The following is a 461,373-nucleotide window of genomic DNA, read 5'->3' as shown; positions in this document are numbered from 1 at the left end:
GATTATTAGTCTGAGCGTTCCCTTTGGTCTATCACCTCAAGTTACTACTGTCGCTAATCCCAACCGCCTGATTATCAATATTCGACCCGATCCTCTAGAAGAACGAGATATTACTTGGACTCCAGGATTGCGCTGGCGACAGAATTATGTGAACTTAGACACAGAACGCTTTCCTGTGGTCTGGTTAGAAATTAGTCCCCGCAAATTTGGGCTAGCGTTAAAACCTATGTGGGCTAGCGCTGATGGGCTAACGGGTACTGCTCCCTTAATTCAAACAGCACAACGTTACTTAGCAATAGCTGGAATTAATGGTGGTTATTTTAACCGCAATAACAGATTACCATTGGGTGCGATTCGTCAGAATAATCAATGGTTATCAGGCCCCATTCTGAATCGAGGTGCGATCGCTTGGAATGATTCAGGCCAATTTTACTTTGGTCGTCTCACCTTAGAAGAAACTTTAATTACAGCAAATGGCCAGCGTCTACCAATTCTGTTTCTTAACAGCGGTTATGTCCAGAGTGGTATTGCTCGTTACACAGCGGCTTGGGGATCAACTTACACGCCCATAACGGATAACGAAATTATCTTAGTGGTACAGAAAAACCAAATTACTAATCAGTTACCAGGTGGCAAAGTTGGAGTGACAGCGGTTCCCATTCCCCAGGATGGCTACCTGCTAACTTTACGCGCTAATGCTGCTAGTGCTGCCTCACAACTACCTATTGGAAGCGCAGTAAGTATTTCCAGCACCACTACACCAGCAGATTTTAGTCGTTATCCCCACATTATCGGAGCTGGGCCGCTACTAATCCAAAACCGTCAAATTGTCCTTGATGCCAAAGGCGAAAAATTCAGCAATGCCTTTATTGCCGAAAAAGCTATTCGCAGCGGTATTTGCACAACGGCAACAGGCACACTGATGATTACTGCCACACATAATCGTGTCGGCGGTTATGGGCCTAATTTGGCAGAACATGCCAAATTGATGCAACTCATGGGCTGTGTGAATGCCCTAAATTTGGACGGTGGTAGTTCCACCAGCCTTTATTTAGGAGGACAACTACTCGACCGTTCACCTAGTACCGCTGCTCGTGTTCATAACGGAATTGGTATTTTCCTGCAACCACGAAAATGAGGGAATGGGAGAAGTCTCTTAATCATCAATGCCCAATGCCCCATCCTTTTTTAAAGTTTAGAACAAGCTATCATTTTGCTTGATGAAGACTTGGTGTAGACATCAGAGTTTTAGTAGTGATGCTTTACACCATAAGGTTTGATTTTGCTATGTTTATCAAGGTGCAACAAAATTGCTGATTTTCAAGGTTGCAAGATAGCACCAGATTTTTGATCAATAGTTAAGAGTACCAACGGTTTGTTATGTCTCCAAATGAGGTAACTATGGCTCGATATCAAGAAACTACACAGACTGAAACTCTACACCTACCTCCAGCCATAACTTCTAGGGGCGTCGCTGCAACTGAATTACGTCCTTGGGGCGCTTTTACAGTTTTGGAAGAAGGGCGCGGATACAAAATTAAGCGCATCGAAGTTAAGCCTGGACACCGCCTCAGTCTACAAATGCACCATCACCGCAGCGAACATTGGATTGTCGTCTCTGGTACAGCTAGAGTAGTTTGTGGTGAGAAAGAAGTACTACTGAGCAATAATGAATCAACTTATGTACCCCAATGTACATCTCATCGTTTAGAGAATCCTGGCGTGATCCCCTTGGTGTTGATTGAAGTGCAAAATGGCGAATACTTGGGAGAAGATGATATCATCCGCTACCAAGATGATTATGCCCGCACCAAAGATTAAAACCAAAAAAACGCTAAAGCTCTAATCCCAAAACTGAATACATTTTTGTGCAAACCGTCTTTGTGTACGAACTACTGCACCCCAGAAGTCCCTACCTTATTAAGGTGGGGACTGAAGCATATTAGTGTTATAAATGTAGTAATAGCGATCGCGCTCATAACTTCGATGATTTGGAATTTTGCAGAAGCGAGAGTCAACCCATCTGTAAAATAGAAGATGGGGTATTCAATTGCAAAAAATTAGTTCCATGATTCATCTGAGTCAAGCAGCCGCGAGTGAAATTGGGCGAATAAAGTCCAAGCAGCAGCCAAATGTATTGTTTCGATTGGCAGTAAAACCAGGTGGTTGTTCGGGGTTATTTTATGATATGTCTTTCGATGAAGCAATAAAAGTTGGCGACCAGATTTTCGACTTGGATGAAATTCAAGTAGTCATAGATGCCGCAAGCTTAAATTACCTCAACGGTTTGAAAGTGGATTATTCAGAAGACTTAATGGGTGGTGGTTTTCGCTTCCAGAATCCCCAGGCGATCGCAACCTGTGGCTGTGGCAATTCTTTCTCCATTAATGATTAAGTAATCATTCAAAGAAGCAAGAAATGGCAAATGACAAATAACAATTGACATAAAACCGTAAAAAAAGATATAATCAGGATTTGTTAAAACTTAGACATATAAGCAGCTTTACGCGCTGTAACTCATGCCAACAATACAGCAGCTAATACGTACTGAGCGCGAACAAGCGCGTCAGAAAACCAAGTCTCCGGCTCTGAAACAATGCCCCCAACGTCGGGGAGTTTGTACCAGAGTATACACGACCACACCAAAGAAGCCTAACTCAGCTCTACGAAAAGTAGCAAGAGTCAGGCTTACCTCGGGATTTGAAGTCACAGCTTACATTCCAGGTATTGGTCACAACTTACAAGAACACTCAGTTGTGATGATTCGTGGTGGTCGGGTTAAGGATCTACCGGGCGTGAGATACCACATTATCCGTGGCACCCTAGATACAGCCGGAGTTAAAGACCGCAAACAAGGCCGTTCCAAGTATGGAACCAAGCGTCCGAAAGAAGCGAAAAAATAGGATTCGGCGATTAATCGCATCCAACACGATTAATCGTCTACCTTAAACAGTGCCAAGGGCAAAAAAACTATCAGGGTATGTGTTCTAACAGCAGTTATGAAAGCTGTTAAAGTCTGTTTAAAAAAATCAAGCTAAACCTACACTAAGCGAGCAAGTGTAGAAGTTCTGAGGAGAACGCTGTAACCCACAGCAGGATTTTAATCTGGACATTAAGGTTTAGAATATTGTCCCCTTGAGTATTTAGTTGCAGGTAGCAAGTCAATGAATTTTAGATTTTAGATTTGCGATTTTGGATTGGTCGAACCCACGAGGGGATGAGGCTTAAAGACTTTTGATTTTTTCCAATCCTTGTGGTCGGAACATTTACCAAAAACTCTAATCCAAAATTGGCAGTCAATAGGTCAGCCTTGCTGCAACAGTCGAAAACAAAATTGAGAAAGTCTGAGGGTTGGGTTCCACAGCTTTTAGTTTCCGGTGTCTGATAGCATATAATTTCGTTGCCAATTCCGAATTAAAGGTGAAGTATGTCTCGTCGTGGTGTTATTCAAAGGCGCCCAGTTCCGTCTGACTCCGTATATAACAGTCGCCTTGTGAGCATGATTATCAGACGGATCATGCGTCATGGCAAGAAATCACTTGCCGCACGTATTGTTTATGATGCATTAAAAACTATTGAGGAACGCACTGGTGCTGGTGCTTTGGAAACCTTTGAAAGAGCAGTGCGAAATGCCACGCCTTTAGTAGAAGTGAAAGCTCGGCGAGTTGGTGGAGCAACCTACCAAGTACCAATGGAAGTGCGTACAGAACGGGGCACTACTCTAGCACTACGTTGGTTAGTGCAATATTCCCGGTCTAGACCAGGCCGGACAATGGCAAGCAAACTGGCAAATGAGTTAATGGATGCTGCCAACGAAACTGGCAATGCCATTCGCAAACGGGAAGAAACGCACCGGATGGCGGAAGCTAACAAAGCATTCGCGCACTATCGTTACTAAGTAGAAAAGCGGTATATCGCCTTGCCGAAGCGGTATATCGTGGATTTACAAAACAAAGACGGTTTTCCGTAAAAGTATAGAATCTTAACAAAGAGTAATATACAAGATATCATGAGGCAAAACTATAGGAGGTAGCTGTGGCACGCACGATCCCGCTAGAGAAAGTACGCAACATTGGTATTGCGGCGCATATAGATGCGGGCAAAACAACAACAACAGAGAGAATATTATTTTACTCTGGGATAATTCATAAAATTGGCGAAGTTCATGAAGGAACTGCCGTCACAGACTGGATGGAGCAGGAGCGGGAGCGTGGAATTACCATCACTGCCGCTGCTATCAGTACCAGTTGGAAAGATCATCAAATTAACATTATCGATACTCCGGGTCACGTAGACTTCACAATTGAAGTTGAGCGTTCCATGCGTGTGTTGGATGGTGTAATCGCAGTATTTTGTTCTGTGGGCGGTGTGCAACCGCAGTCCGAGACAGTGTGGCGGCAAGCAGAACGCTACAAAGTTCCTCGGATAGCCTTTATTAACAAAATGGATCGCACCGGAGCGAACTTTTATAAAGTTCATGAGCAAATCCGCGATCGCCTGCGGGCGAATGCGATCGCTATTCAACTACCAATTGGTAGTGAAAACGACTTCCAAGGTATTGTTGACCTAGTACGGCAACGTGCGTACATCTACGCTAATGACCAAGGAACCGATATCCAGGAAACTGATATTCCGGAAGCATTGCAAGCGCAGGTAGATGAATTCCGCACCAAGCTAATAGAAGCTGCGGCAGAAACCGATGATGCTCTGATGGCAAAGTACTTCGAAGGCGAAGAACTTACAGAACAGGAAGTTCGGACTGCCCTGCGTAAAGGCACAATTGCGGGGACAATCGTACCAGTACTTTGCGGTTCAGCATTCAAAAACAAAGGCGTGCAGTTGATGCTGGATGCCGTTGTAGATTACCTGCCAGCACCAAGTGAAGTACCGCCAATTCAAGGCTTACTGCCTAATGGCGATGCTGTTGAGCGGCGGGCTGATGACAACGAACCCCTAGCAGCTCTGGCATTCAAGATTATGGCTGACCCTTACGGTCGCCTGACATTTGTTCGTGTTTATTCTGGTGTCCTGAAAAAGGGCAGCTACGTTCTCAACGCTAGTAAGAATAAAAAAGAACGAATTTCCCGCTTAGTTCTAATGAAGGCAGATGATCGGCAAGATGTCGATGAACTGCGAGCGGGTGATTTGGGAGCAGCTTTGGGATTGAAAGACACCTTGACAGGTGACACGCTCTGTGATGATGGATCGCCAGTAATTCTGGAATCCCTATTCATTCCTGAGCCTGTGATCTCGGTGGCGGTTGAACCCAAAACTAAAAACGACATGGACAAGTTGTCCAAAGCTCTGCAATCTCTCTCAGAAGAAGACCCCACCTTCCGTGTCCGCGTCGATCCGGAAACAAACCAAACCGTGATCGCGGGGATGGGAGAGCTACACCTAGAAATTCTAGTAGACCGGATGTTACGAGAATTCAAGGTGGAAGCAAATGTAGGTGCACCGCAAGTAGCTTACCGAGAAACAATTCGGAAAGCTGTGAGCAAAATTGAGGGCAAATTCATCCGCCAAAGTGGTGGTAAAGGTCAATACGGTCATGTTGTGATCAATTTGGAACCTGGAGAACCTGGTACTGGTTTTGAATTCGTCTCCAAAATTGCCGGTGGTTCAGTACCAAAAGAGTACGTTGGCCCCGCAGAACAAGGAATGAAAGAAAGCTGCGAATCCGGTGTTCTAGCTGGATATCCGTTAATTGACGTTAAAGCGACGCTAATTGATGGGTCATACCACGATGTAGACTCTTCGGAAATGGCTTTTAAAATCGCTGGCTCAATGGCGATGAAAGAGGCTGTGCTGAAAGCTTCACCTGTCCTCTTAGAGCCTATGATGAAAGTTGAGGTTGAAGTTCCTGAAGACTATATCGGGAACGTCATTGGCGACCTCATTGCCCGCCGGGGGCAAATTGAAAGCCAAAGCACCGAACAGGGACTTGCTAAGGTCGCATCCAAAGTTCCACTGGCGACCATGTTTGGCTACGCCACTGATATCCGATCAAAGACGCAAGGTCGGGGTATCTTCACGATGGAGTTCAGCCACTACGAAGAGGTGCCTCGCAGCGTAGCTGAAACTATCATTGCAAAAAGCAAAGGGAACGCTTAGTTAAAATAAGGAAATGAGCATTCATGGCACGCGCAAAGTTTGAAAGAAATAAACCCCACATTAATATCGGTACAGTTGGCCATGTTGACCACGGTAAAACTACCTTGACAGCAGCCATTACCATGACTTTGGCCGCTATGGGTCAAGCTGTAGCTAAGGGTTATGACCAAATTGATAATGCCCCAGAAGAAAAAGCACGGGGTATTACCATTAATACCGCTCACGTAGAGTATGAAACTGCAAGTCGGCACTATGCTCACGTAGACTGTCCAGGACACGCTGACTATGTGAAAAACATGATCACTGGTGCTGCCCAGATGGACGGAGGTATCCTCGTAGTTGCTGCTACCGATGGACCCATGCCCCAAACCCGCGAACACATTCTGTTGGCAAAACAGGTTGGCGTTCCCAGTCTGGTTGTCTTCTTGAACAAAGAAGACTTGATGGATGACCCAGAACTCCTGGAACTAGTGGAACTAGAACTGAGAGAACTGTTAAGCAGCTACGATTTCCCTGGCGATGATATCCCCATTATCAAAGGCTCTGGTCTGCAAGCTCTGGAAGCAATGACCAAGAATCCCAAGACCCAACGAGGAGAAAATCCTTGGGTAGACAAAATCTATGAACTGATGGATGCTGTAGATTCTTACATTCCCACTCCTGAGCGGGATGTTGATAAGCCCTTCCTGATGGCTGTAGAAGACGTATTCTCAATTACAGGTCGTGGTACTGTCGCCACAGGTCGGATTGAGCGGGGTATAGTCAAAGTCGGCGATAACGTTGAACTAGTGGGTATCAGAGATACTCGCGCCACTACCGTAACTGGTATTGAAATGTTCAAGAAGAGTCTTGACCAAGGTATGGCTGGAGACAACGCTGGCGTACTACTTCGGGGTATCCAAAAGGCTGATATTGAACGAGGTATGGTCATCGCCAAACCAGGTTCAATTAAACCTCACCTTCAATTTGAAGGTGAAGTTTACGTCCTAACAGAAAAAGAAGGTGGTCGCAAGACTCCATTTTTTGCTGGCTACCGTCCCCAATTCTACGTGCGGACAACAGATGTAACTGGCACGATTAAAGCCTTCACCGCTGATGATGGCACTGAGGTGGAAATGGTGATGCCAGGCGATCGCATCAAGGTGACAGTAGAATTGATCAACGCGATCGCTATTGAACAAGGAATGCGCTTCGCTATCCGCGAAGGTGGTCGTACCATCGGTGCTGGTGTCGTTTCCAAAATTATCAAGTAGCACCTTTTTGCTCATAACAAAGGAGCAGAGATGGTATTTATTTTGCCTCTCTGCTCCTTTCTCTTCCCTCTATAAATAAGGTAATAGGTTACAGGGGACAGGTGATAGTTTTCTGTAACCTATAACTTGTAACCTTTAACCTGTAAATACCCCCCTAATTACGCAGAACCTGGAAAATTAAAGATGGCAACTCTACAGCAGCAGAAGATTAGAATTCGTTTACAGGCCTTTGATAGGCGCTTATTGGATACATCTTGCGAGAAGATTGTAGACACAGCTAACCGCACCAACGCTACAGCCATAGGTCCAATTCCTTTACCAACAAAACGCCGGATCTATTGTGTGCTGCGATCACCTCACGTAGATAAAGATTCACGGGAACACTTTGAAACCCGTACTCATCGCCGGATTATTGACATTTACCAGCCCTCTTCTAAGACTATTGATGCCCTGATGAAATTGGATCTACCATCGGGTGTAGATATCGAAGTCAAACTTTAATTTAGTCATTAGTCATTAGGCATTAGAAAATGACAAAAGACAAATGACATTAGTATTAATATTTACATAGCCCTGAAGAAATATATCTCAGGGCTTTTATTTAGCTAGGAAACAAATGATAGAATGTAGACAAAATACGGGAAAAGCAGAGAAAAGAAAAATTTTAAAGATTAAGTTTATACTAAGGTAACAATGACATCATCTTCTAAAATTGCAGTTCGCGAACTACCTCTGTTCCCGTTACCCGAAGTAGTTCTGTTTCCTACAAGGCCATTACCCCTGCACATCTTTGAATTTCGCTACCGAATCATGATGAACACGATTTTGGAGAGCGATCGCAGGTTCGGTGTTTTGATGTTCGATCCAGTCAAGGGTACAATTGCAAACACAGGTTGCTGTGCCGAAATTGTTCATCACCAGCGGCTGCCAGATGATCGGATCAAGATGTTGACTTTAGGGCAGCAAAGATTTCGTGTATTAGAATATGTTCGTGAAAAGCCATACCGTGTTGGCTTAGTAGAGTGGATTGAAGACCAACCACCAATTAAAGATTTGCGACCTTTATCTTCTGAAGTCGAACAACTACTGCGAGATGTTGTACGTTTGTCAGCCAAGTTAACTGAACAAAATATCGAACTGCCAGAAGATTTGCCTGACCTACCAACAGAATTATCTTATTGGGTAGCTAGTAACCTTTACGGTGTCGCTCCAGAGCAGCAGCTTTTGCTAGAAATGCAAGATACTGCAACTCGTCTAGAGCGAGAAGCAGAAATTTTAACCTCTACTCGTAATCACTTGGCAGCTCGTGCTGTTCTCAAAGACACATTTAATGAAAAGTGAGGAGTTAAGAATTAGGAGTGAGGAGTTAGGAATTAGCAAGAAATAACAAAAAATAAAAGATTGAAAACTTATAATTTATAGTCCCTAACTGAATCACTAATAACTCTTAACTTCTCAAGTAACAGCGCTGATCGATAAAACATTGTAAGCACCAAGAATTTTTAAAATCTCTGTGTGGGTAATTAATTCTGCTAAAGCAGATTGCATCTGTGCTTCCTTGGCATCCGCTTCTAAATCCATGAAAAATAAGTATTCGCCTAGCGATCGCTTCGTCGGACGAGATTCAATTCGGCTGAGGTTAATTCCTAGTTGAGCAAATATTTGCAAAGGCTTGACTAATGCTCCCGGTGTGTTAGCAGGCATACTAAAAGCCAGCGATGTGTGACTAGCAGACGCTTTTGATGTCTGGTATCCAGCATTAGCTTCGCCATGACTGACTACCCAAAAACGAGTAAAGTTTTCTGGATAGTCGTTAATGCAACTAGCAAGTATGGGTAATTTGTAGAGTTGAGCAGCTCTAGTAGAAGCGATCGCTGCCGTTGTTGTATCTTGCCCTAATCGCTGTAGTGCTTCGGTTGTAGAATTGCTGGGAATAATCTGTGCAGTTGGCAGAAACCGCTCTAACCATCCCTGACATTGTGCCAAAGCTTGCGGGTGAGAGTAAACAGTTTTAATCTTATCTAAATTAGACGCGCAGGAAATTAACATATGGGCAATGGGTAATACCAAAGCCAATTGAATTCGCAGACTGTCTAATTGCCAGAGTGTATCCAGTGTTGTGGTAACACTCCCTTCAATAGAATTTTCCACTGGCACAACAGCCAACTGGGCTTGACCATCAGCAACGGCGTGCAATGATTGGGAAATACTGGGATAGGGAGATAATATAGCTTCAATTCCCGTACTTTTGTTCAGCCAGTTGACATAAAAAATAGTTGCTTGTTCTGCGTAAGTGCCGGGAGGCCCTAAATGTGCGATCGATAGAGTCATACTTTTAGCCTTGAGTTACGAGTTTAATCGGTAAATAGAGGTATATGATATTTTGGTTTTGGCAAATAATCCAATATCTACTTTTACTAGACACTGTTATGTGTAAAATTTACGTACTAAAGGAATAGACCAAAATATGTATCCAATAAAAGAATTGATGGAAATTAGTCTTTGATCAGATAGGTTTCCTGGCAGTTTTTTTGCTAAATTGCTCTGGACATTTCAGAGAAATTATACTTATTTTTGCCTATAAAAGTAACACTCACATTTTTGTTTTTATGTCAAGGCTTAAAGCATAATCTATATTTCTTAAACTAAAGATAGTAATGAGCGTACCAACTTTTTACTAATAATGTATAGCTGATCAGCAACAATCATTTTTATGGCCAATAAATTTTGTACTTTTCTAATAATCAGAACTAAGTTGTTAAAAAATATTAAAATTAAGAAACAGATATTTTTATCCGCTCATGGCTACCCGGTTTACTGCCTCCCAATCGGTTGAAATCGCTGTTCCAGAGCAGCCTATTCCCATTCAGCACTACTTACGTCAGCCTCAACGACTGGTTAAAGCTTTAGTTGACAATAACCGGATTCAGCAACTTTCTGAAGAAGTATTTCGCTTGAAAATGCGTCCGCTAACTTTTATGTCACTAAGTATTCAACCTACTGTGGATATGAGAGTGTGGGCAGAATCAAATGGAATAATTTATTTGCGATCGCTAGGCTGTGAAATCCTGGGTTTCGAGTATATTAACCAGCGCTTTGCTCTCAATTTAAAAGGGCATTTGTCTCCCAAAGAGTTTAGCACTGGCACTCGCCTGCAAGGAAAAGCTGATTTAGAGGTGATGGTGGATTTGCCACCCCCATTTTCCTTTACTCCGAAGCCGATTTTAGAAGCTACTGGAAATGGTTTGCTTAAAAGCGTGCTGTTGTCAGTCAAACAACGGTTATTAAATCAACTTTTGGCGGATTATCGCTACTGGGTGATATCACAAACCAAAGAGAAAGGACTTGACGATGATAGTACTAAGTTACCAATCCTGAATGCTGAGTAATTATTTAATCACTCAACACTCCGGCGTTTGATTTGGCAAGGACGAAAAGACTGACGATGCAGAGGCGAAGGCCCGTATTGTTGCAAAGCCAGCAAATGCCGCTGGCTTCCATACCCCTTGTTACACTCCAGGTTGTACATAGGGTATTTTAATGCTAGACGCAGTACCAAATCGTCACGCCAAACCTTAGCAATAATACTAGCAGAAGCAATAGCAAGCGATCGCTCGTCTCCTTTAACTATTGTTTGTTGTGGCAATAGCAAGTCTTTTATTAACTGATTGCCATCAACCAAGCAAATTTCAGGCTGTACCTTTAACTTCAGCACAGCCCGCTTCATTGCTAACAGCGTCGCTTGCAAAATATTTATCTTGTCAATTTCGGCAGTAGAAGCAAACCCAATTTTCCAATCTATAGCCAGCCCGCAAATTTGCTGCGCTAGCTGAATTCTTCGAGAACTAGATAACTTTTTACTGTCTTTAATTTTAGCTGCCATTAGTATTGGCAAAGCGTGATCTGGTAGGATCACTGCTGCCGCCACCACAGGGCCAAATAGAGCACCTCGCCCTACTTCATCGACACCTGCAACTAACCCTGGAATCCCTGACAAGGTAGAAAACTCCAGCCAAGTGGATTTTTCCAAAGTCGTTGGCGATGTTTCTACCATAAAGCAAATTAATTATCCTCGATCGCTGAGGAACGACGACGGCGGCGACGGCTGGCGGTGGCGCTGCTATTAGCTTCACTTTCATCTGCGATCTCGTTCGCGGCTGCGGCTTTCGCAGACAAGCGTCCCGAAGGATTCACAGTTAACTCCGATGGTTCAGTTGTCTCTTCGATCAAAGATTTTTGTTCTGGCTCAATAACTTTTGGTGTTGGTATCTTGCTTGCGGTTATTTCAGTTGTTGCTTTTTGTGGAATAGGAGTTATTTCAGGTGTTGCCTTTTGGGCAATAGCTGTTATTTCAGGTATTGCTTTTTGGACAATAGTTGATTCTGAGGTTGATTCAGTTGGGGTCGTTGGCAATTGACCGGGCTGAATCACATTAATAATCACAGACTTGGTATTTTTAACCTCTTGCTCTAACTTCACCAAGGGAGATATGCCCATCAAGGCAAACATATCCTGTTCTTGGAGGCTCATTTCTACAGTTTTAATCTCCGGTGGTTCTACCACTGGTTTAACTGGTTCTGCCTTGATAATTTTAGTGCGCTCTACTCTTTCACTCCAACCTGGTTTACCAAGGGTGGGTGAGGGAATTTCTGGTGCAACTCCTAGTTCTGTTTCCATATCAAGGTCTAAGTCTGGCTCGTTGACAAAAGCCAGTGGATTGGGAACAACCCGAGCTTCATCTTTCCCATTTAACCCATTGACACCAATGCGACTGCGGCGAGTGCGGGTACGACGCTTATCATTAAGTTCTTGATAACTAGGATGATTGATCAGATTTAGGTTACTCAATTCCGAGTCGCCGTCAAATGCTTCCCCAAATCCATCGTATGTTTCTCGTGGTTCAGGGGTGCGGGCAGATGGCTGACGTGGTTCTCGGTGAGGCAGGGATACAAAACGCTCACGTTCTGGTGTCTCTGCTGGTATAGGTAATCGGTTTTCGATTTCTCCAGGCAGACGCACGGTGTGCCCTAAACCGCCACAGGTTGGGCAAGTTTCACCAAACAATTCGTAAATATTTTGACCCTGACGTTTGCGGGTCAATTCTACTAAACCCAATTCGGTGAGTTGGGCAATCTGGGGACGAGCTTTATCTGCTTTAAGTGCTTTATTAAAGTGTTCGAGAACTTGCAGTTGGTCACGCCGCGATTCCATATCGATAAAATCAACGACGATCACCCCGGCAATATTCCGCAGACGCAACTGGCGAGCAATTTCTGTTGCCGCTTCGCAGTTTGTCCACAAAACTGTTTCTCTAGCTGTTGCTGATCGCGTAAACGAACCTGAGTTAACATCAATTACGGTTAATGCCTCAGTTGGCTCGATGATGATGTAACCTCCAGAAGGTAGGTCTACCCTTGGTTTCAGGGCTTCTCTAATTGCAGCTGTGATGCGGAAGTATTCTAAGATTGGGGAGCGATCGCGATGATGGTCAATCAACAATCCCTGCGGTGTTTGACCGCCACTCCAATTCTGCAAGTACTGTTTGACGCGCTTCAAACCAGTACTGGAGTCTACGACAATCCGATTTACATCCGCGCCGTACATATCCCGCAATACACGCTGGATAAAATCATCGTCTCGGTTGAGCAGTGCTGGAGCACGGGTGGAATGGGCTTCCTGCTGAATAGCCTCCCATTGCTTTTGCAGCAACTCCAAATCTTCCATAATGGCTTCTTCGGGTTTGCCTTCTGCTTCTGTACGCACAAGCAAACCCATTCCCGCCGGTTTGACCAAAATTGCTAGTGCCCGTAAGCGGTTACGCTCACTTTCACTTTTAATTCGTCGGGATAAATTTACGCCCCTACCATAGGGCATCAGTACTACGTAGCGTCCGGGTAAGGTGATATTACCCGTGAGCCTGGGCCCTTTTGTCCCCGTTGGCTCTTTCATTACTTGAACCAAAACTTTCTGCTGTGGTGCTAGTAGTTCTGTAATTGCCGCTGCGGTACGCTTGAGCTTCAATGGTCCCAAGTCGGTGACGTGAATAAAACCGTTGCGCTCTGGGTCGCCAATATTGACAAAAGCTGCATCTATCCCAGGCAAGACGTTTTCTACTACTCCTAAGTAGATATCACCTATTTGATGATGACCTGTAGCAACAACGAGTTCCTGTATTTGATCTTCAGAAAAAACCGCAGCAATTTGGTGCTGCTCCGCGATGATAATTTGTTTCGGCATTCAATTTCCTCAAAAATTGGCAGCACTTACAGGTTTGAGGTTTGTTGTATCAAGTCCAGTTAATTACTAATAATTAAAACTCCCTGCGTCTCCGCGTCAGTTTTAATTATTAGTATTTTCTCGGTTTGATATTATACTTTTGCTGCCCTCACAACCCTCAAAAGGCGCTACTGATAATAAAAATCGCAAATCTGAGCTTCTAAGTTAAATAGCTATTGGCGCTCTTAAGAGCGTTTCCACGGCTGATTATTCCAGAACGGCTGCATATCGTTTAAGCAATTAAATCAACCGTCCGTGGTTGATTTTTGATGCAATACCCTCAAATCTTGAGAGTTCTGAGTTGAAAGTTCTAAATCCTGAGTGAGAGTTTTAACTCAGGATGCTTCATTTGATAGTAACCTACTGAATTCGTGAAGAAAAAGAAACTATTTCTATTTTCCATTCCCCGGATTTATCTTAGGGTTATACTCAGCAGCCAGCGCCAGTTGCTACCCTGCCTTGAGCTGCTCTAGCCTAAGACAAGCCGCGCTTTGCGCGTCTGTGAAAGTCTACAAGTCGGCATAACCGACAGCAGTTGCTTTAACTCTAAAAAGTAATGCACTAGCTCTTGGGCACTACGTGGATTAGACATTCAGCAGTTGTTTCAAAAGCATGGATTTGGAGAAGCTAACCGAGCCTGCTGTTAGTTACTGATTCACAAGGTAGCTATAGAGAGAGTGTGCATTCTTTAATCTGCTTTTTGTTTGTCTGGGATAAAATCCTAGAAGTTGCACTCTAATATCTTTGCTTTCGCCCCCTGAATACCAGGGTAGTGAACCAGCCAATTCAATGCAGCGCCAGAAAATTTCTCTTCAACCCATTCTAACGCAACCTTGCTAAAAATCAATTCATATTACCTGCGATGTTAGGACAACTACTAGCAAGTTGCCCTACAGGGATTATACCCCTAAAATTAGCCGATTGCGGTGGATGTGCAGGAGTTGAAATTCTACACTAGCCACTGTCTCTAGCATAAACAGAATTTGTTCAGGACGCAACAGCAAACCGTCCTGGCGATAGCTACCTAGATAACGGATCACAGATGACATAGATTCTACTTTGCTATTGGAGTTTTCTACTAATTCCAGTTCAAATAAGCGATCGCGCAGATTTATTAACTGGCTCTTGCCTGATTTAGTTATTTGCTCGTACCAAAGTTCCTCTTTTGCTTTGATTGTATCAATCCAGTCTTGCCATTGTATGGGTGTTGTTTCTGCAAGTGCTGTTACAGTAATCAAATACTCTGCGGATTCTAGCAGTTGGGTAGCGGCACTAGCTTTTAAATCTATCTGCTCCACATTATATATAGGTATGTCTGTGGGCATTTCACGAGCCAACTGTTCTCGGAAAGTATCAATTTCCACTGGCACAGTTAACTCAAAATCTGCAATTTCACCGCTGCTAGTAGCTCCTAAAGCCAAAGCAGTTGCTAGAGAAATCCGCGGCATTGGATGAAATCCACCAGTGAAAGCGATTGGTAAGCCTGCTCGCCGCACAACTCGGTCAAAGAGACGGATTAAATCTAAGTGGCTCATCAAAGCCATGTTACCCTGTTTACCAAACCAAAGTCGCAGTCTTTGCGCCTTAGTTGTGTTGGGGACAAACTCACCAGCGAATTGTGGGATAGCAGGTGATTCAATCACGATGTTATGCCCAAAGTCGGTGCCACAGACGCCACAGTGAGAACAACCTTCAAAGGAGCAATCGGGTACAATTGCAGCTTCTAAGGCGCGTTGCAAGTCTTCTTGGAGCCACTTTTTGTCAATCCCGGTATCAATATGATCCCAAGGAAGGGGAATATCGAGGGAGTGGGGAGAGACGCGATTAATCGTGTCTGTACTAGGGAGTGAGGAGTTAGGAGTTAAGAATTGGGCATTTTCCGCATCTTTCGATCTCTTCTGCTCTTGGACATGAAACAAATTCCATTCGCCATTCTCTACTTGACGGTATTTCCAATCTAGATCGGCTTGGGCGATCGCAGACCCCCAAGCACTAAAAGCTTGATCTAAATTTTCATACCAGGAATCCATACCTGCTCCCAATTCCCAGGCACGGCGGACTACTTTGCTTAAATTGCGATCGCCCCGCCCAACAAAATCTTCCATTGCCGAAATGCGGACATCGGTAAAATTTACCTTCACTCCTTTTATTCGGCGGAATTCTTGCCGCAACAAGTTTTGTTTACGCTTAAATTCAGCGGTAGAAACTGAGTGCCACTGGAATGGTGTATGGGGCTTGGGCGTAAAGTTAGAAATTGTCAGGTTAAAGCTTAGGGGTTTTCTACCCTTACCTCGACATTCTCGCTGTAACCAGCTTACTGTTTCGGCAATGCCCACAACATCAGCATCCGTCTCACCCGGCAAGCCAATCATAAAATACAACTTTATTTTATCCCAGCCTTGCTCCCAAGCGGTTTTGACTCCCCGCAACAATTCTTCATTCGTCAAACCCTTATTTACAATGTCTCGCATCCGCTGAGTACCAGCTTCTGGAGCAAAAGTTAGTCCACCTTGGCGCGTACCTCCAAGGATGTTGGCAATATTCTCATCAAATCTGTCTACCCGTTGGCTTGGTAGAGTCAGAGAAATGTTTTCATTTTTTAAACGATTTTTGATTTCCATCCCCACTGCTGGTAAGGACAAATAATCAGAACAACTCAGAGATAGTAGAGAAAACTCATTGTAACCAGTTGCCCGCATACCCTGTTCAATTGCTTCTACAACCTTATCGGGTTCTACATCCCGTGCTGGTCGAGTCAGCATTCCTGGTTGACAGAAGCGACAGCCACGAGTGCAACCACGTCGAATCTCAATGGTTAAACGGTCATGCACCGTTTCTACATAAGGAACTAAACCAATGGAATATGCTGGTATGGGAGTTGCCACCCTTCGCAGAATTCGCTTTGGCACATCTAGGCGACAAGGATGAACTGAGCCATCCTCTGCCATGTCGTAAAACTGAGGCACATATACGCCTGGTATCTGTGCTAAATCCAGTAACAGATGTTCTCGACTTAATCCTGCTTGTTTGCCTTCTTCCAATACCAAACCAATTTCTGGCAGTAGTTCCTCTCCATCTCCAAGGGCGATAAAGTCGAAAAAGTCAGCGTAAGGCTCAGGATTCGATGTCGCTGTTTGCCCACCAGCGAAAATCAATGGAAATGAGGACTGGGTATCGGGAAATTCTCCCCTGTCCTCTTGCCCCTCTGCCTTTCTGCTCTCCTGCCTCTCTCTCCACGTCAAGGGAATTCCAGCCAAATTCAACATTTCGAGGATATTAGTTGCACCCAGTTCGTAACTGAGGCTAAAGCCTAAAATGTCAAATTCTGTGAGCGATCGCTTTGACTCTACCGCAAACAATGGCGTATTAGTTTCGCGTAGTTTGTCTGCCAGGTCTTTTCCTGGGAGGTAGGCGCGATCGCACAATTGACGTGGTTGGGCATTCAAAATGTTATAAAGGATGATGTGCCCTAAATTAGATGCACCGACTTCATACACTTCTGGGTATGTTAAAACCCAATGTATTGCTGTCGTATCCCAAGGTTTATGTACTGCTAACAGCTCGTTACCCAAGTAACGAGCTGGTTTTGAAATACCCGACGTTATTAATCTTTCAACTGCAACAACCACTGTGCTATCTTCTAGCTACCTTAATTACAGCTACTCAACCCCAACCTTAGCATTGAATTAGGTCTTCTAACAGAGTTTATCATTGCAACTTACAACTCCTTTACATAAACTCCACTTAATTTCCCGAACCTTTGTGATTTTACATAAATTTATATTTGGGCCAACTCGGCTTCACCGTCTAATATTTCAAATACCCTATCGAGTTGCGTTAATTCAAAAATAATTCTAATTGTTGGAGCAACAGCGCAAAGCTGGCAACTCCGTCCTAAAGTAAGAGCCAGCTTGTGTGTAGATAACAATGCCATCAACCCCGCACTGTCTAATGATTCTACTGCTGCTAGGTCTACTACCAAGATGGAAATACCATTTTGTGCCAACGCCGTAGTCATATCTCGTTCAAATTCCAAGGCGTTTGCAGCATTCAAACACCCTTGGGGGCGAATAACTGCAATCTTGGGATAGTTAAGCACTGCTTGCATAGTTACATCCTGTTGAGAATTGTCGAAGCGTCAAGCTAAGGATTATTTGAACATAAACTCTATTTTGTTGCATCGACCATACGTCTTAGCTCTCTTTGCTGAATCTTTATTGCTTTAGTATGTCTGTTTAAAGATTGTTATAATTCCAGGTTAAAATGTGTTTATATATACTTTTTTTTTATCTCAGTTCAAAAACAATCAACTATAGACAGCCATAGAGCAGACAAATTATCAGTAACTATGCTGAGAAACCTTGCCTAGTCTATAACTAGAGCTAATTTAGCCAAGTCTTAACGGTAGGTTAAATCTCCCACTTTAGCGTTGCTAATGGTATACCGGAAAGTCATAGCGAATTATCTATCTAACTAATTAAATTGTGATATATATCACTAGTAAGTTAGTATTTGGATCACTCTTTATACTGAGACTGATCTGGGATGATTAGTATCATATTACAGTTGGGTTATTACTTATGAGAACTCAGTACGCTATTCGTAAATTGGTAGAAAAAGCTCTCGACATTAAAAAACTAACTCCTGAGATAGAAAATGAAATAAACTCAGAACTGACGGAACTTGGTTACATTTCTGATGTTGATTACGAAGCCTTAGAATTATTAATGGCAGAGATGGATGCTGGACGAGTCCAGTTGGTTCCTAGCCTGGGATTTTAAAATAATTTGTAATTCGTAATTCGTCGTAATGATGCTCTCTCTAAGAGACGCTCTCGATAGCTTGCTTCACTGTAAGGATAAGTAGACTCGCTACCGTTACGCTAACGTAATTAAGTTTTGTAATGGGGATTGAAAAAGAGCCATGAAACTTGTTTATGACGAGAGATTCTTGACTTAAAAACTTTTCTATGAGGCTAATTATTTAAATATTTAAGGTGGCGTAAACTTTGATAATGAACCTCTACATCGTGCATTCATAGTAAATCGCCAGTCATTGCTAAGTAAAAAACTCAGCACTTAGCACTCAGAACTATCTTGGTATGCTTGCCAAAGTTGGTGAATAAACTGATTGAGTTGCTGTTTGGCTACTGAGTCAGGTTCAGTTTTTGGTTCTTTTGCTAAAAGTTGGCTTAAGAAGGTAATTACTTCTGTATCTAAAGCTGGTCGAAATAAATTGGCAGGCCAAAGCAAGTCAGATGCATCTCGCAAATCGGTAATTAGCGATGATTCTTGAGTCCAAGTGACCATTAATAAGGGACGCACCCAGCACAGCTGGCGGGAAACTACAAATTGAATAACTTCTGCATACAGATTTCTGTCGCCATACTCTAAAGACACAATTTGTCCCGGTTGAAGAAAATCTAGGCTCATGTCCATCATTATGCAGTTTGGGCAGGGGCAAGGATTATTTTGCAACTTCCTTAATCTTAAAAGTGAAAATGCGCTACGTTAAGGAAAGCTTCTGTAAGATTAGGGTAGCACTCTTATGGCAGCCATGTCTTAGACATCTGTCTCACAAGGGGCTACGCAAAACTAATACAACCAATCCCTGGCAGCAAAGGGTTTTCCTAACATAGTATCTGAGCAGAAATACTATAGAATAGGTGAACGACTGTTAAGCGATCGCAAAACAGAGACTTTGTTGTAGTGAAGTAACGAGAAAAGAGCAAAGAGCCGTGTCAGTTGAAACTATTCAAAAGCCTTCCACAACCCGCAAGCTCGCGCCTCGGTATCGCGTTTTGCTCCATAACGACGACTACAACTCTATGGAGCATGTTGTACAGTCACTAATCGCCACTGTACCAAGCCTTACCCAACCCCAAGCTGTGAGCATCATGATGGAAGCCCATACTAACGGGCTAGCTTTAGTCATTACTTGCGCCCTGGAACACGCTGAGTTTTATTGCGAAACATTGAAAAGTCACGGTTTAAGTAGCACGATTGAACCTGATGAATAGTCATTGGTCATTGGTCATTGGTCATTAGTCGAAGTTTAGAGTATTGGCTGCTGATTAGTGACTTATTTAGTATGAAAGAAAACCTTGTCCGTTTAGCCGAACGCCCTGCCCCTATTAGGCTGGGTTTTTTTATTTTGAGTTTACTGTTATTATGGTTGCCATTTGCTACACCAATATACTTACTAGTGCATGATTCAAACTTAGAAAGTATATTGACATTGGTAATGTTATATGTGATTTTTATTTTTCTCCTGAGATTATGGGGTAAATATGTCTACCAGCAGCCCCAAATTCTGAGGCATTATGGCTTAGAATTCACGCGGCAAAACGGTGTGGATTTACTGCGTGGCTTGGCTCTGGGGATAATTAATATTCTGATACTTTTTGGGGTACAAAGTTTGTTGGGTTGGTTGGTGTGGCAACAACCGAAAGTTTTTTTGCTGAAAGTTGTTTTTGAGGGTTTACTTGTTGCTTTGGGCATCGGATTTGCTGAGGAATTGTTATTCCGAGGCTGGTTGCTAGATGAATTACAACGAGATTACAGTCCGCGTGTGGCACTGTGGACAGATGCAATTGCCTTTGCTACATTGCACTTTATTAAACCCTTGGAAGCAATTATTCATACACTGCCACAATTTCCAGCTTTAGTACTACTGGGGTTAACGCAAGTATGGGGAAAGCGTTGGCGTAGAGGACGCTTGGGTTTTCCAATTGGTTTGCATGGTGGTTTAGTTTGGGGTTACTACATTATTAATGTAGGTAAATTAGTGAAATATTCTGGTGAAGTTCCTGATTGGGTAACTGGTGTGAATAATAATCCCCTGCAAGGAGTGATGGGGGTGTTGTTAATGAGTGTACTAGCTTTGGGGATACGAGGGCGAACAGTGAAAAATTAAAAATGGGTGATGAACTTGTAGAAAAATAAAATATCGCCTAAAAAGAAACTACATTAATATTCCATTTAGGCAAAGTATCAGAGTGTAGCCAAAAGGCTTTTAGAGATTCAATATCAAATAAAGGTTTAGGGTTAAAAATAATGGATTGTAGTCGTCTGGAATATATCAAAAATGTTAATGATGATAAAGCGTGGGCGTATAAAAGCTATCCTGTTGGAGCTTACTTTCAGTTAAACTTTAAAGAGAGTGAGGCTACAGGTGTAGATAATCACGCGTTTAACTTACCAAAAGGATCTTTTATCATCCTTTCTCAAAAACCGCATGGGTACGACGAACGATACTTGACGCATGTAGTTGAGCTGGTTAATGAGGGAAGTGAAGATGAACCTCAACGCGAAAGAGGTACATGGGGCATTTTCCGATGGGTTAAAGTTCATTGGATTGCTGATTTTACGGATGTCAGCCGTATTCCTCTTGATCAGAAGGAAATGATAGCCAACTGGGGTTGGTATGATACTAAAGCTAAATTGTTGTCTAGTAAAAACTTGACAGATCAGTGGGGTAATATCGATAAATTAAGAGCGCACTTAGGAAAAGTCTTTAATTAAACGATCGCCATAATTCACCTTACGCGATCGCACCTACGCCACATTTTTGACTGAGATAATTCCTTCACTACACCATTGGATCAGTAGCCATCTGTCAGAATCTTTATCTAGTGCTGGCTTGAGACGGAAATTAAAAACCTCTTGCCATACCCCTACTCCATACTGGGATACAAAATCTGCTTCCAGTTCTTTGAACTGTTCCCATTGGCGATTTGCGATCGCGCTCAACATGGGAATGATTGTAGTGATTGAGACTTCTGCGGCGACGGGTGTCATTCTGGGTAATCCTCAAAAATACAAATAATCGGCATAGGTGGTTTTTTAGTGTTGATGATTTTAACCAACCGTTTACCTTTGCTTCTGGCAAGCGCAAAACAGGCTAACTCTGTTTCTGCTGCCGACCAATCTCTTAAATCTGATACCGGGTCAAACTCCTCTTCATCTGAGCTGTTTGATTGGCTTTCGTCGCTCATGCTTTGATTCGTTAATAGGGACTGCGACTAGGTACAGTTTGGCTCACAAATTTTCACCTGCTGAAACCGCAAGCACTAACAGATAGTAAAATCTTAAGTAATTGACATGATATTGTAAAGTAACGTACTGCGGCGAAATAATTATAATTTTAAGGAGATTGCTTGATGCCAAACTCATGCCACGTTTACCTCTTACGGGATGGGCAACATCAAGTCCTAACCATTCCTGATGAATTTGCTCTATCCAGCACAGAAGTTTTGTTACGCAAAGAAGGTAATCGATTAATCATCGAACCTATTTCTTCCGGTTCTCTACTTTCACTGCTTGCCACTTTGGAAGATATTACAGAAAACTTTCCTAACATAGATGAAGGGTTACTGCCACTCGATGACATTGTGCTTTAATCTTGGCCAATGACCTATCAATACCTGCTAGACACCAACATTATTTCAGATTTGGTAAGACATCCTCAAGGTTTGGTGTTTCAGCGGCTTATAGGCGTGGAGGAAAACTGCATTTGTACCAGCATTATTGTAGTGTGTGAACTGCGATTTGGTGCAGCTAAAAGTGGCTCTCTCCGTCTTCTTCATCAACTAGAAAGCATTCTTCAAGTGTTGCCTATTTTGTCGCTATCGTCTCCCGTGGATCAGCACTATGCGGTAATTCGTACACACTTAGAGCAAACAGGAAGACCCATCGGCCCTAATGACTTACTGATTGCTGCCCATGCCCTAGCCCTTAACCTGACGCTTGTTACAGCAAATGTCCGCGAATTTGAGCGCGTACCTGGTTTAAGCGTAGAAAATTGGCTACTTTGAAGGCATACATTGGGGTGCTTTAGTATTTATTATTCATTGCAGTTTGTATAAATTAACCCCTATTCAAAACGCAACCTCCACAACTGTACCCACCACACAAGCTTTATTCAAATTAACGCCGCTTAAATTTGCACCTTCTAACTCTGCACAGAGTAAATTCGCTCCTGAAAAATTCGCCCCTGCCAAATTCGCCCCCCGCAAGTCGGCTTCTTCGAGGTTTGCTTCACTCAATAATGTTCCTTGCAAATCGGCGCGGCTCAAGTCTGCACCTTTGAGATTTGCCCCAGTCAGGTTTGCACCGCGCAAGTCAGCACCGCGCAAGTCAACGCCTTGCAAGTTCACATTCATTAAATTGGCACCACTCAAGAAAGCACCCACCAATGACACATCACTGAGTCTTGCTCCCATCAAGTTAGCGCCACGCAAATTGCTACCCCGCAAGTCAGCACCGGTTAAATCTGCTTGCATCAGGTTCGCTCCCATCAAGTTTGCCCGCAAGTCAGTTTGTTGGAGGTTGGCTCCCATCAAATTTGCCCCCTCCAAATGTCCACCTTCGAGCTTAGAACCAGCAAAATTAGTGCCGACAAGGCTAGCGCCAGCAAGATTAATCCGGCTTAAATCCAGTCGGGAGAGTTCCTCGTCTTCTAAATTTGTCCCTGGAAGTTGTTTGAGTTTTCCTAATCTAATGGCTTCAATATTCATGTAAAGTAACTACCAATCTCTTCACTGATCTTGCTGTGGCTATCCCATTGGGAATCAAGTATCCAGATGCCGGCGCTGAATTTGGGTGTCATCAAGGGTAAGTCGAGTCCCTGTTGTAAACCCATGACTAATAAAGTTAAGGTATCTACAAGTTTAGGGTCAAAGCGCGTAGATTGTTGCTGTCTGCACTCATCTAAAGCTTGAGTAAATATCTGTTCCCGGCTTTGATTTGACGATTTTCGCTCATTGACTCGCCACTGAAAATCTGCCAATAATGCCAAAATTCTCGACTCTAGGGGAATTTCATCTCCAGCTAAACCTGCTGGTTCCCCTGTGCCATTCCACCACTCGCTTTGGTGAGTAATAATTTGGGCAACTGCTCGTAATCTTGGCATAGTTCGCAATACTTGCGCCCCTGGTACTAAGGGACAAGTTAAAGGACAACTGGGAGCATCTTCTTGGTAGCGTGTGGATACACCACCTGTGAGTACGCTTTCTGCTTTTTGTAATGGATCTATGCGATGTAACAAAGCCGCCAAACGCAATCTTTTAATTTGCCATGCAGGAAGATCCAGAAGCTGGGCGATCGCTTCCGCAAGAACTACTATTTCCGCTGCTGCCATTGGATTGTTGACATCTGCCATATCCATCAGTTGCGCCATTCGCAAAAAGGCTTGGATTTCGTTAGAAACCAAGTTGCGATCTAGGGTTTGTTTCTGAAGTGCTGTAGGGATGGATAAATTCTCTTGCCCAGTTTGGAGGTAATCAACTACACGGGAGACAACTGCACCTAAATTTTGGGATCTGTCCATTGATGGTACAATTTGCTGCTTATCGCCTGTGAGTTTTTCCGCCAGTTCTGGATTGTATTTTTTAATGTGAGCGATCGCTATTTCTGCTGTCTCTTGCACTAACTCTGGCTCAAATGTCCACAAGCCATAGAATTTGCGCTCTAAGTCCGATGTCGGTACTCCAGCGCTGCCATAATCAGCCTCAGATAATTCTTGACAAATTACCATTGCTGTGTATTTAGGTGACAAAATAATTAAGTGCCACTCTTGCGCCACTGGATCGGCTGCATCTAATCCTACTAAGTCTACATTGGGTAGCTGGCTGGTAGGATGTTCAGCAAAGCCAGATTCAGCAGCTGCCATGATGGCAATTTCGCGGCTGTACTGGGCGATGTCTGCATATCGCCCGGCTTCTTGTAGATACCATTTACCTTGTTGAAAGGCTGTGATGACTAAGGGTGTACCGTCATCGGTTAAGATATGGTCTTCTAAAGCGTGGCACAGGGCAACTAAGGTATTTTTGTAGTAAACACCGAATCGAATTGGCCTGGTGGTATGGCGATGAGCTGCTTCGAGCTGTTGTAGGATTGAACCTTCTAACATGGGATTTGGTAAAAATAACCGCAGAGGCACTGAGGAAGATAGAGGGAGAAATTCAGAATTCTCAATTTCTCCACATTTTAGTGTTTTCTAGGATACACCCGCTAACTGTTTTTCTTTCGTCTCTAATGGTGCTGTCAATGCTGCTTCTAAGTCAGCACAACCCAGCTTTTCTTCTAAGATTTTCATGACTTCGCGCCCGAAGTCGTTGGGGTTTTGTTGCCAAGCTTGCAAGCAGACTTCGCCGAAGAATGAACCAAGGGGTTCGGGATTCCAGAGAAGTTTTTTGGCTGTCCACGGCATCAAACTCATTGGATCGTATCCTGGTTTGAGGATGCCTTCTTTGAAAGCGTATTCTTCTAAATGGGTATGGGGTTGTAGTCCAATAAAGAAAATGGCGGGTTCGACTTTATCAGCACCAAAAATCCGTTCTAGTTCGCGGTGGTAAGCGATGGTTTGACGGATGGTTTCGGGACGTTCGTCAATCACATTAAAGGAGTAGTTAACGGAAACTACGTCGTTGAAACCAGCAGCTTTTAAGTCACGACAGTTTTGCAAGACGGTTCGCAAGTTATACCCCATCCGCATTTTCCGCACAAGTTCTTGAGAACCACTGGTAATCCCGATTTCAAAATAGTTCATCCCAGTTTTCGCCATCAAGTCACACAATTCTGGTGTCAAATTGTCGGCTCTGATATATGCTGCCCAGTGGATATCTGTCATACCAGAATCGACGATTTTTTGCAATAGTTCTACAGCATCGGCGATAAATTTTTTCGCGGGGATGAATTGGGCATCAGTAAACCAGAAATTGCGAATGCCGCGATCGTATAATTGGCGCATCTCAGCAACTACTTCATCTGCTGGGTTGATGCGTACTTGTTTGCCTTCGACAACGGTGTAGACGCAATAACAACAGTTGTGAGGACAACCACGCTTAGTTTGTACACCTATATAAAAGTCTTGCTCTTGCAGGTAAAAGTTAAATTCCGGCCAGATGCTTTCGATATAGTCGTAGTTACAAGCTGTTTTTTCTATTGGGGTGGGTTGTTCGTGAATTAGCCGTTGACGTGGTTGAGTTTCTCCGGCAACGTAACAGCGTTCATCTCGAAAATCTTTGCCACTTAAAAGTTTTTCCAGCAGGGTTTCGCCTTCACCTACAGAAATAATTGTCCCTTGAGGTAAGCTTTTGCCCAATTGTTCGTAAAATACGCTGACTGCACCACCACCGACAACTACACGAGCATCAGAATTATATTTTTGGGCACGGTTTAAACCGCGTTTGATTAAGCCCTGGTTTCGCCACAACTCTACATAGTAAGCAATGAAGATTCGCAAACCGCCCAATCCGCCGCGTAGTTTCAATAGAGGATTCTTGGCATAGTAAAATTCAAAAGCGTTTTGCAGAGGGTTGCCACCACGTCCGCCAACTGGGGCATAAATTTGAATATCCCGCCAAGAAAATACTAGTAGTGTCGGTTTAAATTCATCAATACAGCGATCCAGAGCCGAACTGTAATCTAAAGGTGGTACTGTTCCCAAATCAAAGATGCGCTGTTCAATATTAGGAAACTGCTTGTGGACATGATCGCTTAGGTAGACAACCCCAATAGGAAAGATGGGGTTACAAGGAAGGCGAACGTAAAGAATTCGATTTTCCATCATCTGTGTTTTAACTTCCATCTTGCCAATCTGTGGAGAAAGCGAGAGAAACATCCAGTCTTAAAGTGTGTGCTTGTTTTATTTGGTTTTATTTATCACAATCGTGCTTGACATTTCAGCCGATTACTGGTATTGAAAACCTGCTGTTAGCAACCGCGGAAAACGCTAAAATTGCTGTGCATAAAACATACATAGAATCTATAGAGAGGTTTATGAAGACATTTTTCATATAGCTTTACCATAACATCGAGTTTATTCATTAAGTGATGATCCCAGGCGATTAATTCTGGGATAGATGAAACAGCAAAACTCACTTCCTCGCTATGCTAAAAGCAAGGGGATCGTTGTTATGTCAATTCCTTAACAATCTGCTTTAAGAGAATTGAAACTTTTATACCAGCAAAAAATATCAAAAACTTTTATTTATAGTGTATAATTCCGAAAAAGGTGTGAATAATTACAAAATTTTCATAACTGAAAATATATCTTTAGACAGAAATAATCTACAAATACTCAGTTGGTATTCGCAGTTACAACAACTGGGGATCAGTGGGTGCTAGGCTTGGCTAGTGTAATGTAAAATTGTGGCGTAAAGCTCCTCAGCAGTTATGGCTCAAATATTAGATCCTCTACCACCTGAGCAATCAGGAAAAATTCTCTGCTGCTACATTAATGCCACGAGCAAAATACAGGTAGCTCGCATCTCCAATATTCCCAACTGGTATTTTGAAAGGGTTGTTTTCCCTGGACAACGTTTAGTTTTTGAAGCTCCGCGAAAAGGTCAAGTGGAGATTCATACAGGGATGATGGCAAGTGCAATTTTATCCGATAAGATTCCGTGCGATCGCCTGATGCTCGAAGAACCCAGTACTAATGAGTTTGATACAGACTCATCAGATGAAAAAGACCCTTTTAATACCAAATTAATGGTGCAGCAAATTAATACAAAAATCGGAGATACTACAAAACCCTTGCAAATTCTTGGTTTAGCATCGGTTGATTAAAAAAAAACAATTTTATCTAAATTTAAGGGTTGCTAATTTAGCAGCCCTTTTTGTTTACTTTTTGTTTATTATTTATTGGGTATGGGGCATTGGTTATTCTCATTGTCTCCCTCATCTCATCTACAATCATTCTTATGAATCTGCCTTCATTTCTTTGGTTGTGGAAAATAGCGGCCTGGTCGATGGGGTTGTCCCTGCTGGCATATCTAATGTTAGCAATCACCGGCGTTTGGATGTTTCGGGCGAGAACTTCGCAACAATTTCCTTTTATTACGCCATTTATAGGCGGTAATAAAGGGGTGCGATCGCTCCACTATACAATGGGCATCAGCATGGTAAGTTTAGTGCTACTACTGCTAGCGATCGGCATTGTTGGCACTTTAGGGCACTTTGGCTCACTAGGACACTCGTCACATTTGGTTGCTGGGTTAATAGTGGTAGCATTAGTTTTACTGTCTGCTTTCAGCGCCACACAAATTAGTGCCAGACGACCTTGGGCTAGACCCTTACACATCGGCGCAAATATTATTCTATTTGTAGGATTTGCCTGGGTATCCCTGACTGGTTGGATTGTAGTACAAAAGTATTTACCCTAAACAATTACGAATTACGAATTACGAATTACGAATTATTAAAGTGGCATACCTTATTTGCAACACTCCAGCTAAGACATAGACTTACCCTACAATGAAGAAAAGCATTGTAATTGAGCCGTGACAGCAAACTCAGCCAATATCTCAACTTCTATTTTTCGTCTGTCTCCTTTGATTCGGATAACGTTGCTGAGTCTATACATAGCACTCACAGTCCCATTACCTTTTTTATCGCAGGTAACAGCCGCACCCGTACCTCCAGAATTATTGTGGATAGGGATTGGTATAGGTTTTGTTGCCTTGTACGCAGTATTAACTGAACAAGTAATGGTAGATGACGAGGGAATTCAGGTTACTTACCCCGCCTGGGTGCCGAGCTTTTTTCGTAAAGGCTGGTCTTTAACTTGGTCACAAGTCAAAGAGTTAAAACCCCGCAGCACTGGACAAGGAGGACTAGTTTATTACTTCCTCAGCCAGGATGGGAAAGCTTATTTATTACCGATGCGTGTAGCTGGATTTGCCCGTTTGGTGCAAATTGTCCAAGCAAAGACGAGCATTGACACCACAGATGTTCGCCCTTTAGCGCAGCCCTGGATGTACCTGATTTTACTGGGATGCACACTGCTGCTACTATTAGTCGATGGCTGGGCGATCGCTACAGCCTTAACTAGTACACAATTAACTTAGGTTATTTCTCTGCAATCCCCAGTCCTGTTGAATACAGCAAAAGCCACACTCAGGCTAGAGCAAGTTAATCTGTTTACAAAGCTGAAAACCCAACTTCCCGGCAATCAGCAAGGGTATCCCATATTGCGAGATATTGACTTGGAAGTATTTCAGAGCGAATGCATTGCAATTGTAGGCCCAGTAGGCGCTGGAAAAACTTCGTTATTACGCCTTATCAACCGCCTAATTGAACCCACAAGTGGTAAACTCTATCTCGAAAATCAAGAATATCGCCAAATTCCTGTCATCCAGCTACGCCAAATAGTGACACTTGTATTGCAAGAATCTAAACTGTTGGGGATGACAGTTGGGCAATCCTTGGCTTATCCTTTAGTTTTGCGTGGTTTGCCCAAACAGACAATTCAGCAACGAGTCAATCACTGGACAGACCAACTGCACATTCCCAATGAATGGTTAGAGCGAACAGAGGTGCAACTTTCTTCAGGACAACGACAACTAGTAGCGATCGCTCGTGCTTTAGTCATCCAGCCTAAAATATTATTATTAGACGAGCCAACCTCTGCCCTAGATGCTGGTACGGCTACTCATCTAATGCAAATCCTAAACCAGTTGAGTCAAACTCATCAAACCACAATTCTGATGGTCAATCACCAACTGGAACTAGCCCAGATGTTTTGCACTCGGTTATTACACCTGCAACAAGGTCATTTATTCGCAAATCAAACAGCCTCAGAGATAGACTGGGTTGAATTACGAAAAAGCTTGATTCAAGCAGCTGCTCAAGACGATTTTGGATTTTAAATTTTGGATGAGACAGGAATCAGGAATTGTTTTCTTACCCCCCCTCACCCCAGTACTCAATGCCCAATGCCCCATGCCCAATGCCCCATTCACACTTGACTACTACTAAGTGTTGAACGTTGATTACTAAATCTCTCTCTAGCTAACTTTGTTGTTTGTGACTGTGAAATATTAGTATTCAAAATTTCCATGTTAAAACGGTATCCAACATTGCGGATAGTTTGAATCAAATTGGGTTGCCGAGGATCAAGTTCAACCTTTTTCCGCAGCGACAAAACGTGAGTATCAATGGTACGAGGGTTATCGATAGCATCAGGCCAAGCACGACGCAGCAATTCCGACCTACTTAGAGGTACTCCACCAGCTTGTGCCAAAACGTACAGCAAACTGAATTCCTGGGGCGTTAAGTCAATGAACTCCCCTTGGAAGCGGACGCGGCGCTGAACTAAATCGATTTGCAAAGTGCCATAATCCAAGTAAGCTGGTGCAGTAGGTGTGCGCTTTCGGCGAATCAGTGCCTCTACCCGTGCCAAAAACTCTTGCATCCCAAAAGGTTTGCTCAGGTAATCATCTGCACCTGCCTTTAAACCTGCAACGATATCAGCTTCACTATTACGGGCAGATAGCATTAAGATTAGAGGCTGCTGCTGACGATGCAACCAACGACAAAACTCAATGCCATCACCATCAGGCAGGTCTGCATCTAAAACTACCAGTGTTGGTTGATGGCTTAAAAATACTTCCCTTGCTTGATAAATGCTGGCAGCTTGATGCACACGGTATTCCAGTTGTTGCAAGTGCCAACCCAACAACGACCTCAGATGGGGATTCCCCTCAATGATTTCTATACAAACCGAACCCACGGCGGCAAGACCCCTTAGCGTCTGATGACTTTCAAAGTAACAAGCCCATCTCTAAGGTTTTGTAGCCTTTGTTACTTCAATTACTATTAGCTTTACATTTCCTCATAAAAAGAGTGGCAATATCTTTAATTTATGCCTTGCCAAAAGGCGATTAGAAATATTGTTAAATTTTTATTAAATTTATCGAAAGGTTTGTTAGACTTATCAAAAGTTCTTTTAGCTTAATATTCTGTTTTTAGATGGGTGTAATGTGGAAAATATTTATAACCCAACCAGCTAACCATTAGTACAACAGCTTTTTAACCTGATGATGAAAGTAGATTTTTTCCGCAAAAAATCTAGCGCCCCTATCCAGAAATATAACATCAATACAATTGGGCTGTTGACCATGAAAATCATAAAAATAACTTAGCTGGTCACTAGAATCGATGTTTTCTGGAATAGGATAAAAGTAGCTTGTAGCTGCTAGGAGGGTACTGCCCAAAGTAGATGTGTTGACTTTGAGTTGATGCCAAAGTGAAATTACACTTCACATTTGAGCGTGAATCATTTACAATTCTCATTCCAAAGAGATTAATACAGCAGTTATGCTCCAAGACACACAAACCATCCGCTATTACCAAAGACTCACCGACGCCTTCGCCGAGTTATGGAATCGCGGTTATCGCACGGATGACATGCGGATGTATTTGGATGGATATCTAGCCGCATTGCGACATAGCAACGTCATTGAACCTTATCTGATTCATCGCCTAGAAGAGGAAGCCAGCCGCTACTTGTACGATGGGTCAAATTTTGCAGTGCCGCAACCACAGCCACAACCCGATTACTACTAAGTACCATTTATCTGGTCATTGATAGTAACCGTTAATTACCGCAGATAATTATAGCATATTATCTGTATTGGTCAACGGGTTGCCGTGGTGTGAAATTTGGAGAAATTATTGTATTGATAAAACGCATCCCCTCAGCCCTATATTGGTCTTGCCAATGCGACTGAGGGGATTGTTGATTTAACCTGAAATTGATTCAAAGACAGGTTACCCTCTTCTCTACGAGATGCTATTAGCGTTAGAGGAATTAAAAATTACAATTCCTATAAATAAATTTAAGGGACTTCCAAATAAAAAAATATCCAATTATTTATTCTGCGGTGGCGTCTCGTCATTAGTGTCAACTTAAGCCCAAACCCCTTTAAAACATCGTTTCCAGCTTCTAGCTGGAAATGCTATTCATTGCGACTTTGCCGCAAGTTTTGAGGGTGTAGCCTCATTGGGTATTCTCAGTTAGAGACTGGGAACAAGATAATCTCTACAAGCTTGTTCTAAACTGGTTTTCAGGTTAAATTTAGGGGCTTGTATAGAATAGCACTAAGAAAAGTCCAAAAGCTTGTTCTGACTGGTTCCCAGCCTCCAGGCTGGGAACCAGTCAGAACAAGGGCTGTGTCTTAACTTAGTGCCATTCGGGCTTGTATACTTTTTTTTCGGTCAAGTATTTTTATCAGAAACCTATTAAAAAACCTTGAAAGGGGAGATATATTTCCCCTTTCAAGGACATTAAAAACGGTACACTGCCTTGATTGCAAAGCACAGATTCAAAAAGATAGCCTCTGGTTTGTTGTAAACCGGAGCTTACGAGGCTAGAGCTACTTCTACCTTTTGTTGCAATTCACCTTTTTGGTAAAGTTCAATCAAGATGTCAGAACCGCCAAGGAATTCACCATTGATATACACTTGGGGAATTGTGGGCCAGCTAGAGTATTCTTTAATACCTTGACGTATTTCAGGGTCTGATAGAACGTCAATCGTCTCAAAGGGAACTCCCAAGGTATTGAGAATCTGCACAACGTTGTTGGAGAAACCACATTGGGGCATTAACTTGTTTCCCTTCATGAAAACTAAAATCTTGTTCTCTTGTAGCAAGCTATCAATTTTGTCTTTGAGTTCTGGTGTCATGGTATTTATGTTTCCTATGTTGGATTCAACAGTGAGGAGTGAGGAGTCAAAATTCATAACTCCTAACTCTTATTTACGAAGCTGCTGTTGCTTGCCAAGCTTCGGGAGTGTATGTTTTCACCGCCAAGGCATGAATTGCTTCAGTTGACATAGCTTGACCCAACGCACCATAAACTAACTGGTGCTGTTGCACTAGTCCCTTACCTGCAAAGTGCGATGAAACTACTGTCACCTGATAGTGGTCACCGCCACCAGTCAAGTCTTGCACCTGAACCTGGGCGTCTGGCAGTTCCGCCTTGATCATTGCCTCAACCTGCTGCGGACTAATCATCGCAATTCCTGAAAAAACTTACTTTTCTATTATTAACAGATATGGAGCAAATGCCTGTGCCAACTTCAGGTTTTGGCAAGGCTGTAGATAAACGCGCCTCTGAGGTGTATTTTTGAGAACGCTCAGATTTTGGCTACGGTAGATAGCTCTATCCTAGCACTGGAGCATTTCCAGGCGACTGGTTGGGGAGATAGGAAAAAAGAGACAACAAAAATTTAATTTATTTTTTTGGCGATGAGGAAGATGAAGTACCGCCTTCTCTGGGATAAGGAGAATCAACAAAACCCAATTCAAACAACTGTTTATAGGCTTTCTTGCCTAAATCCCGTGTCGGATTTTGACTCTTAATTATTTGAACTAATAACGGTACAGCTAATTCTGGCTGATTTTGGGCGCGATGTACCAATGCTAGCTGAAAGGTAGCTTCATCTCGCTTTTGGGCTGTTAATAGAGCTTTTTGACGCTGAGAATCAGAAACTCTATTGTCAATTCCCGAAAAGCTAGAATTTAACTCTTGATAAAAATTAGATAGCTGATTATAAACCTGACGTGCTTCTTGTAGTTTCTTAGCAGCTAAGGGGTAGTTTTGAGCAGAAACGGCTTGTTCTGCATCTTTTACTAAGCGATCGCCACCTTCAATGCTCAAAAGGCTGTTACTTTGGGTTATGGGGCGGAGGTTATTGGGATCGTTGGGGTCAATGGGTTGTGGTTGGCTGGTAGTGCCTGGTGACTGTGATACCTGAGCATTCACAGGTGATAGCAGACTAAGGACTGCTATGACTGATAAAACAGTACGGTGCATCAAGGTAACAGCGGCAGCAGTGTTCATGGGATCAATTAGTGCGACAACTATATAAACAAGTTATGGAAACTTCGGGTATCTTAACTCTGTTTTGGTATTGGACAAAGCAAAGTTACATCCTAAGTATCTCTGATTTAGGACTGAAAATCGGTTTAATAGAGTTCCCATTACCCCTGTATAGTAACTAACTTAAATAGTTGTGATCAGCGATACCCACAGTGGACTGGGTTAACGCGTTAATTTCTCTATAGATCATCAATCAATTCAATAGTTTGCAGATAACTCTTAGCTATTTGCTCAAAAAAATGCCAATTTGGCTGAATATCGCGTAGATAGAGAGTAATCTATATATGTATACATCCTCAAAGGTTACAAATATCACTAATCTTTTGTGACTTATTCAGGATGGATATAGCAGTTAGCAATTAGTGTCAAACCTTGAAAACGTGCAGTTTCTTAATCATGCACGATTAATGGTCAATGCTTAAGAGCCAGTCTTGGAACTCTTTCTTGATGTTTAACTAGATCAAGAATTAGTAATTTCTGCAAATGCGTGATTAGTAACTTTTGTTTCTTGATGGCTTAATTGTTGCAGTGCCTTTGCTAAATCAGATGTGATGCTTTTGGCATCTTGTTTTATACAGCCACTCATGTAATCCGTCACTCTGATTGGGGAGCCAATGTCAATACTTACATCTGTACCCCAATTTGGATAGGGTTGGCTGTAATTAATGCCTATGGGTATAATTTTCACTCCCAGCCCGGAATGACTAGATTCAGCACTCAAAGCAAGACGAGCAATTCCTGGCTTCAACTGGTGAACTTGGCCATCGCGAAAAATATTACCTTCTGGAAAGATTACCAGGGTTTTGTGCTGCTGAAGTAGGTCTACTCCATGTCGCAGCGTGCGGATTGACGGATGCTTAGAATTTACAGGAAACCCCCCTAAACGTTGAACAAACCAGCCTTGCAAACCTTGGCATTCGTCAATAGTGACCATAAATCGCAAGTCTTGCTTTCTCAGACAAGCAGTAGCGTAGGGTACAAGCAAGGCATCCCAACGCGCCCGATGGGTAGGTGCAAGGATAACAGGCCCAGTTGTAGGGATATTTTTTTGTCCGGTTATTCTAATTTGTCCAAAGAATAATGGTAATAGGCAGTGACGCCCTAATAAATATGCCAGGGGACTTAACCAAGGAGAAACCCTTGAAGTAGTACGAGCTACTTGAGGATCTGCTGGTGGGCGCTGGCAGGTATCGGATGAAGAGTAAAATTCCATCATGACGGATGCAGCTGATTGACGGGTAAAAATTTAACGGAAAGCCTGATTAGTTACACCGTAGATTCTCTTGCGTGACTTGTGTCGTACTAGATGGACAGTTTTACCTCTGTCCGTTAGTTTACCCTACGCCGCTTAGTGGCAAACCAAGTCTGTAATTGCTGACGACAAGCTGACTCTAGAATGCCTCCGATTACTTGGAGACGGTGATTAGAAGCAGTACTGTCGGGTATGTTAATAACTGTACGAATTGCGCCAGTTTTTGTATCGTCTACTCCATATACAACTAATCCTAGACGCGCTTGAATGATCGCACCTGCACACATGGGGCAAGGTTCAAGAGTTACATAGAGTGTGCATTCATTAAGATGCCAATTTTGTAAAGTTGTTGCAGCTCTCTTGAGAGCGAGAATTTCCGCATGGGCGGTAGGGTCTTTGTCACGTTCTTTTCTGTTTTCTCCTTGTGCCAGCAATTTGCCTGTTGGATCAATGATAACAGCACCTACAGGGACTTCACCTGCATCACCTGCTGTTTTTGCTAATTCTAGGGCATAACTCATCCATTGTTGATGTATAAGATATTCTGTGTATTTAGTTAGCATATTCTTATCAAGAAAGGCAGAGGGAATACTGCTTCTTGCTATCTGCCACAACTTCTCATAGAGCAAGGGTTTAAGACAATAACACCAAATTAAAATTTGGCGGCTCTCTCAACAGGAGGGGGTCTGAATCCAATACGGTTGGGTTAAGGGCTAATTGTACAAAATCGTGGGTTTTCGAGACGCGATAAATCGCCGTATCTACAAGTGTTTTGGTGTTATCTGAACTGTATTGGGTCTGAATCCCCAACTGAGGTAAAACCTCCTGCCCTCTGCCTCCTTCAATGCTAAATAGCGGCTTGGGCTAAAAGGGGATCGAGTTGACTTTGTGTGTCTAGCTGATAGAGGTCATCGCAGCCGCCAATGTGCTGGTTATTGATAAAAATTTGTGGTACTGTACGGCGTCCGTTAGCGCGTTCTGCCATTTTAGCTCTGGCTGCTTCGTCGCCGTCGATTTTATATTCAGTAAAATTTACACCTTTCCACCACAGCAACATTTTGGCACGAATACAGTAAGGGCAAGTTTGCCAGGTGTAAAGTTCGACATTGGCTTTGACTCGCTCTGGATGGCGATTTAAGAGGGGATTAAGAAAGTCCAGCATATTTTTATTAAGCAAGGTTGAAACTATGTCTCTAGCCTAGATCATTGCTTATCGCATCGGCGCCGGAACCCACTTTTGGAAGCTCTCTAAATGATTCCAGTAAGCCAAATATCCAGTCAATGCCCAAATTAAAGCGGCTACTATCAGCACTGCTACGCCAATTAGGCGCCAAGTTCGGTTGGTTTTCCAATAGAGAGTTGGTGCTGCAAAAACACCACCTAACCCGGTTAAAATAAAGCCGATTCCTGATAAAAGCGGTTGGCGTGTCATATTCAAGTTGATGATGCGGATACCGACTACGATCGCAACTGCACCAGCAAAAAAGCCGTAAACTGCTATTGTCAATAAATCCCAATTTTGAGCAAGGGCGATCGCAGCCGCAACAAACAAGATTCCAAAAAGAACACTTGTTTCACCGAAGGCAATGTTAAAGCTGCCGGTAACTGGCCAGGTAAAACTCATGTGTAAACCAGTTGTGAGTGCGATCGCGCCTGTAATCCCGAAACCGGGAATCCACTGCTTTTGATTAGAGCTATCTATACCACGATATACATAGTCAGCCAGTAGAAATAACCCAGCTACCATATTGATTAACATTAGAGTGATGTAGTCGATAAACACGATTAACCTCTTAATTTGACCAGATATTTACTTTGTGTATCGTTTTTCAGTTTTTAGTGAATCTACTAGCTTTCTTGTTTGTTATTTTATACCTAAAGATAGACCTGAATAAAAGCAACATTATGGATCTACACTGCTAAATATTTGTACCAGTTCTTAACTTAGTAACTTTTAAACAGGTTTTATACTGGAGTTGTAGGAGTGAAAAATTAGGATGTCTTAACTGGCACTTTTCTAACGAGTTAGCAGTAAAACTTAACTTTCTTCCACGTGTATCCGCCCTTTGGTAGACTTGAAAACTGAAATAGGCAGATAAAACGACGCAAATTCAAGCAGCTGAGAGGGCAAACTCTGTGGAAAATACACTTGGTTTAGAGATTATTGAAGTAGTAGAGCAAGCCGCGATCGCATCCGCAAAGTGGATGGGTAAAGGCGAAAAAAATATCGCTGACCAGGTAGCTGTGGAAGCTATGCGGGAGCGGATGAATAAAATCTATATGCGGGGTCGCATTGTGATCGGGGAAGGCGAACGTGATGACGCGCCTATGTTATACATCGGGGAAGAAGTTGGTATCTGTACCCAACCAAATGCCTCAGCTCTCTGTAACCCTGATGAATTAATCGAAATTGATATCGCTGTTGACCCTTGTGAAGGTACGAACTTAGTAGCTTATGGGCAACCTGGTTCGATGGCTGTCTTGGCAATTTCTGAAAAGGGTGGATTATTTGCTGCTCCTGACTTTTACATGAAGAAGTTAGCAGCACCTCCGGCAGCTAAAGGCAAGGTAGACATCAACAAGTCAGCAACAGAAAACCTCAAGATTCTCTCTGAGTGTCTAGAGCGTTCTATTGAAGAACTCGTGATCGTGGTGATGAAGCGCGAACGCCACAACGATTTAATTAAAGAAATCCGTGAGGCTGGAGCGAGAGTCGCCCTAATTTCAGATGGTGATGTGGGTGCAGCTATAAGCTGCGGTTTTGCTGGAACTAATATCCACGCGCTGATGGGTATCGGTGCGGCTCCTGAAGGTGTAATCTCAGCAGCTGCAATGCGTGCTTTGGGTGGACACTTCCAAGGTCAACTGATTTACGATCCCGCAATCGTAAAAACAGGTCTGATTGGAGAAAGCAGAGAAGCCAACATTGATCGTTTAAAGTCTATGAATATCAATGACCCCGATAAGGTCTATGATGCTCATGAACTGGCATCTGGTGAAACTGTTCTGTTCGCTGCTTGCGGCATTACCGCTGGTAATCTCATGGAAGGTGTACGTTTCTTCAGCGGTGGAGCAAGAACTCAAAGCTTGGTAATTTCCAACCAATCGAATACGGCTCGATTTGTTGATACAATTCACATGTTTGGTAAACCCAAGACTCTCCAACTGAACTAATTTTTAGGGAATGGGGAATGGTAAAAGTAGGGACGAAGCATTTGGAAATAAATCTTTCTATAAAACGGAAAAATAGTCACCTAAATGCTTCATCTTTACACTAGTTAGTAGTTAGTATTTAGTGATTAATTATTGTTTGTTGGTTGAAAAAACTATCAACCAATAAATAATAATTCCCCATTCCCTATTTTCACTCACTGCCCGATTGCCAACTACCAATTAGTAACTACGATTTAGCAAATGAATATAGCAGTGGTGGGGTTAAGCCATAAAACAGCCCCTGTAGAAGTCCGGGAAAAACTGAGCATTCCAGAACCACAAATTGAAAGTGCGATCGCTCAACTGGCCAGCTATCCCCATATTGATGAAGTTGCAATTCTTAGTACTTGTAACCGTCTGGAAATTTATATTGTCACCAGTGAAGCAGACCAAGGTATTCGGGAAGTAACGCAGTTTCTTGCGGAATACAGTAAATTACCCGTGCTTTCTCTGCGACAACACTTGTTTATGTTGCTGCATGATGATGCAGTAATGCACGTTATGCGGGTAGCAGGTGGTTTAGATAGTCTGGTACTTGGAGAAGGTCAAATTCTGGCTCAGGTGAAGACTACTCACAAACTGGGACAGCAATATAGTGGTATAAAAACCATTTTGAATCGATTATTTAAACAAGCGCTGACAGCTGGGAAGCGGGTTCGCACTGAAACTAGTATTGGTACTGGTGCTGTCTCGATCAGTTCGGCAGCTGTAGAGTTAGCGCAGATAAAAGTGGCAAATTTAGCAGCTTGCCGAGTGGTAATTTTGGGTGCTGGTAAAATGTCGCGGCTACTGGTGCAACACCTCATTTCTAAAGGTGCTGTGGAAATTAGTATTGTAAATCGCTCTCGCGATCGCGCCCTAGAATTAACAAAGCAGTTCCCTCAACAACCGATCAATATTCATCCACTATCGGAAATGATGGCAGTAATTGCCGATAGTGATTTGGTGTTTACAAGTACTTCTGCTACAGAGCCAATACTTGACCGTGCCAAATTGGAAATGGTTTTAGAAGTTCAGCGCTCTCTAATGTTATTTGATATTTCTGTGCCGCGTAATGTTCATGCGGATGTAAATGAACTAGAAAATGTGCAGGCGTTTAATGTGGATGATTTGAAGGCAGTAGTAGCGCAAAACTACGAAAGCCGTCGGAAAATTGCACAGGAAGCAGAGAAACTTTTAGAAGAAGAAGTCGAAGCCTTTGATATTTGGTGGCGCTCTCTTGAAACTGTTACCACTATTAGCTGTCTGCGAAATAAAGTCGAAACCATCCGCGAACAAGAGTTAGAAAAAGCTTTGTCGAGATTGGGTTCGGAATTCGCTGAAAAACATCAAGAAGTAATCGAGGCATTAACACGGGGAATTGTCAATAAAATTTTACATGACCCGATGGTGCAATTGCGATCGCAGCAAGACGTTGAAGCCAGACGGCGCTGTATGCAAACTCTGCAAATGCTGTTCAACCTCGATGCAGAGGAACAATTTAGTTAAACTGAACAAAAAAATCCCCGATTTCTATGAGAAGTTGGGGATCTGAGCTTTTCAATTAGATATAGTTCTAATTAGGGCTTGCTGAAAAAGTCTGATGGCTGGGGTAGGCAATAGGGAATAGGCAACAGGCAATAGTTTCATCCTGATTTTTGGTGTTTTTTTGTGACCTAATCCATGAGAAATGCAAGATTTTTCAGCCTGATACCCCAATTTACTTGCACCTGTTTCTACAAAAATAGCCCCAAAGCATTGAGAAATCAACGTTTTATCATTATTCAGCAGACCCTAATTAGATAGATATCTAATTAGAAGTTAATTATCCAACCAGAGAAATTTAATATCTTACTGCGCTTTTCAAAGCATTAGCTAAAGTCCTCTGAAGAGGACTTTAGCTATGAGACAGGGATTTACAATCCCTGGTTATTGTGCAAAATCAACTATCGAATCGGGATTGTAATTACAAACTCTGCACCCTGTCCCGGTAATGAAACGCACTGTAACGAGCCACCATGTTTTTCAGTAATAATTTGATAGCTAATGGATAATCCCATACCAGTACCTTTGCCAACAGGTTTAGTGGTGAAAAAGGGGTCAAATAGATGAGACTGGATTGCTTCTGGAATCCCTGTGCCATTATCAGTAATCTGAACAACAATATTTTCATTCACCTGCGCTGAAGAAATACGAATTATCGGTTCTGGACAAAGCCCATTTTGAAAAGCCTCTTCTAAAGCATCAATAGCATTTGCCAAGATATTCATAAATACTTGATTCAATTGTCCTGCAAAGCACTGAATTTTAGGGATTTCAGCGTACTCTTTAATCACTGTGATTTGAGGGCGATCGCTTTGGTATTTGATCCGGTGTTGTAAAATTAACAGAGTGCTGTCAATCCCTTCATGAATATCAGCAGTTTTAAACTCGGCTTCATCCAAACGAGAAAATATTCGTAAACTGAGGACAATTTCCCGGATGCGACTGGCTCCAATCTTCATGGAAGTCAACATTTTAGGCAAATCTTCTGTTAAATATTCAATATCAGCTTCTTCTTTAGCTTTTTGAATTTCTGTTTCTGGGTAGGGATAATGTTTTTGATAAAGTTGAAGTAACCATAACAACTGTTGTGTGTAATCATCGGTATGCTTAAGATTACCGTAGATAAAATTAACTGGATTGTTGATTTCATGAGCAATGCCAGCAACTAATTGCCCCAAAGAAGACATTTTTTCATTCTGGATTAATTGAGACTGGGTATGCCTGAGTTCTTGTAAAGTCTCCTTGAGAGCAATATTTTTTTGTCGTAGTGCTTGGGTTCGTTCTTCTATTTTTTCTTCTAGTGTTTGGCTGTAAAACTCTAATTTTTGTTTCGCCTCATATTGTTCTACTAATAGTCGCTTTACTTGTTGAATTAACTGGTTAAAAGCAATAGCTAAGATTCCCACCTCGTCTTGAGTCGTTACAGGAGCTTGCAGATCAAAATTAGATTCTTGGGTGACTCGTTGTGCTACTTGTGTAACAGCGTGCAGATGGCGAGTAATAGTCTGTGCAATTAAAAACCCAATAACTGCCACAATACTGCTTCCTGACAAAAACAACAATCCTAAATGCTTCCATAACTTCCATTGAGCAACTTCTAGAAGCGAGGTAGGATACAATACTGTGGTTGTTAAAGATTGACTTACTCCTCTAAATATGATGCTTTTAGCTAAATAGTTTTTGTGATCAATAGTGATTTGTCTAGCAGGTAAATTAGGATGAGGAAATTCCCAAGTTCCATCTTTGGCTATCAACAAGGTTGTTGCAACTACACGATTTTGTCTGTGGACAATCAGTTGTTTTGAGGAACCCTCGGCAATTTTTTGTATTAGGGTATCGTCTACTAAGTTACCAATGATGATTCCTCCCAAAAGTCCTGCTGATGATTTGATTCCATTTGTCACCACTTCGAGAACTTGTTGTTTGCTTTCTACATTTACCAAATCGACTAAATGCGCTCCTCTACTAGCAGTGCTAGTAACTACTTCGTCTAATAAATTGGCTTGACTTAAGGAGTTATTTCGTAAATCTACGAGGACATTGCCCTGAGTATCAATTACCTTAATCCAATCCAATTTCAAGATAGATTTCAGTGGTAGTAATACTTGCAAAAGCAAACTTTGATCGCGCTGTTCCACAGCCTGATTTAGCATATCTCGATTAGCAATCAGTTCGATTTGAGTTTCTAAGGTTTGCTGTTCATACTGAAAATCCTGATGAACTCGTTCAGCAAAACTTTCGATTTCTTGGCGGAAATTCTGCCGCAAACTATCGGTAAACCAATTTCCTAGCACTACTAAGCCCAGCATGAATACGCTCAGGCAAACTGCAAGCATCGGTAGAACAATTTTTTGGCTGAGTTTCAGCCCCCTGAAAAATCTCTGCATGGCACATTTAACAATAATTACTAATTCGTAATTCGTAATTACGAATTACGAATTACGAATTGTTCATTTATTTAGCAGGAACAAAACCATTATTTATTAGTACTTTTTCACCTTCTTTGCTCAATATAAAATCGATAAACCCCTGAGCAGGTGCGGAAGGTACTTTGTCCGAAAGAATACCTATATGACGCACCATTTGGTATTTACCATTAGCGAAGTTTTCCGATTTGGGAGCAACACCATTGAGACTGAGATGATTGACAGGTGATTTGTTGATGAGAGAATAAGCCAAAGAAAAAGTGCCGACAGAATTAGGAGTACTTTGTAAGGTTTCGATCAATTCTCCCTCTTTGCTCAAAATCACGGCTTGATTTGTAGTCTTATCTTCTCCCAAATAATGTTTTCGTAATAATTTTTTCGCTGATTCATCTTCGGGTCTATCCAATAATACAATTTTTGCGTCAGCACCACCTAATTCTTGCCAATTTGTAATGTCACCTCTGTAAATTTCTTTTAATTGCTTGGTTGAAAGGTTATTGACACCTTTGACACTGTTGTTGGTGGCGACAAGTAACAAATCTTGTGCAATTTCACGATATTGAATTTTACCGTTATCTTCTTCTGGTTTGAGTTTGTGACTGCTACCAGCGATATCAATAATATCGTTTTTTAGGGCTGCGATCACTCCTTCAGATTGGCTATTGGAGATAAACTCAATTTTGATGTTTTTATTTTGGGATTGATAAGCTTTTGCTAAGAGTTTTAAAACTGTGATTGTTGAACTAGAACCACCAATTTTGATAATTTTTTGGGATTGAGAATCAGCTTGGTTAGTAACTTGATTAGAAGTTGTTAAATCAGTCGGTTTGACTGAGTTACAACCGCACATACCAAAGAAAATGATGCCGATGATCGTTGACTGAGCAATCTTTTTCATAAGTGAGTCTTTAAATATCGAAATCCGATATTTGTCCTAAGCTTTCATAGCTTAATATTCCCGAATACTTATAAAATGTAACGGTTAAATGAAAGAATTCATCATAAATATAAATCCCCGCTTTCTTTGAGAAGTCGGGGATATGTGACTTTCATTAGCAAATATATTTTTTACTTCACAAAATTATTTTCCTAAATAAGTTTCTAAAACTTTTGGAGAACATGCCATTTTGACGCTTCCAAGTGATAATGCTGTTCAGTTGCTACCAAAGTTATTCACTAAATTTGTGTTTCTCCCTCGGTAAAAGCGGTTTGAACTTGCTCTAAATCTCTGACTGTCATCATCGACATAAAAAGCTCCCTATCCCTTCATGGGTAGAATATTCTGAATTCTGACTCCTGTTTTATTTGCCCAAATAAGCTTCTAAAACTTTGGGATTACTCTGAATCTCTGCTGGTGTACCATCAGCCAAATTCTGTCCTTCAGCAAGTACCCAAACGCGATCGCACAAGGACATAACAACATCCATATTGTGTTCGATAATCAAAAAGGTCATCCCATCTTGGCGATTCCAAGTGATAATGCGATCGCAAATATCATCAATCAATCTCGGATTTACCCCGGCTGCTGGTTCATCCAACAAAATTAACTTGGGATTAGTCATCAGCGCCCGTCCCATTTCCAGCAGTTTACGTTGTCCACCAGACAAGCAACCAGCATAATCGTGTGCTTTTTTTGCCAAGCCCACTGATTCTAATAGGTACATTGCTCGCTCTTGCAGTTGCTTTTCTTCCTTAGCGACAATGTGCGGTTGCAACTGCACTTGCCAAAAATTTTCACCCGTTTGTTTTTGCGCCGCCAGCAGCATATTTTCTAACACCGACAACCGCGAGAGAGTCCGTGCAACCTGAAAAGTGCGGATTACTCCCTGCTGGGCGATTTGATATGGTTGCAAGTTTTGAATCGGTTCACCATCAAAAATTACTCGTCCCTTATCTGGGCGGATGAAGTTTGAGAGTAAGTTAAATAAAGTAGTTTTACCAGCACCATTGGGGCCAATCAAGCCCGTAATGCTGCCTTTAGCAACTTCGATTCTCGCCTCATTAACTGCTTTGACACCACCAAAGCTTTTAGAAAGTCCAGTGGCTACCAAAAGGGGAAGTGGCGATGACTGGTTATTTACCAAGGGTAAGTTCCTCCTTTTTCCCTAAGATACCTTGAGGACGCCAAATCATCAGTACCATCAAAATTAGTCCGATTACCATGATCCGAAATGCGCCCAAACGTGCTTCATCAAGGGTAACGATTCTGGGTAAGACTTCCCGCGTTAGGGCATCGTAAGCAAAGAAAATTACCGCCCCTAAGATTGTGCCAACGTTATTGCCAGAACCACCTAAAATCACCATGATCCAAGTGTCAAAGGTGATCTGTGGTTGAAAATTATCAGGGTAAATGGCGGACAGTTGCCAAGCAAAGAAAGCACCAGCGATACCTGCGATCGCACCTCCTAACATTAATGATTGTAATTTATACCAAAAGACATTTTTTCCCAGCGCCTTGGGAATTTCTTCATCTTCACGGATAGCTTTGAGAATTCTACCCCAAGGCGATCGCACCAAAATTTCTAAGCGCCAGTATACAAATGCTAAAACCAACAGCAACACCAGCATTAAACCCGCTTTTGGGTTGTAATTATACAGTCCGATTACCCCAGAAACATAAATCGCTGCCGCCAAAGCTGCTAACACAATTCCCACAACCAAGCGGGATATAAATTCTTGTTTACTAGTTGTCCTTTTGCCTAAATCAGTAGTCCGAGATATTTGAGTGATACGAATCCATCGCCATAACGAAAAAAAAGTTACAGCAGCTAGCAGCGTTAACAAGCCAATCATCACTAATCTGACAAATAAATTTGGCTCTGTGGATAGGGGTATGGGATAACTTTGCACACCAAACGCCCCCGAAATCCAGGTGTCACCCACAGGTAATTCCTGGTTATTTACCACTAAACGAATTAATTCACCCGTACCAATGGTGACAATTCCTAGATAATCTTCCCGTAAGCGGAGAGTTGCAAAACCAATTATCAAACCCAACAAGGCGGCGACAATTGCCCCAGCCAGTGCCGATATCAGGAGGGGTACGCCCTTTAAGCTTAATAATACCGTTGTATATGCTCCCAGGGTCATGAAAGCAATATGACCAAAGTTAATTAACCCCGTAAAGCCCCACTGTAAATTGAGTCCCAGACCGAATAGAGCAAAAAGTGCTGTAGAAATTGCTAAGAAAATGAGATAGTCAACCATATTTAAGGAATGGGGAATGGGGAATGGAGAATGGGGAATGGAGAATGGGGAATGGGGAATGGTTATTTTCGCTTGTCCTCCTACTCCCTACTCCCTACTCCCCACTCCCACTCACTAAGCGAATAAATTTTAGCGTAGCTTGAGCGTAGCTAATTTTGTGGGAATACTATTTATTGTTGGTGTTTGCTGGTAGGGAATAGTTGACGTATGAATTTGCTGCGACTGAGAATGCATCACTTAATCGAGCAGTTAGCCGATGACGATTTGCAAGACATTTGGGATGTTCTCGAAGCTTTACATTGTGACTTTTATATGCTTAAAGCGATACAACAAGTTAAGCGATCGCAGCAACCGTGGGATATCTTAACCCATGAAGAAGCGGTAAGACTGTTGATGTTTTTCTGATTCAGCAGCACTCTTTTGGTGTCCCTCAAGTTTTGGTTAAGGTAACGCCTAGTGAGTCTGGAAATGCGCTATGCAAGGTCTTTTTTACTAGACCTGAAAAATTTAGAACCTGCCGCCTACGAGCGGGTGCATGATTTTGTGTTTATTGAGTTAGCCCAAAAGTGGCAACTGACTGATTTAAAAGAACTGCGACAGCTTGATGGTGAAGGCATTTTTCACCGTTTCACCCTAGACAATTACCTGATTGGTATAGAAATCAGGGGTGAAATTGTGAAATTTCTGCGTGTCATCCCTATGCCAGATGTTTAAAGTAAAGAGTCAAGCGAACACTTAAAACTGTAAACTGTATAAGGCTAGGCAGGGATCGCTATAACCTTACATTAAACTGGTTTTTGAGAAAACACTTTATTTGAGATTTCCCTATGGATGCTAGGGCACTTTGGCAACGATACCAAAACTGGTTATATTTCCACGAGGGATTGGGACTGTATTTAGACATCAGTCGAATGCGGTTCGATGATGCCTTCGTGGATTCGTTGCGGCCGAAGTTTGACAAGGCGTTTGCGGATATGGCTCAACTGGAGAAGGGTGCGATCGCAAATCCTGACGAGAACCGCATGGTTGGACACTACTGGCTGCGAAATCCTGATTTAGCGCCAGCTCCAGAACTTACACAAGAAATAGTCCAAACCCTAGAACACATCGAAGCCTTTGCGGAAAAAGTCCAAACAGGTGCTATTCATCCTCCCAGAGCAAGCCGCTTCACGGATATTATCTCCATTGGCATTGGTGGTTCCGCTCTCGGCCCCCAATTCGTCGCGGAAGCTCTCGCTCCTGATTTCCCGCCGCTGAAACTTCACTTTATCGATAACAACGATCCAGCAGGTATCGATCGCGTTATCAATCATCTACGAAATACCCTCGCCAGCACTTTGGTATTGGTGATCTCCAAATCTGGGGGAACGCCGGAACCCCGCAACGGCATGATTGAAGTTAAAAAAGCTTATGCCGGACACAATTTGGAATTTGCCCAATATGCGGTAGCAATTACCAGCGTTGATAGCAACCTCGATAAATTGGCTAAAGACGAAGGTTGGCTGGCCAGATTTCCCATGTATGACTGGGTGGGAGGACGCACCTCAGAAATGTCTGCTGTGGGGCTAGTACCAGCCGCATTGCAAGGGATTGATGTTCGCGCCATGCTAGATGGTGCAAAAGAAATGGATGACGCTACCCGCGTCCCAGATGTGAAAAATAACCCAGCAGCCTTGCTTGCTTTGTCTTGGTACTTTGCAGGTAATGGAAAGGGCGAAAAAGATATGGTTGTCCTACCTTACAAGGACAGCTTATTTTTATTCAGTCGCTATTTGCAACAGCTAGTGATGGAATCCTTGGGCAAGGAAAAAGACTTAGACGGCAAAGTTGTCCATCAAGGCATCGCCGTTTATGGCAACAAAGGCTCAACAGATCAACACGCTTACGTCCAGCAGTTGCGTGAGGGTGTAGCGAATTTCTTTGCTACTTTTATCGAAGTATTGGAAGATCGTCAAGGCCCATCCACTGAAATAGATCCGGGAGTTACATCAGGCGATTATCTTTCCGGTTTTCTCCAAGGAACCCGACAAGCGCTTTATGAAAATCACCGCGATTCTATTACAGTCACTATTCCCCAAGTTAACCCCCGAACTGTAGGGGCATTAATTGCTTTGTATGAACGCGCTGTTGGTTTATACGCTAGCTTAGTTAACGTCAACGCCTACCATCAGCCAGGGGTAGAAGCTGGCAAAAAAGCAGCCGCTTCCATTCTCGATTTGCAAACACGAGTGTTAGCAGTCTTACAAAAAGAAAAAAATCCCATTTCTCTTGAGGAACTTGCCGAAAAGGCAGGCGCATCAGAGCAAGTTGAGGAAATTTACAAAATTTTGCGTCATATCCATGCCAATCAGCGAGGTGTGGTATTGCAAGGTGATCTTCAGAAACCCGGCAATTTAACCGTTTCTGCTAGCTGATAGCTCTAGTCTAAATATCACATTTTCTCCAGAATTGTTGTATCAGCAACAATTTTTATTGTGAAGCATCCTAGATAGAAGTTTTATCTTCCGTCTAGGATGCTTCACTGTATAATTCGTAGTTCGTAATTCGTAATTCGTAATTAAGTTTTATAACTAGAGGCTTAGATCCCCGACTTCTTGAAGAAGTCGGGGATCTTTTTTTTGTTTTTTGCATTCTTCTGTAATTACGAATTACTACTTATCAGAAGGCGTTGATTAAAGTAACTCTTGGGTAGGAAACAGCGATCGGGTAAAAAAGGATTGTTGATATTTTGACATAAAAAAGTACCTGGTTTATCCCGATGACAGAATGGTGGCACAATTCCCCAGTCTTCTGCCAGCCAAATCCAGTATCCTATTTCAATTCTGCCGTAGCTTGATACTGTGAGAATCTCTCCAACGCTGTTGTTAATAGATACTAATTCGGAAGATGATTTGATTTCAGTTAAAAGCCAAGCTAACTCTTCAACAGAAAAGTAATAGCCATTTTCGGCAGCGATGTTAACGAACTGCTGCGGATCTTTCGCTATGAGCAATTCTTCTTTGAGAGATGGCGTTTTTTGTGCAAAATCAAAAAGATCCCAAATCTGTCTTCTCGTAACTAGAAACCAAGCAAGTTCTTCTGATGTCAAATTATAACCATTTTCTGTTGCTAACTTGAGAAAAGGCTCAAGGCTATCGGTTTCTGCTAGTTGACTTTTCAATAGAAAAGTTTGCTCTACTAACGACAAAAAATCAATAATCTTTTGCCATGTAACTTTGTCAAAATTTTTGTTAACTTTTATTTTTTCTTTCCAATAAATGTATTTATCTTCTTTAAGAAAGAAATTCCAAATTTGATAATACATGGGTCATTTAACCTAAGTTTTAAACTTGGTACAGGTTGGTGATTAATGAACACCAGTGTAGTAAGTATAATGTGTTTCTTCGACAGTACAAAATCTACTAACCTATGTAAATGAAGTTACACAGTGGCTAAGTATGAATTTTCTGTAAAGTTTATCACTATAAATACAATATACTGAGGGGGAATAGTGATACCTGCGGTGGTTTTTGCGATCGCTCTTTATTGCTTCCTATAAAATAAAGTTAAGGCCGAATAAGTAGGATTAATACTATGACTGAATCACCTGCAAAACAACCTGCACGTCGGGGTAGAATTTTTCCAGAACGGACTTTATCACCAGAAGAACTTGCTAAACGCAAAGCTGAAGATGAAGTATTTTATCGGCGTTGTCGGGTAATTTTTGAGCGTGTGCGTCCAGATTTGATTCAGGAACACTATGGCTGGTATATTGCAGTAGAGCCAAATAGTGGTGATTACTTAATTGATGCAGATAAAATGCAAGCTCATAAAAAAGCGCTTGAAAAATACCCAAATAGTAGACATTGTGTATTCTGCCTAAATGAGACGGGAACAACTGGCACAATATGATTGAGGGTAACTTTGGGGATAATGGGCAACTATTTTTTGAAATTGATTTGATTACATCTGATGGATTAAACTTGCCTGTGGATGCCATGTTAGATACTGGTTTCACAGGCTTTCTAGCTATTAATAAACAAGATTTAGAATCTCTTGATTGGGCTTACATTGGTGAAGAACCTTTGCGAACTGCTAAGGGAGAATCAAGATTTGATATTTATTTAGGTACGGTGATATTAAACGAATATGAGTATGAAATTAATGTTTATGTGGGTGATGAAATTACAGAAGTATTGTTAGGTTCCGAGTGGCTAAAAATTCTGCCGTTAGTAGTGAATTATCAAGCTGGTATATTAACTTTGGGGTAACTGCGATCGCTCTTAAAATTAACTTACTTTAGTTTTTTTTATAACAAGGTTAAAGCTCTCAATAAACTGGAAATATAAATCATGAATATTCAAATTGAACCTGAACTAGAGCAAATTATCCAAGCCCAAATTGCTACAGGTAGATACGCAAATCCTGAAGAAGTTATTAGTAAAGCGTTGAAGTTGCTATTATAGTGGGAAAAAGTTTATCAGCAGTGGGTTCAAGAAACACGGGAAAAGTTGAGGTTGCTATTGATCATCTGGATAGAGGGGAAGGTATTGATGGGGAAGTTGTAGTTGAACAATTGCGAGATAAATAGCGAATTGCTCAATCACCTACAAAGTAAAATCAATGGCACTTCAGTTATTTTGAAATGAACTGCAAAGGCGCAGAGAACACAGAGGTAAAAAAAAGAGATATATTTTGCTACTTTTAGTTAATAGGTAAATCGCGGAGAAAGTAAAAGCGATCGCTATTCCAATCACTACTTTTTATTCGCCCTAAGTAACCTGTTAGGGGTGAAGATAGTTCAATCAAAATTTCGTATAGTTCTTTATTTTTCAAAGACTCAGGTGGACTATCATAAATATATGCTACATGAAGGGCATCAACTCCAACATTTACATCACCTGTTTTTTCTAGATGCTTTTTGACAAGCTGGATAATGTGCGAGCGCAATTTAATCTCTCCCTCAGCTTTATCAATATATTCCTCAATTTTATAGTCAATTTGCCCAGGTTCTAGATATTGCCGTAATTCGACTAAATTAATAGCACCTGGATATTTTGCTTTGAATTCAACTAGCTTTTGTAGAGTCATTACATTTATGATACTGATTTTCGATACTTCAGCAGATTCTTTCAAATTTTTAGTCGGTTTACCTGGGCCAATAATCAACCTTACAGCTTGAAGATAATTTTCTTTTAGATACCTTTTGCCAATCCTATCTAATTCTTCTACTGCACGATCTGGAATGCTTTTACCTGCTTTACATTCGCAAACAAGAGGATAAGGTTGTGAGCAAAATAAGTCTAAGCCACCTGCACCACCTTTGTAGTTTTCTTCAACTTTGAATCCTAAGAAATCAAGGCTACAACGTGCGATATTTTCAAAGTCTGTACCAGCTTGGTAGTTGCTTTTACCCTCATCTTTTTCGATACTGCGATCGCCCAATTTTGCAATATCATTTATCCAAGCTAAATTTGGATCGGGTTGCTTAATTAGCTTGTCAGTACTCCAACCCAAAAATGCTTTGATATCGTTGTCTAATTCTTTCGCTGCTGGTTGGCTAATGGTTAGGGATGCGATCGCACTCTGCAATTCCTCCAATTCTTGATGTAGCGGGGGTTCTAGCTTTTCTAATTGGCGTTTGCGTTGGGTGAAGGTGCGATCGTTTATTACGGGTTGGGCTTCAGAAACCGTTAGAGAATTAGGTAAACTAACAAATTTTCCTAGCTTTTCCTGAATATTGGGATTGACCGATATTTCTTGTAACTCAGATAACTGATAGACACGCAAGTAAGCCAGGAAAAGATATTGTTGTTTTTGTAGTATTTCCTTTAATACTTTTGGTGTCCATATTGTTAATTTAGACAAAATATCTAATGGCTTAGTCTCGTCTAAAATTTGGCAAAGTTCACATTTAGCCCAAGCTTTAATTGAAGCTGAAGAACCAGCAGGATAAAGTACAAATCTCTGCCCAGGACGAATAAACATCTTGGGTAAAGCTACAATTGATCGCCCCTGTATTAAAGGTTCAATATCAGGGACAGATAGACACAGTGCTGTTGCAATTGAAAACTGCTGATTCATTTCTAATTAGCTATAGATTTAGTTCGATGTAATCGGCAGTAGCAACATTTTGAGGAATACTAATAGGTAATCCATCATCAGTTAAATTAGTAGGTTCTTGACCCGAAGGATCGCTGAGAATTTCTCGAATCAAAGGATTGTTGATTGCTAATTGCTTTTGCTCGATAAAATCAGAAATATGTTCTTCTGTTAGTTCGTAACTTTCACGATTATAGTAAACGAATAATATCGCCAACAGAGGTTTAATATCTTGGCTTTGCAAACCTACCCACTCCCCACCCTTTTGTTTTAAAAGTATTCTCAAATTCTCTCTAGCTTGTGTCGCAGTTGAATTAATTTTCTTTGAACGTATCAAGCAACCGCGAGTTAGATTAAATGTTCTGTAATCAATTAGTCGTTTTAAGGCAGCACCTATAACATTGTAGTCTTGCTGAACTACATCTACTCCAATCCTTACTTTTTTCTTATTGCCGATAATCTTGAAGTCCATAAAGCCATTATTTGCTGCACTAGGCTCTACTTCTTCAATTGATTCGATTTTTACTCCCTCTACAGTTTTACCTATTAAATTATTGAAAGCAAGCAAAAGAGCATCAGTAATTGTTGCTTCTTCTTCCATTAATGAATCAATAGAAGCTTCTACATTTGCTAACTCACTATTGAAGTATGGTTTAACTGGATGGATTGTTGTAGATGTCCATGTAGTTGTTGACTCTGTAGCACTTGTGGTTGAATTTGTAGAATCATCAATAATAGGCTCATTAGGTACGAAATTCTCTGCACACCATTTTAAAACTGACCTAACTGTAGGTCTACTTTTACCAAGCTCTCTGAGTTTTGTTTCATCAAATGGATAGAGAGGATGAGGCGGAATTTGTTGATGTTCCTTATAAAAATCTTGTAACCATTGACTAACTAAAGCAACGATATCATCAGAATTAAGAAAGTTTAATTTTATAGGCTGTCTGTCAGCTTGATCGCTGACTAATCTATCTATAACTGCTTCAGCTTCCGGTAAAGCCTTGATTTGGTCTTCCCAGGTACGAGGATACATTGCTAACAGTAGAACACCTTGTTTAAGACTGTTATATAAATCCTTAACTAAGCTTGCAATAACTTGTGCTGCTAAAAATCCATTATCAGCAGCATCCACAATATCTAATTCGTCAAAACAAATCACTGGAACTCGATAATTACTTGTAATATCTAGAATTTGACGAACAGTGCTTAATGCTTGAGCTTCTCTATCCTCGCTTTTAGGATTTGGCAACCCCATTTCTTCAGCTTGTGTTTGTGTTAATTCCAAACCAGATAGCCAGTAGGTTGCAAAATTAGCGTGGACTGTAGAGAGTGTCCATAAAATTGCTTTCACTATGTAAGGGTTGGTTATTTCAGGCTTGACTTGCAAAACCATTTCTGTCAAATGATCTATCGCCTTAGTTGAGTGTTTACTTAACCAACTTGGATACATACTAATATACTGTTGTGGCGTATAGTTCCATTGCTTTGCTTCGTTAATTAAAGCTGCCGCGACCTCTTGCCATTGCATTAACTTTTGACTACCAAATGCTCTAAGGCTAGAGGCAACTGTTTGGAGAAATTGATACTTAATTTGATTCAGATTATCATACTTGCTCATATAGATAAACAAGCTACCATCTTCTGTCTGTAATTGATGGCGAATCCTACTAATAATATGGCTTTTGCCTAATCCTTTTTCTGCTGTAATTGTGATGCCTACAGTTTCACGTTTTCCTTTACGGACTTTATCAACAGCATCAAAAACTGCGTTGGATGCATGAGCATTAATTGAAGGAACATCAGGAAAACTTTTACCCCATATTTGTTGTGGTCTGACCACAATATGTCCTGCAAAAGGGTTTTGATTTCTAATCAGATCATCAATGGTAGATGTGGTAACAGTCATAGTGTTGTGAACTTGTTAATGTGTGAAGAGTCAAATAAGGTTTAAGGTTTCAGGCGTGTGGCGTAGCAACGTAATCCATCTAATTCTGTAGCTACCGAATCTTCAATTTTGTCGGGTGCGCTGTCTTCTACACTCCCGCCTTGCAGTTGCAAAATGTCATCGGCTTGGATTTCTAGCAGCCAATCATTAAACTCTGTACGACTCACGCGATCGCCAATTCCTCTTCTAATGCGATAAATTGGCACTAGATTATTAAAGTTGTACTCATAGTTCAACTTGTCGTAGATTTCCAACGCCACCGACTTAAACTCGTCGTAAGATGCGATTCCTTTGGAAAGCTTCGCTAACGCACTCTTCCCATTAACTGGTACATCTGCACTAGTTACCGCAACATCTATCTGACTAATCCACCGCAACAACGCATTCGCCGCCCAAGTACCGACAATCGTCCCTTCAAACTTAAACTCGCCACTCCTCAAACCCTCACTCAACACCTCTAAACCCTTGCCAGATGTCAGAGAATATCCCTTTTTGGAGATTGCGATCGCACCCTGATTCTGCAATTCCTCAAATAAACCCTGATAATCTGCGACCTTCTGACTTTTAGATACAATTCGCTTAGTGAGTTGACCCTTCTTAACTTCTTGCTGCGTTCCTCCCAAATCCCACAAAGCCAAAAGGAGACGAGTGCTAGTTTGGGCTGTATTTTTTGATGTCATATTGAGTGTATTTTTTGACAAAGATCATCATAGTAGCTGTATCTTTGTAAATTATTTATTCAGAAAAAATAACCGAGAAATTGCTGAATATTTCAGCGTTTCAGCCAAATAGATTCAGAAAAAATCAATAAGATATTTCCTTGGGATGAATGCTGTTTCTCTCAAAGGCGGGATGGAATACTTGAGAAAATCGATCATCATTACAAATGAAACGCTCTAGCTGTGCAGTTGTAAATTTAGTGGTATATGTTTTTTCAATTCGAGGCGAAATAACAGAAATTCCAACTTTGTTTTTGCAACAGCAAAGCTTTTAGAAAATACAGGTGATGACAAAATCCGATGAACACAATATTTAAAGAACGTAAAATAGTTTCGCGTCTATTTGCAGTGCTGCTTTCGGCATTACTAATGGTACCCTTGCTGAGTAGCTGCGGAGGCGGTTCGCAAAAAGCTTCAGTTCCACCACCTGTTGATGACACCATTGGTAGAACAGTGAGCGATCGCACCACAAACCAACCCGAAGTTAAGAAGGGAATGGGTACAGGACAAAAAGTGGCAATATTGGCTGGAGCAGCCGCACTTTACTACATGTACAACCAACATAAAAATGCTCCCCAAGAAGGAGCAGAGGGTAAGTACTATCTTTCCAAGAACGGGCGTGTATACTACCGCGATGCTGAACATCGCGCTCACTGGGTAACTCCACCAGCAGAAGGAATTCGAGTACCCGAATCTGAGGCACAAAAGTATCAGCAATTCCAAGGCTATAACCGGAGTGCTACAGGTCGCGATCTCACTGGCATAACTGCATCCGCAGCACCAGCACTCTAGATAGCGAAGCGTGTGTAAAGAAGAAAGCGGGTTTCCCGGAGGATAACGCCGATCGCGCACGTGGGAGACACGAAACTAAATCAGGAGAAGGATTATGGTAAATTACTTTTTGCGAAAGGCGAAAGATTTCCTCTTGGGATCGAACAGCGATCAAGCTGAAAATACAGAATTCCGCGATCGCAATGTTCGTCCAGCCAGCGAAGACCCTTATGGTGATCCCGCAGATCCGGCATCTTACGGCAAAGTTCGCCCAGCTAGTGAAGACCCTTATGGCGACCCCGCAGATCCAGCATCTTACGGCAAAGTTCGCCCAGCCAGTGAAGACCCTTACGGCGATCCCGCAGACAAAGGCGAGTTTGGTAACGTCCGTCCAGCCAGCGAAGACCCCTATGGCGACCCCGCAGATCAGGATTCCCGCCGTTAACTATAACGCCAAATCTAACCCCCAAACCCTTCCCTACTAGGAAATGGGGGCAATTCCAAGCCTCTCACTTTTATTTAGGCGAGAGGTTTTCTCAATTTGATTTGTAAGGTGAGAAATTAGTCAGATATTGAGTCAGAGACTCAATGAATGCATTCCCAGTCTTAGACTGGGAACGAGGAAATGCTTATCAAGCTAGGTTTTTAGGACTTGTGTGTACACCGTAGGACTTGACTGCTGGGGAATTCTGAATTCTGAATTCTGACTCCCTCTCATGAATTAATTATTTATTTCCTGCGATCGCTGAATATTTTGACGCACAGATCGAGCCGAAGTATGTAAACCCTCTCTTTCTTCATCAGTCAGCGTCAATTCCAAAATACTCTCAATCCCACCGCATCCCAACCGACAGGGAACACCAATCACAACATCTTCTAAACCGTATTCACCTTGCAGATATGTTGCTACGGGTAACAACCGCGACTGATTTAGCAAAATCGATTCTACCATCACACTAGTAGCCGATGCCGGAGCAAAAAAAGCGCCTCCCGTCTGCATCAATTCCACAATTTCTGCGCCACCGTTGCGAGTTCTTTCTACCAAGCGTTCAATTGTGGCTGCATCCAGCAATTCAGTGATGGGAATGCCATTAACGGTAGCGTAACGAGACAAGGGAACCATTAAATCGCCGTGGCTACCCAATACCATCGCTTTGACATCGGCGGGTAAAACGCCCAATTCTAGGGCAATGAAAGTTTCAAAACGGGCGGAATCTAATACACCAGCCATACCCATAATGCGATCGCGTGGTAAACCTGTTGCTTGCCAAGCTAAATAAGTCATCACATCCAACGGATTGGTGACGACAATAAAAATAGCATTAGGAGAATGAGCGATCGCATTCTTTGCCGCTTCCACTACAATCTTGGCATTGGTTTTCAGCAAATCATCCCGACTCATCCCCGGTTTGCGGGGAAGTCCGGCGGTAATTACCACAATTTGAGAACCAGCTGTATCAGCATAATTATTTGTGCCGATAATCTGGCGATTATGTATTTCAATTCCCCTGGCTTCCATCAAATCCAGCGCCAAACCTTGAGGCATTCCCGCAATAATATCTAGTAAAACTACATCTGCCAGGTTTTTCTCTGCAACCCGTTGAGCTAAAGTACTGCCAACCCTACCCGCACCCACGATGGTTACACGGGGTAAATTACAGACAATTGGGGAGTTAGGAGAAGAAGACATAAATTTTAAAATGCGATTTTATCAACAAGAATCCAGGAGTCAGAATCAATGCTGAATGCTGAATTCTGACTCCTGAATTCTTTTTTATTATTTAAACTCTTCTAGTTGATCCACACGTAACCAAACATTTGGTGTTGGCACTTTTCCAAACTTAATCAGGGCGTAATCACCTTTGACATCTACAATTTCGCCCTTGGTTTCAAACAAATAAGAAGGAAAGCGACTATCACTGGCTTTTGCTTCCAGACTGTTTTCCAGTTTTTCGCGGATAGCGCGAACCATATCTCCCTTTTTGACTGCCATGAGTTCCTCTCTCAAATTTGTAACTGTTTTTCTCTATCTGCATTTTAAGAGAGTTCCAAGTTAGAAGTAAAAACTCCTAACTCTTGTAAAGACGCGATTAATCGCGTCTCTATTCCTAACTCCTAACTCCCCGTAGCGTTTGACACTGGGGGCAAAAATGACTAGATCGCCCCGCTAACCTAATTCGTTGAATTGCTGTACCACAAACTCGACATGGTTCTCCAGCGCGGTTATAAACCCAGGCCACACCACCATAGTTGCCATTAGTACCTTTAACGCTTAAAAAATTACTAAAAGTTGTACCACCAGCCTCAATGCTGGTTTCTAACACTTGAATTATCGCTGTTCGTAAACGCTCAATTTGCTTTAGCTGCAAATCTATACACAAAGTTTCAGGTAAAATTCCACTTTTAAATAATGCTTCGTCAGCATAAATATTACCTAATCCCGCCACCACAGATTGATCCAGGAGCGCAGTTTTAATTGGACGGCGACGGTTTTGCAGTTTGAGTGCTAAATATTCGACAGTAAATTCGGGTGAAAATGGATCTGCTGCCAGCTTTGCTAAACCAGTCATAATACTTTCTACAGCAACACCAGGCGGAACCCACCACATTTTCCCGAAGGTACGTTGATCAACAAAGCGCAATTCCTGGTGTTCCCCAAAGAATAATCTAACCCGCGTGTGCTTATGTAATGGTTCATCTCGATGCAGCCAAAGTAGTTGACCGGTCATTCGCAGATGAACCCCTAGCCAGCCGGTTGATGAAGGGGAAGATAAGGAGAGTTCGGCGAGGAGATACTTGCCGCGACGATGCCAAGTAGCGATGGCATTCTTTTTAATTCCATCAACAAACTCACCGACAGAAAACGGGTAGGCGATGGTGCGATTGAGCAACACATCTCCACCCGTGATTTCTTGGTTGAGGGTCAATTGATTTAGACCTCTTCGGACTGTTTCAACTTCAGGCAGTTCAGGCATTCAAGCTGATTAAGCAGGCAATTTTGATGTATTTGAGGGATCAAGGAAGAAAAGATGGGGTAGTAACTTACATAGCCGTAGATGGCTCGTATTACTACCCAAGAGAAACCGTAAATACCCGCAGGGCGGCTCTCATAGATTAGGGTAGGCTAGGATGAAGAATGAATGAACTGAAAGTTTCAGATTTCATACTTCAGACTTAAGACTACCCTTCATCATCGCATCAAACAAGCCCCTTGTAGCTTTGCTGCTATTTTTTCGGTGCTTTAGCCTTTGGTGCTTCAACCTCGACTAATTCATCCTGGGCAAAGTTGTTGGTATTGATACCAGAGTAATTGACCTTTTCAAAGCGGACAATTACAGGGTATTTGATGCCGCTTTGGTCAATGGAAGCCACAGTTCCAAGATCCTGAAACCAGTAGGATTCAGGGCGGAGAATACGTACTTTAGAACCACGTTGAACCATGATTATTTTCCCTTTTAGTTATCAATCGCCAATCTAGAGGGCTAATTGATTTCACTCTACAACCTGAAGGTCGCAGCAGGAGTCTTTGTTAAGTTATTTGTCTGAATTGGGGACTGGGGACTGGGGATTGGGGATTGGGGATTGGGGATTGGGCATTGAATATTATTTATTTTTTATCCCTTATCTTCCTCATCTCCCTACTCCCTACTCCCCACTCGCTACCCAAAGTTTAAAAAGGTATTAGAACCTACTTGACAAGGTACACGTTATAGCTTACCTTCATTCGCAAATAGTATTTTGGTACATACTTATGTTTTACTCAATATGAATACACTACCCTCGTTACCTCTGCCGATCCGCAGATCGTTATCTATATAAGTGATATCTAACCAGCCTTGCTGTTTATCACTCTTTATTGCAAAATCAATTCCGGGAAATTTTCTACCTGCTTCAATTTGTTGGATAAAAGTTACCGGAGAATTGTATTCTATTAAACGTTGTAAGCCGATAATAGACCGCTCGAATTTCACTTGGACACGCCGATCTGAAACTGGCTCAAATTTAGCAGCAACACTGACTAATCCTTCCAAATAAGGTAAGCCATAAATCTCAGCTATGTTGTAAACACTGGTAGTCTCTACCCGGATACACTGATAGATTTGACCTAGTTTGCACAAAGGTAGACGATCTAAGTTTAAAAGAGCCTTGCTAGTGGTGTATAGTAATCGCCAATTGCCATCTAGCAAATTACTAGCTTCCACCGGACGGGGTGTAGGATTAAAGTCTTCTAAGTTAGCGATCGCTGCTAAGATAGCCTGTTTCTGTTCTTCGGTCGCCAGTAGACCGCGATTTGTACCAGCGATCGCATCGATAAGAGCCGCTTTTCCCATCATCGCCTGTCACCTCTAAAATCACTCACTTTCCATCAGCATAAACAAGATATTAAGGACATATATGTAGAGCCATAAAAATTACTAAGAATCGCTTGACTAAGCCTTATGCTTACTAAATAAAAAAATTTCTATCTGAGTGCGGATTTATCAACTAAAGGGTTGAAAAGATAACTAAATTAATCCGTGTCAAGTGATAGACTCTAAATGTCAACTTACGTAAACCTTTTCTTGTCCTCACTCGATATGTTGAACTCTCCATTACGTGAAGTAGCCCGTAACCAACGAGCCGATGTCATCCCCCTAAAGCCAGAGTCCTCTTTGTTGGACTGGTTGAAAACCAACGGCCGGATTATCGCGCGTGACGTTCACGAACCGGATTTTCGAGATAACGAAGAAGGAATAGATTCTCTAATGGGTGTAGATGATGGAATTGGCTACGACCTCGATGATGATGATGATGATATAGGAATCGCTGAGGATTAGCCTTTTCAGGTTAGGGACTTGGTAGTATCCCTAGTTCCTGGTATTCAATTTTATTAAGTGTGGAGTGAAGGGAAACTTCTGTGGACGCTAAATTATCTCCTGAGCAAGGATTAAATATTTCTGGAATCGCTCTAGCCTCTTTATTAGCCGTTGGGCTGGGCACAACAGCATTTTTCTTGGATTCGATGGCCAATCGGCTACCCTGGCAAAGTATGTCACTAACTCTGCCACTACTTTTGTGTGCTATGGGTTCAGGTGTAGTGGGCTATTGGGTAATACCCCTACTTCAAGCACTCAAAACTGGACAAATAATCCGCGAAGATGGCCCCCAAGCCCATCTAAAAAAGGCAGGCACTCCCACAATGGGAGGTATATTTTTTATACCTGTGTCTGTGCTACTTGCCTGTATATTATCTAGCTTTTCTAAAGAGGTGCTTGCAGTTTCGGCTTTGACAATCAGCTACGGATTGATTGGCTGGCTCGACGATTGGCAAATTCTGCGCCGTAAATCAAATAAAGGTATATCTCCCCGGACAAAACTAGCTTTGCAGGTGAGTTTTGCAGCAGTGTTTTGTCTATGGCTGATGTTTAATCAACCTTCTAATATTACAAATATTGCTTTGCCTTGGGTGAGCTTCACACTACCTTTAGGATTCTTATTTTGGCCCTTAGCAGGTTTTGTACTAGTTGCAGAAAGTAATGCGACTAATTTAACAGATGGTATTGATGGCTTGGCAGCAGGAACAGTTGCGATCGCACTTTTGGCATTAGGTGCTATGGTCGCGCCTACAGCACCAGGATTGATGGTTTTCTGTGCTGCTTTAAGTGGTGGGTGCTTAGGTTTCTTAGCCCATAATCGTAACCCAGCCCGCGTTTTCATGGGAGATACTGGTTCCCTTGCACTGGGAGGAGCTTTAGCTGCTGTAGCACTATTGACAAATACCTTAGTAGCTCTGTTCATCCTCAGTGGTATCTTCTTCGTAGAAACCCTTTCGGTGATGGCACAGGTAAGTTATTACAAAGCCACGAAGGGCCCCGATGGCAAAGGCAAACGCCTCTTCAAAATGGCACCTTTACACCATCATTTGGAACTTACAGGCTGGTCAGAATTGCAAGTGGTTGGAGTATTTTATATAATCGCCGCTATCTTGGCTAGCATCTGTTTAACGATCGCTCCATTCTGAATGTTTTAAAAACTACTTGAATATAAAATGACAACTCCTACATCTTCAGGGAGTTGTTTTTTTATACGGTCAATTTTATGGGTTTCTGATTTCTATTTTAATTCAAGGTATTTACATACTCTCTAACTCGATTCTTCCCTGTTCGCTTTGCCTCAAGCATCGCTTGATTCGCCCGATTCAACAAATCCTTAACCGTAATCCCTGGTTCTGATACAGCTATTCCAAAAGAAGCAGTGATGCTTTGGAGGATCTGATCGCCGTCCTTCAATTGCATTTGTTCAATATCTAGCCTTAATTGTTCTACTCGCTTCCTGAGCGTTTCCAGTGTCATATTAGGCATCACAATCACAAATTCTTCACCACCCCATCTGCAAGGAATATCAAAAGAGCGAATAGATTTTAACAGCAGTTTTGCTAATCCCTGGAGAACGATGTTGGCAGTTACGTGCCCATAGCGAGAGTTATAAGATTTGAAGTTATCGATATCAAGGAAAATAATACTAAGAGGTTGTCCCGACCGTTCAGCTTCCGCTAGCCTTTGTTCCGTTATGCTTTGCATATAGCTTTGATTGAATAGTTGGGTCATCCCATCCCGCAAGCTATCATGAGTTAGACGTTGTTTTATCGATAGATTATTCAGTGCAATGCCTAATGTTCTAGCAATAATCTCAGTAATTTGTTGATCTTCTGGACTGATTTCTTCAAGCGCATCGATGTGTAATATCCCAACTACTTCGCCTTGTGCAAACAATGGAACACACAAATGTGTGCCGCTAACAGGTTGTATTAAATGACTGCATATTAGTCCTGAATTACGAGGCGATAAAAGGTTGAATTTTCCTCTCCGCAATGCCCAACAATCAGATAGTGAAAATATTTCTTTACTGCTTCTTTCACCTCCCCAAAAACTATTCATCTGAACATAATTTTTGGAATTAGCAATTATATAAATAGAACCACTCATATTAGGAAACAGCTTAGAACAAGTTAAAGCGACCACTTGATACACCTCATCTTCAGATTCACAGGAATAAAGCATATCCGCCATATCTGAGAGATATATCAGTTCTCGTTTTTTTGCCTCTAATTCCAGTGTTTTTTCTTCTAGCTGCCGATTTAGGTCAGTGAGCGATCGCTGTGCTTCTATGGATTCTGTAATATCGATACTAATCCCACCGATGCGGTAAGCGCCCGTTGCGTAATCGGTAAACGGAAATTTAAACGATAGCCAGTAGCACGGCTGATCGTTATCAGATATCTTTACCTCTTCAATCAGCTTCAAGGGACGTAGAGTTTTCAAAACGAATTGATCATTTTCCATTACCCGCCGCCCCTGCTCTGGATCTGGCAAGAATTCACTATCGGTTCTTCCCAACCATTCTTGTGGATCTACTGAAAATCTTGACTGTAGTTCCTGGTTGTAGTAAAGCAGTCTAGATTGCTCATCTTTGATATAGGCTCCAAAGGGGCCATTATCTAAAAATAGCTGTTGCATCTGCTGGCTACGTTGAAGTTCGTGGGTATCTTCTTGAGATTTGGCGATCGCCTTGACAATTTGATAAGCGGTTGGTGTCAGGTAGAGTAAGGCAGACAAGGAAACAAACGCCATTACATCAAGTACGCCTAAGTGCAACAGCGACACTGCTGAATGCGGCTCAAAGATTGCCAGAAGGTGATGAAATCCGCAAAATAGTATGAATCCACCTGATAATAAAAAAGCTAGCCAAAACTGCGAAGGGATAGTTGCCTTCGTTTTGGCAAAGAAAACCCCTATTATTATGGGGATACCAAAATATGAAAATGCAGTAATGCCGTGAGCAATTATGCAATTCCAGTAAATAGGTTCCATTAGTGATCTGATATTAATATTTCATTCGCTTCACTATAATTCTGGGTAGTCTCAAGATGTAAGTGGAGAAAGGATGATTTCAGTGCCTCATCCCTTATTGTTACAAAATTTATCATGGCAACTTTTTGAACGGCTGCTCATTTTACACCCTTACAAACCTGACTTACCAAGTGAATGATTTCGGGCAAAATCAATTTTTCCATCGCCAGCCGTACAGCATTGCTAGAACCAGGAAGCGAGAAGATTAATTTATCTTGATAAACACCAGCAACAGCGCGAGAAGCGATCGCTCGCGAACCAATTTCTTGATAACTTAAAAAGCGAAATAACTCACCAAATCCCGGCAAAGTTTTCTCCAGTAACTTCTCAATGGCATCGTAGGTAGTATCTCTTGGTGCAATACCTGTGCCACCATTGAAAATTACAGCATCCAAATTTGCGCTTTTACCTAGATTTTCTATCTGCCCTTGAATTTCTGTTGGTTCATCTTTGATAATCGTGTAAGCTCCTACGGCATGGTTAGCACCAAGGAGTAACTGCTGAATTAGCTGGCCACTTTTATCTGTTTCCAAAGTGCGTGTATCGCTGACAGTAACCACAGCACAAGTTACCGTAATCCCAGGCGAATCTGGATGGGGTTGTCGCGTCATGGTTAAGCCCTCAAATTTTTGATCTATAGATAATTGGGCATGGGGAATGGCGCATTGGGCATGACAATTACCGATGCCCGATGCCCTATGCCCTATGCCCTATGCCTCATTTTTGCTCAGACCTAGATCGTTTTCTTCAGCATACCGCTCCATGAAGCGCATAAAGCGATCCCATTCTTGGGCAGATTTCATTACGTAAAGTGCTTCTAATTCTTCCGGTTTCCCGTTAACAAATTTAGCCTTAACTTCACGGGTAATTATTTCGCCTTCTTCGTCAATCAAGTACATCCCGGTAATATCTTCGGTGCTACCTTGATCTAAAATTTTCGGATTCGTAAAAATAAACGTCGCTGTACCACTGTCTCCAGTGCGCGATCGCGTCAAGCGCACATCTGGAGTTACCTCTTCGTCAAGACCTCTAGAAAACTGGATTTTTGCCATGATGAATGAATTTAAACTTTGGTAATGGTTAATTTAATATTCTCTCATCAATTAGAACACCACGGTCTAGAGGCTACTGTTATTCATTTTTTAGTATATATACTTAAATTGCTTCTTTTTCAAGTAACAAAGTTACGGGGCCATCGTTTTCAATTGTAACTTGCATCATTGCACCAAATTTACCTGTTTCCACCTGTAATCCGCTAGCCCTTAACTTGGTAACAAAACGATTATACAAATCTTCTGCTGATTGAGGAGCGGCTGAACGGTCAAAAGAAGGACGGCGACCTTTGCGACAGTCACCGTAAAGTGTAAACTGACTAACTACTAACAAATCGCCGCCAATTTCTTGTACAGATTTTTGCCAGCGATCATCTCCTTCTGCATCAGGAAACAGCCTCAATTCTAAGCACTTACGCACCATCCAGTCGATTTCAGCATCAGTGTCGGTATTGGCTATGCCTACAAGCAAATTTAGCCCCCGCCCAACTTTACCGACAATTTCACCATTAACTGTAACTTGAGATGATTTAACTCGTTGGATAACAACACGCATTTTAATCTAAAGGTTCATCAACGTTTCAATTTTAGAGCGATGTCTACGACGGGCTACGCCTACGCTATTTTCTCATTTCCATTGCTCAAAATCGATGGCGGAGCCATTAAGAATGCATTCCCAGGTGGAACCTGGGAACGATTATACGAGTATTAAACTTTTAACTATTGTACAGACGCGATTAATCGCGTCTCTCCTAACTTTTATTTCCCAAACCCTTTACCGCGAGAGGTTGAAGGCAGACAAATGCAGTTTTCGAGTTGACTAATTAAAGCCTCACGATCTAAATTTTGACCAATCAGCACTAGCTGATTTTTCAATTTACCTTTCCATTCATCATCATCCAAGGTGAAGCGTTTACCGCAAAGGTGGAAAATATGACGCTTCGGACTTTCGTCAAACCACATAATCCCCTTCGCTCGGAAGATATTTGAGGATAGCTGGTTATCTAAGAAATACTGAAACTTCCTAATAGAAAAAGGCTTGTCACTTTGGAAAGATATGGAAGTAAAACCATCATTTTCTAAATGGTCAGAATGATGGTGATGATCGTGATGGTCGTGGTCATGGTCGTGATGATCGTGACCGCATGTTGAGTGATCGTGATCATCATGGTCGTGATGGTCGTGTTCATCCACCACTGTGTCAAAATATTTATCTGACTCAAATAGACCAACACTCAAAATTAAAGGAAGTGGCACTTGCGATCGCGTAGCGCGAATAATTCTTGCTCCTTCCTTAACTTCGTTAATTTTTCTTTCTAACTCAGTCAAAGTGGCTTCATCAACCAAATCAGCCTTGTTCAGCACAATGACATCACCATAAGCAATCTGGCTATATGCGGCCTCAGAGTTAAATAAATCTAGGCTGTAATTCGCCGCGTCTACTACGGTAATAATCGAATCCAAGCGGGTTAAATCCCGCAACTCTGTGCCCAAGAATGTTAGAGCGACTGGTAGCGGATCTGCCAATCCAGTTGTTTCTACTACTAGATAATCTAGATTTTCTTGGCGTTCTAAAACTTTGTAAACTGCATCTACTAAATCATTATTAATAGTGCAGCAGATACAACCATTACTTAGCTCCACCATGTTCTCACCAGTGGAAACAATTAGCTCGTTGTCGATGCCAATTTCACCAAATTCATTCACTAGAACAGCGGTTTTTAAACCCTGTTGGTTGTTGAGGATATGATTAAGTAAAGTCGTCTTGCCACTACCGAGGAAACCCGTAATGATTGTTACTGGCATTCCTTGTTTGGGCGTATCCATTGCGGAAGAGTCGGGTGTAACTGCTGATTGCATAGCGCTGTTATCAAATAGTCAAAAAATAGTAATGTAGCGCAGATAGTCCAGAAAACACTAGCATAGGGATGCTGGACTGTCATCCCAGCTGCCTTACCCTATTATTACGTATCTCCTTATTTCAGCATTACTCTGTTATGACCCTAACCCTTTACAATACCCTCACCCGTCGTCAAGAACCGTTTGAAACAGTCGAACCAGGCAAGGTTAAGATGTATTACTGCGGCGTGACGGTATACGACTACTGCCATTTGGGTCATGCGAGAGCTTGCATTGTTTGGGACGTAGTACGCCGATATCTCCAGTTTATCGGTTATGAAGTCCGATATATCCAAAATTTTACTGATATTGATGACAAGATTCTAAATCGATCGCGGCAAGAACATTCATCAATGGAAGCTGTAGCCGATCGCTTTATCAAAGCATATTTTGAGGATATGGCGCGGCTGGGAATCAAAGAAGCTGATGAATATCCCCGTGCTACCCACACGATGAATGGCATTCAGCGATTAATTCATGAGTTGGAAAATAAAGGTTTTGCCTACCCTGCTGATGGCGATGTGTATTATGCAGTACGGCAGTTTGCTGAGTATGGCAAACTTTCGGGACGCAAGTTAGAAGATATGCAAGCGGGAAAAAGCGATCGCGTCAATGTAGAAGATCCAGAGTACCAGAAAAAGAAAGATCCGTTCGATTTTGCTTTGTGGAAGGCAGCAAAACCGGGAGAACCCGCTTGGGAATCACCTTGGGGTGCAGGTCGTCCGGGGTGGCATATAGAATGCTCGGCAATGGTGCGCGATCGCCTGGGTGATACCATAGATATTCATGCTGGTGGTGCTGACTTAATTTTTCCCCACCACGAAAACGAAATTGCCCAATCTGAGGCTGTAACAGGAAAACCCTTAGCGCGTTACTGGTTACATAACGGCATGGTAAAGGTAGATGGTGAAAAAATGTCCAAATCTTTGGGCAACTTTACCACTATTAGAGACTTGCTAGATCGAGGAATTGACCCGATGGCAGTGCGGTTATTCGTGCTAACGGCTCAATATCGTACACCAATTGATTTTACCGACGAAGCGATCGCCGCAGCAACCAACGGCTGGCACACCATTAAAGAAGGTTTACTTTTCGGCTACCAATACGGTAAAAAACTAGGTTGGGATTTAGGGACTGGGGACTGGGGACTAGGGACTGGGAATATCCCAATACCCAGTACCCAATACCCAGTACCCAATCCCTATACTGAACGCTTTCAAGAAACGGTAAATAATGACTTTAATTTTCCTGGTGGATTAACAGTATTGTTTGAATTAGCGAAAGAACTGCGCCGTGAAGGAAACATTCTTGTGCATGAAGGGAAAACCGAAACATCACCAGAGGAGTTACAGCGTCAATGGCAAACTCTTGTCAGATTAGCTGGAGTTTTGGGTTTAGAGGCCGAGATAGAAGCCGAAACGGACAAGAGTAATGGTTTAAGCGATGCGGAAATTGAAGCGAAAATTCAGCAAAGACAAGAAGCACGTAAAGCCAAAAATTTTGCCGAAAGCGATCGCATTCGTGACGAACTCCAAGCAGAAGGTATTACGCTAATTGATAGCCGTGATGGCACGCGCTGGCATCGTAATTAGGGAGTGGGGAGTAGAGGGAGTAGGGGGAAAATTCCCCATTCCCCATTCCCCATTCCCCATTACCCCTTATCCCCAGAGGGGGCCCCACCTTCCCCATTCCCCATTCCCCATTCCTTAAATTATGTGGTCTGAACTTAGAAAAGCGATCGCTAGTTTCGATATTCCCGCTGATTGGATTGGTATTAGAGCCGTAAAGGAAACTTCTACTACCCGTTTAGTCCGCGACGCCTTACCCCAAGTAAACGGCAAATCCTTCACTGTCGGAGCTATGCTGGAAGTTTTGGTAAATGGCTGTCTGGGTTATGCAGCAACTAACTCTCTGGAACTGTCTTCCCTGCAAGCTGCTGCCCAAACTGCCTATAACCAGGCACTAGCAGCCAGTGAATGGTGGATACATCCCTTCCGTGAAAGTGAGCGTCCTAAAGTTGTTGGTGAATATAAATCTCCATTTATCGAGTCATTGGATGCTCTGAGTCCAGGAGAAATCAACGATTTATTGGTCCGTATTTGCCAAACACTAAAAGTTGACGACAAGATTGTGCAAACCATAGCCAGTGCTAGCACAACCGAAAAAGAATCTTGGTTTGTCAGCAGCAACGGCTCAGAAGTCTATCAAAAAATACTATCTATAGGCACTCATTATGGAGTAACTGCTCAAGATGGAGCAATTGTACAGCAGCGTAGTAACAATGGCTCCCAAGCAAACTGTTACCAAGGTGGACTAGAACTTTTACAACAAGAAAACTTATGGCATCGGGTGCGGCAAATTGGCGAACAAGCAGTAGAACTTTTAACAGCAGAAGAATGCCCCACCACCCGCACCAATTTAGTTTTAGCGCCAGACCAAATGATGCTGCAAATCCATGAAAGTGTCGGGCATCCCATAGAAATTGACCGAATTTTAGGAGATGAGCGTAACTATGCGGGAGGCAGCTTCGTTAATAAAAGTGATTTTGGCAACCTAGTATATGGTTCGCCACTGATGAATATTACTTTTGATCCCACTGTCCCTGGTGAATTTGCCAGCTATGGCTTTGATGATACTGGTGCTGTAGCAACAAAGGAATATTTGGTTAAAGAAGGTATACTCCAACGGGGTTTAGGCAGTCTAGAGAGTCAAGTTAGGGCAGGTGTAGCAGGAGTTGCTTGTGCCCGTGCTTCCTCATGGAATCGACCAGCGATTGATCGCATGGCTAACTTGAATTTAGAGCCTTTAAACGGCACTTTTGAAGACATTATTGGCGGTATAGAACATGGCGTTTACATGGAATCTAACCGATCTTGGTCAATTGACGATCGCCGCTACAAATTTCAATTTGGTTGCGAGTACGCCAAATTAATTGAAAACGGCAAACTCACCAAAACCCTTCGTAATCCTAACTATCGCGCCACAACACCAGAGTTTTGGCATAGTTTAATTAAAGTCGGAGATGTCACAAACTGGCAAATGTATGGTACTCCTTATTGTGGCAAAGGAGAACCAAATCAGGCTATTTCGGTAGGACACGGTTCACCTGTTTGTGTATTTGCGAATGTCGAAGTTTTTGGTGGAGGAACTTGAACAATACAATAGTTAGGAGTTGGTAGTTAGGAGTTAGGAGTTTTGAATTAAGTAGGTAGGCATAATTAAACATCAAATAAAATTCTAGCTCGTAGTGAGCGATTCATCGCTCAAAAAAAGGATTATCATGACTAAAGTCCTTACCCTTCTCCTAACGGAGACGCTGCGCGAACGGGTTCGTTAGTCGCTCATGGGGGAAACCCCCTTGGCGCTAGCCTCTCCCCTTGGGAGAAGACCGCGCTAACTCACTACAAACTTTAATTTATTTCCGCCAGCTACTTAGAAAAATTATTTTAACTCCTAACTCCTAACTCCTAACTCCTAACTTTTTTCCTATTCCCTTTTAATATTTAATATCTATGAAAATTGAGGAATTATCTACATTAGAAGTCAGCTTTAATCGACTGATTGAAAGTCTGTTGATCAAAAAAGCAGACAATGAACAATTCACTGTAAGACTTAGCAGTGAAATAAGTCAATTTACTCGTTTTAATCATGCTAAAGTCCGACAAACTGGTTGTGTTGCTGATGGTTGGATAGAACTGACTTTGATGAAAGATCAGCGCAATAGTGTTCGGCAGTTTCCCTTTACTGGAAATTGGGATGTAGACTGGCAGTTAGCATATACTGCTTTGCAGGAACTACGTGAAGAAATTATTCTATTACCAATCGATCCATATCTAGTTTTACCATCAGGAAATAATACCAGTCGAGAAATACATTCTGGGAATTTATTGGCGGCGGAAGCAGTAGTGCCAACAGTGCTAGAACTAGTTGCGGGATTAGATTTTACAGGTATATATGCAGGAGGAATAGTAATTAAAGCTTATGGCGATTCTAGTGGTCAAAAACACTGGTTTGCTACTGATTCTTTTACATTAGATTATTCTCTATTTTCCCCATCTGAACAAGCAGTAAAGGGCACATTTGCAGGGAGTGATTGGGATGAATCTGCTTATACAGCCAAAATTAGCGAAGGCAAAAAGCAACTCGAATTGCTTGCTCGCCCAGTTAAAGAATTGCCACGGGGACAATATAAAACTTATTTTGCACCTGCTGCTGTTGCAGATTTATTATTAATGCTTTCTTGGGGAGCAGTAAGCGAAGCTGATATCCAACAAGGAAACAGTGCTTTAGCTGCTTTATCGCGTCAAGAAAAACAACTGTCTCCAAAATTTAGGTTGAAAGAAAACTTTCAACGCGGATTAGTACCACGATTTAATGAATTGGGAGAAATAGCCGCACCGGAGTTACCTGTAATAGAAAAAGGATATTTGGTAAATACTTTAGTGAATTCTCGGACTGCTAAAGAATATCAAAAAATTGCCAATGGTGCTAATAGTTCAGAAACTTTACGAGCGCCAGAAGTGAGTCCAGGAAATTTAGAATTTGAACAGATTCTTCTGAATATAGATACAGGATTATATGTATCAAATTTACATTACTTGAATTGGAGCGATCGCCACACTGGTAGAATCACAGGTATGACTCGCTATGCTTGTTTTTGGGTAGAAAACGGAGAAATTATTGCACCCATTGAAAACTTACGTTTTGATGAAAGTCTCTATCGCTTTTGGGGAGAAAATTTAATAGATTTGACTACTTTTCAAGAATTTATTCCCGAAGTAGGAACTTACGAAAGTCGCCAACTTGGAGGTAGTTTAGTTCCTGGTATGCTGGTGAAAGATTTTACTTACACCCTATAATCCAATACGGTTCGCTTAAGGCAAGAGACGCGATAAATCGCCGTCTCTACAAAGGACTGATTCTTGTAAAGACGGCAATAATTTTTCCCCATCTCTCGTTAAAACCTCTATCTTTTTTTACCAGGAGGTGAATTGCGCTGGGTGAGGTTATCAATTTGTAATTGTTGCCTTCCGTTGGTGATAATTCGCAACATCTCTTTGAGATCCTGCTCAATATTTCCCAAAATGCCATCGGCATAAGCATCAGCACCATCTTCAATTTCTTGAGCGTGAGCGATCGCAGTTTGTCGCATTTGCTCTAACTCTTGCTGACAAGCATACCGCTTGCGGTCAATCTCGGCGAGGGTTTCTTGCATTATTCCCTCACACTCTTGTTGCACCTGTCGCCGCAGTTGTTCAGCTTCCTGTTCTGCCTGTTGAATAATATCGCTTTCAGCTAAAATTTGCGCTCTTTTTGCTTGTGCAGCCTCAACAACCTGCTGTCCATACTCTTCCGCCTCTAGCAGAATTTCATCCTTTTGTTCTAGAATCACTGCTGCTTCTTGAAAAAGTGATGGTAAAGCAAGGCGAATGTAATCAAGCTGATCTAGCAGCTTTTCTTCATCTATGAGTGTGCGTCCCGTCAGCGGAATCCTGAGACTAGAGAGAACCATTTCCTCTAGGCGGTTGAGTTCCTGCTGAATATCTATGCTTCCCTCTCCACCGAGATACTCTTGAGGGGGGGGATTGCTTCCGTTGAGATTGGGGTCAACATTGGAGATTTGTGATTGTAGCATTGGTATATATCTAGGGCAATGTGTGGAGGAACGAGATGATCGATAGAGCCACCAAACCTTGCAATCTCTTTTACCACACTACTACTTAAAAAACTATACTCATTTGAGGTTGCAAGAAAAACTGTTTCTATTTGGGTAGAAAGAGTTTTATTGGTGTGAGCCATTTGCAGTTCCACTTCAAAATCTGACACAGCCCGTAAACCCCGGAGCAAAACTTGTGCTTGTCGCATTTGAGCGTAGTTGACGGTAAGACCATCAAAGCTGTCTACTTCTACATTCGGTAGATGTTGTGTAGAATGACGGATCTGATCTAGCCGCTGCTCCACGCTAAAAAGTGGCATTTTATTGGGGTTCCGCAGTACAGCGACAATCACCCGCTCAAACAGGCGACTACCGCGCTGGATGAGGTCTAGGTGTCCCAAAGTGATGGGGTCGAAGCTACCAGGATAAATAGCTATCACAATTTTAAATATATCAAAGTTGTTTAAGTGATTATATCGAAACCGTTTTGTGTAACTTACTCAAATCTACCATCTTGCGCTCTGAGTAAGGATACGAAACTCAATTGTTTTGTGGCGCAAGTTATGCTCAACTAGGCGTTAGGAACTAGACTCCTAAATATGAATACTGAATTTTTACTTACGTCCCTACAATGTTGTGGAGGATTCAAGTGTAGTTCTAGTATTCAAGACCCAAAAAACTCCGTACTTAGCAAAGTGCGCGGGTAGTTAACAAACTTTTCTAGGTAATTTTTCATGGTACTGGATCTTTCCACCTTACCTTTGGCGTTTCAATTTACTTCTCCAGGGCCGATTTTGCTGAAAATAGGGCCACTAACTATCCGTTGGTATGGCTTATTGATTGCTACAGCAGTGTTAATTGGCGTCATCCTTTCCCAGAATTTGGCAAAGCGCCGTAATGTTAATCCTGAATTGTTAGGTGATTTGTTCTTTTGGTTATTAATTGGGGCAATTCCTGGCGCACGGCTATATTACGTTTTCTTTGAGTGGCCCAAATATGCTTCAACTCCAGAAAAAATCTTTGCCATCTGGGAAGGAGGTATTGCCATTCACGGAGCGATTCTTGGTGGCGTTGTGGCTGCGTTAATTTTTGCCAAAATCAAGCAGGTTTCTTTCTGGCAACTGGCAGATTTAGTAGCGCCTTCGCTGATTTTAGGGCAAGCGATCGGACGTTGGGGTAATTTCTTTAATTCTGAAGCTTTTGGCGATCCTACTGATTTACCCTGGAAGCTTTATATTCCACCAGACCATCGTCCTCTAGGATATGCCAGTTTTGAATACTTTCATCCCACCTTCCTCTACGAATCTCTGTGGGATTTAATGGTGTTTACGCTACTAATAACGTTGTTTTTCCGGTCTTTAGCTGGTAAGCCACGTTTGAAGATAGGCACAATATTTTTAGTTTACTGGCCAGCCTATAGTTTAGGACGCTTGTGGATTGAAGGCTTTCGCACTGATAGCTTGATGCTGGGGCCATTACGCATTGCACAAGTAGTCAGTAGTCTGGGAATTTTATTGGGATTAGTTGGATTAGCTTGGCTTTACTTACTCAAACGCCCTTTACCTGATGTCGTTCCTACTTCCAAGGTAAATGAGGAGAGTGGGAGATGAGGGGGATGAGGAGAATAAATCACTTATGCCCAATACCCAAGAATAAAAAATGCCCCAGAGTATTCTCTAGGGCTTAACCAGGGTGCATCTACCATTACTATCTACTAGGGAAAGAAGGTGAATCCGGAAAGATACTGAAGAATTTGCCAAAATATTTTTTTGAGAGATTGCCATGTGTGCTTCTAAAAGTGAATATACAGAAAGTCTAAGCTATAAAAAAACACTATACGCTGTAGAACCATCTGTGTATATTGTCGGTGCAGGTCCCGGAGATCCTGATTTATTAACGGTAAAGGCGCAGAAACTACTGGCTGCTGCTGATGTGATTTTATTTGCTGATTCTTTAGTACCCGAACAGATTTTAGAACTTTGCCGAAAAGATGCGGAGATAATTAGGACTGCGAATCAGACTTTAGAAGAAATTTTGCCGATTATGATCGATAGGGTGCGATCGCAAAATAAATCTCTAGTCCGTCTTCATTCTGGCGATCCTAGTCTCTACAGCGCCATCCACGAGCAAATGCACCTCCTCGCAGAGGCAAATATTCCTTTTGAAGTCATCCCAGGTATCAGCGCCTTTCAAGCTGCTGCTGCCAAACTCAAAGTAGAATTAACTGTCCCTGGTTTAGTCCAAACCATTATTTTGACACGCATCAGTGGACGTACAGAAGTTCCCGCCACTGAAGAATTATCCACTCTGGCAGCACATCAGGCTAGTCTTTGTCTATATTTGAGTGCGCGTCACGTCGAAAATGCCCAAGCTAAATTACTCGAACATTACCCAGGCGATACCCAGGTAGCGATTTGCTTTCGCATCGGATGGCCCGATGAAAAAATCAGGGTTGTCCCTCTGAATGAAATGGCAGACTGCACTCATGAAGAAAAACTAATTCGCACTACACTTTATATAATCAGTCCAGCACTTTCGCCGGCAAGAGGGCGATCGCGTTTATATCATCCTGAACATAATCACTTATTTCGCTCGTCTCATAACTAAATGGTGGAAATTGGGCATTGGGCATTGGGGCATTGGTTATTTATCAGAAAAATGGGTTTAAAACCTCGTGTTTCCAGCACGGCTTTAAAGTAATAAGTAAGGAGTAATGAGTAATGAGTGGATGAAAAATGGGTATTTACTCATTACTTATTACTTATTACTCATTACTCCTTCTTAAGAGTGCGTACCCTTCTCCTGACGGAGACGCTGCGCGAACGGGAACGCCAAGGGCGAACACGGCGGTGAGGATGTCAATCTCCTCATCTCCCTAATCTTTGTACTCTGTACCTCTGCATTTAGATAAACTTAACAATGTAATAAAATCCAAAATCCCAATTCAGTACTATGCCATTAATCAAAGTGCAAACTTCTGCTGAATCTCCTCAAAAAGCTGAAATTGAGTCAATGCTTTTAAATCTATCAGCCAAGTTAGCGAAACATTTGGGAAAACCAGAATCTTATGTCATGACTGCTTTTGAGCCAGGAATTCCCATGACTTTTGCAGGGAATACAGACCCCGTTTGCTACATTGAAATTAAGAGCGTTGGCACGATGAAGCCAGAGCAAACCGCAGCAATGAGTCAGGACTTTTGCCAGCAGATTAATCAAACTCTCGGTGTGCCGAAAAATCGTATTTACATTGAGTTTGCAGACGCCAAAGGTGCAATGTGGGGTTGGAATGGCACAACCTTTGGTTAATTAGTCGTCTTCTTTGGTCAAGACTAACTTGATCTGGCAGGTGTAGGATAGAGATTCAACACCAACTCGTGATTTTTTATGTCTGCTACGCCTCTTGTATCTCAGGTTGACTCACACAACCCAGAAAAATCAGAATTAATCTCTCCTCTTCTCGGTGCTTCTTTGGCAGAGTTAACTGCTTGGGTGCAGCAGCAAGGACAACCTACTTACAGAGGAAAGCAGCTGCATGAATGGATCTATGACAAGGGAGTGCGATCGCTATCTGATATTTCTGTCTTCTCCAAACAATGGCGTGCAGAATTAGCAGAAGTTCCCGTAGGGCGCTCAATTTTACATTACCGCTCTGAGGCTCCCGATGGTACGGTGAAATATCTTTTACGATTAGCAGACGGGCAAATTATTGAAACTGTAGGCATCCCCACCTTCGCAGAAAGGGGAGATGGTCCAAAATCCCGTCTGACAGTTTGTGTTTCTACTCAGGTGGGTTGCCCAATGGCGTGTGATTTCTGCGCTACTGGTAAGGGAGGCTACAAGCGCAACCTTGCACGGCACGAAATTGTTGATCAGGTGTTGACTGTGCAAGAAGATTTTCGGCAACGGGTTAGCAATGTGGTGTTTATGGGACTGGGTGAACCGTTGTTGAATACTGAGAATGTCCTAGCAGCATTGAAATCTCTAAATCAAGATGTCGGTATAGGACAGCGATCGCTTACAGTTTCTACAGTTGGAATTCGCGATCGCATTCGTCAGTTCGCGCAAAATAATTTGCAAATCACTCTGGCTGTAAGTCTCCACGCACCCAATCAAGCACTACGCGAAAAACTTATCCCCAGCGCCCGCGCCTATCCTCTAGAAGATTTACTGGCTGAATGTCGGGAATATGTGGAAATCACTGGACGCCGCGTTACCTTTGAATATGTTCTTCTCGCAGGTGTTAATGATCTACCAGAACATGCATTGGAACTTTCAAAATGTATGCGAGGATTTCAAAGTCATGTGAATTTGATTCCTTATAATCCCATTCAAGAAGTAGACTATAAACGCCCCAACCGCGATCGCATTGAAGCATTTGTCAACGTCCTCAAGCAGCAAAATACTGCCGTTAGTGTCCGCTATTCCCGTGGTTTAGAAGCCGATGCTGCTTGCGGGCAATTGCGAGCAAGTAAGAATTAAACAAGCTCAGAGGTTAGCAGTTGCTCCAAATAGACCTCGGTAAAAATTGTTATATTAAGGTTAAGCGATCGCTAAAACCAATCTATAACAATTGACGAGATAACTCTATGTTGAATCGCTCATTGATTCTTAAATTCTGGCTATTAGTGATTGTTTTTGCAAAAGCTTTGCCAATAAATTCTCCTGTATACGGACAAATAATTCAGACGAATCCTCAGCAACCTGAATTATTTCAAGAAAAAATGAGACAACAACAAGAGGAGCAAACTCAGCAAACACAAGAGAAATTGAAGGAAACATGGCTACGCTTAAACCTTCAACAACCCCAACAACAACAACAACAGAAAATACAACAGCAAGAATTTACACGACAACGGCAAGAACTAATACGCCAGCAACAACTGAGAATACAACAACAAGAAACAAGACTACAACAGCAAGAATTTACCCGACAGCAACAACTGAGGATACAACAGCAACAACTCAGACAAGATCAACAAATTAGACAACAGCAAGAATTGAGATTAGAACAACAGAGACGACAGCAACAACTCAGACAACAGAATAACAAGCTGTGAAGTGTTCAAAATTTATGATAAATAACTTTATCGTCAGAATTCAGGAGCCAGAATTCAGGAGTCAGAATAATTCAAGAATCAGAAAAATATTATAAATTCTGAACTCCTGAGTGCTGAATTCTCACACTTTATTAAAACTCTATCCCTCTATGGATAGAGTTTTCTGTATTATTAAAAATTAGAGAAAACATTCTCAAATTTCCAATTTATCTTATCTAGCGGTGTGCATGAATACCAGGGGCATAAGCCTCAATAACTTTTCCGGTACGAGTGCAACTAATCATTAAGTAGTCACAACTTGGGCATTGTGTGCGAGTTAATTGGCTATCAGAAATATAGTAACGCTCTGCATGACTACCACAATTTGGGCAGTAAATCTTTTGTACTGTCTGCATTTTAAAACCCCTGGTTGTGATTATTTTTTATTTGGTAAAGCTACAAGTTAAACCCGTAAAAATTCTGGTTCGACCCAACTTAACAAACTGCTGTAATATTGGCTGATTATTTTAAACAAAATTTCAGGTTTGAAAACTTTTCGATATCTTGATCTATTATCCTAGAATCTAGGTGATTTTACCCTCCAACTTTAGACACATAAATTATTTTTTAATTAAATACTGCTTAGAGATTTACTGATCCCCATAATTAATGCTTTGAGAGAGCCTTGTTTATAGTCATTTCAGACGAATACAAAAAAAGCCGTTCTTGTATTCAAAAATTAAAACCCATAAATTACTGTATCTTTAGTCACAAAATATCTATCTTAAGATTTAGTTAATATTTGCTAGCAATATTTATGAGATTAAATTCTGTAAGATAATCTAATGAAAACTACCAAACTTTATGAAAGGCGGCTTCCTTCACTCGGAACTTCAGGAGCCGCTCAGGGTTTCCTACAAATTTCAAGCAGGATGAAAATAATTGTAAATTTCTTGAGCCAAACGCGGCCCAATTCCTGCGACTTCCGCGAGTTGCGTGGTTGTCGCTTGCCTAATGTAGTCAACTGAGCGAAAATGCCCTAGTAGCAGCTTTTGTCGATGATGTCCTAAGCCAGGAATTTCATCTAAACGCGATCGCTTCAATTTATCACTACGTTGCTGACGGTGGAAACTTACTGCAAATCGATGTGCTTCATCGCGCAACCGCCGCAACAACTGCACCCCTGGTTGTTCCGCATCAGTTGTCAAGGGTTTAGATTCTCCCGGTAAAAAAATCTCTTCTCGCTGCTTCGCTAAACTCACAACTCGCAAGTCTTCTAATAAATTCATCTCTTGTAAAACGGCGATAACTGAAGATAGCTGACCTTTACCGCCATCAATCATGATTAAATCAGGCCAGTCAGGATTACCCAAACGTGCTAATTGCTGATTTTCCCCATACTTACGAAACCGCCGCCCAATAACTTCAGCCAGACTAGCAAAGTCATCTGAATGTCCTGCTGTCACAGTAGGATTTTTAATTTTGTAGTGGCGATAGTGCTGTTTGGCGGGTAATCCGTCGATAAATACCACTTGCGAAGCTACAGCATTTGACCCCTGAATATGAGAAATGTCATAACCTTCGATGCGGTGGGGTACATCTGGTAAATCGAGAATGGTGGCTAAATCTTGCATTGCTTGGTGATTGCGATCGCCAAATTTCTGCATTCTTTGCAATTCATACTGGGCATTTCGCTCTACCATCTCAATCAATTCTGCCTTAGTTTGGCGCAAAGGAGTCAAAATCGTGACTTTTTTACCTTTCCGTTGAGTTAAGACATCCGCCAATATCTCCACATCTGGTAAATCATGCTGTACCAAAATTTCTAAAGGTATTTCCACTGAGTCAGCAGTTTGGTAATGTTCCTCCAAAGCTCGTTGTAAAATCGCTCCCGGTTCTGCGTGAGCATCCGCCACAAAAGCTAAACGTCCTACCAATTGCCCAGCGCGAATCTGGAACAGTTGAATACAGGCGTGCTGTTCGTCGGCTGAGAGTGCGATCGCATCCCGCGAAACTGTATCATCTGGTAAGGAAACTTTTTGGTCAGCCGTCAGCGACTTTAACCCAGAAATTTGATCGCGAATTCGCGCCGCTGACTCAAAATTCAAGTTTTCGGCGGCGACGTTCATCTGTTGAGTCAAAATATCAATCAGTTCTTGAGTTCGACCTTGGAATACCATCGCCACCTTTTGGACAATTTTGCGATATTCTTCTGGTGAAATCAGCTTTTGACACACACCCGGACAACGCCCTAAATCATAATTTAAGCAAGGACGGTCTTTGAAAAGTGGTTGAGGTCGTTGTCTCTGGGGAAAGATGCGTTTACAGATGCGGACAATTTCTCGCAGTAACCCAGCATCAGTATAAGGCCCATAAAATTTATCCTTTTCTTTGCCGAATTGGCGTTTACGGGTAATAAAAATTCGCGGATAATCTTCTGACCAAGTGATGCAGAGATAGGGATATTTTTTATCATCTTTGAGCAGCACATTAAAGTATGGCTGGTGCTGCTTAATCAAGTTGGCTTCTAGCGCTAGAGCTTCGGCTTCAGTATCGGTGACAATGAATTCAATTTCTGTCACCAACTTGACCATCGTGGCGATGCGTTCACTCTTGTTGTAGCCATCCCGGAAATAGGAACGGACACGCGATCGCAACTTACGTGATTTACCTATATATATAATGCGATCGCTGTTGTCCCGCATAAAATAAACCCCCGGTTCCGGCGGAATTTCGGCTAGACGGTTTTCCAGTCGTTCTGGCTCTTTAACTAGCGGTAATATTTGCGTAGATATTGTCACAACGAAAATTAGGTAATCTTTCTCTATTTTAAGAAAAATAATTTTTTCGTGCCGATTTAACGGACTATTTATCAAGTAAATATAAAGTTGGCGTCATGATCTACATACATCAGAGTACTGGTGACTGGAATTTGGTGACTAGTACAACACGGCGGAAATAAACCAATCATTCCAAATAAACGAAACCCTTATGCTGTATTCTTTTTTAATTTTTTTAATTCCGCCTTGCGGTACTAGGTGGTAATCTCAGGCAGAATAATAACTCCTAACTCGGCACTTTCAAGTGAGGTAGGTTTTGAGTCTGCACAAAAATAAGTCTGTAGATGCTTGCTGGTGCGGCTTTCTGTAGGGTGGGTGGGTTTCCAAGCTAAATGTTTACCAGAAAATATGCTGCAAACATCAGAACTTTGAAGCAGATAATAGTTTGTTTAGCTGCGACTTTAGTTATCGGCTGCTACGGTCAGAAAAAAAACTTTCTTTGCTCTTACGTTGGTTTTATGGTGCGGCATTAAAATCGCAGTTTTAGAGAAAGTTTTAATTACTTCTTTATGTGCTTTTAAGAATAAAAAATACTCTTAAATATTGCTTTTATAAATACCATATAAAAAATTCATCAATCTCCAATATTTAAGTTTTTTTCTTGAATTTATAGTATTAAGCGAATTAACGGATTTAGTAAATAAAATTTACGATTATCATTGAGAATATAGCTATTATAATGATTTTAAGTAAAAGTCAAACTATGAACTTACAAGATTTTGAGATCCAGTATCGTGAGGCTATGGCTGAAACTCTCAATGAGCTACAAACAGCAGTTTTATTGTTAGCGCAAGTACAACAAAAAATTTCAACTATTGGCAGTTCTGTACAAAATCTTAGTGAGCGTGTGGAAGAGTTCATCGCTAACCAAAAAGCAGAATAAATTCACGTATAGCACAAAACTTTATCTGTGGCGACAAGTAAACTGTTCTTCAATTGCAAAGATGAGATCCTTGAGTTTTAAAGGTTTGACAAAATAGTGACGTGCGCCCAAACTTAGAGCTAGTTCCTGATCTGCTTTAAAAGCAAAGGCTGAAACCACAATAATAGGTATATTTGACAACTCAGGTTTTTGCTGGACTTGTTTTAAAAGTGAATAACCGTCAACATCTGGCAATTTCAAGTCTAGTAACATTAAATCTGGCTGGAATTGCTCTATAGTTGAGAAAAAAGTAGAGCCTTCTGATAAGCTTTGGACATCGTACCCACAGTAACTTAGATAGTCACTCAGTAACATCCGATTGAGATAATGGTCTTCAACTAGCAAAATTCGTCTAACTTTGTTTGACCGCAATGGCTCATCTATATTGAGTAATTGTGCTCTCATTACTACCTATTATCTGATTATTTTAAGTAAAAGCCAACAATTATTACCATAAACTAAAACGGTAGTGCATTTAAACCGTGAAACAAATAGAAATTTGACTTATCTAAATCTAGTCAAAGATATAAATAAATTTAATTTAGCTGCGCTACAACACTTAAATGATAGTACCCTTAAATAGAGCTTAATTAAAAATTAAGCTTTTTTTTACGAATTTTGTCTAAGTTATAGTATTAAATCAACGACTGCTTTTAAAAATTGAATTGGCGAATTTGTATTAGTAAAACTACTTAAGTAATACTATGAATTAATGGTATGATAATTCTCCTTCCTAAAACAGTTTTCATTTGGATGTGAGGGTAAGTAATACCATTTCACGAAATCCATGTTACAACCACGTTGGTAGGCGCATAGATATGCAGAATATTACAATCGATTCATTTATTGCAAATGTTTTTAGAAATAGTATAACCTAGAAGATTAAATTATCTTACAGTTTGCAGAAATTATTCATCAAAAAAGGGAGCTAATAAATAGCTCCCTAACTTATTTGTCGTTTTTAAACCGCAATCTTAAATAGATGCTTTTTTAAATTTGCGTTGGGTAGCAAATACACCAGCAACGCCTAGTAGACCCAGTACTATTGATGGTTCTGGCACTGCTGTAGGAGGTACACCTTGGATGGTGACTTCGTAATTACCACTGTGAGACTTGCCGTCAGCACCTAATCCCGAACTGTTGGTTAATCCGCTTGCTGTAGCAGAAAAGCTGTAAAGGAAATTAGTCTTGTCATTGTAGGTAACTTTAACAACTTCACTGGCTTGGAAACCATTTTTGAGAAAGTTACCCAAGCTTCCTAATAGAGGAGCATAGTAATCTTTTAAATTGTAGTGACCAGCTAACCCAATTTTGATTTCGCCAGTGGTATCATTTTGATTAACGTAAGAGATGTTAGGGTCGCTGGAGCGTTGGAAACCTTTGATGTTGAAAAATGCGTTAAAGGCTTGCTGGCGAAGAATGAAGCTAGGGGTAATACTCGGTAGACCAAGTGCTAATTTAATTGTAGATTCATTGGCTGCTAAACCCGCTGCATTATAAAATTCGTTAAACCAATTATTTGCAAAATTATTTGCTCCATAGCTTGTACTCAATCCTGAGCCAGTACTAAACCAATCTGTTGCTGTCAGGCTGCTCAAGGTAATACTTTTATCACCAATTTGACCCGTCAAAGTGGTGTTTTTGGTGAAATCAAAACCAGACCCTTCTGTGGTGGCTCGTAACTCTACGTTTCCAGTAGGATTTGCAGCATTACCATCCAGAACTTTCTGGATGTTTGTCTGGGTATTTGGCACAAGTACAGTACTGTTACCTGACACATCATAGATTAAATAATCACTTGATGCTGTTCCACCGATGCTAGCACCAGTGAGTGTTCCAGCCTGTGCTGGTACTGTGGCAAGAGCGCTCACACCAATAGCCATTGAAGCACCAATTACAAGTTTCTGAAAAGTCATCTTCATTGTTTTCAAGTCTCTGTCAGTTTGGAAGTTAAGTTTTAAACTATTGCCGTTTTTAGGCTTGGGCTGTCTTGACTACAGGCTTTTTGACAATATGGTTGCTTAAAAACGCAACCTACGTCGTTAGCCATCTTTGGTAGCTTTGCGTACAAACCCAGTTTAAGAAACGGTGAGACCTGATTGGGTAAAGTTCATGCTGATTATCAATGAAAAGATGACTAATATTTATAGACTTTTATACGTATAATTACAATTATAGTCAAAATAGCATAGTAATTTTAAATACAGCTTATTTTTTTAGTAGAATATAAGTATTTGTAGGGGCGTACACATGTGCGCCCCTACAGTGTATTCTCTCCATAGACTTTGCTGCAAAAAATCTTTGGTGTTTAATTTGAGAAGAAATTTAATTTAGGAATTCAGCAATTCTTTCTACAGCAGTTTCTAACAAAGGTGGCTCATGCACCAACGCAAAACGGACATATCCTTCTCCAGATTTGCCAAAGCCAGCACCTGGAGAAGCGGCTACACCAGTTTGCTTGACTAGCTGGGTACAAAATTGTACGGAGTTTTGACTCCAAGATGGGGGTAACTTTGCCCAAATGTACATTGTGGCTTGGGGAGTGGGAACGTTCCAGCCAATGCGATGTAAAGCTGTAATGAAAGCATCTCGGCGCTTCTGGAAGGTTGCAACAGCCGTTTTCACCCCAGCTTGCGGGCCAGTCATGGCTGCGATCGCACCATTCAAAATTCCCCGATACTGATTAAAATCAACGGCGGCTTTTACCTGGCGTAAGGCGTTAATTAACTGGGCATTTCCGATGGCGTAGCCAATGCGGAAGCCGCCCATATTGTAAGACTTGGAAAGGGTGAAAAATTCTATCGAGACGCTTTTCTCTGGATCAGCTTGCAGAATCGAGGGTACTAGGGATTGGGAAAGATTTTTTCTATTTCCTAATCCCCAGTCCCCAGTCCCCAGTCCCCAATTTCCAGTCTGCTCAAATACCAAATCTACGTAGGGGAAATCGTGAACGAGGACGAGATTGTGTTGCTGACAGAAGGCGACAGCTTCTTGGAAGAAAGATAAAGGTGCGATCGCAGCCGTGGGATTGTGAGGATAACTTAATACCATCATCCGCGACTGCGCCAAGACTGGGGCGGGAATATCAGCAAACACTGGTAAAAAATCGTTTTCTGCCCGTAATGGCATTGGGTAGATTTGGCCACTAGCTAGGTAGACTCCCCCCGCATGGGAGGGATAACCTGGATCGAGCAATAGGGCAAAATCCCCTGGATTGAGTATTGCTAGAGGTAAATGGGCTGTACCTTCTTGAGAACCAATCAGAGGTAGTACCTCAGTTTGAGGATCTACTCTAATGCCAAATTTTTGTTCATACCAGTTGGCGGCGGCTTCGCGAAATCCTTGGGTACCGTTAAATAAAAGATAGCCGTGGGTACTGTGATCGTGGAGAGATCGGGCGATCGCGTCGATGACGTGTGCCTCGGTTGGTAAATCAGAAGACCCCAAGGACAAATCAATTACCTGTTGTCCAGCGGCCAAAGCGACTGCCTTGGCTCTGTCCATATCAGCAAATACATTAGATTGTAGGGGTTGTAAACGTTGTGCAAACTGTATGTTAGTCATTAGTCATTGGTCATTAGTCATTGGTCATTAGTCATTGGTCATTTGCTATGAACTATGAACTATTGACTAATTACTGCTTAAGTGAGTATCTAAAAGAGCGAGTAATTTATCTTTGCCGATAACTCCCTCAGTAGATTCTAGTAGTTTATCTCCTTGAAATAGTCTGAGGGCAGGTACACCTTCCACTTGGTACTGCTTAACAGTGAGTGGGTTAGGGTCAATTTCCATCTTAACGACTTTGAGGCGATCGCTATATTTAGTAGCGGTTGAGTTAATCAGGGGCGACATCAATTGACAAGGCCCACACCAGGAAGCCCAAAAGTAAACTAATACAGGCTGCTCGGCTTTTAACACTTCGGTTTCAAACTCAGCATCAGTTATGGTGATTACAGCCTTACTCATTGCAGTCTCCGTCAAGTGGCGATCAAAGTTGGCACACACAATACTTTATCCCAAAGTCGTCAATAGTCCATAGTCAATAATTCATAGTTATTAGAACTGTTAACTATTGACTAATGACGTAAAATCCCACAGCCAACAGGTGTGGGACTAGCTCAAATAAGTTTTCTGTCAATTTTACAGTTGATCCAATTGCTTGCGTAAGGAATCCAACTCGGCATCAACCACCTCATTAGATTTGGGATTAGAAGCAGTGGTTTCTTGTTGTTGCGGTGGTAGTTGAGCTTGATTTTGTGGAGCTGCGGGTGGTAGCATTTGCGCTTTCAAAGCTGCCAATTCATCATCAACATCGCTACTACCTTCCAATTGGGCAAATTGGGTTTCTAAATCTGCACCTGCTAACTCTCCTTGTGCCTGGGCCCTAGCTTCTTGCATCAATACCTTTTCTTCCATCCGCTCGAAGGCAGACATTGCACTGCTGGTATTCATCCCACGCACCATGCCTTGGAGTTGCTCTTGGGCTTTGGCAGTGGTAATCCGAGCTTTAAGCATTTCTTTCTTGGTCTTAGCTTCAGAAATTTTGCTTTCCAGTTGGATTAAGTTGCGCTTGAGGGTTTCAACTTGAGTGCTTTGGGTATCTAAACTAGCCTTGAGGGCAGTACTGGTGTCAGTATAGGTTTTTTTCCGCTCTAGAGCTTGTCGTGCTAAGTTCTCATCACCTTTTTGTAGGGCCAGTTGGGCATTGCGTTGCCACTTATTGATTTCATTTTGGGCATCATTGTACTGTTTCTCGCTACGTTTTTGGGCGGCGATCGCCTGAGCTACTCCCTGACGAAGCTGCACCAAGTCTTCCTGCATTTCCAGGATGGCCTGTTCTAGCATTTTTTCGGGGTCTTCGGCTTTGTTAACCAGGTCGTTGAGGTTAGAACTAACTACTCGCTTAATGCGATCGAATAATCCCATAACTTTGTTTTTCCTTGTGTGCTTTACGCTTTTTGTTGGACAGTTAGCTTTTTTACTTTTTTAATAGCTACCTATTTCAATGTAATCTTTCCGGCTTGAATCAGTACCTCCCAACAACTCTTAATTGTTAAGATATCTCCAAACTGGGGTAATTAGCCGAACTTCAAGAGTCCTGAGTTTTGGGTAATTGCTCTTGGGGAGGCTGCACTGTCTTCTGGCTCTCGTCGGTAAGGAGATTTTTGTGCTGTGTGTTTTCTGCCTGGTTTAAAACCTGCACCTTCATCGTTGCCAATTCGGCATCTACATTATTATTAGATTCCAAGGAAGTAAATTGTGTTTCCAAGTCGTCGCTACCGAGTTGAGCGATCGCTTCTGATTGAGCCTCTATTTGCAAAACTTTTTCTTCCATGCGCTCAAAGGCACTCAGACTGCTGGTGGCAGAAACTCCACCGAGCATTTCCTGGAGGCGAGAAGACGCTTCGGCAGAACGGGCGCGAGCGATATACATATCTTTTTTAGTTTTCGCCTCGGAGATTTTTAACTCTAGCGATCGCATATCCTTTTTTAGCCTAGCTACTATATCGTTTTGCTGCTCTATTTGGGAAAAGAGGGCTGTAGCGGTTTCTTTATAGGCTTGGCGCTTAGTTAAAGCTTCCCGTGCTAGAGGTTCGTTACCTTGTTGCAGCGCCAATTGGGCGCGACGATACCATTCTTCTGTTTGAGAGTTGGCTGCTGCTGCCTGTCGTTGGGTGCGTTTCTGGGTAGCGATCGCTTGTGCTACACCCTGTCGCAACCGTACCAGATTTTCCTGCATCTCCAAGACAGTTTGCTCCAGAATCTTTTCTGGATCTTCTGCACCGCCGATTAAACTATTGAGATTAGCGCGAATCACCCGTAGGATACGCTTGATTAATTCCATATCGGCTCTCCATTCACGAAACTCAGTAATGAGTGCTGAGTGCTAAGTTTTGAATTAGTTATGGAGTGCTGAGTGTCTAGTTAAAGTCCTAAGTATAATATTTGCCATAGGGTAGTTATGGAGTGCTGAATGCCCAGTTAGAGTCTTGAATATAATATTTTTTGTTGTAGGGTCGTAAACAAACAAGATTTTGTGTTTTACCATTCAGCACTCAGCACTCATTGACTCAGCACTCATTGACTCAGCACTCAAAACTCAGGACTGTTATCTCATGGTATCGTAGATTTTTGCAACTTATGGCTGCTGAACCCGTGCCTTAATTCCTCTTGCCTGTAACAATTTCATGTGTTGTTGTACTTGCTCTTTAGTCTTAAAAGCACCCAGATAAATCAATTCTTTGTTGGGTGATAAATAAGCATCAGGAATTACTTGCCGTGCTGAGGCATAAGCCGCGCCTTTATTATCTATCACTACATGATAGAACCCATCTGTGGCTGGTTTGATTTCTGCATCCGGCTTTGGTGAGGTTGCGATTGGCTGAGGCGAGGTTTTTGCTGTTGGAGTGGGAGGCAAATTCAGGGGAGGCAAGGATTGTAGCGTCGGGACTGGTGCTAAGGCGATCGGATTTGTCGGTTTTAGGGCTGTGTTGGGGTCAGGTAATGCCGCTTGAGGATTTGTGGGGTTTTGGGGAACGACTGGATTAGGCACTACTGCGAGAGTTGGTTGGACTTTGGGTTTTAAGCCAACTACATCCTTGGGATCTCTGACTTCAGGAAACTCTTGGGCAGCTAGATTGGGATACTTGGGTATAGATGTACTTGGTGGCTGGATTGGAGGTTGGACATTACTCCCAACTTCCTCAGTATTTTCTGGCGCAGGAGATGAGTTCCCGTTAAACAAATTGCCTAAATTCCATTGTGGCAAGCTTTTGGGATTGAACACCACATAACCCAAGGTAACACTGGCCACCAATAGCAGTAACATCGAGCCGATACCCAAAGGTGATAGCAGACTGTCGTTAGAATTGCTTGGTTTCTTAGTTTCTGGTTGTTCTTCTGTCAGACTTCGCAGCAGTGCTTCACTAGATTCCAAATAGTCATCTGGGTGCTTAGGAGTGTCATCTGGCTGTAAGAGATTTTCGCTCTTAGTATTTTTAACGATCGCTGGCACAATACTACTAGTAAAGTTGGGCGGGGGTGGTGGTAGTTGAGTTTGGGTTTTAGCAGAATCAAAGGTGGAAGTCACATCCAGATTATTCAGTTCCTCAGTTTTTGGTGTAGCTGGCGCTGGGTTTATCTCAGGATTCACAGCTACAGAAAATGGAGGTGGGGGTGATACGTCAATTTTTGCCGTAGCTGGCGCTGGGGTTCCCTGATGATTCACGGGTACAGATACAGGCGGTACGTTGGTTTTAATTTCCGTTCCTGATGACTGAATTTTTCCCGATGTTATATGAGCAGTCAACGATTGGGGTTGACTGCTCATATAACTTGCAACACGAGACTGCTTAGATGACACCAAACCAGTTCGCGTGCGTCGGTATCGAGCTAACTCTTGATCTAGAGGCACCTCTAAACTCGCGAGTGCTGCTGCTAGTACTGGTTTCAACCCAGGTGTTTTAGACGATTGATTAGTAGCGGAGTCGTTCAGAGGGTTTTGAGTCATTGCTTCTGTACCTCAAACATAGACTGTTGGAATTAACTTTAGATATATTTGTGACAATAGTAGCGGAAATTATCTAAATAGATAGATTGGGGACTGGGGACTGGGGACTGGGGAAATAATAACTCCTAACTCCTAACTCCTCACTCAGCACTCAGCACTCAGCACTTGGAATGATGTCGTTGAAATCAATAAATGATATTTTAGGTGTTCTAGAAAAGCAGGCTCAATGGCAGGAGCAGCCATTTCAACGCCTGCTCAAGTGTTGGGCAGAAGTTGTTGGCCCAGTAGTTGCCGCAAATACTCGACCATTGTCAATTCAGCGTGATGTTTTGTCCGTAGCAACTTCTAGTGCTGCTTGGGCGCAAAACATGACTTTTGGTCGGACATCTCTGCTTTTAAAGTTGAATAAAAAGCTGCCAACGCCTTTGGTTGATATTCGCTTTTCTACTGCTGGCTGGCAAAATCCGTTGGTGGAGAGAAAACAGCAACAAACGGTTTCGCCCCATGAGCATCCCAGTTACCTTGGTGATGAGATTAGCCGCCCTGATATGACACCCACCAAGGATGTGAATGCTGCTTTTGGGAATTGGGCGAAGGTGATGCGATCGCGATCGCATGGCTTACCCCTTTGTCCCCAGTGTCAATCTCCCACTCCACCCGGTGAACTCCAGCGCTGGACAGTCTGTTCTGTCTGTGCTGCTAAACAGTTTTGAAAGCAAAATACTTTAACGATTATTAGTTGAGCAGAATTTATCCTCAAGTAACTTGCTACTGTCACATAAAATAGTTCTGATTCTTGAGAAAAAAGATATTTTCCTGTTAAAATATGCCGAATGTGGTACGTAAAGCGGACTATTTATCTGAAATAATATGCCTTAACCCATCCTTAAGGAGGAAGTTAAAAGGCTGGATAAATCAAAATTGTTACTTTTAGTCTTGATCCCTAATAAGTTTTAGCCAAAATCTATAGGTGATCACTCTAACGATTATTGAAATATATAACAAGATTATAAAAATATCCTGAAGTTTATTTTTTACCTGGGATCGCTGAAACCTATAGAAAATAATGACTTTTTGGCTCTTATCCGTCTTTATATATAGAAGCAAAATATAAGGATGAAATTTAGCCAGAAACTGCACTAAAGATTAATCCAAATGAAACCCATTAAAGTTTTAGCATCTGCCTGTAGATATTGCCGTCATTACCAGCCAGAAGGTCGCCGTGGCGGAACGTGTCAGCAGTTAGGAGCGCCTGTTCAAGCAACTTGGAAGGCTTGCTCTTTGGCGCTCCCACCTTTTGCACCTTCTTGGGAAACCTTGGAAGATGCTTGGAGTTTGCCAGATGCAGCGCCTGTTTTGTCATCTTCTCAATCTCTAGCCTCAGATTTAGACAATGCTGCTCTTACCCCTGTTGAGCAAATAACTGCCTCTATATCCGAACAGGTAAAGACTAAAGCAGTTGTTATTTAGTCATCCATTATTACTGAACTCAGTTTGTAGTTTGCTTAAGATAAGATTTGTTTTTAAGATATTTAGTGCTGTAAATTTTGACATCTACAAAAATCGCACCCTTTAGTGAGGTGCGATTTTTGCAATTTTAAGGTAGCCAAGGAAAAGAGCGGAAATCTGGTGGACGCTTTTCGAGAAAGGCTTGTTTGCCTTCAGACCCTTCTTCTGTCATGTAATAGAGTAACGTGGCATTGCCAGCTAGCTCTTGTAAACCAGCTTGTCCGTCACAATCAGCGTTGAAGGCGGCTTTGAGACATCGAATTGCGATCGGGCTTTTTTCTAAAATCTCTTGCGCCCATTGAATACCTTCCGCTTCTAGTTGTTCAACTGGGACGACGCAATTAATTAAACCCATTTCTAGAGCTTGTTGGGCATCATATTGACGGCAGAGAAACCAAATTTCTCTAGCTTTTTTTTGTCCTACAATACGGGCGAGATAGCTAGCTCCAAAACCACCGTCAAAACTGCCGACTTTCGGGCCAGTCTGTCCAAAAATGGCGTTATCGGCAGCGATGGTAAGGTCGCAAATTAAGTGTAGAACGTGTCCGCCACCGATCGCATATCCAGCCACTAAAGCAATCACCACTTTCGGCATGGAACGAATCAGCCGTTGTAAGTCCAGCACATTCAAGCGGGGGATGCCAGTATCATCCACATAACCCGCATGTCCCCGCACACTTTGATCGCCACCAGAACAGAAAGCATATTTACCATCAGTATGTGGGCCATAACCCGTAAATAGCACGACACCAATAGTAGTATCTTCACGAGCATTACAAAAAGCGTCGTACAGTTCAAAGACAGTTTCAGGACGGAAAGCGTTGCGTTTATGGGGACGGTTGATGGTGATTTTCGCAATGCCGTCAGTTTTTTGATACAGAATATCTTCGTAGGTTTTGGCTGTTTGCCAGTTAATTTGCATTGGTATGGAGTGCGCTGTTGTGCTTGAGAATTTTATCGCGGACGTAGGGACAAGCGATACCTGCGGTGGGCTACGCCTAAGCTAAATTGTTCTCTCAAGCCTTTACGGTACAAGCCCCCACTGATTGTAACTACGAATTACGAATTATCAATTACGAATTATTTTGACACCATCTTCTACAAATTATTTAAGCAATTTCCCGGTTTGCTGTTTGAATTAGTAGATGAACCACCCGCAGAAGCGGAAAATCATACCTGCGGTGAGCTACGCCTACGCACTCCGTAAAATAATGATGGCTACAAATAAGGCTTCTCGTAGTAAAGAAGCATTGGCAGACACGCGGGTATATCAGAAGCAGTGGAAGAAGTACGATCGCACTTCTTCCACTGTTAAAACGACTATTTGGTGAAATTGCTTAAGAAGAGTTGTTGGAATTGAGATTGCGATCGCGAACTTGAAAAGGTGGTTGCAAGTCAACCAAAATGATCTTGAATTGGAAGTAATGGTATTTGAAAGACTGCTTGGCATTCATTAACTAGATTTTGGCTGTTGACACTCGACCACAATCACCATTAGGGATAAAATAAGCAACCGTGCAGAAAGTTACGTTAAGGCTAATTTTCCTAAAAACAGAACTTAGTCATTATCTTTTGAACAGCCCGAAATCTTGATTATTTAGTTGAATGTCCATGCATATTACTCAGCGTCAAGAGCAATTTAGTAACGCTTATATTCGTGCTGTTGCAGCAGTAGCAGGTTATACCCTTTATAAACAAGAGGTAGATGATGACAGCATTGACTTGGGTATTGCAGCCAAAGGAGCTATTGGAACTATTCGCTCCCCCCATTTAGAATTACAGCTAAAAGCCCCTTTTAAGAGGAATGTAGTTGGTGCTACGAGTATGAGTTATCCCTTAAAGAAAAAAAACTATGACGATTTAAGATATACTAATGTTTATGTTCCACGCATTTTAGTTGTTGTTGTCTTGGCTGACGATCTAAATAGTTGGTTGTATCAGTGCGAAGAACAATTAGTTATTAAACATTGTGCTTACTGGACATCACTGCGAGGTGAAAAAGAATTACCTATTGGTCAAGAAACTAAGTCAGTGCGTTTATCAAAAGATAAAATATTTAATGTAGAAACTCTACAAAAATTGATGGATATAATCTCAAATGGAGGTAATCCATGAAAGCAACTATACGAGATATTGACGTTCTTAAATCCATAAATCCACTAGAAGTCGCTAGCTATTTGGAAATTCAAGGTTGGAAGGAACAAAGGCAAATAAACGATATTGCATCTGTTTGGACATTAGAAATAGCTCAAGGAGGCAATGTTGAAATATTATTACCTCTGAATCCTGAATTTCGAGATTTTTCTGCTCGTATGAGAGAAGTTTTACAAAATCTTGAAATTGTAGAAAATCGTTCTCAGTTAGAAATAATAACTAATCTTAAGACTCCACTAGCAGAAATTGTACAAATTTCAGTGAATCATTCAGAAATTATAAATGGGAGCATTCCTATATCTCAAGGAGTTCAATTATTTGAATCAGCTAAAAAGCTAATGTGGTCTGCTGCTTCATCTGCTGTACAACCTAAACCTTACTTTAAAGGAGGTTCGTTTAGTGAAGTAACTGACTATATGCAAAAATTACGTTTAGGACATACTAAAGAGGGTAGCTATGTTTTAACCATTATTTCTCCATTAAAAGTTGACAATTATCAATCTGAAGATTGCTTTGAAAGAAAGGTGACTAGAACTCTATTTCAAGCTTTAAATATTATTAGTTTAGCTCACGAGCAAAAACTTTCTGAAAGAGAAAGTGTTTTAGATGAAGCCATAGAAGAAGGAGTAAGTGCTAATCTATGTGATGCATTATCACACATGATAAATAATGATAATGATCCAAACTTGAGTTTTAATTTAACTTGTTCAAAAACACTAGATCATCCATCTAATATTCCTTTAGAAATAAAATTAAACAAACAACTTCTGTCTGTTATTACAGAAGTTAAGAATAAATTAAAATCTCGCAAAAATACTTTGGGTAGAAACCAAAAAAGTATCCAAATAGATACTAGAGAATTAGAATTGATAGATACTAGAGAATTGCTTTTATCTTCTAAGCAAGAATTATTGCGCTCAAGAATTAAAGGTTTAGTAATTAAGCTTGAATGGTTTGGTGGAAATGAAAAAGCAAAAGTTACTGTTATAAGTATAAATATAATAGAAAATGAAGAGAAAGAGGTTATTATTGAAGTTAATCGTGACGCATATCTAATTGCATTTCAAGCTAATTTAGAGCAGATACCAATAATATGCGATGGTCACTTAATTGAAGAAAATGAATTATTAATTTTGAGAGAAGTACAGAATTTTTCTCTGTATCGAGAGAATGTTTAAATTCACTAAACATCAAGAGTTTGTCACTACCTCGTCAGTGCTTATAAAACTTGTGGCAAAGGACTTTTAACTAATAAGATACTTAAATTCAAATATCTACGGCAAACTTCCGTAAATTATCCTGTCGCCACTTTGCATCTAATTTCCGATTTGTCTGCAACTCTAAAACCCGAATCCCCTTAGTTGGAAGCGAGTTTAATCTTTGCTGCAACTGTTGCCAAGAAGTAATCAATTCATGCTGCACATTATAAGTAGCGCATAACTGAGCAAAATCAATATCCTGGGGAGTACCGAAAAACTCTTCAAAAGGTGGATCAAATTTGGCAATGGGTAACATTTCAAAAATCCCACCACCATTGTTATTGATTAACACAATCGTCAAATGTCCGACAAACTTATTGCGGATTAAAAAACCATTGGTGTCATGCAACAGCGCTAAATCTCCCGTCAACATCACACTACTTTGCTGGCGATGGGCAATTCCTAAAGCTGTGGATAATGTGCCATCGATGCCATTTGCACCCCGGTTAAAGTGCGATCGCACTCCTAAATTATTCGGCTTCCAGAAATATTCCACATCCCGCACAGGCATACTGTTGCCAATGAACAGAGGCGTTCTGGGCGGTAAAATCTGAGAAATTAACCAGGCTGCTTTACTCTCAATTATTTCATCTATTTTCCCCATCGTCTGATCAACAGCTAACCTAACCTTAGTTTCCGCATCACACCATTGCTGCACATATTTTGAGGATAAAGATAAATTTCCCTTTTCTACTTTTATGTCTTCTACAGATATCCTTAAATGCGTCGTTCTCCCGTGCAAAGGATCGAGATTTTGGTCACTGGGGTCAATTATCCAGCGTCGCGGTTGCGTTGTATCTATCCAGCTACGCAGTTCTTTACTCGTAGGCATTTCTCCCACCTGAATCACCATTTCGGGCGCTAGCTGCTTGGCTAGTTGCTGATTTCGCAAAATCAGGTCATAGGTGGAAATCAAATAAGGGTTGAGTTCAGCATAATTTCTGACTGGGGAAAGTCCCTCAGCTAGCACAGGCCATTTGAGAGTTTGGGAAAGTTGCGCGATCGCTCTACAATACTCTTCTGGTTGCTGTGCTTGGGCAACACCTGCAATGATAATGCCGCGATCGCATTCTTTCCACTCTTGGGGAATGGGGAATGGGGAATGGGGAATGGGCGATGAGTTTGCTATTCCGGCGAAAAAGTCTTCTGGATGAAACTGCGATCGCAAATAGCTCAAATCATTTCCATCAGGAACAGGTGCTAAAGGATCGCGAAAGGGAATATTCAAATGTACTGGCCCCTTTGTAGGAGTTTGCGCTCTTTCCCAGCTATGAATTACTGTTTGTCGCAGGTAAGCTAGCATTCCCAGATCGGCGGAGGGTAAGGCTAACTCTGTTTGCCAATTTGGGTAGTTCCCATATAATCTCAACTGATCTACAGTTTGCCCAGAGTGACAATCTCGCAATTCTGGAGGTCTATCGGTAGTTAGTATTAATAGTGGTACGCGACTATATGAGGCTTCTATTACTGCTGAATAAAAATTTGCTCCTGCTGTACCAGAGGTGCAAACAACTACCACAGGGCGTCCGGTTGCTTTCGCTTGTCCCAAAGCAAAAAAAGCGGCGGAACGTTCATCGAGAATGGAAATCGCTTTAATTTCAGGTACTTGTTGAGCAAATGCGATCGCTAAGGGTGTAGATCGTGATCCAGGACAAATGATGGCACAAGTCAATCCCAACCGCTTTAGCGTCTCTGTTAAAATATAAGCCCAAAGTTGATTAACATTTTTAAAGGCGATCGGCATTAAATTAAACATAGCTATAAAACAATCTTAAATTTTAGATTTTGTCTAGGGAAATTCAATTTAAAATCCATCTGGGAAAGTTGGGTTGCAAGCCAAACCTGACAAATGCGGTGATAGAACCCAACACCGCCACGCAAGTTTCTGGGGAAGAAAATCTCCAAGCAAACTTGCTCCACTTTCTACAAAATGCCCAATTTGCTCTCAAACTTTTATGGACTGCATTCATTTAACGGGAATTCGCGGCTATGGCTACACTGGGTATCTACCAGAAGAACAGGTGCTAGGACAATGGTTTGAGGTGGATGTAAGGTTATGGTTGGATATCTCCACAGCGGCCAAGACTGACGCGATCGAAGACACTTTAGATTATCGCAGCGTCATTAGCTTGATACAACATCTGGTCAAAACGTCTAAATTTGCGTTGGTGGAGAAATTGGTAGCAACGATCGCAGATTCTATTCTCCAAGAGTGCGATCGTGTAACAAAAGTCCAAGTCACTCTCAGCAAACCTGCTGCACCTATTCCAGACTTTGGTGGCAAAATTAGCATTGAACTGACTAAAAGTAAGTCCAATCTCTAAAGCACAAAACGTGTTTTTTTCTCAATATCTATAAGTCAGCAAAGAAAGGGGGTTTAGGTGGAGCGTGGAAGGATCTCACAAAAAGAATCTTTCCTGCCATTGCCCCCAGTACCCACTCATTCTCAAAAAACTAAAAAATCCTGCGATCTGCTGATGAGCATTTTACTTACATATTTTCAGATCGCAGGATTTTTGATTAAGCATTAACCAGAAGCGATGAATAGTTCTAAGTAACATCGTTTAACTTATCATTCAAAATTTAAGACAGTTTCAGACGGCAATTTAAATCCCGATTTAGACAAAAACCATTTGTAGCCAAAGCAGTATTAAATTCTTTAATTCCAGATAATGATTAATTTTTAGTAGCAATTGAATGAATGCACATTATTGTATTACATACAACACACTCTATTAAGTTTTTCAACTTATATAAAAGTAGTATATTGTGATTATATCAACTTTTATTCTTGATTAATTTTTACATAAATACTATACTTGCTATCTATACTTTGCTTTAAAAAAAACGATTGTATATTGTTGAAAATCAGTTCTGAATTGCTGGTAATTATATGGTAACTTATACAATTGATGTTAATAACATGATATTAGCCGCATGAAATAATCAAAATTAGCTTTGGCAAGCACAGAAATTATGGGAGGTTAATAATATTACTATTTGATCGTTAGTCAGTATTTATATCAAGCAAGAAAACAGGTTAGGTGAGAGATTGTTTATGATACAATAGTGACTTTTTGATTGAGTTTGACACCCACAATAAAAATCTGAACCTTAGCAAACAGGTTGTTTTAACATGTTCGCCCGAAAAATCCTAGTTGTTGAGGATGAAAAAGTCCTAGCCTCAAATATTAGAAAAAGTTTACAAAAATTAGGCTATTCAGTTTCAGAAATAACTAAGTCTGGTGAAGAGGCAATAAAAAAGGTAGCAGAAACTCATCCACATTTAGTATTAATTGATATCTGCCTAGCTGGGGAAATTGATGGTGTGCATGTAGCGGATATTATCCAGAATCACTTTCATGTGCCTGTAGTATATTTAACAGAGTGTTCAGAATATAAAACATTACATAAAAATCAGCTAAGTGAGCCTTTTAGTTACATAGTCAAACCATTTCTTGAAAGTGATTTACATTTTGCGATTGAAATGGCACTGTACAAACATCAGAGCAAAAAAATATTATACGAAGAAAAACAGAGGCTGGGAGCAATTATTAACAGTATGGGCTGTGCAGTGATTGTGACTTATGCAAATGGTTGTATTCAAATGATGAATCCCATTGCAGAACTAATAACTGGTTGGAAGCAAAGTGAAGCATTAGATAAAGATTTAGTAGAAGTCGTTAACTTAGTTAACAAAGATGTAGGAGAAACAATTGAAAATTTAGCTACATACGTCATGGAAGCAGGTGAAATTTTCAATTTACCAGAAAACTGTACACTGATTACCAAAGAGGGTAAAGAAATAGCGATTGGGGATAATGTTGCACCCATCCGCGATCAAAAAGGCAATATTACTGGCGTGGTTTTAGTTTTTCAAGACATCACCAAGCGCAAGCAGACAGAGGCGCAACTGATTCGCAATGCGTTTTATGATGGGCTGACAGCATTACCGAATCGTGTTTTATTTTTAGATCGACTCAGACAAACAATTGAACGTAGCAAACGCAGAAGCGATTATTATTTTGCAGTTTTATTTTTGGATTTAGATGGCTTCAAAGAGATTAACGATCGCTTTGGGCATGGAATAGGGGATGATTTTTTAGTAGCGATCGCTAGACGTTTAGAGTCGTGTTTACGCAGTGGCGATACTGTAGCACGATTTGGTGGTGATGAGTTTACTGTTCTTTTGGAGGATATTAAAGACATTACCGACGCCACCAATGTCGCCAAGCGTATTCAAGACTCATTGCGATCGCCGGTTAACCTGAATGGATATGAATTATCTACTACAGCAAGCATTGGTATTACTTGGAATTTTAGTAATTATGAGGAGCCTGCTACTTTGCTGCGAGATGCTGATATTGCGATGTACCGAGCTAAACGGCAGGGAAAAGCTACTTATGCCATCTTTAGTTAATTAGTTCTTTTTGTAGCCACTTCAAATAAGTCTGTCATGGAAAAAACTGAAAAACAAAAAATGCTCGCGGGGGAATTGTATTTGGCGGAAGATCCAGAATTAGCTGCCGAAAATAAGCGAGCTAGTCGTCTGTTGCGAAGCTACAATTCTACAACCGAAGAACAGCAAGAGCAACGCCAGCAAATTTTGCAAGAATTATTTGGAAGCATTGGTGAAAAAGTATCAATTGTGCCACCCTTTCACTGTGACTATGGCAGTAATATTTTCGCTGGCAACAAATTGTATATGAACTATGGCTGTGTAATTTTAGACTGCAATCCAGTTCACATTGGTGAAAATGTCTTGTGCGCTCCTTATGTACAAATTTATACTGCTTATCACCCAACAGAGCCGGAAATTCGTCTTTCTGGTAGAGAATTAGCTGCCCCAATTAACATTGGTAACAATGTCTGGATTGGTGGCAGTGCAATTATTTGTCCAGGCGTAACTATTGGTGATAATACAACTATTGGTGCTGGCAGTGTAGTTGTCAAAGACATACCTGAGAATGTTGTCGCTGCTGGCAATCCCTGCCGCGTCATTCGGTATTTGTCCTAGAGTTTAAAACTTATACCCTCTAGCAATCCAATAGAGCCAGTCTGCGATCGCTTCTTGAGTTTCACTATCAGCATCAATGGCTGCTATTTCAGATAGCTTTGCAGAATATACATCTTCATCCTTACCATTAAGGTAAGCCACTTCTACAAACATATCTTTTAAGCACTCATCATCTGGGGCCATCCCCAGTACTTCCACTTCTTTTTCCTCGACAGAACCTGATTTGCGTCCCTTCTTAGTCCATTTAGCCAGAAAGGGAAAATTCAGAGTCTCTTCGAGGTAATAGTACCAACCCATAGCCCGGTCTTCTTTGTCTTCAGCATCTACAATGATTTCTGTTTTAATGCGATGCTCTCGATTTTCTTCGGGTTCAACACTAGGCATAAGATAACGCTTTGCGTATAATGCATTTTGATAATACTACCAAAGTTTTGACTAAGAATAATTTTTCTAATACATATTGATTACTGATTGACATCCTCACCACCGTGTTCGCCCTTGGCGTTCCCGTTCGCGCAGCGTCTCCGTCAGGAGAAGGGTACGGTCGGTGATTCTGGAGTAATGAGTAATAAGTAATAAGTAATGAGTAAATACCCGTTTCAATACTGCTCAGGTTTTGGATTTTTAACTCGGAATTGGGTTTTGGGAAAAGGTTAAAGGGTAAAGGTTAAAGGTTTTTTCTTTCCCCTTCCCCCTTACCCTTTTCCCCTTAACCGACAAGTATTGATACCCGTTTTTCATCCACTCCTTACTCCTTACTCATTACTTTAAAGCCGTGCTGGAAGCACAGGGTTTTAGACCCATTTTCCGGATAAGCTCGACAAAAAACCGCTTGTCATTGACAAACGGTTTTCTAGTTATTGCTCTCAAGGGATAACTTATTTGTTGCGCCAAGATGCCAAGTTATTTCTTAGCACTAAAGCGCGAAATTTTTTAGAGATTAAACAAGTCTCAAATCAGGATAATTTGCCAACACATCATCAGATGTCAGGGTATCATTTTCAGCTTGCGGAGTCCAAAGAACTTCAATTGCTAGAAGCTTGTCGCTAGGGATGCTACCAATTTGGCGCAAAGCTTGACGCAAATCATCAGCACTGTTAATCGCTGTAGGGATTTCAAACTTACCTAATGTCGCCGCCAGTAAGGTGACGATAATGTATTCACCAGGGCCTTCAGTAAATAGGCGGGTGGGGTTGTCGAGTTCACCAGCCGGGGGTAAAGCATCTTTGGCAAGGGCTTCTCTTAGCTGGTTGTTGACGTTAGAAAGAGTTTCTTCGGTAAACTTGCTGCGTTCTGCCAGTGACAGCCGATTGAACTGACCTTCAGCTGAATTCAAACTGGCTTGTTGAGTACCACCACCTGCGTATACAAAGTATTCGGGATGGCGGAGTAAAGCTAGGCTGGCTTCTTGGAGAATTTCTGCTCTCCCCTCTGGGGTGTTCGTATCAGCAGTTTCAGCAATGTGGTTGAGTTCATTTTGCAATTCACGGGCTTGAGCTAATAAACCTACTTGCAAACGAGTTACAGAAACCGGTGAGTTACTACTGTAATCTGCCTCTCCAGCTTCACCGCTAGAGACGCGGCGAAAAGTTTGCAATAAGAAATTAGCGATCGCCAAGAAAATTAAGATGGAAAATAGACCACCAAATCCTCCCCCAATACCCCAGAAGGGAACTATGAAGGGAAAGCCAAAGCCACCACCAAAACCACCACCAGGATAGTATCCGCCCCCACCAGGAGGTGCATAAGTTCGAGGTGTATAGGTGCGACTAGAAGGCGCTCTAAAGGAGCCACCACCGATGCGACCCCCACTGCGGGCTGCTAATGCACCATCGGCGTGACCAAGAGCCAAAGCTAACACTAAGCTTAGGGCTAAGAAGGTTTTTAACAGCGGTTTGATGGTTTGTTGTAGTTTTTTATGCATAATACAATCGCTTGGAAAACGGAATTATTTATGATTTCTCCCCATACTGGTAGGAGTGTTGCGGTATGTCGCTAACGCCAGCCCGTAACAAGCAAGCGAGTTTGTAGCATTTACGTAGCATTTATTTTTAGAGGCTACATATTTAATTTACCGCGTCTTATCTTCGGTAGGTAGCGATCGCAGGGGGGATTTCTCGACTGGGGAACCGTACCTGAAGATATGTTCATCATTACAGAAATTTGCGATGTCTACGACGGGCTACGCCTACGGGTATTTTTTGCTACGTCTTGCAACAGCATTTTCACTCTCATAATTTGCTGTCTAGTGGAAACCCTAAAAATTCGACTGGACTGCCAAAAGGCAAGAGGGGTTTTTAGTTAAATGAATTAAAACTTAAGTGGTGTTTATCCCCGAAAATTGGGGATTTCCGAGCGCGGCACTTGCTCGATTTAGGCAAAAGTAAATTTTGGAGGGCTAGAAAGGATGGGTGACGAGGGAATCGAACCCGCAACCAATAGATTAAGAGTCTACTGCTCTACCGTTGAGCTAGTCACCCACACAAATAACAATAGTAGCACAACTCCTGACAATTTAGCTAGTGCCGCACCAAAAAAAAGTTAAAAGGGGAATTTGACAGTGAAGGTGGTTTGACCTGCTGCACTTTCTACATAAATGGAGCCGCCTAAATGTCTGACCATTTTCTGCACTAATGCCAATTCCAGTCCAGTACCGCTATGTTTCCAAGGATCGTGTTTGGAAAGGTGATAGAAAGGCTCAAAAATCCGTGACAGTTCATTGCTGGTAAGCTCTATCCCAGAATTGGTAATATTAAGCTCTACTGCATTCCCTATCAGGTGAGCCGAAACTGTAATGGATTCGCCCGCTGGGGTGTATTTGCAGGCATGGTTGAGCAGTTCGGTGACAATTCGCTCCAAATCAGTGATATCTGTCTCCAAAGGCGGCAGCGCATGAGCAAAACTCAGGTTTAATTGCTGTCGCTGGCAGTTGGTGAGGTCTCGAAAAGACTCGATAATTGGGTGAAGCCAACTTTGAAAGTCAATGGGAATCAAAGTTGGGGGATCGGGTTCGGCTTCGAGATATGTGAGTGTAAGTAGGTCGTTAATTAATTTGCTTTCTCGTCCACACTCGTTATGTAGAATTTGCAATAGTTGCGGAACTATTTCTATCTCTGATATTTCTGCCGGAGTGAGGACACTTTCAAGCGTTTGGACTGCAAGGCTAATGCTAGTTATTGGTGTCCGCAGTTCTTGAGACAAAGTTCTGAGAAATTGGTTTTTTTGCCGATCGCGTTTTTCTAGTTCTTTTACCTGTGCCTGGGTTTGTTTGTAAAGCTGGGCTTGACGAATAGCGATCGCACATTCATTTGCTACCTGCTGCACTAGCTCAATTTCAAATTCATCAAAAGCCTCTTGTGATGGTCTTGTCAACCAAATATTTCCCAAAATCCCTTGAGTATCGAAAACTGGACAAGCCATCTGGGACATAACTAACAAGTTCGGTTGCCATCCAGGCACAATTTCCAAAAATTGCAAAGTTTGTTTCTGCAACAACGGCTGATAAACTTCAAGACGGTCTGCAATCTGTCTGGTCAATCCCTGAAACTGGGGTAAGTTAGTGGTGTACTCGTAGGTAATAGTTACTAGGGTTTTGCAGGTGCTATAGAGTTCGATTTGGCAACTATCAAGATTGAGTAACTCTGCTAATTCCTGGGTGAGAGTCTGCAACACCTGAGTTTGATCCAGACTGTCGCGGATTTGTTCTGTCATGCGTCGCACCAAGGCTTCAAAGTTTCGCACCTGCTGCAACTGATTGATGTGCTTCTGTTTCTGCAACTCCATCTTAGCTTTGAGATCCTTGATCTGCTGATGAAGTTCTGCCTGTTGGACAGCAATGCCGATTTGAGTTGCCAACTGCTTTAGCAAGTCAGTTTCCGTTTGTTGCCATTGACGTGATTCACGGCAATGCTGGGCAATCAATAGCCCCCACATATCTTGCTCTTGGAAAATCGGCACGACTAGATTGGCTCTAATCTGCAAAGATGCCAGGAAATCTATATCGCAAGGATGCAATCCGGCTGCATCAATATCTTCGATAACTTGAATACAACTTCGTCCGTAGTGTTCTGGATGTTTGCCACTGAAGCCGGGATCGATGATGTTTTTTCCCAACAGGAGATCATCGGCAGATCCAGTTGATTCGGCAATGATTACTCCACTGCCATCAGTCTGGAAGCGATAAATTAGCACGCGATCGCAATTCAAAAACTGCCGCAGTTCAATTGTAGTCTGATGCAGAATTGTCTCTAATTCTACAGATTGGTGAATTCGTCCAGCGATCGCTTCTAGCAGTTGCTCTCGTTCAGCCTGGTATCTGATCCCTTGTTCTGCTTGCTTAACAGAGGTAATATTGCTACTAGTACCAATCAGTCGATAAATCCTAGAGTTAGCATCTCGTAGTGGCGTCAGAGTCGTGCTCCACCAAGTGGGAATTCCCTGGAATTGCAAACATTGTTCGTAAGAAATAGTTTTGCCGAATAGCACGCAGTCATTATAATGCTGACGCACCCTTGCAGCATCGATGGGAGAGAGAATATCCTCCGGTTTTTTGCCCCGAAGATCATCTGAGCGAATACCTATCCACCGCTCATGAGTGGGATTAAGTGCCACATATCGAAAATCTCCGTCCTCCAGAACATCAACGACGAAGATTGATGCCTGCACAGAATCGTACATGCTTAGTAGAAACTGCTCACTACTGTTTTTCTCATCTACTTCTGTGCCGAAGAGAATCTGAGGTGGTGATAATTTTGTCAACTCCATAGTTGATTCTGCTGGATTTTTATTCATGCGAGAGTCCCACTCTTGTATTACTGACTCTTCTAGGCGCTCTCTGATCGTTAAGCTTGTAGTAGATGCACTTTAGCGCCTATAGCAAAGTATTGTCAGCCGTTGCTCATCGAAATTTGGATCTTTCTCTACTTCTTGTCAGAAATCTAGGAAAGCTAAGTAGGAGTCAGCTTAACAAATCCTGCTTTTTGAAGGCGAAAATACATTTGCAGGTTAGGGCAAACTTCCTAAAACTGAATTTTTAACGGTTTTTAACGATTCTTGCATATATCTAAGTGCAAGTATCAGTATGGTGAATTAAATTTATTATTCTTAATAAAGAGAGTAGAGGAGCTTACGTAGGCGTAGCCCGCCGCAGTCATCGCAATTTGTGAGCATTGATTCCTGTGAGGATACCAACCAGCAGCCAAGTGATGGCTAATCCTATGACTTCGCCGAAGAATAACTGCGTCCAGTGGTGCAAAAGCATCCCGATAGTAGAACCTACAGGGATAGCAACAGCCCAACTTGCCGAACAGACTAATATCCATCGCCACGCCTGATACTGGGGAATTGCCAACCATTGAGCCAATCCAATTCCGAAGCCGCCAAGCGCACCATAAATGGCCCCAGATAGGATTCTCTGAGGGAGAATTTGAGTGCTAGGTACAATCCAACCTACAGCACCAATACCGATAGCGGTGATAATACTCCAACCCAAAAGACTTGACCAAATCCACCTGATACAAAATATAGGTTGTTTCAGAAGACAGCCTTGAGGAAGTGCGATCGCAAATCCACCGATAGCAGCCTCTACCAGTCCAATATCAGGTTTTTCGCCGACTTCAATTAAGAGTAAACTCAATACAAAACCGCCAAAAGTAGCTAAAGTCCACAGCAATGCAAAGCCAAATCTAGTATTTCCAGGCGCAAATGGCATCAAAGTTTCTTTGGTGGTAATAGTCTGATAGTTTTAGCATTAAACATCTCAAAAAAAGCTTTGCGTCGTTGTTGGGGTGATTCTGGTGCGATGTAACCCCAAAGACTCTCCCAGTAAAAAAAGGAGATACCATCAAAATTGCGATCGCGCACTACCTGAACCTGTTCTCTCACTTGTGCGATTTTCACCGGACTACGCACTGTTCCCGTTGATATCCCAATTCCTACAGAAATTAGACTTTGAGCCAATTTCACAGGTGGTTGTTCGAGTTGAGCGATAAAAGACTTTTTATCATTTCGATATACCTGTAAAATTAACTCATCAACCAAACCTTTTTTTACCCAATTTTCCCAATCTTGTAAATAGTATTTGTAGGCAAAAGCTTGAGGATTGGGAGACAAAGATATTTTAACTTTAGGCTTAATCGCCTTGACAGCTTGATAAATTTCTGCCATAAAATCCGTAATTTTATCTGCTCGCCAACGCATCCATTTTGAGTTAAAAGGATCACCGGGGGGACTTTTGCCTTGGTGTTCTTGCTGGTAGAGTTCTATAGTGAAGCGATCGTAGCCAAACTGTACAGGCATCCCAAAATGATCGTCAAGCTGAATACCATCCACATCATAATCTCTGACTACTTCTAAAATTAGCTCTTGAATAAACTCTTGCACTTGTGGATGTAAAGGATTCAACCAAGCCAGCTTAGTTACTAAAATATTGTCGATTTCTTCTGGTGGAGCATTTTGGATAGAATTTATACCTTCTTGCCCAATTGTCAACCAGTCAGGATAACGCCTTGCTAATTGTGAATAATGCGGCGTCATAAACCCGTATTCAAACCAGGGAATGACTCTCAAATTTTTATTTTTAGCAAGTGTTACTATCTTTGCTAAAACATCCTGTCCCCCGTGCATGAAATTGAGCAAAGGTTGAGTTTCCGAGCCTGTAGTCATTTTAGCTACAGCACTTTTATAAAAAGTATGTCCTCGGTTCCAAACTACAGGATAAATTGTATTAAAATTAAGAGCCGACAATTGATTTATAGCACGGTTAATACCCCAAGGAATAAATAGTACACCACTAGCAACATTAGTGAGCCAAACACCGCGAATTTCTGTAGTTAAAGGAATTGTTTTTTGGGAATAACCTGGCTGTGAAGAGAATGAAAAAACTGTTAAAGTGACTACTAATCCCCAACATAGAAAGTAAGAAATACAACGGCGAGCAACCCGATTCATTTGTAAGCGTGACCTAGTGCGATCGGAATATATATAACTACAAAATAAAGTTATAATCCTCCGGATAATGTAAAGGAATCATGATTAAGAATTCAGGAGTCAGAATGGGCTAAACGCCCCGCTATCGCTAACAGAATTCAGAATAATTTCAATAATACGGAGCCAATTTTGTTCATGAATATACTTAACTATTCCCAAACATGATAACTCCTAATTCCTAACTCTTAGAAGTTTTTTTAAAAGTGTTTTTTTGTGACTTTAGGCACTTTTAGATACCCCTAAGCACACTAAAAAAGGGGAGCCGAATTAAACTCACCCTTTTTAGGGACTTTCAAATAAAAAAACATCCCAAATTTCTTGGGGGATGGGTGTCATTGGTGTCAACTTAACGTCAAAGCAAGTCTATAAATAGCTTTTAGATTGCCTCGTTCCCAGTCTCCGACTGGGAATGCTCGTCGTTGAGGCTCCGCCTCCCTTCCTGGCGGCAGAGCCACCAGGAGCCGCATTTCCAGCCATAGGCTGAAAACGAGATTTGAATAGGGTTTTAGCTTAAGTTTACAACAATGGTAAGATGCCCACCCCACAAGGAGCTTTTGCAGTCTCCAGATCCGCTCCTGACTTCTTTCTTCTTAAAATCTTTCCACACCTTCAAATTGTTTGATAGATGATGCATTTGCTGCTTCACCACAAGTGCGTGGTGTGGGAAATATCTTTTCAGGATTTGCTAACCCTTTGGGATTAAAAACTTGCCGCACCCATTGCATAGTTTCTAAATCAACTGGGCTAAACATCTGTGGCATATAGCACTTTTTCTCTGCACCAATGCCATGTTCTCCAGAAATACTACCACCAACTTGGACACAAAGCTTAAGAATTTTCCCACCCATTTCTTCTACTTGTTCTAATGCTCCAGGCACAGAATTATCATAAAGAATTAGCGGATGAAGATTGCCATCACCAGCATGAAATACATTAGCAACGCGATAACCATATTGTTGACTTAATGTCTCAATCTCATGCAGAACATAAGGCAATTGAGTCCGAGGAATTACACCATCTTGGACATAATAATCTGGGCTTAAATGTCCAGCGGCAGCAAAAGCAGCTTTGCGTCCTTTCCATAATTTCAATCTGGTTTCTGGGTCAGTCGCAGAAGTGACATTACGAGCACCATTTTTTTTACAAATTTCGATAACTCGCTGTTTATTCCCTACAACTTCCACTTCTAAACCATCAATTTCTATGAGTAGAATGGCAGTAGCATCGCGGGGATAACAATTAGTTGCAACAACATCTTCAACTGCATTGATACTAAAGTTATCCATCATTTCCATACCACCAGGAATAATTCCGGCGCTGATGATGTCAGAAACAGTTGCCCCGGCAGCTTCAATACTAGTAAAATCTGCTAATAGCACACAAATTGATTCTGCACTTTTGAGAATTCGCAAAGTAATTTCCGTAGCAATTCCTAAAGTGCCTTCAGAACCAACAAAAACACCTGTTAAATCATAACCAGGCATTTCTGGAATTTGTCCGCCTAAATCGATAATTTCTCCTGACGGGGTGACAATTTTTAATCCCAAAACGTGGTTAGTGGTGACACCATATTTGAGACAATGTACGCCACCAGAATTTTCGGCAATGTTGCCCCCAATAGAGCAGATAATTTGACTTGAGGGGTCAGGAGCATAGTAAAAACCAGCACCATTGACGGCTTGTGTCACCCAACTATTAATCACTCCTGGTTGTACAACTGTGCGTTGATTTTCCAAATCAATGCTGAGGATTTGCCGCATTAATGAGGTAACAATTAAAACAGAATTTTCAACAGGTAAAGCGCCACCAGATAGACCAGTACCAGAACCGCGGGCGATGAAGGGTATAGAATATTGATTGCATACCTTCACAACTTGGGCAACTTGTTCTGTAGTTCTGGGTAACACCACCACAGCGGGACGTTGGCGATAACCAGTTAAACCATCGCATTCATAGGTAATGAGTTCTTCTCGGCGTTGCACCACACCATTTTTACCAAGGACAGCCTCAAATGCTTTGATAATGGGTTTCCAGTTGCGTTGTTTTTTATCTTGAGTAAGCATAGGTTTTTCAAATTTAAGGTAGATGTATGGAGTATTGCAGGCTTTTTTGGAACTGCAAATTTTTCAGTGGATGGGTGTGAATTGCAAGAGTAATAATTAAAAATGGCTTCTGCAAGCGATCGCACTTCTTCAAAAGCCATTTTACCATTAAGGATTAAGTGTAAAATTATACTATTCTACTGTTACCGACTTGGCCAAATTTCTTGGCTGATCGACATCCAAACCGCGACGGGCGGCAATATGATAAGCCAATAATTGCAAAGGAACTACTGCCAGAATCGGAGAAAGTAATTCTTCTACATGAGATACGGGAAGAAGATCGTTAAAGATTTCCGCAGCTTCGCCATCTTTAACTGGAGTCACACCAATTAACCGAGAATCTCTAGCTTTGGCTTCTTGGGCATTGGAAATTACTTTTTCATAAACACTACCAGGTATTGCGATCGCAACTACTGGTACTTTCGCATCTAAAAGTGCGATTGGGCCATGTTTCATTTCTCCAGCTGGATACCCTTCGGCGTGAATATAGCTAATTTCTTTTAATTTCAATGCCCCTTCCAAAGCAATCGGGAAGTTAATCCCCCTACCTATAAAAATGAAATCTTGGGTTTCGGCGAATTCGTGGGCTAGCTGTTCGGTTAAACGTTCCTGACTTTCCAAATTTGCTTCAATTTCTTTGGGAATCTGCCGCAACCCGTTAATAATTTTCTCTAATGTGTCTTTGGAAACTGTCTGACGACGAGCTGCTAAATCCAATGCCAAAGCATAAAACGCCATCAGTTGGGCAGTAAAAGTTTTTGTCGCCGCTACCCCAATTTCAATTCCTGCTAGGGTACTAATGACATGCGGTACCATATCACCAAGACTGCTTTCGGGGCGATTGGTAATGCCTAGTAGTCGCGCTTGATATTTAGATTCTTTCCCCTGGCGACGTTCTTTTTCCATTGCCAAAGCTGCTAAAGTATCAGCGGTTTCACCTGATTGGGTAACACCAATAATCAGCGTGTTCGCCGTCAAAGGTGATGGTGCATAGCGATATTCAGAAGCGTAATGTACCTGAGTTGAAATTCCTGCTAATTGTTCGATTAAATATTTTCCGATTAATGCTGCGTGCCAACTAGTACCACAGGCAAGAATCTGAATTTGTTCTAAATCGGTATATAAATCCGTCGGTAAACCAAGATTAATTGGGGATTCGATAGATTTGCCTGGATTAAAGTATGCTTCTAAACTAGCTCTTACTACCCCTGGTTGCTCATGAATTTCTTTGAGCATGAAGTGTTTGAAGCCCTGCTTTTCAACCATTGCAGGATTGAAGTTGAGTAGCCTGGGTTGTTTTTTCAACCTGTCGCCAGCAAAATTGTAAATCTCAACGCCCAAAGGTGTGAGGCGGGCAATTTCGCCATTTTCCAGAGGTAGCACCGCACGTGTGTAGGAAACGATCGCTGGCGTGTCAGATGCACAAAAGAATTCCCCTTGGCCAAAACCAATTACCAAAGGTGCTTGTTGGCGCACAACAATCAATTCATCAGGGAAGTCAGCAGAAATAACTGCAAGTGCAAACGCCCCGCGCAAGTGGTTAACGGCTTGGCGAATTGCTTCTAGGAAGGGAGATGAGGCAGATGAGGGAGATGAGGGAGGAAGATTCTTTAAAAATTCGGCGATGAGATGGGGAATGACTTCGGTATCGGTTTCAGAACGAAATTCGTGTCCTTTTGCTTTGAGTTCCTCGCGTAACTCACGATAGTTTTCGATAATGCCATTTTGGACTACCGCCACTCGCTTTGCCGTATCCAAATGGGGATGGGCGTTGTACTCTTCTGGTTTACCATGAGTTGCCCAGCGTGTATGACCAATACCAATTTGGGCAGGAGTTTCTATTTGTTCCAGTTTAGAACGCAGGTTATGAAGTTTACCTTTTGCCCGTACACAAGTTACCTCACCTTCCCAAATAGTGGCAATTCCAGCAGAATCGTAGCCCCTGTACTCTAGTTTTTCCAGCCCAGCCAGTAAAATGTCTGTCGCCGCTTGAGTGCCTATATATCCAACAATTCCGCACATTGTTCACACCACTTTTTTTCAGGATGATTAAATCCAGTATAGTGTTTACCACAAACTTGACGTTTTGCAAAGAAAAAAGGGAGTAATTTACTCCCTCTACCACTAGGTATTGTTATGGATTTTGGGCTTTGATAGCGGATTCACCGTCAGCGTTTGACGAAGAAAGGCAGAGGGCAGAGGGCAGAGGGCAGAGGGAAAGAAAAATGCTTGGGTTCAAGCCCCGCCCCTTGTGGGCGATTAACATTTTTTGGGGGTAAGGTTTAAGCCCCACCCGCAAGTGGCGTGGCTTTTTCCTCCTTCTGCCTCCTGCCTCCTGCCTTCTGACTTGACAGTACAAATACGGCTTCTAGGATTTAGATACCCAGAGATTTTATCCCCAATCTAAAATTACAATTTCGTAAAGCGGGCAGTGTCCACTCTACGATGCTAAAGTTGCTTGCTATTGAGAAGCTTCAAAGTCTTGAGTTCCGAGTTCCGAGTTCCGAGTGAAGAATCAAGAAATTGTTTTTTTGATTTACTTCTTTCTGTTTCAACACTCGGCACTCAGCACTCAGCACTCAGCTTTTTAGTAGGCTAGACCCATACTGCGAGTTGTTTCAGCGCCCAGGTAAACCCGGATGCTCAAAAAGTCGGTGGGACAAGCGGTTTCGCAGCGCTTACAGCCCACGCAGTCTTCTGTACGGGGTGAAGAGGCAATTTGAGCAGCTTTACAGCCATCCCAAGGAACCATCTCAAGTACATCAGTAGGGCAAGCGCGGACGCATTGGGTGCAGCCAATGCAGGTGTCGTAGATTTTTACGGTATGAGACATTGAAAAAACGGCTCCTTTCGAGTGTTCTTCTCTGCGAAAGAATCATAATCAACGCATAGTCTACCGCAGTGGTTGATAGGCCGTAATCAAAAGGCTACATAACTTCAAACAATGTAATAAGCACCCTTGATATTTGTTTTTGCGCGATTGTCCCATTGACTTATTAATCAGCAACATCACAGGAGCGTATTTATCCCAGCGGTATACCATGACGGGGTTGAATAGTAAAGACAGATGAAACAAAAGTCAATTTACAAAACTAGATGAGAAAGTTATCTATGCTACTTATTGATTGGTAACTATGTACCGTCAAATAGAGCCAATCTATAACGAAATGTTAACTGTTAATCGAAAGTGCCAAATTAATTTTATGGGTAATAATCTGATTGTGCGATCGCTAATTCTCCGTGTAAAAAGAAAAAATTTGGCTATCTAGGTGACATAGAAGGTTATGACTATTACTGCTTAACACTGCTTTTTCTATGTAAACGATCAATTTAAAGACTGCGATCGCAGCTATGTTTTTGAGCGATCGCAGTCAGCAATTGTAAGGGAATGCTCACAGATAACTTGTATATTTGACTGTTCAAGTCTGGCAATCTCATAAATTTTACTCCTACAGTTCAGAGTATTTCCGAAATTGCAAATTCATCATTTATAAGGGGGATTTCTGTTTGAATTTTTGGCTCACAAGGCATCACTTCCAGTTGTTCTTCTGGATTCTTAGCATCAGGCAATTTATCTTTTATATACTCAGTTTCTCGGATTTGTCTAGCAATACTTTCTAACAGCCAAAGCTGTTCTTCCACAGACAAGGCAAGGATGGAACGCTCAATTTCTAGTAAATTTGACGATATCATTTTGTTGTTGATTCCTAGCAAGGTGTATTTTTCAAAGATATTATATTCAGTCTATCTGGTTAACCTAGAGCATCGCAAATTCCCGATCATTTTCCCCACGCTTATCTTTTCACAAATCATAAGAGATTGCTAGAAATAACTAGAAGCCAATTCTATGACTTTTTAATTAAGTATTCCTGCTGAAGTAAAATGTACGCTAAACTGGCTACATGAATTACGAAACAGCTCGGAAACTCCTCATAGATCAGACAATCACAACCGAGGAAAACCCAGATGCGCTGTTAACGCGTATGAAACAGGGGAAACCACCGGTACCCGGTCAGATCACTTCGATTTTGTTAGCATTGAAAGTGGTGTTTGAAGCCCTCAAAGATGCAAAGAGCCTAGACCGAGAACTGGCTTTGGCCCTTTATCAGTTAAGTATTAAGGCGCAACAGCTATTTGGCGCAGGGCGTAAAGCCGGGGTTGATTGGCCGCCACTTCTGAAAGAAGATTTGCTACGCATTTCCTTAGCATCTGAAAGTATCTTTTCGGGTACATGGCAAACCCTAGCTCAGATGGAGTTGGGGAAGTTGTAGACACAAATTCAGTAATCTTTCAACGAGAAGGGATAGAGGGAGATGAGGGAGATAAGGGGAATAACCAATGCCCAATGCCCAATACCCAATACCCATTAACGAATTTGCAGTTCCTTTTCTAATTTGTCTAGGTCAGTTTTAAGCAAAACCGTCATTTGACCAGTAAAAGCTTTGCCAGTCTTGGGTTGGGCAATTTCTACCCAATATACATAGCGATCGCCTACTCGTAATTCTCCCTTCAAGGCTTCCCGAATCGGAGTTCTGGCTAGACGCGCTGAGTTAACTACCTTTTGGTTGGGATATTGATACACGACTTGGGCGCGATCGTAGTCTTGATAAATTTCTAAGCCATAAATTACCCGCAAGGATTCTTGAAGGCGCTCAAATGTCATGCCGTTAATAGCATCATACATAGCAATGCGTTCAGAGCGAATTCTGCCTCGGTCTTTGGAAAACTCCACCCTACCAGGAGGCAATACCGACGCCTGAAAAGTGAATCGTTGGGCAGCAGTATCACTCTTTTGTACAAATAATAGCTCTCCACTCCTGGGGCGGAGAGTGGGATGTGCTTTAATCCAGGTGCCTACTTCTTCTGTACTTTGCCCTGGTAAAGCATTAGCTTGGGAATCAATTAGCGTTCCCACGCACAGCCAAGGCACTAAAGATAAAGGCAAAATCAAACAGTTAAGGAGAGATTTTTTGAGCATTTTGCTGTTCGGGATTTTCATGAAAATTTCCCTATTAGGGAATAACCATAGTCTTCCCGTTTTTCAGCAATATTATTTCAATTAGTCACAGCGATAACCCCGCAAAGCCAAATCTTCTCTCTTTGCAAAAACTACAGTGTACACACAAGTCTAAAAAAGCTCGATTTTAGTTCTTCACAAGTTTCTCAACTTCTTCTCCTAATGTCAAAAGTAGATTCAGCCTAGTACAGCACGGCGGAAATAAACCACCCATTCCCAATCAACAAAACCCTTACGCTGTCTTCATTTTTAATTTTTAATTTTTAATTTTTAATTCCGCCTTGCGGTACTAGTCATTGCTAGCCCTTGAAGACCAGGTGCTTTGAAGATGAACAAGAGAAGCTTTGCAACCATAGACGGCAATGAAACTGTTGCCCAAATCGTTTATCGACTGAATGAAGTTATTGCGATCTACCCAATTACACCTTCCTCACCAATGGCTGAGTGGTCAGATGCTTGGGCTAATGAAGGAAAACGCAACATTTGGGGTACTGTTCCCTCGGTGGTACAGATGCAGAGTGAAGGAGGTGTGGCTGGTGCTGTACATGGTGCTTTACAAACCGGTTCACTGACAACCACATTTACAGCATCGCAGGGATTATTGTTAATGATCCCCAATATGTACAAAATTGCTGGGGAATTAACACCTACAGTTTTTCATATTGCCGCGCGATCGCTAGCCGCCCAAGCCCTCTCTATTTTTGGCGACCACAGCGATGTTATGGCAGCGCGTGGCACTGGTTTTGCTATGTTTTGTTCTGCATCAGTGCAAGAAGCACAAGATTTTGCTTTGATAGCAACACGGGCAACCTTAGAATCACGGTTACCGTTTCTGCACTTTTTTGATGGCTTTCGCACCTCCCACGAAATTAACAAACTTGAACTGTTAGTAGAAGATGACTTGCGAGAATTTATTCCCGATGAATTAGTATTCGCCCATCGGTCACGCGCCCTCACCCCCGATAAACCAGTTTTGCGCGGTACAACACAAAACCCTGATGTTTACTTCCAAGCCAGGGAAACTGTCAATCCTTACTATTTAGCTTGTCCAGACATCACCCAGAAAGTCATGGATGAATTTGCTGCGATGACTGGGCGACAGTACCAACTATTTGAATACCACGGTGACCCAGCAGCCGAACGAGTTATTGTGCTGATGGGTTCTGGTTGTGAGGCTGTTCATGAAACAGTAGATTCACTCAACGCCTGTGGTGAGAAAGTGGGCGTTTTGAAAGTACGACTATATCGCCCTTATGATGCTACGCGATTTGTCGCCGCCTTACCAAAAACTATTCGTAGCATCGCAGTTTTAGACCGCACCAAAGAACCAGGCGCATCTGGTGAACCCCTCTATTTAGACGTGGTAAATGCCATTTATGAAGCATGGGGAGCAGGGGAGAAATTAGGGTTAGATTCTCCCATGCCCCTCCGCCCCCCTACCACTCTGCCCAAAATTATTGGTGGTCGCTACGGTTTATCTTCTAAAGAATTCACACCAGCGATGATTAAAGCTGTCTTTGATAATCTTGCTGCGGCTGAACCAAAAAATCATTTTACTATCGGCATTAACGATAATGTCACCCACACCAGCTTGAATTATGACCCCGACTTTAGTATCGAACTAGATAACACAGTAAGAGCGATTTTTTATGGTTTGGGTGCAGATGGTACAGTAAGCGCTAATAAAAACTCAATTAAAATCATTGGAGAAGAAACCAACAATTACGCTCAAGGCTATTTTGTCTACGATTCCAAGAAATCAGGTTCTGTCACAGTTTCCCATCTACGTTTTGGTTCACAATTAATTCGCTCGACCTATTTAATTAGCAAAGCTAACTTTGTCGCCTGTCACCAATGGGAATTTATCGAAAAATTTCCGATCCTGAAAGACATCATATCAGACGGTACATTCTTAGTTAATTCTCCTTATGAAAAAGATGAAGTTTGGGATCATCTGCCGACATCAGTACAAGAACAAATTATTCAAAAACGTCTGAAATTTTATGTAATTAATGCCTATAAAGTCGCTCGTCAAGCAGGTATGGCTGGCAGAATTAACACAGTAATGCAGGTTTGTTTCTTCGCCTTATCCGGTGTATTACCACGAGAAGAAGCCATTGCAGAAATCAAAAAGTCCATCTGCAAGACTTACGGCAAGAAAGGCGACGAAATTGTGCAGATGAACCTCAAAGCAGTAGATACCACATTAGAAAATTTGTATGAAGTGGGGAATAGGGAAGGGAAAATAGGGAACGAAAAAGAAAACCAATCTTCAATCCCTGACAATGCACCTGCTTTTGTCCGTGATGTCATAGGTAAGATAATTACTCGTCAAGGAGATGAATTACCAGTTAGTGCTTTACCAGCAGATGGCACTTATCCCACTGGGACGGCGAAATGGGAAAAGCGTAACATTGCTCAAGAAATACCTGTTTGGGATACAGATGTCTGCATTCAGTGTGGGAAGTGCGTTATGGTGTGTCCTCACAGTGTCATCCGTAGTAAGGTTTACGAACCGCAGCAGTTAGAAAATGCACCACCGACATTTAAAAGTGCTAGTGCTAAAGACCACGATTGGCAAGGCTTAAAATATACTATCCAAGTGGCAGCAGAAGATTGTACTGGTTGTGGTATTTGCGTAGATGTTTGTCCGGCGAAGAATAAATCAGAACTACGCCGCAAAGCCATTAACATGGAACCGCAACTGCCATTACGGGAACAAGAACGGGAAAATTGGGATTTCTTTTTGAATATTCCTAATCCAGATAGAAGCCATCTGAAACTTACTCATATTAATCAACAGCAGATGCAAGAACCGTTGTTTGAATTTTCTGGGGCTTGTGCTGGTTGTGGCGAGACACCTTATATTAAGTTAGCAACGCAGCTGTTTGGCGATCGCATGATTGTTGCCAACGCCACTGGTTGTTCTTCTATCTATGGCGGGAATTTACCCACTACCCCTTGGACGCACAATACCGAAGGACGCGGCCCAGCTTGGTCAAATTCGTTATTTGAAGATAATGCCGAATTTGGACTTGGTTTTCGCATTTCCATTGACAAACAAGCAGAATTCGCCGTTGAATTACTCAAACAACTGACAACAAATGTGGGTGAAGAACTGGCAAATAGTATTCTCAATGCTGAACAAAAAGATGAAGCTGATATTTGGGAACAGCGAGAAAAAGTAGCGCTGTTAAAACAGAAGTTAGATCAAATATTGACTGCGGAATTAAACCCTAATCTAAAATCTAAAATCCAAAATCTAAAATCGATTGCTGATTATTTAGTAAAAAAGAGCGTCTGGATTATTGGTGGTGATGGCTGGGGTTATGATATCGGTTTTGGAGGACTAGATCATGTCCTAGCCAGTGGATACAACGTTAATATTCTGATTCTTGATACTGAAGTTTATTCCAATACAGGTGGACAAATGTCCAAAGCCACCCCCAAAGCCGCTGTAGCTAAATTTGCGTCTGGGGGGAAAGTTGCACCTAAAAAAGACTTGGGTTTAATGGCAATGACTTACGGCAATGTTTATATTGCTAGTGTAGCAATGGGCGCACGGGATGAACATACTCTTAAGGCATTCTTAGAAGCTGAAGCTTATCAAGGCCCATCATTAATTATTGCCTACAGTCATTGTATTGCCCACGGAATCAACATGAGTACGGCAATGCAAAATCAAAAAGCTGCCGTCGATTCAGGTCAATGGTTACTATATCGATTTAATCCAGAGCGTATTAAGCAGGGAGAAAACCCACTACAACTTGATTCACGCACACCAAAATTACCACTAGAGCAATATATGTATCTAGAAAACCGCTTCAAAATGTTAACTAAGAGTAACCAAGAAACAGCACAGCATTTACTTAAAGAAGCTCAAGCAGATGTAAAAACCCGTTGGCAAATATATCAATATTTGGCGGCACGTTAAATAATTAGTAATTCATAATTGTTTGCTTTTTTATAAAAACTTGACTTGGATTTGATCAAGAAATCCAAAATATAAAACCCTAAATGATATGAGGTTGTTATGGATCTTACTACAACTTATATGGGGATGAAATTGCGATCGCCTCTTGTTCCCTCTGCATCCCCTCTATCTGAGGACATTGACAACATCCAGCGCATGGAAGACACAGGTGCAGCAGCAGTGGTGATGCATTCGCTGTTTGAGGAACAGTTGCTTCTGGAACGTTATGAACTCCATCATCACCTCACCCAAGGTACTGAAAGTTTTTCTGAAGCCTTAACTTACTTCCCTGATTTAATCAACTTTCGAGTAGGGCCAGAAGCTTATTTAGAGCATATCCACAAAGCCAAGCAGAAGGTGAGCATTCCAATTATTGCCAGTCTCAATGGCTCATCTGTTGGTGGATGGACAAACTATGCCAAACAAATTCAGCAAGCAGGAGCAGACGCACTAGAGTTAAATATTTACTACGTTCCTACCGATATGGAACTTACGAGTCATGAAATTGAGCAGACTGATATTGATATTCTTCGTGCAGTCAAAGCAGTAATAACTATCCCTGTAGCAGTCAAACTCAGTCCATACTTCACTAATACAGCAAATATAGCAAAACGTTTGGATGAAGCGGGTGCTGATGCTTTGGTATTATTTAACCGCTTTTACCAGCCAGATATTAATCTTAATCTCCTGGAAGTTGAACCCAATGTGCTATTAAGTACACCGCAATCAATGCGATTACCGTTGCGCTGGATTGCAATTCTCTATGGTCGCATTCGTGCGGATTTGGCTGCAACTAGTGGTATTCACAGGGGAGAGGATGTGTTAAAGATGCTCATGGCTGGGGCAAAAATTACGATGCTTTGCTCAGTACTGTTACGACATGGGATTAACCACATTCGAGTCATTGAGGAGGAAATATGCGAATGGATGCAAAAACACGAATACGAATCAGTACAACAAATGCAAGGGAGTATGAGTCAAAAGCATTGTCCAGACCCTAGTGCTTTTGAACGTGTTCAGTATATGCGATCGCTGACCAGCTATAAACCTGAATGGAGAGCCACTATTGCAAAAATGGAGAATTAGTCAATATCTATGGGAGGATCGCTACCTTAATCACCTTTCGCGCTTTCATATCACAAAACACCTGTTCTAAATCTTTTAATGGTCGCTGTTCGCTAATAAGTAACTCAAAGGGAATTTTGCGACTAGCTATAAGTGCAAGGGCTGATCGCACATACTCTGGTGTATTATGAAACACGCCTTTGATGGTAAGTTCGCTATAGTGTAGCTGTTCTGTATTCACAGTAATGCTTGTATCCCGTGGACATCCACCGAATAAGTTGACTGTTGCACCAGGACGAGCGCAGGCGATCGCAGTTTCCCAAACACTTGGTACACCAGTGGCTTCAATCACCACATCTGCGCCCCATCCTTGGGTAATTTCTTTCACCACACTGGAAATATCCGGGATTTGATGATAATTAAAAGTCTGGGCTGCACCCAATTTCTGACCAATTTCTAACCTGTGGTTATTACCTCCCCACAGTAAAACCTCAGCTTTCTCACTCAACGCCGCCACAAACATTAGTCCGATCGCCCCATCTCCTAAGACGACTACTTTATCTTTGGGCTTAATATGAGAACGCGCTACACCATGCAATACACAAGCTAAAGGTTCCGTCATAGCTGCCAATTCCCACGGCAATTCATCGGGAATCCGCAACAAATTATGCTCTACTATCGGTGCAGGAATTTTCAGGTATTGGGCAAAGGTACCATTATTCCAGGTCAAATTTGGACATAAAGAATATTCTTGGCGTTGACAAAAAAAGCACTTCATGCATGGAGCAGAATTATTAGCGACAATGCGATCGCCTACTTGCCAATTTGTCACCCCTGCACCCAAGGCAACAATTCGCCCAGCAGCTTCGTGACCGAACAGCGTTGGTAGTTTCAACATTTTGGCATGACCACCACGCCGCCAGACTTTCAAATCTGTTCCACAAGTTGTTGCTGCCCCCACTTGGATTACAACTTCGCCAGCCGCCGGAGTGGGGTCAGCAACTTCCTCTAGGCGTAAATCTTCTTGCCCATAAAGTAAGGCTGCTAACAAAACTTTAAACCTATCAATTAGCTACATCCGATTTTACCAGTTGCAGCTAATTCATAGGTCTAAACTAAATCAGTATTGATTTTTAGTAGGTTTTATTGAAAAACTAAGTATTCACCGCTGGCTGGGGAACCACTCCAGTGTTCCGGGTTTCCACATTAGGCAAGCGAATAACAGTTAATAGCGGTACTTCTTGTCGGCACGACAGGCAAAACCAATATACTTCACCATGACGGGCATGACGCAGGAGGGAACCACCGCAGCATGGGCAGGTGTTGGCTCTCGTACTCATAACCAATGTCCTCCTAAAAAAAGTTGTTGTTTTAAACTCAGTAAAAAAAGCAGTTATTAAAACTGGATGTTAGCTGCATGAATGCGGCCATTCGATTCTATGCGGTCTTTAATAATTTGTCTGTAAACAGCTTCATATCCGTTAACCATTTGGCTAACGCTAAAGTTATTTTCCACATATTTTCGACAGGTTTGACGATTGAGTTCCAAAGCTGGTGGAATCATTGCTGCCATTTCTGCATAGCTTTTGCAGATAAAACCTGTTTTGCCGTGAGCAATCACTTCAGGTACGGAACCGAAATTCATGGCAATCACTGGTGTCCCAGTTGCCATTGATTCAATCATTACTAAGCCAAAAGGTTCTTGCCAATTAATGGGGAAAAGAGTTATGGCAGCATTGCCCAGAAGTTCAGTTTTTTCGGCGTGGGTAATTTCGCCTAAATATTCGATTTGCTGACCATCTATGTAGGGGGCAATCTCTTGTTCAAAAAACTCAGAGTCTTTAACATCAACCTTTCCTGCCATCTTCAAGCGCCAACCACTCTGTTTAGCAATGGCGATCGCATGTTGCGGCCCTTTCTCTGGTGAAAAACGACCTAAAAATGCCAAATATGAAGGTTCTGACGGTTGGGCTACGAATGAGTAATCTGCTAGCTCAATTCCGTTATAAACCGTGTCAATATAATTAAGATCGATTTGACGCTGCGAGTTACTAATACTGACATAAGGTTGCTTTTGGTGGTAGCTAAATGCGTAACGGTTGTCAGTTGTAAAATTATTATGCAGCGTATGGACTGTAGAAGTTGCTGTTATCAAATTCGCTAAAGGTAGTGCCGAAATCCCTACATGAGAATGGATAATATCGAATTGGGCAGCACGTTGGTAAACTTGGCTCAGTTCTAGCATTTCGTACACTGCATACTCTTTCACATTTGGGTCTAAGCGCAATGCACGCGGGTAAACTGCTTGTAAATTAGCCAAAGTTTGAGAATCGCCAGAGGCAAATAAAGTTACCTCGTGACCGCGACGAACAAGTTCATCAGTTAAGCGACTCACTACCAGTTCTATTCCTCCATAATTAGGAGGTGGAACCCTTTCCCATAAGGGGGCAACTTGAGCGATTTTCATACGTTTTTTTGGTTCAGTCTATGAAATTATCCTCAATAATGAGCTACATCATTATTTTATAAGGAAAGAGCATTTGTACTTACTATTTTGACATTTAAATTAACCTAACAGGCTAGCAAAAGCGCAATAATAGTTAACCGTACCGCAAACTTTCTACCGACAAATCTAACGGACTATTGGTGAAAGTCAATCCTGACCTATACTTCTAACCTATAGCTAATCTATTACTTGTTGCATCTGTCTTGGGGATCATAATGCAGTAAAATATTTTGTAGCAGAACTTACAAAATTGAATATTTTGTAGCTGACAATACTAAAATGTTCAATAGGAGCAAATAATTAAAACTGTGTTGAAGGGCAATTAGGAAATGAAATAGTAATTATAAATATTAACTAATTGTACAATAATTACATAATTTGTAATTAGTAATTTACAAAAATTCTGATAACTAACTAATGAAAATCGCTACTTGGAACGTCAACTCAATTCGCACTCGCCTTGAACAGGTTATCGATTGGTTAACCCTGAATCCTGTTGATGTTCTCTGCTTGCAAGAAACCAAGGTTATGGATGCTGAATTTCCGCGATCGCCTTTTGAGGAATTAGGCTATAACCTTTATATATCAGGACAAAAATCCTATAATGGCGTAGCCATAATTAGCCGCCAGCCACTTTTAAATGTAAGTAGCGGGTTTAGGGCGGTTTTGCCAGATTTACACCACGAATGGGACGAGCAAAAGCGAGTGATTACAGGTGTAATTGATGGTATTCGGATTGTGAACTTATATGTTCCCAATGGTGCAGCAGTAGGAACTGAGAAATACGAATACAAAATGCGCTGGTTGACAGCGCTACATGAGTATTTGCGATTGCTCGTGCTGTCACACCCCGCAATTTGTGTGTGCGGAGACTTCAACATTGCCTTAGAAGACAAGGATATTCACGAGCAAGTGAGTACAGAAAATCACATTATGGCAACAGAAGCAGAGCGCCAAGCTTTACGGGATATTCTGAAACTGGGATTTGCCGATGCTTTTCGCAAATTCACCACAGAAGGCGGAAATTATAGCTGGTGGGATTATCGCGCTGCCGCTTTCCGTCGCAACTTAGGTTGGCGAATTGACCATCACTATCTCACACCTATCTTGTATGAGCGTGCTAAAAGTTGCATCATCGATGTCGCACCCAGAAAATTAACCCAACCCAGCGACCATACGCCGGTAATTGTGGAATTTTGAATGGGATTGGGGAATGGGGACTGGGGAATGGGGGCTGGGGACTGGGGACTGGGGACTGGGGATTATTATTCTTCCTAGTCCCTAGAACAACAATTCAGTAATATATAAAACACGAGATTCGACAACCAGATTTTTAGGTCATTTCAAGCACAAGTTCCTTCTTGCGTCTAAAAGAAACCCGAATTTTTCGTCATAACCCTGAATACTGCATCGGTCTTCTAGTCCCCAGTCCCCAATCCCCAATCTCCAATCCCCAATCCCCAATCCCATCAATTTAATGGCTTATATATATCTTCAGAACAGGGATTGAGATAAGGACGTTGTAAATCTATTAGATGCCGCGCAAAGTGTTGGTCAATCGTCCTCATCCGTTCTTCCATCGCATTCTTACCTTTTTGCCAAGCTTCCAACAAAGCATTAGCGACGATTTGACAACGGTTCATCCCAAAACTTTCCTGTGCGGCAAATTTTTGGGTTGGTTCTTCAGCTAAACCTAAGCCTGGGGCTAAAAATTTAGTAAACAAAGGAATTTCGGGCTGGAAATGGGATTGATTTTCTATATAAACAGCCTGAAGAATTGTACGAATTGCTGGATAGTCGGGGAGTTCAAAATAGAGTAGCCCCGAATCATAACGTCCGTATGCACAGGGATTGTGGAGAACTTGAAAGCTAAAGGGAATCGAGGCTGCGTTCAATTGCAGTGTCAAGCTCTGCATCAGAGCGATCGCACCTGATGGCGTAAAGTTAAAGTAGATTCGCCCTGCTCCTAAATCAACATCGGGGTTACTTTGCTGTTCCTGTCCGACATTGCTAACTGCTAAGTAACAACCGTTTTGCAGTCGATTTTTGGGCATCCAGATTGCTACCATATCTCCCACTTTGGTAGATTTCTTACTGGATTCTAGATGGCAATCTGGCTCAACATAAAGTGTTAAACCGCCTTTAGTCACCGCCATAGTCCCATCAGGTTCTTTCCGCAACACCTGCCATCTAGGGTCAAAATAACCTATGCCGTGATTACTGGCGTGCAGCTGCTCGTAAAAGTCCCAATCAATTTCCAAAATGGAATTATCTGCTAAATTATCCTTTGATGGGTGATTAGTACTATCAGTATTAACTGCTAAAGTAGTTTGCAGAGAGCCATTGTAATAGATTCCATAGAGAAAATTTCGTAGTAGTAAAGTCAGATACTTCTGTTGTAAATCTACGGAATTTTGCTGAAATCTGTCGGCTATTTTAGTCGGTAGAGCAAAGGGTTGATAATTTGGATGGTAAATACAAAAATTTGACTCAATCTGGATATTCTTAGCAATATCAAATAGAGAATTTAGCGGTTGATTGATAGAGGAATTTAGCATTAATCCATTCAGAACTGAAACTTTAAAAAAATAGAATTCAGGAGTCAGAATAAAGAATTCAGAATTTGGTGTTCTTTTTACATTGTTCTGCTACCTATTGCTAACAACCACGCAGCCGAGTTTTTTCGTAATAAATGCGAAGTAATTGCTGTTCTTTTACAGGCTGAGGAAATTTATGAATCTTTGCTACAGGATTCAGGATTTCGGACTCTGATATCCCGAAAATTGTCAGTACAGCTTGCTCCGGCATTGTGAGTAGACTTTTTGCTACTTGGAGCATACAAATATCAGTATTATTAAAGTATTTCCGGCACGTAATCATATCTTGAATTTGATGAATCAGTGCCAGTCCCGCAAACTGGATAACGCGCAAAATAAAGTCACTGCGGTATTCCAAAATCATGGGGAAAGCATTCACATAAGCCCTAATGAGGGCAATAAGTGAAGGTTGTAAAATCTCTAACGGTGTTAACGCCAAATGTAGAGATTCTTCTAACTCAATGGTGGGGTCTACTACGAGGCTGTTGAGCCAAATTCCTAAGTAGCTTGCCAGTAAAGTTCCTAAATCAAAAGCTGGGTCTCCCCAAGAACAAGCTTCCCAGTTAATTAGTCGTACTAGACAATTGTCTAGTTGCTCCCATCTGGAATGAACCAAAATGTTGCTCAATTTCAGGTCGTTGTGAGTCAAGCAGCAAGGATTCCATTCATAAGCCAAATCTGCGATCGCAGATTCCAAACTCTCGTACTGTTGATAGAGAACATAGAATTTTAGTGCATCTGTGGGAACAGCCCCAAAAATCTCCGGCCCAATTGACCCTATACCTTGGGCTGGATTGTAAAAGCCATAGCGAAACTCTCCTTGGGGAGCAGTTGCCATAAAATCCTTATATTCTCGGCGGTTGTAGGTGGCGCGATGCAGTCCCGCCAAAGTCGTGCCGATAGCTGAAGCAATTTCTTGTGGAAAAATCTCATTGTTGTGGTACAATGTCGCAAGTTCTAAATACTCACTCAGATAATTGCAGACGAGAATAGAATTTTCTTCGTCAAAATGCACCACCAATGGTGCGATCGCTGAAGTATTACCTAGAACTGGAAACTGTTGGAGGAGTTGGTGAAATAGCCACTCCTGAAACAATTCATGAGGCGCGGCGTCATTGTTGTTAACGTTACGTTCTTGTTTAATTAGCAGTTTACGATTATCTGCTAAAGTCACTACTAAATTGAAATTGCTCTTACTATTTCCTGGCAACTCAGATTTGTCTGATGGTTTATCTTCTGAGCTACACAGACCCGCGTCTTGCAGGTACTGGATAACGTTATGAGAAGACAGTGATAATACCATGTATTATTTCCTACTTCATTAAATTACTTAAACTTATCTCTGTCAAATTTGCTTGTTTTTAGCAGCTTTCCGTAGATAGAAACTAGTGCAAAAAAGCAGGGGGCAGAAGGAATACTGGTGATTTCACCTATTTTTAGCCTTTTTCAACTGGATAGTTATTTACGCCAAGCTGCACTAATGTGTGAATAACAATAAAGATTTGTACAATCTACTAATATCCCATCTTTTGGATAAAAACCTGCCAAAATGGCACCAACTCCTTTATAATTGCTTTAAAATTTACTCCCAAATCCAGTGACATCTTTACACTTTATCAGCATAGTTACTTAGACACTCTAGAGTAAGTTTTGTGGTAGAGCCGTTTGATGTAGCTCCATCCCCTTTTTGTGGCGGAGAAGCATCCCCAGCAAAAAACTGATTGGCAACAGATGTTGTTTGATGTTCAGTAGCCATTCTAAAAGCAGCGAAGAATTTCAGTAATCCTTCGCAGGACAAAGCATGGCATTCAACGCTATTACTTTTATTTATCATCACCAAGCCAAAAAAACCGGACTTTTTGGGCGGTTAGTAATTATTTTTTTATTTAAATTTGAGAATTTGTGCCTGAAATCCTTGTTATGACGTTATTTGTGTGACCTACAAATTGTAGATGACGATGAGCGATCGCAAACAAAGGCTACATGAGCGCATCTTATGGAACTGCACTTTTGTCAATGACTAATGAATAAATCGGCAGACGGCTATCTCCGGACACTCTTTTTGTTGGGATGGGATTTCCGTTGATTTCCTTTGAGAATGCTGGAAGTTATCAGGCAAGGATAACAAGTCATAGTAATATAAATGTACTATTAATTCCAGGCAAAGAAAGTCATGCCATATCAAAAAAAGAGGAGGGTGGTTATTACTTAGAGACTGATGCTACCTTAAAGCCACAATTTGATGCACCATCACCGCCAATGACACCATACCCAAAATTGTCATTAATCCCGCGGGCATAAATTTACGTGTTTTTGCTAGTCTAAATACAAAGAAGACTACTAAAACGGCAGTAACTAATACTGCTAAAATTGAACCCCAAGCTTGCCCTTGGAGTTGAAAATAAGCGGCAAATATTAGTAATAAACCACTAATGCTGCCACTTAGGAGTGAAACTCTACTGGTAGCTTGGATGTAGCCAATAATGCCACCAATAATCGATAATATGCCGTAGGCAAAAGCAGCAACTATACTTAAATTCATTGTTAAAACATCTATAGACTTTGACTTTACTGCCAGGGTCAGCAGACAATTTACCATAGCTATTTAGCTACACCACACAGTTGATTGATGGATAATCAAGCGATGCCAATGGCAAGTACTTCCTCATATACAAAGGTTCAACATCTCCAGCGCCAAGCAGCCTCACTTTTACTGTACCAATCTGTTCTGCAAGGCGAAGTGGGGGTGGCATTTCTGGAACTCTTGCAATCTATACGTTACACTAATGTCGATGCACGGGGTTGTCTCCAAGCTTACGGAACTTACTTTCACGCTTTAGCCGCTAGAAATCAAAACTGGGAAGATTATTTAATTACTCAACTTCTCTTCTCTGAGAATCCTTTTGCAAAGCTGGCTGGAGTGCGAGAATTTGAAGATTTACCCCCAGCTTTAGTAGCAGCAGTTCAGCATGATTTACAAATATTGCAAAGTCTCTACGAATGTAGCAGCGCTTCTTTGAGTGAGTGGGTACAAAGCGTTACTCAGATGCCGATTTCACCAGTAGTGTGGTATAAAGAGCAAGAATTTGTAGGAGTAGAGACAAAGTTCGCTAAATATCTACAAGAGTTAGATAATTGGGCTGATGCTGTAGAAGAGTTAGCAGCTTATTATCGGCAATGTGGCTCTGGCTTATTTGCAGAATATCGCGCTTTACGCTGGCAAGCTGGCCAGTTTATTGGTATTCGTTATTCTGACCCGGTTAAACTGAGTGCGCTTGTCGGTTACGAGTCTCAAAAAGATGCTTTGCTGAAAAATACAGAGTTTTTATTATCAGGAGAGATGGCACTGCATGTATTACTTTACGGTAGTCGCGGTTCTGGCAAATCTTCTTTGGTGAAATCTTTGTTGAATGAATATAGCGATCGCAGTCTTCGCTTGTTGGAAGTAGCAAAATCTGACTTAAAAGAATTACCAGAAATTGTGGAACATTTACGGGGTGTGTCACAAAAATTTATTATCTTTGTCGATGACCTTTCATTTGAAGAAGATGATGACGCTTTTAAAGCCCTCAAAGTCGTTTTAGAAGGTAATTTAACCGCGCGGCCTCAAAATGTAGTTGTATACGCTACTTCCAATCGCCGTCATTTGATTCGGGAGTTTTTTGTGGATAGACCTGCACCCAAGGATAATGAAGAAATCCATGCTTGGGATACGATGCAGGAGAAGCTTTCCTTTAGCGATCGCTTTGGTTTAACCTTGACTTTTGAACCAGCCAATCAGAAAACTTATTTAAAAATTGTACAACATCTAGCTGCACAAGCTGAAATTAAGATTACCCAAGAAGATTTGGAATTTCAAGCATTACAATGGGCAACTCGCCATAATGGTCGTTCTGGACGGACAGCACGGCAGTTTGTTGATTTTTTAAAAGCAGATTTAACACTTTTTAATGCAAATAACAATACATCTAACACCTAGTATTAAAATTAATTTATTGATGATTGCACTTTTATAATATTTACACAACAATGTTATGCAATAGTAACTAAGACAACAGATTCCAGAACGACTATGTTACCAGATTTTGAAAGTAGTTCTTATTTCACAAAACAGAAAAACAGATTAAAAATCACTTATATTAAGTCTTTAATCTGGACTTATTTTTTCAATTACGAATTACGAATTACGAATTACGAATTAGTATGAGAGCTACTTATTCTGATAATTTAACTACTTTAAAAAACAGCAATATGCAATCAGTAATGATCAGCAATCGATTTATACTAGTGATAGTTGCCTTTAGTGTGAGTTTTGGTCTTAGCCTTGTCCCAAGCTGGGATTTTAATAAAGCCTTTCTCACAGGTGTAATTACTGCCGCTACTATCTATACCACAGCATTATTCATAGAAAAACGACGCAGAAATTATGAAATGTTTGTTTTAGGTTCTCTCCGCAAACGAATTAAAGATATGGAGGGATTAAAGGCTCGTGTTGTCAGGGAAGTTAATCAAATCCAAGAACATCATAATTTATTGTATGCTGAATCACAACAACTGCAAAATCAAGTAGCAGAAAGCCGTAACCAAAGGGATAGTCTACAGCGAGAATTAAGAACATTTGCAGGACAAAAAAAGCAATTAGAAACCGAAATTAGTAGCCTGCAAACTGAAATTAATAACTTGCATAACAATCAAACAGAATTGAACAATGCTTTTTCTGTACTCACAGCCGAGAAGCGCCGTCTAGAGTCAAATTGTAATGTATCTCGCGCTGAAATCGCCCAGTTACAAAGTCAAATTTCCCAACTCCAACAGGAGAAACAAGAAGTTGAAAGCAACTTAACTCTTTTAGGCAGACTAAAACCCCAATTAGAAGAAAAACTATACGAACTACGAATTACAATTCAAGAGCTAGAAGTTGAGACAACTCAAAAAAATCAATTGTTGATAGCGACAAAAACCGAAAGAGAAAATATCCAAGTTATTTTGAACTCTTCACAAACCCAAATAGCAGCACAAAAGGTTGAATTAGAGCAGTTGCAAGGGCAAGTTTCATTATTGCAAGAAGAACGAGACTCATTGCAAAATCAAGTATGGGAATTACTACAACAACTAGAAACCTTCAATCCAGAGCCTTTGGCTGATAATTCCCAAGAAGAAGATCCTGAATTGTTTCCTTTTTCTGAAATAATGGAAACTTCCGCAATCATAGAAAATTCGGATGTTGATACATCAGAGAATATACCTGAAGAATGGACTAATTTTTTAGAAAATCTCCCAGGATACGAACTACAAGTATTAAAAGCTATAGTCGATCAAGATAATCCCAATGCCGCTATTAAAAAAATTGCCGAAGCAAACATTACTATGCCAAATCTCTTAATCGATTCTATAAATGAACGGGCAAATGATACTATTGGTGAATTAATAATTAACACAGATTCGGAAAGTCTAGAAGTTTATCCTGAGAATATTACCCATGTCAAAAAAATGATTGCAATGCATGAAAATCTTATGGCTAGACATGATTCGTCAAATTAAATTATTATTGCCGTCATTAGATTAGTATAAGTTGAAGATATATCTTATCTATCTACTGCGTGCTTCTGCGTTTAGAATAAAGTGAAATTTAAGACATGGCAAAGCTCAAAATCTCGAAGAAAATCTCCACTGCTTTAATCAATTCCCTTGGTGCGGGGGTAGTACCCAGAGTTGGAGTTGAATATATAGCAGTAGGTCGAGAAAAAGAACTAAAAAGCCTATTACAAAATCTGGATGATATTGCAGAAGGTGTCGCAGCATTTCGCTTCATAATTGGTAACTACGGTTCTGGGAAAAGTTTTTTATTACAACTAATTCGCAACCGCGCTATGGAGCAAGGTTTTGTAGTAGCTGATGCTGATTTATCTCCTGAACGCCGATTAGCTGGAAGCAACAATGAAGGTTTAGCCACCTATCGAGAATTAATGAGCCACCTAGCTACAAAAACTCGTCCTGATGGTGGTGCTTTAGTCTCGATTTTAGAAGGATGGATTAATAAAATTCAACAAGAAGTGGTTAAAGAAACTGAAATGCGTCCGAATGACGATGGTTTTGATGACCAAGTTGAATCGAAAATTAGGGAAGTAGTTCAGTATATTGAAGATTTAGTTCACGGTTTTGATTTTGGTAGCGTGATTATCGCTTATTGGCGTGGCTATCGAATGGATGATGATAATTTAAAAAATGCAGCGATGCGCTGGTTACGTGGGGAATTTACTACTAAAGTTGAGGCGAAAGCAGCTTTAGGAGTGCGGGTAATTATTGATGATGATAGTTGGTATGACTATATAAAACTGTTTGCGAAATTTGTAGCTGAGATTGGCTATAAAGGGCTGTTAATTTTAGTTGATGAAGCTGTACACATATATCAAATATCTACTACAGTCACACGGGAAAAGAACTATAATCGACTCCTTGCAATGTTTAACGATACCATGCAATGTAAAGCAGAACATCTTGGCATTATCGTTGGTGGAACAACCAAGTTTTTAGAAGACCCCAAACGGGGACTTTTTGCAGACCAAGCTTGGCAAAGACGCACAAAAGAAAGTCGTTTTGTTGCACAATCTGGTGTTCAGGAACATTTAGGGCCAGTGATTCGGCTAAATCCGTTGAGTGAAGCAGAAATTTTGACGCTTCTGCAACGTTTAGCTGAGATTCATGCACTCAATTTTGGCTATGAACAGACTTTAACAAATCGTGAGTTGAAGGAGTTTGTGCAAGAAATTATTAATCGCCTGGGTGCAGAAGCATTACTTACACCAGGGGAAATTGTCCGAGATTTTATGAGTGTGCTGAATATTCTTCACCAAAATCCAGGAATTGTGTTTGGTGAATTAATTCATGGTTCTAAATTTAAGCCTACTGCTATGGGTAAGGATGCAGATGTGGATGAGGATGGCGCAGCAGAATTTAGTTTGTGATTAATGTTAAAACGGTACGTCAATAAAGTTCAATGCACCTGACGAAATTTACTCTTTAGTAATTGGTAAGTCAAGCCAATCACTAAGTTCATAAGCTAGCCAGTCAAGTTCTGGAGGAGTGAGAGTAAAAAATTCTCCCTCATATAAAAACCTATACTTTCGTAGTCCTGCCCAAATTATCAAGCCAGCAGAATTGTAACTTTCTCTCATCCGTTCTAAACGAATAATATATTCTCTTGGACTTGGAGGTAGATGATGAAGCTCAATTCCAAACACATGAGAAGCTAAGGAAATCTGATGCTGATTGATAAGAAGTCGCAATTTACCTGATGACAACAGTAAAACAATCCATATCCATTTTGCAACAGGTATAATTGTAGATAATATAAGTACAGCTGCGAAAAAGCATAGCATATAAAAATCAGAGGAATAAGAGGTGTCAATCGCAGGAATTATAAAAGTAATAATAGCAGGCATAGATAAAATAGGAAGACAAATTATAAAAAGTAATAATACGTACACTTTTTTGGTAAAAAATCCACTTCCTGGAACAATAACTTCTATAGAATCAGCACTTTTATTCAAAACAACTTTACAACCAGGAGGTTTTATTGGGTTTGAATTAATAGTTATTCTCTGAGTCTGGGTTGCATTTTCAGGTTTTTCTAAAGCTTGCAAAGCGCTTTCAGCAGAAGTTAAACGTTGACTTGCAATAGGTTCTGTCATCCAGCTTAACCAACTGCTAAAACTAAGACTAATATTAGCAGCCTGTTCAAATTGAATTTGTAGGTCTGTTTGCGGTAAGTCTGCGGGATGCTGACCTGTAACTAAATAAATTAAAGTTGTTCCCAAACTGTAAAGGTCAGAAGCACGAGTAGCTTTACCATTAAATTGTTCTGGTGGCATATAGCCGTAACTTCCCACAACTGTCATAGTGCTACTTCTTCTGGCGATGGTTTGCACTGAACCAAAATCTACCAAGTACACTTCACCTACACTATTACCAGAGCGATTTGTTAATAGAATATTACTTGGTTTGATATCACGATGAATTACGGGCGGCTGACGCCCATGCAGAGATTTGAGAATTTCTAGAATAGCTTTTGCTAGTTCCTTAACTTCTTCTTCACTGAAACTACGTCCAGCTTTGAGTTGTACTTCTAGAGATTGGGCTGGGATATAACTTTGTACGAGTGCAAATCCTCTGCTGTTGGGTGAATCTAGCTCAAAGTAGTCAAGGTAGCGGGGAATGGCTGGGTGGGAAAGTGCTTTGAGTGTTTCAGCTTCCCGCTCAAACAGCTTGAGGTCGTTCCATTCAAACTCATTACCAAAAGACAGTATTTTGACAACTACTAATTCTTGAGTTTGTAAGTCACGAGCTAGCAGCGTCCCCCGTCCGGCTTTTTTGCCTAGTTCCTGTTGCACTTGATATCTTTCCAACAGGATTTCTTGGTTAGAATCTGGTGATTCTTGACTTGTCATTTGCTCGTGACTCCAAAGCTTTGTTGCTTTTATAGCTTTCCTGTTTATTACTGCCCCACTGTAAGATTACTTAAGTTAGCAACAAGCATTAAAGAGAGTATTTTTCTAAAATTTGACTTACTAAGCTAATGAGCATTTAAGTTGCATAAAACCAGGGCTTAAGCCCTTACTACAAGCGAATAAGTCTGGAAAAATGAATGATGATTAGCTTATCTACTCAATACTGCCTAGTAGTCTGCCAACCCAAAAATGCTAAGTGAGGACTGGGGAAAGGGGAAAGGGAAAAGGGAAAAGGGTAAGAGATTTAAACCCTTTCCCCCTTCCCCCTTACCCTTTACCCCGCCAAGTTCACTTGGCGAACTACTAGATTTTGCCTAAAAATAAAAATGTATAAAAATGAAACTCAATAAGACCTGCAATTCTCATCAAATTCATCTGTTTTCAGGATTGGTTAAAATAGCTTTTGGTTGATTAGTATTAAATAGAGAAGCAGACAACAGAACAATCGGTTTGTTTGTTTGGTTTTCTCCATAATGAACCATTCCGGCAGATTCAACTAAAGCATCTCCCACTGTAAGCTGTATAGTTTTCCCTTTTTGAAGAATGAATTCTGTGCCGTTAGCTTTCGTTACTTTAGCTTCTCCTTCCACAACAGTATAAGTTAAAGTTCCCGCCTCTACTCGTTCAATCTGCATTCCCGGATGAGTATGAGTAGGGAGTTTTGCTCTTGGTGCGATGGTATAGCGTACAAGCTCAAGAATCTGCTTTTTATCTTGAGTAGGATAACCACTCGCTAAAACTTCACGGGTAACAGATTGAGTGTAAGTATTGGATGAGGACGTTTCTTGGCTATTAACAACTACACTGCCAAAAGCTAGAATAGCTAAGGGGAGAATCAGCGACAGTTTTCTCATATTAAAAGTTTTTTGTTTGGGTAATACCTTTAATCAAATCATAATTTGGGATGAGTTAAACCGTGCAGATGTTGCTCTGGTTGAGATTAAACTGACTGCGTTGTTTACCGCCGCAGGCATCGCAACAACTTAAATATTCATAAGTAACGTTAAAGCTATGAATTTTTGTAAGAAATCTATTGCAAACCAGTTGCGATCGCTTCAAATTGCTGCCAACAAAGGTACAATGCACGCGGTACGTGAAAACATCCTTTCCATTTGCCACCTTTGAGGTTCAACAATACTTCCCCACGCCGATTGAGATAGCCAAACCATTCACCGTATTCTGCATCAGCAAAGTGTGACCAAGTGTAATCATGCATTTTTTGATACCATTCCCAGCAAACCTCACGCCCGGTTAGGCGATAGCCCATCGCTAATGCAACCAAAGATTCTAGGTGAACCCACCACAGCTTTTGATCCCATTCCAGTTGTTGTGGCGGATGACCATCTGCATCCATAAAGTAATACAATCCGCCGTATTCGCTATCCCAAGCGAAATTCAGAATATTTAGCACCACATCAATGGCTTGGTTAATAGTTTTGGTATCGTTTTTCCGACGCGCGATATCCATGATAAACCACATAGCTTCGATACCGTGACCTGGATTAATCAGCCTTCCCTCAAAACAATCTATGTGGGAACCATCAGGGGCAACGTTTTCGTACATTAGCCCCCGTTCTGAGTCGAGGAAATCGGTCATCACTTCGCGGACAGTTTCAGCTAGGACATTCTCTAATGTTTCCTTTGGCAGTAACCATTCCATTTCTAGAGTCAGGTTGGCTAAAATCATCGGTACAGCCAATGATTTCATCGGGCGTGTATCGGGATAGGTTTTATTATATTTGCCTTTCGGGTTATCTTTGCGGCGTAATACGTTGTTGTAAGCTTGCATCGCCACATCCTTTGGCCATTCTTCGCCACCAGCAAGTGCATATTGACTAAATGCCATCGCCGCAAAGCAATCAGAAAAGATATTATAAGGTTGAACCAGTGGTTTTCCTTCACGGGTGAGGGCAAAGTACCAGTTACCATCACTATCTCTACCATGTTGGGCGAGAAAATTAGCACCATTGCTGGCAATTTTTAGCCAGTTTTCGCGTTTTTCTAGCTGGTTGCAAAGCATAGAAAAAGTCCACACCTGGCGGTTTTGTAGCCAGATGAATTTGTCTGTATCATAAATTTTGCCTTCGCGATCGAGGCAAGTGAAATAGCCGCCTTGCTGCCAATCGAGAGAATATTTTTCCCAAAATGGGAGTACGTCGTTGAGGAGAGCGTTTTTGTAAAGTTCAGCGACCGCTTGAAAATCATACACCATAAATTTCCTCCCCTTTTATACCAAAACCAACAGCTTAACGGCGTAGCCCGTCGTAGAGATCGGGTCAGTCTCTTACAAGATTTAGCCAGCAAAAGCTATACTTCTATCTTGCGCCATTCTCAATAACCGTAGGGTAAGCATTATAGTATCAGCTCTACAAGTTTTTTAGATATGAGGTTGTTATGAGTCAGATTGAACGAGTTGCGATCGTTGGAGGAAACCACGGTAATGAGTTAACAGGAGTATATCTAGTCAAAAAGTTTCAGCAGTATCCTAATTTAATCAACAGAGGAAGTTTTGAAACTCTGGCATTACTTGGCAATCTCAAAGCTATTGAAGAAGGCAAACGATACATTGAGAAGGATTTAAATCGTTGCTTCACTAATCAAGGTTTACAAAATACCCAACTTTCAAGTTACGAAGATACGCGGGCAAAAGAAATTCAACAGATATTGCAACCGCAAAATCAGCCTTTTGCAGATGTAATTATTGATTTGCACAGCACAACTGCCAACATGGGTTTAAGTCTGATTTTTTGTGATATGCATCCTTTCTTACTTCGGTTAGGTGCTTATTTGACTTCGATAAATCCGATGGTAAAGATTTTTATTAATCAACAATCTAGAGAAGGTGGTTTTCTCCGTTCTTTGTGCGAATTGGGTTTTGTGATAGAAGTTGGTGCTGTAGCTCAGAATATCTTAAACGCCGAATTATTTCAGCAAACAGAGCAGCTTATGTATGCAATTTTAGACTATTTTGAAGGTTGCAACCAAGGTAATATTCCGCAGACAAACAGCAAGCTTACATTCTATCAATACATTGAGACGATCGATTATCCTAGAAGCGATGCCTACGACGGGCTGCACCTACGTGGAGAGATTCAAGCTATGATTCATCCCCAACTTCAGTTTCGGGATTATGAACCTCTGCATCCAGGCGATCCAATGTTTCTGACTTTTGCAGGAAAAGATATTCTTTATGAGGGAGCGTCTACTGTTTATCCTATTTTTATTAATGAAGCAGCTTACTATGAGAAAGGAATTGCGATGTATCTAAGTCAAAAACACGAAGAGGTAGTTTAATCTATTCGTCCTTCTAACCAAGCTTGTAAATCAGTCAAACTGGTGAAATCTAACAGTGCTTCACTCAAATCTGTGAGAACAGGCAAAGATAAACCAGAAATGGAGGATCGCATTTCCTCAGACAATTTTCCTAGCCGCTTAGTTAATTGTCGGGAAATAGCATTAGCCATCGCTTCTCGTCCTTCTTCTCGTCCTTCTTCTCGTCCTTCTTCCTTGATTTCTCGATAAACTCTCGTTTGCTGTAGTGTTATTCCTAGCATAGACTCTACCTCCGCTTGGCTCAATTGTTCAAATCTGTACATCATTATCGTCGTCACTATTTCTATTATGACGCGACCCTCTGCTAATGGTACTTCTTGATCAGTTCTTGTTAACAAATACCTTGCCTCTTCAGGTGCTTGTTCTTCCTTTATCGTAGTTAGTACCATCAGTGCCACCCATAAAGGTAATTGGCGAATATTCCCCAATTCATCCAAATACACCCGATGTACTTGGTTACTATTGAGCAATCCCCGATGAGGGTAAATGTTACTTTGTTCGGTATTGCGAGATGGATAAATTACAACTGCTTGCCAGTCATTAAATCTGGCGCGGTTGCGGTAGAAATATAATGAAGATTCAGCAAATACTCTTTCATAAAGCTGTTCATCCTTTTGAAACTGTACCTCACAGAAATATACAACTCCAGGAGTCTCGCTTTCTGGTAGGAGAAATACCCCGTCAATTTCAAATTTGGGTTCTTTGACAGCTACCGAATCAAATCGATAAGCATTTGCATTTGTCGGGGGATTTGTCAATAGTTCAAATAAAAGAGTGGGGGATTGTTGAAACAGTTTGTAAAAAATTGAGTCTCGACGCATGGAGCATTTTATCTGATTAAATCTGCGATACATTTAATCACATATTCTTGTACATCTAGCAATCCTGAATCATTCTTGAAAGGGACTGGGGATTAGGGATTGGGGACTGGGTTTGAAAAACAAGATCCCCGACATCTTTTACAAAGTCGGGGATCTGTGGCTTGGTTAAGCTTAGAGGTAATTGCTGTAAATACTCACCCCGCCAGCCGATACATAATCACTTTTCCTTTCCAATTTTCTTCTACAAATACCAAATGTTCACCATTTGAACGACGAAAAGCGCGGATACCGTAGGGGATATCAATCCAGCCACTTTCGCTACCAACTTCTGGGCCTGGTTTTAGCAGTTGTACTTGCACTCCCGTCTTGGCATTGTAGACATATACCTCTGCGGTTTTGACTGTCACGGCAAATACATAATCTCCCGCCACACTCATGGCCGCTGTAGACACTTCCCGTTTGCCGGTGGTGTCGTAGGGAATCACAATTCGCCACTTAGGAGTACGATTTCCTTTACTCCAATTGTCAAAACGGGCAATTTCAGATCCAGCAACTCCCGCATCATCACCGAATGCAGGGTGATCTACTGTAAAGCCTGACAAATACATAGTATCTGTTTCGGGGAAATATTCGATTCGCCGCAAGTCGTTAAATATGTTGGGAGTAGTTTGCTTTTCTATCGAACTATAGCTGTAGATGGGGTTGCCTTTAGGATCTATTCCCTGTAAAGGATAGTGTCGAATGCCATCTTCGGTTCGCAAAGCTTTCCAAACATCTCCTTTGCTGTCTACCCACCAGCCGCCGATATAGGGATAATCTTTGCTGGTATCATATTCATCTTTTTCAAATTTGCCATTTCCGTTGCGATCGCGCCAGATCCATTCTCCTTGTTTTGGTTGATGCGGTGGCCAATTTCCGGCGAGAAATGGTTTGTCTGCGCTATTAGTTCCGACAAACATTCCGGCTGGGATGGCTACTTTACCATCTGTATCTGGGTTAAAACGATATATTTGCAGAAAGCTGTTATACATATCTGTGAGGAACAAAAACGGCTTTCCTTGGATGCGGCGAACAAAGGTTCCATCTGGCGAGGTATGCAGACGTGGATCTTGAGGATATTTGAAAGCATTTAAAGTATAGGCTTTGTAAGTCCATTGCTTACCAGCAGGCTTGCTGTAATCCATCAAATAGTGTTCTTGTTTGGTGAATACATCTACACCATCAGTTTTAGGATCGGCATCTGCATTATCGACGAATATCAATCCTAGCGATCGCCACATTAGTTTTCCCGATGGCGAAAATTTCCGCAAATCTGTTCCCGACTTGTTGAAACCATTACTATTTATGTAGATATTGCCAGAAGCATCTGTACCAACTCCGGTAAGTCCGTAAAGTTTCAAATCTCGAACTTCACCAGGAACTCCTGCATAGATACCGCCTTTACAGCCAAAATTACCTGTTTGTACTGGCTTATCTTTGATGTCATAAATCAACATCTGCTGACGCGGCCCATTTTCTGCCACTAACAGCTTACCTTGATGATTAATTGCGATCGCACTTGGTTCAACGATATCTGCAATCTCTTGGGGCAATTGCTTTCCACTCTGGGAATAATGTAAAATTTTCGCAGGTTTACTACCATTTTTACTTTGAATAATCCACAGATTTTTTTGTGAATCAATAGTTATTCCTCCCGGATTAGCAACGGTAAAGCTGCGGAGTTCTTTCATCGTATCAGTATCATAAACACGAATCCGGTTAGCAGCAGAATCACTCACATACAACTCGCTTCCCAAAGTTGCTAATCCAGTAACTTCACTTTTAGTACTGGTAATCAACATACTTTTATCCCAGCCACGCCCTTCAGGAAACGGTGCAGGTTTTCCTGTCAAATCATAGCGTCTAACAGAATACCAAGTTGTTCCTTCTGGTGGGTAATCTTCTTTTGTATTGCCCCTCGAACCTTGAGTCATGGCAATGTAAATATATTTACTATTTGCTGTTACAGCTTTGCCACCACCACGACTCCAGCCGTGAGTATCCCCAAGAGCACCAATAATCTTACCATCTTTATAGATTCCTGCTTCTGTTCCCGCTTCATCCCAATGGCTGTTGGTATAAACTGTGCCATCAGGGGTAACATACATGGCCTCAATATTATTTTGTATCCGTAGATTTCCACTGCCAATAGTATTACCTATCCACGATGTTTTATAGGTAAGCGTGGGTGTTCCAGTTGTCGCCCAGTCTGTTGTAATGCCAATGGTAGTAACAATGACTCCAACAGTCAGACTGAGTAAAAAATTAAAAGTTTTACTTCTTTGTAAATATCTAGGTTGAGATAATTTTTTGATGTGCTGATTGAGCTTGCGACGGAGTTTTTCTAACTTCGCCAGTAATTTATTTATCATATAATTTTTCAGCTTTTAATTATTTATATACAAGCATTTATCATAAAATCCGTACAAAAATATAACTATTTTTAACTTGACAATATGTAGATTGTGTAAGGACATTGCATCTAAAATTTTTGATTAATCATTAATATTTAATCATCGTATTATTTTTTACTTCTTTGTAAATATAAATGGTAAATATTAATACAAAATTATTTGACATCAATTTATTATTGGTACTTTTTTCCTTACCCTATATACCTCTCACCTTCCTTGACTTACAGGTATCATATATGTCGTGGTCGGTACTCTCTAGTTAAGAAAAACACAGACTTTAATTCCTTGTTGACGTTGGCAGATAAATAGTTTATAAATTGGTGTTCTATAAAAAATATGATTGCTAATGTGTATTCGTAAGTTATTGTGATTTAGGTTTTGATAAAACACGTTTGATAAAAAAATAGATATTTTTTATCTGCATCGGAAGCATGAGATTTTTATATTATTCAAAAATACTCAAAAAATTATAGGACACACATTAAATGGAAAGTAAAAAAAATAATTTGGATTCATCCTCTGCATCTATTCTCACTCTAGGATTAGGCTGGTTTCCCAAAAGTCCTGGAGGATTAGAAAGGTATATTTATGAACTAACCCATAAATTAGCAGCAAATAAAGACCAGATTGAATTATGTGGAGTCGGTTTACCAGAGGATGAAATAAATTCAAGTATTAAGCTGACTAACTTAGCTTATGTTGATAGTCCGATTTGGCAAAGATTATGGTCAATTCGCAATAACTTTAAGAAAACAAGAACAAGCAAACCAGATGCTATTAATCTGCACTTTGCATTATATAGCTTTCCTATTTTAGATATTTTACCAAAGGGAGTACCAGTTACTTTTAACTTTCATGGCCCTTGGGCTTCTGAGAGTCAGCAAGAGGTAGTTAATAAAAATCTTAGTCTTTTGATCAAACACTGGCTAATAGAACAAAAGACTTATAATCGCTGCGATCGCTTCATAGTTTTGAGCAAAGCATTTGGTAAAATTCTACATGATAAATATCAAGTACCGTGGAGCAAAATTAATATTATTCCTGGTGGAGTTGATATTAACTGGTTTCAGCCAAATTTATCACCCCAGGAGGCTTGTGCAAAGCTAGGCTGGCCAACTAATCGCCGGATAATATTTACATCACGCCGCTTAGTACATAGAACCGGAGTTGACAAATTATTACAAGCACTGGCTATAATTAAGCCCAGAATACCAGATGTGTGGCTAGCGATCGCAGGTCGTGGTCACATTCAAGCCGCACTACAACAACAGGCTACAGAATTAGGACTAGATGACAACGTTAAATTTTTAGGTTTTCTACCTGATGAGCAATTACCTATAGCTTACCAAGCTGCTGAATTGACTATTATGCCTAGTCAATCTTTTGAAGGATTTGGATTAGTAATAGTTGAGTCTCTCGCCTGTGGTACTCCTGTTTTATGTACCCCAGTTGGAGGAATGCCAGAAATTTTATCAGAATTTTCACCCGATTTAATTACTACTTCAACAGAAGCCTCAGCCATTGCTGAAAAATTAGAGCAAGCACTATTGGGAAATATCCCCATACCTTCACGATCAGCCTGTCGCCAGTATGCAACTACACACTACGATTGGAATCAAATTGCCCAGCAAGTACGCAAGATTCTATTAGCTTAAAGAAATGAATTTAATAAATATTAGGGGCACTAGGTGGATAAAATTAGATAAAATCGAGGTTAAATGAAAATTTTTTTCCTAGACCAAAGTGGTAAACCAGGCGGTGCCGAATTATGTTTAATAGATATTGCTAAACCTTATGGCGATCGCGCGTTGGTAGGTTTATTTTCAGATGGAGAATTTAAAGATTTACTAAAGCAAAATCATATCCCAGTAGAAGTTTTGGCAACTGAAGCAATCCAAGTTCGCAAAGAAAGCACTTTGGTACAAGGATTAAAGAGTTTGGCACAACTTGCACCTCTGATTACTAAGGTAGTTAAAAAAGCCCGTGAATACGATTTAATCTATGCCAATACTCAAAAAGCATTAGTTGTAGGAGCATTAGCAAGTTTTTTCAGTCGTCGTCCTCTGGTTTATCATTTACATGATATTCTTTCCCCAGAACATTTTAGCCAAACTAATCTTCGCATTGCTGTTAACTTAGCTAATCGTTTTGCTTCATTAGTAATTGCTAATTCTCAAGCTAGTAAGATAGCCTTTGTAGAAGCAGGAGGACGCCCAGATATTATTGAGATTGTCTATAACGGCTTTGATCCAAAAACTTATCAAACTGATGAGTCTGAAATTAAGCAACTACAGCAAAAATTAGGATTAAAAGGAAAATTTGTAGTCGGACACTTTAGCCGTCTTGCACCTTGGAAAGGGCAGCATATTTTAATTGATGCTCTTGCTAAATGCCCGCCAGAAGTGACAGTAATTTTAGTAGGTGATGCACTGTTTGGTGAACAAAATTACGTCCAAAAGTTACACCAACAAGTTGCCCAATTGGGATTAGAACACCGCGTCAAATTTTTAGGATTTCGTTCTGATATTCCCCAGTTAATGGCAGCTTGTGACTTGGTGGCACATACCTCTACTTCGCCAGAACCCTTTGGTAGAGTGATTGTTGAGGCGATGCTATGTAGAAAACCTGTAGTTGCAGCCAAAGCTGGGGGTGCAATGGAATTGGTAGAACATGGACTTAATGGTTTTCTAGTGACACCAGGAGAACCCCAGGAACTTGCACAAGTAATTATCACCTGTCTTCAGGAGACAGAAATAACTGCAACTATAGCTAATAATGCTCGTACTATGGCTAGTCGGCGTTTTGATGTGGCAATTATTAATCAGCAAATTTCCCAACTGCTATCCCACAGATTTTAGTAGTTTGTCCCTTATAAAAGTTTGTAGTAAGGACTTTAGTCCTGAATTTTTAAGCACTTAAGTGCTTACTACAAACCCAGCAAAATTAATGCGATGAACCACTACTGGTCTATCGCATTAATTTTGATGGGCTGCAAGATCCTCGACTTCTTGAAGAAGTCGGGGATCTGACCACCGCTAACTCCTCAGAACTAATGCGATGAACCACTACGCTGAAAAAGGACGTAGCGTTACCAGGGCCCCCAGATAGCAAAGGTTATTCCTGGACTCTGGGTGTTGACAAACATCGTCTGACCATCGGGGGAGAAGCAGACACCGGCAAACTCTGATGTGTTGAGGGCATTCTTAGCAAACTTATAAAGACTGCCACTGGGAGTAATGCCCAGAATGTAATCCGTTCCATCCCCATCTTCACAGAGGAAAATGTCCCGGTTGGGGAAAACCACAAGATTGTCTGGATTGTCTAGCACACTAGAATTGTTGGGTTCAATATAGAGTTCAACGGTATTATTAGCGGGCGAATAACGCCAAATCTGCCCATTTCCAGAACTACTACCACTCTTGCAAGTGAAGTAGACATAACCACCGCCATAAAAGATGCCTTCCCCACCTGAAAACCTAGCGGCACCGCTGTTATACCCTGCTGTTCTGACAGTATCAGATGTGGGATCAGGATTGCTAATCTGTACCCAGTTCACCGCCCTAGGCGTATTTTTTGGGAAACCCGTAGCTGTGTTAATTCCAGACGACCCTATAATCCTTAAAGCGTATAGCGAACCGCCAGCACTCAGGTTGTTGCTTTGATTGGGAATGAAGCGGTAGAAAAGCCCATCACTCCGGTCTTCTGTCATGTAGATATACCCTGTGTTGGGGTCTACAGCAGCAGCCTCGTGATTAAAACGCCCCATAGCGGTTAGTGGGACGGGGGTGACAAAAGTATTTGCACTACTGGGAACTTCAAACACATAACCATGCTTCTTGCCGTTATTGGTTTCAAAAGTTTCCTCGCAGGTTAACCATGACCCTGAAGGTGTAGGGCCACCGGCACAGTTGCGAATAGTTCCTGCTAGGACACCCCGATGTTCTACCAGGTTGCGGGAAGAATTAACAACCAATTTAGTACAACCGCCCCTCCCATTTGTGTTGTACTTGCTGCCATTGGGAGCGCCCACACCATTGCCAGAAGTACCGAGTTCATGATTGCGAATTAGAATTGTATTGCCATTAGACCCGGCAAAAGCACCCATACCATCGTGACCACCCGGCACTAAGTAACCATCATTCATCGTTTGGCCTGTTTCGGACAGTCTGCGGTAAGTGAATCCAGCTGGCAAATCTAATACTCCGTTGGGGTCGGTCACTAAATTGCCGTAGGGGCCCGCAGCGATCGCAGGTTTAGCATAGAATGCTTGCAAAGGAGATAGAAGGACAGCACCTGTAGCAGATGCCCCTGCCAGGGTAAAAAACTGACGTCTCGATAAATTCAATGTATACTCCCTGATGTTTTGGATGAGGCTTAATTTGTTGCAAATAGCTAGCCTCAATTATCTAGGAAGAGTAAGTTTTTTTAATTAATAAGAGGTTAAAAAAAGATTATTCAAGGCATTGAATTAATACAAGTTTATAAACTTATCTCTTTAATGTTTTTTCTTCGGCGAGTGACTATTAATATTTAATAAGTGAAGCTCCGGTTCTATCGTTACATTTATGTAAAATTAATACAAAAATGACAAAGCTACAAATTGGCTCTCCATCAGAAACAATAATAGACGCTCACAAATACTGGAACGCCACTGGTATTTTTCTAGAAATAGGAGCAAGTTATAAGTTTGAAGTACAAGGAGAACAGTTTTGGTATGATGCCAAGATTAGAAGTGATGCAGATGGGTATACAAAACCGTGGCTACGTTGGGCTGAGATGTTCCGCAGAAAACCAAACGAAAACTGGTTTTCCCTCATCGGGAATATTGGCCAGTCTGGTGAACAAGAGTTCTTAATTGGGAAGAAATTGGAGAAATATAAAGCTTCTTCAAGTGGGGAGTTGTTTTGTTATGCCAATGATGTTCCAATAATGTATTTTAACAATCGTGGAACTTTAATTTTGACTATTACAAGATTGAGTTAATTGAAGAAGAATTTAGGTGCGATTCGTTGTGTGGCAAAATCTCGGTAATCAGCCCGTAAATAACCCATTCCATAACGAAAAGGCTTATGGTTAATAGCAAATATCCAGATGAGAGTAAGTGGATGTTCGTAAGGCAGGATAATAACGCACCTGACGGTGAAAAGCAAGATTGCTACTATGGCACCTTAGAAGATTGTTTATGGCGTATGCGTGTATGTATAGCTGATCAGCTTAATGACGAAGCCATGCGAGAACTAGGTTATACATTTGATGAAGTCAGTAGAGCAGAAATATGGTTTGAGGAGCAAAAAGATTTTTGGGCGAATACAGAGGATACTTCAAAAACGAGGCAATATGTAGCTGCAATGACAGAAAAGGCTGAACGAATTTTAGACTCTCTTCAAGCTAGAGTAAACGAGAAACTACAAAGGATCAAAACCCAGTGTCTAACAGCAGGAATTGTTAGTACTACAAATTGGTTTATTAAATATAACGGTAATGACAATGAGGGGTAGATGGTGCTGATGTTACCTAATGAGTTTTATTCTAGACGATTCGACGCGGACGATATACTTTAGGTAAACGTTCTAAGTTAGTGGCGATGAAGAATTTTGATATTCAGCTAGATGAAGAATATGCTCAAAAGCTTGCCTACATCCAACAGGAGGCTGACCAAGATACAGTAGAGGCAATTAAATCTTCGATTGAACTGCGCTATCAACAACTTCAGCAACAAAAAACAGATCCGTTAGCTAAACTCAAGCAAAGTAAATTTATCGGCTGTTTCAAAGGAGAAACTGACTTAGCTGCTAATTCGGAAACCATTGTGCGATCGCTAATGCAAGAAAAGTATGATCATCGCTGATACTGGCTTTTTCGTGGCACTTGGGAACCAAAACGATCAATACCATCAATTAGCACTACAAGTTTTAAATGCTCTCAATGAACCACTAGTCACTACTTACCCTGTAATTACCGAAACTTGTTACCTTCTTCTTGCCAGAGGAGGTGGTAACAATGCTCAATGTAGTTTTTTGAGAGAGGTTGCACAGGAAGCATTTGAGGTGTTCGACTTACGAAGTCACCATATTACACGTATGGTTGAAGTTATGGAAAAATATGCAGATTTGCCAATGGATATGGCAGATGCTTCTCTGGTTGTTTTAGCAAAACATCTGGGACATGGACGGATTTTGACGCTTGATAAACGAGACTTTAATACCTATCGTTGGAATAACAGCAATCCTTTCAATAACTTGCTGCTGAATTTTGAATAAGGTTTGCAAAAGTCGGGAAAAAAGTCGGGTTCACAGAATCTTATCCGAAAACTCCAGCAGTATAACTGTAAAGTGATTTATAGTTGTCCCTAAAATCTGAACTACCCTTGTCGTTACACAATGGACGCTGAAGCAGCATTAGCATGGTTAGATGCCACAATTCCCCCTCAGACTGGGGAACGGTTGAGCGATTTGCAAAAAGTGATTCTTGTGCAAGTTTGGTTGGGTAGAAAATACTTAGATATCGCTCATTCTTACGGTTGTACGGAAGGACACGCCAAGGATGCTGGTTCTCAGTTATGGAAGCTGCTTTCTAAAGTCTTGCGAGAAAAAATTACCAAAAGTAATTGTCGCGCTACTTTGGAACGGGTTCTGAGAAAAACTACTGCGATATCATCCAGTCTGATTGATTACTCGCGATCGCCCCAACCCACCCCAAAATTAGAGGATACCAATTTTATTGGACGAACAGCTGCGATCGCTCACCTGAATAATTTGGTAAATCAGGGATCGAAAGTGATTGTTATCCAAGGTGAGGGAGGTTTAGGGAAAACTACTCTAGCGCAGCAATATCTCCAAACTCAGGGGTTTGACTTGGTTTTGGAACTGCTGATGGCAAAGGAAACGCAGAATATCACCCCCGCGGAACGAGTAGTAGAGGAATGGCTCAAACAAGATTTTGATCAAGAACCTGGGGTAGAATTTGGCGTAACTTTAGGAAGACTCAAGCGCCAACTGCACAATCGGCGGATTGGGGTGTTAATCGACAATCTCGAACCTGCATTGGATCAACAAGGTGGGTTGATTGCTTCCCACCGCAACTATGTAGAACTATTGCGGGTGTTGGCTGATGCTAGGGTGCAATCTGTTACCTTGATTACTAGTCGCGATCGCCTTTGTGAACCTGGCCTAAATGTGAATCACTATCGGCTTCCTGGTTTAGATGAAAGCGCATGGCAACAGTTTTTTCACAACCGTGGGTTAACTATCAACTCGTCAACCTTGCAAATCATGCATCGCACTTATGGCGGTAATGCGAAAGCAATGGGAATTCTCTGCGGTTCAATTCAGGAGGATTTCGACGGTGACATGGTTCTTTATTGGCAAGAAAATCATGCTGATCCTTTAGCAGCAACCGACTTAAAAAATTTAGCCGTTAGTCAAATTAATCGTCTGCAAGCCCTCGACCCCCAAGCATATCGCCTACTTTGCCGTTTGGGATGTTATCGTTACCAAGATATACCCACCATCTCATCACAAGGGTTGTTTTGTTTACTGTGGGATGTCCCACCTGATCAACATCGCCAAATCATCGTCTCCTTGAGAAATCGGTCTTTAGTGGAGTGTGATAAAGGTGAATACTGGCTGCATCCTGTGATTCGGAAAGAAGCGATCGCACGTTTACGTCCCAGCGATGAATGGGAAATTGCCAACCACAAAGCCGCAGAATTTTGGACAGTTAGTATTAAACAAATTGAAACCTTTAAAGATGCTTTGCAAGCTTTAGAAGCATATTATCACTACATAGAAATTAACGAATTTGAGTTGGCAGGAAAGGTCATTTTAAAAAGTCGAAATAATCAATGGCAACAGTTTTTGCCTCTTGGCAGTACGTTGTATCGGATGGGTTTAATTCAACCGATACTTGCGGCAATTAATCAAGTTGTTAAAAAACTCGAAAATGACCAAAATCTCAGCGAACTTTATAATATATTAGGTGATTTATATTGGATAACAGGTAAGATTAGTCAAGCGATCGCCTGTCAGGAAAAGACTATTACTCTGGCAACCCAAGCACTCAAATCACTTATACCTCAGCCAGAAAATAAACATACAGTTTACTATCTGAGGATGCTAGAAGTAGATTCTTTATTAAGTATTGGTCTTTACCAAATAGATTTGTGGGAATTAGAGGCAGCCGCAAAGTTGTTTCAACAAGTAATTTACCTGGCTCAAAATACCGAACATCATCGCTGGGCAGAGAAAGCTTCAGTCTGTTTAGCTTTAGTATATTCTTATTCAGGTTTGCGTGATGCCTCATATCAATTAGCAGATGTAGCTTATCAAAATATTACGAATGTAAGATTGGTGGAACAGACTGGAAGATTTGTCTATTTCATGCAAATTTTGGGTCAAACCTATGTCAATTTAGGAGACTTTTCCCAGGCTAATCAAATATTCCACCAAGCCTTGATATTTGCTGAAGAAAGTCACTATATGCAGGTAAAAGCCAAAACACTCAATGGTTTAGCAGAAATCCATCGGCAACAAACAGATTTTGCATTAGCTCTTGCTAATCATACAGAAGCAATCGAACTTTTGGATAAAATAGGTGCAAAATGTGATCTAGCAGAAGCTTATTTTCAATTGGGTTTAACTAATCAAAAGATGGCCAATCCTGATGAAAGTCAAATGAATTTTAATAGAGCAATTCAGCTATTTACTGAAATCAAAGCACCGAAACAAGTTGAAAAAATATTCAACTTGCGGTGCTCAAATTTGTGTCACACTAATTGAGTGACGTAGTGCAATACCAATTTATTAATGGCGACTGTAGGAATCCTCAAATTGGGTTTTGAGTCTCTGAGCCATAACTGCCAAAATAATTAATGCTACAGCAGAAGACACCGCTGCTATTTTTATTCCAGAAGCATCTGTAAGTATTGCTATAGCCGCGAAAGCGATCGCAACTCCCACGCAGCTTTGTTGTAATCGTTTGGTTAACTTATAAGCTTGGCTACAGGAATTACAGATAAGTGTGTGTTGCGAAAATCGGTCTAAGGGTTTTAAATGTTGACTATCTTCGCTACTATCAATATTTTTTGCAGTAGAATAACCTTGATAAAAAGGCAAAGACGAGCCGTATTTATCTAACCACTTGCGATATGCAACTACTAATACGTCTGATGTTTTGAGCGGTAAATACAATTCTTGTAAATTTTTTCCTAACCGCTCAATTTGCCCCTTTTGTTCAACAACTATTGGCATATCACCTTCCAATACTTTGTTGCGGATCATTATATGATCTACCCAAGGAGGCATTAACTTCGTCTTAAAATCAAAAAAGTTACTATAATTTCTGACGAGAACCCGACATCTATTTTTACCGAGGGGAATTGAATACAAAGCAGATCCCCAAAACTTGCTTTCATGTCCATTGCCAATTCTGTAAAGAACTAAACTGGGAGCAACAAAATCTAATAAATGCCAAGGCTGATTGGGGATTTTTGTCTTTCGATACCTTCCACGAATTCCTTGATGGGAACTCTCAAGGACTTCCATCTCTAGTGGTTGAGCTTCAGTGCGATCGCTAAATATGCCCTCATGACTAATAGGAATATGCGCTGGGTCAATAACGTTTTCAATAAAATAGCTTTGGTCATAAGGTAAGTCTCGCATGTAATCTAAGTTAAAACATCCCGGTTTATCCAAATCTGGTACAGTTGGTATTAACTCATCAACAGCTGTTTCAACTTCTCCAGCCCAAATCCAAATCATTCCTTGACGTTCTATAACTTTAAAAGATGAGACACAAGCACTAACAGGAATTTTCGCCTCTGTTGCTAACTGAGGAATATGCAAACATTGACCATCTTGGCCAAATTGCCAACCATGATATAAGCACTCTATTCTACCGTCAATAATTTGTCCATCAGATAGTCTAGCTGCACGGTGGGGACAACAATCTGTTAAACAAATAATCTCTCCATCTGTGTTTTTAAATAAAACAAAAGGTTCATCATATAGCGAAAAGCTATAAGGGCGATTTAGAGGCAAGTCTTGCAGCAAACATACAGGATACCAACATTTTCTCCAATTAAATTCTGATTGAGATTCAAGAGTCTCGAAAGCAGAATTTATTGATGTCACCTGTATTTGTTTTATTTCTAATGTCATAGTTTTCTCCAGAGTTCTATTAGTCTATGTCCTCAGAAAGAATTATCCCAATTTTGTAGCCGTGGCTGCATTTGTTAGTAATCTAAGTTTTATCTACTAAACTTTTCTAAGATTAACAGCACAAATTAACCATCACCATATTTCCTAGTGAGGTGTTTATACTTAATTTTCTGCAATTACAGCAGTTTTCTTTTACATGAAGTACAAAGTTATGAGGCAGGAAGCAGGAAGCAGAAACTCTTTGTGTCTTATTTTGAGTCCTGCATTTTGTACTTGATTTACTTGAAAACTGCTGTAACTTACTGAAGAGTATCTCAAATACTTCTTCTACATTCAATTTTTTAGGAATATTTACAACCCACCTTCGGCGTCAAGAAAGGTGAATTTGCTGACAAAAAATTAAATAATACGCTTTTTAAAACGGACGAGTCAGTAGGATCGTTCCCCTACTGTTAAACATCTATAGTCGAATGGCACTAAGTTAACGTGAGTTTGACAAGTCTTATTTGACCTCTCCCCCAACCCCTCTCCGACACGGAGAGGGGAGCAAAAAGCTTTCCATCCATAGTCTATGTCTTAAATATGATTGCCTACAGCTATAGTAATTCTTTGCTCAACCATTCCTCCCATTGTTGAGCAGCTTTGTCGCGTTCTGCCTGTGGCCCTACGGGATCATAACTTCCTAAACTCTGCCATAACTGATTCCAGTCTTGCCCTTGGGGTAATTTACTCACCACAGCTTTAACAATCAAAAAAGCCCGTTCACGAGTCAAATCATTAGGTGCTTTTAGCAAAGGAACAACCAAAGGCAAAACTTCTTTCCCCCCCCGCATTAAAGGATACATCGAAGCTGTGTAGGGATTGTGCAGGATGTCAGGGTAATCGTCAAGGGTGGCAACCAAAGCGGCCAATGAACGTTTATCCCCTAATTGGTGTAGGGCGGTGGCAGCACGGGCACGCACTTCTGGATTAGTGTCATGGGTGGCTTGGAACAAAGCATCAGCACTAGTGGGGTCGGCAATTTCGCTCAGTCCTTCAGCAGCAAGCCGACGGGTACGGGGGTTGGAATTAGTCAAGGCTTCCAACAAAACAGGGGTAGCTTGTTTGCCTAAACGGATCAATTCACCCAGAGCTAAACCGCTAGTGTCTTGATCTGTGGAGTAGAGCCGTGCTTTGATCTGCTCTATAGGCGTCGCGGTAGCGTCTTGATTATTCATATACAAATTTCCTCCAACTACCAGTATCAAAAATGTTATGAATATTCCTGCCGTTCTCCAAATCACGGTGTCGCTCCTCCTCCCCCGGCTGGTGCTGGTGCTGCTGCTGGCACATGCCTAAAGTTCAAAACGACCCGGCGATTACCCCGACGATTCGCTTCTGTATCTTGGTTAGTAGTGGCATCAGGGGTAAAGTCTTCGGTTGCTCCAGAGCCGATAGTTACAGCACTAATCTGAGCTTCAGCTACACCCTTAGCACGCAGGGCTGCCCCAACTGCTTCGGCTCTGCGTAAAGACAGATCCAGGTTGTGCTGCGATGCACCACCGCGCCTGTCGGCGAAACCTTCAGGAGTCACATTTACATCAGGGAACCGCCGCAGGTAATCCAAGAATGTATCGATTTTGCCTGTTTCGCTGGAACTGAGTTGGTCGCTGTCGAAATCAAAGTAAAAAATTACTGGTTCATGCACGTAGAAATCTCGATGCTTCTCCAGAGCTGCATCAAAAGTTGCAGATTGCCCTTCCTGTGCTGATGCTTGATCATTCTCAACTTTACCAGCACGAATCTGGAAGCCCCAATGAAGCGCACCGTAAGTTGTCATGGTGTCTTCTCCCTTAGCCACCGTCTGAAAGTCGAAGTTGAACTCACCAGCTCCTCCAGGGGCGTCGGTTAGCTCTGCTGCTTTGATATCGCTGGGATCATCCGAGCGTTTGTAACCGATAGTAGCTCCGCTTGCACCACTGGAAGAAGGTCGCGAGAGTCCAGGGGTTGCAGGATTGGGTTGGGCTGGGTCGTTGCCAAAGGGATACTGAGCAGGTAAAGCACTTCCGGCTGGGGCATTGGTTCCTGTACCACCGTGGGCAGGTGCATCATTGTGCAGTACATCAGTGAAATATCCGCCCTCAACTCCGGTGGTGGCATCAGCGGTGGTGCGTAGGCTAGCACCACGAGCCGCAGGTAAAGATTGAGGTTCGACATTTGTGCCTGTAGCATTTGTCAAACGCACAATCTGAATTAGTCCAATTTGGTTAGAGTAGGGAGCAGTGGTTTTGGGTTTGAAACGAATAGTAATAGGTAGACTTGCGCCGTTTGGTGTGGCATTTACTTCAAAAGTACCGTGAGTCAGGTCGTATGTAGGGTTAATCGCCCGTTGAATTAATTTTCTCTGGGCTGCACCTGTCTGCTGTACTACATGAGTCAGTTCATGGGCGGTTAATGCATCATTCCCTGGTGACTTACCTGCACCAAAAAAAATGTTTTGCTTGTGCGTAAACGCCTGGGCATTCAAATCTCGATTCATTTGTACCGCTTCATTGCCTGTATGTACCCGCACTTGACTAAAATCAGCGCCAAAGCGGGGTTCCATAAAGGAACGTACTGTATGTGGTAGCGGACTTCCTCCACTTTCACTGCTGTTTAGCCGAGTTTCAAAATTGTCTCCAGTCTGGAAGCTGCCATTTGTAGCGAGTTGTAGCGATCGCTTTGTTTGCAATTCTTCTTCCTCTTCTGGCATTGCTTCCCTTTGCACTAGGGGAGTTATGGCTGCTGTTAAAGGTTTGGTTTGTACTTGGTCTTGAGTCTGTGTATCCTGTAAACCTATCGCTTCAGGTTTAGCCATTCGCATGATTTGATCGGCAACTTTATCGGCTTCCTGCTCATAATAGTCGTCTGGCGCACCAACTGTAAGTTTTGCCTGGGGACGATGCAAGGATATGCGACTAATGTCGTGATTAAGGGGCTGTTGTTTGATGGCTTGTGGTTCCAATAATAATTGCTCATCAACAGACTGCGCCTCTTGAAGGTCAATTGATGCCTCAGTTAGTCTTTGGATTGAAGGATTATTTGTTTGTAAACCAAAGCCACGCGTTGGAGAAGCTAGTGTAGGAATAGTTGAGGAGGCAAGGGCGGGATTTGTAAAAGTTGATGTGGCTAATTTTTGGCGCCCAAGCGTGTGTAGACTTCCAGTGGCTTGTCGTCCGACATCGCTCATATCACCTTCCCTCCATCAATATTCCTACTAACACACATTATAGAATTTGTCTAGTTGCAATCGCTATCGACTTAAGTACAAAGTGCTGCGATCGCGATCGCAGATAAACTATTTGTATTAGGAAATTTTCTGGTGGGAAAGTCAAGTCTAATAGTAGGAATTATCATCTGGTTCACCTCTCCATCTTGGACTAGCAAATGTAGGTTTTCCATCGGGTTGAATATACAGAGGAAAATCTCCTTGTGTCGTATTTCCATCCCAATTCCAGTCAGTAGAGTAAGTGTGTTCTCCATGTCCATAGTTGCCTGCATGGTCAATTGTCGGGCCGCTACCTGTCAAATTGATCGATAGTGAATCACCATAGCCAATTGACATTGAAGAACCCCGGCGCATACTTCCACCTCGGAATTGTCTCACATCCATCTCTTGTCCCCGGCTCGGCGGATCTAAGTTCGGGATTTGAGCCGCATCACTACTTAATTGCAGAGTTTCCTTAATAAAAGTTCCTCTCAGATTACTAAACTCAACCGCTCCTACAGTACCGATTGAATCTGCGGTGTGATCTCCACTGTCTGACCAGATATACTCTACGTTGGTTAGTGTTTTTTGGTTTGTATTGAGTAGTGTTTCAACCTGCAACTGAACTTCTGCCTTCACAGCTTCTAAAATGGCTAAATCTAAAGTGCCACCAGATTGATTAGGTGAATCGGGAGCAGCTGGTGCTGGAGTTGTTGGGGTTGGCGCTGGAGTTGCTGGGGTTGGTGTTGGAGTGGCTGGGGTTGGCGCTGGCGTTGGGGCTGTTCCCTGAGCCGGTGGAGCTAAGGGTACATCAGGATGCTGTCGTTTCCAGTGACTCACGTAGGCGTTAATCAGGCGATACTGAGTAATCAACTGTAGTTTTTGTCTGTCTACAGGTGACATATATCCATTATCTAGTTGAACGCTTTGGACACCGCTTTGTCCAGGAGCAAGTGCACCTCCTACTTGTGCTGCGGCTTGAAGACCTTGAATTGTTGCTGCTGTTACTGTTGCTGCTGCTGCTGCTGATTCAGTTGCAAGAGTACCACCCCAAGCAGTTATTGCACCAATCACTGGTAGAGCATTTTGTACAATTGGCTTTTGCTGGACTGTGTTGCTTACAGTTCCGTCTATTTTCTTAGCTTGAATAGACTGCTTGCTGTCCAGCTCTGAGCTAGCTGCCGCCTGATTACCTAGCATATCAGCTTCTGCTTCCAAAGCCTGGTCTTGCACAACTATAGAATTCCCTTCTCCAGACAGTTGTGGTACGTTGACCCGTCCTTGTCGCTGTTGCACTACATGGGTTAATTCATGTCCAATTAAGGCTTGACCAGACTGGCTTTCCGGGTCGTATTTACCCTGAGCAAAATGTAAATTATTACCAGATGCGAAAGCTTGAGAACCTAACTTTTCGGCTTGACCGTCTGTATGAACTTTGACATCAGATAAATCTGTACTGAATGCCGTTTGCATCTTTGCCAGCAAAGGCTCTGGAAGATTTTGTCCACCACTAGGAGACACAACATCGACTCCATAGGAGGCATTTTTTATACCACTTCCCTGGATGACTGCATTTTCTGATCTATTCACTACGCCTTTGTTCAAGGCTTTTTGTGGACGCAATGACATGCGACTAATGTCATGACTTAGGGGCGATTGTTTGATAGCTTCTGGTTCTACTAGTTGCTCATCAACAGAATGCGCCTCTTGAAGGTCTGGTGATGCCTCTGTTACTCTTTGTAGACCAAAGCCGCGTATCGGGTTCGCCAGTGTCGGAATACTTGGTGAGGCAAGGGATGGATTCAGAAAAGTGGATGTATTTGCTTTCTCACGCCCAAGGTTACCTGGACGCAAAGCGGCTTGTCTTTGGACATTGCTCATCTCAACTTTCCTCCATATACCGCTAACACATAGGATACAATTTGTCTGTATCAAATCCTTATGGACTTTAGTATAAATTATCCTATTTCACACCTGAATCTAACTTCTCAAAAATCCTTGGTTTATTAGCTTTTATTGCTTCTCTACCCAGAACCCGCTTCTGTAATATTTGCAACTTCTTGAATCATCGCTGACCAAGAACACCGGGTTCCGGTTGAGGTGGGCCACCGATCGCAGTAGGAGAAGACGCACCAAAACCTAAGCTGGGAGGCAACAATCGTCCGACATCTACATGCATTCCTAACATGAGATTGTCGCCACCTGTGTTAATCTCCAAGCGCAACCAGTTCAATCCAGGTACGGGTAATGTCCGTCCATTGAGTTGATCGAGTGCAAACCGTCGAGTGGTTGGATCGGAAAGAATGCCTGCTAAAGCTCCAACTCCAATTAAGGCTGTAGTGCTAATAACACCAATTTGCCCTCCTGTGCTTAAGCGTCGCCAGTCTTGCTGGATGCGATCGCTTGCTTGTGTTTGCAACGAAGTCAAAGCACCATCGATCGCAGGAACAGCCATAATCGCTTGTACCAAATCCCCTGCGGTTGCAGTTCGGGAAGTGTCTGGCCCCGCACCCGCAGGCACGGTTGGAGAAGCCGCAGGTAGTGTTGGGGCGGCAAATGGGTTGGGTGTGCTAGGAGTACCAGCCCCCGGAGTAGTTGACACTCCCCGAATTTATAATTCGGGGATTCTTGCTTCACGGGGAGTCTAGTGACTTTACCCTCCACAAGCCTACACTGAGTATCCCGCAGCGTTTAATGAAGCGCAGTTTAAAAAACTCGTTTCTTGGTTCCCAGTTATTAGTTATACAAGATTTTGGGTTAGCCCCCAGGGTTCCGGCTCAGGAACTGTCCGCTAGACCTACTTGGCTTTTTATGTGCGAATTACCGCTAATCTGTTCATATTAACGCAATTTTGGGCTTTTCGCCAATGCTGAATAAATTCAGCCGTTCGCTTATATCCCCCGATTAAAAATACGGGGGCTTTACGCATCACGCTCGTAATCGTCGAAAGATAGGATGAAAAACTAGGGCGATCGCTTTTGCAGGTGAATGAATTGGGTTAAGTTAGATTTATCTTGTCAAAATAGAAATTATTATGTCTTCTGCTCAAGATTTAGGAATAATTTTAGAAGACACACCAGAAGATGTTATATTTCCTCCTGGTGATTTATACAGTGATGAACCACCTTTGGAAACAGAACTTCACTTGCGGCAAATACTGCTGTTGATTCAGTGTTTGGAATGGTTGTGGCAGGAGCGTCAAGATTTTTACGCTTGCGGTAACATGACGATTTATTACAGTCCGCGTCAACGCAAGTCTGAGCAATTTCGAGGCCCCGACTTCTTTGTAGTTTTAAATACCCAACGCAAAATACGCAAAAGCTGGGTAGTTTGGGAAGAAGATGGCAAATACCCAAATGTGATTGTAGAGATTCTTTCTGACAAAACCGCTGCTACTGATAGAGGGTTGAAAAAGGAAATCTATCAAGATATTTGGCGGACTCCTGATTATTTTTGGTTTGACCCGGTAAGTTTAGAATTTAAGGGATTTCATTTATTAGATGGTCGTTATCAAGAACTGCAAGCAAATGAAGCAGGTTGGTTATGGAGTCAGCAATTGCAGTTATATTTGGGAGTTTATCAATCGAAGTTGCGCTTTTTCACTCCCGATGGACAACTGACGCCCACACCAGAAGAAGTAGCACACCAAGAACAGCAACAGCGTCAGCAAGCCGAACAGCAACGCGAACAAGCCGTAGAGCAACTTGCCCAAATGGAGTCCATGCTTGCTCGCTATCGGGAAAGATTTGGTGAATTACCAGAGTAATACTATTTTAGATTTTGGATTTTAGATTTTGGATTTGGAATTGCCTTGGTGCGTCTGGCTTGGTGTGAATCCATCTGTCGCAATCATTTTTCAAATTGGTATAAGGTCAAAATTGCCAAATCACATCCATCCTCCAACTTCCGCATCAGTCAAGGGTTTCTCCAACTTACTATATTCTGTTTGAGCCGCCCGCAATACGTGTTTCATTTGCACTGGTTCCCCAGCATCGGCAGCGAGGAAAGCTGCATTTAAGGCTATGTTACGGATATTACCCCCAGCAACATTTAGCCGTGCTAGTTGCAGAGCATCTAAGTCTGCGGTTGGGGTTTCGGCTGGAAAGACGCGTCGCCAAATTTCCGCTCGTTGCGTTGTATCTGGGAAGGGGAATTGCACAACAAAGCGAATCCGCCGCAGAAAGGCTGTATCAATTGAACTCTTCAGGTTGGTAGTTAGCACTGCTAAACCTGGGTAGCTTTCCATGCGTTGCAATAGGTAGCTAACTTCAATATTGGCATAGCGATCGCGGGCATCTTTAACTTCACTCCGTTTACCAAATAAAGCATCAGCTTCATCAAATAACAAAATCACTCCACCTTGTTCTGCTGCATCAAACACCCGGCGCAGATTCTTCTCTGTCTCGCCAATATATTTGCTGACTACCGATGATAGGTCAATGCGATAAAGGTCGAGGCGCAATTTATGGGCCAGTACTTCTGCTCCCAATGTTTTACCAGTGCCGCTAGCACCTGCAAATAGAGCGCTGATTCCCAATCCCCTAGCACTTTTGGCACTAAAACCCCAATTGTTATATACAGTACTACGTTGGCGGACATGAGCCGCAATTTCCCGAAGAATTTGTTTCTGCGCCTCTGGTAATACCAAGTCCTCCCAATCACCCGATGGCTCAATCCGTTGGGCGAGTTCATCTAAGCGCGGACGTGCTTGCACACGGCAAGCATCCCATAAAATATCGCTGATATTATCGTTGTCTGGTGTTTGTGCTAACTGTCCTGCGGCTTCTGCACAAGCTGCGTGGATGGTTGCAGTACTTAGGTTAAACTGATCCACTAGGGTTTTAACTTGCCCGTTCATTTGCGGTGCGATGGTACTTAGTGCATCTTGCCAAACCGCACCTTGTTCTTTGCTAGTTGGTTGATATACGTCAAAATTAACTACTAGGCGTTGTGATAAGCCGATGCGTTCCCGACTAGTAACGATTAAAAAGCCCTTTGTACGTTCGATAAAACGAGCGATCGCATTTAGCCGCGCTGTATCATTGGTATCCAGTTCGTTGCAGTCTATGAGTAAAGCGGACTTACTTAAAATCGTCTCACGAGTCCACAGGCGGATGAGATTATCCAACTCGCTAGGTACTAATGGAATGAGTTGTGCAGGCATTACCCACAGGTTTAAACCTTGGAGTTGACAAATTCTAGCTGCGATCGCACGTTTACTAGTAGTTTCCTTACTACATAGCTGGACAACTGGCAAGCTTTTAACCTTGTAAGCTTGTGACCAAACTGCCGCTATTCGCTCTGCTAAATCTTGGTGGGAGGGTACTAAATCACTAATCTCTTGTAATGGCTCAATGATGCCAGCCAAGCGTTCGTCAAGATATTGAATGCCCGTGAGATAATGTAAAATCCGCTCGTCAATTCTTAAGGGACTGAGGGTCAGGGCATGACCATCACCAATCTGAATCAATCGCCAATGACGTAAGGGAGCATTTGGAGCGATCGCATCCCAATGGACGTTCGGTAAAGTTGCCAGAGCTAAACTTAAGGTTGGGTAAGCTCGTTGCAAATCCCCATGCATTGTACCACACAGTTTCGCAAAATCTCCATTCAACTCCATACCTGCACACAACAGCAATAAATCACGTTCAAAGGATGAGAGGCTAAACATTTTGCATATTCTCTCCAATGTCGATGGTGCAGGCATAGCAGCAGCAGCTTTCTGTAACGCTTGCTGTAAATTAGCTTGCTTTTCCTCCTCTGGTTGATTTTGCTCTTTTGCCGTGTGATTTTCTAAAATACCACGCACCACGGCTAGGGCTGCTGATAAATAGCAGTAGTTTGCTTCATCCCAATTGCAATTAATTGTTGTCGGATTCATAAAATCGTCACCTGTGGCGAATCATAAGCTCCAGACTGATTCTTGAACAGTGGACTTTCCGCTCCATCTACCCGCACCCGGACAATATAAGTTCCTGGCTTCACGTTTTTAACAGGAATCGTAACTACATCAGTATCTTCAGTGCGTGGTGCAACCAAAAAAGAGTAAGTTACCAGACTCTCACCTGATACCTCATTGAGTAGTAAAACTACCCGCTGTGCCTTACCTACTTTAGGTTGGAATTTAACGGTAATTTCTGCTGTGCGTAAATTGTCGCCGCTATTTTCCACTTGAGCGACGAATGCTGTAATTGTTGGATGGAGAACAAAAGCCGCAACGTTTGATTCAACTAGATGATCTGTTTGCCCTGCATTGCCCATTGTCAAATGGACAATTTGGATACCCTGTACGCTTGCGTATAAATCTGGCGGGACTAACAAACTGATTTGTGTTTCTTTTACTTCTTGAGGTACTAGTAATGTCTCCGTATTACCCAAACGAACTCGCGTGATTTCACCGCGTAACCGTTTACCACGGATTACTAATGTTGTACCTGCAACAATCATTTGATCAGTCTTTGCTGGAGCTATAACTTGCTCTATACTCGGTTGAGACAAAGGCATCATGGAGAAACCTTCAGACTTGTCATTGCTACTTTCAATTAATACCATTGAAGCCAGATAGGTAGCTGAAGGTCGATAGTGCGTTTGTAAAGCAGACCATAACTTAGAAGTTTCTTCCATGTTAAAAAACTCTGGAGTTAATTTTATTTGCCCAATTTGTTCAGCTAAATCGGATACGGACACAGTTGCTACAGCTTGTGAAAAAGCACTTGAGGTATTGGTTGTAGATGCGTTGATCAAAGTATTCTCAATAATGTCTGAAGTGATAGCTGGTGTTTTATGTAATAATTGCATTGCGTATCCCAGTAATAGCTCCGCCTGAAAATCTTTGGCTCCGTAGGCTGTGAGCAAATAATGGAGGTCAAGAGCTAGTGGTGGAGTTGGAGAACGCGGGTTTCCATTAATACGCGAGTGCCTACTCCGAAATTCCTGAGAGACCCAATCGACATTACGATTCTGCGTCACTTGATAGAGAAAGAGGTTGATTTGGGCACGCTCATCAGCTTCAACTGAAATTCGATCAGGCGGTAAGGCAGTTACAATCACATCACCAACACTAGCAGCGATCGGATCGCTGACTAAACCATTTTCCAGCAAGACTTTAAGTACTGCTGTCACTGCGGCTATAGAGAGCACATTACTCATCCTTATTCCTCATGGCAATAGCACATATTAATCATGTACGCCAGAGCACATTGACAGAATATATTTTGCAAAACTTTAAATATTCTGTAGCAGAGACTATCCGCAGGGTATGCAAAAGCATATTGGCAACTATTAGTACAGCACTGCATAAATGCACTTACGATCTCAATTAACAAGACTTGGCAAAGGGCAAAATCCCCTAGTACCGCAAGGCGGAATTAAAAATGAAAAATGAAAAATGAATACAGCATAAGTGTTTCGTTGATTTGGAATGATTGGTTTATTTCCGCCGTGTTGTACTAGCTTAATTTTTAGTTAAACTTCATACAGTGTATAACAGCAAAATTATACCTTCCGGTGCTTTTAAAACATCTTCTTAGCTCAACTTTATCTATTTTTGGCAATGCTCAAGCTGATATTAAAAACTTTGTGCGGCGATAGTTTTAGTTTTTCGATTTTACGATAATTAGTGAAATGATAAAGTTTTTTCCGTATCGAGAGAACCAAGTTTTTAATTTTGGATAAAGTCGAGTTTAGTTAAGACTTTAAATGATTAAAACTAAAGTACCTATGAATATTAACCCAGTTCCTAAAATAATCTTCCAGCTTAATGATTCTCCCAAAAAAATGACTGAAAATAATAAAACTAATACCAAGCTTGATTTATCAATTGGTGCGACAAGAGAGGCTTTTCCTACTTGTAAGGCTTGGAAGTAAAAAATCCATGATAACCCTGTAGATAGTCCAGATAATAATAAGAAAATCATGGTTTTTTGGGGTATAGCTAAGATATTAACTACATTTCCCTGAAAAAGTACAATCCCCCAAGCAACTACTAAAATGACAACAGTTCGGATTGCTGTTGCTAAATTAGGATTCACATTTTCTATGCCAATTTTGGCAAAGATAGTTGTCAATGCTGCAAAGCCAGCCGAAAATAATGCATATATCCACCATGCGCTGGTGTTGCTTTCCATCTTGCCTCCTGATTCACTAGTCAAAATTAGCAGTGTAATTTAAGCTCATCTTGCTAGCATAAATTACTCATCTGTCAAGTTTGACTTGCTAGGTTCGTAGTTTGTGCTTTGCCGTTTCCCTCTCTTGGTCACTCAGTACTCAAGACTCAGCACTACTGAAGCTATTACTTTCGTAAACTTTGCGTTAACTTAACATTAGGAACAAATTTCAACTGTCATAGGTCTTAACTTTAAACATTTTATCAAATTGCTAGCATTACTTTTATGTTAAGCTGGGTATAGTTAGAAAAATGCTGGTAGCATATATTACTAATATTTATCTAGGTTACGAAGCAAGCAATTATATTTGTAATACTAGTATTATCTCGGACTAAAGCTAACACTTTAAAGTAACTAGGATGGGTTCCCGCAGATGAAATCCCCACCTTCTTCAAATTCTTGGAATGGTCGCTTTGTAGGTGATAACCAGCGATACCGTTTAGACAGACGGTTAGGCGGGGGTGGCATGGGAGAAGTCTTCCTAGCAACGGATACCCGTGTTGGTCAGCAGGTAGCGTTGAAGTTGCTCAAAGATACGCTGGTGGCATCACTAGAAATGAGAAAGCGTTTTGAGCGTGAAGTGGCAGTTTGTGCTGCTTTGCAAAGTGACCACATTGTTAAGATTAGTGACTGTGGAGTTACCCCAGAAGGTTTTCCATTTTATGTAATGGAATATTTGCGGGGACAAACGCTCAGGCAATTATTGCTGCGCGAAAAGCGGCTATCTGTTGAGCGGACGGTGAAGATTATGGCACAAGTTTGCAAGGGTTTACAGCTTGCCCATCAGGGAGTAACTCTGCAACGGGATGGTGGCAAAACCACTGAACATATTCAGGTAATTCACCGCGACCTGAAGCCAGATAATATATTTCTAGTACCTACAGATTTGGGAGAGTGGGTTAAGGTTTTGGATTTTGGTGTTGCCAAAATTCGGAGTGAATCTTCAGAAAATTCCAATATTACAAATATAACTAGTACATTTATCGGTACATTTCGTTACGCACCTCCTGAACAAATCCAAAGTGATCAAAACTTGGATGCTAGAGGTGATATTTACAGCTTAGGGATTATCCTTTATGAAATGCTGAGTGCAGCTGACCCATTTGGAATCAGCATTAAGGGGAGTCATATCAGTGAGGCTTCTTGGGTATTAGCTCATGCTTATGAGCCACCAAAACCACTGCGATCGCAACCAGGGTGTGAGCATTTATCCGTACAATTGGAAGCGGTGGTGATGAAATGTCTCCACAAAAACCCAGCAAACCGATTTGCAACTGTAGAAGAACTGAATCAGGCTTTGCAAGCTGCTGCCAAATTTGCCACCGGGACTACTAGTGTACCCGACCAGATTAGTGGGCGATCGCAATCTGCATATAATCAGGGTTCAAATCACGAAACCGTTCCGAGACAATCGAGCGACGACACTATTTTCCGCCCTCCATCTGCATATAATCAGGGTTCAAATCACGAAACCGTTCCAAGACAATCGAACGACGACACTATTCTCCGCCCTCCATCTGCATATAATCAGGGTTCAAATCACGAAACCGTTCCAAGACAATCGAACGACGACACTATTCTGCGTCCCCCATCTGCATATAATCAAGGTTCAAATCACGAAACCATTCCACGACAATTTAACCCGATTGAGCAAAACCAATCCGAGGAAACCATTCCTCCCCTTCAACCTGGATACAACCAAGGTTCAAATCACGAAACCGTTCCCAGACCATTTAACCCAGTTGAGCAAGATCAACAGAGTCCTGTGAATAATCCGAACGCCAAGAAACCGGATGTGACGTTGTATCAACCACGACCTGCGTCTAATCAAAGCGGACAACAAGTGCCACCAGATAAGACATTATTTCAACCGCGACCTGGGGCTAATCAAGGCGGACAACAAGTACCACCAGATAAGACATTATTTCAACCGCGACCTGGGGCTAATCAAAGTGGGCAACAAGTACCACCAGATAAGACATTATTTCAACCGCGACCTGGGGCTAATCAAGGCGTACAACAAGTACCACCAGATAAGACATTATTTCAACCGCGACCAGCATCTAGTCAAGGTGGGCAACAAGTGCCGCGAGATGTAACTTTATATCAACCGCGACCAGCATCTAGTCAAGGTAGACAACAAGTGCCAACGGATGACACTATTTACCAGCCAAGGCTAGGTGGGCAGCTAGCTACAAGAATTACTCCCAATTTTTTGCGAATCTTGGGAGTGGTCTTTGCCATTGGGCTGACTCTGGCATTAGTAACCTATACATATACTCAATGGCAATCTGGTAAAGAGCCAAATAACCAGCGAGGTTTACCTAATAGCGATCAGCGCATTTAGAACTAATCAGCTAATCATCTCCTGTGAAAATATTGGAATTAATGAAATAAGCAACTGGACATTTATAGCAAACCACATTCCTCAACTATGCTCATCCCAAACCACGGGAAAGGAATAATCTGAAAACGCCGAGAAATCACGATTTTCGCTGCGGGTTTCTTCATCCAGAACTTTCACAACTCTGTTATAAATATCTTGTGCTTGTTGCGGAGAATCACCGATGCTGGTTAATCCCAACTTGCCAAACTGTGAAAGGCAACCCATCAGATGAAACACTGTGCCCGTCTCAGTACCACTATCGAAGTGCAGTCTGTGGTGAGCGATGATATCCATCAAATCATTAGGTAATAATCCCTGATAGCGCTCTTTTTGCAGATTGTCAGTGGCAATATAGTATTTTGGACGACCTTGCTGACTATAAAATAAACCCGTGGAAAGGTCATAGCGGCCGTTCGTTAATAATTTCAGGGTCATGAATGGATGAGTTGTACCGCCTTTACGCAGGTTAATTTCGATCGCTTGAATATCCCACTCTCCGTTACCCTTGTCAACGGCGATAAAATCTACACCAAATCGCTCTAAAGTACCTTTTTCTGCCAACTTTCTGCCAACTTGCAGTCCCAATTGCTGTAATTGCAATCGATATCTTTCATCAGCGGGAAAGCTACAACCTAGATAAATCTGACCGTCTGGGCCTCCCAGAATTTGGTCGTGGGTTGAAAGGATTTCGACTTCACCAGTGGGTGTAATCCGTCCTTGGACACTGGGCGATCGCTTAATTTCCCCTTCCACAAATGCTTCGACAATTGCCCCTAATTCTGGGATTCTTCCCGAAAAATTATCCCAAGTTTCTTGTTTTGCTTGAAAGCGCATTGTTGAGAAGCGATCGCTAATTGCTGCTACCCTTTGGGCATGAGTACCAATTCCTGGTGCTAAATTCTCAATCGGTCTAAAATCTACCAATGCATTTCCCTCTCCAGAAATGCCTTCGTTGAGTTTTACCACTACCCGTTTTAATGTCGGTTGACGTTCCCACAAATCACTGGTAGCTTCTGCCAAATCTTCGTGGTTCCAAACTTTTTCGCTGCCATCTGGGTGAGATACTCCACTTTCGGCGAAGATTTGCCGACTGCCACTTTTTGTCCCCCAAATCTGTAAATCTGGTGCAGCAGCATACAGTGGTACACCTAATTTTAAAGACAATTCGCCTTCCCAGTGCGAAGAGTTGTAGCAGATCATAAATGATTTATCTAGCCTTAAAGATTGATGAATCCTTTCTAGCAGTCGGGGGCGTTCTAAAATCTTTTGGCTAAGAGGCTTAAGGGAGGAATCGTAAGTAGAAAGTAGCAGCAAGCGATTGCGGGCATGAGAAAAGGGAATTCCTGGCAACAGTTGCAGATAATAATCAATGATACTAGGATGCAGCGGTACTGATGTTACATAAACCAGCCGAGTCCGGGGATTCCGCAACCGAATTAAAGAAAATAGTAATCTTTCTTCATAATGCTCACAGCCTTCGATCTTTTGGAGTTCGCGTTGGTCAAGACTCAAGGAGGGAATAATTAAAATATCCGCTTCACTATTGTCAAATAGCTCACTTGTTTTCCAGCGATCGCGTAGGGTTAATTGTAAGTGGCGAAACTTTTCAACTTGCTCTAACTCAGAAATATTTAGTGTTGCCATAACCCCTGCCCTCTAATAATCTCAATGTAGCGCACCACACAGACTTTTGGTCTATTAGTTTATCAAGTGCTTTTGTAATAAATTTAGTCTGCAAAAAAGCAGCTATACAGATATAAAACTCAATAAATATTAATATTAACGGAATTGACTTCATAAATTAGGTATTTTGCAATTACGAAGTGAGAAAGTAGAAACATTTATTTTCATTTAGCGGCAATGGCACAATTCTTAAGATACAAGAGATCATATATTAGCTAATTGAGTAAATTTTATTTAAATTATTTTCTGTCTTAAGATTGAGCAAATTCTAAATTACTTTACCTCTATGGGGCGATAAATTACAGCTACATAATAGTTACCTTAAAAGCAGATGAAAATCATAAATTTTTCATAACATATTAGTTGTGTACTTGTTTTCGTAATCAGCTGTGAGGATAAAAAATCTAAGCAGCATAAATTTACCAGCAATAAGTACCTTTGACAAGCATCCGAGGTATGAAAGCCTAAAGTTACAAATGGTAAGTGAGAGTCAAGGCAGAAAATAAACCTTGGGTTAAATTTTTGATCCAAGGTTTGCTTTTGATGAAGATGGAAAATAAAGTACAGATTATTTCCGATCACCTGTTACCTAACCCAAATCCCCAATACTTAATTACATTCAAAATTCAATTACCAAGAGAAAAACTATGGCTAAATCAAAAGAGCAAAAAGAGAAAAAAGAGCAAAAATTACAACCACCACAGCAACAAGAAGCACCAGGTGTTGAATCAGAAATGACGCCAAAACCTAAAGCAGATGATGCTCAGTATCGGGGTAGTGGCAAGTTACAAGATAAAGTAGCATTGATTACAGGTGCAGATAGTGGTATTGGTCGTGCTGTAGCGATCGCATTTGCTAAAGAAGGTGCAGATGTGGCGATCCTTTACCTGAATGAACACGACGATGCCAAAGAAACAAAACATTTGGTAGAAAAACAAGGGCGTCGTGCAGTCACCATTGCAGGTGATATTGGTGATGAAACCTTTTGTCAGCAAGCAATCCAACAAACAGTTGGTGAGTTTGGCAAACTCGATATTCTCATCAACAACGCCGCCGAACAACATCCAAAAGAAAGTATCGAGGAAATTACCGAAGAACAACTAGAGCGAACTTTTCGCACTAATATATTTTCGATGTTTTTCATGACTAAAGCTGCACTCAAACATTTACAAGCAGGCAGTTCTATCATTAATACTACATCGGTAACAGCTTATAAAGGTAGCCCACATCTACTAGATTATTCTTCGACAAAAGGTGCGATCATTGCCTTTACTCGCTCATTGTCACAAAATTTAGTGTCAAAAGGAATTCGCGTTAATGCTGTTGCACCAGGGCCAATTTGGACACCTTTAATTCCCTCAACTTTTCCTAATGAGAAAGTTGAAACTTTTGGTAAACAAGTACCAATGCAACGAGCCGGACAACCAGAAGAAGTTGCTCCCAGCTATGTATTTTTAGCCTCTGATGATGGTTCTTATATCTCTGGACAAGTGTTGCATGTCAATGGTGGAGAAGTTGTTAATGGGTAAGTAAAATAGTTAGTCATTTGTCATTTGTCATTTGTCATTTGTTATTTGTACTGAGCTTGCCGTTAGCGTGGCCTCTCGTAGAGAAGTATTAATCATTGGTTATTTACTTTGGACAAAAGACTAATGACTAATGACCAATGACTAATGACCAATGACTAATGACTAATGACTAATGACCAATGACTCTACCCTAATGGTCTTCCATTGGAGGGATGAGTTAATGTTGAAATATTGATACTCTATCTAGCAGTGTACATTTAAGAAGTAATAACTAAGTCTATGGCATCTCCTACACCACTGTATGGCACAGAACTAGTAGATTGTGCTAGAGCAAATGCCAAGCAAGGAATTGAAACTGCTGCTTATCAATGTGGCTATGGTCAAGACCTCAACAAATTTGCACGAGAACTCAGACAAGCTTGCGAAGAAATGAATTTACAAGTTAAAGAACTCAGCGGATTGATTACTGATCAGGACTTGATATTAGAATTGGGTACTGGCGAAATTGTTGCTCCAGAGACAGCATCAGAATTGTAAAAATTAGTCATTAGTCATTTGTACTTTGTTCTTCACTAATGACTAATGACAAATGACTAATAACAAATGACTCTTTTCATAACTTTAAAATTACCCGCGCTAAATTGAAGTAAATCAAAACACCTACTACATCAACTGCTGTGGTGATGAATGGTGCTGACATTAATGCCGGATCTAAACGGAGGTAGCGAAATAGAAACGGCAGTGCTGAACCGGAGATAGAAGCTAAAAGAGAAATAGCTACCAAACTAGTCCCGACAGCGATCGCTACTTCTAATCGTCCTTGGAGAAAATAAGCCCAGACAGTAGCGATCGTACCTAACATTCCTCCCAATAATGCCCCTGCGATCGCCTCTCGGCCAATTACCTGCAATGCGCCAAGCGATCGAATTTCATCGGTGTTCATCCCGCGAATCACCACTGTGGAAGATTGAGCGCCGACATTACCACCAGTCCCAGTCAGCAAGGGGATAAACGCTGTCAGTGTTACCACTTTTGCTAAAAGGTCTTCTTGTGACTTAATGATTGTTCCTGTAATGGTATTGGTTACAAGTAAGACCAATAACCATACAACCCGCTTCCGAGCAATTTCCAGTAAATTCATCTGAAAATAGTTGTCGCCCCCCGACTGCACACCACCACCCAAGGCATAGATATCTTCGGTGGTTTCTTGTTGCAAAATATCAATCACATCATCTACGGTGACAATACCTACTAGACGCTGTTCTCGATCTACCACAGGCACAGCTAAAAAGTCATATCTTTGGATTAATCTGGCAACTTCTTCTTGATCTGTATCAGTGTAGACAAATACCACATCACGGGTCATAATCTCGCCAATAATTTGCTCAGGCTGAGAAGTGACCAATTCCCGCAACGATACAATCCCTGTTAAGCGCCTTGCCGCATCCATGACATAAAGATAATAAATCATCTCACTGGCATTAGCTAAGTTGCGAATTCGCTCTAGAGCTTGAGATACTGTAAAGTTTTCTTTCAGTGAAATTAACTCTAGCGTCATGATTCGCCCAGCAGTATCAGCTTCATAACCCAATAGTTGGGCTGTAGCTTGGCGTTCCGTTGGACTCAGTTGCTCTAGCAGACGATTAACGACTTTTGCTGGTAATTCATCAAATAATCTAGCCCGGTCATCCGACGACATTTGATCGACAATATCGCGGACTTCCTGGCTTTTAAGTTCCTCGATTAACCGTTCTTGAACACTGTAGTCAAGATATTCATAAACCTCGATCGCTTCATCCTTAGAAAGCAAGCGAAAAGCCAAAGCGTGCATCGCTTCTGGTAAACCCTCAATCGCCTCGGCAATATCCGCAGGCTGCACAGGTACGAGAATAGCTTTTGCTCCCTGCAAGTCTCCTGCTTCTAGGAGCATTTGCAGCTGAGTCCGCACTAAATCTCGCAATTCCCTGCGTGAGACATTCTGGATGGTAGAGTTTAAATTGTTTGTCTCAGTCAAAATCCACTTTCCTCAGCCAGTTTGAACAAGGTTGCTGCCCCTAGTCTAGGGGAAAGTGGGAATGTGCAACGTCAAACTTGTAATTTTTCCGACTTGGAGTAAATTAAAAACTTTTGTAAATGAACGAAAGAGTAGGGTTTCAGACGCTGATAAGTCCTTGGGTTCAGTGCGTTTCTGGGTAGCAATTCGCTGGATAGTTCACCTACAACAAGATTGCTCGAAAAGTCCTATATTCGCGGAATTGCTACGGATTGTGTTCCGAATACGCGTCAAGATAAAGCATAGATAAATCATACTTTGTCAAATCTTTAAATAGAAAAAGGTTTCTTTATACAATTTTCATATAATTAATATCTATGCAGAGAAAAAACATGGGATTATCCTGTAGGTTGGGAATTTTTATGTAAAACTCATCAAAACTTTCATATTCCTTTAAAAATATATATATCAATGTGAATATTTAAACAAAGTTCCACAAGAAAGATAGACATAACATCGTGATCTAGTGTCAAATATGTAATTGATTAATCTAAAAACAGTACTTAAGCGAGATGTGTATTATTCTCATTAGAGATACTTAAGTATCTAGATATTCCGATTGTGCTTTACTTTGCCTCACCTTCAGACACCTGCACGTCAGAGAAATTAGAAGCTCTCAAAAATGGCGATTTGTAATTTTTTATAAGAGAAGGCTGGAGGACTTCGGCGATCGCAATTTTGACCCTTCTCTACGAGAGGCTGCGCCAAAGACAAGCTCAGGGAAAAACAGGCTCAGTAAAAGACAGTCGAGTTGCAGAAGGCAATTCTTGCTGGAGGAAAGAACTATGAATTAAACTCACAAATTTGTCTGAAGAAAACAAACATTAATCAGGACTAATACCCCCTTAAAGTAATCTTTAGTATTTCATATAATACACGTTTTTTATATTTCCTTTCAGAGAAAAATAGGAAGGCATATCATTACGTAATACTATTTTAATGTTGATACAAATAGCAGAACTCAAAGTCTCATGCATTAATAAATTGCTTTGTATCAACAAATGAATGAAATAGTATCAGTCTTAATTAAGAATATGTTGATAGGTAAATAATAATTTGATTATCAACATATTCACGCTACGATTATTACGCATTTTTTGTTGAAAACATTAAACATAAAACTAATCCAAAAGTATTGATCATGGCATTAGTTTTAGCTCTATTGTGAGGCATATATCTCAATGAATGAACAGAATCAACAACTGTCAACATCTCTAAATCCAACAATTGTTGCTCAACCATCTGCTTTAGAGAATCAGGCACAACCCAGCAATATTTCCGCTCGGGCTAGTGCTAGCGCCCTCTCTCAGGGAGATGGGCTGAAAGCAGAGTACTACGACAACATCGACTTCACCAACCTGAAGAAAACTCGCACAGATGCAACAGTTAACTTTAACTGGGCCCTTGGTTCTCCAGATCCATCCGTAGGTGCAGATACCTTCTCAGCGCGTTGGACAGGTCAGGTAGAAGCCAAGTACAGCGAAACTTACAATTTCTACACCTCTACTGATGATGGTGTGCGGCTATGGGTGAATGGTCAACAAATCATCAACAAGTTTGTCGATCAATCAGCTACAGAACACAGTGGCTCGATCGCACTGGTTGCTGGTCAAAAGTATGATATTAAACTCGAATACTACGAAAATACATACGATGCCGTTTCTCGACTTTCTTGGTCAAGCACTTCTCAAGCCAAGGAAATCATTCCTCAGTCCCAACTGTATAGTAATGTCAACGTACCTCCTGTAGTTGGTAATGGCAACGGACTCAAAGCAGAGTACTACGACAACATCGACTTCACCAACCTGAAGAAAACTCGCACAGATGCAACAGTTAACTTTAACTGGGCCCTTGGTTCTCCAGATCCATCCGTAGGTGCAGATACCTTCTCAGCGCGTTGGACAGGTCAGGTAGAAGCCAAGTACAGCGAAACTTACAATTTCTACACCTCTACTGATGATGGTGTGCGGCTATGGGTGAATGGTCAACAAATCATCAACAAGTTTGTCGATCAATCAGCTACAGAACACAGTGGCTCGATCGCACTGGTTGCTGGTCAAAAGTATGATATTAAACTCGAATACTACGAAAATACATACGATGCCGTTTCTCGACTTTCTTGGTCAAGCACTTCTCAAGCCAAGGAAATCATTCCTCAGTCCCAACTGTATAGTAATGTCAACGTACCTCCTGTAGTTGGTAATGGCAACGGACTCAAAGCAGAGTACTACGACAACATCGACTTCACCAACCTGAAGAAAACTCGCACAGATGCAACAGTTAACTTTAACTGGGCCCTTGGTTCTCCAGATCCATCCGTAGGTGCAGATACCTTCTCAGCGCGTTGGACAGGTCAGGTAGAAGCCAAGTACAGCGAAACTTACAATTTCTACACCTCTACTGATGATGGTGTGCGGCTATGGGTGAATGGTCAACAAATCATCAACAAGTTTGTCGATCAATCAGCTACAGAACACAGTGGCTCGATCGCACTGGTTGCTGGTCAAAAGTATGATATTAAACTCGAATACTACGAAAATACATACGATGCCGTTTCTCGACTTTCTTGGTCAAGCACTTCTCAAGCAAAAGAAATTATTCCTCAGTCCCAACTGTATTCACCATCTCTTCAGACCACCATCACATTAGGATCATCTTCCACAACTGTGAACGAAGGTGATGGTAGTGTCACCATCACTCTGCTTAGAAGTGGTGATTTAAGCAGCACATCTTCAGTTAAGTATGCCACCGTAGCTAACACTGCTACAGCAGGATCGGACTACGGAAGTGAAGGCGTCGAAACAGCTGGAACAATTATTTTTGCACCGGGACAAAGTAGCAGACAAGTATCCATTCCGATCAATGACGATTTTCTGGCAGAAACAAATGAAACCTTTAGTTTTGTCATTGATCAGACAGAGGGAGCAACACTGGGACTCCAAAGAACTCTCGGAATTACGATTCAAGATAACGATCGCGTTGGTGGCCTCAACTTCACTCAGCCAGTAGTTAACGAAGATGATGGTTCTGCGAGAGTGACAGTTACACGGGATAGCGGTGTGGGGACTGCTCGTCTGGACTATATAACCGTGGATGGGACTGCAAAAGCTGGATCTGACTACCAGACTGTATCTGGAACCTTGAGTTTTGCAGCGGGAGAAACCACTAAAAACATTGTGATCCCCATTGTTAATGATAATGTTGGGGAACCAAATGAAACATTTAATTTGAGGTTCAGTAATGCAGTTGGGTTACAGCTAGCTACTCAACAAACAAATATCACTATTGTTGATAATGACCCTGGTAACTTTGCTTTAGATACAGTAGCTTCTGGTTTAACTCAACCTACAGCTTTTGACTGGACATCTGACCAGAAGCAGATGTTCATTGCCCAGAAAAATGGGGTAGTGCGAGTATTGGACAACGGCACATTATTGTCAACACCATTTATCAATATTTCTGGACAGGTAAATGATACGCGCGATCGCGGTCTTTTAGGCATTGCTGTACATCCAGATTTTGGCAAAAGTCCAACCGGCAACAACTACATTTACTTATTGTTTACCTACGATCCAGCAGAAACCAGTACAACCAATTCTAAGAACAATCCTAATAGCACATTAGACAATCCCGATCAGAATGGGAATCGGGCTGCACGACTAATTCGGGTAACAGCTAACCCCAACACTAATTACACTACTGCCATTGCTGGCAGCGAAGTTGTGCTGCTAGGTAAGAATAGCACTTGGGATAATATTATTCGTCCCGATGGCAACAGCACAAATGTCTCACTTGGCTACGCACCATCAGGAATTCTCAACAAAGATACAGGTAAGCCTTTTACTAGCTTGCAAGATTATCTCAATAATCTCGATAAAGTCCAAAATATCCCAGATTTTATAGCCACTGATAGTGAGTCTCACTCAGTTGGTTCTGTGCGCTTTGGGACTGATGGTTCCCTGTTTGTCAGCATAGGCGATGGCACTTCCTACAATGGCGTAGATCCACGAGCAGATCGCGTCCAGGATGTCGATAATCTCTCCGGTAAAATCCTGCGGATTGATCCGATTACTGGTAAAGGCTTATCAAGTAATCCTTTCTACAACGGTGATGCCGATAGCAATCGTTCTAAAGTTTACAACTTAGGTTTGCGTAACCCCTTCCGTTTCACAATTGATCAAGACACCAATAACCCTGTAATTGGTGATGTTGGCTTTGGTTCTTACGAAGAGGTCAATATCGGGAAACCAGGAGCTAACTTTGGCTGGCCGTTCTATGAAGGTGGGCTAGATGCAAATAACAATATCATCAACCTGAGACAACCAAACTATGCTAACCTAGATGCTGCGAAAGACTTCTATAGTAGTGGCAAAACTGTAACAGCACCAGCTTACACTTACAAGCATTTTGGGTCTAATTCGATTGTTGTGGGTGACTTTTACACAGGTAATACTTTCCCCTCGATCTATCAAGATACTTTATTAGTTGGCGATTTCAGCCAAGGAACTATCGATGCTTTGAAATTTGATAGTCAGGGCAAGCTTGTCTCAGTTCGTCGCTTTGCTTCCCAAGCAGACAGACCTAATTTAGGAGTGCCTACACAATTGACCACTGGAAAAGATGGCAATGTCTACTACGCAAACTTGACAGGAGGCCAGATTAATCGCTTCCGGGCTGTTTAGATAACAGTTAGAAATTATCAGTGAACAGTTGTCTAACTGTTCACTGATTTTGATCAACAAATTTCGGCGGGTTTAAGTCCCCAGCTACAAAAGAAACCGCAAGTTTTGTGGCGAGGTGTGTAGGTAATTGGTCTTTGAAGACGCGATAAATCGCGTCTCTACATGAGGATTTTGTTGCTCATTCTGAACTGTATTGCTCAAGATAACTTTGTCAAAAATCCCAGCAATTTTTTGGTATTTGATGTCAGGAGTGTTCGACGATAAGCATCAGCTGCTTTTTTAATGGCTTCGGCTTGAGTGGGATAAGGATGAATTACACTGCTTAACTTACTCAAACCGATTTTATTCACCATTGCCGTAGTCACTTCTGATATCATCTCACCTGCGTGACTGGCGACAATAGTTGCACCAAGAATTTCATCAGACCCCTTTTTATGGTGGATTTTGAGAAATCCTAACTCTTCACCATCTGCGATCGCTCGGTCTACACTATTAAAAGGTATCTTAATTGTTGTCACCTCAATACCCAATTTCTGCGCTTCATGTTCATACATCCCTACATGGGCAATTTCTGGGTCAGTATAAGTTACCCAAGGCATCACCAAACTACTGAGTTTCGAGCGTCCCAATCCAAAGGGAGAAAACAGCGTATTCTTAATCACAATCCGCGCCGCCGCATCAGCAGCATGGGTAAACTTCCAGTTCATGCAGATATCGCCAGCTGCATAAATTTTGGGATTGGTCGTCTGGAGGTAATCATTTACCTTGACACCTTGGCGCTTGTCATATTCTACACCCACAGCTTCTAAATTTAGATTTTCGACATTTGGCGATCGCCCCGCACCGACTAAAATTTCATCTACTGTCACCGAATCTCGATGACCATTAGAGGAAAAATAAAGTCGTTTTCCCTCAGTGACAGTTACCACTTCTTCTAACTTGGAATTGAGAACTACGCGAATTCCTTCGTTAATCAAAACCTTTTGGAGAATTTCAGCCGCCTCAGCATCTTCTTTATTTAAAAGATGAGAACCGCTATGGAAAAGTACCACCTCAGAACCTAAACGCCGGAAAGCTTGCGCCAATTCGCAACCAATGGGGCCGCCGCCAATCACCGCCAAATGTTCCGGTCGTTGAATCAGGGAAAAAACCGTCTCATTGGTTAGATAACCCGCCTTTTCAATTCCCGGAATCGACAGTTGTGCAGCTCTTGCACCAGTAGCAATTACAGCTTTTTTAAACCGCAGAGTTTTATCGCCAACTTCCACAGTATTTTTACTTGCAAATCGACCGCTACCCAAAAAGACATCAACACCCAAGTTTTGAAACCGTTCCGCCGAGTCATTATGGCTGATATCGGCCCTTACCCGTCGCATCCTGGCCATGACTTTAGGAAAATCAACATCTATATTATGTTGGGGAATATTAACTCCCAAGTCTTTAGCATCCCAAATTTCACCAACGATACGGGCAGACCGAATAATAGTTTTAGATGGTACGCAACCAACATTTAAGCAATCTCCACCCATGAGATGCTTTTCAATTAACGCCACCTTTAAACCCAAATCCAGACCCGTAGCCCCCGCCGCCACCACTAATCCCGCCGTACCAGCCCCAATTACTACCAAATCGTAAACATCTGCCGGTTGAGGATTAACCCAATTTGGCGGATGGACGTAAGACACCAACTTTTGGTTATATTCATCCATTGGACGAACTGTAACTCTCTCTAAATCTGAATTGGCCATTGGCGAAACCTCTTTTAAAATTAAGAATCCCGATTAATTTGGGTGGCTCAGTCTTTTATTTTTATGCTTGTTTATGGCGGTTCTCGATTGAGTAAGCTACAAGAACCCCACCCCGCCAATACGGTGTATATACAAGTCTTAAATAGCTGATTAACCAGCGTTTTACCCCACCCTAACCCTCCCCTTGCAAAGGGGAGGGAACTAGATTTTCTATTTCCCCCCTTGGCAAGGGGGGACTAAGGGGGGTAATTCGACTTGTGTGTACAAGTGGTACTAACCTACAATTCTTCTTCTAAAGCTTTGCGTGCAATCCGGGTTACATAAACTGTTACAGCGACCGTCGCAATCAAACCCAAAATGCGAATTACCCATTGTAAAGTCGGGTTAGTAGGTTGAGCCTCAGTCCCAATCATGGCCAGATTACCTGCAAGAGAACCAATATAAACGTACATAATAGTTCCAGGAATCATGCCTAGAGAGCCGAGGAAGTAATCTTGAAGTGAAACTCCTGTAATACCAAAAGCATAGTTCAGCAAATTGAAAGGAAATATAGGGGACAGTCGCGTTAACAGGACAATTTTTAATCCTTCTTTACCTACTGCTTTATCAATGGCGGCAAATTTTTTGTTATCTGCGATTTTTCGAGCAACCCAACCCCTAGCTAAATAACGTCCCACAAGAAAAGCAGCTGTAGCGCCAAGGGTTGCACCAATAAATACATAGAGAGAACCCCAAACTGCACCAAAAATCACACCAGAACCCAAGGTGAGAATAGAACCTGGGAAAAAAGCGACAGTAGCGATAATGTAAAGGGCTATAAAAGCTAAGGCTCCCACCGCACCCAGGCTATCAATCCACTGCAAGGCTTCGCGTAAAATTGCTTGGGGATTGAAAGAATTTGGATTTGCAGATTCTTGTGCCCAAGCTGGGTCTGTGTTTAATGAGAAGGCACTCGCCAATATCAGTAATGTTAATATACTTAGGCTAAAAAACTTCTGCAAGTTTCTGGCATCAATACTTTTAAATATCTGAATGATTGTTAATTTTGTCATGGGTTGTTATTTCTTCTATTGCCACACTTTGAGCTAATGCTTTCTGAGCAATTTTTGTGATGTACACAGTCACCGCAACAGTAGCAATCAATCCAACTACTCGCATTATCCATTGCCAAACTTGAGTTTCTGGAGTAATTGCTTGATGAGACGTGTTAATCATGGCAAGATTACCAGCTAAAGAACCAATATAAACGTACATCACAGTACCGGGAATAATACCGAAGGAACCTAATATGTAGTCTTTGAGAGAAACCTGTGTAACTCCAAAAGCATAATTTAATAAATTGAAGGGAAAAATGGGACAGAGACGAGTCAAAAAGACAATTTTCCATCCTTCTTTGGCAACTGCTAAATCAATCGCTTTAAATTTAGGATGTTTGTCCATTTGTCGAGAAACCCAATCCCGCGACAGGTAACGTCCAATGATAAAAGCTAAGGTTGCTCCGACTATTGCAGCAATTAGCACATATATTGATCCCCAAAATACTCCAAACAAACAACCACCTTTGAGCGTTAGTAGGGAACCGGGGATAAATAGTAATGTTGCCAAGTTGTAAATGACTATGTAAGCAATAGGCCCTAAAATCCCAAGACTCTCAACCCAAATAACTGAGGTTTGTAAAAGTCCCTGAATATTTAACTGTTTCGCAGCAATTATTAGAGTGACAATCAGGCAACTTAGCAGCAGTAATTTGAGTTTAGAATCTAATACGCGCTTTCTCATTTTTATAAGTTTGACCTTCTGAGGCTCGATGTTGACCTTTTGAGGCTCGACGTTGACCTTTTGAGGCTCGACGTTGACCTTCTGAGGCTCGACGTTGACCTTCTGAGGCTCGACGTTGACCTTCTGAGGCTCGATGTTGACCTTCTGAGGCTCAATGTTGACCTTCCGAGGCTCGACGTTGACCTTCTGAGGCTCAATGTTGACCTTCCGAGGCTCGACGTTGACCTTCTGAGGCTCAACTTTGAAACCTACCCTCAAATCCAATGCCCCTAAGATATGCTACCCACATGAGAAACAGCTTAAAGCCTCTTAAATTTTTCTCGGCGATACCAGCTACGAATTCGCTCAGGTGAAACGCCGAGTAAATAAGCAACAATTACTATTTGATTAAGTAGGGTAGTTTTGAATACTCCCTTTTGCAACCATCTACGGGCTGAGGTGACAACTGGTGTGGGAATAATTACAATGCGTCCAATGTGTTTTAACTGGCGTATGAGTTCAAAGTCTTCCATGATGGGCAATTCAGGAAAGCCACCAATTTGCTGAAATACGTCTTTTGTTAAAAAAATTGCTTGGTCGCCATAAGGCATTTGCCAAAAATGCGATCGCATTTTTACTCCCCACTCCACCCATCGTAAACTTAAAAGTGACGCATCAATTCGCAAGTTAAATGCACCAGCCACAGTCCCCGAATGTTGTAGTGCTGTACAAATCATCTCATCAAACCCAGTCGGCAAACGTGTATCTGCATGGAGAAATAGCAGAATATCACCGCTAGCTGCAACAGCACCCGCATTCATTTGAGCAGCACGACCGGGAGATGACGAGATAACTTTAACACCCAATGACTGAGCAATTTCCACAGTGTCATCCTCTGAACCAGCATCTACGACAATCACTTCTATATTTGTACTGGGTTGGGTAGTTGCGTTGGCATAGCATTTCGTAGAGAAGGCTGTCGTAGATATTGCTTCTTTAATATTTTCCGCTTCATTGAGTACCGGAATAATAATAGAAATTGTGACAGCGCCAATATTCTGACTCATAATTGCTGAATTTTCTGTTCTAATATGATTGTTTGAAAAGTGTTTCGCTGTGACTTTAGGCACTTTTCAAACATCCTCTTAGACTTAACAAAATGGTGGGTGATTTTAATTACAACTATATATAAGACTCATATTTGATTTCTGAAAAAATTCAGTACAACTAAGAAGTCTTCTTTCCTATTGACTATTGCCTATTGCCTACCTACGCAAATTCGTTCAGAAATCAAAGCGGATTCCTATATATACCTTTTGTAAAATCAATTTGCAGATAGTTTATTATGCCACTCTTTCAATACAAGACTAGACCATAACAAGAAACTTATCAGTAACAGTCCCATAAATCCATCCAGCCATATTAGACTATGCATTTTCCAAGTCATGGGAGCAACCATCGGAAAGAGATAATGGACTGGACTGGAGATACTAGTTATTGAGTATAAGGCTAATAAAAAGTACGCTAACCAAAACATGCCTTTGGTGTAAAACCAATATCCTAATAGTCCCACTGGAGTCATTACAATTACAGTACTAATTACTCCAATAGAAGTGAACCACGTTGGGCCAGGATATCGACTCAAAAATAATGCATTATCTATGTAGTGTAGCCAAGTAGAAATGAGATTGAGTGTGATAATAGCTAGTAGAATCGTCTGGCGAAAACTAGAAGTATTAATCATGATCTAAATATGCAATTAAAATGCGTAAAAACTTATTAAGCCGACTGCGGGAAGCAATCGGCATAACAAATTCATGATAATTTAGTTGCAATTTAGCCGTGAGTTGCACCTTGAGGGGGACGTGAGACAACTTTTTTGGCTAAACCCAAAGTCTGCAAAACTAGGATGCTCCACCAAGTAACATCAATTTCCCACCAATACAACCCAGATTTTGCCATGTGGGGATAAGTATGATGGTTGTTGTGCCATCCTTCTCCATAGGTGACGAGGGATACCCACCAAAGATTACGAGCGCCATCATTGGCATCAAAGGTGCGATAACCCCACAGGTGTGATGCTGAGTTTACAAACCAGGTTGAGTGCCAAAGCAAGACACATCTGAGAAACACTCCATAGAACACAAAAGGCCATCCTCCTAAGACATAAAGCAGCAGTCCGAAGGGGATTTGCAACACCAGGAAGTAGCGATCCAGCCAACAATAAAAGGGTTGTCTTGCTAAGTCAGGGGCATATTTTTTATAGGTGTCATAGTCAAAGAATTCTGGACGTGGGTAGAAAATCCATAGTATATGGCTCCACCAAAATCCTTTTTGGGCAGAATAGGGGTCTAAATTGATATCTTCTGTGTGGGCGTGGTGTTGGCGGTGTCCACCTACCCAAAAAATTGGCCCGCCTTGCAAAGCCAACGCTCCAATGAGGGCGATCGCATACTCTAACCACTTGGGAACTTGGAAACTCTTATGGCTCAGTAGTCGGTGATATCCCAAGCAAATACCAATGCTCCCGAATAACCAGTGGAGAAACACTAGCAAACCTAATGCTGGCCAAGAGAAAAACCAAGGAGACAGAAGTGCTAACGCATGAAATACACCAAAAAATACCACATTTATCCACCTGAGTTGAGGTGAATTGCCTCTCTCAGGAGCGATCGCCCCAAAATTTGCGGTCATAAAAATTCCTGTTGATGGATGATGAAGCGATTTGCTTTTTCTCGGATGCCATCCCACAAGGGATTTACCCGCCCTGTATACTAGTTCGTTACAGTGAGCCACCGCGGTCTTCTCCCAAAGGGAGACGCCAAAGGCGATAGCACAGCGTTAGCGAGTCATTGAGCGTCTAGGGGTTTCCCCCATTAGCGACGCAGGAGCGTCACCCGTAGGATAGAGTAAAGCAAGTATCACTTACATTTGTTATGCTAGCAGAACTCTGATATCCGTGCAAGTGCCACTTGCATTTTTCTATGTCATCTCACCTCCTTTCTACTCGTCAACGCTTGATTCAAGCTGCACTTGAGTTGTTTTCTGCTCACGGAGTCAGCGCCACTACAACCCGCCAAATTGCTGAAAAAGCCGAAGTCAATGAAGTGACTTTATTTCGGAATTTTGGCAATAAGCACGGACTGCTTTTGGCTGTGCTGGAAGAGTCCGCAGCTTTCAAGGATTTAGGTGAATCGCTGGTGCGGCGAGCAACGCCTCCCGGCAATGTCTACCAAGCTCTTAAGGATTATGCAAGTGACACTTTACACGCACTAGAACGAGTGCCAGAGTTCGTCCGGTCTGTGGTGGGTGAAGCCGACCAATTTCCGGCAGAAAATCGCCGCGCCCTAGGCAGGGGAGTAACAGAAGCAAACCGCTATGTAGCTCAGTATTTAGCTACTGTAATCCAGCAAGGACACCTAAATACTTATTTACCCGCAGAAAAATTAGCCAGTTTGCTGAATGGGATGATCTTGGGATATGCCGTAATTGAGTTCACTAGCGAATTTCACGAACTTTGGGACGATCGCGACGATTTTCTGGAAAATTTGGTGGAGTTGTTTTTAAATGGAGCCATGTCATCTTCAGCAGAATTAGCAACAAACTGCTTACAAGGAGGTTTGAACACTACAGAAGTAGCTGATTTGCCTGCTAGTTTAGTTCACGAAATTCTGCAACAAGCCAGGAAATTGGGAACGCGAGATTATGCTTTAGCTTATGTATTATTTGGGGCTGGGTTATCCGCCACAGAAATAATTAGCTTGCAGCGATCGCACCAAATCTACGATACTCAAGGGCACTTCCTACAAATCACAATTCCCGGATTTGTCCGTCAAGTACCTGTGAATCAGTGGATTTTGGGCAAACGCTACGGCTCTTTTACTAATAATCCTTTAATCAAATGGCTGAAAAGTCGTAAAGATGCTCAAACAGCCATGTTTTTGAATGAAACAGGCACATCCATCTCACAATCAGAGCTTGAGACACGTTGGCAAGTATGGAGTGAGGGATTGTTAACTCCCCAAGGAAAAGCGCCAGCTTTAGCTCAGGCACAACAAACCTGGCGTGTAGAAATGTTAATGCGGGGGATCACCTTGGAAAACCTGAGTATTTTAACAGGTTGCGATCGCTCCCAATTACAACCCTATGTCCGCCGAGCTAAAGAAAAAGCTGCCCTAGAGCAAGCAACACATTTGGATCATAAGCCGGGGTAGGATTTTTTCGGGAGATGAGGGTAAAGGGTAAAGGGTAAAGGGTAAAGGGTAAAGGGTAAAGGGTAAAGAAACAAACCACTTCCCCTTTACCCTTCTTCATAATGTCCAATGCCCCATTCCCAATTAATTTAACGGCTCCACAATAGCTCTTAAACCTTTGCTAGAAAGTGTTTTAAGCATTTCTTTAGCATTATATTCGCTGTTAAATACTCCTGCTTGCATAACTCTTTGACCTTGCCAAACTGTGGGAAACGCATCAGGAGCAAGGAATCGCACTAAATCTTGATCTCTCTCGGTTGCTAGTGGCACTACCACGCGATAACGTATACCAAACTGTGTCGCAGAGTTACCGCCATAAGGAATACTTGCAGAACTTGTTTGCATATTGCGAGTATTGCTAATGGGGATATTGTGACTAGGAAGTGGTAAAAGTGCTGAAGCTCCTGAGGCAGAAGTTTCTAGTATTGGTAATGACTGCTGTGCAACTGGATTGGATAGGTACTCAGGGGCAGTAAACTCAATCGTATTAGGATCAATCCGCACATAATTTAACTGTCGTGTATCAGTCTGCGGTTCTGGACTGGAATTTGCAACTCTTGAAGTGTTAGTTGGTATTTGTCTACCTGACAAACTGCTAGGAGTAGGAAAACCCGCGACTTTAGAGGTGGGGAGTTGTTGATTGGATCTAGGCGTGGAAACTGATGTATTGGCTGGCGCTAATGGCAACAATTGACTGTTTAATGGTGTAGAAACAGGATTATTTGCTGAAATGCTGTTGTTGCTTTGCCCATTGGTAGTTTCAGAGATTTCGGGAGCCGAGAAAGTGATTTCTCCAGTTGGTGGTATTTCTCGTAACACGTTGTTGGAAGCGGGTTGAGAATTCTGGGTTGCTATTGCTGTTGTACCGTTAATATCTACTTTGCCAGTGATGCGATCGCTCACAAGGTTGTTACCAGCAGCAAGAATTACCTGTTTAGCAGCGCTAGCGTTAATGTCGTAGCGGCCATTATTTTGAAATTGATTACCCCCAGGTTCGGATGCACTACCCAAATCTGGCATTGATTGAGCGATCGCAACTAAACCATCTTCTTTATTATCTTGAATAGAATTATTCCGCAAAATCGGGCGGGCATTTGCTTGCACCACAATTCCCGATCTATTGTTCTGAATTTGATTGCCGATGACTACTGGAGCGGCATTGTGGGCAATATTAATGCCAAAACCCGTTTGGTGAAAGATATTTTCCTTCACTTGAGGACTGGAGTTACCGGCAATTGTGATTCCATTGGCTCCATTGCGATCGAAGTAATTCTTGGTAATAGTGGGTGCAGCATTACCACTGACGGAAATCCCATCTTGAGTACTGCCAGTAAATGTATTTTCCGCGACTACTGGATTGCTAGATTCAATCCATAAACCGTAACCACGGGGGTTAGAGTTTGTCACTGTTACCCCAGTGAGTAAAGCTTGATTTGCTCCAACAATTGTGACATTTTGACCGGCAAAGCTCCGACTCAGGTAATCACCACCACCCTGAATGATAATGTCCTTGCCTTGATTACTAGGGTTACCTTGAATTGAAATACCCGGTTTTAGCATTAAGGGAAATTCCTCTCCTGTCTCGGCGCTATAAGTGCCCGTAGAGAGCATGATTACAGTATTGGCGTTAGCTAATCGCAACGCTTGAGTAATCGTTTTCACAGGAGCGGATTCGCTGCCATTACCTGCGCTGTCATCTCCCACACTAGGGTTGACAAACAGCACGTTAACCTGAGATGGTGTTTTCTCGCCAGAAGGTATGGAATCTGGTGTCGATGGTATTTGAGCGATCGCGCTACCCAAGCTTGTACCCAGGAACGCCATACTTGCCGCTACCATAATTGCTATAAAATATAATACTGATGCGCTAAAAAATAAAAGCCTTGCTGATTTCAAAAACTCCAGTTTTGCAAGCATAATATCTACTCTACGGTACTTAGAAAACACATGATAGTGAATCATATTTAACACGACTCCTTAGAAGTATCAATAAATTCTTATACTCTTAGAGAGTATTATGTCGATAATATTACTCACAATATTGACCGATTGGCGATTTTTAATACAGAGTATTGAAAGAGGCAGGAGGCAGAAGGAGTAAATCAATAGGGGATTCAGACTCCTCCTGAATAAGACTCCTTTAGTCGCGGTACTTGAGAGAAGGCAGTTTTCCTCCAGCAAGACTGCCTTTATTGATAAATTAATGTGAGTTCCACTTATTTAAAAAAAGATTTTTGTTAGATATTTTGAGTCTCGGTGTTTTTTGTGACTTTTTTAAGGCTGAAAATAAAACTCAGTAGTCTTAGAGGACTTTAAAAACATCCTCTAATTGAACAAAATTTGTTGCTAGCTATTTTACGGTAAAATCTAACTGGTTAAATCACCGCAATACATCAAGCGTGAAAACTGACAGCATTTTTTATCGCCTTTTTCAAGAACTTCCTGGCATCTTTTTTGAATTAATTGGTAATCCACCCCAAACCGCAGAGACTTATCAATTCTCATCAATTGAAATCAAGCAAACTGCCTTCCGTATAGATGGTGTTTTTCTCCCAACACAAGGAGAAAAAAATCCGATTTACTTTGTTGAAGTCCAGTTTCAAACCGATACAGAAATTTATTCACGCCTATTTTCAGAAATTTCTTTATACTTACGCCAAAATAAACCTAAAAATTCTTGGCGAGGAGTAGTTATTTATCCCAATCGCAGTCTAGATACAGCAGATATCAAGAATTACAGCGAATTTTTCACTAGCCAGCGCATCAGTCGCATTTATCTGAATGAACTAGGTGAAACAGCATTGCTGCCAGTTGGAATTGCTACGATGAAATTAGTCGTTGATGAAGAGGAGACAGCTATTATCGCTGCCAGGCAGTTAATAGACAGAACCCAGCAAGAAATCAACATTGAACCACAACGGCAGCAGTTACTAGAATTGATAGAGACAATTTTGGTTTACAAGTTTCCGGCAATGAGTCGAGAGGAGATTGAAGGTATGTTTGGGTTGAGTGATTTGAAAAAAACACGAGTTTATCAAGAAGGCAAGCAAGAAGGCAAGCAAGAAGGCAAACAAGAAGGTAAACAAGAAGGAGCGCGTGAAGAAAAGTTGAGAATGATACCTTTGTTGTTGAGATTGGGATTGAGTTTTGAAGAAACAGCGAAAGAGTTAGGTTTGAGTCTAGAAGAGATTCAGCAAGAAATGCAAAAACAGCCTCCAAGTCAGGATACGTAACCGACAATTAGCACTGAACACAAATCCCTCTAAATATTCCTGCTATTTTTTATCCGCACAATTTTTAATTTTTTCTATGATTTCCCTGTCTCCCATTCTCCAAGCTAGACTTTCCCAACCCTTGAAAATTGGCTCCTTCGAGGTAAAAAGTCGGGTTCTCCAGTCGCCTCTATCTGGGGTTACAGATATGGTGTTTCGCCGTCTGGTGCGTCGCTATGCCCCAGACTCCATGATGTATACCGAAATGGTGAATGCTACAGGGTTACATTATGTTAAGCAGCTACCCAAAATCATGGAGGTAGATCCCAACGAACGCCCAATTAGCATTCAACTATTTGATTGCCGTCCAGATTTCCTAGCAGAAGCAGCAATAAAGGCAGTTGCAGAAGGTGCTGATACTGTTGATATTAATATGGGTTGCCCAGTAAATAAAATCACTAAAAATGGTGGTGGTTCTTCGTTGTTGCGCCAACCAGAAATAGCAGAAGCAATTGTGCGGGAAGTTGTAAAAGCTGTTGATGTCCCTGTGACAGTAAAAACCCGTATTGGCTGGAATGACAACGAAATTACTATTCTCGACTTTGCCAAGCGGATGGAAGATGCCGGGGCAAAAATGATTACGGTACATGGACGCACCCGCGCCCAAGGATACAATGGCAATGCCCGTTGGGAATGGATTACCCGTGTAAAAGAAGTGCTTTCTATTCCAGTGATTGGGAATGGAGATATTTTTTCTGTTGAAGCGGCGGTGAGATGTTTAGAACAAACTGGCGCTGATGGCGTCATGTGTTCTCGTGGAACTTTGGGTTATCCGTTTCTGGTGGGAGAAATTGATCACTTCCTGAAAACTGGGGAAATATTACCGAAACCTACCCCGATTCAGCGCTTGGAATGTGCAAGAGATCATTTACAAGCCTTGTGGGAATATAAAGGCGATCGCGGTGTACGTCAAGCCCGTAAGCACATGACTTGGTATGCTAAGGGTTTCGTTGGTGCTGCCGAACTGCGAGGACAGCTAAGTTTAGTTGAAAAAGTAGATCAAGGTTTGGCAATGATTGACCAAGCAATTGAAAAACTGGCTAATGGTTATGAAATTGAAGAAGAAGCAGAAGGTAGTTTGGTAATGCTTTAGAAAATCTATGTTATAAAAGCAAAAATCCATCAATCAATTAAATTGATAAATATTCATCGATTTTTAAAAGCATTTATTCCCATTTGTTTAACTTTGATATGTATTATCGTCTTGGTTAGCTTTCAACAACCAGATAATAAACTGGCTAAGTTTTGTGTAACTGCTAAACCTCTTACTAAAGTCAAAGTTAATAATTATGATATTAATGGAATTGCCTTACGTGAAGGGACTTTTACTAAAAGAGTTTCTCTGAATAGCGCTAGAGAACTAAAAGTAATCATTTTTCCAAAAGCACTTTCTTTTATAACTTGGTCAAAAGTGCGCCAATCATCAATTCAATATATCGGCCAAGGTGTTGATAATAATTGGAAAGAATGGTTCCGTCCTGATTATTTTTATTTGCTTGAAGTCCCTCCACAAGCAACAGCTTTAGCCTTTGGCAGGCTTTGTTATCGCAATGGAGATGTTGATGTTGAGCCTATCAAAAATATCAAACAAATTTCTTCGGGAAAAATAATCATCAATGACAAAATTTATCTTTCTGTTGCATCCTCACTACCAAAGATTAATTTGTATAACGTCATCGTTAATACTGGCAGTAATCGTAAGGATGCACTTGGTACTCAAACAGAGGTATATTTTACAACGATCCTTAATGAGGATTATGATTAATTGCAATGTCGGCGAAATTGTATCCAGCCTATTTGGTCATTTCAATCCCTAATAGGGATTTTGTTGAATTGTAATAGAATGGGTAAAGACGGGCATAAAGTAAATATAAGTTTCAATCCCTAATAGGGATTTTGTTGAATTGCAATTTGATCTGTGATTTTATTGATGAGGATAAGATGGGTTTCAATCCCTAATAGGGATTTTGTTGAATTGCAATCTGGATACTTTATTTACGACTACTCGAATTCCCTTCTGTTTCAATCCCTAATAGGGATTTTGTTGAATTGCAATCTACTGGAGGTTATATATGCGCTCAGGGCACTTGTGTTGTTTCAATCCCTAATAGGGATTTTGTTGAATTGCAATTGTGTTTTTCTTTATGTACCTAATGTAGCTTGGTGGTTTCAATCCCTAATAGGGATTTTGTTGAATTGCAATTCCATTGTTTTCTACTAAAAACTCATCGTGGGAATGTTTCAATCCCTAATAGGGATTTTGTTGAATTGCAATTAGTAGTTATTAGAGTTCTAAAGAGTCCCATGTAGTTTCAATCCCTAATAGGGATTTTGTTGAATTGCAATCAGGTACGCGACCACGGGTATCCGGTAGCCTAAAGTTTCAATCCCTAATAGGGATTTTGTTGAATTGCAATTTCTGAGGGGTCGGGGCTACGTCCTGAGTTGAACAATCGTTTCAATCCCTAATAGGGATTTTGTTGAATTGCAATGGGGTACTACTGAGCCTCTAGATTGGGATGGTTTCAATCCCTAATAGGGATTTTGTTGAATTGCAATCATATTTTGGGCGTATCTGCTGGGGAATGAAGGCGTTTCAATCCCTAATAGGGATTTTGTTGAATTGCAATAATGAATATCCTTCCCCGACTATGCCTAATTCAGGGTTTCAATCCCTAATAGGGATTTTGTTGAATTGCAATGTAATCACTAATTTACCGTTGTGTTCTAGCGTCTTGTTTCAATCCCTAATAGGGATTTTGTTGAATTGCAATGGAAGAAGTGAGGAAGCTTTTAGAGATGAGGCTTTTCTTGGGTTTCAATCCCTAATAGGGATTTTGTTGAATTGCAATCAAATTCGCGATCGCGAAATAGTCAGAATTCGAGGTTTCAATCCCTAATAGGGATTTTGTTGAATTGCAATTAAAATATCAGGCTTTTTCGCTAAAAAGTCCTTGTTTCAATCCCTAATAGGGATTTTGTTGAATTGCAATCGCATCACGAAGAGTAACACGGCTTAGTGAAGTTTCAATCCCTAATAGGGATTTTGTTGAATTGCAATATACCACCCATAAAGTGTCTGGTTACCGCCAGAAGTTTCAATCCCTAATAGGGATTTTGTTGAATTGCAATACGTTACTGATGTGGACTCAGTAAAAATCAATGGCGGTTTCAATCCCTAATAGGGATTTTGTTGAATTGCAATGTTAACATAACAGAAGCCCTTTAATCAACCTTATATGTTTCAATCCCTAATAGGGATTTTGTTGAATTGCAATCCATTGAATCCCACGCAGAGCTACCGGACTGAACGTTTCAATCCCTAATAGGGATTTTGTTGAATTGCAATTACAGACAGCCTCAAATGCTCTGTCTTTTCCGGGCTGTTTCAATCCCTAATAGGGATTTTGTTGAATTGCAATCGCTGGCGTCTGAAAGGACTGCTGTATTTGGTTTTCAAGGTGCGGTTGCGCGAATGAGTGAATCATAACACAGGGAATAGTCATGGCACAAGATGCAAATCGCTGAAAGCCAGTCTTCGTAAGGTGCGCGGATGGTTTTAGAGTACCATTACCCTCAAAGTCTTGTATAGATAGAGTGTGCAGCTTTTTTTGCCCCTTCTGATTTTGTACACCTACCCATCCGCGCATTTTGCAAGTAAATTAGTCAGATTGCTGAGAACTAAGCTTACTACTTAATGATTTGGGAATACTGAGATTAGAGGTATATATTGCAAATCCAGTAACCTTTAAGATCATGTTGACACTTTTAAACTATCCTTTGCACTCAATTGGTTTTATTCCCCATGGACATTGTTATCTCTGGCAAACAGGGCTAGTTTGGTTACACATTATTTCTGATGCGACGATCGCAATTGCCTATTATTCTATTCCCTTCTTGCTGATTTACTTTATTTCCAAACGCCAAGACGTTCCTTTTAATGGAGTCTTTATATTATTTGGTGCTTTTATTATTGCTTGCGGTACTGGACACTTAATAGACATTTGGACGCTTTGGCATCCAGATTACTGGGTTGCAGGTAGTCTCAAAGCTTTAACTGCGATTATTTCAATATATACAGCCTTTGCCTTATTTTATCTCATGCCTCAAGCTCTAACATTGCCTAGCCCTGCCCAGTTAGAAGCAATTAATCGAGTGCTCACAAGTGAAATTGTACAGCGCAAGCGTATAGAGCAAGAACTGCGTAAAGCTGAGGAAGTTGCTCAAAATGCTAGCCAAGCAAAAAGTGAATTTCTTGCCAATATGAGCCATGAATTACGCACACCCCTTAATGGCATCCTGGGCTATACACAAATTCTCCAACGCACAGAATCTTTAAGCGAGAAAGGGCGCAAAGGAGTCAGCGTCATTTACCAATGTGGTTCTCATCTATTAAACCTAATTAATGATGTTCTGGATCTCTCCAAGATTGAAGCCCGGAAACTGGAATTGAATCGTGTTGGTTTCTACTTTCCTGCTTTTATAGACAGTGTGGTTGAAATTTGCCGTATCCAGGCAGAACAAAAGGTCATTGCATTTCATCTTCAATTAGATCCTGATTTGCCAACAGGCATTTATGCTGATGAAAAACGCTTGCGACAAGTACTGATAAACTTGCTTAGTAATGCCATCAAATTTACTCATGAAGGTAGCGTTAGCTTTCAGGCTAAGGTTATTAGTCAAGAATTAAATGCCGATGGAAAAATAACAAACTACAAAATTCGTTTTGAGATTGCAGATACCGGCGCGGGTATAACCCCTGAGCAAGTCGAGAAAATCTTCCAGCCTTTTGAGCAAGTGGGAAATCAGAAACGACAAAGTGAAGGTACTGGCTTGGGATTAGCAATCAGCCAACAAATTGTTTTACTTATGGGTGGTCAAATTCAGGTGCAGAGTGAGCTTGGCAAAGGCAGCACTTTCTGGTTTGAGGTGCAATTGCCAGAATCTAAAGATTGGGCAAAGGTTTCTAGAGTGATAGAGCAGGGAACTATTATTGGTTATCAGGGACAAAAACGCACGATTTTGATTGTGGATGACAAATGGGAAAACCGCTCGGTAATTGTAAATTTACTAGAGCCAGTTGGGTTTACAGTTATAGAAGCTAGTAATGGTCAGGAAGGATGGGAACAAGCTGTAGCTCATAAACCAGACTTGATTATCACTGACTTAGTTATGCCTGTAAATGATGGATTTAAGTTCATCAAACGTTTACGTTGGTCTAACCAATTTAAAAAGATTGCTGTTATTGCTTCGTCAGCTAGTGTATTTGCAGCCGATCAGTATAAGAGTGTTGATGCTGGTGCAAATATATTTCTACCAAAGCCTATAGAAGCTGAAGCTCTGCTGGAATTACTACGAAAACTTTTGCAACTGCAATGGGTTTTTGATGGTAAAGCAGACACAATGAAAAAAAATGATATAGGTGGTATGGATCATCTAGAGAAAATGATTTCTCCTAGTAATGAGGTTTTACAACAGTTACTCGAACTAGCACAAGACGGCGATATTCAATTACTTTTAGAATCAGTTCAACAACTTTCTGCATCTGATGAGCAACTTAGTGCTTTTACTGAGCAAATCATCCAGCTTGCTAGTAATTTTCAACTCAAACGTTTGGAAAGTTTCATTCAACAACATATTAATTAATTAGAATCAAATTTTGCTTTTAATCCATCATGCTCAAGACCTCAAATACTGGATTTCTTTTGATTGTGGATGATAATCCGACAAATTTATCTGTCCTGTGCGAAGCGCTCAGTATTGAGGGGTTTCGTTTTCGTGTTGCAGTCGATGGAGAAAGTGCGATCGCTCTTGCAGAACGTAATCGACCAGAGTTAATTTTGCTGGATGTACAAATGCCTGGGATTGATGGATTTGAAACCTGTCGCCGCCTCAAAGCCAATCCTGTTACTCAAAATATTCCCATTATTTTCACTACAGCCTTAGCGGATACGGAGAGCAAAACCAAGGGATTTTCCCTTGGTGCAGTAGACTATATCCCCAAACCCTTTGCCCAAGAGGAAGTTATTGCGAGAGTGCGTGTGCATTTACAAGTCAAACAACTGACTGAATCTTTAGAAAAACAAGTGAGCGATCGCACCGCTGCTTTGCAACAAATCCAAGTCCAACTAGTGCAGCAAGAAAAACTCTCAACACTAGGAGAATTAATTGCTGGTGTCGCCCATGAAATCAACAATCCTCTCAGTTTTATCACTAGCAATATTCCACCTTTAGAGGAATACTTTGGAGGATTAAGTAAAATTCTCCAACTGTATCAACAAGATTATCCCAACCCGACAGCCAAAATTAGCACTGCTATTGATGAATTGGATCTAGAATTTATTCTTGAAGATATAACAAAAATTTTGAACTCACTTAAGCTAGGTAGTGAACGGATTCAAAATCTTTCTACCTCACTACGCAACTTTTACCGCTCGGATAGTGATGAAAAATTACTTGCAGATTTGCACCAAGGACTGGATAGTACATTAATGATTTTGCAGCACCGCCTTAAAGGTAATGGCGATCGTCCTGCTATTGAAGTTATTAAGAGTTATGGAACATTGCCAGAGATAAACTGCTATCTCGGTCAGATGAATCAAGTATTTATGAATATTCTAGCTAATGCAATTGATGCTCTTGATGAAGCTCTGATATTAGGCAAAATCAGTGATCAAATTCCTCAAATTCAGATTAATACAGAAGTAGATTCGGAACAATGGGTTGTAATTCGGATTGCAGATAATGGTACCGGCATTCCTGAATCTGTGAAACAACGGCTGTTTGAACCTTTGTTTACCACAAAACCTGTAGGTAAAGGCACTGGACTTGGCTTATCGATTGCTCATCAAATAGTTTTGGAAAAACACAATGGTACATTGGAAGTGAATTCTCAAATGGGGATGGGAACCGAATTTACGATTAGAATTCCAATCATAAGTGCCGCAGATTAAAAACCACACTTATTATGATTAATACCAAAGGGCGAATATAATTCGGGACTATACAGACAAAACCCACATGACAATGGTTTCAAATTTCTGAAGTCCGCGTATCCTTCGCAAAAATTGCAGGTTAGTAGTCTATCAAATTCATTTTGGCGGTTAGAGGATGTTTGAAAAGTCATGATTGATGTATCAAATATTTTTTACCCCACCCTAACCCTCCCCTTGTAAAGGGGAGGGAACTAGATTTTCTATTTCCCCCCTTTCCAAGGGGGGATTAAGGGGGGTAATAATTCGATTAAAATTACAACATACCACTTTTCAAACAAACTTTTAGAGAGACCCGATAAATCGCCGTCTCTACAAGAAATGTATCCATCAATTATTGATTGACAGACTACTAGGTAGACTTCATTAATAGGGATTTTGATGAATTGCAATTTCAAGAGCGAGTATGCTGCAAGCCTCTGCCAGTTGAGTTTCAATCCCTAATAGGGATTTTGATGAATTGCAATTTAACTATCTGGTCTTTGGTGGACAGATCAGGGGAACCCGTTTCAATCCCTAATAGGGATTTTGATGAATTGCAATTTCCCCTCCTCCCATCGACGACCACCCATTTTCAAGTTTCAATCCCTAATAGGGATTTTGATGAATTGCAATTCAACCAGCTAGTAACACTCAATAAATCTGTTTCTTTAGTTTCAATCCCTAATAGGGATTTTGATGAATTGCAATGCGCAATTTAATTCATCTGAGTAATGATAGTACTGTTTCAATCCCTAATAGGGATTTTGATGAATTGCAATATCGCACAATTGCAGTTAGTGCCAAGTATGCTCACGTTTCAATCCCTAATAGGGATTTTGATGAATTGCAATGCGATCCGCTGCAATGGCTGGGCGTAACTTGTTTCAATCCCTAATAGGGATTTTGATGAATTGCAATATTCAGGGTTATCCTTAAAATCATCAATGGAAATGTTTCAATCCCTAATAGGGATTTTGATGAATTGCAATCTACCCAAACTGTCGCGGCTCTCCCAGCTAGGCTGGTTTCAATCCCTAATAGGGATTTTGATGAATTGCAATATGAGCGACGACCTGGGGAAAATTGGTTAATGGTTTCAATCCCTAATAGGGATTTTGATGAATTGCAATTGTATCAACAATTGGTTAGTGGCACTTATAGCCCTAGGTTTCAATCCCTAATAGGGATTTTGATGAATTGCAATTCTGACGCTTCTTTTAATGCTGGAGCTATTCAAGCGTTTCAATCCCTAATAGGGATTTTGATGAATTGCAATTTATTGTTGGTTGGGGCATTTAAAGCTATTGCGAGTAGTTTCAATCCCTAATAGGGATTTTGATGAATTGCAATACCCCGTGCTACCGCTATCTTTCCAACCAAGGAGATTTGCATAAAGTTTCAATCCCTAATAGGGATTTTGATGAATTGCAATCTCTACGAAAGAAAGTTCTAGTGCTTTTACAAAAGTTTCAATCCCTAATAGGGATTTTGATGAATTGCAATATAACAGAACTGACTATATCTATGAAATGGCTGGTTTCAATCCCTAATAGGGATTTTGATGAATTGCAATATGTACTGATAGCCACTGCAACTCTAGAAATGGGTTTCAATCCCTAATAGGGATTTTGATGAATTGCAATACGTTACAATCGCAGGATTTTGATGTTTTACGAAGTTTCAATCCCTAATAGGGATTTTGATGAATTGCAATACTGATGGGTTACGAAGATACTTTCATTCTTGTTTCAATCCCTAATAGGGATTTTGATGAATTGCAATTCCAGTGGTTCCTCAACCACAGCAGCGCTTGCTTCAATGTTTCAATCCCTAATAGGGATTTTGATGAATTGCAATCTCGCTGCTAGTTGTACCCTTGAAAGTGGCGCTCCTGTCGTTTCAATCCCTAATAGGGATTTTGATGAATTGCAATTAAATGATGTCCATATTCGTGTCTCCAGATAGCTTGTTTCAATCCCTAATAGGGATTTTGATGAATTGCAATCACCAGAAAAAAGTCCGAGTATCAGTCTGTTTTAGTTTCAATCCCTAATAGGGATTTTGATGAATTGCAATACCAGCCGCAGAGAAACTGATTAGCGTAATCGAGCAAGTTTCAATCCCTAATAGGGATTTTGATGAATTGCAATTCAAGCCGAAGAGGTAGCCCATTATCTTAAGTTTCAATCCCTAATAGGGATTTTGATGAATTGCAATGCTTTACTCCCAAACAGTCGGATTAGGGATTACTGTTTCAATCCCTAATAGGGATTTTGATGAATTGCAATGCCGCTGTAACGGCCGCAAGTTCTATTACTTCAAAGTTTCAATCCCTAATAGGGATTTTGATGAATTGCAATTTGTTGGATGAAGCTTGAAACTTGGAATGCAAATGTTTCAATCCCTAATAGGGATTTTGATGAATTGCAATCTTAGACGGTTGTCACGATTGGATCTAGCATTAGCAGTTTCAATCCCTAATAGGGATTTTGATGAATTGCAATTTGTGGATTGTGTAATATTCATCTTATATTTCTGTTTCAATCCCTAATAGGGATTTTGATGAATTGCAATTGAAATTATCAGAGTTGAAGGAGATCGCCCTTCAAGTTTCAATCCCTAATAGGGATTTTGATGAATTGCAATCACTATATTAGTAGGTTTGAGTCGGGGCATAGTAGTTTCAATCCCTAATAGGGATTTTGATGAATTGCAATAAATACTAACCGTTAAAGTACGCCCTATTTCCTTACCAGTTTCAATCCCTAATAGGGATTTTGATGAATTGCAATTACAAAAAGACCTACTTTAGAAGCCTTTATCCCCGCACTTGTTTCAATCCCTAATAGGGATTTTGATGAATTGCAATGTGGCGCATAACAGTAAAGAATATGTTCCAACCCGTTTCAATCCCTAATAGGGATTTTGATGAATTGCAATTTTACCACACCGGATCTTTGGAAGCGTATAAATAAGTTTCAATCCCTAATAGGGATTTTGATGAATTGCAATCGCTGGCGTCCAAAAGCTTTGCTGTATTTGGTTTTCAAGGTGCAGTTGCGCGAATGAGTGAATCATAGCACAAGGAATAGTCATGGCACAAGATACAAATCGCTGAAAACCAGTCCCAGTAAGGTGCGCGGATGTTTTAAAAGTACCATTGCCCTCAAAGCCTTGTATAGATGGAGCGTACAGACTTTTTTGCCCCATCTCATTTTGTACACCTACCCATCCGCGCATTTGGCAAGAAAATTAGTGTGAACTACCTACACTGACTCAACGAGAGTCAGTGTAGGCTTCCTGTCCAACAAAAAGCGTAGTAGTAGATTTCTTGCGTCCTCTATTACTGCGACTTATATCTGGGCGACAGGCTATCGCTACCACCATAAAAATAAGCGATCGCCTAGCACTTACAAACCTTAATTTACCAAATCAGGGAATACTTCTTGCACAGCCGGATGCACTAAATGATGATTCCGCACGTTCACACCCTTAGCTAATGCTGGGTTAACTTCCAGTGCCATAATTCCCAAATTTGCCAATTGGACAACATAAGGTAATGTACTATTATTAAGTGCCTGAGTTGCTGTCCAAGGTACTGCTCCTGGCATATTGGGAACGCCATAATGCACCACGCCCTCTTCAATGTATACCGGATTAGTGTGGGATGTGGGATGTAAGGTTTCGATGCAACCACCTTGGTCAACGGCTACATCAACTATTACAGAACCAGGACGCATTTGTTTGACCAATTGGCGAGATACTAGTATTGGTGCCCTACGCCCTAACACTAAAACTGCACCGATGAGTAAATCTGCTTCAATGACTGCGGCTTCAATATGAGCAGAGTTGCTGTAAAGCAATTCAACTCTAGAGCCAAAAAGAGTTTCTAAGTAAGATAAGCGCTCGACACTTACATCTAAAATCTGGACGATCGCACCCATACCCACGGCAATTTTAGCTGCTTCTGTGCCGACAACGCCGCCACCTAAAATTACTACTTTGCCTGCTTGGACTCCAGGTACACCGCCCAAAAGGACGCCTCTACCACCTTGCTGACGTTCTAGGAATCTGGCCCCAAATTGTACTGCTAGCCGACCGGCAATTATGCTCATGGGCGTGAGCAAGGGTAGTTTGTTGGCACCAGGTTGTTCTACAGTTTCGTAGGCGATCGCAGTTGTGCCACAATCAATTAAATGCTCTGTCAATTTGCGATCGGCTGCTAAATGTAAATAAGTAAATAATATCTGCCCTTTCTGCAAAAATTTATACTCAGATGTCAGCGGCTCTTTAACTTTAACAACCAATTCTCTATTCCAAGCTGTTTCTGATGTCGGGACAATCTCGGCTCCAGCACTTTTGTAGTCGTCATCAGAGAATCCAGCACCATTACCCGCTTGCGTCTCGACGAAGATGCTATGACCATTTTCTCGCAGCACCCGCACGCTAGAAGGACTTAAACCTACACGAAATTCTTGATCCTTATTTTCCTTAGGAACGCCGATTTCCATATATCGCCTCTGATATTTTTTTTGTTTAACTGTAGCCTGCCAATCTCAAGCTTGCTACTTCTGTCTTGCTACTTCAGTATTAGAGATAGCTGTATTAGAGATAGCTAATCTCTGTTCTAAGTTTCTCAATTCAATCTGAGTAGCCCAAACTCTTGCCCTTGACTATTGCCCCAGTATTTATACAATATATAAAGAATAGTAACAATTTATTAAAAGACCGATTGTATAGCTCCCGACTAGGAAGCTCTTGCTGAATTTCTCAAGTCATCTTGGTATTCAAGCACTGCAATCAGCTTTTAAGCTACCAAGTGTAGGGTAAAAGTTAAGGGGAAAAAACGAATCTATTCCTTTAATCTTTACCGCTGATCACCACTTCCCGCGACTTCTGCTGCGAAGTCTTATATCAAGTCCCGTTTGCCGAAAAAGGTTTCTTAAAAAATGACACAAACACAACCAACGATTACACCTAAACTAGAGGAGCCTAAGTTTGGCTTTAACGAATATGCCGAACGCTTGAATGGTCGAGCTGCAATGATTGGCTTCGCTTTGATGTTGGTGATTGAATATGTCACCAATCAAGGGGTGCTATCATGGCTGGGTCTGAAGTAGTGCCATCAACAAGCACAATATTGAAGTTGTAAGCTAGTAATTAAAAGAGTTTCAACCAGCTGGAACAACCAGTTGGTTTTGACTTTAACAATTAATAGCCAAGTACTTCACCCTAGATACTTTAATTAGACTTATTTATAAATAATTCCCCTAGAATGCAATACTGCTTGGGTAAAGCATTTTGAACTCGGAATTGGGTTTGGGGAAAAAGTTAAAGGGTAAAGGTTAAAGGTTTTTTCTTTCCCCTTACCCCTTACCCCAAACCCAATTCCCCAAAACCCGACAAGTATTGCCCTAGAATGTAAGCAAGAGAGGAATCGAAATACCTGTTAGTGATTGAAATATCATAGACTTGCAACTAATATATGCAAGGTATATGCAAGACAATTAATGAGTAAACTTCCTCCCCTACTAAAGAAAATCATAATTAATGCCTGCCTTAGATGAGAAAGGCAAATTACGGGTGAGGTATTCTGGGTAAATATACACAAAAGGTGAACTGGAACCAACCAAGCTGTGATGAATGCTGTATTACCTCGTTTTTTGAAGTCAACTTACCGAAAAGAGCCAATAGTCAGTGTATTGATGACGATGGGCGTTATGGATGCCCTGATTGGCGGTTTGAATGATAGCTGGTCATTGTTCGCTTTTGGTTTGGGAACAGCAGGGATAGCGCTCGGCTTTAAGTTGTGGCGTGTCCAGCAGCGTCGTCCCTTACCAGAGGAACCTGTAGTGCAACATTATTTGCCCTCTCGTTCTTCTAGTGCGCCTTTACCAATGTTAAGCGTTTCTAAGAAAAAACCACCTCTTTAGGATATGCAGAGTTATTACTTAAATAACTCTGCAAAATGTATTGGGGTAACCGTATCTATAAAAGTGAGGAAAAAGAGTGAGTAGTGAGGGAAGAGGTGGGGGTAATTTTCTGCGTCCGTATATTATCCTGGCATTTATGGCAGCTGTTGCCCTTCCAGTGACTACCTGGGAAGGGTTTTACATTCATCAAGCTCATGCTGCCGTTGAAGTAACGCCAAATTCCCAAGCTACCAGCAGCTTTGGTAATGCCCAATTACTCTACACACTTAGAGGACATAAAGGAACCGTTAAATCCCTCGCTTTTAGTCCAGATAGCAGAATACTTGTGAGTGGAGGTGCAGAAAACGAGGGTGTAATTCGCCTCTGGAATTCAGCAAACGGCAAAAAGTTGGCGGACATTAACAAAGCACACAAAACAGCCGTAGAATCTTTAGTTATTTCGCCAGATGGTCAAACCCTCGTTAGCTGTAGTAATGACAACACGATTAATCTCTGGAGCCTGAAAAATTTTAAATTTAGCCGCTCTTTTGTCGGACATACCAGTAACGTATTATCTTTAGCAGTGTCTCCTGATAGTAAAGTTCTCATTAGTGGAGCTTTGGATGGGATTCGTATATGGGATTTGCTACAGCAACGCCCTTTAGGAACTCTAGTACGCTTTGATAATTTGATTTATACCCTAGCTATTAGTCCAGATGGACAGACCTTGGCTAGTGGTGATAATAAGGGTGTAATCAAGCTGTGGAATTTGAGTACTGGTCAATTAATTAGTGAATTGACAGCTCATTCTAATGGTGTTAGCGCTGTAATTTTTACACCAGATGGACAAACATTAGTTAGTGCAAGCCGCGATCGCACAGTCAAACTGTGGAATATTAATACTGGAGAAATAGTCCGCACCCTTACAGGACATAATAACTGGGTAAATGCGATCGCCATTAATCCCGATGGACAAACCCTTGCTAGTGCTGGCAGAGATGGGATTAAACTGTGGAATTTAACTACAGGCGAGTTGGTAAATACACTAAGTGGACATACAGACTGGGTAAGTGCGATCGCTTTTAGTCCAAATGGTAAAATTCTTGCCAGTGGTGGATTTGACCAACAAATCAAGATTTGGGGGATTCCACCAAAACGTAAATAATCACGATGGTACAAAATAATCGTGAATTAGTGAAGTAGATCCCCGACTTCTTAAAGAAGTCGGGGATCTAAATTGTCTTATATTTTGTGTTTGCTAAACTTTGGTCTTGCATTTTTAGAGTTTTTATAGTAAAAAATCAACCAAAGCTCAGATTTGATTTTGCCATAACTAGCCAAAATCAATGAAGGTAACAACCAAGAGCAATGTCTACGACGGGCTACGCCTACCGCAAATGTTCAATAACTGTAAATACTTGATGAAAATACAGCCAAGCTAATATCTTATCCAGCAAATTACTGTAAGTATAAACATAGGTAACTTAAAATAATCTATGCAGCTACTTGCCCTCTAGATCGGAACAATTTCTGAACTTAGACAATCTTAGAAATGGTCATCGTCAGTAAATGCACTCAGGTAAAAATTACTATCTTGGCTAAAGCAAAGGTTTGTAGCGTTTAAGCGCTATTTGAAACGTAGGATAACTTGCTACTTAAATGATGTTTAATTTTCCCGAACTGCTTTTGATCCCCATTTCGATAGAATGACTAGGCAGAACCCTAAAACTAAAAACCGCTTTTGACTGCGACGCCCATGAATCAATTGAACAATGGTTTTACGCTATTTTTAAGTCTGCTAGTCGAGGCGATGCCTTTTTTGCTTCTTGGGGTTTTATTCTCCAGTTTGCTGCTATTTTTTGTTGATGAGCGCAAATTAGTAGAAAAAATGCCCAAAAATCCGCTGCTGGGTGCTTTAGTTGGCAGCATGATCGGCTTTTTATTTCCGGTGTGTGAGTGCGGGAATGTACCGGTAGCGCGGCGGTTCTTAATGCAAGGAGTACCCACACCAGTCGCAATTGGTTTTTTGCTCGCAGCACCAACAATTAACCCAATTGTAATTTGGGCAACTTGGACAGCATTTCGAGATCAGCCCGAAATAGTGGTCTTACGAGTCGTATTTTCTTTATCCATTGCCACAATTATCGGTTTTGTTTTCAGTTTTCAAAAGGACTTAAATCCCATAGTCCAACCTGCGATCGCTCGTTATTTGAAGTATAATCCACCCGCACAACCTGAAACCAAACGCCGTGGTAAGCGTTATCAAGTACAACAGGAAGCACCTGTATCGAATCTCTTGCAATCCGGGACTTATATCTTAGGAGGAAAAGCAGGTATACCTCTGCGGATAGATCCTAATTTAGTACCGCCTACCATAATTTCTACTGCCAGTAAACCGCTTGGAGATAAACTGCGCCTAGTAGTGGATAATAGCATCCAAGAATTGCGAGAATTGGGCGGAGTGATGATTTTAGGAAGTGCGATCGCAGCGGCTATTCAAGTCCTAGCTCCCCGTGAATTAATTCTCAGTTTGGGTGCTGGGCCCATTAGCTCAATTGTGGTCATGCTGATATTAGCAGTAGTGGTTTCAATTTGTTCTACAGTTGATTCTTTCTTTGCCCTATCTTTTGCCTCAACCTTTAGCAGTGGCTCATTGTTGGCATTTCTCGTCTTTGGGCCAATGATTGACATCAAAAGCGTTGGTTTGATGTTATCTATTTTTAAACCCAAAACTATCTTTTACTTATTTGCCATAGCAGCACAGTTGACATTTTTGTTTACTCTTTTCCTGAACTTGCACGTCTTTTAAGAAATTATTAGTCATTTGTCCTTTGTTGATGACTAATGACTAATGACCAATGACTAATAACCAATGGCTAACAAAAATCCCAAATCTAAAATCATAAATCTATTACTCCCTTGGCTGGATGCCCTAGCAATTACAGCTTGGGGCATTTTGATGTTGAGATATTGGCTAACTAACAAGCTGAACCTCTTGATTCACCCAAATTACTTTTGGTTGGTGATTGTGTGTGGTATCAGCTTCATCATTATTGGTTTATTCAAGATGCAGGAACTTTGGCAACGGCGTCGCCGTGATGTTACACCAAACACCCAGCATATTAGTTTATTTCCCCCTGGTTGGGGCAGTGCTTTGTTGTTGACTACAGCGATTCTAGGTTTTATCATTACACCACAAGTTTTTGCTAGTGACAAAGCACTCCAAAGGGGTGTAACGGCTGATCTACTGGGAAGCACACGTGTTAAACCCCAAGCCTTTCGGGTTACTGTTCGTCCAGAAGAGCGATCGCTTGTAGACTGGGTACGCACCGTCAATGTCTATCCAGAACCAGACGCATATACAGGGCAAAAAGTCAAAGTGCAGGGATTTGTGATCCACCCGCCCGATATAGGAAAAGAATATTTGTTTTTAGCACGATTTGTCTTAACTTGCTGTGCAGCAGATGCTTACCCTGTGGGATTGCCCGTTAAACTACAAAATAATCAAGAGCGTTACTCCCCTGATACCTGGCTAGAAGTTGAAGGACAAATGGTGACAGAAAATTTGGCAGGTAAACGCCAACTTACCATTGCCGCTACTTCTCTCAAAAAAATCCCTCAACCCCAAAATCCTTATAGTTATTAATCATTTGTTGATGACTAATGACAAATGACTAATGACAAATGACTAATGACAAATGACTAATGACTAAATCTAAAGCATTTATTCAACCACTGGATCGGATAGCGATCGCACTAATGCTACTGCTGAGTGTGCTGATTGGGTTACTCGTATTGCAAGGTGATGTGGTAACTGCTCGTGTCCGGGAATTTACCTGGCAAAATCAACAAATTGGGGCAGAAGATAACTCCTTCACCCTCACCTTCAGCCGCCCAATGGAAGTAAAAAGTGTTGAGGATAACTTGAAAATTGAGCCACCCCTAGCAGGTAAATTCAGTTGGGCAGGGCGGCGGATGGTTTATACGCTGGTGACACCAGCACCTTATGGCACGAATTATAAAGTGCAGTTACAGGGAGCCAAAGATAAGTTTGCCCAGCAAGAAGGCAAAAATCGGGTGATACAGGCCTTTACAGGTAGCTTCCGCACACGCGATCGCGTCATCCTTTACATCGGAACCAATCAAGAAGAACAGGGACGATTAGTTCTTTACAACTTAACCGAAGAGCAAAAAAGGGTACTTACCCCCAAAGATTTGGTAGTAATGGACTTTGAATCGTTTCCTGATGGAGAGAAAATTTTATTTTCGGCTCGCACCAGCAACAACCAAGATTTACTTTCAGCCCAGCTGTACACAGTGACAACAGGCGTTTCTGGTAAATCTGGAGAAGAAGTAGAACCAGCAGGTAGAGTTGACCTGATTTTAGATAGTAAAGATTATCAAAATCTCAAATTTGACTTATCACCTGATGGGGAAACTATTGTCATCCAGCGGGGAAACAAAACTAATCCCGGCGACTTTGGACTATGGTTTATGCCAGCAACCAGCAACGGTTCAGCAGAAAAGCCCACCCCTAAACGTCTGGAAAGCCAACCTGGGGGAGACTTTATGATCACACCAGATAGTCAAGCCGTAGCAGTTGCTCAAGGACAAGGGGCAGCAATTCTACCACTCCAAGGTGATGCTAGTAAACCCCTAGATTTTCTGCCGCAGTTTGGTTTGGTACAGGCTTTCTCCAAAGATGGCTCTCAAGCCGCGATGGTAAAGTTTAATACAGATTACACGCGAGATTTGTTTTTAGTGACAAACCAAGGTGTGCAGAAACAACTATTAAAAACTACAGGCTCAATTCTCAGCTGCCAATTTGACATCGCCTCACCCACTCTCTACTGCTTGCTAACACAGCTAGTATCCAAGGAACAATATATAGAACAGCCTTATGTGGTGGCAATTGATCTCAAAAGCGGACAACAAAAACCACTGCTAGTACTGCCTCCCGCTCAACGAAATGTGCAAATGAGTTTATCTGCCGACGGTTTAGGCTTGTTATTTGACCAAGTAGTACCGCAGACAAATCCCCCAACATCATTGCCCCCAAACACTTTGAAAACTGATGATGGAGATGCGATCGATACCAGTAGCCTGTGGTTAATGCCTCTGTTGCCCATCGCTGATGCTGAGACAGTTGAAATTAGACCAGAACAACTCCCCCTTGCTGGATTTCGTCCCCGATGGCTACCCTAAGATGATATTCCGAAAATTTACGTCCATCAAGCTGAATAAAAAATATTCGTTAGTAGTAAGGACTTTAGTCCTAGCTTTGGGGACTGAAGTCCCCACTACAAACTGCTTCTTATGGGTAATTTGGCTGACATCATAATAACGTCCGAAATGAGCGATGTTTAGCGACAAACTGCTTTGCGTCTACGCTTCCACGATCAAACTAACTTTTAATATCTTAGGTAATTTTAGATTCCCAACTTTTTAGAGAAGTTAGGAATCTTTTTTATAACAAGCTGACAAATTGTCATTTATCGAAGACTTTTAAACTATCACTTGATAATTTATCCAAGCTTCCCAAAAAATATAAGTTGATAGTATTCCTAAGAAGATACGAAGCACTAAACTTACAGTGGAGTCTGGTAATTTTGGCAATGTGCGAGTACTCATTTGAACGCCTAAAAGACCTCCACATCCCAAAACTATACCTTGAACAAACAGAATATTTCCCTCTAATGTGTGTCCTGTACAGGCAGCTAAACCAGTGATGACAATCACACCCAAACTAGTTTGAATTGCCACTTTAATGTCTTCTCCTAGTAGCAACATTTGCAGTGGCACCATAATCGTACCGCCACCTAAGCCGAATAAACCTGCTAAAATACCTGCTGCGCCCCCAGTACCGATTTTAGAAACTAATGGGTTAAATACTGGGGCTGTATCCTCTGTATCTTTAAAGGCCAATTGCTTGCGAAGCTCAATCAAATAGATATTGGCGAGTAGGATGATGCCAAATGTAAAAAGTATTATATAAGATGGAATTTTATTGGCGAAATATACACCTATTCCAGTAGTTAGAAAAGCTGGAATGCCTAAGTAAATTACTCGTTTAAAGTCAAAGTAGCCCATCCACCAATTCTGCAAACTTCCAGAAATTGAAGTAATCACAATAGCAAGGCTACTAGTAGCGATCGCCTGAACGGGAGTATAACCTAGTGTGACTAAAAGAGGAATTGTGACAATACCGCCACCTATTCCTAAAAGTCCAGCTATAACTCCAGATATTAGACCCCCCGTCACTAAAATCAACCAACTAAAATCAATCATAAATAGGTCTTTTTCTAGAGAACTGACTTGGTGTAATTAACCTTGTACTGTCACCGGATGGCTAACAATGCCTCCGTATAGCAATCCAGAATCATTCCACGGAACTGTAGTCGGTTGTGTATTACCTAAATTGTCAGTAGCACGAACTTGGAGAAAATATTCCCCAGGAATTGGGTTCCATTCAATGTCCCAGCGTACCCATGCAAATGGAAAGTTTGGTTCTCTCAGTCGTGCGAATTGCCAAGTTTTACCGCCATTTAGGCTGACTTCCACACGGACAATCTTTCCTTTCCCAGACCAAGAACGTCCACGCAGTAAGTGAGTTCGAGCCGAAAGTGTAGCGGGCCAAGCCAACTCGAAAGCGCTCTTAACATTTTGATAGGTAATCAGCTTACCTTTATATGGTGCGATCGCTGGATAATCTGCACCAACCAGAACCATTTGCTCTGTCACCCACTGGGTATATATCGGTGTTTCCGAAACTTCAATCCGCTCAATCCATTTAACGTTGGCGTTTCCTCCCCAACCAGGGAATAACACACGGCATGGCTGACCGTGATCTGGAGGTAATGCTTCTCCGTTCATTGCATAGACAACGAGCGAGTTATCTGCTAATGCCTTACTAATTGGAACTACAGTGCTGAACTTGGATTTATTTGTCTCCTTTGAATCCAGCGAATCCACATCTGCACCCTCAACTAGTACATCTTTCGCTGTGGCTTTCAATCCAGCTCGCTCTAGTAACATGCCAAGCGGTACACCAGTCCACTCAGCCACGCCAATAGCTCCAAGTCTCCATCTTGCTCCAGAGAGTGGTGTGTTGTAAGCTTCTTCAAAGAAGCGCCGACCATTAGCAGCACACTCAATGGCACAAGTGACTGAGATGGACGGCATCGCAACGATTTCATCGTAAGTGAACTCGCAGGGGGCAGAAACACCAGTTCCGTGAATCTGCAAACGCCATGTAATCGGGTCAAAAGGGGGAGGTGTATGGCGGTTGTGAACATAGAACCAATCATTTGGTACTAAATAACCACGCCCATACATCGCTTCCCAGTTCATCTCTAATGTGCCTTTGCTATGAGAGATATACCCTGGTGGCAATGGCTTAAGTATTTTACTGCCTTTAGTTTTAATAGCTGCCTGACTGTGAGCAGGTGCAGGTTTAGCTAACCCAGCGACTGCTGTAGCACCAACCATAGTGGCTAGTATTTTCAGAAAGCGCTGGCGCGAAACACCCGCATCTGTGCTTTTTTGCCAGATACACTCATCAACCCGTGCCTGTAGATAATCCTCCTGATCAAAGAGGTTTTCATCGCTCAAATTATTACCCCCTTTTAATTCGTAATTCGTAATTCGTAATTCGTAATTCGTAATTCGTAATTAAGACACAGAAAACTAAGGAGCAGGAGGAGATGAAGGAGATGAGGAAGAATTATTGAACAAGCTTCTTACTTGTCTCTCTTCCCAATGCCCCATGCCCCATACCCTAAAAATACTAGCTGTCTATCGCTGTCCAGACACCAGTTATCTGATCTTGTGTGTAGTTGGGCAAATAGTGAGTCAATCCGTTTTTAGCTATTTGAGCGATCGCATCTATAAAGCGATCGCAGTCTTCCAATGTATTATATACAGCGAAGCTGGCTCGGATAATACTAGGAATGTTGCGCGTAATTCCTCTGTCTACTTCCTTGGCAATCTCACAGTCTTGCTCGTCTGAAATATTCTTGAGCTTGCGAATGTATTCGTATGTGCAGAAAGCCCCAGCCCGAACCCCAATGCCATATTCTTGTGCCAGAATTTCTGCCACTAAGCGTCCATCAAACCCATCAATATCAAAGGGAATAACATGGGCTAAATTATCTCCGGGAATATGTACTTTAACACCAGAAATACTTTGAAGCCGTGTATATGTGAATTCAACTAGAGAGTGTTCATACTGAGCGATGCGATCGCGCCCTAATGCTTCGATAATTTGAATTGCCTTGGCAATGGCGATCGCACCCATTGCGTTTGGTGTTCCAGGGTCATGGGCCCGTTCTGTATAAAAACGCTTGATCTCTAAATTCCTGGTGATATAAGGCAGGTTTCCACCCCCGATTTGATAAGGGTAGGAGCTATCAAAAAATTCCTTTGGCCCCAACAAAACCCCGGTTCCATAGGGTGCATACATCTTGTGTCCAGAGAAAGCCACAAAATCTAAATGACATGGGTCATCATCTGCACCCATGTTTACTTGTTCATGCTGAATTAACTGACACACGTCGGCAAATATCTTCGCACCATACCGATGTGCTAAAGCTGCAATTTCGTAAATCGGGGGTCTGTAACCTGTAATTGTCGAAGCACCTGTAATAGTTACTAACTTAATTTGTTCGGCTTCGGGGAGATTTTGGTGTGCCTTGAAGATATCTTCAATTTCTGCAACACTTACACTTCCATCCGGCTGGGTTCTGTACTGCACAACTTCGTCTCTAGTGACCCAAGGTAGCAGGTTGGATGAATGCTCGATATCAGAAACTAAGATTTTCCCAGGTTTTTTTGCCCAAAGTGTGGCGGCTCCATTAATTGCTTCTGTTGTATTCTTCGCAAAGATTACATAATTGTCTGAAGATGACCCGACAAAATCCCGAATAATGTTCCGACTAGCGTCATATTCTCGTGTAGTGATGATGGACTTTTGCCCAGAACCTCGATGCACACTGCCATAAGTGTCAAGCATTTCGTCCACATGCTGCTTAAGAGTTGCAAAGGGTGTGGTTGTAGCTCCATTATCCAAGTTGACGTACTTGACATATTTTCCGTTAAGAGTTTTCACCTTAAAAGATAGAGATTCATCTGTGAATAACGGTCTGATTTCTTTATCCCAAAAACTGTCAAAATTTTCTGCAACCAGCGGCAATTGTGCAGCTTCTTGCTTTATATTTGCACCCATTGCAAGTACGTCAGTCATCTTTAGCACCCCTATTTTAAATTTGGATTTTTTGGACAAGCCTAACTGCCACAACGCTTTATTTCGCGCCACATTTATATAAATAGGCAGTAATTATGGTCTTTATAACTACTTTGTTGCTAGTGGAAAACTCGGTTATTACAATTATTCTTTAATAAGTCAATTAAAAATGATATCCGCATTAACACTTAATTAGAATAAAAATTCTGTTAATAAATATACGATGTAAATAATATTTATAAGTAGTCAAGTATACTTTAGACAATTTTCTTGTAGTCATTAAACAAACTTGACATATTGAAGGTAAGTTGATATGAAAAGCCTCTTACTAACTAAGCCTGGAATTGCCTACTAGGACTGTATTTGCTGAGAAAAAAGACCATACTAAGTTGAGATTACTCTTTAAAAAAAATTTATTAATTTACTTAGAAAGATTGCTACCTTTTGAACAAGACTTTATAAGTATTTATTCTTATTTGTCACAATTTCCTAACATTGCAGCTATGGCAGAAGCTCTTAGTTGTTTGCTGACATTAAATAGCGATCGCTCAAATTACAGAATTATCATCCAATAGTAGATACTTGTACCGACATCTATCTTAAGTAAGAAATAAGTCAGTACAAAATTGTGTTGAAGGAGACATTTTTGATTTGTATCTTAAGACGGATGCAGTTATAAAAAATAAACTATAAGGTGAGGCAGTTTTTTCATGTAGAAAAACTTCATCAGCTAATAAAGCTTAGTTTTTAACGTATCGGGTTTCTCCTCCCTCCCGCCTACCCTCGAAGGCGGCCCGAGTTCCCCTTCCACCTCTTCTTGACGGGGCAGAGCATCATAGTGTTATAACGGCATCAGTCTAGATACAAAATAGGGAACACCAATTGATGATTAATTGCTGGTGCTTGGAGAGAGTTAAACTTAGCTTCTAGAGCAAACCCTGATTAGACACAGTTAATAAGCAATGCTAATGCCAGCACTGCTGAATATTTTTAAGCGGGTGAGTCAAGAGTGATGAATGAAGCTGACACCTCAAACAAGGGGGCTGTGATGGAATCCCTAAATTCTGCTAATTCGCCACAATCAGAGCAGGCGAGTTGTCCCTTTTACTCAGTTGTGCCTAATGACAATATGACAGTTAGAAAACTGCCACTCCTCATGCCAGCTGAAGATACACAATTTTCACAAGATACTACCCAGCAGGACTGGGTTGCAGAGCCTGAAAGCGGTAAACAAGCACTTATTGACTCAGAATTTCAGAACCTGCTGGCATTGAACGAAGAATTACGTGCAGCTAACAATAACTTGTATGAACAAGTAGAGCAGCTAAAAGACAACCTAACTGAGTCAGAAAAGGTTTTGCAGTGGCAGAAAACGCGTTCCAGCGTTAGTGAGTCGATGCTCAACCAACATACTCAGGAACTGGCGGCGGCTCAAGAACAGATAAAGTCTTTATTTCAACAATTAGAAACTGCTGTACAAACTGTTCAACGCCAGGAAATTTTCATTGATACTTATAAAGCACAGCTACAAATTAGCCAACAACGTCTTGCCCAGCTAGAGCGAGAATGTACATTGTTACACACTAACAATAGCGAACAATCCCAGCAGCTATTACAGTCAGAAACGGCTTGTCGGGAGTTACGTACTAGACTGATGCGACAACAACGCCAGACGCTGCAATTCAAAGCAGCTCTAGAAAAATGTTTAGATACATCGGTTCCTAGCTATGACTCCCTAGAGGATGCTGCAAAACATCCTAAAGACATAACTAGTGGACAAGGAAGATTCTCTAGAAAAGCTCGGTCTTTGTTTCCAAATGCACATCCAATTCAACCTTGGTCAGCAGAACCAGAATCTTTGACTGATAATCTGGATAATTCTTGGGGCGAACCCTCAGCACCAATCCCATTCCAAAGAAATGAAGCCTCTGCGACGCCGCCATCATCTCCTTGGAACTGGACAGTTAAGAAAGATACGCCAACACCAACACAGCCAGGATCATCTCCAGAAATTAATGATTCTTCAGATACAACGGAAGTTGTTTCACCTTTGGGTTCATCAAATTTAGATCAGCAATTAGATAGTCTAATCCAAATGTTTTTTACTTCCCAGCCTGCATCAGTATCACCACCACCTGCGAAAACTGATGTAGGTGATTCGCCCATCTGGGAGACTTTAGCAACAATCTTAGAAGACGATGAAGAACTAGAAAATCAACAGAAGGAGCAGTTGGAGGCAGAAATCGATTCCCCTGCAACTACCTCTAATTCTTGGACAACAAATTCTGTGATTTCACCAGCCAATAACTTACCGATTTCCTCCACTCCACCTGACACTGAGACGCCTGTTGGAGAAACTGAAGACTACTGGTCAGAAGTTTCCCAATTGTCAGCAAGTGATTTGTCTTCAGAGTTATTAGGTGATAATACCAATGATGACAAGTCACCTTCACCAGTAGTTTATCCCCAGCGTCCACCCAAGGGGCGTAAGTCGTTGGCATCTGTAGAACTGCCGAATTTTCGCCCCAAGAGTTAGGAGAGACGCGATTAATCGCGTCTGTACAAGAGTTGGGAGTAATAAAGTGATTAGTGATTAATGACCAATGACTAATGACTAATGACTAATTCTTACTTCTGACTTCGGAGTTATGGCTTCTGGGTTGGATTTTACTACCTGAGAGCGCGATCGCGGTTTGCCTGTGGCGATCGCATAGTTAATTGCCAATAGCCACAGCCACAAGCCCGGATTCCGGGGTTCTAGCCAAAAACCTACCCGGTTCAAGAAGCGTCCAAACCAAGGACTCAGGAAAGCGCTGATTAGGGCATGACGACCAAAGTTGAAATAACTACCAAGCCATCTGAGCAAATCCCTGGGGCCAGCAAGTTCCCAAATCCATAAAAGCAAGGCAGGATTTTTCCTAGCTGCTTTCAGTGCGAGGCGGTTAAAGGTTAACCAATCACACCGATCTTTGATGAAGTTATCTGCCACCTCTGGCGGTTCGTCTGCTAACAGCCCAAAAAAGGTGTTGAGCATAGAGTTAATCCGCTGGGGTGGTAAAAATTTTCCTGTGGGAACCATCATCCCTTTGGAAAATAGCCAAGTCACGGAAACGTTGCTTTGGTAAGCGCGTATTTGGTTCAAGTGGCGGAAACTCAACAAGTCATGTTTGAGGGCAGTATCCAACAGCGTTGTTAAGCGCTCTAAGTTGCGAACTAGGGAACCAAAACCGGTGAAAACGAGGGGAGACTGGAGTGATGCAGCATCACCGATCGCAATCAATCGATCAAAGGCAACTGTGCGATCGCGACTTCCCAGACTAAAATGCCCCGGTATATAGCCAAATGTCGGCTTCTTCCACACTAATTTGTCCATATCGCACCTGCGATACTCTGGCAAAATTGTGAAAAAGTCTTCGTACATCTCTAGCAAGGAACCGGGATTTTCAGCATTGACTTCGTGGTAATGAAATAAATAAATCGTCAGTTCATCATCTGCTGCGGGAAACAATTCCCAAATCAACTGCCTTCCCCGCGAAATATCCCCATGACTGTAAAGAACGTCCCCATATTGGGAATCCCATACTCCCGGCTCAAATCCGCTCTCAATTACCGCTCCCACTGTCGGACAGACACTATCAAAGGCACGACCACCATTTAATTGCCAAGCGATGGGAGACGCAGTTCCCATTGCATCTATTAGCAGTCGTCCACTTACTTGCTTCTCAATCTGACTGGGCAAGTGCTTGACTTGCAAAACTACTTGTGATATATCAATATCTGCACGGATAAACTCTGTTTCATCCCAAATTTCACCGCCTGCCGCTTGCAGTTTTTGCCCACACATTTGGAGCCATTTTTCGGAATCTAAACCTAAATTTAGGACTGTGGGTGTGTGGAGGATGGGCGATCGCAGTTTGGCTGGATTATTAGCATCAAAAAACTTATTGAAGCCGTCTTTGTATTCCCTGGCAATGATGGTTTCTAACTCAGCGGGGGTGACTAAACCCAGGTTAACCAAGCTTTGAATCTCATCGCGGGAAATATTCCATTCTCGGTTCATTCGCCCAAAGGGCATTCGTTCCACCAGCAGGACTTTATATCCTAGTTTTGCCATCAGTGCTGCATGGATTACGCCTAGTGCGCCACCGATGTAGATGATGTCGTATTGGGGCATTGGGCATTGGGCATTGGGCATTGGGAATGGAGCATTAGTTATTTCCCCTCTGCTCCCCTGCTCCCCTGCTCCCCTGCTCCCCTGCGAAAACACAACTTGCCGGGGTTGCTGCGGATTCCGTACCCCTTCGCGCCATCGTTGTTCCCACCAGTAGGCACGGGTTAAATCATATTCACCGTTGGGCATTTTCTGAAAATACTTGACGGTGAGGGGGTAAGCAGAGCCTAATGCTGCGAAAATCGATTGCTGGGATAAATCAATTGCTGGCGGTTCTGGGTAATCATGTGGAAAACGGCTTCTGATTTCTTTAGTCAGGCGTTGCAGAATTTCTCCCTCACAGGGAAAGGGTTGTTCTGCCCAACGAAACACTTTTAGATAAGTAGTTCGTTGCACCGACCAGACAAATACCGAAAGTTCCGCAGGCAAGTTTTCGGAAAGAGCCACTTCAGCAGTTGTAGTAGCACTGGGTATTTTGAGGCGAAAGCCTTCCGAGGTAAGCACTTTTTCTCCATTGCCGGGTTCAAAATCTGTTTGTAACCAGTTACGCACAGTTCCTATATCCGGAGTTGGAATTTCTAAATAAAGGATTTCTCTCATCTTTTCCTGACATCTCCGATCAATCTACTCACTAAGACAGATTTTATTAAGGCACAAAGTAAGGTACACTCCGCCCTAACTAGCTTCGTAAAGATTCAGTGAAGAAATTTTAAGAGTTTGTCAAATTTATTGTTCATTTTGTATTTCTGTAAACCCACGCCATGAATTATCCCATTCCAGACAGTCCCCAAGAAATTATTAACCTACGACAACAGCCGATTGATGAAGAACTAGTTGCTAGTGCGATCGCTGGAGTTATTAAAATTGTCCGCGCTCAAGGTCAATCTTTGGAAGAATTAACCGCTCAGTTGCTAGCAGATGATTCACTGCTGGATCAGCAACAACGTCGCTGGTTGAGCCAATTAGTTGCTCAATCCTGGGAAAATTTCTCCTAAAACCTTGTATTATGATAAAGTTTTTGTCGCAGCATTAGATTTCTAGGTCTGCACCTAAATATTGGAATATTAGCAATATTGGCGATGCATTTTAGGTATAAAATAACAATAATTGCCAGCACAGAATTGGCAATAAGTTTGCTATTTTTGCATTTATGGCACAGCAGCCACTAAATTAACCATATCAGCACCGGGCACTAATCAGGAAAAAGGCGAAAGGTAAAAGTAATTACTTTTACCTTTTTAAATTGAGTTCGATTGCTTGAAAAAGAATTTTAGCTAAACCATTTCAGCTTATAGCGTTTCCTAATCACATGAGCTAATAGTCCTCTCATTGCCTGCGGGGAGGGGATTGGGGTGGGGTTTTTGTACCTCACCCAAGCGAGAACCGCTATATTTTACTTAGATAAGCTTCGGAAAATGCTTATTAAGGTAAGCTTTATTTTTTACTTAATAATAAATAATTACCATACTTGACGCTTTTTTGTGGTCTAAAAACCCATGCCTAATCATCGACGAAATTCGGGAAGCTCTTTTCCGAAATCTTATCAATTCATCTTGTGTAATATATTAATGTTTAAAAAAATTCAATATACTATTACGCAATAGCTGGTATTAAATAATACGTACTCATATATTGCAATCTAACATATAAATCCTATTTTATTTTGAAAAAAACTTAGTACATATCTATTTCCTTCTTGGCTGTTCAGAGTTCCCTCCCTACACAAGTAAGTTCAGGAATAAAATCGGATTCCTATATAATATTTATGCCAGACTCACAGTTTCGACGAAATAACTCCCGACCTAAAAAGATATACAGTTTTTTTAAAAAGATGCAAAAGCTATCACTTTTCTCTATTACTTTTGCATACAATAGCGGAGTTGTTTTTTTGACAACACTTTACGCTATTGGCTTGAGCCTCGCAATAATTTTTTCTCTGACCAATAAGAGTATTTTAGATATTAATAATAGTGGGTTTTATATAAGTTTTCTAGTTGTGATTATAGCAACAGTAGGAATATTTCCTGCTTCATATTTTGCTTACCTTTTTTATAGAAGAGAACGAACTCAAGCTGAACGTATTAAAAATGATTTAAAGCTATTAGGCTTGGTTACTGAAGATGAATATAATAATTTTGATCAGCTATATAAAACAGTTTACGATCCAATTCAATTTGGAAGTTTTATACTTCTACTTACTTCAATATCAACACTTGTTCTTACAGTTTATTATATCAGTAAAATAGAACCAGATAATCCAATTAAAAATTTGCTTACTAGTACTCAATTAGGAATAATTTTTTATTCTTTCTTAGGAGCTTATTTATTTGGAATTCGGCTTGTAATACGTCGTTACAATACATTTGACCTACAACCTCAAGTTTATGCCACTATCGTCCTACGTATTCTAGTTTCTGGAGCAATAGCATTTGGAATAGGGTTATTAATTGAACAAGGATATCTGATATCAGAAATGCCCCAGGAATCATTATCTCCTATTTCAAGCACTGCGAAGGTATCTGACAGTAGCATCGTACAACAACCAAATCCATCTTCTGAACAACAGATACCTGATAAAGATAAATCAAATATCAATCGGAAAAATGATTATGCAGAAAAACTTCTTCCGTGGCAGATATTAGCTTTTCTGATTGGATTTTTCCCAGAACAAGGTTTACGCTGGATTGTTCTTGTTGGTAAACGCGCTTTTCGAGATCCAACACTTTATCAATATAATGAGCTTCCTTTAAGGAAAATTTTAGGTATCAATGAATGGCATCAAGCGCGATTAGAAGAATTGGGAATTGATGATGCTCAAAGTTTAGCGACTGCTGATATTTCCAAACTGCTTTTAACTACCCAATTTGATACTATGCAAGTAATAAATTGGATTGATCAAGCCATCTTACATATGAAAGCAGGAACAAGAACTGAACAATTTATTGCGTTTCAAATTACAACATATCACGAGTTATATACTCTACTCAACCAAATAAAATTAAAAGTATACGAAGCTGAAGTAAAACGAGAAGATAGAAATAATTATAGTCAAGAGATTCCTAATGAAACTAAACAAAATCGAAAAAATGAGAAATACAAGCTATTAGATATTTTAAATGAAATTAGTTCTCACGTTCAAACAACACCGAATAAAATTTCGTTTCAAGAGGATTACAGCAAACTTTTAGTTGCATTAGGATTTAATTTAACAGAATTAGAGCGTCTTTGTGATTACTCAAATTATCCTAATTATGTGCGGATAGAGGAGTATTACAAGAATCTTGAAAATATTACACGTGAGCAAGCAAAGCGAGGGGCAAAGGAAATAATACGCTCTATAGATTTCGGTGGCGAAGTTGTTGATTTTACCAGAGGTAGTTATGGAGAAAGCTTAACTCCGCAGCAAAGAGAGGTAATTGAAAATCAAGTTAGTAGAATTTATGCTCAATTGCAATTCAGCCGCCCGACTCGTTCAACCGCTGAGGGATGGGTGCAATTGGGAATACGATATTATTTGCTCAATAAATTAGAGAATGCTCTAGAGGCTTATGAACGCTCTTTAAAAATTGACCTTCAAGTTGGGGCTTATATCGGACGGAGTTTGATATACATTGCTCTGGGAAATCAAGAAAGAGATCAGGGAAACTTGAAAGATGCTCTGAGAAAACAGAAGGAGAAAGAGAAAGAGGATCTGTTAAAACAAAAGCCAAATGAAGATATACCTGTAAATGCAACCAATGAAATCACAAAATTGCAAAATGAAATCATATTTCATTATACCAACGCTCAAAATTATTATGAAAAAGCTATTTCTGACAACACATTTGCTATCAGAATAGTGCCTTATAATGCAGACGCATTTAATAATCGTGCAGTAGCTTACATGGAACAAGGTAACTTCATTACAGCGTTGGAAAATCTGGAAATAGCTTTACAGCATAATGATAGCCTTGCTACTGCTTACTACAATCGAGGAACAATTAGAAACACTCTAGGAACATCAGAAAAGAATTTTATAGAAGCAGCTTTTGACCTGGAACGGGCGTATTTATTAGGCTATCGTCCTGCTGCATTATGGGCAACTTGGGGATTAGTCTTGCTTAACACAGGGCATTATCAAAAGGCAGTTGAAAAAATTAGTCAAGCTATTGCTCTTAGCGATGAAAATCCCGCACTACACTATGCGCGACGGGGGTTTGCTTATGTAGAATTGAGTAAGGAAGCGAAAGTGCAAAAGTTAAATTATTCCTCGGAATATGCCAAGCAAGCTAGTCGTGATTTTGATAGAGCAATTGAACTGTCTCCAGAGCTTACTATCACTTATATTCACTATGGGTATCTCAAGATATTTGAAGGGAAATACGACAAAGCTATTTATTACTACAAAAAAGCAATTGAGCAAGGAGCTAAAGATTACATAATCTACGCAAATCTAGCTGAAGTTTATTTTCAATGGGGGCAATTTAAAAGCACAGGAGTGACTGAGGATAATACAGTTGCCAAACAGGATTATGAAGAATCCATAAAAAACTATGAGAAAGCAATTGAGCTAGAAGATAAAAGACCCGAAACCTTCTTCAATTTAGCAGTAGCATATTATATTACTAACAATATAGACAAAGCAAGAGAGAAGGCCTTAGAATCTGATAGAATAGTAAGTGAAATGACATCTTTGGAATCTTCTAGATATAGCTATCTCGTAGAGATTAACCAACTCAAAGTAGAAGTTTCTGATTTTCTAAAGAGACTTCCAAAGGATGAAGTCATTTAAGTATATTCAATTTGTAATCAAAAGCGAAGATTTGTAGTCATGAACATCACAATGTATTCTACCAATAGTGCCCAAAAAGAAGATATAAGCGAAACAGATCCATCAATAAGCATGGGAATTAATATCTATAATCTTCCTCGTGAAAGTTGTGATAGCAAACGATCCTCTGTAAAAATGCCATACGGGGTTTATTTTGGTGGAGATATTTCTACAGGAGGTGGAGAGCCTGTTGGAGTTAAGAGATGGGTTGCTAATTGGCGCGATATAGAAGGGAACAACGCAAAAAAATGAAGTTCAGTTTTTGCAGTTGATTGCTATTAACAAAATCTGCATTTTTTATGTAAATATTTGTACTTTTTTTGGCATTGAGTAAAATTAAGTCGCCCTAGTAATGGGGCGACTTAATTTTACTCGTCCCCTAAAGTAAAGAATTGATTTGCCAAAAGGGATTTTTTGAGCCATTCTCGGACAACAGCAGTGCACAGATGGTATCTAAATGCCAATAAGACAGCGACGGCATCCAATACGGTTCGGATAAGCACTCTTCACTTTCCTTGTGGTCTGGGAAAAGCTTAAAGGGTAAGGGGTAGCTGTATTTAAAACCTTTCCCCTTTCCCTTTAACCGAACCGTACTGTTATGGCACCCACCTACTACTGTCGTGCCATAATGGTACGCATCTCGGCTTCTGTATCTTGAATCAAATCTCCACTAACATCCACGATCGCACGATAAATCTTGCCCGTAAACTTGAAAGGTGGTTCATAATCGGGTGTTACAGGCGCACCAGGGGCTATCCCACAGGTCACGCCACTAGTCAGACCTAGTGCTAAAGGAGTAGTTACAGGGATATCAGCTTGTCCGACTAATTTCCCATCGATATAAAGTTGGGCGCGACCCGGCGCTCCTTTCCCCTTCGCTAAATCCGGCTGACCCGTCACTTTAAACTCAAAGCGCAACTGATGGCGACCCTCCGGGACTGACTCTACAGACTCGACATGATAGAGCGATCGCGCTACATAGTTATGAACCCAGTGCAGTTTGCCATCTTTGACATAGAAAGAGTAGCCACTATCATTACCTCCGTGAGCAAGTAATACTCCTTCTGCGCCACCGATGGGAATTTCGACATCAACGGTAATACTATGGGGACGATTTAGCACTCTAACGGCACTATTGGCTGGAATCGCCTGAGTGTCGGGATAGTAAATATAGCGGGCACGATTGACAGCAATCTGAGGACGTTCTTCTGCCAATCGTTGCGTGCCGCGTCCATCCACAGGTAACACATTATATTTACCCGCCTCTACATACCAAGTAGCAATCATCTCAATTAGCTTAGAGCGGTTGTCAGCAGCAACGTCGTGATTTTCCGCAAAATCCTTAGCGACATGATACAGTTCCCAATGATGGGTATCCAAGTCTGTAAGGGTTTGGGCTGAGATTGGCGCACCAAAAAACTGCCCTGCTTCTTTAAATGATGGCCCAGGCCAAGGACAAACCGCCCGCCAGCCATCATAGTAAAGAGAGCGATGTCCCATCATCTCGAAATACTGGGTAAGATGCTTAGTGGGTGCGTCAGTATGATTAAAAGTATGGGCGAAGCTTACACCTTCAAGGGGGGATTGAGTCACACCCTTGATAGTTGTGGGTGGTTCAATTTCTAGTAGGTCAAGCACCGTCGGTACTAGGTCAATGGCATGGGCATACTGAGTACGGATTTCGCCTTTTGCCTCAATGCCTTTAGTCCAATGGACAATTAAGGGATCGCTGATTCCACCCCGATAGGTTTCCCGTTTCCAACGACGAAAAGGCGTATTACCTGCCCAAGTCCAGCCCCACGCGTAATGGTTGAAGGTTTCTGGGCTGCCTAGCTTGTCGAGTGCCTTGAGATTTTCCTCTAGAGATTCTGGCACATTGTTAAAAAACAGGTTCTCATTAACCGAACCAGTGGGCCCACCTTCCGAACTTGCCCCATTGTCCGAGATGACCATAATTACAGTATTGTCGAACTCCCCGATAGATTTGAGGAAGTCGAGTAAGCGACCAATGTGGTAGTCAGTATGGGTTAAAAAGCCAGCAAAGACTTCCATCATACGGGCATAAAGCCGTTTTTCTGCTGCTGAGAGAGTATCCCAGTGAGAGACATCGGGATCATGGCGGGAGAGTTCGGCATCGGCCGGGACAATCCCCATTTCCTGCTGACGGGCAAAAACCTTTTCCCTGTAAGCTTCCCAACCATCATCAAACTGTCCGGCGTAGGCATCAGCCCATTCTTTGGGCACATGATGAGGGGCGTGCATTGCCCCAGGACAGAAATACATGAAGAAGGGCTTATCGGGGGCAACCTGCTTGGCATCAGCGATGAAGCTAATTGCTTTATCTGCTAAGTCTTCGGTTAAATGGTAGCCTTCTACGGGGGTCTTTTCTGGCTTAACGGTGTGGTTATCATAAACCAATTCAGGATAATACTGGTGGGTTTCTCCTCCTAGAAAACCATAAAAACGTTCAAAACCGCGACCGAGAGGCCAGCGATCATAGGGGCCAGCGGCAGAAAGCTGGTCTGAGGGTGTTAAATGCCATTTCCCGATCGCATAGGTGTTATAACCCTTCTGTAGTAATATCTCCGAGAGAAACCCATTTTCAAAGGGAATATTCCCATTACCACCGGGATAACCCGTAGAAGCTTCTGTAATGCAGGACATGGCGTTGGAATGGTGATTGCGGCCAGTCAGCAGACAAGAACGGGTGGGTGAACACAACGCTGTCGTGTGTAAATTGTTGTAGCGCAAGCCATTGGCGGCTAATGTGTCTAGGTTGGGTGTTTTGATCGGACTTCCGTAACTCCCAAATTGCCCAAAGCCCGTATCATCGAAGACGATAAATAGCACGTTTGGTGTGCCTTCTTTGGCTCGCAAAGGTTCTGGCCAAGCAGGACTGGATTTATCAACTGTCCGTCCTATGACACCAGGGAAAGTATTTCCGGGTTTGTATTCACGCAGAGACATAAACCTAAACTCCTTATCTAGGTTGACAGGTGGCTGACTATAACGAGTTAATTTCCCTACTCAATCCGGCTAATCTGCGCTTATTCCAGATTGAGTAAGGAACACCTACAAAAGCTCCCAAAATTACATAAGCTACCAGCGTCGGAATCACCTGCTGCTGTATATGATTCAAAATAGCGATAAATAAAGCTAAACCAAAATTGCGAGCAATACAGAAAATCGCCAAGATAGACCGCGTATCATCATCAAGTCTGCCTAAAGCGTGTCCAATTCCTAAAGAAGCAATCACCATAATCGCGATCGCAATGAGTGGTAATTCCCCAACTTGGAAAAACAGCGGAAGCCCTAAGATGCAAGCTAAAACGACCAGTATTGAAAAGACACCATTAGCAATAAAAGTTAAATGTTGGGCAATCTTTTCGGCAAATGTAGGAGCGAACTTTTGAATCAAAAGACCGAGACTGACAGGCAATAACTGTACCAGAACGACTTGCTGGGCAACTTCTGAAATTGCCACCTTTTGGGAAATATTTTTAAATAAAGTGGCGAAAATTGCCAAGGTGAGGGGAGTAACAAAAACCGCAAGTATTGCTAAGGTTATCTGAAGACTCGCTGCGTAGGATACGCTGCCTCCAGCCCTTTGCGTTCGCTTTGTGCTTAGAGGCGCACCTGGTGAAGCTGCCAACAAAGCCAACCCTATCATCACTTCTGATGGTAAGTTAAACAGTTTCAGCAAGAAAATAACCACTAGAGGAACTAGCACAATAACGGCTAGAAGCGCACGGAATACTAAGGCAGGTTTTCGCCAGAAGGAAAGCATCTTTTCAACAGAAAGATTGCTCCCTATGGCTAACATCAGAGAAAAAATAGTGACTTTAACGATAATCAATAGTAAAGGATGATGCATACCTTTAAAATGCCTAATATTGGGTGTGGTCAACTCACCCTGATTTAATAGTTTATCTAGTCAATATTTCAACTCACCTACTAATTGGAATAGACGATAAGCAATGTATTCTTTACACAAAAATCAGACTAATTTAATAATGTTGTAAGCCGGATTATATGCGGGTAAAAACTTTAGTATAAAGTTATGAAGTTCTTAGGCAACTAATCTAGCAATATCTTGAGGTTGATGAAAACTAGCATTAGAGACTTGCAGATAAATAAGATACCAGCTAATGTAAAAGATTAACCTCAAAGCAGTTGTAAATAGTGGCTAGTACAACGCGGCGGAAATAAACCAATCATTCCAAATCAACGAAACCCTTATGCTGTATTCATTTTTAATTTTTAATTTTTAATTTTTAATTCCGCCTTGCGGTACTAGGTGGTTAAATTATCTCGTTGATGATTACCCAATTGTTGATAAATAATTGCAGAAAGCGATCGCCAATGTGCGATCGCTTCCCCTTCTCATCCAAAAACGCAAACTTTTACTACACTACATGTCCCTTTTGTCAACTAGAAGCTTTCACCGCCGCTTCCGCTTGGGAGTGTAATAACAAACCGTATTCCAAGCCCTCCACCACAGCTTGATAGGAAGCCGCCAAAATATTGGTAGAAACGCCTACCGTCGTCCAGCGTTGACGACCATTGCCCGATTCTACCAACACACGAGTTTTCGCCGCAGTGCCCGTATGTCCGTTGAGAATCCGTACTTTGTAATCTGTCAAATCAAAGGTGGCAATTTGGGGATAAAAGTTCACCAAAGCCTTGCGTAAAGCTGCATCCAAAGCTGCCACCGGGCCGTTACCTTCCGCTGCCTCCAAAATATTTTTCCCTTCAACAGCGACTTTGACTGTAGCTAGGGCATTGCTAGTTTCTTTCCCCTCAATTAAGTCACAGTGGACTTGAAAACCTTTGACTTCAAAAAACTTCTGGCGGTCTCCCAAAGCTTCGTGCATCAACAGCACAAAACTAGCCTCGGCTGCTTCAAATTGAAATCCTTCACTCTCCAAATCTTTGAGGCGCTGGAGAATTTCTCTGGCCTCTGCCTTTTGCTGATCCAGTTCAATGCCAAAACTGCGGGCTTTGGCTAAAACATTGCTGAGTCCAGACTGTTCAGAAATCACAATGCGGCGACGATTCCCGACTTGTTCCGGTTGAATGTGTTCGTAAGTCAGGGGATTACGTTCCACGGCTGATACATGAATACCGCCCTTGTGGGCAAAAGCCGAACGTCCCACAAAGGGAGCATGTTCATCTGGTGCGAGGTTGACGACCTCACTCACAAAACGACTAGCTTCTGTAAGTTGTGTGAGCTGGTCTTCTGTGATACAACTGTAACCCGCCTTCAGTTGTAAATTGGGAATTAACGAACAAAGGTTAGCATTACCGCAACGTTCACCGTAACCATTAATTGTGCCCTGTACCATCTTTGCCCCTGCCATAACGGCAGCTATTGCGTTAGCAACCGCCATTTCCGAATCGTTATGAGTATGAATTCCAATTTGAGGAATTGTCCTTTGTTCTTTGTCCTTTGTCATTAGTTGTTGACTAATGACCAATGACAAATGACTAATAACATCTTGAACAATTTGGCTAATTTCGTGTGGTAAAGTGCCACCATTGGTATCACAGAGGACTAGCCATTCCGCACCAGATGCGATCGCAGCCTCTAATGTCTGTAAAGCATAATCTCGATTGTGCTTGTAGCCATCAAACCAATGTTCGGCATCGTAGATAATACGACGCCCTTGAGAACGGAGGTACTCAATGGTGTCGCAAATCATCGCCAAATTTTCTTCTAATGTCGTCTTGAGGCCTGTTGTGACATGTAAATCCCAAGACTTGCCAAAAATCGTTACCCAGCGAGTTCCCGCAGCCAAAATATCCTGTAGCATCGGTTCGGTGGCGGCAGTAGAGTTGGGGCGTCGAGTCGAACAAAAAGCAACAATTTCAGCCTGTTTGAGCGGATCTTCTTGAAGTTGCCAGAAAAATTGTACATCCTTGGGATTGGCACCAGGCCAACCGCCTTCAATAAAGGGAATTCCCAGTTGATCAAGTCTACGGGCAATGCGTAACTTATCTTCTATCGATACCGATAGCCCCTCGCGCTGAGTGCCATCCCGTAGTGTAGTGTCATAGAGCCAAAGTTGAGGTGAGGAATTTGTGGTCATAAAACTGGGACCGACGAGACAACTTTCGAGGCAATGTGTCAATATACAACAAAAAGCCAGTTTGGCAATTTAAAAATGCCTAAAGTACTAGCTGAAGGTAAAACAATTGATTGCGAACAGGGAAGCAATCTCCGAAAAATTTTGCTGCAAAATAGTATTGAACTCTACAATGACGGTGCTAAGGTAATAAACTGTCGGGGCATTGGCAGTTGCGGTACCTGTACGGTTAAGGTAGAGGGCAAAGTATCAGCAGCGAATTGGCGTGATCGAGCACGGCGTTCGCTTCCTCCCCATTCTCCTACAACAGACTTGCGTTTAGCCTGTCAAACTCAGGTTTTGGGCGATGTGAAAGTGACAAAGTTTGATGGATTTTGGGGACAAGGTTCTCGAATAGTGTGGACACCAAAAGGTTAAAAAGGAGTTAAGACAAGATGGGTAGATGGACACCCTTAATTTTAATGGCTGGAGGTTTAGCCATTCTGCTTGGTACATTACTGGGCATCAACTTTCCTATGGGCGTACAAAGCGCTAACGCTCCCAGCGACAAGAAATCACAAGTCCTGCCAGCTAATATCAATGTTAATAGCAGTGCTGGCAGCAAGAATGAGGAAACTGCAACTGAAGGAACTGAAACAAACGAAAATAGACGCACTATTGTAGCCCCAAGACCTGACAACAGGAGTAGCGTTGCTCAGAATCCTTCTGATGACTCAACATCACCTGCTGACAGTACAACAGATGGCAATACAGATACTTCCGGAACAGACACGCCATCAAGCGATGTTAATCAAGGCAACGAACCAATTCGAGCTTTGTGGTAACTGAACAGTGCTAAGTTCTGTTAGTGGATAGCTAGGGTTAAGCCAGTTCCGAGTGCTGAGTAAAAAGTAAAATTAATTGCACTCAGCATTCCTGATGAAGATAGATCCGTCTTTAGTTACGAGTTATAAGTTATAAGTTATGAGTTATTAGTTATGAGTTATTAGTTATGTACTAATGATAAATGGCTAATGATAGATGACTAATGACTAATGACTAATGACTAGTGAGACTGTAATTATTGGTGGCGGCGTTATTGGTTTAGCGATCGCCATTGAACTAAAACTGCGCGGGACACAGGTCACCGTGCTTTGTCGTGACTTCAAGACTGCCGCTACCCACGCCGCCGCTGGGATGTTAGCACCAGATGCGGAAAACATTTCTAATGAGGCAATGCGCTCCTTGTGTTGGCGATCGCGTGCTTTATATGCCGACTGGACGCGCAAATTAGAAGAACTGACCGGCTTAAATACTGGCTACCGTGCCTGCGGTATTCTCGCACCCCTCTTTGAAGAGGCAGAGGGGCAGGGGAGCAGGGGAGCAGGGGAGCAGGGGAGCAGGGGGGAAAGTCTTTCCCCTTCATCCCCGGCTTACTGGTTAAACAAAGAGGCAATTCATCAATATCAGCCAGGATTGGGAGCAGATGTAGTTGGTGGGTGGTGGTATCCTGAAGACGCACAAGTTGATAATCAGGCTCTAGCTCAGGTATTGTGGACGGCGGCTGAGTCTGTTGGTGTTGAACTCAAAGACGGCATTACAGTAGAAGCATTTTTACAGCAGCAAGGACAAGTAGTCGGATTGCAAACCAATGCTGGAATAATTCACGCCGCGCACTATGTTTTAGCTTCAGGTGCTTGGTCAAATGAATTGTTACCACTACCTGTGCGTCCCCGAAAAGGACAAATGCTGAGTGTGAGAGTACCGGAATTTGTGCCGGAATTGCCTTTAAAGCGGGTTTTATTTGGACAGGATATTTACATCGTACCAAGACGCGATCGCCTTGTTCTTGGGGCAACCAGCGAAGACGTTGGCTTCATCCCTGACAATACCCCAGAAGGTATTCAAAAATTACTACAAGCTGCTATCCGGCTGTATCCCCAACTCAAGCATTATCCCATCCAAGAATTATGGTGGGGATTTCGCCCAGCCACCCCTGATGAGTTGCCCATCCTTGGCACTAGCCACTGTCAAAATTTAACCCTTGCTACTGGTCATTACCGCAACGGAATTCTACTTGCGCCCATAACCGCTGCATTGATTGCCGATTTCATCTTGGAACAGAAATCTGACCCCCTACTTGCTAATTTTCACTATTTGCGTTTCCAGTCCAAGCCATCTACCTCCACCCCAATGCTGACTCACTCTGCCAATTTCTCCAACGGGCATCGTACCCTAGACGCGATGAATCGCGTCTCTACAGATTCCCCACTAATTATTGCTGGTAAAACCTTTCAATCTCGTTTGATGACGGGAACTGGTAAGTATCGCAGCATTGAGGAAATGCAGCAAAGCGTCGCCGCCAGCGATTGCCAGATTGTCACCGTAGCAGTACGACGGGTACAAACCAAGGCTCCCGGACATGAAGGTTTAGCTGAAGCCTTAGATTGGACAAAAATTTGGATGTTACCCAATACCGCAGGTTGTCAAACGGCTGAAGAGGCGATTCGGGTGGCACGTTTAGGGCGAGAAATGGCGAAATTATTGGGACAGGAAGACAATAACTTTATCAAGTTAGAAGTAATACCTGATCTTAAGTATTTACTCCCAGATCCAATCGGGACGCTGCAAGCCGCAGAACAATTAGTTAAAGAAGGTTTTGCAGTATTACCTTATATCAACGCTGACCCCATGTTAGCCAAGCGCTTAGAAGAAGTAGGCTGTGCTACGGTAATGCCTTTGGCATCGCCAATTGGTTCTGGACAAGGGCTGAAAACAACCGCCAATATCCAAATCATCATCGAAAATGCAGGTGTACCAGTGGTGGTAGATGCAGGTATTGGTTCACCCTCAGAAGCCGCTCATGCAATGGAATTGGGAGCAGATGCCTTGTTGATTAATAGTGCGATCGCACTTTCTCCAAACCCAGCAGCAATGGCTCGTGCTATGAATTTAGCAACAGTTGCCGGTCGTCTAGCATACCTTGCTGGCAGAATGCCTATTAAAGACTACGCCAGTCCTAGTTCACCTCTAACTGGGACAATTACTAGTTAGGGAATGGGGAATGGGGAATGGGGAATGGGGAATGGGGAATGGGGAATGGGGAATGGGAGAAGAGTGTTTTCCCTTCTTCCCCCCTCACCCCTGCCTCTTTTCAATGCCCCATGCCCCATACCCAATCAATGCCCAGTCCCTAGTCCCCAGTCCCCAGTCCCCAATGTAACGATTTGTCTAGCAGTTTCAGAGCGGATCTAGCATTTATGTAACATTAAATGAACAATAAAGATAAAGGAATTAATTCATGCCCTATACAAATGAAGAAGGCGGTCTTCTGAATAATTTTGCCCGTGAACCAAAGATTTATCAAGCAGAACCTCCCACGGAAGGGCAAAAACGAACTTATATCTTACTAGGAATCGCTGCTACAGCTTTGGTTGTCGGCTTGGTTCTAGTCGCCTTCTTTGTTTCTAAGAGCAGTTGAGCATAAAACATTTTAATAAAATTTCAACTTTTTTACAGTTTTTCAGGTTCCAATCTTAAGAGGGGCCTGCTTTTTTATTTTTTGTTAAAATTGAATTAGCAATTAAAGTATAATTACATACTTTATTATTTATGTAGACCTGAAGGCTCAGTTTATCCTGAGCAGCACAATATCTACTTAAAAATAATTTTTATTATGAGTTTAGTCCACTTAGATGCACCCAGAAAGGTGATATACACTGTGTTTTGGCTCTTTAGCCGCTATGAGCGTGAATGATACTGCACACAACAATAATTCTACTTGGAATCGGCAAGTATACCACCGCCTGAAACTTGCCCTAAGTCTTGGCTTACGACGACAACTTTTTTTAGCGGTATGTGATGATTTACACTTAAGAAATCAGGTAGCAGCCCGTTTGCATTCTACATTGGCTTATCCAGTTGGACAGGTGCTATATCAGTCATCAAATGCTCAGGAAAATAGCACTCCAGCTTATCCGCGATTAGTTACATTGCGTTTGAATTTAAATGATCCTGATCCCATAGTCCAGATTAATCAATGGTTAGCTAATTATCCCCCGCCAATTGTTGGGGCATCAAAAGATACGCCTGGAAGACCTTTTCCAGTACCAGCTTTTCAGCTTGTAGGCGTGGAGCATCTCACCAAGCAACCAGTTGCGACACAGCGTTTATTTTTGCACTATCTCCGCTTAAGCGAACAATATTTTTCTACACAAGAATCCGGCAGATTCTTAGAATCTAACTTACTGTTGTGGATACCGCGTCCTTGGTTATCTGCTATTAAGCAATCAGCACCACAATTTTGGCGTTCCAGGACTGGTGTATTTGTGTTTGCTGGAGAACCCACACCAGCAACTCAGAATTCCGGCTATCCAGAACGTTTTTCACGTTCTGGAAGTTTGGATTTAGGAAATATTGAGCAGTCGATTCTAGATGAATCAGTTAACCAAGAAGAACTTAGAACCGCAGCCACCGGGTTAAACTTTGAGAATAATTCCGATTTTCCCGCAGAGATACAAGGGAATGGCGTACATAAAATCCAGGAAGTTCCGCTGTCAACAGCAGATTTATTGAAGGCTGCGCCACAACAGCAGGAAGCTACTACTAGATATGGTGGTGGGAGTAATAATCAATCGCTGTCGTCTTTATCTTATGTTAGCAGCGAGTTAACGGAGCTAGTAATCGCAACAATCAACACAAATACTGCTCAAAATACTGAGGGTTACTTACAACCGCAGCAGATTTTGTTGGAGATTGAAAAATTACACGAAAAGCAAGTTTCGGCGGAGATGCTGGCAGAAGCTTATCATCGCTTGGGTACTTTATACCGTCTTCGCATTGAACAAGGAGAGTCAAGCCTAGAAAACCTGATGGTAGCAATTATTGCCTATCAGGAGGCAATTAGCTATGACGAAAGCTCACCGCAACTCCCAGATATCTTGAATGATTTGGGTACACTTTACTGGATGTTATACCGTACACCACCCAATTCGGAGGAAGGACAAACTTATATAGACCAGGCAATAGAATTTTATCAGTTGGCGTTAAAGATGATTTCGCCCCAGACACATTTGGAAACTTACGCTCGTGTGCAAAATAATTTGGGGACGGCTTATGGTGACTTAGCTCGTTTTTCTCACCCATCTGAAAATTGGCAGCAAGCAATTTTAGCTTACAGCGAAGCACTCAGCTATCGTACAGCCGATATGGATTCATTAAAGTATGCGGCTTGCCAGAACAATTTGGGTACTGCTTATTGGCATCTGGGTCAATATAATCAACCGATTGTACATTTAAAGAAAGCGATCGCAGCTTACAATGAAGCACTTGTACACTACAACCCCGAAGAGGAGCCGCTCAAGTATGGCATGATTCAAAATAATATCGGTACTGCCTGTTGGAATCTGGCACAATACGAACAACCTGCCCAAAATCTCCAGCGAGCTATAGTTGTCTACAGCGATGCTCTTAAGTATCGCACTCCAGCTAACGTTCCTAGTGCTTGCGCCGCTACACAAAATAATCTGGGTACTGCCTACTGGCATCTAGCAAACCTATCTCAAACAACTAAAGAGTCACGGCAAAAGTATCTGAAATTATGTATCAGTGCTTATGAAGAAGCTATAGCTTTAGCTCACTCTCTTAGCGGTACTTCTTTAAGTTTTGATTTGCTTGCCTCTTATAATAATTTGGGACTAGCCCATTATCAGCTAGTAATAGATAAGTCTTTTAATGGCGAGAAAGCAATACGTTCTCAACACTTAGAAATAGCATTAGATAACCATTTGCAAGCCTTAAACGGATTAAGTAAACAAGCAGAGGCTTATCAAACAACCTTCGCTTATGTGGTGAAAACTATTCGTGCTTTTCATAATGAATTAGGGATACAGGGGCAAAATCTAGCTTTATCTAAAGTTCCTAGTCAGTTGTTGCCAGAGATTTTGTCAAAATTATAATTGAAGAGGAATTCAGGAGTCAGAATTCAGAATTCAGAATCAAGACGTGACTCGAAAATACTCGCTAAAGCTGCGAAGCACAGCCAGTCGTACATAATTCATTCCGACTCCTGACTCCCAATACGGTTCGGTTAAGGCAATAGACGCGATAAATCGCCGTCTCTACAAGGATCAATCTTTCGTATTGACGGCGATTTATCGCGTCTTTGGATCTAGAATTTTCATCAAAAAACCTTAATCGAACCGTATTGTCCTGACTCCTAAATTCTGACTCCTGACTCCTGAATTCAGAATTCAGAATTCTGTTCGATAAAAATGTAAAGAAGCGATTGATTTATCGCTTCTCTACAAAGGTTTGTTATTTTTTTGAGATAACTATGCAGGGTTAGGTTGAGTTCGGCTTTGAAGTAGCTGGATAATTGCAGCTTTTTCTAAGATTCCAACTAGAACGCCATTTTCACGAATTACGGGAAGTACAGATAGCTTTTGTTGTTCGAGTAGCTGCATGACTTCCAGCAGAGGTTGATCGGATTGAACTGTGGTAGATTCAGTAATTGGTCGCATGACTTCCTTAACTTGAGTTTCTGACCACATTACTGTTGGAATGCTTCGTAAATTATCAACTGCGATCGCACCTACTAATTGTCCATCATCATCAGTCACTAAGAATCGATGCCAGTTTTGCCCACTGATGACTCGCTCATCGGCAAATTCTCTTAAGCTAAGATTACCAGATACAATCGGGCTGTCATGAGTTACAGCATCTTCGGCTGTCAAACCTGTGAGTTTTTCTTGTACTCTGGCAAATTGAGCCGCATTACCAGCATTTTGCAACAAGAAGAAGCCAATTAACAAATTCCAGATGTTACCGAAGTTGCCAAACAATAGTAGGGGAACTATACCTGAAAGAATTGCTACCCAACCAAAGATTTGCCCAACTCGACTAGCAAAGGTGACACCTTTATAAGGATTACCTGTAATTTTCCAAACGATGGCTTTCAGTATATTTCCGCCATCTAAAGGTAAGCCAGGAATCAGGTTAAATAGAGCTAGTGCCAAGTTAACAGAAGCTAGAACACCAAGAATTGCAGCTAACGGCCCTGATACAGTAGTAGTAACACCAATCGCTGTAACAATACCGCACAATAGTAGACTAACTAAAGGCCCTGCGATCGCAACCCAGAAAGCCTCACCTGGGGTTTTCGACTCTTTTTCTAAACTCGCCAAACCTCCAAATATAAACAGTGTGATGGATTTGACATCAATCCCCTGACGAATCGCAACGAAACTGTGGCCTAATTCATGGGCGACGACAGAGGCAAATAACATCAGCGCTGTCATCAATCCTAGTAGCAAAGCTAATCCCGCAGATAATTGGGGAAATTGTGCCGCCAGTCCACCGCTATAACTCCAAGTTACTAAACCCAGAACTAAAAACCAGGACGGATGGATATAGAAGGGAATTCCGAAGAGATTACCAACGCGAATTGTGCCATTCATGTCGTTCACCTTTGATTTCAGCTTTGAGAAGTTCGTTTTTGTTCTTCTCGATGTCTCTAGTGTAACGAAAGGTTAAGAGATTTTAATCTTTGTGAGGGTAGTGGTGTCCGTCTGTAAAGGTGCGGTTATTGGTAATATTGGTATCATCCAACTAACTCTCACTACCTCTCGATCGCTACATCAGGCAGGCGACTCCATTCATTCCAAGAGCCATCGTAATTCCGAACATTGGGATAGCCCAATAAATACTTCAAGACAAACCAGGTATATCCAGAACGCCCGCCGATGGCACAGTAGGGAAACACTTCCTTATCAGCTGTAATTCCCTTACTGTGATAAAGATTTTTCAATTCGTTGAATGATTTAAAAGTTCCATCCTCGTTGAGAGTTAAGATATGCTCAAGATGGACTGCACCTGGAATATGTCCAGTACGTTCACCTTCTTTTGGTGGTTGATCGAAAAACCACTCACCACAGTATTCTTGAATTGTTCGGACATCTAACAACACGCAATCGCTTCGACCTATCGATGCCTGAACTTCATTATGTAATACTCGCAGATGAGCATCAATACCTCTGGCACGGTAATCAGTAGAAGCAAAGGTAGATAACTCAGTTGCTAGTGGACAACCTTCTGATTTCCATTTTTGATAGCCGCCATTGAGAACTCGTACATTTTCGTGCCCAAAGACTTTCAACAACCAGAAAATCCAGGCTCCTGTTCCCGGATAACTGCCATAAGCAATCACTGTGGTGTCATTGGTGATGCCTGAACGTGCCATCAGCTTCTCAAAAGCTCGCACATCCAAATTCATATTAAAATTGGGCAATAGCAAGTCTCTAGAGATGTTCCAAAAGACAGCGCCAGGTATGTGAGCATTTTTGTACGGCTTTGGACTGATATCAACTTCAATAATGCGGACATTTGGATCGTTGAGATGATCTGCAAGCCACTGGGTATCAACGAGAACTGATGGATCGGCGTATTGAGACACTTTTATTTCTCCTGTAATAGCGTGAAAAGAATTGAAACTTGTGTTTTCTCAACGATTTAGTCTTGGTTGTGGTTGGGAAATACGATGTGCGATGTCCGATGCACTAGGGTTGTGGAAATAGAGAATAAGGAAAAGCCGATGAGTGGGTGAAACACTGCTAAAGGAAAGGAAGTGTGTAAATGAATTGTGAGAAATTGCAGTCCTAGCAGTACTGGCATACTTGCTGTAAGGCTTTGGATTCTTCGAGGAAACGGAATTAAAAACACCCATACCAACAAAATTAGTGAGAGTCCGCTATATCCTCGCACGAGCCAAATATGTAGGTTCCACCAATCAGAGTTGTAAAAGTAAGCCATTCCAACACTGAATACTTGGGTTGCTAAACAGAGATTGAAAAACACTGCTGCGATAAAAAAACTGATTTGAATCCAGCGCCCGGATATCTGTGTATCATCAATGCCAGAATTTACAGTCATGGTTAAGTAATCCAAAAAAAGCAACCAAATTATTCATTGGTCATTGATAAAGAGTTTGTTAGTACATACCTCGCAAGAGAGTGGCCGAAAAACCAATGACAAATGACAAATGACAAATGACAAAAGCTAGGATAAGTCTGGTTGTTATACTGCGCCTAGACCTCGAAAGGGTACAATTTGCCAATCATGATTGCATTACAAACTCTATTTCATGCAATTGCTCAAGCTAAAGATGAACAGACATTGCGATCGCACATATCCGCAGAAGTGAGTGAGTATTTTTCCGCTACACGATGTGGGCTGTTCTTCTTTGCCCAAATTTCTCAAATTGATAGTAGTATTCAAAAAACACTGCAAATTGCATTATCACCGCAATACAATCCAGTTGCACGCTACTTGCTAGAACGCCATGCCCCTGTTCATGAAGCTTTGGTAGTAGAACCTAAGACATGGAAGTTGATTTGTCCTCGTGCTGATCACAGGCACGTCATGGCAGGGCCAATTGTCAATAATGGTAAGTTAGTGGGCGTGGTAGGTTTGACCCGTGAGCAAGGAATGCCTGCATTTGATTCACAAAATCTCACGGATTTAAGTGCGCTTTGTCTGCACATTTCTACTTGGGTGGCAATGGCGAGATTGCAACAACCATTATTACAGACAGAGCTTTTAACACCTCGTGAAATGCAAATTGCTTCCTTAGTGGCTCAAGGACAAACCAATGCAGAAATTAGTGCTGAACTTTGGATTACTGAAAACTCTGTCAAGCAAGCCTTAAAAAGGATGTTTCGTAAGCTTGAGGTTTCATCTCGTACTCACATGGTTGCCAAGCTTTCCACCGTTTCAAAATAAATGACCTTTTATTCGCTTCATTAATCCCGAATATCTCTCCTCATTTCCCCCTGATAACCATTTATTATCAAAATTAAACTGAAACGCTATCAGGGGGGAGATTTTCTAGCTTAAGCATTCACTTATGCTGCAATTGTCTCCATCTGCTGAGAACTTTTCTGCAACATCTGGACAATTATATCAGCGGGAACAGGACAACTGAAGTAGTAACCCTGACCTTCATGACATCCCTGCATTTTTAGGTAGTCAAGCTGTTCTTGAGTTTCCACACCCTCTGCCGTGATTTTCAACCGGAGGCTCTTTGCGAGGGCAATAATGGCATCAGTGACGGCGGCGCTATCAGGATTGGACATGACATCTTGTACAAATGACTGATCAATCTTCAGCATATTCACGGGAAAGCGCTTCAAGTAGTTGAGGGAAGAATAACCAGTGCCGAAATCATCTAGAGCCAACCATATACCTAGTTCTCGTAATTCTTTTAAAGTTTTAACCGATCGCTCCATGTCAGCCATCAAGAAGCTTTCTGTCACTTCCAGTTCCAGGCAAGATGCTGAGAGTCCAGTCTCCTGAAGAACTTGGCTGACGATCTCAACTAGATTCGGTTGTTCAAACTGTCGAGCTGACAGATTTACAGATATCCGAATTGGGGTAAATCCAGCAAGTTGCCAAGCACGGTTTTGGGCACAAGCAGTTCGCAAAACCCATTCATCAATTGGCACTATCAAACCATTGGCTTCTGCGATCGGAATAAACTTTGCAGGAGAAATCAAACCTAATGTAGGATGCTGCCAGCGAACCAATGCTTCCATCGCTGTAATTTGTCTGCTGTGTAAATCAATCAGAGGTTGATAATAAACCAGCATTTCATTACGCTCAAGCGCTCCATATAATTCATTTTCTAAACTCAGTCGCTCCTGTAACTGAGCATTAATTTCCGGCGAATAGAATTGGTACTGGCTACGCCCTTGCTGTTTCGCCTGGTACAGTGCCATGTGAGCCTGTTGCAAGAGTTGATCTACGCTATTACGATCATTTAATCCATTGATTGTAATGCCGATGCTGGCGGTGATATGAATCAAGTTACCCTCTAGAGAAAAAGGTTTACTCATGGTACTTAATATCATCTGAGATAGCTTAATCACACTTTCAAAAGAAACAATTTCTATGCGGGCAATGGCAAATTCATCTCCACTTAAATGGGCAAGAATATCTGTTTTCGCCACACAGTTTGATAATCTCTGGGCAACTGTTCTTAATAACAAATTTGTTGTCTGAGGTTCCAATCCATGACTCATCCCAGTGAAATCATCAATACTCAGCAAAAAGACAGCGACAAGGCGCTGGTTGTTTTCAGGTTGAGATAGAGTTTGATAGAGGCGATCGCGAAATAAATCACGATTGGGTAATCCAGTTAGATCGTCATAATTACTGATGTAGTGAATTAATTCATCTAATTTGTGAAGAGTTTGTGAGGTATCCGTCATCAATGTACCCGCTTCATCAGCAAATTCTGTAGGCAATTCAGGTAGGGTTTTGGTGTTCAGATAGTTTTGCAATGCAGCAGATGTCAAAATAACCGGTTTAAGAAGGTGGTGTATTGCGTAGAGGGTGGCAGCAGTACCTGCTAATGTCGCCAAGAGAGCAACAATCATAACTCGCACTGCCATCTCTAAGGAGTAAGAGTTTGAGATAACGAAACTGAAAAGTAAGGTCAAAAGTGGTACGTGAGTGCCCAAAAATGCCACCAACATGATTTTAGCGGTGTAACTTTTCTTGAGCCATCCAAAATTAGCTAGGAACGAGTACAGGTAGAGGTTGTGATTGAGCTTCATAAATTCTGTTTGATAGTTGGTAAATTAGTTCCGAGCTATGCTGACAAGAGAGGATTTTTGATTCATATTCCAGTGGAATTAGCTCTCATGGAACCCAACCCTGATAAGGTCATATATTATGTTTCCCAATATCGCTTTTTACTTAATATGTATAACGATAAAGTTTCTGTAAAACTTATTCTAAAAGCGATTTCACAATCAATACCGAAATTATATTGATTGTTACGCTATTAATATTTATTAGTTTGTCTTAATGTGATATGCCAGCCCTAAATCATTCGTGAAAATAAGAATAAGATATAAGATCCCCGACTTATTTGAGAAGTCGGGGATCTGAAGCTCTCGATTTTCGCAACTAATTTAGGATCGCTATATAGCAATCTTGAATCATTCGTGAGAAACAAGATTACCTATTTCTATAAGAAGTCGGTAATCTGCGGATTGCAACCTTATCTGATTGGTGAAAAATAATTTTTTATAACAAAGACGCAACAGATTATTTATAGCTATAGCCTGAAAAGAGCAGATTTGTAACTTGCTTTAACACCTTTAATGCTGTTAATGAACCTCGAATCAGCCGAGCAGCAGCAACGGGTTGTTGAAGCATTCCCATCGCTAAAGGAAAAGGGTTTAGGGAGCCATCAGAATTAATTGCTGGTGTGAGATCGGGGATATTATGCTGACAATCATCGCTAACTACTCGCAGTATTGCTACGGATATCCCAGCGGCATTGAAAAACTCTAGGGCAGTAAATCCTTCCATATCAACAACATCAGCCGCTAAAGTCTCACCCAAATGGCGTTTTTCGGCAGCAGACCAAATCACGCGATCGCTTGTCAGTGACTTGACTAAAAATACTTTATCTGATAATGAGGAGTGCAATTGTGCTGTAAAAGTGCGATCGCATTCTTGCAGTTTCCCCTGATAAATACAATTTTGATACAGCACAATATCACCAACTGTGTGGCGATCGCTCAGGCTGCCGCATATACCCATAATCAGTACTCTGGATTTTGGAGCTATCAACTGGGATTGTTGCAAATATTTGAGCAAAGGCTTCATCCCAACAGGTATGGCTACTACTGTTGGGATGGAGCCAGTAACGCCGCTTAATCCGCGACACACAGCTTTATATTCTGCTCCTTGAGGCACCAGAATTGTGTTGATAAGTGGAAAATTAGACATTAGCGCTCTTGAGAGTCTGAATTCTGACTTCTGATTTCTTCTTCATCTTTGAAGTTCAATTAAATATTGGTTCATTGAAAGCAACGGGAAACTCCATCCCCAGGTGTCTGTAGAGGGATAGTCGCCCCGTCGCTTGGGGCATTGGTATGTTCTTTCCCATGCCCCATATCCAAAAACTCCATCCCGCAAGTGGCGTGGAGTTTTTCATATTTGAGTGACAATAAGTAATATTACCGTTTGGTGATGATCAAAACTCGCAAACCAAAGCCGATTGCTGTAGCATGACTAAATAATTGTGTCACCCACACGATAATTTTCCAAGATGGTAAAGCTTCGTAACTCAAAATCCGCACGAGAACTCTTCAATATCTCCAAATTGGCGATTCAATTTTCGTGGCTGACGGTGAGTTTTTGGATTGCCGTAACGGTAGCTGGTATTCTGGCTTTCAGTTCTCTCAAGTATGCTTTGTTTCCAGATATTACCTTTCCAGTGGTGGTTGTAAATGCTACAGCCCCCCTGGCAACTGCCCTGGATACAGAGGCGAAGCTCACCCAACCCATAGAAGAACGCCTCCGCTCCCTAGAAGGACTGGAGAATATCCGCTCATCTACTTATCCTAGTCAAACCGCCGTTGCCCTCTCTTTTGCCGTTGGAACGAATTTAGAAACATCAACTAAAGAAGTTGAAACTGCCCTCAAGCAGTTGACTCTACCTCAAGGAGCAACTTCCAAAATTATTCCCCTGAATCTAAACGAGTCAGCCGCCATTAGCTATGCCATTGAGAGTCCCACGCGGAATCTTACAGATTTGACGAAGTTAGCGCAAAATGAAATTGTCAGTGCGATCGCTAAACTACCAGGAGTCCTGAAAGTTTCACTACTAGGTGGTGCTACTACAACTCCTCCCCTACCTCCATCGAATGCAAGTGCAGCAGCTATTCCTCAAAGCGGCGCAACATTAGTCAGGTTTAATGGCCAAGATGCACTGGCATTTCAGGTAATCAAACGCGGTAGCGCTAACACCTTAGAAGTAGTGAGTTTAGTTGAAAAAGAAGTTCAAAGGCTACGCTCTACCCTCAAGGATGTTAACCTCACTTTAGCTGCCACCCAAGCAGAATATATCCGCCAAGCCACCCAGTCAACAATCGATGCGCTGATGGAAGCCGTTGTTTTGTCTATAGTGGTAATTTTTCCGTTTTTATGGAATTGGCGGGCAACTCTCATCTCTGCCTTGGCGATTCCGACATCTTTGTTGGCGACGTTTATCGTCATGGCAATTTTTGGCTTCAACCTAGAAACGATTACGTTACTGGCTTTGGCCTTAGTTATTGGCAGTGTAATTGATGATGCGATCATTGATGTCGAAAACATCATGCGGCACATTGATGAAGGGGAAACTCCCCGCCAAGCCGCTTTTTCGGCTACAGATGAAATTGGCTTAACAGTCATCGCCACCACTGCTACAGCAGTAGCGGTTTTTTTGCCCATTGGTTTGATGGGAGGAGTCATCGGACAGTTCTTCAAGCCATTTGGAATCACAGTTTCAGCAGCCATGATTGCTTCGACATTGGTTGCCCGTACATTGTCACCAGCCTTAGCTACTTATTGGTTAAAACCTGCTAATTCAAATCCACAACGCCGCCAGGAAGGAAACATCTGGGCGAATTTTACCCGATTTTATAGAAACTTACTCCACTGGTCTTTAAACCACCGCAAGACAGTTGTCGCATTAGCCATACTTAGTTTTATTGCAGGTATGGCACTGAGTCTACTAATTCCCAAAGGATTTATTCCGAAATTAGATCGCGGCGAGTTCAATATTACTTACACCGCCCCCTTGCCGAGTATTCCTGGTAGAGCAGAGGGACAGGAGGGCAGAGGGGCAGGGGAGCAGGGGAGCAGGGGAATTCCCAATCCCCAATCCCCAATCCCCAATCCCCCATTCCCCATCCCCAACCCCTTAAACGATTCCCTAGAGGTTGCCAAAAAACTAGAAGATGTAGTGAGAAAATCTCCAGTAGTGGAAACAGTCTTTACTACTGTTGGTTCTCGTGAAGGTGAGCCAAATAAAGGTACGCTTTATGTGAAGCTCAAAGAAGACCGCAACCTCAAGACTGCGGAAGTACAAGACCAATTACGCTCGTCTTTGCCTAATCTCCCTGGTGTGAGTACCAGTGTGGAAGATATTCAATTTGTTGACACTGGTGGACAAAAACCTTTACAGGCGTCACTACGAGGCGATAACCTCCAAAGCCTCAGCAAAGCTGCCCAGGCAATTAAAGAGCGCATCGAGAAACTACCGGGATTTGCTGATGTCACTGTAACAAGTGAAACCAATTCACAGGGTAAAGTCTTTCAAATTGAGCGGCTAAACAATCAAAGGGTCGCCTATATAAGTGCCAATTTGGGTAGAGATTTGTCTTTAGGTAGTGCCACAGACCAATTGGTAGCGGAAGCCAAAGCACTTTTACCTGCTGGTGTAACTTTAGACTTGGGAGGAGATTCTGCCCGCCAAGGTGAAGTATTTGCTAGTTTTGGCACTACTTTGGTATTATCAGCACTCTGTATTGTTGTGGTGCTGATTTTGCTGTTTAAAAGCTGGATAGACCCAGTAGTTATTGGTGTTTCTTTACCCTTATCAATTGTCGGTGCCATGCTGGCCTTACTCTTTACCAAGAGTGACTTTGGCATGATCTCGCTGATTGGTTTTGTCTTTTTGTTGGGACTAGCAAACAAAAATGCCATCTTACTGGTAGATTACATCAACCAACTCCGTAAATCTGGCTTAGACCGCACAGAGGCGATCCTCAGAGCAGGGCCAGTGCGCCTCAGACCAATTATGATGACCACAGCCTCCACCCTCTTAGGAATGCTACCGATCGCATTGGGTTTTGGTGCTGGTTCGGAATTGCGATCGCCAATGGCTGTAGCGATCGCTGGTGGACTCGTAACTTCAACTATCCTCAGTTTAATTGTCGTGCCAGTCGTCTACAGCATTTTGGATGATTGGTTTCCCCGATTTCAGAAGCAGGGGAGCAGGAGAGCAGGGGAGCAGGGGGGAAGTTGATGCAAGTCTTTGTCACGGGGGGTACGGGTTTTATTGGCGCTCACTTGGTACGGTTGCTTTTGCAACAGGGATATGCAGTGAAAGCGCTGGTACGCTCAAGCAGCAATTTGGAGAATCTACGCGGTTTGGATGTGGAAATTGTCAAAGGCGATTTGAATGATCCAAATCTCTGGCAACAAATCAGAGGTTGTAAATACCTATTTCATGTGGCAGCCCATTATTCTCTGTGGCAAACAGACCGAGAGTTACTCCACCGTCATAATGTCCTGGGTACGCGCAATATTTTGGCAGCCGCTCGCAAAGCTAACATCGAGCGCACCGTCTACACCAGTTCAGTGGCAGCAATTGGGGTAGGATCATCAGGGGAGGTTGTAGATGAAACACATCAGAGTCCCTTAGAAAAGTTGGTGGGTGACTACAAAAAGTCTAAGTTTCTGGCTGAACAAGAAGCCATGCAAGCCGTTGCTACAGGTCAGGAGGTAGTTATAGTCAATCCCAGCAGCCCTATTGGCTCGTTGGATATCAAGCCTACCCCGACGGGTGATATAATCCTGCGATTTTTGCGGCGACAAATGCCCTTTTACTTAGATACTGGTCTAAATTTTATCGATGTGCAAGATGTGGCATGGGGGCATTTACTGGCTTTGCAGCGGGGTAAATCAGGTGATCGCTATATCTTAGGTCATCAAAACCTCAGTCTAAAGCAACTACTCGAACAACTCGCCGATATCACAGGTCTGAGCGCACCTCAACGAACCGTACCCGCTTGGTTGCCCCTTAGCGTTGCCTGGGTTGATGAAAAGATTCTCGCACCCCTGGGAAAATTGCCCTCAGTGCCATTGGATGGCGTGCGGATGGCGAAACAACCTATGTATTACGATGCTGCAAAGGCTGTCCGAGAGTTGGGTCTACCCCAATCTTCGCTGAATGGGGCACTCAAAAATGCTGTAGATTGGTTTGTTGCTCAGGGGTATGTCAACCCCTCTGGGAAATTCAAAATTCAAAATTCAAAATTCACGCATTGAAGACCCCACAGATAAATCTTGGGGTTGAGAAAGTGGTGCATTTATCTTTAAAAGAGGAGCGATCGCAACAATGGCAGTTAATCTACAACAAGCTATGGATATCGGGAAGTATCTTGTTACGCAGCGTTTGAAAGGACGTAAACGCTTCCCCTTAGTATTGATGTTGGAACCTCTTTTTCGGTGTAATCTAGCTTGTACGGGTTGTGGGAAAATCCAACATCCAAAGGAAATTTTAAAGCAAAATCTCACCCCAGAACAGTGCTTTGCCGCAGTGGAAGAGTGCGGCGCACCGGTTGTCTCAATTCCTGGGGGAGAACCTCTGCTACATCCCCAGATTGATGAGATTGTTCAGGGATTAATTGAACGCAAGAAATATATTTACTTGTGTACCAATGGTTTGCTCTTAGAAAAGAGTCTAGATAAGTTTCAACCTTCCCCTTACCTAACTTTTAGTGTGCATTTAGATGGAATGCGGGAGTTGCACGATCACTGCGTCGATCGCCAAGGTGTTTTTGATATTGCTGTCAAAGCCATTCGCGCCGCTAAAGCTAAAGGCTTTCGTGTTACAACTAACACCACTATATTTGAGGGGACTAAACCCCAAGATATGCAAGAGTTCTTTAACTTTCTGGAAACACTAAATACTGACGGGATGATGATTTCTCCCGGCTATAGTTACGAGTGGGCACCAGATCAAGATCATTTTCTCCACCGTGAACAAACCCGCGCCCTTTTTCGAGAAATTCTGGCTCCATACAAAAGTGGTGAAAAAAACTGGAACTTCAATCACAATCCGCTGTTCCTAGATTTTCTCACTGGTGAGAAGGACTACGAATGTACGCCTTGGGGTAGCCCTAGTTATAGCGTTCTCGGTTGGCAAAAACCTTGCTATCTGCTGAACGAAGGTTATTACTCTACCTTCAAGGAATTACTGGCACAAACTGACTGGAGTCAATACGGCCAGAAGAGTGGTAATCCCAAGTGTGCTGATTGTATGGTTCACTGCGGCTACGAACCCACCGCCGCAATGGATGCAATGCAACCACAAAATATGGCGCGTGCCCTTGGCAGTGTGTTTGGCAGAAATTAGTAGGTATTAAATAGTACATACTAAGGGTGCGATGCCTGCCTGCTCACGATACGTATAATCGACTTTCTCGGATGCATCTTCCCGTTTATATCTGCGGTGGTCGTTACGATGGTATGTCTTCTCCTGCTAATCTTGAGAAAATGTATAAAAAAATACCAAATTCGTATTTAGAGTTCTTTAAGGGTGGTCATCGCTTTCTTTACCAAGATACCCAAGCATTTAAGCGAATCATAGCGCAATACAGTTCAGATAAGACCACAACAGTTGTAGAGACGGCGATTTATCGCGTCTTGAAAACCCACAATTTTGTACTATTAGCCCTTAACCCAAGCGTATTGAATCATAGCCTTCCTGCAAGATAAATTCGATTAGGTAATTGTACGATCGCATTGTTGACTCTGGCGATGAATCTGGGAGACACCAAATTTTTAATTTGGTGGGGGTCTTAAAGCCAAGACCCGTCTGGTCGCGGCAGAAAGCAGAAGAATACTGCCTATTTCATTAGCTTTTTAGCTTTTTTAAAACTGGAGAGTGATTTTTGTCATGCGGTACTAACGTCTCATAAACTAAAGAGACAAAGTGTTAACTTATGTAAATGAAATTAACAAACATAACAATAATTTGTAATAAATTATGATGCGGCAGCATTGTATAAAGAGAACTTGGAAGTGAAAAACAACATCTTAATCAGGTTTTCCAGTCGTTCGCAGAAGTTTGAAGTTTTCTAACAAAAGTTTTAATCTGAAAGCCTGGAGATCGTAAACTTATTCCTTGGATGTCTGTTTTAAACCTTTCGTAACTCGTCAGGCAGTGCTGACATCGGAAAATAAACTGAACCATTCAGTTTTGAGTCCAATTATTCTTAACCGAGCAAATTAGGAGATTTAACGCAATGGTTTTAGATGCATTTGCAAAAGTAGTTTCCCAAGCTGATACACGTGGGGAATATCTCTCCGATGCACAATTGGATGCATTGAGCGAACTAGTCAAAGATGGTAACAAGCGTGCAGATGCTGTTAACCGTATTACCAGCAATGCGTCAGCTCTTGTTGCTGCTGCGGCTCGTGATTTGTGGGCAGAACAACCCCAATTGATCACTCCCGGTGGTAATGCTTACACCAGCCGTCGTGCAGCTGCTTGTATCAGAGACTTGGACATCATTCTTCGCTATATCACCTACGCTATCTTTGCTGGCGATTCCAGCGTGCTAGATGACCGCGCCCTCAATGGCTTGCGCGAAACCTACTTAGCATTGGGAACCCCAGGAGCTTCAGTTGCTGTTGGTATTCAAAAGCTGAAAGCAGCTTCTTTGGCAATTGTTAACGATACAAACAACATCACCAGAGGCGATTGCAGTGCTTTGGCATCTGAAATAGCTAGCTATTTTGATCGTGCTGCTGCTGCTGTTGCTTAAGCAAAGCTTGCATTGCTGAATGTTGACTAAATAATTGTCCATAGGACAAAACAAAATTTCAACCATAACGTTTGTAAAAGGGAAATACCAAAAATGACAAAAACACCTCTAACTGAAGCAATTGCATCAGCAGATTCTCAAGGTCGCTACCTCAGCAGCACCGAAATTCAAGTTGCTTTTGGTCGCTTCCGCCAAGCACCAGCTAGCTTACAAGCAGCAAAAGCATTGAGCGCTAATGCTCAACGTTTGACCGAAGGTGCTGCTCAAGCAGTGTATAACAAATTCCCTTATACCACTCAGCAACAAGGCCCCAACTTCGCATCTGATGCACGCGGCAAAGGCAAATGTGTTCGTGATGTTGGCTACTACTTGCGGATTATCACATACGCATTAGTTGTTGGTGGCACAGGTCCCTTGGATGATTTCTTGATTTCTGGCTTGGCTGAAATCAACCGGACTTTTGACCTGTCTCCTAGCTGGTACATTGAAGCTCTCAAGTACATCAAAGCTAACCACGGTCTAAGCGGCGACCCAGCTGTTGAAGCCAATTCCTACATCGACTATGTAATCAATACTCTAAGCTAGAGTGTTTCTTTAGCCCGGAGAGGAAATCAGCTCTTATGACAAGTAAGTTCTATGAGTTGTTTACTTCTCCGGGCAGTTTTATTTTCAAAAGACTGTTAAAAGACTAGAAAAAAATTTTCTAAAAAGTTTTCAGTTTTACAGTTAAAACTGAGGAGGTTAAGGATGGCGGCTTTGGGACAAGCAGCAAGATTAGGGATTGGAGCATTTGAAAACTCAGCACTGGTAGAACTACGTCCCGATAGAACAGAAGCGGATGTGGCAGTGGTTATCCGGGCGGCTTACCGTCAGGTTTTGGGTAATGCATATCTACTAGAAGGAGAACGTCTAGAGAGTGCAGAATCACTGTTGCAGCAAGGTGCAATCTCCGTCCGGGGATTTGTGCAAGCTATTGCTCAATCGGAACTCTATCGGGATAAGTTTTTCCACTCCAATTCCCAAACTCGGTTTATCGAGTTGAATTATAAGCATTTATTGGGGCGTGCCCCGGAAGATGAGTCAGAGATTTCGTACCATGTTAAGCTTTACAACTCAGAAGGTTATGAAGCTGAGATTAATTCCTACATTGACTCATTAGAATATCAAGAAAGTTTTGGCGAGAACATTGTCCCCTACTATCGAGGCTTTAAAAGTCAAGTAGGACTGAAAAACGTTGGATTTGGCCGACTGTTCCAACTCTATCGGGGTTATGCCAATAGCGATCGCGCTCAAGGGCAAAAACAAGGACGGCTAACCTGGGAAGTGGCTAAGAATCTAGCTTCACCCATTTATCCAGTCTCCGCCGGAGCCTTAACAGGACTCTCTACAGGTGGTCGTGGAGAAACATACCGCATCAGAGTGCTACAAGCAGCTTCCCCGAACTCAACAGTAGTGCGGCGCGGTACTGCGGAATTGATCGTACCCTACGAGCAACTGTCTAGTAAATTGCAACAGTTGAATCGCAAGGGCAGTAAGGTTATTAGCATTACAGCCGTATAAATAGAGATTGGGGACTGGGGACTGGAGACTGGGAACTAGGAATTGGGGACAAGGAGGACGAAGGGGATAACCAATACCCAATACCCAATACCCAACGCCCGATCCCTAATCCCCAGTCCCCAACTATTAATTACAAAAGGAAAATTACCAATGGCTATTACAACAGCAGCTTCCCGTCTGGGAACAGAACCTTTTAGTGACCAGTCTCCTGTGGAATTGCGTCCTAATGCAACCAAAGAAGACATTGAGAGAGTAATTGCTGCGGTCTATCGTCAGGTGTTGGGCAACAACTACATATTGACATCTGATCGCCTCACAAGTGCTGAATCTATCCTGCGCGATGGTAAAAGCACAGTACAAGAGTTTGTACGTCAAGTAGCTAAATCAGAACTGTACAAATCCAGGTTTTTCTACGACAACTTCCAAACTCGCGTCATCGAACTGAACTATAAACATTTGTTGGGTCGTGCCCCTTATGATGAGTCTGAAGTGGTTTATCACTTGGACTTGTACCAAAACAAGGGATATGAAGCCGACATTGATTCTTATATTGATTCACCAGAGTATCAATCTAGTTTTGGTGAAAATATAGTCCCTTACTATCGCGGTTTTCAAACCCAAACAGGACAGAAAACTGTAGGATTTAGCCGGATATTCCAACTTTATCGCGGCTATGCCAGTAGCGATACCTCCCAACTTAAAGGGAAATCTTCTCGCCTTGCTAGCGAACTAGGTCGCAATAGTGCATCCATCGTTGTTCCCCCATCTGGTGGCCCCTCTGGCTTTTCATACGTTGCTTCTGAAAAAGGCGTTACCCCCAACAGTACTTTTGGTGGTGCGGGAACTTTTGGCAAAGAAGGCAGACTCTACCGCATTGAAGTAGCAGGCGTTTTTGGTGCCGGATATCCTAGCACACGCCGCGTTAATCAAGCGGTGATCATACCTTATGAAGAACTATCAAGTTACTTCCAGAGAGTGGTAAAACAAGGTGGTAAAATAGCGAGTGTGAAACCACTTTAGTATCATTTGTCAATAGTCATTAATAATGACTATTGAAAACTTAAAATTTAAAATTTGGAAGTGATTTATGGTTGGACAAATTGGTAGTAGAACTAGTAGTCGTTACTTTCGATATGAAGTAGTGGGTCTGCGCCAAAGCGAAGAAACCGAAAAAACTAATTATCCCATTCGTTCTAGTGCCACTGTGTTTTTCACAGTACCAGAGAACCGAATGAATCAAGAAATGCAGCGGATTACTCGCTTGGGTGGGAAAATAGTCAGCATTCAGCCATTAAATGCTGAAGCTAAAACAGATAGCGAACAAAGCGATCATCCTTCTTCATAATGAATTCCAGTCCGCAGAAATTTGAAGATTTGTCACCGACAGGTAACTTCGGTGATGGTGAATCTTTAACAGTAGAGCAGGCGATCGCTAATCTTGAGAGTGCAGATTTAGGTCTGCGCTTTTATGCTGCCTGGTGGTTGGGTAGGTTTCGGATATGTGAAGCAGCTGCGGTGACAAAATTGATCGCAGCTTTAGAGGATGAAGCTGATCGGACACCAGAAGGCGGATATCCTCTGCGACGGAATGCAGCTAGAGCTTTAGGAAAACTAGGCGATCGCCAGGCAGTCTCACCTTTAATTGCGTGTTTAGACTGCTCAGATTTTTATGTGCGGGAAGCAGCGGCACAATCTTTAGAAATGCTGGGCGATCCGGTTTGCATTCCCCCCCTGATTAAGCTATTAAAAGTAGGCTTGCAGGGAGAGCAGCTGATATCAAAGCAGCCTGATTTATCTCAACCCTATGAGGCCATTTTAGAAGCCTTGGGAACCTTGAAGGCAACTGAGTCTACCCCTTTGGTAAAGGTATTCTTAGAGCATCCAATTGAATTGGTGCAATATGCTGCTGCGAGAGCTATGTATCAATTAACCCAAGAACCAGTTTATGGAGAACGGTTAGTAAAAGCTTTGGCGGGTGAAAGATTGCAATTGCGCCGAGCAGTGTTAGCAGACTTGGGAGCAATTGGATATCTACCCGCAGCAGATGCGATCGCACAGACTCTTGCCGAAAATAGCCTGAAGCTCATTTCTCTTAAAGGATTACTAGAACATCAAGTTAATCACACAGCAGCAAGCACTTTGTCAGCGGGTGCAATCAAAGTGATTAATTTAATGGACTCGCTGTTGTAGTCCTAAGTTCTAAGTAATGAGTTTTCATTAATACGTTTAAATCAAATGTTTAATACACATAAACCTCCAACCCAACTGCAAAATCAGGGCTAGGGGGTTTATGTATGATGTCAACTACGGAGAAGTTCAGCTACAATTGGCTGACCACTAATGACTCATGAAAAATTATTATGAATAACAATGACCTAGCCCAAATATTGATTCGTGCTGTGGAAGAAGCAGACTCTTCGGATCGCTTATTAGACGCAGTTCAGGAGTTAGCAGCAGCTCGTATAGAGGAATCTGTTCCTACTTTGATTGCAGCTTTGGGCTACAACAATCCAGGGGCGGCGGTGGCGGCGGTAGATGGGCTGATTGCGATCGGGGAAGCCGCAGTACCGTCACTATTGGAACTGATTGATGACTACAACTACAGTGCTAGAGCTTGGGCTATTCGTGCCTTAGCGGGAATTGGCGATGTCCGGGCGCTGGATACCTTGTTTGAGGCAGCAAAAAACGATTTTTCCTTAAGTGTGCGGCGAGCTGCTGCTAGGGGATTAGGCACTTTGCGCTGGCATCAACTACCGCCTGAGAAACTAGAATCTGTTCAGACTCAGGTATTAGAGGCGCTATTACTAATTTCTCAAGATCCAGAGTGGGTAGTGCGCTATGCAGCAGTGACAAGTTTAGAAACACTAGCCATTGCCACAGCAGTCACTTTACCCGATCAAGCATCGCAGATTACAAATCAACTTCAGCAAATGCTCAATACTGATGCCGATCTGGGAGTTCGCACCCGTGTAAAGTTTGCACAGGAAAAAATTCAGCAGCAACAGCAGCAAGAAGTTTTTGCACCGAAAAGAAAGCTACAAGAGACTGAAGTTGAAGTGCCTCATCGTGGCGGTGGCAGACGTTAACTAAAGGATTTCCAACAAATTTATAAGTGATACCAGAGGGAGAAGGCAGCGACTATTGGTATATTGCCTATACATCAATGGCCAAGCCTTCTGCCTAACCCAATACTTCTCGGTTAATTACTTTTAACTCGGAATCTGGTTTGGGGAAAAGGTTAAAGGTTAAGGGGTAAAGGTTTTTTCTTTTCCCTTTCCCATTCCCCTTTCCCCCAAAACCCGACAAGTATTGCTGCCTAACCCTCGCGCACTTCATAAACTCAAATTATAGGATTCTGGCGCTTAACAGGTTTGGGCTTAGGAATCGGTTTAGTGTTTGTAAGAAGTATCAAGTTTTCAACAGCTTGGGCAATTGCCTGCACTTGCATTGGAGTTAAACAATCAGGAGAACTATTTATCATCTGTAGCAGTGTAGGGATACCTTGTAAAACTGGAACTGAGCAATCATTTGCTCCTATCCATGTAGCAATTGGGAAGACTACTGGAGCCGCAACAAACCCATTAGGAAGGTTAGGCATTAATGAAGTAATCCACTGACTAAACATTTTTTGATGGTAAATACTTTGAGAAGTCGGACTATTTTCAACTGCTATCCAATTGTTACCCTCACGCCGTTTCCATTTATCTTTGTAAGCGCTAAATGAACCTTTCCAGGTTTTGACCTCTACTAAAAAAACACCACTTTCACCGATAATTAAATGGTCTATTTCCGTTAGAGAGCCTGAGTTAGTAGGGATTAAAGCATTATTAAATATCACCCATGTATCGGGGAAAGATTGCAAAAGTAGTGATACTCCCCATTCCCCCATATTGCCTTTGAATTTATTTTTTGCTTGCTTCAATTCAAACATGAATGAACCCAACCCACCTAAAAAGCCATCACCTAATCTTTCATGAATTTCTTGGTGTTTGGTTGATTTTTTGGTGTCGATTTTTTGTTGGAATACTGCCCTAAGTGAGGGTGATTGTTGAAGAGTTCTCATCAAAATTGTAGTAATGTTTGTCAGTAACCGCCATTTTTAGAATTCCCAGAATTGGAGGGAAATCGCTCTCCCCTAATTCACATAGAAAAAATTTCATGCTACTAACTAACATTGATAAAGCTAACGAGATAACAAAGATTGAATTTCTCCCTGGATATTGCCACGGGCAGATGGTTCGGCGAACTCTAACATTAAAGGCGTAAAATAAATACGCGATCGCTTTAAAAATCGTTCTAAAACCTGCTGACGACCTGTGATATACTCTGCCTCTGACACCCAGCTATATTCCTGGCGAATGGCATGGGTGTATTCTCCATACTCCACTTGGTTAGTAGCCAAAATCGCTAAATCTGCATCAAGTAAAACTTGGCTATCACAATCATCTACCGCAGCTTGGTGATCTTTAGTGTTCAGAATAAGACGGGTGACAGTAGCTATGGTACTTTCTGGAATACCTAAATTACTCAGCAATTCCAAAGCATAGTCTGCACTTCGTTCTTCATTATCTTGAGCTTCAGTGTCATATACTACATCGTGGAACCAGGCAGCTAGTTGAACAGCAGCTAGGTTGTTGGTGTAGCCTTGTAAAATCTGAATTGTGCTGAGGACATGATCAATGTGTTTGAGTGTATGGTAGTAGCGACCAGGGGTAGAGTAAGCTGCAACCAAAGAATTAAAGGCTTTATCAGCTGCTACCTGGTCAACGCCAAAGGGTTGGAGTGTGTATTGCCAGTTAGAAAATAAAGTATGCGTAAGGTTTTCTGTAGGCATAAATGTAGTATTCACACTCTTAGTATGACTTAGCTAATCTTTTGTGTTGCAACATCTGTCAATCAAGTTAGAAATAGATCAACAAAAGGATAACACTTGTTATTCAATTGGGCATGGGGCATTGGGCATTGGGAATTGGTTATTAATTCTTCTTCCTCACTCCCTCATCCCCCTACTCCCCACTAAATATGGTGACAGCTAAATGAAAGCGTCAAAATAGAAGACACAGGCTTTGTACAAAAAGCCTTGCCTTGATTAACGGAGTTTACTATCAGTGGTATTACAAGTACAAACAAGCACCTACGAAGCTAAAACCCAAGAAATTGCTAAACAACTTCTCGCAGCAACTCAGGAAAATCGTTCGTTTTTTTCTTCCCTGCGGGATCAAATGCGCTGGGATGATAAATTACTAGCTTGGGCGATGAGTAATCCTGGATTGCGGGTGCAACTATTTCGCTTTATAGATACGCTACCTGCTTTGCACAGTAAATCAGAAATTGCCTCACATTTACAAGAATATTTAGGAGATGAATCTGTAGAATTACCGGCAGCTTTGAAGGGAATGCTAAACTTTGCTAATCCCGACTCGATGCCAGGACAAGTTGCTGCTACAACTGTTGGTACAGCCGTTGAGACTCTTGCTCATAAATATATTTCTGGGGAAAATATTAAACAAGTCATCAAAACAGTTGAACGACTGCGAAAAGAGAAAATGGCTTTCACCATCGACTTACTTGGTGAAGCCGTAATTACCGAAGCCGAAGCGCAGTCTTATCTAGAACGCTATCTAGAATTAATGCAACAATTGGTGGAAGCATCGAAGAATTGGACAGCTATTCCATCTATTGATGAGGCTGATGGCGAATCCATACCAAAAGTTCAGGTTTCTGTTAAATTAACGGCGTTTTATTCCCAATTTGATCCTCTGGATGCTAAAGGTAGTGAGGAGCGAGTTAGCGATCGCATTCGGATTCTCTTACGTCGTGCTAAAGAGTTGGGCGCAGCTGTGCATTTTGATATGGAACAGTATGCCTATAAAGACATAACTCTCAGCATCCTGAAAAAACTCTTACTAGAAGAAGAGTTTCGGCAACGCACAGATATCGGAATAACCATCCAAGCATATCTGCGTGATAGTGAACAAGATACCAAAGACCTAATTTCTTGGTTGAAAGAACGTGGTTATCCCCTGACAATCCGTTTGGTAAAAGGCGCATATTGGGATCAAGAAACCATCAAAGCAGCACAGAAGCATTGGCCACAGCCAGTTTACAACGATAAAGCGGCAACTGATGCTAACTTTGAAATTATCACTCAGCTGTTGTTAGAAAATCATCAATATGTGTATTCTGCCATTGGTAGCCATAATGTGCGATCGCACTCTCGTGCCATTGCCATCGCTGAAAGTTTAAATGTCCCCCGCCGTCGTTTTGAATTGCAAGTCCTCTACGGTATGGGTGATAAAGTCGCCAAGGCGTTGGTTGACAGGGGTTATCGAGTCAGAGTTTACTGTCCCTACGGTGAATTATTACCTGGAATGGCGTATTTAATTCGCCGATTGTTGGAAAATACCGCTAATAGTTCTTTTTTACGGCAGAATCTCGAAAATCGACCAATTGAGGAATTATTAGCAACGCCAATTGTCAAAGAGGAGAAGAAATCTTTAACTCCTAACTCTCATTTCCTCGGTGCTGCTGATACCGATTACGCAGAGGAAGAGGTGAGAACAAAGGCGGCGAAAGCTTTCCAAAGCGTTCGTCAACAGTTGGGTAAAACTTATTTGCCGCTAATTAATGGCGAATATGTTAATACACCGGAATTTGTTGATTCTCTCAATCCTTCTAATTTCAGTGAAGTAATCGGTAAAGTTGGGTTGATTAGCGTTGAACAGGCAGAACAGGCGATGCAAGCTGCGAAAGCGGCGTTTCCTGGATGGAGGAAAACACCAGCTAAACAACGCGCTGATATTTTGCGGAAAGCGGGTGATTTGATGGAACTCCGCCGCGCCGAACTTTCAGCTTGGATAGTTTTGGAAGTTGGGAAACCAGTTAAGGAAGCTGATGGAGAGGTTTCGGAAGCGATAGATTTCTGTCGGTACTATGCTGATGAGATTGAACGGCTAGATAAAGGTGTGAATTATGACATCCCTGGTGAAACTAATCGTTATATTTACCAACCTAGGGGGGTTGCTGTAGTAATTTCTCCCTGGAATTTCCCGCTAGCGATCGCTTGTGGTATGACTGTTGCAGCTTTGGTTTCCGGGAATTGTACTCTCCTTAAACCTGCGGAAACATCTTCTGTAATTACAGCAAAACTCACAGAAATCTTAATCGAGGCTGGCTTTCCCAAAGGTGTATTTCAATACGTACCTGGCAAAGGTTCGCAAGTCGGCGCTTATTTGGTAAATCATCCAGATACTCATGTAATTGCTTTTACAGGTTCCCAGGAAGTAGGCTGTAGAATCTACGCAGAAGCGGCAACTTTGAAACCCGGACAGAAGCACATGAAACGGGTGATTGCTGAAATGGGTGGCAAGAATGCCATCATTGTCGATGAAAGTGCTGATTTAGACCAAGCTGTTGTGGGAGTAGTACAGTCAGCATTTGGTTACAGTGGACAAAAATGTTCTGCTGCCTCCAGGGTGATTGTGCTGCAACCAATTTATGATGCCTTTGTGCAGCGATTGGTGGAAGCGACAAAATCCTTGAATATTGGGGAAGCAGAGTTACCTAGTACCCAAGTTGGCCCAGTGATTGATGCTAATGCCCGCGATCGCATCCGCGAGTATATTGAGAAGGGTAAGGCAGAAGCACAACTAGCCTTGGAGTTGTCAGCACCCGAACAAGGATATTTTATCGGGCCTGTCATCTTTAGCGAAGTATCGCCAAATGCGGTAATTTCCCAACAAGAAATTTTTGGCCCTGTGCTGGCGGTAATTCGGGTGAAAGATTTCCAGGAAGCGTTAGCAGTCGCCAACGGTACAAACTACGCCTTGACTGGCGGACTTTATTCTAGAACACCTTCCCACATTGAGCAGGCGCAGACAGAATTTGAAGTCGGTAATTTGTACATCAACCGCAATATTACCGGAGCGATCGTTGGGCGGCAACCCTTTGGTGGATTCAAACTTTCTGGAGTAGGTTCTAAAGCAGGTGGCCCTGATTACCTCCTGCAATTTTTGGAACCACGGGCGGTGACAGAAAATATTCAGCGCCAAGGTTTTGCACCAATTGAAGGTGCAGATTAAACTACAAGAGTAGGTAGGGTATATGCCCTACCTATTTGATAAAAATTGCTCCAACTTGCATTAATGCAATGACAAATATATTGGCAGAATTCGTGTGAGTATTCCTCTCGATATAGTCATATATGAATATGCTTTACCGCTCGAATCTCAGCAATTAGATGCTTGGAAATAGATTTGCCTAAATGTTTTAATATTATTAAAGAATCTAAGTCTATTAGAGAATGTTTGAAAAGTGGTTAGCTGTGATTTCAGGCACTTATTGATCCCTCTGATAAATCTTTCACAAGGGGGAAAGAAATCAAATTTAAGGGGAATTTAGGGATATATAGAAGTTTTACTACTGACGAGATGACTTTTAAAACATCCTCTGACAAATAAACCACACGGTAATTTTTGTAGATTAATAACCTTTAGCTAAGTGGCAATTTTCAATAATGGAAAATACATTAGTTGATAAAACCTTCCGTGACAGCAATGGCAAAATTGTTTTGGCACAGATGCCAAATTTACCGCTTATTGTTTGGATAGTATCTAGTTTACTAGCTCTAATTTTTACAAGTGGCAAAATTAATATAGTATTAGACGTACTGGCAAATGGCTCCTTGTTTACTTGGGCGTGGCTGGAATTATTTCAAGGCGTTAATTATTTTCGGAGAGCGCTAGGTCTTGCCGTATTTATTGGTATTATCGTATCAAAAATTCAGTAGTTATAACCGACTCAAATTATATATAGAAATTCGATTTGATTCCTGAACTTACTTGCGTAGGAACAGGAATCCCTAACTATATTACAAACCAAGATGGATTATTGAATGCCAGATTGGAACAGACAACTCGATTTGGTCATAATTTTGCCAATATTTTGCGTAATCAAAAAAAGGGTCGTCCAGCACATTCATCTTGACTTATTTTTGAAGCCTAGCTAATTCTGAAACTTCAGAATATGGCGACTTTTCAGATACTTCCGCATTCTTAACCTCTAAAGAACGCAGCAATTCCCGAATCACATCAGTAGCGGGTCTTCCTGTTTTTGCACAGTATTCTTCTAGTTTCTGCGCTTCTGTTGACGTGAGATTTACTGTCAGTCGTTTGACAGCCCATTTTTTATTGACCATTTATTTTTACTATTGCTATATTGCTCCTCGTAGAGAAAATTATACCTTTGTTTCTAAGTCTATCCTAATGTGGGTTTTAGCCTATTTAGAGGGCATCAATCTGGATTCCCAGATAATTGACGAAACTTCGACCTTCAACTATTGTTTGTAGTTTCTACACTGTTTTTTCTAGCCGTTTCCACGTTATTTGCTATTGTTACTCGATTACACAAATCGTGGTGACAACCTCTCTCTCCAGATGTTATTCCAGAAGCCCAGCGGTGAAAGCAGGATTTTAGAGATCGTTTGCAGACATGGGTACGCCCCACAGAATCTTACAACTACGTCGAGTTCAGGTAAATACAAAAGCGATCGCACCACTAATCTTACTCGAACGCCTGCTTTATCTGCGATGCTTTTCCAGTACTAGTTTATGCCAAAGGAGCATGTTAAGCGTGCTAGCGTATGAGTAAGTTAAGATTATCGCGATCGCTTTTGTTGGAGTGGCTAAAAAAAAGTAACCTATAAGGTAAATGAAGGATGTTATATTTTGTGTAGCAAGTAATTGGTATGGTTAGATCAAGTTTTTCAGGTAAAAAGCCATGAAAAAGCCCGCCAGTTCTTTTAAAAAAGACTAGCAGGTATGGCTTATCATCAATCGGAGCGGCGGGATTCGAACCCACGACCTCCACTACCCCAAAGTGGCGCGCTACCAAGCTGCGCTACGCCCCGGTCAGAATTACTATCATATAGCAAAACTCTCGGATAATCAAGAGGTAAATTTAAAAAACCTTCAGCATCCCAGTAGCTTGCAGTAAATCTGGAACAGCAGAAGCATCCCATTTACCCTCTACACATCGTCCTGTATTCAAGATGAAGCGCAAACTGTAAGCATGAGAGTAGCCTTCCACCTCCATCCATAATAAATCGCTTTCGGCTTCACAAGCAATTTTTTCTTCTTCCATTAATTCAGTTGCGAGTTGCTTCATGGTGTCTGCTAGCTGGGCTAATAGACGGCAAAAATCATTCAACTCGGCTTCGCTTAACTCAATTGCCCAATCATCTGTACCGACTAAACCTTTAAATTCAAATGCATCAGGGTTCCAGCCAATACGCCAACCAAATCCGCTTTTGACAACGCGTTCCATAAAAAGTTAGGAATTAATAACTCTCTCGTTATCTTAGTAAGTCGGCACCTCCACCTTGGGATGGCTGTGGGGTAGTTGATCTACTAGGACTCGGTGCGATATTGGGGCTAGGAGATAGGGTATTTTGGGCAGTAGGATTAAATATATTCACTAATACTTGTATTAGAGCATCTCGCTGGCTGCGAGTGAGACTTGTGATGGTTTTGCGATCGCCTTCTAGAGGATTTTCCCGCAGTGAATCATTCCCTGGATAGCTAGCATCATACATAATTTCGTTTGCACCCAGGTAATCAGCTAAAGTCAGCTTCCAGTCGAAACGATAAATTGGGGCCCGCCCTTTGGTATAAATATGATATCTAATCAGGCGATTTACCAGGGTGTTGTTTTCGGCAACGTTCCCATTTTCTTTGCTGATATACTTATTTTCCCGTGGGAAATCTGGCAATTGCTGATATACCACCTGCCCAACATCACTAGGAGTGATTCTCTGCGCGTATGCAGGTTGGATACTAAATAAATTTCTATGTATTGATTTGCCCGTTCCTGAACCCAAAAAAATTACACCTACTACCATTAAGGCAAACAGTAGTGAATGCAAAGTTCCAAGTTTTGAGAGTATTGATCTAGGTAGAAGTTTTTTCTTTTTCATAAAACGATATTTTGAAATGAGAGTGCTATCACACTGCATTTTCACTCAGCACTGGCTCAACCCTAGCTATCCGCTAACAGCACTCTCAACTCAGAACTATTTTTATAGTTCGCCGATAATTTCTGGCTGAGTCAACTCATCGGACATTTCAATAATTGCCCTTAGCACTGGCTTCATCATCGCATCTTCGTTACTTTCAAAGTCTTCATAACGCCGACGTTTAGCACGATTTGCCACCTGAACCGTAATGCGGTAGCGATTTGAGGCTGCACTAATCAGATCCTCAGAACGGTGCATAATCTGAGATTGAGTTGTCTCGAACTTAGAACGCTTTAGCATAATCAGTGGTTTTTGGGGTTATTCTCCAGTGTAGCAGTACTGATAAATCTACTGCTGTGTGTTTAATTGCTAGCAACCTCTCTCTTGATAGAGGTTGAGAGTGTTTTAGTCACTATAAATTACTTATAAATAATATTACCTGACTAAAGTCACACATCCTTATGGCTGACCTTGTGGAAACTGCTGTTAACGCGGGAAACTTCAATACCCTGGTGAAGGCTGCTAAAGCTGCAAATCTCATAGAAATTTTGAAAAGTCCTGGTTCTTTCACACTATTTGCACCAACTGACGAAGCCTTTGCCAAGCTGCCAAAGGGAACTTTAGAGTCGCTACTACAAGATATCCCCAAGCTAAAGAAAATTGTGGCGTATCATATCGCTAGTGGGGATGTTCGGTCTGATGACTTGGTACAGATTAATGAGGCAGAGACACTTGAGGGATCAATTGTAGCCATTGAATCTGCCGACGGTAAATTTAAGGTGAATAACGCCAATGTCCTCAAAACAGATATTCTGACAGACAATGGCGTGATCCATATTATTGATGCGGTGTTGATGCCTGCAATGGTAGCAGGGAAGTAAGGGCATTGGGCATTGATTATTATCCTCATCCCAATACGGTTCGGTTAAGGTTTTTTGATGAAAATTCTAGATCCAAAGACGCGATAAATCGCCGTCTCTACAAGGATCAATTTTTCGTCTTGACGGCGATTTATCGCGTCTCTTGCCTGAACCGAACCGTATTTCCCTTCATCACCCCACTCTCAGGATGCACCCACTACGTGCAGGAACAGTCAACGATAACTGCTGAGTTTCTCCTTCACTATTCCACTCAACTTCAGCAGTGCCATATAACAGTTTGTTGGGTTGAGTATGCAAACTGGCGATATCTGCATTTGCTGTTGCCGAACTTGTGCCAGCGTTGACGGCAATTATCAATTCCTCTGTTCCCAAAGTTCGCGCAAAGATATAAAGTTGTCCTTGAGCATGAAGGACTTGGTAATCACCTGTACGCAAAGCTGGGTAAGCGTGGCGGAGGGTAATTAATTGACGGTGAGTATTAAAAATTTCTTGATTCCAGTTACTCTCTAAAGGAAAGCCACGCCGGGAGTCGGGATCTATGCCACCAGGTAAACCAACTTCATCACCATAGTAAATACTGGGGGCACCGGGAAAGGTGAGTAGCAGTAGAGTTGACAATTCCACACTGGCTATATCATCGCCTGCAATGGTCATCAATCGGGCTGTATCGTGACTAGCGAGTAAATTGAGTTGAGTTAGCTGAATTTCCCAAGGGTAAAGTTGCAGTACTTCCTGAATTTTGGTGGCGTACTCGGCGGCAAATAAGGGTGGATAGGGTTGATAGTCACGGCTTTGGACTTGTTCTAAGACTACGCGATCGCCAGCCGCAAAGGCAATTGTTGGCCCAGTAAATAGATAATTCATCACCCCGTCAAATTGTGTCCCATCCAACCACTGGCGGGAATCTCCCCACACTTCGCCCACAATGTAAGCTTCGGGATTGATGGCTTTAGTGCGATCGCGAAATTCCTGCCAAAAACCAGGAGTTTTTATTTCAAATGGTACATCTAACCGCCAACCGTCGATGCCGAATTTAATCCAATATTCGGCAATCTCCATAATGTATTCCCGCACTTCTGGATTGTCGTGGTTAAATTCTGGTAAAGCACGATTTCCAGCCCAACCCCCGTAATTGGCAGGTAAATCACCAGTGTACGGTGCTAAAGGCCAGCCTTCAATTTTGAACCAATTTACCCAAGGGGAATGGGGCCCATTCTCTAAAACGTCATGGAAAAAGAAAAACCCCCGGCTGGAATGGTTAAACACCCCATCCAGAACGACTTTGATATTCCGTTGATGGGCTGCATCGAGCAATTCTTTAAAAGCTTCGTTGCCCCCTAACATCGGGTCAACTTGGTAATAATCGTGGGTATGATAGCGATGATTGCTGGCGGATTGAAAAATGGGTGTGAAGTAAATCGCGTTAACCCCCAAATCCTGGATGTAGTCTAAACCCTCCATGATCCCCCATAAATCGCCGCCTTTATAACCCTGGAGGGTTGGCATAGCGTCCCAATCTTCCCAACGGGCTTCGTGCAACAGCCGTTTGCGTGGCTTTTTGCTTCTGGCAAAGCGATCTGGGAAGATTTGGTAGAAAACAGCGTGCTTCACCCAGTCTGGTGTTTGAATTTGCATGAATAACTTTTTGTACGTTCAGAAGCGATCGTTGCAAATATTAGCTTCTTTATGGCTCTTACTTATGATAGAGAATCTGTAATCTGTAATTTGTCATTTGTCATTTGTCATTTGTCATTAAAAAAACAATTGACATACTGCACCTCCCATGCACCATTCCCCATTCCCCCTTCCCCTTTTTATTTTCTTCACTTTGTCCGTAATGATTTAGGCAGACCTTGGATTAGTTTAATAGCTTCATAAAAATTACCTGTTACCCCAGTTTTGGGTAATTCTTAGACGCAGCGGCTCAAAGATGTCTCATGAGCCACAGCAAATCACTATCAAGGAGACATAATTCAGGAATATGAGTTATTAATTAGCAATTGTCTTAGGAAGAACTTACCGCCTCCTAAGCTTATTTGATGTTATCTATGAAAAAAAATAGATAACTATAGTCGCATCAAATAATCAAGGCTAAAAAACTACGATTTTAGAGCGGCTGATCTTACTAAAATCACTACTTTGCTTTCAGTAAATAAATTTAATTTGAGGTAACAATGAGACACGAAAAACTTTCTCCCGGACTACTGTTGGCATTTCAAGACTATCAACATGAAGGAGATCAAGCTTTAGTTACACACAAGCGATCGCTGGGCATCATTGCCCACAAAAGCCCAGTCAAACCCACAAAGAGCGTCGTTTTTATCTACTGCGACCCTGATGCAGATTTAAGTTACTTATCACAATATAATATAGAAGTCAATCAAAATTATGGAAGTGTGCGAACAGCTTTCTTACCATTAGATAGTTTAGATGTCTTATCAGAAGAAGATGTAATTCAGCGAATTAAGCCATCACGCAAACTTCATTTGAGGATGGACACTGCACTAGAAAAAGTCAAACTACCGGAGTTCAAAAATAAAACCGGATTGACTGGTAAAGGAGTAATCATCGGCATTATAGACAGTGGCATTGATCCGAAACACCCTGCATTTGCTGGACGAATTTTACACATTTGGGATCAAACACTGCCAGGCCCAGGAGTCACAGAAGGCGGCTATGGGGCTGAATTTACGGGAGCGCAACTGACAGTTTCTCAGGATACTAGCGGTCATGGTACTCACGTTGCTGGAATTGCCGCCGGTGCTGATGCTAGCTATGGCGGTGTCGCACCAGAAGCGGAATTAGTTGTCGTCAGGTCAGATTTACAGGATGCCCACATTGCTGATGGCGTCCGCTACATTTTCCGAATTGCTAGAGAGTTGGGACGCCCAGCAGTAGTAAATCTCAGCTTGGGTGGACATGCTGATGCCCATGACGGTAGTGATTCACTCTCAAAAGTCATTGACGCCGAAACTGGCCCTGGAAAAATTGTTTGCTGTGCTGCGGGTAACGAAGGAAACGATAACATTCATGGACAAGCGACCATACCCAGTGGACGCACCCGTGGTATGCGCTTTAATGTTCCTTTGAATCAAGTAGGCATAGTTTGGTTAAACGCTTGGTATGCCAAAGACAGCGAATTGGAAGTGTCTGTACGGAGTCCTAACGGTTTTGTCACCCCCTTCCAAAAAATCATTACTGACGGTAATGCCGCACAAGATTACCAGTTACCAGATGCACGGGTGCAATTAGCGACACCAGGGCCAGATCAAGCCAACAGTGACCATAATTTCTTTGTGCAAATACGCGGTATTGGCCCCTCCCAAGTAATGGGAGGTGTTTGGCAGCTACGAGTCCGCAACACTTCTTCAACTGATGCACGTTTAGATGTGTGGACACTAGATGACAGTTCGTCAGTGTTTTTCACAGGTAAAAGCGTGAAGGATGCAGTAAAAATTGGTTCACCAGGAACCGCCAGCAGTGCAATTACAGTTGCTGCCTATACAACTAAAACCAGATACACAGATATTGATAACCAAGTGCGAGAAATGGGCTTAGAATTACATACTATTTCGGAATTTAGTAGTGAAGGCCCACTACGGAATGATGGACACAAGCCTGACGTAGCAGCACCAGGAGCAATGATTATTTCCACGCTTTCTGCCGATGCAAATTTTGACCGCTCATCGATGATTAATTCTAAGTTTGTGGTGCAAGCTGGTACTAGTATGGCGACACCATTTGTTAGTGGGTTAGTGGCACTGCTGTTGCAGCGCGATCCCAAACTTGATCCGGCTGCGGTGAAAGACTTGCTACGTAAAAATAGTGCCATTCCCGGAAAACCCGCAGGCACATTTGATGACAAATGGGGTTATGGAGTGATTAACGCTTTAAATCTGTAATTAGACTGAGAAAGGTGGATATTATTTCTGTACAAGGATAGGCAACAATAACCTCTAAATTTGATAAGTTAGGGTAGGCGATTTATGCCTACCCTCTTTACTAAGGAGTTGCTGATGAATTATCAGAAACTAGATGCCGCTCTTGCTACAGCGCTGAATGATGTTCAAGACCCAGAAGAAACTAGTTTAGGGGTTTTCATCCATACTGAACCAATTTTAGATTCTGCTGCGATCGCTATTTTAGAAAGTTTGGGCGTTAATGATGTTACTAGTGGCAAAGATATTTTCACAGCAACACTCTCAGCAAATGCTATTTCCCAGTTGTCAGAGGAATCTTGGGTGAAGTATTTGAAGCGATCGCAGCAATTGCGTTTGGTAAGTGCGAGGAAAAGTTTCGGTAGTTTCAATGTTTGATAACAATTCTTTGTTTATTTGTCGGGTGTAGCTTTTATCGGAGGTGTTGGCGCTGCGATCGCCCCAATTCTTCATACCAATGAATACAAATGTTCTATATTTCTACTTATTACACTACCAGCATTCTGTAAAATTCATCCCAAAGAATCAGATGATCCCCCTTACTTGTGGTGGCAGACAGTCCTAAACTGAGAGTGAGAGTTGAAAGGCAGCTGGGAGAAATTTTGTGAAAAAAGTTTTATCAATCATTCTTGGTGGTGGCGCGGGTACTCGGCTTTACCCGCTAACCAAACTACGCGCTAAACCAGCAGTACCAGTAGCGGGGAAGTACCGCTTAATCGATATCCCTGTCAGTAACTGCATAAATTCCGAAATATTCAAAATCTACGTCCTGACACAATTCAACTCAGCTTCTCTGAATCGTCACATCGCCCGTACCTACAACTTTACTGGCTTCAACGAAGGCTTTGTGGAAGTACTAGCTGCACAACAAACGCCAGAAAACCCTAACTGGTTCCAAGGTACAGCCGATGCTGTACGTCAGTATCTGTGGTTAATGGAAGAATGGGATGTAGAAGAATATCTAATTCTCTCAGGCGATCACCTCTACCGCATGGATTATCGCCACTTTATCCAGCGCCATAGGGAAACGGGGGCTGATATTACTCTCTCAGTCATCCCCATCGATGAGCGCCGCGCCTCAGATTTTGGTTTGATGAAAATCGATGACTCCGGTAGGGTAATTGATTTTAGCGAAAAACCTAAAGGCGAAGCATTAACCCAAATGCAAGTTGATACAAGTGTACTGGGATTATCAAAAGAACAAGCCAAGCAACAGCCTTACATCGCCTCAATGGGGATTTATGTCTTTAAGAAAGAGGTTTTGTTCAAGTTGTTGAGAGAAGGTACAGAAAGGACTGATTTCGGTAAAGAAATTATTCCAGATGCCTCTAAAGATTACAACGTTCAAGCTTACCTTTTTGATGATTACTGGGAAGATATTGGAACAATTGAGGCATTTTATCATGCCAATCTAGCCCTAACTCAGCAGCCCCTGCCACCTTTTAGTTTCTACGATGAAAAAGCACCAATTTATACCCGCGCTCGGTACTTACCTCCGAGTAAACTATTAGATTGTCAGGTAACAGAATCAATTATCGGCGAAGGTTGCATTTTGAAAAATTGCCGCATTCAACATTCAGTATTGGGAGTGCGATCGCGGATTGAATCTGGCTGTGTAATTGAAGAATCTTTGATCATGGGTGCAGATTTTTATCAACCTTCTGTGGAACGCCAATGCAATGTAGAAAAAGGTGACGTTCCTGTAGGTATTGGTACTGACTCGATTATTCGCGGTGCCATCATCGATAAAAACGCCAGCATCGGTCACGATGTCAAAATTATTAATAAAGATAACGTGCAAGAAGCTGAACGGGAAAATCAAGGTTTCTACATCCGCAGTGGCATCGTCGTCGTGCTGAAAAATGCTGTAATTCCTGATGGAACCATCATTTAGTCATTAGTCATTAGTCATTAGTCATTGGTTAATAGTTACAAGCAACAAAAGACAAAGGACAAAGGACTAATGACTAAACTCATTTTGCTGATTGGTCTTCCAGGTAGTGGTAAGTCAACTTTGACAAAACAATTACTGGCAGAATGCCCCCAGATGTCGCTGATTTCTACGGATGTCATCCGGGGGCAATTGTTTGGTTCCCAAGCCGTTCAGGGGCCGTGGCTGCTGATTTGGCGCGAAATTGAGCGACAATTTCAGCAAGCTATTTCCACCGAGAATACAGCTATTTTCGACGCCACCAACGCCCAGCGCCGTCATCGTCGTGAGGTCATTGCTTTAGCTCGTAATTTAGGCTTTAGCCAGATTACGGGAATTTGGGTTGACACGCCAGTTTGGCTGTGTTTGGCACGTAATAAAAGGCGATCGCGCCGGGTTCCAGAAGAAATTATTTTGCGGATGCACCGTCAACTCCGGGATGCTCCCCCAAGCCTAGAAGAAGGACTAGATAACCTGATCCGCTTATCAGAAAAATCAGAGTACGGAAATTGCGATCGCTTAGTGAGCGAGAACCACACTTGATTTTATATATTTTTTGTTAATTTAAAATCAGATTCTTTTTGTTTGGCACTATACCAGACAAATTAAATATCTCTCATCTTAAAAAAAAACATAACGGGAATTTCTATAGGAGGCTGGTAGATGGCTGCAACCGACTTCAAGGACTATTACGCTATTTTGGGAGTTAGTAAGACTGCCAGTCCAGAGGAAATTAAACAAGCTTTTCGTAAACTAGCTCGCAAATATCACCCTGATGTCAACCCAAACAACAAACAGGCAGAAGCACGCTTCAAAGAAGTTAGCGAAGCCTACGAAGTTGTGTCAGACCCAGATAAACGCAAAAAATACGACCAATTCGGTCAATATTGGAAACAAGCTGGTGAAGGTTTCCCATCTGGCGGTGTTGGTGCCGATATGGGTAACTTTGACTTCAGTCAATACGGCAATTTTGATGAGTTTATTAATGAGTTGCTAGGACGCTTTGGTGGTGCAGCCCCTCGTGGTGGAAGACAAAGTAACTCACAAAGTTACTCTTACCGCACTTCTACGGGTGCGCCAAGTGGTTTTGGCGGCTTTAACGATTTTGGGTTTCAAGATGCAGGTGCAGGTACTAACCAGGATAGTGAAGCTGCGATCACTTTAACTTTTGCTGAAGCATTTAATGGTGTGCAAAAGCGGTTCAGTTTAGGTAACGAAACAATAGATGTCCGCATCCCATCTGGGTCTAAAACTGGTACTCGCCTGCGCGTGCGGGGCAAAGGTCAAATCAACCCCATGACTCAACAACGTGGAGATTTATACTTAAAAGTTGAACTTCAGCCGCACTCGTTCTTCCAAATGGAAGGCGATAACTTGATGTGCGAAGTGGCAATCACACCAGATGAAGCTACTTTGGGAGCATCTATTGATGTACCCACTCCCGATGGTTCAGTTAATGTCAAGCTACCAGCAGGGGTACGTTCTGGTCAATCTCTGCGTTTACGTGGCAAAGGTTGGCCTCTGGCCAAGGGTGGACGCGGCGATCAGTTAGTGAAGGTGGCGATCGTTCCACCAAAAGACCTCAGCCAACAAGAGCGGGAATATTATGAAAAAATCCGCGCTATACGTACTTATAATCCCCGTAGTCATTTGAACCAAGTCAGGCTGTGAATATTTTGGATTTGTAGGGACGCATTAGTAAAGCAGCAGGAAGTGCTGTTTCGCGTCTCTACTGCTGATGAATTCACCCTGAGTTTTTCTGCGCTATTCTGGCCGCCATGACAGACTTAAAAGCTTCCATTGCTTCCGGTGTAGTCTCGGTAGTTTGCCACGATGGACGTACAATTAAGCGATCGCGCCAAGCCTTTAATTTTGGATATTCACTCAAAGATATACCTACCATTGGCATCAAAGGTACTACAGTCCCAGCTACAGCTTCGGCGAGAGTGAGGTTTTGACTACCAAAGTAAGGGCGATCGTCTAATAAATTTTCAAAAAACTGCAGCACGGTTGAAATTTTCTGCTTCGCTTGCTCAATTTTTTCTGGATCTGCTCCAGGAAATCCTAATATTTGAGGTAAAAACGTGGTGGTTGCTGGCAAAAGCTCATTCACTGTTACCAGTTGTACCATGCGTGCGATCGCTAAATCCTTGGCATCTTTAGGCAACATCGCAGGTGTAGGGTATTTTGCCTCTAAATAGTCCAGAATTGCTAAAGATTCCACTACATTAAAGCCATCATCTACCAAAACTGGAATGTGATGGAAAGGGTTAATTGCTAAAAAATCTGGTTTAAATTGCTCCCCATTCAGTTTGATCTCTACCAATTCAAACTCAAGTCCTTTTTCCAGCAGAGTAATCCAGACGCGGCGCGAGTTGGGAGAAATTGGCGCGTGATAAAGTGTCAGCATTAGAAAACCTCACAGCTTTATAAGTAGGCCGAACATTGTCAATCTTACACCTTATACTCCAATACAGTTCGCTTAAGGTTGTTTGATGAAAATTTTAGATCCCAAGGACGCGATAAATCGCCGCCAAGACAAAAGACTGATTATTGTAGAGACGGCGATTCATCGCGTCTCTTGCCTTAGATTCAATTGAATTGTTCTAACAATGTCTCAACCCTAGCATTGTGATCCAAAAAAGAAAATAAATGCCAGTAACGGAGTTTTCCCTCTTTATCTAATATAAACTGTGCTGGCAAAGGCGCTCCCAGTGCTTGTCCTACTTGATAGGTACGAAATAATCGACAGCTAGGATCACTCAATAACGGCATTTTTAAGCCTAAATCTTTCACAACTATTTGACTCTGCCGTTCATCGGTACTAGTAATCATTAAAACTTCTATACCACGATTTTTGAATTGATCGTAGTTTTCATTTAAAGCTTTAATGTGAGGAAAACAAAAGGGACAATATTGTTTTTCAGTAAAGATCCGAGTAAAGGCAATTAACACTGGTTGCTTACCTTTATAATCAGACAACTTTACTAATGTTCCGTTGGTAATATCTGGCAATTGAAAGTCTGGTGTTCCCACTCCCAACCTGAGTTTATTGCTAGCTGGAACTGGCAAAAAGTTGCGGAAGAATCGCTCATTTAATAAGCCACTAAAATCAGTTGAAGTAAGCATAATAAAATTTTGGATTTTGGATTATCAAAGATTTATTGGATAAGCTTTTGGGCGCTTCATAAGTCACAATCTTTGTTAAAACTGATATCTTTTTAACGTTGATTCTGTAAATATCATTTTATAAAAAAACCACAGATAAATACGGAGGTTGACATTGTTTAATGTTTATCTCTGTCTATCTGTGGTTTTCATTGATTTTGCTCTCAACTCCAACAGGATGGATTAGAGTTTGCTAGCTAGGGAAATTTAGACAGCAGAGAAGTAAACTTTAGACTTCACTGGATCAGGGTTCATTGTCTTGTCACCAGGTTGCCAACCAGCTGGGCAAACTTCATCGGGGTGAGACTGAACATACTGAATTGCTTGTAATGTCCGCAGGGTTTCATCAACGCTGCGACCAAAAGCTAGGTTGTTGATGGTGGCGTGCTGTATGATACCATCTTTATCGATGATGAACAGACCACGCAAGGCAATGCCAGCTGCTGGGTCAAGAACGTTGTAAGCGGCGCTAATCTCTTTCTTAATGTCAGAGACTAGAGGATAATTTAGGTCGCCGACACCACCAGACTTACGATCTGTTTGAATCCAAGCGAGGTGGGAGAATTCACTGTCAACGGAAGCCCCAAGGACTTCTGTATTGATTTTCTTGAATTCTTCGTAGCGATCGCTAAATGCTGTGATTTCAGTGGGACAAACAAAGGTAAAGTCTAGTGGGTAGAAAAATAGGACGACATACTTACCGCGATAATCGGAAAGTTTGATTGTCTTAAATTCCTGATCTACCACAGCCGTTGCTGTGAAATCGGGAGCTTGCTGACCAACGCGGAGGCTTCCTTCGGTTCCGTAAGTAAGGGACATTAACCTAATTCTCCTTTATCGGTTTAGTAGCGTTGAAATTTGGGTTAAGTAAACTCACCCATCCACGCTCTCACAGTTTAATTACGATCTGTTACGACTATATCATACTCATAACGATTTTGAGTAGCAAATGTCTGATTTAGATACAAGAGAATGGTTGCTCACCAATGGCTTGGGAAGTTTTGCCAGTGGTACGGTTTCTGGTGTCCGCACCCGCACTTATCATGGTTGGCTGTTTGCCGCTACAAATCCACCCTCTGGGCGGACTCTGTTGTTTTCGCACCTAGAAGCTAGCTTAGAAGTATTAGGGAAAGTTGTGGCACTGGGGACAAATTTTTGGGGTAACGGTCAGATTGAGCCGACAGGCTACAAACTGCTACGCTGCTTTGATATTAACCCAGTTCCAAAATGGACTTGGGGACAAGATAACTGGCAGTTAACCAGACAATTGCTGATGCCTTATGGCTTGGTGGGGACTGGAGACTGGGGAAGAAGCAGGGAAGCAGGGAGCAGAGAGCAGGATGAAAATTTCTCTCCTCAGCACTCCGCACCCCGCCCCTCTAATGCCCAATGCCCAATGCCCAATGCCGCCCATGCCCAATTTTGCCATAGGACTTTAATCCAGTATCGCTACGATGGAACCGAAACAGCTATTTTACGGTTGCGACTGTTGATAGCAGAACGTGACTTTCACCACCAGCAGACTGCTAGTGAAGAATTAAAGTTTTCACAATTGTTAGGGCAACAGCAAATCTGTCTACAAGCAATCAATGCTGGGCGCTTCGGTATACCTTGGCACTTGCGCTGGACACAAGGAAATTATCAACCAGATGCCGTTTGGTATTGGCATTATGGATTGTCTGAGGAGACGAAACGGGGATTAGGCGACAAGGAAGACCTTTATAGTCCTGGTTACTTGATAGTAACACTCCAACCAGGAGATGCTGTGACTCTAGAGGCACGAGTAGGTTTTCCTGACTCGGTGTCAGGCGTTCTCACCCCCAAAACCTTTGCAGAAGCCGTGGAGGCAGAACAAGCAAGGCTCTCACAGATTTTTGGATGGAGAGAGAGAGGCAGAGGGAGCAGGGGAGCAGGGGAGCAGGGGAATAATTCTCAATGCACAATGCCCAATGTCCACTCCCCAATCTGGCAACAACTACTCAAAGCAAGCGATCAGTTTATCGTCTATCGAGCCTCAATTGCAGGCCCCACGGTCATTGCTGGTTATCACTGGTTTAATGATTGGGGACGTGACACATTAATCGCCTTACCGGGGTTGGCACTAGTTCCCCAGCGCTTTGATTTGGCAAAAGGAGTATTGCGGACTTTTGGGCATTATTGTCGCCAGGGTTTGATTCCTAATGTATTTCCTGATATCAATGGTGAACCAATTTATAACAGTATCGATGCGGCGTTGTGGTGGGTTGAAACTTTAGGACTTTATCTAGAAGCTACCCAAGACTGGGAATTTTTGGCAGAGCAATTCCCCGTAGTACAGCAAATCTACAAAGCATTTGTTGGTGGTACACATTTCCATATTCAAGTTGATGCTACTGATGGGCTAATTAGTTGGGATGCCCGTGGTGTAGCCCTCACTTGGATGGATGTGGTAATTGATTCACACCCTGTCACTCACCGTCACGGGAAGCCAGTGGAAATCAATGCGCTGTGGTATTCTGCTTTATGTTGGTTGAGTCAGTGGGCAGAACGCTTGAGCCAACTTGATTTTGGTGAACCAGTGCGTCTCACCAAGCAAGCACAGCGTTATGCTCAACAAGCGCAACACGTCAAAACCTCGCTGCAAAAGTTCTGGAATTCTCAGCTGGGTTATCTGTACGATACTATTGAGCCGGACGATCGCCGGAATTTTCAAGTTCGTCCCAATGCCGTTTTAGCGCTGTCACTGCACCATTGTGGGTTTTCTGAACAGCAAGGGTGTCAGATATTAGATTTGGCAACTACCAGCTTGCTTACTCCCTATGGTCTTCGCAGTCTCGATCCAGGAGATCCAGAATACAAAGGGAAATATGAGGGCAACCAAGAGCAACGCGATCGCGCTTATCATCAAGGCACTGTTTGGGCTTGGCTAATTGGGCCATATATTCGGGCTTGGCAACGTTTTTACCCACAACAATCACTGCCTTTTGATTGGCAACTTTTACTAGATCATTTCTTATATGACGCTTGTCTTGGTTCTATTTCTGAGATTTTTGATGGCGATTTACCTCACACACCCAGAGGTGCGATCGCTCAAGCTTGGTCAGTTGCCGAAGTAATCCGTCACTTTAAAAAATAGTGCTGAATCTTAAGATATTGCTATACCTAAGCACTGACTAATTGTATTATTTAATATAAATCAGCATTCATAGCTATAATCCTAAGCAAACCGGAAACAACAAATATTTGTTGTAATTTTTGTATTTTTTTAAAGTGGCTCAGGTCGGAGTTGAACCAACGACCCCAGGCTTATGAGTCCCGTGCTCTAACCAACTGAGCTACTGAGCCAGATTTCATTCAAGTCATTTACTAATATAGCATACAAATTTGCTCAAGACTAGACCTTTTTACAATTTTGTTAGAACTTCCATCCCTGTTGAGGTCATACAAAGCAAAAGAGGGAGGTAAACTCCCTCAACTAACAAGGCAATAATTTAGTTATAGACAGCCAAGATTTACAGGCGATCCGGTAACATAGCGATTGGGTTAACAGCACCCTTGCCTGATTTATGGATTTCAAAGTGGGTGTGTGGGCCAGTACTATGACCAGTGCTACCCATTAAAGCAATTGTTTCTCCTTGATTCACCTGCTGACCTGCTTGCACCAGAATTTTGCTGTTATGAGCATAGCGAGTCGTGCTGCCATCAGGATGGCGGATTTCGACAAGGTTGCCGTAACCACCTTTGTTCCAACCAGCTTTTTCTATTGTCCCCTCAGCTGAGGCGACAACTGGCGTACCAGTGGAGTTGGCAACGTCAATTCCTTTGTGCATTCTACCCCAACGCCAGCCATAACCAGAGGTGAGAGTACCCTTTGCTGGCCATGTGTAAGCGATGGTTGAGGAAGATGGAGGAGGAGTGAGTTCGTCAATGGGTCTGGGCAGATACTGATCCACTGCTGCCAAAGGCGGTAGTATCTGTGGAGAAACGGTGGTTCCCCGCATCTTTCCTAAGGAGTCAGAGGAATTTACTCTTCCAACAGGCGTTGCAACTCTCGTTGGAGATGGAGTGCGAGAGGGAGTCCACTGGTTAGCAGAACCTAGATTAGGCAAGAACTCTGGGTTTATTGCCTCGTTAGGGCGTACAGTAGTACGGAATTGGGTCTTAATTGGTTGAGCGCTATAGTTAGCCCGAATCGGTGTTGGAACTGGAATTGGTATCGCTACACTATTCGGTCGAGGAACAGAGTTCGGTACGGGGAAATTATTGGGGGTAGAAATAGGAGTGAGCATCGCAGCATTATTAGTTTCGGTAGCTGCTGCTGGCACAACTAAGTTTCCAGACTGTTGAGCGCGATATTTCTGCTGTAACCTCTGGATTTCCGCTTGTAAGCCCCGCAAACGGTCATTATTGCTATTGTTTCCCCTTGCTACCCTATTTGCTGCTGTTTTAGGCTGTTGCATTTCGGCAAAAGCCTGTGGCACTGGAATGTCACCACCAACGCCATAAGAGCTAACAGTGGGGGGTGCTGTTTCTAATTCGGTTGCACTATTTGCCTGAATCTGAACAGTTACCGGTGTAGGGACAGCAACGCTACTGTTGTCGGCAATGGTTGGCGATGGTGAACTAGGTAGGTATGAGTTGGCACTACCAATATTCACAGGGGAGGTAGCTACTTTTGGAGTTTTGCTGGACTCTACAAAAGTGGGCTTAGTGGCTACAGTTGCCTCAACTTGAACAGCAGGAATAACTAGTTTTTGACTAATTTTCAGTTCATTTGGATTATTGAGGTTATTTGCCTTAACTATTTCTGATACTGAAGTGTTGTATCTGCTGGCGATCGCTGCTAGTGTATCTCCAGGCTTCACTTCGTAGGCAGTTCGAGTCGAAGATGCAATAACTGTTGGTGTAACTGGTACTGGTACACTTGCACTAGTCTGTGTCTTCTGTTTTAACCTCGATATCAGGTTCGCTTTGCTGGCATCGTCAGAAGTATCCGATTGGGCTAATACAGTCTTCTCAACCACAGTTGTTGGCTGTGCCAACTCTATATCAGTTTTTGATAAATTTTGGCTCTCTCCAGACCGCAACTGTGCCAGACTCTTTCTTAAACGGTTCGATTTTTCTTGTAATCGATTTAGTGCGAATTCTTGTTGCGCCTTAAGTTGTGCATTTATTTCACTGTTGACTGCGCCAGCTGTTGCCACTGTTTGTGGCTCGGCAGTTAGTGATGCATTCGTACTACCAAAACCATCAGCACTAGAGTCAGACAGATTACTGACTGTTGGGAAACTAGTTTCGGCTAAGGTATTGTTCAATCCCTGTGCTACTTGAGGCTTCAGGTAAGGGGAATTTTTATAATCAGCTGTTGCTTGGGAAAACGTTTCTGATGCAGGAACTTGCAAAGACATTCCACTTGCGGCAACTTGCCATTTAGCTTCAAGCCCAGGCACTTGTGAGACTGCCGTTGGTTCCACGATCACAGGACTTTCCGGCACGCTCGCTGATGAGACTGCTTGGGACTCCAGCTTTGTGGAGGCGAATTTCACCTCAGTGTCAGGAACAGCAGGAATCGCTGAGGTTGCCTTTTGGCTGCCTACTGGCACTGCTGCTTGGGCTTGATCGCTTTGTCGAGTCACCAAAAGGCTGGTTGCTCCCATAGAGATTGCCAAGCCAATCATGGCGGCTTTTGTCCGCACCCGGCGGTTTACTTTTGGATTCATCACATTTAGCAGTTCCACCGGGGCATCATCGCTGCTGGGGTTATTGTTCAACACAGCTTTTACTCTCTTTTTTAATGCTCGTTTCAAAGACGACCTCCTATGATCACTAGCGCTTAACTGACCTCGATTTTTCAGTTGGATACTAGTCAATGATTTAGATCACAACAAATGATAGATCAAGATCACATTCACCAGAGATGCTTACGCAAGATTAACCTGCTTCTCTGATTTAGACAAGTTCACACGTGTTAGCAAAACTTAAAATTTGCTGTGTTTACTTGTCCGAACCACTCCTAACACCACTTAGGACGTTTTACTCTTTACCATTGTCCGCGCTTGTCTTGCGTCAATCGCGGGGACTGGACAAACAAACTATTTGCCAAGTCCATAGTCGCTGCTGAGAATCAAATTGCTGCCTGCGACTTCTGGAAAATTGATGCCCCCTGCTGTAGATATCTTCAAGATATTTCTACCCAATCCGTCTTCTCAACACGAGACTTTACGTTGATTATTCCCTAAAAAACAACCGTATTAACTATCGGCTACTTTTTGGCTGCTTTCTGCCGTTCATTGAGCAAAAATAGCTCAAATGTAAGACATGACTGGATTTTAGCGCGTTTGTTCCCAGATTGAGGATGTTTCAAATTCATCAAAATCTATCATTCAAATTTGGCAATACCCCAAGTTTTATATACAAATTTCTTATAATAACCTTCCTTTGTTTGTAAGTATCTTCCACTACATTTTGGTAATAAACCTAATTTTCGGTATATTGTTTTACATATTATTACAGTAAAGAAGAGAAGTTTTGCCGCCAAAAATAAATCGTCTAATAGATTCTGGGACACATCATAAGTATATTTACTTATGAGTATAAAGGTAATCAACTATTGTAAATAGCCTAACTGACGACGGGTTTCAAATAAGCCAATTGCCACACTTACCGATAGATTCAAGCTGCGAACCCCCGGTTGGCTCATGGGAATATACAAAGTAGCATCGCAATCTGAAAGAATTGCTGGTGGTAAACCCGTGGTTTCACTACCAAACAACAGCCAATCATCAGGTTGAAACTGAAAGCTTACATAATTACAACTTCCACCAACTGTATAACCCAGCCATCTACCTCCACGCTCCTGATGTAATGTTTTAAAGGCTTCTAGGGATTCGTGATAGTGTAGCTTGACATAAGGCCAGTAATCTAAGCCCGCTCTTTTGAGGTAGCGATCGCTAATTTCAAATCCCAAAGGCCCCACCAAATGCAATTCTGTACCTGTAGCTGCACAAGTACGGGCAATATTACCTGTATTAGGAGGGATTTGGGGGTTAACTAAAACTACCTGAGGCATTGTCCGTATAATTTACGTATTGTATAAAACAATCTATTGTCAATGTTAAATCTACCAAAAGGCAGAGGTGATTCATAGGTTTTGTTAATAATAATCAAGCATCATCCATCGATTAGATTTTTAAAACGAAGCGCAAACCCTCCCAGAGCAATGCCTGAGAGGATATTTGGCTAAAATCAGTAAATGTTAAGTTTTGTGTAGAAAAAGTAAGTATTTGTGTCTTTTAGGGCTGGTAGTCTCTCCAAGAGAATCTACCATTTGTATGAAGACGGGAGTGGGGAGTGGGGAGTAAGGGAAGCAGAGGAGCAGGGGGCAAGGGGAAGGGGGGGAGAATAAGATAAATTAAATTACCTCTTTCTTATCCCTTCTGTGCCCCGCACCCCGCCCCTCTGCCTCTTCTCCATGCCCAATTCCCTTGACTTAAGCCAGTAATGACGAACACAATTTGTCTTCGAGTTCGATTTCGCGCTCTTGGGTGGCGATAATAGCCTGAGTGATGACGCGTTGGCTATCAAAACCGACTGCGTGTAATTGCAACCACTGTTGAGCTTCATTACCTTCGCGGAGGATTTTGTGCAAAGGGGAAAGGAAACAGCTAAAGCCTCGTTGTTTGGCGATCGCCCAAACATTTTGGTACATTTCAGAAATCCAATCTCTGGCTAAGATACTTCTGCCATCTTGCCAATGCCTCAAATCAGCATCGAGACTACCAGCAGCAGCAGCAGCTTCGTTCTCAGCAGTCAGGGTGACGAGTTCTTCAGCAGAAAAGGTACTTTGGGTTAATGGATCGATACTAGGATTTTCGATTACTTGCAACAAACGCGCTTCTAATAAGGCAGTAATCGCCAGCAAGGCAATGGGATCTGTGACTAAATCACAAATTCGCAGTTCTAGGCGATTCAAGTCGTGGGGACGGCGATCGCCATTTGGCCGTACTGATGCCCACAAATGCCGCACATTTTGCATGGTTCCGGCAACGAGTTGATCTTCCACCCACTGAATATGATCGGCGTGGCTGGCAAATAATGGTACATGGCTAGGCGTTTGTGGGAAGACGCCCCAACGGGTGGAGTGATAGCCAGTAGCTTTGCCATCAAGGAAGGGAGATGAGGCGCTGAGGGCGAGAAATAGAGGTGCTTCCATGCGGATCACCCTACACGCCCGCATCAATACTTCTGGATCGCTGATGCCTATATTGATGTGTACGCTAGCGGTAACTACTTTTGTTCCGTAGGTGTTCTCAATGTAGTCATGATAAGGGTTTGCTGGATCGGAACGGAGAAAGCGATCGCCGCCACCCAAAGATAAAGTGCTTCCCGGTATCAAGGTGTAATCGCCTAAACGATTGAGGTAGTTTCGCAACTCCCGTCGGGGACGCAGCAAGGCACACAATAAATTATCATAATTATGGGATGGTTGGGTTATGTATTCGACATTGCGGCTATCTGGCTCCCGCATAAACCCACCCAAAGCGGCAACAATTTTGTCGGAGAGACCGACGATTTCACCTTGAGGCGTGCCAGTGTACATCTCAATCTCAAAGCCTTTTAATAAGACCACCTTGTTCTCCTCGGCTCTCTCTACCTACAAATTGTATCGAATAAGACGAATCTCTGGATCTATCTTTCGGTCAATCAAAGGTTAAGAATCATTTAATTGCCAATCCCGGCGAAATCAAGACGGCATATTTCTGCGCTGTCTTCCGATAAATTATTAATATTGAAGTATGAAAAATATCCTAGTACAGCACGGCGGAAATAAACCACCCATTCCCAATCAACAAAACCCTTACGCTGTCTTCATTTTTAATTTTTAATTTTTAATTCCGCCTTGCGGTACTAGTGTGGGTTAAGGACGGTACAAAATAAAATCATTACGTGAATCACTCTCTTGAACAATCTTGAGACGTATAAACTGTTCCCACACTTCATCACTAAGTAAGTTTAAAGCAGTTTCGGGATGGTTAATTGCGATCGCGCTGATAACTTTCCGCCATCCCTGTTGTAATTGATCAAGAAAAGTCTCTTCAATAGAAACTTGACTCAGCAACGAAAGTGCAGTTTTAAAACTTGCTGAATCATCTGATAAATTTTTCAATTTTAATCCCTGTAGTGCTAGATTCAACCATACAGGCAAAAGTTCAAACCAATTATTTTTCTGTATCTCTTTGAGTGCAATATCTTCCATACCTAGCGCACCCCACACACATAAAGTCTCTATTGCAAGTTGATAATTGCGGTTTTCTAGAGCATTTTGCCATAAATTTTGAGCGTGATTTTGGAAGCGATTCGCGAGAAATTCATAAGCTTCCTGCACTTGATGGGGAATTGTAACTTTATAAACTGACTCGCCTCGTGGTAAATAATCGCCGCGATAAGATAGCCAGTTATGAGATCCGTAAAGATGGATTTCTTTATCAACTATTACTTCTTTGACATGGGAATCTCCCAACCAAAAAACCTGTACAGATGATAAACCATCAGGTGTTTTGATCGCTAGAAGTTTTTTCTCTACTTCTGGCGGAATTGGTTTATCTTCATCTTCTTGTCGCCGCGCAATTCCATGTCCAATTAAAATCCAAACTCCGCGATTAGCTAATTTCTGTAACAGAGAGAGAAATTTTTCATTGACAACTGCCTGATTCACCCAAGGAGAATAGATTATAACTTGACTTTTAGCCGAATTTAAAACTTCTGAAAAAACTTGGCTAATTTGTCCATCCCTTAACTGTACGGCTTCCCCTAGAACTTTAGATTTATCTATTTCATCACTGGCTTTAGTGGCAGTTTCTAGCGCCTTTTTGCGAATATTTTCGAGCCTAGCCTCTATTTCAGTATTTTTTTGCTTGAGAATGGTTTCACGTTCAAAATTCATGGCTTCGGTTGACAATTTACATAATGCTTGCAAAGATATTTTGCCTTCATTATGTAGAACTTCTAACCAATTGGATGCTGACTCTAAAATTTGCTTTCCATTTCTTATTTGAATGCTCAATTTATCTTCAAGGGCATCAAAGATAACGAAAAGCGATATCTTTCTCCAAAATTTTTGAGTCGAAGCAAGCACTTTACAGGAAGTGACTATTTTTCCCTCTTCTGGTAAATGAAGTGCTAAACCTGAAGCTTGAATACTTTTTTGTATTTTCTCAAGTGGTAAGGAAGCAATATCAGCAATTGTATTATCAATAGTTATAAAGTCTGCCAAATCAGGCAAATTTATCGCTGTCTCATTTAAGGATTCAGATTGAAAGGTGATCTTGTCGCTTAAAGAGTCTGTAATAGCATTAATTTGTATAGGATATGGTGGCTGTGGTACAGACCCTTTTTCATAAAATGAACGCCCTTCAGGAGTAACTGTTAGTGGCGATGTTGGTGATAAAGTTTGTAATGAACGAAGAGTTGCAGTAGTAGTTTTAATAAATACAGAATCAAGCCCAAGTACAGAGGCTAATTCATCTTCTGTTGGCGGAGGTTGAAATTCAATAGCAGCGCGGATGATAAATTCTTCGAGGACGTTAAACTGGCGGGGTTCCTTGATATTTAGTTCTACAGGAGTTTGACGTAAGCTATAACGAAATTGACGCGCTGCTAAAACTGACAAACTAGGACTTTGCGCTTCAATTTCGTCTACAAAATTCTTGAGATTTTCATCAATAGGTTTAGCAGAAGAGGCGAAAAACATTAACGAAATAAGATGGGATAATTTAATTTGTACAAATACTTGTAACCCATGAGGCAAAGTACTTTTATGCTTTCAACAAGCGTTGACGACGACTAGCCCACCAAGCAAATCCAGCACCAGTGACAAACATTAGCAAACCATAAATTGCCCCAGGAATAGCCATTGTAGGACTATTCAGCAGCGTAGGTGTAGAAGCGATCGCGATCGCTAGAGTCCCATTTTGAATTCCTACTTCTACTGTAATTGCTGTAACACGTTTTTCTCCTAATCGGGTTAAAGTAGCGATCGCAAAACCTAAAGCCATTGCAACCACATTCAAAACCAGAGTTGCCAAACCCACGTCTATTACGTAAGAAACAAAATTATTCCGTTCTCGCAGCAGCACTCCAGTAATTACCACCGCCAGGAAAAATAAAGACAGCCACTTCACAGGTTTATCTGCCTTATCTGCCAATCTGGGTGCATACCGCTTGGCTATCATCCCAATTGCTATAGGTAGAAGTGTAATCACCGCAATCTGCAAAACAGTGTTTAAGAAAGGTAACTGTAGCGTTGTTCCTTCCCCCAAAAATCTCTGCATTGACAAATTTACTACCAGAGGAATCGTAAAAACCGTAATGAAACTACTAATAGCTGTTAGCGTCACAGAAAGAGCAACATCACCCCCGGCCAAAAACGTAATCATATTAGAAGTAGCGCCACCGGGACAGGCTGCTAAAATCATCACACCTACTGCTAATTGTGGGTCAAGGGGAAACACCGACGCAATGCCAAAGCCCACAATCGGCAACATGATCAACTGGGCCACCAAGCCAATCACCACTGCTTTGGGATAGATTACAACTCGCTTGAAGTCCTCCAGGGTCAAGGTTAACCCCATGCCTAACATGATAATAAATAGAGCTAGGGGCAGAAAAACAGCCGTCAGGAAATTTGCTTCCATCCTTAACCCGCGTTGGTAACAATAAAAGTGCCTTTGGATTGTACCGTGTTTCCCCTTAGGGAATTGATGGCTGTTGCAAATTAAGCTCTTGAAATGGTTCAGAAGACTCTTCTAATTTCAAGCTACCGGCAGATTTACCGTTGATTTGTAGAGTGTATTTACCCTGCGGCAAGCCTTCTAAATAATAGACTCCAGCACCGTTGGTAACAGAAAAACGCCGAGTCCCCTCATCTGATTGTATGGCTTCTACCCGTGCGCCTGCGATCGCTTGGCCTTGAGCATCCGTAATTACCCCCGATCGTGTATAAGAACGAATTAGCGGAATCATCACAGAGGTATAACTCCCAGCAATCACATCAACGGCTAAGGATTCAGCCGCAGCCTGCCAATCAGGAGGTAAACCTGCTGGATCGAGATCGAGGCGATAAACGCCAGGAGACATCCTTACTAAAGTGCGATCGCCCTGGATTTGTGGTAAAAACGACTTCAGAGGTTTATTGTTCAAAGTCAACAATAAATCAGCGTTATCTGTATAAACTTCTTCCCCTCCATCTTGTTTACCGTTATTGTTTCGGTCAAAAAATGGCTTAATCAACAGTCCGCCTTGTGTACGGAAGTAATTAGAACGGCGATCGCCTGGACTAATACCCCCTTGTAAATTCAGGCTAGAAGCTAAATCTATGCTGAAAGTTGCTTCATCGGAACTCGGCGATACTCCTTGATAACGCGCCCGTAATAGCAAACCTGGTAAAACTGTTGTGGATAATGTGGCTAGTAGTCCACTACCCTGAGAACCAATGCCATAACCCAACTGTGCTTCCCACTGATAGCTACCATCAATTGCCTGTTGTTGTGAACGATAGCGCCAACTTACACTTAGCAAGCTGTCGCTACGATTTTGATTCTGTGTTTCATAATTTAACAGCAGTGCGCTGCCACCATTAGAAAAGCTGTTTTTAGAAAATTTGTAACTCAGTTCCGATAAAGTACTGATTTCGTTACCGCGTTGCGTTAATTCTAGTCTCCCAAGACGTTGCAGCAAATTCCAGCGCAGACGGTTTTTAGTATCTAAGCTGACACGGGCAAAGGTAAAGGCATCATTGCCACTCAAGTTAATTTGCATTCCGCCAGATGTTGCATCAGCTGTGTCAGTACTGGCGAATAAGGTGAATTGAGGCAAAACTCGCCAATCTAGATTAAAACGGCTAGACAAGCGATCGCTAATAAATGCAGCACTCAAGCTAGAAGATGGATTATAGCGAATATCTGTATTCACATCCCACTTATTACCCGTCAGTGCTGAAACTGCCACCTGCAAAGGTAACTTTCCCGGACGCCAAAATAATTCTGCTAAGGCTCTAGGCGATTCGTCATACACTCCACCTAAGCCTACTGTCAGATTTTCCGATAAACCCCAACGTCCAGCAATTCCGCCCCGAAAGTCAGAAAAGTTTCCCAACAAACTTTGATTTCCCACAAAATCCCGTCGTAAGCCACCAGAAACGATTAATCCTGAAGCACCTGCTGGTAATTGTCCTGGGACTGTAGAAAAAGTAGCCTGTTGAATTTCTGGTTGTGCGGTGAGTCGTCCTTGGGGATACAGCAAGACGCGATAATTGTTGCCTAAAAACTGATTTTGGCTTTTAATATTTTCAAAGCGGTAAATGCCAGACGAATCAACTAAAATTTCGGCAATTACGCGATCGCCAAAACCTTGTACTAATCGCGCTAATGTACCTGGTTCAGTCTTACCAGAAATTGTGCGTCCAATAGCATCTGCTTGTAAACGTTGGCGAGGATCGGAAGAACTGCCACCGAAGGGTTGAGGTGGTACAAACCCCTGTCGTTGAATAGATGTAAAACCCCAATAGTCTCCTGTTCCTTGAGCCTGCCAAAACGTTGGCTGGGAACCTACAAAATAATCGGCTGAATTAGTTTGTCGAAGAAACTGCGCTTCGGCAATATTCCAAGTTTGTGGATTTTGTAAATTTGGTTGATCGGTGCGGATGAACCACGAACCACCAAAAGCACTACCAACAGCAAGAAAATCACCTCTATAATTTGTCGATCTAGTAGCACTACCGCTAGCATTTACCTTCTGTTCAATTGCGGCGATACTAAACTTTTGAGGTGAAATGTGTGGTAATCCTTCTAGGTGAATCGGAGTTTCTGTTTCTATTAGTTTACCACTAAATTGATCTAGTCCTGGGACATCTAAAACTATGGCGTATTCATTGATATCAAATTTTGCTGTTACGCCAAATAGAGTTTGTAAATCTTGAATTGTAAAGACTAATCCTAATTCTGAATCGGTGCGAAGTTTTTTTGGATCAATGCGAGTCACAACACCAGGCGATCGCACTTCTAATTGACCATCAGGTAAAGTGGTAATATTTAATTTTAATCCCTGAATTACAGCATCGTATGGTAATAGCCAATTTGCAAAATCAATTGCTTCGGAACCATCTTCTTGACCGCGTACTAAAACGCTAGGATTGACATTACGGTTCCCTACATTCAATCCTACGGGAAAAACTTTAAATTCGGAATCCTTAGCTAATTGGGCAGTTGTGGGGGTTTGGGGATTTGAAATCGCAGGTATATCTGCCTTCGCTGGAGCGATGGTAATTTGACAGATGAGAGCGATCGCAGCTAGCAGACATTTGCCTTTATTTACTAACCTAAGTTGCACAAATTTTGCATTTATCAGTAAATCTATTTATAAAAATAGAGACGTTGGATTGCAACGTCTCTACAAACATATAATTCCCACGCACCAGGCAAAATTATCGATATTAATGCTGTATTTTACAGCAAGACTAATTCTTTCAAATCAGGCTACAGATGCCAGATTTAATTTGAATTTATTAATTACGAATTATAAATTTTTACACAAACTATTTATTTTGTAATGTAGCCGCTTGTGTAGGAATAGTAATATTTAGATTGAAGGGTAACTTACTTTTTTTACTGTCTTCACCCCAAAACAACTCACCACTAAGCTGATATTGTCCGGGTTTGAGGGCTGGTTGGTCTTTGCTGGGGTAATTTAATAAGAAATTGCGATCGCTATTTGCCACCACAGCATTAGCATCTACCTGCCCAGTTTTGACAACAGTTTGCCCTTGACGTAAAGTCCAATTTAAGCTAGGTAAAACAGTTGCTTGACCGTTATTGCGAACTAAAATTTGAATTTGTTTTTGCTCTGCGTTAAAGCTGGCACTATCAATCGCTAATTGTGGAGAAAGATTGCCTTTTCTGACGTAGAATGTCACGCCAATTCGTGCCACCAAAGTAACGTTATTACCAGCAGCATCTTTGGATTCACTGAGAGTTTCATTAAACACTACCGCACGATATTCCCCATCAGGTAAATTAGGAGCCAAGCGGCTAATGAGGCGCACCCGCCGAACTTCTCCTGGTTTGACAGTCAACTCACGTGGTGAGAATTGTAGATATGGTGTCAAGTCACTGGGACTAGAGGATAAGGTTTGAAACCCTGCATCACGGCTATATGTGAAAGGTTGAGCATAGATCCGAATTCGAGAATGAGTCTTACTGGTATTGGAAATCGTGATCATTCCTTGGGCTTGTCCGCGTTCCGCCTTGGCTTCAATTATCAGAGGAGAAACACTCATTTGTGCTTTAGCTGCAACAGGAAACAAAATTAGGGCGAATAAGCCAGCACTAACAGCAGCTAGAGAGCGCCAATTATTATTGAGCATATTTATAAATATGGCAGGATTGTCAATTTAATTCCTAATTTATAATTCCCAAAAGCAGACTTATTTTATCTCTGGGTAATCAGAAAAATATCTTGCCGCTTGAAGATTTATTCTCTAGCGACAAGATATTCAACAACTATTCTTCTCAATCAATCTGAAGGGAAACTAGAAAAATTTTAGACTATGGCACGATAGTCAACGTTGTTACATAACTGTAGTTTCCAGGAACAAGAGGACTGCCTTTATCTACAATCATGTCTATATCCAAAGGTAAACCGCTACCTCCTGGCAGGAATACAGGATTATTATTCTGAGAATCCGTGCTGCCAAAAGGTGAGTTGATTATTCCAACAGAGTGAATGGGTGTAAAGCCAGGGCCCCCAGTCTGCTGTGGTTTAGATATACTCACTCTGGCACCTTGGTTACAGCTAACAAAAACCTTACCAAATTGCCCTCCGGCAAATCCACCCGCTAGTGTAGTTGGATTAGTCGGCTGGTTGAGTCCCAATTTACCAGGAATAATTTGATCGAAGTTGCAGACACCACCGACATTTGCTGTAAAGGGAACATCAGCAGTTTGTGCTATTGTTTTGGGCGCAACAGCAACAGAACCAACAACTATCAAGGCAGCGGTTAATAAAGAACGACGAATCATTTTTAAATCCTTCTCAAATGAATTAGAGTTCAATCAAATGAAGCATCAACAAGAAAAACAGTTATGGTGCAATGGTTAAGGTAACAACGTAGGTATAAATTCCTGGCGTAAATCCTACTGGTCGTTCTACTAACAAATTCACCTCTAGATTGGTGTTACCTGCTGGCAAAGTTGCGCTTCCACCACCAACATCACTGCGAACATTGGTAGAACCAAATTTTAAAAAGCCAATGTGCGTTGTCCCAGATGGATCGGCACTAGGGCCAGATACAAGCCTGGGGGGAGAAACAGTAACGGTTGCAGATGTGCTGTTTTGTACACCTATAGTGGCGGGAGTTTGTGATTCCAACTTTGTCGAAATTCCACCAGAATTGCCAGAAATAGTTGCTTCAGCAGTACCAGGGGCAGGAGAACTAAAGCTAGCTTCAGCTGGAACTGTTCCACTGAAAGGAACATCTGCACTTTGAGCTAGCACAGCTTGATCTAGAACGAATGCCTGCACGCTTAATACACTTGCCAGCACCAGGCTAGAGGTTAACGCTAGACGGTAAAGCATAAAGAAGTTAACTAATTCTCAGCGTTGTCTTATCTCAGTGCTTCTCTTAAATTAACTATCAAATGCTACATTATCGACCGCATAAATACGATACTTCTATCTTTAGAAGCAAATTCCGTTAAGATACTTAGCCCAAGTTACGTTTATGAAATTTAAGTTTTCTGCATCTGTCGATTGATGTCATGCTTACGCACGACACTTTACAGAGTGGTCTAGAACCGAGATTTAGTAGCGAAAAATGCTAGTTCTGGTGATTTTTAAAATTGGTGTTAGTTTTGTTAAGCGATCGCCTCAACTTTATCTACCCAATTTTTGAGATTATCATCATTAGTTTTAGCTGAAGAGTTGAGAAACATCAACGAAACCTCCATGAAGACTTACAATATTTGAAACTTCAGAATACATACTTCCGACTTTCCCTGATTGATGGGTAAATAAATTATGACAACCCACAATTATCAGTAGTTCTTGAGCGCGAGAAAATGCAACGTTAACCCGTTCTGGCTTCTTGGCAAATCCTACATCTCCTTTGCTATTGTTGCGAACCATACTCACAATTACAACAGGTCTTTCCATCCCTTGAAATCTGTCTACTGTACCAGTACGAATTTCTAATGAAGGAAAAAGTTCAGATTGTAGACGTTCATCAATTTTTCTTAATTGAGCGCCATAAAAGGTAATTACAGCAATTTCTTTTTTCGGTTCACCATTAGCAACTCTAGAAGCCCAAGTAGTCTCGAATTGGTGACACAGACGTTCAATCGCATCAATTTCTGGATTATTAAAGTAAGAAGTTCCATTTCGTTGCTCTAAAAACTGATTTTCTATCGGCGTTTTTACCCAAAGAAGATGCTGAGATTCTTTGATAATTTCGCCTGCTAAATGATGTGCGCGTTTTGTGTCTGGCTCCAAAATACCAGATTCTAATTTACCGTCATAAAACTGATTGATTGCTCCCATAATAAATGGGTGCATTCGATATTGTGTAGTTAGCATTTGTTTGATGCTTTCATCAGCAGACTCAAACTGACTTTTAAATAATGATTCTTCTAAGAATTGTAGTTCATCTCGTGTATTACCCATTGTTTGAGCAACTTCTTCTACAGTGCTAGTATCAAGCATTGGTGGTAATTGCCGATGATCGCCTACCATGACTAACTTTTTACCTTTCAAAGCAGGGATTAATAACTCTGGTGGAGTACACTTACTAACTTCATCAATGATGACGACATCAAAAGATTTGAATTCTTCTGAAAAACCTCTATTTGCAGCTTGAACACAGGTGATACCAACGACGTTGGCATTATCTAGATATATGCGCCTTAAATCGTCGCGGTCGCGTTCATTTGGCTGCCTTAATTTTTTTATCCAATCTTGTACAAAATTCTGATATTTATTGAGATAAGCTTCATCTTTTTGTAGTTGCTGTTGCCAAGATTCAAAGCTAATATTTATGCTGCGTAATAACTCTATATTAAACAAGTCATTAGCAAATTTTTCTGGTTTAAATGTATCCGGTATTGTTTGCCATTCTGTCAACCACCAGCTTCTTTCTTCTATTAAAACTCCTGATGGCTGTGGTTGTAGTTTTTGTTCTAATTCGCGTAGGCTAATTTGTAGTTTTTCAAGGTGCTGTAAGGAAGTTTCAGTTTCTCCTTTTAGCTTTGATAAATGCTCATAGAGAGAACCTTTAATCATCTCCAACACAGCAAATGGTTCTAATAATGAAATTAAGTTTTCAATTTGACTAATGGAAGTTTCCCAAGAATGCACTTGATTTGAAAATTCTTGTGGCTGCTCCCAAATCTTTGATTGTGTTGCGAGATATTGTTCAGTTAAAATGCGTAATTGAGCAGGAATATTTTGTTGGTTAAGTTCTTGCAAAATATTTATAACTCGTCCAAGCTGCAAGTTAGCATCTTGCTGTGCTTTTTCTACTTCAGCTTGAGTAATGGATATTTGCTGTTGGCTAACTTCATTTTTTTGAAGTTCATTTAATTGCCGTTGGAGATGCTGAAGCTGTTGATCGGTTTCTGTTTTTACTTTTAAAACACATTGACGTGCATTAGCAAGGATTGTATCTAGCAATTCTTGTGTAATTCGGGTGAGAGTAGAGTCGATGTTATTCCATTCCCAAGATGCGCCATAAGTCCGTTGCATTCTAATTAATAAAACCTGGGTATTCTCAACTAGTAACTTTCGCTGTTTGGGGTTGAGTAGCTGATAATTGTTAAACTGTTGATAGGTTTCTTGCCATTGGGTGCGATCGCTCTTTGATAGCACCATTGGGATCTGACTAAAATTTTCTTGTAAAAAATAGCTAAAGTTATGCTGTTTCCCCCGTCTGTCAGTAAAACCTCCGTCTATTTCATAAGCGATCGCCTTTGTCAATAACTCCCATTCTGGCAGGTTAATTTTGTAAACTTTTGGTACTATTGGTAATTTTAATGTATTAGCAAACATCAACAAACCTAGCGGCAAGTCTACTAAATTTTCTGTTAGTGGTAAACCTGATTGATGGCATTCTTTTAAAGTTTGATAGAGAAAAGAAGGTGCTGTAGATTTCCATTCCTTAACTGCTGAGATAATATAATCTATTTCCCGTTTGCGGTTTTCCCATATCTGGATTGTTTGCTGTATGTTTTGCAGTTTGGCAATATATTGCTGATAATCTGGTTGTAACTGATTCAACGAAGCGAAATTTTGTTGGACAATTTGTACTGATGCTGCAACTTCTGAGATAGCTTTACTTGCATTTTGAGCATAAGTCAAAGCAGTTTTAAATTCAGAAAGTTCTCGTGCTACAGTTTCACGCAACCAAACCGCTAAACCAAAAGCACCAAGCGCCGGACGCACAAAACCCAGTTCATCAGTGTATTTGATAGTTTGACGAACATTTGCTAAAAATTCTTCTACTACACTGTTACCTTCTGTGTATGGCTTAAGAAGCGGCAAAAAATCTGTAACTTCTGGAGCTTCCCAGTTTATATTTGGTGCAGTATTGAGGATATTTTCTAGTCCTGCAATTAGTGATTCAACTTCATTCTGTTTTTCTACTGTTTCGTTATAAGATTTTTCTTGACTTTTAAAATTTGCCTCTAGTTTTAACTTATTCTTATTGAATTTAGTTTGTTGTTGATTGAATTCTTCCTCTGCTTGGAAGTAGGCTGTAAATCTTTGTGATGATGCTAGTAATTTACTGAAAACTTGGATGTTTTCAAGCCGTTGAGTAAGATTATTTTCGCAGTCATTCGCTGTATTTTCCAGCCATCTGCCAATTACTTGGTCTTCTAAAAATGGCTGTCCTTCTTCCCCAACTTTTTCGGCTCTACCTTTTCGTACAGCGCGAATCACGGGGTTGTGAACTAATCGACTCAGGGCATTATCTACTGCTAAATTAGCTTGAGATGCAATTAGAGTGCGTCCACCGCGAAGGGCTATTTGATAGCAAATCTCGGCAATTACAGTAGTTTTGCCAGTACCTGGTGGCCCTTGGATAAGAACAAGATCCTTCGCAGCAAGTACCTTTTCTACTGCTGCTTTTTGACCAGGATTAGCAGAAGATAACAACAAATCTTGTGGTTGAAGTTCAACAGTTGTTTTGATTTGTCTAGCTTGAGAAGCATCGAATAAAAAGTTACCCAAATATGGATTTTGGGTGTAACCATTATTCAAATCATCTAAAGCTTTTTTCTTGCGCTGAATCTGCTGAATATCACCAACTGCTTCAAAACACAAAAATCCTGTATCTGGCAATTTATAACGCTCTGTTGCCATGAATTCAGCTAAGTCGCGTTCTAATCGGAGGCTAATAATACAACGGTTGGGGTCAACTTCTTCAACAGTTCCTAATTGACGACCACTAATCCAATTTTTGCCGACGGGAGCAGTTTCAAAAAGCTTTAAATCTTCGTTTTTTGTGCGTCTTGCTCGTTCCCAAAAGTTTTCTAATTCGAGGGAATTTTGATAAAAGCCATCAAGGGTAGCTGAATTTACATCAATTTCAAAACTGATTCGCCTTTTGAAGTTATAGTTATGACTTACGTAACGCACACAAAACTGACGTGCTTTCGCAATTTTTTCTTCAATTTGCAAAAACGCTTTCCAAGCCTTAAGCTGATCTTCTGTAGGTACATGGTCGCCACAAACTGGCGCGGCTGCGATGCGTTTTAATGTCGCTGGCGGAATGTCGAGATGATGCTGATGATTAGCTAGTAAACGCAAGCGACAAGGTATAGCGTAGCTATCGGCGTGTCCCCGTGAGGTTTGTAACAACTGAGCCGAAAGTATTTTTATCCCGCCGCGTCCATCTTTTGGTACAGCTGCTCTAAATCCTAATGTTTTTCTGAGCTTCTCAAGCCTTGCGGGTAATGGAAAATCATCGGAGTCTGTTGCTATTGTCAAATCCCAAATTTCTTCTCTTGCTTCTTTCCCCGCACCTTTGCGACGGACGTAAAATAGGGAGGGCTTTTTACCGACACATTCATACATTAACTCATTGGCGCGATCGCGCCGCTCCCGAAATTCGGGATATGATTTCAGAACAGCTTCACCTTCAAGATGACGGATAAAACTATCAATTGCTGAAGCTATAAATGTATAGCCCCAATCTTCAGAGGTTATTTTAGTAGTTTTCGAGGATTTTGCTGTTAGTTTATTTACCGCTAAACGAATGCGTTCAACTTCGGGTTCTGAGATTGTACTGGTATGACTTTTGACTACAATTTTGAGCTTTTCACAAATTAATAATAGCTTTTTGCTATCTAAATTTAATTCTTTTGCTAGTTCGTAGACTCTGAGTTTGCCGTTGTTCATCCAGTAGTGCCTTTGCTGACAAAATAGGGTTTAAATTTAAACGCAAAGGAGCGCAGAGGTAAGCGCAGAGTAGCGCAAAGTTTATTTTAGTCCTATTCGCTACGAATTAAATTTGGCAATACTCTGCGTACCTTTGCGTTTACTTTGCGTTCCTCTGCGTTTAAAAACTCTACGATTTCGGTTACTATTACCCGTTAAATAACTATAGTTTGTACCGCTGGTAAACTTCACTGGCGGCGCGATGTAGCAGGGAATGCCGCCATACTAAGGATTTCATATCATCCGCATAACCGCCGCCGATGACGCAGGCGACAGGATAACCGCTACTCATACAGGTACTTAAAACCTGCATTTCGCGGCGGAAAATCCCGGCATCGGTAAGGGCTAATTTGCCTAAACGATCGCCTATATGAGGATCAACGCCAGCATCATAAAATACTAAGTCTGGCTTGACTTTAGACAATAAATCTGATAAATAATTCGCCAAAGTTTGTAAATAAGCATCATCCTCCATTCCTACTGGCAAAGGAACATCCAAATCGCTGTTTTGTTTAGTACCGGGGAAATTGACTTCGCAGTGCATGGAGAAAGTAAAAACGCTGTCGTCGTTTTGGAAGATAAAAGCGGTGCCGTCTCCTTGATGAACATCCAAATCCACAATCAGGATTTTTTGGACAAGTCCAATTTTTTGTAAAACGCGACAAGCGATCGCTAAATCGTTGAAAATACAAAAACCAGACCCATAACTAGGAAAAGCATGATGAGTTCCACCAGCAGTATTGCAAGCTAAACCTTGACTTAATGCTAGTTTAGCAGTGAGTATCGTACCACCTACCGCTACACAGGTACGATTTGCTAATGCTGGACTCCAAGGCAAACCAATGCGACGCTGTGCTTTGGGGTCTAGGGTTCCTTCGCAATAAGCTTGAACATAATTTGAGGTGTGGACTAACTCTATCAACTCTAGCGGCGGACGTTCAGGTGTGTGAAATTGTTCTTGATTAGCTACATCATCAGCTAACAGCAATTCGTAGAGTTTTCGGAATTTAGACATCGGAAAGCGATGTCCTTCAGGTAGGGGAGCAATGTAATCTGGGTGGTAAATAATTGGCAAGTCCATAATCGAGAAAATCTCAAGCAGCTAATCTGACAACTAGTAGTTCGCCAAGTTACCTTGGTGGGGTAAAGGGTAAGGGGTAAGGGGTAAAGGTTTTTAGCTCCTGTCCCATCTTCCCCTTTAACCTTTCCCCTTTAACCTTTCCCCTTTAACCTTTCCCCTTTAACCTTTCCCCTTTAACCTTTCCCCTCTACTAGATAACAGATTGCAGTATGTGCGAAACACAAAAAAAGGGATAAGCCCAAAAGCCTATCCCCCAAAAAATCAACTAATCAATGTATCAAGTTCCTGAAGTCCAAGAATTGATGTACTCAATTTGGTCAGCAGTTAGGCTATCAATCTTAATACCAATAGCCTGCAACTTCAGCCGCGCAATTTCTTGATCAACTTCAACAGGAATTGAGTGCAAACCAGGTTCCAACTTACCTTTATTCTTCACCAGGTATTCACAAGCCAAAGCTTGGTTCGCAAAACTCATATCCATTACTGCGCTGGGGTGTCCTTCAGCCGCAGCCAGGTTAATCAAGCGTCCTTGTCCAAGAACGACAACTGATTTACCATTTTTCAACTTATATTCTTCGGTGAAAGGACGAACTTCCTTGATTTCCTTAGCATTAGCAGCCAAGTATTTCAAATCAAGTTCCAAGTCAAAGTGGCCGGAGTTACAAACGATCGCACCATCTTTCATCACATCGAAGTGTTCACCACGAACGACGTGCTTGTTACCAGTCACAGTGATAAAAATATCACCTTGGGGTGCAGCTTCAGCCATTGGTAGGACGCGGAAGCCATCCATTACAGCTTCAATTGCCTTGATGGGGTCAATTTCGGTAACGATGACATTAGCACCCATGCCACGGGCACGGAGGGCTGTACCTTTACCACACCAGCCATAACCGACGACGACAATATTTTTACCAGCCAACAAAATATTTGTGGCGCGGATAATGCCATCTAGGGTTGATTGCCCAGTACCATAGCGATTATCAAAGAAGTGCTTGGTGTCGGCGTCGTTAACGTTGACTGCGGGGAAGGTGAGAACGCCTTCTCTAAACATGGCGCGTAACCGCACAATGCCGGTGGTGGTTTCTTCGGTGCTACCAATCAAATCAGCGATTTGGTGTTGGCGTTGTTGTACCAAAGTTGCAACCACATCGCTACCGTCATCAACAATAATGTTGGGGCGATGATCTAAAGCTATTTGAACGTGGCGGTTATAAGTTTCGTTATCTTCGCCCTTTTGAGCAAAGACGGGAATTTCATGATCGACGACGAGGCTAGCTGCTACGTCATCTTGCGTTGATAGTGGATTGCTAGCAATTAAAACAGCATCTGCACCACCGGCTTTCAGAGCGATCGCCAAATGTGCTGTTTCTGTTGTAATGTGGGCACAAGCTACAAGGCGTAAACCAGCGAAGGGTTTTTCAATCGCAAAGCGATCGCGGATTTGCTGCAAAACTGGCATTTCGCGTCCAGCCCATTCAATGCGCTGTCTTCCCAAGGCAGCTAGGCCGAGGTCTTTAACCTCGTGCTTTAATCGGGGAGAAGTTGCGGTCATCAAAAGTTACCTCAAAAATTTAAAAAAGTTACGTAGATTTTACGCACTCTACTAGGTTATTGTACAACTTGCGATTTTTGCTTGAAAGAAAGCAAATCACTAGTCAATACTCCTCAAGACTAGCTTGACGTTTGCTTACCCTAATGTCAACTTCATCGCCAGGTTCTTTCTTTTTGTTTTATCTTTGGTAAGAGTAAGACTCTTCTAAGCTTTGCTTGCTGATTCTCAGTACATTGTCATCTATCTAAAGGTAGGGGACAAACAAAAAAACATCAAAGTTTCATTATCTAAAGAGAAAACCTCAACTTTAGATAGGTACATTTACTCAAAGTAATTGCGGAGGATGGTTATAGAAGTAGTCAATAGTCAATTTTTTTCAAGGAGGTGTTTGAGTGCGTTTTCAATTTTTGGCGTTGGCTTTGCCCGCCGTAGGCATCGCCAGTTCAATGGCCATAGCTGTTGTATCTGTGCCAAAAGCCACAGCCCAGCTCCCTTTTGTCCCTCAACTGCAAGCTCCCAGTAGTGTTAGTAATGACCCAGATAACAGAATTGTTTCGGGCTGGATTTATTTAGATGGTCGGCGCTTGTTTCAGATAGCGGCATCAAGAACCAACTTTCCCGAACGTATAGAAAACGTCCAGCAGAATTTGGAGAGAATTAGCCAAAGTTACTTTCAGTCATCTGGAAACAATGAAGCCAAGGTAGAAGTTGGGAAAGTAAATGACTTACCAGTAATTTATGTCAATAGCCAATACCTGATGACGATTACTTCCGATGATGCCAGATTGCGACAGGTAGACATGGCAACATCGGCAAATCAAATCAGAGATGCCTTGCAACAAGACTTGCAACAAGCAAAGAAAGAAAGACAAACTCAATTTTTAATCGACCAAGGTAAAATTGCTGCGGGCATTGGATTGGTGATGATTCTCATGAGTTTGGGGGTGTATAGCTGGCAGCGGCGTTCCCAAAAGGATTTAGTAAACCCCATTGCCTCTCAACCCAACACAGGCCCCTTAAACTCCCCAATTACACCAGCAGCAGCTCAACCAATTGCAACACAACTGAATCAACAACAACACCGACATCTCCAAGAAGTTAAGAGACGATTGTTTCAGCTAAGTCAAGCCGGAATTTGGGGAGGTGGAAGCTTCTTTATTTTGGGTCTATTTCCCTATACACGAGCATTTCAAGTAGGAATTCTCAATGCCGCCCAATTTCCTTTGCGATTAGGCGTTGTGTTACTGGGAACCTATGTAGTGATCCGTTTGACCTACGCCCTAATTGACCGCTTCACCACCACTTTAATCAGTAGTGGTGCTTTACTGACTCCAGAAAGTTCTGAACGGCTGCAACTGCGAGTTTCCACATTTTCTGGCGTGACTAAAAGCATCGCTACTGGGATCTGCGTAGGAGTGGGTTTCTTGCTAGCGCTGGTGGCATTGGGGATAGATATCGTTCCCTTGCTAGCGGGTGCAAGTTTAGTTGGTGTTGCGGTGTCTCTGGCCTCGCAAAACTTAATTAAAGATGCGATTAATGGTTTCCTGATCATTCTAGAAGACCAGTACGCTTTGGGCGATGTGATTAATGTGGGAGACGTGGGAGGCTTAGTAGAAAATTTGAATCTGCGGATGACCCAACTACGAGATTCTGAAGGACGCTTAATTACGATTCCCAATAGTGAAATTAAAGTTGTTGCTAATCTTTCTAGTCGTTGGTCACGAGCCGATTTAACAATTCCCATCGCCTACCAAGCCGATACAGAAGAGGCTTTGAAGTTGATTAAAACTGTTGCCGACAAGATGAATCAAGAACTGCAATGGCAACGTCAAATTTTGGAACCGCCGCAAGTTTTGGGAATAGATCAATTTGGCGATCGCGGTTTGATTATTCGCGTCTGGATAAAAACACAGCCCCTCAAACAATGGGATGTAGCACGGGAGTTTCGCCGCCGCCTGAAAATTGCCCTAGACGAAGCTGGAATTTCTATTTCTGTGCCTCAACAAGCAATTTGGGTCAATGATGATCAGTTGTTAAATTTTCAAGGTAATGGCAATGGCAAAGCTAATTAGAAATTTGGCTTCATAACCGCATTTTTCAGTTCCCTCATTCCCAGTCTGAGACTGGGAATGTCCCTTGCTGGGGGCAGCAGCCCAATGAACTGTTTTGCATTGTGTATTAAAGATGTATATACACCGTAGCCTTACCAAGGAAGGTGTCGCAGGGGGTGGTGTTCTTTCTATGTTTACTCAAACTACTGACAGCAATAGACTTCTGTATGCCTCTGCAAAAGGCTTATATCCATAACATCCTCTAACTCTGATACCATTTTCTGTAGTTTCCTGCTTGCTAAAAAAATTAGTCGAATAGAAATTAAGTACTTAGATAAGGAAGAGTGAAATGGGACTTAGCGACGGACTTTTGAACCCGACGAAAAAAGCTATGGTCATAGATGACTGTTGCAACATGATTGAAGGACAGCTTGCATCCAAGTCAGGTATGAACGGCATGGTTTTAAAAACTGCCTTTGCCGCCTTGAAGGGGATTAAACCAGGGTATATCCCTTACGTCGTTGAGCTGATTTTACCTCAATGCTTCACGGCACTTGATCCCATCTGGAATGAAGGTGTAGAGAAAGGCGACCCAATTGGACACCTGAGTAAGAATAGCTCTCGTACCGCAGATGCGCTGCTGAGTGTTACTGATGCGAGAGTCAAAAACACAAAGCGCCAAATCGTGCGAGGAACCTATGAAAAACTTCGCGGTTCAGCCAAAAAGCACGTAGAAGAAGCAGTGCCAGATTTAGCTAAGGTAATCAACAATTACACTAAGGCTTAAGCCACAAGAGAAGAATCACAATAAACGTATGCCGCCGTTCGATGCCCCGGTGGCTGGCATACGGGGCAAATATTAAATTGGCGAAAGTGGACAGACATCACCTCAAAAGTTTACCAACTCCAAATCAAGTTCCGCCTGTTGGATGGCTCCTTCTTTGAACTGTTTTGTGAGATTGATTAAGGCTTTTTGATTAGTATAATATTGTACAGTTTCGTTAATGAATCGACTGCGATCGCTAACCCTTCTTCCTTCTTTTAGAATTTAAGCATTTGCACCCAGAATAGAAGAGTCATAATGCTGTAGCAAATCTTCTGGATCATTGTAAATTGCGATCGCTCCCGACAGTTGTTCATCGCTAAAGCCACCGCAGCGCAAAGCAATCACACCTACCCCTGCTTTGCCGGCAGATTCAATATCGTAGGGCGAATCTCCTAGCATCACGACTTTTTCAGGAGTCATTTGCCCTTTGTTCAAGGCAGCTTCTACAATGTCAGGAGCAGGTTTAGATGCTTCGGCATCATCGGATGTAGTGACTTCCGATAGCAAATCATCTACTTGGGCAATTTTGAGCATGATCTCAAGTTCTTCAGAACTGGCTGAACTTGCAACAACCAGATGCAATCCCGATTTTTGCATCTTTAATATTAAGTTTCTGCTCCCATTGGCAGCAGTTATTTGCGGTATATATTTGTCAAATAATAGTTCTTTGCGTAGTTTAGCGATCGCTTTGCCAGTTCCTTCTTCACCATTTAATTCTGGCACTACTTTGGGAATCAGTTGATCTCCACCCATGCCCATGAGTGGTCTAACTGTTTCAAATGGCACTTCTAAGTCATAAGCTGCAAATGCTTCCACCCAGGAATTTGCATGAACATCATTACTTAAAACCAGCGTGCCATCAATATCTAAAATCACCCCATCTAATGCCATGAAAAACCTCGGCTGACGTTTTGTTTCATAGCTGATGATGGCATGGCAAATAATTTACTTCATCGTCCTAACAGAAGAGAAGGAGATCGCGTGAGATAATTTGAGAAAGTGCGATCGCGTTCGAGACGCTTAGTACAGGATTTCACAAGTTCGTAGCGTTATTAAGTCTGGCAAAGCTTTACTAGTAACTCACTGTACAACTTAATCATGGTATGCATATACGAAAATGGGTCGTTTCAGCCTTTTATTAATTGTTCTTCGATGGTCATCTGTAGGGGTTTAGCAATACTCATAGGTGTCAACTTAACGTGAAACCCTTGTCAAGAAGTGATACTAAGTTCACTTGCTGACCATCACTATCCGCGTTACCCCACCCTAACCCTCCCCTTGCAAAGGGGAGGGAACTGGATTTCTTTTTCCCCCCTTTCCAAGGGGGGATTAAGGGGGGTAAAACGCGTGTGGAATAAGCGTTTAAGCTTAAGTTGACACCAATGAGCAATGTGCTAAACCCCTACGACAGACGTGCTTTTTCAAAGAATTCATATTTGGTATTTTCTGTCAATGCGTAAGTCCTAGATAATAGCCCTTTCAAGGTGACCAACGAAGATACGTTGTTTCAGTGCTAGCATCTTGAATCCTCCGCTCAAATTTTGAGCTTTTTGAAGGTTGAAATCACCAATCTTCGTTCCAAATTTCATCACCTTGAAAGGGCTAGTCCTAGATAATTTATTTCTTGGAGTTTCCTAAGAAGTCAAGATGTTACAAACACCCGCTAGTCCAGAAACAGAAACCCTATTGCTTGAGTTGCCTAAGTCCATTGGGCTGTATGTTACTCAAGAACAGTTTGCTGCTTTAGCCGCAGCCAACCGAGACTTGAAACTGGAAAGAACCGCACAAGGAGAATTAATAGTAAACCCACCAACAGGCTGGGAAACTGGAGAGCGAAATTGCAGTATTTCTGGCGAATTGTATTTGTGGTGGCGTAATGCGGGCGAACCTGGTAAGGTCTTTGACTCTTCTACAGGCTTCATTTTACCCAATGGTGCGACTCGCTCCCCCGATGCCTCTTGGGTGAGCAAAGAACGATGGCAGGCGCTTACTTCGGCACAAAAAGGAACGTTTGCTAATATCTGCCCCGATTTTGTGGTTGAGTTACGCTCTAGTTCAGATACCCTCAAGTCCCTGCAAGATAAATTGAGGGAGTATATCGACAATGGCGCTAAACTTGGTTGGTTAATCGATCCGCAGCAGCGACGGGTGGAAATTTATCGACTGGCTAAGGATGTGGAAGTGTTGGAGAATCCATCTGAGTTGTCAGGTGAAGCGGTGTTGCCAGGTTTTGTCTTGAATTTGCGACGCGTGTGGGATTGAAAGCATCTTACTCACTATGCGTTAATTAATGCATAGCTTGCTTCTCGCTTATTACGAATTACGAATTACGAATTACGAATTACGAATTACTTAATATCATCGCAGAGACGCTTGTCGCTCTCACTCAAATTCGAGTTATTCTGCAAATAATCATGCAGCCAATTGCAACCCCGCACCAGCAATTGGTCTAAATTATCCACAGGCCACAACCGCGCTGTCTTGTCATAAGAAGCCGTGGCGATGGTTTTGCCGTCCGGGCTGAAACTCACACTGTTGATTTCGCCTTGATGCCCTTTGAATTCTTGTAGCAGTTGCCCGTTGAGCGTCCACAACCGCGCTGTCTTGTCATCTGATGCCGTGGCGATGGTTTTGCCGTCCGGGCTGAAACTCACACTGTTGATTTCGCCTTGATGCCCTTTGAATTCTTGTAGCAGTTGCCCGTTGAGCGTCCACAACCGCGCTGTCTTGTCAGATGATGCCGTGGCGATGGTTTTGCCGTCCGGGCTGAAACTCACACCCCAGACTAAGCCTTGATGCCCTTTGAATTCTTGTAGCAGTTGCCCGTTGAGCGTCCACAACCGCGCTGTCTTGTCATCTGATGCCGTGGCGATGGTTTTGCCGTCCGGGCTGAAACTCACACTGTTGATTTCGCCTTGATGCCCTTTGAATTCTTGTAGCAGTTGCCCGTTGAGCGTCCACAACCGCGCTGTCTTGTAAGATGATGCCGTGGCGATGGTTTTGCCGTCCGGGCTGAAACTCACACTATAAACTGTGCCTTGATGCCCTTTGAATTCTTGTAGCAGTTGCCCGTTGAGCGTCCACAACCGCGCTGTGTTGTCAGATGATGCCGTGGCGATGGTTTTGCCGTCCGGGCTGAAACTCACACTATAAACTGTGCCTTGATGCCCTTTGAATTCTTGTAGCAGTTGCCCGTTGAGCGTCCACAACCGCGCTGTGTTGTCATAAGAAGCCGTGGCGATGGTTTTGCCGTCCGGGCTGAAACTCACACTGTTGATTTCGCCTTGATGCCCTTTGAATTCTTGTAGCAGTTGCCCGTTGAGCGTCCACAACCGCGCTGTCTTGTCAGATGATGCCGTGGCGATGGTTTTGCCGTCCGGGCTGAAACTCACACCCCAGACTAAGCCTTGATGCCCTTTGAATTCTTGTAGCAGTTGCCCGTTGAGCGTCCACAACCGCGCTGTGTTGTCAGATGATGCCGTGGCGATGGTTTTGCCGTCCGGGCTGAAACTCACACTTAAGACATAGCCTTGATGCCCTTTGAATTCTTGTAGCAGTTGCCCGTTGAGCGTCCACAACCGCGCTGTGTTGTCAGATGATGCCGTGGCGATGGTTTTGCCGTCCGGGCTGAAACTCACACTATAAACTGTGCCTTGATGCCCTTTGAATTCTTGTAGCAGTTGCCCGTTGAGCGTCCACAACCGCGCTGTCTTGTCAGATGATGCCGTGGCGATGGTTTTGCCGTCCGGGCTGAAACTCACACTTAAGACATAGCCTTGATGCCCTTTGAATTCTTGTAGCAGTTGCCCGTTGAGCGTCCACAACCGCGCTGTCTTGTCATAAGAAGCCGTGGCGATGGTTTTGCCGTCCGGGCTGAAACTCACACCCCAGACTAAGCCTTGATGCCCTTTGAATTCTTGTAGCAGTTGCCCGTTGAGCGTCCACAACCGCGCTGTCTTGTCATCTGATGCCGTGGCGATGGTTTTGCCGTCCGGGCTGAAACTCACACTTAAGACATAGCCTTGATGCCCTTTGAATTCTTGTAGCAGTTGCCCGTTGAGCGTCCACAACCGCGCTGTGTTGTCAGATGATGCCGTGGCGATGGTTTTGCCGTCCGGGCTGAAACTCACACTGTAGACTGTGCCTTGATGCCCTTGAAACTGGTTACGTTCTTTAATTTTATTGAGAATACTATCCAAAGCAAAAATAGGGCTGATAGCTGGATATTTTTCTAAAGGGCGACCATCTTTTACCAAAGATTTTAACTCTTTCCCGCTCTGAACTGCTGCCACTAGCGATTCTGACTCGCCGGCATACTCAAACTGTCTTAAAGCATTAACTCCCGCCCGTTCTAATTCCGTTCCCTTTTGTGCTTCTTCACGTGCTGCTTCTGCTCCTTGTAGCGCTGCTTGCGCTTGACTCAAAATACTTTGAGCCTGTTTAGTTTTAGATTGTGCTTCCTGTTGTTGTCTATTTGCCTCTTGTGCTTTCTCTTGAGCCGTTTTAACTTGTTTGTTAGCTGTTTTAATTTTTTCCTCTGCTTGAGAATTTTTATCTTGTAAATCTGCTGCTTGCTGCTTTACATTCCCTAAATCTGCCTGTGCTGCCTTAAATTTTGCATCTGCGGCTTGCTGATTTTTCTGCGCTGCTTCAAACTTTTGCTCTGCATCGTTCTTTTTAGTTTCTAATTCTTGCGCTTTTTTCTCTGATTCTATCTGTGTTTTTTGCGTAGCTTGCAATTCAGCTTTAGCCGTTTTAACTGTATTTTCTGCCTGTTGCTTTTCATCATCAGCATCTTTAGCCACTTGAATTTGATTCAATGCATATAAAGATGATATACCTGCGAATAATAATAAACATACCGCTAAACCAGAACTCACCCTCAACTGCATCCGCCCTTGGCGAATTTCTCGCTTGGCTTCTTGTTGAGCATTAACTAATATCTGCTTTGCATCTTGTTCAATCTTCAGCTTCTCTTCTGCTTGCAAGCGTTGTTCTCGCTCTCTAGCTAATTCTGCTAATATTTCATTACCCTGTTGCTGACGAATAAACGACACAAGGTAATCATGCACCAGTTGATAACGGTCAGCCGGCGATTCTGGTAACAACAATACTAACCTTGATGCCACAAAAATCTCTAACACCAAATCTAATTTATCAACTTCTGCTACCAAATCTGCTGCTAACTCAGCGCGAGTCTTGAGAGGACGAGTCCCATTTTCATCTGTGAGTAAATATAAAACCAGTCGTGCAACCTGTTCATTCTCTGTACCACAATCATGGATAACTTCTTCTAAAAATCGCTCAACCAGTTTCTCTTTAGTCCCAAACTGACGATACTTATCTAAAGTTGTAATTTTCTCAGTTTGCAATTGCGTCCCCACAATTTGCAACTCAATTGGGCGAACCTCCCCCAATTCCCCTGCTAAATCTTTCACTAACTGTTCAATCAGCGCAGGCTCTAAATAAAAGTGAGAACGTTCTGTTAAACTCTGCACAACAGCCATCGCATCGGCTGGCGAAAAGTTACCCAAATAATAGCGAATATTTTTATCGAGAATATTATTATTAATTACACTTAAATCAAACAGACGGTCTAACTCTAATAAATAATGTAAATAATCTTCCCGCAAAGACAGAATTACCTTGACAAAAGGAATATCTAAACAAACTCGCAAAAACTCATAAAATGCTCGTCGTTGACCTTGGTCTGGATAAACAAAGAAAAACTCTTCAAACTGGTCAAACATTAAAACCGTCAACAAATTACGGTCAGCATTTCTCCGTAATTGTTCTAAAATAGCTGCTGAAGAATCAAGATTAGCAAATAATTGATTACCTCTGACTTCCTCAAAAGCCTGAGCCAAACTCTGCCCCAACATCCCTACCCAATCTGTATAAACTCGCAACAAAATAGGTAAAGCATCTCGCTCACCAATCGCTTCCTGTTGCAACGCCGGGATTAATCCACCCTGCAAAATCGAGCTTTTACCCACTCCTGACTGACCATGAATTACAGTCAATTTATGCTCAGTCCCGCCAATTCTTTCTCGCAAACGCTTAACATCTTGTCCCCGACCAGAAGCAGCAATTTCTTCAGCAATAGTTTCAGGATTTTCTACTTGCAACTGTGCAGAATTAATTGCCTGTCGCTGCGGGTTGAGATAAGATGCCCCAACAAAAGCACGGAAACCATACTGTTGTTCAATTTGTAATTGTTCTTGCTTAATATTAAAAGCTTTAAGATATTCACTTTGTTGAAAGTAAAGTAAGCGTAATTTTTCTAATATAGATATATATAATTGCGGATTATACTGATGATTACTTTCAGCTTTAGCAGCTTTTAAACTATTAATTGCTGCTTCAAATTGACCTAAACCCTGTTGAGATTTAGCTAAAATAAACCGATACCAACCAAATTCATTTGATTGTAAATTAGGTATCTCAGCTAATATTTGTAATGCTTGCCCTGCGAGTTTATTAGCTTCATTCCAGCGTGACTGTTCTAAAGCTACTTCTGCCAAAAAACCATAATCTTTAGCCAACTGCAACGGCGTGCCATAATTTTGATGTAGCGGCAGAGATTTTTCCACAAGGCTTTGCAACTCTGACCATGCTTGTAAACGTCGTAGCACTTCACCCAGTTTAGTAATATGCTTTGCAACTAAATCTGAACGTTGTGCTTGTTCAAAAATCTCAATACCTTGCTGACGATAATTTCTAGCTTCTTGCCAATATCTGATATTATCTACTTGATTCTTTTCAGCTTGGCGCTCATCCGCTGAAGCAATATTAACGAGTAATATACCTTGTCGTTCTAAATAATTACTTTGTTGCCAGAACCCCAAACTTTGTTGATAATGTGCTAAAGCAGAATCTATCTCATCATGTAGATAATCATTTAAACCAAGCAAAAACTCTAAACTTGCTTGAAGTGCTGCTTCTAACACTTCCCCTCGATTGTGCAAATCTTGACGGGCGGTTTCTAGTTCCCGGCACATTTGGGGATTAGGCGTGACATCACCAGCAAAGATTTCATCACTTTTTTGCTGAAGAAAGTTGACTAACTCATCAGTAGGATTTTCAAAATCAATAATAGTTGCCCAACTTTCTAAATCAGTTGCTAATCGAATCAATTTTTGCAGAACTGAATCATTAACCCACAACAATATTGGAAACGGAAAATTCTTTCTAAACTCCTCCCGTACTTGGTTAGCTGAAGTTAGAACTGTATCAATATCTTTAACCGACTCCAAACCAAAAATCATCAATGCAGGCGGCTGTTCATCTCTCAGTTGTTCGCGGATATTTGTGTAAAGCGTTTTGACTGATGCAGGTAAAGTAATCTCGTGAATATGTACAGGAGATAATTGGTGCAGACGTTGCACCATCCGCTGACGTAAAGCAGCATAGTTACAGCGCAGCAAAATCAGCGAAAATTCGCCCTGAGAAAGGGTAATTGCTCGCACCAGAGTTTGCAATGAACGCTCATTGTCAAAACCTAAATTTTCTGGCTCTTGCTGATTACTCATAACATAGATAATTTACCTTATATTACCTGTTTGTATAATTACATCATGTAATACCATTTCACGGAAATATTGATACATATAGATTTTTTGTAGGGGTAAAGCACATTGCTCATTGGTGTCAACTTAAGCTAGAAATAGCTTCGCTGCGGGCTTCATAACCCGCCAGAGAATTCATTCTCTGGTTCATAGCTAAAGTCTACTGAAGTAGACTGAATATTTTTGGGGATATCTAGTCATCTTCAGATGACTTTAGCTATGAGACAGGGATTTACAATCCCTGGCGGACGTGATGGCGGACGTGCGGTTTTGCGTTAACTTGACACCAATGAGCAATGTGCTTTACCCCTACCCACGTATTTGTATCATTATTAAAGTGAAGTTGAAAAATGATTTTTGTTAGTTGTAAGCTGTAGTTGTAAAAATTGCAACTGAAGCCACTCCCGTGAACCTTGGAGCCACTCCCGTAAACCCTGGAGCCACTCCCGTGAACCTTGGAACCACTCCCGTGAACCCTGAAGCCACTCCCGCGAACCCTGGAACCACTCCCGTAAACCCTGGAACCACTCCCGTAAACCCTGGAACCACTCCCGTGAACCCTGGAGCCACTCCCGTGAACCCTGGAACCACTCCCGTGAACCCTGGAACCACTCCCGTGAAGACGGGAGCAATGCGATTTTGTGAGGTGCTTAAAATTCGGGTACTAAATCACCTATTTAGGGCTGCGATCGCAGCCAAATAACTGTTTTTATTGAGAATTTATCTCTCTAACTGAGAATCAAAGTCCGATCTAACAAAATCGCATTGCTCCCGTGAAGACTGATATCATGTCCGCATAAATAGTTATGCTAACCACAGTCATTACACCCCACCCCCAACCTCTCCCTACAAACGGGGCTACCGTGTACACACAAATCTGAAATAGCTGATTAACCAAGGTTTTACCCCACCCTAACCCTCCCCTTGCAAAGGGGAGGGAACAAGATTTTCCGGTTTCCCCCCTTTACAAGGGGGGATTAAGGGGGGTAATTGTTCATATACGCCGATTTATAACCTAAATTCCTTAGCTTCAGCCAAAATCGGATTGATATCAAACCAGGAACCATCATCATTCCGGTATTCAAATACAAACATACTGCGGAGCAAAAGTTCGTATCTTTCATGACCTCTCAAGCTTTTCTCTTGCGTCACCTCACGCAATAATTCCCATTCATCGGGTGTGATTCCCAAAGTTAGCTCATTGCAGCGTTGTTTAATCACTCTATTTACGCACTCTTGCGACAAAGGTGGGTCTTCTTGCTGAAGACAACGAAACAATAACATCAACAAATTACGCAAATGACCACCGCTAACTCGGCAAAGTCGCTCTAAAGTATCAGGACTATCAAAAACCTCGGTAATTAAATTCTGACTTTGTTCCCAACTGACACCAGGAAAAGCCCTCGCCATGACCATCTGTTGCAGCAGCATGATTCCCTGCGAAAATTGTGAACCATCTTGTAATTGCACAGGAACCATCGGCAAAACCTTGGGGTCTACGCCAAAGCGATTTGTTAACCTTCCTAAAGCGTTGGAAAAAATCAACACTAACGGAATGGTATAAACAACATGACAATTTAACTGGTTTAACTGTTCACCCCGTTCCACAAAGAGATATTCTGGCTGGTAATAACCCGAAGGCTTCAAAGAATTATCCACTCGGTCGAGATTATCTATAATTACCACCAGTCCTTTTTTACCCTGTTGCTTGAGTTTTTCTCTAGCAGGCCTGAGCAATTCTTTGTTAATTGATTCTAAAATGCCATTAGTGCGCGGTTCTAAATATTGCCGTAACTGACCGCGAAGTTTGGGGCTATCTTTAGTTTTAGCAGTAATCTTAGCAATACCTACAGATAATTCAGCCTCAACCCCAATATCTAGCGGCGTTTGCAAAAACTCGGAAATCTCCGTAAATAGATTCTTAAAGTATCCTGGTTTCAGGTTAATTTTGATTGCTTCCAGGCTTTGACTCACCTCACGAGCTACTGCCAGTAAAATATCTGTAACATCAATATCAGCCATATCCAGGCTTTGACTAGACTCGAAATAAACCACATGAAATCCCTGCTGCTCTAACTCTGCCTTTAGCCGCAGTAACTCAGTAGATTTGCCACAGCCGATATGTCCGGTAAACAATTGACAGGTCGGTTCTTCAGGTGAAAGGCGGGTGATAGTTCGCCCAAGTTCTTCAATAATCTTGGCACCACGCACTTTAGAGAAATCAATATAATATTGTCTATCCTCCGGTTTACTGACAACCAAAGTTTTACTGGGGTTGCAAGCCTGAAAAAACCTAACTAAATCTAGTTTCATCACAAATCACCCGAAATCAGCCTGACACTCTTGCCCATTTCAGTGATTATACAGACGAGAAAGCGGCTATTTCGGAAAAAACTCTTCAATGCGGCTGATTAAGGACTTCCATAAAAAAACGTGAGTTTGACAGACCTCTCCCTGCCTTGAACTAAAGTTCAAGTCTGTCCCTCTCCGAGTCGGAGAGGGACAGATTTTACGTAGTAAAACCAGGGAGAGGTCTTTTGGGTGGAAATGATATGACCAGTCGAACTCACGTTAAAAAAATATCCAAATATTAGAGGCGCACAACTGTGCGCCTCTACCTGTGGTTTTCTGGCTTTATCAAGAGATGACAGAAGTAAATGCATCACGCAAAAAGCAAATATCTACAATTTCAACTTTTCACCCCGAATCGAATAATCCAACAACTCCATCGGGTGAATAACTGAAATCTTCTTGCCTTGCAACTGCAAATGCTTAGTAATTTGCAAAGTACACCCCGGATTAGCAGAAGCAATTAACTCAGCACCAGTATTCAACAAATTCTGTACTTTTTGCTGACCCAATTCTTCAGCAACTTCCGGTTGCAGCATATTATAAACCCCAGCGCTGCCACAACATAAAGCCGCATCTATTGGTTCTCTCAACTTCACCCCTGGAATTTGCCGCAATACCTGACGCGGTTGGACGCTAATCTTTTGACCATGCAATAAATGACAAGCATCTTGATAAACTAAATTTAAGGGTTGATCAGTCAACGGTGAAAGTTTTGCTGTTAACCCAACAGTTGCTAAAAACTCTTGAGCATCTTTAACTTTTGTGGCAAAATCCTTTGCCTTTTCCCGATATTCTGGGTCATCTTCTAAAATGTGACCGTATTCTTTTAAAGTATGACCACAACCAGCAGCATTGATAATTACAAAATCAACATTAGTGTTGGCAAAACTATCAATCATCTGCCTTGCTAATGCTTTCGCCTGTTCTGTTTGTCCTTGGTGTTCGGGAAGCGCCGCACAACAACCTTGAGATTTGGGAATCACAACTTCACAACCATTCGCTGTTAAAACCCTTACTGTTGCTTCATTCACGGGGGAGAAAAATAGCCGCTGCACGCAACCCAAAATTACCCCGACTCTGTAACGCTTCTCACCTTGGGCAGGAATTACATTAGGCAAATTATCTTGAAAAGATTTGAGAGTAATTTCTGGCAGAATTGATTCCATTGCTGCCAAACGGGGCGATACTTTATTGAGTAAACCTGTAGCACGAAAGAATTTAGCAAACCCCAATTTTTGATAAACCAATAACGGAACTAATAAAATCCGTAAAAGGTTGGGATAGGGAAACAGAGAAAATATCAGTTGACGAAAAAATTGATCTGGCAAACTGCGGGGATAATTTCGTTCAACTTGGTGACGAGTTGCAGAAATCAACTTATCATACTGTACACCAGACGGACAAGTACTTACACAAGCAAGACAGCCCAAACATGAATCAAAATGTTCTACTGTTGCCGTATTAAGAGCAATTTCACCTTCATTAATTGCATCCATTAAATAGATGCGTCCCCTAGGTGAATCCATCTCCTTCCCAAGCACTCGATAACTGGGACAAGTAGATAAACAAAACCCACAATGTACACAACTATCAATTAACTTTGGGTCAGGCGGATGATTTGCATCAAAGCCCTTCAAATTCTTTAAACTAGCCGTATTATTAACAGAGTTTTCTGAAACTTGCATAACTATTTTTCCCCTCTCTATTGCAGCGTCCTCAGTGTCTCTGCGGTTTATTTATTAAATACCACCTACAAACCGACCAGGACTTAAAATATTCTTACTATCAAACTGTTCCTTAATACGGTGCATTAAGGGCAAAGCATTTCCCATATAACCCCAGATATCTATTTGTTCTTTAACCGCCATTGGTGCTGACAAAATTGTTAAAAAACCTCTAGGGGATTGAGTGCTATCGCTTCCAGCAAAGCCCAGCTCATCGCGGATTTTCAAAACTTGATTTTTACTCTCTAATTGTAACAAACCTAAACCACTACTAATATGAATTAAACCCCACTCCACCTGATTCAAAATCTCTACAGCAGCAGTAGGTAACACTCCTATTTTGCAGGTAATTACAGATTCTGTAGCAGTAGTATGTATTCGTTCTTGCAATCTCTGCCATAGATTAGCTTCATCATCATCTGCAACAATTGCCCCATTTAAACCTAACTTTTGCCCTACTTCCAAAACTCGGTTTGACTGTTCTTTAACACTCTCACTAATACTTTGGAAGCGGGCAATTAATCCCAATCCTTGACCCAAACCTAAACTAGATACCAATTTAGTTGATAGCAAATCAGCTTGAACTGGTGTTAATGCCGAACCTCGAAGGATATCAGCCGCTTGAGATACAGCCTCAGCTTTCCCAGTTAGTACCACTGTCCCCGATGCTTCTGCTAGCGGATACAGACGAAAAGTTAGTTGACTAATAAAGCCTAATGTGCCATAAGACCCCGTAAGCAACTTCATCAAGTCATATCCGGCAACATTTTTGACTACTCTTCCCCCAGCTTTGGCAATTTGCCCATCAGCACGCACAAAGGTAATACCTAGTAACTGGTCGCGCACACTACCATAACGTTGCCGTAGAGAACCTGTATCACCTGTGGCGACAATACCGCCAATAGTTGCCGACGCTGGTGCTGTGGGATCAAGGGCGAGAAATTGCCGCGATTTTGCCAAAAGTGCTTGCAAATCGGAGAACTTCATGCCAGCTTCTACGGTGACAGTTAAATCGCCAACAGCGTGTTCAATCAGTTTGTTGATGCGTTCTGTACTAACTACAACATCAATGCCCTTAGCTAAACCACCCCAGTTAAGTTTACTGCCACTACCACAGGGAAGAATGCGCCAGTTGTTTGTGTAAGCAGTGGCAATTACTGCGGCTAGCTGTTCTTGGCTGCGGGGATAGACGATACAACTGGGAAGCTTTCCAGAAGCTATAGCCTGTTGAATAGCTTTTTGCTGACCGAGTTCAATATTTTCCCAAAGACAAATAGCATTTTCTTCACCGACGATAGATGCAAGTTCAGAAGCGCAGACGCCTTGCGGCCTGTCGTTAGACATCGCTTTCATTGAGTTTATTTTTTTACGCCCTACTTCTAATTTACTGGCTAACCTGACCAAAAAAGCGTATTACCATTACACGGTGGCTTCAATTTAGGGAGCGATCGCTGCTAACCAAATAAATGCAGGGTTTTTTTCAAGCGATCGCTACTCATTTACAATAAACTTTTTACCGCAGGCTGCAACTTTAACGTTTATGAATATTGCTATAAAAGTGTAATTTTTGAGAATAAATTTATATTGTTATGTTTAACTTTCAAAAAAAGTAACAGATGGGTAAAAATTACCCCTCTGCTACAAGCAAACGGAGGTGTAAACTTGATTATTTAATTGGCATGAACCAATTCTTGAGGCGCAGCGGCATCATATTCTACAGCTTTAACAAATTCCTTGAGAACGTCTTTGAGTCTTTGCTCAATTTCCTCATCTAACAGGACGCTGTTATCAGTTTGTCGTTGAATTTGTTTGTCTACTGCATAAACTGTAGCTAAAATATGCCGCGCTCCTAATTCAGATAAGACGGGTTTCAGGGCATATTCAATTGCCAATAAATGAGCGATCGTTCCACCCAAAGCAATTGGTAACACGGGCTTACCTGTCAATGATTTTTGTGGCAGCAAATCTAGAAATGTTTTTAACACTCCTGTGTAAGCAGCTTTGTAAATTGGGGTGGCAATAATCACACCATCTGCCTTTGCTAATAAAGCTTTTGGCTGTTCCAAAGCAGGGCTGTCGTATCGTCCAAAAACTAAATCTTCAGCAGGTAAATCCCGAACTGAAATAATGTCTACATGCAAGCCTTCTTGTTGTAAAAGTTTGGCAGTGTATTCGACCAAACCATAGGTTCTAGATGGATGGGTTGGACTACCTGCGATCGCTAAAATATTTGCCATTCAATTAAACTCCTATTAATGGGCATGGGGTATGGGGATTATGAACTAGAGAAGAATTTTCAATGCCTAATGCCCACTCCCCAATACCCTAAACTTTACTAGGATATGGATGTAGCTTTTTGTTTGTGTTGCTGAGGAAAATCTTCATTTGCCACAATCTCGCCAAATGGACTTAAGACGTGTTGCTTCTCCACTGCGGGTAGATTCTCTAAAGGCAGATGGGGAAATAGAAGTTCCGCAACTCGATAAGCTTCCTCTAGATGGGGATAACCAGAGAAGATAAAGGACTCAACACCCAAAGCGGCATATTCCAAGATTCTGGCTGCAATGGTTTGGGGATCGCCGACTAAGGCCGTTCCCGCACCACCCCGCACCAAACCGACTCCCGCCCAGAGGTTGGGGCTGATCTCTAATGCCTCACGATTACCGTGGTGTAATTGAGTCATCCGGCTTTGTCCAACTGAATCCATCCGGGCATAAGCTTTTTGGGCTTTAGCGATCGCTTCGTCATCTACATACTTAATCAGTTGATTCGCCGCATCCCAAGCTTCACTCTCGGTTTCGCGCACAATCACATGTAGGCGAATCCCAAACCGCAAAGTCCGGCCTTCTGCTTCTGCAAGTCTGCGAACTGATGCAATCTTCTCGGCAACTTGCGCCGGTGGTTCGCCCCAAGTTAGATAAACATCTACATGCTTGGCAGCGATTTTTTGAGCTATGGGAGAGGAACCGCCAAACCATAAGGGCGGATGCGGCTTCTGAACAGCTGGAAACAATAGTTTCCCATCCTGAATGTTGAAATATTCGCCCTGGAAATTAGCTTGTTCACCACTAGCGATCGCTCGCCATACAGTCAAAAATTCATCTGTTAATTCATAGCGCTGATCGTGATCCAAATGCAAGCCATCCCCCGCTAACTCTACGGGATCGCCTCCTGTCACGACATTAATCAGCAAGCGTCCTTCAGAGACGCGATCAAAAGTCGCCGCCATCCGCGCTGCCACTCCAGGCGATACCAAGCCGGGACGAATCGCCACCAAAAAACGCATCCGTCGCGTTAGCGATACCAGGGTTGACGCAATAATCCAAGCATCTTCGCAAGAACGTCCAGTGGGAAGCAATGCCCCTGTATAACCAAGGTCATCCACCGCTTGGGCTATCTGCCGCAGATAAGGAAAGCTTACTGCCCGTCCCCCTGTAGCAGTTGCAAGGTAACGTCCGTCGCCGTGGGTTGGGATGAACCATAGTAGCTGCATGAGTCCTGTCCTTTCAAACTACGGCAATTCGATAGAAATACCGTGCTTTATTTATAGCTTTAAAGTATCACATATTCTACTTAACCAAGCAAGAAGTTTTCAGAAAACTCCGGTATTCCTATCAAACCAATGTATATTAGGCAGTGTTCAATAAGCTAGCGATCGAAAAAATTGAGGATTGGGCATTGGGCATTGGGCATGAACAAGAGACAAGGAAGAGATTTATTCAATAATCCCCATTCCCCATTTCCCATTCCCCATTTCCCATTTCCCATTCCCCATTCCCCATTTCCCATTCCCCATTCCCCATTCCCCATTCCCCATTCCCCATTCCTTCTGTCTCTAGGAGGAATACAGCAATGGCAGCTTTATGTATATTAATTTACTTATTCATAACCTTCTGTTAAATTAACCTTAATGTACGTCAAACCTATTAGTTTGCTGTACTTAGATTTTCAGTTACAAAGGTTGGTAGTCATTCACCCAATTGGCAATAGGTGCAAAATTCCGTTCTGTCTCTAGGAGAAATAAGGCAATGGGGCCGATGTTTATTACTGCCAACGATTGGCCACATATAACGTTTAGATTGTCTTTGGCGCTCCTGGTTGGTTGCTTGATTGGATTTAATCGTCAGCAAGGAGGTAGACCAGCAGGGATGAGAACATTTATGCTCGTGAGTATGGGGGCAGCACTATTTGTGATGATTCCTTTGCAGGTTGAGGGCGAGAGTCCCTATGCTGCTACGAATGCACTGAGTCGGACAATTCAAGGTGTAGCTACCGGGATAGGATTTCTCGGAGCCGGATTGATTTTACAAGAGTCTCCGAGAAAATCTGCGGCGCCAAAAGTAAAAAACTTAACTACAGCTGCCTGTGTCTGGACTGGGAGCTGCGATCGGTTGTGGCTTATGGCAAATGGGATTATTGGGAGGGCTACTGACTCTGATTACCCTAAGTGGTGTGAAGCGGCTAACTCGCGCATTTGTGTTTCTGACGAGTCGAGGGAAACAGGGGACTATTCAGGATCTCACAACTACCTCTGATGATGATGATTAAGTGTCACCACATTAGATCCATGAGTTAGACAAGACTTCCGATCAGAACCTAATCATTCTGTAATCTATGCACGATATCTAGATTTACTGTCCAACATTAGGTCAAGTTGATCTGAATATTGGACAATATTTTGTTGTTTCTTAGCTAATTTTAATGAGTTTATCAGGCCTAATTCAGAGCCATCGCTAATTATATTCATTCATGTAGGGAATTCCGTACTGGAGTTAATTGGCCAGTGAACCGGAAAATAGAAAATAATAGATATATGAACAAACGGTATTTTTTACAGGCTAGTGCAGTAATAGTCGGCACGGCATTGTTATCAAGGTATATCAATTGGGGGTCAGAAGCAATGACAACTTCTAAGAGTGGATTTGAAATCACCAAACCTGAAGAAGAGTGGCGGACGATTTTAACGCCAGAACAGTTTCGTGTATTGCGTAAACATGGGACTGAACGCGCTCACACTAGCCCATTGGATAAGGAATACGACAATGGGACTTATTTTTGTGCTGCGTGTGAACAACCACTGTTTACGTCTGATACCAAATTTAATAGTGGTACTGGCTGGCCCAGCTTTTTTAACCCGATTGAAGGTGCGATCGCTACTACTGTAGATAGGTCGTTGTTTATGACCAGAACTGAAGTGCATTGTAGTCGTTGTGGTGGTCATCTGGGCCATGTTTTTGATGATGGCCCTGCACCCACTGGTAAGCGCTACTGTATGAACGGTGTTTCGCTGAAATTTACTCCTGCTTGATAAGTTGCGTAGGTGTAGTCTCTCGTAGACATCACACCTACTAACCTAAATTGTCCTATTTGTTTGGGTCTTGTTTCTCCTTTTTATCTTTGGGATCTTTTTTAGGTTTTTTAACTTCTTTATTACTTTTTCTTTCCTTCGACATCAGTGTTCTCCAACTAGGTTAATCAGTGAAAGCTTTCACATTCTGCCGTTAGGGAATCAGGAGGTGGCTTACCTGATATTCTTTTAAGGCAAAAAAGAAAGTATCAGACATAAATGCTACTAACTACCATCATACGGTGTTGTTTGATTTTCTTCTGAAAGCCTTTGCATCTATTTCAACCACAATTTACTAGTGGGGGCGCACAGCTAGCTATGCGCCCCCACTGATTTATTAGTATTTATTTATCTGAAATTACTATGATTGGGTAAACGATTCTGTCGCCGATATTTTATCCAAAAGTTATTCCTAAAGAAGTTGACCCTACCTTGTTCACGATCCGTTCCTGAGTCTGCAAGGTTTTGTCTCTTTTTTCTCCAGTGATCAAGGGAGTAAATATTAAAGCTGCTACCAGCAAGCAAAATAAACAGCACAATCCCGTAAGAAAGCATGGAAGTAGCTGCACCCCAATTTTGTATTGATGTCACTCCCAACTTTAGAATGATCATCAAGGCAAAGGTGACAATTAAAGCGCTTCTGGTTGCTAACCCAAGTGTGATTAACACGCCGACAATTAACTCTACAGGGGGCACTAGGTAAGAATTGATTCTCACCAGAAATTCTGGGAAATAAGAATTTGCTAGTTCTTTGACAGTATCTTCAGCGAATCCAGGGATGTTAAAAATGCGAGTGAATCCGTGATTAAAATAATTCACACCGATGAGAATTCGCAGCAACAAATAGGCGATCGCAACATCCTTTGATTTGAGACTAATGTAGTTTCTATTTTCATTCATTGCCTGAACTCCAACTATGGTACGCCGACTGTAATTGATTTCAATTGCAGAAATTGGGAAGCACTTAGGGGTTTTGAGAACTAACGTTCTTTCATAGACAGAATTAAGCGAACTGAGCGATCGCTGAATAGGTAAATGTGCAGCCAAGTAAGTAATACTAACAAACGACTACGATAGCCAGGAAGATATACTAAATGAACTCCTAGCCACATCAGCCAAGCCAAGCATCCTGTAAAGGCAAATGCACCAATTTTTCCCACACCTGAATAACAGCCAATAATTGCTAATCTTCCCTTGTTGAAATAGCTAAAATGCTCTGGTGATTTACCTTGAAATTGCCGCTGAATATTTCGAGCTACAGCAACACCCTGCTGAAGCGCCTCTGGTGCAACCCCAGTTAATGGTTTACCATTCTGTTCCATATATGCCAGATCCCCAATGGCATAAACATTGGGTTGCTCTAGCAATTGTAGGGTGGGATGAACAAGTAACTTTCCCTTCTTTGCTGAAGATACCTCCTCAGATGTTGTCGGATAATTCGCCTCTAACCCCGCAGTCCAAATGACGGTTGCAGTGGGAATTACCTCATCGTTTTGCAGATGTAAAGATTCAAAAGTGACTCTAGTCACTTTTGTTCGCAGATAAACCTCCACTCCTAGTTGATGTAATCGTTTGTAGGTGTAAGCTCCCAACTTCTTTGGTAGATCGGCCAATAAGCGATCGCCAGATTGCACGATAATCAACCTCACTTGCTGCAAAAGTGTCGGATAATCTCGACGCAAGTGGCCTCGAAGCATTTCAACGAAAGCACCTGCAACCTCAACACCCGTTGGGCCACCACCGACGATGGTAAATGTCAGCAGTTGTTGGCGTCGTGATGAATCAGATTCCTGGATAGCTCCCTCAAAACAAGAGAAAATTTGATTTCGGATTGCTATTGCTTCTTCTAATGTTCTCATTGAGAAAGCATATTCTAAAGCTCCAGGAACTCCTAAAAACTGGGTTTGGCTTCCAGTTGCAAGTACAAGAAAGTCATAGGTGATTGAACAACTATCTGTTTCAACAGTTTGCCCTGAAAAATCAATTTGCTCAACCTCAGCCATCAAAAACTGAACCTTAGACTTATTTCGCCGGAAAGAGAATCGCCGTAATATCGTGCGGATAGGGTAAGCAATGTATTCAGGTTCTAATTGACCTGTGGCAACCTGATACAACAACGGTACAAAGGTGTGATAGTTGTTGCGATCGATTAATAATACATCTGCACCAGAATTAGCTAAAGATTGGGCAGTTTGCAACCCACCGAATCCAGCGCCAACAATAACAACGCGGCGACTGTTCATTCTTCCCCTCTTGATTTAGCTAGTCGGTCAAGTTATTAACTGTCAATATATTGATAACAAATTATCGATAGTATCATCAGCACTTAGAGCAAAGTTATTTTGCCAGACCTCTCCCTGCCTTGAACTAAAGCTCAAGTCTGTCCCTCTCCGAGTCGGAGAGGGACAGGTTTTGCGTAGTAAAACCAAGGAGAGGTGTTTTAATATGACCAATCGCACCCACCCATTTACAGCGTTGCTGCAAGTTCTTGCAAGCGATCGCGTCCATCGCGGAAAACTGGCCAACCATCCCCTACCAGCACTGCTTCTACACGACTCAGTTGAGCCAACCTCTGCACAGAAGCAACAGCCTCTTCTCGATTCAGAAGTTTGTCATCTGGTAAAATCGTCAAGCTCCCTGCTTTGCGTGCCCGGACTAAATCCCCTGTAATTAAAGTTGTCTCCTCCAGTAACAGAGCCAATTCACCGGGAGTTTTAGAACCGTGGAGTTCAATCACCTCCAGTCCTGGAACAAATTCTTCACCATCAGACAGCCAGCGATCGCAATGTATAGGAAAATTGTCTTTTTCTGCCAGAGGGCCGGCTATCTTAGCGTATGTTTGATCGGCAATTTCTTTACTTGCCCTGACATGCTCAGAATTTGTCAGCACAATCCAAACCACACCACCGAGGGATTTCAGATGATTCCAATCATGGTTTGATAGGGCTACTGGGTCAATCAAGATGTTGCCATCTGGGCGAATCCAGGCAATCCCATTGAAATCAATATTTCTTGCCGGATTGAAATTAGACCAGCTATAGAGATCAGGACGGTGCAAAGATTTCATGATGATTCTGGATCAGTACTTCAATAATTGACTATTAATCTCAATAATTCAGTATATAGATATATTAAGGGCATTGGGCATTGGGCATTGGGAATTGGGCATTGAAAAGAGGCAGAGGGGCAGAGGGGATGGGGGGCAGAGGGGAAAGACTTGCTGTAATTGCTCCCCTGCTCCCCTACTCCCCGACTCCGGCTCCTTCCCTCTGGATCTGGAATTTGAGTATACTACGATAAATCTATCGATATTATGGATTCTATCGGGTTTACAGAAATTTTTGCATAACTGCAATACGGAGGTATAGGGGTGAGTGAGATTGTGCGCCAAAAAATATCAGCGAAGGCAGAACAGTTTACAGAGTCTGTGATTCGAGAAATGACGCGGGTGGCACTGCAACATGATGCAGTGAATTTGGCGCAGGGATTCCCCGATTTTCCCTGTCCCTTGGAGTTGAAACAGGCAGCTTACGAGGCAATAGAGGCAGATGTTAATCAGTATGCCATTACTTGGGGCGATGTCTGGCGACAAGCCACTTCGTGTCTACGCCCATTTCGTCATGCGATCGCTTACTCAAATTGCAATCAAATCTATAACCGACATCCTAATATTCATTTATTCTCTTATCTTTCCAAAGGGTAGAACGCGAAGATAAGAAATAAAGTATTTTAGAAATTATTTAGGACTGCTATATGGCTACTTACGACAACATTTTACAAGCAATTGGTAGAACTCCATTAGTCAGACTAAACAAAATTACCGAAGACATTCACTCAAGTATTTATGCCAAAGTAGAATATCTCAATCCTGGCGGGAGTACTAAAGATAGAATTGCTCTCACCATGATTGAAGCCGCAGAAAAAACAGGTCAATTGCAACCCGCCGGCACGATTATTGAAGCTACCGCAGGTAATACTGGTGTGGGACTGGCATTAATTGCAGCAGTAAAGAAGTATCGCTGTATTTTCGTCATGCCTGATAAAATGAGCCAGGATAAAATCAACCTACTCAAAGCTTATGGTGCAGAAGTAGTTGTTACTCCCACATCTGTACCGCCTGACTCGCCAGAAAGTTATAACGGTGTAGCTGAAAGACTCGCCAAAGAAATACCGGGAGCCTATAGACCAAATCAATTTGAAAACCCGAATAATCCTTTAGCACATTACTTAACTACAGGCCCAGAAATCTGGTCAGATAGTAATGGTAAAATAGATGTTTTTGTTGCAGGTATGGGCACAGGTGGTACAATTTCAGGAGTTGCTAAATATCTGAAAGAGCAAAATCAAAATATAGTAATTGTTGGTGCAGATCCAGAGGGTTCAATTCTTTCTGGTGACACTCCAAAATCTTATAAAGTTGAGGGAATTGGTGAAGACTTTATTCCCAAAACATTTAATCGTCAATTAGTCGATGAAATGGTTCGGGTTAGCGATAAAGAATCTTTTAATATGGCTCGTCGCCTAGCACGAGAAGAAGGATTATTAGTAGGAGGTTCTTGTGGTACAGCAGTAGTCGCAGCGCTCAAGTATGCAGCCAGATTAACAGAGCCAAAGTATATTGTAACCCTATTACCAGATACGGGAAGAAACTACATTAATAAAATCTATTCCGACGCCTGGATGCAGGAAAACGGTTTTTGGGAAGGTACAACAGTAAAAAGTATCAAAGTTGGTGAAATTCTTGCTCAAAAAACAGATTTTCCTTCTCTAGTTGCTGTCAGTCCCCGTGATACCTTAAGTAAAGCCACAAACTACCTACAAAAGCTGAATATTTCGCAGCTACCTGTGATTGATAATAAGCATGTAGTAGGAAGCGTCAATGAAGCCTCTTTAATGAAATTTCTCCATGATGGCATCAACTTTTCTAATCAGGAAGTTTCGGCAGTTATGGGGAAACCACTGCCGATTCTCGATGAAGAAGTAGATATTTCTGAAGCTTATCGAGTGCTGTTATCAGGAAGCACCGGGATTATTATTAAGCGGCATGATGTTCCCATTGGCTTAATTACCAGAGCCGATTTAATAAGATATTGGATTAGTCAAAACCAAGAATAATCAAGGAAAAATTATGGAATTTGAGACTAGAGCAATTCACGAAGGTCAGCAATCAGACCCACAAACTGGCGCTGTCATTGTTCCCATTTATTTGACTTCTACTTATGAACAAGAAGCCATCGGTAAACACAAAGGATATGAATATTCTCGCACGGGAAATCCCACCCGCACAGCATTAGAAGAAGCTTTAGCTTCTATTGAAAATGGGAAATTTGGTTTGGCATTTGCCTCTGGTTTAGCTGCAACTACTACAGTATTAAGTCTACTCAAAAATGGCGATCATATTGTTGCTGGTGATGATTTGTATGGTGGAACTTATCGGTTGCTAGAAAAAGTTGTAAAAAATTGGGGTGTTACAACTAGCTATGTAGATATTGATAACATCGCTGATTTTGAAACTGCCGTTCAACCAAATACTAAGCTGATTTGGATTGAAACCCCTACTAACCCTCTGTTGAAAATTATTGATATTGCCGCACTAGCAAATATTGCCCGTGAAAATAATATCATCTTAGTAGTTGATAATACTTTTGCTAGTCCTTATTTTCAAACGCCGTTAGATTTAGGTGCTGACATTGTGGTTCACAGCACTACCAAATATCTAGGGGGACACAGCGATATTATTGGTGGCGCAGTTATCACATCTAACGAGCAACTATACACCGAACTAAAGTTTTATCAAAATGCGATTGGGGCGATTCCTAGTCCTTTTGATAGCTGGTTAGTGCTGCGAGGAATTAAAACTCTGGCTGTGAGAATGCGAGAACATGAAAAAAACGCTTTATTTTTAGCTGAATTTTTAGAAAAGCATCCCAAAATCGAGCGCATTTATTATCCAGGGTTATCCAGTCATGAACAGCATCAATTAGCAAAAGAGCAAATGTCTGGCTTTGGGGGGATGATTAGTTTGGAATTAAAGGGCGGTTTTGCTGAGGTTGAAAGATTCGCTTCCCGACTCAAGTTATTTTTGCTGGCTGAAAGTTTAGGCGGTGTGGAATCGTTGCTTTGCTATCCTACGAAAATGACCCACGGTTCTCTACCAGAAGCGGAACGACTTCAGCGGGGAATCAAGGATAATTTAGTCCGTCTTTCGGTAGGAATTGAACATCAGCAAGATTTGCAAGCTGATTTAGAAAATGCTCTAGCTTGAAAATTGGTATTGGTTATTGGGTATGGAGAAAACCGATTTTTATTCCGCGTTGTAAGCTTGATTTTTATTAATTAAGTATAGGGTTTTATATCCCTATCTTTAGACATAGGTTTGTTTTAGGTGGAGTCTAAAATCTTATTAGGAATTATGAATTTTTAAGCGTGCCTATCTCCCATTAACATAAGTTAATAAATACTGGATTAATATAAGTTAACAAATGCATAAACAAAGCATTTGTTAAAAAACATGACATTATTTTTGATCCAGATTTAACTATAACTTTTGATCCCCAATGAAAAGTTGACTTACTTAAGAAAACCCCACATTGAAATGGGTGTTTATAATCCTTAATGCATAGCAATACTCAAAAAAACAACACTAAACTAGTGTAGATTCAGTTTGATTTTCCGGTAATTATATCGGGATAGTAGGCTTATAAAACCTGAATTAAAAACCCCATTGACTCTTTAAAAAAGTAAGACTAATGTTATGAGTAGTCCTTCCAAGGACACTATTTATGCATCAAAAAATCAAGAGGTATTTCCTATGATGATGATGATGATGACTGAAACCATGACTACCGAAATGCAAGCTTGTATGGATGCTTGTATGGACTGTCACAAAATGTGCATGGAAACCATGACTTACTGCATGAGCAAAGGTGGTAAGCAGATGGACAAAAGCATGATGAGCATGATGAGCATGATGCGCGATTGCTCTGAAATGTGCATGATGTGCATGAATATGATGATGAGCGGTTCTGAGTTCATGGAACGCACTTGTATGCTGTGTGCGGAAATGTGCGATCGCACTGCAATGGCCTGTGAGATGATGAGCGATGACGCAAAGATGATGGAATGTGCTGCTGCTTGTCGCAAGTGTGCAGAGTCTTGCAGAAGTATGCACATGATGCCTGCTTAATTCCTCTAACTAGCAGAAGTCTCTCTGCAACCTAATATTCAAGCGCTCAGACTCTTTGGGTCTGGGCGCTTGAAGTAATATTCTTTAAAAAAATTTCCCGCGTCCCATATATCTCTGCGTTCATTTCATCAAAATCAAGCGCAGAGGATCTAAACGCACATACCAAGGAAAAGGTTGCTCTTTCATAGTCACCCATTTTTCTTTGAAGACTTCAGCTTGCAGATGGTAATCTTGAGAATTCTTGCCAGCAGAATGTAGTTTGAGAAACAACGTCATCCGGTGGGGCGTTTCACTGGTTCGTACTACCCAGCAGGGAAAAGTATTTTCCTGTGATGAGTCGTTGGTAAAAATGAACTGATGGGCACGAATGCCGACGTGGGATAATTCGCTCTTGATTGGTTCAATTACTTGAAGATTACATCCCCAATCAATTGCTTCCACCTGTTGCGACGACTGAAGAACAGCACGGGAGAAGTTTTTGCATCCAGTTAGTTGGGCGACACTCACAGTAGCAGGATGCTGGAAAATATCATGTTTACTACCATAATGAACCGCTCTACCATGCTCTAATACCAACAGATTCGGGCAAATCCGATAAGCTTCTTCCATATTATGGGTGACAAATAGAGTCACACCTTGGTAGCCAGCTAGAGTTTCTGTCATTTGCTGCTCTAATTGACTACGTAAATGGGTATCAAGTGCCGAAAACGGCTCATCTAAAAGTAATGCTTCCGGTTGACTTGCCAATGCTCTTGCCAAGGCTACCCGTTGTTGTTGACCCCCAGAAAGTTGGTGCGGATAGCGATCGCCTAATCCTTGCAACTGCATCGCTATTAGTTGCTGTTCTACCTGCACCCGAATACTACTAGCAGATAGGTTTTTGGGCAAGCCAAAAGCAATATTTTGCGCCACACTCATGTGCGGAAAGAGGGCATAATTCTGCACTAAAAAACCGATGCGGCGATCGCGGCTGGGTACATTAATTCCTTTTTCTGAGTCAAATAGAACTCTGTCATTTAAAACTATGCGCCCAATTGTAGGCGTTTCTATCCCCGCAAGGCAGCGCAAAATCATACTCTTACCGGCTCCAGAACCCCCTAACAATCCCAAGGGTTGCTCATCACTAGTGAAAGCAACTTTTAAATGAAAGCTAGGAAGTATTTTTTCAAAATTGACAAACAATCCACCAGATTCAAAGCTAGAGTGCGGAGTATAAACAATTTCTCCCCCAGCTTCTGTCTCCCTGCTCCCTGCTGCCCTCTTCTTATCCCTAATTTCTTGCCAGAAGTTGACTGCAATAATTCCAGATAGAGAAATCAGCATAATAGCGATCGCCCAAAACCACGCTTCATTCATCGCTCCCGCTTCCACTGCAAAATAAATCGCCATTGGGATTGTCTGCGTTTGTCCGGGAATGTTACCAGCCAGCATCAATGTCGCACCGAATTCTCCCAAAGCACGGGCAAAAGCGAGCATTGTGGCAGCTACAATGCCAGGTAGCGCTAAGGGGAAACTGATGCGCCAAAAGATTGTGGCTTCAGTTGCACCAAGGGTTCTAGCTACTCGCAGCAGATTACCATCTATCTGTTCAAAGGCTCCCAGTGCAGTTTTATACATTAAAGGGAAAGAAACTACCGTGGCTGCGATCGCTGCACCATACCAAGTAAAGACGATGGTGAAATCAAAAGCCTGCATGAGTTTCCCTACAGGGCCATTTTTGCCAAAAAATAGCAGCAACAAGAAACCGACAACGGTGGGGGGCAAAATCAGTGGCGCAATAAAGATACCCTCAATCAACGATTTACCTTTGCCACGATATCCCAGCATCCAGTAGGCAGCAGCGATACCCAAGAAGAAGGTAATAAATGTAGCAAGTAATGAAGTTTTGAGTGATATCCAAAGAGGCGATAAATCCAATGGCATAGTTGTCTGGGGAAGAATTAGCTAATCCATAATTTACCAACTTTAGTTCCAAAATGTTCGTAAAAGTTGGTAGATTACATAATAATCAATGAAGAAAATCCCAACAACTATCCAAATTTTCAAGAATATAGCGGTTCACAATTACATGAAATACAGACCTAACCCCCAGCCCCTTTCCTTCAAGGAAAGGGGAGTAAGATTCAAAGGCTCTCTCCTTGTAGGAGAGAGGTTTGGAGAAAGGTCAAAACTGTACTGTACCCAAGCGAGAACCACGATATTCTCGTTCGATCGAATATAAAGCGTCAGGGTGGAGTTGTATTGGACAAAACGCCGTAATGGGAAGTGTCAATCCCTCAGTTAGTAGTTTTTCACTCGCAATTCCGCTAACACAATTGGTTTATGCAGTCACTACCACAGCAGCAATATTTACACAAAGTGTCGAGTGGCGTGGCATAACCTATCAAATCAAAGATACCTGGAATATTCGTTTAACTAAATACTATCCTTATCAACAATCGAATAAATCACTAGATACTAAAATTTCACTTTGAAGAATAAGTTTCCAGAACTTCAATATTGCATCATTGTCGATAGGATACAAAGTTAATGAGCATTTATTTTAAAACCAAAAGCACAACATTGTTGTGCTTTTGTAGATTATTTGTATTCAGTTAATTGTGAAAAAAGAGACTTTTTTAATTAATCCAGTTTACTGCTGTAGGCACTGAAACCATAAGCCAAAGTTTCTTTTAAATTACCTGATGGCTTCAGACTTCTGTTGATGGCTTTAGCAAAGGGTACTGGGATACCTTTGATGGTTTCCGGCAAAATTGCATATTCTTCTGTTGGTTCGACAATGTATTGTGAACACTTCGTTTTTAGACCAGCACTAGCTAACATTTCCTCTATTTCAGTAGATGAATATTGCTTGAGATAAACTGGGTTTCTCACAAATGGGTTCAGTTTTCTCACAAAATTATGGATAATATGAGAAGGACAAGATTTGTTGTGAAAGGAATGATTAAAAACAAAAATTCCACCAGGCTTTAGCACACGAGATATATCAGCCAACAATTTTCTTAATTGTGCGTCTGGGATATGCATAAAAACGCAGTTAGAAATTACCAAATCTATAGAATTATCTTCTAAAGGCAATATTTCAGCAGAAGTGCAAATCAAGTTAAATTCAGCTTCTGGGAAAAAATTATATTCTTGTTTGACCTTGATTAACCGCCGTAATAAAGGTTCAGAAATATCAATTCCGTAATATTTCTCACATCTCAGATTTTTCGCTTTCGAGAGATGTAAAGGTGCGCGACCATAACCAGAACCAATCTCTAGAATAGAGCCAACAGATTTATTCAATGGAAATTTATTCCAAGTACCTCCAGGCGTACCAGTTAGCAGAGTGTAATCTTGTTTAATGGGCGATGTATCTGCAATCTTTTCAATTTTTTGGGAACCATAATACGTTTTCCCAATTGCGTCCCATGTTTTTTTATGTTGAGTATTATTCAACTGTTCATAATCGCTAGGAAAATAAATGCCATCTCGTAATTCAAAGTCATTCAGACTAAATTTTACATCTGCTAATTGACTCATTATGATTATTCCTCATGAATAGTTAAGTCTGTTTTCTGTTATACTCTCAACTCAGCATTAACCGCAAGTGATTTTTACTCAACCGCTTGCCTTGAGCCTTTTTCAAAGTCTATAGCTATTTTAAGTTCAATGGGATATGGTATGGGCGCACAGATGTGCGCTCAAAGCGCCTATTGCATCCCAACAAAAATCGCTGTAATAACAACCCATTGCCTGATCAGAACACAAGTTCGTATACATTAGTTTATGGACTGCAACAATTGGAGGCTGTGATGGTAGAAGGGTCACAACAAAAACGGGTGGTAGTTATAGGTGCTGGTTGGGCTGGTTTAGGAGCAACCTACCATTTGGCAAAACAAGGTTATGATGTGACACTTCTAGAAGCAGGCCCCTATCCCGGTGGATTGGTGGCAGGTTGGCAAACACCAGCCGGCAAATCTGTTGAAGCGGGCATTCATGGCTTTTGGTATCCTTACAAAAATATTTTTTCCCTAATCAATGAATTAGGAATTAATCCTTTTACTACTTGGACTCGTTCTTCGCAATATTCGCCAGCAGGTTTAGAAGTTGAATCACCGATTTTTCAAGACTTACCGCGACTCCCCTCGCCACTGGGAACTTTTCTCTACACTCAGTTTAAGCGGCTGCCACTAATTGACCGTCTCAGTGCCCTGCCTTTACTTTATGCTGTCGTTGATTTTGATAATTCTGATGCAGCTTGGCGACGCTATGACTTTGTAACTGCCCGTGAGTTGTTCAAAGACTTTAACGTTTCTGCACGGCTTTACCGCGAGGCTTTTGAACCAATGTTATTAGTGGGCTTGTTTGCCCCTGGCGAACAGTGTTCAGCCGCAGCAACTTTAGGAATGCTTTACTTTTTTATTCTGGCTCATCAACCAGATTTTGATGTAGTTTGGTGTCGGGGAACTGTTGGAGAAAAGATATTTCGTCCTTGGGTGGAACGGATAGAAAAAGCTGGTGCACGAGTGTTACCCAAGCGTCGAGTTACAGATTTAATTGTTGATAGTAATCATCGAGCTAAGGGTGTGGTTTGTGGTGATGAAGTAATTGAAGCAGATGCAGTGATTTTTGCGGTTGGGATCACAGGGATGAAGAAAATTGTCTCAACTAGTCCTAGTTTACAAAGCTGTGAAGAATTCCGTAATTTGAGCAATTTAGGAGCAATTGATGTTTTGGCAACGCGGCTATGGTTTGACCGCAAAATTGATATTCCTCGTCCTTCTAATGCTTGTTTTGGATTCGACGCAACTACAGGTTGGACGTTTTTTGATTTGAATGCTCTACATGATGAATATCAAAATGAGCCAGGAACGGTGATTGAAGCTGATTTTTATCATGCAAATCAGTTTCTCAATTTGAGTGATGAGGAGATTTTACTAATAGTTCAGGGTTATTTAGCAACTTGTGTGCCAGCGTTTCGGGAGGCAAAGATAATTGATAGTAGTGTAATTCGGCTATCTCAGGCGGTAACTCACTTTGCACCTGGTAGCTATCGTTATATGTTACCTGCTAAGACAAGTTTTGAAAATGTGTTTATGAGTGGGGATTGGATTGTGAACCGTCATGGTTCCTGGTCACAGGAAAAGGCTTATGTTACTGGTTTGGAGGCGGCGAATTTGGTGGTGTCTTATTTGGGAGAAGGTCAGCCATCTGAGATTTTAGCTGTAGAAGAGGATGAAGTGCATATTCAAGTGGCGCGATCGCTCAACCAAACTTTGCGTGACTTGGGCAAATCTATCCTACCTGATTTTTGGTTGCCGTAATCTGTAGGGAGGCGCTACTGTGCATCCCTATCCTATGTATATTTCTTGCAATAAGAGTGAATTATTAATTGTAATCTAAATTCGGTAAGCTAAAGAAAGCTATTGCTATAACATCCTTAAATGTAAATCAAATCACATAAGCTTATGGAGCCAGACTCTTTACAAACCGAGGTGATTCTGACGCACCCGCGTGAGTCTCTCGGTAGAGTACAACTTGATTGGACACCCCAACCCGGAAACTATCTTGATTTTCAAGGTAAAACCTATGCGGTTTTAGAACGCCGCCATAGATATAAACTTCAAGCTGGACGCTACCGCTTGCATAATATTGCCATTTATGTACAGTCTGCTAAACGACCATCTGAGAAAAGTTTGGTAGCAGGACGTTGGGTAATCGGTGATGCCACCTGCTGTTACAATGCTCATTCAGAACTCATTCGCTGTGCAGTCAACCCAGATGGCCCTTGCGAATCTTGCCGCTTTTATGAAAAGTTAGAAGTTACAAGTTAAAAGTTTGGAGTTTGGAGAGACGCGATTAATCGCGTCTGTACAGGAGTTAAAAGTTATTTTCCCTCAACTCCCCGCACCAAAAACTTCTCCCACAGTTAAGCGAGTACCATTAACAAAATCCCATCCCGACTGGGGACGTTTACCAGCTAGCTGAACCTCTCGCAACAGCAACAAACCTTCCCCAGTTTGAACGATCGCCCCAATTCCTTTAACAATGCTCACTACAACTCCCGGTTGATCTGATAAGTTTGATAAATCGGGTAATTTATGCACTATTTCTTGTAATTCTGGTGGCAGATTGCGTAGACGCAAAGCGGGTTGTTGCCAGACATCGCCTACAGAACCAAGGGGAGCAGAAGCGGTGATTTTCAGCAGGTTGTCACGAAAGGTAGCCGTGCAGTTAGGGTAAAAGCCTCTGATTTGATTGTGTAATTGGATCGCGCTTTTTGACCAATCCAAACCATAATCTGGTTTTTGAATTAGAGGTGCATAAGTAGCTGCTAAATTATCTTGGGGAATTGGTTGAATTTCCTGGCGTTCCAACTTCAACAGAGTTTCCACCAACAAATCTCCACCGATCGCAGCTAGTCTGTCGGCTAAATCTTGGGTATTATCTAGTAATCCAATGGGTGTAGTGGCTATTTGTAGCATTGGGCCGGTATCCATCCCCACATCCATTAACATGGTCGTGATCCCCGTTTCTTTCTCACCGTTATACAAACACCACTGAATCGGCGCTGCACCGCGATATTTGGGTAAAATTGAGCCATGCACATTAATGCAGCCCAACTTTGGCATCTTCAATATTTTTGACGATAAAATCTGTCCATAGGCGACAACAACAAACACATCTGCGTCTGATTGTTTGAGTTGGGTTAAAGTTTCAGTGTCTTTTTTCACCCGCTCAGGTTGCCATACTGGTAAGTTGTGAGCAGTAGCGATCGCTTTTACGGGTGTTGGGATCAATTTATTTCCGCGTTCCCGGCGTTTATCTGGTTGAGTGACAACTGCCAACACCTCAAACTCTGAATGATTCAATAACTTTTCCAGCGTGGGTACAGCAAACTGGGGTGTACCAAAAAATACAATTTTCATTAATAAATTAGTCGTTAGTCGTTAGTCATTAGTTAATCGTAAGTGCGCCCCTCATAACTGACAACATTTAAGTTGTATATTGAAACAGAATTCAGCAAGCCAGGATTTAGCAGATGTATTCTGGACGGCAGTGGCAAAACACAGTTGATTGTAAATAATATCGGCTATTTGGTGGTACAATGTTTTCGTATTATATTAGTGAAACCAAAAGCTGCTTGATTCACTTAATAGTTAAGTTGACAAGTGTAACAGCTAGCATCAACTACATCTGCCTCTAGTGAACCTAATCACCTAGTGGTTTTTCGTTACGATTCGCTAGAGCATCTACCGAGTAAACTTCCCTGTGTTCCTGATAATTTTCCCAAAGTTGGCTTTAAATGCAGTTGGGTTTCTAAAAAACTATTGCGTCTTCTAGCTATTTTTGTAGTTTAGATTGCAATTTCTAAATTTGGGTTGCTGGCAGCAATATTTTCTGAGTATGATGTATTATACGTCCGCTTTCCCAGGTTTTTAATTAACGCCTCACGTTTACCATTCTGAGGGTTTGCGCTGTTATATTTAGTGTATGACCTGGCTTGTTTGCTGTGTACTAGCGATCGCTAGTACGATCCCCAATAGCCAAGTTATTTAACTCTTGCTTACCAGCGTCATTTGCCTAACCTATACCCTGAATCTCCATTAACCAATACCTGTTTTTGGTGTGGTTGGGTGTAGCAACAGCAAAATTATATATTGTGTAGTAATTACTGAGTTCTCAGCATATTTACTATACTCGCATATCTTTGCAAAAAAACATTCAGTACCTTAGTAAGAAAAGGTGTAGACGATGATACCTAATTTTTGTAAAACTCTGCAAACTTTGAATAAATTATCTAGTCATTGCTTTTAGTTTCTTGTTATACATATAATTGCCGCCTGCCCCATTGCTGCTGATGTATTGCTTCTCACATCGCAATCGCCCCCTCTAGAGAGTCTACAAATGCTTAAACCCCTTTTGCTGTCAGGATGGTTCCGCGCACAACCATTTCTCAATTACGTTGTCGTTGTGATACTGATTGCACCCTTGTTAGGGGCATCGGGTCACTCGATCCCAGTAAGATCCGAAGTAGCTAAACTAGCTTCGACAACTGGAGATTCTGACTCTGTATCAAAGGAAATAGCTGTAGTTGGGGAACCTGAGATAGCTGAAATATTCAAAGCAGATCAAATCAATTCATTGACAGAAGAATTTGACTCTGTACCAACACAAAGTACTGCTTTCCAGGAACCGCAAGTATTACCAGCGGATAAAATTGAGTCTTTAGCTCAAGTAGATAGTTTTGTAGCAAACAGCGATTTAACTGTTCCTGATACTTTGGCAGCAGTTGAACTCGCACCATTAACAGATGCTCCTGTTAGTCAGCTGAATTTAATACAAAAACTCAAAGCTGCTAATATTAAGTCTTTGAAAGGACAAGGAAATTCTCTCTCTAGAGAAAAGTCTTTTACTAAATCATTGGCAGCAATTCAAGTAGCACCAACTCTGAGAGAATTACAACCAACCATAACAACAGAAATACCTGCTACTGAATCAGTTGATGAGTCTCAAGCAGAACAAATAGATCCTATCGGTAGTCCTCATCCTATTCCTTGGAAATGGATTACAGCTACTCAAGAGGCAATTGGTTCTAAGGGTGGTTCTGGAGTACGCCACTACCGCAGCGTACCTGTGGTTTCTCCAGATGGTAAATATGCTGTTTATAGCCGCGTGCAACTAGAAGTCAAACCCCAGATGTACAACAGCCGTGTCACCAGCATTATGTTTGTCCAAGATATGCAAACTAAAAAGTTGTGGGTGATGGCTTCAACAACTCCAGTTAGCGATCCTTTATTAAAGGTAAAGGCTATAAAGGCAGAAGTTTCAGAAGAAACTGATACGAGCGGTAAGATTGGGGTATTAGTTCCAGTTAGCTGGTCAGAAAAAGGCGATCGCTTCTTAGCACGCAAATTTGAAGGTATATTTAACGCAGGTGATTCTACAGATAGTGCAGTGATTTGGGATCGGCAAAAAAATCACGCTAATACAGTAGCTCCTGCGAGTCAGGAAGATGAGCATGAGAAAATCGCTGTATTGTTAGGCTGGAGTAAAAGCCAACCAGATCATGTGCTGTTCCGTGCAGGTGAATTGGGCGAGGAAGACTGGCCGTTAATGCAAGTTACTAATGATGGTAAGACTGTAACTACAACAGACGATGATCAGCCGATTACTTTTGGCAAAAAGGTTACAGAAATTTGGGCAGGCCCACAAGTCGCCTACCGATAGGTCATCAAAAATCCTATATATTCCCGTTGTCACCACTACTGACAACGGGATTTTTTTATGTGATAAATATTTTTGATGTTGCTGAATTTAGATATTTTTGTGTGAGACAAATTCATATTTTCAATCAGCAATTTTATGTCCGCCTAATTACCGATAATCAGCAGTTTGTAGTGGGGACTTCAGTCCTCAAAGCCAGGACTAAAGTCCTTACTACGAACGAACAATTTAACTAAATCCTAAAATAAAAATACTTAAAATTAAAACTAGAGAGGCTTAGGCTTATCACCCCTTTCCCACTCAGGTATAGCCCCTTTCACCCGACGGATGGGCAAATTAGCAATTAAAGCTGTGGTTCGTTGGTTGCTTTCTAAGGAGAACTCCAAGCCCTCTGTCTCAATTTCTACATAGCGACAGACTACATCTAGGATTTCTTTCCGCATTTTTTCCAACGTTTGAGGATCTAAGTCGGCGCGATCGTGAGCAATCACCAATTGCAGGCGACGTTTAACTTGAGTTCGACTGCTATCAGGGCCGCGAAAAAAAAGTTTTTCTAGAAGTTCAATCATTACGAATAGGTCTGGGGCGGAGACTGGAAAGGTAAGTTAAACAATCTTTGTCCACAACAACCTTCGTAGACGGGCGAAGATGCTGTCTTGGGACGAGTCGATCTCCAGAAATTCGACACTTTCTCCTTCTAATCTACGAGCAATGTTCTCAAAGGCTGTGGCAGCTAAAGAGGGATTTTCCGCTAACACTAGGGGTTCGCCGCGATTGGTAGATACAATAACACGCTCGTCGTCAGGGATTACCCCGATCAGGGGAATGGCGAGAAGTTCCTGAACATCTTGCACTGACATCATATCATTTGCCTGCACCATTGCGGGTCTGATGCGGTTAATTATTAAATGAACACGCTTGATACCTTGTGCTTCTAGTAACCCCACTACCCGATCAGCATCACGAACTGAAGAAATTTCTGGTGTGCTGACAACTAGCGCTTCTTTTGCCGGCCCGATCGCATTTTTAAACCCATTTTCAATACCGGCAGGGCTATCAATAATCACGTACTGATACTTTTGGGCTAGTGCATTCACCAATAACTTCATCTGTTCAGGTGTGACTGCATCTTTCGAGCGATTTTGGGCTGCTGGGAGGAGTACGAGATTTGGTTGGCGCTTATCTTTGACCAAGGCTTGTTCTAGGCGGCACTCTCTGGCTAAGACTTCTACCGCAGTATAAACGATACGGTTTTCCAGCCCTAACAGCAAATCCAAATTTCTCAGACCAAAATCCGCATCAACCAAAGCAACTTGACGCCCCATTTTGGCTAAAGCCATACCCAGATTTGCTGAAACTGTGGTTTTACCCACTCCTCCTTTACCGGAGGTAATCACAATAATGCGAGTCATGATAGAAATGCGGTCAATGAGGGTTCAGGAAATATAAAACAGTAAATTGCAGTATAAAGTATGAAGTATCGTATCAAGTATGAAGAAATATCTGTTCTCCCTGATGATGGCGAGGCATGAATATTTGTTTTATTTCATCCTTACTTATATACTTCATTCTTTAACTAAATATTTATGGCTCTTGATTGCTCTTGGTGAATTGGTTTCTGGAAAAATCAGTCGCCCTAGCGATGCGAATTCCCTGGGGCGTAATATGTGCCACCTCTGGAGAAAACTGCATTGGTGGTTTTTCTGGTGCCCTAGCTACAGCATCGGCAATCCGCAGTTGGGTTGGTTCCATTTGCAAGGCCATAATCAGACACTCACGATTGCCTCCGGCTCCAGCATGAGCGATTCCACGTAGACGACCCCAGATAATAATATCTCCATCTGCAATTACAATACCACCTGGGTTTAAATCTCCCAAGAGAATTACTGTACCAGGATGACGAATTTCTACTCCAGAGCGGACTGTCATTTCTAAATAGAGGGCATCTGCTTGGGGGATGGCTGTAGCCGTTGGCTCAGAGCTTAGGGAAGTTACGGGCTGCAATTGTTCTACAGAATACCCTGATGTTACGGCTGCGATCGCAGTTTGCCGACGACTTGTCGAGACAGATATCAGTCGGAGTTGGACTTCACTTAAAGCCTCGGCGAGTTCTTGGAGTTGTCTGGCATCTACTAGGCGGTCTTGTGCCATTAAATGCACAGGTGTATTAGATACACGGAAGCGATCGCCTGCATTCAGACGTTGCCTGATTTGTTGCCAAATATCAGACCAACTCAGTTCTGAGGCAGATACTTGAGATTCCGGGGGCAAAATTAATAACAGTCGTCCCTCCTTACTCTTTAACTGAACTTGAGTATTGTCACTTACACGATGTCCTGGCAATGCTGATTCATTGGGATTTAAATCAGTCAGGATAAAATCTGATGGGGCATCAGTATTTGACTCTACATCTGGGTTGGTAGGATTTGACTCTACATCAGCAAGGACAGTATTTGATTTTAAATAAAGAAGGACAGATTTTAACTCCGCATCCGGGAGGATAGAATCTGACTCTACATCAGAAACAGTAGGATTTACCTCTACCTCTGAAAGGATAGAGTTTGTTTCTGCATTAGGAAGTGCAGAATTTGACTTTAGATTGGGAATCGCAGAATCAGAAGTCATGCAGTACTAGCCAAAAGACAAGGGACACTCCGAATAATTACTAATATTAGATCAGTTGCAAAATTCAACAACATCCTCAGACCAGAAAGTGCAGAGTGCTGAGTCCTGAGTCATAGCGACAAAATTTTGCTTCTTTACTACCCTACAACAACAATTCTTATACTCTGCACTCAGCAAGAACTCTGTTCGGTGTCTCGTGACTCAAGACTGTTTAGTTAACCTCTGATAAATTGTTCCCAAGGCATCAGCATCGCCGACGTTACCAGGAAACAGCACCACAGGTAAGTTAGGAAACTGAGGATGATCGGATGGCGTTAATACCATTGAACAACCAGCTAAAATTTGACCTAGTAAACGGGCTGAGGTTAAAGCTAGTCCAGTACTTAAGACATCGTTTGAAGTAATGCCACCCTTGCTGATTAAGAATCCTATATCAGATGGTAAACCACGCACAATATCCATCAATAAAGCTGAAACTTTTTCCCCAAACTCCAATCGTGTCTCGACATCTTTAAAACTTAGTTCCTGACGGCTAGTATAAACCACTGGTGTTTTGCCAGCATTGTGTGCTGCCCGTGTACTTTCCTGAATTTCAGTTAGCAATGCAGTAGATTGATTTGCATCATCAAGTAATCGCGCTACATTTACTTCAATTCCTACTGTTCCTTCTACTTGTAACAGCGCCTCTAATTGCTGAGTAGTCTTTTTCACATGAGAACCAACAATCACCACACCGGGTTTGCCTTGGCGCACGTACTGCGCCATCTTTTCGGCGGCAATGGGTTGGGGAGGTAAAGCGGCTAAAGCTGTTAAAATACTTGCTGCACTGCGAAATAGAAAGCGTTTCCCTTGACTTGCTGCTGCTAATATATCTGCTGCAAAGCGGTTGAGATCGTCTTGAGTTTCACCATCTACAACAGCGCACTGATTACCATTAAATTGTAACAATCGTTCCAAACTACCAGCGCGAATATCGGCCAGGAGAAACCTTTCTACTGCTTCGGCACTAATTCGTCCTTGAGTCTTTTCTTCGACATACTTGGGCAAGTAACTGTGATGGTAGCTGAAGACTGAATCATGGGCAAATTCGGTTTCATGGACTGGGGTGGGTACACCGCCAATAATTAAGTAATGCACACTGTCGCGAGTGATGCGTCCGCCCTCAAAAAAAGCTGGTACGAGAAAATGAGCATCAAAAGGGCCGAGTTCTTGTGCGATCGCATCTGTTTCAATAGGATAATGTCCCCGCAAAGTAGAATCAGAACGGCTGACAATGAGAAAATCGTCAATTCCTTCAGCATTCAAAGCGATTTTTAGGTTCTGGCAAACTTCTTTGGTGACAGATGCAGCTGACTCTGGCGTTAGCGATCTAGTATTAGTCAGCACAAAGAAAATCGGCGAATCATCCTGCAACCCGCTGCGTAAAGTGTCCACATCCCAGTGCATTAGCAGTAAGCAGCTGTGGACTGTTTGAGAACCTGTAGGGTCATCATCCAGGACAATTATTTTGGGTTTGTTGCTCATTTAAGTCAACGGGTGATTGTTTTCTGGGAAAGTAAAAGCGAATAGAATTGCCTGCGGCACACTGCGTGAACGCGGCTACACAAGCCAAGTCCACCTCCGTGGACTAATAGATTAATGGTTTTCTAACCTGCGGAGGCAGGTTTCGTCTGTGTAGCTGCGACTTCTAGTCGCCCAAGCTTTACTCAGCCTTTCTGCAATTTTCTGATTTCTGCTTGCACATCGATCGCAATTTGCAATGATTGATTTAGCAGTTGAGCATATTCGCCTGCTTGACTACTAACTTGTAAAGCTTTCAGGCTGGGTAAATTATTGACAAATAGCTCTTGATTATTCGCAAGCAATTTTTTATTATCTCGCAAAATTCGTTCCGTTTTCAGAGCGCGGACTAAATCTTCTCTAATTAGTTGTAGGGCGGCGGTTACTTTATCTCGGTCATGGATACTGCTTTCTACGTTTCCTGATGCTGCCAATTGGTCATTAATATCGATGGCAGCAACCAGATCATGATATTTATCAACTTCGTCTAAAAGTATTGTCAGTCCTTCAGGACAGCTTAATTGTCGCCACAGCCATCGCCCCACTAATATCGGCATGGGCACTAAAATTAATAAAAGAATTCCCAGTCGAATTGAAGAACCAATTGTTGGCAAAATAATAAACGCGTAAACAAAGCCAACAATTATTGGCGTTAGCGCCAGCGTCACCAGCATTTCACTGATAAAAAACCCTAATCTCTTTTTGCTATCTCGCAGAACCGAGGGACGAAAAACGTCTTCTGGATCGAATCCAGTTAAACGCCTCAGTTCCCCTTTGCTAATTTCCAAGCCTATTAAATCCGGCTGCACGACTGGATAACTCCTATGGAAGCCCAAGTTAAGTATCTATTTTAATCGGCTTTACCGTGATGATTGTGGTTATATTCGGGAAACCAGTTTTCATCTAAAATTTGTTCTAAAGAACCAATAAGTGCGATAGGGAATTTATCAATGGGAAGTTTTGAGCGATCGCTTGCTTCTGCTCTTCCTTCTTGGTAGCATGTATCAAAAATTTCTAAGATGTAAGGCTTAAGACTAGGACTATCTTTGAGTTGATCCTTAATTTCTCTGCGGAATGTCCTGATTTCCCCTTTCCAATGTCCTTCATTTTGCTCTCGTTCCACATCCCAATATGTGAGCTTAAGCAGATGTTCAAAAAGTCGAATCAACAGACTTTTCACCGCTCGCTTCTCGCTCCTACCCATATTTTCTAATTCTTCAGTCAAGTTATCTAAATCTACAGATGAAAATTGGCCAGCGCGAAGTTGGTTGATAGTTGTCCTGAGCCACAGGTAATAATCTTGGTCATATAAAGTCTGAGTTGTTGATTGTATTTCTGTCACCATGCACTTGTTAAGCTCCTATTATCTTTATCAATTAACGTGTATTTTTATACACTAATTGTAATTCAGGTGTTGAATACTGAGAATTGCCTCTAATCTCTGACTCTAGCTGAATAGTTCTACCTTCATCAAAAGAAAATTACGCCTCTGTGACACCATCATAATAAAGAAATTCAACCGGAATTTCTGTTGTAACATCAAAAACAACTAGTACTAGTACCGCAAGGCGGAAGTCAATAGAAGGCAGGAGGCAGAAGGAGGAAAAAGCCACGCCACTTGCAGGTGGGGCTTGAACCTTCCCCCAAAAAATGTTAATCGCCCACAAGGGGCGGGGCTTGAACCCAAGCATTTTTCTTTCCCTCTGCCCTCTGCCCTCTGCCCTCTGCCTTTCTTCGTCAAAAAAATTGTATTCCAAGCTCTCGCGCCATTTTAAATCAATGAAACGCTTACGCTGTATTCATTTTTAATTTTTAATTCCGTCTTGCGGTACTAGTCATGTTGTTGCGATCGCCTATCGGTGATTGTAGAGTAAAATCCATCAACCTATTGGCATCGAACTCATCAGTCACAATGCAGTAATATTTAGGCGATCGCATTTAAGCAAGCCCACGTTAAGTTGAGTAGCATGGCCGCAGAACAACGATTAATCAATTTTGATGCTGCAACCGCTGAGATTGCATCTTCGCAGACAGGCTCAAAACTAAATTATCGACCGCAAGCCGCCGATACCAGAATTGATACCGATACTTATCTATTCACCCAGTTGCGAAAACTCTCACTTGAACAACGGATAAAGATGTTCGCGGCTCATGAACGTGGAGTAAAAAAACTTTGCCTTGCAGGAATTAAATCACGACATCGCAATGTTTCCCAGGAAGAAATTCGTTGTATATTTGCCCGTGCCTTGCTGGCAGAAAAATTCTCTCCAAATCTCAAGTTAATTGGTGTTGATGAAAGTATGTGGATTCAAGATTCCATTTCGCTAGCAGGCGAACTCCATCAACTTTTTGAATCAATAGATATACCTTATTACGTTAGTGGAGGTGTTGCTAGTTCAATTCATGGCGAACCTCGCTCGACACGGGATTTAGATTTAGTGATTTCAGTTCAACCCGATCAAATCGATTTATTGGTGACGACACTGGAAATAGCAGGATACTATTGTCCAGCAGGGGCGGTTGAAGATTTGAAGCGAGGATGTGAGCGAATGCTCAACATCACACATACCGAAACCATAGCTAATGCCGATCTGTACATTACTGATGGTTCACCATTTGCAGTATCGCAGATGGCACGTCGCATATTGCCCGATTTAGATGGGATACCTGAATTTTGGGTGGCTTCGCCAGAGGATACGATTTTACAGAAGTTGCGCTGGGGGCAGAGTAGTCAATCCGAAAAACAGTGGCGTGATGTATTAGGGATACTCAAGTTGCAGGCACAAACTTTAGACTACACCTACCTTATGGAGTGGGCAGAATATTTAAATTTGGTTGATACGTTGAGTCGGGCATTGACTGAGGCTGGTATTTAACAAAATAGAATTCAGAATTCAGGAGTCAGAATTCTGAATTCCCTAGCAGTAAATCTTAAGGATAAAGACCTCTATCAGTCAGTGCTTGCGCCACTCTACCCACTCCTAAAGTGTAGGCTGCTAATCTTAAAGGAATTTGCCGCACCTCCGATTGGTGAATCACCTTGCGGTAGGCTTGCACCATCAAATGTTCCATTTCGCGGTTGACGCGCTCCTCATCCCAAAATACATAAGAAAGTCCTTGTACCCACTCCAAATAACTGACTACCACACCGCCAGCATTCGCCAAGATATCTGGTAGTACTGTCACTCCCCGCGCCTCTAGCGCCAAGTTAGCCTCAAGAGTAACCGGGCCGTTTGCTGCTTCTGCGACAATCTGCGCCTGTACCTGATTCACATTTTCTTCAGTGATTTGGTTTTCTAAAGCCGCTGGTATTAAGACATCGCAGGGTAAAGTTAATAAATCTGCATTGCTAATTGGTACAGATTGCGGAAAACCCACAATACTCTTGCGATTTTCAGCAGCATAAACTTTCAACTTGGGAATATCAAGACCAACTTCAGAAAATATTCCTCCAGCACCCGTTGAAACGGCAAGAATTTTCGCGCCTGCTTCATATAGTAATTCTGCTGCGGCACCACCTACATTACCAAACCCCTGAATAACTACTCGCACTCCTGCCAAAGATTTACCTTGATCTGCTAGTGCCTCACGCACAGTAATCATCACACCACGTCCGGTTGCCATTTCTCGTCCCAGAGAACCACCAATAGAAAGCGGTTTCCCAGTTACAACCCCTGGTACAGCATTACCAACATTCACAGAATAAGTGTCCATCATCCAAGCCATTTCACGGGACGAAGTACCCATATCTGGCGCAGGAATATCTACGGAAGGCCCAATATCTTTAATTAATTCGCTGATATAACGGCGGCTGATTCGCTCTAATTCACCAACACTGTAACGTTTTGGATCTATGGGAATGCCACCTTTACCACCACCATAAGGAATACCTAACAATGCACATTTCCAAGTCATTAGCATTGCTAGAGCGGATACTTCCCGCAGTGTCACAGCCGGATGGTAACGAATTCCGCCCTTGTAGGGGCCTAAAACATCGCAGTGCTGCACACGATGTCCAGCGAGAACTTGTATTTCGCCGTTATCTAGTTTCACGGGAATGGAAACCGTGACAACCTTACGCGGGTGGCTGAGAATTTCCAGTAAACCCTGATTTAAATTTAATTCTTTAGCTGCCGCTTCTAAGTAGCTACATGCTTGATCAAATGGGCATATATGCGCTGGGGAAGCAGGTTCTGCCAGCAACAGTGATTTTGAAATCATAAAATTTTCTCCTAATCACGGTATCTTTACGAACCGGATATCATTCTGTAACTAGCTTATCCTTTTTTTGGGAGAAGTGGAAATTTTGTAGTTTTTGTTACAGTTTTATATTTTATATTCTGCTATGTGAAAAAATCAATATGTGGACTACTGGTCTGTCAAATTCATTTTGACGGTTAGAGAGACGCGATAAATCGCCGTCTCTACAGGAAATTTATCCATCAATTATTTATTGACAGACTACTACCACATCCTAGATAGCCTGCTTTCTTAAGGAAATCCAAAAAATAAATTATCCCCACAGGTTTTTATCTTGTTAATGCGATCGCAACATTCTGTCCACCAAAGCCAAAACTCAAACATAATATCTGGCGAATTTTACTTAGACGGGCTGCTGTAACGATATCTAAGTCGAACTCTGGCTGCTTGAATCCTACACAAGGTGGTAAAATTTGATGCTTTAATGCCATGAGAGAAAAAGCCACACCTAACGCTCCAGATGCCCCTAGTGTATGACCTGTGCTTCCCTTGGTGGAACTAACCGCCACGCCTTGAGGAAACAAACGCTGGATTACCATACTCTCCATCTGGTCATTTAGCTGGGTAGCTGTGCCATGAGCATGAATATAATCGATATCGGCTGGTGAGAGACAACTACGTTTTAGACATTGTTTAATAGCAGCGATCGCACTTTTCCCCTCTGGTTCTGGTGAATTACTATGATATGCGTCGTTGGTTAAGCCGAAACCGAGAATTTCACCATACACTTTTGCTTGACGCTGTTTTGCTAACTCTGCTGATTCTAAGACAAACACAGCCGCGCCTTCGCCCAACACTAAGCCTTCCCGATGCAAATCAAAAGGATAAGCCCCAGTTTTCGCCAAAGCACCCATCTGCTGAAACCCAGCTAAAGTTAGGGGTGTAATCGGCGCTTCCACTGCACCTGCGATCGCTTGTTGACATTGCCCAGTTTGGATAAGTAAAGCGGCCTGAGCAATAGACCAAATTCCTGTTGCACAAGCTGCCATTGGTGCTAAAACCGTTCCAGATGCACCAATTTGCCTTGCAGCTGCGATCGCATTTATATGAGGTAATGTATATAGCCAGTTTCCCAAAGAGGAAACGGGAAAATTCTTCGCGTCACGATACATTTGCCTAGCCAGAATTTCCCAAGATGCTTGATAAGAGCGACTCGATCCAATGACTACAGCACAATCAGCTAAAGGTGGAACTAACCCAGAATCTTGCAAAGCAGAAGTAACAACCATCTGAGTTAACATTGTCAATTCAGATGGTTGTTGTCCAATTAAACCTAGAGGAAGTGGTGTTAGTTCTGGAAATGGTTGATGTAATCGAATTCCAGATTTCCCTGCTAGCAAATTTTGCCAGCTAGCCTCTAAGCTTCCACCCAAGGCGGAAACTAGACCAATACCAGTGACATAAACCTTAACCAATTTGCAATTTGGGGGATAAGGTGGATCAGGAAGATGAGGAAGAATAATAATCGTTTTTTTGCTTCCTCATCTCCCTCATCTCCCCCTGCTCCTCTACTGTGCGGGTGTTTTCAGATTTTCAGCACCTTGGGTAACTTTGGCAGAGTCAATGCGATCGCCTTGCTGAATTTTGTTGACTACATCAAGGCCTTGAGTGACATTGCCAAACACGGCGTAGTTGCCATCTAAAAACGCCAAATCCGCCAAAGCAAAGTAAAACTGAGCAGAAGCGGAATCTGGTGATTGCGATCGCGCCATCGCTACTGCACCCTGTTTATGGGGCAATACGACGGGTTGAGTAGTAGCATCAAATGGTTTATTGTAAACCGGAGTATCTGAACCTTTTGGCTTAACTTCTAAAGGTATATAGCGAGCATTTCCCGTTTTTGGGTCAATATAGCTACCGGTTCCTAATCTATCTGCTGGAACTTTTGGGTCTTTGCCTTGGGGATCGCCGCCTTGAACTACAAAAGGTTGGGGCTCACGCACAACTCGATGGAAAGGTAAACCATCGTATACACCCTTTTGTACTAAATCTACGAAATTGCCAGCTGTAATGGGGGCATCAGTGCCGTCTACTTCAATAGTAATCGGCGAACCTTTAACCGTTAGCACCACAGTAGCCTTGCCTTCAAGCCGTGGTAAATCCGCCATTCCAGGAACACTCTCACTACTAGTTTGAGATACAGATGTTGCATCACTAGTTGTTTTGGTGCTTGCCTCACTTGTAGTCGAGGTAGCTGTTGAGCCTGGAGAAGACGTATTAGAAGCGACTTGCTGTGGTGAACATCCTCCCAACATCAAGGCACTGATAATTACAAGGGAAAGCAAAAATTGTGAAATTTTTAACCGCATTGCCACTTACTGATTTAACCAGAGTATCTTATCGTCTCAAGAGGTAATGGGGAATGGGGACTAGGGATTAGGCATTTAGGAATTGGGCAAATATCAAGCCAGAACTTTTGCCCAGTACCCAGTACCCAGTCCCCAATCCCCATATTCCCTTCCCTTATAGTCCTTCTAACGACACTCCCAAAAAGCGGGCTAACTTTGCGCCTTCTGTTTCCAACTCTGTTAGAGATAACGGTTGTCCAACCCGTGTTAAGGGTATATCTCGTCGCCCCTTAATGCGTAGATAGAGGGCGCGACGGGGGTTAAGACCTTCCTTGACGGCGATTCGCACAGATTGCACATCTTCTATGCGACTATCAATCTCAATTCGGCGGTTTTTGCCAGGAAACCCCCAACGGAAGATTTTGATTGTGCCAGTTTCCTGATTAAATTCGTTGTAACCGCCTCCTACATCCAATAAAATTACTAGCCACAAGTATGTAGCTAATAGCAAGCCAGCAGCGCCATATAACCCCATTACCAATCCTTGGGGGACGAATACCAGTTGAGTTGGATCGGAAACTATGAGTAAATTAACTTTTAAATAACTGGATATCCCAGCCAATAAAAAGCCGCTTGCTCCCAAGGTAACGATGGTTGCCCACCAGTAGTTACTAAACCGACGAGAACCGAGAACATTTTGATGCAGGAGGCGATCGCCTTTGTTAATCGTTGTTGATGTCGTCATTGAACTACCATTGCCTGTGAGATACTCGCTGTGACATACTCGCACACTGAATGCTTTTGCATAGAGTGGTGGCTCTCTGTGCTAATCCGGCTATTGCTTAGGAGGCACTTCAGCACTGTTTTAAGTCCACCAGATAACCTGCCGCAGACTATGAATTTTTTACCCTGTAATCTACAAATTTTACTATCCCGGATGATGCTGGCTTACTTGCACTACGAGACAAACCACTTAGGCTATTTGTATTTAGTCAAGATGTGCCAACTTTCTTTCCCCTTGGCTAACGTTTCACATAGGTTTTCCAGAGGTGTATCAACGACGGTGGTGGCGAAGTTACCATCCACATTTTACCAAACATCGTTCACAAAAACTCAACTGCGCCCCTCCATGTTCCTGCTACCGATATAATTTCTTAGGGCATGTCAACATCATTTTTTCACTCAATGCCTGATAAAAATTCTTTCTCCCCTGCCCCTCTGCCCCTCTGCCCCCCTGCCTCCCTCTCCCTGCCTCTTTTTCACCCCTTGGGAATGAGTTAGCTACATATCTCCATCTGCATTAATTTTTTTTAGATTTCTGAGAAAAGTTGTGTCAAATTGTAAAAATTCTGATATTCATATTATTAATAAGGTTCGTGTTTCATAGCTCATTTGCTTCTGCGTATCAGGCAAAAACCCTGACTAGTGTGATAAATTAAGAATCATTAAGTTACCACAAGCTAGATTACTAGCCGATGGTACGTGTAATGTCATAACCCTGAGAAATAACGACTTAACTAGTCTGCAAGCTCTCAGAATCTCAGTTGTTTAAAAGCTGTTGAGATTGTCAAAAAAAACGTTAATTCCTCACGGTAGTCGGTTAGATTGACTCTCCGTACTACCTTAAAAACGTTGCAATTTTAGTAAAAAATGAGGATTTAGTCTGATGACCATCGCAGTTGGACGCGCCCCCAGTAGAGGGTGGTTTGACGTTCTAGACGACTGGCTCAAGCGCGATCGCTTCGTATTCGTAGGTTGGTCAGGGATACTATTGTTCCCCTGCGCCTTCCTAGCACTAGGCGGTTGGCTGACCGGCACAACCTTCGTCACCTCTTGGTACACCCACGGATTAGCCTCCTCATACCTAGAAGGTGCTAACTTCCTGACAGTGGCAGTATCCACCCCCGCCGACAGCATGGGACATTCCCTATTGCTGTTGTGGGGACCAGAAGCCCAAGGCAACCTCACCCGTTGGTTTCAATTGGGTGGTTTGTGGCCATTCGTGGCACTGCACGGAGCCTTTGGTTTGATTGGCTTCATGTTGCGGCAATTTGAAATTGCCCGTCTGGTAGGTATCCGTCCTTACAACGCCCTCGCATTTTCTGCTCCCATTGCAGTATTCGTCAGTGTATTCCTGATGTATCCCTTGGGACAATCTAGCTGGTTCTTTGCACCCAGCTTTGGCGTAGCGGCAATTTTCCGATTCCTACTATTCCTGCAAGGTTTCCACAACTGGACACTCAACCCCTTCCACATGATGGGTGTTGCGGGTGTATTGGGTGGTGCTCTATTGTGCGCCATTCATGGTGCAACAGTGGAAAATACCTTGTTTGAAGACGGTGATGGTGCTAACACCTTCCGCGCCTTCAATCCTACCCAGTCTGAAGAAACCTACTCAATGGTGACAGCAAACCGTTTCTGGTCACAGATTTTCGGTATTGCTTTCTCAAACAAACGCTGGTTGCACTTCTTCATGTTGTTCGTGCCAGTCACAGGTTTGTGGATGAGTGCCGTCGGCATCGTCGGTTTAGCACTCAACCTACGGGCTTATGATTTCGTCTCCCAAGAATTACGGGCGGCGGAAGACCCTGAGTTTGAAACCTTCTATACCAAAAATATTTTGCTGAACGAGGGTATCCGCGCTTGGATGGCTCCTCAAGATCAACCCCACGAACAATTTGTATTCCCTGAGGAGGTATTACCACGTGGTAACGCTCTCTAATAGACCGAATGTATTAGGTGGTGCTGGACGCGACCAAGAATCCACTGGATTTGCTTGGTGGTCTGGTAACGCACGTTTAATCAACCTATCTGGCAAACTACTGGGTGCTCACGTTGCCCACGCTGGTTTGATTGTATTCTGGGCTGGAGCGATGACTTTGTTTGAAGTCGCTCACTTCATTCCCGAAAAGCCCATGTATGAGCAGGGCTTGATCTTGTTACCTCACCTCGCCACTCAGGGCTGGGGTGTTGGTGCTGGTGGTGAAGTCATCGACACCTTCCCCTACTTTGTTGTTGGTGTACTCCACCTAATTTCCTCAGCCGTCCTTGGCTTTGGCGGTATATATCATGCTGTCCGTGGTCCAGAAACCTTAGAAGAATACTCTTCTTTCTTTGGTTACGACTGGAAAGACAAGAACAAGATGACCAACATCATCGGCTTCCACCTGATTATTTTGGGATGCGGTGCGTTGCTGTTGGTGCTGAAGGCAATGTTCTTTGGTGGTTTATATGACACTTGGGCACCAGGCGGTGGTGACGTTCGTGTTATTACTAATCCGACATTGAACCCAGCGGTTATCTTCGGTTATGTAATCAAGTCTCCCTTTGGTGGCGAAGGCTGGATTGTTAGCGTTGATAACTTGGAAGATGTCGTTGGTGGTCACATTTGGATTGCCTTTATCCTAATTGCTGGCGGTATCTGGCACATCTTCACCAAGCCTTTTGCTTGGTCACGCCGTGCATCCATCTGGTCTGGTGAGGCTTACCTCTCCTACAGCTTGGGCGCTCTGTCGTTGATGGGCTTCATTGCCTCAATCTATGTTTGGTTTAACAACACCGTTTACCCCAGCGAATTCTACGGCCCTACCGGTCCAGAAGCTTCTCAAGCTCAAGCTTTGACCTTCTTGATTCGTGACCAACGCTTGGGTGCTAACGTCGGTTCTGCCCAAGGCCCTACAGGTCTAGGTAAATACCTGATGCGCTCTCCAACTGGTGAAATCATCTTCGGTGGTGAAACCATGCGCTTCTGGGATTTCCGTGGCCCTTGGTTGGAGCCTCTACGTGGTCCCAATGGTCTTGACTTGGAAAAAATCAAGAATGATATTCAACCTTGGCAAGCTCGTCGCGCCGCTGAATACATGACCCACGCTCCTTTGGGTTCTCTGAACTCCGTAGGTGGTGTGGCTACTGAAATTAACTCTTTCAACTACGTATCTCCTCGCGCTTGGTTGGCGACTTCTCACTTCGTACTAGGATTCTTCTTCCTAGTTGGTCACTTGTGGCACGCTGGTCGCGCACGGGCTGCGGCTGGTGGTTTTGAGAAAGGAATTAACCGTGAGACTGAGCCAGTGATGTTTATGGACGACCTAGATTAGGTTGTAAAGTTTATCTCATCACTGACAATCAAATAGTTTGTTTAGAGGCTCTTGCGTAAAAGCAAGGGCTTTTTTTATAGGAAAATTAGTAATCTAGTGATTAAACGGTAATTAATACTATGAGCGATTCCAATTTTATTGATGCTTTGCGATGGACATCTGAAGCTAAAGAAAAATTGCAAAATATTCCCTTTTTTGTTCGCTCTCAAGCTAAAGCCAGAATTGAACAGCTGGCTCGTGAAGCAGGACAAGAGGTTGTGACGGCTGATTTGGTAGAACAGGCTAGGCTTGAGTTTGGACAATAAAATATTCTGGAGATCGTAACAATGACAGTCGCCAAGAATCGAGCAGACCGAGTAATCTCCCCTTCCCTTGCAGGGAAGGAGCTGGGGGTTAGGTTTGAAAGAAAGTCGCACACGGCGCTAATTACGAATTACGAATTACGAATTACGAATTAGTATCAACTTCCTCCGACATTCATTGCTGCTAAAAAAGCCTTCTGGCTCACATCTCTGTAAACTGCATTCAAAGACTTCATTACCACATCACTCGAAGTTGAATTTACTGTATTTTCTTCTTCCTTCGCTAGGGGGATTGCTCCTAATACATCTAATACCATTTCGTTAGTAGATGGCGAAATCACTACCAAGGATGACTCTAGTGGCTCATTGTATTGCCAGAAAGAATCAATTTTTACCGAGTATTTGTTATTAGGAATTGACTGTTGAATATCAGGCGCTTCTGTGCTAGGGGTTTCAATCTTGGCACTACGTAATTGTCGCAAATCGCTGATAATTTGCTCTTTGGTACGTCCACGCAATTGAAATAGTACAAAGGGGTCTTCACTGAAGCGATCGCCTAACTGATAGTACAGCGCACCAATGTGTTTACAGGGATTTGCCTTATCGGGACAAGAGCATTTACTCTGGACATCACCAAGGGTAAAAGGAAATATCGAAAGACCATTAGCCGTGAAGACTTCTTCTATATTTTGTGGCATTTCTCCTGCTAGTAGCTTGGCAGCAAAAATTGCCCTTTGGGACATGGTTTCAATTACATAACCCCATTGTTCATCGCTAAATGGTTCAAGGGAAAGGGAAACTTTATAAGGTTCGATTTCACTACCTTGTACCCTAGCTAATACTTTTGCGCCTTTAAATTCGATGCTTAAAACGTTTCCTTGACGAGCATAGTTTCTCGCACGTTCTAAACGCTTTTTAAAGCGATAGGAATCTAGCAAATCTAGCCATTGTTGTGACCACCATTCTCGACTTGCTTGTAATGTGTAATTAGTCATAATTAATTCAAAAGCAAAGCTTAGTAATGTGCTGTACTAATTTTGACGGGTTCGTAGTGAGCGCTTTAGCGCTCAAATCAAGGACTAAAGTCCTTACTACAAACTTATTCTGCATCATCGTCAATTACTGCACTGCGATCGAGTAGTAGTAAGTTGCGAAGTTGGTCTGTATCCATTTCGGTTAACCATTCTTCACCAGCACCAACAACTTGTTCAGCTAATTGTTTTTTACTTTCAATCATGTCATGAATTTTTTCTTCTAAAGTGCCAGTACAAACAAATTTATGTACTTGCACATTCCGGGTTTGACCAATCCGAAATACTCTATCTGTGGCTTGATTTTCCACGGCTGGATTCCACCATCTATCAAAGTGGAATACATGATTTGCTCGTGTTAAATTCAGTCCGACACCACCAGCTTTCAGAGAAAGAATCATAATCGGTGGCCCTTGGGGATCATGTTGGAAACGATCGATCATTTCTTCCCGTTGTTTTTTGCTGGTGCTGCCATATAAAAAGAATATTTCTCGCCCTAGCTGTTTTTCTAAATAGGGTTTAAGAAGTTTACCCCACTCAGCAAATTGTGTGAATATTAAAGCTCTATCACCTTCTGCTAAAACTTCTTCTAACATTTCTTCTAGACGCAGAAGTTTGGCTGAATTATGTTGCTCTAATGTTGCTTCTTTTAAATATTGGGCTGGGTGATTGCAGATTTGCTTGAGTTTGACTAGTAAAGCTAAAATCATCCCCCGACGTTGCAATCCTTCAGCAGATTCTATCTCTACTAAAGATTGTTCTACAACTTGTTGATAAAGTGCGGCTTGTTCACCAGTTAAACCGCAAAATACGGTCATTTCTTGCTTGTCTGGTAAATCTTGAATGATGTCGCGATCGCTTTTCAATCGCCGCAGTATAAATGGTTGCACTAATGAACGTAACTGAGTCAAAGAAGCGGTATCACCATACTTTTCAATTGGCATGGCAAACCGCCGCTGGAAAAATTGCTTATTGCCTAAATATCCGGGATTTAGAAAATCTAAAATAGACCATAGTTCTTGCAGTCTATTTTCCACTGGTGTCCCCGTCAAGGCAAGACGAAATGTTGCTTCTAATTCCCGGACTGCTTTTGACTGCTTCGCCTCTGGATTTTTCACATTCTGTGCTTCATCTAAAACTATTATCTGCCAAGAGACACTTTGCAATGACTTGATATCTCGATGAAGAAGTGAGTAGCTGGTAACGATTAAATCGTGCTTTTTCACGGCTTCTAAAAACGCTTTCCCTTTTGGACGCTTGTCACCGTGATATTGCAAAATTTTCAGGCTTGGTGCAAATTTATTGACTTCCCTTTCCCAGTTGCCTAAAACAGAAGTTGGACAAACTAGTAGTGTTGGATTTTCTAGTGCATCTTGTTCTTTCAAGTGCAGCAGAAAAGCGATGAATTGGACAGTGTTATGGCAAATAATATTGTTAGCGACAAAATTATGATGTTCGCTAACTTCAAAGTCATAAACCCATCCATCATAATCTATCTCTTCTATTGATTCTATCCGGCAATAAAATACCTCTTGGTCGAGAAGACATTGCAAAGACTGTCTTGTTAGGCTCAACTGTTCTATATCTAGGTTGCTATATGCTGTCAGGGTTTGAGTTGTCCACTTGGAAGGTTTGAGTAGCTGATACTGTTCTTGGGCTTCTCCACTGATAACACGGTTCATCCCAGCTATTACTTGCTGTAAACTATTTCTAGAAAATTGCTGGGAACCATTAATGTAAACAGTATTGTGCATCCCAAAATGCCGCAATGGGAGTCCCGTTGCTATGACTGTTTGGGCAACCATATCAGAAGCAGGAATTCCTTCAATATTTGTATTGCTGACCAGTTGACAAATTCGTTCTAACTTGTTCTGTTTATCTGAGTTATTAAAACCAATTTCTTGGATAAATCTGCGGGCAGAATTCCCTCCAATTACACCAATATAGTAAGTGCGTAAAGTATGAGTTCCATTAGTGGCACACTTCAGTTTGGGCGATATTCGTAACCAAATGCCGAAACGCCGTAATAGTGCCGAAAGTTGCTGAATTAGTAAAGCTGAAGCTGTAGCAATTTCGATACTTCCCATACTCAAAACAACAGCAGATTCAGCATCGAAATAGTTTTGTAAAAATATCCGCACACTATCCAAATCTGCCTGCATGATGAAGGGCGGAATAGATTTTTCTGCCGATAGTTTACCCCAAATATAACCTTTAGCTTCTAAGAATTTCCGATAGGCTTGGCTGTTAACTCGAAGAGAAGCAACTCTGTTGGGGAAGGTAGAGATATTAGGGCTGTTAATTTTGAGGTTATAGCGCTTTTGAATGCGTTGGCAAGTCTGGAGTAGATCCTCTAATACTCTGGTGTCTTTTTGGGATATTGTGACTCTTCCCACATCGGGTAGTTCATGCCCTTCAGCAATCTGCCAAGCAAGAAACTTGACTAAATCAGGGTCTTGTGGTTTTCCATTCCAAAGCGTTTTACTTGGGACACAAACGTAATCACCCACCTGTAAGTTATTTGTCCAACCTTTACTTGTTAGCAGCTTGTGACGATGAGTGATTGTGATATTGCTACCGTCTTCTAGCGTGATTTTTCGTAATTTCTCGCAGACTTGCTGCCGATACAACCGCCTCACATTAGCCTGGACAATTTTGCCAGTTTTTTCATCTATGGAATTAACTAATAATTCCTCTGTGGGGTTAGCCCAAAATCCTTCGCCGTCAAATTCTGTTTCTCCAGCATGAGTTGTCCAGATTGTCTCGGCTGTGCGTAACAGTCCACTTACATTTAATAGAGTATCATTCGCTACGCATTTACCGAGTCCCATATCGTCGGCGAGACACGCACCCAAGCCCCAACGTTCTAGGAAAGATAGCCAAGCCGCACCACGTTCTTGATAGGGTCGCAACTGTCCTTTAAAGCCTGCTGGTGTGGGTAAAGGTGCGATCGCTTGATTATTACTTAACGCCCCAATTAACTCTTGCAACGCCCCAGATGCCTCAAAGCTAACTACTGGTAATTTTTCAATTACCTGGGTATCTCCTGTACTGAAACGCAAGGCATCTTCGAGGGAAAGCGCCATTTGGTCTTTGCGAGTGGTAAAAAATGTTTGGGCTGTCTTAATATCTTGAGGGCGTAATTCCACCCACTCGCCGTTAATTTCCACTAGCGGACTATTTAAAGCCACAAGTTTATCAAATTCAGCTTTAGAAATAGTTTGTCCACCAATTGCCAATTGCCATTGGAAATTTAGTAGACTTTGCAATCCTAAACGTCCCTGCTTTTTCTTTGGGGTTTCGGCTGAAATTTTCAAACCCAAACGGTTCGCCCATCCTTCGCGGTTCGCTAAACTGGGTGGCAAAATTACTCCCAAACCACTGTCTTCCAACCTCCAAGCTACAGCTTTGATAAACTCATAAGCTTGCATGGGGGTGAGACGAGAAGATTGGGGATATTCGGTTTCTAAACTGGGTGCGTAGGCGCTTTGTGCCTTGTCGCCAGACATCGCAGGATACAATCGGGAAGCTACCCCCAAACCTCGCAAAAATGTTTCTTGTGGTTGCTCAATTATCCGATTTTCATAAACCAATCGTTCAACTGGATTGTTCCAAATAGTTGCCGCATCCACCAAAAACTCAGGATCATCAGCCGCTTGCAAAAAATACGCCAATGTCCAATCTGTTTCGCCAGACTCTGGAGAACGCAGTTGAAAACAGGTACGAAATAGAGTTTTAAGCGTTAACTGGTATTGTAGCGGCATAGTCCAAGCCTTCAGTGCCGCTTCCAGTCGTTCTACTTCAATGGCATCTGCATTGACAGTGCCAGATGTACTAGTTAAGCCTTGCAACCACTGTCGCACCCCAGCTGGTAAAGATGCAATTGCCTTAGCTTCAATTGGAGGTTGAGAACCTACCATTTCTCGCACTTGGGCATCTATCGTACTGTTGAGAAATCCCAAAAGTAATTCTTGAGGTTCGGTGGGAAAGTCTACATAAAGTAGTGATTGGGAAGACTCCTCCCCAGTCCCCAGTCCCCAGTCCCCAGTCCCCAATCCCTCTTGATAAGTGCGACAAACCAACGGCATGGTTGCAGAATATTTTTCTAGGCGGGTTCCATCTACTGCACTGTCTAGAAGTACTCGCCATTTGGCAGCAAATGCACCATCTGATTGTCGGTCAATTGTTGGTAAAAACTTACACCGTGAGATTAAATCTAAACTCCAGCGGGCAACCTGTGACCAAAAGCGTAAATCTCCACCCAAAAAGGCATCTTCCCCTTTAGCAGCATTTAAGGGAACAGCAGCGAGAAATTTTACTGCTTCGCTGGGGTTGAGACAAAAACCCTCAACTCGCCACGGTTGTAAATATTGCGGGGAGTCTGTATTTTCCCCCAAACTGGCAGAATGTACAGGGAAAATCGCTGCTGTTCCTTCATCACTGCTTTCTGGGATATAAGTTGGTAGAGCAATGATTTGGGAGTGCGTTGGCAAACTGATTTCAGTGGCACTGGCGGCTTTGCGGGTTCGCCCAGTAGTTGCGAACGCTACTTGGGGTTTCTGGATGAAGTTGGTAATTGCCATGTTCTGCGATCGCAACCACTCACTCAACTCAACCGATGTCATTGCCAATGGATGTAGTGCTATATCTCCAGATCCACTAGACTCTAAATTTACTCGTGGCGATCGCCAAGTTTCCCCCCAAATAAATAAACGACTATTTTGATTTTTTAGTAACCAATTACAGTGTAAAATCGCCATTTGCTAATTACTTATATTTTCCCAAAATTCAAGAATGAAAATCGCAATTATTCTACTTTTTGCATCTTATTAATAAGATTTTTAACCAAAATTTCCATATAATAAATATTTAAGTAATTATTCCACATAAACATTGTTAATAATGAAATTTCCCCTAATTAAAGTTTTAAGAAATGGAATATTAGTGGAACTAGATTATATACGTCCTCAAGAGCATGAGGTTGTAAGAGCATTACTGAATGTTGTCATTGTTGAAGGTAAAACCTATCCGCAAAAGCAACCTTTATCTCCTACAGAATTTTCAGCTTACTGGTTAAGCAAAGATGCCTTTGTTGTCAGAACATCTGTTGTAGATCCTACACACAAGCCAAAAGAAATATTAGGGGCGTTTTATTTAAAGCCAAACTTTCCCGGTCGGTGTAGCCATATTTGCAACGCTGGTTTTATTGTACAACCTGGGTTACGCGGTCAAGGTTTAGGACGGTTTATGGGAGAGGCTATGCTTTCGATAGCAGCAAACCTGGGCTACGAAGCAGTAATGTTTAATTTGGTCTTTGAGACTAATATACCTTCAATTACACTTTGGCAGTCGTTAGGATTTGAGATTATTGGGCGAATTCCGGGCGCGGCGAAGCTAGAGAATGGGCAGGTAGTAGACGCGCTAATCTTGTATCACACTTTGCGTTAAACGACTTGTCTATCTTTGTATGTACTAGAAGTCAGCCATAGGGCATAAATGTTAGGATTGCCACAGAAAGAGAATAGCGAAAGAGAAGGAAAAAAAACTGAATGGCAGAAGTTGATAAGTCAATATCCTTCGATGGAAGGGATATTCGACTGAAAGTAGGCCTATTAGCTCCCCAGGCTGGTGGATCGGTTTTGATAGAATCAGGGGACACATCCGTTTTAGTGACGGCTACGCGATCGCAAGCCAGAGAAGGCATTGATTTTCTTCCCCTAACAGTAGATTACGAAGAAAGGCTATATGCCGCTGGTCGGATTCCCGGAGGGATTATGCGGCGGGAAGGTCGCCCACCAGAAAAAACAATTCTCACCAGCCGTCTTATAGACCGTCCCATGCGTCCCTTGTTCCCGTCGTGGTTGCGGGATGACCTACAAATTATTGCTTTAACGCTGTCGATGGACGAGTTAGTTCCACCCGATGTGTTAGCAGTTACAGGTGCTTCCATCGCTACCCTGATTGCTCAAATCCCTTTTAATGGGCCAATGGCAGCAGTGCGGGTTGGTTTAGTGGGAGATGATTTCATCATTAACCCCACTTATGCCGAAACTGAAGCTGGAGACTTGGATCTGGTAGTAGCAGGTTCACCACATGGCGTGATCATGGTGGAGGCGGGAGCCAATCAGTTGCCAGAGCGAGATATTCTTGAGGCGATTGACTTTGGTTATGAAGCAGTGCGGGACTTAATCAAAGCGCAGCAAGATTTAATCGCCGAACTGGGTCTGGTAATAGTGCAAGAAGCACCACCAGAAGTAGACCAAACGCTAGAAAATTATATCCGCGATCGCGCCAACGGTCAGATTAAGAAAATCCTGTCTCAATTTAGTTTGACCAAACCCGAACGCGATGCAGCTTTAGATGTCGTCAAGGATGAAATTGCCGCGACGATTACCGAACTGCCAGAAGAAGACCCCATTCGAGTTGCCGCAACTGCAAATAAGAAGGCACTTGGTAACACTTTTAAAGATATTACCAAACACTTCATGCGGCGACAAATCATCGAAGATAACGTCCGCGTTGATGGTCGTAAACTCGATCAAGTGCGTCCGGTTTCTTGTTTAGTTGATGTTTTACCAAAGCGAGTCCACGGCAGCGGTTTATTTAACCGGGAACTAACTCAGGTATTATCCACTTGTACTCTGGGTACACCTGGAGATGCTCAAAACCTCAACGATGACATGCAGCTAGATCAGCACAAGCGTTACCTGCATCATTACAACTTCCCACCCTTCTCAGTCGGGGAAACCAAGCCAATGCGTTCTCCAGGAAGGCGGGAAATTGGTCATGGGGCATTGGCAGAACGAGCGCTCCTACCTGTGCTACCGTCAAAAGAACAATTTCCCTACGTGATTCGCATCGTCTCGGAAGTACTGTCTTCCAACGGTTCCACCTCAATGGGTTCAGTCTGCGGTTCCACCCTCGCCCTGATGGATGCTGGTGTACCAATTCTCAAACCCGTTAGTGGCGCAGCAATGGGTCTGATTAAGGAAGGGGACGAAGTACGAGTCCTGACGGACATCCAAGGTATTGAAGACTTTTTGGGCGACATGGACTTCAAAGTTGCCGGGACGGATACCGGGATTACCGCCTTGCAAATGGATATGAAAATCTCCGGTTTGTCTTTGGAGGTTATTGCCCAAGCCGTCCACCAAGCCAAAGCAGCCAGATTGCATATTCTGGAGAAAATGCTCGCCTGTATTGACACGCCGCGGACTGAAACCTCACCTTATGCCCCACGTCTGTTAACAATCAAGATTGATTCAGACATGATTGGTCTGATCATCGGGCCTGGAGGCAAGACTATTAAGGGAATCACAGAGGAAACTGGTGCAAAAATTGACATCGAAGATGATGGCACCGTGACAATTTCTGCTGTGGATGAGAACAAGGCCAAGAGAGCTAGAAATATCATCCAAGGCATGACCCGCAAGTTACACGAAGGGGATGTCTATGCAGGACGCATTACTCGGATTATACCGATAGGTGCATTTGTGGAATTTTTGCCTGGGAAAGAAGGGATGATCCACATTTCACAACTAGCTGACTACCGCGTTGGCAAAGTTGAGGATGAAGTAGCTGTGGGCGATGAAGTGATTATCAAAGTGCGCGAAATTGATAACAAAGGTCGCATCAATCTCACCCGCTTGGGTATTCACCCAGATCAAGCAGCAGCAGCACGAGAAGCTGCGGCGGTAAATCGTTAAATCGATTGGGGATTTTAGATCAATTAAATCTAAAATCCGCGATGCCTATTGTGAAGGCATCGCCGTATGCTTCTCTATTTTGTAAGATTTCTGATATCAAATCACCGAATATTTCTTTGTAATCTCTGCAAAAATGTTCAGTGCTCCAAAATACCCACTGATGAGCTACTTACGTGACCGTAGTTGTCTTATAGGAATCCGCTTTGATTTCTGAACTAATTTGCGTAGGCAGGCAATAGGCAATAGGCAATAGGCAAGAAGGCTTCTTAGTTGTACTGAGTTTTTTCAGAAATCAAATATGAGTCCTATAGGATCAGTATCTATTAAAATACGGTATACTTTATTGAAAAGTTGAATTTTCAGATTAGCGATCGCAGTTAAACCAAAAATATTTTGAAAGCTAAAGGCACTCTGCTAGTTTTTAATTTGTTGCCCAGTTGTGTTATGTCCAAGAATTTATTGTTATATGATTGTGCAATTTGTGCAATCTCTTCAGCTTTGTTGACAATGGAATAACCAAGGAAAGTTTTTGGACAGTGTTCGGTTTTGTCGTGCGCTTTTTCCCTACGTACTAGTTAACTTCAATAGCACAGTGAATGGTACAGTTGGGATTGGATTAATGCAAACTTCCTTTACCTTTTAATTGCAATGTGTAAAAAGGCATGAAAATCGGATTAGTAGAACTTCCTCAAATAAAAATCCTAGATCCTGAAGGCACTAACTGGACAAAGGAAAACCAATATTCTTTAGGCGATCGCATTCTCTATGGATGTAAAGAAACATTATTCAATCAATTAGTTTAATGGAAACTAAAAATTCATTACATTTAAAAGGAATAATACTGCTTATCCTTGTTAATGTAATTAGCGCTACAACCTTTCCATTGACTAAAGACATCGTTACTAGTCTTTCACCAAGTGCATTGATTGTCAGCCGCTTTGTCATAGCGGCAGGGGTTTTTACCTTAAATTTACGTAATATTAATGCACTTTTATTTCGTGATGGTACAGTACTAGGACTTTTGCTTTTCTTTTTCTTAGCTATAGAAACAGTTGCACTCAAGACGATACCAGCAAACCGGGCAGCATTCATTGGCAGTTTGAACGCACTCATCGTCCCCTTACTAGGATGGCTGAGTGGTCAACGCGTGCTGTTAAGAAGTTTCCTAGCTGCTGGAGTCGCTGTGATTGGTATTGGCGTGATGTTTTGGGAAGGGGGAGAACTAGGAATTGGCGATCTGTTGATGTTTTTTGATGCTTTTGTCTATGCAGCATACATACTTTTTTTAGAGCGAGTCGCCTCCCGTCACCCCACTTTAACACTCACTAGTGTTCAACTTTTGTTCATTGCGTTAGTAGGGGTACTCTGGAATAACACACAAATCCTTAACGAATTTGAGGCAATTCGCCAGCACTGGGGAGCGATTCTCTATTTAGGGCTGTTGGCGACGGCTGCTGTCATCTGGCTTCAAACATTAGCACAGCAATGGGTTTCATCTGACGAAACCGCATTACTCTATACACTTGAGCCATTGTTCGCCACAATTTTCTCGTTTTGGCTACTTGGAGAACATCTGGGAATACGCGGTCTTATTGGCGCGATTCTTGTCTTAGTTGCTCTGTTTCTAAGTCAAATACCTCAAAAAATTGAGCCGGAAGCAAAAGTTGAGATACAGAGCAGTTAAGGATTATTAACTTATTAGAACCATAAACTTCTTAGGTTGGGTTTCGTTCCTAAACTCAACCAAAAATTATCCTTAACCCAATACAGTTCAGATAAGACCAAAGCACTTGTAGAGACGGCAATTTATCGCGTCTCGAAAACCCACAATTTTCTACAATTAGCCCTTAACCCAAGCGTATTTCAATACTGCACGCTTTGTGCATTTTTAACTCGGAATTGGGTTTGGGGAAAAGGTTAAAGGGTAAAGGTTAAAGGTTTTTTCTTTCCCCTTTCCCTTTCCCCTTTTCCCCTTAACCGACAAGTATTGAGGCGTATTGCTCTTTAATCTATTTGTTTAAAAGTATCGAAAAATTAAGGTTAAATACCTGAAATCCATACCAAATATTTGATACTTCAGTCTAAAAAATGTAGTTCAGCCTGAAGTGAGAATTGAAATTTTTTAGAGCATAAAATCTTGCAAATATGCATGAATTCAAAAAATATATTAGAAATATATTTGAAACTTATTTTGCCATAAAAGCAGCAGTAAAACTAGAAAAATTTACTTTACAAAAAATCACTTTACATAGTAGATTTAACTCTAATTAAGCCAAGTTTTTTAAATAAAATGGTTCTTTTTTTATGAGTACAATAGAGGCAATTTCAGCTTCAAAGCTCAATTCTCGTATCACGATTCAACAAACAGGAAAAGGACGAGGAGTATTTGCTAGACAAAAATTTGCCCAAGGGGAAACTGTCGTAGTGGGTATTCCAATTGAAGAAGTTCCCGAACGAACAATTTATTCCTTTCAGATGGATTTTAATTTGTATGTCAACCTAGACGAGCCTGCTGTCGTCATTAACCATTCTTGTGATCCAAATACTGGGGTAAGAAACAATCAGTTTGGAGGATATGACTTCGTTGCTTTAGGAGATATCGAAATAGGTGAGGAGATTACCTGGGACTACGAAACCACTGAATATGAATCAATTGCTGTCCACCGATGCTTGTGCGGATGTTTATCTTGTCGAGGGAAAACATTAGGATTCAAATTTCGGGAACAAATGTTGCGTGATACTTATGGAGAGTACATTGCAGATTATCTCAAAACTCAAAGCAAATAATATTTGTTAAACCACATCTATAGCGATAGTTTTTCAAAATACTGGGAGAATTAACTGTTGTAGAGACGCGTTAGTACTGCGGGACAAAGTACAATTTCGCGTCTCTACATTCTTTTATTAAGCCTTTTTCAACCAGCTAAACATAGCGCGTAAATCTTTACCAACTTCTTCAATTTTGTGTTCAGCTTCTTTACGACGCATAGCGGTAAATCCTGGTTTACCAGATTGGTTTTCGAGAACAAATTCTCGTGCAAATTGTCCAGATTGAATTTCGCTGAGAATCTTCTGCATTTCAACCTTGGTTTGTTCGGTAACAATCCGTGGCCCACGAGTATAATCGCCATATTCAGCTGTGTTAGAAATGCTGTCGCGCATCTTGGCTAAACCACCTTCCACAACCAAATCAACAATCAGCTTGACTTCATGCAGACATTCAAAATAAGCTAATTCTGGTTGATAACCAGCTTCTACCAAAGTTTCAAACCCGGCTTTGATTAAAGCACTCAAACCACCGCACAATACCGCTTGTTCGCCAAATAAATCGGTTTCAGTTTCTTCGCGGAAAGTAGTTTCGAGAACACCGGCGCGAGTACCACCGATACCTTTAGCATAAGACATGGCGCGATCGCGTGCCTGACCGCTAGCATCTTGATAAACTGCAAACAACGCTGGTACGCCTTCCCCACCTTCATAAGTCCGCCGTACTAAATGCCCTGGCCCTTTTGGTGCTACCATCACCACATCGACGTTAGCAGGTGGTACAACTTGCCCAAAGTGAATATTGAAGCCGTGGGCAAAAGCCAACACATTCCCTTCTTCTAAATTGGGTTCAATCTCGTTTTTGTAAATCGTTTTTTGAACTTCATCAGGTAACAAAATCATGATGAAGTCAGCAGCATTAGCCGCATCTGCAACATTTTTCACAGTTAACCCAGCTGCTTCAGCTTTTGCAACTGACTTACTACCCGGATATAGTCCCACAATCACATTCAAACCACTATCTTTGAGATTGAGAGCGTGGGCATGACCTTGGGAACCATAGCCGATAATAGCAATAGTTTTTCCAGCCAAAAGGTCTAAATTGGCATCTTCGTCATAATACATCCGGGCCATAGAAGCATCTCCTGTCAGCAAGCATCGTCATTAATTCGCAGGCTTACGATTGTACCTCAAATTGAGTAACCACAGATTAACTGTCAAATATTGAATTTATCTCTTTGAATTCAGGGGGAGTGTTTACGACGGCAATAATTGTCTAACTTCTTTATCTCAAGCAAGTAAAGTTACTCAGTTTCAGTAGACTGAAAAGTTTTGCGATACCTTCTCTACGAGACGCACTCACGTTCTGCGGGCGTAGCGATCACCAAAGAATAGTAGCCTATAATACACTTTTGTTTAAGTATAAAAAATTTGATCCTTTTTGATAATTTATAACCCACCTTCGGCACTCTAATGTAGTAAAAGTTTTCAGCAGCCAATGCTGAGTAACTTCCTTGCTCGGTTGTGGTTCCTTGCTTTTACGTTTCTTAGAACTAATGTACTAATACGTAATTATTTATGTATAATCATATATTCCTAAAAAATTAATGTCTAAGGAGTTATGGTGACTTACTCTGCTGTAAATGGGAAAATTTACAATCCCCATAATCTACAAATTCTCGACCACGAAGAAATGCAATATTTGCCATGCTTTCAAGCATTAGCTAATATATTTAATTCTCAAAATTACGAGATTTGTATTAAAAGAGAAGATTTTGGCAGAATGTTTTTTGTTGGTGTGTTAAACAAAAATTCTCTCGTTGCTGTAAAGATTTATCTGGTGTATGCTTGTGTACCAATTGATGACCCCATAAATGTGAATGTGCTTCAAGCTGCAATTAATCACTTTCAATCAGGAGTTAGAGAAGATTTAGTACTAAATCGTCGTGTTTGACTAAGTAATAGTTAAACTAAAACCCCTAATCACTCAAGGATGATAGGGGTTTATCTTAATACCTCAGAAAACTTGAGCTTTGAAAAAATCTAAATTTCTAACTCTCTAATATTATTTAATATTCTTTGATAATCGTCCACATTCCCCTGCTTTAAAGAAATATTAGCGGCTAGTTTTAAATCTTGAATACCACCTTCTAAATCGCCAATTTTAATTCTAATAAAACCTTGTTTTTCATGAGCTTCTTTATGAAAAGCATTAATTTTAATTGCAGCACTGTAATTCTCAAGCGCTTTATTATAATAACTGCCCAATTCATAAATATATCCTCTATAGAAATAAGAAGATACATGCAAAGGATTAATTTCAATACATTTATTAAATTTAATTATCGCTTCTTGAAATTGGTTTTGATACATTTTGACCACACCCGTACCATAATAAGCACCATAATAGTTTGGATTTAATTGTAAAGTTCGATTAAAATCTTCAATTGCCAGCACATAGTTTCCCATAGCACCATACGCCAGACCTCTATTGCAAAAAGCATCTATATAGTTAGGGTATAATTCAATAGCAAGATTAAAATTTACAATTGCTTCTGAATATATTTTAGTGTATAAATAAAATAAAGCTTTTCCGTAATAAGCTGAAGGGAGTTTTGGCTCTAGCAAAAGTGCTTGCTGAAAATCTTGAATAGCATTTTTGTAATTTCCCATACTTAGGAAACTCAATCCTCTTTTTGAATATATAAATGCTGTATTTGGATTAATATTTATTGATTGATTATAGTCTTCGATAGCCCCTTGATAATCTCTTATTTCTGTGCGAGAAATTCCTCTGTTAAAATAGGCGGCTGCCAAATTTGGGTTAATACGTAAAGCCTGTGTATAGTCCTGAATTGCAGATTGATGCTGACTTAAATTAGCTAGGATTAGACCACGTAAACAGTAAGCATCAGCATTATTAGGATTGATACTTAAAATCTGGTTGCAATCTTCAATCGCTCCTTTATAATCATGTTGTTGGCTCTTAGTACCAGCACGATTTAGGAGGAACTCCACAGATATACCTTTCACTACGCTTTTAGCTATATCTTTTAATAACCAATCCATTTCAAAAAAACCAATTGTTAAGTAGTAACCTTTCACTTACGTTTAGTATTCCCTCTTCTTTGAACTGAATACCACCTGTATCTATACGCGCTAGGGCAATACTCAAGCGCTCATGATTGCTTTCATCCCATTACCGCTACCTGGAGTTTCTTCAATGGCTTTTGGTTGCTTGCCTACTTGGTAGCTTGAGAATGTGAGCGTACCACCTCCGAAGTCAAGAATATGCAACTCACTGCAATTATCTGGAATAATTTTATTAGCTTCTAGAGATGCTCCGTCTACTCCGGCTGGTATAAAACTCAGACAGGATAGGTTTTTACAGACTATTTTCCCGGAAATTACACGTATCTAATAGTGTTGGCGATCGCCTTACTGAAAAAGAATGATAGATTATTCTCTGAAAAAATAATGTAAGTATTTTTGTTTGTTTATACTTTATTTCTCAAGACTATATAATAAATTGCGTTTTACCCTTATCCTTGGTTTCGGGTAAAGCAATTCCTTTGAGGTTGGCTTTCATGGCAAAGAAAATTGCATTTGGTTGGTATGGCGGCAAGTACAGTCATTTAGACTGGCTTTTACCCTTGTTGTCAAAAACGACCCACTACTGCGAACCCTTTGGCGGTTCAGCAGCCGTGTTGTTGAACCGGGAGCCTTCGCCTGTGGAAACCTACAATGATATTGATGGCCAGGTAGTCAACTTTTTTCGCGTACTACGCGACCAAAAAGACCAACTCATCGAGGCCATTGGGTTAACACCGTTTTCGCGTGAAGAATTTCGGATTGCTATTGCCAAAGAAGAAGAGAGTTTGTCAGACCTGGAAAGGGCTAGACGATTTTTTGTCCGGGCGCGACAAGTGAGAACAGGCTTGGCACAAACCGCCAGTGTTGGACGATGGGCGCACTGCAAACTTACTAGCCGCGCTGGAATGGCTGGTGCAGTTTCCCGGTGGCTTGGTAGTGTTGAGGATTTGCCCGAAATCGTGCAACGGTTGCTACGCGTGCAAATGGAGAACGACCGAGCAATTGATATTATTCGACGCTACGATAGTCCAGAAACATTATTTTACTGTGACCCCCCATACCCGCACGATTCCCGTGGGGATAGCAAGGCTTACGCTTATGAAATGACCGACGACCAGCATCGCCAACTAGCGGGTGTTTTGCGTTCAGTTAAAGGTAAAGTTGCCGTTTCAGGCTATGATTGCTCGTTGATGCAGGAACTCTACGGTGACTGGAACTGCATTAAAGCCCCCCTGAAGCACTGCCATTCCATCAAGCAGTTACGGCAAGAAGTACTTTGGCTCAATTATGACCCTCAAGCTTCCACACTTACTGTTGAAGAAATCGCTCCATGTCCACAACCCCAGCAGCTATCCTTGATGTAGCTTTACAAAAAGCCGAAGCATCGATAGTCCAACCGATTGTCACCAACCCTAGCATTGCCGAAAAAATTGACTATGTATCGCGCTATGTAGGCAATCGTGCTGTAGTTCGTTTGTTACTGGCCTGCTCTTTGGCAGCCGTTCACCGTGGGAATGTTGATATCCGCAAGCCTTACACTGAAATAGGCACACCAGATGCTTATTCTGGACGCTACTACGATGAAAGCTACATCACAGCATTCATTAACAAGCACGAGTTGCCCTGTAATCCCACTACTGCGTTCCTCACCCCTGCCCTGCGGAACCGTAACATCACCTTAACCCAAGCAGTCAATCTGGTGGGACGACCGCCCAAACTCTATGAAGCTGCCCTGGAATTACTTGATGATGTTCATGAAGGTAGGATAACTGCTGAGGATTTGCTAGCCCAAACCATTCGCTGTCTAATTATCGCTCGGAACGAGAAGCGGCAGCGTATGGAAACACTACTAGCCGACCTGAAGAAGTCGGAAGACGCAATACCTTTGTCAGCAGAGGAAATTATCACACTCCTGAAACAGCATTTGGCTTGCCGAGGTTCAAGCCGTCTTCCTGTACTAATTGTTGCTGCTGCCTATCAAGTAGCAGAACAATATATTGGGGAGCGTTTTTTACCTCTAGAATCCCACAATGCCGCAGACGAGCAGACTGGAGCTTTGGGAGATTTGGAAATTACTTTAGTTGATGATGAGAAGGTGATTACCAGCTATGAAATGAAGACCCGACGCGTCACGTTAGCAGATATTGACCGTGCCTTGCAAAAAATCAACAGCACAGGCAAGCGGGTTGACAACTATATTTTTATCACGACGGATGCGATCGAAGAAGGTGTTCAGGAATATGCCTCAAGTATGTACGACCGTACAGATGGCATAGAGATTGTGGTTTTGGATTGTATCAGCTTTGTACGTCACTTTCTGCATTTGTTCCATCGGCTGCGATCGCAATTTTTGTCAGCCTACCAACAGCTAGTGCTAATAGAACCAGACAGTGCCGTTAGCCAACCTCTAAAAGAAGCTTTTTTGGCATTGAGACAGGCTGCTGAAAGTGCCAGAGAATAATGACTAACCCTGTTACATAAATCGCAACAATGCAGGTTTTGAGTTTTACTTCAGTAATACTGGGGTTAACTTCATCTATCCGGGGGTAGATATATGTATAGTTCGACTAGATTACCGCGCACATCTGCTTTATTTGTGAGTGCATTATTAGGAGGGGTGATTTTCACCAGTTGCGCTTCTTCTGATCGCTCAACAAGTTCTGGTTTACCTCCAAATGCGGCTGATAGTGCGGCAAATCAAGCAATAGCACCCGCTCGTGAAAGCAGTATTTCCCAAAAGGCGGAAGCTTCACCAATAGCGCGTTCTCGTCCCCAACTTATCAAAAAAGCAGCAATCTCGTTGACTGTCAACTCTGTAGATCGAACTGTCGATGCTGTTTCGCAAATTATCAATCAACAGCAAGGGGATTTAATCGGGTTGAAACAACAACAACCCAAAAACGACAACCCGCGTTACACAGCAACAATCCAATTGCGGATACCAGAGAATCGGCTAGAACCTACTTTAGAACAACTAGCTAAATTGGGCACTGTTGAGAGTCGTAATATCACTGCCGAAGATGTGGGCGATCGCCTGGTAGATTTCCAAGCTAGATTAACGAATTTACAGAAAACTGAAGCCAATTTACAAAAAATTATGGATCGGGCGGGTTCTGTCAGAGATGTGCTTAGTGTTGCCCAAGAACTAAGTAATGTCAGACAAACCATAGAACAAATCAATGCCCAATTGAAAAGCCTACAAAATCAAGTTGCATATTCCACAATTACGCTGAACCTAGAAGCCGCAGTTTCTAGCACGAGTCCTCAACCTGCCTTGGGTTTGCAAGTTCAGGAAACTTGGAACAACTCTACCCACTCTTTGAGTGCATTTTCTGTTGGCTTACTCAAGCTGGGTATTTGGTTAATTGTTTACAGTCCCTATTTGTTAATTTTTGTTGCTCTTATCTATGGCTTTAACCGTTGGCGACGAACTCATTCACCACGTTTGACACAAACACCAGAATCAACTAGCTCTGAGTAAAATTGCATAAATTCTACATCTACCTTTGATAAATTTACACAGGTAAAAAGCGATTTAAGTATTCCCAACTATGATTGTCTGCGCCTCTCTCTTGAAAAGTTCTGCTTATCCTGTAGTTTTGATTACTTTAATCATTCTTTAAATGTAAAAGGCAATACAAAATATATGATGACAAGTTTGATACAAATTTGTTAAGAATAGTTACAATAGTCGGCATCCCGGATAATATTTCTTATGGTAAATTCACTTGACAATAATCCACCCCATCAAGTAGTTATTGTAGGCGGTGGTTTTGGTGGACTTTATGCGGCAAAAACACTAGCCAAAGCGGCAGTAAACGTTACTCTGATTGATAAACGTAACTTTCATCTATTTCAACCTCTCTTATACCAAGTCGCCACAGGTGCGCTATCTCCGGCTGATATTTCTTCGCCGTTGCGTTCTGTCCTCAGCAAGAGCAAGAATACGACAGTGCTGCTGGGAGAGGTGAATAATATTGATTCACAAGCGCAAAAAGTTATTGTAGGCGACGAAGCAATTCCTTACGATACGTTAATTGTCGCCACAGGTGCGAAGCATTCCTACTTTGGCAAAGATAACTGGGAAGAATTCGCCCCAGGCTTGAAAACAGTAGAAGATGCGATAGAAATGCGTAGCCGGATTTTTTCGGCCTTTGAAGCCGCAGAAAAAGAAACCGATCCAGAAAAACGCCGTGCTTGGTTAACCTTTGTAATTGTCGGTGGTGGCCCAACTGGTGTAGAGTTAGCGGGTGCGATCGCAGAATTAGCAAATCAAACCCTCAAAGAAGACTTCCGCAACATCGACACATCAGAAGCCAAGATTTTGCTATTGGAAGGTTTGGATCGAGTTTTGCCACCTTTTGCACCAGAGTTATCACAAGAAGCGGAAGCATCCTTGACGCGCTTGGGTGTGGTTGTGCAGACAAAAACATTGGTAACGAATATTGAAAATGATGTTGTTACCCTCAAACAAGGCGATGAAGTTAAAGAGATTGCCTCAAAAACGGTATTATGGGCAGCAGGTGTTAAAGCTTCCGCAATGGGAAAAGTGTTAGCCGAACACACTGGTGCAGAGTGCGATCGCGCCGGACGGATTATCGTTGAACCTGACTTGAGTATTAAGGGACATCCCAATATTTTTGTAGTTGGTGACTTAGCAAATTTTTCTCATCAAAATGGTAAACCCCTACCTGGTGTTGCACCTGTAGCGAAGCAAGAAGGTGAATATGTTGCAACATTAGTTCAACAGCGGCTTGCAGGTAAGACTTTACCGCCTTTTGCCTATACTGATCATGGTAGTTTGGCAATGATTGGGCACAATTCTGCTGTAGTAGATTTGGGCTTTATGAAGCTGAAAGGTTTCTTTGCATGGCTGTTTTGGCTGGTGATTCACATCTACTTCTTAATTGAATTTGACAACAAATTAGTAGTAATGATTCAGTGGGCGTGGAATTACTTTACTCGTAATCGTGGAGCAAGATTGATTACAGGTAAAGAATCAATTACGGAGTTTGTAATTAGCGATCGCAACAATTATTCAGCCGATAATAAACAGCCGGTAAATGTCTAAATTGGGAATTGGGCATGGGGCATTGGGCATTGGGCATGGGAGAAAGAATTCTTATAACTCCAAATTCCTAACTCCTAACTCCTAACTCCCCACTCCCCATAACAAAGTTAGCGTCCTCATAAATTAGCAGTAAGCTATTTGAGGGCGTTTTTCATATTTACATAATGGCAACTATCAACAACAACTACCTGAAACTGAAAGCGGGTTATCTGTTTCCAGAAATTGCTCGGCGGGTGAATGCCTTTGCAGAAGCCAATCCTGATGCTAAGATAATTCGGCTGGGCATTGGCGATGTTACCGAACCTCTGCCGGAGGCTTGCCGCACAGCGATGATAAAGGCTGTGGAAGAAATGGGCGATCGCAATACCTTCAAAGGCTATGGCCCTGAGCAAGGCTACGCTTGGTTACGGGAGAAAATTGCTACTCACGATTTCCAAGCACGGGGAGCCAATATAGATGCTTCCGAAATCTTTATCTCCGACGGTTCCAAGTGCGACACTGGCAATATTCTGGAAATCTTTGGACATGACAACACAATTGCCGTTACTGATCCCGTTTATCCTGTCTATGTAGACACCAACGTTATGGTGGGAAATACGGGAGATGCTAACGATAAAGGCGAATTTGAAGGCTTAGTTTATCTACCAATTACGGCTGATAACAACTTCACCGCCGAAATTCCCGCAAAGAAAGTCGATTTAATTTATCTCTGCTTTCCCAATAACCCCACTGGTGCAACTGCTACTAAGGAATATCTCAAAGCTTGGGTAGACTATGCCAAAGCTAATAACTCGATTATTTTCTTTGATGCAGCCTACGAAGCTTATATAACCGATCCATCGCTTCCGCATTCAATTTATGAAATTGAAGGTGCAAGAGAAGTTGCGATCGAGTTTCGTTCTTTCTCCAAGAACGCAGGTTTTACAGGAACTCGTTGCGCGTTAACCGTAGTACCGAAGACACTCACAGCAAAAGCCGCCGATGGTTCCGATGTGGAACTCTGGAAACTGTGGAATCGTCGCCAGTCTACCAAATTCAACGGTGTTTCTTACATCATCCAACGGGGAGCCGAAGCGGTTTACTCCGAAGAAGGGCAAGCACAAATCAAAGAATTGGTTAGTTTCTATCTCGAAAACGCCAAAATTATCCGCGAGAAACTCACAAACGCCGGATTATCAGTTTATGGTGGCGTGAATGCACCTTACGTTTGGGTAAAAACTCCTAATGGTTTATCCAGTTGGGAATTCTTTGATAAGCTGCTGCAAACCGTGAACGTTGTGGGAACACCCGGTTCTGGCTTTGGTGCTGCGGGTGAAGGTTACTTCCGCATATCGGCGTTTAACAGCCGGGAGAATGTCGAAGAGGCGATGAAGCGGATTGCTGAGAAGTTTAAGGTGTAGAGCGATCGCCTTTGTTAAACTCAATCTATTAGTCTAAAGGTTACGGTGGGCTGTATTATCCACCGCAACCTCATAGATAATTATCGAGATTCAGCTTACTTGTATTTTGGTTATGACTGCTGCTATCCCCGTTTTCAAAGCTGTTAGCCGGATGCAGTTAGCACCTGGTAGCGCGGTGACTATTCCTGATGTTAGCTGGCAAGAATTTGAATCTATTTTAGAAGAATTGGGAGAAAAAAGAACTACACGAATTGCCTACAGCCAGGGTACTTTAGAAATTATGGCTCCTTTCCCAGAACATGAAATTCCTAAAGATTTAATTTCTGATATTGTCAAAATATTGCTGAAAGCTAAAGATATCAGATATCAACCTTTTGGTTCCACCACCTTTAAACGCCAAGGTGTAGCAGGAGTTGAACCTGATGCTTGCTTTTATATTCAGAATTATCAACAAATGATTGGTCATCGCCGCTTGCAACCTGATGATCCACCACCAGATTTAGCGATTGAAACTGATGTTACATCAAAAACTACTCTCGATGCTTATGAAGCCATTGGAGTCCCAGAATTATGGGTTTACGATAATAGAAATCTTGCTATTTATTTGCTGAGAGATGGGAAATACATAAAATCTAATACCAGTCCTAATTTTGAAGATATAGCGATTATTCAAATTATTCCTGCTGCGGTGGAACGTAGTTGGCAAGTAGGAAGTTTTCAAGCTTTAGAAGAATTGGAAGCAATGATTTAGTAAATAAAATAGGTAGTAGGAGGTGCGAGGAATAAATTCAATAAATACCAAGCTCAATAGTTTGTATCTTTATGTTATTAGTCATACTCAAAAGCTATACTTTAGTTTCTAAGCTATTCCACATATAGATATTTATGCCAAACGTCTTCGGAATTGGTCGTTTAAATGCAAATCCTCACTACTATGACTACTTTCATTATTTACTTTTTAATGAAGATGGTACTGTAGATATGGGATCTGGAGCAGGACAAGCAATTATTGTTACTGCTCAAGGAAAGTATTCAGTGTCAAAAATTAACCGATCTTCATTTAGTATAAAATTTTATGAATTAATTGAAACTAATCATTATACCCACAATGGTAATATTGGCGATAAAATTAGAGATATTGAACCCTTTGGTGTCAGAGTAACAATAGAAAAAGGAACTTTTGCTTTTAAGCAAGAAGTTATTTGGAACATAAAAAATGAAGAACAATATCCATGCTATTTATTTACATCAAGGTATGTATTTGATTACGATCCTCTCAGTTTTTCTAAAGAAAAAAGCCAAAGAAACTTCTATTATTTAATAGAACAGAAAGACTTCTATGAATCTGAAAAATACTATTATCCTCAAGCTGAGTGCAAAAAATTGATATTCAAAGAATTACAAGAGTTAGGGATTACGCCGATTTATTGAGATACTGATAGTATTGGTTAATACTTGCCATTTTTCAGATTAACATATAACGCGATCGCCTTCACGTCGTGCTTGTTAACTTAGCATTTTGAGTATGTTTGGAAGAATGATTTTCTAGCTCTGAATACATAGCAAATAACTCACTAAAAGCCTCTTCCCCATTAATCTCTCCACTACTCACAAATCTTTCTACTTCAACCGAACCATCCTCAAAAAATTCCACTTCCCATCGTTCACCAGCCACCGCCACATTTACCATAATAGTTTCATCCCGACGATGTACTAAAGTGTAACTAATTGTCTCTTGTTCCAATTGATTTAGAAAAGTAATTAGTTTGTCAAATCCATGATTCATCATGAGTATCCATTAATTGCATCAATAAATTATTCCTGAGAATTACTTCCTCCTTCTTCACTATCATCGGGTAAATCAATTTTTTCTCGTCCATGATTAGCCAAAGTCACCCCTTCTTCTAAATATACAGCAGAGTATTTACTCAACCCAATACGCTGTGCAGAATAAATTCCTGAATGACCTGAAAATAAATAGCTCACTACGCAGCCAATAGCAATAAATACCCCCGATTCCAGACCAAATAATTCAATTCCCATTAAGGTGGATGCTATAGGCGTATTTGCTGCACCCGCAAACACACCCACAAATCCCATTCCTGCTAACAGTGGTGCAGGTAATGCTAAAAGTAACGATAAAGCATTACCTAAAGTTGCACCGATAAAAAACAAAGGTGTCACTTCTCCACCTTTAAAACCTGCACCTAAAGTTAAAGCAGTCAGACCTAATTTGGCTGCAAAATCCCAAAGAGGTAGCTGAGTATAGAAGGAATCAACGATTGTTGGAATACCAAGCCCAATGTATTTGGTTGTTCCACTCAACCCAACAATTGCTGCTATTATCGCACCACCTATAAAAGGACGCATTGGAGGATAAGATATCTTGGTTTTAAATAAGTGACTAATTTTGTGAGTTACTTTAGCAAAAAATCTCGCTACAATTCCAAAGATTACACCTGCAATAATTGCAGAAATTAGTCCCCAAATTGTGAGCGTCGGTATTAACGGAGCGTGTCGGTATGCGGTATGATGTAAACCTAATAGTAAGGTGACTTGATTCCCTACGATCGCAGCAATCAAAGAAGGAAAAAGAGCATCATAATGAATCCTACCAATTGCTAAAACTTCCAGACCAAATACGGTTCCGGCTAAGGGAGTACCGAAAACTGAAGCGAATCCTCCACTTATACCTGCTGTTAACAAAATTCGCCGATTAGCCCCTTTAAAATGCAGTATTTTAGTCACCTGATCTGCCAAAGAAGCACCCATTTGTAATGCTGTACCTTCACGACCGGCTGAACCACCAAAAAAATGGGTGAGGTCTGTTCCTAGTAACACAAGAGGAGCCATACGGAAGGGAATAACTTTTTTGGGATTATGGATTTCTTCAAGTAAAAGGTTATTTCCGGCTTCTACAGTCCGACCAAATCGATGATAAATCCAACCACTCAAGAAGCCGCCAAGGGGAAGGAAGGCGATAATCCAGCGATGTGATTCTCGCCAATCAGTTGCCCATTCCAATGATGCTAAAAGAGCCGCAGAAGCAATTCCAGCAAGAATGCCAACTGCAACGGAAATAGGCAGCCATTTTATTAGGTGAGGTAAGGCAATAAAAGGTTCAAATTGACGTAGTTGTTTCATATTAATTCGTAATTCGTAATTCGTAATTCGTAATTAAATTAAATTGAGTTGGGTTCACGGTTTTCTAGCAAGATTACAGGTATTTGACTGGCTTCTAAAACTGCTTGTGATACTGAGCCAATCAGCACTTGTTCCCAAGGTTGATGTCCGCGTTTTCCCATAACGATCGCAGTGACAGAATACTCTTGAGCAATGCGAATAATCTCTTCTGGAATCGCACCTGTAACAGTCAAAAATTCATACCTGATATCAGATAACAACTGTTTGCTTTGTTCTTTTATTTGTTCAATATCTTGCTGGTTTGAAGTGTTAACTACATGCAAAACGATCGCTTCCCCGTTACTGCGGCGTGCTAAATCTGCGACTTTGGTTAAAACTTCTGTAGCTAAACTCGATGTATCTACGGCTGCCAATAACAAGGTACGAGTAGCAACTGTTACCTTAGTGGGGTCAACTTCGCCTTTGGTGAGCAATTTCGGGGCAAAGGTCATAGTTGCCCAAGCGCCTAATGGTGCTGTGATTAAAATTGATAAAGCTGCGATCGCTAAAATTATCTCACCTCCGGCAATTCCTTGGGAAAGGGGTATTGCCCCAATGGCGGCTTGCACTGTGGCTTTTGCTGAATTTCCTGGTAGCAGAAATAATCTTTCTCGCCAATTCCAATTACTACCCAATGTTGAGAGATACCAGCCCAACATCCTACCAATCAGTAAACCAATTGCCAGAATTATAATGCCAGGTAACAGAATCTTCTCTAATACTTGCAGTTGAATAGTCGCCCCTAACAAGACAAACAAAAAAATCTCTGCGACTATCCATAAACTGTCAAAACCGCCGCGTAATCTTCGGGCTAGGGGAGTATCTAATTCAATTAAGAAAAACCCCATAGCCATTGCTGCTAAATAACCAGAAAAGTAAGGCAAAGCATGAGCAACAATGACCAAGAATAAAGCTAAACTGGCAGCAATCACAGTATCTTGAACGGCATTCTGAGTCCAGTTTTGTTTGGTTAATAGTGAAACTAACAAACTAGCTGCTAAATAGCCAAACAAGACTCCCAGCAATATTTGCATGATAATTTGGAACGGCAGTAATTGCAGAGCAGTCAAAGTGAATCCCCCAGGTAGGGTAATCTGCTCAACACCTCCGTCACCTAAGAAACTTAGCAGTAGGCTGAAGACTAGTAATAGCAGCACATCAGATAAAGCACTACCAGTTAAAATTGCATCGGGAATTCCTTTTGTGACACCCCAACCTAAACTTTTCAACCTCAGCATTCCTGGGACAATTACAGCCGGAGATTCAGCGCCAATCACACAACCCAGAAGTAATCCAGTGGGAAAGTCAAATTTAAAAATTATCATAGCGGTAATTGCGATCGCGATCGCTTCTGTTGCTGCTGGCAAAAATCCCAAGCGCAGCGCCACTGTTCCTTGTTGAGCCAGTTTTTCTCTATCTAAGCCCAATCCGGCTTTCATCAGAATAATCATTACCGCCAAAGTTCTTAATTCATCAGCAGCACCCAGCACATCTTCACTGATGACATTCCGAACTTGAGGGCCAAGAATAATCCCCACTAAAATCATGCCAATTAAAGGCGGAGCGCCTAAACGACGGGCAAGTTGACCGACAAAAAAGCCCATCATTAAAATCCACAATACACTGGCTAGCATTCCATGACTCCTTGAGGCGCGATTTGTAGACTTACACTTTCTACAGGGGAGTCAGGTAATGCTTTTAGCCAAGCCCTACTCTCCCGCAGTTAGCGAAGAAAGTAGGAGCCATCAGCCTTCCATATCAGAATTTATCCGTTTGGAAAGGCGGTTTTGGCGAGCTCCATCACCATTGATAGTTTTTCATTAAATTGATAATACCATTTTTGCTGTGAGAGGATGTTTGAAAAGTATTTCTCTGTAACTTTAGGCACTTTTTATCCCCCCTATAACTTCCCTTTTTAAGGGGGGAACCGGAGTCAAAGTCCCCCTTTTTAAGGGGGATTTAGGGGGATCTAAAACTTTTGATACCGACAAGAGGACTTTTCAAACAACCTCTGAGTCAATATCTTTGGTATTCTACGATATAAATAATATTAGTTAAATAATGTGTATCATTGGCGGTATTATATGCTGCCATCATCAGAAAGTAATTACCAGCCTGTTGAAGATTCTCAAACAAAACTAGATCAGTTTTTAGTTTGTGGGCTAGGAAGTTTGGGTCAGCATTGCGTTGCAGTACTAAAAGAGTATGGTGCTGTTGTCAATGCTATTGATCAAGAACAACCCCAACATTTGGAAATACCAAATTTATTAAGTTTATTAGAAAACTTATTCATCGGAGATTGTCGTCAGAGCAGTGTTTTAGAACAGGCAAACATTTCTCGGTGTCGAACTGTACTTTTAGTCACTAGTAATGAACGGGTAAATATAGAAGCTGCCTTTGCCGCAAGGCTTTTAAATCCTCAAATTCGCCTGGTTGTACGTTCTGATAAACAAAATCTCAATGAACTGTTAAGTCAGACTCTTGGTAATTTTATTGCTTTTGAACCAAATCAAATTTCTGCTTCTGGCTTTGCTCTTGCAGCCCTTGGAGATGACAATATTGGATATTTCCAACTGGAAGAACGTCAATTTCGGGTAGTAAAGCGTCAGATAAAAATAAGTGATAACTGGGCGAATAAATGGCGTATACATGAATTAAATACCTTATATCGTCGGGTATTAAATTACGCTAATGATTCATCCACTTTGCCTAAAGAATTTCATCAGTGGGAACCAGAGGCGACATTAAATCCAGGTGATACGATTATTTATATCGAAGTTACAGAGCAGCTTAAAAGTTTAAAACAACTTGCTACTGTGCGTAAATACAACTGGCAACAGTTATGGCAAGAGATTGTATTAGGTAGAACCTGGAAAAATTTAAAAAATAAAATAGCATATCTCTCGCGGACATTCTCTCGTTATCAGAGTTTGCGGGTGGCAATTATCTGTGGAATTACAGTACTTTTTCTTTGGTGTTTTGGAACAATTATTTATATCTTAAATTATCCTGAAAGTAACATAATAGAAGCATTTTATGCTATTGCTGTCTTACTTTTGGGAGGATATGGAGATGTCTTTGGTGGTGTTAATTTTAAAACGCCACCAGAGCAGGCTGAAAATATGCCAGGATGGTTGCGATTGTTTAGCCTTGCACTAACTGTAACTGGTATAGGTTTTGTTGGAGTTTTATATGCGTTGCTTACTGATACTTTGTTAAGTTCAAGGTTTCAGTTTTTCAATAATTACCAGCCATCAATCCCCCAAAAAGACCATGTTGTACTTATCGGGTTAAATAGAGTTGGTCAGCGAGTCGCGGCTTTGTTACAAGAATTCAAGCAACCTTTGGTAGGTATTAGTAGCACAGCAATTAGCGCCGATTTTATCAACAAAATTCCACTGATTATTGATAATATTGCCGATGCTTTAGACAAGGTAAATCTTGCTAATAGTAAAAGTGTCGTTGTAGTTACGGACGATGACATGGAAAATTTGGAAATAGCTTTGATGGCATACGCTAAAAGTTCTAACACTCGTGTGGTCATTCGGACTTACGACCGATACTTTCGTGATAATGTCGCACGGTTATTTCCTTATGCTCAAGTTATTTGTACCTCTGCTATTTCAGCAGAAGTATTTGCTGCTGCGGCTTTTGGAGAAAATATTCTCAGCTTATTTAACTTTGATACTCAAACTATTTTGGTAGTAGAGTACATGATTGAAGCTGGAGATACACTAAATGGATTGCTATTGGCTGAGGTCGCTTATGGTTATGGAGTTGTACCAATTTTATACCAAAGTCTCAGGCGATCGCCTGTTAAGTTCATGCCTGCCGATCATACACAACTTGCTGTTGGCGATCGCCTGATTGTTCTGGCAAATAGTCATAGCCTCCAGCGGATTGAGCGAGGTGAAATGTTTCCTCGAAATTGGCAAGTACAGATTGAGAGAGTTTTAGCTCAAGATGCTATTTTTGATGGTGCAAACGAAATCAGTATAATATCAGGATGTAGCATCGGCATAGCTAGAGAGTTGATGCATAATTTGCCTGGACAGCTGCCAGTAGCATTATATAAACAACAAGCTCTGTTACTAGTAAGAAGGCTCAGTAAATTACGAGTTACAGCCCGCTTGAAACCATTTGTTCAAGATGTAGATTGAAATAATTCGTAATTCGTAATTCGTAATTCGTAATTCAGTTTTGCAACGGAGATAAGAGGTTGTTTGAAAAGTCCTGTTGTTGGTAGCGAAAAGTTTTAGATCCCCCTAAATCCCCCTTAAAAAGGGGGACTTTAAGAAGTTTTCCCCCCTTTTTAAGGGGGGCTAGGGGGGATCAATAGGTGCTGAAAGTCACAGCTAACCACTTTTCAAACAACCTCTAAGGAAAAAATACTTCACTGAACTGTATTGCCTGATATTTGTAAATATTTTTTTCTATTAATCAATAGTAATAACACAGCAGCGATCGCAAACAAGCTCCCAGTTATAAATGTCGCCTCTGCTCCCAATGTTTGCCACAACCCACCAGCTAGCAAACTAGCAGGTAAAAGCGCTAATCCTACAGCCAAATTCAGGAAACCAAAAGCAGTTCCGCGCAGATTTGCAGGGATACTATTTGCCACTAGCGCCAATAGCAATCCTTTACTCATACCCAAGTGCAAACCATAAAGGGCAAACAATCCCCAGACTTGCCAAGATGTCTGCACGAAAGCAAAACCCAGATACACCAGGGCGTATAGGAGAAATCCGCCTACTAGTAACCCAAATTTCCCCACGCGATCGGAAAGTATTCCTATTGGATAGGCGCTGAATGAATAGGTGATGTTCATCATCATTAATGTCAATGGGATGAATGAGGCTGAAATACCTGTTTGTTCAGCTCGCAGCAACAAAAAAGCATTACTGGAGTTGCCTAAATTGAATAACAGCGCCACTGCTACAAGTACCCAGTATCCTTTACCCAAACTGCGTAAAGCTTCCCATTGCAAAGGGTTGCTTCGGTTCCCTTGAATTTTACTTGTTTTTGGTTCACTCACTCCCACTGCTAATAAAGCCACTGCGAAGAATCCAGGGATGAGTGCTAGCCAAAAAATCAGGCGGAAGTTATTTTGGGAAGCAGCCATCAGGGCAAATGCTGCCAAAGGCCCTAAAAATGCTCCGATAGTATCGAGAGATTGACGCAATCCATAAGCTGCACCGCGTACTTCTGGATTAGTGGAATCAGCAACCAAAGCATCACGGGGTGCTACCCGGATACCTTTGCCAATGCGATCGCTAAATCGAGCTATTAATACTCCAGTTGGGCTGGTAGCTACAGCGAATAGAGGTTTCATAAAGGCTGATAATCCGTAGCCAAACACCGCTAATCCCTTACGATGTCCCAAGTAATCACTCAATACTCCCGAAAAGATTTTTAAAATTGAAGCTGTTGCTTCTGCAATACCTTCAATGATGCCGACAGTCAAAATATTCGCCCCTAAAACTGACACTAGAAACAAGGGCAACAGAGAATTAATCATCTCGGAACTAATATCTGTCAGCAAGCTGACAAACCCCAAAACCCAAACAGTCCGGGGAATTTTCTGGACAAATTTATTTTGTAGCTGCATATTGCCTATTTCTGCTATGTTTACAGCCAATTCATTTGCTGTAAAGATTTTTGAAAATATTATTACTATATAGGAATCCGCTTTGATTTCTGAACGCATTTGCGTGGTGCGCGTTCGCGGAGCGTGTCGCAGAGAAGCACAGCGCAAGCGCGATAGGCAAGCAATAAGCAACAGGAAAAAAGGCTTTTTAGTACAACTAAGAAGCCTTCTTGTCTATTGTCTATTGCCTATTTCCTATTGCCTATTGCCTATTGCCTATTGCCTATTGTCTATTGTCTATTGCCTATTTCCTATTGCCTATTTCCTATTTCCTATTGCCTATTGCCTATTGCCTATTGCCTATTTCCTATTGCCTATTGCCTATTTCCTATTGCCTATTTCCTATTGCCTAACTGGATCTAAATTAATAACGATTAACTTATAATTTCTACCTATGCAAAAAATATTCCTGTAGATAGATGCATTGTTGGTATCTATAAATAAGTAATTTTATTACTAGTAGATAAGTATCAAAAACAACTAAATTAGTATTTCTAAAAGTTAAGTGAGAAAACCGTACTTCTCTGATAGGTTTTCTGTACCATATATCTAAGTTTAGCTGGATACAATCGAAGTGTAGCTGAAGTAATGCTGTTTTTTCAAAAATTTACACAGCATTAGCAGGAGAGCGAAAACATGACAAATCAATTGAAAACGGCTGCTTTGCTAGCTGCGCTAAGTGGTCTTTTAATCGCAATTAGTTACTGGGTAATTGGCGGTTCTAGTGGCTTAATTATCGGGATTGGCTTGGCAGCAGTAACAAACCTGTTTTCCTGGTATCAATCAGATAAGATTGCGCTAGCAGTATATCGGGCCCAGCCTGTGAGTGAAAGCGAAGCACCAGGACTTTATCAGATGGTGCAAAAATTGAGCGATCGCGCCAATATTCCCATGCCCAGAGTTTACATCGTTCCTAGTCAAGGTGCTAACGCCTTTGCTACAGGCCGCGATCCCGAACATGCTGCTGTGGCTGTTACCGAAGGTATTTTAAATATATTGCCAGAGGACGAACTCGAAGGCGTTATCGCTCACGAACTCACCCACATCATTAATCGTGACACCCTCACACAAGCTGTTGCTGCTACTGTTGCTGGTGCTATCTCATTTCTAGCCCAAATGGTTAGTTACAGCTTATGGTTTGGCGGTGGTTCACGAAATGACAACAGAGGTGGAAATCCAATCGGAATTTTATTAACAGTCATACTTGCACCAGTGGCGGCGACAATTATTCAGCTAGCAATTTCGCGCACACGAGAATTCTCTGCTGATGCCGGTTCTGCTAAATTAACTGGTAATCCCCGCGCCTTAGCTAGGGCATTGCAACGGTTAGAAGCCTCAGCAAAACAGATACCTTTAAATGCCAATCCAGCTTATGAGCCGTTATTGATTATCAATTCTATCTCTGGACAGTTTTTGAGTAACTTATTCTCCAGTCATCCTGCTACAGAAGTGCGAGTTGCAGCATTGCTTAAATTAGAGCAACAACTGCCAACAAAAACTTATTAATTTGTCATTTGTCATTTGTCATTTGTCATTTGTCATTTGTCATTCGTCATTCGTCATTCGTCATTTGTTATTTGTGAAATTTGCAATGACTTGTTACTACCATTACAGGGTGCAGTTTTCATCAACGGACACACTTTGCAATTAGGGATGTTTTAACTATGAATGCTAACAACATTGAACCCATTGAAGCCACAGTAATTGAATCTACCGAATCCATCGTAATTGTAGAAATCAGTTCTGAAACCGACGAATTAGTGGAAACTGAAATGGCTGGTGAAACTGATGAGGTGAAGCGCGAAACTAAAGCGTTAATTGAGGCGCTAAAAAGACGCGCTCAAGCTGAGGCTGATTCAGCAGGTACTCTCACCCGTGAGACATATTTGAAAGTTGTGCGTCAAGCACGGGCATTAATTGAAGGAAGGAAATTGATGGAACGCGATCGCTTAGAAAACTCTTGGGCAATAATTCAGGATGAAGCTGAGAGAAACTGGCATTTATTGATGAAAGATGTAGTAGACTTCACCTTTCGCCTACAAAAGGCGGCCATTGCTGCTTGGGATACCTTTAATCACCCTTACTCTCGTTAAAGATGGTGCGAAGGGTGCGGCGATAGGGGCGTATATCTGTCACTGGTGTCTACTTTTGCCAAAAATAGCGTACTGATTGGGTGTTGTTCACCCGCCAGGGATTGTAAATCCCTGACTAATTGCTCAAGTCTACTGAAGTAGACTGAAAATTTTTGCAATCTTTAGTCCTCTTCAGAGGACTTTAGCTATGAGACAGGGATTTACAATCCCTGGCGGACGTGCTGGCGGACGTGCGGTTTCGCGTTAAGTTGACACCAGTGTATATCTGTGCGCCCCTACTGCGCTTAGAATTGCAAGCGGATCACCCGAAACCCAAAAAATTTGAAATCAAGCTTTAAGAGCATAACTCTGTGCCCTGATCTTTGAATATTCAAGGAATTATTAGTAATATTAATGTTATCAATAAGATAATTATTTTTTCCTTATCAAAATTACAACATTGGTCATCAACATTGCAATTTTTGTCCTTAATATTACAACATTGGTCATCAACATTGCAATGTTTGTCCTTAATGTTACAACATTGTTAATTAACATTACGATGTTTTTTCTTAAGGTTACAACGTTGGTCATCAACATTACAGTGTTTCTTCTTAATGTTGTAATGTTAGTCATCAATGTTACAACATTCAAAAGAAACACTCAAGCTTTTGTAAATCATGGTGAAGTATTTGTCGCCACACTCAGCACTAACTTTACTGATGACTCTGCGGCAATTTTAAAGAGACACCACCAACAACATCACTGTCCCCTCTAACAAATCACCTCCGCTGCGATGATATAGATATCTGCGCCGTAATACATCCAGAGAGGTTTTTTTCAGCTTCAATAATTTTAGGCAATCCCTCACACCACTCTGGGAAAAACTGCTCTTTTTCAATTCGGACTAAACCAAATCGAGTATGGACATTCATTAAGCTGGTAATTGCTGCTATCTGTGTGATAGTTTTTCACCTCCCTGTGTATGCAAAACCCAGCTTTCCGGTGTTATGGCTTCCTTTATATATATAGTGTGAAATTATTTGATTTTTTATTTCACCAGAACTACTACAATTACTATTGATGCTAGATAATGGGAAGGCTTTGACATTTTCTTCTCAATCTAGCCCAGGAAACAATAATTAACACTTATGCGAACTCATTATTGCGGCGAACTCCGAAAAGAACATATTGGAGAAACAGTTACCTTTTACGGATGGGTAGACCGTCGCCGCGATCACGGTGGTGTGATATTTTTAGATTTACGCGATCGCTCTGGAATCGTCCAAATCGTCAGTGATCCGCAACGCACCCCAGATTCTTACGAACATGCGAATGCTCTGCGAAATGAATATGTTGTTGAAATCACTGGTAGGGTAACACAACGTCCTGAAGAATCGCTGAATACCCGCATCCCAACAGGCGAGGTGGAAATCTACGCCGATAAAATTAAACTTCTCAATGCTGTTCGCAAACAGTTACCTTTCCAAGTTTCTGTAGCTGACACCGAGACAGTGCGCGAAGACTTGCGACTGAAATATCGTTATTTAGATTTGCGACGCGAACGCATGGCGCAAAATTTGCAACTGCGTCATCAAATAGTCAAAGCCATGCGTCGTTATCTAGAAGATTTAGAAGGTTTTATTGAAGTCGAAACCCCAATACTTACCCGTTCTACCCCAGAAGGAGCGCGGGATTACGTTCTACCCAGTCGCGTCAATCCTGGTGAGTGGTATGCCTTACCGCAATCACCCCAGCTATTTAAACAATTGCTGATGGTATCCGGTTTAGACAGATATTATCAAATTGCCCGTTGTTTTCGTGACGAAGATTTACGCGCTGACAGACAACCAGAATTCACCCAGTTGGACATGGAAATGAGCTTCATGTCCCAAGAAGAAATTATCGAACTAAATGAAAACTTAGTTTGCCATATCTTCAAAACAGTTAAAGGCATTGAGTTACAGCGTCCTTTCCCCCGCCTAACTTACGCTGAGGGAATGGAACGCTACGGGAGTGATAAACCAGATACCCGCTATGGTTTGGAATTAGCTGATGTCTCAGATATTGTGAAAGAGTCAGGTTTCAAAGTCTTTCGAGACACTGTGACTAATGGTGGTATCGTCAAAATCTTACCCATTCCTAACGGTAACGATGTAATTTCTAATGTCCGAATTAAACCAGGCGGCGATTTATTCAAAGAAGCTAGTGAAGCCGGTGCTAGAGGTTTAGCTTATATCCGTGTTAGGGACGATGGCGAAATTGACACCATTGGCGCTATTAAAGACAACCTCAGCGAAGAACAAAAACAAGAAATTTTGCGCCGTACAGGTGCAAAAGCTGGACATTTGCTGTTGTTTGGGGCAGGGGAAGCTGCTACAGTTAATAAAACTTTAGATAGATTACGGCAAGCGATCGCTAAAGAATTTGGTTTAATTGATCCAGAAAAAATCAACTTACTCTGGATTACAGATTTCCCAATGTTCGAGTGGAATGCTGACGAAAAGCGTCTAGAAGCATTGCACCACCCATTTACAGCACCTCATCCTGATGATTTGAGCGACTTAAAGACTGCACGCGCCCAAGCTTACGACTTGATACTCAATGGTGTGGAAGTTGGCGGCGGAAGTCTGCGGATTTATCAGCGAGAAATTCAACAGCAAGTATTTGAAGCAATTGGATTATCTCCTGAAGAAGCACAAAGTAAATTTGGCTTTCTCTTAGAAGCATTTGAATATGGTACACCGCCACATGGTGGCATCGCCTACGGTTTAGATCGTTTGGTAATGTTGCTAGCTGGCGAAGAATCAATTCGAGATGTCATTGCTTTTCCGAAGACACAACAAGCGCGTTGTTTGTTAACAGATGCACCTTCGAGTGTAGATGCTAAACAGTTGAAAGAATTGCACGTTGCTTCAACTTATAAACCAAAGTCTTAGTGAACTAGGGAATTGTCTAAGTAGGGTGGGCAATGCCCACCAATTACTTGAATTGAGAAAGCAAAGATAATGAATAAAAGCTTACTGTTATCGTAAAAAAACGCGAATATATTTTTATTGATTTCACCTGCCATTTACTTTAACCAAGCAGTGTTGGCTATAACCCAATACAGTTCAGATCAGACGCAAACACTTGTAGAGACGGCGATTTATCGCGTCTCAAAAACCCCAAATTTTTGCCAGTAACCCTTAACTAAACCGGATTGTGGTATAAACTGCATTGAAGTGATGAGGACACTCAATGGAAGTTTTCTTAGCTAATATTAATCATATTGAAAGTGTTTCAGTACTATTTGATCGGTATCGTATTTTTTACAATCAGCCATCAAACCTTGAAGCTGCTAAAGAGTTTCTCAAAGAACGTTTCCAGAATAATGACTCGGTAATATTTGCAGCTAATGACAATGGGGAATTAGTTGGATTTACTCAGCTTTATCCCAGCTTTTCTTCAGTGTCGATGAAACGAGTATGGATATTGAACGATTTGTATGTGGAAGAGTCGTATCGCCGCAAGGGAATTGCAAAGTTATTGATGAGTGTTGCGGAAAAATATGCAAAAGAAAGTGGAGCCATTCGAGTAATTTTAGCAACTCAAATTTCTAACATAACCGCGCAAAAACTCTATGAAGCGCGAGATTACATTAAGAATGAAGAGTTTTACCATTACGCTTTACCATTGCAGTAGTGGCATGATACGAAAACAAAAAACCCGCCGTAGCGGGTTAAACAACAAAACTATGAACAATGAAAACCTGATTTAACTGGAATATCTCATCTCAGCTTCCAGTTGACGAATCAGCTGTTCGTCGCCTTTTGCTCTGGCTATTTCCAAGCGATGCTCTAGGCTTTTTTGAATATTCGCTCTGTGAGTTTCTCGTGCTTTGCTCACACTTTGTAGTCTATTTTGATTCATAGTGATTACCTGGTTTAATTTTTCACTTTATTGTCTTGTCTTCTTAACATAACACATATTTTGTAGCTGTTGCTACAGAAAAATATATTTTTTATATAATTTTACCAAAATATGTCTAATAAACAGATAGATCAACAACCACTCGTGACTTTACTAAGCGATTTCGGCGATCGCGATGTTTATGTAGGCATAATGAAGGGAGTCATAACCCAAATCAACCCCAGACTGACGATAGTAGACTTAACGCACCAAATTCCGCCGCAAGACATCGCCGCAGCCAGGTTTAGCCTGATGAATGCTTATCCCTATTTCCCAGTGGGGACAGTGCATGTAGCAGTGGTAGATCCGGGTGTGGGAAGTAAGCGACGAGCGATCGCAGTAGAATTTGCTCAAGGGTTCCTCGTAGGCCCAGATAATGGTATATTCAGCGGCATACTCAGTCAAAGTCCAGCGATTGCAGCCGTCGAACTTACAAATCTTAACTATTGGCGAACTCCTCAACCAAGCAAGACTTTTCACGGTAGGGATATCTTTGCGCCAGTGGGAGCTAATCTTGCTAGTGGTGTGTCCCTCAAACAGCTAGGAAAAGAAATTGATCCAGCAAGTTTGGTCAAACTAGATATAGATAAGTGCAAGCAGACAACCAATGGTGTAGCGGGTTGCATTCAATATATTGACCACTTTGGCAACCTAGTCAGCAACATTCCAGAGAGTTACGTCCAAGGCAAAACTTGGTGTGTGCAAGCCGCCGGGTTGAATATACCAGGCTGTGAAACTTACAGTGATATCAAAGTGGGAGAGATAATAGCTTTAGTTGGCAGTCACGGCTGGGTAGAAATTGCCATTAATCGCGGCAATGCTCACTCACAATTACAGATTAATTTACAAGATGCACTACAAGTCTTGTTTTTGTAAGACTTGAATTGCAATAAAGCAACTACTGAAAGACATAAGTTTAAAAATGGTGACATTAAGTTCGTTTCATTGCCCATAATAATAAAAGTAACCCTTGAGCAATTTCTTGTTGTACTCTACTAGAGAATCATAATTATATTCTTAACTATGACTACACAAACACTCTCAGCACCAGAAGTTTATCAAGGCCAGTTTGGGGAATTTACAATTACTCAGAGCGATCGCACTGGCGTAATTATCTACCGCGCTGGGTTAATGGTAGCAGCACTGAGCTTTGCCATAGGCAGCGCTTTGGTTTTATTCAACAATAACCCGACCGTTTTCACCATACTGACACCTCTATATGCTTGTTTTAGTCTCGCCCTTGGTGTAAGTTTATTTACCATTCATATCTATATGGCGTCACTGCACCGAACATTGCAAGTTTTCTGGGCTATTGGTACTATCGCATCAGTGATATTGGCAATCTCTAGTAGTGAACCTTTGGCTCTTACTGTTTACAATCAACCGATTACCTTATTCGGAGTTGGTTTTATCTTCGTTGCTTTGACAGGTATTTATTTTAAAGAGGCTTTTTGCTTTAATCGCCTGGAAACCAAAATATTAACCCCGATAGTACCGCTACTATTATTAGGACATTTAGTGGGAATTTTACCAACTCAGGGAGAAAGTATTTTATTAGGAATTTGGGCGACATTATTTTTAGTGTTTGCCCTACGGAAGACAGTGCAAGAAATTCCTGCGGATATTGGAGATAAGTCTGTATTTACCTACTTGAAAGAACAACGTTTAGCGAAAGTTTAATGCAGGCAAAAAATCGTCGGTGTCAAAAATTTCCAAAAGTCAAACTAATCAAACGCCAAGAAATGTGGACACTTACGGCTCAAGGGTGGGCGATTGCGATCGCTTTGATTGCTTATTTAATATTTTTCACTATTACTCATGTACACTCATTTCTCGCCGTAACTTCCCCAATCAAATCAGCACAAGCATTAATTGTTGAAGGATGGCTACCAGATTATGCTATAGAAGAAGCTTTGGCTGAATTTCAAAATGGTTCTTATAGTCAAATAATTACCACCGGAGGCACATTAGGAAAAGGAAGTTATCTTACCGGATACAAGAACTTTGCAGAGGTGACAGCCGCCACCTTCATAAAACTTGGTTTAGAAACAGAAAAAGTGGTAGCTGTTCCGACACCTTTCGTGGTTAAAGATCGTAGTTATGCATCTGCTGCTGAATTTTATCGCTGGCTATCCAATTCAAATTTACAGATAGAATCAATTAATCTTTTTTCTTTGGATGTTCATACCCGTAGAAGCTGGCTAATTTTCAAAAAATTACTGAATCCTAATATCAAAGTTGGTGTGATTGCTGCCAAAACGCAAGATTACGATCCAGAAAAATGGTGGGCTTCTAGCGCAGGTGTGCGGACAATTATTGATGAAGCGATCGCTTATGTTTATGCACGCTTTTTGGACTGGAAAGCCTAATAGTGATAATTCGTAATTCGTAATTCGTAATTCGTAATTCGTAATACTCGCCAAGGACGAGAAGCAAGCTACGTAATTTGTAATTCCCCGACTTCTCAAATAAGTCGGGGGTCTATCTACTGAGCGTTTTATATTTAATTAGGTTGGCATACTTATACCAATTAAATTAATGATTGCAACACATCCTTGGGTAAAGACGCGATGAATCGCGTCTCTACAAATGGTCTATTTGTCGCATTCTTTTTTCAAATTGGTATTACTTACCTAGTATTTCTAATAATGCTTGACGATAAATTTTTAGACCCTCTGCATTCAGATCGACACCATCACTGGTCAAATTTTCTTTAAGAACATTATTTTCATACAAGGGTGCTATTCCTGCTGCTGCAACTGGCACTTTTTCTGTTTCAGCAACTTGATTAATCAGAACATTAATTTGTTCAACTCTAGAAAGTGGGGCTGCTACAGTTGGATCTGAGCTTGCTGCAACTGTTGAATAAAAAGCCGGAATGAGAAAAATCTCTTTATTTCCCATTGTTCGGACAAGTGCGATCGCCTCTTGGAGATTTTTGCTAAACAACTCATCACTAATTCCATACCAAGCATCATTTCCACCTATGGCAATAATAGCTTTTTCGCATTTCACCTTAGTAGGAATTAAACTTTTCAGTTGTTCCAATAATGAGATTGTACTCAGACCATTTAACCCAAAATTAAAAGTACCGCTCCCAAGGGTATTACCAAGTCCAGCCGAAATAGAATCGCCAAATAAGCAACCGGAGAATTGTTTATCTTGGGCTGCAAGTGTCTGATATTGCAGTGCGATTTTTCCTAAAGGTGAAGTACTTACATTGTCCTTTGGTGGTGCATCAGCAGAACTAGAAGAATTTGCCATGCCAACTAACCGAGAAATTTTTGACACGTCAACAACTAGTTGATTACTAGGATAAGCTTCTAGAAAGCTGGTTATGCCTAGACCTTCTGGTGATTTTGATCCTAAAATCAGGGCAGATCGTAGTGCTTGTGTACTGGCTTGATCGCGACGAGCGATCGCACTAGAAGCAAAAGATAAAATTTGCTTGCCCATTCCTGTGTTGAGCAGCTTATCTAAAGCCACAATATCAAGAGACATTTTTACTTGAAGGGCATCTTGAAACTTCTGTTTCTCCTTAGCGCTCAGGTAATCTAGGAAAGATTGCAAATCACTAGAAGCCTTTTGTGTCTTGTCATAGTTGCGTATATCTGCCACCGGGATCGATTGCTCAAACAATCCGTACCTGACAGTAACTTTTTCGGCTGCCAAACTAGGCAACAAACCAAGTCCGCTATGCAGCAGTAAAAATATTAGACATCCACATAAGCTTATTAGAAGACGATAGAAATATTTCATCACAAAATATAAAAATAGATAGTCAATAGTTAATAGTCAAGAGTCAAGGGTCAAAAGTCAAGTCGCTTTGCTCCAGTTAAAAATTAAAAATTATTAATTAAAAATTGCAAAACGCTCCTACGTCGCTAACGCTGCGCTATCAGTGGGGGCTTGTACCCCAAATTAATTAAAAAAAGGTCAAGGGTATAGCCATTTTCAATCCGGTGAGGTGCAGGTATGCAAATAGAATGCGACAAATAAACCATCTTGTAGAGACGCGATTCATCGCGTCTTCACCCAAGGATGTGTTGCAATTATTAATTGAATTGGTATGAGGTCAAATTTGGGAATACTCAATCCAGTAGGCGTGAGGATGGAACGGTGGTAGAAGAAGGTGCATATTGGCTAGCTTGGGCACAAATTTCTGGAATTGGCCCGGTATTATTGCGACGGCTGCAACAGCATTTTGGTACGCTGGCAACAGCTTGGAACGCTACCAAGGCACAATTGGGAGAAGTGGAAGGTTTTGGTTTGCAAACATTAGAAAAAGTAGTACAACAGCGATCGCGTTTGCAACCAGAGCAACTATTCACCAAGCACCAGCAGGAAAACTCTCATTTCTGGACACCAGCAGATGCAAATTATCCCCGCTTACTGCTGGAAACTCCAAGTCCGCCGCCGATTTTGTACTATCGCGGTGAAGTCGAACTCCAAGAAAATCTCGGACAAAAACCGCTGGTTGGAATTGTTGGAACACGCCAACCCTCAGAATACGGTATCCGTTGGACTCGCCAAATTAGCACAGCTTTGGCTAAAAATGGCTTTACAGTCGTTTCTGGAATGGCAGAAGGAATTGACACAGAAAGCCACAGCGCCGCCATGAAAGCAGGTGGACGCACGATCGCAGTTTTGGGTACTGGTGTAGATGTCATCTATCCACATAAAAATCGGGATTTGTACCAGCAAATTTTGACAGCTGGGTTAGTTGTGAGTGAGTACCCGACAAAAACCCCACCCGATCGCACGCACTTTCCCCGTCGTAACCGAATTATTGCAGGTTTAAGCCGCGCCATCTTGGTAATAGAAGCACCGTTAAAATCTGGTGCATTAATAACAGCCACATACGCAAATGAATTTGGTAGAGATGTCTATGCCTTACCTGGAAGACTTGATGATTACCCCTCACAAGGGTGCTTAAAGTTACTGAGTCAGGGAGCTTCTTTCATTCTTAAGGAACTAGATGAACTGTTAAAAATGCTAGGAGCAATACCACAACTTGATGGAGTCGAGGCTTCTATAGCACCAGAACAGTTAAGTTTGCCAAGTTTATCACCAGAACTACAAAGGGTAATGGATGCGTTTGCAAGTGAAGCTTTACCCTTCGATTTTATTGTCCAACAAACCAGTATGGCTGCTGGCTCAGTTTCCAGTGCTTTGTTACAGCTGGAACTTATGGGTTTTGTTTCGCAACTACCAGGAATGCGCTATCAAAAAAGTTAAGAGTTAAAAAACAACATTTTCCAAGTATCGCTCTTGAAGAAAACTTTGCAATTTACTGAATGTACGTCTCTGGTAACATCTTTGTAGCAGAAATTTCGTGAACTTGTATAAATCATACTTATAACCGATGGCAAACAGGACACAAAACTGATGAAATAAGGTTAGTGTTGCGAATTTGGAGTAATGACAGACAGCGTTTTAATTCTTGGTGGACGAGGGCGGATTGGTAGCAGTGTTGCTCAGGATCTAGCTACCCATACGCAGGCAAAAATTACAATTACTGGACGTTCTGCGGAGTTTGGAAGGGCTGTTAGCTTGTCTTCGGGAGGACAAGTACAGTTTTTGATATTGGACTTAGTAGAAGTTGACAAGCTGCGAGATGCGATCGCAAACTCTAACTTAGTCATCCATTGTGCTGGCCCATTTCACTATCGAGATACTAATGTTCTCCAAACCTGTATTGCTCAAGGCGTTAATTATCTAGATGTCAGCGATCATCGCTCCTATACCAGCAAGGCTCTCAGTTATCATGAACAAGCTGCTGCGGCTGGTGTGACAGCAATTATTAATACTGGTATTTTCCCTGGTATTTCTAATAGTATGGTACGTCAGGGAGTTGAACAATTTGATCAACCAGAAAAGATCCATTTAAGTTATTTAGTTTCTGGTTCTGGTGGTGCTGGCATTACAGTGATGCGGACAACTTTTCTAGGGTTGCAGTATCCTTTTGAGGCTTGGATAAATGGAAAATGGGAAATAGTCAAGCCTTACAGTGAAAGGGAAGTCGTTGAGTTTCCATCCCCATATAGACGCAGCGGCGTTTACTGGTTTGATATGCCAGAAACCTTTACACTACCCCATGCATTCCCATCAGTAAAAACTGTAATTACTAAGTTCGGCTCTGTTCCCGATTTTTACAATCACCTAACTTGGATTGCGGCACACGTTTTTCCCAAGTGGTTAATGCAGCGACGTTACATGATTGAATTTCTGTCTCATGTCAGCCATTCAATGACAGATGTCACTAATAATTTTAGTGGAATTGGTGTAGCAGTTCGTTCAGAAGTTACAGGGCAAAAAAATGGTAAAACTGCTGTTTATTGTTCAACTATAGTACATGAAAATACAGCTATGGCTTCTGGTTGCGGTACAGGTAGTATTGCCCAATTATTGCTAGAAGGCAAACTCAATAAACCAGGTGTTTTTGCTGTGGAAGAAGCACTACCAACAAATTTATTTGAAGAGGCAATGCAAAGCCGAGGAATTAAAATTAATTACAGTTGGTTATAGCTTAATACGCTCAGATTAAGAGGATGTTTTAAAAGTCCTCTTATCGGTATCAAAAGTTTTAGATCCCTCTAAATCCCCCGATAAATTGGGGGACTTTGATTCCGGTTCCCCCCTTTTTAAGGGGAGTTAGGGGGGATTAACAAGTGCTTAAAATCATAGCCAAAGACTTTTCAAACGACCTCTAAGGGCTACTGGCAAAAATTTTGGTTTTTCGAGACGCGATAAATCGCCGTCTCTACAAGTTTTTTCGTGCCTAACTGAACCGTATTGGGGTTGGGGAGAGCTATTTAGGGTAAAATCCCACTAAGCTAAAAAAAGGAACTATAACTAAAAATTAATATATCCTGAGGTAGAAGTAATAACTGTACTTAAACATTTAGTATGCCTGTGAGTCTTGAGTATCGAATCTATTTATACATGCAAAAGACTCATAAATAAAATGGGAGGATTTCTCAATGCAAAAAATTGTATTAACTTTCAAACAAGCATTTTCTAGTATTTTGGTTGTTACCTTGATGATTTTCATCAGCTTGTCAGGTTCATTTATTGTCGGTCAACAAGCTAGTTATGCAACTACTCTTGAAGAATTAAAGCTAATACCTCCAGAATATAAACCAAATTCTGAAGAAAAAGTTAATCGTGCTTACGAATATGACCCAGGTGTTGGCGTTCGAGAAGAAGAACGACAAGAAGCTTATGAGCAAGCAAAAAAAGATTCTGCCAATCTTAATACTATTGAGAAGGCTTACGAAAGGAATTTGAAGGCTGAGAAAGAACAAAATCCTCCAGAAAGTTTTGGTGAAAAAGCGAAAGAAGTGATTGACAAAGTGACAGGTAAATAGTTAATAGAATTTAATTGTAGGTTGTGTAATCGCCGATAATAAGCCACAAAAGTTTAAGGTGCGTTAGCTTTTGGCATAACACACCCTACATTGAATACGGTTCGGATAAGGTTTTTTGATGACACGCCCTAGATCGTAAAGACGCGATAAATCGCCGTCTCTTTCCTTAACCGAACCATATTGACCCTACGTTTGTGAAGTAGTTTTTCTTTGATTAGTAAGATTGTGCTCATACCACTTCATTAATGGAGTTGCACTAATTCCATGCAAAATCACAGAGACTACAATCGTAGTATAAGTTATCCAGGCAATTTGTTCGGCAGCTTCACCTTTTAAGCCATGACCAAAGGCATAGGCGAGATAATATAAAGAGCCAACACCGCGAATACCAAACCATCCAAATAACAAACGAGTTCCTGGATGCATATTTTTACGGCGTGATTCTAGAGAGCTTTTACCTATTGTGCTAATCCAAACTCCTAAAGGTCTGATGATCAAAAATAATGAAATTATCACTATCAAAGATTGCACAGCATAATTGAGCATTGGTTGCAATAATAATATTGAACCCAATAGTAAAATTGTTCCAACTTCTAGCAACTTTTCAAGTCGTTCTATAAATTCTAATTGTGCTAGCGGTTTTTCAGGATTTTTGTAACTGCGTTGAACGACTAACCCAGCTACAAATACCGCCAGAAATCCATAGCCATTAACTACTTCTGTTAATGAATAAGTTAGCAAAATTATACTGATGGCAATAAAATCTTCCATTATTTTATCGGAAGGGAGGCGCTTTTGAATTTTTTTATCAATCCAAACTATTGATTTAGCAACAGCAATTCCCATAATAATACCAACTGCGATCGCCCAAATTAAATCAACCGTAATCCACTGTTGAAACCAGTTACTCCAGTTATCATCTTCTAACGCATGAATGCCAAAATAAACGAAGGGAAAAGCTAAAGCATCATTTAACCCACCTTCAGAGGTTAAACCAAATCTCAACTCATCTTGGTCATTTGTATTTGTCAGTTGTACTTCTGATGCTAAGACTGGATCTGTTGGTGCGAGAATTGCCCCTAATAAAATTGCTTCTCCCCAATTCATTCCTAAAAACAATTTACCTACAGCAGCCAAAGCAAAAATTGAAATTGGCATCAGGAACACAATCAATCGCACCGTAATATCCCAAACCTTCAACCGTAATGGGTGAACAATTTTTAAGCCACAGCTAAATACAGAAATAATTACTACAAGTTCTGTTATTCTTTCTAGTAATTCGGCGTTGAAAGCTTCATCTTGACGTAATTGAATTAGACCTAAACTATAAGGGCCTAGAAAAATGCCAACCAGTAGGTAGATAATCGCAAAAGAAAGAGGTAAGCGAGCAATTAAACCTGACGCTAATGTGACTATCAACAAAAGCAGACCAATCACAAATAGGTCAATAATATAGATATCTACCATATAGCGATTTATATAAAAATTAGGCGTTGCTTTGTAAGCTTAGTTGCAATAGCTTATTATTAGGAATTACCTATGGGCAGATTTTCAAGGATTGGGGACTGGATACCAACTTGGAGAGGATGCACTTTGATTATTCGCCTCTGGATTCAAACACAGCCTCCAAAACAATGGGATCTAGCACTGGAATATCGCTAATGCACCCATCTGTACTACTACTAATGGTCTATTCCCAATACGGTGTAGGGCTACTGGCAAAAATTTTGGGTTTTCGAGACGCGATAAATCGCCGTCTCTACAAGTGTTTTGGTCTATATCCCCTACTTTCTCACTCAGATATCGCCTATTTTAGTACAAATATACTATAATAAAGAGAGCGTCCACAAAGCCTAGCCAAATGCATAATGGCTCTGTGAAAACCTTCTGGAAGATGGATTCAAGGGTTAGTTCGATGATGAAGCATTATATTCTCAACCTCAATCCGACTGCCAAGCATGAATGGGATCGGTGTATCTTACGTGACCCGCTGACTGCCAAACGCCCAGACATTGCTAAACTAATTGCCGAAGCAGTTGGTGCTGATACAGGTAGTTATTTGGTGAGCGTGAATATCGAAGTTCAAGTTTTGCAGCAAGCCGCAGTACCTCAAGCCGAACAACTCTCGCTTTCATTTCCAGAGGTGAGTGTGCCGTCACAACCACAACTGCGGGAAGCGGCTTAATACGATGCGTGCGATCGCCTAAAATATCTGCATTAGTTAAGTTCGTAGTCAAGACTTTAGTCTTGACTACGAACTTTTATAACCACTCATAACTGACGAGACAGACTACTAGTACCCCACGGCGTAAATAAGCCACCCGTTTCAAGAGTCAGTTAATCGTGGTTTGAAAATACCTTGATTGCAGTTTATTACAACGACACTAAAGACTTTTTCCCCGACTTTTGCAACCCCATCACATAAAACTGCCGACTTCAACCGACTGACAAAAGGAAGTGCGATCGCTTAGGCTATTGGGCATAGAGATAAGAATTAAGTATAAAAATATGCTTAACAACCTCAGCCCAATCACAGAAGACTTAGCAGGTCAAAGCTATCACAGTCCTTATTACTTGCAAACACAACGCCGCATTCGTTCCCTTATAGACAGATATATTGCAGTCGAAAAACTACATGAGCGTCTGCAAGATTTACTGATACAGTTTGCCAATCCCCAACCGCGTCCCTGGAAACCCATTGATTGGCAAACAATTAACCGCAATCAAATTATCGGTTTAGACGCAGAGGTATTTTTATCTATCTTGATAGGTGCGATGGACACAGAAGCTCCCATTCGCGGCTATACCCAAACAAGTCGGCAGTATTTAGAAAAATTGCATCCTCAGATGGCTCGGTTTGTTGGTGGAACTGTTGGTAAAGATGGCGAATTGCTGGAACTTGGTTTGTGGGAAAAAGAAGAACGTCAGCACACACCAGCATTAATCAAAATCTACACCCAATTAACAGGCGAGAAAATTACCCCAAAATTTCGGACTGTTAGAAGCTATCTTCCCACAGATGACGCCAAGGAAGACTTATATCGCCACGGTTTACACCGCATTGCCACAGAATACGGTGCAACCTGTCTTTATATTTGGTTGATGGCTCACACCACTGGCGCACTCCAGGATGTTCTAGAGGAACTAGCACAGGATGAAATCAACCACATGACCAAATTCTGGGGGTTTGGAGTCTGGACTTTCCCTGATACTGGGTTGGTGCGAATTGGCCGCACACTCATAAAAACGCGATCGCCAAACTATCAGCGTAACAACCTAATACGCACCCTCCGCCGCATGATGGCTACCCTCAACTGGAATGCTTGGTCATTAACCAACAAAACAACTCTCCTCTTCACCTTCACTTACACAATGCATCGCTTGTGGAGTTGGAACAATACCCTCACACCAGAGTATTTACAAGATTTATTTGAAACTAATTAGTCAAAACAAAGGACAAATGACAAATGACAAGTGACAAATCAAAATTACCCACCGATTTAAACCCCCAAAAAATACCCCAACATATCGCCGTGATCATGGATGGGAACGGCCGATGGGCAACTAGTCGAGGATTACCGCGCATCGCTGGACATCGCCAAGGAGCAAAAACACTCAAAGAACTATTGCGTTGTTGCAAGGATTGGGGAATTAAAGCGTTGACAGCTTATGCTTTCTCAACAGAAAATTGGCAGCGTCCCGTTGAAGAAGTGAATTTTCTGATGCATTTGTTTGAGCGATTACTACGCCGCGAGTTGGCTCAGATGCATCGGGAGGGAGTGCGAATTTCATTTATTGGAGATTTATCAGCTTTACCCAAGTCTCTACAGACGGAAATGGAGCGTTCAATGGCAGAGACGTTGAACAATCAAGCAATCCATTTTACTGTTGCAGTCAATTACGGTAGCCGCAACGAAATTACCAAAGTTTGTCGTCAAGTAGCTCAACTCGTGGAACAGGGCGAACTCAGTGCCCAAGAAGTGAATGAAAGTCTTGTAGAACAACATCTCTACACCGCAGATACTCCAGAACCCGATTTGCTGATTCGTACCAGTGGTGAGATGCGGTTGAGTAATTTTCTCTTATGGCAAATGGCGTATACAGAGATGTATTTCACGGACATTTTTTGGCCAGATTTTAATAGAGAAGCATTTTATCAGGCTTTGTTGAGCTATCAAAGTCGCGATCGCCGTTTTGGTCAAGTTAAAGCTTCACTGTCAGCTTAAGCTATCTGGAAAACCTTTCTCCTGAAATGAGAGAGACTTTGAATTTCCCCCCTTTCCCAACGCGGAAAGGGGTTAGGTTTTTTGCTGCTATGAAGCATAAAGTAAAAGCACCCACATTACCAGGATGGTATATGAGCGCTAAAAAATTTAAACATTATTGAGGATAATCTATCTGCTATGACAGACCGAAGTAACTATAAGAATAGCAGGCGGTGGGTAAATAAACTGCAAGGGTAGTTACAAATGTTTTGTTAAAAATATTACTTACTGTAAGGACTTGCTTCTTTTCCTAAAGCGTGGTATGTATCATCCTCTAAAAATTTTCTTTATGCGATCGCTAAAGCTTCTCTGGGATGAAACTGATTAACAATCCCAAGATAAATGATTTCCGTCCTTTTCCTCCCGATCTTCCCTACACTTCAAATTAATTTTTTGGGTAAATTACTCTTTGCTAGGTATTGAGCCTCTCATCTCGGCTAAATACCTAAATTCTTTATCATAAAATCAGACGGATGTAATTATTATTTTGCCAATAGTAATTATCAAAACTCTCAATATGATTATTTGTTAATTCTTTCTCAAAATAGTATTTACTATAATTTAATACTTGCGATATAAGCTGATTTTGCGGTAAGTCAATTCAGAAAAAATCCTGATATCGAAAATTTAAAGTTAGCAAGATTCTTTCGCTAAATCTACTTTAAATTTACTTATCAATCAATTTCAAAATCGCAATTAATTTTTACCATATTATATGCGTCAGGAGTTTTCATGGCAAAATATCTACTAGCTTCTGCTAGTGGGATGGGATTTGTATGCTTAATTGCCGGGTTATCACCTGTGCAAGCCCTTCCTAATTTAGAAATTGCAGATAAAAACTTAGCTATTAATCAAAATGATAGCAATTATCAAAAAAATGATTCTCATAAAAGCAACTTGACAAATAGTATCTCCAGTGAATTGCTGATAGCTAATGAGAATCAAAGAAATCAAGATTCAGGAGTAGATTCTGCTGTTAAGTTTCAACAGCCACTCACACCAAAATCGATAAATTTATCTTCATCCTCAGATAAACTTGCACAAGTAACATCTGTATCCCAATTATCTGATGTACAACCGACCGATTGGGCTTTTCAGGCACTACAATCTTTAGTTGAGCGCTATGGTTGCATTGCAGGTTATCCCAATCAAACCTATCGCGGTAATCGGGCGATGACTCGCTATGAATTTGCTGCTGGCTTAAATGCTTGTTTAGAACGAATCAACGAACTGATTGCCACTGCAACTGGTGATTTGGTTAATAAAGAAGATTTAGCCACGTTGCAGAAACTACAAGAACAATTTACGGCGGAATTGACAACATTGCGGGGTCGAGTAGATGCTGTAGAAGCTCGCACCGCAGAACTAGAAGCAAATCAATTTTCTACAACTACTAAACTTAATGGAGAAGTAATTATTGCTGGTGTTGGTGCTACCGGCGGCGCTCCTAATGACAGTGACCCGAACATCATCCTAGTCAATAGAGTGCGATTAAATCTCACCACTAGCTTTACTGGTAAAGATTTATTAATTACTGGATTGCAAGCCTATAACTTTTTGGGTGGAGTCGATGGACAAGGTAGCCTGCAACAAAGTTTAGGATTAGCTGCACCCCTTTTAAGTTCTAGTAGCGCTCGTACCAGTTTTGAGCCGCAATTTCCGGGGTTAAATGTCAATACTTTGTCGAGTGTTGGCGCGAACGATGTTCAGCTTTACAAATTGCTGTATATCTTTCCCGTCGCGAATAAATTAACCTTGTTTGCTGGAACTGCGGCAGAAACATCAGATGCTTTCCCAGCAGTTACACCTTTTTATGGCGAAGGACAAGAGTCAATTTCTCGTTTTGCAGGCTTAAATCCTGTGGTACGGATTTCTGGTGGGACTTCGGGTACTGGTTTAGCATCGGCGGCGGGATTTATTTATAGTATTTCCCCGAATTTGGATTTACGAGCTTTATACGGTAGCGTCAATGCCAATTTGCCCCAAAAATCTGCTGATGAGGTACTACCAGGAGTTTCTACGACACCTTTGGGAGGTGGTTTATTTAGTGGGAGTAGTGTTGTTGCTGCACAGTTAACCTTCAAGCCTAGTCCTGACTTAGATATTGGTTTAAACTATGCCAATAGTTATCACGAAATCAATATTTTAGGTACTGGATTAATTAGTGGTGATGTTGGTGCTTTAGCTGGTGTTGACGCTGGGACACCCGTCAAACTCAACTCCTTTGGGGGTACAGTAACATGGCGATTTTCTCCCAAAATAGCCTTATCTGGCTACGGTGCAGCATTATTTATTGATGATTCTTCTAATAGCGTGAATGCTTCCACCACCTTTACAAGTTGGATGGTGGGAGTTCACTTCAGAGATTTATTCAAGTCAGGGAACAATGCCGGGATTATTTTTGGTCAGCCGCTTTACCGTACTGATACTGGTGGTTCTGCTCAACTTACCCCCACAGGCGACAATCGGGCAACTCCTTACCATTTAGAAGGCTATTATCGCTTTCAAGTTAGCGATAATATCAGCATTACCCCTGGTGCGTTTGTTCTCTTTAACCCAGAAGGTAACAGCAACAATGAGACTACGACTGTAGGTGTACTTCGGACTACTTTTACATTCTAACAAGACCTCCAAATAGCCATGCCATCATTTTCCACACCATAACTAGCAAGCGAATATCCTCCTAAAAGTAACACTCCTGAAAAGGAGTGTTGAGGATAAAAGAATCACTAAATAAATAAGTAGAAAGTCGGTGGACGATTATCAAATAATAGTATTTTTTTGCCCAAAATATGTTATCAAAACTGTTGCGATGCTTAGTTCGGGCAACGCCTACACTACTCTAAAAATAAAGTGCGTAGCCCATAAGACATATAGTCTCAAACATAACCTAATTGTTTCTTTTACCTGAGTTTTTACTTTGATTTGAAAGTTGGTGCTTTTGTATAACCTGCTCAATTTGGCAAGTCACTGCATTTATTCTGTGTTTAACCTTATTAAAATCAAGATTTACCCAAATATAGGCTTTGTTAAATTTTTCTTGATTGTTATCCATGCATTGCTTTTATTGTCAAGACATTTTATTATATCTATACAATATAGCCATCTCAATTTCTAGACTACTTTCTCTAGAGGTATAAGTAAATATGCTTAATATTTACTTAAGGTTTTATTCGCCATCTACTGAAAGAGACGCGAAGTATCGCGCCTCTAAGAAGCAAAACCCAAATTGTCAGTATTAACTTAAATCTTTGTTTGTAGATATTGCACCAACTGCGGCGCTTGCATCACTCCCTCTATCCGATCCACAGGCTTACCTTGTTTAAACAGTACCAGAGTTGGGAGAGAGGCAATTTTATACTCAGTAGCTAAGTCTGTGTATTTTTCTGTGTCGATTTTGACAATCCGCAAGCGATCTTTAAGTTGGGCATTGACTTGCTCTAAAATTGGCACCATCATCTGACAGGGACCACACCAGTCAGCGTAAAAATCTACTAATACAGGCACATCAGAAGCGGACAGCATATCATCAAAACTGTTAAATTCTTTTTTAGTTGCCATTGTGACACACGCCGATTTTCAATTGTTTGTTTCAATAGTAATTCTTAGAAAATAAAATAGGTATAGGATTATGGGTTTTGTTGGGAAAAGATTAGATTAGTTAATATAGACTGATTTGCCAGCCAAAAACCTTAAATAATTATAATAAAACACGTATACTATTTTATTTTATGCATATCCATTAGATATGTATTTAAACCTATTCTGACTAACCAAATAATTATAGAGGCGTTCACGAGAGTGATGTCTACAACAGTTTAGCTGCTATAGGAATCCGCTTTGATTTCTGAACTGATTTGCGATAGGCAGGGAATAGGCAATAGGCAATAGGCAATAGTCAAGAAGGCTTCTTAGTTGTACTGAGTTTTTTCAGAAATCAAATATGAGTCCTATATAGTTCCTAGTCTATTCCAATTAAGTGATGTCTACAACGGGCTATTCGGTGACGCAGCTATAAATAAATCAACAATATATTGCTTCAAGTTATTCATCCATTAACAAAAAATAACTCATAGATATTTAATTATAGTAAAACGTTAATTTCTCTAAATTAAGTTATATATATCTAGCTAAAAACGACGTAGAACTTTATCTATTTAGATATCTAATTTGCATCATGCGAGCAAGATTGTCATCCCGCAAGAGTTAGATTTTATCCAGACAATATTCAGATGTTCCCGAAATCACCATAAGATAATTAGCGCGGTATTTCTAAGATTGAGGAACATTAAATGACACTATTACAAGATAAAGTCGCAATTGTCACAGGTGCATCACGAGGAATTGGCCGAGCGATCGCAATTGAATTAGCTGCACAAGGAGCGATCGCAGTTGTCAATTATGCCAGTTCTAGCGCTGCGGCTGAGGCCGTTGTTACAGAAATTACAGAAGCGGGAGGGAAAGCGATCGCTATCCAGGCTGACGTTTCTAAAAGCGATCAAGTAGACGCACTAGTTAACGCCGTCATGGAAAAGTTTAGCCGCGTGGATATTTTGGTCAATAACGCAGGTATTACGCGCGACACACTGCTTTTGCGTTTGAAGCCAGAAGATTGGCAAGCTGTGATAGACCTGAATTTAACTGGTGTTTTCTTATGTACACGCGCCGTAAGTAAAATCATGCTGAAGCAGCGATCGGGGCGGATTATCAACATTACCTCCGTTGCGGGGCAAATGGGCAACCCAGGTCAGTCCAACTACAGCGCCGCCAAAGCAGGTGTAATTGGTTTCACCAAAAGCGTTGCTAAAGAACTAGCTACACGCGGTATCACCGTTAACGCCGTTGCCCCTGGATTCATCACCACCGACATGACCAGCGATCTCAACAACCCCGAAGATATTCTGAAATACATTCCACTAGGTCGTTTCGGTCAGCCCGAAGAAGTAGCTGGCATGGTGCGCTTCCTCGCTGCCGATCCTGCCGCCGCTTACGTCACCGGACAAGTTTTTAATGTCGATGGCGGTATGGTAATGGCCTAAGTAGTGCTGAGTTTTTGTAGTGGCATGGCAAGCTTAAAATAGTTGATTAGACGTAGGTTGGGTGGAGCGGAGCGCAACCCAACACATATTAGGATGTTGGGTTACGCAAAGCCTCCACCCAACCTACATTTTTTTACGCCAATAGGGTGTGTTACGCCGTAGGCTAACGCACCGATTTTATGTGGCGATCGCTAACTATCTTAATCGCTATTATGCTCTTATACCAATTTTGTATGAAGCTGGATAGAATTAGATCCCCCCTAGCCCCCTTAAAAAGAGGGAAACTGGAAAAAAATCTATCAAAGTCCCCCTTTTTAAGGGGGATTTAGGGGGATCGAGATATGTGCAACTTCACAGATTGCTTTTTGCGATTTAGGGAGAGTTGGAACTGGTGATTTCTGTGGACTTGATCCACAACAAACTATAAACTCAGACTATGGAGTACTGGATTGTTTTCACGAACTTGCTCCAGCAGATTGGCGACAAGCCCGGATTGCCTCTTCCTTTGCAGAGTGGCTAGTAAGAATCTTTGATCAAGTAGTTGTACACAAGAAATACCCAGAATACTGGTTTGAAACAGAATCGTCATCATCGTTTTCACTTGTTGAAGAAACGGCAACAGCACTGAATAGACAGGGTTTGAAAAAGGCTCATAGACATGACTATACGGGAGCCATTCACTACTTTGACCAAGTTCTGCAACTAGACCCTAATAATCACGAAGCCTATTTATTATGAGCGGGGCAATATACACATTGCGCTGGGTAATTATCAGGGAGGAATTGAAGACTTTACCCATGCTATTTGTTCCAATCCTCAGTCTGTGATTGCCTATAATAAGCGAGGACTTGCTCGTTCTGAACTCGGAGACTATGAGGGAGCGATTACGGATTTTGACCAAGCTTTGCAGATCAGTCCTAGAGATGCTGAAATCTACAATAATCGAGGGAATGCTCGTTCTCTGTTAGGAGATAGGCAAGGAGCTATGGAGGATTACCAGAAAGTTACTGAACTTTTGGCTGAGGAGGGGAAGATAGCCGATGAAGAGGACTTCTATGATGATGAAGGTAAGCTAATTTGCATAACAAGTACTGAAGAAGCATAAAAAACAAATTTGCCTATCAGTCACATAGTAGGGCTAGCATTGTAATGCCCACCCTACAAGCAACTAAGGCTGTTGGCGTATCCTTTGCCAGACAGTAAAGCCTAAAAGAAGGATAATGCTACTGGCGGTAGTCAGTAATACAGCCAAACTCATACCTTGTATTCTCATTGCCAGCAAGTTGAAAACTAAGGTAATTGACCAAAGAGTGAACGCAGCATTGCGCTGGGAAAGTCCCCAAGCAAGTAAGCGGTGATGCAAATGGTCTTTGCCAGGAGTACTGAGAGGGTTATTTCCTGCTAGTAGCCGCCGCACAAATACTTGAGTGGTGTCTAGCACTGGTAACAACAGAAATAAAACCGTAGGAATTAGTGCATAAACTGTGTTTTGTTGCAGTTTTCCTAAAATACTAGTTGCTGCCAGCACATAGCCAAAAAAGTATGCTCCGGCATCACCCATAATAATTCGTGACGGATGGAAATTATGGCGCAAAAAGCCCAGTGCAGCACCTCCCAAGGCTGCGAGTACCAAGATTGCCGCTGCACGGTTGTTAAATTGGGCTGCAACCCCCAATAAACTCATGGCGGTAATAAAGCTGATTCCTCCCGCCAAGCCATCCATACCATCCATCAAGTTGATGGCGTTGGTAATCCCTACTACCCATAGTACTGTCAGTGACATGGACAGGAGAGAGTCTATGGGAGTACCAAACATCACTTGAACACTGATGCCATTAGCTACCAGCAACAGTGCCGTGACAATTTGCGCCCACAATCGAACAGAGGGCGGTAAGCCGAACTGATCATCGATAAAGCCCACAAGAACTAATATCGAACCCCCCAACAGAATAGTGAGCACCTGAGCCAATACGTTTTGGAGTTCGATCGGTCGTAAAAGGCTAGCTAATACCAGCGCGGCAATCACACCCGCGTAGATAGCTAGCCCCCCTGCATTGGGTAAAGGTTCTCGATTGAGTCGCCGTGCGTTGGGTTGGTCAGCCCAACCTACCCGCAAGGCAAATTTTCGTACTGTCGGAATTAAACGCCAAGTTACAAGCCAAGCCAATAGGAACGTAAATACTACTGCCAACCAGCCGGTGCCGCTAGGGTCGGCAATACCGAGGGACTTAAGGGAGTTGTCTAGATTCATCTCCCAATTCAAGCATTACTGCCAGTATCTAATATGAGCATCACCTGTATATTAATCAATTTTTTTTATTTCCATTTGTAACTTGAGCCGCTTGAGAGATTAGCACTCTTGCGCTGTGAGTGCTAAATTGTCTAATGGAAGCGCTGGAGAAATGAAACATGGCAAAAATTATTGCATTTGACGAGGAATCGCGGCGAGCTTTAGAAAGGGGTGTTAACGCCCTTGCCGATGCCGTAAAAATCACATTGGGGCCCAAAGGTCGCAATGTCCTTTTAGAAAAAAAGTTTGGCGCACCTCAAATTGTCAACGATGGTATCACTGTTGCCAAGGAAATTGAATTAGAAGATCCTTTGGAAAATACTGGTGCAAGACTCATCCAGGAAGTAGCCTCAAAAACTAAAGATGTCGCTGGTGATGGTACAACCACCGCCACAGTTTTAGCACAAGCCTTGATTCGGGAAGGTTTAAAGAACGTCGCGGCGGGTAGTAATCCAGTTAGCTTAAGACGTGGGATCGACAAAACTATTGAGGCACTGGTACTAGAAATTGCCAAGATAGCCAAGCCAGTAGAAGGAAGTGCGATCGCTCAAGTTGCTACTGTCTCTGCTGGTAACGATGAAGAAGTTGGCCAAATGTTAGCCCAAGCAATGGAAAAAGTCACCAAAGATGGTGTCATTACCGTTGAAGAATCTAAATCCCTCACAACTGAACTAGAAGTAGTTGAAGGGATGCAGATTGACAGAGGTTACATTTCTCCCTACTTCGTCACCAACAACGAGCGGCAAATTGTGGAATTTGAAAACGCTCGGATCTTGGTTACTGACAAAAAAATCAGCAGCATCCAAGATTTAGTGCCAATTTTGGAAAAAGTTGCCCGTTCTGGTCAGCCCTTGTTAATCATCGCCGAAGATGTCGAAGGTGATGCTTTGGCAACTTTGGTAGTTAACAAAGCGCGGGGTGTACTGGCTGTAGCTGCCATTAAAGCGCCTGGGTTTGGCGATCGCCGCAAAGCTTTGTTAGAAGATATTGCCATTCTCACCGATGGACAGTTGATTTCCGAAGAAATCGGCTTGAGCCTAGATACCGCTTCTCTAGAAGCGCTGGGAACTGCCCGCAAAATTACCATTGATAAAGAAAGCACCACCATTGTAGCTGGCAGTGTCACCAAGCCAGAAGTACAAAAGCGGATTGGTCAAATTCGTAGACAGTTGGAAGAAACCGATTCTGAATACGATCAAGAAAAACTTCAAGAACGCATCGCCAAGCTTGCTGGCGGCGTGGCGGTAATTAAAGTGGGTGCAGCAACCGAAACCGAACTCAAAGACCGCAAACTACGGATTGAAGACGCACTGAACGCTACTAAAGCAGCCGTGGAAGAAGGTATTGTTCCTGGTGGTGGAACGACCCTAATTCACTTAGCTAAGGCGGTAGAAGCGATTAAAAAGACCTTACAAAATGACGAAGAAAGAATTGGGGCTGATATTGTCGAACGAGCGCTAGAAGCCCCCTTGCGCCAAATAGCAGACAACGCCGGTGCTGAAGGTTCTGTAATCGTCTCTAAAGTCCGGGATAGCGAGTTCAACATTGGCTACAACGCCGCTACCGGAGAATTTGAAGACTTGATCGCTGCTGGTATTATCGACCCTGCCAAAGTCGTGCGTTCAGCTTTGCAAAATGCTGGTTCCATTGCTGGTTTGGTCTTAACCACCGAAGCGATCGTTGTTGAAAAGCCAGAGAAGAAATCTGCTGCTCCTGCTCCTGATATGGGCGGTATGGGCGGTATGGGTGGCATGGGCGGCATGGGCGGCATGGGCGGCATGGGTATGTTCTAACATCTGCTCACCCAGATAAATATTTTTTAAACAGTTTGTCTTGCCCAGGCAAACTGTTTTTTGTAGCATTGCTGATTCAGAAGCAATATGTTATACCAATTCGTAATTCGTAATTCGTAATTCGTAATTTGTCAGATTAAATCTGACTGATGACCAAATTATCAATCTAAATAATTGCGTAATTTAGAAATTACCGTCTTTATATTAAGTTTGGAAAAATTACGTGTAAGTTATCCTTATGTACTTTGTTATTTACACATGACAAATGACAGATGACCAATGACCAATGACAAATGACAATATCACTATTAGGTAATATTTTATGGCACGAAGACTGCCTCGCCTTCCTAAAATAGTCACCAAGCTATACGAAGATGAGTTCTATCACCAACCAGGAACTTTACCAGGAACCATAATTATTGATGCAGATGCTCCGCTACCAATAATTTTCTTAATTGACTATAATCAAACCAATTTCATCCGTGAACAAATAGCAACTCCAGAGGAGTGTCTCCCCTATCTTGATGCGGAATCGATTTCTTGGGTAGATGTACAAGGTTTAGGTAGTCAAGACATATTACAACGATTGGGTAACGTCTTTGAGTTACATCCTCTAGTTTTAGAAGATGTAGTCAATGTACCAGAGCGTCCCAAAACAGAGGATTATGAAGACCAATTGCTATTCATTGCCCGCATGGTAGTACCAAAGGAGAAAACATGTGGTTTTTATAGTGAGCAAGTGAGTTTAATATTAGGGAAAAATTATTTGTTGACAGTACAAGAGGAACCAGAACATGATTGCTTTGAAGCAGTGCGATCGCGAATTGAAAAAAATAAAGGTATCATCCGCAAACAGGGAGCGGATTATTTAGCTTACGCTCTGTTAGATGCGATTATTGATGGTTTTTTCCCAGTGCTGGAACTTTATGGAGAGCGAATCGAAGAGTTAGAAGAGGAGGTAATAGTTAAACCAACGCCACAAACACTACAAAATATTTATCAAATTAGGCGAGAACTACTGCAACTACGTCGTGCTATCTGGCCCCAACGAGATGCAATTAATTCCTTAATTCGAGATGGTAGTGAACTAATTGGCGAAGAAGTACGAATCTACCTGCGAGATTGTTATGACCATACAGTGCAAGTAATGGATATGGTAGAAACTTATCGAGAACTATCATCTGGATTAATGGATGTGTACCTTTCGGCAGTAAGTAATAAAATGAATGAAATCATGAAGGTGCTAACGATAGTTTCAACAATCTTTATTCCCCTGACTTTTGTGGCCGGAATATATGGTATGAATTTCAATACTGAAAAATCGCCATATAATATGCCTGAATTGAATTGGTATTGGGGCTACCCACTTTGCTGGGCAGTAATGATAGCGATCGCACTTAGTTTGGTATTCTTTTTTTGGCGACGAGGCTGGCTGCAAAATTCTGTAGTGATCAAGCGCAATTAAAAATTGTAGATTAGCAATGAGTCAAATATATATTCATTAGCACCGGGAGTTAAGATTCTGAGTTATGAGGAGTAGCGACCAGAATTTAGTAGTTTTGACGATTTATATTATTGGTGTCTCTTATGTTTTTAACCGCATGGTTGAATCCATCGATGACCAAGTTAAATTTGAGTTTAAAAAAGGAATCGTTGATGAACAACTCAAAGAACAAAATCTCGACGACAAAATTGGAATTTCCTTTAAACTTAAACCCTCATACGCAATTGAAGATTTGAAAGATTTAGGAATTAGCATAGAAAATAAATCTGAGAATGTTGCCGTATACGTTGACTGGGACAATAGTTCTTTAGTAGTTGAACATAGCAAACAATCGCGGCGTGTGATTCGGAAATCACCAGACTTAACCCGCGACTTAGCAGTACCTCAAAGTCCTAGCCTGATTGCTCCCAAAAAAACACTTTCTGAAACAGTGACAGCAGAAGATGTATTTGAGCGCGATAAAGAAGCTGGAACCTATTCAGCCAAAAAACCACTAATTGATATTAACGGGCTGCAAAAAGGGCAAAAAAAGCTGTACAACGACTTTATCAACAGAAGAAAGGAGTTGGACTTTTCCCTGCAACTAGTACTCAGGATATCTGAGGTACGTTTAGGTCTAGCCCCAGGTCGTGATTTTCCTCCCATTAGTATTATCAATTGTCCTTTCACAGTTAGGAAACTACCTTGGACTTACGCTCTACCTTGGAATAAAAAAAAGTAATATCAACCAGACAGACTATGCCATCCAAGATTACACTGGATCTAAGGAGAGAGTAGACGCAGGCGGTTGCAGATCAGTCATAGTAACTGGTTTGAGGAAAGTCCGGACTCCCGAAAGACCAAACTTGCTGGATAACGTCCAGTGCGAGCGATCGTGAGGATAGTGCCACAGAAAGATACCGCCAGATCAATTAAAAATTAAAAATGTAAAATGAACAATTTTTAATTTTTAATTTTGCATTTTTAATTGATCTGGTAAGGGTGCAAAGGTGCGGTAAGAGCGCACCAGCAGTATCGAGAGGTGCTGGCTCGGTAAACCCCGGTTGGGAGCAAGGCGATAGGAACTATGGTTGGTCTTTTACCAGTTCCGCTCAATGAGAGCCGCTAGAGGCGTCTGGTAACAGGCGTCCCAGATAGATAACTGCCCTCGCAAGAGAACAGAACCCGGCTTATGTACTGCTCTCTCCCCCTTTTTTAAGTGCTGAGTGCTGAGTTAAGAGTTAAGAGTTAAGAGTTAGGAGTTGGGAGTTAGGAGTTATGAAGTTAGGAGTCAAGAGTTATTAGCTTCCCCTGCCCCCCTGCCTCCCCTGCCCCCCTGCCCCCTGCCCCCCTGCCCCCTGCCCCCTTCCCCTTGTTATGTAATGTCCCTTGCCTATCCACGCCGTCAACGGCAACTTGAAAGTTTAGTCCAAAAATTAGGTTTGTCGCTAGAAGCACCTATAAAGTGGGAACTGCTAGATTTAGCGCTAACTCATCCCACTGTCTCTGATTCGGCAAATTATGAACAACTGGAGTTTGTTGGCGATGCAGTGGTGCGCCTGGTGTCGGCTGTTGTGTTATGGGAAAATTATCCCGATTGTCCCGTAGGGGATTTTGCGGCAATTCGTTCGGTATTGGTGAGCGATCGCATCCTCGCCCAATTGGCCAGAGCTTATGGTTTGGAATTATACTTACTAGTTGCTGGCAGTGCTACGGCTGATAAAGTGGGTCTAGAGTCACGATTAGCAGACGCTTTTGAAGCAGTTCTGGGTGCGCTTTACTTAAGTACTCAAAATCTAGAACTGATCCGCTCTTGGCTAGATCCCCACTTCCTACAATTAGCAACAGAAATTCGCCTTGATCCTGCCAGACTTAATTACAAAGCTGCTCTCCAAGAATGGACTCAGGCACAATTTAAAGTTTTACCAGAGTATCGGGTTGTAGAAGTAAGTCAACCGCACCGTAATCATGAACGTTTCGTGGCTGAAGTGTGGCTGCACGGAAACCAGCTAGGAGTTGGTAAGGGACGCTCAATCAAAACCGCTGAACAAGCCGCAGCCAAGGTAGCTTTTTTAGCAATCTCTAATCCGGAAAACCCCTGAACTCAAAAGATTATAAATAAACTGATAATCAGTTGCTAGTCATTTGTTATTTGACTAATGACTAATGACCAATGACAAGTGACAAATAACTAATGACAAACCAAATAAAAATTGCTGTCATCGGAGTTGGACGTTGGGGAGTGCATCTGCTGCGAAATTTCTTAGCACATCCCGAAGTAAATGTAGTTGCTGTAGTAGATCCTCATCCAGAACGATTAGCGGCGGTAAAGCAGCAATTTAGCTTAGATGAAAATGTATTATTAACAACTCATTGGCAAGATTTAAAGAAAGTGCCAGGATTGACAGGGGTGGCGATCGCTACTCCTGCTACCACTCACTATGATTTAATTAAAGATTCTCTCCAGCAGGGATATCATGTTTTAGCAGAAAAACCTCTAACTCTCAACCCAGTAGAATGCCGAGAACTTTGCCATCTAGCAGAGCAGCATCATTTAATACTCATGGTTGACCATACTTATTTATTTCACCCAGCCGTTGAGCGAGGAAAAACTGTAGTACAGGCGGGGAAATTAGGAGATTTACGCTATGGCTACGCGACGCGCACCCATTTAGGGCCTGTCCGGCAAGATGTTGATGCGCTGTGGGACTTAGCTATTCACGATATTGCTATCTTTAACGCTTGGCTAGGTCAGATTCCTGTGAAAGTACAAGCAACGGGTACAGTGTGGCTTCAGGGAGCAGGGGAGCAAGGGAGCAGGGGAGCAGGGGAGCAGGGGAGCAGGGGAGCAGAGCAGAAGAAAGATATAAATTCTCCTCTGCCTCAAGGTTTGGCTGATCTAGTATGGGTAACACTGACATACCCAGATGGCTTTCAAGCTTATATTCATTTGTGTTGGTTAAATCCTGATAAGCAGCGACGGCTGGGGATTGTAGGTAGCCTTGGTAGCTTGATTTTTGATGAGATGTTGCGATCATCACCTCTAACCCTGCTACATGGGGAGTTTGAACAACAGGGTAATCAATTTATTCCTGTGAATCAAAAGCAGGTGGTGCTGGAGTTAGAATCAGGGGAACCATTGGGGCGAGTTTGCGATCGCTTTGTTGTCTCTATCCTTAACAATACTCCCTCAGAGGTTTCGTCTGGCTGGGTAGGCACTGAGTTAGTAGAAATTCTTGCTGCTTTAACAACATCCCTTGAGCAAGGCGGCCAACCTGTTTTTCTTAACGACTGCTCTCAAGTCTGATTTTCCCCTGAGAATAACCGCCCAATACTGTTCGGTTAAGGCAAGAGACGCGATAAATCGCCGTCTTTACAAGAATCAGTCCTTTGTAGAGACGGCGATTTATCGCGTCTTTGGGATCGTATTGAATAACCGCCCATTTTACTTCATTAATGGAGTAAAGACTCATTCACGAGTATCAAAGACTCATCAACGGAGTTCAAAGACTCATTCACGAAGCTCTGAGGTTCATTAACGGAGTTCAAAGACTCATCAACGAAGCTCCGAGGTTTATCAACGGAGTTCAAAGACTCATTCACGAAGCTCTGAGGTTCATTAATGGAGTTCAAAGCCTTATTCACAAGCATTTATCAAAAATTCATCCGATTTTTAGGGATTTTCGGGTAAGTCCTGATAAAATCAGCAAAAGTATGAGCATGATTATGCACAACCGTATATTTACTACTTTATTTTTAACTTTCTCGCTGGCTACCACACCCCAGTTTGTAGTCGCTCAAAACAATATAGAACAGCTATTTCAACAAGGCAAAGCTGCCCAAGAAGCGGGTAAATACCCACAATCAGAGGCAATATATCGCCGCATTATTCAAATTGAACCAAATAATGCCGCTGCTTACTACAGTCTCGGTGTTGCCCTGTATGACCAAAACCAATTAGATGCCGCAGTTGCCGCCTACAAAAAAGCAATTCAACTCAACCCTAAGTATGCCACTGCTTACAACAATCTCGGCATTGTCCTCAGTGAGCAGAACAATTTAGATGCCGCAGTTGCCGCTTACGAAAAAGCAATTCAATTCAACCTTAACTATGGTGATGCTTACTACAATCTCGGCATTGTGCTGAGTAATCAGAACAATTTAGATGCAGCAGTTGCCGCCTTTCAAACAGCAATTCAACTCAAGCCTAACTATGTTGATGCTTACTACAATCTCGGCATTGTGCTGAGATTCCGAAACAAATTAGATGATTTAGATGATGCCGTCAAAAACTTGCAAACAGCAATTCAACTTAAGCCTAACTATGTTGATGCTTACTACAATCTCGGCGTTGTGCTGAGATTCCGAAACAAATTAAATGATGCCGTTAAAAACTTGCAAACAGCGATTCAACTCAAGCCTGACTACGCTGATGCTTATTACAGTCTTGGTCTTGCATTCACTGACCAGAACAAATTAGATGATGCTGTCAAAAACTTTCAAATAGCAATTCAACTTAAGCCTAACTATGCTAATGCTTACAACAGTCTTGGCATTGCCCTGTATAGGCAGAACAAATTAGATGATGCCGTTGATGTGTACAAAAAAGCGATTCAATTCAACCCTGACTATGCTGATGCTTATAACAACCTGGGCATTGCACTCACTGACCAGAACAAATTAGATGATGCCTTCAAAAACTTTCAAATAGCAATTCGACTCAACCCTAACCGTGCTGATATTTACAACAATTTAGGCACTGCGCTGAGTGACCAGAATAAATTAGATGATGCCGTCAAAAACTTCCAAAAAGCAATTCAACTCAATCCTAACTATGCTGGTGCTTACAACAATCTCGGCAATGTACTGAGGAAGCAGAACAAATTAGATGATGCCGTCAAAAACTTCCAAAAAACCTTAACATTGCCAGAAGATATATCTGGAATTTCAGTTAGCACTCGTGTTCTTGCTCTTAATGGTTGGGGTTTTTTGTTACAACAGCAAGGGAAACTAGAAGAGGCCATTAAAAAGTATGACGAGGCAGAGCAAATTGACGGAAATTATTCCTATGCCCATAACAACACTGAGGAAGCAAGGCGGTCTCTGAAAGTGCAAGAGAATAATCTCAGCAGTGTAGAGGACGATCGCCAATGGTTGCCTAAAGATGATCCAAGCGTACCTATTAAGCGTTCTGTGGTACGCATCACTGCATTGTTTGATAAGAGTATTAAAAGACTAGGAGCAGACACTGGCACTGGTGTAGTAATTAAGCGAGAAGCTAATCGGACATTAATCCTCACCAATTGTCATGTCATTGTTGATGGCTCGAAACAGGGTAAAGATATTCAAGTTGAATTTTTCAGTTTACCGCCGTCAAACCAAGTCCTAATGCGGCGAGATGCCAAGCTGTTCAAAATGATCTGTGACAAAGAACTGGATTTAGCTATTTTGGAAATAGCCAGTAATCTACCAGAAGATATCCAACCATTAACCATCTCCTCAACTGCAATTACCCCAAAAATGCCCATTCGGATTATTGGTCATAATTCTAAAAGGAGAGAACCTAAATCTTGGTCTATGCAATCGGGACAAATCAGTAATTATAACAACCAAAAACTAGAAATATCTGAAACCGTGCTTGAACGTGGTTTTTCTGGCAGTCCTGTGCTTGACTCACAAAATCAAATTTTAGGCATAGTTTATGCCGTTGATGGTCGAAAAAGAGGCGAAACCCGAAATTTAGCTTTTCCCATATCTAAGGTTATAAAACAACTTTCTATTTGGAACATTAATTTAAACAAATTATGAGTTATAAAATTATTCCTACCAGCCTATTAATTTTCAGCATCAATTATCTTCCTGCCGCTGCTTATTGCCAAGAAGGGAACCCCCGCTCTACTGACTATATCCGCCGGGAACCACCTAACCGCTGTGAAGGTATCAGAGAAGAACAAATAAATGGCAATAGTTTAAGCTTAATTTCCATTGCTACCCGGAACGTTACCAGTTTTGGCAAAACTCTCACACTACAAATTCCTCAAATCAGTGGCGGTAATAACCCGCAGGTAACAGTGGCATCTTTTGGTAATAACTATCACTATCAACTGGATGACTTGTCATTGACTAAAAATGGTTTGCTTTTCAGCTTTAGCTGGGATACTTACGTTCTTAAGCAAGCAAACATTCTAGCAAATAGCCTCCGCGCTGTGGCATTGTATAACCTTGGTTCACAACCTATCTATGTTCCAGTTATCCTGGGGCAAACTTCTGGCAAGTATGAATTTGTATTTTATTCGGAGGATCAAGTAAGATTTACTAGCTTTAGAATCCTCTCCCAAGCTCAAGAAACGATATACGAGACTAAGCAGCCTAACGCCAGAAACGGTGAAACTATTTTTACCTGGGATGGACGCAATGCCCCATCTGGGCGCTACGAAATACACTACGTTGCTTTTATTGACCGAATAAATGAACCTAGCGATCGCATTAAAAAGTCATTTGTATTTGAACATAACCCAAATTGGTTGAAATAACATGGCATTCTGGCAAAAAGCCAAACAAAAATTTTCCAACTTCATCAATATTCGCCAATGGTTGAATTACCTGAAAAGATATCTAATTGCTATATTTTTAGTTATAAGTTCAGCATTAAAGAGCTTACTAAGAACTATTTCAAATCATCCAACTTTCTTTTTAGCGCTACTGGTAATTTTATTTCTTACTTTACTCACCTTTGCCGCTATTGTACCTGGTACTCATAGATTTGAAGGTAATATCGTTGCTGAAAAAATGAGTTTTGTAATCAAAGATGAATCCATACTCTTCCTGCAAGATATTAGCGGCATCAAACAATTAGACAATGAAGGCAAACAAACCCTGACTTTCACAGGAAATTTTCAAAGTGATAGTTGGCCGGAAATTAAGAAATTAAACTCTTTAAAAATCCAGCTAAAAGACCCTAAGAGTAGATGGATTATTACCCCTGTTAATACTGAAGACACTAGTGAAATCAGCCTTGATAGACTACGGCTACAGCCAAATACAAAAGTAAGTGAACTCAGTTATGACTTTTTTCGTGATAAACTGACTTTTTCTCTACAACCAAATTCTAATTTAAACCAAAAAATCAACCCAAATACATTAGATATATATTTAGGTGAACAACAAGTCAAAGTTATAGTGGAAGATTACGAATTACCAGACTTCAAATTACCAATTCAGTTAAATAAACAAATCCCATTAGAATTTTATTTAAATGCAAACAACAAAAATATCAATTTAGAAATTACGCAAGATACCAATATTTATATTACTCTAGATAAAACTATCAAAGATGAAACAGAAGATAAAACTCCCAAAGCTGAAATAAAAGATAAAACTCTAAAATATAAAACAAAACGATGGTTTACAAAAAAAAATATAAAAACCAAAAATGTTCAATTTATAGATGTAGTTAAAGCTTCTAATATCAGAGACAATTATACGATTTCTACTATTGTGGAAGGCAAAATCCGCATGGTAGAACAGGAGAGGGACATTAAGCAAAATCAGTTTCTCATGGGAGAAAATCCTAAGACTCCTCTAAATATTCAAGAAATACTGCATTTGGGAATTTTGCCTGAAAAAGGTATAGAAGCGCGGTTTTATGGAGAAACCAAAGAGATTCAAATCGGTTTACATCCTGATTTTCCAGTTTCGAGAATCCAGGGTAGCTGGTTAGATGGTGTTTTACCTCGTGATGCGATTATTGCGCTGTTCTCTTTTGGGGCTGCTACGGTTGCTAATCTTCTATCTTGGCTATTTAGTAACACTTCTAAATCTGCGTCAAAATCATAGCTGTTAGGAGTGAGGATTCCAATTTATTTTTTTGAATTTTAAATTACAATCTACCAAGGATTACCTTTTAGAAGTCCAATTTGCATAAACTTCTGCTTTGGGAAGAGTTACCAAGAGAGTTTGCTGTGGCGAAAGACTAATCTCGTAAGTCTCGTTCCCAAGTAGTAACTGGAACTTTGATGGCTTCTCTTTGTCTACACCTGCTTTTACAGATTTGTTAATCTTCAAAGAGGGACTTCTCCCAGACTCTTGTAAGCTAGGGTAGTGGCTTGCTTTTGTCCCCTCATTCCCACGGGAAAATCCAAGATCCCCGACATTTTCTTCTTTCTTGGGAACAGGTAACAAGGAGATATCAATCAAAGGTAAAGTAATTTTCAGTGTCGTACCTTGATGAAGTCCTGTACTTTCAAGAGTAATCCTACCTCCCATAAGTTCGATTAAGTTTCGTGAAATTGCTAGTCCCAGTCCAGTGCCTTCAAACTGGCGGCTGGTTGTGCCATTCACCATGACAAATGGGCGAAATAGTTTGTGCTGTTGAGTGGGATCAATTCCTATACCTGTATCTTTAACTATTACCACTACATTGCTAGATTGAATTTCTGTAGTAATAGTGATGCTTCCTGTGTCGGTGAACTTAGTGGCGTTGCCAATCACATTAATCAATACCTGCTTTAGTTTTGCTGCGTCTGCCTTAATTGGTATTACTTGAGGATCTAACTCGCATTTTAATTGCAAGCCCTTTTGTTGAACATTAACTGATTGTAAATTAATCACCTCTAACAATATTTGTCGGAGGTCAAGAGGTGTAGTGGTTACAGAAAGCTTACCTGCTTCTATTTTAGAAATGTCGAGCAAATCATTAATAATATTTAGCAAATGAATCGTTGTTTCATCGGCACGTTTGAGGAAGTCCATTTCTTCTTCGCGGCTATCACATAAGCCATCTTTAACCACGCGAATGCAGCTAATAATAGTATGTAATGGATTCCTCAATTCATGAGAAGTCGTAGCCAAAAACTGGCTTTTAATCTGGTTTGCGCTTTTTGCTTCTTTCCAAGCTATTTCTAGTTCTTCTGCCCCAGCTTTGAGCCTTTCTACCATTTGGTTTAATGCTTGGGCCAGTTGATTGAATTCCCGGATTTGAAAATTCTGCGGAACTGGTTGTGCAGCATGGTGAGAGTGAATATTGAGAGCGTAGTCTCGCAATTCTTCTACAGGACGTGCCAAGTAAGGAGCTAAACATAGGGATGCTAACAAACTTGCACCAATTAAACCGACTGTCAAAACGATGAGAATTAGTTTGATTTCCTCTAAACCAAAAAGCGCATTATCGACGCTAGTAACAGCTAATACTATCCATTTTTGCTGTTGTTGTTGAGTAAGCGGATCTGTAATAACTGTATAGCCAGCTAATAATTCTTGACCATCTGTAAAAGACAAATTTATTGGATCGTTTCGTCCGGCAATGGCATTTTTAATTATGGTCTTAAATTGGGAAAAATTTGGGTGCTGATTGATATTAGTTCCCACCCAGTCTGTCAATGGGTGCGCCAAAACCGTCCCATCTTCAGCAATCACTATCATAGCTCCTCTGAGCGATCCCGGCTGATTTCTGGTTTGTTGGTACAAAGCAGACTGAATACTTAAACTGTAAAATAAATTTTTTCGACTATCAGAGACTGGTGTAGATAACACTACTTGCAGTTGATTTTCTGTGTTTCTTTTACCAGTCATTCCTGTCTTTGACGGGAAGATTTTTTTGACATCAATTCCGTCACTAGGTAAAGGTAATGTCAATTTTCCTATTGCTTGATCTCCACAGCTACTGGCAATTATTTTCTGGTTTAGCAGATCCGTTAATTGGATGCACTCAACACTGGCTGGAAGTTGTTGCTTTAACTGCGTGAGAATTTCTTGCTCTTGTATTGGTGAACCCGATGGAATTACTGTTGTTTTACTTACAGTCAACAAATGAGCTTTTAAGAGAGCGATCGCATCTTCAATTCTCTGTCCTTTACTGATGGCGCTTTCTGTTAAATTTTGACGTGCAGTTCCCAATATGCTAGAACGTGCCTTATTCAAGGCAACAATCTCACCTATAAGTAAAACTGGAACGAATAGCAGCAATATTCTCGTTACTAAAATTCGACGAAAGGAAGATTGGCGGGAATTAGTCATTGAGTGTCTCACTTTGCATCCGCAAACCACAACAGCAAAGATATGTAATTAGACGAGCTAGATGAGACATTTTATTAAATTATCAGAATTTTATTTTCAATGTTTAAAAATAACAAATTGCTATAATTTAAAAAGAAACGTAGTATACCAAAACTTATATATGGTAAATGGAAAAGCGATTTGTGTTGCATAGAAATACAGTGGTAAAATCGGGAAAAATTACCTTGCAAGCATAGATTTTTTTAGAATCTACACACTAGCAAAGAAAATATTAAAACTATCAAATCAATCTAATGTTGCAACATCGTCCTCATACTACAGTTGTTTTAGCAATGAGTGCAGATGGCAAAATAGCAGATTTTAAGCGATCGCCTGCCCGGTTTGGCTCAAGGGTTGATAAAGCACACTTAGAAAAACAAATCGCTGCCGCTGATGCCGTTTTATTCGGTGCTGGTACTCTCCGGGCCTACGGAACAACACTTACTGTATCAGATCCAGATTTAGTGAAACTTCGAGCGCAAGAGGGAAAGCTTCCGCAGCCAGTTCATATAGTGACTACACACTCTGCAAGCCTCAATCCGGAAATTAACTTTTTTAAGCAACCAGTTAGACGCTGGCTACTCACGACAACAGCGGGAGCACTTTCATGGAAAGAACGCTTACAGACATTTCACTCAACTCTGGGAACCGGATCACAGGAGTGTCCTCCAGAATTTGAGCAGATTCTGGTTTTTGAAACACCAACACGAGAAATTGACATTCCCGCAGCTTTAAAACATTTAGCCAATATACATATAACACGCTTGGTAGTCTTAGGTGGAGGTGAATTAGTCGCTTCCTTACTGCAATTAGATTTAATTGATGAATTATGGCTGACTGTCTGTCCGCTGATTTTAGGTGGTAATACCGCACCAACACCTGTAGAAGGGAAAGGATTTTTACCCAATTTAGCTCCCAAGTTGCAACTACTAGAAGTTCATACCGTTGAGCAAGAAGTGTTTTTGCACTATCGCCTACAACGATCAGCAGATTAGATTAAGCTAAGTTAAGTTATTTATTGGGCATGGGGCATTGGGCATTGGGTATTAGTTTATTCCACCCTTGCTTCCCCTGCTTCCCCTGCTCCCCCTGCTCCCCCTGCTCCTCTTCCCCCACTCCGAAATCCCCTAATATGGTGGAACAACTTAAGCCTCGCTATTCTGTCGTTTGGACGAACAAAATCGCTGAAGTACCCCAAAATGCCTGGAATGCTTTGGCAATGCCACTCAAAACACCGTTTTTAGAATGGGAGTGGCTAAACAATCTCGAAACTTCCCAGAGTGCTACGGCTAAAGCTGGTTGGTTGCCGAATCACTTGACATTGTGGCGAGATAGAACGCTGATTGCTGCTGCGCCACTTTATCTTAAAGGACATAGTTCTGGCGAATTTGTTTTCGATCACCAATGGGCAGAGTTAGCCGATCGCATCGGAGTTCAATATTACCCAAAATTGCTGGGAATGACACCGTTTACTCCCGCTGAAGGTTATCGGTTTCTAATTGCCCCAGGAGAAGATGAGGATGAAATCACCGCGATGATGGTGCATGAAATTGACACTTTTTGCTCCAAAAATCGAATTTCTGGATGTCATTTTCTCTATGTTGATCCCCAGTGGCGTCCGATGCTGGAACGGCATGGCTTTACAACTTGGCTGCATCACAGCTACGTCTGGGAAAATGCTGGCTTTAAAACTTTTGATGACTACTTGAAGGTGTTTAACGCCAATCAGCGCCGCAATATCAAGCGGGAACGCAAAGCTGTGGAGAAAGCTGGTTTACGATTACAACCGTTGACTGGTGATGAAATTCCTCAGTCTTTGTTTCCCTTGATGCATCAATTCTATGCTGACACCTGTGATAAGTTTGGCTGGTGGGGTAGCAAGTATCTCACACAGCGGTTTTTTGAGCAGCTATACACCGATTATCGCCATCGAGTCTTGTTTATTGCTGCATATAGCGAACAAGATAACTCTTATCCTTTAGGAATGTCCTTTTGTTTATTTAAAGGTGACAAACTCTACGGACGCTATTGGGGGAGTTTTCAAGAAATAGATTGCTTACATTTTGATGCTTGCTATTATGCGCCAATTGAGTGGGCGATCGCTAACGGCATCCAAATTTTTGATCCTGGCGCGGGTGGGCGTCACAAAAAACGGCGTGGTTTCCCAGCTATGCCCAATCATAGTTTGCACCGCTTTTACAATAATCGTTTAGGACAAATTATCCGTCCCTACATTAAGGAAGTTAATCAACTCGAACAGCAGCAGATTGAGGACATTAATGCAGAGTTGCCATTTAGTGAGAAAAATGCTTGAGGAAAAGGAACTACTTTCATAGCATCTGTTTGCCGAATAATTAAGCTTTACTCGGCAAACAGATGCAAATTTTCCTTATTTTCAAAATTGTGAAATTAAACTCTTGGCGATCGAGACGGTATTTGTGCCATTATTCGTCAAAATTCACCTTCTTTAATGCCTCTTTGGATATTCTCTACTAGTTGCTGCACCATCGCTGCCCTTACTGAATCTCCTCTGGAATTGTAGATAGCAATAGCCTTCTGGGCATCTTCAATCCCCTTTTGTGGTTGTCCTTCTAAAGGCAATACATTACCTCGAAAAACATAAGCTTCCGCATAGTTAGGATCAAGCTCGATTGCTCGCGTGTATTCAGCAATTGCCTGTTGAGACTGGCCTTGTCTATCAAAATTACGCCCACTTCGGAAAAATTCTTCAGCATTCGCCATAGTTCCTGACTCTTGTCCTTGACTACTTAAATTACACAAACCATTTGAATCCCTGACTTGCCCCGATGGACAAGCTGATTGTTCCTGAGCTTTCGCTACAGAGTCAAGAATTATAGGGAAGATGATAAACGCAGAACATACACCAAATATAATGGACAGGTGCTTTGTTACTAATTTCATTTTAGATTACTCCTAATGCTAATAGTTTATTGTTGTGCTAGATAATCCATTCGTTCCACCTCATTAAGCATCAAATCCTCGATACGTAGAGTTGTGTGTTGACCTGCTAGTAGTTCTTCTACCTCAACTATGCAGGGAATATAAGCTTCTTGTTCGCGGATGAAATTCATTGTAAATGTGTACGCATCTTCAATATTTCTAGCTTCTAATTGGCGAAGGTGAGACTGAAACTCGCATTTTAATTCCTCTTCAAAATAAAGTTTTTCTTGTAGAATCCCATTACTGTAAAGATGATATTCAATAGTGCCGCATGTATCGCTGCCAGCGTAGTAAATAACAGAAGTACTCAGAGATTCTGAAAGATTGCTAGCATCTTCTTCTGTTAAGTAAATTCGTATCGACGACATATGAGGTTTATAAATTAAGCTCCAGGGATGTCCCCGCAGCTGAAAAACAAAAGTGCTTTCATTCTGAATTTCAATTTCGCATTCATACGCATTGCGTACCCAGACATTCATTTGTCTTAAAGTGCTAAATGCTTGTGAAACTTGTTCTACAGATGCTCGAACAACAACAAACACAAGATTTCGATCAATTGTTTCTAATCCTCTACGCTGCTCTATAGGGATACCTTCTTCTCTGACAAAATATATTGACATTTTGGTAAATAGTTTTAAATTCTACCAAAGTTTCCGGGGCCACCATAACCTGTAGGTACCCTTCCTGGAAGGATATACACAATTGGATTTACTAATTCAGCCTTACCCATCTGAAGATTACCAAGCGGCGGTACAATTTCACATCCTATGGAATGCCAGACCCCTATACCTCTACGACTAGCTTCAGCAATTGTTTTAGAACTTATTCTTCTGACATCGGATGTGGTGAGAAAAACAATCGCTGGGTTTTCATTGTTAGCTATTGCAGGACTCCTATCGAGAACATCTAGGAAACCAAGAATTTGATAGTTTTCATAGCTTGGAGGCAATAAAGTACCGCGTACTGCCTTTGACTCATAAAAGACGCTATCCGGGTAAGTAAAACTAAAAAATGGTATCAAATTAATTACAAGCGGAACTACCCCATCTGGTTGTACATTACCGATACCAGCTTTTATTTGCCTTAATGGTGAAGGAAAAAGTCTTCTGTTGGAAGCAATTGGATCATTTGGTTTAAGTGTACTCAGTGCGAACCGTTCAAATTTTACTCCAACTTGAGATAGTGGTATACCTTGATTCGTAGCAATTTGATCGAGTCTGCTTTTAGTTAATGGTGTTTGGCTAGAATTAGCGCAGGTTTGAGCTTGAACAGCAAACGGAGTTATGGCAACTGTAGCTCCTACCCCGGTGAATAGCGCTATTTTTCGTATGTAATTCATGATTAACAACTGAAGTAAGTAAGCCTTTCGCAGGGCTTTGAAATTTCATTTAAAGGCGAGTATATAGTTTTTTTTTGTAACTATGGCTTCAGTAAATTTATGCACCAATGGGGCTGCTATAGATTCAAAATCTAAGTATAATTAATAACAAGCTTTTTGACTTACTTTTAAGTAACAGGAATCAAAAATATCTGAAAGATATCAAGAAGACTAAGGAAGATAGGAATTACACTTGATATAGGGTATAAAAACCCTCAAAAAAGAAAATTTCTTTTTATAATGCTTATGGATTTGATAGTTGAAAATTTGGTCGCAATTGATGATAAACTTTCCCAGCGTCATATTGACCTTGATCCCGGTGGATATTTCATTATTTACTTGGATCGAGATGCAAGGTTAATTTATGCCAAGCATTTTACAAATGTAATTGACGATCGCGGTTTAGCTGTCGATCCAGAAACGGGAAAGGTAATTCCAGCGCGAGAAAAGGTAGAACGAACTCATACGACAGTTTTTAGCGCGAGGACGGCGAAAGAACTTTGTGTGAAAATTTTTGAAGAAACTCAGCCCTCTCCAGTAACTCAATTAAATCATGCAGCTTATTTGGGTCGAGAATTCGTTCGGGCTGAGGTGGCTTTAGTTACAGAACAAGAGTATGTTCAAGATTAAGCCAATTTTAGATTTTGAATTTTGGATTTTGGATTGAAGGAAAATCTAAAATCTAAAATCTAAAATTGAATGATTCTCCCATTACCCATCAGATGATGGCTGATTTATCTGATAGATATAGTAAGTCGCCATTGGGATAACGGTGGCGGCAATTAACAATCCTACTACCCAAGCAGTAGCGTTACCTTGGTCGGTTTCTTCTGCTTTCTTGAAAGTACCTCCAACCTGCACATTATCAATTATTTTGGGTGGCCCTGGATCGGCTTTGCCAGAGAGAACGGCGACAAGGCGATCGCTCGCGTCTAGAAATGCCTGATTGTATTTGTTACCATTGCGTAACGGTACACTTACTGTTTCAGTAGCGACACTCTCGGCAATAGAGTCTGTGAGTAAAGGCTTGACTTGATCCCCAGAAATAATGGCAGTACCATTGGTAACCGTATCAATAATCAATAAGGTTTGATTAGCTTGGGCTTCTTTAGTAGGAAACCATTTTTTAAACAGTTCTTTGCTGAAGCTTTCTGGTGTTTCGCCATAATCGAGGCGGCGAACAGTAACAATTCTAACTTCCTTATCTGTTTGTTTTGCCAAATCCTCGAAAGCGCTGCTAATTTTACCTTCATTCAGACGGCTGATGACTTCAGCTTGATCCAAAACCCAGGTGTCATTCCCTGCTTTGAGATTGGGTATTTGATACACACCTGTGGCTAAAGCAGGTGTGGCAAACAGCGAGGCTGCTAAAATAACCATCACCAAAGGTAGAATTAGCCGGATGAGGTGTTTTTGACTGCTAAATAGTTGTTTGAGGAGCTGTTTCATTGTGTGATCCCTAAGACAGACTTGCACCCAAAATACTACAGAACCACTGCAAAAATCACCTCGTTCCCAGTTTTCTCAAGTATTAAATTTCTACTACTGCTAGCAGATATAGATTGTACGGGATTTTTTGATTGCACAAACTTTTGATGAGGGCGGTTGCAAGCATTAACTTGACGCTAACACTTTTGCTAGTTACAAGAAATACCGCCCATTTTGGGGATTAACCCAAATACTGAGGGCGGAATTTGCAAACCATCTAGAAATCATATCGTATGATCAATATTTTTGGCAGAATCAAGCATATTTTTTCATATCTGCAAGTAGCTTTTGCTGTTATACCCTTTGATGGATGATATCTGCATTTTTCTGATAATTTAGCTAAATCTATATCAATAATATATACATGACCATAATTTTAACTAACGACGACGGTATTGATGCCCCCGGCATCCGAGCGCTGCTGAAAGCTGTAAACGGCAAAAATACTATTATCGCTGCTCCTGCTGATCACCAGTCTGGCTGTGGACATCAAGTTACTACCACTCGTGCCATCAACCTCCAGCGACGTTCTGAGACTGAGTATGCGATCGCAGGCACTCCCGCAGATTGTGTAAGAATTGCAATTACACAAATTACCGCAGATGTCAAATTTGTGCTTTCAGGTATTAACGCTGGGGGTAACTTGGGAGTAGATGCTTATATTTCTGGCACAGTTGCGGCTGTACGGGAAGCTGCAATGCACGGTATACCCGGAATTGCTATTTCTCACTATCGCAAAGCCAAACAGGATTTTGATTGGGATCTAGCTGCCAAATTCACAGCTGAAGTTTTAGTGGACTTGCTCAAGCGCCCCCTAGAACCAGGAAGCTTTTGGAATGTGAACTTACCGCATCTACAACCAGGAGAAGCAAATCCTGATGTGGTGTTTTGCCAAGCTTGTACCAAACCTTTGCCCGTGAACTATCGAATTGAAGGCGATGATTTTTATTATGTAGGGGAATATGGCAAACGCGATCGCACTCCTGGTAGCGATGTGGATGTATGTTTTTCCGGCAATATCGCCGTAACTCAGTTAAGGGTTTAACATTCAGTTAGCCTTAATTTCAGGGTTATTTGGACATTGGGGAGAGCTATGACTATGTTTGTGCGAAAAATTTCAAGGATTTGAAATCTGGTAAAGCCATTGAACAATCAACTTTCAATTAAGGAAAAATTACAAGCCACGCTTGAAAAGATTCAAACAAAAAGCGATGGCTCTCCCATTACCGATTTGCAGCTAGATAAAACCTTAGCCGCAGAAATTGAACAATTGACGACGGAACTAGAGAGCCTCAATCCTAATCCCCATCCTCTTCTCTACGCGACTTCTTTGCTGGCGGGAACTTGGCAACTGCAATACTCCACAGCTAGAGAAATCCGTTCTTTAGTTTCTCTCCCACTCGGATTAAAGCTGGGTAAAGTTTATCAAGTGATTGATGTTGCAAATAAATTGTTTTTCAATCTAGCTCAAGTTAAACATCTTCTGGGGATAGTATCGGGATATGTCAAAGTGACAGCTAGCTTTGAGCCAGCCAAAGAAGATTTCGAGCCTCTACTGAACAAACGGATCAACGTCTATTTTGACAAACGTTACCTATCGATTGAGAAGATTTTTGGCATTAATACGCCTCAAATCAATCCATTTAAGGTTGTCCCAGCTAATAATCCTACTAGTAGAACTCCCACACTGGATATCACTTACTTAGATGAAACCTTAAGAATTGGACGGGGAGGAGATGGCAGTTTATTCATTCTTCGTAAATCCGATGATCTATCTGAATTCACCTCCTAAACTTGAAATTGATCGCGCCAACGAATGAATATGGCTCTCTCAATAACGCATCTTTTCAGTAAGGTAAAATCAGGTTCTACAATGGTAGAGCTTAAAACATTAAATTTAAAGGTAGGTCATGGTATAGAAGGAGATATTAATGCCGATCCTATAAGTCCCAGGCAAATTTTAATTGTTAGGAATGAAGATATTTTAGACTTATCAATTCAGCCAGGAGAATTGCGAGAAAATATTGTAGTTACAGGTATAGAACTTGATAATTTTATCCCTGGATCTCTATTAACCTTTGAAAGTGGTGCGGCAATTCGTCTAACTTTTCACTGCGAACCTTGTAAGCGAATAGCCCACTTGGTAGAATCATTAAAAAGTATCCAATATAAAAGAGGAATTTTAGGCGTAGTTATTAAATCAGGTAAAATCCAAGTTGGTAGTAATTTTCAGCTTAAAACTAATGAATTTATAGCATTATCTGAAAATCCATATCAACGATTCCTAAACTTTATCATCAAAATCCCAAGTGGAAAAGTAGTTACATATAAACAGATAATCAAAGGAATGGGAGTAGATAATAGTTATCTCAGAGCTATTCCTACCTACCTGAAAAAAACCTCGGCTACTGATTATCCGGTACATAGAATATTAGACTCTAAAGGTTATTTGATAACTTATGTTAATCAACAAAGAAATCAGTTAGAGTCTGAAGGAATTAAGGTTTTATCTGAGACAGATGTATTGGGAAACTTAAACAAAAGTTTTGTAGATATTAAAGATTATCTATGGGAAGATTACACTCTATATTTAGAATAGTAATGTTGTTTTCATGATATTTGTAATATAATCTGGTATTTTGTTAGGAAAAATGCTTAGTTTCATCAAGATAATCCCTGATTTTTGATTTGTTTAGATGTAGCTTCCATAAAGTCAATAAAAACTTTTATGAGCTTATGAATTCCCTCGCTACCTCCTGCAATTAAACCCCCTGTCAGTAATGCATCTAAACAACGAAAAATAATTACTTGGATTGGATTATCTAAATCAATAACTACAAGTGGTTCAATTGAGCGAATACCTATTGCACTCATTAAAAGACCGAATAAAAGGGATGTCCATAGGGCAATTATTCGTGTATCAGATTTATAGGCCGCTCTTTGGCGCTCTTTTTCATTTATATCATCAATTTGTGGTTTGAATATTTTTAACGAGTCTTGTTGATTTTGGGTGAAATTTTGAATGATTTGCTGTTCTAGACTCATTCCTTCAGGCGGTAATCCACTGATTTGATTTGATTCTAAAGAAGAAAACTGTTTCTGTTGGGCTTCCATAAGTCTTATTTTATCTGAAACTAGAGTCTTTTCTTGCCGAATACTAATATCTAATTGCTCGATAAAAGAACCGCGCCAAGTAGTTAGAAAAACTTCTAATGAACGTTCCAACAACAAAGAAATAAATAGTTGTAATGAGAGTAATTGGACAATATCATTAAGCCCAAATGGTTTTAAAATAAATGGTTTAGATGATAACCAAGTTGACAAAGTTACTATTAGAAAACTAATAATGATTAATACAATAAATAGAGGGGAGTCTGGAGAAAGCTTTAGCAACGTATCTATACTCCTGTTTCGCGTCACAATATTTAGTACAGCCTGGAGGTGAGAACTACACCTGCTGAGTAACTTAACAACGTTAATTTGATAGAACAGTAAATAATTTGTGACTCCACCCTTTTTTTCAGGAGTGTGATAGGCCAATAGGGTTCGGTTAAAGGGGAAAGGGGAACGGGGAAAGGTTTTCAATACATCTGGCGATCGCATTTCTCTCTCGAAAAGGTGCGCTAGCGAAAGGGAGGCGACACTAGACTCATATCTTGCACCTAGGCCCTAGCGATTAGAAATCGCGGCTATACAAACGAAGTCCGCCTACGCAGACTAAGGTCAATCAAATCAAGGTTTCCAACCCGCGCAGGCGGGTTTTGCCTGTGTAGGCGCGACTTCTAGTCGCCTAGTGCAAGATATAAGTAGAGCAAGCAGCAACCGTAGCACCAACTAAAAACCCCTCCAAGCTAGAAGGGGTTAAAGTAATTTTTGCTAATGTCATAGTCATTAAGAGGAGACAGCAGCTTTTCCTGCTTTGTAACGGATTTTCTGATCAAAGCAACGAGATGATAGTACAGCATTTTATAAATCCATTAGGAACCTCTACAACGCTGTATTTAGTAAGATAAATTACTGGTGTTGTCAAATGATGTCAGCTGCGACTCAACAGCATTTAGATAACCTCTATCATTCAAAGCTTGTACTGGTAACTTTTTAGCGTTGACAGCAGCCTTAACTACATCTAGTGCAGTCAGCTTTCCTGTTTGGTATTGAGATACCAAAGCGCTACCACTAAGAATACCCTGTGCTTTCAGATTACCTTGATAAGCGAGAAATGCAGCATCAAAGGGTTTGAGGTAGCTGACGTTCGTAGAATGAGTAGATAAATTATTAGAGTTGATAGCTATAAGTTCGCCAGTATTATTACTAGCTATTTGAGCGCCACCGATTCCAGGCAATAAAGCAATAGAAGTAACAATGAGTAGAGAATCTATCAAGGTGGAGAGTTTCATAGGATTATCTTTAGTTAGAATAAAGTGCAGTTAATGTTCTTGAGTAATAGAGTCTTATTTTTTATTAGTCTTAACTTCCTGCACTCAGGTCACCTGAACGGTTGATTTGTTCCTCACCCGTTCGGGTGAGTTAGTTGAGTCCAATAATTGAAAAAATCAACAATGTGTGCAAAATTGAGCGAGGGAAAGAGTTTCATCGCTGATGTTGTATTGGTTAATAAATTGGGAGTAAAGTTCAGGAAAAACTTGAACAGATATATATTTAACTGAGGTAATCTAAAAATTTATGCAGTGCTGTCACTCAGTTATAGGCGTAGCCCAACCCAGGCGTTGCATTTCTGTACTATCTCCTTCAACAGCCGATTTATTGCTTAACTATAATTGAATCTAATCTGTCTAGTCGAATTTACCGAACATATAAATTAGAGTAAACCGTAATTATTTCTCACGTCTATTTTTGGACGGCAATCATCAATTATCTGGTGATATTAACCGAACTTACAGCAGGTTTAACTCTACATAATATGAATATGTAAGCACAAGTTGAAGTGCAAAACTGATTAAATAAAAGCTAACTGATGCGAGGAAGGGTTATGACACTAGTTCGTTGGAATCCTTGGAGAGATATTGACACTCTACAAAATCAAATCAATAGTTTGTTTGAAGATACCAGACTACCATCTGCATTTTTGGAAAGAGGCTTGAGCAAAGTTCCTGCTGCTGAAATACAAGAAACTGAAGATGCGATTCATCTAAAGCTAGAACTGCCAGGAATAGAAGCGAAAGACCTGGATGTGCAAGTCACGGAAGATGCTGTTTACGTTAGCGGTGAGAGGAAGTCAGAAACTAAAACTGAGGAAAAAGGTGTTACCAGAAGTGAGTTTCATTACGGCAAATTTCAACGCGTAATTCCTCTATCGGCTAGTATTCAAAATACTAACGTTCAGGCAGATTATAAAGACGGCATCTTGAATCTGATATTGCCTAAAACTGAGCAAGAAAAGAACAAAGTTGTCAAGGTTAATTTGGAAAAACCTGCTAACTAATGGTTTGCGATCAGACTACTTTACCTCCAATGATTGGTTGAAATAGTTAAGAGCTTGGTCATGCGAGTGACCAGGCTTTTTTCTAAGCAATGTAGCGTTGATAAAAAAGTACTAAATACTTTCGAGAATTTTCAGCACTTCTGCCGCTGACTGATATCGTTGAGTGAAGTCAAAATGTACCATTCTATTTAAAATAATCACTAACTCGTTTGTAGCCTCAGTTAGTTCGCGCCAATGTTGCCAAACCTGTTGATTTCCATCAGATTCTTTTGAAATAATTATTTCACCAGTGTTTGTGTCTCTACGAAATTCTCTTGGTTCTACCCCAGTTAAACCTTGTATTCCCATAATCCCCAACGCATAAATATCGCTGTTGAGTTTTGGCAATCCGCTCATTTGTTCAGAAGGTGCATAATTAGGAGTGCCAATTGAAATGGTCTGAGCTTCTTGCTGCTGAGGCTGAATTTGCTTAACAGCACCAAAGTCAATTAAAACAATATGCCCATCTGATTCTCGCCTAATCAAGTTGCTAGGTTTAATATCTCGATGGATGACGCCATAGCTGTGAACAAAAACAAGCACGTTTAAAACTTCTTTGAGCATCTCCACAACTTCAGCTTGTTTGAGTCGCTTCCCAGAAGATAGCTCTTTATCCATAGCGTGCCCTCGAACAAATTCTTGGACTAAAGAAAATTGTCGATTTTCTTCAAAAAAAGCTAGCAGTTGGGGAATTTGTGGATGCTTACCCAAAGTTTCTAAAATTTCTGCTTCAGCGTCAAATAGGCGTCTGACGACATTTAAATATTCTGCATCTTGGCGGGGAGGTCGCAACTGTTTAACTACACATTGCGGATTACCAGGGCGCTGGATATCGTCAGCTAAATAAGTATTGCTAAATCCTCCAGAACCCAAGGGCTGAGTAATTTTGTAGCGGTTGTTTAGTAACGTGCCTAGCGAAATTTCCTGCCCAATGGAATCAGCAATTACCGTTGGTGCTTCATTAGCAGCATTGCCGCGCTGTCGTAAAAGACCTTGCAATTCCACAATTAATTGTTGGTGTTCTTGAACCCGTTGGGTAATTTCTTTTTGCTCTTGCTTCGTTTGATAAGCAGTATAAGCAAGGACACTCCCGGCGGTAAATACTAACCCCAACGCTGGAGGTATTACTGGCAACCATCCAGCTTGGGTAAAAATGACAAAATTAGCTCCAAATAACACTGCAAGGGCTGTTGCTCCTGCTAATCCTAAGCCTAGTGGATGTTGAATTCGCCATACTAACAACCCACCAACTAAAGTCCATCCCCATATCAAAAGGACTTCACCCCACTCAGGCAAAAACCAAAATAGAGGCTGTTTGTTAAGAACAGCACTGAGAATTTGACTAACGCTGTGGGCATGAATTTCAATTCCGGCTATTTTGCCAGAATTATCTGACTTACCACTAGCAAATGGTGTATTAAAAATATCATTTAAACTATTGGCTGTTGAACCAATCAAAACGATGCGGTCTTTGACCAAATCTGGTTTAACTTGATTTGCAAGCACTTCTGTAATAGTTACCTGTTGGGCGACTTGATTACCAGAACGGTAGTTAAGCAGGATTTGGTAGCCATTGGTATCGGCTTTTTGATAACCGCCAGCGTTACTTTGCAGAGGTTTAAATACTGTATCTCGTAGTTGTAATTCCTTTTTTGGGGTAAATTCTACTTGGATGCCTCCAACTTCCAAGTATTTGAGTGCTAGTTGCAAGCTAAAAGAATAAGTACTTTGACAAGAATCGGACTCTTCTGCACTTACCAATAATAGGTTGCGGCGAATTGTGGCATCAGTGTCTTCTACGACATCATTAAATCCTACTCGCTCTGCTTCAACCCCTTTTGGAGGTGCTATTCCTGGATTGTTAGAACCAGAATGTTTGCAGATAGGAATGATGATATCGCTCTGTTGTAGACGTTGCAGGAGTTTTTCATGACCAGGCTGTACTGGTAAGTCACGAAATATATCTAGACCAATGGCTCGCGGTTCATAAGCTTCAAGTTTGGCTAATACTTGGTCTAGAAGTTCACCAGACAGGGGCCAATTCCATTTTTGGATATCTTTTTCACTTAAAGCAACAATCAACAGACGAGCGTCTGGGCCTGGGTCGGCACGTAATTGCATCATTTGGTCGTAGACCTTCATTTCTAGAGGCTCGAAAACCCCAAGTTTTTGAATGCCTACTAGTAAAAGTGTAGCGATCGCACTTGAAAGAATAACTGGCTGTTTAAATAAACTTTTAAAATTTGCAACCATCTTTTTAAGTAGGTTTTACTTTAAAATATACGGATATTTTTAGATTAATTTTTATTATTGAAATTATTCTATGCAATTTGCAACTTTTCAAAAAATATAGTAATCATATTTTACGTATGAAAATCTTAAGCTTAAGACTAAAATTCCCGATTTTTACAAGAAATCGGGAATCTTATTGTTTATGAATCATTAAGTAGGGCTACATAAGACTCATATTTGATTGCTGAAAAAACTCCGTAAAACTCAAAAATCCTTCTTTCCTATTCCCTTCTTGCCTATTGCCTATTGCCTTCTTTCCTATTGCCTTCTTGCCTATTGCCTATTGCCTGTCTACACAAATCAATTCAAAAATCAAAGCAGATTTCTATCCCTCTTTAAGATAATGCACGATCGCCTCTGCTGTTGGCAAATTAGTTGCCAGTAAAACTTGATTAATAGTACACAATCTCAACAATGCTTCTTCATTTGCTTGACCAGACTGAGGTTGCAGCAAATCTCTCAGGAAAATAACTGCTAAAATTTCTCCTGCTCCAACCAATGAAGCAATTGTTTGATATCCTCCAGAAGTAGGTGCAGGGGTTTGTTGACTAATAGTTATCCCTGCGTGTTGATGTAAGACTTCACTAACAGATGGCCACGTAATTGTAAAACTCTCTGAGAAAAATTCCTGATGTTGAGAAACAAATTCAGCAAGTTCTAATTTCTTGCTTTCATGAGCAATGAGGACTATATTTCTTTCAATGAGCGTTTCTTCTGGAGTTTCCTCAAACTCATCTTCTTTTACTTCCGAAACTGCTTCACTAGTCTGACTGATGCTCTCAGTAGCTTCACTTTCTGTTGCTTCCAAAAATTGAATATCAGCGGAGTTAAAAACTTCACTTACTTGTGCAGGAATATCATCAACATTTACACTGACTTCTTCAGTACTTGTATTACTCGAATCAATGTATTGACTGCTGAAAACTTCCGGGACGTTATCATCAAGCGTAGTCAATGTTTCAGGAACTTCATTGACTGTTTCATCAGCAGCAGAACTAGATTCTACTTCATCAACATCTGCGCTGTCTTCTGCTGTCAATGCTGTATCTAAATTTACTAGTTCATCACTAATATCCTGTATAGCTTGGCTCAAGGGTTCTTCCGGCTGAATGTCGTCTTCTTCAGGAATTTGACTAATAACTTCATCAACATCTGCACTAACTTCTTCTACTACTGGCGTATCCAAATTTGCTACTTCATCATGGGTAGCTTCTGGAATGACGCTCTCCTCCTCAGATACTTGGTAAAAAATATCGCGCGGCTGCACAAAAGTGACTTCTGCTGCTAATGCTGCCTCCCATTCTGCATCTTCATCGGAAATAGATTCTGCAATGGTACTCTCCTGTGCAGGAACTTCGTTGAAAATATCACGCGGCTGTACGAAGGTGACTTCCGCTTCCAGTGCTGCCTCTAACTCTGCATATTCATCGTAGCTAGCTTCTGGAATGGCACTTGTATCACGCTGCTGGACGATAGTAGATTCTGCCGCCAGTGCTGCTTCCAAGTCTGCAATCTCGTCGTCGGTAGCTTCTGGAAGAATACTTTCCTCTTCAGGAGTTTCAATAATGTTTTCAGGTGCAGCGATCGCATCATCAGCTACAGTAAAAGAAACTTCCTCACCATCTTCGCTGACTTCTGCAACTTCTACTTCCTCAACATCTGCGCTGATTTCTGCTGTAACTAAACGCAAATCCACAATTTCATCACGAACATCGTGTGGAACTTCGCTGATTGGTTCTGGTGACTGAATGATGTTTTCAGGGGCGATTATCTCAACAACCGGGATGACATCATCATCTTGAGTAGAAACAACTTCGGAGATTTCGCTGATTTCTGGGGAAGGTGTTTCTACTTCGGGAGTAATTGGCGCTGGAACTTCGTTGACTATTTCTGGCGCTGGTGTCGCAACATTGGGAGTGCTGATATTTTCAGGCGATCGCGGCCGAGAAAACAGTGAAGGATCTATAATTCTAAAGACTGTCTCTGGTTGCTCATAAGCAGGAGCAACTGCTTCCAAAATCAAAACATAATCTGCAATCCGAATCACATCTCCATCACTCAAAGAATATGGTCGATCTTTTTCAGCTTGTTTCCCATTAAATATTGAGCCATTTCTACTACCAAGGTCAGAGAAGTAGTAATTTCCACCTTTCACAAAAAACTTAGCATGTACCCGACTGATATCAGGGCTATCTAAGAGTAAATCAGAATCAGGAGAACGACCTATTAGCCATTCTCCTCTCGGTGTAGTTTCTATGGTAAGGTCAACTTCTTTGACTTCATTTAAAGTTGGTGAGTAGCTAACTTTTACTTTCATATTAATTTTTGGTTAATTTTATTGATTTCCGCTACCCAGCGCTGACGGGTAGTGTGTTCTAAATTTAAAATATCATCTTGTGACCAGTGGAAATGATAAGCAATAAAAGCTACCTCCTCATATAAAGTATCAGAGGGGTAGCTTAGGACTCCCCCGCTAGTTCTAGCTCCACTGAAAATTGAGTATTACAGTGGGGACATTGTGTCGGAATGTGTACATTGCCTTGTTGATTGATTCGATTGTAAAATTCTCGGAGATAGGCAATGTCATGTAAAAGCAGTCCTTCGAGTAAATCAGGACTAACAGAATTGAAACTGCCCAAGCGAGTGATAACCCGTGCAAGCATCACCAAAACACCGTAAGCTGGATTTTCCTGAACTCCGCGTTCTTGTTGCACCAAAATTTCATCTTTGGCGGTGGCTAAACGCATCACCCCATGACGATGTACTCGTTGTTCGCCATCACTCAATCCTCTAGGAAGAGTGAAGGCAAATTCTGTGCAGAGAGTATCCTTTTTACGGCGCATAGGTAATTTGGGCATTGGGAATTGGAAATTGACTGGTTCCTAGCCTGAAGGCTGGGAACCCATTCTGGGAGGCTCCGCCTCCTCTTTGTTGACAAGAGGTAGAACCTCTGCGAATACATTCCCAGCCTGGAGGCTGGGAACGAGGCTAATGAGTCTTTGATACTCGTGAATGAGTCTTTGAACTCCGTTAATGAGTCTTTGAACTCCGTTAATGAGTCTTTGAACTCCGTTAACGAGTCTTTGAACTCCGTTAATGAGTCTTTGAACTCCGTTAATGAGTCTTTGAACTCCGTTAACGAGTCTTTGAACTCCGTTAATGAGTCTTTGAACTCCGTTAATGAGGCTTTGAACTCCGTTAATGAGTCTTTGAACTCCATTAATGAGTCTTTGAACTCCATTAATGAGTTTTTATTTTTATTCTTTACTCTCCTGCTCCCTGCTCCCTCATCCCAATTCCCCAGTCCCCAGTCCCCTTTCCCCAATTCAATTTTGAAGAAGTGCTTCGGGAGAATTGATTTTATCTTCTGGGATGGAAGTTTCGCCTTCCAAGCCATTGATTCGTCGGTAAAAATCTTGGAGGTAGTTTAAATCTTGGGAAAAAAAGTTTTCCACAATTGCAGGAGTCACTTCTGATAAAGCACCCAAGTGGGTAATCACTCGCGACAAGATAATAATTGTGGCATAAACGGGATTAGCTTTAACGCGGGGGTCACGCAAGGGTGCAATCTCGTCTATCGCCGTTGATAACCGCATTACACCTTTGCGGTGGAGGTTGCCTTCAGAGTCTAGATACCCCTTTGGCAGTGTAAATTCAAACTCTGTGGGAAACATAATCCTCCTAATTACTTCACGCGTTTAAATTCCTCAAAAGCAACCTCCACCTCCTCAATTTCGATGTCATGGCTGCGGGCATTGACATCGGCAATTTTGTAACTTGCAGGCCAAGCACCGGCTAATTCAAATCTAGCTACTTCTTGATTTGCCTGATTATAAATAGACAAAGCCACAAGTCTACGTTGCTGTGACCAATTACCCTTTTCGACTTTTTCAAACCACTTCCAAAAATCCATAGAGTTGGTGGTACCTCTACGCAGAATGAGATTACCACTCTTGGGATTGCTAGGAAGCTTAGTTCTCACCACCTGACCTTTTGATTGCCCTTTTGTACCCCAGGTTTGAGAAGTAACTTCAGAAATCTCAATTACCTCTTGGGTTCTTTTGAAGCCTTGACACTCCAAAAAGAAACAATTGGCATCGTTTTGACCTTCTAATGTCAGTTCTAAATAGAACCGATGGGCTGTCAGAACTTCTGGAATTCGGCTTGCGGATTGTACCACTGTTAAATAATTCGTAATTCGTAATTCGTAATTCGTAATACTCGCCAAGGGCGAGAAGCTACGTAATTAGTAATGAAGCTTGCGGACTTGCTATTGCTACGCTCTAAGCAAAGCTATGCCGCAGACTTTACGTAATTACGATTATTTGATACGTTTAATTCCTTCGTGAACCAATTCAATAGTTTCATTCGCCATTTCACCACCGGAAGCAGTTAAGGTAGGCCCGGTGTATTTACATGGATAACAATTGACAATGTTCCAGCGTGCTTTTTCTGAGCCTTGTTGGTCGTAAGCAACCACTGAACCAGTCTTACGATTCTGTGCCCACTTCCGAGGATCACCCATATCTTCGTTACAATCTTGATACCATTTATAAAGGTCTATATCATCAGTGGCGATGACTTTTACTGTGATGTTAGTAAATTTAACAACAGTTGGTGTAGCTTGACGCATTAGTTTAGCGCCCTTAGATGAACCGTGGACTTCTTGCGCTGGTGTATTTTCAACGCCTAGTCCGCTAATTTCTTTGATAAATTTATCGGTAATTCCGTCAGCCTCAAAGTAAAACTTACAAGAGGTTAAAAATTCGCCTGCCATAGTTTTAGATTCCTTTATGTGTGGTTAATTTGGGAATGGGGAATGGGGAATGGGGAATGGGGAATGGGAGTTAGGAGTTAGGAGTTAGGAGTTATAAGAATTCTTTCCCCAATGCTCAATGCCCCATGCCCAATACCCAATGACAAATGACAAATGACAAATGCCCTATTCGCTATCTTCAATGCCGTTCCATTGGCTGATGCGGAAAACAACAAATTCAGCCGGTCTGACGGGACAAACACCGACTTCAATATATAAACGTCCTAAAATTCTGGTTTCTGGTGGGTTCAATTCTTCGTCGCACTTGACATAGAATGCTTGGGCTGGAGATGCACCAAATAATGCACCTTCACGCCAGATGCGCTCTAAGAAATTACTAACGGTGCGGGTTACACGCGCCCATAAATCTTGGTCGTTCGGTTCAAAAACTACCCACTGAGTCCCCAATTCTAAGGATTTCTCGATATAGCTAATTAATCTACGCACGCTGATGTAACGCCACTCTGTTTTATCTGGCTCAACTAAAGTGCGTGCGCCCCAAATGCGGATACCTCGGTTGGGGAAGCTGCGAATGCAATTTATTCCAAGGGGGTTTAATAGTTCTTGTTCGCGGAAGTTTGTGTCATAGCCCAAACCAATTACGCCTCTGGGAACTTCATTTGCTGGGGCTTTGTAAACTCCTCTGGTTTCGTCAGTGCGGGCCCAAACACCCATTACATGACCACAAGGAGGTACTAAAATTGGATTACCGCGATCGCGTGGATTGGGTACTTTAATCCAAGGATAATAAAGGGCCGCAAACATCGAACGACGGTTAAATCTATTCAACCACTCCACTACTTGTTGCGGTTTGACGGCTTCTGGTGGCGCATCCAGTACAACCATGCGGTTGGGCGGATTGGGAATATCGCCACTGGCGGAACCCTCGCACATACTAATCATGAGTTCGATGATGCCGTGAACTTGATCTAAATTCAGTACTTGCTCTTGATAAGCCCGCATCACATCAGGGCAAGCCAGCATTGTGATTTCATCAACTTCAAAGATACCGCGTACCCCGGTGCGATCGTCTCGAACCCCTTCTAAATTTTGTGAAAATCTATCAGGTGGAGTAGCTACAATGGGCGGCGCTAGTTCATATTGACCATTAACCGGACGACGAGCTAAAGGCTGTCCACTTTGAGTTATGTCTTCTACGGTGATGTACATCGAATTTCTCAATGCCGCCACCGCGTAAGTCGCTGTTTGACCAGCAGGTTCGCGGTTCATTGTCAAGTTTTCGTATTGCTCTAAAAGTTCATCTCCCCGACGAATTTGGATGGTGAAATATTCACCCGTATTTGGAGGCGCTTCTCCTTCAGTACCTTCAGGTAAGGCGCGGGGTGAACCATCAATAATAACGAGATTTACTAATCCGCCTGCTGCTTGCTCAGGGCGCAAAGTAAAGCGGAGGGCTGGACGATTACCTCTAGAGTTGATTCTGAGGGTAGCCGGTTCTGGAGTTGCTGGTCTGGGTGCGCCTGGTAACTGAGTCCCAATGCTTGTTACCCAGCAACGACCGCCACCATTCATAAAGTAGCCGTAGACTGAAAAGGGTAAATAAGCGTTGAAGTCGGTGAAGCCGTCAGAGTTGGGACGGGCAAAGTAGTTTAAGAATTGCGTCCAAGTGGTTACTAGCATGGGCTTGTATAACTCAGCCCCACCGCGAACGTCTTCTGTAAAGCCTACAAATCCGGCAACTGCTGTGCTAACACCTTCAATTGGTCGGCTACCCCGGTCAATTTCTTCAATGTAGACACCAGGAGCAAAGTAATCAAGTCTAGCCATGAAAGTTTCTCCAAGTCAGTAAAAATCTAAATTATTCAGGAGTTAGAAATATTTCTTTGAAAGTATGACTTTGGTTATCTACCAATGCATTGACGTTTTGGGGTAAATAGCCAGGATGATTCAGTGTCAAAACATAATTACCTAAATGAAGGTCTTCAAAAAAGAACAACCCTTCTTTAGTAGTTGATATGGATTTTTCAGTTCCCCTCACAGCCACTTCTGTCGCTACCAACGGCAGATTTGTCACCGCACTTTTGACAATACCCGCGATCGCAACTCGCCTAGTTAGAACTAAACTGTCACTATCGCGAGACAATTGATTTCGCAAATTGAAAATTCGCTCCCAAACCAAAGGTACTTGAGTAGGTTGTGGCTCAAAGGGGATTGTAACTGTCAAATATAAGGCTGAACGCAATGGCACATTGAGAGCGCTCCATAAAGAGCCAATCTCAATTGGTGGCTCTAGGGCAACTGTCAGGTTCAAATTACCATAGCCCCGTAATTCCGGAACCAAAAACTCCTCTTCCAAGGTGCGATGGCGCAACAGCACAGTTAACGCCTCACTGATAAAGTGATGCTCACCTAAAGCTGTTCTATCCCACGCTGTTAATAGCAGCGAAACATCAAACCAAGCGGGTGCCCAATTTACAGTGGCAGGTTGTAGAGCGCGTGTTAGCTTGCGTTCAACTTGCCTGCCAGAATGTTGTACCTGCTTACTCTCACGTATATCAAAAATGTATAAATTGAGAGTTGGGCCTGCTCCCTCTTCCCTCCGATTACCAGGATGGCTAAAGTCAATTTGCTCTGTACTGGTAAGTGAGGTTCCTCCAGCGAGAATTTCGGCTAAAGTTTGAAGAACGAAGATAAGCATGAAGGTGTTCTGCTGGTAGCTAATCCAGATGCATCTACAGTATATGTATCAGCCTTCTAAAGTTAATTAGACTTTTGTCGATATTTTGGTCATTTGTCATTGGTCATTTGTCATTGGTCATTTGTCATTGGTCATTTGCCATTGGTCATTGTCTCCCTATTTGCCCACTCACCATCTCCTCAGAATTATTGAGAACGCTAGTAGTCTGTCAATAAATAATTGATAGATAAATTCCTTGTAGAGACGGCGATTTATCGCGTCTCTCTAACCGTCAAAATGAATTTGAAAGACTACTAGAGAAGATTTAGATTTTCAAAAATCCGAAAAGCGGTAACTTCAGTTTGTAGATTAGTCTGGAGTGGTTCTTAATCAGACGCACCACATTTTTTTCTTGTGGGGGTGTTAAATGTGAAAGCCATCTTAGAAAAAGCTTTTAGATATGTCTCGTTCCCAGTCTCCGACTGGGAATGCCCATCGTTGAGGCTCCGCCTCTAGACTTGCGGCTCTGCCGCTTTTGAGTTGCATTTCTAGCTAGAGGCTGGAAACGAGATTTTGAAAAGGGTTTTACCTTAAGTTGACACCAATAGCGGCACACTTATCTCACAAAAGTTATTGAGTCGTGATTAATATAACCATTAAATACTTGTATATACTTAGAGCAATCACATGCGGTTTTGAATGTAAACTTAATAATTCTTTGTATTAATGAGTTACAAAGATAACTTAACAAAAAAATAAACATTACTGAGACTGCATAATTTTATACTGGTCAGCAGAAAAGTAAAATATTTGTTTGCAAAAAGCGAGTGAAGCTATGACACTAGGCTTTTCTGTACAAAAATTAGAAAATGGCTCTAATTATTTGAATTCCTCAGAAATTCAGAGCTTTTGTCAGCTTGAGTCTGAACAGTTAACTAGTCAATATCCAATTTTTTTCGCTCGGATTGTCTATCATGATTCCTTATTGAGAGCTAATCAGGAAATTATAAATTATGGTCAAGACCAAGCTCCTTTTTCCCAAAAAACTTTAGCTTATTTGCGCTCAGAAGTATGGTTTACAGATTTTCCACCTGCTTTGACTTTACATGAATTTAGACTTAAGGACTTTTCATCCATTTCCTACATTTGTCCCATATCCTATAGAAATCAAAAACCTGAATACATTCAAATTATTACTCGTGAACCTCTCTCATTGAATTTGCAATTATATGTAAAACGTTCTGCGATGCTCCTGAGTAACTATATAGATATTTACTTAGACAATGGGAGACAAAAAACTGAAATTCAACTCCTAGAAGATATCCTACATCGAGTAGGACATCAATTACGCAACTCTCTAGGACTCATAGGATTGTATGCACATAATCTATGCTTAGGGTTAAAGGATAATCCTTGGCAAGAACAAGCAACAATCATCGGCGAAAGCATACAAGATTTAGATATTAATTTAAACGAACTGATTGATTGCGGTCAAAGTGCAAAATTAAGAGTAACACTTCAAGATTTAAGAACTTTGGTGGTTGAAAGCATCACAAATTTACAACCTCTAATTAATCAGAAAAAACTTAAAATATTGATTCCCGATACATCGACAATACTGAGGATAGACAGATTACAAATAAAACAAGTATTTGATAACATCCTCAGTAATGCTGTTCATTTCAGCCCTAATTCAGGAACTATAACTTGTAGCTGGCAGATTTTTCAAGATGAAGTTTTAATTAAAATTTCCGACCAAGGTCTAGGACTATCTCAAGAAGATTTACAAAAAGTATTTACTCCATTTTATTCCCGGCGGAAAGGAGGCACAGGACTGGGTTTAACTATTGCTAAAAAAATTATTCTAGATCATCAAGGAAGTATCTGGGCGCAAGTTTTACCAGAAAGTGGAGCACAATTTTCTATAATTTTACCTCGGCCAAGAAGTGGATAAATAATTCGTAATTCGTAATTCGTAATTCGTAATTAAAAAGATGGCTAATGACAGTAAGAAACTTTCGGTTTTGCTGGTAGATGACGAAGAACGCTTTCGTCAGGGGTTACGTACTCTTCTGAATTTTTATAGTATTAATTCTGCATTACCTGTAGAAGTTATAGGTGATGCCGATTCTGTAGAGCAGGTTTTAAAGTTTACAGCCCAGAAGTGTCCAGATTTAATTTTGCTGGATATGCAATTGAAGGGATGTGATGGGATTACAGTTTTAGCACGGCTTAAGGAAACTGCTTATACTGGCAAGGTTTTAGTATTATCGGCTCATCAAGAAGATGACTGGATTTTTAGAGCAATGCAAGGGGGAGCCGCAGGTTATGTGTTTAAAAATCGTGTAGCAACACAATTGTGTGAGGCTATTGACACTGTTACAAGGTCGGAAATTTATCTACCTTCAGAAGTTGCTAGTCGATTTTTCCGGTTTTTTCAGGCTTATTCAGATTCTTGTGTAAAAGCGTGTCATGAAGTGCATTTAACCGAAAGAGAGCAAGAAGTTTTATACTGGTTAACTCAAGGTGCTTCTAATGAAGAAATCGCTAAACATTTATATGTAACAGTTGCTACTGTTAAGGCGCATCTCACCAGTATTTTTGAAAAATTGAAGGTTACTAGCCGGACTCAAGCTATTGTGACAGCCCTCAAGTTAGGATTAGTTCACGCTTGAGCGCGACGGAAGTAATCGGCGCAATTCACGAAACTCTTTGTATATGCCTTCATTTGAATCTTTATATCAAGAATACCCCTGCTCGTACAATTCTCCCTTAAGTTGCGATCGCCCTTTCCAAACGGCACAGCAAATCAAGGGCGCTAAGTTTTGCTTGGAATGCGGTTTTCCAGCAACTTTACCACAGGAGGCTGAGATTAAAGGAAATCAGGGGACTTATCAAATAGCTAGTTTTATTGGTGTGCGGGGTTTAGGCCGCTTATACTCAGGTATCCAACTCAAGGACAAACAGCCTGTCATCATCAAAGAATACCTGCTACCCAATCGTTGTTTTAATGAGAGCGAGACTCAAAAGCGGAAAGAGACTTTCAAACGGGTGGGTGGGATAAGTTTAGCCGATAGTCGAATTCAAAACTTCCGTCTTGTGGAAACTAAAGAAGCGATCGCAGATGAAAAAGGAGAACGCTGTTATCTAGTTATTCAAGGAATAGAGTCATCTCAAACTTTAGCTAAGTATCTCATAGAAAAAGGAGCAATGACATCTGCCGATGTGCGTGAGATACTAAACCAAGGTTTGCAAACTCTCCAGTTTCTCCACACCCAAAAGCTGCGTTTTCCGTCAAATCAAACACAACTCGGTATAACTCACGGCAACATCAGTTTAGATAGTACTTTAATTAAAATAGAAAATAATCAAAAGTTTTCTATATACTTTTGTGATTTAGCTATCTGGGAAAACTTATTTATTCCACCCATTATTGCTCAACCCGCTCCTGCCAGACCTGAGCAAGATTTAGAATCATTAGGATTACTAGCCTTTTATTTATGGACAGGACGGACAACTAATTTTTTATCCAACCAGCCTCTCGATCCTAGAGATAATCAACAATGGCCAGATACCGATAGCCATTTAAAGCAGTTTATTTATCGACTAATTGGGTTAGAAACTCCTTTCGAGAACGCAGAAGCGGCTCGTCAAGCACTGCTGCAACTTCCCAAAGAAGATCATGGCAAAGGTTCAAGTTCCCTACGATCGCCAGCTTCTAAAGAAATAGCAAAGCGTTTCCCAATGCCCTTAATATTGCTAGTAATTATGGCGTTATTACTACTCAGTGGGGGAATTTGGTATTGGTTTTGGGGCAGGAAAACAGATAATCCTAATCAATATATACTATGGTCTAGACTTGTGCGGAATTTCTCAGAAGTTCCCAACGTTCCTTCTGGGCAATTTACTTACACAGGAGAAAAAGAAAGTACATGGAGTTATGTTTTAACGCAACCATTAGACAACAGTCGCTTAGGAGATTTATTGACGAAACCAAAGCCAGATGCAACAGCAACATTTAAGTATGAATCTGTTTTGTCAGCAAATATAAGTAATCCAATTAAAAGTATTGAAGAAGTCCAAACAAACCAAAAAGATTTTGCAATTACTAGTTTAGTAGACAATATCACAGATAAACTTGCTAAAAAACAAGTTGCTTATGATGGATTAATTGTTTTTGTAGCATTTAATAAAAGAGACTCAAATCTTGCTAATGCTTTGGGGGGACAAATCAATCTTGAGCAATTGCGTCAAATATACACAGGTAAAATTACTAATTGGCAGCAAATTAATCCCAAACTTCCAAATCTGACTGTAAAACCTTTTGCTCCAAATGAACCAGAAGCAATCAATAAATTTCAGGAAATAGTTCTTAAAAACGCTCCCCAAGACGAAGCTTTATTTGCAGCGAAGGTTACTAAACTTGATACAACAAAAACCCAAAACCAGATCCGCAGTGAGACTTTAGAGGGGCGAACCACTGGGATTATCAGTTTTGGGATTATCAGTAAAACTTGGAAACAATGTACTGGCTATCCGCTAGCGATCGCAGATGGTAAAAAGTCACCTATTCAACCTCTGTTTCAAAAACGCGATCGCCGCTCAATTAATCCCTCAGATGACTTATGTCAGCATGATGATTATTATGTTGATGTCACAACTTTCCAAAGCTACCCCCTGGGATACCCTATTTTTGTAGTGTACCCTAAAGACAGCAACCGCCTGCCTGGTGGTTCTACATTTGCCCAGATGCTAACTACTCGTCAGGGTCAGTGTTTACTTAGTAAAGTAGGTCTTGTAGCTTTACAACCTATGCCTGATGATATAAACTCCTATGCCTGCAAATCGGTGCCCTAATCCCAGTTGCGAATATTTTAACCGTGCCCTGCCTAACAATGCTAAGGTTTGTCCCTGGTGTTCCACTCCCGTGGGTAATGTAGTTTCTCCTACACCACAACCACCTATTCAACCACAGCCTAGTCAACAACCACCCAGTCAACAACCGCCAGTTCAGTATCAACGACCAGTAACAGACCAACCTAATTACCAGGCTCCCCAACAAGCTCCCGTTGATTATTCAACAGTCTATCAGCCACGAGTTTCTTATCCACCCACACCTCCTGTTTACACCCCGCCGCCGCAAAGAGCGCCAGTCTTAAAGCTGATTCATAGCACTGGAAGAGAATTTAACCTCGTTGGGGAAGGAGGCTATATTGGTCGCCGCAGTCAGAGTCCAGGAATAGCGCCGCCAGAAATTGACTTAACCGGCATTCCCAGTGAAGGAATAGTTTCTCGTCGTCATGCGCGAGTCGATTGGGACTGGTCGCAAAATTCATACATGATTGTTGATATGAGTACAAATGGTATTTATTTAAACAACACCTCTCTAACTCCTGGTATGCAATATCGCCTACTTAACGGTGATTCACTGCGATTTGGTCAGGATAACCTAGTTAACTTCACTGTATATGTTGTGTAGTAAAAATATTATTTACTAATTGACCAATGACCGGATGATTACTAATTCGTAATTCGTAATTCGTAATTCGTAATTCAAGGTTACTAATGACAAATGACCAATGACCAATGACAAATGACCAATGACCAATGACAAATGACAAATGACCAATGACCAATGTATTTCGGGAATTCTTGCAAAAGGTAGGCGGTGGAAGTCACACGAGCGAAAATTTAACTCGTATAGAAGCAGCCACCGCTACTAAAATGATGCTGTTGGGTGAAGCGACACCAGCCCAAATCGGCGCGTTTTTGATTGCTCATCGAATCAAGCGTCCCACAGGGGAAGAGTTAGCCGGAATGTTGGATGCATATTCTGAACTGGGGCCAAAACTGCAACCAATAGCCTCTGAGCGACCAGCGATCGCACTTGGCATCCCTTATGATGGCAGAACACGCACAGCACCAATTAGTCCGGTAACAGCTTTATTACTCGCCGCAGTGGGACAACCAGTGATAATGCACGGTGGCGATCGCCTACCAACTAAGTACGGTTTACCCCTAATAGATATCTGGCAGGGTTTAGGAGTCGATTGGACTACCCTAGCACTAGCAAAAACTCAACAAGTGTTTGAGCAAACGGGAATTGGCTTTATTTATCTACCTCAGCATTTTCCCTTAACTAAAAGTATTTGGGAGTACCGTGATCAACTTGGCAAACGTCCACCCTTGGCGACAATGGAGTTAATTTGGTGTCCTTATGCTGGGGATGCTCACGTAATCGCCGGGTTTGTTCATCCGCCGACAGAAGGAATGTTTAAGATTGCTTTAGGGCTGCGGGGAGTAAAAAAATTTACATTAGTGAAAGGATTGGAAGGTAGTTGCGACTTACCGCGCGATCGCACTGCAATTATCAGCTTATCTTCATCTGTAGCATCCCAAGAGGTAGAGCGATTGCACCTCGTACCGCGCGATTACGGCTTTACTACCAAGAACGTACCCCTTGGAACTACTGAAGAATTGGTGGCGGATATTCAGGAAGTTTTAGCAGGTAAACCAGGTGAATTAATGCAAACAGCCTTATGGAATGGCGGATTTTATCTATGGCGGAGTGGTATTTGTCCAGATATGCCAGAGGGTTTAGCTAAAGCAGAAGAATTATTAACCAATGGTGTAGTAGCAGCTAAACTCCAAGAACTCAGCCAGTCAGTAAATTAGCCGTCACCAGTGTAATTAATTACGAATTACGAATTACGAATTACGAATTACTTACTCAACAAATCCTCCAAAATAGATTTTTGTTGCAACCAATCTTGACCTACTTGGATACTGATATCCGAGCCGAGGTTGCCCGTACTTTCCACGCGCACTTCTCCAAATCCCAAAGTGTTGCGAATTGATTCGGCACTTTCACCATCTCCTTGTTGGGCGACAATGTGAGTTACGTCTAGAGGTTCACCCCATGCTTTGGCTATATAGATGTTGCGATATCCAGATTTTTCCAAGGCGCTAATTAACGGTTGGAGGTTAGAGCGATCGCCACCTGTACTATCTTGAATTGCTACACGCAAATAGCGTGGATTAGCCATCTCCTGTTCTTGGTCTGATTCCAAACCAAAGTGCTGAACCATGAGTTTGGCAATCCCATCTTTGTTGGGCAACCAATAGCTAGCATCATACTCATTCTTCTCGCTAAAGCGACCTGGCAGCATTAACATCTGCATATTAGAGCGATTTGTCCGTACTCCAAAACCCAATAATGCCACTAACTCTTCAACAGTCAAGTTTGTATCAATATGGTCTTTCACTACATCAAGAACTTTAGGTAATTGAGCAACCGTAGCTGGGTTGAGTGTTTGATCCATCAAAGCACGCATGACCATTTGTTGCCGCTGAATCCGACCAATATCACCAAGTTCATCATGACGAAACCGCAGCAATTGTAGTACCTGATCGCCGTTGAGATGCTGCTTACCCGCCTTCAAATTGATGTACAAATGCTGAGAATCATCTTGATATTTCATATCTTTGGGGACGTAAACTGTTACACCACCCAAAGCATCAATCAGCTTACCAACTCCCAGAACGTTAATTCGGACATAGCGATCAATTCCCGCCCCACCTAAGAGATTACTGACGGTTTTAGCAGTTAAAGCTGGGCCACCTTCAACATTGGCATAATTAATTTTTTTTACTCCAGACCCTTCTATTCGTGTACGGGTATCTCTGGGAATGGAGAGCATAACTATTTTTTTCGTCTCTGGATCAAATTTGACCATGAGCATCACATCCGCAAGACCATCAAAGGAGTTTACCTGGGGCAGGTATTTAAGGTTTTTGGTTTCTTCAGGAGGGTTTTGGACATCTGGAGGAAGTACGCTCATCCCCATCACTAAGAGATTGACTGGGCGAGTTAACTCTGAAAATCGCATCACACCTCCAGAGATGCGATCGCTATCAAAGACAGCCTCATCCTGTGGACTTAGCTCGGCTTGTTGCAAAGGCGTACTGGTCAAAGACACTGCCAAAAGCGCCCCCGCAGTTGCGGACACCATTGCAATACCACTCATACCTACCCAAAACCACAGCCAACGTCCTGATTTCGAGTTCTGGGGAATTTTTTTATTGGACTTTGAGGCTTTTCCCGACTGGTTTTCTTCCGCCGAACTTCTTTGAATGGTCACAGACTTCCTCACACTTACTCAATAATCAAATTTGGTAAATTTGCAGACTAAAAACATCCAAACAAATCAACCCATAATAGCTAACTCTTAATTATCAGTGCTAACTTTTTTAATGTAGTGTCAACCACAACACTTATAGCAGCATTTTTCCTTCTTTTGGGCCAACTTGGAGATGTTTTACTGAAGTATGGCAATAATAAACTGGATTTGACTAGATATATGGATAAATCAACCGTAAATTTTTAGAAAATAAGTAAAAATACTGACAAATTATTACTCTAAAAAATTAAGATAAATACTTGCCAAACACTCGTTCTGCTAAATTACTAAACCCTGGTAAACGACCAGATTTGCCCTGCATCAGGCGCAAAATCAACCAGACACTTACTAAAAAGTAACCCGATGTGAGAAAGCTATTCAGGATAAATAGACGTAGCGGAAAAAAATCTGAAGTTGCTGTTCCGGTAGTTAATAATAGATAACCTAACAGCCAAGTAAGTGCCAAAGTAATAGACAGACGACTAATAGCAAGTTGTTCCCGACTACCCTGGCCCCGATAGAGTGTCCACAAGGATGGAAAAAAGCCAATAATCGGAACCAAATATAAAAGCAATTGTGTTTTGGGCATAGGGCATGGGGCATTGGGCATTGGGCATTGGGCATTATTATTCTCCCCCCGCTCCTCTGCTCCCCTGCTCCTCTGCTCCCCTGCTCCCCACTCCTTACTCTCTTTCGGTTCAAAATTTTCCATCGGGGTTAGTCTAACTCCTAAACTAGAAGGATGAATAAGACTCATATATTTAGAGATAATAAGCTGTAAAGAAAGATTTAACTTAGTTCTATCCCGCAATCAGTTCAAAATGCAGACACGCAAGCTACTCGACTGGTGGCAAACATTCACTCCCATAGCGCGAATCGGGGCGATCGCGCTATTCGTTCCGCTGCTAGTTCTCAATGGTTGGGCACTTTCGGTATTTTTCAATTATTTTCATTCTCTCATAGTCATTTTAGTTGGAGCCTCAGTGCTAGCATTTCTGCTCAACTACCCCGTGAGTTGGATGGTGCATCATGGTGCTAGGCGAGAACAAGTCGCTATCCTAGTATTTCTCTTGGCTGTATCGATTTTATTGGCGTTGGGTGTGACACTTTTTCCTCTGGCCCTTACCCAAGCTCAACAACTGGTGGCTCGTTTGCCAGAATTGATCGACTCTGGACGCTCTCAGTTAATGATATTAAACGAAAAAGCTGAGACTTTTGGCTTACCGATTAACCTTGATGCTTTGGTAGTGCAAATCAACGATCGCGTCAAAGGACAATTGCAAGCGATCGCTGGACAAGTTTTAAATCTGGCTGTACTCACAGTTACTAGTCTGCTAGATATTCTCTTAACGATGGTTCTGACCTTCTATCTTTTACAGCATGGCGGTGAACTCTGGCAAAGTTTAGTCGAATGGCTACCGAATAAATTTCGCGATCCTTTCTCTAAAACAGTCCGCCTCAGCTTCCAAAATTTCTTCATCACCCAGTTGATTTTATCTACCTGTATGGCCTCAGCCCTAATTCCTACCTTTTTATGGCTGAAAGTGCCATTTGGGCTGTTATTTGGACTAACTATTGGCTTGATGGCTCTCGTCCCCTTTGGTGGTTCTGTGGGCATCGCCCTGACTACACTATTGGTAGCGTTACAAGATTTCTCAATGGGTGTAAGAGTGTTGATAGCAGCGGTAATCATACAGCAAATTCTTGAAAACTTAATTGCGCCCAGAATTTTAGGCAGTTTTACAGGTTTAAATCCAGTTTGGATTTTAATTTCGGTTTTGACAGGGGCAAGAATTGGCGGACTGTTGGGTGTAATTGTGGCAGTACCCACCGCTGTAGTGATTAAGACTGCTTTAAGCGCATTGCGTCTTGGTAGCCTAAGCAACGAAACAGACGATAGCGCTATAGCTGCATCCGTTACAGCAAATGAATCCCCGAAAGCTGAAGGTAAAAACACTCTAAGCATTTCTGAAGCGACATTACCCTAATGCAAGGAGGCAGGAGTTTTTCTCACTGCGGCTCGATGATGGAACCCATAAACAAAATACTTCCCGTCTGATTATCCCTAATCGCACAAAAGAAGGGACGATCAACAATCATTCGGAATGGTTCTGGTTCATCTCTCAAAGATGTTGCTACTATTCCCACTGAAGTAGCCGCAGCCGCTTCAGTTCCTTCTTCGTTCACTTCCACAAAGGTTTTATGTTTAACTTGGCTAATGGCAAAATTTTTACCCATGCCAGAAAAATTGGCTTTGTTACTGAAAGCCTCTCCCATGCCTAAAGTTTTCAAAGCATCATTGAGTGTAATATCATATTCTGTTTTGAAGCGAGGCAAGCGAATAAATCCTTCTTGTTTGTTGAACTGAGTCATCCATTTTTCCCAGTTCTCAACATTTAAATTTTGATAAAAAGTTTTGAGGTTAGAGTTGTCTTTGGGTAGGAAGATATAAAAACTGACTTTACCATCTTTGCCATAAGGTAAACTAACCGCCTGAAATTGTTCGCTTTCATAGTATCTATAGTCACCCTTTTGCGACATCATTGGGTGTTGTTTTTGCTTCCCAGATGTGATGTAAAAAGGGTGTTCAGCAGTTTCTTGTTTGTCAAACTCGTTGCTCCAATTACCTTTAAAATATATGGCATTAATCAGAAATAACACCTGATTAGGTTCAATCGTTTCAACTATTTTGTTAATTTTGCCATTAGTATTTTCTTTTACCCAATTATTAATAGTACTAGATGCGGCGGCATCTTTAAAGTTTAAATTACTGACCTTAGCTTGATAGAAATCCTGGGTTCTTTTAAGGAAGTCTGGTGCAAAGCTAACATCTTGATTTGCCCAAAGTGAGTTAGCGATCTTCAGTTGCACTTTCGCATCCGAATTGTCTAAAAGCTGTTTTAATGCCGCCGCGTAAGAAGAGTTGATTGCTGGTAGATTCATCCCCTGTAATTCCAGAGTTTTTGTCATTGCTTGTTGAGTCGAGCCACTAGCACCGTTGTAGGTCATAGCAAGAGCGATCGCGACACTCGAAGGTGAGATAAAAACATTATTCTCACCTTGATCATTTTTCAGAACTTCTGAAAATAGTTTGAAGCCAAACTTATTGTTAGACTCAACGATTTTTGTATCAGTCTTGACTGTTTTTTTTTGCAATGGATTTTCTGGCTGAGGTAAATTAGATTGGGCAAGGGCACTTTTATTACTCTCGACTTGAGAACACCCTAATACACTGAATAGAACCACACTTGCAGCTGCCAAAGCATAACGTCTGCCCAGACTAACACCGTAACGTCTTTGCAGGAAATTTTCTTTTGCATCACTAAACTTTTGCCGATTCATTCTGCTACCTCACTTGCCAAAGATTCCCGATCTGTGCTTAGAGTTGACGCAGATACTGTGTCAATGACTAACTATTGCATTTGCTCTAATAGAAAAATCGGCTGTTACAGTTTTTGTAACAACAAGTTAGTGATTGAGAGCAATTAAACACAACTTCTGAGAGTTGCTAATTTCTAATTGAGGCGGCTATGCAGACGAGTGATGAAAAACTTTGATTTCTAGGAGTTTTTCTATTTTAGACACAAACGTATTGTAAGCTACGTAATCACAAAATAACCACTTGTGTTGAATTCTGATAGATAGAATAACTTTTCTCAATGGTATGAAATACACAATTTTCGTAGGGACGCACGGCTGTGCATCCCTGTTTCAATTGATAGGTACACTCCACCAAGCTAAACTATAGGGTTGAGTCGCTTCATTGAGCTTTTGACGAAACTGGACGCGGATTTTGTAATTGCCAGTAGCCGCAACTGGGCAGAAAATATGTTCTACACTATCGATTTGGCTGATTGAGGAGCAAACAGCACCAACCTCTGAATTTTGAGCATCAGATTTTACCAGATAAAGATCGAGATTGTTCAAACCGCGATCGCGAAAATTTTCGCCCACGTCATATTGCTGGTTTTTATTTTTATCGTTGAGTTCCACCAATCGATCCCAACTCAGGGTAACAGCAACAAAACTTCCCTGCTTTAACGGTTTTGCTAATATATAATCCACAGAAGCGCCAACATCGACTGTGCGATAATCCCAACCAATAGCCGGCACCGCACCTGATGCTTGCCATTGACCAGCACTAAATTGCTGATAAGCGCGAGATACATTTAAATGACCCGCTCCCATTTGGGCATCCAAGGGAATCTTTGAATCTTTATAAGCATCAGAATCTAGCCAGCTTTGATTTTGTTTATCAATTAGTGTCCGAGTCATTCCTAACCGTAAGCCATCGCCACTATCTAAAATTTTGTCTGTTGAATTCAGCAATACAGCTTTCATTACTTGATGACGCCGAGCATCAATGCTCCAGTTGCGTTGTTTTGTCCGCATCTGTCGATCAGCAAGTTCCTGCAATAGAGCAACCGTAGCCGTAACTTGAGGTGCTGCAAAACTTGTACCTGTCACTTTGTTCAATTTGCCATCTGGATTGAGCAAAGGTAAGTTATTTCCAGGAGCAACTAAACTGATGGCGCGACGCCCATCAATATTAAATTCCCTTCCAGCTAGCCTTCCACTCACTCCTTGGTTAGCACCAGCCAAATTAGCCACGTCTACTTTGTTAAAAACTCCCCCTCGGCGAGATGAAAAGGCCACGTTCATTGCGTTAAAATTATCTGTAGGGATGGGAATACCGCCCTTACCTTGGTTGCCTGCGATCGCATACAAAACATCATGAACGCGACTAGACCAGTCAACACATAAAGTTAGTAAAGCATTGCCATCTAAAGTAGCCTCTGGTCTAGGATCGCGGCTCAGAGGTTCACCAAAGCTAAAGTTGATGGCACGGACATCACCACTATTTTGTAGCGCTATGTGCTGGGCCGATAAGCACTCTTCTGGTTGACCCATATTTTTAGTGGAACCCACCGCCGATGAATACAGCCGCGCTCCCGGAGCAACTCCCGGCAAAGCTTTGTCTTGACTCACCATGACACCAGCAACATTGTAGGCGTGAGGGTCAACACCGCTATTAGACTTAGCTGGCCCATTGCGTAAGAATACCGCCGCTAAAGATATAGCACGATTTTTAGACACCGCCTTATCCCACCCAAACATTCCCGGCCGGCCAATTTCTACTTGACCAATAGCAATCTTACGACCAATTAAATTATAAGGAGGTTGGTGTAGCTTCAGAGCATCAATGCCGTTAGTTCCCAGTGCAGATTCTAAAGCTGAAGCAATTACCGGCACACTCAAACAAGAAGCACTTAATCCCAAAATTATCCAGGTTAGTTGTTTAGTCATTAGTTATTAGTCATTAGTCATTCAATTTTAGATTTTGAATTTTGGATTTGGGATTGAAGGAAAAATCTAAAATCTAAAATCCAAAATTATGAGTCTTGCTCAATGTTTTGTTACAATGCGTACAGACGAGGACGCTTAAAAACCCACTAGCCATGACCCAAAACCTATCTCAAAAGCCCATTGTAATTGCTCCATCTATCCTATCAGCCGATTTTAGTCGTCTGGGTGATGAAATTCGCGCCATAGACGCGGCTGGAGCAGATTGGATTCATGTTGATGTAATGGACGGTCGTTTTGTACCTAATATTACGATAGGCCCTCTGGTTGTGGAGGCGATTCGTCCGGTTACCACCAAGCCACTGGATGTCCACTTGATGATTGTGGAGCCAGAAAAGTATGTAGAGGGATTTGCTAAAGCGGGTGCAGATATTATCTCCGTACATGCAGAGCATAACGCTTCCCCACACCTGCACCGCACCTTGGGGCAAATTAAAGAGCTTGGTAAGAAAGCTGGAGTTGTACTTAATCCTGGTACTCCTCTAGAGCTAATTGAATACGTTCTAGAATTGTGCGATTTAGTACTGATTATGAGCGTTAACCCTGGTTTTGGTGGTCAAAGCTTTATCCCTGGTGTATTACCCAAAATCCGCAAGCTGCGCCAAATGTGTGATGAACGCGGTCTTGACCCTTGGATTGAAGTGGATGGAGGACTGAAAGCAAACAATACTTGGCAAGTTTTGGAAGCGGGAGCCAATGCAGTTGTCGCAGGTTCCGCTGTATTTAACGCTAAGGATTATGCTGAAGCCATTACAGCAATTCGCAACAGCAAGCGTCCTAGCCCAGAATTAGCTAAGGTTTAATTCATTTTTGGATTAACAACTATTCTCCACAAAAAAAGGTGGGCAAATTGCTCACCTTTTTTTTATGAAGAAGGGGAAGGGGAAAAGGGGAAGGGGGAAAGGTAAAAACCTCACCCCTTGTGGGCGAAATAATCCAAATTTTATGAGGAAGGCAAAAACCGTACTTCGTCCCGCTACGCTAACGCCCGCAAGTGGCGCGACCTGTTCATCCCTTTCCCCTTTTCCCTTTAACCTTTTCCCCTCTTGTTTATGTGTAAATAAAAAAACTGGAAGCTATTCAATTTTTGAACCTCCAGTAGTTACTATATAAATTGAAAGTTTAGAAACCAGAGATAATCCAGGTTGGGAGGACTAGGATTACAATAGTTAAAAGAGAAGCGTATGAGCTATTAGGTCTACCAGTCAATAAAGCGATTTTACCGTAACTTTTCTATTTCTGTTCCTGGTATTGATGTTAAGCGTTTGCTTTATTAACTAAAGCAACACCAAGCACAGGATAGGGAGTTTTATAAGCATCACTTGTACCGTCTGCAGTCGGTTAAAGCTGTATAAAATTTGGATTGGGGGAATCCACCTCCCCAAATTCTCTTTGCTCAAACTTCCTCAAAAATAGAACCACCAGTAGCAACGGTTAGATCATCAGTCTTGGTTTAGGAGTTATTTACTCCATGAAATGCTGACTACTTTTGTAATCAGTTTGATTTATTTCATAGTCAGAACTAATCATTGATTTTATTTTTTAAAATTAACTTGCTTGCCAATCACCTCTATGTTGGTTTAAGTTGTAGTTGTTATTAGTTTACCAATACTGTCAGTATATATTTGCCATTTTGGCAGATTTTTGCAAAGAATTATCAAATTCATGAGTGCTATAGAAAACCTGCCATGCTATAAATTTTAAATTAGCACAGCAGGTTCTCAGAGACTTAATCACCTCTAGGGCAGAATCTAGTGATTCAAAATACTTTTTAATTGAATCCACAAGATTTCAAGGAAATGTCTTGAGAATTTTCTGGTTTTAATGGTGACTTGCTTGATTGATGTTCGTTAATGTGCTGTGCCAATCTCTGGTCTAAACTACCACCACGTATTTCTGTTTTTTTCTTTCCAACTACTTCCAGATAAGCTAGGTCTTTAATTTTGCTTAAGCAGCTTGATGATACATTACTATCAGACCTTGAATCATTAGCGTGTTTCAGCATTTTTAGATTTTCACTTTGCTGTTGTTTTGTTCTGTTAGCTTGAGAGTTTTCTTTGAGCAATCGATTGTAGGTGCGATATGGAATGTAATGGAGAGGATTATAACCACCAAATCTCAGCATTAAAACACATGCCCAGGAATACTTCCCAGCAAGAATTGCTTCAACTACTTTGTCAAATTGTTGAGCCTTGACTGTCTTATCTAAGTTGCTACTAATGCCAGCAATGTCTTGATTCATCATAGTTTTTAGTTATCTGGGATGAAGTAAACTAGTTCAGGTTCTGCGATTGTTGCTGTTTCAATTGAGGTGTACAGACTGCACTAGCCTTTTGCAGCTGTTGAATCGCTTCTCGGAAATTATCAGCAATGAGACTGTGTTGGATTTTGACAAGAGATAAAAATTCATCAATCAACAGACGTATACATAACTTTCCCAAGCTCTGATTGACTCTTGCAGCTTTGAGCGGTAAAGACTCAGGCTGATGATTCTTTCCATGAACTGACCTTTGATTAAAAACAATCAAGTTTTTAATCAAGTTTGTTGGCTGCTCAGTCTTAATTATCCAGATTTCCTCCAATGAATGGAAGAAACTGTAGCTTTTACTTGTTAGTAAGTGAAAGTTCAAAATTTATCTTTTGTCTTGTCGTGTGACTGATAGAACAAAATCTCAGTATGATTATTGGTAGATGTGGTTTTATCTTCTTAAACTTTCTCCACTCCTAATTCAATAAATTTTCTCTGTTCAAACGGTTGTATTTCTTACTACTGTTAAATTAGGCATTTTCCGGGAAAATCACATATTTTTTTGGATAGTGGAGAAAATTTATTTATCTTTGACCGTTAACAACGTCATTCGTATTTATACTATTTTTTGTCGTTAATGTCATCTACTAACTTAGCAGATTTATAAGCTAAATTTACTGAATGTATTCTGATACTTACTTGCGTATTGTGCAACTTTTACTTTTGTCCCTCTTTGCTAATTCATGAGGGGTCTTACCCCTCACACAATATCAATTTAAACCCTTTAGTATGGTCGAGTCACTAGAAGATATTACCACCAAGTATGATGAAAAACAACTTCTAAAAATAGTAGAAGATAGAGAATAAAAAGTCTTAGCCGCTATAGTTTTGAACCTATTTTTCAATAAGTTCAATTAGAGAATTATATCTATTAGCCTTGTATTTCTTGATTTACAAGAACTACAGCTTCAGCATGTCTACATGAAATCGCCGTAAACTGATCATGAATATTTCATGAGTATCAGTCAGTAACTATAAATAGCCTAGTTTTAAAATTAAATTACTGGTTATGGATAATAAATATATAGATATAGGAATTGTAAGTTGTTTAAAAAATCGTCTATCTTGTAGGGTGTGTTAGCAAATCGTAATGCCCCTACGTATATTTCAAAAATAAATAATAGTCTTATAGTTTTAATCATAATCATTACAAGTAAAGTAAAACGACCATAATTGGATACTTTTACCAAAAAAGATGTCGCTGACTAAGGCTGTATAAGATTAAATAATTTTGTAATAGAGATAAAGCAGTTAACACAGAATGTTATTAAGCTGATTTAGTAGTAAATTTTTTATGTATTTATATTTAAAAAATTATAAAATTTAGATTAAAAATGTAGTGGTAGTTGGACTAAATAGTAGTAAAAACACCAATTACCATGAGTTCTTCATGAATGCCTTGCTCAACAAGAATACCTTGGTCTAGAACACTGCGCTGTTAAGGTAATGCGCCAGATATCCAAAATCAGGAAGCTGATAGCAAAGACATTAAGGGAAAAGAAGCTTTATCCTATTCAGCTAACTTCAAACTCTGGATGCGAAAGCCACGCCTTGCCTATGGTTGGGAAATCAATATGCGATCGCTCTTAACTCTCCAGACAACTATATATAATGAATTTCTTGCCAATGAGCTATCCGTGGGTTATAATATGAGTCCAGCTTACTAAAACTCGCCCTCACTGATAGCGCTTCATATCCCAAAGTTTGGGCTGTTTTTGCTAAACGCTGGAGAGATACACGTCTATGATCTACCCGCCGCGCTAACTGACGCAAAGTGTAGAGGTTTAAACATAAGCTCCAGTATTGGCTAATCATTGCCAAACATGCAGCACGACGATCTGGTGAACTTTGTTGTTGAGTAAAGGAATAGGAATGCCATAACCTAGCCTTTGATTGTGAACATAGTGTGGGAAATATTAGCAATATTTATCGCTAAAGCTAGTAATATTTGCATTTTTTGAAACAGTAGTCTTGAATTCTCAATCCTTCAACTCTTACCATTACTGTAATTTTTCTTCGCTTCCGGAAACACTCGGAAAATAAAATCACAAATCTAGACTCTGCTTTCTCAGATGAAGATGGGCTAAATTTAGCAACACGCATATTATACGTGGAATAGGGGAAAGGGGAAGGGGGCCCCCTCTGGGGATAACTACGGTGTATACACAAGTCCTAAAATAGTTTACTCACCTAGTTTTTCGCTTCAGTTTTACCCCACCCTAACCCTCCCCGATGCATTGCTACGGTGTACACACAAGTCGAAAAAAGCTTGATTTTCCATTCTTCTCTCGTTTACCTCGTTTTTATCTCGTTCCCATGTTCTACATGGGAATGCTCCTCGTGGAGGCTCTGCCTCCAATCTGGCATTGAGTCAGAGACTCAATGAATGCATTCCCAGTCGGAGACTGGGAACGAGGAAAGTCTTATCAAGCTAGATTTTTAGGACTTGTGTGTACACCGTAGCTGGGGATAAGGGGCGGGGGAAAAGGGAAAAGGATGTATTCAAAACCTTTTCCCTTTTCCCCTCTAACCGAACCGTATTGGTAGGGGTAGCTGTATATCGCTACGTGTATTGCATGAAAATGAGAATCGCTTTGACCGTTAATCAATTAATAACTAAGTAAATTCCCCAAATCGCCATTGGTCGCAGGTAAGTGCTAGCGCGGAAAGTACCCGCTGCGGTGATAGCTTCAGGTGTGCGAAATTGCAGACCATTGTTATAAATTTGCTGCACCACAGCTTGCGTCAACCTCAACGCTTCATCCTTCATTCCCATCTGCACCAGAAAAGCCGCCAGCCCAAAGTTTATTCCCGTCCAAACTTCTAGGGGGTGAGTAGCTTGGGGATTTTCTGGTGAACCATCGGGACGAACACCATTAGCAGCACCAAACTCACCATTGCAGAATTTCAAAAAGCAGGCATCATAAACAGTGTTTAGGGCAGAAAGGGCGCGATCGCTCGGTACAATATCAGGTAAATCCAGCAGACGTGCATAAAACTGTCCGCACAATTGATCTGCCATCACCACATCGGAACCACTTTCACTATCAAGTTTGTAATATTGCCCATTCCAGAGTTTTTCTTGATAAATAGGCAGAGATTGTTGTAACCAAGTTTCATAGATAGATTTTTGGGTTGCCAACTCCGTTGTGTTACCTGTCTGGTAAGTTAATAAAATATCGCTAATTGCGATCGCAGCTTCTAACGCCGCCAACCACAACCCACCACAATAGGCGCTGACACCCTGTAACCGCCAATCATCAAAGGTTTGGTCAGGCGCACCAGAATTTTCCGGAATCCCATCGCCATCAAGGTCAAAAGTTTTCAGGTAGTCAAGGGTTTGAACGATCGCATTCCAACAATCTGCTAAGAATTCTACATCGTCAGCACCCGTGAGCAGAAAATCACGGTACACTTGCAAAACAAAATCACTACCCAAATCTTTCCACAAATTGCAGTCTTGATAGCTGGTGTAGTTGGTTTTCTCCCAAACGTGTTCATTGGGTGCGCCTAAATCGTGGGGTGTTGCACCTGCGACTTTACGAACTGCAATCGGGCTTTCTGCCTTAATTGTCATGTAATAACCAATGATTCGGGGAGTATCATCACCTTGAGGAATCGCCCGTGCAAATGCCCGAATCACCGACTTTTCTAATTCTGGAAATAGCATCAGCAGGGCAAAAGAGCCATACAACCGCACATCTAGACTTTCATACCAGCGGTAATCTAAGCACTCCAGCACCGCAAACTGACCGATGGGGTCAAGTTCTGATGCTGCACTCCAGAGAGTACCGCCGCTGGTGAGGTCGTAAAGCTCATTAAATAGAGCCATTTTAAACCAGTCGGGTAAATCTTCCCGGTCGAGAATCGGTTTTTGCCAACTTTGAATTTGCGATCGCCAGCTTTGGTATTCTTGTAGAGCAGTAGATGCGATCGCCCAAGCATTATCACCACTTTTACCAAAAAAGTCCGTATATCTGCGATAATAGTTGACTCCAGCCGCAAATTCTGTAATGGGTAAATCCCAAGCGAGGACAAAGGGGATTTCGAGAGTTTCGCCTGGTTGGAGAGTGAAACGGAGTGCGATTGCAGCCCCTAATTGTGTATTATCTATTGCTGGAGTCGGATCTAGATAATTAGGCAAAGAACCATCTTTCGCAAAGCTTTCCCATATTTCCTCACCCGTTCCTTCTGGATTCCAGCAGGTGTGGTGGAATAATTCAACTTGGGGATGCTTCAGCGTGGCAATACACCAAGTTCCATCACCTTCTTGCAAAGCATCACTACCAACCCGACCTAATACACAACCAAACTGTTGTGTATTTTCAACTATTTGGTTATAGTTTCCTTGACTTTCGCCCCAGCGTGGCTGGTATTCGTAAACCGGACTACCATCATCGCGCACTTGCACTTGGGGAGATTTAAGGGCATTAGTAAACCAGCCCACCATATTTTGCCAAGTCAGCATAATACTGATAGTAATAGGTGCATCTGTGGGGTTGTGGGCATTCCAGAGGAATAGTGCCACAGGGTAGCTAGTTTCTTGATAATTGCCTGCCCACACTGGTGAAAACTGCTCACAAGTCAACTGTGCTTGAAATACATTTTCATACACAAACCAGCTACGTGGATATAGCGCGTGATAATTGCCCGTTCCTTTTGCGTCGGTAAGTGTCGGATACCACTGCCAAGCTTGGAGAGTGCTATCATCGGGTGCTTGCGTAGACAAAGCGTAGGCTTGGGAAGATGTACCACTGGATTCAAACACACTGAATTGACAAGCGGGAACGTTTTTGAAGGTATGTTCACCACCGTCGATGTGCCACAGGTTGAAATCTCCCCGTGAAGAACGACCAATGCAACCTGCACCAAAGCCACCTAAAGGCGTACCATGCCAAGGGCCATCATCAATATTACTTGCGTAGCGGACGGTATAAGGTTTGTCCCAGCCTAAGCCGATAGGACGGCTCCAAGTACAAGAGGGAATTTTCGGGGAAAGTTGATTTGTCATCACCTGATGTTACAGCGTGCAGTTACGTCAATGAAGACTAACGCGATGTGTGATTTTTCTCAAGTAAAACGCGGTGATAGCATAATAATGTTTCAATCTTGGCTGAAGAAGGCAATTCTTGCTGAAGGCTTCAGCGCTGGAGCAACAATTAGACGGGGTCATTTTGAAGCTAGGCTAATTATCATTTTTTCAAAAATTTTCAGCACATGTTCCTCTCCATTGTCCCTAGTAAAAATGCTAAAATTTGGGTGAGAATTGATTTCAATTAACCAATATTGATTATCTCGGTCTAATACAATATCTAAGCCACCATAATCAAGGTCTAATTCTTCAAAAACTGGTTTGGCAAAATTAGCAATATCTGACAATATTTGTGGATCGTTGATATACTTTGCTTTTGCACCATTCCAGTGCAGAGGGCTAAGATTCCCTGCAAACTCTGCATCACTTATATCTTTTTCATAGAGCAAAACTAACTCTTTATTTAAGAAAACTGCTCTATATTCAGATTTTATGTTAATAAATTCTTGAGCAAGAGCGACATAATCATACTTTTTGAAATTGACATTAAAAATTTCTTTTAAAGCATTTTCAATTTCATCTTGATTTTGACATAAAAAGACGTTATGTCCGCTAGAGCCAGAATTTCTTTTAACAATCACTGGCGTTTCAAAATTTTCTTTTATTTCTAATACGATATTTTGAATAGTTGGAAATTTTAAGTAAATTTTATACTCTATGTCACAAAAAGGAGAAAGAAAACCTATTGTCCGAGGAAGTTTAATTTTTTTATTTAAAACATGGTAAGTGTATTCCTTATCTTTCATAAGATGTGATACTGCTTGATTAATCAATGGAGTGCTATAGTTACAAAAATAATGGGGTTTATTATTGAGTTTTATTTTGATTAAGTTTTCAGCAGGATGAATAACTTCATAGCTGATGTTTAAGTTGTTACAAGCTTGCAGCAATAGCGAAACGTTGTCTAACATAAATAATTAAAATTAAACCTCTAAATTACGAATTATTTTAACTTGTTGTTTGCCGTTTAAAAATCACTATCTCAGTACCAACAACTGGGTTACGAGCTATTAGCCTCTTTTGGGAGTCGATAATTTCTAAATGCGTAAAATCAAGTTCTTGAGAGCGTTGTAATATCTCCGCAGCTAGTTTGTCTTGCTGAGATTCTTGGAGAGTGTACCAATCATCACTAATTTTGACTGTAAGATTACTCGTGCGAAAGTTGGCTTCAATTGACTTTATCAGACCAGAGGCAATGCGATCGCTAATTTCGGCTACCTGATTTTCAATAGCCGCAATCAAGGCTTGTTCTGGTGTCAATTCTATGATTGGTGTCGGCGTTGGCGTTGGTGTGGGAGTTACTTCTGGTTCCGGTTCCGGTGTTGGTGGGGTGGTTTCTACTTCTGGCGGCGGCGTAATTTCCTCTGGTGGCTGTGGTTCAGGTGCAACTGACTCCGGTGGCGTGGCTATCGTTGGTGTCGGTACAGGAACCTCTTCAACTGGGGGAACTGTTGCTATTTCAGTAGGTTTACCAGTAAAGATAGTCGTAGTTGTCCAAATGAGAATTACAGCAATTCCAGTAACAATTCCCGTCAAAGCCGTATCTGATAACTTTGTTGACAAATTGGATGGTAAAAATAAGCGGATTGTCCTTAACAGTCCACCCCATCGCAACTGAAGCTGCTGGAAAAAACTGGGTGTTTCCGCAGTACCAGGTGTGGGTGCTGTCTCCAGTTTGTCCACTGTTGTTTCTAAAATCCCAATCGTCCCTCGGAGGAGTTGGATAATTTTAGCCTTCCAAAATGGCTGAACTCTCTGGTAAGGTTTTTGGGGAGGTTGAGTTACTTGCTCATCCGTCGGTTTTGACTGATTGTCTTGTGACATGGAACTTTCACCAAAAGCAGCGAATCAAAGACAAACAACGTATATTATTACTGATGCTGCCTTCTTTTGCCTTAATGTATCATTTCGTTGCACATTGCTTCGGCTAATCTGACTATTTATTAAATTTGGTGAGCTATGAAACTAAAACGCCGTCAATTTTTATTTTTAAGTAGCCTCAGCGCCATTAGTACAGGATTTTTTTCCTGGATGTTAGTTCGTCAAAATAATCAAAGTGCTGATATTAGTGATTTAACAACAGCTATAGCCGCCAACCCAGCCAAAAAAGACTTGTTATTACGTTTTGTGTCTGTAGCAGATACGGGGACTGGAGCTAAAGGACAGTATGCTGTGGCTGGAGCAATGAATGCGTATCACAAACAAAATCCTTATAATTTAGTCGTTTTAGCTGGAGATAACATTTACAATAACGGCGAAATCGAGAAAATTAATGCAGTTTTTGAGCGTCCTTATCAAGCTTTGCTAAAGCAAGGTGTGAAATTTCAGGCTTGTTTAGGTAATCACGATATTCGTACTGCTAATGGTGATCCGCAAGTCAAGTATGCCGGCTTTAATATGAAGGGAAGACGCTACTATACATTTAGCCGTGGCTCTGTGCAATTTTTTGCTTTAGATACTAACAGTAATGCTGATTGGAAAAATCAACTACCTTGGTTAGAAAAAGAATTAAGTCTTAGTAAAGCTCCTTGGAAAGTCGTATTTGGCCACCATCCTATTTATTCATCTGGTGTCTATGGGACTAATACAGAGTTTATTAAAACTTTTACTCCGCTGTTTCAAAAATACGGTGTTCAAGTTTATATAAATGGTCACGAACACCATTATGAACGCACTCGTGCTATTAATGGAACGACTTATTTAGTTACCGGTGGTGGTGCAGGGACTCGTCCTGTAGGGCGTTCAGAATGGACAGAGCATTCTGCTGAGAAGCTGAGTTTTGCAGCGTATGAGGTGTATCCAGATAGAATAGAAGTAAGTGCGATCGCTACTGATAAGCGCGTTTTTGATAAAGGTATAATTCAATTAAAATCAGCTTAGTTAGATGACTCAGCCAGAACTTCCTTCTGCGATCGCCAATATTGTAGAATCATCTCAAACACCAGATGCTATATTTTCTGCACTGTTGCCAGCCATAGGCGATTTTTTACAGGCTGACAGATGTTTTCTATACCTGCACAATCCACAAAATAACCTTGGTAGAGTTGCCTTTTGTTGGGTTCGCACTCCAGATATACCAACTGTCTACAATGAAAAATGGGAAGCGCAACCCCCAACTTTAGTAGATGATGATCCAATGTTTGCGGCTGCACTAGGTGCTAAACCTTCAATCTTTGTCGAAGATGTAGAAACTGCTGATTCTCAGGTTTTAAATCGAGAATTTGAACAGAAGTATTTTGGACATCGCGCCTTGATTCATGCCCATATCCGCCAAGATGGCCAACTCTGGGGAATTTTACAACCATGCATTTTTGGTAATCCCAGAGTTTGGACTGAATATGAACGAGGGGTGATTAATAATCTTGTCGAAAAAATCACACCTATTGCAGTTGGTTATGTCAAATCTGCTTCTGATTAGTTGTTTTTTGTTATTGATTTCTTAGCTGTATACTAAATAACATCAGTTAATTCTCATCGCAAAACTTTATGATTATTGAGGCAGTTATTCTTAATGTCAAATCTGGACTAGAACCGGATTTTGAAGCTGCTTTCAAAAAAGCTTCTAAAATTATTTCCTCAATGGATGGATATTTATCCCATGAATTGCATAAATGTATAGAAGTCAAAGGTAAATACTTATTACTTGTTAGATGGGAAAATTTAGAATCTCATACTGTCGGATTTAGAAGTTCTGCTGAGTATCAAGAGTGGAAAAAACTTCTGCATCATTTTTATGAACCATTTCCCACTGTTGAACACTTTGAAGAAATTGAAATATGAAAAACAAAATTCCCAACTTCTTGGAAAAGTTGGGAATCTATGGTTTTGTTTTCAAACTTTTTGCAACTGTGCTACTCTTGGATCAACAATTTTCTGCCCCAAACTGGCAAATTTAATTGCCACAGACATTTTATTACCTGTTCCAAATACATGCGTGATTTCACCAAGTCCAAAAGTTTTATGTAATACTCTATCGCCTACTTGCCAATTCTGCGTTGAGTCTTGTTTACCACTCGGACTAGAGGCACTTTTGGTATAACTTTGACGATTTGCGCGTTTGGTAGATAATAATTCTTCTGGTAATTCGTCGAGGAATTGCGATCGCATCGCAGGTTCACGAGAACCATACAAACGACGTTCCCGCGCGTGTGATAAATACAACCTTTCTTGGGCGCGAGTAATCCCCACATAACACAGGCGGCGTTCTTCTTCCAAAGATGCGGGATCACTTAGCGATCGGTAGCCGGGAAATAGCCCCTGTTCTAATCCCACCAAAAAGACTACGGGAAATTCCAAACCTTTGGAAGCGTGCAAAGTCATCAAAGAAACGGCTGTCTGTCCTTCTTTTAAGTTATCCAAATCGGAACTGAGGGCGGCACTACTTAAAAAATCTCGCAGGGAAATCTCTTCATTTTCTTCTTGAAATTGCAGTGCAGCGTTATAAAGTTCCTGGACGTTTTGTACCCGATCTGTGGCTTCATCGGTGCCTTGATTCATCAAGTCTTGAACGTAACCAGAATCCTCTAATATTCCTTGCAAAACCTCTGTCACTGGAAGCGCAGCGACTTGTCCTTGCCAACGGCTAATCATTGCAGCAAAGTTATTTACAGCTTTTGTCGCCCGTCCAGCTAATGTATTAACTGATGTCTCATCGCTGAGGATTTCCCACAGAGTTGTCCCTAATTGCTGAGATGCGTTTATCAAAGCATCAATAGTGGTTTTGCCAATTCCCCGCCGGGGAGTATTAATAACTCGTAATAAACTGACTGTATCGGCTGGATTATTTATCGCTCTTAAATAAGCGACGACATCTTTAATTTCTTTGCGATCGTAAAACCTCATTCCCCCCACAACTGTGTAAGGAATTTGATATTTCACCAACAATTCTTCAAAGGGACGAGATTGGGCATTCGTCCGATAAAGTATGGCAAAACTACCCCAGTTTAACTCTGGATTTTGCTGTTCTAAAGTACTAATTTGATTAATTACAAATGCCGCTTCTGCAAGTTCTTCATCGGCTTTGTGACAAGTAATCTGTTCGCCCGATCCCCGCGTCGCCTTCAGGACTTTATCAATTCGTTGGGTGTTATTTTCAATCAGTTCATTCGCCGCTTGCAGAATGTTTTCACAAGAACGATAGTTTTCTTCTAGCTTAACCATCGTCCGGGTGTCATCATCTACTAAACCATCACCAAAGTCTTCCTGAAATCCTAGCAAGATGGTGAAATCTGCCATCCGAAAGCTGTAAATTGATTGGTCTGCATCACCGACAACAAAAACTGAGCGATTTTCCCATTGCCACTCGCTCTTTTTGGTTTCGCCATTAGTAACTAATAAATTAATCAGTTGATACTGAGTGCGGTTAGTATCCTGATATTCATCTACAAGGATATGACGAAATTTGCGATGCCAGTAACCCAATACCTGCTCGTTTTGTTGAAATAATCTAGTAGGTACAAGAATAAGATCGTCAAAGTCGAGAGCGTTGTTTTGTGCTAACTTATCTTGATATAAATTGTAAACTTGGGCAATTACCCGTCCGCGATAATTTGGTTGATCTTGCTCAAATTCTTGGGGCGATAAACCTTGATTTTTAGCGTTACTAATAGCGTAGCGAACAGAGCGAGCATCAAACTTCTTATCGTCTAAATTTAGCTCTTTATTAACGATTTCTTTGATCAGACTTATTACATCTGATTCATCAAAAATAGAGAAATTACGATTCCACTTGCGTCCTTTTTCGTCTACGTATTTTTCAATATCAAAGCGGAGAATACGAGAAAATAGACTGTGGAAAGTGCCACACCACAAATCTTTGATAGTGCTTTTGTAAACTTGCGATCGCAATTGCGTTTGTTGGTATTCTGTCAACAAATCCAATCGCTGTCCGTGTTGTTTCATTGCCAGTTGTTCAGCAAACAGCCGTTGAATCCGTTCTTTCATTTCCCGCGCGGCTTTATTGGTAAAAGTAACCGCCAGGATATTTTCTGGATCGACCCGGTGTTTCAAAATCAGATTCGCAATGCGATAAGTCAGCGCTCGTGTTTTACCGGAACCTGCGCCAGCAACAACTAGCAACGGGCCACAGTAGTGTTCGACAGCTTGACGTTGACTAGGGTTAAGGTGACTGAGAAAGTCGATGGTTGTTGTCATGGATGTGAAAAAGCGATGTCTCCGACGGGCTAGGCCTACGCCTGGCGTCACATCAATAGAGAGTTGCTATTGCCCAGGTTACAATATCTTAACGAAACTTGGTCAACAAAGATTGTGTGGCAATCTTCTTAACCAGAATGGTACTGTATCATGATTTATGTAGAAGTAAGAAAAAGCTATGCTGTCAGTCAAAGGCACATTGCAAAACGGTGTAGTTCATCCTAACGAACCAATTGAAGGGCATGAGGGGCAGTCAGTTATAATTGTGTTTATCGAAGAAAACCGCACACCTCAGCCAGCAACGCCAGAAGACTCAGATTGGGATAAGCTGAGGCAGTTGATTAAAAACTGTGCAGTTGATACAGATATTAGCGATTTGGCACAGCAGCATGACCATTATCTCTATGGAGTGCCAAAGCGAGAATCATAACCTTGACGAAAGTTTTTGTAGACACCGCTGCCTGGATTGCTCTTCTTAATGTTAGGGATAATCTTCATAACCAGGCAAATGAGGTAATGGATAGACTTCTGCGCTTAGAAACGCCTTTGGTGACAACAGAGTTTGTACTATTGGAGGTTGCAGATGCTCTGTGTACACCAGTTAACCGTATTCAGACAGTTGCTTTCATCAACAGTTTGAGAGTTTTAAAAAGTGTGCAAATCATCCCTTTCGACCAAAAATTGCTCGATGAAGGTTGGATGTTATACAGCAAGCGTCCTGATAAAGATTGGGGACTAACTGACTGTATTAGCTTTGCGGTGATGACACAGGAGGGGATTACATGAATTGCCCCTACAATACGTTAATTTTTTCTACGCTAAATAGGTTGATCGCGAGTTCTTCTTACACTTTCTGTCGTAAGATCAGCGACGGGGAATCCAACATCAAAAAATGTTGGGCAAGCTCTCACTTTTTCCGTTCTCAGCGCTGTTTAACACCTAACTAATAAGTATTGTCACCAATAGGACGATTCACTCCTTGAGTACCCAATTGACATTGGGTAACGATACACGATACATCATGATTCAACCTTTAAATTTTTAAAGATGAAAAATTTCTTTAATTTCAGGTTTAACCAATACAAGGATGGGTGGATATGGATTTGAGCTTAATTGTATCCAATATTTTGAATCCGCCAATCCTGTTTTTCTTTTTAGGCATGACTGCTGTTTTTGTCAAGTCTGATCTAGAAATTCCTGCACCAATTCCCAAACTATTTTCGTTGTATCTGCTGTTTGCCATTGGTTTTAAGGGAGGAGTAGAACTAATCAAAAGTGGTGTAACTCAGGAAGTAATTCTAACACTCGCAGCAGCAATGATGATGGCTTGCGTTGTTCCAATTTATACCTTTTTTATCCTGAAGTGGAAATTGGATACTTACGATGCAGCTGCGATCGCAGCAACCTACGGTTCTATCAGTGCCGTCACCTTCATTACAGCTAGCGCTTTTTTGACTGAGCTTGGCATCACTTTTGATGGTTACATGGTGGCAGCCCTTGCCCTGATGGAATCTCCAGCAATTATAGTTGGTCTAATTTTGGTGAATATATTCACCGCCGATGGCAAGCGGGACTTATCATGGCCGGAAGTTTTGCAAGAAGCATTTCTTAATAGTTCAGTTTTTCTATTAGTAGGTAGTCTATTAATAGGTGTGTTGACAGGTGAACACGGTTGGAAAGTATTAGAACCCTTTACTCAAGGGTTATTTTATGGCGTTCTCACCTTCTTTTTACTGGACATGGGATTGGTCGCTGCTAGAAGAATTAAAGACTTGCAAAAAACCGGAGTTTTCCTAATTTTATTTGCCATACTAATTCCTATACTCAATGCAGGGATTGGGTTGTTAATTGCCAAATTCATCGGTATGCCTCGCGGAGATTCGCTTTTGTTCGCTGTATTGTGTGCCAGCGCTTCTTATATTGCTGTTCCAGCGGCGATGCGGATGACTGTTCCAGAAGCAAATCCCAGCCTGTATGTTTCTACCGCTCTAGCGGTGACATTTCCGTTCAATATTATTGTGGGAATTCCGCTATATCTCTACGGAATTAACCTATTTTGGAGCTAATAATATGCACGTAGTTAAAAAGATAGAAATTATCGCTAACTCCTTTGAGCTTGCCAAAATTTTAGATAATTTAGACAAGTCGGGTGTACATAACCATGCCGTAATCCGAAATGTTGCTGGTAAGGGATTACAAGGAACGACAGAAGATTTAGACATGACTATGCTTGATAATGTTTACATCCTGGCGTTTTGTATGCCAGAACAACTCAAGCCTGTTGTAGAAAATATCAAACCACTTCTCAACAAGTTTGGGGGTACTTGCTACGTTTCTGATGTGATGGAGATTCGCTCTGTCAGATGTGTTGCGTCAATGTAAGAGAGTTATAAATTCAATGAAGCATTTCATAGAACGTCGTGACTTTTTAAAGTTAGGAATGACCGGGGCGTTTGGGATGATGTTATCTGCCAGTGATTTACTCTGGCGGGTGGAACAGGCTAAAGCTGACGAAATGCACCCAGCCCCCACTCAATCCCTTAGTCCCGATGCAGCCTTACAAAAGCTGGTAGAGGGAAATCAGCGATTTGTTGATCATCATCCTCAATACCCCGATCAATCTGCGTTGCGGTTGCAGGAAGTTGCTCAAGCTCAACATCCATTTGCAACCATCCTCAGTTGTGCGGATTCACGAGTGCCCGCAGAAATTGTTTTTGATCAAGGCATTGGGGATATTTTTGATGTTCGGATTGCCGGAAATATTGCCACACATGAAGCACTTGGCAGTATTGAATATGCGGTTGTCTTATTAGGTAGTCCGTTGCTGATGGTGATGGGTCATGAGCGTTGTGGGGCTGTAACCGCCGCTGTACAAAACGAATCGTTACCCGGTGATATTAGTACTTTTGTTCAGGCAATTAAGCCAGCCCTAAAAAAGGTCAAAGATCAGCCGGGTGATGCGGTTGAGAACGCTGTTGTGGCAAATGTGCAATATCAAATTGAACGGTTGAAGCACTCAAAGCTTTTAACTAAGCAGGTGGAGGCGGGAAAATTGAAAATTGTGGGGGGTCGTTACGATTTAGATACAGGTAGAGTAGTTATTATTACTTAGTTCGGCAAACCTCAAATTTCAGACAGTAGCGATCGCTTTTAGTTTTCCATAAGAGATAATCGCGATCGCACATCGAAAAAGCCTCTTTCCCTCTGCGCCCTGATGTCTAAATAATAAGTCTTTAGCCAAACACGATATCAGGGAAGTGTTAAATTGCATGTTTGCGCCAATTGCGTTTTTGCAGTTTGGTTTGCCAAGACTCCATGTAGGTGTAGAAAACGGGCGTCAAATAAAGTGTAAGAAACTGCGAGAACACCAACCCCCCAACTACCGCTAAACCAAGGGGACGACGTGTATCTGCACCGGCTCCCAAACCGAGGGCGATAGGTAGTGTACCCATGAGTGCTGCCATTGTTGTCATCATGATAGGGCGGAACCTCACCAAGCAGGCTTCATAAATAGCATTGTATGGAGTTTTGCCATTTTGACGGGCAATAATTGCAAAGTCAACCATCATGATCCCGTTTTTCTTCACAATGCCAACCAGCAGGATGATTCCCACGAAGGCGTAAATATTCAAGTCAACTTGAAACAGCAATAGGGTCAGTATTGCCCCAAATCCAGCGGAAGGTAAGCTAGAAAGGATTGTCAACGGGTGAATGAAGTTTTCGTAGAGAATCCCCAAAACGATATAAATCACCAAGATGGCAACCAGCAATAACATTCCTAAGCCCTGAATTGATGACTGGAATGCCTGCGCGGAACCTTGAAAGGCTGTACTGATAGTAGGTGGCAGTGTTTGACGGGCGAGTTGCTCAATTTTCCCAGTGACATTACCGAGTGATACTCCTGGTTTGAGGTTAAAGGAGAAGGTGACAGATGCCAACTGCCCTTTGTGGTTGATAGTCAAGGGGCCTACATCTTTGCTCAAGGTTGCTACAGCGTTAAGAGGTACGAGTTGCCCACTGGGGCTACGAACTGAAAGTAAATCTAGGGCATTGGAATTTTGTTGATATTTTGGTTCCACACCCATAATTACTTGGTACTGGCTATCAGGGGCGTAGATGGTGGAAACTTGGCGAGTACCATAGGCATTACTCAGAGCAGTTTCAATCTGATTAGCCGTCAAACCTAAAGCCGAAGCTTGGTCGCGGTTGATGTCTACTTTTACTTGCGGATTTTTGATTTGCAAATCGCTGTTGACATCTTGTAAATCTGACATTGTGCGGAGCTTGTTTTCCAGGGCTGGAGCATACTGGTAAAGCTCCTGGATATTGGGAGTTTGTAGAGTAAATTGATACTGCGCTTTCGTCTGTTGGCCACCGACATTAATAGCTGGGGGATTTTGCAAGAAAACCTTGATTCCAGGCACAACTGACAACTTCGGTCGGAGTTCCTGCACAACTTCATCAGCACTGAGATGGCGCTCATGGCGGGGCTTGAGTTCGATTAAAATTCTGCCAGCGTTGGCGGAAGCATTTGGCCCGCCAGCCCCGACACTGGAGTTGATTGAATCTACATTAGGATCACGATAAGCGATCGCAGCTACAGCTTGTTGATGTTTTACCATCTCATCAAAGGAGATATCCTCTGATGCTTGAGTAGTTGCAGTGATTTGTCCAACATCTGCGTTGGGAACAAACCCTTTAGGCACAATTATAAATAGATACACTGTCGCTACAAGAATTGCTCCCGAAATCACCATCGTCGTGCGGTGATACTTGAGTGATTTCTTCAAACTCCAATCGTATCCGCCCAAAATCACATTAAAGATATTTTCTGAAAAATTGTAAAGACGACGGTTGAAATTTTTGATTCGGGATTGGATACTAGGGACTGGGAACTGGGAATTAAGAATTTCTCCCTCATCTTCCCCTGCTTCCTCTGCTCCCTCATCCCTCTCACTCTCTTGCTCATGATGAGGTGGACTCAAGAATCTGGAACACAGCATTGGCGTTAAGCTCAGAGATATTACGCCAGATACCAAGATGGCAACGCTGATGGTAACGGCAAACTCACGGAACAGTCGCCCCAAAATGCCTTCCATAAACAGTATTGGGATAAATACTGCTACTAAGGAGATGGTCATAGATAAAATTGTGAAACCAATTTCTCTAGAACCATTTAGGGCTGCTTCCATCCGGCTTTCACCCATTTCCATGTGGCGGACAATGTTCTCTAGCATGACTACGGCATCATCAACCACGAAGCCAACTGAAAGAGTCAACGCCATCAGTGATAGATTATCCAGGGAGAAACCCAGTAGCACCATGACTCCAAAAGTCGCTACTATCGAAAGCGGTACTGCCAAACTGGGAATGACTGTAGCAGAGAGATTGCGGAGAAACAGAAAGATTACCAGCACCACCAGAGCGATGGTGAGCAACAGCGTGAATTGTACATCATCCACCGACTCGCGAATTGACTGGGAGCGATCGTAGAGAATATCCATGTTCACAGCCGCCGGAATCTGTGTGCGGAAGCTGGGTAGCAGTTTCTTAATTGCATCCACTACTTGAACAGTATTAGTTCCCGGTTGGCGCTGAATTGCTAAAACGATCGCCCGCACACCAGAATTTTGGATTTTAGATTGGGACTTCTCCTCTGCTCCCCTGCTCCCCTGCTCCCCTGCTTCCTTACTCTCCTTCTTAACAGGAAAATACCAACTCGCAATCTTATCATTTTCCACGCTATCCAATACTTGACCCAGTTCACCTAGCTGGACTGGTGCGCCGTTTTGATAAGCCACATTTAGGGAGCGATAGCTGGCGGCATCGTTGAGTTGACCGTTTGCTTGGATTGTAGAATTCTGCTGTTGACCGTAAAGTGTGCCAGTAGGTAGATTAACATTTCCATTAGCGATCGCACTTGCTACTTCATCAATTCCTATACCCTTAGCACTTAGCGATTCAGGGTCAAGCTGAATTCGTACCGCGTATTTTTGGGAACCAAACACCTGCACCTGCGCTACCCCATCCACCATTGATAGACGTTGTGCCAGCAGTGTCTCAGCATACTTGTCTACAGTTGATAGGGGCAGAATAGACGAGTTGAGGGAGATATAAAGCACTGGCTGATCCGCCGGATTTACCTTTCGGTAAGATGGCGGATTAGGCATATTAGTCGGTAACTGCTTCGCTCCCTTAGAAATAGCAGACTGCACATCCAATGCTGCACCGTCGATATCCCGATTCAGGTCAAATTGCAGCGTCAGCTGTGTAGTACCCAAAGAACTGGTAGAGTTCATTGAACTCAATCCCGCTATGCTAGAAAACTGCTGCTCTAAGGGAGTTGCTACAGAAGCAGCCATCGTTTCTGGACTAGCTCCGGGCAGGTTAGCTGTTACCTGGAGTGTCGGATAATCTACATTAGGCAGGTCGCTAACGGGTAGCTGTTGGTAACTGATCAGCCCAAATATCAAAATGCCAACCATAACTAGGGTTGTCATGATTGGACGCCGGATAAATAGCTCCGAAATGTTCATCTTATGTAGTTGGTCATTTGTCATTGGTCATTTGTCATTGGTCATTTGTCATTTGTCATTTATCATTGGTCATCTTTTCCATCACCTCTGCCCCTCTGCCCCCTGCTTCCTACTTCCGGTTTCACTTGGACTGTGGCACCAGGTACTAGGTTAAATTGTCCATCAGTGACTACTTGTTCACCTGGTTTCAAGCCTTGCTTAATTACCGTTTCATTCCCAACGGTGTCACCTACCGTAATTGGACGCATTTCTGCTGTTTTGTCAGGTTTGACTACATACACAAACTGCCCTTGCTGTCCACTTTGTACCGCCTGGGAAGGAACAGTAATGGCATTTGGTTCTTCGCTGAGTTTGAGTACTACATTGACAAATTGCCCCGGAAACAGGCGCTCATCAGCGTTGGTAAAAGTACCCTTAAGTTGAATTGTGCCTGTTTGGGTATTGACTCCACTATCGACAAAGGTGAGTTCGCCTTGTACTGGATGCCCTGCATCTTTAGGAGGTAAAGCATCGACTTTTAACTTGCCGTTATTAGCACTGTATTTTTTGATATCTGGTAGCAGTCGTTGAGGAATGGAAAAGTTGACGTAAATCGGGCGAATTTGGCTGATCGTAATTAGCGGATCATCGGCATTCGCCTGTACCAAGTTCCCTTGATTTAGCTTCAGGCTACCTGTGCGTCCAGCAATTGGTGAGTAGATAGAACTGTAGGAAAGCTGAACTTTGGCATTGTCGATCGCAGCTTCATCTGCCACTACTACTGCCTCGGCATTTTGGACATCTGCTTGGGCTGCTGCGATCGCTGCCTGAGCATTTGCCACTCCCTCTTGATCTGCCTTCACAGTCGCCTGTTGAGCCGCAGCACTGGTCTGATATTGTTCAGCCTGTTCTTTACTGATTGCCCCTTCCTTGAGCAAACTAGCATAACGTTGAGCTTGCACATCTGCATTTGTTGCCTGGGACTTATCCTTCACTACGTTCGCTTTTGCCTGGTTCACTTGGGCGATCGCTTTTAACACATTTGCCTGTGCCTGTTTTACCTGCGCTAAATCTTTAGCTTTGGCAGCATTAGCTTGCATCAGTGCGGCTTGTAGAGGACGAGAATCAATTTTAAATAACAAGTCTCCTTTCTTAACGTTCTGTCCTTGCTGAAAATAGACGCCAGTAAGTTGTCCGCCCACTTGAGACTTGACAGATACCGTGGAATATGCTTCCACTGTTCCCGTCGCCGATAGCTGTATTGGAATCGTTTTTTGAGTTGCAGTGGCAACTACCACTGGCACAGCTCGTTTTTTGCCTGCTTCTTTGCTACTTGATTGAGCTTCGGAAGCATTACAAGCACTACACAAGTAGGTCAGACCTAATATAAGTAGCGAGAACTGCCCTCTTTGAATAATGCTTTGAAAACAAAGAATAGTTTGAGCAGGCAAGGACGAAGGCTCTATTGTCTGAATAGGGGCTAAACAGCGCATATCAACAATCTGGGGGAAAGGGGGAAGCACAGACATGTATTAGCTTGTCATTAGACATCGCATTTTCCGCAAAATGGTTGGTTGCGATTAACTCTAATTAGACAAGTACAATAGTTAGCTAAACTAAATATTAGTGTACTAATGATTGCTGTTTTAGCCTACCCTTTTGGAAAGAAATTGTTGTGACTTTCGTATTAAGTTGTTGTGACTTTATCTGTATAAGACTGTGTTGCCAAGATTGTTTGAGAGCAAATGGAATATCCCCAGTAACAAATTTCTTTTACAGGACTTTAAATGAGTAATGAGTAATGAGTAACGAGTGGATGAGAAATGGGTAATGAGTAATGAGTAACGAGTGGATGAGAAATGGGTATTTACTCATTACTTATTACTTATTACTCCAGAATCACCGACCCTTCTTTCTCGGTGAGTATGTCAAGAAAGCGATCGCCTCGCCTCAATTGAAATTTAGGCAGCCAAAAAAATCGGGGCAGGTTCCAAACCCGCCCCGGCTTCTGATATACTGCGCCCAACGGCTGTTGCTACAGGCTTTAAACTATTAACTAAATGCACCATATCTTCTAAAGAAAGTGCTTGACGGGCATCAGAAACAGATTTTTCTGGTTCTGGGTGACACTCAATGATTAATCCATCTGCACCGCAAGCGATCGCAGCCCTAGCAACAGGTGCTACAAGTTCCCGTTTACCGACGGCATGGGAAGGATCTACAATCACAGGCAGGTGAGTGATTTGTTTGAGTGCTGCTACTGCCCCTAAATCCAGGACATTGCGAGTGTAATCATCGAAACTGCGGATACCTCTTTCGCACAACACCACATCAGGATTCCCGTGGCTGAGGATATATTCAGCAGCCATGACAAATTCTTCAATTGTCGCTGCTAAACCACGTTTTAGTAGTATTGGTTTACCAGCTTGTCCCAAAGCTTTGAGCAAGTCAAAGTTTTGCATATTGCGG

The 461,373-nt window shown here is 41.8% G+C and carries 387 protein-coding genes, 3 tRNA genes, 1 other RNA gene, 4 pseudogenes, 2 CRISPR repeat arrays and 1 riboswitch (2 of these 398 running past the window's edge); of the genes and pseudogenes, 197 read left to right on the top strand and 198 right to left on the bottom strand.

Going from position 1 to position 461,373, the window contains the following annotated elements:
- The 9 genes from ACWATR_RS11005 to ACWATR_RS10965 form a co-directional block, all read left to right on the top strand.
- Positions 1-1,138, top strand: partial view of a phosphodiester glycosidase family protein gene (locus ACWATR_RS11005; RefSeq protein ID WP_460332200.1) — the 3' portion only. It extends 899 nt beyond the left edge of the window; only the last 1,138 of its 2,037 coding nucleotides appear in the window; the start codon falls outside the window, past its left edge; its stop codon occupies positions 1,136-1,138.
- 263 nt (positions 1,139-1,401) lie between these two features.
- Entirely contained in the window at positions 1,402-1,821 is a 420-nt protein-coding gene (locus ACWATR_RS11000) for a cupin domain-containing protein (RefSeq protein ID WP_069070111.1), read from the top strand.
- A 247-nt stretch (positions 1,822-2,068) separates the two neighbouring features.
- Positions 2,069-2,395 (top strand): HesB/IscA family protein, encoded by a 327-nt coding sequence (locus ACWATR_RS10995; RefSeq protein ID WP_460332197.1) that lies wholly within the window; start codon positions 2,069-2,071, stop codon positions 2,393-2,395.
- 124 nt (positions 2,396-2,519) lie between these two features.
- Positions 2,520-2,903 (top strand): 30S ribosomal protein S12, encoded by a 384-nt coding sequence (gene rpsL, locus ACWATR_RS10990; protein WP_015214573.1) that lies wholly within the window; start codon positions 2,520-2,522, stop codon positions 2,901-2,903.
- 524 nt (positions 2,904-3,427) lie between these two features.
- A complete protein-coding gene (rpsG, locus tag ACWATR_RS10985) occupies positions 3,428-3,898 on the top strand; it encodes a 30S ribosomal protein S7 (protein WP_069070112.1) in 471 nt (156 codons plus the stop codon).
- 137 nt (positions 3,899-4,035) lie between these two features.
- The gene (gene fusA, locus ACWATR_RS10980; RefSeq protein ID WP_460332194.1) at positions 4,036-6,114 is read left to right on the top strand and encodes an elongation factor G; all 2,079 of its coding nucleotides are present in this window, start codon (positions 4,036-4,038) and stop codon (positions 6,112-6,114) included.
- Positions 6,115-6,137: 23 nt separating this feature from the next.
- The gene (gene tuf / locus ACWATR_RS10975) at positions 6,138-7,367 is read left to right on the top strand and encodes an elongation factor Tu (protein ID WP_460332192.1); all 1,230 of its coding nucleotides are present in this window, start codon (positions 6,138-6,140) and stop codon (positions 7,365-7,367) included.
- 183 nt (positions 7,368-7,550) lie between these two features.
- Positions 7,551-7,868 (top strand): 30S ribosomal protein S10, encoded by a 318-nt coding sequence (rpsJ, locus tag ACWATR_RS10970; RefSeq protein ID WP_008232935.1) that lies wholly within the window; start codon positions 7,551-7,553, stop codon positions 7,866-7,868.
- 192 nt (positions 7,869-8,060) lie between these two features.
- The gene (locus ACWATR_RS10965; protein WP_460332190.1) at positions 8,061-8,708 is read left to right on the top strand and encodes an LON peptidase substrate-binding domain-containing protein; all 648 of its coding nucleotides are present in this window, start codon (positions 8,061-8,063) and stop codon (positions 8,706-8,708) included.
- A gap of 114 nt (positions 8,709-8,822) precedes the next feature.
- Here the strand turns inward: ACWATR_RS10965 and pheA are convergent, their stop codons facing one another.
- Positions 8,823-9,698, bottom strand: coding sequence for a prephenate dehydratase (gene pheA / locus ACWATR_RS10960; RefSeq protein WP_460332188.1), 876 nt, complete (start codon positions 9,696-9,698; stop codon positions 8,823-8,825).
- 470 nt (positions 9,699-10,168) lie between these two features.
- Here pheA and ACWATR_RS10955 point away from each other — a divergent pair, with 470 nt between their 5' ends.
- Entirely contained in the window at positions 10,169-10,756 is a 588-nt protein-coding gene (locus ACWATR_RS10955) for a DUF1997 domain-containing protein (protein ID WP_460332186.1), read from the top strand.
- 8 nt (positions 10,757-10,764) lie between these two features.
- Here the strand turns inward: ACWATR_RS10955 and ACWATR_RS10950 are convergent, their stop codons facing one another.
- From ACWATR_RS10950 to ACWATR_RS10935, 4 genes are all read right to left on the bottom strand, one after another.
- Positions 10,765-11,421 (bottom strand): ribonuclease HII, encoded by a 657-nt coding sequence (locus ACWATR_RS10950; RefSeq protein WP_460332184.1) that lies wholly within the window; start codon positions 11,419-11,421, stop codon positions 10,765-10,767.
- Between the two features lie 8 nt (positions 11,422-11,429).
- A complete protein-coding gene (gene rne, locus ACWATR_RS10945) occupies positions 11,430-13,604 on the bottom strand; it encodes a ribonuclease E (RefSeq protein ID WP_460332182.1) in 2,175 nt (724 codons plus the stop codon).
- Positions 13,605-14,542: 938 nt separating this feature from the next.
- Positions 14,543-17,272, bottom strand: a complete 2,730-nt coding sequence (locus ACWATR_RS10940; RefSeq protein ID WP_460332180.1) for a TIGR03960 family B12-binding radical SAM protein — start codon at positions 17,270-17,272, stop codon at positions 14,543-14,545.
- Positions 17,273-17,421: 149 nt separating this feature from the next.
- On the bottom strand, positions 17,422-17,751 hold the full coding sequence (locus tag ACWATR_RS10935) for an STAS domain-containing protein (RefSeq protein WP_069070121.1): 330 nt from the start codon (positions 17,749-17,751) through the stop codon (positions 17,422-17,424).
- 472 nt (positions 17,752-18,223) lie between these two features.
- On the opposite strand from ACWATR_RS10935, the gene ACWATR_RS10930 reads away from it, so the two are divergent.
- Positions 18,224-18,424: a hypothetical protein gene (locus ACWATR_RS10930; protein ID WP_069070122.1), complete on the top strand. Its 201-nt coding sequence runs from the start codon at positions 18,224-18,226 to the stop codon at positions 18,422-18,424.
- Between the two features lie 297 nt (positions 18,425-18,721).
- Here the strand turns inward: ACWATR_RS10930 and ACWATR_RS10925 are convergent, their stop codons facing one another.
- Positions 18,722-19,081: a hypothetical protein gene (locus ACWATR_RS10925; protein ID WP_460340333.1), complete on the bottom strand. Its 360-nt coding sequence runs from the start codon at positions 19,079-19,081 to the stop codon at positions 18,722-18,724.
- Between the two features lie 299 nt (positions 19,082-19,380).
- On the opposite strand from ACWATR_RS10925, the gene clpS reads away from it, so the two are divergent.
- The 3 genes from clpS to ACWATR_RS10910 all read left to right on the top strand — a co-directional run bounded on the left by clpS (position 19,381) and on the right by ACWATR_RS10910 (position 21,166).
- Entirely contained in the window at positions 19,381-19,662 is a 282-nt protein-coding gene (gene clpS, locus ACWATR_RS10920; protein ID WP_069070124.1) for an ATP-dependent Clp protease adapter ClpS, read from the top strand.
- 71 nt (positions 19,663-19,733) lie between these two features.
- Positions 19,734-20,558, top strand: a complete 825-nt coding sequence (locus ACWATR_RS10915) for a lysostaphin resistance A-like protein (RefSeq protein WP_460332177.1) — start codon at positions 19,734-19,736, stop codon at positions 20,556-20,558.
- 140 nt (positions 20,559-20,698) lie between these two features.
- Positions 20,699-21,166, top strand: coding sequence for a hypothetical protein (locus ACWATR_RS10910; RefSeq protein ID WP_460332175.1), 468 nt, complete (start codon positions 20,699-20,701; stop codon positions 21,164-21,166).
- A gap of 33 nt (positions 21,167-21,199) precedes the next feature.
- On the opposite strand, the gene ACWATR_RS10905 is transcribed toward ACWATR_RS10910, so the two are convergent.
- Entirely contained in the window at positions 21,200-21,442 is a 243-nt protein-coding gene (locus ACWATR_RS10905; protein ID WP_460332173.1) for a hypothetical protein, read from the bottom strand.
- Complete coding sequence (locus ACWATR_RS10900) at positions 21,439-21,639, bottom strand: hypothetical protein (protein ID WP_460332171.1); 201 nt, start codon at positions 21,637-21,639, stop codon at positions 21,439-21,441. The genes ACWATR_RS10905 and ACWATR_RS10900 overlap by 4 nt, the downstream gene beginning before the upstream one ends.
- A 165-nt stretch (positions 21,640-21,804) precedes the next feature.
- On the opposite strand from ACWATR_RS10900, the gene ACWATR_RS10895 reads away from it, so the two are divergent.
- Together ACWATR_RS10895 and ACWATR_RS10890 are read left to right on the top strand one after the other, a co-directional pair.
- Entirely contained in the window at positions 21,805-22,044 is a 240-nt protein-coding gene (locus tag ACWATR_RS10895) for an antitoxin (protein ID WP_298911707.1), read from the top strand.
- A gap of 9 nt (positions 22,045-22,053) precedes the next feature.
- Positions 22,054-22,458, top strand: a complete 405-nt coding sequence (locus tag ACWATR_RS10890) for a PIN domain-containing protein (RefSeq protein WP_460332168.1) — start codon at positions 22,054-22,056, stop codon at positions 22,456-22,458.
- A gap of 63 nt (positions 22,459-22,521) precedes the next feature.
- Here ACWATR_RS10890 and ACWATR_RS10885 read toward each other — a convergent pair whose 3' ends face one another.
- The 3 genes from ACWATR_RS10885 to ACWATR_RS10875 form a co-directional block, all read right to left on the bottom strand.
- Positions 22,522-23,160, bottom strand: a complete 639-nt coding sequence (locus ACWATR_RS10885) for a pentapeptide repeat-containing protein (RefSeq protein WP_460332166.1) — start codon at positions 23,158-23,160, stop codon at positions 22,522-22,524.
- Entirely contained in the window at positions 23,157-24,554 is a 1,398-nt protein-coding gene (locus ACWATR_RS10880; protein ID WP_460332164.1) for a DICT sensory domain-containing protein, read from the bottom strand. The genes ACWATR_RS10885 and ACWATR_RS10880 overlap by 4 nt, the downstream gene beginning before the upstream one ends.
- Positions 24,555-24,641: 87 nt before the next feature.
- On the bottom strand, positions 24,642-26,234 hold the full coding sequence (locus tag ACWATR_RS10875) for a photosystem II high light acclimation radical SAM protein (protein ID WP_460332162.1): 1,593 nt from the start codon (positions 26,232-26,234) through the stop codon (positions 24,642-24,644).
- Positions 26,235-26,821: 587 nt separating this feature from the next.
- Between ACWATR_RS10875 and ACWATR_RS10870 the strand changes: the two genes are divergently transcribed.
- The 4 genes from ACWATR_RS10870 (at position 26,822) to ACWATR_RS10855 (ending at position 29,298) form a co-directional block, all read left to right on the top strand.
- Positions 26,822-27,217, top strand: a complete 396-nt coding sequence (locus tag ACWATR_RS10870) for a DUF1830 domain-containing protein (RefSeq protein WP_194041932.1) — start codon at positions 26,822-26,824, stop codon at positions 27,215-27,217.
- A 134-nt stretch (positions 27,218-27,351) separates the two neighbouring features.
- Positions 27,352-27,813 carry a DUF4079 domain-containing protein gene (locus tag ACWATR_RS10865; RefSeq protein ID WP_460332160.1) on the top strand — a complete coding sequence of 154 codons (462 nt, stop codon included), beginning with the start codon at positions 27,352-27,354 and terminating at the stop codon, positions 27,811-27,813.
- Between the two features lie 117 nt (positions 27,814-27,930).
- Positions 27,931-28,497, top strand: coding sequence for a hypothetical protein (locus ACWATR_RS10860; protein WP_460332158.1), 567 nt, complete (start codon positions 27,931-27,933; stop codon positions 28,495-28,497).
- Positions 28,498-28,524: 27 nt separating this feature from the next.
- Positions 28,525-29,298 carry an ABC transporter ATP-binding protein gene (locus tag ACWATR_RS10855; protein ID WP_460332156.1) on the top strand — a complete coding sequence of 258 codons (774 nt, stop codon included), beginning with the start codon at positions 28,525-28,527 and terminating at the stop codon, positions 29,296-29,298.
- Between the two features lie 89 nt (positions 29,299-29,387).
- Here the strand turns inward: ACWATR_RS10855 and ACWATR_RS10850 are convergent, their stop codons facing one another.
- Positions 29,388-30,161, bottom strand: coding sequence for a response regulator transcription factor (locus ACWATR_RS10850; RefSeq protein ID WP_069070133.1), 774 nt, complete (start codon positions 30,159-30,161; stop codon positions 29,388-29,390).
- A 587-nt stretch (positions 30,162-30,748) separates the two neighbouring features.
- Between ACWATR_RS10850 and ACWATR_RS10845 the strand changes: the two genes are divergently transcribed.
- Positions 30,749-30,997, top strand: a complete 249-nt coding sequence (locus tag ACWATR_RS10845) for a DUF6761 family protein (RefSeq protein ID WP_069070134.1) — start codon at positions 30,749-30,751, stop codon at positions 30,995-30,997.
- Positions 30,998-31,792: 795 nt separating this feature from the next.
- On the opposite strand, the gene grxD is transcribed toward ACWATR_RS10845, so the two are convergent.
- The 7 genes from grxD to ACWATR_RS10810 all read right to left on the bottom strand — a co-directional run bounded on the left by grxD (position 31,793) and on the right by ACWATR_RS10810 (position 36,350).
- Entirely contained in the window at positions 31,793-32,116 is a 324-nt protein-coding gene (grxD, locus tag ACWATR_RS10840; RefSeq protein WP_181931897.1) for a Grx4 family monothiol glutaredoxin, read from the bottom strand.
- Between the two features lie 73 nt (positions 32,117-32,189).
- Complete coding sequence (locus ACWATR_RS10835) at positions 32,190-32,447, bottom strand: BolA family protein (RefSeq protein WP_162396946.1); 258 nt, start codon at positions 32,445-32,447, stop codon at positions 32,190-32,192.
- 220 nt (positions 32,448-32,667) lie between these two features.
- Positions 32,668-33,276 (bottom strand): hypothetical protein, encoded by a 609-nt coding sequence (locus ACWATR_RS10830; protein ID WP_069070137.1) that lies wholly within the window; start codon positions 33,274-33,276, stop codon positions 32,668-32,670.
- 499 nt (positions 33,277-33,775) lie between these two features.
- On the bottom strand, positions 33,776-34,531 hold the full coding sequence (locus ACWATR_RS10825; protein WP_460332152.1) for a lysophospholipid acyltransferase family protein: 756 nt from the start codon (positions 34,529-34,531) through the stop codon (positions 33,776-33,778).
- A 113-nt stretch (positions 34,532-34,644) separates the two neighbouring features.
- The gene (gene tadA, locus ACWATR_RS10820) at positions 34,645-35,130 is read right to left on the bottom strand and encodes a tRNA adenosine(34) deaminase TadA (protein WP_460332150.1); all 486 of its coding nucleotides are present in this window, start codon (positions 35,128-35,130) and stop codon (positions 34,645-34,647) included.
- 284 nt (positions 35,131-35,414) lie between these two features.
- Complete coding sequence (gene grxC, locus ACWATR_RS10815; RefSeq protein WP_069070140.1) at positions 35,415-35,729, bottom strand: glutaredoxin 3; 315 nt, start codon at positions 35,727-35,729, stop codon at positions 35,415-35,417.
- A gap of 48 nt (positions 35,730-35,777) precedes the next feature.
- Complete coding sequence (locus tag ACWATR_RS10810; RefSeq protein WP_460332148.1) at positions 35,778-36,350, bottom strand: DUF981 family protein; 573 nt, start codon at positions 36,348-36,350, stop codon at positions 35,778-35,780.
- Positions 36,351-36,703: 353 nt separating this feature from the next.
- Here ACWATR_RS10810 and glpX point away from each other — a divergent pair, with 353 nt between their 5' ends.
- A complete protein-coding gene (gene glpX, locus ACWATR_RS10805) occupies positions 36,704-37,741 on the top strand; it encodes a class II fructose-bisphosphatase (RefSeq protein ID WP_194041998.1) in 1,038 nt (345 codons plus the stop codon).
- Positions 37,742-37,981: 240 nt separating this feature from the next.
- Positions 37,982-39,268: a glutamyl-tRNA reductase gene (locus ACWATR_RS10800; protein WP_460332145.1), complete on the top strand. Its 1,287-nt coding sequence runs from the start codon at positions 37,982-37,984 to the stop codon at positions 39,266-39,268.
- A gap of 437 nt (positions 39,269-39,705) precedes the next feature.
- On the opposite strand, the gene ACWATR_RS10795 is transcribed toward ACWATR_RS10800, so the two are convergent.
- The 4 genes from ACWATR_RS10795 to ACWATR_RS10780 all read right to left on the bottom strand — a co-directional run bounded on the left by ACWATR_RS10795 (position 39,706) and on the right by ACWATR_RS10780 (position 44,937).
- The gene (locus ACWATR_RS10795) at positions 39,706-41,691 is read right to left on the bottom strand and encodes a sensor histidine kinase (protein WP_460332143.1); all 1,986 of its coding nucleotides are present in this window, start codon (positions 41,689-41,691) and stop codon (positions 39,706-39,708) included.
- A gap of 67 nt (positions 41,692-41,758) precedes the next feature.
- Positions 41,759-42,628, bottom strand: a complete 870-nt coding sequence (locus ACWATR_RS10790) for a substrate-binding domain-containing protein (protein ID WP_460332141.1) — start codon at positions 42,626-42,628, stop codon at positions 41,759-41,761.
- 403 nt (positions 42,629-43,031) lie between these two features.
- The gene (locus ACWATR_RS10785; RefSeq protein WP_460332139.1) at positions 43,032-43,814 is read right to left on the bottom strand and encodes an ABC transporter ATP-binding protein; all 783 of its coding nucleotides are present in this window, start codon (positions 43,812-43,814) and stop codon (positions 43,032-43,034) included.
- Positions 43,804-44,937 (bottom strand): branched-chain amino acid ABC transporter permease, encoded by a 1,134-nt coding sequence (locus ACWATR_RS10780; RefSeq protein ID WP_460332137.1) that lies wholly within the window; start codon positions 44,935-44,937, stop codon positions 43,804-43,806. Before ACWATR_RS10780 ends, ACWATR_RS10785 begins: the two co-directional genes overlap by 11 nt.
- Positions 44,938-45,144: 207 nt before the next feature.
- Here ACWATR_RS10780 and ACWATR_RS10775 point away from each other — a divergent pair, with 207 nt between their 5' ends.
- From ACWATR_RS10775 to ACWATR_RS10765, 3 genes are all read left to right on the top strand, one after another.
- Positions 45,145-45,342 (top strand): hypothetical protein, encoded by a 198-nt coding sequence (locus ACWATR_RS10775; RefSeq protein ID WP_069073153.1) that lies wholly within the window; start codon positions 45,145-45,147, stop codon positions 45,340-45,342.
- A 51-nt stretch (positions 45,343-45,393) separates the two neighbouring features.
- The gene (locus ACWATR_RS10770; protein ID WP_069073154.1) at positions 45,394-45,651 is read left to right on the top strand and encodes a cytotoxic translational repressor of toxin-antitoxin stability system; all 258 of its coding nucleotides are present in this window, start codon (positions 45,394-45,396) and stop codon (positions 45,649-45,651) included.
- Positions 45,652-45,764: 113 nt separating this feature from the next.
- A complete protein-coding gene (locus tag ACWATR_RS10765) occupies positions 45,765-47,351 on the top strand; it encodes a glucose-6-phosphate isomerase (protein ID WP_460332135.1) in 1,587 nt (528 codons plus the stop codon).
- Positions 47,352-47,578: 227 nt separating this feature from the next.
- Here ACWATR_RS10765 and ACWATR_RS10760 read toward each other — a convergent pair whose 3' ends face one another.
- On the bottom strand, positions 47,579-48,241 hold the full coding sequence (locus tag ACWATR_RS10760) for a Nif11-like leader peptide family natural product precursor (protein ID WP_460332133.1): 663 nt from the start codon (positions 48,239-48,241) through the stop codon (positions 47,579-47,581).
- Between the two features lie 269 nt (positions 48,242-48,510).
- On the opposite strand from ACWATR_RS10760, the gene ACWATR_RS10755 reads away from it, so the two are divergent.
- From ACWATR_RS10755 to ACWATR_RS10745, 3 genes and pseudogenes are all read left to right on the top strand, one after another.
- The gene (locus tag ACWATR_RS10755) at positions 48,511-48,828 is read left to right on the top strand and encodes a hypothetical protein (RefSeq protein WP_460332131.1); all 318 of its coding nucleotides are present in this window, start codon (positions 48,511-48,513) and stop codon (positions 48,826-48,828) included.
- The gene (locus ACWATR_RS10750; RefSeq protein WP_460332129.1) at positions 48,825-49,187 is read left to right on the top strand and encodes an aspartyl protease; all 363 of its coding nucleotides are present in this window, start codon (positions 48,825-48,827) and stop codon (positions 49,185-49,187) included. Before ACWATR_RS10755 ends, ACWATR_RS10750 begins: the two co-directional genes overlap by 4 nt.
- Positions 49,188-49,268: 81 nt before the next feature.
- Positions 49,269-49,507: pseudogene (locus ACWATR_RS10745) on the top strand (ribbon-helix-helix domain-containing protein).
- A gap of 113 nt (positions 49,508-49,620) precedes the next feature.
- Here the strand turns inward: ACWATR_RS10745 and ACWATR_RS10740 are convergent.
- From ACWATR_RS10740 to ACWATR_RS10730, 3 genes are read right to left on the bottom strand one after another with little or no spacing between them, the layout of a single operon-like run.
- Positions 49,621-51,000: a DUF1802 family protein gene (locus ACWATR_RS10740; protein ID WP_460332127.1), complete on the bottom strand. Its 1,380-nt coding sequence runs from the start codon at positions 50,998-51,000 to the stop codon at positions 49,621-49,623.
- A gap of 10 nt (positions 51,001-51,010) precedes the next feature.
- Entirely contained in the window at positions 51,011-52,927 is a 1,917-nt protein-coding gene (locus ACWATR_RS10735) for a hypothetical protein (protein WP_460332125.1), read from the bottom strand.
- Between the two features lie 41 nt (positions 52,928-52,968).
- Entirely contained in the window at positions 52,969-53,646 is a 678-nt protein-coding gene (locus ACWATR_RS10730; RefSeq protein WP_460332123.1) for a hypothetical protein, read from the bottom strand.
- A 339-nt stretch (positions 53,647-53,985) separates the two neighbouring features.
- Here ACWATR_RS10730 and ACWATR_RS10725 point away from each other — a divergent pair, with 339 nt between their 5' ends.
- Together ACWATR_RS10725 and ACWATR_RS10720 are read left to right on the top strand one after the other, a co-directional pair.
- A complete protein-coding gene (locus ACWATR_RS10725; protein ID WP_460332121.1) occupies positions 53,986-54,477 on the top strand; it encodes a hypothetical protein in 492 nt (163 codons plus the stop codon).
- A 94-nt stretch (positions 54,478-54,571) separates the two neighbouring features.
- Positions 54,572-54,901, top strand: a complete 330-nt coding sequence (locus ACWATR_RS10720; protein ID WP_069073165.1) for a translation initiation factor — start codon at positions 54,572-54,574, stop codon at positions 54,899-54,901.
- A gap of 276 nt (positions 54,902-55,177) precedes the next feature.
- Here ACWATR_RS10720 and mdh read toward each other — a convergent pair whose 3' ends face one another.
- The 5 genes from mdh to ACWATR_RS10695 all read right to left on the bottom strand — a co-directional run bounded on the left by mdh (position 55,178) and on the right by ACWATR_RS10695 (position 58,790).
- Positions 55,178-56,146, bottom strand: coding sequence for a malate dehydrogenase (mdh, locus tag ACWATR_RS10715; protein ID WP_460332119.1), 969 nt, complete (start codon positions 56,144-56,146; stop codon positions 55,178-55,180).
- Between the two features lie 87 nt (positions 56,147-56,233).
- Complete coding sequence (ndhO, locus tag ACWATR_RS10710) at positions 56,234-56,449, bottom strand: NAD(P)H-quinone oxidoreductase subunit O (RefSeq protein WP_069073167.1); 216 nt, start codon at positions 56,447-56,449, stop codon at positions 56,234-56,236.
- 115 nt (positions 56,450-56,564) lie between these two features.
- Positions 56,565-57,431 carry a DNA-formamidopyrimidine glycosylase gene (locus ACWATR_RS10705; protein WP_460332116.1) on the bottom strand — a complete coding sequence of 289 codons (867 nt, stop codon included), beginning with the start codon at positions 57,429-57,431 and terminating at the stop codon, positions 56,565-56,567.
- Between the two features lie 250 nt (positions 57,432-57,681).
- Positions 57,682-57,897 carry a photosystem I reaction center subunit IV gene (locus tag ACWATR_RS10700; protein WP_094349537.1) on the bottom strand — a complete coding sequence of 72 codons (216 nt, stop codon included), beginning with the start codon at positions 57,895-57,897 and terminating at the stop codon, positions 57,682-57,684.
- 308 nt (positions 57,898-58,205) lie between these two features.
- Complete coding sequence (locus ACWATR_RS10695; protein WP_460332114.1) at positions 58,206-58,790, bottom strand: PAP/fibrillin family protein; 585 nt, start codon at positions 58,788-58,790, stop codon at positions 58,206-58,208.
- A gap of 243 nt (positions 58,791-59,033) precedes the next feature.
- On the opposite strand from ACWATR_RS10695, the gene ACWATR_RS10690 reads away from it, so the two are divergent.
- Positions 59,034-59,273, top strand: coding sequence for a DUF3134 domain-containing protein (locus tag ACWATR_RS10690; RefSeq protein WP_069073934.1), 240 nt, complete (start codon positions 59,034-59,036; stop codon positions 59,271-59,273).
- Positions 59,274-59,353: 80 nt separating this feature from the next.
- Entirely contained in the window at positions 59,354-60,457 is a 1,104-nt protein-coding gene (gene mraY, locus ACWATR_RS10685) for a phospho-N-acetylmuramoyl-pentapeptide-transferase (RefSeq protein ID WP_460332112.1), read from the top strand.
- 97 nt (positions 60,458-60,554) lie between these two features.
- Here the strand turns inward: mraY and ACWATR_RS10680 are convergent, their stop codons facing one another.
- From ACWATR_RS10680 to ACWATR_RS10660, 5 genes are all read right to left on the bottom strand, one after another.
- Positions 60,555-62,306 carry a diguanylate cyclase gene (locus ACWATR_RS10680; protein ID WP_460332110.1) on the bottom strand — a complete coding sequence of 584 codons (1,752 nt, stop codon included), beginning with the start codon at positions 62,304-62,306 and terminating at the stop codon, positions 60,555-60,557.
- A 137-nt stretch (positions 62,307-62,443) separates the two neighbouring features.
- On the bottom strand, positions 62,444-62,956 hold the full coding sequence (locus tag ACWATR_RS10675; RefSeq protein WP_460332108.1) for a MogA/MoaB family molybdenum cofactor biosynthesis protein: 513 nt from the start codon (positions 62,954-62,956) through the stop codon (positions 62,444-62,446).
- A gap of 99 nt (positions 62,957-63,055) precedes the next feature.
- The gene (gene psb28, locus ACWATR_RS10670) at positions 63,056-63,397 is read right to left on the bottom strand and encodes a photosystem II reaction center protein Psb28 (protein WP_181931871.1); all 342 of its coding nucleotides are present in this window, start codon (positions 63,395-63,397) and stop codon (positions 63,056-63,058) included.
- 103 nt (positions 63,398-63,500) lie between these two features.
- A complete protein-coding gene (gene dtd / locus ACWATR_RS10665) occupies positions 63,501-63,953 on the bottom strand; it encodes a D-aminoacyl-tRNA deacylase (RefSeq protein ID WP_460332106.1) in 453 nt (150 codons plus the stop codon).
- Between the two features lie 203 nt (positions 63,954-64,156).
- Positions 64,157-65,257: a CobW family GTP-binding protein gene (locus ACWATR_RS10660; RefSeq protein ID WP_460332104.1), complete on the bottom strand. Its 1,101-nt coding sequence runs from the start codon at positions 65,255-65,257 to the stop codon at positions 64,157-64,159.
- Between the two features lie 137 nt (positions 65,258-65,394).
- Here ACWATR_RS10660 and cysS point away from each other — a divergent pair, with 137 nt between their 5' ends.
- The 3 genes from cysS to ACWATR_RS10645 all read left to right on the top strand — a co-directional run bounded on the left by cysS (position 65,395) and on the right by ACWATR_RS10645 (position 70,155).
- On the top strand, positions 65,395-66,888 hold the full coding sequence (gene cysS / locus ACWATR_RS10655; RefSeq protein ID WP_460332102.1) for a cysteine--tRNA ligase: 1,494 nt from the start codon (positions 65,395-65,397) through the stop codon (positions 66,886-66,888).
- Between the two features lie 121 nt (positions 66,889-67,009).
- Entirely contained in the window at positions 67,010-68,449 is a 1,440-nt protein-coding gene (locus ACWATR_RS10650; protein WP_460332100.1) for a TldD/PmbA family protein, read from the top strand.
- 359 nt (positions 68,450-68,808) lie between these two features.
- Positions 68,809-70,155, top strand: coding sequence for a TldD/PmbA family protein (locus tag ACWATR_RS10645; protein ID WP_460332098.1), 1,347 nt, complete (start codon positions 68,809-68,811; stop codon positions 70,153-70,155).
- Between the two features lie 107 nt (positions 70,156-70,262).
- Here ACWATR_RS10645 and ACWATR_RS10640 read toward each other — a convergent pair whose 3' ends face one another.
- Together ACWATR_RS10640 and coaD are read right to left on the bottom strand one after the other, a co-directional pair.
- The gene (locus tag ACWATR_RS10640; protein ID WP_460332096.1) at positions 70,263-70,931 is read right to left on the bottom strand and encodes a DivIVA domain-containing protein; all 669 of its coding nucleotides are present in this window, start codon (positions 70,929-70,931) and stop codon (positions 70,263-70,265) included.
- The gene (gene coaD / locus ACWATR_RS10635) at positions 70,841-71,392 is read right to left on the bottom strand and encodes a pantetheine-phosphate adenylyltransferase (protein ID WP_069073946.1); all 552 of its coding nucleotides are present in this window, start codon (positions 71,390-71,392) and stop codon (positions 70,841-70,843) included. Before coaD ends, ACWATR_RS10640 begins: the two co-directional genes overlap by 91 nt.
- 294 nt (positions 71,393-71,686) lie before the next feature.
- Here coaD and lgt point away from each other — a divergent pair, with 294 nt between their 5' ends.
- From lgt to ACWATR_RS10610, 5 genes are all read left to right on the top strand, one after another.
- Positions 71,687-72,562: a prolipoprotein diacylglyceryl transferase gene (lgt, locus tag ACWATR_RS10630; protein WP_460332094.1), complete on the top strand. Its 876-nt coding sequence runs from the start codon at positions 71,687-71,689 to the stop codon at positions 72,560-72,562.
- A 172-nt stretch (positions 72,563-72,734) separates the two neighbouring features.
- Positions 72,735-73,559: a precorrin-4 C(11)-methyltransferase gene (gene cobM, locus ACWATR_RS10625; RefSeq protein ID WP_460332092.1), complete on the top strand. Its 825-nt coding sequence runs from the start codon at positions 72,735-72,737 to the stop codon at positions 73,557-73,559.
- A gap of 345 nt (positions 73,560-73,904) precedes the next feature.
- Positions 73,905-74,258, top strand: coding sequence for a phenylpyruvate tautomerase MIF-related protein (locus ACWATR_RS10620; RefSeq protein ID WP_460332090.1), 354 nt, complete (start codon positions 73,905-73,907; stop codon positions 74,256-74,258).
- Positions 74,259-74,336: 78 nt separating this feature from the next.
- A complete protein-coding gene (rlmN, locus tag ACWATR_RS10615) occupies positions 74,337-75,431 on the top strand; it encodes a dual-specificity RNA methyltransferase RlmN (protein ID WP_181931860.1) in 1,095 nt (364 codons plus the stop codon).
- A 107-nt stretch (positions 75,432-75,538) separates the two neighbouring features.
- Complete coding sequence (locus ACWATR_RS10610; RefSeq protein WP_460332087.1) at positions 75,539-76,009, top strand: hypothetical protein; 471 nt, start codon at positions 75,539-75,541, stop codon at positions 76,007-76,009.
- A gap of 215 nt (positions 76,010-76,224) precedes the next feature.
- On the opposite strand, the gene ACWATR_RS10605 is transcribed toward ACWATR_RS10610, so the two are convergent.
- Together ACWATR_RS10605 and uvrC are read right to left on the bottom strand one after the other, a co-directional pair.
- On the bottom strand, positions 76,225-76,404 hold the full coding sequence (locus tag ACWATR_RS10605) for a replication restart DNA helicase PriA (RefSeq protein WP_179067652.1): 180 nt from the start codon (positions 76,402-76,404) through the stop codon (positions 76,225-76,227).
- A 507-nt stretch (positions 76,405-76,911) separates the two neighbouring features.
- Complete coding sequence (uvrC, locus tag ACWATR_RS10600; RefSeq protein ID WP_460332085.1) at positions 76,912-78,789, bottom strand: excinuclease ABC subunit UvrC; 1,878 nt, start codon at positions 78,787-78,789, stop codon at positions 76,912-76,914.
- Positions 78,790-79,531: 742 nt separating this feature from the next.
- Between uvrC and ACWATR_RS10595 the strand changes: the two genes are divergently transcribed.
- On the top strand, positions 79,532-79,711 hold the full coding sequence (locus tag ACWATR_RS10595; RefSeq protein ID WP_460332083.1) for a hypothetical protein: 180 nt from the start codon (positions 79,532-79,534) through the stop codon (positions 79,709-79,711).
- 21 nt (positions 79,712-79,732) lie between these two features.
- On the opposite strand, the gene ACWATR_RS10590 is transcribed toward ACWATR_RS10595, so the two are convergent.
- From ACWATR_RS10590 to ACWATR_RS10560, 7 genes are all read right to left on the bottom strand, one after another.
- Complete coding sequence (locus tag ACWATR_RS10590) at positions 79,733-80,155, bottom strand: response regulator (RefSeq protein WP_460332081.1); 423 nt, start codon at positions 80,153-80,155, stop codon at positions 79,733-79,735.
- Between the two features lie 569 nt (positions 80,156-80,724).
- Entirely contained in the window at positions 80,725-81,672 is a 948-nt protein-coding gene (locus ACWATR_RS10585; RefSeq protein ID WP_460332079.1) for an NF038130 family PEP-CTERM protein, read from the bottom strand.
- Between the two features lie 403 nt (positions 81,673-82,075).
- On the bottom strand, positions 82,076-83,314 hold the full coding sequence (locus tag ACWATR_RS10580; RefSeq protein WP_460332077.1) for an LL-diaminopimelate aminotransferase: 1,239 nt from the start codon (positions 83,312-83,314) through the stop codon (positions 82,076-82,078).
- A gap of 66 nt (positions 83,315-83,380) precedes the next feature.
- Positions 83,381-83,716 (bottom strand): thioredoxin family protein, encoded by a 336-nt coding sequence (locus ACWATR_RS10575; RefSeq protein WP_069073954.1) that lies wholly within the window; start codon positions 83,714-83,716, stop codon positions 83,381-83,383.
- Positions 83,717-83,890: 174 nt separating this feature from the next.
- Complete coding sequence (locus ACWATR_RS10570) at positions 83,891-84,676, bottom strand: PspA/IM30 family protein (protein ID WP_460332075.1); 786 nt, start codon at positions 84,674-84,676, stop codon at positions 83,891-83,893.
- Positions 84,677-84,839: 163 nt separating this feature from the next.
- The gene (locus ACWATR_RS10565; protein WP_460332073.1) at positions 84,840-85,595 is read right to left on the bottom strand and encodes a PspA/IM30 family protein; all 756 of its coding nucleotides are present in this window, start codon (positions 85,593-85,595) and stop codon (positions 84,840-84,842) included.
- A 294-nt stretch (positions 85,596-85,889) separates the two neighbouring features.
- Complete coding sequence (locus ACWATR_RS10560; protein ID WP_460332071.1) at positions 85,890-87,260, bottom strand: hypothetical protein; 1,371 nt, start codon at positions 87,258-87,260, stop codon at positions 85,890-85,892.
- Between the two features lie 173 nt (positions 87,261-87,433).
- On the opposite strand from ACWATR_RS10560, the gene ACWATR_RS10555 reads away from it, so the two are divergent.
- Both ACWATR_RS10555 and ACWATR_RS10550 read left to right on the top strand, forming a co-directional pair.
- Complete coding sequence (locus ACWATR_RS10555) at positions 87,434-87,973, top strand: DciA family protein (protein WP_460340330.1); 540 nt, start codon at positions 87,434-87,436, stop codon at positions 87,971-87,973.
- Between the two features lie 442 nt (positions 87,974-88,415).
- A complete protein-coding gene (locus tag ACWATR_RS10550; protein WP_460332069.1) occupies positions 88,416-88,730 on the top strand; it encodes a hypothetical protein in 315 nt (104 codons plus the stop codon).
- 127 nt (positions 88,731-88,857) lie between these two features.
- On the opposite strand, the gene menB is transcribed toward ACWATR_RS10550, so the two are convergent.
- Positions 88,858-89,691: a 1,4-dihydroxy-2-naphthoyl-CoA synthase gene (gene menB, locus ACWATR_RS10545; RefSeq protein WP_163936219.1), complete on the bottom strand. Its 834-nt coding sequence runs from the start codon at positions 89,689-89,691 to the stop codon at positions 88,858-88,860.
- Positions 89,692-89,841: 150 nt separating this feature from the next.
- On the opposite strand from menB, the pseudogene ACWATR_RS10540 reads away from it, so the two are divergent.
- The 4 genes and pseudogenes from ACWATR_RS10540 to ACWATR_RS10525 all read left to right on the top strand — a co-directional run.
- A pseudogene (locus ACWATR_RS10540) lies at positions 89,842-89,943 on the top strand (DUF2887 domain-containing protein); the annotation flags it as partial.
- Positions 89,915-90,100 (top strand): hypothetical protein, encoded by a 186-nt coding sequence (locus ACWATR_RS10535; RefSeq protein ID WP_460332067.1) that lies wholly within the window; start codon positions 89,915-89,917, stop codon positions 90,098-90,100. The pseudogene ACWATR_RS10540 and the gene ACWATR_RS10535, both read left to right, overlap by 29 nt.
- Before the next feature lie 280 nt (positions 90,101-90,380).
- A complete protein-coding gene (locus tag ACWATR_RS10530) occupies positions 90,381-90,884 on the top strand; it encodes a DUF4365 domain-containing protein (protein ID WP_460332065.1) in 504 nt (167 codons plus the stop codon).
- The gene (locus tag ACWATR_RS10525) at positions 90,881-92,101 is read left to right on the top strand and encodes a hypothetical protein (protein ID WP_460332063.1); all 1,221 of its coding nucleotides are present in this window, start codon (positions 90,881-90,883) and stop codon (positions 92,099-92,101) included. Before ACWATR_RS10530 ends, ACWATR_RS10525 begins: the two co-directional genes overlap by 4 nt.
- 88 nt (positions 92,102-92,189) lie before the next feature.
- Here the strand turns inward: ACWATR_RS10525 and menD are convergent, their stop codons facing one another.
- Entirely contained in the window at positions 92,190-93,938 is a 1,749-nt protein-coding gene (gene menD, locus ACWATR_RS10520; protein WP_460332061.1) for a 2-succinyl-5-enolpyruvyl-6-hydroxy-3-cyclohexene-1-carboxylic-acid synthase, read from the bottom strand.
- Positions 93,939-93,967: 29 nt separating this feature from the next.
- On the opposite strand from menD, the gene ACWATR_RS10515 reads away from it, so the two are divergent.
- The 4 genes from ACWATR_RS10515 (at position 93,968) to ACWATR_RS10500 (ending at position 97,199) form a co-directional block, all read left to right on the top strand.
- Positions 93,968-94,156: a hypothetical protein gene (locus ACWATR_RS10515; RefSeq protein ID WP_460332059.1), complete on the top strand. Its 189-nt coding sequence runs from the start codon at positions 93,968-93,970 to the stop codon at positions 94,154-94,156.
- The gene (gene folB, locus ACWATR_RS10510; RefSeq protein WP_460332057.1) at positions 94,138-94,506 is read left to right on the top strand and encodes a dihydroneopterin aldolase; all 369 of its coding nucleotides are present in this window, start codon (positions 94,138-94,140) and stop codon (positions 94,504-94,506) included. Before ACWATR_RS10515 ends, folB begins: the two co-directional genes overlap by 19 nt.
- 812 nt (positions 94,507-95,318) lie before the next feature.
- Complete coding sequence (locus tag ACWATR_RS10505) at positions 95,319-96,602, top strand: diguanylate cyclase domain-containing protein (protein ID WP_460332055.1); 1,284 nt, start codon at positions 95,319-95,321, stop codon at positions 96,600-96,602.
- 36 nt (positions 96,603-96,638) lie between these two features.
- The gene (locus tag ACWATR_RS10500; RefSeq protein WP_460332053.1) at positions 96,639-97,199 is read left to right on the top strand and encodes a sugar O-acetyltransferase; all 561 of its coding nucleotides are present in this window, start codon (positions 96,639-96,641) and stop codon (positions 97,197-97,199) included.
- A 3-nt stretch (positions 97,200-97,202) separates the two neighbouring features.
- On the opposite strand, the gene ACWATR_RS10495 is transcribed toward ACWATR_RS10500, so the two are convergent.
- The 9 genes from ACWATR_RS10495 to psaC all read right to left on the bottom strand — a co-directional run bounded on the left by ACWATR_RS10495 (position 97,203) and on the right by psaC (position 109,121).
- Entirely contained in the window at positions 97,203-97,583 is a 381-nt protein-coding gene (locus tag ACWATR_RS10495) for a calcium-binding protein (RefSeq protein WP_460332051.1), read from the bottom strand.
- Positions 97,584-98,139: 556 nt separating this feature from the next.
- Positions 98,140-99,123 (bottom strand): DUF1517 domain-containing protein, encoded by a 984-nt coding sequence (locus ACWATR_RS10490; RefSeq protein WP_460332049.1) that lies wholly within the window; start codon positions 99,121-99,123, stop codon positions 98,140-98,142.
- Between the two features lie 484 nt (positions 99,124-99,607).
- A tRNA-Lys gene (locus ACWATR_RS10485) sits at positions 99,608-99,679 on the bottom strand.
- A 61-nt stretch (positions 99,680-99,740) separates the two neighbouring features.
- On the bottom strand, positions 99,741-101,990 hold the full coding sequence (locus ACWATR_RS10480) for a PAS domain-containing sensor histidine kinase (protein WP_460332047.1): 2,250 nt from the start codon (positions 101,988-101,990) through the stop codon (positions 99,741-99,743).
- 358 nt (positions 101,991-102,348) lie between these two features.
- Positions 102,349-102,909 (bottom strand): hypothetical protein, encoded by a 561-nt coding sequence (locus ACWATR_RS10475; RefSeq protein ID WP_460332045.1) that lies wholly within the window; start codon positions 102,907-102,909, stop codon positions 102,349-102,351.
- Complete coding sequence (locus ACWATR_RS10470) at positions 102,909-104,147, bottom strand: glycoside hydrolase family 10 protein (RefSeq protein ID WP_460332043.1); 1,239 nt, start codon at positions 104,145-104,147, stop codon at positions 102,909-102,911. The genes ACWATR_RS10475 and ACWATR_RS10470 overlap by 1 nt, the downstream gene beginning before the upstream one ends.
- 629 nt (positions 104,148-104,776) lie before the next feature.
- On the bottom strand, positions 104,777-106,249 hold the full coding sequence (glcD, locus tag ACWATR_RS10465; protein ID WP_460332041.1) for a glycolate oxidase subunit GlcD: 1,473 nt from the start codon (positions 106,247-106,249) through the stop codon (positions 104,777-104,779).
- A gap of 171 nt (positions 106,250-106,420) precedes the next feature.
- Complete coding sequence (gene glmS / locus ACWATR_RS10460) at positions 106,421-108,310, bottom strand: glutamine--fructose-6-phosphate transaminase (isomerizing) (protein ID WP_460332039.1); 1,890 nt, start codon at positions 108,308-108,310, stop codon at positions 106,421-106,423.
- 565 nt (positions 108,311-108,875) lie between these two features.
- Positions 108,876-109,121: a photosystem I iron-sulfur center protein PsaC gene (gene psaC / locus ACWATR_RS10455; protein ID WP_012411495.1), complete on the bottom strand. Its 246-nt coding sequence runs from the start codon at positions 109,119-109,121 to the stop codon at positions 108,876-108,878.
- Between the two features lie 301 nt (positions 109,122-109,422).
- On the opposite strand from psaC, the gene ACWATR_RS10450 reads away from it, so the two are divergent.
- Positions 109,423-109,557, top strand: coding sequence for a hypothetical protein (locus ACWATR_RS10450; protein WP_460332035.1), 135 nt, complete (start codon positions 109,423-109,425; stop codon positions 109,555-109,557).
- A 187-nt stretch (positions 109,558-109,744) separates the two neighbouring features.
- On the opposite strand, the gene ACWATR_RS10445 is transcribed toward ACWATR_RS10450, so the two are convergent.
- Positions 109,745-109,981: a hypothetical protein gene (locus tag ACWATR_RS10445; RefSeq protein ID WP_460332033.1), complete on the bottom strand. Its 237-nt coding sequence runs from the start codon at positions 109,979-109,981 to the stop codon at positions 109,745-109,747.
- 209 nt (positions 109,982-110,190) lie between these two features.
- Here ACWATR_RS10445 and ACWATR_RS10440 point away from each other — a divergent pair, with 209 nt between their 5' ends.
- Positions 110,191-110,559: a Dethiobiotin synthetase gene (locus tag ACWATR_RS10440; protein WP_069070526.1), complete on the top strand. Its 369-nt coding sequence runs from the start codon at positions 110,191-110,193 to the stop codon at positions 110,557-110,559.
- Positions 110,560-110,654: 95 nt separating this feature from the next.
- On the opposite strand, the gene ACWATR_RS10435 is transcribed toward ACWATR_RS10440, so the two are convergent.
- Entirely contained in the window at positions 110,655-111,266 is a 612-nt protein-coding gene (locus tag ACWATR_RS10435; protein ID WP_460340327.1) for a hypothetical protein, read from the bottom strand.
- Between the two features lie 367 nt (positions 111,267-111,633).
- On the opposite strand from ACWATR_RS10435, the gene nifJ reads away from it, so the two are divergent.
- Positions 111,634-115,239: a pyruvate:ferredoxin (flavodoxin) oxidoreductase gene (gene nifJ / locus ACWATR_RS10430; protein ID WP_460332031.1), complete on the top strand. Its 3,606-nt coding sequence runs from the start codon at positions 111,634-111,636 to the stop codon at positions 115,237-115,239.
- A 99-nt stretch (positions 115,240-115,338) separates the two neighbouring features.
- Positions 115,339-116,364: a dihydroorotate dehydrogenase-like protein gene (locus ACWATR_RS10425; RefSeq protein WP_460332029.1), complete on the top strand. Its 1,026-nt coding sequence runs from the start codon at positions 115,339-115,341 to the stop codon at positions 116,362-116,364.
- A gap of 7 nt (positions 116,365-116,371) precedes the next feature.
- On the opposite strand, the gene ACWATR_RS10420 is transcribed toward ACWATR_RS10425, so the two are convergent.
- The 3 genes from ACWATR_RS10420 to ACWATR_RS10410 all read right to left on the bottom strand — a co-directional run bounded on the left by ACWATR_RS10420 (position 116,372) and on the right by ACWATR_RS10410 (position 118,810).
- Positions 116,372-117,394: a zinc-dependent alcohol dehydrogenase gene (locus ACWATR_RS10420; protein WP_460332027.1), complete on the bottom strand. Its 1,023-nt coding sequence runs from the start codon at positions 117,392-117,394 to the stop codon at positions 116,372-116,374.
- Positions 117,395-117,497: 103 nt separating this feature from the next.
- Complete coding sequence (locus tag ACWATR_RS10415) at positions 117,498-117,683, bottom strand: hypothetical protein (protein ID WP_460332025.1); 186 nt, start codon at positions 117,681-117,683, stop codon at positions 117,498-117,500.
- Between the two features lie 56 nt (positions 117,684-117,739).
- Positions 117,740-118,810, bottom strand: coding sequence for a glycosyltransferase family 4 protein (locus ACWATR_RS10410; protein ID WP_460332023.1), 1,071 nt, complete (start codon positions 118,808-118,810; stop codon positions 117,740-117,742).
- A 456-nt stretch (positions 118,811-119,266) separates the two neighbouring features.
- On the opposite strand from ACWATR_RS10410, the gene xth reads away from it, so the two are divergent.
- Positions 119,267-120,049, top strand: coding sequence for an exodeoxyribonuclease III (xth, locus tag ACWATR_RS10405; RefSeq protein ID WP_460332021.1), 783 nt, complete (start codon positions 119,267-119,269; stop codon positions 120,047-120,049).
- A gap of 269 nt (positions 120,050-120,318) precedes the next feature.
- On the opposite strand, the gene ACWATR_RS10400 is transcribed toward xth, so the two are convergent.
- The 4 genes from ACWATR_RS10400 to ACWATR_RS10385 all read right to left on the bottom strand — a co-directional run bounded on the left by ACWATR_RS10400 (position 120,319) and on the right by ACWATR_RS10385 (position 123,988).
- On the bottom strand, positions 120,319-121,407 hold the full coding sequence (locus tag ACWATR_RS10400; protein ID WP_460332019.1) for a T3SS effector HopA1 family protein: 1,089 nt from the start codon (positions 121,405-121,407) through the stop codon (positions 120,319-120,321).
- 100 nt (positions 121,408-121,507) lie between these two features.
- Entirely contained in the window at positions 121,508-122,749 is a 1,242-nt protein-coding gene (locus tag ACWATR_RS10395; RefSeq protein ID WP_460332017.1) for a phosphotransferase family protein, read from the bottom strand.
- A gap of 303 nt (positions 122,750-123,052) precedes the next feature.
- Entirely contained in the window at positions 123,053-123,202 is a 150-nt protein-coding gene (locus ACWATR_RS10390; RefSeq protein ID WP_176727009.1) for a hypothetical protein, read from the bottom strand.
- Positions 123,203-123,667: 465 nt separating this feature from the next.
- Positions 123,668-123,988: a TMEM14 family protein gene (locus ACWATR_RS10385; RefSeq protein ID WP_420760555.1), complete on the bottom strand. Its 321-nt coding sequence runs from the start codon at positions 123,986-123,988 to the stop codon at positions 123,668-123,670.
- An 87-nt stretch (positions 123,989-124,075) separates the two neighbouring features.
- Between ACWATR_RS10385 and ACWATR_RS10380 the strand changes: the two genes are divergently transcribed.
- The 3 genes from ACWATR_RS10380 to ACWATR_RS10370 all read left to right on the top strand — a co-directional run bounded on the left by ACWATR_RS10380 (position 124,076) and on the right by ACWATR_RS10370 (position 128,411).
- Positions 124,076-125,425, top strand: a complete 1,350-nt coding sequence (locus ACWATR_RS10380; RefSeq protein ID WP_460332014.1) for an ATP-binding protein — start codon at positions 124,076-124,078, stop codon at positions 125,423-125,425.
- A 272-nt stretch (positions 125,426-125,697) separates the two neighbouring features.
- Positions 125,698-126,987, top strand: a complete 1,290-nt coding sequence (locus tag ACWATR_RS10375; protein ID WP_460332012.1) for a tellurite resistance TerB C-terminal domain-containing protein — start codon at positions 125,698-125,700, stop codon at positions 126,985-126,987.
- 95 nt (positions 126,988-127,082) lie between these two features.
- Complete coding sequence (locus ACWATR_RS10370) at positions 127,083-128,411, top strand: ATP-binding protein (RefSeq protein ID WP_460332010.1); 1,329 nt, start codon at positions 127,083-127,085, stop codon at positions 128,409-128,411.
- A gap of 48 nt (positions 128,412-128,459) precedes the next feature.
- On the opposite strand, the gene ACWATR_RS10365 is transcribed toward ACWATR_RS10370, so the two are convergent.
- The 3 genes from ACWATR_RS10365 to ACWATR_RS10355 form a co-directional block, all read right to left on the bottom strand.
- Positions 128,460-129,893, bottom strand: coding sequence for a serine/threonine protein kinase (locus ACWATR_RS10365; protein ID WP_460332008.1), 1,434 nt, complete (start codon positions 129,891-129,893; stop codon positions 128,460-128,462).
- Positions 129,894-130,324: 431 nt separating this feature from the next.
- A complete protein-coding gene (locus ACWATR_RS10360; RefSeq protein ID WP_460332006.1) occupies positions 130,325-130,807 on the bottom strand; it encodes a cupin domain-containing protein in 483 nt (160 codons plus the stop codon).
- Positions 130,808-130,983: 176 nt separating this feature from the next.
- Entirely contained in the window at positions 130,984-132,165 is a 1,182-nt protein-coding gene (locus tag ACWATR_RS10355) for a n-acyl-d-glucosamine 2-epimerase (protein ID WP_460332004.1), read from the bottom strand.
- Between the two features lie 182 nt (positions 132,166-132,347).
- On the opposite strand from ACWATR_RS10355, the gene ACWATR_RS10350 reads away from it, so the two are divergent.
- Positions 132,348-133,247: an aspartoacylase gene (locus ACWATR_RS10350; protein WP_460332002.1), complete on the top strand. Its 900-nt coding sequence runs from the start codon at positions 132,348-132,350 to the stop codon at positions 133,245-133,247.
- Here ACWATR_RS10350 and ACWATR_RS10345 read toward each other — a convergent pair.
- Entirely contained in the window at positions 133,244-134,107 is an 864-nt protein-coding gene (locus tag ACWATR_RS10345) for an Rpn family recombination-promoting nuclease/putative transposase (RefSeq protein WP_460332000.1), read from the bottom strand. The genes ACWATR_RS10350 and ACWATR_RS10345 overlap by 4 nt on opposite strands.
- 194 nt (positions 134,108-134,301) lie before the next feature.
- A complete protein-coding gene (locus tag ACWATR_RS10340) occupies positions 134,302-136,518 on the bottom strand; it encodes an NHL repeat-containing protein (protein ID WP_460331998.1) in 2,217 nt (738 codons plus the stop codon).
- A gap of 527 nt (positions 136,519-137,045) precedes the next feature.
- Here ACWATR_RS10340 and ACWATR_RS10335 point away from each other — a divergent pair.
- Together ACWATR_RS10335 and ACWATR_RS10330 are read left to right on the top strand one after the other, a co-directional pair.
- Positions 137,046-138,215, top strand: coding sequence for a glycosyltransferase family 4 protein (locus ACWATR_RS10335; RefSeq protein ID WP_460331996.1), 1,170 nt, complete (start codon positions 137,046-137,048; stop codon positions 138,213-138,215).
- A gap of 63 nt (positions 138,216-138,278) precedes the next feature.
- Complete coding sequence (locus ACWATR_RS10330) at positions 138,279-139,418, top strand: glycosyltransferase family 4 protein (RefSeq protein ID WP_460331994.1); 1,140 nt, start codon at positions 138,279-138,281, stop codon at positions 139,416-139,418.
- Between the two features lie 230 nt (positions 139,419-139,648).
- Here the strand turns inward: ACWATR_RS10330 and ACWATR_RS10325 are convergent, their stop codons facing one another.
- Positions 139,649-140,905, bottom strand: a complete 1,257-nt coding sequence (locus tag ACWATR_RS10325) for an alkaline phosphatase PhoX (RefSeq protein ID WP_460331992.1) — start codon at positions 140,903-140,905, stop codon at positions 139,649-139,651.
- 239 nt (positions 140,906-141,144) lie between these two features.
- Here ACWATR_RS10325 and ACWATR_RS10320 point away from each other — a divergent pair, with 239 nt between their 5' ends.
- From ACWATR_RS10320 to ACWATR_RS10300, 5 genes are all read left to right on the top strand, one after another.
- Positions 141,145-141,543 (top strand): hypothetical protein, encoded by a 399-nt coding sequence (locus ACWATR_RS10320; protein ID WP_460331990.1) that lies wholly within the window; start codon positions 141,145-141,147, stop codon positions 141,541-141,543.
- 86 nt (positions 141,544-141,629) lie between these two features.
- A complete protein-coding gene (locus ACWATR_RS10315; RefSeq protein ID WP_181931648.1) occupies positions 141,630-142,058 on the top strand; it encodes a hypothetical protein in 429 nt (142 codons plus the stop codon).
- 86 nt (positions 142,059-142,144) lie between these two features.
- A complete protein-coding gene (locus tag ACWATR_RS10310) occupies positions 142,145-142,408 on the top strand; it encodes a CopG family transcriptional regulator (protein ID WP_460331988.1) in 264 nt (87 codons plus the stop codon).
- On the top strand, positions 142,395-142,820 hold the full coding sequence (locus ACWATR_RS10305; protein ID WP_460331986.1) for a type II toxin-antitoxin system VapC family toxin: 426 nt from the start codon (positions 142,395-142,397) through the stop codon (positions 142,818-142,820). The genes ACWATR_RS10310 and ACWATR_RS10305 overlap by 14 nt, the downstream gene beginning before the upstream one ends.
- Positions 142,821-142,940: 120 nt before the next feature.
- The gene (locus ACWATR_RS10300) at positions 142,941-145,337 is read left to right on the top strand and encodes a tetratricopeptide repeat protein (RefSeq protein WP_460331984.1); all 2,397 of its coding nucleotides are present in this window, start codon (positions 142,941-142,943) and stop codon (positions 145,335-145,337) included.
- 24 nt (positions 145,338-145,361) lie between these two features.
- Here ACWATR_RS10300 and ACWATR_RS10295 read toward each other — a convergent pair whose 3' ends face one another.
- The 5 genes from ACWATR_RS10295 to ACWATR_RS10275 all read right to left on the bottom strand — a co-directional run bounded on the left by ACWATR_RS10295 (position 145,362) and on the right by ACWATR_RS10275 (position 152,545).
- Positions 145,362-146,717: an aromatic ring-hydroxylating dioxygenase subunit alpha gene (locus ACWATR_RS10295; RefSeq protein WP_460331982.1), complete on the bottom strand. Its 1,356-nt coding sequence runs from the start codon at positions 146,715-146,717 to the stop codon at positions 145,362-145,364.
- 596 nt (positions 146,718-147,313) lie between these two features.
- On the bottom strand, positions 147,314-147,934 hold the full coding sequence (locus ACWATR_RS10290) for a HEAT repeat domain-containing protein (RefSeq protein ID WP_460331980.1): 621 nt from the start codon (positions 147,932-147,934) through the stop codon (positions 147,314-147,316).
- A gap of 62 nt (positions 147,935-147,996) precedes the next feature.
- Complete coding sequence (locus ACWATR_RS10285; RefSeq protein WP_460331978.1) at positions 147,997-149,925, bottom strand: eCIS core domain-containing protein; 1,929 nt, start codon at positions 149,923-149,925, stop codon at positions 147,997-147,999.
- 147 nt (positions 149,926-150,072) lie between these two features.
- Positions 150,073-151,824 (bottom strand): eCIS core domain-containing protein, encoded by a 1,752-nt coding sequence (locus ACWATR_RS10280; RefSeq protein ID WP_460331976.1) that lies wholly within the window; start codon positions 151,822-151,824, stop codon positions 150,073-150,075.
- A 184-nt stretch (positions 151,825-152,008) separates the two neighbouring features.
- The gene (locus ACWATR_RS10275) at positions 152,009-152,545 is read right to left on the bottom strand and encodes a hypothetical protein (RefSeq protein ID WP_460331974.1); all 537 of its coding nucleotides are present in this window, start codon (positions 152,543-152,545) and stop codon (positions 152,009-152,011) included.
- 432 nt (positions 152,546-152,977) lie between these two features.
- Between ACWATR_RS10275 and ACWATR_RS10270 the strand changes: the two genes are divergently transcribed.
- Positions 152,978-153,709 (top strand): Uma2 family endonuclease, encoded by a 732-nt coding sequence (locus tag ACWATR_RS10270; RefSeq protein WP_460331972.1) that lies wholly within the window; start codon positions 152,978-152,980, stop codon positions 153,707-153,709.
- 120 nt (positions 153,710-153,829) lie between these two features.
- Here ACWATR_RS10270 and ACWATR_RS10265 read toward each other — a convergent pair whose 3' ends face one another.
- The 3 genes from ACWATR_RS10265 to ACWATR_RS10255 form a co-directional block, all read right to left on the bottom strand.
- Entirely contained in the window at positions 153,830-155,824 is a 1,995-nt protein-coding gene (locus ACWATR_RS10265) for an ATP-binding protein (protein ID WP_460331970.1), read from the bottom strand.
- Positions 155,821-157,092 (bottom strand): Pvc16 family protein, encoded by a 1,272-nt coding sequence (locus ACWATR_RS10260; protein WP_460331968.1) that lies wholly within the window; start codon positions 157,090-157,092, stop codon positions 155,821-155,823. The genes ACWATR_RS10265 and ACWATR_RS10260 overlap by 4 nt, the downstream gene beginning before the upstream one ends.
- A gap of 545 nt (positions 157,093-157,637) precedes the next feature.
- Positions 157,638-158,069 carry an EamA family transporter gene (locus ACWATR_RS10255; RefSeq protein ID WP_460331966.1) on the bottom strand — a complete coding sequence of 144 codons (432 nt, stop codon included), beginning with the start codon at positions 158,067-158,069 and terminating at the stop codon, positions 157,638-157,640.
- Positions 158,070-158,481: 412 nt separating this feature from the next.
- Between ACWATR_RS10255 and ACWATR_RS10250 the strand changes: the two genes are divergently transcribed.
- On the top strand, positions 158,482-160,455 hold the full coding sequence (locus ACWATR_RS10250) for a serine/threonine protein kinase (protein WP_460331964.1): 1,974 nt from the start codon (positions 158,482-158,484) through the stop codon (positions 160,453-160,455).
- A gap of 81 nt (positions 160,456-160,536) precedes the next feature.
- Here ACWATR_RS10250 and ACWATR_RS10245 read toward each other — a convergent pair whose 3' ends face one another.
- Positions 160,537-162,138, bottom strand: a complete 1,602-nt coding sequence (locus ACWATR_RS10245) for a peptide ligase PGM1-related protein (RefSeq protein WP_460331962.1) — start codon at positions 162,136-162,138, stop codon at positions 160,537-160,539.
- A gap of 686 nt (positions 162,139-162,824) precedes the next feature.
- On the opposite strand from ACWATR_RS10245, the gene ACWATR_RS10240 reads away from it, so the two are divergent.
- Both ACWATR_RS10240 and ACWATR_RS10235 read left to right on the top strand, forming a co-directional pair.
- Positions 162,825-163,706, top strand: a complete 882-nt coding sequence (locus ACWATR_RS10240) for an SDR family oxidoreductase (RefSeq protein WP_460331960.1) — start codon at positions 162,825-162,827, stop codon at positions 163,704-163,706.
- Positions 163,707-163,985: 279 nt separating this feature from the next.
- Complete coding sequence (locus ACWATR_RS10235; RefSeq protein WP_460331958.1) at positions 163,986-164,243, top strand: hypothetical protein; 258 nt, start codon at positions 163,986-163,988, stop codon at positions 164,241-164,243.
- A 76-nt stretch (positions 164,244-164,319) separates the two neighbouring features.
- Here the strand turns inward: ACWATR_RS10235 and mgtE are convergent, their stop codons facing one another.
- Positions 164,320-165,720 carry a magnesium transporter gene (mgtE, locus tag ACWATR_RS10230; protein ID WP_460331956.1) on the bottom strand — a complete coding sequence of 467 codons (1,401 nt, stop codon included), beginning with the start codon at positions 165,718-165,720 and terminating at the stop codon, positions 164,320-164,322.
- Between the two features lie 1,220 nt (positions 165,721-166,940).
- Between mgtE and ACWATR_RS10225 the strand changes: the two genes are divergently transcribed.
- Positions 166,941-170,441, top strand: coding sequence for a PA14 domain-containing protein (locus ACWATR_RS10225; protein WP_460331954.1), 3,501 nt, complete (start codon positions 166,941-166,943; stop codon positions 170,439-170,441).
- A 197-nt stretch (positions 170,442-170,638) separates the two neighbouring features.
- On the opposite strand, the gene ACWATR_RS10220 is transcribed toward ACWATR_RS10225, so the two are convergent.
- The 3 genes from ACWATR_RS10220 to ACWATR_RS10210 form a co-directional block, all read right to left on the bottom strand.
- Complete coding sequence (locus tag ACWATR_RS10220) at positions 170,639-172,189, bottom strand: mercuric reductase (RefSeq protein WP_460331952.1); 1,551 nt, start codon at positions 172,187-172,189, stop codon at positions 170,639-170,641.
- Between the two features lie 278 nt (positions 172,190-172,467).
- Positions 172,468-173,241 carry a TVP38/TMEM64 family protein gene (locus tag ACWATR_RS10215; RefSeq protein WP_460331950.1) on the bottom strand — a complete coding sequence of 258 codons (774 nt, stop codon included), beginning with the start codon at positions 173,239-173,241 and terminating at the stop codon, positions 172,468-172,470.
- Positions 173,210-173,968 (bottom strand): TVP38/TMEM64 family protein, encoded by a 759-nt coding sequence (locus ACWATR_RS10210; protein WP_460331948.1) that lies wholly within the window; start codon positions 173,966-173,968, stop codon positions 173,210-173,212. The genes ACWATR_RS10215 and ACWATR_RS10210 overlap by 32 nt, the downstream gene beginning before the upstream one ends.
- Before the next feature lie 39 nt (positions 173,969-174,007).
- Between ACWATR_RS10210 and ACWATR_RS10205 the strand changes: the two genes are divergently transcribed.
- Complete coding sequence (locus ACWATR_RS10205) at positions 174,008-174,241, top strand: hypothetical protein (RefSeq protein WP_460331946.1); 234 nt, start codon at positions 174,008-174,010, stop codon at positions 174,239-174,241.
- 26 nt (positions 174,242-174,267) lie between these two features.
- Here the strand turns inward: ACWATR_RS10205 and ACWATR_RS10200 are convergent, their stop codons facing one another.
- Positions 174,268-175,014 carry a TIGR04283 family arsenosugar biosynthesis glycosyltransferase gene (locus tag ACWATR_RS10200; protein ID WP_460331944.1) on the bottom strand — a complete coding sequence of 249 codons (747 nt, stop codon included), beginning with the start codon at positions 175,012-175,014 and terminating at the stop codon, positions 174,268-174,270.
- Between the two features lie 769 nt (positions 175,015-175,783).
- Positions 175,784-176,641, bottom strand: coding sequence for an acyl-CoA desaturase (locus tag ACWATR_RS10195; protein WP_460331942.1), 858 nt, complete (start codon positions 176,639-176,641; stop codon positions 175,784-175,786).
- A 290-nt stretch (positions 176,642-176,931) separates the two neighbouring features.
- Between ACWATR_RS10195 and ACWATR_RS10190 the strand changes: the two genes are divergently transcribed.
- The gene (locus ACWATR_RS10190) at positions 176,932-178,161 is read left to right on the top strand and encodes a TetR family transcriptional regulator (protein ID WP_460331940.1); all 1,230 of its coding nucleotides are present in this window, start codon (positions 176,932-176,934) and stop codon (positions 178,159-178,161) included.
- 123 nt (positions 178,162-178,284) lie between these two features.
- Here ACWATR_RS10190 and ACWATR_RS10185 read toward each other — a convergent pair whose 3' ends face one another.
- On the bottom strand, positions 178,285-180,162 hold the full coding sequence (locus tag ACWATR_RS10185; protein ID WP_460331938.1) for a DUF1565 domain-containing protein: 1,878 nt from the start codon (positions 180,160-180,162) through the stop codon (positions 178,285-178,287).
- Positions 180,163-180,599: 437 nt separating this feature from the next.
- On the opposite strand from ACWATR_RS10185, the gene ACWATR_RS10180 reads away from it, so the two are divergent.
- The 5 genes from ACWATR_RS10180 to ACWATR_RS10160 all read left to right on the top strand — a co-directional run bounded on the left by ACWATR_RS10180 (position 180,600) and on the right by ACWATR_RS10160 (position 188,425).
- A complete protein-coding gene (locus tag ACWATR_RS10180; RefSeq protein WP_460331936.1) occupies positions 180,600-181,433 on the top strand; it encodes an Rpn family recombination-promoting nuclease/putative transposase in 834 nt (277 codons plus the stop codon).
- 76 nt (positions 181,434-181,509) lie between these two features.
- The gene (dusB, locus tag ACWATR_RS10175; protein ID WP_460331934.1) at positions 181,510-182,565 is read left to right on the top strand and encodes a tRNA dihydrouridine synthase DusB; all 1,056 of its coding nucleotides are present in this window, start codon (positions 181,510-181,512) and stop codon (positions 182,563-182,565) included.
- A gap of 42 nt (positions 182,566-182,607) precedes the next feature.
- Positions 182,608-183,237 carry a hypothetical protein gene (locus tag ACWATR_RS10170; RefSeq protein WP_460331933.1) on the top strand — a complete coding sequence of 210 codons (630 nt, stop codon included), beginning with the start codon at positions 182,608-182,610 and terminating at the stop codon, positions 183,235-183,237.
- Between the two features lie 38 nt (positions 183,238-183,275).
- Positions 183,276-184,894: a CRISPR direct-repeat array (repeat unit 37 nt; unit sequence GTTTCAATCCCTAATAGGGATTTTGTTGAATTGCAAT).
- A 334-nt stretch (positions 184,895-185,228) separates the two neighbouring features.
- Positions 185,229-187,118 carry an ATP-binding protein gene (locus tag ACWATR_RS10165; RefSeq protein ID WP_460331931.1) on the top strand — a complete coding sequence of 630 codons (1,890 nt, stop codon included), beginning with the start codon at positions 185,229-185,231 and terminating at the stop codon, positions 187,116-187,118.
- A 29-nt stretch (positions 187,119-187,147) separates the two neighbouring features.
- Positions 187,148-188,425 (top strand): sensor histidine kinase, encoded by a 1,278-nt coding sequence (locus ACWATR_RS10160; RefSeq protein WP_460331929.1) that lies wholly within the window; start codon positions 187,148-187,150, stop codon positions 188,423-188,425.
- 395 nt (positions 188,426-188,820) lie between these two features.
- Positions 188,821-191,458: a CRISPR direct-repeat array (repeat unit 37 nt; unit sequence GTTTCAATCCCTAATAGGGATTTTGATGAATTGCAAT).
- Between the two features lie 407 nt (positions 191,459-191,865).
- On the opposite strand, the gene ald is transcribed toward ACWATR_RS10160, so the two are convergent.
- On the bottom strand, positions 191,866-192,957 hold the full coding sequence (gene ald, locus ACWATR_RS10155) for an alanine dehydrogenase (protein WP_460331927.1): 1,092 nt from the start codon (positions 192,955-192,957) through the stop codon (positions 191,866-191,868).
- A gap of 438 nt (positions 192,958-193,395) precedes the next feature.
- Between ald and ACWATR_RS10150 the strand changes: the two genes are divergently transcribed.
- From ACWATR_RS10150 to ACWATR_RS10125, 6 genes are all read left to right on the top strand, one after another.
- The gene (locus ACWATR_RS10150) at positions 193,396-193,566 is read left to right on the top strand and encodes a chlorophyll a/b-binding protein (RefSeq protein WP_012410338.1); all 171 of its coding nucleotides are present in this window, start codon (positions 193,396-193,398) and stop codon (positions 193,564-193,566) included.
- A gap of 519 nt (positions 193,567-194,085) precedes the next feature.
- Positions 194,086-194,379 carry a hypothetical protein gene (locus tag ACWATR_RS10145; RefSeq protein ID WP_460331925.1) on the top strand — a complete coding sequence of 98 codons (294 nt, stop codon included), beginning with the start codon at positions 194,086-194,088 and terminating at the stop codon, positions 194,377-194,379.
- Positions 194,380-194,515: 136 nt separating this feature from the next.
- Positions 194,516-195,523: a WD40 repeat domain-containing protein gene (locus ACWATR_RS10140; RefSeq protein WP_460340324.1), complete on the top strand. Its 1,008-nt coding sequence runs from the start codon at positions 194,516-194,518 to the stop codon at positions 195,521-195,523.
- A gap of 591 nt (positions 195,524-196,114) precedes the next feature.
- Positions 196,115-197,167, top strand: coding sequence for a permease (locus tag ACWATR_RS10135; protein ID WP_460331923.1), 1,053 nt, complete (start codon positions 196,115-196,117; stop codon positions 197,165-197,167).
- 63 nt (positions 197,168-197,230) lie between these two features.
- Positions 197,231-198,004 carry a TIGR03943 family putative permease subunit gene (locus tag ACWATR_RS10130; RefSeq protein ID WP_460331921.1) on the top strand — a complete coding sequence of 258 codons (774 nt, stop codon included), beginning with the start codon at positions 197,231-197,233 and terminating at the stop codon, positions 198,002-198,004.
- A 59-nt stretch (positions 198,005-198,063) separates the two neighbouring features.
- Complete coding sequence (locus ACWATR_RS10125) at positions 198,064-199,563, top strand: hypothetical protein (protein ID WP_460331919.1); 1,500 nt, start codon at positions 198,064-198,066, stop codon at positions 199,561-199,563.
- 300 nt (positions 199,564-199,863) lie between these two features.
- Here ACWATR_RS10125 and ACWATR_RS10120 read toward each other — a convergent pair whose 3' ends face one another.
- The 3 genes from ACWATR_RS10120 to ACWATR_RS10110 form a co-directional block, all read right to left on the bottom strand.
- Positions 199,864-200,646, bottom strand: a complete 783-nt coding sequence (locus tag ACWATR_RS10120) for a sulfite exporter TauE/SafE family protein (protein ID WP_460331917.1) — start codon at positions 200,644-200,646, stop codon at positions 199,864-199,866.
- A gap of 36 nt (positions 200,647-200,682) precedes the next feature.
- Complete coding sequence (locus ACWATR_RS10115) at positions 200,683-201,969, bottom strand: sulfite oxidase (protein WP_460331915.1); 1,287 nt, start codon at positions 201,967-201,969, stop codon at positions 200,683-200,685.
- 175 nt (positions 201,970-202,144) lie between these two features.
- Positions 202,145-203,599 carry an aminotransferase class V-fold PLP-dependent enzyme gene (locus tag ACWATR_RS10110; RefSeq protein WP_460331913.1) on the bottom strand — a complete coding sequence of 485 codons (1,455 nt, stop codon included), beginning with the start codon at positions 203,597-203,599 and terminating at the stop codon, positions 202,145-202,147.
- 1,012 nt (positions 203,600-204,611) lie between these two features.
- On the opposite strand from ACWATR_RS10110, the gene ACWATR_RS10105 reads away from it, so the two are divergent.
- On the top strand, positions 204,612-206,135 hold the full coding sequence (locus ACWATR_RS10105; RefSeq protein WP_460331911.1) for a hypothetical protein: 1,524 nt from the start codon (positions 204,612-204,614) through the stop codon (positions 206,133-206,135).
- 78 nt (positions 206,136-206,213) lie between these two features.
- Here the strand turns inward: ACWATR_RS10105 and ACWATR_RS10100 are convergent, their stop codons facing one another.
- Positions 206,214-208,370, bottom strand: coding sequence for an NAD(P)/FAD-dependent oxidoreductase (locus tag ACWATR_RS10100; RefSeq protein WP_460331909.1), 2,157 nt, complete (start codon positions 208,368-208,370; stop codon positions 206,214-206,216).
- Positions 208,371-208,531: 161 nt separating this feature from the next.
- Between ACWATR_RS10100 and ACWATR_RS10095 the strand changes: the two genes are divergently transcribed.
- The 3 genes from ACWATR_RS10095 to ACWATR_RS10085 all read left to right on the top strand — a co-directional run bounded on the left by ACWATR_RS10095 (position 208,532) and on the right by ACWATR_RS10085 (position 212,832).
- Positions 208,532-208,765, top strand: coding sequence for a hypothetical protein (locus tag ACWATR_RS10095; protein ID WP_460331907.1), 234 nt, complete (start codon positions 208,532-208,534; stop codon positions 208,763-208,765).
- Positions 208,766-209,601: 836 nt separating this feature from the next.
- Complete coding sequence (locus ACWATR_RS10090; protein ID WP_460331905.1) at positions 209,602-212,541, top strand: tetratricopeptide repeat protein; 2,940 nt, start codon at positions 209,602-209,604, stop codon at positions 212,539-212,541.
- A 39-nt stretch (positions 212,542-212,580) separates the two neighbouring features.
- Positions 212,581-212,832 (top strand): hypothetical protein, encoded by a 252-nt coding sequence (locus ACWATR_RS10085; RefSeq protein ID WP_460331903.1) that lies wholly within the window; start codon positions 212,581-212,583, stop codon positions 212,830-212,832.
- A gap of 360 nt (positions 212,833-213,192) precedes the next feature.
- Here the strand turns inward: ACWATR_RS10085 and ACWATR_RS10080 are convergent, their stop codons facing one another.
- The 4 genes and pseudogenes from ACWATR_RS10080 to cimA all read right to left on the bottom strand — a co-directional run bounded on the left by ACWATR_RS10080 (position 213,193) and on the right by cimA (position 218,669).
- Positions 213,193-215,547 carry an arylsulfatase gene (locus ACWATR_RS10080; protein WP_460331901.1) on the bottom strand — a complete coding sequence of 785 codons (2,355 nt, stop codon included), beginning with the start codon at positions 215,545-215,547 and terminating at the stop codon, positions 213,193-213,195.
- Positions 215,548-215,584: 37 nt separating this feature from the next.
- Positions 215,585-216,454: a bile acid:sodium symporter family protein gene (locus ACWATR_RS10075; protein ID WP_460331899.1), complete on the bottom strand. Its 870-nt coding sequence runs from the start codon at positions 216,452-216,454 to the stop codon at positions 215,585-215,587.
- A 63-nt stretch (positions 216,455-216,517) separates the two neighbouring features.
- Positions 216,518-216,715 (bottom strand): annotated as a pseudogene (locus ACWATR_RS10070) (transposase); the annotation flags it as partial.
- A gap of 292 nt (positions 216,716-217,007) precedes the next feature.
- Complete coding sequence (gene cimA / locus ACWATR_RS10065) at positions 217,008-218,669, bottom strand: citramalate synthase (RefSeq protein WP_460331897.1); 1,662 nt, start codon at positions 218,667-218,669, stop codon at positions 217,008-217,010.
- 75 nt (positions 218,670-218,744) lie between these two features.
- Here cimA and ACWATR_RS10060 point away from each other — a divergent pair, with 75 nt between their 5' ends.
- The 5 genes from ACWATR_RS10060 (at position 218,745) to ACWATR_RS10040 (ending at position 224,602) form a co-directional block, all read left to right on the top strand.
- Positions 218,745-219,083, top strand: a complete 339-nt coding sequence (locus ACWATR_RS10060) for a 2Fe-2S iron-sulfur cluster-binding protein (protein ID WP_181931696.1) — start codon at positions 218,745-218,747, stop codon at positions 219,081-219,083.
- Positions 219,084-219,100: 17 nt separating this feature from the next.
- Positions 219,101-219,490: a hypothetical protein gene (locus tag ACWATR_RS10055; RefSeq protein WP_460331895.1), complete on the top strand. Its 390-nt coding sequence runs from the start codon at positions 219,101-219,103 to the stop codon at positions 219,488-219,490.
- A 217-nt stretch (positions 219,491-219,707) separates the two neighbouring features.
- Complete coding sequence (gene thiO, locus ACWATR_RS10050; protein ID WP_460331893.1) at positions 219,708-221,699, top strand: glycine oxidase ThiO; 1,992 nt, start codon at positions 219,708-219,710, stop codon at positions 221,697-221,699.
- Positions 221,700-221,946: 247 nt separating this feature from the next.
- Entirely contained in the window at positions 221,947-222,126 is a 180-nt protein-coding gene (psb34, locus tag ACWATR_RS10045; protein ID WP_460331891.1) for a photosystem II assembly protein Psb34, read from the top strand.
- Between the two features lie 262 nt (positions 222,127-222,388).
- Entirely contained in the window at positions 222,389-224,602 is a 2,214-nt protein-coding gene (locus tag ACWATR_RS10040) for a tetratricopeptide repeat protein (protein WP_460331889.1), read from the top strand.
- Positions 224,603-224,977: 375 nt separating this feature from the next.
- Here the strand turns inward: ACWATR_RS10040 and ACWATR_RS10035 are convergent, their stop codons facing one another.
- From ACWATR_RS10035 to ACWATR_RS10025, 3 genes are all read right to left on the bottom strand, one after another.
- The gene (locus ACWATR_RS10035) at positions 224,978-226,102 is read right to left on the bottom strand and encodes a site-2 protease family protein (protein ID WP_460331887.1); all 1,125 of its coding nucleotides are present in this window, start codon (positions 226,100-226,102) and stop codon (positions 224,978-224,980) included.
- 161 nt (positions 226,103-226,263) lie between these two features.
- The gene (locus ACWATR_RS10030; protein ID WP_460331885.1) at positions 226,264-227,097 is read right to left on the bottom strand and encodes a sulfurtransferase; all 834 of its coding nucleotides are present in this window, start codon (positions 227,095-227,097) and stop codon (positions 226,264-226,266) included.
- 56 nt (positions 227,098-227,153) lie between these two features.
- Positions 227,154-227,573 carry a DUF6220 domain-containing protein gene (locus ACWATR_RS10025; protein ID WP_460331883.1) on the bottom strand — a complete coding sequence of 140 codons (420 nt, stop codon included), beginning with the start codon at positions 227,571-227,573 and terminating at the stop codon, positions 227,154-227,156.
- A 186-nt stretch (positions 227,574-227,759) separates the two neighbouring features.
- Between ACWATR_RS10025 and ACWATR_RS10020 the strand changes: the two genes are divergently transcribed.
- On the top strand, positions 227,760-228,422 hold the full coding sequence (locus ACWATR_RS10020) for a LuxR C-terminal-related transcriptional regulator (protein ID WP_460331881.1): 663 nt from the start codon (positions 227,760-227,762) through the stop codon (positions 228,420-228,422).
- A 122-nt stretch (positions 228,423-228,544) separates the two neighbouring features.
- On the opposite strand, the gene ACWATR_RS10015 is transcribed toward ACWATR_RS10020, so the two are convergent.
- Positions 228,545-230,257: a putative bifunctional diguanylate cyclase/phosphodiesterase gene (locus tag ACWATR_RS10015; RefSeq protein ID WP_460331879.1), complete on the bottom strand. Its 1,713-nt coding sequence runs from the start codon at positions 230,255-230,257 to the stop codon at positions 228,545-228,547.
- 496 nt (positions 230,258-230,753) lie between these two features.
- Positions 230,754-231,443 carry a 5'-methylthioadenosine/S-adenosylhomocysteine nucleosidase family protein gene (locus tag ACWATR_RS10010; protein WP_460331877.1) on the bottom strand — a complete coding sequence of 230 codons (690 nt, stop codon included), beginning with the start codon at positions 231,441-231,443 and terminating at the stop codon, positions 230,754-230,756.
- A 322-nt stretch (positions 231,444-231,765) separates the two neighbouring features.
- On the opposite strand from ACWATR_RS10010, the gene ACWATR_RS10005 reads away from it, so the two are divergent.
- From ACWATR_RS10005 to ACWATR_RS09955, 11 genes are all read left to right on the top strand, one after another.
- Entirely contained in the window at positions 231,766-234,510 is a 2,745-nt protein-coding gene (locus ACWATR_RS10005; protein WP_460331875.1) for an efflux RND transporter permease subunit, read from the top strand.
- A complete protein-coding gene (gene hpnA, locus ACWATR_RS10000; protein ID WP_460331873.1) occupies positions 234,510-235,535 on the top strand; it encodes a hopanoid-associated sugar epimerase in 1,026 nt (341 codons plus the stop codon). Before ACWATR_RS10005 ends, hpnA begins: the two co-directional genes overlap by 1 nt.
- A gap of 70 nt (positions 235,536-235,605) precedes the next feature.
- Positions 235,606-236,625, top strand: a complete 1,020-nt coding sequence (hpnH, locus tag ACWATR_RS09995) for an adenosyl-hopene transferase HpnH (protein ID WP_460331871.1) — start codon at positions 235,606-235,608, stop codon at positions 236,623-236,625.
- 26 nt (positions 236,626-236,651) lie between these two features.
- The gene (locus ACWATR_RS09990) at positions 236,652-236,987 is read left to right on the top strand and encodes an alpha/beta fold hydrolase (protein WP_460331869.1); all 336 of its coding nucleotides are present in this window, start codon (positions 236,652-236,654) and stop codon (positions 236,985-236,987) included.
- 530 nt (positions 236,988-237,517) lie between these two features.
- The gene (locus ACWATR_RS09985; protein ID WP_069068364.1) at positions 237,518-238,039 is read left to right on the top strand and encodes a phycocyanin subunit beta; all 522 of its coding nucleotides are present in this window, start codon (positions 237,518-237,520) and stop codon (positions 238,037-238,039) included.
- 93 nt (positions 238,040-238,132) lie between these two features.
- Positions 238,133-238,624, top strand: a complete 492-nt coding sequence (gene cpcA / locus ACWATR_RS09980; RefSeq protein ID WP_012411562.1) for a phycocyanin subunit alpha — start codon at positions 238,133-238,135, stop codon at positions 238,622-238,624.
- 162 nt (positions 238,625-238,786) lie between these two features.
- The gene (locus ACWATR_RS09975; protein ID WP_460331867.1) at positions 238,787-239,599 is read left to right on the top strand and encodes a phycobilisome rod-core linker polypeptide; all 813 of its coding nucleotides are present in this window, start codon (positions 238,787-238,789) and stop codon (positions 239,597-239,599) included.
- A 150-nt stretch (positions 239,600-239,749) separates the two neighbouring features.
- The gene (locus tag ACWATR_RS09970) at positions 239,750-240,619 is read left to right on the top strand and encodes a phycobilisome rod-core linker polypeptide (protein WP_460331865.1); all 870 of its coding nucleotides are present in this window, start codon (positions 239,750-239,752) and stop codon (positions 240,617-240,619) included.
- 67 nt (positions 240,620-240,686) lie between these two features.
- A complete protein-coding gene (locus tag ACWATR_RS09965; RefSeq protein ID WP_460331863.1) occupies positions 240,687-240,944 on the top strand; it encodes a phycobilisome linker polypeptide in 258 nt (85 codons plus the stop codon).
- Positions 240,944-241,789 carry a HEAT repeat domain-containing protein gene (locus ACWATR_RS09960; RefSeq protein ID WP_460331861.1) on the top strand — a complete coding sequence of 282 codons (846 nt, stop codon included), beginning with the start codon at positions 240,944-240,946 and terminating at the stop codon, positions 241,787-241,789. Before ACWATR_RS09965 ends, ACWATR_RS09960 begins: the two co-directional genes overlap by 1 nt.
- 170 nt (positions 241,790-241,959) lie before the next feature.
- The gene (locus ACWATR_RS09955; RefSeq protein ID WP_460331859.1) at positions 241,960-242,685 is read left to right on the top strand and encodes a HEAT repeat domain-containing protein; all 726 of its coding nucleotides are present in this window, start codon (positions 241,960-241,962) and stop codon (positions 242,683-242,685) included.
- A 254-nt stretch (positions 242,686-242,939) separates the two neighbouring features.
- On the opposite strand, the gene ACWATR_RS09950 is transcribed toward ACWATR_RS09955, so the two are convergent.
- On the bottom strand, positions 242,940-243,662 hold the full coding sequence (locus tag ACWATR_RS09950) for a nuclease-related domain-containing protein (RefSeq protein ID WP_460340321.1): 723 nt from the start codon (positions 243,660-243,662) through the stop codon (positions 242,940-242,942).
- Between the two features lie 120 nt (positions 243,663-243,782).
- On the bottom strand, positions 243,783-244,433 hold the full coding sequence (locus tag ACWATR_RS09945) for an HD domain-containing protein (protein WP_460331857.1): 651 nt from the start codon (positions 244,431-244,433) through the stop codon (positions 243,783-243,785).
- Positions 244,434-244,707: 274 nt separating this feature from the next.
- Between ACWATR_RS09945 and pruA the strand changes: the two genes are divergently transcribed.
- Both pruA and ACWATR_RS09935 read left to right on the top strand, forming a co-directional pair.
- Entirely contained in the window at positions 244,708-247,680 is a 2,973-nt protein-coding gene (gene pruA / locus ACWATR_RS09940; protein ID WP_460331855.1) for an L-glutamate gamma-semialdehyde dehydrogenase, read from the top strand.
- A gap of 434 nt (positions 247,681-248,114) precedes the next feature.
- Complete coding sequence (locus ACWATR_RS09935) at positions 248,115-248,387, top strand: hypothetical protein (protein ID WP_460331853.1); 273 nt, start codon at positions 248,115-248,117, stop codon at positions 248,385-248,387.
- 198 nt (positions 248,388-248,585) lie between these two features.
- On the opposite strand, the gene ACWATR_RS09930 is transcribed toward ACWATR_RS09935, so the two are convergent.
- From ACWATR_RS09930 to ACWATR_RS09910, 5 genes are all read right to left on the bottom strand, one after another.
- On the bottom strand, positions 248,586-248,795 hold the full coding sequence (locus ACWATR_RS09930) for a ribbon-helix-helix domain-containing protein (protein WP_460331851.1): 210 nt from the start codon (positions 248,793-248,795) through the stop codon (positions 248,586-248,588).
- A 637-nt stretch (positions 248,796-249,432) separates the two neighbouring features.
- Positions 249,433-249,506: transfer RNA gene (locus tag ACWATR_RS09925), tRNA-Pro, on the bottom strand.
- 50 nt (positions 249,507-249,556) lie between these two features.
- Positions 249,557-249,922 carry a DUF1818 family protein gene (locus ACWATR_RS09920; RefSeq protein ID WP_460331849.1) on the bottom strand — a complete coding sequence of 122 codons (366 nt, stop codon included), beginning with the start codon at positions 249,920-249,922 and terminating at the stop codon, positions 249,557-249,559.
- Between the two features lie 28 nt (positions 249,923-249,950).
- Positions 249,951-250,571, bottom strand: a complete 621-nt coding sequence (locus ACWATR_RS09915; RefSeq protein ID WP_460331847.1) for a hypothetical protein — start codon at positions 250,569-250,571, stop codon at positions 249,951-249,953.
- Between the two features lie 102 nt (positions 250,572-250,673).
- Positions 250,674-250,910, bottom strand: a complete 237-nt coding sequence (locus ACWATR_RS09910) for a DNA-directed RNA polymerase subunit omega (protein ID WP_069068377.1) — start codon at positions 250,908-250,910, stop codon at positions 250,674-250,676.
- Positions 250,911-251,071: 161 nt separating this feature from the next.
- Here ACWATR_RS09910 and ACWATR_RS09905 point away from each other — a divergent pair, with 161 nt between their 5' ends.
- Positions 251,072-251,491 carry a fasciclin domain-containing protein gene (locus ACWATR_RS09905; protein WP_460331844.1) on the top strand — a complete coding sequence of 140 codons (420 nt, stop codon included), beginning with the start codon at positions 251,072-251,074 and terminating at the stop codon, positions 251,489-251,491.
- Between the two features lie 171 nt (positions 251,492-251,662).
- Here the strand turns inward: ACWATR_RS09905 and ACWATR_RS09900 are convergent, their stop codons facing one another.
- The gene (locus ACWATR_RS09900) at positions 251,663-253,126 is read right to left on the bottom strand and encodes a glycoside hydrolase family 13 protein (protein WP_460331842.1); all 1,464 of its coding nucleotides are present in this window, start codon (positions 253,124-253,126) and stop codon (positions 251,663-251,665) included.
- A 539-nt stretch (positions 253,127-253,665) separates the two neighbouring features.
- Between ACWATR_RS09900 and ACWATR_RS09895 the strand changes: the two genes are divergently transcribed.
- The 5 genes from ACWATR_RS09895 (at position 253,666) to ACWATR_RS09875 (ending at position 259,030) form a co-directional block, all read left to right on the top strand.
- On the top strand, positions 253,666-255,393 hold the full coding sequence (locus tag ACWATR_RS09895; protein ID WP_460331840.1) for a S8 family peptidase: 1,728 nt from the start codon (positions 253,666-253,668) through the stop codon (positions 255,391-255,393).
- Positions 255,394-255,507: 114 nt separating this feature from the next.
- On the top strand, positions 255,508-255,807 hold the full coding sequence (locus tag ACWATR_RS09890) for a hypothetical protein (RefSeq protein ID WP_460340318.1): 300 nt from the start codon (positions 255,508-255,510) through the stop codon (positions 255,805-255,807).
- A gap of 226 nt (positions 255,808-256,033) precedes the next feature.
- Positions 256,034-257,323 (top strand): glucose-1-phosphate adenylyltransferase, encoded by a 1,290-nt coding sequence (locus tag ACWATR_RS09885; protein ID WP_181931667.1) that lies wholly within the window; start codon positions 256,034-256,036, stop codon positions 257,321-257,323.
- Positions 257,324-257,392: 69 nt separating this feature from the next.
- Positions 257,393-257,902 (top strand): AAA family ATPase, encoded by a 510-nt coding sequence (locus tag ACWATR_RS09880; protein WP_460331838.1) that lies wholly within the window; start codon positions 257,393-257,395, stop codon positions 257,900-257,902.
- A 120-nt stretch (positions 257,903-258,022) separates the two neighbouring features.
- Positions 258,023-259,030 carry a DnaJ C-terminal domain-containing protein gene (locus tag ACWATR_RS09875; RefSeq protein WP_460331836.1) on the top strand — a complete coding sequence of 336 codons (1,008 nt, stop codon included), beginning with the start codon at positions 258,023-258,025 and terminating at the stop codon, positions 259,028-259,030.
- A 73-nt stretch (positions 259,031-259,103) separates the two neighbouring features.
- Here the strand turns inward: ACWATR_RS09875 and ACWATR_RS09870 are convergent, their stop codons facing one another.
- From ACWATR_RS09870 to ACWATR_RS09860, 3 genes are all read right to left on the bottom strand, one after another.
- Positions 259,104-259,769: a glutathione S-transferase family protein gene (locus ACWATR_RS09870; protein ID WP_460331834.1), complete on the bottom strand. Its 666-nt coding sequence runs from the start codon at positions 259,767-259,769 to the stop codon at positions 259,104-259,106.
- A gap of 182 nt (positions 259,770-259,951) precedes the next feature.
- Entirely contained in the window at positions 259,952-260,488 is a 537-nt protein-coding gene (locus tag ACWATR_RS09865; protein ID WP_460331832.1) for a peroxiredoxin family protein, read from the bottom strand.
- Positions 260,489-260,734: 246 nt separating this feature from the next.
- Positions 260,735-261,346: a peroxiredoxin gene (locus ACWATR_RS09860; protein ID WP_069068387.1), complete on the bottom strand. Its 612-nt coding sequence runs from the start codon at positions 261,344-261,346 to the stop codon at positions 260,735-260,737.
- A gap of 130 nt (positions 261,347-261,476) precedes the next feature.
- Here ACWATR_RS09860 and ACWATR_RS09855 point away from each other — a divergent pair, with 130 nt between their 5' ends.
- Positions 261,477-263,642, top strand: a complete 2,166-nt coding sequence (locus ACWATR_RS09855; protein ID WP_460331829.1) for an amylo-alpha-1,6-glucosidase — start codon at positions 261,477-261,479, stop codon at positions 263,640-263,642.
- A gap of 135 nt (positions 263,643-263,777) precedes the next feature.
- Here the strand turns inward: ACWATR_RS09855 and ACWATR_RS09850 are convergent.
- The 13 genes from ACWATR_RS09850 to ahcY all read right to left on the bottom strand — a co-directional run bounded on the left by ACWATR_RS09850 (position 263,778) and on the right by ahcY (position 284,625).
- Positions 263,778-263,851 (bottom strand) — tRNA-Met (locus ACWATR_RS09850).
- 167 nt (positions 263,852-264,018) lie between these two features.
- Complete coding sequence (locus tag ACWATR_RS09845; protein ID WP_460331827.1) at positions 264,019-266,313, bottom strand: peptidoglycan DD-metalloendopeptidase family protein; 2,295 nt, start codon at positions 266,311-266,313, stop codon at positions 264,019-264,021.
- 800 nt (positions 266,314-267,113) lie between these two features.
- Positions 267,114-267,575, bottom strand: a complete 462-nt coding sequence (locus tag ACWATR_RS09840) for a tRNA (cytidine(34)-2'-O)-methyltransferase (protein WP_460331825.1) — start codon at positions 267,573-267,575, stop codon at positions 267,114-267,116.
- Positions 267,576-267,995: 420 nt separating this feature from the next.
- Positions 267,996-269,135, bottom strand: a complete 1,140-nt coding sequence (gene gshA / locus ACWATR_RS09835; RefSeq protein ID WP_460331823.1) for a glutamate--cysteine ligase — start codon at positions 269,133-269,135, stop codon at positions 267,996-267,998.
- A gap of 288 nt (positions 269,136-269,423) precedes the next feature.
- Positions 269,424-271,256: a hypothetical protein gene (locus ACWATR_RS09830; RefSeq protein ID WP_460331821.1), complete on the bottom strand. Its 1,833-nt coding sequence runs from the start codon at positions 271,254-271,256 to the stop codon at positions 269,424-269,426.
- Between the two features lie 64 nt (positions 271,257-271,320).
- Positions 271,321-272,199, bottom strand: a complete 879-nt coding sequence (locus ACWATR_RS09825; protein ID WP_460331819.1) for a bile acid:sodium symporter family protein — start codon at positions 272,197-272,199, stop codon at positions 271,321-271,323.
- Positions 272,200-272,254: 55 nt separating this feature from the next.
- A complete protein-coding gene (locus ACWATR_RS09820) occupies positions 272,255-274,891 on the bottom strand; it encodes a carboxypeptidase-like regulatory domain-containing protein (protein ID WP_460331817.1) in 2,637 nt (878 codons plus the stop codon).
- 205 nt (positions 274,892-275,096) lie between these two features.
- The gene (locus ACWATR_RS09815) at positions 275,097-275,924 is read right to left on the bottom strand and encodes a fimbrial biogenesis chaperone (RefSeq protein ID WP_460331815.1); all 828 of its coding nucleotides are present in this window, start codon (positions 275,922-275,924) and stop codon (positions 275,097-275,099) included.
- Positions 275,925-276,105: 181 nt separating this feature from the next.
- Positions 276,106-276,579 (bottom strand): hypothetical protein, encoded by a 474-nt coding sequence (locus ACWATR_RS09810; protein ID WP_460331813.1) that lies wholly within the window; start codon positions 276,577-276,579, stop codon positions 276,106-276,108.
- Between the two features lie 61 nt (positions 276,580-276,640).
- Complete coding sequence (locus tag ACWATR_RS09805) at positions 276,641-277,135, bottom strand: hypothetical protein (protein WP_460331811.1); 495 nt, start codon at positions 277,133-277,135, stop codon at positions 276,641-276,643.
- A gap of 333 nt (positions 277,136-277,468) precedes the next feature.
- The gene (locus ACWATR_RS09800; RefSeq protein WP_460331809.1) at positions 277,469-281,950 is read right to left on the bottom strand and encodes a translation initiation factor IF-2 N-terminal domain-containing protein; all 4,482 of its coding nucleotides are present in this window, start codon (positions 281,948-281,950) and stop codon (positions 277,469-277,471) included.
- A gap of 202 nt (positions 281,951-282,152) precedes the next feature.
- A complete protein-coding gene (locus tag ACWATR_RS09795; protein WP_460331808.1) occupies positions 282,153-283,070 on the bottom strand; it encodes a histone deacetylase family protein in 918 nt (305 codons plus the stop codon).
- Between the two features lie 277 nt (positions 283,071-283,347).
- Entirely contained in the window at positions 283,348-284,625 is a 1,278-nt protein-coding gene (gene ahcY, locus ACWATR_RS09790) for an adenosylhomocysteinase (protein ID WP_460331806.1), read from the bottom strand.
- A 392-nt stretch (positions 284,626-285,017) separates the two neighbouring features.
- Here ahcY and ACWATR_RS09785 point away from each other — a divergent pair, with 392 nt between their 5' ends.
- Together ACWATR_RS09785 and ACWATR_RS09780 are read left to right on the top strand one after the other, a co-directional pair.
- On the top strand, positions 285,018-286,697 hold the full coding sequence (locus ACWATR_RS09785) for a mechanosensitive ion channel family protein (protein ID WP_460331803.1): 1,680 nt from the start codon (positions 285,018-285,020) through the stop codon (positions 286,695-286,697).
- 328 nt (positions 286,698-287,025) lie between these two features.
- Positions 287,026-287,463, top strand: coding sequence for a DUF6918 family protein (locus tag ACWATR_RS09780; RefSeq protein WP_460331801.1), 438 nt, complete (start codon positions 287,026-287,028; stop codon positions 287,461-287,463).
- A 261-nt stretch (positions 287,464-287,724) separates the two neighbouring features.
- Here the strand turns inward: ACWATR_RS09780 and ACWATR_RS09775 are convergent, their stop codons facing one another.
- Entirely contained in the window at positions 287,725-288,393 is a 669-nt protein-coding gene (locus ACWATR_RS09775; RefSeq protein WP_460331799.1) for an HAD family hydrolase, read from the bottom strand.
- 756 nt (positions 288,394-289,149) lie between these two features.
- Between ACWATR_RS09775 and ACWATR_RS09770 the strand changes: the two genes are divergently transcribed.
- On the top strand, positions 289,150-289,764 hold the full coding sequence (locus ACWATR_RS09770) for a Uma2 family endonuclease (protein ID WP_460331797.1): 615 nt from the start codon (positions 289,150-289,152) through the stop codon (positions 289,762-289,764).
- A gap of 86 nt (positions 289,765-289,850) precedes the next feature.
- Here ACWATR_RS09770 and ACWATR_RS09765 read toward each other — a convergent pair whose 3' ends face one another.
- The gene (locus ACWATR_RS09765; protein ID WP_460331796.1) at positions 289,851-295,034 is read right to left on the bottom strand and encodes a WD40 repeat domain-containing protein; all 5,184 of its coding nucleotides are present in this window, start codon (positions 295,032-295,034) and stop codon (positions 289,851-289,853) included.
- 484 nt (positions 295,035-295,518) lie between these two features.
- On the opposite strand from ACWATR_RS09765, the gene ACWATR_RS09760 reads away from it, so the two are divergent.
- On the top strand, positions 295,519-295,773 hold the full coding sequence (locus ACWATR_RS09760; RefSeq protein WP_460331794.1) for a hypothetical protein: 255 nt from the start codon (positions 295,519-295,521) through the stop codon (positions 295,771-295,773).
- Between the two features lie 305 nt (positions 295,774-296,078).
- Here ACWATR_RS09760 and ACWATR_RS09755 read toward each other — a convergent pair whose 3' ends face one another.
- The 5 genes from ACWATR_RS09755 to ssuD form a co-directional block, all read right to left on the bottom strand.
- The gene (locus tag ACWATR_RS09755; RefSeq protein WP_069072539.1) at positions 296,079-297,383 is read right to left on the bottom strand and encodes a P-loop NTPase fold protein; all 1,305 of its coding nucleotides are present in this window, start codon (positions 297,381-297,383) and stop codon (positions 296,079-296,081) included.
- 368 nt (positions 297,384-297,751) lie between these two features.
- Entirely contained in the window at positions 297,752-299,107 is a 1,356-nt protein-coding gene (locus ACWATR_RS09750; protein WP_460331791.1) for a (Fe-S)-binding protein, read from the bottom strand.
- 54 nt (positions 299,108-299,161) lie between these two features.
- On the bottom strand, positions 299,162-300,499 hold the full coding sequence (locus ACWATR_RS09745; protein ID WP_460331789.1) for an FAD-binding oxidoreductase: 1,338 nt from the start codon (positions 300,497-300,499) through the stop codon (positions 299,162-299,164).
- A 317-nt stretch (positions 300,500-300,816) separates the two neighbouring features.
- Positions 300,817-301,383: an NADPH-dependent FMN reductase gene (ssuE, locus tag ACWATR_RS09740; protein WP_460331787.1), complete on the bottom strand. Its 567-nt coding sequence runs from the start codon at positions 301,381-301,383 to the stop codon at positions 300,817-300,819.
- A gap of 98 nt (positions 301,384-301,481) precedes the next feature.
- Positions 301,482-302,639, bottom strand: a complete 1,158-nt coding sequence (gene ssuD, locus ACWATR_RS09735) for an FMNH2-dependent alkanesulfonate monooxygenase (protein WP_460331785.1) — start codon at positions 302,637-302,639, stop codon at positions 301,482-301,484.
- Positions 302,640-303,174: 535 nt separating this feature from the next.
- Between ssuD and ACWATR_RS09730 the strand changes: the two are divergent.
- Together ACWATR_RS09730 and msrB are read left to right on the top strand one after the other, a co-directional pair.
- Positions 303,175-303,694, top strand: a pseudogene (locus ACWATR_RS09730) (MgtC/SapB family protein).
- Positions 303,695-303,959: 265 nt separating this feature from the next.
- A complete protein-coding gene (gene msrB / locus ACWATR_RS09725; RefSeq protein ID WP_460331783.1) occupies positions 303,960-304,454 on the top strand; it encodes a peptide-methionine (R)-S-oxide reductase MsrB in 495 nt (164 codons plus the stop codon).
- 387 nt (positions 304,455-304,841) lie between these two features.
- Here msrB and ACWATR_RS09720 read toward each other — a convergent pair whose 3' ends face one another.
- The 3 genes from ACWATR_RS09720 to ACWATR_RS09710 form a co-directional block, all read right to left on the bottom strand.
- Positions 304,842-305,393 carry a DoxX family protein gene (locus ACWATR_RS09720; protein ID WP_460331781.1) on the bottom strand — a complete coding sequence of 184 codons (552 nt, stop codon included), beginning with the start codon at positions 305,391-305,393 and terminating at the stop codon, positions 304,842-304,844.
- 80 nt (positions 305,394-305,473) lie between these two features.
- Complete coding sequence (locus ACWATR_RS09715; protein ID WP_460331779.1) at positions 305,474-306,736, bottom strand: NAD(P)/FAD-dependent oxidoreductase; 1,263 nt, start codon at positions 306,734-306,736, stop codon at positions 305,474-305,476.
- Positions 306,737-306,960: 224 nt separating this feature from the next.
- Positions 306,961-307,560: an MBL fold metallo-hydrolase gene (locus ACWATR_RS09710; protein WP_435027031.1), complete on the bottom strand. Its 600-nt coding sequence runs from the start codon at positions 307,558-307,560 to the stop codon at positions 306,961-306,963.
- Between the two features lie 303 nt (positions 307,561-307,863).
- On the opposite strand from ACWATR_RS09710, the gene ACWATR_RS09705 reads away from it, so the two are divergent.
- The 4 genes from ACWATR_RS09705 to ACWATR_RS09690 all read left to right on the top strand — a co-directional run bounded on the left by ACWATR_RS09705 (position 307,864) and on the right by ACWATR_RS09690 (position 311,679).
- Complete coding sequence (locus tag ACWATR_RS09705) at positions 307,864-308,196, top strand: hypothetical protein (protein WP_460331777.1); 333 nt, start codon at positions 307,864-307,866, stop codon at positions 308,194-308,196.
- 50 nt (positions 308,197-308,246) lie between these two features.
- The gene (locus tag ACWATR_RS09700) at positions 308,247-309,608 is read left to right on the top strand and encodes a cystathionine beta-synthase (RefSeq protein WP_460331775.1); all 1,362 of its coding nucleotides are present in this window, start codon (positions 308,247-308,249) and stop codon (positions 309,606-309,608) included.
- Positions 309,609-309,621: 13 nt separating this feature from the next.
- Complete coding sequence (locus ACWATR_RS09695) at positions 309,622-310,758, top strand: cystathionine gamma-synthase (protein WP_460331773.1); 1,137 nt, start codon at positions 309,622-309,624, stop codon at positions 310,756-310,758.
- A gap of 549 nt (positions 310,759-311,307) precedes the next feature.
- Positions 311,308-311,679, top strand: coding sequence for a four-helix bundle copper-binding protein (locus ACWATR_RS09690; protein WP_238846384.1), 372 nt, complete (start codon positions 311,308-311,310; stop codon positions 311,677-311,679).
- Between the two features lie 120 nt (positions 311,680-311,799).
- Here the strand turns inward: ACWATR_RS09690 and modB are convergent, their stop codons facing one another.
- Positions 311,800-313,602: a molybdate ABC transporter permease subunit gene (gene modB, locus ACWATR_RS09685; RefSeq protein WP_460331771.1), complete on the bottom strand. Its 1,803-nt coding sequence runs from the start codon at positions 313,600-313,602 to the stop codon at positions 311,800-311,802.
- A gap of 230 nt (positions 313,603-313,832) precedes the next feature.
- Between modB and ACWATR_RS09680 the strand changes: the two genes are divergently transcribed.
- The gene (locus ACWATR_RS09680) at positions 313,833-314,153 is read left to right on the top strand and encodes a hypothetical protein (protein ID WP_460331769.1); all 321 of its coding nucleotides are present in this window, start codon (positions 313,833-313,835) and stop codon (positions 314,151-314,153) included.
- Between the two features lie 148 nt (positions 314,154-314,301).
- Here ACWATR_RS09680 and ACWATR_RS09675 read toward each other — a convergent pair whose 3' ends face one another.
- Positions 314,302-315,204 carry a class I SAM-dependent methyltransferase gene (locus ACWATR_RS09675; RefSeq protein WP_460331767.1) on the bottom strand — a complete coding sequence of 301 codons (903 nt, stop codon included), beginning with the start codon at positions 315,202-315,204 and terminating at the stop codon, positions 314,302-314,304.
- A 272-nt stretch (positions 315,205-315,476) separates the two neighbouring features.
- On the opposite strand from ACWATR_RS09675, the gene ACWATR_RS09670 reads away from it, so the two are divergent.
- Both ACWATR_RS09670 and ACWATR_RS09665 read left to right on the top strand, forming a co-directional pair.
- Complete coding sequence (locus ACWATR_RS09670) at positions 315,477-316,988, top strand: hydroxysqualene dehydroxylase (protein ID WP_460340314.1); 1,512 nt, start codon at positions 315,477-315,479, stop codon at positions 316,986-316,988.
- 144 nt (positions 316,989-317,132) lie between these two features.
- Entirely contained in the window at positions 317,133-317,498 is a 366-nt protein-coding gene (locus ACWATR_RS09665) for a DUF6464 family protein (protein ID WP_334819380.1), read from the top strand.
- A 63-nt stretch (positions 317,499-317,561) separates the two neighbouring features.
- Here ACWATR_RS09665 and fmt read toward each other — a convergent pair whose 3' ends face one another.
- Positions 317,562-318,593 carry a methionyl-tRNA formyltransferase gene (fmt, locus tag ACWATR_RS09660; protein ID WP_460331765.1) on the bottom strand — a complete coding sequence of 344 codons (1,032 nt, stop codon included), beginning with the start codon at positions 318,591-318,593 and terminating at the stop codon, positions 317,562-317,564.
- A gap of 979 nt (positions 318,594-319,572) precedes the next feature.
- Between fmt and ACWATR_RS09655 the strand changes: the two genes are divergently transcribed.
- Together ACWATR_RS09655 and ACWATR_RS09650 are read left to right on the top strand one after the other, a co-directional pair.
- Complete coding sequence (locus ACWATR_RS09655; protein ID WP_460331763.1) at positions 319,573-320,895, top strand: hypothetical protein; 1,323 nt, start codon at positions 319,573-319,575, stop codon at positions 320,893-320,895.
- 59 nt (positions 320,896-320,954) lie between these two features.
- The gene (locus ACWATR_RS09650; protein WP_460331761.1) at positions 320,955-321,128 is read left to right on the top strand and encodes a hypothetical protein; all 174 of its coding nucleotides are present in this window, start codon (positions 320,955-320,957) and stop codon (positions 321,126-321,128) included.
- A gap of 30 nt (positions 321,129-321,158) precedes the next feature.
- Here the strand turns inward: ACWATR_RS09650 and minE are convergent, their stop codons facing one another.
- From minE to ACWATR_RS09610, 8 genes are all read right to left on the bottom strand, one after another.
- Positions 321,159-321,461: a cell division topological specificity factor MinE gene (gene minE / locus ACWATR_RS09645; RefSeq protein WP_069073053.1), complete on the bottom strand. Its 303-nt coding sequence runs from the start codon at positions 321,459-321,461 to the stop codon at positions 321,159-321,161.
- A 36-nt stretch (positions 321,462-321,497) separates the two neighbouring features.
- Positions 321,498-322,304 carry a septum site-determining protein MinD gene (minD, locus tag ACWATR_RS09640; protein ID WP_012410009.1) on the bottom strand — a complete coding sequence of 269 codons (807 nt, stop codon included), beginning with the start codon at positions 322,302-322,304 and terminating at the stop codon, positions 321,498-321,500.
- A 172-nt stretch (positions 322,305-322,476) separates the two neighbouring features.
- A complete protein-coding gene (gene minC, locus ACWATR_RS09635; protein ID WP_460331759.1) occupies positions 322,477-323,517 on the bottom strand; it encodes a septum site-determining protein MinC in 1,041 nt (346 codons plus the stop codon).
- Positions 323,518-323,718: 201 nt separating this feature from the next.
- Positions 323,719-325,041, bottom strand: a complete 1,323-nt coding sequence (locus tag ACWATR_RS09630) for a four-carbon acid sugar kinase family protein (RefSeq protein WP_460331757.1) — start codon at positions 325,039-325,041, stop codon at positions 323,719-323,721.
- 182 nt (positions 325,042-325,223) lie between these two features.
- The gene (locus ACWATR_RS09625) at positions 325,224-325,886 is read right to left on the bottom strand and encodes a hypothetical protein (RefSeq protein ID WP_069073056.1); all 663 of its coding nucleotides are present in this window, start codon (positions 325,884-325,886) and stop codon (positions 325,224-325,226) included.
- A gap of 41 nt (positions 325,887-325,927) precedes the next feature.
- Positions 325,928-326,422 carry a DUF29 domain-containing protein gene (locus tag ACWATR_RS09620; RefSeq protein WP_460331755.1) on the bottom strand — a complete coding sequence of 165 codons (495 nt, stop codon included), beginning with the start codon at positions 326,420-326,422 and terminating at the stop codon, positions 325,928-325,930.
- Between the two features lie 136 nt (positions 326,423-326,558).
- Complete coding sequence (locus tag ACWATR_RS09615) at positions 326,559-326,768, bottom strand: hypothetical protein (RefSeq protein ID WP_460331753.1); 210 nt, start codon at positions 326,766-326,768, stop codon at positions 326,559-326,561.
- A gap of 121 nt (positions 326,769-326,889) precedes the next feature.
- A complete protein-coding gene (locus ACWATR_RS09610; protein WP_460331751.1) occupies positions 326,890-327,015 on the bottom strand; it encodes a hypothetical protein in 126 nt (41 codons plus the stop codon).
- Positions 327,016-327,044: 29 nt separating this feature from the next.
- Between ACWATR_RS09610 and ACWATR_RS09605 the strand changes: the two genes are divergently transcribed.
- Positions 327,045-327,953, top strand: coding sequence for a hypothetical protein (locus ACWATR_RS09605; protein WP_460331749.1), 909 nt, complete (start codon positions 327,045-327,047; stop codon positions 327,951-327,953).
- A gap of 55 nt (positions 327,954-328,008) precedes the next feature.
- Here the strand turns inward: ACWATR_RS09605 and ACWATR_RS09600 are convergent, their stop codons facing one another.
- From ACWATR_RS09600 to ACWATR_RS09585, 4 genes are all read right to left on the bottom strand, one after another.
- The gene (locus tag ACWATR_RS09600; protein ID WP_460331747.1) at positions 328,009-329,298 is read right to left on the bottom strand and encodes a Glu/Leu/Phe/Val family dehydrogenase; all 1,290 of its coding nucleotides are present in this window, start codon (positions 329,296-329,298) and stop codon (positions 328,009-328,011) included.
- A gap of 308 nt (positions 329,299-329,606) precedes the next feature.
- A complete protein-coding gene (locus ACWATR_RS09595; RefSeq protein ID WP_460331745.1) occupies positions 329,607-330,752 on the bottom strand; it encodes a beta-ketoacyl-ACP synthase in 1,146 nt (381 codons plus the stop codon).
- A 93-nt stretch (positions 330,753-330,845) separates the two neighbouring features.
- Positions 330,846-331,646, bottom strand: a complete 801-nt coding sequence (locus tag ACWATR_RS09590) for a peptidylprolyl isomerase (protein WP_460331743.1) — start codon at positions 331,644-331,646, stop codon at positions 330,846-330,848.
- Between the two features lie 154 nt (positions 331,647-331,800).
- Positions 331,801-332,370, bottom strand: coding sequence for a photosystem I assembly protein Ycf4 (locus tag ACWATR_RS09585; RefSeq protein WP_181931767.1), 570 nt, complete (start codon positions 332,368-332,370; stop codon positions 331,801-331,803).
- A 921-nt stretch (positions 332,371-333,291) separates the two neighbouring features.
- Between ACWATR_RS09585 and psbD the strand changes: the two genes are divergently transcribed.
- The 3 genes from psbD to ACWATR_RS09570 all read left to right on the top strand — a co-directional run bounded on the left by psbD (position 333,292) and on the right by ACWATR_RS09570 (position 336,027).
- Entirely contained in the window at positions 333,292-334,347 is a 1,056-nt protein-coding gene (gene psbD / locus ACWATR_RS09580; RefSeq protein ID WP_179066789.1) for a photosystem II D2 protein (photosystem q(a) protein), read from the top strand.
- Entirely contained in the window at positions 334,331-335,722 is a 1,392-nt protein-coding gene (gene psbC / locus ACWATR_RS09575; protein ID WP_435024880.1) for a photosystem II reaction center protein CP43, read from the top strand. Before psbD ends, psbC begins: the two co-directional genes overlap by 17 nt.
- 119 nt (positions 335,723-335,841) lie before the next feature.
- A complete protein-coding gene (locus ACWATR_RS09570) occupies positions 335,842-336,027 on the top strand; it encodes a PCP reductase family protein (RefSeq protein WP_069070310.1) in 186 nt (61 codons plus the stop codon).
- A gap of 155 nt (positions 336,028-336,182) precedes the next feature.
- Here ACWATR_RS09570 and ACWATR_RS09565 read toward each other — a convergent pair whose 3' ends face one another.
- Positions 336,183-337,019, bottom strand: a complete 837-nt coding sequence (locus tag ACWATR_RS09565; RefSeq protein ID WP_460331739.1) for an SWIM zinc finger family protein — start codon at positions 337,017-337,019, stop codon at positions 336,183-336,185.
- Positions 337,020-337,123: 104 nt separating this feature from the next.
- On the bottom strand, positions 337,124-341,815 hold the full coding sequence (locus ACWATR_RS09560; RefSeq protein ID WP_460331737.1) for an SNF2-related protein: 4,692 nt from the start codon (positions 341,813-341,815) through the stop codon (positions 337,124-337,126).
- A gap of 142 nt (positions 341,816-341,957) precedes the next feature.
- Between ACWATR_RS09560 and ACWATR_RS09555 the strand changes: the two genes are divergently transcribed.
- The 5 genes from ACWATR_RS09555 to ACWATR_RS09535 all read left to right on the top strand — a co-directional run bounded on the left by ACWATR_RS09555 (position 341,958) and on the right by ACWATR_RS09535 (position 347,548).
- Complete coding sequence (locus ACWATR_RS09555) at positions 341,958-342,503, top strand: GNAT family N-acetyltransferase (RefSeq protein ID WP_460331735.1); 546 nt, start codon at positions 341,958-341,960, stop codon at positions 342,501-342,503.
- A gap of 101 nt (positions 342,504-342,604) precedes the next feature.
- Positions 342,605-344,761 (top strand): polyribonucleotide nucleotidyltransferase, encoded by a 2,157-nt coding sequence (locus tag ACWATR_RS09550; RefSeq protein WP_069070303.1) that lies wholly within the window; start codon positions 342,605-342,607, stop codon positions 344,759-344,761.
- A 662-nt stretch (positions 344,762-345,423) separates the two neighbouring features.
- Complete coding sequence (locus ACWATR_RS09545; RefSeq protein ID WP_460331733.1) at positions 345,424-345,564, top strand: hypothetical protein; 141 nt, start codon at positions 345,424-345,426, stop codon at positions 345,562-345,564.
- Positions 345,564-346,445: a DMT family transporter gene (locus ACWATR_RS09540; protein ID WP_460331731.1), complete on the top strand. Its 882-nt coding sequence runs from the start codon at positions 345,564-345,566 to the stop codon at positions 346,443-346,445. The genes ACWATR_RS09545 and ACWATR_RS09540 overlap by 1 nt, the downstream gene beginning before the upstream one ends.
- Before the next feature lie 620 nt (positions 346,446-347,065).
- Positions 347,066-347,548 carry an SET domain-containing protein gene (locus ACWATR_RS09535; protein WP_460331729.1) on the top strand — a complete coding sequence of 161 codons (483 nt, stop codon included), beginning with the start codon at positions 347,066-347,068 and terminating at the stop codon, positions 347,546-347,548.
- 117 nt (positions 347,549-347,665) lie between these two features.
- On the opposite strand, the gene ilvC is transcribed toward ACWATR_RS09535, so the two are convergent.
- The gene (ilvC, locus tag ACWATR_RS09530; protein ID WP_460331727.1) at positions 347,666-348,661 is read right to left on the bottom strand and encodes a ketol-acid reductoisomerase; all 996 of its coding nucleotides are present in this window, start codon (positions 348,659-348,661) and stop codon (positions 347,666-347,668) included.
- A 487-nt stretch (positions 348,662-349,148) separates the two neighbouring features.
- Between ilvC and ACWATR_RS09525 the strand changes: the two genes are divergently transcribed.
- Complete coding sequence (locus ACWATR_RS09525) at positions 349,149-349,481, top strand: hypothetical protein (RefSeq protein ID WP_460331725.1); 333 nt, start codon at positions 349,149-349,151, stop codon at positions 349,479-349,481.
- Between the two features lie 89 nt (positions 349,482-349,570).
- Here the strand turns inward: ACWATR_RS09525 and ACWATR_RS09520 are convergent, their stop codons facing one another.
- Complete coding sequence (locus ACWATR_RS09520) at positions 349,571-350,632, bottom strand: tetratricopeptide repeat protein (RefSeq protein ID WP_460331723.1); 1,062 nt, start codon at positions 350,630-350,632, stop codon at positions 349,571-349,573.
- Positions 350,633-351,114: 482 nt separating this feature from the next.
- On the opposite strand from ACWATR_RS09520, the gene ACWATR_RS09515 reads away from it, so the two are divergent.
- The 7 genes from ACWATR_RS09515 to ACWATR_RS09485 all read left to right on the top strand — a co-directional run bounded on the left by ACWATR_RS09515 (position 351,115) and on the right by ACWATR_RS09485 (position 358,522).
- Entirely contained in the window at positions 351,115-351,984 is an 870-nt protein-coding gene (locus ACWATR_RS09515; RefSeq protein WP_460331721.1) for a DNA adenine methylase, read from the top strand.
- The gene (locus tag ACWATR_RS09510) at positions 351,951-353,081 is read left to right on the top strand and encodes a restriction endonuclease, SacI family (RefSeq protein WP_460331719.1); all 1,131 of its coding nucleotides are present in this window, start codon (positions 351,951-351,953) and stop codon (positions 353,079-353,081) included. Before ACWATR_RS09515 ends, ACWATR_RS09510 begins: the two co-directional genes overlap by 34 nt.
- Before the next feature lie 93 nt (positions 353,082-353,174).
- Positions 353,175-354,101 carry a DUF4349 domain-containing protein gene (locus ACWATR_RS09505; RefSeq protein WP_460331717.1) on the top strand — a complete coding sequence of 309 codons (927 nt, stop codon included), beginning with the start codon at positions 353,175-353,177 and terminating at the stop codon, positions 354,099-354,101.
- Positions 354,102-354,335: 234 nt separating this feature from the next.
- A complete protein-coding gene (locus ACWATR_RS09500; RefSeq protein ID WP_460331713.1) occupies positions 354,336-355,691 on the top strand; it encodes an NAD(P)/FAD-dependent oxidoreductase in 1,356 nt (451 codons plus the stop codon).
- A 164-nt stretch (positions 355,692-355,855) separates the two neighbouring features.
- Positions 355,856-357,091 carry an LL-diaminopimelate aminotransferase gene (locus ACWATR_RS09495; RefSeq protein WP_460331711.1) on the top strand — a complete coding sequence of 412 codons (1,236 nt, stop codon included), beginning with the start codon at positions 355,856-355,858 and terminating at the stop codon, positions 357,089-357,091.
- Between the two features lie 112 nt (positions 357,092-357,203).
- Positions 357,204-357,842, top strand: a complete 639-nt coding sequence (locus tag ACWATR_RS09490; RefSeq protein WP_460331708.1) for a Uma2 family endonuclease — start codon at positions 357,204-357,206, stop codon at positions 357,840-357,842.
- A gap of 134 nt (positions 357,843-357,976) precedes the next feature.
- Positions 357,977-358,522 carry a hypothetical protein gene (locus ACWATR_RS09485; protein ID WP_460331706.1) on the top strand — a complete coding sequence of 182 codons (546 nt, stop codon included), beginning with the start codon at positions 357,977-357,979 and terminating at the stop codon, positions 358,520-358,522.
- Between the two features lie 61 nt (positions 358,523-358,583).
- Here the strand turns inward: ACWATR_RS09485 and ACWATR_RS09480 are convergent, their stop codons facing one another.
- Genes ACWATR_RS09480 through ACWATR_RS09470 form a run of 3 tightly spaced genes read right to left on the bottom strand, consistent with a single transcriptional unit; the run spans position 358,584 to position 361,908 of the window.
- Positions 358,584-358,880, bottom strand: coding sequence for a hypothetical protein (locus ACWATR_RS09480; RefSeq protein ID WP_460331704.1), 297 nt, complete (start codon positions 358,878-358,880; stop codon positions 358,584-358,586).
- Between the two features lie 26 nt (positions 358,881-358,906).
- Positions 358,907-360,235, bottom strand: a complete 1,329-nt coding sequence (locus tag ACWATR_RS09475) for a voltage-gated chloride channel family protein (RefSeq protein ID WP_460331702.1) — start codon at positions 360,233-360,235, stop codon at positions 358,907-358,909.
- A gap of 38 nt (positions 360,236-360,273) precedes the next feature.
- Complete coding sequence (locus ACWATR_RS09470; RefSeq protein ID WP_460331700.1) at positions 360,274-361,908, bottom strand: cation:proton antiporter; 1,635 nt, start codon at positions 361,906-361,908, stop codon at positions 360,274-360,276.
- Positions 361,909-362,003: 95 nt separating this feature from the next.
- Positions 362,004-362,088: riboswitch (Fluoride riboswitch) on the bottom strand.
- A 270-nt stretch (positions 362,089-362,358) separates the two neighbouring features.
- Between ACWATR_RS09470 and ACWATR_RS09465 the strand changes: the two genes are divergently transcribed.
- Complete coding sequence (locus tag ACWATR_RS09465) at positions 362,359-364,434, top strand: potassium channel family protein (RefSeq protein WP_460331698.1); 2,076 nt, start codon at positions 362,359-362,361, stop codon at positions 364,432-364,434.
- A 233-nt stretch (positions 364,435-364,667) separates the two neighbouring features.
- On the opposite strand, the gene ACWATR_RS09460 is transcribed toward ACWATR_RS09465, so the two are convergent.
- Positions 364,668-365,882 (bottom strand): MFS transporter, encoded by a 1,215-nt coding sequence (locus ACWATR_RS09460; RefSeq protein ID WP_460331696.1) that lies wholly within the window; start codon positions 365,880-365,882, stop codon positions 364,668-364,670.
- Between the two features lie 675 nt (positions 365,883-366,557).
- On the opposite strand from ACWATR_RS09460, the gene ACWATR_RS09455 reads away from it, so the two are divergent.
- From ACWATR_RS09455 to ACWATR_RS09440, 4 genes are all read left to right on the top strand, one after another.
- Positions 366,558-367,427 (top strand): zinc metalloprotease HtpX, encoded by an 870-nt coding sequence (locus ACWATR_RS09455; protein WP_460331694.1) that lies wholly within the window; start codon positions 366,558-366,560, stop codon positions 367,425-367,427.
- A gap of 158 nt (positions 367,428-367,585) precedes the next feature.
- On the top strand, positions 367,586-368,014 hold the full coding sequence (locus tag ACWATR_RS09450) for a hypothetical protein (protein WP_460331692.1): 429 nt from the start codon (positions 367,586-367,588) through the stop codon (positions 368,012-368,014).
- Positions 368,015-369,144: 1,130 nt separating this feature from the next.
- Positions 369,145-370,932: an aspartate--tRNA ligase gene (gene aspS / locus ACWATR_RS09445; RefSeq protein WP_460331690.1), complete on the top strand. Its 1,788-nt coding sequence runs from the start codon at positions 369,145-369,147 to the stop codon at positions 370,930-370,932.
- A gap of 301 nt (positions 370,933-371,233) precedes the next feature.
- Positions 371,234-371,677, top strand: a complete 444-nt coding sequence (locus ACWATR_RS09440) for a GNAT family N-acetyltransferase (RefSeq protein WP_460331688.1) — start codon at positions 371,234-371,236, stop codon at positions 371,675-371,677.
- Between the two features lie 72 nt (positions 371,678-371,749).
- Here the strand turns inward: ACWATR_RS09440 and pirA are convergent, their stop codons facing one another.
- Positions 371,750-371,905, bottom strand: coding sequence for an arginine synthesis PII-interacting regulator PirA (gene pirA / locus ACWATR_RS09435; protein WP_176727237.1), 156 nt, complete (start codon positions 371,903-371,905; stop codon positions 371,750-371,752).
- A gap of 111 nt (positions 371,906-372,016) precedes the next feature.
- Between pirA and ACWATR_RS09430 the strand changes: the two genes are divergently transcribed.
- The 3 genes from ACWATR_RS09430 to ACWATR_RS09420 all read left to right on the top strand — a co-directional run bounded on the left by ACWATR_RS09430 (position 372,017) and on the right by ACWATR_RS09420 (position 374,313).
- Positions 372,017-372,820: an SAM hydrolase/SAM-dependent halogenase family protein gene (locus ACWATR_RS09430; RefSeq protein WP_460331686.1), complete on the top strand. Its 804-nt coding sequence runs from the start codon at positions 372,017-372,019 to the stop codon at positions 372,818-372,820.
- A 147-nt stretch (positions 372,821-372,967) separates the two neighbouring features.
- Positions 372,968-373,624: a DUF2301 domain-containing membrane protein gene (locus tag ACWATR_RS09425; RefSeq protein WP_460331684.1), complete on the top strand. Its 657-nt coding sequence runs from the start codon at positions 372,968-372,970 to the stop codon at positions 373,622-373,624.
- Complete coding sequence (locus tag ACWATR_RS09420) at positions 373,624-374,313, top strand: YdcF family protein (protein WP_460331682.1); 690 nt, start codon at positions 373,624-373,626, stop codon at positions 374,311-374,313. Before ACWATR_RS09425 ends, ACWATR_RS09420 begins: the two co-directional genes overlap by 1 nt.
- A gap of 256 nt (positions 374,314-374,569) precedes the next feature.
- Here ACWATR_RS09420 and ACWATR_RS09415 read toward each other — a convergent pair whose 3' ends face one another.
- Positions 374,570-375,703 carry an alpha/beta hydrolase gene (locus tag ACWATR_RS09415; RefSeq protein ID WP_460331680.1) on the bottom strand — a complete coding sequence of 378 codons (1,134 nt, stop codon included), beginning with the start codon at positions 375,701-375,703 and terminating at the stop codon, positions 374,570-374,572.
- Positions 375,704-376,063: 360 nt separating this feature from the next.
- On the opposite strand from ACWATR_RS09415, the gene dprA reads away from it, so the two are divergent.
- The 3 genes from dprA (at position 376,064) to ACWATR_RS09400 (ending at position 379,314) form a co-directional block, all read left to right on the top strand.
- Positions 376,064-377,182 carry a DNA-processing protein DprA gene (dprA, locus tag ACWATR_RS09410; protein ID WP_460331678.1) on the top strand — a complete coding sequence of 373 codons (1,119 nt, stop codon included), beginning with the start codon at positions 376,064-376,066 and terminating at the stop codon, positions 377,180-377,182.
- A gap of 183 nt (positions 377,183-377,365) precedes the next feature.
- The gene (locus ACWATR_RS09405; RefSeq protein ID WP_460331676.1) at positions 377,366-378,472 is read left to right on the top strand and encodes a saccharopine dehydrogenase family protein; all 1,107 of its coding nucleotides are present in this window, start codon (positions 377,366-377,368) and stop codon (positions 378,470-378,472) included.
- A gap of 455 nt (positions 378,473-378,927) precedes the next feature.
- Positions 378,928-379,314, top strand: coding sequence for a hypothetical protein (locus ACWATR_RS09400; RefSeq protein ID WP_460331675.1), 387 nt, complete (start codon positions 378,928-378,930; stop codon positions 379,312-379,314).
- Between the two features lie 186 nt (positions 379,315-379,500).
- Here ACWATR_RS09400 and ACWATR_RS09395 read toward each other — a convergent pair whose 3' ends face one another.
- On the bottom strand, positions 379,501-380,781 hold the full coding sequence (locus ACWATR_RS09395; RefSeq protein WP_460331673.1) for a cation:proton antiporter: 1,281 nt from the start codon (positions 380,779-380,781) through the stop codon (positions 379,501-379,503).
- A 448-nt stretch (positions 380,782-381,229) separates the two neighbouring features.
- Here ACWATR_RS09395 and ACWATR_RS09390 point away from each other — a divergent pair, with 448 nt between their 5' ends.
- From ACWATR_RS09390 to ACWATR_RS09375, 4 genes are all read left to right on the top strand, one after another.
- A complete protein-coding gene (locus ACWATR_RS09390) occupies positions 381,230-381,499 on the top strand; it encodes a hypothetical protein (RefSeq protein WP_069069307.1) in 270 nt (89 codons plus the stop codon).
- Between the two features lie 323 nt (positions 381,500-381,822).
- A complete protein-coding gene (locus ACWATR_RS09385) occupies positions 381,823-382,758 on the top strand; it encodes a ferritin-like domain-containing protein (RefSeq protein ID WP_460331671.1) in 936 nt (311 codons plus the stop codon).
- Between the two features lie 23 nt (positions 382,759-382,781).
- Positions 382,782-383,540: an isoprenyl transferase gene (locus tag ACWATR_RS09380; RefSeq protein WP_460331669.1), complete on the top strand. Its 759-nt coding sequence runs from the start codon at positions 382,782-382,784 to the stop codon at positions 383,538-383,540.
- 771 nt (positions 383,541-384,311) lie between these two features.
- A complete protein-coding gene (locus tag ACWATR_RS09375; RefSeq protein ID WP_460331667.1) occupies positions 384,312-386,201 on the top strand; it encodes an iron uptake porin in 1,890 nt (629 codons plus the stop codon).
- Positions 386,202-386,469: 268 nt separating this feature from the next.
- On the opposite strand, the gene ACWATR_RS09370 is transcribed toward ACWATR_RS09375, so the two are convergent.
- Together ACWATR_RS09370 and trxA are read right to left on the bottom strand one after the other, a co-directional pair.
- The gene (locus ACWATR_RS09370; RefSeq protein ID WP_460331665.1) at positions 386,470-386,634 is read right to left on the bottom strand and encodes a hypothetical protein; all 165 of its coding nucleotides are present in this window, start codon (positions 386,632-386,634) and stop codon (positions 386,470-386,472) included.
- 188 nt (positions 386,635-386,822) lie between these two features.
- Positions 386,823-387,140, bottom strand: coding sequence for a thioredoxin (gene trxA / locus ACWATR_RS09365; protein WP_181931637.1), 318 nt, complete (start codon positions 387,138-387,140; stop codon positions 386,823-386,825).
- A 731-nt stretch (positions 387,141-387,871) separates the two neighbouring features.
- On the opposite strand from trxA, the gene fabG reads away from it, so the two are divergent.
- Together fabG and ACWATR_RS09355 are read left to right on the top strand one after the other, a co-directional pair.
- Positions 387,872-388,618, top strand: a complete 747-nt coding sequence (gene fabG / locus ACWATR_RS09360; protein ID WP_460331662.1) for a 3-oxoacyl-[acyl-carrier-protein] reductase — start codon at positions 387,872-387,874, stop codon at positions 388,616-388,618.
- Positions 388,619-389,330: 712 nt separating this feature from the next.
- Complete coding sequence (locus tag ACWATR_RS09355; protein WP_460340311.1) at positions 389,331-389,723, top strand: tetratricopeptide repeat protein; 393 nt, start codon at positions 389,331-389,333, stop codon at positions 389,721-389,723.
- Between the two features lie 63 nt (positions 389,724-389,786).
- Here ACWATR_RS09355 and ACWATR_RS09350 read toward each other — a convergent pair whose 3' ends face one another.
- Positions 389,787-390,869, bottom strand: coding sequence for an MraY family glycosyltransferase (locus ACWATR_RS09350; RefSeq protein ID WP_460331660.1), 1,083 nt, complete (start codon positions 390,867-390,869; stop codon positions 389,787-389,789).
- Positions 390,870-391,027: 158 nt separating this feature from the next.
- On the opposite strand from ACWATR_RS09350, the gene groL reads away from it, so the two are divergent.
- From groL to ACWATR_RS09305, 9 genes are all read left to right on the top strand, one after another.
- Positions 391,028-392,701 (top strand): chaperonin GroEL, encoded by a 1,674-nt coding sequence (groL, locus tag ACWATR_RS09345; protein WP_460331659.1) that lies wholly within the window; start codon positions 391,028-391,030, stop codon positions 392,699-392,701.
- Positions 392,702-393,023: 322 nt separating this feature from the next.
- The gene (corA, locus tag ACWATR_RS09340; RefSeq protein WP_460331658.1) at positions 393,024-394,166 is read left to right on the top strand and encodes a magnesium/cobalt transporter CorA; all 1,143 of its coding nucleotides are present in this window, start codon (positions 393,024-393,026) and stop codon (positions 394,164-394,166) included.
- A 64-nt stretch (positions 394,167-394,230) separates the two neighbouring features.
- On the top strand, positions 394,231-394,926 hold the full coding sequence (locus tag ACWATR_RS09335; protein WP_069068953.1) for a hypothetical protein: 696 nt from the start codon (positions 394,231-394,233) through the stop codon (positions 394,924-394,926).
- A gap of 48 nt (positions 394,927-394,974) precedes the next feature.
- Positions 394,975-395,393: RNase P RNA component class A (gene rnpB, locus ACWATR_RS09330), an RNA gene on the top strand.
- A 173-nt stretch (positions 395,394-395,566) separates the two neighbouring features.
- Positions 395,567-396,286, top strand: coding sequence for a ribonuclease III (gene rnc, locus ACWATR_RS09325; protein ID WP_460331657.1), 720 nt, complete (start codon positions 395,567-395,569; stop codon positions 396,284-396,286).
- A 92-nt stretch (positions 396,287-396,378) separates the two neighbouring features.
- Positions 396,379-397,491, top strand: a complete 1,113-nt coding sequence (locus ACWATR_RS09320; protein WP_460331656.1) for a Gfo/Idh/MocA family protein — start codon at positions 396,379-396,381, stop codon at positions 397,489-397,491.
- A gap of 419 nt (positions 397,492-397,910) precedes the next feature.
- Positions 397,911-399,992, top strand: a complete 2,082-nt coding sequence (locus ACWATR_RS09315; RefSeq protein ID WP_460331654.1) for a tetratricopeptide repeat protein — start codon at positions 397,911-397,913, stop codon at positions 399,990-399,992.
- On the top strand, positions 399,989-400,717 hold the full coding sequence (locus ACWATR_RS09310; protein WP_460331652.1) for a hypothetical protein: 729 nt from the start codon (positions 399,989-399,991) through the stop codon (positions 400,715-400,717). Before ACWATR_RS09315 ends, ACWATR_RS09310 begins: the two co-directional genes overlap by 4 nt.
- A gap of 1 nt (position 400,718) precedes the next feature.
- Positions 400,719-402,020, top strand: coding sequence for a hypothetical protein (locus ACWATR_RS09305; RefSeq protein WP_460331650.1), 1,302 nt, complete (start codon positions 400,719-400,721; stop codon positions 402,018-402,020).
- A 60-nt stretch (positions 402,021-402,080) separates the two neighbouring features.
- Here ACWATR_RS09305 and ACWATR_RS09300 read toward each other — a convergent pair whose 3' ends face one another.
- Entirely contained in the window at positions 402,081-404,198 is a 2,118-nt protein-coding gene (locus tag ACWATR_RS09300; RefSeq protein ID WP_460331648.1) for an ATP-binding protein, read from the bottom strand.
- Between the two features lie 293 nt (positions 404,199-404,491).
- On the opposite strand from ACWATR_RS09300, the gene ACWATR_RS09295 reads away from it, so the two are divergent.
- The gene (locus ACWATR_RS09295; protein ID WP_460331646.1) at positions 404,492-405,232 is read left to right on the top strand and encodes a RibD family protein; all 741 of its coding nucleotides are present in this window, start codon (positions 404,492-404,494) and stop codon (positions 405,230-405,232) included.
- A gap of 137 nt (positions 405,233-405,369) precedes the next feature.
- Positions 405,370-406,551 (top strand): GNAT family N-acetyltransferase, encoded by a 1,182-nt coding sequence (locus ACWATR_RS09290; protein ID WP_460331644.1) that lies wholly within the window; start codon positions 405,370-405,372, stop codon positions 406,549-406,551.
- A gap of 137 nt (positions 406,552-406,688) precedes the next feature.
- On the opposite strand, the gene ACWATR_RS09285 is transcribed toward ACWATR_RS09290, so the two are convergent.
- Genes ACWATR_RS09285 through ACWATR_RS09275 form a run of 3 tightly spaced genes read right to left on the bottom strand, consistent with a single transcriptional unit; the run spans position 406,689 to position 408,537 of the window.
- Positions 406,689-407,159 carry a tetratricopeptide repeat protein gene (locus ACWATR_RS09285; protein ID WP_460331642.1) on the bottom strand — a complete coding sequence of 157 codons (471 nt, stop codon included), beginning with the start codon at positions 407,157-407,159 and terminating at the stop codon, positions 406,689-406,691.
- A 26-nt stretch (positions 407,160-407,185) separates the two neighbouring features.
- A complete protein-coding gene (locus tag ACWATR_RS09280; protein WP_460331640.1) occupies positions 407,186-407,818 on the bottom strand; it encodes a hypothetical protein in 633 nt (210 codons plus the stop codon).
- Between the two features lie 14 nt (positions 407,819-407,832).
- A complete protein-coding gene (locus tag ACWATR_RS09275) occupies positions 407,833-408,537 on the bottom strand; it encodes a hypothetical protein (RefSeq protein WP_460331638.1) in 705 nt (234 codons plus the stop codon).
- Positions 408,538-408,822: 285 nt separating this feature from the next.
- Between ACWATR_RS09275 and ACWATR_RS09270 the strand changes: the two genes are divergently transcribed.
- Positions 408,823-409,206, top strand: a complete 384-nt coding sequence (locus tag ACWATR_RS09270) for a DUF4346 domain-containing protein (protein ID WP_460331636.1) — start codon at positions 408,823-408,825, stop codon at positions 409,204-409,206.
- 81 nt (positions 409,207-409,287) lie between these two features.
- Here the strand turns inward: ACWATR_RS09270 and psb32 are convergent, their stop codons facing one another.
- Positions 409,288-410,025, bottom strand: a complete 738-nt coding sequence (psb32, locus tag ACWATR_RS09265) for a photosystem II repair protein Psb32 (protein ID WP_420759260.1) — start codon at positions 410,023-410,025, stop codon at positions 409,288-409,290.
- 403 nt (positions 410,026-410,428) lie between these two features.
- Here psb32 and surE point away from each other — a divergent pair, with 403 nt between their 5' ends.
- The 3 genes from surE (at position 410,429) to ACWATR_RS09250 (ending at position 412,663) form a co-directional block, all read left to right on the top strand.
- Positions 410,429-411,109: a 5'/3'-nucleotidase SurE gene (gene surE, locus ACWATR_RS09260; RefSeq protein ID WP_460331634.1), complete on the top strand. Its 681-nt coding sequence runs from the start codon at positions 410,429-410,431 to the stop codon at positions 411,107-411,109.
- Between the two features lie 99 nt (positions 411,110-411,208).
- A complete protein-coding gene (locus ACWATR_RS09255; protein ID WP_460331631.1) occupies positions 411,209-411,856 on the top strand; it encodes a PAP/fibrillin family protein in 648 nt (215 codons plus the stop codon).
- Between the two features lie 81 nt (positions 411,857-411,937).
- Positions 411,938-412,663, top strand: coding sequence for an MGMT family protein (locus ACWATR_RS09250; protein WP_460331629.1), 726 nt, complete (start codon positions 411,938-411,940; stop codon positions 412,661-412,663).
- 65 nt (positions 412,664-412,728) lie between these two features.
- Here the strand turns inward: ACWATR_RS09250 and ACWATR_RS09245 are convergent, their stop codons facing one another.
- Both ACWATR_RS09245 and ACWATR_RS09240 read right to left on the bottom strand, forming a co-directional pair.
- Positions 412,729-413,388, bottom strand: coding sequence for a hypothetical protein (locus ACWATR_RS09245; RefSeq protein ID WP_460331627.1), 660 nt, complete (start codon positions 413,386-413,388; stop codon positions 412,729-412,731).
- Positions 413,389-414,065: 677 nt separating this feature from the next.
- Positions 414,066-414,461, bottom strand: coding sequence for a hypothetical protein (locus ACWATR_RS09240; protein ID WP_460331625.1), 396 nt, complete (start codon positions 414,459-414,461; stop codon positions 414,066-414,068).
- A 593-nt stretch (positions 414,462-415,054) separates the two neighbouring features.
- Between ACWATR_RS09240 and ACWATR_RS09235 the strand changes: the two genes are divergently transcribed.
- Positions 415,055-415,507: an Hsp20/alpha crystallin family protein gene (locus ACWATR_RS09235; RefSeq protein WP_460331623.1), complete on the top strand. Its 453-nt coding sequence runs from the start codon at positions 415,055-415,057 to the stop codon at positions 415,505-415,507.
- Positions 415,508-415,618: 111 nt separating this feature from the next.
- Here the strand turns inward: ACWATR_RS09235 and ACWATR_RS09230 are convergent, their stop codons facing one another.
- The 10 genes from ACWATR_RS09230 to ACWATR_RS09185 all read right to left on the bottom strand — a co-directional run bounded on the left by ACWATR_RS09230 (position 415,619) and on the right by ACWATR_RS09185 (position 425,313).
- The gene (locus ACWATR_RS09230) at positions 415,619-417,799 is read right to left on the bottom strand and encodes a CHASE2 domain-containing protein (protein WP_460331621.1); all 2,181 of its coding nucleotides are present in this window, start codon (positions 417,797-417,799) and stop codon (positions 415,619-415,621) included.
- A gap of 364 nt (positions 417,800-418,163) precedes the next feature.
- A complete protein-coding gene (locus ACWATR_RS09225) occupies positions 418,164-420,155 on the bottom strand; it encodes an FHA domain-containing protein (RefSeq protein ID WP_460331619.1) in 1,992 nt (663 codons plus the stop codon).
- Positions 420,152-420,334 (bottom strand): DUF6760 family protein, encoded by a 183-nt coding sequence (locus ACWATR_RS09220; protein WP_084227029.1) that lies wholly within the window; start codon positions 420,332-420,334, stop codon positions 420,152-420,154. Before ACWATR_RS09220 ends, ACWATR_RS09225 begins: the two co-directional genes overlap by 4 nt.
- The gene (locus tag ACWATR_RS09215; RefSeq protein ID WP_460331617.1) at positions 420,298-420,624 is read right to left on the bottom strand and encodes a phage tail assembly protein; all 327 of its coding nucleotides are present in this window, start codon (positions 420,622-420,624) and stop codon (positions 420,298-420,300) included. The genes ACWATR_RS09220 and ACWATR_RS09215 overlap by 37 nt, the downstream gene beginning before the upstream one ends.
- Complete coding sequence (locus ACWATR_RS09210) at positions 420,621-421,235, bottom strand: hypothetical protein (protein ID WP_460331615.1); 615 nt, start codon at positions 421,233-421,235, stop codon at positions 420,621-420,623. Before ACWATR_RS09210 ends, ACWATR_RS09215 begins: the two co-directional genes overlap by 4 nt.
- Positions 421,165-421,512, bottom strand: coding sequence for a hypothetical protein (locus ACWATR_RS09205; RefSeq protein ID WP_435023683.1), 348 nt, complete (start codon positions 421,510-421,512; stop codon positions 421,165-421,167). Before ACWATR_RS09205 ends, ACWATR_RS09210 begins: the two co-directional genes overlap by 71 nt.
- Positions 421,513-421,523: 11 nt before the next feature.
- Entirely contained in the window at positions 421,524-422,018 is a 495-nt protein-coding gene (locus ACWATR_RS09200; RefSeq protein WP_069069275.1) for a phage tail protein, read from the bottom strand.
- A 141-nt stretch (positions 422,019-422,159) separates the two neighbouring features.
- On the bottom strand, positions 422,160-422,615 hold the full coding sequence (locus ACWATR_RS09195) for a phage tail protein (RefSeq protein WP_069069276.1): 456 nt from the start codon (positions 422,613-422,615) through the stop codon (positions 422,160-422,162).
- Positions 422,616-422,780: 165 nt separating this feature from the next.
- Positions 422,781-424,442: a phage tail sheath family protein gene (locus ACWATR_RS09190; protein ID WP_460331612.1), complete on the bottom strand. Its 1,662-nt coding sequence runs from the start codon at positions 424,440-424,442 to the stop codon at positions 422,781-422,783.
- Positions 424,443-424,473: 31 nt separating this feature from the next.
- On the bottom strand, positions 424,474-425,313 hold the full coding sequence (locus ACWATR_RS09185; RefSeq protein WP_460331610.1) for a Pvc16 family protein: 840 nt from the start codon (positions 425,311-425,313) through the stop codon (positions 424,474-424,476).
- A gap of 814 nt (positions 425,314-426,127) precedes the next feature.
- On the opposite strand from ACWATR_RS09185, the gene ACWATR_RS09180 reads away from it, so the two are divergent.
- From ACWATR_RS09180 to ACWATR_RS09160, 5 genes are all read left to right on the top strand, one after another.
- Complete coding sequence (locus tag ACWATR_RS09180) at positions 426,128-427,246, top strand: sensor histidine kinase (RefSeq protein WP_460331608.1); 1,119 nt, start codon at positions 426,128-426,130, stop codon at positions 427,244-427,246.
- A gap of 40 nt (positions 427,247-427,286) precedes the next feature.
- The gene (locus ACWATR_RS09175; RefSeq protein WP_460331606.1) at positions 427,287-427,967 is read left to right on the top strand and encodes a response regulator transcription factor; all 681 of its coding nucleotides are present in this window, start codon (positions 427,287-427,289) and stop codon (positions 427,965-427,967) included.
- Positions 427,968-428,010: 43 nt separating this feature from the next.
- Positions 428,011-430,149 (top strand): substrate-binding domain-containing protein, encoded by a 2,139-nt coding sequence (locus tag ACWATR_RS09170; RefSeq protein ID WP_460331604.1) that lies wholly within the window; start codon positions 428,011-428,013, stop codon positions 430,147-430,149.
- Positions 430,127-430,771 carry an FHA domain-containing protein gene (locus ACWATR_RS09165; RefSeq protein WP_460331602.1) on the top strand — a complete coding sequence of 215 codons (645 nt, stop codon included), beginning with the start codon at positions 430,127-430,129 and terminating at the stop codon, positions 430,769-430,771. Before ACWATR_RS09170 ends, ACWATR_RS09165 begins: the two co-directional genes overlap by 23 nt.
- Before the next feature lie 149 nt (positions 430,772-430,920).
- A complete protein-coding gene (locus ACWATR_RS09160; RefSeq protein ID WP_460331600.1) occupies positions 430,921-431,967 on the top strand; it encodes an anthranilate phosphoribosyltransferase family protein in 1,047 nt (348 codons plus the stop codon).
- Between the two features lie 47 nt (positions 431,968-432,014).
- Here ACWATR_RS09160 and ACWATR_RS09155 read toward each other — a convergent pair whose 3' ends face one another.
- Together ACWATR_RS09155 and ACWATR_RS09150 are read right to left on the bottom strand one after the other, a co-directional pair.
- Positions 432,015-433,433, bottom strand: coding sequence for an LCP family protein (locus ACWATR_RS09155; protein ID WP_460331598.1), 1,419 nt, complete (start codon positions 433,431-433,433; stop codon positions 432,015-432,017).
- Positions 433,434-433,719: 286 nt separating this feature from the next.
- Complete coding sequence (locus tag ACWATR_RS09150) at positions 433,720-434,082, bottom strand: hypothetical protein (protein WP_435023729.1); 363 nt, start codon at positions 434,080-434,082, stop codon at positions 433,720-433,722.
- A gap of 211 nt (positions 434,083-434,293) precedes the next feature.
- On the opposite strand from ACWATR_RS09150, the gene ACWATR_RS09145 reads away from it, so the two are divergent.
- A complete protein-coding gene (locus tag ACWATR_RS09145) occupies positions 434,294-435,460 on the top strand; it encodes an AI-2E family transporter (RefSeq protein WP_460331596.1) in 1,167 nt (388 codons plus the stop codon).
- A 22-nt stretch (positions 435,461-435,482) separates the two neighbouring features.
- On the opposite strand, the gene ACWATR_RS09140 is transcribed toward ACWATR_RS09145, so the two are convergent.
- Both ACWATR_RS09140 and ACWATR_RS09135 read right to left on the bottom strand, forming a co-directional pair.
- Complete coding sequence (locus ACWATR_RS09140) at positions 435,483-436,814, bottom strand: serpin family protein (protein ID WP_460331594.1); 1,332 nt, start codon at positions 436,812-436,814, stop codon at positions 435,483-435,485.
- A gap of 369 nt (positions 436,815-437,183) precedes the next feature.
- Complete coding sequence (locus tag ACWATR_RS09135) at positions 437,184-438,779, bottom strand: S8 family serine peptidase (protein WP_460331592.1); 1,596 nt, start codon at positions 438,777-438,779, stop codon at positions 437,184-437,186.
- A 152-nt stretch (positions 438,780-438,931) separates the two neighbouring features.
- Between ACWATR_RS09135 and rpe the strand changes: the two genes are divergently transcribed.
- Positions 438,932-439,639 carry a ribulose-phosphate 3-epimerase gene (gene rpe / locus ACWATR_RS09130; RefSeq protein WP_069069288.1) on the top strand — a complete coding sequence of 236 codons (708 nt, stop codon included), beginning with the start codon at positions 438,932-438,934 and terminating at the stop codon, positions 439,637-439,639.
- Positions 439,640-440,607: 968 nt separating this feature from the next.
- Here rpe and ACWATR_RS09125 read toward each other — a convergent pair.
- The gene (locus ACWATR_RS09125) at positions 440,608-441,078 is read right to left on the bottom strand and encodes a HetP family heterocyst commitment protein (protein ID WP_460340306.1); all 471 of its coding nucleotides are present in this window, start codon (positions 441,076-441,078) and stop codon (positions 440,608-440,610) included.
- Positions 441,079-441,109: 31 nt separating this feature from the next.
- Positions 441,110-441,466, bottom strand: coding sequence for a hypothetical protein (locus ACWATR_RS09120; RefSeq protein WP_460331590.1), 357 nt, complete (start codon positions 441,464-441,466; stop codon positions 441,110-441,112).
- A 1,213-nt stretch (positions 441,467-442,679) separates the two neighbouring features.
- Here ACWATR_RS09120 and ACWATR_RS09115 point away from each other — a divergent pair.
- Entirely contained in the window at positions 442,680-442,811 is a 132-nt protein-coding gene (locus ACWATR_RS09115) for a hypothetical protein (RefSeq protein ID WP_460340768.1), read from the top strand.
- Here ACWATR_RS09115 and ACWATR_RS09110 read toward each other — a convergent pair.
- From ACWATR_RS09110 to ACWATR_RS09095, 4 genes are all read right to left on the bottom strand, one after another.
- Entirely contained in the window at positions 442,747-442,959 is a 213-nt protein-coding gene (locus tag ACWATR_RS09110; RefSeq protein WP_460331588.1) for a cysteine peptidase family C39 domain-containing protein, read from the bottom strand. The two genes, ACWATR_RS09115 and ACWATR_RS09110, sit on opposite strands and share 65 nt — an antisense overlap.
- A 790-nt stretch (positions 442,960-443,749) precedes the next feature.
- Positions 443,750-446,155 (bottom strand): GH116 family glycosyl hydrolase, encoded by a 2,406-nt coding sequence (locus tag ACWATR_RS09105; RefSeq protein WP_460331586.1) that lies wholly within the window; start codon positions 446,153-446,155, stop codon positions 443,750-443,752.
- A gap of 158 nt (positions 446,156-446,313) precedes the next feature.
- Complete coding sequence (locus ACWATR_RS09100; protein WP_460331584.1) at positions 446,314-447,147, bottom strand: ATP-grasp domain-containing protein; 834 nt, start codon at positions 447,145-447,147, stop codon at positions 446,314-446,316.
- A 37-nt stretch (positions 447,148-447,184) separates the two neighbouring features.
- A complete protein-coding gene (locus ACWATR_RS09095; RefSeq protein WP_460331582.1) occupies positions 447,185-448,060 on the bottom strand; it encodes a hypothetical protein in 876 nt (291 codons plus the stop codon).
- Between the two features lie 135 nt (positions 448,061-448,195).
- Here ACWATR_RS09095 and ACWATR_RS09090 point away from each other — a divergent pair, with 135 nt between their 5' ends.
- The 3 genes from ACWATR_RS09090 (at position 448,196) to ACWATR_RS09080 (ending at position 450,016) form a co-directional block, all read left to right on the top strand.
- The gene (locus ACWATR_RS09090) at positions 448,196-449,116 is read left to right on the top strand and encodes a metallophosphoesterase family protein (RefSeq protein ID WP_460331580.1); all 921 of its coding nucleotides are present in this window, start codon (positions 448,196-448,198) and stop codon (positions 449,114-449,116) included.
- Between the two features lie 4 nt (positions 449,117-449,120).
- Positions 449,121-449,654 carry a GAF domain-containing protein gene (locus tag ACWATR_RS09085; RefSeq protein WP_460331578.1) on the top strand — a complete coding sequence of 178 codons (534 nt, stop codon included), beginning with the start codon at positions 449,121-449,123 and terminating at the stop codon, positions 449,652-449,654.
- A gap of 68 nt (positions 449,655-449,722) precedes the next feature.
- Complete coding sequence (locus ACWATR_RS09080; RefSeq protein ID WP_460331576.1) at positions 449,723-450,016, top strand: antibiotic biosynthesis monooxygenase family protein; 294 nt, start codon at positions 449,723-449,725, stop codon at positions 450,014-450,016.
- A gap of 51 nt (positions 450,017-450,067) precedes the next feature.
- Here ACWATR_RS09080 and pcrA read toward each other — a convergent pair whose 3' ends face one another.
- Complete coding sequence (pcrA, locus tag ACWATR_RS09075; protein WP_460331574.1) at positions 450,068-452,389, bottom strand: DNA helicase PcrA; 2,322 nt, start codon at positions 452,387-452,389, stop codon at positions 450,068-450,070.
- Between the two features lie 178 nt (positions 452,390-452,567).
- Between pcrA and ACWATR_RS09070 the strand changes: the two genes are divergently transcribed.
- The 5 genes from ACWATR_RS09070 to ACWATR_RS09050 all read left to right on the top strand — a co-directional run bounded on the left by ACWATR_RS09070 (position 452,568) and on the right by ACWATR_RS09050 (position 455,501).
- A complete protein-coding gene (locus ACWATR_RS09070) occupies positions 452,568-452,819 on the top strand; it encodes a hypothetical protein (RefSeq protein ID WP_460331572.1) in 252 nt (83 codons plus the stop codon).
- Positions 452,820-452,821: 2 nt separating this feature from the next.
- Complete coding sequence (locus tag ACWATR_RS09065) at positions 452,822-453,175, top strand: type II toxin-antitoxin system VapC family toxin (protein WP_460331570.1); 354 nt, start codon at positions 452,822-452,824, stop codon at positions 453,173-453,175.
- Positions 453,176-453,486: 311 nt separating this feature from the next.
- On the top strand, positions 453,487-454,455 hold the full coding sequence (locus ACWATR_RS09060; protein WP_460331568.1) for a sodium-dependent bicarbonate transport family permease: 969 nt from the start codon (positions 453,487-453,489) through the stop codon (positions 454,453-454,455).
- 4 nt (positions 454,456-454,459) lie between these two features.
- Positions 454,460-454,771, top strand: a complete 312-nt coding sequence (locus ACWATR_RS09055) for a P-II family nitrogen regulator (protein WP_069068948.1) — start codon at positions 454,460-454,462, stop codon at positions 454,769-454,771.
- A gap of 16 nt (positions 454,772-454,787) precedes the next feature.
- Entirely contained in the window at positions 454,788-455,501 is a 714-nt protein-coding gene (locus tag ACWATR_RS09050; RefSeq protein WP_460331565.1) for a carbonic anhydrase, read from the top strand.
- A gap of 148 nt (positions 455,502-455,649) precedes the next feature.
- Here the strand turns inward: ACWATR_RS09050 and ACWATR_RS09045 are convergent, their stop codons facing one another.
- The 3 genes from ACWATR_RS09045 to aroF all read right to left on the bottom strand — a co-directional run.
- Positions 455,650-458,925, bottom strand: coding sequence for an efflux RND transporter permease subunit (locus tag ACWATR_RS09045; RefSeq protein ID WP_460340303.1), 3,276 nt, complete (start codon positions 458,923-458,925; stop codon positions 455,650-455,652).
- 62 nt (positions 458,926-458,987) lie between these two features.
- A complete protein-coding gene (locus ACWATR_RS09040; protein ID WP_460331563.1) occupies positions 458,988-460,433 on the bottom strand; it encodes an efflux RND transporter periplasmic adaptor subunit in 1,446 nt (481 codons plus the stop codon).
- A 432-nt stretch (positions 460,434-460,865) separates the two neighbouring features.
- Positions 460,866-461,373: the 3' portion of a 3-deoxy-7-phosphoheptulonate synthase gene (gene aroF, locus ACWATR_RS09035; protein ID WP_460340301.1), read on the bottom strand. 398 nt of this gene lie beyond the right edge of the window; only the last 508 of its 906 coding nucleotides appear in the window; its start codon lies off the right edge, out of view; the stop codon is at positions 460,866-460,868.

The sequence above is a fragment of the Nostoc sp. UIC 10890 genome (assembly GCF_054786515.1).
The sequence above is the reverse complement of the archived record's forward strand: the minus strand, read 5'-3'. Positions and strand labels throughout refer to the sequence as shown.

Excerpts from the sequence above, each read along its gene's own strand:
- ACWATR_RS11000 (WP_069070111.1), top strand. The coding sequence starts at position 1,402 with ATGGCTCGATATCAAGAAACTACACAGACTGAAACTCTACACCTACCT.
- ACWATR_RS10995 (WP_460332197.1), top strand. The coding sequence starts at position 2,069 with ATGATTCATCTGAGTCAAGCAGCCGCGAGTGAAATTGGGCGAATAAAG.
- rpsL (WP_015214573.1), top strand. The coding sequence starts at position 2,520 with ATGCCAACAATACAGCAGCTAATACGTACTGAGCGCGAACAAGCGCGT.
- rpsG (WP_069070112.1), top strand. The coding sequence starts at position 3,428 with ATGTCTCGTCGTGGTGTTATTCAAAGGCGCCCAGTTCCGTCTGACTCC.
- tuf (WP_460332192.1), top strand. The coding sequence starts at position 6,138 with ATGGCACGCGCAAAGTTTGAAAGAAATAAACCCCACATTAATATCGGT.
- rpsJ (WP_008232935.1), top strand. The coding sequence starts at position 7,551 with ATGGCAACTCTACAGCAGCAGAAGATTAGAATTCGTTTACAGGCCTTT.
- ACWATR_RS10965 (WP_460332190.1), top strand. The coding sequence starts at position 8,061 with ATGACATCATCTTCTAAAATTGCAGTTCGCGAACTACCTCTGTTCCCG.
- pheA (WP_460332188.1), bottom strand. The coding sequence starts at position 9,698 with ATGACTCTATCGATCGCACATTTAGGGCCTCCCGGCACTTACGCAGAA.
- ACWATR_RS10955 (WP_460332186.1), top strand. The coding sequence starts at position 10,169 with ATGGCTACCCGGTTTACTGCCTCCCAATCGGTTGAAATCGCTGTTCCA.
- ACWATR_RS10950 (WP_460332184.1), bottom strand. The coding sequence starts at position 11,421 with ATGGTAGAAACATCGCCAACGACTTTGGAAAAATCCACTTGGCTGGAG.
- rne (WP_460332182.1), bottom strand. The coding sequence starts at position 13,604 with ATGCCGAAACAAATTATCATCGCGGAGCAGCACCAAATTGCTGCGGTT.
- ACWATR_RS10935 (WP_069070121.1), bottom strand. The coding sequence starts at position 17,751 with ATGCAAGCAGTGCTTAACTATCCCAAGATTGCAGTTATTCGCCCCCAA.
- ACWATR_RS10930 (WP_069070122.1), top strand. The coding sequence starts at position 18,224 with ATGAGAACTCAGTACGCTATTCGTAAATTGGTAGAAAAAGCTCTCGAC.
- ACWATR_RS10925 (WP_460340333.1), bottom strand. The coding sequence starts at position 19,081 with ATGGACATGAGCCTAGATTTTCTTCAACCGGGACAAATTGTGTCTTTA.
- ACWATR_RS10915 (WP_460332177.1), top strand. The coding sequence starts at position 19,734 with ATGAAAGAAAACCTTGTCCGTTTAGCCGAACGCCCTGCCCCTATTAGG.
- ACWATR_RS10910 (WP_460332175.1), top strand. The coding sequence starts at position 20,699 with ATGGATTGTAGTCGTCTGGAATATATCAAAAATGTTAATGATGATAAA.
- ACWATR_RS10905 (WP_460332173.1), bottom strand. The coding sequence starts at position 21,442 with ATGACACCCGTCGCCGCAGAAGTCTCAATCACTACAATCATTCCCATG.
- ACWATR_RS10900 (WP_460332171.1), bottom strand. The coding sequence starts at position 21,639 with ATGAGCGACGAAAGCCAATCAAACAGCTCAGATGAAGAGGAGTTTGAC.
- ACWATR_RS10895 (WP_298911707.1), top strand. The coding sequence starts at position 21,805 with ATGCCAAACTCATGCCACGTTTACCTCTTACGGGATGGGCAACATCAA.
- ACWATR_RS10890 (WP_460332168.1), top strand. The coding sequence starts at position 22,054 with ATGACCTATCAATACCTGCTAGACACCAACATTATTTCAGATTTGGTA.
- ACWATR_RS10885 (WP_460332166.1), bottom strand. The coding sequence starts at position 23,160 with ATGAATATTGAAGCCATTAGATTAGGAAAACTCAAACAACTTCCAGGG.
- ACWATR_RS10880 (WP_460332164.1), bottom strand. The coding sequence starts at position 24,554 with ATGTTAGAAGGTTCAATCCTACAACAGCTCGAAGCAGCTCATCGCCAT.
- ACWATR_RS10875 (WP_460332162.1), bottom strand. The coding sequence starts at position 26,234 with ATGGAAGTTAAAACACAGATGATGGAAAATCGAATTCTTTACGTTCGC.
- ACWATR_RS10870 (WP_194041932.1), top strand. The coding sequence starts at position 26,822 with ATGGCTCAAATATTAGATCCTCTACCACCTGAGCAATCAGGAAAAATT.
- ACWATR_RS10865 (WP_460332160.1), top strand. The coding sequence starts at position 27,352 with ATGAATCTGCCTTCATTTCTTTGGTTGTGGAAAATAGCGGCCTGGTCG.
- ACWATR_RS10845 (WP_069070134.1), top strand. The coding sequence starts at position 30,749 with ATGCTCCAAGACACACAAACCATCCGCTATTACCAAAGACTCACCGAC.
- grxD (WP_181931897.1), bottom strand. The coding sequence starts at position 32,116 with ATGACACCAGAACTCAAAGACAAAATTGATAGCTTGCTACAAGAGAAC.
- ACWATR_RS10835 (WP_162396946.1), bottom strand. The coding sequence starts at position 32,447 with ATGATTAGTCCGCAGCAGGTTGAGGCAATGATCAAGGCGGAACTGCCA.
- ACWATR_RS10830 (WP_069070137.1), bottom strand. The coding sequence starts at position 33,276 with ATGAACACTGCTGCCGCTGTTACCTTGATGCACCGTACTGTTTTATCA.
- ACWATR_RS10825 (WP_460332152.1), bottom strand. The coding sequence starts at position 34,531 with ATGATGGAATTTTACTCTTCATCCGATACCTGCCAGCGCCCACCAGCA.
- tadA (WP_460332150.1), bottom strand. The coding sequence starts at position 35,130 with ATGCTAACTAAATACACAGAATATCTTATACATCAACAATGGATGAGT.
- grxC (WP_069070140.1), bottom strand. The coding sequence starts at position 35,729 with ATGCTGGACTTTCTTAATCCCCTCTTAAATCGCCATCCAGAGCGAGTC.
- ACWATR_RS10800 (WP_460332145.1), top strand. The coding sequence starts at position 37,982 with ATGAATATAGCAGTGGTGGGGTTAAGCCATAAAACAGCCCCTGTAGAA.
- ACWATR_RS10795 (WP_460332143.1), bottom strand. The coding sequence starts at position 41,691 with ATGCAGAGATTTTTCAGGGGGCTGAAACTCAGCCAAAAAATTGTTCTA.
- ACWATR_RS10790 (WP_460332141.1), bottom strand. The coding sequence starts at position 42,628 with ATGAAAAAGATTGCTCAGTCAACGATCATCGGCATCATTTTCTTTGGT.
- ACWATR_RS10780 (WP_460332137.1), bottom strand. The coding sequence starts at position 44,937 with ATGGTTGACTATCTCATTTTCTTAGCAATTTCTACAGCACTTTTTGCT.
- ACWATR_RS10775 (WP_069073153.1), top strand. The coding sequence starts at position 45,145 with ATGAATTTGCTGCGACTGAGAATGCATCACTTAATCGAGCAGTTAGCC.
- ACWATR_RS10765 (WP_460332135.1), top strand. The coding sequence starts at position 45,765 with ATGGATGCTAGGGCACTTTGGCAACGATACCAAAACTGGTTATATTTC.
- ACWATR_RS10760 (WP_460332133.1), bottom strand. The coding sequence starts at position 48,241 with ATGTATTATCAAATTTGGAATTTCTTTCTTAAAGAAGATAAATACATT.
- ACWATR_RS10755 (WP_460332131.1), top strand. The coding sequence starts at position 48,511 with ATGACTGAATCACCTGCAAAACAACCTGCACGTCGGGGTAGAATTTTT.
- ACWATR_RS10750 (WP_460332129.1), top strand. The coding sequence starts at position 48,825 with ATGATTGAGGGTAACTTTGGGGATAATGGGCAACTATTTTTTGAAATT.
- ACWATR_RS10740 (WP_460332127.1), bottom strand. The coding sequence starts at position 51,000 with ATGAATCAGCAGTTTTCAATTGCAACAGCACTGTGTCTATCTGTCCCT.
- ACWATR_RS10735 (WP_460332125.1), bottom strand. The coding sequence starts at position 52,927 with ATGACTGTTACCACATCTACCATTGATGATCTGATTAGAAATCAAAAC.
- ACWATR_RS10730 (WP_460332123.1), bottom strand. The coding sequence starts at position 53,646 with ATGACATCAAAAAATACAGCCCAAACTAGCACTCGTCTCCTTTTGGCT.
- ACWATR_RS10725 (WP_460332121.1), top strand. The coding sequence starts at position 53,986 with ATGAACACAATATTTAAAGAACGTAAAATAGTTTCGCGTCTATTTGCA.
- ACWATR_RS10720 (WP_069073165.1), top strand. The coding sequence starts at position 54,572 with ATGGTAAATTACTTTTTGCGAAAGGCGAAAGATTTCCTCTTGGGATCG.
- mdh (WP_460332119.1), bottom strand. The coding sequence starts at position 56,146 with ATGTCTTCTTCTCCTAACTCCCCAATTGTCTGTAATTTACCCCGTGTA.
- ndhO (WP_069073167.1), bottom strand. The coding sequence starts at position 56,449 with ATGGCAGTCAAAAAGGGAGATATGGTTCGCGCTATCCGCGAAAAACTG.
- ACWATR_RS10705 (WP_460332116.1), bottom strand. The coding sequence starts at position 57,431 with ATGCCTGAACTGCCTGAAGTTGAAACAGTCCGAAGAGGTCTAAATCAA.
- ACWATR_RS10700 (WP_094349537.1), bottom strand. The coding sequence starts at position 57,897 with ATGGTTCAACGTGGTTCTAAAGTACGTATTCTCCGCCCTGAATCCTAC.
- ACWATR_RS10695 (WP_460332114.1), bottom strand. The coding sequence starts at position 58,790 with ATGATGGGAAAAGCGGCTCTTATCGATGCGATCGCTGGTACAAATCGC.
- ACWATR_RS10690 (WP_069073934.1), top strand. The coding sequence starts at position 59,034 with ATGTTGAACTCTCCATTACGTGAAGTAGCCCGTAACCAACGAGCCGAT.
- ACWATR_RS10680 (WP_460332110.1), bottom strand. The coding sequence starts at position 62,306 with ATGGAACCTATTTACTGGAATTGCATAATTGCTCACGGCATTACTGCA.
- ACWATR_RS10675 (WP_460332108.1), bottom strand. The coding sequence starts at position 62,956 with ATGACGCGACAACCCCATCCAGATTCGCCTGGGATTACGGTAACTTGT.
- psb28 (WP_181931871.1), bottom strand. The coding sequence starts at position 63,397 with ATGGCAAAAATCCAGTTTTCTAGAGGTCTTGACGAAGAGGTAACTCCA.
- dtd (WP_460332106.1), bottom strand. The coding sequence starts at position 63,953 with ATGCGTGTTGTTATCCAACGAGTTAAATCATCTCAAGTTACAGTTAAT.
- ACWATR_RS10660 (WP_460332104.1), bottom strand. The coding sequence starts at position 65,257 with ATGCAATCAGCAGTTACACCCGACTCTTCCGCAATGGATACGCCCAAA.
- cysS (WP_460332102.1), top strand. The coding sequence starts at position 65,395 with ATGACCCTAACCCTTTACAATACCCTCACCCGTCGTCAAGAACCGTTT.
- ACWATR_RS10650 (WP_460332100.1), top strand. The coding sequence starts at position 67,010 with ATGTGGTCTGAACTTAGAAAAGCGATCGCTAGTTTCGATATTCCCGCT.
- ACWATR_RS10645 (WP_460332098.1), top strand. The coding sequence starts at position 68,809 with ATGAAAATTGAGGAATTATCTACATTAGAAGTCAGCTTTAATCGACTG.
- ACWATR_RS10640 (WP_460332096.1), bottom strand. The coding sequence starts at position 70,931 with ATGCTACAATCACAAATCTCCAATGTTGACCCCAATCTCAACGGAAGC.
- lgt (WP_460332094.1), top strand. The coding sequence starts at position 71,687 with ATGGTACTGGATCTTTCCACCTTACCTTTGGCGTTTCAATTTACTTCT.
- cobM (WP_460332092.1), top strand. The coding sequence starts at position 72,735 with ATGTGTGCTTCTAAAAGTGAATATACAGAAAGTCTAAGCTATAAAAAA.
- ACWATR_RS10620 (WP_460332090.1), top strand. The coding sequence starts at position 73,905 with ATGCCATTAATCAAAGTGCAAACTTCTGCTGAATCTCCTCAAAAAGCT.
- rlmN (WP_181931860.1), top strand. The coding sequence starts at position 74,337 with ATGTCTGCTACGCCTCTTGTATCTCAGGTTGACTCACACAACCCAGAA.
- ACWATR_RS10610 (WP_460332087.1), top strand. The coding sequence starts at position 75,539 with ATGTTGAATCGCTCATTGATTCTTAAATTCTGGCTATTAGTGATTGTT.
- ACWATR_RS10605 (WP_179067652.1), bottom strand. The coding sequence starts at position 76,404 with ATGCAGACAGTACAAAAGATTTACTGCCCAAATTGTGGTAGTCATGCA.
- ACWATR_RS10595 (WP_460332083.1), top strand. The coding sequence starts at position 79,532 with ATGAACTTACAAGATTTTGAGATCCAGTATCGTGAGGCTATGGCTGAA.
- ACWATR_RS10590 (WP_460332081.1), bottom strand. The coding sequence starts at position 80,155 with ATGAGAGCACAATTACTCAATATAGATGAGCCATTGCGGTCAAACAAA.
- ACWATR_RS10585 (WP_460332079.1), bottom strand. The coding sequence starts at position 81,672 with ATGAAGATGACTTTTCAGAAACTTGTAATTGGTGCTTCAATGGCTATT.
- ACWATR_RS10580 (WP_460332077.1), bottom strand. The coding sequence starts at position 83,314 with ATGACTAACATACAGTTTGCACAACGTTTACAACCCCTACAATCTAAT.
- ACWATR_RS10575 (WP_069073954.1), bottom strand. The coding sequence starts at position 83,716 with ATGAGTAAGGCTGTAATCACCATAACTGATGCTGAGTTTGAAACCGAA.
- ACWATR_RS10570 (WP_460332075.1), bottom strand. The coding sequence starts at position 84,676 with ATGGGATTATTCGATCGCATTAAGCGAGTAGTTAGTTCTAACCTCAAC.
- ACWATR_RS10565 (WP_460332073.1), bottom strand. The coding sequence starts at position 85,595 with ATGGAATTAATCAAGCGTATCCTACGGGTGATTCGCGCTAATCTCAAT.
- ACWATR_RS10560 (WP_460332071.1), bottom strand. The coding sequence starts at position 87,260 with ATGACTCAAAACCCTCTGAACGACTCCGCTACTAATCAATCGTCTAAA.
- ACWATR_RS10555 (WP_460340330.1), top strand. The coding sequence starts at position 87,434 with ATGTCGTTGAAATCAATAAATGATATTTTAGGTGTTCTAGAAAAGCAG.
- ACWATR_RS10550 (WP_460332069.1), top strand. The coding sequence starts at position 88,416 with ATGAAACCCATTAAAGTTTTAGCATCTGCCTGTAGATATTGCCGTCAT.
- menB (WP_163936219.1), bottom strand. The coding sequence starts at position 89,691 with ATGCAAATTAACTGGCAAACAGCCAAAACCTACGAAGATATTCTGTAT.
- ACWATR_RS10535 (WP_460332067.1), top strand. The coding sequence starts at position 89,915 with ATGAACCACCCGCAGAAGCGGAAAATCATACCTGCGGTGAGCTACGCC.
- ACWATR_RS10530 (WP_460332065.1), top strand. The coding sequence starts at position 90,381 with ATGCATATTACTCAGCGTCAAGAGCAATTTAGTAACGCTTATATTCGT.
- ACWATR_RS10525 (WP_460332063.1), top strand. The coding sequence starts at position 90,881 with ATGAAAGCAACTATACGAGATATTGACGTTCTTAAATCCATAAATCCA.
- menD (WP_460332061.1), bottom strand. The coding sequence starts at position 93,938 with ATGTTTAATTTAATGCCGATCGCCTTTAAAAATGTTAATCAACTTTGG.
- folB (WP_460332057.1), top strand. The coding sequence starts at position 94,138 with ATGGACTGCATTCATTTAACGGGAATTCGCGGCTATGGCTACACTGGG.
- ACWATR_RS10505 (WP_460332055.1), top strand. The coding sequence starts at position 95,319 with ATGTTCGCCCGAAAAATCCTAGTTGTTGAGGATGAAAAAGTCCTAGCC.
- ACWATR_RS10500 (WP_460332053.1), top strand. The coding sequence starts at position 96,639 with ATGGAAAAAACTGAAAAACAAAAAATGCTCGCGGGGGAATTGTATTTG.
- ACWATR_RS10495 (WP_460332051.1), bottom strand. The coding sequence starts at position 97,583 with ATGCCTAGTGTTGAACCCGAAGAAAATCGAGAGCATCGCATTAAAACA.
- ACWATR_RS10490 (WP_460332049.1), bottom strand. The coding sequence starts at position 99,123 with ATGCATAAAAAACTACAACAAACCATCAAACCGCTGTTAAAAACCTTC.
- ACWATR_RS10480 (WP_460332047.1), bottom strand. The coding sequence starts at position 101,990 with ATGAATAAAAATCCAGCAGAATCAACTATGGAGTTGACAAAATTATCA.
- ACWATR_RS10475 (WP_460332045.1), bottom strand. The coding sequence starts at position 102,909 with ATGCCATTTGCGCCTGGAAATACTAGATTTGGCTTTGCATTGCTGTGG.
- ACWATR_RS10470 (WP_460332043.1), bottom strand. The coding sequence starts at position 104,147 with ATGAATCGGGTTGCTCGCCGTTGTATTTCTTACTTTCTATGTTGGGGA.
- glcD (WP_460332041.1), bottom strand. The coding sequence starts at position 106,249 with ATGCTTACTCAAGATAAAAAACAACGCAACTGGAAACCCATTATCAAA.
- glmS (WP_460332039.1), bottom strand. The coding sequence starts at position 108,310 with ATGTGCGGAATTGTTGGATATATAGGCACTCAAGCGGCGACAGACATT.
- psaC (WP_012411495.1), bottom strand. The coding sequence starts at position 109,121 with ATGTCTCATACCGTAAAAATCTACGACACCTGCATTGGCTGCACCCAA.
- ACWATR_RS10450 (WP_460332035.1), top strand. The coding sequence starts at position 109,423 with ATGTACCGTCAAATAGAGCCAATCTATAACGAAATGTTAACTGTTAAT.
- ACWATR_RS10445 (WP_460332033.1), bottom strand. The coding sequence starts at position 109,981 with ATGATATCGTCAAATTTACTAGAAATTGAGCGTTCCATCCTTGCCTTG.
- ACWATR_RS10440 (WP_069070526.1), top strand. The coding sequence starts at position 110,191 with ATGAATTACGAAACAGCTCGGAAACTCCTCATAGATCAGACAATCACA.
- ACWATR_RS10435 (WP_460340327.1), bottom strand. The coding sequence starts at position 111,266 with ATGCTCAAAAAATCTCTCCTTAACTGTTTGATTTTGCCTTTATCTTTA.
- nifJ (WP_460332031.1), top strand. The coding sequence starts at position 111,634 with ATGAACAAGAGAAGCTTTGCAACCATAGACGGCAATGAAACTGTTGCC.
- ACWATR_RS10425 (WP_460332029.1), top strand. The coding sequence starts at position 115,339 with ATGGATCTTACTACAACTTATATGGGGATGAAATTGCGATCGCCTCTT.
- ACWATR_RS10415 (WP_460332025.1), bottom strand. The coding sequence starts at position 117,683 with ATGAGTACGAGAGCCAACACCTGCCCATGCTGCGGTGGTTCCCTCCTG.
- ACWATR_RS10410 (WP_460332023.1), bottom strand. The coding sequence starts at position 118,810 with ATGAAAATCGCTCAAGTTGCCCCCTTATGGGAAAGGGTTCCACCTCCT.
- xth (WP_460332021.1), top strand. The coding sequence starts at position 119,267 with ATGAAAATCGCTACTTGGAACGTCAACTCAATTCGCACTCGCCTTGAA.
- ACWATR_RS10400 (WP_460332019.1), bottom strand. The coding sequence starts at position 121,407 with ATGCTAAATTCCTCTATCAATCAACCGCTAAATTCTCTATTTGATATT.
- ACWATR_RS10395 (WP_460332017.1), bottom strand. The coding sequence starts at position 122,749 with ATGGTATTATCACTGTCTTCTCATAACGTTATCCAGTACCTGCAAGAC.
- ACWATR_RS10390 (WP_176727009.1), bottom strand. The coding sequence starts at position 123,202 with ATGGCTACTGAACATCAAACAACATCTGTTGCCAATCAGTTTTTTGCT.
- ACWATR_RS10385 (WP_420760555.1), bottom strand. The coding sequence starts at position 123,988 with ATGAATTTAAGTATAGTTGCTGCTTTTGCCTACGGCATATTATCGATT.
- ACWATR_RS10380 (WP_460332014.1), top strand. The coding sequence starts at position 124,076 with ATGGATAATCAAGCGATGCCAATGGCAAGTACTTCCTCATATACAAAG.
- ACWATR_RS10375 (WP_460332012.1), top strand. The coding sequence starts at position 125,698 with ATGCAATCAGTAATGATCAGCAATCGATTTATACTAGTGATAGTTGCC.
- ACWATR_RS10370 (WP_460332010.1), top strand. The coding sequence starts at position 127,083 with ATGGCAAAGCTCAAAATCTCGAAGAAAATCTCCACTGCTTTAATCAAT.
- ACWATR_RS10365 (WP_460332008.1), bottom strand. The coding sequence starts at position 129,893 with ATGACAAGTCAAGAATCACCAGATTCTAACCAAGAAATCCTGTTGGAA.
- ACWATR_RS10360 (WP_460332006.1), bottom strand. The coding sequence starts at position 130,807 with ATGAGAAAACTGTCGCTGATTCTCCCCTTAGCTATTCTAGCTTTTGGC.
- ACWATR_RS10355 (WP_460332004.1), bottom strand. The coding sequence starts at position 132,165 with ATGGTGTATGATTTTCAAGCGGTCGCTGAACTTTACAAAAACGCTCTC.
- ACWATR_RS10350 (WP_460332002.1), top strand. The coding sequence starts at position 132,348 with ATGAGTCAGATTGAACGAGTTGCGATCGTTGGAGGAAACCACGGTAAT.
- ACWATR_RS10345 (WP_460332000.1), bottom strand. The coding sequence starts at position 134,107 with ATGCGTCGAGACTCAATTTTTTACAAACTGTTTCAACAATCCCCCACT.
- ACWATR_RS10340 (WP_460331998.1), bottom strand. The coding sequence starts at position 136,518 with ATGATAAATAAATTACTGGCGAAGTTAGAAAAACTCCGTCGCAAGCTC.
- ACWATR_RS10335 (WP_460331996.1), top strand. The coding sequence starts at position 137,046 with ATGGAAAGTAAAAAAAATAATTTGGATTCATCCTCTGCATCTATTCTC.
- ACWATR_RS10330 (WP_460331994.1), top strand. The coding sequence starts at position 138,279 with ATGAAAATTTTTTTCCTAGACCAAAGTGGTAAACCAGGCGGTGCCGAA.
- ACWATR_RS10320 (WP_460331990.1), top strand. The coding sequence starts at position 141,145 with ATGACAAAGCTACAAATTGGCTCTCCATCAGAAACAATAATAGACGCT.
- ACWATR_RS10315 (WP_181931648.1), top strand. The coding sequence starts at position 141,630 with ATGGTTAATAGCAAATATCCAGATGAGAGTAAGTGGATGTTCGTAAGG.
- ACWATR_RS10310 (WP_460331988.1), top strand. The coding sequence starts at position 142,145 with ATGAAGAATTTTGATATTCAGCTAGATGAAGAATATGCTCAAAAGCTT.
- ACWATR_RS10305 (WP_460331986.1), top strand. The coding sequence starts at position 142,395 with ATGATCATCGCTGATACTGGCTTTTTCGTGGCACTTGGGAACCAAAAC.
- ACWATR_RS10300 (WP_460331984.1), top strand. The coding sequence starts at position 142,941 with ATGGACGCTGAAGCAGCATTAGCATGGTTAGATGCCACAATTCCCCCT.
- ACWATR_RS10295 (WP_460331982.1), bottom strand. The coding sequence starts at position 146,717 with ATGACATTAGAAATAAAACAAATACAGGTGACATCAATAAATTCTGCT.
- ACWATR_RS10290 (WP_460331980.1), bottom strand. The coding sequence starts at position 147,934 with ATGAATAATCAAGACGCTACCGCGACGCCTATAGAGCAGATCAAAGCA.
- ACWATR_RS10285 (WP_460331978.1), bottom strand. The coding sequence starts at position 149,925 with ATGAGCGATGTCGGACGACAAGCCACTGGAAGTCTACACACGCTTGGG.
- ACWATR_RS10280 (WP_460331976.1), bottom strand. The coding sequence starts at position 151,824 with ATGAGCAATGTCCAAAGACAAGCCGCTTTGCGTCCAGGTAACCTTGGG.
- ACWATR_RS10270 (WP_460331972.1), top strand. The coding sequence starts at position 152,978 with ATGTCTTCTGCTCAAGATTTAGGAATAATTTTAGAAGACACACCAGAA.
- ACWATR_RS10265 (WP_460331970.1), bottom strand. The coding sequence starts at position 155,824 with ATGAATCCGACAACAATTAATTGCAATTGGGATGAAGCAAACTACTGC.
- ACWATR_RS10260 (WP_460331968.1), bottom strand. The coding sequence starts at position 157,092 with ATGAGTAATGTGCTCTCTATAGCCGCAGTGACAGCAGTACTTAAAGTC.
- ACWATR_RS10255 (WP_460331966.1), bottom strand. The coding sequence starts at position 158,069 with ATGGAAAGCAACACCAGCGCATGGTGGATATATGCATTATTTTCGGCT.
- ACWATR_RS10250 (WP_460331964.1), top strand. The coding sequence starts at position 158,482 with ATGAAATCCCCACCTTCTTCAAATTCTTGGAATGGTCGCTTTGTAGGT.
- ACWATR_RS10245 (WP_460331962.1), bottom strand. The coding sequence starts at position 162,138 with ATGGCAACACTAAATATTTCTGAGTTAGAGCAAGTTGAAAAGTTTCGC.
- ACWATR_RS10240 (WP_460331960.1), top strand. The coding sequence starts at position 162,825 with ATGGCTAAATCAAAAGAGCAAAAAGAGAAAAAAGAGCAAAAATTACAA.
- ACWATR_RS10235 (WP_460331958.1), top strand. The coding sequence starts at position 163,986 with ATGGCATCTCCTACACCACTGTATGGCACAGAACTAGTAGATTGTGCT.
- ACWATR_RS10225 (WP_460331954.1), top strand. The coding sequence starts at position 166,941 with ATGAATGAACAGAATCAACAACTGTCAACATCTCTAAATCCAACAATT.
- ACWATR_RS10220 (WP_460331952.1), bottom strand. The coding sequence starts at position 172,189 with ATGGCCAATTCAGATTTAGAGAGAGTTACAGTTCGTCCAATGGATGAA.
- ACWATR_RS10215 (WP_460331950.1), bottom strand. The coding sequence starts at position 173,241 with ATGACAAAATTAACAATCATTCAGATATTTAAAAGTATTGATGCCAGA.
- ACWATR_RS10210 (WP_460331948.1), bottom strand. The coding sequence starts at position 173,968 with ATGAGAAAGCGCGTATTAGATTCTAAACTCAAATTACTGCTGCTAAGT.
- ACWATR_RS10200 (WP_460331944.1), bottom strand. The coding sequence starts at position 175,014 with ATGAGTCAGAATATTGGCGCTGTCACAATTTCTATTATTATTCCGGTA.
- ACWATR_RS10195 (WP_460331942.1), bottom strand. The coding sequence starts at position 176,641 with ATGACCGCAAATTTTGGGGCGATCGCTCCTGAGAGAGGCAATTCACCT.
- ACWATR_RS10190 (WP_460331940.1), top strand. The coding sequence starts at position 176,932 with ATGTCATCTCACCTCCTTTCTACTCGTCAACGCTTGATTCAAGCTGCA.
- ACWATR_RS10185 (WP_460331938.1), bottom strand. The coding sequence starts at position 180,162 with ATGATTCACTATCATGTGTTTTCTAAGTACCGTAGAGTAGATATTATG.
- dusB (WP_460331934.1), top strand. The coding sequence starts at position 181,510 with ATGATTTCCCTGTCTCCCATTCTCCAAGCTAGACTTTCCCAACCCTTG.
- ACWATR_RS10165 (WP_460331931.1), top strand. The coding sequence starts at position 185,229 with ATGTTGACACTTTTAAACTATCCTTTGCACTCAATTGGTTTTATTCCC.
- ACWATR_RS10160 (WP_460331929.1), top strand. The coding sequence starts at position 187,148 with ATGCTCAAGACCTCAAATACTGGATTTCTTTTGATTGTGGATGATAAT.
- ald (WP_460331927.1), bottom strand. The coding sequence starts at position 192,957 with ATGGAAATCGGCGTTCCTAAGGAAAATAAGGATCAAGAATTTCGTGTA.
- ACWATR_RS10150 (WP_012410338.1), top strand. The coding sequence starts at position 193,396 with ATGACACAAACACAACCAACGATTACACCTAAACTAGAGGAGCCTAAG.
- ACWATR_RS10145 (WP_460331925.1), top strand. The coding sequence starts at position 194,086 with ATGAATGCTGTATTACCTCGTTTTTTGAAGTCAACTTACCGAAAAGAG.
- ACWATR_RS10140 (WP_460340324.1), top strand. The coding sequence starts at position 194,516 with ATGGCAGCTGTTGCCCTTCCAGTGACTACCTGGGAAGGGTTTTACATT.
- ACWATR_RS10135 (WP_460331923.1), top strand. The coding sequence starts at position 196,115 with ATGAATCAATTGAACAATGGTTTTACGCTATTTTTAAGTCTGCTAGTC.
- ACWATR_RS10130 (WP_460331921.1), top strand. The coding sequence starts at position 197,231 with ATGGCTAACAAAAATCCCAAATCTAAAATCATAAATCTATTACTCCCT.
- ACWATR_RS10125 (WP_460331919.1), top strand. The coding sequence starts at position 198,064 with ATGACTAAATCTAAAGCATTTATTCAACCACTGGATCGGATAGCGATC.
- ACWATR_RS10120 (WP_460331917.1), bottom strand. The coding sequence starts at position 200,646 with ATGATTGATTTTAGTTGGTTGATTTTAGTGACGGGGGGTCTAATATCT.
- ACWATR_RS10110 (WP_460331913.1), bottom strand. The coding sequence starts at position 203,599 with ATGACTGACGTACTTGCAATGGGTGCAAATATAAAGCAAGAAGCTGCA.
- ACWATR_RS10105 (WP_460331911.1), top strand. The coding sequence starts at position 204,612 with ATGAATGAAGCTGACACCTCAAACAAGGGGGCTGTGATGGAATCCCTA.
- ACWATR_RS10100 (WP_460331909.1), bottom strand. The coding sequence starts at position 208,370 with ATGAGAGAAATCCTTTATTTAGAAATTCCAACTCCGGATATAGGAACT.
- ACWATR_RS10095 (WP_460331907.1), top strand. The coding sequence starts at position 208,532 with ATGAATTATCCCATTCCAGACAGTCCCCAAGAAATTATTAACCTACGA.
- ACWATR_RS10090 (WP_460331905.1), top strand. The coding sequence starts at position 209,602 with ATGCAAAAGCTATCACTTTTCTCTATTACTTTTGCATACAATAGCGGA.
- ACWATR_RS10085 (WP_460331903.1), top strand. The coding sequence starts at position 212,581 with ATGAACATCACAATGTATTCTACCAATAGTGCCCAAAAAGAAGATATA.
- ACWATR_RS10080 (WP_460331901.1), bottom strand. The coding sequence starts at position 215,547 with ATGTCTCTGCGTGAATACAAACCCGGAAATACTTTCCCTGGTGTCATA.
- ACWATR_RS10075 (WP_460331899.1), bottom strand. The coding sequence starts at position 216,454 with ATGCATCATCCTTTACTATTGATTATCGTTAAAGTCACTATTTTTTCT.
- cimA (WP_460331897.1), bottom strand. The coding sequence starts at position 218,669 with ATGACCACAAATTCCTCACCTCAACTTTGGCTCTATGACACTACACTA.
- ACWATR_RS10060 (WP_181931696.1), top strand. The coding sequence starts at position 218,745 with ATGCCTAAAGTACTAGCTGAAGGTAAAACAATTGATTGCGAACAGGGA.
- ACWATR_RS10055 (WP_460331895.1), top strand. The coding sequence starts at position 219,101 with ATGGGTAGATGGACACCCTTAATTTTAATGGCTGGAGGTTTAGCCATT.
- thiO (WP_460331893.1), top strand. The coding sequence starts at position 219,708 with ATGACTAGTGAGACTGTAATTATTGGTGGCGGCGTTATTGGTTTAGCG.
- psb34 (WP_460331891.1), top strand. The coding sequence starts at position 221,947 with ATGCCCTATACAAATGAAGAAGGCGGTCTTCTGAATAATTTTGCCCGT.
- ACWATR_RS10040 (WP_460331889.1), top strand. The coding sequence starts at position 222,389 with ATGAGCGTGAATGATACTGCACACAACAATAATTCTACTTGGAATCGG.
- ACWATR_RS10035 (WP_460331887.1), bottom strand. The coding sequence starts at position 226,102 with ATGAATGGCACAATTCGCGTTGGTAATCTCTTCGGAATTCCCTTCTAT.
- ACWATR_RS10025 (WP_460331883.1), bottom strand. The coding sequence starts at position 227,573 with ATGACTGTAAATTCTGGCATTGATGATACACAGATATCCGGGCGCTGG.
- ACWATR_RS10020 (WP_460331881.1), top strand. The coding sequence starts at position 227,760 with ATGATTGCATTACAAACTCTATTTCATGCAATTGCTCAAGCTAAAGAT.
- ACWATR_RS10015 (WP_460331879.1), bottom strand. The coding sequence starts at position 230,257 with ATGAAGCTCAATCACAACCTCTACCTGTACTCGTTCCTAGCTAATTTT.
- ACWATR_RS10010 (WP_460331877.1), bottom strand. The coding sequence starts at position 231,443 with ATGTCTAATTTTCCACTTATCAACACAATTCTGGTGCCTCAAGGAGCA.
- ACWATR_RS10005 (WP_460331875.1), top strand. The coding sequence starts at position 231,766 with ATGGTAAAGCTTCGTAACTCAAAATCCGCACGAGAACTCTTCAATATC.
- hpnA (WP_460331873.1), top strand. The coding sequence starts at position 234,510 with ATGCAAGTCTTTGTCACGGGGGGTACGGGTTTTATTGGCGCTCACTTG.
- hpnH (WP_460331871.1), top strand. The coding sequence starts at position 235,606 with ATGGCAGTTAATCTACAACAAGCTATGGATATCGGGAAGTATCTTGTT.
- ACWATR_RS09985 (WP_069068364.1), top strand. The coding sequence starts at position 237,518 with ATGGTTTTAGATGCATTTGCAAAAGTAGTTTCCCAAGCTGATACACGT.
- cpcA (WP_012411562.1), top strand. The coding sequence starts at position 238,133 with ATGACAAAAACACCTCTAACTGAAGCAATTGCATCAGCAGATTCTCAA.
- ACWATR_RS09975 (WP_460331867.1), top strand. The coding sequence starts at position 238,787 with ATGGCGGCTTTGGGACAAGCAGCAAGATTAGGGATTGGAGCATTTGAA.
- ACWATR_RS09970 (WP_460331865.1), top strand. The coding sequence starts at position 239,750 with ATGGCTATTACAACAGCAGCTTCCCGTCTGGGAACAGAACCTTTTAGT.
- ACWATR_RS09965 (WP_460331863.1), top strand. The coding sequence starts at position 240,687 with ATGGTTGGACAAATTGGTAGTAGAACTAGTAGTCGTTACTTTCGATAT.
- ACWATR_RS09960 (WP_460331861.1), top strand. The coding sequence starts at position 240,944 with ATGAATTCCAGTCCGCAGAAATTTGAAGATTTGTCACCGACAGGTAAC.
- ACWATR_RS09955 (WP_460331859.1), top strand. The coding sequence starts at position 241,960 with ATGAATAACAATGACCTAGCCCAAATATTGATTCGTGCTGTGGAAGAA.
- ACWATR_RS09950 (WP_460340321.1), bottom strand. The coding sequence starts at position 243,662 with ATGAGAACTCTTCAACAATCACCCTCACTTAGGGCAGTATTCCAACAA.
- ACWATR_RS09945 (WP_460331857.1), bottom strand. The coding sequence starts at position 244,433 with ATGCCTACAGAAAACCTTACGCATACTTTATTTTCTAACTGGCAATAC.
- ACWATR_RS09935 (WP_460331853.1), top strand. The coding sequence starts at position 248,115 with ATGGAAAATACATTAGTTGATAAAACCTTCCGTGACAGCAATGGCAAA.
- ACWATR_RS09930 (WP_460331851.1), bottom strand. The coding sequence starts at position 248,795 with ATGGTCAATAAAAAATGGGCTGTCAAACGACTGACAGTAAATCTCACG.
- ACWATR_RS09920 (WP_460331849.1), bottom strand. The coding sequence starts at position 249,922 with ATGGAACGCGTTGTCAAAAGCGGATTTGGTTGGCGTATTGGCTGGAAC.
- ACWATR_RS09915 (WP_460331847.1), bottom strand. The coding sequence starts at position 250,571 with ATGAAAAAGAAAAAACTTCTACCTAGATCAATACTCTCAAAACTTGGA.
- ACWATR_RS09910 (WP_069068377.1), bottom strand. The coding sequence starts at position 250,910 with ATGCTAAAGCGTTCTAAGTTCGAGACAACTCAATCTCAGATTATGCAC.
- ACWATR_RS09905 (WP_460331844.1), top strand. The coding sequence starts at position 251,072 with ATGGCTGACCTTGTGGAAACTGCTGTTAACGCGGGAAACTTCAATACC.
- ACWATR_RS09900 (WP_460331842.1), bottom strand. The coding sequence starts at position 253,126 with ATGCAAATTCAAACACCAGACTGGGTGAAGCACGCTGTTTTCTACCAA.
- ACWATR_RS09895 (WP_460331840.1), top strand. The coding sequence starts at position 253,666 with ATGAGACACGAAAAACTTTCTCCCGGACTACTGTTGGCATTTCAAGAC.
- ACWATR_RS09890 (WP_460340318.1), top strand. The coding sequence starts at position 255,508 with ATGAATTATCAGAAACTAGATGCCGCTCTTGCTACAGCGCTGAATGAT.
- ACWATR_RS09880 (WP_460331838.1), top strand. The coding sequence starts at position 257,393 with ATGACTAAACTCATTTTGCTGATTGGTCTTCCAGGTAGTGGTAAGTCA.
- ACWATR_RS09875 (WP_460331836.1), top strand. The coding sequence starts at position 258,023 with ATGGCTGCAACCGACTTCAAGGACTATTACGCTATTTTGGGAGTTAGT.
- ACWATR_RS09870 (WP_460331834.1), bottom strand. The coding sequence starts at position 259,769 with ATGCTGACACTTTATCACGCGCCAATTTCTCCCAACTCGCGCCGCGTC.
- ACWATR_RS09865 (WP_460331832.1), bottom strand. The coding sequence starts at position 260,488 with ATGCTTACTTCAACTGATTTTAGTGGCTTATTAAATGAGCGATTCTTC.
- ACWATR_RS09860 (WP_069068387.1), bottom strand. The coding sequence starts at position 261,346 with ATGTCCCTTACTTACGGAACCGAAGGAAGCCTCCGCGTTGGTCAGCAA.
- ACWATR_RS09855 (WP_460331829.1), top strand. The coding sequence starts at position 261,477 with ATGTCTGATTTAGATACAAGAGAATGGTTGCTCACCAATGGCTTGGGA.
- ACWATR_RS09840 (WP_460331825.1), bottom strand. The coding sequence starts at position 267,575 with ATGCCTCAGGTAGTTTTAGTTAACCCCCAAATCCCTCCTAATACAGGT.
- ACWATR_RS09830 (WP_460331821.1), bottom strand. The coding sequence starts at position 271,256 with ATGTTTTTCGCCTCTTCTGCTAAACCTATTGATGAAAATCTCAAGAAT.
- ACWATR_RS09825 (WP_460331819.1), bottom strand. The coding sequence starts at position 272,199 with ATGGAAGCAAATTTCCTGACGGCTGTTTTTCTGCCCCTAGCTCTATTT.
- ACWATR_RS09815 (WP_460331815.1), bottom strand. The coding sequence starts at position 275,924 with ATGCTCAATAATAATTGGCGCTCTCTAGCTGCTGTTAGTGCTGGCTTA.
- ACWATR_RS09810 (WP_460331813.1), bottom strand. The coding sequence starts at position 276,579 with ATGATTCGTCGTTCTTTATTAACCGCTGCCTTGATAGTTGTTGGTTCT.
- ACWATR_RS09805 (WP_460331811.1), bottom strand. The coding sequence starts at position 277,135 with ATGCTTTACCGTCTAGCGTTAACCTCTAGCCTGGTGCTGGCAAGTGTA.
- ACWATR_RS09800 (WP_460331809.1), bottom strand. The coding sequence starts at position 281,950 with ATGAACAACGGCAAACTCAGAGTCTACGAACTAGCAAAAGAATTAAAT.
- ACWATR_RS09795 (WP_460331808.1), bottom strand. The coding sequence starts at position 283,070 with ATGGACTTGCCAATTATTTACCACCCAGATTACATTGCTCCCCTACCT.
- ahcY (WP_460331806.1), bottom strand. The coding sequence starts at position 284,625 with ATGACCGCAACTTCTCCCCGATTAAAGCACGAGGTTAAAGACCTCGGC.
- ACWATR_RS09780 (WP_460331801.1), top strand. The coding sequence starts at position 287,026 with ATGGGACTTAGCGACGGACTTTTGAACCCGACGAAAAAAGCTATGGTC.
- ACWATR_RS09775 (WP_460331799.1), bottom strand. The coding sequence starts at position 288,393 with ATGGCATTAGATGGGGTGATTTTAGATATTGATGGCACGCTGGTTTTA.
- ACWATR_RS09770 (WP_460331797.1), top strand. The coding sequence starts at position 289,150 with ATGTTACAAACACCCGCTAGTCCAGAAACAGAAACCCTATTGCTTGAG.
- ACWATR_RS09765 (WP_460331796.1), bottom strand. The coding sequence starts at position 295,034 with ATGAGTAATCAGCAAGAGCCAGAAAATTTAGGTTTTGACAATGAGCGT.
- ACWATR_RS09755 (WP_069072539.1), bottom strand. The coding sequence starts at position 297,383 with ATGAAACTAGATTTAGTTAGGTTTTTTCAGGCTTGCAACCCCAGTAAA.
- ACWATR_RS09750 (WP_460331791.1), bottom strand. The coding sequence starts at position 299,107 with ATGCAAGTTTCAGAAAACTCTGTTAATAATACGGCTAGTTTAAAGAAT.
- ACWATR_RS09745 (WP_460331789.1), bottom strand. The coding sequence starts at position 300,499 with ATGAAAGCGATGTCTAACGACAGGCCGCAAGGCGTCTGCGCTTCTGAA.
- ssuE (WP_460331787.1), bottom strand. The coding sequence starts at position 301,383 with ATGGCAAATATTTTAGCGATCGCAGGTAGTCCAACCCATCCATCTAGA.
- ssuD (WP_460331785.1), bottom strand. The coding sequence starts at position 302,639 with ATGCAGCTACTATGGTTCATCCCAACCCACGGCGACGGACGTTACCTT.
- msrB (WP_460331783.1), top strand. The coding sequence starts at position 303,960 with ATGAACAAACGGTATTTTTTACAGGCTAGTGCAGTAATAGTCGGCACG.
- ACWATR_RS09720 (WP_460331781.1), bottom strand. The coding sequence starts at position 305,393 with ATGAATGAAAATAGAAACTACATTAGTCTCAAATCAAAGGATGTTGCG.
- ACWATR_RS09715 (WP_460331779.1), bottom strand. The coding sequence starts at position 306,736 with ATGAACAGTCGCCGCGTTGTTATTGTTGGCGCTGGATTCGGTGGGTTG.
- ACWATR_RS09710 (WP_435027031.1), bottom strand. The coding sequence starts at position 307,560 with ATGAAATCTTTGCACCGTCCTGATCTCTATAGCTGGTCTAATTTCAAT.
- ACWATR_RS09700 (WP_460331775.1), top strand. The coding sequence starts at position 308,247 with ATGGCTACTTACGACAACATTTTACAAGCAATTGGTAGAACTCCATTA.
- ACWATR_RS09695 (WP_460331773.1), top strand. The coding sequence starts at position 309,622 with ATGGAATTTGAGACTAGAGCAATTCACGAAGGTCAGCAATCAGACCCA.
- ACWATR_RS09690 (WP_238846384.1), top strand. The coding sequence starts at position 311,308 with ATGATGATGATGATGACTGAAACCATGACTACCGAAATGCAAGCTTGT.
- modB (WP_460331771.1), bottom strand. The coding sequence starts at position 313,602 with ATGCCATTGGATTTATCGCCTCTTTGGATATCACTCAAAACTTCATTA.
- ACWATR_RS09675 (WP_460331767.1), bottom strand. The coding sequence starts at position 315,204 with ATGAGTCAATTAGCAGATGTAAAATTTAGTCTGAATGACTTTGAATTA.
- ACWATR_RS09670 (WP_460340314.1), top strand. The coding sequence starts at position 315,477 with ATGGTAGAAGGGTCACAACAAAAACGGGTGGTAGTTATAGGTGCTGGT.
- ACWATR_RS09665 (WP_334819380.1), top strand. The coding sequence starts at position 317,133 with ATGGAGCCAGACTCTTTACAAACCGAGGTGATTCTGACGCACCCGCGT.
- fmt (WP_460331765.1), bottom strand. The coding sequence starts at position 318,593 with ATGAAAATTGTATTTTTTGGTACACCCCAGTTTGCTGTACCCACGCTG.
- ACWATR_RS09655 (WP_460331763.1), top strand. The coding sequence starts at position 319,573 with ATGCTTAAACCCCTTTTGCTGTCAGGATGGTTCCGCGCACAACCATTT.
- minE (WP_069073053.1), bottom strand. The coding sequence starts at position 321,461 with ATGATTGAACTTCTAGAAAAACTTTTTTTTCGCGGCCCTGATAGCAGT.
- minD (WP_012410009.1), bottom strand. The coding sequence starts at position 322,304 with ATGACTCGCATTATTGTGATTACCTCCGGTAAAGGAGGAGTGGGTAAA.
- minC (WP_460331759.1), bottom strand. The coding sequence starts at position 323,517 with ATGACTTCTGATTCTGCGATTCCCAATCTAAAGTCAAATTCTGCACTT.
- ACWATR_RS09630 (WP_460331757.1), bottom strand. The coding sequence starts at position 325,041 with ATGAGCAACAAACCCAAAATAATTGTCCTGGATGATGACCCTACAGGT.
- ACWATR_RS09620 (WP_460331755.1), bottom strand. The coding sequence starts at position 326,422 with ATGGTGACAGAAATACAATCAACAACTCAGACTTTATATGACCAAGAT.
- ACWATR_RS09615 (WP_460331753.1), bottom strand. The coding sequence starts at position 326,768 with ATGCTTGGGTTCAAGCCCCGCCCCTTGTGGGCGATTAACATTTTTTGG.
- ACWATR_RS09610 (WP_460331751.1), bottom strand. The coding sequence starts at position 327,015 with ATGCGATCGCCTAAATATTACTGCATTGTGACTGATGAGTTCGATGCC.
- ACWATR_RS09605 (WP_460331749.1), top strand. The coding sequence starts at position 327,045 with ATGGCCGCAGAACAACGATTAATCAATTTTGATGCTGCAACCGCTGAG.
- ACWATR_RS09600 (WP_460331747.1), bottom strand. The coding sequence starts at position 329,298 with ATGATTTCAAAATCACTGTTGCTGGCAGAACCTGCTTCCCCAGCGCAT.
- ACWATR_RS09590 (WP_460331743.1), bottom strand. The coding sequence starts at position 331,646 with ATGCGGTTAAAAATTTCACAATTTTTGCTTTCCCTTGTAATTATCAGT.
- ACWATR_RS09585 (WP_181931767.1), bottom strand. The coding sequence starts at position 332,370 with ATGACGACATCAACAACGATTAACAAAGGCGATCGCCTCCTGCATCAA.
- psbD (WP_179066789.1), top strand. The coding sequence starts at position 333,292 with ATGACCATCGCAGTTGGACGCGCCCCCAGTAGAGGGTGGTTTGACGTT.
- ACWATR_RS09570 (WP_069070310.1), top strand. The coding sequence starts at position 335,842 with ATGAGCGATTCCAATTTTATTGATGCTTTGCGATGGACATCTGAAGCT.
- ACWATR_RS09565 (WP_460331739.1), bottom strand. The coding sequence starts at position 337,019 with ATGACTAATTACACATTACAAGCAAGTCGAGAATGGTGGTCACAACAA.
- ACWATR_RS09560 (WP_460331737.1), bottom strand. The coding sequence starts at position 341,815 with ATGGCGATTTTACACTGTAATTGGTTACTAAAAAATCAAAATAGTCGT.
- ACWATR_RS09555 (WP_460331735.1), top strand. The coding sequence starts at position 341,958 with ATGAAATTTCCCCTAATTAAAGTTTTAAGAAATGGAATATTAGTGGAA.
- ACWATR_RS09550 (WP_069070303.1), top strand. The coding sequence starts at position 342,605 with ATGGCAGAAGTTGATAAGTCAATATCCTTCGATGGAAGGGATATTCGA.
- ACWATR_RS09545 (WP_460331733.1), top strand. The coding sequence starts at position 345,424 with ATGAAAATCGGATTAGTAGAACTTCCTCAAATAAAAATCCTAGATCCT.
- ACWATR_RS09540 (WP_460331731.1), top strand. The coding sequence starts at position 345,564 with ATGGAAACTAAAAATTCATTACATTTAAAAGGAATAATACTGCTTATC.
- ACWATR_RS09535 (WP_460331729.1), top strand. The coding sequence starts at position 347,066 with ATGAGTACAATAGAGGCAATTTCAGCTTCAAAGCTCAATTCTCGTATC.
- ilvC (WP_460331727.1), bottom strand. The coding sequence starts at position 348,661 with ATGGCCCGGATGTATTATGACGAAGATGCCAATTTAGACCTTTTGGCT.
- ACWATR_RS09525 (WP_460331725.1), top strand. The coding sequence starts at position 349,149 with ATGGTGACTTACTCTGCTGTAAATGGGAAAATTTACAATCCCCATAAT.
- ACWATR_RS09515 (WP_460331721.1), top strand. The coding sequence starts at position 351,115 with ATGGCAAAGAAAATTGCATTTGGTTGGTATGGCGGCAAGTACAGTCAT.
- ACWATR_RS09510 (WP_460331719.1), top strand. The coding sequence starts at position 351,951 with ATGTCCACAACCCCAGCAGCTATCCTTGATGTAGCTTTACAAAAAGCC.
- ACWATR_RS09505 (WP_460331717.1), top strand. The coding sequence starts at position 353,175 with ATGTATAGTTCGACTAGATTACCGCGCACATCTGCTTTATTTGTGAGT.
- ACWATR_RS09500 (WP_460331713.1), top strand. The coding sequence starts at position 354,336 with ATGGTAAATTCACTTGACAATAATCCACCCCATCAAGTAGTTATTGTA.
- ACWATR_RS09495 (WP_460331711.1), top strand. The coding sequence starts at position 355,856 with ATGGCAACTATCAACAACAACTACCTGAAACTGAAAGCGGGTTATCTG.
- ACWATR_RS09490 (WP_460331708.1), top strand. The coding sequence starts at position 357,204 with ATGACTGCTGCTATCCCCGTTTTCAAAGCTGTTAGCCGGATGCAGTTA.
- ACWATR_RS09485 (WP_460331706.1), top strand. The coding sequence starts at position 357,977 with ATGCCAAACGTCTTCGGAATTGGTCGTTTAAATGCAAATCCTCACTAC.
- ACWATR_RS09480 (WP_460331704.1), bottom strand. The coding sequence starts at position 358,880 with ATGATGAATCATGGATTTGACAAACTAATTACTTTTCTAAATCAATTG.
- ACWATR_RS09475 (WP_460331702.1), bottom strand. The coding sequence starts at position 360,235 with ATGAAACAACTACGTCAATTTGAACCTTTTATTGCCTTACCTCACCTA.
- ACWATR_RS09470 (WP_460331700.1), bottom strand. The coding sequence starts at position 361,908 with ATGCTAGCCAGTGTATTGTGGATTTTAATGATGGGCTTTTTTGTCGGT.
- ACWATR_RS09465 (WP_460331698.1), top strand. The coding sequence starts at position 362,359 with ATGCTGCCATCATCAGAAAGTAATTACCAGCCTGTTGAAGATTCTCAA.
- ACWATR_RS09460 (WP_460331696.1), bottom strand. The coding sequence starts at position 365,882 with ATGCAGCTACAAAATAAATTTGTCCAGAAAATTCCCCGGACTGTTTGG.
- ACWATR_RS09455 (WP_460331694.1), top strand. The coding sequence starts at position 366,558 with ATGACAAATCAATTGAAAACGGCTGCTTTGCTAGCTGCGCTAAGTGGT.
- ACWATR_RS09450 (WP_460331692.1), top strand. The coding sequence starts at position 367,586 with ATGAATGCTAACAACATTGAACCCATTGAAGCCACAGTAATTGAATCT.
- aspS (WP_460331690.1), top strand. The coding sequence starts at position 369,145 with ATGCGAACTCATTATTGCGGCGAACTCCGAAAAGAACATATTGGAGAA.
- ACWATR_RS09440 (WP_460331688.1), top strand. The coding sequence starts at position 371,234 with ATGGAAGTTTTCTTAGCTAATATTAATCATATTGAAAGTGTTTCAGTA.
- pirA (WP_176727237.1), bottom strand. The coding sequence starts at position 371,905 with ATGAATCAAAATAGACTACAAAGTGTGAGCAAAGCACGAGAAACTCAC.
- ACWATR_RS09430 (WP_460331686.1), top strand. The coding sequence starts at position 372,017 with ATGTCTAATAAACAGATAGATCAACAACCACTCGTGACTTTACTAAGC.
- ACWATR_RS09425 (WP_460331684.1), top strand. The coding sequence starts at position 372,968 with ATGACTACACAAACACTCTCAGCACCAGAAGTTTATCAAGGCCAGTTT.
- ACWATR_RS09420 (WP_460331682.1), top strand. The coding sequence starts at position 373,624 with ATGCAGGCAAAAAATCGTCGGTGTCAAAAATTTCCAAAAGTCAAACTA.
- ACWATR_RS09415 (WP_460331680.1), bottom strand. The coding sequence starts at position 375,703 with ATGAAATATTTCTATCGTCTTCTAATAAGCTTATGTGGATGTCTAATA.
- ACWATR_RS09405 (WP_460331676.1), top strand. The coding sequence starts at position 377,366 with ATGACAGACAGCGTTTTAATTCTTGGTGGACGAGGGCGGATTGGTAGC.
- ACWATR_RS09400 (WP_460331675.1), top strand. The coding sequence starts at position 378,928 with ATGCAAAAAATTGTATTAACTTTCAAACAAGCATTTTCTAGTATTTTG.
- ACWATR_RS09395 (WP_460331673.1), bottom strand. The coding sequence starts at position 380,781 with ATGGTAGATATCTATATTATTGACCTATTTGTGATTGGTCTGCTTTTG.
- ACWATR_RS09390 (WP_069069307.1), top strand. The coding sequence starts at position 381,230 with ATGATGAAGCATTATATTCTCAACCTCAATCCGACTGCCAAGCATGAA.
- ACWATR_RS09385 (WP_460331671.1), top strand. The coding sequence starts at position 381,823 with ATGCTTAACAACCTCAGCCCAATCACAGAAGACTTAGCAGGTCAAAGC.
- ACWATR_RS09380 (WP_460331669.1), top strand. The coding sequence starts at position 382,782 with ATGACAAGTGACAAATCAAAATTACCCACCGATTTAAACCCCCAAAAA.
- ACWATR_RS09375 (WP_460331667.1), top strand. The coding sequence starts at position 384,312 with ATGGCAAAATATCTACTAGCTTCTGCTAGTGGGATGGGATTTGTATGC.
- ACWATR_RS09370 (WP_460331665.1), bottom strand. The coding sequence starts at position 386,634 with ATGGATAACAATCAAGAAAAATTTAACAAAGCCTATATTTGGGTAAAT.
- trxA (WP_181931637.1), bottom strand. The coding sequence starts at position 387,140 with ATGGCAACTAAAAAAGAATTTAACAGTTTTGATGATATGCTGTCCGCT.
- fabG (WP_460331662.1), top strand. The coding sequence starts at position 387,872 with ATGACACTATTACAAGATAAAGTCGCAATTGTCACAGGTGCATCACGA.
- ACWATR_RS09350 (WP_460331660.1), bottom strand. The coding sequence starts at position 390,869 with ATGAATCTAGACAACTCCCTTAAGTCCCTCGGTATTGCCGACCCTAGC.
- groL (WP_460331659.1), top strand. The coding sequence starts at position 391,028 with ATGGCAAAAATTATTGCATTTGACGAGGAATCGCGGCGAGCTTTAGAA.
- corA (WP_460331658.1), top strand. The coding sequence starts at position 393,024 with ATGGCACGAAGACTGCCTCGCCTTCCTAAAATAGTCACCAAGCTATAC.
- ACWATR_RS09335 (WP_069068953.1), top strand. The coding sequence starts at position 394,231 with ATGAGGAGTAGCGACCAGAATTTAGTAGTTTTGACGATTTATATTATT.
- rnc (WP_460331657.1), top strand. The coding sequence starts at position 395,567 with ATGTCCCTTGCCTATCCACGCCGTCAACGGCAACTTGAAAGTTTAGTC.
- ACWATR_RS09320 (WP_460331656.1), top strand. The coding sequence starts at position 396,379 with ATGACAAACCAAATAAAAATTGCTGTCATCGGAGTTGGACGTTGGGGA.
- ACWATR_RS09315 (WP_460331654.1), top strand. The coding sequence starts at position 397,911 with ATGCACAACCGTATATTTACTACTTTATTTTTAACTTTCTCGCTGGCT.
- ACWATR_RS09310 (WP_460331652.1), top strand. The coding sequence starts at position 399,989 with ATGAGTTATAAAATTATTCCTACCAGCCTATTAATTTTCAGCATCAAT.
- ACWATR_RS09305 (WP_460331650.1), top strand. The coding sequence starts at position 400,719 with ATGGCATTCTGGCAAAAAGCCAAACAAAAATTTTCCAACTTCATCAAT.
- ACWATR_RS09300 (WP_460331648.1), bottom strand. The coding sequence starts at position 404,198 with ATGACTAATTCCCGCCAATCTTCCTTTCGTCGAATTTTAGTAACGAGA.
- ACWATR_RS09295 (WP_460331646.1), top strand. The coding sequence starts at position 404,492 with ATGTTGCAACATCGTCCTCATACTACAGTTGTTTTAGCAATGAGTGCA.
- ACWATR_RS09290 (WP_460331644.1), top strand. The coding sequence starts at position 405,370 with ATGGTGGAACAACTTAAGCCTCGCTATTCTGTCGTTTGGACGAACAAA.
- ACWATR_RS09285 (WP_460331642.1), bottom strand. The coding sequence starts at position 407,159 with ATGAAATTAGTAACAAAGCACCTGTCCATTATATTTGGTGTATGTTCT.
- ACWATR_RS09280 (WP_460331640.1), bottom strand. The coding sequence starts at position 407,818 with ATGTCAATATATTTTGTCAGAGAAGAAGGTATCCCTATAGAGCAGCGT.
- ACWATR_RS09275 (WP_460331638.1), bottom strand. The coding sequence starts at position 408,537 with ATGAATTACATACGAAAAATAGCGCTATTCACCGGGGTAGGAGCTACA.
- ACWATR_RS09270 (WP_460331636.1), top strand. The coding sequence starts at position 408,823 with ATGGATTTGATAGTTGAAAATTTGGTCGCAATTGATGATAAACTTTCC.
- psb32 (WP_420759260.1), bottom strand. The coding sequence starts at position 410,025 with ATGAAACAGCTCCTCAAACAACTATTTAGCAGTCAAAAACACCTCATC.
- surE (WP_460331634.1), top strand. The coding sequence starts at position 410,429 with ATGACCATAATTTTAACTAACGACGACGGTATTGATGCCCCCGGCATC.
- ACWATR_RS09250 (WP_460331629.1), top strand. The coding sequence starts at position 411,938 with ATGGTAGAGCTTAAAACATTAAATTTAAAGGTAGGTCATGGTATAGAA.
- ACWATR_RS09240 (WP_460331625.1), bottom strand. The coding sequence starts at position 414,461 with ATGAAACTCTCCACCTTGATAGATTCTCTACTCATTGTTACTTCTATT.
- ACWATR_RS09235 (WP_460331623.1), top strand. The coding sequence starts at position 415,055 with ATGACACTAGTTCGTTGGAATCCTTGGAGAGATATTGACACTCTACAA.
- ACWATR_RS09230 (WP_460331621.1), bottom strand. The coding sequence starts at position 417,799 with ATGGTTGCAAATTTTAAAAGTTTATTTAAACAGCCAGTTATTCTTTCA.
- ACWATR_RS09225 (WP_460331619.1), bottom strand. The coding sequence starts at position 420,155 with ATGAAAGTAAAAGTTAGCTACTCACCAACTTTAAATGAAGTCAAAGAA.
- ACWATR_RS09210 (WP_460331615.1), bottom strand. The coding sequence starts at position 421,235 with ATGGCTTGGAAGGCGAAACTTCCATCCCAGAAGATAAAATCAATTCTC.
- ACWATR_RS09205 (WP_435023683.1), bottom strand. The coding sequence starts at position 421,512 with ATGTTTCCCACAGAGTTTGAATTTACACTGCCAAAGGGGTATCTAGAC.
- ACWATR_RS09195 (WP_069069276.1), bottom strand. The coding sequence starts at position 422,615 with ATGGCAGGCGAATTTTTAACCTCTTGTAAGTTTTACTTTGAGGCTGAC.
- ACWATR_RS09190 (WP_460331612.1), bottom strand. The coding sequence starts at position 424,442 with ATGGCTAGACTTGATTACTTTGCTCCTGGTGTCTACATTGAAGAAATT.
- ACWATR_RS09185 (WP_460331610.1), bottom strand. The coding sequence starts at position 425,313 with ATGCTTATCTTCGTTCTTCAAACTTTAGCCGAAATTCTCGCTGGAGGA.
- ACWATR_RS09180 (WP_460331608.1), top strand. The coding sequence starts at position 426,128 with ATGACACTAGGCTTTTCTGTACAAAAATTAGAAAATGGCTCTAATTAT.
- ACWATR_RS09175 (WP_460331606.1), top strand. The coding sequence starts at position 427,287 with ATGGCTAATGACAGTAAGAAACTTTCGGTTTTGCTGGTAGATGACGAA.
- ACWATR_RS09170 (WP_460331604.1), top strand. The coding sequence starts at position 428,011 with ATGCCTTCATTTGAATCTTTATATCAAGAATACCCCTGCTCGTACAAT.
- ACWATR_RS09165 (WP_460331602.1), top strand. The coding sequence starts at position 430,127 with ATGCCTGCAAATCGGTGCCCTAATCCCAGTTGCGAATATTTTAACCGT.
- ACWATR_RS09160 (WP_460331600.1), top strand. The coding sequence starts at position 430,921 with ATGACCAATGTATTTCGGGAATTCTTGCAAAAGGTAGGCGGTGGAAGT.
- ACWATR_RS09150 (WP_435023729.1), bottom strand. The coding sequence starts at position 434,082 with ATGCCCAATGCCCCATGCCCTATGCCCAAAACACAATTGCTTTTATAT.
- ACWATR_RS09145 (WP_460331596.1), top strand. The coding sequence starts at position 434,294 with ATGCAGACACGCAAGCTACTCGACTGGTGGCAAACATTCACTCCCATA.
- ACWATR_RS09140 (WP_460331594.1), bottom strand. The coding sequence starts at position 436,814 with ATGAATCGGCAAAAGTTTAGTGATGCAAAAGAAAATTTCCTGCAAAGA.
- ACWATR_RS09135 (WP_460331592.1), bottom strand. The coding sequence starts at position 438,779 with ATGACTAAACAACTAACCTGGATAATTTTGGGATTAAGTGCTTCTTGT.
- rpe (WP_069069288.1), top strand. The coding sequence starts at position 438,932 with ATGACCCAAAACCTATCTCAAAAGCCCATTGTAATTGCTCCATCTATC.
- ACWATR_RS09125 (WP_460340306.1), bottom strand. The coding sequence starts at position 441,078 with ATGAATCAAGACATTGCTGGCATTAGTAGCAACTTAGATAAGACAGTC.
- ACWATR_RS09115 (WP_460340768.1), top strand. The coding sequence starts at position 442,680 with ATGCGAAAGCCACGCCTTGCCTATGGTTGGGAAATCAATATGCGATCG.
- ACWATR_RS09110 (WP_460331588.1), bottom strand. The coding sequence starts at position 442,959 with ATGATTAGCCAATACTGGAGCTTATGTTTAAACCTCTACACTTTGCGT.
- ACWATR_RS09105 (WP_460331586.1), bottom strand. The coding sequence starts at position 446,155 with ATGACAAATCAACTTTCCCCGAAAATTCCCTCTTGTACTTGGAGCCGT.
- ACWATR_RS09100 (WP_460331584.1), bottom strand. The coding sequence starts at position 447,147 with ATGTTAGACAACGTTTCGCTATTGCTGCAAGCTTGTAACAACTTAAAC.
- ACWATR_RS09095 (WP_460331582.1), bottom strand. The coding sequence starts at position 448,060 with ATGTCACAAGACAATCAGTCAAAACCGACGGATGAGCAAGTAACTCAA.
- ACWATR_RS09090 (WP_460331580.1), top strand. The coding sequence starts at position 448,196 with ATGAAACTAAAACGCCGTCAATTTTTATTTTTAAGTAGCCTCAGCGCC.
- ACWATR_RS09085 (WP_460331578.1), top strand. The coding sequence starts at position 449,121 with ATGACTCAGCCAGAACTTCCTTCTGCGATCGCCAATATTGTAGAATCA.
- ACWATR_RS09080 (WP_460331576.1), top strand. The coding sequence starts at position 449,723 with ATGATTATTGAGGCAGTTATTCTTAATGTCAAATCTGGACTAGAACCG.
- pcrA (WP_460331574.1), bottom strand. The coding sequence starts at position 452,389 with ATGACAACAACCATCGACTTTCTCAGTCACCTTAACCCTAGTCAACGT.
- ACWATR_RS09070 (WP_460331572.1), top strand. The coding sequence starts at position 452,568 with ATGCTGTCAGTCAAAGGCACATTGCAAAACGGTGTAGTTCATCCTAAC.
- ACWATR_RS09060 (WP_460331568.1), top strand. The coding sequence starts at position 453,487 with ATGGATTTGAGCTTAATTGTATCCAATATTTTGAATCCGCCAATCCTG.
- ACWATR_RS09055 (WP_069068948.1), top strand. The coding sequence starts at position 454,460 with ATGCACGTAGTTAAAAAGATAGAAATTATCGCTAACTCCTTTGAGCTT.
- ACWATR_RS09050 (WP_460331565.1), top strand. The coding sequence starts at position 454,788 with ATGAAGCATTTCATAGAACGTCGTGACTTTTTAAAGTTAGGAATGACC.
- ACWATR_RS09045 (WP_460340303.1), bottom strand. The coding sequence starts at position 458,925 with ATGAACATTTCGGAGCTATTTATCCGGCGTCCAATCATGACAACCCTA.
- ACWATR_RS09040 (WP_460331563.1), bottom strand. The coding sequence starts at position 460,433 with ATGTCTGTGCTTCCCCCTTTCCCCCAGATTGTTGATATGCGCTGTTTA.